Source organism: Pseudomonas sp. GB2N2 (genome assembly GCF_054897705.1).
The window spans coordinates 225,554-686,926 of sequence record NZ_CM142701.1 but is presented as its reverse complement, the minus strand read 5'-3'; the positions used below and the strand labels follow the sequence as shown (position 1 = coordinate 686,926).

The window sequence follows — 461,373 nt, the reverse complement described above, 5'->3', positions numbered from 1 at the left end:
CGCCTGCACGTCACCGTGTAATCGCAGACTCCAGGACTGAACAGGAAACGACCATGAACACTTTCAGCAAAGTCTTGACCGGCACCCTTCTCGCCCTCTCCATCCACAGCGCATTCGCGGGCGACGGGGTTGAACACAACACCCAGGCCTTCCTCGATGTGCTGAACGCCGGCACCGGCAAACCGTTGGAACAGCTCACCCCGAAAGACGCTCGCGCCGTCTTGGCGGGTGCACAAGCCGGGGTGAAACTGACGCTGCCGACAGCGGATGTCAGCCAGAAGACTATTCAAGTCGACGGCCAACCGATCAGCCTGACCATCGTCAGGCCGGCCGGGGTCAAAGGCGAGCTGCCAGTGTTCATGTACTTCCACGGCGGTGGTTGGGTGCTCGGGGATTTCCCGACACACGAACGGCTGGTTCGGGATTTGGTCACGGGCTCGGGTGCCGCAGCCGTGTTCGTCAATTACACGCCGTCGCCGGAAGCGCATTACCCGGTGGCGATCAACCAGGCTTACGCCGCGACGAAATGGGTGGCCGAGCACGGTAAAGACATCAACGTCGACGGCAAGCGCCTGGCCGTGGCCGGCAACAGCGTCGGCGGCAACATGGCGGCCGTGGTTGCACTGATGGCCAAAGACAAAGGAACGCCGGCGATCAAGTTCCAGGTGCTGTTGTGGCCGGTGACCGATGCAAGCTTTGAAACGGCTTCTTACAACCAGTTTGCCGAGGGGCACTTCCTTACCAAAAACGCGATGAAGTGGTTCTGGGACAACTACACCACCGACGACAAGCAACGGAACGAGATCTACGCCTCGCCGCTGCGGGCGACCACCGCACAGCTCAAAGGCTTGCCGCCTGCGCTGGTGCAGACCGCCGGTGCCGATGTCCTGCGTGACGAAGGTGAAGCGTATGCGCGCAAACTGGATGAGGCGGGAGTGCCGGTGACGGCGGTTCGCTACAACGGCATGATTCACGACTACGGTTTGTTGAATGTCATCAGTCAGGTGCCGGAAGTACGCTCCGCGATGCTGCAAGCGTCCGAAGAACTGAAGCAACATTTGAAGAAATAACACCGTTCACCCAAGGAGCCGCGTACATGTGCGGCACGCACAAAAAAGCCCGACTCAATGGTCGGGCTTTTTCATTCCTGAAGCGGTGCTTATTTAGCACGGCCTTTGTAGGAACCGCCTTCGCGGGTGTCGATCTCGATCTTGTCACCGATTTCGATGAAGTCAGCTACTTGCAGCTCGGTACCGTTGCTCAGCTTGGCTGGCTTCATGACCTTGCCGGAAGTGTCACCGCGAGCGGAACCTTCGGTGTAGTCAACGACGCGCACGATGGTGGTCGGCAGCTCTACGGACACCAGACGCTCTTCGAAGAAGATCGCTTCGCAAACATCGGTCATGCCTTCTTCAACGAAAGGCAGAACGGCTTCGATGTCTTCAGCGTTCAGCTCGTACATGGTGTAGTCGGTGGTGTCCATGAACGTGTAGGAGTCGCCGCTGATGAAGGACAGGGTCGCTTCTTTGCGGTCGAGGATTACGTCGTCCAGTTTGTCGTCAGCGCTGTAAACGATCTCGGTCTTGTAACCGGTCAGCAGGTTTTTCAGCTTGGTCTTCATGATCGCGCTGTTACGACCCGACTTGGTGAATTCAGCTTTCTGAACCAGCCAAGGATCGTTTTCGAGACGGATCACCATACCGGGTTTCAGTTCTTTACCAGTTTTCATTGCGAATATCCGAATTTGGATGGGATTTACAAAAATCTAGGCCGCGTATCATATCCAATTTAGGTAAAACTGTACCAGCGCTGCGGCAAGATCCGCCTGCAAGGCTTGTTCCAGACACCACGCTTCGGCATGTTTTTGCAGTTCCGGCCAGTGTTTACGAGTGGTCAGCCAGTCATCCGACATATCATGCCCGGCATTCCACTTCCGCCAAAGACCGCTGATCGCCTCGCGTGCCGGCGCGGACAGGCCATTTGTGTACAGCGAAAGGAAGGCGTCGAGCTTGTCCAGGTGGATGTCTTCGTCCTGGCGATAGATGTGCCAGAGCAGTGGCCGGCCCGCCCATTGCGCCCGGACGAACGAATCTTCGCCGCGCACGGCGTTGAAATCGCAGCACCACAGCAGCTTGTCATATTGATCCTGCCGGACAAACGGCAGCACTTGCACGGTCAAGGCATCACGCACATGCAAGGCACCTGCCGCCAACCCCTCAACACCGAGCCAGCGCTCGACATCCCCCAGAATCCGTCCTTCGGGCACCAATAAATGTGTGGGCGCCGGATCGGCTGCCATCACTTCCAGCCAACTGGCCAGCCCGGCATTCTCGTAGGCAAACAGCGAGATCAGCTGCGCATCCTGCGCACGGTCAATGCCTAAACCCTGCAGGAATGCCCGTTGCGCCTCGGGGCTTTGTTGAAATTGCCGACGTCGTTCGAGCAATCCGCGTTCACGCAGCAAGCCGCCGGTACCCTTGTGGAATCCCGGAAAGAAAAAGTATTTCTGCACGCTTTTGTATTTCACCGAGGGCAAGCCGTGGCAGCCGATGACCCAATCCTCGGCGCTCAAGTAATCGAGGTTCAGCCACAGCGGTGGTTTTTTCCGCGCGGCCATGGCGTCCATGTAAGCACTCGGCAATTGGCAGGCAAATGCAGCGATCACCACATCAGCGGCGTCGGTGGGGAGCCCGTCCACAGGCCATTGCCGGACGTCGACACCTTCCTGCCATTGCTGCGCAGCCTGAATATCGATGTCCGGGCAGAGACGCTCGAAAGCCCGCAGGTCGTCGACCCACAAACGAACCTCAAGTGCATGCTCGGCCACCAGTTGTCGGGCCAGGCGCCAGGTCACGCCGATGTCGCCAAAGTTGTCGACCACGGTGCAAAAAATATCCCAGCGGCTTTTCAATTGAGGCATTTCAGGCATTCCAGGCTTGCGTTGGCAAAGGCGCCGATTGTCCGCGTAAATTACCCCGTGCAGAAGAGCCGACGGCGATTAATCTTCATGCGACAATCGCCACTCGCCCGCGACCACCGCCAGGAGGCAGTCATGCCCTACCGTCCCAACCCGCGCCGCCGCTTGCCAATCCAGCTCAACGCCCTGCAACTGACCGGCAGCATTGCCCTCGGTATGTGGCTAGGATTTCTGGCCATCGCGCTGACCTGCTGGCTCGCTTCACGCCTGCTGTTCAGCGAGCAATTGGCGCCGGTGGCGCAAGCGGTCGAGCAATTGGCCAAACCACCCATGGTGGCGCAACCGGTGCCAGACATTCCGCCGCAGAGCCCGCTGTTCGATCAATACGAACAGAACCTGCGCAAGAACGAACAGGCCCAACGGCTCGATCAGGCGCGCAGCAGCAAGCGCAATCTGTCGAACCCCAATTGCCAGTTCTGGCTGCAACAGGACCGCACGGCACCGAGTGAAAAAAGCCGCGCCAACGTTTTGCAATTCTGCGATTGATCATGAACAAACAGATCGTCCACCAATTGATTATCGACAAGCTGCGGATCGACCTCGACATTGCCGAGCGTGCCGCGCAAACCGCCTACGAAACCGCGACCCACGAAGAGAACATCGCCGAGAACAAGTACGACACGCTCGGGCTGGAGGCGTCATACCTGGCGGCAGGACAGGCGAAACGCGTGGAAGAAATCCGGCAGTCGCTGGTGCTGTGCCAGAACCTGTCGCTGCGGCCTTACGACGATCAACGTGGCATCGAAGTCGGCGCCCTGCTCGGTCTCGAAGACGAAAAGGGTCGCGAGCAATGGCTGTTTCTCGCCCCGGATGCAGCGGGACTGAAGGTCGATCTGGTAGGGCAGATGATTACCGTCATCACCCCTCGCTCACCGCTGGGCAAAAGCCTGCTGGGCAAGTTCGAAGGGGACGAGGTGGAGATTTTGGTGGCGGGCGCTCGGCAACAGTTTTCCGTTACCGAGGTGGTCTGAAACCGGAAATTAATGGACCGGCAGTTCGACGCCGTCGAACAGCTCTTCCAGTTCCTGCTTGTTGTGGCACTGGATGGCTTTGGCCATGACTTCGCGGGTCAGGTGCGGGGCGAACTTCTCGATGAAGTCGCACATGAAGCCACGCAGGAAGGTGCCGCGACGGAAACCGATTTTGGTGATGCTGGATTCGAACAGATCGCTGGCGTCGAGCATGACGAGGTCGCTGTCGAGTTTGGCGTCGACCGCCATTTTCGCGACGATGCCCACGCCCAGGCCCAGGCGAACGTAAGTCTTGATCACGTCGGCGTCGGCGGCGGTGAACACCACTTTCGGGGTCAGGCCGCGATGGCTGAATGCCTCGTCGAGCTTCGAGCGGCCGGTGAAACCGAACACGTAAGTCACGATCGGGTATTCAGCCAAGGCTTCGAGGGTCAGCTTCGACACTTTGGTCAGTGGGTGGCCCTGAGGCACGACCACGCACCGGTTCCAGCGATAACACGGCATCATCACCAGATCACCGAACAGCTCGAGGGCTTCGGTGGCGATGGCGAAATCGACGGTGCCGTCCGCCGCCATTTCGGCGATCTGCATCGGCGAGCCCTGGTGCATGTGCAGCGCAACGTCCGGGTATTGCTTGATGAAATTGCTGATCACCGGCGGCAACGCATAACGCGCCTGGGTGTGGGTCGTGGCGATCGACAGGGTGCCTTTCTTCTCGTTGGAGAACTCCTGGGCGATCTGCTTGATGCTTTCAACCTTGCGCAGGATCTCGCCAGCGGTGGTGATGATTCGCTCGCCGGCCGGGGTGACGCGGGTCAGGTGTTTGCCGCTGCGGGCAAACACCTCGACGCCCAGTTCGTCTTCCAGCAGGCGGATCTGTTTACTGATACCCGGTTGCGAGGTGTAAAGGCTTTGGGCTGTAGCGGAGACGTTGAGGTCGTGGTGCGCCACTTCCCAGATGTAGCGCAATTGTTGAAGCTTCATATGTATCCCTCAAAGCAGGTAGACGCCACGGGCATCAGCGACGGTATATAACTATATTAATGGTTTGAATAATAAATCTAGAACTTTTTTATCAGACCGCCACTATTTACACACTAGCGATCCCCTTGACGGCGCCGCTCCACCAGCGGCACCAGATAGACCGGCACCCGAGCCAACTGCAATACCCGCGCTGCGGTCCTGCCCAGGGGCGTTTCCGCGCCAGCACCATGGCTGTGACTTCCTACGATCAACAAATCCACAGAGAGTTTCTGCGCCTGGTCGAGAATCACCTGCGACGGATCGCCCTGAATCACCCGCACCGCTTGAATCCGCTCCAGGTCCTGCTCGCCTTCGTCCCCCAGTTCCTCACGAAAGCTGTCGAGCACACGCTGCTCGATATTGGCGATGACCGTGCTCAAGCCTTGGCTGTGGAAATCGTTCAGCGCCTGCTCATCGAGATAACTCTGTAGCACCGACTCGGCAAACAGCCCCATGGGTTCGACGGCGTGCACCACGTACAGGTCGGCATTGAAGGTGCGCGCCAGCGCCAAGGCATGCTGCATCACCAAAGGGGCGTACAGGCCGAGGTCAGTGGCATACAGCATCGAACGAATCATATGACCTCCTTGAATACCAACATGGCGGAGATTTGATTCAGCTTAGCAGTGCCTTGGCGAGTACGACGCCCCGCGTAACGCGTTGAACCGTGGGCTTAAACCTTTTGCTCGTTGCTTATGCCATGCGGCACATGGCCGGTAGCAACCACCTCGCGGGCCAACTCGCAATGACCGGCCTGATCGTCGAAAAACACGTCGGCGGCAAAGGCTTCGAGAAAGGCGGACTTGGTCAGGCCGCCGAGAAACAGCGATTCATCCAGACGTATATCCCACTCGCGCAACGTGCGGATCACCCGCTCATGCGCCGGCGCCGAACGTGCGGTGACCAACGCAGTGCGGATCGGGCAAGCGTCCTCCGGGAACTCACGCTGCAACAGATTGAGCGCCGCGAGAAAGCCTTTGAACGGCCCGCCACGCAGCGGCTCGCGGGCACTTTCACGCTCGCTGGCCTGAAACGCTTCGAGGCCGCTGGCCTGATAAACCCGCTCAGACTCGTCGGAAAACAGCACCGCGTCACCGTCAAAGGCAATCCGCAGTTCATCGCTGGCGGCACGGCTGGCACCGCCCGAGAGGATGGTCGCCGCCGCAAACCCGGCATCCAGCGCGCTGCGCACGTCTTCGGCATGGGTCGACAGAAACAGGTCGCATCCAAACGCCTTGAGATACGGATACGGGCTGCGTCCACCGACAAATGCCGCGCGAGAAATCGCCAACCCGTAGTGGTGAATCGAGTTGAACACCCGCAGCCCTGTGTCGGCGCTGTTACGCGACACCAGGATCACTTCGACCCTGGCGCGACCCAGACGGGTGTTCAGGTTGAGGAGTTTTTCAACCAGCGGGAATGCGTCTCCCGGCTCGAGAATTTCTTCTTCGTGCTCGATCTGATATTGCCGGTACGCCTCGACGCCGCTCGACAGATAGACCTTGTGGCTTTCGCTCAGGTCGAACAGCGCGCGCGAAGAAATCGCCAGCACCAGTTTGTCGTCAATCGTCTTGGCCATGCCCTTCCCCCTCGGGTTGATCGACTCAGGTGTTGCCTCGATCGATAAAACTCAGACTGCGGTACAACGCTTCGATCCGTGGCAATTGGCATCCCGCTGCCTTGGCGGCTGCCAGTGGCCGGGCATAAATTGCCGCCAGTTCCAGCGGTCGCTTGTGCAGAAAATCGTGGTACATGCTCGGCCAGTAGTCCGGCATTTTCTCGGTCATTATCAACAGAAAGTCGGCGTAACCGGCGGGCATGTCGTGACCACAGGCCTTGGCGCCCAGCACGACTTCGGCCATCAAGTCCTTGATCAGTTGCCGACTGTCGGCATCGGCCATCAACGGTGCAGTGCCCGCCCCGAGCAGTACCGACAGGCCGTTGTAAGGAATATTCCAGACCAGTTTCTGCCAGCGTGCCTGGTGCAGGTTGGGCATGGCCTGAGAATCGATACCGGCGCTGCGGAACAACGTGGCGCCCTCCTCCACAATCGCCATGCGCGCCGTTTCATCGCTGGCAGGACCGCTGTGGTAGCCGACATTTACCGCGCCGAGGGCCTGATGAGTGACCCGGCCCGGCCCGGTGCGATGGACGCAGATGAGACAAAGGCCGCCGAGCAGGTGCAGAGAGTCCGGGAGTAATTCACGCAGACTGTCTTCGACGTCAAGGCCGTTTTGCAGCAACAGAACCTTGGCGTTCGGCGCGGCAGCCTGAATGATCGACGGCGCCAGATCGGCGTTACTGGTGGTCTTCGCCCCGACCAGCAGCCAGTCGCAGGGTGGCATGTCTTCGGCGGACGAATAAGCTTGAACCGGATTCAACGTCAGCACGCCGTGCGGCGCACTGTCGATTTGAATGCCGCGCCCCGCCACCGCTGAAAACTCGCTGCGCAACAGAAAATGCACATCGAACCCGGCACGCGCCAGCATCACCCCGTAAAACCCGCCGATAGCACCGGTTCCGATAATACCGATGGTCGGCTTGGCAACTGCACCCGTCATGGCAACTCCTCTGCTGTTCTCGTCAACGCCTGCAGCACGGCTTCATTGAGCTCGGTAGCGGTCAGGCGTGAGTTTAGTGCTCCGAAGAACTCACCGTCGCGCACCACAAACAGCGCCGGCAAATGAAAGACCTGATAACGCTCGGCCACCCCGCCATTGTCCCCGGCATCGATCCAGCACACGCGATCGACTTCCAGAGCAAGACTTGGCAATTGCGCACGGGCAAATCGGCAACTGGCACAGCCGACGCTGGTGAAAATAACCAGCGATACGCCGGGCATCGCCAGCAACCGTTGGTCGGCGTCGAAATCGGTCAGCTCCAATTCGACCACTATACTGGGTGAAACAATGTCAGATGGCCGACACATGGAGTCCGTGCTCATGGGACGTTTTATTCCTCATCCTGACGATGTGCCTGTTGAATTAACGTTGCTCGATCATGCCTGCATTTCGCGGCAACGGCTGCACACTATCAGCCTCGGGGGCATGGCTTGCAATTACCACCGCGCCTGGCGCCACGGTACGGCGCTGGAAGTGCGCATCCCGACTTTGAACCCCGATTTGCGTTATCTGGGCTATGTAGCCTGGTGCCTGCGGCGCAAGCGCGGTTACCTGGTGGGCATCGCTTTTGTCGATGAGCAGATGATGTTCAGTGCCCGGATGGGCGAACAGGTGTGCCAGATCGAACGTTACTGCCGCCTGCATGACGCCCATGATGATCTGCACAAAACCCAGGCACGGGCCCTTGAATGGGTCCAGCAACATGCCGACGAGTTTTCCCAGGACACGGTTAGCAAGGCATTCGCGCAGGCTGTACTGGATTAGCCGGCGTTATCAATTCGTACCGAATGCCCCTGAAAACGCCGTCTGCCCATTGTCGAGCCACGGTGTAACGCGCTAAGGTTCCGCTCCCCGACGCGCTTAATTTGCTGTGCTCCGCCGCGCGGGTTCGCTGGCGGAAGGCACCCGTGACCTGACGAGTAAACGATGGCTGATTTACCGATCAACGACCTAAACGTCGCCTCCAACGAAACGCTGATCACTCCTGACCAGCTCAAGCGTGATATCCCTCTGAGCGACGCTGCCCTGCGCACCGTCACCAAGGGTCGCGAAGTCATTCGCAACATTCTTGATGGCACCGATCACCGTTTGTTTGTCGTCATCGGGCCGTGCTCGATCCACGACATCAAGGCTGCCCACGAATACGCCGAGCGCCTGAAGGTACTGGCGGCGGAAGTGTCCGATACCTTGTATCTGGTCATGCGCGTGTATTTCGAGAAGCCACGCACCACCGTCGGCTGGAAAGGCTTGATCAACGATCCGTACCTCGACGACTCGTTCAAGATTCAGGACGGTCTGCACATCGGTCGTCAGTTGCTGCTGGACCTGGCCGAAATGGGCCTGCCGACCGCCACTGAAGCCCTTGACCCAATTTCCCCGCAATATCTGCAGGACCTGATCAGCTGGTCGGCCATTGGCGCGCGCACTACCGAATCCCAGACTCACCGTGAAATGGCCTCCGGCCTGTCCTCGGCAGTCGGCTTCAAGAATGGCACCGACGGTGGACTGACCGTTGCGATCAACGCTCTGCAATCGGTTTCCAGCCCGCATCGTTTCCTCGGGATCAACCAGGAAGGTGGCGTGTCGATCGTCACCACCAAGGGCAATGCCTACGGTCACGTCGTATTGCGCGGCGGCAACGGCAAGCCGAACTACGACTCGGTCAGCGTCGCCCTGTGCGAGCAGGCGCTGAACAAGGCGAAGATCAAGCCGAACGTCATGGTTGACTGCAGCCACGCCAACTCCAACAAGGACCCGGCGCTGCAACCGCTGGTGATGGAGAACGTGGCCAACCAGATCCTCGAAGGCAACCAGTCGATCATTGGCCTGATGGTCGAAAGTCACCTGAACTGGGGCTGCCAGGCCATTCCGAAAGACCTCGCCGACCTGCAATATGGCGTGTCAATCACCGATGCCTGCATCGACTGGGCCGCTACCGAAACCACCTTGCGCAGCATGCATGCCAAGCTCAAGGATGTGCTGCCGAAGCGCGATCGGACCTGATCACTTTTCAGCGCACAAAAAAACGCCGGGCTATACCCGGCGTTTTTTTAAGCGTTCGTTTTACTGGCTCAGCTTGGCCGCATGCCGCTGATGACGCTCCATGTAGCGCTCCACGTAGGAGCACGATGGAATCACCGTGTAGCCCATTTCCTCAGCATACTGCAGCGCCTGTTCGGTCAATGCCGCTGCAATGCCACGGCCACGCAAGGCGTTGGGCACGAAGGTGCGGTAAATATCCAGGGTCTGTTTCCCCAGATCCATATAGGTCAGGTAGGCACGATGACCGTCCACATTGGTCTCGAACTGATGACCAGCCTGGTCATGGTGGATGGACAACGCCTCACTCATCACTACTCCTCGCGGGTCTTTGATTCTGACCCCTACCTTACCGATGTTTGTCCGGCGAAGGAACATCTACGCCACCCCGTGCCTGAATGGACACCGAGAAAAGCTACACCGATCTCGCGCAACCGAGCACGTATCAAATAGTAGGCACCATTGGCAAAAATGCTCAAGATACGCTCGTCATTACGCAAGGTTTGACAGGTGTCGCTCCGGGTGACGCAGGGGCGGCTCGACCGAAGCTCTCTGCGGGTCGATCGCCTGAACATTGCCGGATGTTGAGACTTGAGACGAGCGCCCTTCTTTTAAGTCACCTCAACTAGAAGAAAGAGTTGAGAGGTGCCGCGCAAATCGCGAACATAAGTGTAGACGAATCCATATACACAGACTTTAGCCAAGTCCACAAAAGCAGTCGCGTTTCCGGGAACTTTTTCGTGCCAACTCGCTCAGCTCGGGCCTTGCAGCTGGATATTTTTTAATCAAACGCAAGTAAAAGTTGCTCGAAAAAGAATCAACGCCTACAATTTTTTTTGCTTCTTGCTTTACGTCAGTTTACTTACGACAAGTAATGGGTAGTATGTACGCCGGCTATTTCCTCACTCTGAGGAGACAGCTACTTAATAGAAAGTCCTTGAAGGGGAACACGATGAACAACGTTCTGAAATTCTCTGCTCTGGCTCTGGCCGCAGTTCTGGCTACCGGTTGCAGCAGCGTATCGAAAGAAACCGAAGCACGTCTGACTGCTACTGAAGACGCAGCAGCTCGCTCCCAGGCTCGTGCAGACGAAGCTTACCGTAAAGCTGATGAAGCTCTGGCTGCTGCTCAAAAAGCACAACAGACTGCTGACGAAGCTAACGAGCGCGCTCTGCGCATGCTGGACAAAGCTAGCCGCAAGTAATAGTCCTTCGGGATTGTTATCAAGCCGACCCAATTTGGGTCGGCTTTTTTATGCGCGGTGGTTTTGTACCCGCCATAAAAAACCCGCCTACGCAGCCAGCATAGGCGGGTTCTGTTCGAGCCTTACTGCAATGGATCGAGCGGCACGCTCGTGACCATCGGCGCTGAACCGTTCGGCACGCCGATCTCCACCGGCAAACCGTCTTCAGCCGCGACTACATCACGGACCACGTCCCAGTTCATCCGCAGGTTGTTGGTGACGTCTTCACGCTTGAGCATCGCGTTGATCACCGCGGTGTGCTTGTCGACCACCGACGGGTTGCCTTTGTCATCCAGCGGCGTATGCGCCTCCAGGTAAACCTTGCCACCACTTTTACCGAACTTGTAGGCGTCGTTGATGATGCGCACCGACGTCCCCACCGGCACCATGGTAGCCATCTCCAGTACGTTGTTGTTGAACATGCGGAAGCAACCGTGGCTGGTGCGCATGCCAATGCCGAACTTCTTGTTCGACCCGTGGATCAGGTAGCCCGGTGTACCCAAGGTGAACTTGAACGGCCCCAGCGGGTTATCCGGGCCGGCCGGCACGACGTTCGGCAGCGGATCGCCATCCGCCAGGTGCTCGGCCTTGATCGAGGCTGGAGGGGTCCAGGTCGGGTTCGGCGTCTTAGCCGTGATGGTGGTGTGAGCGATTGGAGAACCCCAACCCTCACGACCGATACCCAGCGGGAAGGTGTAAACCACGTTCCGGCCTTTCGGATAGTAATAGAGACGGTATTCGGCCAGGTTGATGACGATACCTTCACGCGGTCCCGGCGGCAGGATGAAGCGCGTCGGCAGCACGATTTCAGTGCCGGCGCCCGGCAACCAGGCATCGACGCCGGGGTTGGCCGCGACCATTTCCGAGTAACCCAGATCGTAAGTGGTGCCAAGGTCGGCGAAGGTGTCTTCGTACTTGGCCTTGATGACCTGAACCTGGCCGATGATGTCTTCACCGGGCGGGGGCAGGGGCAACTCCAATGCTGCTGCGGGGCCTGCGGCACAAAGGGCGGCAAGTGTCAGGCAGCGGGTGACGGCAGGAAAGCGCGGCAACATCCGGAAAATCCTTCGCATGATCGACTGGGTATAAGAACGCGATTGTACACCGCAGCTCCGGTATTCGGGGAGATGCACCGATAGAGCGCGCACTGCCCGATCAAAATCTGAACGCGTACGCCGCCCCGTAGGAGCGAGCTCGCTCGCGCTGGGCGTCAACGATAACGCGTGCTGCCTGAATGAACGCGTTGCCTGGACGTTTTTCGCGAGCAAGCTCGCACCTACAGGCGGGATGCCGCGCCATCACAGCTCGAACCGCAACTCCGGCCAGATCGGCGAAGTACCGCGCTTCTGCGATTCCAGGATCGCCCGACACAACGAGCACAGGCGCTGATCCTGAAACACTCGACGCTCGACACTCGACCAGCGCGGCTGCGCCGGCAGCAAGCTTCCGCACAAGGTTCGATCAGCCGAGCCGCCCAGCTCCAACTGCCGGGTCACCAGGTGCACCCGCACTTCCTGGCAGGCGAACAGATCCAGCTGTTCGTCAGGCTCGATCAGTTGGTAAGCAAAAAGGGACCAGGCAGGACGCGGCATCGGGGGCTCCAAATCGGGGGCGCCACCTTAGCCGAAACACCGCCACTAGAAAAGCGTCAAAGCAGCGGTTTCAGTGTCGGCCAGACATTTTCCAGCAACTTGTCCTGGGCCCCGACAGCCGGGTGCAGTCCGTCAGCTTGCATCAGTTCCGGATGACCGCCCACGCCGTCGAGAAAAAACGGCACCAGCGGAATTTTTTTCTCGTTGGCCACGTTACCGAACACCTCGGCAAACGCCTTGGTGTAGCGCGCGCCGTAGTTGGGAGGCAGTTGCATGCCGAGCAACAACACTTTGGCGCCGCTGGCTTTGGAGCTGTCGATCATCGCTGCAAGGTTTTGTTGCAATTGCGTTGGCAGCATTCCGCGCAGGCCGTCGTTGCCGCCCAATTCGAGGATTACAAGTTCCGGCTTATGCTCTGCAAGCAGCGCCGGCAGGCGCGCCTGGCCTCCGGCACTGGTGTCGCCACTGATAGACGCGTTGACCACCTTATCGTCGAAACCGTCGCGCTTGAGCCGTTGCTCAAGCAACGACACCCACCCCAAGCGGGTATCCAGTCCGAAACCGGCGCTGATACTATCGCCAACGATCAGGACTGTACCCGCCGCTGCGTTCTGGGCCATGCACATCAAGGCCAGGCCAGCACTCAAAAACCACACACGCATCGGATTCTCCATGGGCGCAAGCATTCTCACCGCGAAGAACCTCAGCAAAGTGGTTCCCAGCGCGGAAGGTGAACTGACTATCCTGCACGAACTCAGCCTGGAACTGAACAAGGGCGACAGCCTGGCCATCGTGGGCGCGTCCGGTTCCGGCAAATCCACCCTACTCGGCCTGCTCGCCGGCCTCGACTTGCCAAGCAGTGGCGAAGTGACCCTCGCCGGCCAAGGCCTGAGCAATCTCGATGAAGACCAGCGTGCGCGCATCCGCGCCGAACACGTCGGTTTTGTATTTCAGTCCTTCCAACTGCTCGACAGTCTCAACGCGCTGGAAAACGTCATGCTGCCGCTGGAGCTCGATGGCCGCAAAGACGCCCGTGAGCGCGCCACCGAACTGCTGCAACGCGTCGGCCTGGGCCAGCGCCTCACCCACTCGCCACGCCAGCTCTCCGGGGGTGAACAGCAACGCGTGGCGATTGCCCGTGCGTTTGCCGCCGAACCCGACGTGCTGTTCGCCGACGAACCCACCGGCAACCTCGACAGCCACACCGGCGAGCGCATCAGCGACTTGCTGTTCGAACTGAACAAGGAGCGCGGCACGACCCTGGTGCTGGTGACTCACGATGAACGCCTGGCACATCGTTGCCGGCGCCTGATCCGCCTTGAAGCCGGCCTGCTGGTCGCCCCTCTGGAGCCTTGATGGCACGCCTGCCGCTGTTGCGCCTGTTCAGTATTGCCATCCGCCAACTGCTGCGCGACGCCCGCGCCGGCGAGTTGCGGGTGTTGTTCTTCGCCCTGGTGGTGGCAGTAGCGGCGAGTACCGCCATCGGTTATTTCGGCGCCCGCCTGAACGGCGCGATGATGCTGCGCGCCACTGAATTCCTCGGCGCCGACCTGTTGCTTGAAGGCAGTTCACCGGCGCGCCCCGAACAGATCAGAAGCGGCACCGACCTGGGCCTTGAACACGCGCAGGTGGTGGAATTTTCCAGCGTCATCGCGACCGACAACGGCATTCAGCTGTCGAGCATCAAAGCCGCCGACGACGTCTATCCATTGCGCGGCGAACTGAAAAGCGCCCCGGCGCCTTTTGCCCCGGAAGAATCCGGTGGCGGACCGAAACCCGGCGAGGCCTGGGTCGAAGCGCGATTGCTGACCGCGCTGGATCTGAAGATCGGCAACAGCATCGACGTCGGTATGCGCACCCTGAAACTGGCACGCGTGCTGACCTACGAACCCGACCGCGCCGGCAATTTCTACAGTCTGACGCCACGGGTACTAATCAACCTCAGCGACCTCGCCGCGACTGGCGTGGTGCAGCCAGGCAGCCGGGTCAGCTACCGCGAACTCTGGCGCGGCAAGGCCGAAGCGCTGGAAACCTACCGTCAATTGATCAAACCCGGCCTCGCCGCCAACCAGCGCATCCAGGATGCGCGCGACGGCAACCGGCAGATCGGTGGTGCGCTGGGCAAGGCCGAACGTTACTTGAACATGGCCAGCCTGGTCGCGGTGCTGTTGTCCGGCGTCGCGGTGGCGCTGTCGGCGACACGTTTCGCCACCCGCCGCTTCGATGCCAGCGCATTGTTGCGCTGCCTGGGTTTGTCTCGTCGGGAAACCATGCTGCTGTTCAGTGTGCAGCTGACGGTGCTGGGACTGTTGGCCAGCCTCAGCGGCGCCCTGATTGGCTGGCTGGCGCAACTGGGCCTGTTTGCCCTGCTGCATGATTTATTGCCGACCGACGTGCCACCGGGCGGTCTGTTCCCGGCCATCGCCGGGATCGGCACCGGGCTGGTAGCGCTGGCGGGGTTTGCCTTGCCGCCACTGGCTGCGCTGGGTCGGGTTCCGCCGCTGCGCGTGCTGCGTCGGGACATGCTGCCCATTCCGTCCAGCACCTGGATGGTTTACGGCGCAGCACTCGGTGCACTCGGCTTGATCATGTGGCGCCTGAGCCTGGACCTGGTCCTGACCTTCGCCCTGCTCGGCGGCGGTGTCATTGCAGCGCTGGTGCTGGGCGGTTTGCTGTTAATGCTGCTGAAGAGCCTGCGCCGGATGCTCGCGCGCGCTTCGCTGCCCTGGCGTCTAGGATTGGGCCAATTGCTGCGCCATCCACTGGCCGCCGCCGGGCAATCCCTGGCGTTCGGTTTGATCCTGCTGTCCATGGCCTTGATCGCCCTGCTGCGCGGCGAATTGCTGGATACCTGGCAAAATCAGTTGCCAAAAGACGCGCCGAACTACTTCGCACTAAACATCCTGCCGGCAGACAAACAGGCCTTCACCGATCGCCTGGTCGAACTGTCGGCGCAATCGGCGCCTCTCTACCCGGTGGTCCCGGGACGGCTGATCAGCATCAACGGGGCGGCGGTGCAGGACATCGTCAGCAAGGACTCGGCCGGTGATCGCGCAATCCAGCGCGACCTCAGCCTGACCTGGGCCGCGGACCTCCCGGCAGGTAACACGCTCACTTCCGGCAACTGGTGGAGCGCACAGGCACCGGATGATGTTCCCGGCGTGTCGGTAGAAGGTAAAGTCGCCGAGAGCCTGAAACTCAAACTGGGCGATCACCTGGTGTTTACCGTCGGTGGAGTCAATCGCGAAGCGAAAGTCTCCAGCCTGCGGGACATCAACTGGGACAACTTCCAGCCGAACTTTTTCATGATATTCCAGCCGGGAACACTGAAGGATTTGCCGGCCACCTACCTGACCAGCTTCTACCTCGCGGCCGGTCACGATCAGCAGATCGTCGACCTGTCCCGAGCCTTTCCGGCGGTGACCATCCTGCAAGTCGAAGCGCTGCTGGAGCAACTGCGCAGCATCCTCGCGCAAGTCACCCTGGCGGTGGAATACGTGTTGTTGTTCGTGTTGGCGGCGGGAATGGCGGTGTTGTTCTCGGGCCTGCAAGCGACGCTGGATGAGCGCATCCGTCAGGGCGCATTGCTACGGGCACTGGGGGCCGAGCGACAGTTGCTGGTCAAGGCGCGGCGGATCGAGTTCGGCGTTCTTGGCGCGGTCAGCGGATTGCTGGCAGCGCTGGGTTCGGAACTGGTGAGTCTGGTGCTGTACCGCTACGCATTCGACCTGCCGTGGCACCCGCATCCCTGGTTGCTGGTGCTGCCATTGATCGGTGCCTTGCTGATCGGCGGCGCCGGTGTGTTCGGCACCCGTCGCGCCTTGAATGCCAGCCCCCTGACAGTCTTGCGCGAGGGTTGATGGACTCGCGCCTTCCCCTCACAGGAGGCAGACTCATAACTTCATACTAGTTGCGATACGTCACTGAGTTTATCCACCACAGAATATCTCCATTTGGAGTCTGCACAGTGGCCTCATCCCCCACCTCTTTTTTCAAAAGCGCACGAGCCATAGGAGAGTCGATAGAGATGTAATCGTTTCGACCGTAGATTTCATCGTAGCCAACGACTCTGAATTTCTTGAGCTCACCGGCCTCGTTTTCAACCTCAACCCACGCACCAAAAAATACCCTACCCTCCTGCTCGGGAGAATAGTGAACCACTCGCACATCTTCCAGCCGCTTACGCAGGTACCGGACCCGTCGATCGATTTCCCTCAGAAGCTTTTTGTTGTACTGGTAATCAGCGTTCTCACTCCGATCCCCCAGCGATGCAGCCCAGGTGACCTTTCTGGTCGTATCTGGGCGCTTCTCTCTCCAAAGATAATCGAGCTCTTGCTTGAGAGCCACATGGCCCTCGACAGTGATGATGTTAGTACTCAAGAATCCTCCAAGGCTTCAACTCTCAAACGCACGCTTCTGTACCGGAATAGCTCCCGCCGCAATTATGCAGTCCGACCCGCCGCCGCACCTACACGTCTGAAAGCGCGGTAGTCGTCACAATACGTTTTTGAAGCTCGCGAGGATGCAATCTTTACGAATGAGGGAGGGGGTTCTGCAGAACTTTCTCACATTCGGTTGCTTTTTCTACCGCCCGATTTCTGATGGCTGGACCGGGGAACGTGAAGTGAGAAACGTCAACAAGGCGGCTAACATCAGTAGCGCTGCGCTAGCGATGAAAGTGCTTTGGTAGCCGAGCGTGTCAAACAGTACGCCACCCACGGTGGAGCCCACTGCGATGGCCAGCTGCACGATTGCCACCATCAGTCCACCGCCCGCCTCGGCATGATCTGGCAGGACGTGCGCGATCCAACTCCACCAGCCCACTGGCGCAGCCGTTGCGATAAATCCCCAACGCCCAAGCAGCACCGCCACGGCGATAACCCAAGTGCCAGCAGGAATCAGCGCCACCAGAATCAGACCAATCAGTGCACGCCCAACCATGTGATGCATTGAGGGGAGATCGCTTGCCACCCGATGACTGCGTGACTGCCACGCAAGCATGATCACGACGGTTCAGCAGTGAGCCGGTTGTAAGTGCACTTCATGGATTAACTTATGAGTGACCAGGTTAAGGCCGGTCCTGGATAAACCCAGACGAAAAAAAGGGCCCTTTGGGGGCCCATTTGTATTCAAACCAAACTCATTTGGCCAGCCAGGACTCGACGGTAGCTGCACCGTGATCAGCTTTCCATTCTTTCAAACCCTTGTGATTGCCACCCTTCGTTTCAATTACTTCACCGGTGTGCGGGTTCTTATAGACCTTCACCTGGCGAGCCTTGCGAGTGCCTGCTTTGGGCGCGGCTACAGGCGAGCGTCGACCGGATTGGGAATCCAAAAGACTGATGACGTCCTTGAGGCTGTAACCGTATTTCGCGAGCAGATCACGCAGCTTCGTTTCAAATTCGATTTCTTTCTTAAGGCCAGCATCACCCTTCAGTGCTTCGAGTGCTTGGAGTTGTTCAGCGAGGTGTTTTTCGAGTTGACGAAATTCGGCAAGTTTGGACATGGAAAACCTCGGTATGATTAGTCTCTAAACGTTACACCAAATCATGGTTTGAATCCGTGTAAAAATGCCTGTTTTACTTGCACCGATCTTTTCAATTGCAACGGTCGCACGAGATCACTAACTATCAGAACAAAAAACAGCGTGCTCGCGAAGAGGAACGACCCAATGAATAAGGGTGTGGCGCGAATTGTCATTCAGGTGCTAATGGCCTGCGCACTCATCGCCATGCTAGTGCATTTGTTGCGGTGAGCGAATTACTGGCCTCATCTTCCTCTGTTTAGCAAGACCGATACACATAACCCGCTCTTGCTCATCTCATCCGCAAAACTCAATCGTATTTGCGCCCCCAGACGATCTGCAATCGCCTTGACGATAGCTAAACCCAGGCCAGAGCCTGCCTCCTCGGTCCCCAAGCTGCGGTAAAACGGATCAAACACCAGCAACTGTTCTTCTGCGCAGATACCTGGGCCTGAGTCCTTGACTTCAAGTATCACTTTGTCAAACGCCGAGTCGACCGCCAGGTCAACTCGCCCACCCGTTGGCGTATAACGGATCGCGTTGTCCACAAGGTTCCTGACCAGAATGAAGAGATCCATCTCGTTTCCAACCACTTGTATGTCGTCAAAACTTTGAGCACCCACATCGATGTGCCGGCGCTCTGCAAGAGGCAGCAAATCTTCTAGAACCCGTCGAAAAACGTTATGGACTGAAACTGATGTTGGTTTTCGATCCAGGCTCGATTGAGCTGCAGCTAACGCCAGCATTTGATCGATCAAATTTCTGCTGCGCTCAATGCCCAGTGACAGTGGCAAGAAACGCTCGTGGGCCGCAGTCGACATTTCTATAACGGACAATCGCTCCGCTTGCAGTGACAAGGCCGTCATTGGGGAACGCAGTTCGTGGGCGGCGTCAGCGATGAAGCGACGCTGGACCTCCATGGATTGCGAGACGCGCGCCAATAATCGATTGATCGCCACGACGAAGGGTCGGATCTCGCTTGGCAGATGATGATCGTCGATAGGATGTAGCGCTTGTTCGTCGCGCTGGTCGATATCCTCCGAGAGAATTGCAATGGGACGGAACAGTTTGCGCACCAGATCTCTCACCACCAGCAGCAACACTGGAAAAAGAATGAGAAACGGCAGAAGACTGCGCCATGCGCTCTTTCGCGCTTCTTTCTCACGCACGTCGGCTTCCTGGGCAACAACGATACGTTCGCCACCAACCGTTGTTCTGACCAACACGCGAAAATTCTCGCCCGTGACGCTCAAGGTCGACAAGCCATCGGCCAGTGTTGCAGGAAAAGGCAGCGGTGTTGTTGCGTCGCCCCTACCGTTTGCGTTACTGCTATCGGCAAGATACTGCACGATAATCCTGGATTCTTCGTCGTCGCCAGCGACCTGTTCCACCACCGGGTAGTGCAAAGTCATCTTTTGCCGATCAAACAGGATAGCTACTTGACGCAAGGTCTCGTCCTGCATTTCGTGCGACTCGTTGATCGCAGAAATGAACGCGAACATGCCTGCCAGTACCGCCACGATCAGGATCGCCAGCGACAGTGTTACGGACAACCGCACCTGTACCGAATCGTTCAAGCGTTTTTTAAAACCATCCATCCCATTCCCCGGACATTCTTGATGACATGGTTCCCCAGTTTTCGCCGCAGCGCATGAATCAGAAATTCTACTGCGTTGCTCTCCACTTCATTGTCCCAGCCGTAAATGCGGTCTTCCAGCTCACTGCGCGAGAGAATGGCGCCGGGTCGGATTAATAGGGCCTGTAGCAGGGCGAACTCGCGGCTGGACAGCTGGACCTCAGGCGTGTGCGCAGTCGTCGCTAATTTGGATACGAGGTCCAGCGACACCACACCGTTGTCCAGCACTGACCGGGCACTCCCGCCTTTGCGGCGTAAAACGGCGCGCATGCGGGCCAGCAACTCTGCCATGGCAAAGGGTTTGAGCAAGAAGTCGTCGGCGCCAGCGTCGAGGCCGCGCAGGCGTTCATCGAGTCCATCTCTTGCGGTGATGATCAGCAACGGCACCGGGTTGTTGCGTGCGCGAATACCATCAAGCACATCGAGCCCGTCTTTGCCCGGCAAGCCGAGATCCAGAAGCACCAGGTCATAGGCTTGGGTTTCCAACGCCGCAAGGGCAGTGAGTCCGTTTTTCACCCAGTCTGCGGCGTAGCTGGCGTCATTGAGCGCGCCTTGAATGGCATCACCAATCATGGGGTCGTCTTCAACCAGCAATATCCGCATTGATCACTCCGCAAAAAAAAGTCCGCTGCCGAATCAACCCAATGTGCGCCTGTCGATCAGTGCTTGTCTTTCATCGAATCGAACGCTTTGAGCAGATCATCCATCGCCGCTTTGCAATCGCTCTGCTTTGGCGAGTTGGTGCGCAGGGCATCAAGTGCCCGGTCGATGGCTTTGTCCAGCACGTGCCAATCACTGGCGGCGCGAGGCTTGATGCCAGCTTCGGCGGAATCCCAGGAAGTTTCCAGGTCTTTTATGCGGGCTTTCGCGCCGGGCAGGTCATTTTTATCGACGAGCACTGCGACATCAGCAGCGGTGGCGCGAAACTCCGACAGATCGCCCAACCTGGAACCCGACTGCGCAGGCGCGCTCGTCGAGGTGGTCGGCGCACCAGAGCCCGGTTTGTCGGCGGGTTTCGAGCAGCCGGCGGCGATGCTGAGCAAAAAGATCGATGACACAATAGCAACGTGGCGGATCACATTTTGAAAGGTGCGCATGATGATTCCTTGATGGATTCTGACAATTTATTGATGGGCGGTTTTACGGTTGCCAACAGTGATCTGCGCGACCGCGACCAAAAGAACAATGACGCAAAGGAAAATAGCACTCGTCCAAGCGGCGCCCATGCCGAGCCCCCCATAGGTTTTAGCCTGAGTCAGCAGATCGCCGAGGGAGGCGCCAAATGGACGGGTAAGGATGTAGGCGATCCAAAAGGTCAACACGACATTGCCGCCCAAGCGCCAAGCCACCAGCGTTGCGGCGATCAGCCCACCGAAAATCATCGCGCCTAAAGTGAAACCCAGGCCTAGCGCTTCAGTGGCCAAGTCGCCCGCAGCGGTTCCGAGGGCAAAGGTGCATAGCACAGTCGCCCAATAGAAAAGCTCTCGTCGAGGGGTGACGATTTCGCGGATCGACAGGTTGTGTTCCACGGCATACCAGACAAGGAAGTTGATCGTCAGCAGAACCGCGAAGACTGCCGTGCTGGTGTACAGGCTGATGTCGAGCATGTCGGTCATGATGTCAGTGATCTGCGTCCCGACAATGCTCACCAGCACTACGGTTAACCAGTAGATCGGGGGGGAGTAAGCGTTGGTGCGCAGCTGAAAAAACAACGCGAGCGCTAGCAGAACGGCCATGCCGATGCTCGTCCAGGCAGCGCCGAAACCGGCATCCACTGCCAGAAAGTCCGCGCCGGTTTCACCCACCGTCGTCGACAGAATCTTGATCACCCAGAATGACAGCGTCACCTCGGGCACTTTGTTGAGCCATCCGGCTTTGTCGAGATTCATGTAGGGGTAGCCTCTCCTGATCTGCGCTTAACTTGCGTAGGAAAGAGGATACGTCGCGAAACTTAGCTGAGACTGAGCGCTACACAACTCAACGGCGGGTAATCAACCCTTGTCGGGCGACACGGGTCAGTTGCCTGATCACTTCGTGCGCATCTTCAACGCCAGGCGACTGAATCACCGCCAGATCGAAACTGTCGCTGGCGAACCGGGCCAGCGACTCACCGTCTTCGACAAACTGGATCAGGAATGCTGCAGGCCCACCGGTGCGGCGTGGCCAACCATCGAGGTAACGCAAGAGCGTCGGCTGATGTTTGCCGCCAAGCAGGATTTTTGGATTGCGCTGGGTGAGGTGTGCCGTGATCGAGAGGTGTGCCGTGATCGGCGCGGGGCGTACAACGGGGTTTAGTGCATTCATTGGTCGTGTCTCTGCCTCAAAAGTCTGCATGGCAGGTGAGAGGCAACACCGAACCAGCGCTTTAGCGGTATTTCGAAGCCTGTTTCAGACTTCTGTCGGCAACTGGATGAGTCACCTGGCGCCCCGCAAGTAGCTGTTTAAATCGGCGCATGGGAAGCATCCTAGAGAAGCTGACCGGACAGTGTCAAGAATGACAGCACAACAAAAAAGGCCCGCTCAATGCGGGCCTTTTCGTTGAGCCAGAGGGGTCAGCCGGCGATGGCGCGATCCACCGAGAGCTTGCCAGCGCCTTCGATCAGTACCGCGATGCTGCCACCCAGCAGGGCCAGGGCGAATTCGTAACCGTTGTTGGCCATAAACAGGCCGTGGCTGATGTGCACGCTGAAGATCGCGACCAGGGAAAGAATCACCAACCCTAACGCCGCTGGACGTACCAGCAATCCGATGATCAGGGCCAGGCCAGCGAAGAATTCAGTACCACCGGACAATGTAGCCATCAGGTAGCCCGGCGTCAGGCCGAGGCTTTCCATGTACTGCGCAGTCCCTGCCAGGCCGTAGCCGCCGAATGCACCGAACAACTTTTGCGAGCCATGGGCCGCGAAGATGATGCCGACGAAGATCCGCAGGACAGTCAAGCCGTAACCGGCGCGGGTGAACAATACCTTGTTGATCAGTGAGCTCATGCTGTGTCATCCATTCTGTAGTTATGTGTGCAGGTTGGGCGCTATATTAATCAATTAAATAAATGATGAAAACGCAATTATTTCGCCATAATGATCAGTTTATTCGATTACTTCCGCAAGGCCACTTTTTGCCCCTGAGGCTCCAGCGACTCCCGCTCCCGATCAAACGCCAGGTAATACTTGTTCACGCTATTAACATAGCTGACAGGCCCCATCCCCACCTGCTCCATAGCAATGCGCTCAACCTGGAAAAACCACTGGTTGGGATTCAAGCCCCGCCGCCGTGCTTCGGCGCGCATACCCTGCACCCGCTCGGGTCCGATGTTGTAGGCCGCCAGCACAAATGCCATGCGCTCACGTTCGTTGAGTTTGGGGCTGGCAAAAAACTTGCGGCGGATCATCGCCAGGTACTTGGCGCCGGCCTGCACGTTGGCATCGAGGTCCTGAATGTTATTGACCCCTACCCGCTGGGCTGCAGACGGCGTGATCTGCATCAGCCCGGTGGGGCCGCCACCGCCGCGAGAAGCGGGCTGCAGGGCAGACTCCTTGAACGCCAATGCCGCCAGGTTCAGCCAATCCATGCCCTGTGCATCAGCGTGCTTTTGCAGCACCGGGCGAAGTTTTTCCAGGCGCTGGCGATCAGCCTTGGCCAACGGGTAATGCACTTGATAGAGGCGTCGATAGATACGCAGGAACGCCGCATCCTGATCCGAAGGCTTTTTGTAGACCATCAGGAAACGATCGATACTGGCGCGCAGCATCGAAGCATCTCGACGCACAAACCAGAACTCCTCGCCCGGCTCGCTGATGAGTACCTGCCGATCGAAGCGCAACTTGGGCAGGATCTTGCCCCAGCGCTCGGCAATCGGTTGCTCGACGATAGTCAGGTGAAAGATCCCGCCCTGAACCATTTCCAGCACGTCTTCCACGGCCAGACTCGGATCGACCCACTCGATCTTCACCGGCGCCAGTTTGTGCAGGGCGAGCTTTTGATTGATCTGACTGATCGCGTCTCCGGCGGCGCTACCGGTGGGTAGCGCCAGGGTTTTACCGGAGAGTTGTTCGAGATGGGTGTAACGCTTCTCGCCCTTGATTCCGACCAGCACCAGCGGAATGTTGCTGGCTATCGGCTCACTGGTGCTGACCGCGAACCCCGGTTGCAAATCCAGCAGCTCCCCCGGCGCCACCAAGTCGCCCTCCCCGCGCTGTAATGCGCCGAGCAGTTGATCTTTGGCTCTGGGAATGATCTTGAGGGTGACTTCCTGACCGTCGCGGGCGTGACCGTTGAGGTATTGTTCGAAGGCGCGCAACCGATGGTATTCGACACCTATGGCCTGGCCCTGAACTTCACCGGAGCTGTTGCGGCTCTGGTTGACCAGCACCCTCAGCACACGACTGCTGCGGATTTCCTCCAGATCGCGCACCTTGGTCACCGGCACGGCTTGCAAAGGGCCGGCCAGGCGCGCGACCGCCGGCATCGGCAGGAACAGCGAACCACACAGCAGTAATAAAACCGAGGGACGTATCATCCACTCTCCGGAAAGAATACTGGACCGATTTCAAGAAAATGAATGAAATCGAACGACAGAAACAGAGCGCCTGGAGCGCTGGCATAGGGCGAAAGACTGGCATAGTGATGGCACGCTGACCACCACGACTTATCTCGCGGCATCAAAAGACAGCTTCAACTCGTTGCAGTTCTTGGCTTTTCTTATAAATCTACAGCTCTGATATGCTTTCCGGCCTTTGGTCCGAGGTAGCACCATGCAACTCATCGATATCGGCGTCAACCTGACCAACGCCAGTTTTGCCGACAAGCGCCAGGCAGTACTCGACCGCGCCTATGCCGCCGGGGTCTGCCAATTGGTGCTCACCGGCACCAGCGTCGAAGGCAGCGAACAGGCGCTGGAACTGTGCCAGCAACTGGATGAAACGGCGCAGCGGCTATTCTCTACCGCTGGCATTCACCCGCATTCGGCCAGCGATTGGAACGCCGACAGTGCCCGGCGTCTGCGCAGTTTGCTCAAGGAGCCAAATGTGGTGGCCGTGGGTGAATGCGGGCTGGATTTCAATCGCGATTTCTCACCGCGTCCGCAACAGGAAAAGGTCCTCGAGCAACATCTGGAAATGGCGATCGAGTTGCAGTTGCCGGTTTTCCTTCATGAGCGCGACGCCAGTCAGCGCTTGCTGGAAATTCTGCGTGATTATCGGGATCAACTGCCCGCCGCCGTCGTGCATTGCTTCACCGGCGAAAAGAAAGCGCTGTTCAGCTACCTCGACCTGGACCTGCACATCGGCATTACTGGCTGGATCTGCGACGAGCGTCGCGGCACGCATTTGCATCCTTTGGTGAAAGAGATCAAACGCGGGCGGTTGATGCTGGAGAGCGATGCGCCATACCTGCTGCCGCGCAGCTTGCGGCCCAAACCGAAAAACGGTCGTAACGAGCCGGCGTATCTGACTGAAGTGTTGCGGGAAGTGGCGTTGCATCGCGAGGAAAGCGAGGAGGATCTGGCCGCGCACACTACAGCGTGCGCGCGAGCCTTTTACGGGCTGCCAGTGATCTTGTAGGAGCGAGGTTGCTCGCTCCTGCAAGGGGGCGACATTCAGTGGCTGCTGCGCATCATTTCCTTTGGCACGTACTTGCCGATCTCGAACTTGCCGATCGCCGCACGGTGAACTTCGTCCGGGCCATCGGCCAGGCGCAAGGTGCGTTGCATCGCATACATGTAGGCCAGTGGGAAATCGTTGGAAACCCCTGCCCCACCATGAATCTGGATCGCCCGGTCAATGACGCGCAAGGCCACGTTCGGTGCGACCACCTTGATCTGGGCGATTTCGCTCTTCGCCACTTTGTTGCCGACAGTGTCCATCATATATGCCGCTTTCAAGGTCAGCAGGCGGGCCATGTCGATCTCCATCCGTGAGTCGGCAATCTTGTCGATGTTGCCGCCCAGACGCGCCAGCGGTTTGCCAAATGCGGTGCGGTTAACCGCGCGTTTGCACATCAGTTCCAGCGCACGCTCGGCCATGCCGACCGACCGCATGCAATGGTGAATCCGGCCCGGACCAAGGCGGCCTTGAGCGATTTCGAAGCCACGTCCTTCACCCAACAGGACGTTTTCGTACGGCACCCGGACGTTTTCGAACAGCACTTCGGCGTGGCCGTGTGGCGCATCGTCATAACCGAACACCGGCAGTGGACGGACAATCTTCACGCCAGAAGCATCCACTGGTACCAGAATCATCGAGTGCTGCGCATGACGCGGCGCGTCGGGATTGCTCAGGCCCATGAAAATCATGATTTTGCAGCGCGGATCACAGGCACCCGAGGTCCACCATTTCTTGCCGTTGATCACCCACTCGTCACCGTCACGCACCGCGCGGGCGGCCATGTTGGTAGCGTCGGACGAAGCCACGTCGGGCTCGGTCATGGCGAACGCCGAGCGGATCTCGCCGCGCAGCAGCGGTTCGAGCCAGCGTTGTTTCTGTTCTTCGTTGGCGTAGCGGACCAGCACTTCCATGTTGCCGGTGTCCGGGGCTGAGCAGTTGAACGGTTCGGGGCCCAGCAGCGAGCGGCCCATGATTTCCGCCAATGGCGCGTATTCGAGGTTGGTCAGGCCAGCGCCGAGTTCCGACTCAGGCAGAAACAAATTCCACAGGCCTTCAGCCTTGGCCTTGAGCTTGAGTTCTTCCATGATCGCCGTCGGCTGCCAGCGGTCGCCCTCGGCGACCTGGCGCTCGAACACGGCTTCGGCGGGATAAACGTAGGTGTCCATGAACGCGGTCACGCGCTCACGCAGTTCTTGCACCTTGTGCGAATAAGCGAAATCCATGGGCAGCTACCTTCTTGGGAGAGGTTGTTCAGGTCATGAAATCGATGCTAGATCAGCTACGAAAATTTACCTAGCCTATTCTCGGCGTGTATTAACATTCATCACCGATATATGATCGGCTGATTGAGAACCAACAATAAGAGTGCAGCGCAATGAATCTGAGCAAGGTCGACCTCAACCTTTTCATCGTCTTCGACGCGATCTACACCGAAGCCAACCTGACTCGCGCCGGGCAGATTGTCGGCATTACCCAGCCGGCCGTGTCGAACGCTCTGGCCCGCCTGCGCGAGACGTTCAACGATCCATTGTTCGTGCGCACGGCCCAAGGCATGGTGCCGACGCCGATGGCGCAGAACATCATCGGTCCGGTGCGCAACGCGCTTTCACTGCTGCGTGTTTCGGTGCAGGAAAGCCGTATCTTCAACCCGTTGCAGGCGGTCAAGACGTACCGCATCAGCATGACCGACCTCACCGAAGCGGTGATCCTGCCACCGTTGTTCCAGCGCCTGCGACGCCTGGCGCCGACGGTGATCATCGAAAGTTTCCTGTCCAAGCGTCGCGAAACCACCAAGGAACTGGCAGCCGGGCGTCTCGACTTCGCGGTGGATGCGCCACTCAACACCGACCCGCAGGTAAGTCACGTCAAGTTGATGGAAGACCGTTACGTGTGTGCGATGCGCAAGGGCCATCCGCTGGCGGGCAAGGAAAAATTCACCCTCGATGATTACCTGTCGCTGACGCACATCCATATTTCCAGCCGCCGGAGCGGTCTGGGTCATGTCGACCTGGCCTTGGGCAAGATGGGCATCCAGCGCAAGATTGCCCTGCGTTCCCAGCATTACCTGATGGCGTCGCAGGTTTTACAGCAGACCGATATGGTCATGACCGTTCCGGAGCGTTTCGCACGGCGCAACGATTTGCACGCGTTCAGTCTGCCGGTGAACGACGTTCCGCCAGTGGAAACCCACCTCTACTGGCACGAAAGCACTGACCAGGACCCGGCGAACCGCTGGATGCGCGAGCAGATGATCGAGTTGTGCCAGCAGGTGACGGCGCATGAGAAGAAGCTCGATAAGGCGTAGGGCGTCGAACCGAGTCTCCGTTCTTCGCTGGCAAGCCCGCTCCCACAGGATTTTTGGCGTACACATATATTGCGTTCACCAAAAAACCTGCGGGAGCGGGCTGGTCTGGGCGGCATTCCGACGAAGAGGCCGAAAGTGTCACCACATCCAGCCCCTTGACGTAAACGTCAACCTGCCATTAGCTTAGCGCCATGACCTTCTTCGAGCGCGCCCATGAGCAGCCAGACCTATAGCATTTCCGACCTCGCCCGCGAACTCGACATCACCACGCGGGCCATTCGCTTTTATGAAGAGCAAGGCCTGCTGACCCCCGAGCGCCGTGGCCAGGAACGTATCTATTCGCCTCGGGACAAGGTCAGTCTGAAGCTCATCCTGCGGGGCAAGCGAATTGGCTTCTCCCTCGCCGAATGCCGGGAGCTGATCGAACTCTACGACCCCACCGGCGGCAACCAGAAACAGCTGCAAACCATGCTCAACAAAATCGCCGAGCGCCGCGAACAACTGGAGCAGCAAATGCTCGACATCGAACAGATGAAGCTGGAACTGGACACGGCGCAGGAGCGCTGCACCCAGGCGCTGGAACTGACGATGAAAAGCCAACCGGTGATTCAATAGGTTTACGCCGTCCATTGTAGGAGTGAGCCTGCTCGCGATAGCGGACGGTCATCCAACATCCATATTGAATGTCATGCCCTCATCGCCGGCAAGCCGGTCTCGCTCCCACAGGGTGCTATGAACATTCAGACAGACAGGTCGATTTCCATGTCCCTTCCTTCCCACGTACGCCTAGTCGAAGTCGGCCCGCGCGACGGTCTGCAAAACGAAGCCCAGCCGATCAGTGTTGCCGACAAGGTGCAACTGGTCGATGCGTTGACCGCTGCCGGGCTCGGTTATATAGAAGTCGGCAGTTTTGTCTCACCCAAATGGGTGCCGCAGATGGCCGGCTCGGCTGAAGTCTTCGCGCAAATCCAGCGCAAGCCGGGCGTCACCTACGGCGCCCTCGCCCCCAATCTGCGTGGTTTCGAAGACGCGATCGCCGCCGGGGTCAAGGAAGTCGCGGTGTTCGCCGCCGCGTCCGAAGCGTTTTCCCAGCGCAACATCAATTGCTCGATCAGCGAAAGCCTGGAGCGTTTCGCGCCGATCATGGAGGCCGCCAAACAGCATGGCGTTACCGTGCGCGGTTACGTGTCCTGCGTGCTGGGTTGCCCTTACGAAGGCAGCGTGGCACCACAACAGGTCGCCCGGGTTGCCCGTGAGCTCTATGCGATGGGGTGCTACGAGATTTCGTTAGGTGACACCATCGGCACCGGCACAGCGGGCGCGACGCGCACAATGTTCGACGTGGTGTCGGCCGAGGTGCCACGGGAAAAACTCGCCGGACACTTCCACGACACCTATGGCCAGGCCATGGCCAACCTCTACGCCAGCCTGCTGGAAGGTATCGCGGTGTTCGACAGCTCCATCGCCGGTCTCGGCGGCTGCCCGTACGCCAAGGGCGCCAGCGGTAACGTCGCCACTGAAGATGTGGTTTATCTGTTGAATGGTTTGGGCATCGACACCGGAATTGACCTGCAGGCCTTGATTCTCGCTGGCCAGCAGATTTGTACGGTATTGGGGCGTCCGACCGGTTCGCGCGTGGCCAAGGCTCGCAGCGCACAGTGAGTGTGTCGCGGTGTTACCGCTGGCGGCCGGAATGGGGGAGCAAGCGAGTATCACGGAAACAAATTGTCGGATTTTGTCTGAACGAAAAATCCTACAAAAATTTAAGCTCCTGATTTAAAACGACTTTTTAAAGTTGGCACGGCTTCTGCTATCTCTATGACATAACAAGAATAAAAAGCAGCAAACCAATAAAAATAAGACGTAACGACTCTGACATAACAAGAACAACACGGCAGAGACGCAGCTAACAGATTTTTTTGGAGAAGGTGTGCTTTACAGGGTACTTTTCGGAGTAACCCGCAACCGGGCAGAGAACAATAAAACTACCTTAAGGTAGCTCCCGAACTGGTTGGATCGCTCAGCGAAAAAGCAGATCAGCGCTCAAAAAAATACGTTTGCTCTTGATCCCGGATGGGGATCGACAAAAACAGCGGTAAAGGGTCACGGTTACCAAAAACAAAAACAGACCGCCCCTCAATAATAAAAAAAGAGCACGCGCAACGACAAATTAAAGGGGAGCCTCGGCTCCCCTTTGTGCTTTCTGCGATTCATGATTTCCCTCCAATCCACCTGTGTGCGAGCTTGCTCGCGAATGCGGTGTGCCATTCAACACATCTATCGACTAACACACCGCCATCGCTGGCAAGCCAGCTCCTACGGCATCGGCTTGAGCTCCGCGATGCTGATCTCGCGCATCCTGAATTTCTGAATCTTGCCGGTCACGGTCATCGGAAACTCTTCGACGAACTTGAAGTAGCGCGGCGTCTTGAAGTGCGCGATGCGCTCCTTGCACCAGGTTTGCAGTTCCTGTTCGGTGGCGCTGTGGCCCGGGTGAAACTTGATCCAGGCAACAATCTCTTCGCCATAACGTGAACACGGAATGCCGATCACTTGCACGTCCGCCACCGCCGGGTGGGTGAAGAAAAATTCTTCCAGCTCCCGCGGGTAAACATTCTCACCGCCACGGATGATCATGTCCTTGTTGCGCCCGGCAATGCACACATAGCCTTCGTCGTTCATGCTCGCCAGATCACCGGTGTGCATCCAGCCAGCCTGGTCGATGGCTTCGGCGGTGCCTTGCGGGTTGTTCCAGTAACCAAGCATGACGCTATAACCGCGGGTGCAGAGTTCGCCGATGGTGCCACGCGGTACCAGGTTGCCCGCCTCGTCGATAATTTTGCTTTCCAGTTGCGGCTGTGTGCGGCCAACGGTGGTCACGCGCAATTCCAGCTCGTCTGACGGACCGGTCTGCAACGACACCGGACTTGTTTCCGTCATGCCGTAGGCAATCTGCACTTCGCTCATGTGCATGTCGCTGATGACCCGACGCATCACCTCGATCGGACAGGTCGCGCCGGCCATGATCCCGGTGCGTAACGTCGACAGGTCGAACTCGGCGCGCTGCGGTTGATCGAGCATGGCGATGAACATGGTCGGCACGCCATACAGCGCGGTGGCTTTTTCTTCGGCCACGGTAGTCAGGGTCAACAACGGATCAAAGGCATCGTTGGGGTAGATCATGGCGCTGCCGTGGGTGATGCAGCCGAGGTTGCCCATCACCATGCCGAAGCAGTGATACAGCGGCACCGGGATCACCAGCCGATCATTGGCGGTCAGGCCGAGGCTTTCGCCAACCATGTAACCGTTGTTGAGAATGTTGTAGTGGCTGAGGGTCGCACCTTTGGGAAAACCGGTGGTGCCGGAGGTGTACTGGATGTTCACCGGTTGGTCGAAGTGCAGGCTGTCCTGACTTTCGCGCAACTGCTCGACGGACACGCTGCGGGCCAGATCGGTCAGCTGCGACCAGGGCAGGAATCCCGTGGGCGGCGGCGCATCAAGACTGATCACACCGCGCAGGTCCGGCAGACGTTCGCTGTGCAACTGGCCGATGGACTGCTCCGCCAACTCTGGCAGCAGGCCTTGCAGCATGCCGTGGTAATCGGACGTCTTGAACGCCCCCGCACAGACCAGCCATTGGCAGCCCGATTGCTTCAACACATATTCGAGTTCAGAACTGCGATACGCCGGGTTGATGTTAACCAGAACCACGCCGACCTTGGCACTGGCAAACTGGCTGATGCACCACTGCGCACAATTGGGCGCCCAGATGCCGAGACGGTCACCGGTCTGCAGGCCCAGCGCCAGAAACGCTCTGGCATGCAGGTCAACTGCGTCGGACAGTTGCTGCCAGGTGTAACGCTGCTGTTGATGGCGCACCACCAGCGCCTCTCCTGTCGGGTACTGCGCAACGGTGTTATCGAATGCCTGGCCGATGGTCATCGCCAGCAAGGCTTTGTCCTGAGAACCTCGGGTGTAGCTGCGTTGCGGGCTTGCAATGGGTTGATCCATGACGACCCCTATTGTCTTTTTTAATCGGGTTGGCGAGGGTTACCTGTGGGCGAGCTTGCTCGCTCCTGCAGAAGAATCGCTCAAGTTGACGTTAACGTAAAGGGTGATTGACAGCCATTCGTCACAGGCTTACGTTAACGTAAAGGTGATCGCCACATCACGGTGCTCCCTACCCTACAAAAAAGCCAAAAGGTGACCCATGAGCTACCCATCCCTGAACTTTGCCCTCGGTGAAACCATCGACATGTTGCGCGATCAGGTCCAGTCCTTCGTCGCCAACGAGATCGCCCCGCGCGCTGCTCAGATCGACATCGACAACCTCTTCCCCGCCGACCTGTGGCGCAAATTCGGCGACATGGGCCTGCTCGGCGTAACCGTGCCGGAAGAATACGGCGGTGCTGGCCTGGGTTACCTGGCGCACGTGGTCATCATGGAAGAAATCAGTCGTGGCTCGGCGTCGGTCGCCCTGTCCTACGGCGCGCACTCCAACCTCTGCGTCAACCAGATCAACCGCAACGGCAATCACGAACAGAAAACCAAATACCTGCCTAAGCTGATCAGCGGCGAGCACATCGGCGCCCTGGCCATGAGCGAACCGAATGCCGGTTCCGACGTGGTCTCGATGAAACTGCGTGCGGATAAACGGGGCGACCATTACGTGCTCAATGGCAGCAAAACCTGGATCACCAACGGCCCCGACGCCAACACCTACGTGATCTACGCCAAGACCGACCTGGAAAAAGGCCCGCACGGCATTACCGCGTTCATCGTCGAGCGCGACTCGAAAGGCTTCAGCCGCAGCAACAAATTCGACAAGCTCGGCATGCGCGGCTCGAACACTTGCGAGCTGTTCTTCGATGACGTCGAAGTGCCGGAAGACAATATCCTCGGCGTGCTCAACGGCGGCGTGAAAGTGCTGATGAGCGGCCTCGATTATGAGCGTGTTGTTCTCTCCGGCGGCCCGACCGGGATCATGCAAGCCTGCATGGACTTGATCGTTCCGTACATCCACGACCGCAAGCAGTTCGGCCAGAGCATCGGCGAATTCCAGCTGATCCAGGGCAAAGTCGCCGACATGTACACCCAGCTCAACGCCAGCCGCGCCTATCTCTACGCGGTTGCCCAGGCGTGCGAGCGCGGCGAAACCACACGCAAGGACGCCGCCGGCGTGATCCTCTACAGCGCCGAACGCGCGACACAAATGGCCCTCGACGCGATTCAGATTCTCGGCGGCAACGGCTACATCAACGAATTCCCGGCCGGTCGTCTGCTGCGTGACGCCAAGCTGTACGAAATCGGCGCCGGAACCAGTGAGATCCGTCGCATGCTGATCGGCCGCGAACTGTTTAACGAGACGAAATAAATTTCGTCAGCGGCAAGCTGCAAGCTGCAAGCTGCAAGTTTCAAGCGGCAAGCACATTGCGCTTTGGCCTCAACTTGCAGCTTGTAGCTTGCAACTCGAAGCTGCTACGGAGTAGCCCCCCATGATTCTGCATACCCAGCTCAACCCTCGTTCGGCAGAGTTCGCGACCAACAGCGCGGCGATGCTCACACAAGTCGATGCCCTGCACACCCTGCTTGCGCAAGTGCAGCAAGGTGGAGGCTTGAAGGCGCAAGAACGCCACACTTCGCGGGGTAAATTACTGCCCCGTGAACGCATCAATCGCTTGCTCGATCCGGGCTCGCCGTTTCTCGAGATCAGTCAACTGGCGGCTTACGAGGTGTATGGCGAGGACGTGCCGGCCGCGGGCGTAATCGCCGGCATTGGCCGTGTCGAAGGTGTCGAGTGCATGATCGTGGCCAACGATGCCACGGTGAAAGGAGGCTCGTATTACCCATTGACGGTGAAGAAGCACCTGCGCGCGCAGACCATCGCCCAGCAGAATCGCTTGCCGTGCATTTATCTGGTGGATTCGGGTGGCGCCAACTTGCCGCGTCAGGACGAAGTGTTCCCGGACCGCGAACATTTCGGCCGGATCTTCTTCAACCAGGCGAACATGAGCGCCATGGGCATTCCGCAGATCGCCGTGGTCATGGGCTCCTGCACCGCCGGCGGTGCTTATGTGCCGGCAATGGCGGACGAAGCGATCATGGTCCGCGACCAGGCGACGATTTTCCTCGCCGGCCCTCCGCTGGTGAAAGCCGCGACCGGTGAAGTGGTAAGTGCCGAAGATCTCGGAGGCGCCGACGTGCACTGCAAGATTTCCGGGGTCGCCGATCATTACGCCGAGAGCGATGAGCACGCCTTGGCCATAGCCCGCCGCAGCATCGCCAACCTGAACTGGCGCAAGCTCGGCGAGGTGCAGCAGCGCACACCGATCGCCCCGCTCTACGCCAGCGACGAGTTGTATGGCGTAGTGTCGGCGGACGCCAAGCAACCGTTCGACGTGCGCGAAGTGATTGCGCGGCTGGTGGACGGTTCGGTGTTTGACGAATTCAAGGCGTTGTTCGGGACGACGCTGGTGTGCGGTTTTGCCTACTTGCACGGTTACCCGATCGCAATCCTCGCCAACAATGGCATCCTCTTCGCCGAGGCCGCGCAAAAAGGCGCGCACTTCATCGAACTGGCCTGCCAGCGCGGCATCCCGTTGCTGTTCCTGCAAAACATCACTGGCTTCATGGTCGGCCAGAAATACGAGGCCGGTGGCATCGCCAAGCACGGCGCGAAACTGGTGACCGCCGTGGCGTGCGCCAAGGTGCCGAAATTCACCGTGATCATCGGCGGCAGCTTCGGTGCCGGCAACTACGGCATGTGCGGACGGGCTTACGATCCGCGCTTTTTGTGGATGTGGCCGAACGCGCGCATCGGCGTGATGGGCGCCGAGCAGGCGGCCGGGGTTTTGGTCCAGGTAAAACGCGAGCAGGCCGAGCGCAGTGGTTTGGGCTTCAGCGCTGAGCAGGAGGCAGAGATCAAGCAGCCGATCCTCGATCAGTACGAAGAACAGGGCCATCCTTACTATTCCAGCGCACGGCTGTGGGACGACGGCGTCATCGACCCGGCGCAGACCCGGGACGTGCTGGCCCTGGCCTTGTCCGCGTCGCTGAACGCGCCAATCGAACCGAGCCGCTTCGGCGTGTTCCGGATGTGATCGGGAGAAACTCATGAACGACTTCAACACCCTCGAATTGCACACCGACCCGCGGGGTTTTGCGACCCTGTGGCTCAGCCGCGAAGAGAAGAACAACGCGTTCAACGCCGAGATGATCCGTGAACTGATCCTTGCACTGGACAAGGTGTCGGGCGATGCCAGCCTGCGTTTCCTGGTGGTGCGTGGACGCGGCAAGCACTTCAGCGCCGGTGCCGACCTGGCCTGGATGCAGCAATCGGCCGAGCTCGATTACCAGACCAATCTGGACGATGCCCGGGAACTGGCGGAGTTGATGTACAACCTTGCCAAACTGAAAATCCCGACCCTGGCCGTGGTGCAAGGCGCGGCGTTCGGTGGCGCACTGGGCCTGATCAGTTGCTGCGACATGGCCATCGGCGCCGATGACGCGCAGTTCTGCCTCTCGGAAGTACGCATTGGCCTGGCGCCGGCGGTGATCAGCCCGTTCGTGGTGCAAGCCATCGGTGAGCGCGCGGCACGCCGTTATGCGCTGACGGCCGAACGCTTCGGCGGTCAACGGGCGCGGGAAATCGGCCTGTTGTCGGAGAGTTATCCAATCGCGGAGCTGGAACTGAAGGTTGCGCAATGGATCGATAATCTGCTGCTCAACAGCCCGGCCGCCATGCGTGTCAGCAAGGATTTGCTGCGTGAAGTCGGCAACGGCGCGTTGACCCCCGCGCTGCGTCGCTACACCGAAAATGCCATCGCGCGAATTCGCGTCAGCCCCGAAGGCCAGGAAGGCCTGCGTGCCTTTCTGCAAAAACGTCCGCCGAACTGGCAGGCCGAAACCACCCCCAAGGAGCCGCGTTGATGAGCGCACCTGTGATTACTTCTGTGCTGGTGGCCAACCGTGGCGAAATCGCTTGCCGGGTCATGCGCACCGCCAAGGCCCTGGGCCTGACCACCGTCGCCGTGCACAGCGCCACCGACCGTGAAGCCCGGCACAGCCGCGAAGCGGATATCCGCGTCGACCTCGGTGGTAGCAAAGCCGCCGACAGCTATCTGCAAATGGACAAGCTGATCGCTGCCGCCAAGGCCAGTGGCGCTCAGGCGATTCACCCGGGTTATGGCTTTCTGTCGGAAAACGCCGGGTTCGCCCGGGCGATCGAAGCCGCCGGCCTGATCTTCCTTGGCCCGCCCGCCTCCGCCATTGACGCCATGGGCAGCAAATCCGCAGCCAAAGCCTTGATGGAAACCGCTGGCGTGCCGCTGGTGCCCGGTTATCACGGCGAGGCGCAAGACCTCGACACCTTCCGCGATGCCTGCGAACGCATCGGTTATCCGGTGTTGCTCAAGGCCACGGCCGGGGGTGGCGGCAAAGGCATGAAGGTGGTCGAGGACATCAGCCAACTGGCCGAAGCCCTGGCCTCGGCCCAGCGTGAAGCGCAATCCTCGTTCGGCGATTCGCGGATGCTGGTCGAGAAATACCTGCTGAAGCCGCGGCACGTGGAAATTCAGGTCTTCGCCGACCAGCACGGCAACTGCCTGTACCTCAACGAGCGCGATTGCTCGATTCAGCGCCGGCACCAGAAAGTCGTCGAAGAAGCGCCTGCGCCGGGCCTCAGTCCGGAACTGCGTCGCGCCATGGGCGAAGCCGCCGTGCGCTCGGCGCAGGCCATCGGTTATGTCGGGGCCGGCACCGTGGAATTCCTGCTGGATTCGCGCGGCGAGTTCTTCTTCATGGAGATGAACACCCGCCTGCAAGTCGAACACCCGGTGACTGAAGCGATCACCGGCCTCGACCTGGTGGCCTGGCAGATTCGCGTGGCGCGTGGTGAAGCACTGCCGATGACCCAGGATCAGGTGCCATTGACCGGGCATGCCATCGAAGTGCGGTTGTATGCCGAAGACCCGGCCAATGATTTCTTGCCGGCCACCGGGCGTCTGGCGTTGTATCGCGAATCGGCAGAAGGTCCGGGACGCCGTGTCGACAGTGGCGTTGAAGAAGGCGACGAGATTTCGCCGTTCTACGACCCGATGCTTGGCAAGCTGATCGCCTGGGGCGAGGATCGCGAACAGGCGCGTCTGCGCTTGTTGAGCATGCTCGACGAGTTCGCGATCGGCGGGCTCAAGACCAACATCAACTTCTTGCGTCGCATCATCGGCCACCCGGCATTTGCCGCGGCCGAGCTGGATACCGGGTTCATTCCGCGCTACCAGGAACAACTGCTGCCCGCCCCCTCGGATTTGAGTGATGAGTTCTGGCAAGCGGCGGCGCAGGCTTTTGCCCAAAGCCAGGCGGACATGATCCGCATTGATGACCCGAGTTCGCCGTGGGGCAGCAACAGCGGTTTCCGTGCCGGATTGCCGAAAGAAATCACCTTGCACTTGAGCTGCAAAGGCCAGGATCGGGCGCTGACACTCGGTAACACCTGCTCGGCGCATCTCAACGGCGAGCAACTGTCGACCGAGCACAACGGTGTACGCCGTCAGCATCGGGCCATCCGTCGCGATGGTGTCGTGTATCTGCAATGGGACGGTGAGCTGCGCCGCATCGAGGCCTACGATCCGATCGGTGCGGTCGAAGCCGGCCACAGTCATCAGGGCGGACTTACGGCGCCGATGAACGGCAGCATCGTACGGGTGCTCGTGGAAGCCGGGCAAACGGTCGAAGCCGGAGCGCAACTGGTGGTGCTGGAGGCGATGAAGATGGAGCACAGTATTCGAGCGCCACACGCCGGGGTGATCAAGGCGCTTTACTGCCAGGAGGGCGAAATGGTCAGCGAAGGCAGCGCGTTGGTCGAGTTGGAAGAAGCCTGAAATGCGGATCGGTCCTACGCCTTGCGGGGACCGATCTGATCAGAACCTTGCCGTTGCCTGAACCACCACTCCGATAATTCGGCAGGCATCGGTGTAAAGGGCTTTCGGATACGTCGGATTGAGCGGGACCAGATAACGCTGCCCGCCCTCTTCGATCAGCTTGCGAAAAGTCGCCTCGGTGCTGTCCGGCCATTGCGCGATCACCAGCCTTCCAGGTTCCGGCACAATGGCCGGGTCCACCAGGATCATCATGCCCTCGGCGATACTGACGCCATTCGGCGCCGTCATCGCATCACCCGCCACCCTCAACCAGAACGCCGCGCCCTGTGCGTGGTAATCGGTGAGTTCGAAGCGCGCCGTGTCATACACCGTCGGCTCACCGTCGCGCACCTCGCAGGATGCTTGCCAGTCGCTGACCGGGTAACGGAAATACGGGTTGTATTTGCGCACCAGGTCCTGGCTGTCCGCCTTCGCGGTTTCCGGCTCGCGGATGACCAGCGCCACTTCGAGAAACTCCATGCCCAGTGCGTGAAGCACACGGTTCATGTCGTCGATGCCCGGCTGCCGACGTTTGTTCAGCCAATGGCCGATGCCGCCCTGGGACATCCCCAAGCGCTCGGCGAGTATCTCTTGAGTGACGTTGAGCTCACTCATTTTGGCCTTGACCAATTCAATCCATTTATCCATGTGCGGCACGATACTTGGACGCCTCCGGCCATCAAAACACAAATTGTAGTATTTAAATCTTCGTCACAAATACAGATCGTACTAGGATTGAATTACGGATCTGAATCTTTCACGGAGTTTGCCATCGCCATGACCATCGCCAGTAACGACCTGCCCGACCTGCAAATCGACACCTCCCTCACTTCAGCCAAAGGCTCGGCCGCCGCGCAAAAGGCCCTGGATTTTTACTTGAAACCAGCTGTGTCCGAAGAGGTGGAAGAAGAACGTTTTTTTGATGTGAACCGCAATGTCAGTTGCGAGGAAGCGCTGGTGCGCGCTTCAGACCTGCTGCGCTGCGCCGCCGCCACCGCGTCCGAGTCCGCGAACCATCTGAATGGTGTCCATCGGGACCTGGCGTTCTCCACGGTGCACATGATCGACATGGCCAAGGCGTTGCTGGACCGATCCCTCGATGGGATTCACCACGGATAGAATCAGAGGGAGTATTTCGGAGGGTGCGGGAAACAATTTTCCCATCGCGCGGGTAAAACCATTTGACTTGCAAACGAGAATGATTATTATTGCATTCAGCTGGTCGCGAGATCAGTCGATTGTCCAAGTGGCCTTAGGTCGGTCTCCTGGACTATCTCCTCATCAGGCTAATCACGGTTTTTGACCCGGCTTTTGCCGGGTCTTTTTTTGCCAGTTTTTCTGGCTTTACCTTCAGGCTAATGAAGTCTTTACGTGCTGCACATTCGATGGCGCGGATATATCAAAAGAATATCCGCTGGCAAGAGAAGCCCGGCAACATTGGGCCAAACTCAAGGAAAAAATAGCACTTGAGAATCAATTGCACAGTCTCTAAGCTGCATCGGCGTCAAGGAAGACGCCCCCCTAAACCCCGTAATTTCCCCCGGTCCTCCCTTCTCAGCGTGTAAAGTAACAGCCATAAAAAATCATATTCAGGAATCGACTATGACTGTGGCTAAATCCTCTTTCGACATCAGCGCCAACTTCGACAGTGGCAACATTGAAGTCCTGGATATCAGCAACCCGTTGCAAGCGCTGTTGGCCATCAAGCCGGACACCCGCAGCCAGCATTTCCAGTGGTTTCATTTCAAGGCCAGCGGCCTGCACGTCGGCCAGGAGCACTGGTTTCGTCTGAACAATGCCAGTAAATCCTCGTACAACAAAGCCTGGGACGGTTATCAGGCGGTGGCCTCCTACGATCACGTCAACTGGTTCCGGGTGCCAACCATTTTTGAAGGCGACTGCCTGCGTTTCAGCCTCGAAGCCACAGCGACCCACGCCTGGTTTGCCTATTTCGAGCCTTACAGCCGTGGTCGCCATGACTGGTTGATCGAGCAGGCGCTGACCAAGGCCGGCACCGAACTGCTGGCCACTGGCAAGAGTGTTGAAGGTCGCGACATTCAGCTGCTGCGCAAAGGTACGGGCGCTGAAAATCAACGCAAGGTCTGGATGATTGCCCAGCAACACCCCGGCGAACATATGGCCGAATGGTTCATGGAGGGCGTGATCGAGCGTCTGGAACGGCACGACGATCCGGTCTTGAACAAACTTCTGGCCAGCGCCGATTTGTATCTGGTGCCGAACATGAACCCGGACGGCGCGTTCCACGGTCACCTGCGCACCAACGCCATGGGCCAGGACCTGAATCGCGCGTGGCAGAGCGCCAGCCAGGAAGTCAGCCCGGAAGTGCTGTTCGTCCAGCAGCAAATGGAGAAGCACGGCGTCGACCTGTTCCTCGACGTTCACGGCGATGAAGAAATCCCCTACGTATTCACCGCCGGTTGCGAAGGCAACCCGGGTTACACGCCACGGATCGCCAAACTCGAAGAACATTTCCGTAGCCATCTGCAACACCTGACCAAGGATTTCCAGACCAAGCACGGCTACACCCTCGACGAGCCAGGCAGAGCCAACATGACCCTGGCGTGCAACAGCGTCGGTGAGAAATTCGACTGCCTGGCGTTGACCCTGGAAATGCCGTTCAAGGACAACAACGACAAACCGGATCCGCTGACGGGCTGGTCGGGCAAGCGCTCGAAGCAGTTGGGCAAGGATGTGTTGACGACCGTTGCCGACATCATTGATACGGTGCGCTAATCCATCGAAATGGCTGCATGCCCGCCATGCAGCCATCGCTTTATTCGGCCACCCGTCGCACGCAATCCTCCGGCCCCAGCAGACGCCCGTCCTCTGCACGCAATACCAGCGGCATCACCGGTTGCCCGTTTTCACGATCAACCACCCGCGAATGCGCCTCCCCTTCCTCATAAAAAAAAGCCTCGCCCCACTGCCGCAAGCCGATGATCAGCGGGAACAGCCCTTTGCCCTTCTCCGTCAGCACATATTCCTGATACGCGCTGCCATCTGACGCCGGCACCAGATCGAAAATCCCGTGGGCCACCAATGTGCGCAAGCGTGCCGATAGAATGTTCTTCGCCATCCCCAAACTGCGCTGGAACTCGCCGAACCGGCGAATGCCGTCGAACGCGTCGCGCACGATCAGCAACGACCACCAATCGCCAATGGCATCCAGTGAACGGGCAATCGGGCATTCGGCGCTTTGCATGCTGGTACGTTTGGCCACAGATGCGCCCTCCAGGAAAATGTGGTTGCAATATAAAACCAGACTCCTTACCGTACAACTGGTTTTATTTAGAAACCACTTTAGGAGAGCGACGTGAAGCCTGATCAAACAACACTCAGTACCGGCGTCGTCGTGCTGTTCGCCGTCGCCTGCGGCCTGGCGGTCGGCAACGTGTATTACGCACAGCCCTTGCTCGATGCCATGGCCGATGCCTTCGCGATGGACCCGGCCACCGTCGGCATCGTCGTCACGCTGACCCAGGTCGGTTATGGCGTCGGATTATTGCTGCTGGTGCCCCTCGGTGATCTGATGAACCGCCGACGCCTGATCGTCACGCAAACCCTGCTGTCGGCGCTGACCTTGTTGCTGATCGCATTAGCCCCGACCAGCACCTGGCTGTTGATCGGAATGACATTGACCGGGCTATTGGCGGTCGTGACGCAAGTGCTGGTGGCCTACGCCGCGACATTGGCGATCCCGGCGGAGCGCGGGCGTGTGGTCGGCGTGGTCACCAGCGGCATCGTTGTCGGGATTTTGCTGGCGCGTACAGTGGCGGGCGGCATGGCCGATATGGCGGGCTGGCGCTCGATTTATCTGTTGTCGGCGGGGCTGACCCTGATGATGGCGTTGCTGTTGTTGCGTGTACTGCCCAAACACGAAGCCGCGCAACCCGCCAGTTCCTACGCGGCGCTGCTCGGCTCGATATTCGTGTTGTTCAAGGAGGAATCGGTGCTGCGTCAACGGGCAATGCTCGCCTTGCTGACCTTCGCCAGCGCCATGGTGCTGTGGACACCCATGGTGTTACCGCTGAGCGCCCCGCCGTTGTCGTTGTCCCACACCCAGATCGGATTGTTCGGACTGGCCGGGGCTGCCGGCGCACTGGCCGCCGCGCGCGCCGGGCATCTGGCCGATCGCGGCTGGGGTCAATGGACCAGCGGTTTATCGCTGTTGTTGATGCTGGTCTCCTGGGTGCCAATTGCGCTGACGCACTCTTCGCTGTGGGCCTTGTTGCTGGGCGTCATCGCCCTCGATCTGGGCTTGCAGGCCGTGCACGTCACCAGCCAGAGCATGATTTATAGCGTACGCCCCGAAGCCCAAAGCCGACTCACTGCCGGTTACATGCTGTTCTATTCGATCGGCAGCGCCCTGGGTTCGATCGGTTCGACGGCGATGTATGCCTGGGCCGGGTGGATTGGAGTTTGTCTGTTGGGGGCGGGGATCAACGCGGTGGCGCTGATCTATTGGTGGCGGACGCTAGCCACTAAAACACTTCAACCCTGTGGGAGCGGGCTTGCTCGCGAAAGCGGTTTGTCAGACACATAAATATCAACTGACACTCCGCCTTCGCGAGCAAGCCCGCTCCCACATGGGGTCATGTGATTAAACGTGATCCTCGCCTCGCAGCATGCTGTCGAGCACATCATCGCGGCGTATCCAGCCGTGGAACAATGCCGCCGCCAAATGCACCAACACGGTCAGAAACAGCAGATACGCCAGATAACCGTGGGCCTTGCGCAGGAACGCAAACACCTGGGCGTTCGCCGGCAGAATCGACGGCAACTGCAAGGAACTGCCGAGCATCACCGGGTCGCCTGCTGCCGATATCATTGCCCAGCCGAGCAGCGGCAGGATAAACATCAAGGCGTACAGCAAGACGTGTGAAGCCTTGGCCGCCAGCACCTGCCAACCCGGCAAGTCCGCCGGCAAAGGGGGTTGTCGGGTTGAGAAGCGAACGCCGAGACGCACGATCACCAGCAAGAGAATGGCAATGCCCAGCGGCTTGTGCAGGTGAATCAGCCACTCATGCCGCTGCGAAACGGAAGCGACCATCCCGGCGCCGATAAACAGCATGGCAATGATCATCAACGCCATCAGCCAGTGCAGCAGTCGCGCCAAAGGAGCGAAATGGTTCGTTTGGTTGCTCATTGTTGAGCCTCCTGTTTGGCGGCGGGCAACTGGCTGACTTCACTGGTGCGGCGCAGGTAGGAATTGGAGTAACCGGCTGAGCGAGCGGCGAGCAACGGGTCGTCGGAACCTTCTATACCGGCAGGCAATACCAGCGGGTCATAGTTGATGTCGCGGCACTCGCCATTGAGCTGCGGCTGAGTGCTTTCGAGCACCAGCGTGCCCGCGTTCACCACTTTGCGGCCATCGGGCCAAGGCTTGCTGGCGTCGTTGATCGGGTCACCAGGGTTGGCCAACGTGATGTCGAGCTGGAAACGCAACGGTCCTGCAGCGATTCGCTGGACCAGGTCTTTCTCAAGGAAATCGTTGCCTTCAGGCGCCTTGGCACCTGCCGCATCCTGCGCCACCGGCACCATGCTCCAGCGCACTGCCTGCTTTTGCCCGGTCGCATTGACCAGGTAAAACGCATTGACGCTGTTGTAGGTTTCCGTCACGTAACTGGCCGACGGTTTGGCGGTTTTGATCCAGGCCAGGAACGGCCCGGCTTCCGGGTGCGAACCAAAGAACGCCGGCACCGCTGCCGGGTTCGGTTTGCCGGTGGCCGGGTCCGGCGACTGCGCTTGCTGCAATTCATAGAACGCTTGCGGCGTGCCCACCGGGAACACCGGCATGCTGTTCATCCCGGTGCGCCACTGTTGACCGTTGGCCTGGGTGAAACGCAACGCCAGACTGCGGATCGGCACCGCACTGTCCGGCGCGTAGGGATTGCCGGCCGGCAACGCGAAACGCCCAACCACCGGGGTCCGCGCCTCATTGAACACCTGAGCACTGGAATAACTGCGCGCCTCGCCACTGCTTTCGAAATGCCCGATCACGCACACGCCTTTGGAGTGATTACGTCGAAACCCCGGGTGAACGCCATTATTGGTTTCCAGCACATTGATCAGCTTTTTAGGGGTCAGACGTTGTGGGTCAAAGGTGCCGTTGACGTAGGCAAACGCCCCTGCGACGACGGCGACCACCACGGCAATGCCGGCCAGACGCAATGTCAGGCTCGCAGCACTCAAGGGTGGCCGGGTGGGCGGTGATGAGCGATCTACCATGAAAGACTCCAGGGCCAGCGGCCACAAGTGAGAAGGATCAAGCAGACGAACCGCACGACGGTTTATTCCATCGCACGGTATTTATTTTTTCAGGCGTGGAATAACCTCGTGTGCCGGGCGTCTTCCTAGTCCACAGCGTAGTGGCTAGTTAGAAACACATGAACGTTATTGACGAACAACTGAGAGAAATCATTCCCAGATTGCGCCGGTTTGCCATGTCCTTGACGCGCAATCCGAGCAGCGCGGACGATCTGGTGCAGTCATGTCTGGAGCGGGCGCTGTCGAGCTGGGGCGACAAACGCCCGGAAGGCGACTTGCGTGCCTGGCTGTTTTCGATTCTTTATCGACAGTTTCTCGATGCGCACCGTCGCTCCCGGCGATATGCGCGGATGCTCGAATTTTTCACCGGACGGGACGACGCCCAGCCATCGGTAGAGCGCACCGTGATCGCCCAATCGACCTTGCAAGCGTTCGATCAGCTGAACACCGAACAGCGTGCATTGCTACTCTGGGTGTCGGTCGAAGGCTTGAGCTACAAGGAGGTCGCCGAGATTCTCGACGTCCCGGTCGGCACCGTCATGTCGCGCCTGTCCCGCGCCCGCCAGGCCCTGCGCCAGCTGAGCGACGGCGAAATTACCCGCCCTTCCCTGCGGAGACTCAAATGATCAGCATGCCCCCGAGCGAGCGTGACCTGCACGCTTATGTCGACCACCAGTTGAACGAAGACAACCGCCATCTGGTCGAGACTTTTCTGGCGAGCAATGCAGAAATGGCTGCACAGGTTCGTGCCTGGCAGCAGGACGCCCAGCACTTGCGCGCGGCCCTCAGCGGCGCGTTACAGCAACCGGCCAAACCAGAACTTGACCCGGCGCTGATTCGCCAGCGCCTCAAACGTCAATCGCGCCGACACCTGGCCAGCGCTGCGGTGTTGCTGATCGCCGTGAGCATCGGTGGAGTCAGCGGTTGGCAAGCGCGGGAGATGACCCTTCTCAGCACGGCGGCGCCAATGGCCGATGCAATGCAGGCGTATCGACTGTTTGCCCAACAGGGCTTTCTGCCGGCCGATTACAAGGTCAGCGATGACGGCGATATGCAGGGTTGGCTCGATCGCTATTTCACCCAGGCCAATCGCTTGCCAGACCTTTCGGGGGCCGGTTTCAAACCGGTGAGCGGGCGCTTGCTCAGCACCGAGCAAGGGCCGGCGGCGATGGTGGTTTATGAAGATCGCGGCGGGCATAAGGTCAGTTTCTATGTGCGACCGCCGGGTCCGAAAAACTTTTTGTTGCCTCGAGGCAGTCGCAGCGATGAAGGCTTGCAGGCCGAGTATTGGTCCGGCGGAGGCTACAACTACGCGATGGTCAGCCCAAGCGATACATCAGCGGCGCGGATGCTCAGGCAAACCGTGAATTTCTGAATACTCATATCTTGCGCAAGTCCATGACTACTTCCGCCACAAGGCACATTCTCAGGGTTACACCCTCAGCCAAAGCCAGCAGTGTTTGATCGACTGCATGGCGCCGTGGGGCGCGGCAAAAGCTGGTTGCTCGACGGTTTTTCCAGGCGCTGCCGATCGCGGAAAAACAGCGGCTGGAACTGTGCCGCCGTTTCGATCACTGGATCATCGACGAACTGCACGACCTCGCCGACTGATCGTTATTTGATTGTGCACATCCTGTGGACTGACACCGTTTCCTGTAGGAGCGAGCCTGCTCCGGGCGGCGCTCCGACGAAAGCGGCCTGACAGTCACCCGGGTTTTACCGCTATCATGTCGCCCTTTTTCAGGCCCCGCGCCCTACCCCAATCGATAGCGAATTCTGTTCATGGATACCCTTGCCCAACTGCGCGCCGGCCTGCTGGCCGGCGCCACTCGCCTGGACCTGGCCGCCGGCTTGACGGAGTTCCCTCGGGAAATATTCGACCTGGCGGATTCGCTGGAAATACTCAACCTCGGCGGCAACAGCTTGAGCAGCCTGCCGGACGACTTCCATCGCCTGAGCCGCTTGCGCGTATTGTTCTGCGATCGCAATCAGTTCAGCGAACTGCCCGTCTGCCTTGGCCAGTGCGCCGCGTTGACCATGATCGGTTTCAAATCCAACCGTATCGAAACCGTCACGGGCGCCGCGCTGCCACCGTTGTTGCGCTGGCTGATCCTGACCGATAACCGCATCAGCGAATTGCCGACCGAGCTGGGTGAACGCCCGCATTTGCAAAAACTGATGCTGGCCGGTAATCGCTTGCAACGCTTGCCGGAAAGCTTGCGCCACTGTCATCGACTCGAGCTGACTCGCATCGCCGCCAACCAGTTGACAGAGTTGCCATCGTGGCTGCTGACCCTGCCGAGTCTGACCTGGCTGGCCTACGCCGGTAATCCGCTGGAAACCGAAGCCGACGCGGCCGCGCTCGACGCCACACCGACGATTTCCTGGTCGCAGCTGAGCCTTGAGAAGAAGCTGGGCGAAGGCGCCTCCGGGATCATTCATCAGGCGCTGTGGAAACAAACCACGCCAGTCGCGGTAAAACTCTATAAAGGCGAAATGACCAGCGATGGCTCGCCCCTGCATGAAATGAACGCCTGCATCACCGCCGGCCTTCATCCCAACCTGATACGGGTCGAAGGGCGAGTTGTCGAGCACCCGCAAGCGCAGGCCGGACTGGTCATGGCGTTGATCGGTCCGAGTTATCGCAACCTGGCCGGGTTGCCGAGCCTGGCGTCGTGCAGCCGTGACGTCTACGCCGACGACACCCGGTTCAGCGCCGGTGTGGCGTTGCGGATTGCCAGTGGCATCGCCTCGGTGGCTGAACATTTGCACCGCCAGGGCATCACTCATGGCGACCTCTATGGCCACAACATTATGTGGAACGAGGACGGCGATTGCCTGTTGGGGGACTTTGGCGCAGCGTCTTTCCACTCGACCGAAGACAGCCTTGAAAGCCGAGCGTTGCAGCGGATCGAGGTGCGTGCATTTGGTGTGCTGTTAGGGGAGTTGCTGGAGCGTATCGATTCGGGGTTGAGCGATGAGGGGCGTGCGCAGCTGGAGGATTTGCAGCAGCGCTGCTGTCAGCCGAATGTGCTGGCGCGGCCGGGGTTCAGCGAGATCGTGCTGGCGATTAAGACCTTATAGTGCAAAAAAGATCGCAGCCTGCGCAGCTCCTGCAGAAGCTGCGCAGGCTGCGATCTTTTGGTGTTTAACCTGCCAACCCGACAAACATATCCTGCACATCATCATGGTTATCGAGGCCTTCCAGGAACGCTTCGACTTCAGCCATCTGCTCATCGCTCAGGCCGCTGACCGGATTCTTCGGTTTGTAACCCAGCTTCGCCGACAACACGGTGAAACCCTGCTCAGGCAAGGCTTTCTGGACCGCATCCAGGTCAGTCGCTTCGGTAATGAACAAGGTCGCGCTTTCTTCACCCGCCTCGAAATCCTGGGCGCCGGCTTCAATAGCGGCCATTTCCGGATCGGCATTCGGACCGTCCGGGGACGCCTCGATCATGCCGACATGGTCAAAATCCCAGGCCACGGAACCGGAAGCGCCCAACTGCCCCTTTCGGAACGCGACGCGGATTTCCGCGACGGTGCGGTTGATGTTATCGGTCACGCATTCGACGATCAGCGGCACCTGATGCGGCGCGAACCCTTCATACGTCACGCGATGGTATTGCACGGTTTCGCCGAGCTGACCGGAGCCTTTCTTGATCGCACGTTCCAGGGTTTCGCGGGGCATCGAGGCCTTTTTCGCTTGTTCGACCACCAGGCGCAGGTGCGCGTTGGTCGTGATATCGGCACCGTTGCGCGCAGCGATGGTGATTTCCTTCACCAGTTTGCCGAAGATCTTGCCCTTGGCGTTGGATGCCGCTTCTTTGTGTTTAACCTTCCACTGTGCGCCCATTACTCACTCTCTTATCTGTGGCGCCGAGACATCTATTGGCCGACGCTTTGCGCAAGTTTATACGGCCTAAAGTTGGCAATCGACCAAAAAATCCATCCTGGCGCATCGGCATCTTCAACCGTAGTTGTAGGGCGATTCTGAAACATTGATTTACGGTGCCCCTAAACGGTCGCGGTTCCGTACCCTCTGTGACCGTACTCCCAGGCAGAAGCGCGTTCGATGCATAACGACAAGGAAAGTCCCTTCACCCTGACACTGCTGGACGGTGATTTGAGCCTGCAGGTGTTGCAGTTCAGCGGGCGTGAAGCTCTCAACCAGCCCTACCGGTTCGACATCGAAGTGATCGGCCTCGCACCGGCCATTCACTTTGATCGCCTGTTGCAACAGCCGGTGTTCCTCAACCTTGCGCCGGGCGAAGGCGTGCACGGGATCATCCACAGCGCCAGTCGCGAGCATCGCGGCCCGCACCGGATCGATTACCGGCTGGTGCTGGTGCCCTGGCTGCAAAACCTTGACCGGCAGCCTTCGCGCCGGGTATTCCATCAACTCGATGTGCCGGCCATCCTGCGCCAGCTCCTCGAAGAAAACGGCTTGCCTGAAGCCAGCTACCGCTTTGAACTGCCCAACGAGCGCTATCCCGCACGGCCCTTTTGCATCCAGTTCGACGAGAGCGACCTGGCGTTCCTGCAACGGCTCTGCGAAGAGGAAGGCATCCACTATCACTTCGAACATCAACGCGACGGTCACGTGCTGGTGCTGGCGGACGACAGCCTGAGTTTTCCTCAGGAGCCGCTCTCGACGCCCTTTGCCGGCGAATCGTCGGCTGCCGAAGAAGCACCGGTGATCAACGAGTTGTACCAACGCCACACCTCGCCTCCCATCGCCGCGCGGCCCGCCCCGCAACCGCTCGACCGCGAACGGCTCAGCCGGCGAATTCTCGAGCGACTTCGCTGCCGCCAAGGGCAGATGCACGGGCAGAGCAACCAGAGTGCGTTGCGCTGCGCACGCGTCGTACAAGTGTCGGACCATCCGCTGCCGAACTTCAACGATCAGTGGCTGTTAACCGAGATTCGCCATCAGGGCCAGCAGCCGTCGATTCTTGCGCACAGTTCAACCCATACCGTCCGGCATTACCGCAATCAGTTCACCGCGATTGCCTGGTCAACGGTATTCCGGCCCGCACTCACGCAGGACCGGCCGGGAATTCCAGGTTTTCAAACGGCCAGGGTGCTGGGCCCGGTCGGGGAGCCCGCCACGCTCGACGATCAAGGCAGGATTCAGGTTCGCTTATGGCCAACCCCGGAGAGCGCAGATGACGAAAGCAGCGGTTTCTGGCTGCCGGTGGTGCTCGCCACGCCTCAGGGCCGGATCGAGCCATCCAGACTGCCTGTCGCCGGAACCGATGTGCTGATCGGTTTTCTCGACAGCGATCCGGACCGACCGGTGTTTTACGCCGCCGCGAACAACCCGCCAGCGCCGCGACCGGTCCCGCGTCCCAAGGGCGACGACCGCCTGCTACTGGACTGGCTGGTGAACCGCACGCCTTGATCAGCCTTTGTCGGCCTTGCCTGCCGCCGCCGCGAATTTCGCAAGGCGCACGTCCAGATGCCGTGGCCGGCGCCCGTGATCTTCGGCGCGCTCCTTGCGGCGAATGGCGTTGCGCACCATCAGCGACCCGAGGTACCGAATCGGCTCCGGCGGAAACAGGCCCAATGGGCCGTTGACCAGCGGCGAGCGGGTCCAGGCATTGTCGCGCCCCTGGACCATCGACGCGAGAATTTGCCCGCCCATGTGGCACGGCCCGACCCCGCTGCCGGAATAACCAAATCCGTAGAACACATTGCCGTGGACGCTCATCTGGCCGAAGAACGGCAACCCGGTAACAGAGCGATCCGACGGACCGTTCCACGTTGCCTCGACCTTGACCCCGGCAAACGCCGGAAAGAAATCGCCGAGGCTGTGCTGCAACAATCCGGCATAGGGCGATGGCTGATCGAACACCGGCAACATCCGCCCACCATAGGCGAACGTGTTGCCGCCCTTGCCGAGCATGATTCGGCCGTCCGGCGTGTTGTGGTAGTAGTGCACGAAAATCCGCGAATCGAGCACGGTGACGCCGCTGGTCAAACCAATGTCGTTGAGCAGATCCGGGCGTGGCTCGGTGATCAGCATGTCGCTGGAGACAATCGCCACACTGCGCTCGAACTGCGGGAACGCGCGGGCCATCCACGCGTTCATTGCCAATACCACCCGGTCCGCGCGGACGGTGCCGTTGGGCGTCTGAATCGCCGCCGGTTTGCCTTCCTCCAGTCCGGTCATCGCGGTGTTTTCATGAATCCTCACCCCGAGCTGCAAGGCAACCCGGCGCAAACCGCGTACCAGCTTGCCCGGCTGCACACTCGCGGCGGCGGGCGAAAACCAGCCTTCCAGGTGTTTGGCCGAACCGGCCATGCGTTGCACATCGGCCACCGGCCGCTGGGTGAAAGAGTTGATGCCGTTGCGTTCGAGCGCGGCGATAACCGCGTCGGTCGAGCCGCATTGAGCGCGGTTGGTCGCGGTGTACAGCGTGCCGTCGAGGCGGTAATCGGCGTCCACGCCGTACTGTTCGCAGAACGTGCCGATTGCGTAGATGCTGCGCTCGGATTCCTTGACCAGCCGCACCGCCTCTTCGACGCCGAACAACCTTTCCAGGGTGAAATACTTGGCTGACCACGACAGTGCACAACCGCCGTTGCGGCCGCTGGCGCCGGCCCCGCAGATGTCGGCCTCGATCAACACTACGTCCAGTTCAGGGTTCTGTTCCTTGAGCTTGATCGCGGTCCACAACCCGGTGTAGCCACCGCCGACGATGCAAACGTCGGCGCGGGTTTCGCTAGCCAAGGGGTCGCACGGCGCGCAGGGTTCAGCCGCCAGCGCCTGTTCCAGCCAGAAAGGTCTCATCAGTATTTCCTCAGGTACGCAGGGGTTTGACGCTGATCGGCCGGTTCGGCACGAATGCACTTTGGGCACGCAGGCCCGCCGGGCGGCTGTTCCAGTAAGGAATCAGCACCAATGCTGAAAACAAGGCGCAGCCGGCGAAGATAATGAACACGGTGACCGAGTCGAAGTAGCCCGGCAGCAGGCCGCCGAGAATTGCCCCGACCGAGCCGCAACCGTTGACGAAGCCCGCCGACGTGGCACCGGCCTTGGCGGTGCCGAAATCGATGGCGGCCGCGCCGCTGATCATCGAGTCGGGTCCGTACAGCGTCAGTCCCATGACGAACAGCAGTGCCACCACCAGCGTCACACTGCCGGTGTGCAACGCGCCCATGAACAAGGCGAGCGAGACGGTCAACGCGAGGAGACTGATCACGCAGGCCGGCATGCGCCGCGCGCCGAACAGTTTGTCCGAGGCCAGCCCGAGCAGAATCGGCCCGAGCAACCCGGCCAGTTCAAACGCCGTGGGAATGATCGCCGCACCGACCTTGCCCACCGTCGGCATCTGCTCGAAAACGATCACCGGCCCCCACAGCAGAATCGCGTAGCGCGCCGGTTTCAGCAGGAAGTACGCGAGGCCGAGAATCAGCACCGTGCGGTTGCGCAGGATTTCCTTCAGCGGTTCCAGCACGCTGATCTTGCTTTGCGCGTGTGCCTCTTCGGCGGTCAGTTCGGGTTCCGGCTCCACGGCGGGCAAGCCGACGTCTTGCGGGGTGTTGCGTTGGAAAATAAAAAACAGCACGGCGACCAGCCCAACCACCGCCGCACTGGAAATGAACGCCGCATGCCAGGTGCCGATGAGCGTATACGCCCACCAACCGGCAAACGGCGACGCCACGAGCCCGCCAAACGCATAGCAGGAACTCCATAACCCGAGTACTCGCCCGCGCTGTTCGGCGGGGAAAAAACTGCCAAGGTTCTTGCACAGCCCCGACCATCCGGTGGACTGGGCCAGGCCTTGAATCAGCATGCAGGTGGCGAAAATCGGTAACGTCGCAAAGCTGCCCATGACCAGCGCCGCGACGGCGGAAATCAGCAAGCCGCCGAGCACCACGACCCGCGGGCCAAAGCGGTCGGCGAGGATGCCCCAGGTGAATTGCCCGATGGCGTAAGCGCTTAGATAAATGGCGTCGAGGTTGGCCATGGCCATCTTGTCGAGCATGAACGAGGGGTCTTCGGCGATCCCCAGTTTGGCCACGGAAAATGCTTTGCGGGTGAAGTAGAAAGCGGCGTAGGCGAGCCAGGTGATTGCGAAGATCTGCACGCGCCAACGCTTGATGGTGCCGATGTGCTTGTTCATTGTGGTTCTGACCTCAGGGTGTGAGTGTGCCGGCAGAAATTGAGAAATAACGCCTGTCTTTTTATTGTTGAGCACTGCGATATCGCTGCTTCCCTGAGGCGATACCGGTCAGATGAGTCCTGCTGATGCACGCAGAGGCTCATGGTCACGGGCTGTTCGACTGAGCAGTCACCGCGACTGAGGCCGATAAAAACAATTACTGATTAATAAGTGAAATCGATTTATCGTATTTCCAATATAAGTTCAGCTTGTTACTGGAGGTTTCGATGTCGGTTTCCCACGCCCAACTCAAAGCCTTCCATGCCGTGGCCGTTCACGGAAGCTTCACCAAAGCCGCCGAGCGGCTTTTCCTCACGCAACCCCGAATTTCCGATCAGGTGCGCAAACTCGAAGAGCGCTTTGGCGTGTTGCTGTTCCACCGCAACAAACGCTCAGTGCGCCTGACCGATCTCGGCGATCGTTTGCTGAGCATCACTCAGCGACTGTTCGTCATCGAGGCCGAAGCGCAGGAATTGTTGCATGACTCCCGGGCCTTGCAGACCGGCACACTGATTCTGGCGGTGGATGCGCCGGTGCATGTGTTGCCGCAGATCGCGCGGTTCTGCGAGCGTTACCCCGGCATCAGCGTGAAAATCGAAACCGGTAACACCGATGAATCGCTGTTCCGCCTGTTCAACTATCAGGCCGACCTGGCGTTGCTGGGACGCGATGTCAGTGATGAACGCCTGATCTCGCTGCCGCTGCGCAACGACCCGATGGTGGCGTTCGTTTCGCGCAATCATCCGTGGGCGGATCGCGAGTCGATCTGCCTTGCGGACCTCGACGACACGCCGCTGGTGCTGCGGGAAATCGGTTCGGTGACACGTCAGACCCTGGAAGAAGAAATGGCCCGGGCGGGGTTTCGGATTCGTCCGGCGATTCAGGTTGAGGGCCGGGAAGCGGCGCGGGAGGCGGTGGTCGTGGGGATTGGTGTGGGAGTGGTGTCGGCGGCGGAGTTCGGCGCGGATTCGCGGGTGTGTGCGTTGCCGATCACCGATTGCACGCGGCGCCTGACAGAGACGCTGGTGTGCTTGCGCGAGCAGAGTTCGCGGCGGGTGGTGGCGACGTTTCTGGAGATGGTTCGCGAGAGTCTTGCGTAAGCAATCCTGGCCCCATCGCGAGCAGGCTCACTCCCACATTGAACGCGTTCCTCCATAGCGCTCGGTCAAATGTGGGAGTGAGACCGGCTTGCCGGCGATGGCCGCACCTCGGTTTATCGGTTGGGCGCCAATTCGAGAAACGCCTGAATCAACCGCAATTCCCGCCGCCGCTCCATGCACCCGATCATGTGCCGGTTCACCAGCCCGTCGCCAATGATCGGCACCGCCGCCACTCGCGGGTCGTGGCTGACTTCCACCGACGACACCACCCCCACACCCAGCTTTGCCGCGACGGCCTCGGTGACGGCCTCGCGACTGTCGAGTTCCAGCAACACCCGCGGATTGATCTGCGCCTGCACACAGGCCTGATCAAACGTGCGCCGGGTGATCGAACCCGGTTCACGCAACACCATGATCACCTGATCCAATTCCTTGAGCTGCACATCCTTCGACCTGTGTGCCCACGGGTGACTATGAGGCACCAGCGCGCAAATCCGTGATTCGCTCAACGCCTGCAAGTGCAAACCCTTGCGCGGTTCCACTTCGGTCAGCACGGCCACATCGGCGTGTTCCGACAACAGCGCCGCGAGGGTTTCCTGGGCATTGCCCAGGCGCAGGTTCACGGTGATTCCGGGATAGCGCGCGCGCAAACTGGCGAGCATCGGCATGACCATGTGCGGCCCATCCGCCGCCACTTCGAGACGACCGGTGAGCAACTGCCGATTGGCCTCGAGCATCACCTGCGCTTCTTCCGCCAGACCGAACATCGCCCGGGTGATGGCCGCAAGTTTGGTGCCCTCCTCCGTCAGCTCGACCCTCCGTGCGGTGCGCCTTAACAAGGTGATCTGGTAGTGCTCCTCCAACGCCTTGATGTGCCCGGTGACCGCCGGCTGGCTGATGAACAGCCGCGCGGCGGCACGCGTAAAGCTGCCCTCGCGGGCCACCGCATCGAAGGCACGGAGCTGGAACAGGTTCATGAATAACCCTCACTGATGGTTGGCATAACAACAAACAATTTGATTGATGGCACCGCAAATTGCAATTTAAGCCCCGTAGCGTCATGCCCGTCATGCCTGTCATGCCATCGATTGCGAGGACACGAGAATGAGTATTGCCGAACCCATCCTGCTCACCCCCGGCCCGTTGACTACTTCGGCCCGCACCCGTCAGGCGATGATGGTCGACTGGGGTTCATGGGATGACCGCTTCAATCAACTGACCGCCAGCCTGTGCGAACAACTGCTGGCGATCATCAACGGCGGCGCCAGCCATCACTGCGTGCCCCTGCAAGGCAGCGGCACCTTCGCGGTCGAAGCGGCAATCGGCACGCTGGTGCCGCGTGACGGCAAAGTCCTGGTGCTGATCAATGGCGCCTACGGCAAACGCCTGGCGAAAATCTGCGAAGTGCTCGGCCGGGCTTTCAGCACATTCGAAACCGCCGAAGACGAACCGACCACCGCCGCCGATGTCGACCGTCTGCTGCGAGCCGATGCCGACATCACCCACGTTGCGCTGATTCACTGCGAAACCAGCACCGGCATCCTCAACCCGCTGCCGGAGATTGCCCAGGTGATCGCGCAACACGGCAAACGCCTAATCATCGATGCCATGAGTTCCTTCGGCGCGCTGCCGGTGGATGCGCAACAGGTGCGGTTCGACGCGCTGATCGCAGCCTCGGGCAAATGCCTGGAAGGCGTGCCCGGGATGGGGTTTGTCTTCGCGCGCAAAGACGCGCTGGCGAATGCCGCCGGCAACTCGCACTCGCTGGCGATGGACCTTTTCGACCAGCACACCTATATGGCCAAGACTGGCCAATGGCGCTTCACTCCGCCGACCCACGTGGTCGCGGCCCTGCACGAAGCCCTGCTGCAATACAACGAAGAAGGTGGCTTGCCGGCCCGGCACCAGCGCTACGCCGACAACTGCAAAACGCTGCTTGATGACATGGCCAAGCTTGGCTTGCGCAGCTTTCTGCCCGCTGCGATTCAGGCGCCGATCATCGTCACCTTTCACGCGCCGAACGATCCGCGTTACCAGTTCAAGGAGTTCTACGAACGAGTCAAGGCCAAGGGTTTCATCCTCTACCCCGGTAAATTGACCCAGGTCGAAACCTTCCGAGTCGGCTGCATCGGCCACGTCAACCAGGCCGAGATGCACGCGGCGGTGGCGGCGATTGCCGACGTTCTGCGGGAAATGGAAGTGCTCGACATCTAACCCACACCGCCCTGTAGCAGCTGTCGAGCCGGACGCAGCCTCGCAAGCTCGACAGCTGCTACGCAGATATTCATTTTCAATGACGGGAATTTGATCACCATGAACTACGCAAACCCAACCAAACTCCAGGCCGCGATCCTCGACTGGGCCGGCACCGTGGTCGACTTCGGCTCGTTCGCCCCCACGCAGATTTTTGTCGAAGCCTTCGCCGAATTCGACGTTCAGGTGTCCATCGAAGAAGCCCGCGGGCCGATGGGCATGGGCAAGTGGGACCACATCCGCACCCTGTGCGATCAGCCGGCCGTGGCCGAGCGTTATCGCAAGGCGTTCGGCCGCACGCCGACCGACGATGACGTCACCGCTATCTACCAACGCTTCATGCCGCTGCAGATCGAGAAAATTGCCGAGCATTCGGCGCTGATCCCCGGTGCACTGGAGACCATCGCCCAGCTGCGTGCGCAAGGGATCAAGATCGGTTCCTGCTCCGGCTACCCGAAACAGGTCATGGACAAAGTCGTCGAGCTGGCCGCCACCAACGGCTACGTCGCCGATCACGTGGTCGCCACCGACGAAGTCCCTAACGGCCGCCCGTGGCCGGCTCAAGCGCTGGCCAACGTGATTGCCCTGGGCATTGACGATGTCGCCGCTTGCGTGAAGATCGACGACACCGTACCGGGCATTCTTGAAGGTCGCCGCGCGGGCATGTGGACCGTGGCGTTGATCTGCTCGGGCAACGCGCTGGGCCTGGATTACGAAGGTTATCGCGCGCTCGCCAGCGACGAGCTGGCCAGCGAACGCGCGCGTATTCACGCCATGTTCGAGGGTTCGCGCCCGCACTACATGATCGACACCATCGCCGATTTGCCAGCGGTGATCGCCGACATCAACCAACGCCTGGCCAACGGCGAGATGCCGCAAAACAGTTGATCAAACCTGTAAGAGCCGGCAAGCCGGCTCTTACAGCGATCGGGGTGTTTTTTGCTGTCTATTTCCTGAACCGGCGCATCGAACTTCTACCCGCCTCAGGCAAACCCGACGAATCGGGCTTACAGTTAGGGAACACCGTCGACCAAGAGCGGTGGCTTACCTGTGAGGAACACCGTATGCCCTGGAAAAATTCCGATTCACGCTACAGCACCGTATCGATCACGCTGCACTGGTTGATGCTGGTCCTGCTGGCGCTGGTTTACGCCTGCATCGAATTGCGCGGGATCTTCCCAAAAGGCAGTGGCGGCCGGACGTTGATCACCGAAACGCACTTCATGCTGGGGCTGACTGTATTTGTGCTGGTCTGGCTCAGGCTATTTGCCCGCAGCCTCGGCCCGGCACCGAAGATTTTCCCCGCCTCCCCGCACTGGCAAACCACGCTCGCCAGGTTAATGCACTGGGCGCTGTACATTTTCATGATTGCCATGCCGATTCTGGGTTGGCTGGTCACCAGCGCCAAGGGTCAGCAAGTGATGTTTTACGGCTTCGATTTGCCGCTGCTGGTGTCGGAAGACAAAGCTTTGGCCCGGAGGATTCAGGGATGGCATGAACTGGGGGGCACCATCGGCTACTGGCTGATCGGGCTGCACGCCGTGGCGGGGATTTATCATCACTATGTCGTGGGCGATAACACCCTGCTGCGGATGATGCCCAAGCGCATAACGCGCAATACCTGAAACCCTCCTACGCCGGTTCGTTACACGACGAAAACCCGCGGCGGCCTTGCAGGCCGCCGGTGTGGATGAAAATCAGGCGCGTCCCGCTGGCGAGTCTGCCGGCTTCGATTTGCTGTTTGAGCATCAACAGCGCTTTGCCGGTATACAGCGGTTCGAGGGAAATGCCGCTGGCCTGTTCGGTTCGTTCGATGAACTCAAGCAACAAGGGATCGACTTTGCCGAAGCCGCCGCGACTGGCGTCGAACAACTCATAATCCGGCTTCTGCAAGGCCGCCTGGCGCACGATCGATTCGACCTGTTGCGCCACGCCATGGTCGTCCGGCACCGCCAATGCGCCGTAAACCGGACGCTCCCCCGCTTCCGCCAGCACCAGGCCAGCCAAAGTGGTGCCCGTTCCGCAGGCCAGCCACCAGCCATCGTAATCGCCCCAGCCCAAAGCGCTGAGTTGTGCGCTGACCATCGATTTCAGGCGCATGCACCCCTTCGCGCCGGGCATGCCGCCACCGCCCTCCGGCACCGGCAACAGGTCGGGATACTGCGTGTGCCACGGTTCCCAGAACCCCGCTTCGTGTCGCGCGCGGTAGCCGCCATAACCGAGCCAGTGCAATGGCATGCCAAAGGCCTGCAAGTCGTTTACTGTCGGCGTGTCCTGGGGATGACCGCGCAGCAAACCCACGGTCGCAAAACCAAAACGCTTGCCGGCAGCGGCCAGAGCGTGAAGATGATTGGAGTGAGCACCGCCCAGACTGATGATGCCTTTGGCCCCGGCGAGATCGGCGGCCTTGAGGTGTTCGATGAGCTTGAACCATTTGTTGCCGCTGATCAGCGGGTCGATCTGGTCGAGGCGCAGGATGGCGACTTCGATGTTTGATCGGGTTAGCCAATCAAGACGAAGGGGGTTGAGGGGGGCTTGGGGAAGCCAATCTTGGGGAGGGGAAATCATTAGTGCCGGCTCGGGGTAATGAGCCGGCATGTTAGCAGCCTTGAGGACGCCTTCGCGGGCAAGCCCGCTCCCACAGTTTGTATGCAATCCCTGTAGGAGCGAGGCTTGCCCGCGAAAGCCACTGGCACGCTAAACCTGCAGATTACAACTGCGCAGCCAACCGCGACCCTTGATTGATCGCCCGCTTCGCATCCAGCTCCGCCGCCACATCGGCGCCGCCGATCAAATGCACGTTCTGACGCGCTGCCACCAGCCCGTCCTGCAATTCGCGCAGCGGGTCCTGCCCGGCGCAAATCACGACGTTGTCCACGGCCAACACTTGCGGCTCGCCGGTTTCGCCGATGCGGATGTGCAGGCCCTCGTCATTGATCTTCAGGTATTCGACGCTGTTGAGCATCTGCACCTGCTTGTTTTTCAGACCGGTGCGGTGAATCCAGCCGGTGGTCTTGCCCAGGCCGTCGCCGACCTTGGAGGCCTTGCGTTGCAGCAGGAACACTTCACGCGCCGGTGCATGGGGTTCAGCCTTGATGCCGGCCACGCCGCCACGCGCCTGCAATTGGGTATCGATGCCCCACTCTTTCCAGAACGCTTCACGGTCCAGGCTGGTGGACACGCCTTGGTGCACGAGGAACTCCGACACGTCGAAACCGATACCGCCCGCGCCGATCACCGCGACGCGTTTGCCCACCGGTTTGCGCTCGAGAATCACGTCCAGGTAGCTCAGCACCTTGGCGTTCTCGACACCGGGAATCGCCGGAGTACGCGGTGCAATACCCGTGGCGAGGATGATTTCGTCGTAACCGCCCTCAACCAGTTTCGCCACATCGACGCGGGTATTCAGGCACACCTCGACGTGAGTGGTTTGCAACTTGCGGCCGAAGTAACGCAGGGTTTCAGAGAACTCTTCCTTGCCCGGCACACGCTTGGCGATGTTGAACTGGCCACCGATTTCGCTGGCCGAATCGAACAGTGTCACCTGGTGGCCACGCTCGGCGGCCACGGTCGCGGCGGACAGACCCGCAGGACCGGCGCCGACCACGGCGATTTTCTTGATTTGCTGCACCGGCAGGTAATTGAGTTCGGTCTCGTGGCAGGCACGCGGGTTGACCAGGCAGCTGGTCAACTTGCCGCCAAAGGTGTGGTCGAGGCACGCCTGATTGCAGCCGATGCAGGTGTTGATTTCATCGGCACGGCCAGCGGCAGCCTTGTTGACGAAGTCGGCGTCGGCGAGGAACGGCCGCGCCATCGACACCATGTCGGCATCGCCTTCGGCGAGGATCTGCTCGGCGACTTCCGGGGTGTTGATGCGGTTGGTGGTGATCAGCGGAATGCTCACCGAACCGCGCAGCTTGGCCGTGACTTTGCTGAACGCGCCGCGCGGCACCTTGGTGGCGATGGTCGGAATCCGCGCTTCGTGCCAGCCGATACCGGTGTTGATGATCGTCGCGCCGGCCTGTTCGATGGCCTTGGCCAGCGTCACGATCTCTTCCCAGGTGCTACCGCCTTCCACCAGGTCGAGCATCGACAGACGGAAGATGATGATGAAATTCGGGCCGACCGCTTCGCGCACGCGGCGGACAATTTCCACCGGCAGGCGCATGCGGTTTTCGTAGCTGCCGCCCCATCGGTCGGTGCGGTGGTTGGTGTGGGCCGCGAGGAACTGGTTAATGAAATACCCTTCGGAGCCCATGATCTCGACGCCGTCGTACTCGGCGGTTTGCGCCAGGGTCGAGCAGGTGACGAAATCGCGGATCTGCTTCTCGATGCCCTCCTCGTCCAGCTCCTTGGGCTTGAACGGGTTGATTGGCGCCTGGATCGCGCTCGGCGCCACCTGTTTCGGGCTGTAGGCATAACGGCCGGCGTGAAGGATCTGCATGCAGATTTTGCCCCCCGCCTCGTGCACCGCGCGGGTGACGATCTGGTGTTTGAGCGCTTCTTCTTCGGTGGTGAGCTTGGCCGCGCCGGAGTACACGCCGCCCTCGTCGTTCGGGCCGATACCGCCCGTCACCATCAGGCCGACGCCGCCACGGGCGCGCTCGGCGAAATACGCTGCCATGCGTTCGAAACCGCCGGGTTTCTCCTCAAGACCGGTGTGCATCGAGCCCATCAGGGTACGGTTGCGCAGCGTGGTAAAACCCAGGTCCAGCGGGGCCAACAGGTGCGGGTAATGAGCGGCGGTCATCGGTAACTCCACAACGAGCGATCACGGAAAATGTGGGTGCTCTTTGGCACCCCTCTGTCATGAGTAACAGATTATGAGGACTCGCCCGGCCGCTCAATGACCGCAACTGACAACTTATTGATTCAAACGCGCAGCAACCCTTGGCAAGCGCCGGCATGCGCCCTACCCTAGTCAGCAAACTCTGCACGCGGCTGTTGACTGTCTCCCCATGCGCAAACTTCTGTACCTGACCTTCTCCATGGCATTGATTGCCGCCCTGACGACCTACGCCATGTGGGCCGCGGATCGTCCGGCGGGGCATTACCTGTCGGATCTGCGGATCGATCTCGCCATCGATCAAGGCACGCCTGCCGATCGCGGCAACCTGCTGGGCATCCAGCCGGAACTGTTTCCCACCGATTATCAAAGCCCCGAGCGCCTGCACCGCAAACTCGCGGCTTATCTGCAGAAAGCTCAGGAACAGGGCCTGCTGAATGACAAAACCATCGTCGTGCTGCCCGAACATATCGGCACCTGGCTGATGGTCAGCGGCGAAAAAGACGAGCTTTACCAGGCCAACACCCTCAAGGAAGCCATGAAGTGGCTGGCGGTGAGCAATCCGGTGAAGTTCGTTCGCGCCCTGATCGGCGCCAAGGGCGACAACCGCATGGACGATGCGTATCTGCGCATGAAAGCCAAAGGCATGGCCAAGGATTACCAGGCACTGTTCGGCGGCCTGGCAAAAGAATTCCACGTGACGCTGGTTGCCGGTTCCATCGTTCTGCCCGAGCCGGCCATTCGCGACGGCGCTCTTAAAATCGGCCGCGGTGCGTTGTACAACAGCAGCGTGGTGTTCGGCCGCGACGGCGCACCGATTGGCCAACCCCAGCGGCAGATGCATCCGATCTTCGCCGAGCATGATGTGATCGAGGCGAACGGCGAACACACCCTTAACGTTGTCGATACCCCGGCCGGGCGCCTGGGCGTGCTGATCGGCAGCGACAGCTGGTATCCGGATAACTATCGCCAACTCGACGATCAGGGCGCGCAACTGGTGGCGGTCCCGGCATTTGTCAGCGGCCGCGGTACGTGGGACAAGCCATGGCGTGGCTACAAAGGGTTGTCGACCCCCGGTTCCGTCAGCCTCAAGGCCGGCGAGCTCAGCGAAGGCCAGGCCTGGCATCGCCTGACGCTGACCGCGCAACCGCCCAGCAGCCAGGCCATCGCCGGTATGAGCGTGTTCCTGCGCGGCCAGTTCTGGGATCAGGGCAGCGCCGGGCAAAGTTTTCTCAGCAGCAACGGTCAGCATTTTGCCGGTGGCAATGTCCGTGGCGCGCGATTGCTGAACCTGTGGTTGTAAGCCATGAAACCGTTACCGATGCGTCTGGGTGATCTGTCGGTTGGCTTTGTGCATAGCCTGGCCGATGCGGTGCGTAGTCACGGCATCGACCCTCAGCCGCTGCTCGACCAATATGGCCTGGACCCGGCTCGCCTCGGTGAAGCCGGCGCCCGGCTGTCGATCCCACGTTATATGCGCCTCGGCCACGCCGCGATTCAGCTGACCGACAACCCGGCGCTGGGTTTGCGCATGGGCCAGCTCAGCCGCCTGAGCCAGGCCGGTCTCGCCGGCGTCACCGCCGCGCAAGCGCCGACCGTACGCGAAGCGGCGCGTTGCCTGATTCGCTTTGAAGCCTTGTACGGTTCCAACTATCGCGGCCAATCGAGCTTCCACGAAGACGCGCAAGGCGCCTGGCTGCGGTTCTATTCCATCAGTCCTTACAACGCCTACAACCGCTTCGTGGTGGACTCGATCATTGCCGGCTGGTTGCAGCAGTTGTCCACAGTGAGCGTCGAGCCCCTGCGCGCCGAACGCATCGACATTGAGTTCAGCGAGCCGGATTACCGTGAAACATATGCGGTGCTGGGCGATTGCACGATGCAGTTCGACAGCGAACACAATCAACTGCGCCTGAGCCTGGACAGCCTTGCCCAGCGCAACCCGCTGCACTGCCCCAGTACCTGGCGGCACCTGTTGCAACTGTGTGAACGGGAACTGGAACAACTGACACGCACCCGCAGCCTGCGTGAACGCATCACTCAGTTGCTAGGGCCGTTGCTCAATGGTGGCCGGGAGCCCGACCTGGAAGAAGTGGCGGCACGCCTGAAGCTGCCCACCTGGACCTTGCGCCGCAAACTCGCCGAGGAAGGCACGCAATTTCGCGCCATTCTCAACGACACCCGTCGCGACCTGGCCATGACCTACATCCGCGACACCGAACTGGCGTTCGGTGAAATCGCCTACCTGCTGGGCTTTGCCTCAGCCGAAGCGTTTCAACGCGCTTTCAAACGCTGGAATGGTCAGACACCCGGCGAATTTCGCCGCAGTCATCGCCAATCCGCTTGACGCTTACAGCTCGGTAGCATCTTCGGCAGGTTCCAGTGGGTCCAGTTCAAACGCCTGGAACTCGAGCAGCTCTTCTTGATAATCGTCCATTTTGAATCCCCCATTGCTCAATAAAAAACTCTCGAATAAATGACCAGCGCCTTGAGCATAAAGTGCCCGAGTGAAAGAAAAATGACGCGGGCACGACACTTCGTCGCTGCCTAATAAAACGTAGCAGGCGGTCAGGAATTTATCAGGGGATTTTTTCGAGGCCGGCCTTTGAGCACGGTGGCGTGATGGCCAACCTGACTCTCCGGTCGCACGCGTCGCCTTTAGGAGCGAGCCTGCTCGCGAAAAATGTCCAGGCAACGCGTTCATTCAGGCGGCACGCGTAATCGTTGACGTCCATCGCGAGCAGGCTCGCTCCTACAGGGGATCGCGTCAGGCCGGAGGATGTGCACGGTCAAACAAGCGAAGCGCGCCCGCTTTATGCCCCGGTCTGCCCAGAGGCCGCCGAGGTTTCGTTTTTGATCGCAGGCGCCCTACTCCGGAGGGGGTGCCGCACGCTACTGCATCGATTTGATCGGCTCACTCGGTGGCGGCAGATCCGACGCTGGCGGTGGCGTGACGTTTTCAGCCGCCGGCGGTGATTCGGAGTTTTCGGACGGTGTGACCGGGGCAGACTCTGGCGGCGGCGCAACCGGCTCCGCGGCCGGTGCAGCGGCCGGTGCCGGCTCTGGCGCCAATGCAGCAGGTGCAGCCGCTGCGGGCTTGGCTTCTGGCACCCCAAGGTCGGTTTTCGGCTTCTCGACGATGTGCGCGGCTTTTTTCGCTTCCGGCGGCAGGAACAGCTCGACCAGCGTGAAGAAGCGCTCATAGAACTTCGCCGACGAGACGGTCTCGCTGGCAACCTTGACCATCGAGTCATCGGACGAGCCGATCGGCATCGAAACCGAACCCAATACACCCACGCCGAGGCTGGCGGAATTGTTGGTCTTTTTCAGCGCATAGCGATCCTGCAAGGCGTTGGCGAACATAGTGGCATGGTGCCCTTCGCTACCGTCATCGGCACAAACCACACTGAAGCTGATCTCCATGTGGGTCTCGCCAGTCTGCTGGAAGCTTTTGTGACCGCTGATCAACTTAGGGTCGCTGCTGGTAATGATATAGCCCTGACTGAGCAGCGCCCGACGGGCGGCTTCGCAGGTTTGCGCATCGGTGACCGGATAGTTGCGCGAGAACGTACCAGAGTCATCGAAGTTCTCATGCTCATAGATGGCGGCTTTCTTCGACGAGCAACCGGCCGCGGCGACCAGCACCAACGCCAGCCCGACAACCCGTACGGGAAATGATTTAAACATTGAACATCCTGAGGAAAACGGTCCGGGGCGTATTGTGCAACAGATCGATGCTTAGCGGCGCACCGATTAGTGTCTTGAAACAGTTACAAGTGTAATGACTGCTGTTTACCGGAAAAAGTCCCGCCAGGGTGAAGACCAAAGATTCCGCCCACAAAAAACCCCGACTGTTTGGCCGGGGTTCTTTTTATTGCGCGAAACTCAGGGATCAGTAACGCTTGATCTCTGCGTCCGCTTCCAGCTGCTTGCGGTAGGCCGCAAAGTCTTGCTGGCCGATGCGCGAGGCGAGGAAGCGACGGTATTGAGCCTTCTCTTCTTCGGTCGGTGCAGCGGCTTCGTTGACGCCGTTCAGACGCACGATCACCAGGCTACCGTCGGCCAGGGTCACGCTGCTGAACGTCGGCTTGTCTTTGCCAGCCGGTTTTGGCATGCGGAACAGCGCTTGCAGCACAGTCGGGTCAATGCCTTCCTGAGCGCGAGTCGCCGCAGCAGTAACTTTCCAGTTCTGACCGTCAATGGCCTTGTCCAGCGGGGTTTTGCCCTCGCGCAGACTGCCGATCAGCTCGTCAGCCTTGGTCTTGGCGGCAGCACTCGCGTGCTCCTTGGCCAACTGACCGCGGATGGCCGCAGACACGCTTTCCAGCGGCAATTGCGCAGGCTTCAAGTGTTCCTTGGCGCGCAGCACAACCACGGTTTCCGGATCGAGTTCGATCGCGGTGCTGTTGGCACCCTCATCCAGCACTTCAGGACTGAACGCGGCAGTCAGCACGGCACGGTTGGCGGTAATGCCTTCGCCCCCTTCACGACCGAACGGCTTGGAGGTGTGAACGGTCAGTTTCAGGTCCTGCGCCGGTTGAACCAGATCGGAAGCTTCGAACGACGAGTCTTCCAGTTGCTTGGTTGCCTCAACGAAACGCTGCTCGACCTGCTGGGTTTTCAGCTCTTTGGTCAGCTTGTCTTTCAGGCTGGCCAAGGTCGGGACCTCCGGCGCTTCAACACCCAACAGCTTGATCAGGTGGAAACCGAAATCTGTGCGAACCGGTGCCGACACCTGATCCTTGGTCAGCGCATACAACGCGGTTTCGAACGCTGGATCGTAGACACCCGGACCTGCGTAGCCGAGGTCACCGCCATTGTTTGCCGAACCCGGGTCCTGGGAGAATTCCTTGGCCAGGGCCTCGAACTTCTCGCCTTTGGCCAGGCGGGCCTGAACGTCTTCAATCTTGGCCTTGGCCTGCGCCTCGGTCACCTTATCGTTCACTTCGATCAGAATGTGCGCCGCCCGACGTTGTTCGGACAGGTTGGCGATTTCTTTCTGATACGCCGCTTGCAGGTCTTCGTCCTTGACCGCAACCTGATCGAAGAAGGAGGACTTCTTCAACTCGAGGTAATCAATGATCACCTGATCCGGCGTCATGAATTCCTTGGCGTGTTCGTCGTAGTAGGCCTTGACCTCATCATCGGTCAGCTTCACCGCGGCGGGGTCGGCCTTGACGTTCAAGGTAGCGAGATCGCGGGTCTGTTTTTCCAGACGGGCAAAGCTCAGAACCTGTGCGTCAGTGACGAAGCCGCTGCCAGCCAGGCCAGCGCGCAGCTGACCAATCAGCATTTCCTGGGCCAGCATCTGGCGGAATTGCATGCGGCTGTAGCCGAGTTGACGAATTACCTGATCGAAACGCTCGGAGCTGAACTTGCCGTCTACCTGGAATTCAGGGGTTTGCAGGATCACCTGGTCCAACGCCGCTTCGGAGAAAGCGAATTTCGATTTTTCTGCGCCTTGCAGCAACAGTTTGCGGTCGATCAGGCCTTTGAGGGCCGATTCGCGGAGCATTTTTTCGTCGAGCAAGGAAGCATCGAAATCCTTGCCCAGCTGTTGCATGAGCTGACGGCGTTGCATATCAACCGCCTGGCTCAGCTCGTTCTGGCTGATTTCTTCGCCGTTGACCTTGGCCGCATCATTGCTGTGCGTCGTGGCCTTGAAGATGGCGTCGAAACCGGTCAAAGCCATCAGTGCAACGATGACCCCGATAATGGTCTTGGCAATCCAGCCTTGTGAATTGTCCCTGATATTCTGCAGCATGCGTCCCCCAGAAACGGTTGAACTTCAAAATTAGGCAACCGTGGAGCGTGGGTAGAATCCGGATAGAAGAAAGGCGCATCCGGGGATGCGCCTTCTCGTAACTGGCGGAGCGGACCGAGGGGTCGAACTTGCGACCCTCGGCGTCTCGGACCGGCAAGCTGCCGACTGGACTACCGCTCCGCTGCCAGGTCAGGCTTGACCCGACCCGGATAGGCAAAAACCTGAATCGAACTTAGTTAACAGCTTCTTTCAGCGCTTTACCGGCTTTGAAACCTGGTTTTTTAGCGGCTGCAATTTCCAGCGTCTTACCGGTCTGTGGGTTACGACCAATGCGAGCTGGACGATCAGTCACGGAGAACGTACCGAAACCAACCAGAACAACAGAGTCGCCAGCCTTGAGAGCGCCAGTGACGGATTCGATTACAGCGTCCAGCGCACGGCCAGCAGCAGCTTTCGGGATATCAGCGGATGCAGCGATAGCATCAATCAGTTCCGACTTGTTCACTCTAAGTCCCCTTATATCTATTTGAGTATGATTCTAAGTTTTTTTGGTGAAAGCAAAAACGAGTGCTGAATGGCCTACAGACACTTAAGAGCCGCTTTATAACAAGGGCTCTAAAAAGCTGTCAACAAGCCCCCCAGGCAAATACGTATTAATGCGTGCTAATTCTTTCCTTAGAGTCAGACTCTCGTTTTTCATCCTTTGCAACTATCTCCGGAGCTACATCGGGCAAGGGCTCCGGCGCGTATTGCAGCGCAATTTGCAGGACCTCGTCAATCCATTTAACCGGTTTAATCTGAAGATCCTGCTTGATATTGTCCGGAATTTCCTTGAGATCGCGTACGTTCTCTTCAGGAATGATCACGGTCTTGATCCCGCCACGGTGAGCCGCAAGCAATTTTTCCTTCAAACCACCAATCGCCAGCACCTGCCCACGCAAAGTGATTTCGCCAGTCATGGCGACATCTGCACGTACCGGGATCCCGGTCAATGCCGAGACCAGTGCCGTGCACATGCCTACACCGGCGCTAGGGCCATCCTTCGGGGTCGCCCCTTCCGGCATGTGGATATGCGTGTCGCGCTTCTCGTGGAAGTCCAGAGGAATCCCCAGGCTCTTCGCACGGCTGCGAACAACCGTGAGGGCTGCGGTGATCGACTCGACCATCACGTCACCCAAAGAACCGGTCTTGATCAACTGGCCCTTGCCCGGCACGACGGCCGCTTCGATGGTCAGCAGTTCGCCGCCCACTTGCGTCCATGCCAGGCCGGTCACCTGACCGATCTGATCCTGCGATTCGGCCAGGCCGTAGCGGAATTTACGCACGCCCAGGAAGTGTTCCAGCATGTCGGCCGTGACCTTCACCGAGAAGCGTTTTTCCAGTGCATGCTCTTTCACCGCCTTACGGCAAACCTTGGCAATCTGCCGCTCCAGGCCCCGTACACCGGCTTCGCGGGTGTAATAGCGGATGATGTCGCGAATCGCTTCAGCGTCGAATTCCAGCTCGCCTTTTTTCAAACCGTTAGCGGTGATCTGCTTCGGCGAGAGGTATTTGACGGCGATGTTGATCTTCTCGTCTTCGGTGTAGCCCGGCAGACGAATCACTTCCATCCGGTCCAGCAGCGCCGGTGGAATGTTCATTGAGTTCGAGGTGCACAGGAACATCACATCGGACAGGTCGTAATCGACTTCCAGATAGTGATCGTTGAAGTTGTGGTTCTGCTCTGGATCGAGCACTTCCAGCAACGCCGATGCCGGATCGCCACGCATGTCGCTGCCCATCTTGTCGATTTCATCGAGCAGGAACAGCGGGTTGCGAACGCCCACTTTTGTCATCTTTTGAATCAATCTTCCTGGCATCGAACCGATATAAGTCCGGCGATGACCACGAATTTCCGCTTCATCGCGCACACCACCCAGGGCCATGCGCACGAATTTGCGGTTGGTGGCATGAGCAATCGACTCCGCCAGGGAGGTTTTGCCCACGCCTGGAGGACCGACCAGGCACAATACTGGGCCACGAATCTTCTTCACGCGCTTTTGCACGGCGAGGTATTCGAGGATGCGCTCTTTGACTTCTTCCAGACCGTAGTGGTCGGCGTCGAGGATGTCCTCTGCGCGCGCAAGGTCCAGGCGAACCTTGCTCTGAGCCTTCCACGGCACCTGAACCAGCCAGTCGATGTACGAACGCACCACGGTGGCTTCTGCGGACATCGGCGACATTTGCTTGAGCTTGTTCAGTTCGCCCTGAGCTTTCGCCAAGGCGTCTTTCGGCAGGCCAGCGGCGTCGATACGCTTTTTCAGCTCTTCGATTTCGTTGTGGCCTTCGTCGCTGTCGCCAAGTTCTTTCTGAATGGCCTTCATCTGCTCATTCAGGTAGTACTCGCGTTGACTGCGCTCCATTTGTTTTTTGACGCGGCCGCGAATGCGCTTCTCGACTTGCAGCAGATCGATCTCGGCATCCAGCAACGCCAGGACGTGCTCGACCCGGGCCGACAAATCGATGATTTCGAGGATTTCCTGCTTTTGCTCGATCTTCAGGGCCATGTGCGCGGCCATGGTGTCGACCAGGCGACCCGGCTCGTCGATGCTGTTGAGCGACGACAGGACTTCAGCGGGGACCTTCTTGCCCAACTGAACGTACTGTTCGAACTGAGCCAGCAAGCTGCGGACAAACACTTCCGACTCGCGCTCAGGCGCGTCGACTTCGTCAATCAATGAGACTTCGGCACGGCAATGGCCGTCCACTTCGCTGAAGCGCTCCACGGCGCCCCGTTGCTCACCTTCGACGAGAACTTTGACGGTGCCATCCGGCAGCTTGAGCAGCTGAAGAACGGTAGCGATCGTACCTACGCGATAGAGTGCATCTTCACCGGGATCGTCGTCAGCAGGGTTTCTCTGAGCCAGCAGAAGGATCTGCTTGTCGCCCGTCATCGCAGCTTCGAGGGCTTCGATGGATTTCTCGCGCCCCACGAACAGCGGGATAACCATGTGCGGATAAACCACGACATCACGCAATGGCAGGAGAGGCAATTCGATGGTTGTCTTCATGATTTCGCCTCTACGGCGGCCATAAGGCCGTAAACAGATGGAAGTAAGCTTGAAACCAAGATGGGGGCTCGTTTGCAAAAAAACAAGCGGATAAAAGAAGCACTTATGAGATCGCAGCTGACCGCAGTGCCTTAATGGGCCCGGACGCCTCTAGAAATAAGGTCGGTTGTCAGGCCGCCATCGCAGGCAAGCCAGCTCCCACAAAAGAAAAGGGGCCCGAAGGCCCCTTCTTTATTCCAGCTGCGTGACGCTTAGGCGTCTGGCGCGGCTTTGACCACCGGCTCACTGTTTTCGTAAATATACAGTGGCTTGGATTTGCCTTCGATAACACTTTCATCGATCACTACTTTACTCACCTCGGATTGCGAGGGGATTTCATACATAGTGTCGAGCAATACACCTTCGAGAATCGATCGCAATCCACGGGCACCGGTCTTGCGTTCCAGGGCACGTTTGGCGACGGATTTCAGCGCGTCGGCGCGGAATTCCAGGTCTACACCTTCCATCTCGAATAGCTTGGCATACTGTTTGGTCAGAGCATTTTTCGGTTCGGTGAGAATCTGCATCAACGCAGCTTCATCAAGTTCGTCCAGCGTGGCAAGGACCGGCAGACGACCGACGAATTCCGGGATCAGACCAAACTTGACCAGATCGTCAGGCTCGACTTCACGCAGTGACTCACCGACTTTCTTGCCTTCTTCCTTGCTGCGCACTTCTGCATTGAAACCGATGCCGCCCTTGGTGGAACGGTTTTGGATAACCTTTTCCAGACCAGAGAATGCGCCGCCGCAGATGAACAGGATGTTACGGGTGTCGACCTGCAGGAATTCCTGCTGCGGATGCTTGCGACCACCTTGAGGCGGAACGGAAGCGACCGTGCCTTCGATCAACTTGAGCAGGGCCTGCTGCACGCCTTCACCGGAAACGTCCCGGGTGATCGACGGGTTGTCAGACTTGCGCGAGATCTTGTCGATCTCATCGATGTAAACAATGCCCATCTGGGCCTTCTCCACGTCGTAGTCGCACTTCTGCAGCAGCTTCTGAATGATGTTCTCGACATCTTCACCCACGTAACCCGCCTCGGTGAGGGTGGTTGCGTCAGCGATGGTGAACGGAACGTTCAGCAAGCGGGCCAGTGTTTCTGCAAGCAGGGTTTTACCCGAGCCTGTCGGGCCGATCAGCAAGATATTGCTTTTGCCGAGTTCGACGTCGTCATTCTTTTTGTCGCGCTGGTTCAGACGCTTGTAGTGGTTGTACACCGCTACGGCCAAAACCTTTTTCGCACGTTCCTGACCAATCACGTACTGATCAAGGATGCCGCTGATTTCTTTAGGCGAAGGCAATTTATGCGCACTGCTCTCGGCCTGGGCTTCCTGCACCTCCTCTCGGATGATGTCATTGCACAGGTCGACGCACTCGTCGCAGATAAAGACCGAGGGGCCGGCAATCAATTTGCGCACTTCATGCTGGCTTTTGCCACAGAAGGAGCAATAGAGCAGCTTGCCGTTGTCCTCGCCGTTGCGGGTGTCAGTCATTCGTTCGATCCAAATCCGATAGGCTTGCAACACAAGATGAAGGCTATTGCGGGCTTTTTCAAGCCCGCTGGTGATCAGACAAGCCGACCTACCCTATTTTGAGCTGCTTATATTAAGCGGGGCGCTGGCTGATCACTTCATCGATCAACCCGTACGCTTTCGCGGCTTCTGCACTCATGAAGTTATCGCGGTTGGTGTCACGCTCGATCTCTTCGAGCGTGTGACCGCTGTGCTTGGCCATCAGCGTGTTGAGACGCTCGCGAATGAAGAGGATTTCCTTGGCATGGATTTCGATATCCGAAGCCTGCCCCTGGAAACCGCCCAATGGCTGGTGAATCATCACGCGTGAGTTCGGCAGGCAGAAACGCTTGCCAGGAGCACCGGCGGTCAACAAAAACGCGCCCATGCTGCATGCCTGACCGATACAGGTGGTCGATACGTTGGGTTTGATGAACTGCATGGTGTCGTAGATCGACATGCCTGCTGTCACCGAACCGCCCGGGGAGTTGATATAGAGATGGATGTCCTTGTCCGGGTTTTCCGCTTCAAGGAACAGCAATTGCGCACAGATCAGGTTGGCCATGTAGTCCTCTACCGGGCCAACCAGAAAAATCACTCGCTCCTTCAGAAGGCGGGAGTAGATGTCATAGGCGCGCTCGCCACGAGCGGATTGCTCGACAACCATCGGGACCAGGCCGCCTGCGGCCTGGATATCAGAGTTCTGCTGAATATACGAATTACGGAACATGCTCTGCAGTCACTCCCAAATAGTTATGTCTTGAATACGCATAAGCCAGCACGAAGGCTGGCTTATGGTGTGTACTTCTTACCGCAAAAACGATCAGTCGGCTTGTGGAGCTTCTACCGGCTTGACTGCTTCTTCGTAAGAGACCGATTTGTCGGTCACGCTAGCTTTCTGCAGAACAGTATCCACAACTTGCTCTTCCAGCACAACCGAACGGACTTCGTTCAGTTGCTGGTCGTTCTTGTAGTACCAGGACACAACCTGCTCAGGCTCTTGGTAAGCCGAAGCCATTTCCTGAATCATTTCGCGAACGCGGTCTTCGTCAGGCTTGAGGTCGAATTGCTTGACCACTTCGGCCACGATCAGACCCAGTACAACGCGGCGCTTGGCTTGCTCTTCGAACAGCTCGGCCGGCAGTTGGTCAGGCTTGATGTTGCCACCGAACTGTTGAACAGCCTGCACGCGCAGACGGTCGACTTCGTTGGACAGCAGAGCCTTTGGCACTTCAATCGGGTTGGTGGCCAGCAGCCCGTCCATTACCTGATTCTTGACCTTGGATTTGATCGCCTGACGCAGTTCGCGCTCCATGTTCTTGCGAACTTCGGCGCGGAAGCCTTCCAGACCGGTTTCCTTGATGCCGAATTGAGCGAAGAACTCTTCGTTCAGTTCTGGCAGTTTCGGCTCGGAAACAGTGTTCACGGTGACGGTGAACTCGGCAGTTTTGCCGGCCAGGTCGAGGTTCTGGTAGTCCTCTGGGAAGACCAGGCTCAGAACGCGCTCTTCGCCGGCTTTAGCGCCAACCAGACCGTCTTCGAAACCTGGGATCATGCGGCCGGAACCCAGAACCAGCTGGGTGCCTTTGGCGGAACCGCCAGCAAACACTTCACCGTCGACCTTGCCGACGAAATCGATGTTCAGTTGATCATCGTTCTGGGCAGCACGATCGGCCACTTCGAAACGGGTGTTCTGCTTGCGCAGCACGTCGAGCATTTTGTCCAGGTCGGCGTCAGCCACGTCAGCGCTCAGACGCTCTACGTTGATGCCTTCGAAACCGGCGACGGTGAACTCAGGAAACACTTCGAAAATCGCAACGTATTCCAGATCTTTGCCGGCTTCCAGGGATTTCGGCTCGATCGAAGGAGCGCCAGCCGGGTTCAGCTTTTGCTCGACAACAGCTTCGTAGAACGAGGACTGGATGACGTCGCCAACAGCTTCCTGACGCGCATCAGCACCGAAACGGCGCTTGATTTCGCTCATAGGCACTTTGCCCGGACGGAAGCCAGCAATCTTGGCCTTTTGGGCGGTCTGCTGCAGACGCTTGTTGACCTGAGTCTCGATGCGCTCAGCCGGCACGGTGATGCTCATGCGGCGCTCAAGAGCAGAAGTATTTTCAACAGAAACTTGCATGGATATTCCTCGTTGCACAGACGTTGGCCGGCCGTTTCCGACCCCAGAATCAAGGGCAAGCATTCTAGTAGGTCAAACTCAAGAAGTCACCCTACTGAAAACGGGTAAAAACGCTGCAGGCAATTTATAGGTGCGAATGCGCGAAAGCATCTCGCCCCGGTGACAAATACAGCCGATCACGCCAGAGCTCTGCGCCAACCCTTCTATATATAGAAGAGGCTGCCAATCATCTCCCTGACAGCCGATCTTGCGAACAAGGCCGGCGGGCAGCGCAGCATCATCGAGCAACATAAATACGACGAAACGCCCTGCCCTGCGACCCAGAACCTGCAGCCGCTGAACACTCAAAACCCTGAACCAAAAAAGGCGCCAGACTGTAAAATCTGGCGCCTTTCGAAATATGGGGTGGACGATGGGGATCGAACCCACGACAACGGGAGTCACAATCCCGTGCTCTACCAACTGAGCTACGCCCACCATATTGCGTAACAAAAAAGCTGGACAACTTCTTCGTCGAGCTCCAACCCGGCCATTCGACATGAGTGAAGCTTTATTTGGTGCGGATGAAGAGACTCGAACTCTTACACCTTGCGGCGCTGGAACCTAAATCCAGTGTGTCTACCAATTCCACCACATCCGCGTGTAGCCGTTAAAGCAAAGGCGCCAGACTGTTAATCTGGCGCCTTTCGAAATATGGGGTGGACGATGGGGATCGAACCCACGACAACGGGAGTCACAATCCCGTGCTCTACCAACTGAGCTACGCCCACCATATCGCGTTACTTGTGCCAAAGCTGCCTAATGGCGCACCCGGCAGGACTCGAACCTGCGACCATCCGCTTAGAAGGCGGATGCTCTATCCAGCTGAGCTACGGGCGCCTTATTAATCTGTACCCTTGAAGGACTACAAACTAAGTGCTTTCCGGCCCTGCAGAATCGTAATTCCGCGTGACCTTCCTAACCAGTGCTAGGCTGTGCCCGACAAGTGCGACGAATAGTATAGAGGCCCCTTGGGGGCGTCAAATCCTTTTTAAAAAAAATTCATTTAATTAAAGGGGTTAGAGGAATTTGCGGACCAAGCGCCTTTGCCCTCACGTCATGACATGCGAGAATGCGTTCTCTTTTTTTCCCCTCTCGATGGTTAATCACGCGCAATGACTGCACAACTAATCGACGGCAAATCGATCGCCGCCAGCCTGCGCCAGCAGATCGCCAAACGCGTCACTGAGCGTCGCCAGCAAGGCCTGCGCACTCCCGGTCTCGCGGTGATTCTGGTCGGCAGCGATCCTGCCTCTCAGGTTTATGTCTCGCACAAGCGTAAAGACTGTGAAGAGGTCGGCTTCATTTCCCAAGCCTACGACCTGCCTTCCGAAACCACTCAAGAAGCGTTGACTGACCTGATCGATCGCCTGAACGACGACCCGGCCATTGACGGCGTTCTGCTTCAACTGCCTTTACCCGAACATCTGGACGCGTCCAAATTGCTGGAACGCATTCGTCCGGACAAAGACGTTGACGGCTTCCATCCTTATAACGTCGGTCGCCTGGCCCAGCGTATTCCGCTGCTGCGCCCCTGCACCCCAAAAGGGATCATGACCCTGCTGGAAAGCACCGGTGCCGATCTGTACGGGATGGACGCCGTGGTCGTCGGCGCTTCCAACATTGTTGGCCGCCCAATGGCGATGGAATTGCTGCTGGCCGGTTGCACTGTGACCGTGACCCACCGTTTCACCAAGGATCTGGCCGGTCATATCGGCCGCGCCGACCTGGTGGTGGTTGCCGCCGGCAAGCCGGGTCTGGTCAAGGGAGAGTGGATCAAGGAAGGCGCGATCGTGATCGACGTCGGCATCAACCGTCAGGAAGACGGCAAACTGGTCGGAGACGTGATCTACGAAACCGCTTTGCCACGCGCGGGCTGGATCACTCCGGTACCGGGTGGCGTGGGCCCGATGACGCGCGCCTGCCTGCTGGAAAATACCCTGTACGCCGCAGAAGCGCTGCACAGCTGAGTTCACGCCCAGACCCAGGCGTCGTACAAAAGAACCCCGCTATTGGCGGGGTTCTTTTTGCCAGGAGAAATAACACGACCATTCGCCGGAAACCTGCTGTTTTGTAGGGGTTTTCAATGACTTTCACCTGTTGATTGAACATCTATCGACAGTTATTCAGCCATACTCCTAAAATGCGTCGGTTTCTAAGAAACAGCCCGTTACAAACGGCTAATCCACACCTTATGAGTCTGCCAGCGTGAAAATTCGTCTTTCCATCCTGAGCCTATTTTTTGTATTTACAGGGACGTTCATCACGCCAACCGTCAATGCTGCCGACACCATCGCAGCACCGCGAGACAATAGAACACTGAAAATCGCCTCCGGCAGCGCATTGCTGATGGACCTGCAGACTAACAAAGTTATCTTCGCCAGCAACCCGGACGTGGTCGTTCCTATCGCGTCGGTCAGCAAACTGATGACTGCCTTGGTGGTGGTTGAGGCCAGGCAGAACATGGATGAGTACATCTCCATCAACATCAGCGACACGCCGGAAATGAAGGGCGTGTTTTCCCGGGTCAAGCTCAACAGCGAAATGCCGCGTCGGGAAATGCTGTTGATTGCGCTGATGTCTTCGGAAAACCGCGCTGCCGCTAGCCTGGCCCACCACTATCCAGGCGGCTACGTCGCGTTCATCGCCGCCATGAACGCCAAGGCCAAGGCGCTGGGCATGACCAGCACGCACTATGTCGAACCGACCGGCCTGTCGCCGCGCAACGTGTCGACCGCACGTGATTTGAGCAAATTGCTGGTTGCCGCGCACAAATACCCGATTTTGACTGAGCTGAGCACCACCAAGGAAAAAACCGTTTCGTTCCGCAAACCCAATTACAGTCTGGGTTTCCGCAACACTGACCATCTGGTCGGCAAGCCGAACTGGGATATCAAGTTGACGAAAACCGGTTTCACCAACGAAGCCGGGCACTGTCTGGTGCTGGTGACCAGCATGAGCAATCGCCCGGTGGCGCTGGTGATACTCGATGCTTTTGGCAAGTACACGCACTTCGCCGATGCCAGCCGTATTCGTAGCTGGGTCGAGACTGGCAAGGGTGCGACGGTTCCGTCGGTGGCGTTGCAGTACAAGTCGGAGAAGAATTTGAAGCATCGTCAGAGTGGAGTGGTTGAAGCCTCCAAGTAAATGCTGCTACAGGGAAGGGTGCGGCCTTAACCAACCCAACATCAATCATTCGGCAACGGCATCTGATCATCATCCGGAATGCCATCCCCGGCACTCGAATCTTTAGTGCCCTGCGGATGCTCGCCTGGCGTCACCAACGGCCTGGCCAACGGATCACGCATTGGGCTGTCCGGATCCATCACTGGATCAATCTCGTCTTCCGGCGTGGTCGGCACGCTGTCCGGACGTTTGTCGTCAAAACTCGAATCGGTAGACATACACACCTCTCACGTAACATCAGTGTTTCAGATCGGCAAGCGGGTCATAGGGCTTCGCCGGAGCCTTGTGGTCCTCATCCGGATTGACGTCTCTGGGAGCCTTGGCAGGTCCGACAGGGTCGACTTGAGGATCGGCGACGTCCGGCGAATCCGGGTCAAAACCCAGCTCGTCGCCTGATGAATGCTCGGACGAGTGAGGGCCCGAAGGGGAATTGGAAGGGGAATTGGAATGTGCCATGGGCACCTCCTTGGTCTGGCCCGGAGAAATCCGGGCCCTTAAACCTCAGAGGCTAACCGCATGCGGCCGTGCGATGCAGATGACGAACGGACAGCTATTGAGCGTTCAGCGCCTTCTTCGCACGGGCTGCCGCCTGTTCCTGACCGGCCTGAGCCAGCTCATTCGCTGCTTTCAACCAGCGCTGCTGATCGACATTCGCGGGAATCTGGTTCGGCTTCTGGATCAACACCGCCCAGCCACCGGCGTCTTTGAACGCCGACTCGAACGAACCGAAACTCATCAATTCCCGACGATTCATTCCGGAGCGCAGTAAAACTGTCTGTTTCTGACGGTTGTAGCCGGCAAGAATGGCGAAACGCGGTTCGGCCCAGAATGCCGAGCCTTCGGTGTAGCGCACCATCACCGGATAGCCGGCGGCGACTTGAGTCAGCAGCGCCGGCAAATTGCTGTCCAGTGGATAAACAACCATGCCGTATTCGCGCGCCAGGTTTTGAACGTTCTGCTGTAACTGAACTTCGGCACCCGGGACATGCAGCGGTTTTTCCAGCAACCCCGGGGTAATCACCACGCCCTGCTGGGACAACATGCTCGCCAGCACCTGCGGCCCACTTTGATAATCGTTGCCTCGGTAGAACGTACCGCTGAGCTCCACTCGCTCCGGCAGACGCTTGACCTCCGGCGCCACGCTTCCCGCACACCCCGCCACAGCCGCAACGCAGCCGGCAATCAGTGCTGCCATTCGAATGTGTGACATTACCCGCACCATCCTCACTCTCTTGTTCAGACGCCGGTCCTTCAGGCTCCCGGCTTGGCCGTCGATCATAGGACGCCACGCGTCAGCGGTATAGCCTTAACCGGCAGTTGTCGGCGTTCGATAGAGCGAACTGGTTGGTAACGGGCGACCTTTGGTCAATAGTCTGAAACACAGCAGCGACTAGACTGTCATTGTAGCGAGTGTGTGCAGAGAGTGTCCGCCCGCAGCAGGGCAAAGAGGAGGCACTGATGAGCCTGACAATGACCCTGATAATGGTGATCTCCGGCTGGCTGGCCGTTGCCGCCGCCATGTTGTGGGGCGTCCTGAGAATTGCGCGCCGCCACCACCCTGCTCCGCGGGCCCGGGTGGTAAACATCGATAAATCGACTGCACGTCACGCGACTGCGCACTGACGGGCACGGTTAGAGAACCCGAACAAAAACGGCCGCCTGGGCTCTTTCGAGTACAGGCGGCCGTTTTGTTTAACGCAGGTTACGCTTCAGCGGCGATACGCTTCTGCCTGGCCCGTCGGGACATCATGTTCAAGCCTTCGATCGTGGCCGAGAACGCCATGGCCGCGTAAACGTAGCCTTTCGGTACGTGGGCGCCGAAGCCTTCGGCGATCAGCGTCATGCCGATCATGATCAGGAAGCCCAGCGCCAGCATCACCACCGTCGGATTGTCGTTGATGAACTTGGCCAATGGGTCAGCCGCCAACAACATCACCAACACCGAAACCACCACCGCGATGATCATGATTGGCAAATGCTCGGTCATGCCGACCGCCGTGATGATGCTGTCGATGGAGAACACCATGTCCAGCATCAGGATCTGCCCGATCGCGGCGGCGAAACCCAGGGTCACGGTCGAGGTCGCCGACTTCGGATCTTCCGGCGCCGGGTCCATGCTGTGATGGATCTCGGTGGTCGCCTTCCACAACAGGAACAGGCCACCGGCGATCAGGATCATGTCTTTCCAGGAGAACGCGTGGCCGAGAATCTCGAGCACTGGCGTCGTCAACTGAACGATGAAGGCGATGGTGCTCAACAGTGCCAGACGCAGGATCAGTGCCATGCCGATACCGATGCGCCGCGCTTTCTGCCGATGCTGCTCGGGCAGTTTGTTGGTCAGGATCGAGATGAAGATCAGGTTATCGATGCCGAGCACGATTTCCATCACCACTAGCGTGGCCAGGGCGACCCAGGCGGTGGGGCTTGCAGCAAGTTCTAAAAGGTATTCCATGGGTCAGTCCTGACTCGTTTTAGACGGTTTAAATTTCTTTGGACGAGGATTCGGATTTCTCTTTGTCTTCGCTCGATGGTTCTTTCTTGCTGATCAGGCCACCGGTGGCGTCGCTGATCGCTTGTTCGGCGGCTTTGTGGGTATCGTCGATCGCCTGTTTCGCAGTCTCGGCGGCCTTGCCCATCAGTTGCTGAGCGCTTTTCTCAGCCTGGTCGCAACCGGCCAATATCAGTAAAGACGCGATCAGCACTGCCGTGGTTTTAAGCTTCATTGTGACTTCCTCGATAGAACAGAACGGGCGAAAACGATGGCCCGTTGATAGCGAGGCATTCTAGGGAGGCAAACACTTCAGGAAAATTCGTATTTTTAACGGTTATACTTCGGTTTTTACGAACTGTAGGCTGCCATGCTTAATTATCGACAATTGCATTACTTCTGGGTGGTGGCCAAGACCGGCAGCATCGTGCGCGCCTGTGAACAGCTGAACCTGACACCGCAAACCATCAGCGGGCAGATTTCCCTGCTCGAACATACCTACGGTATCGAACTGTTTCGGCGGGTTGGCCGCCAACTGGAACTCACCGAAGCAGGTCGCCAGACCCTGCCCTACGCCGAGCAGATGTTTCAGCTCGGCGGTGAACTGGAATTGATGTTGCGGGCGCAGCCCAATGAGCAGCAGATTCTGTTTCGGGTCGGCGTGGCGGACGTGGTGCCCAAATCCATCGTCTATCGCCTGATCGCGCCGACCATGGAATTGAGCGAGCCGCTGCGGATCACCTGTCGCGAAGACAAACTCGAGCGTTTGCTCGCTGACCTGGCGATCCAGCGCCTCGACCTGGTGATCTCCGACAGCCCGATGCCGTCGCACCTGGACATCAAGGGCTACAGCCAGAAACTGGGTGAGTGCGGAATCAGCTTTTTCGCCACTGCCGAGCTGGCGACGCAATACGGTCAGGACTTCCCGCGTAGCCTGCAAGGCGCACCGTTGCTGATTCCCGGGCCGGAAACCGTGGTGCGCAGCCGCTTGCAACGCTGGTTCGCCGAGCAGCAGATCCAGCCGCGGATCGTCGGCGAGTTCGATGACAGCGCGTTGATGCAGGCTTTCGGTCAATCCGGCAGCGGGATTTTCATCGGCCCGAGCGTGATAGCTGATGAAGTGAAACGCCAGTGTGGCGTGGAGTTGATTGGCCAGACCGACGCAGTGACCGAGTCGTTCTACGCCATTTCGGTGGACCGCAAGGTCAAGCACCCCGGCATCGTGGCGATTACCGAAGGGGCCCGACGCGAGCTGTTCACTGAAGCGTGAGGGTTGAGGGTTGAGGGCTGAGGGCTGAGGGCTGAGGGCTGAGGGCTGAGGCGTCAGGCGCAGACTTCGCGGGGTTTGAACGTCATCAGCGCCATGGCCAGCAGGATCGACACCAGGATAAAACCGGCCGCCGTGAATCCGAGGCCGCCAAGGCCAACGCTGTCGATCACCCGGCCACCGACCATGGCCCCGAGGCCGATGCCGAGATTGGCCCCGGCGATGTTCAGCGACGCGGCAAATGCCGGCGCTTCGGGCGCAGCTTTCATCAAACGCACATGACTGACCAGAAACAACGCCGCCTGGGTCACGCCCCAAATGCCCATCGCCGCCGCCAGCCCAAGCGGCGAATGAATATTCGGCACCAGCGCCACCATGCCGGCAATCATGAACGCGCAGAAAGTCACGGAAGCGATCAGCGGATGCCGATCCACCGCGCGACCGCCCAGCGAGTTACCGATCAAACCGACTGCACCGAAGCCCATCAGACACCAACCCACCACTGTGCCGTTGAAACCGGCGAGCCGTTCGAGGATGTCCGCGAGGTAGGTGTAAGCGGTGAACATGCCGCTGAACACCAGGATCGACAGCAGCACATGGCCAATCATCAACGGGCTGCGCAGTATCTTGAACTGTGACCGGAAACTCACCTGATGCTGATGCAGGCTGGTTTTTGGCAGGTAGATGAATAGCAGCAACGCCTTGGCGAAGGCGATCACCGCGAGAATGCCGAAGGCACTGCGCCAGCCGAAGGCATCGGAAATCAGCGTACCGACCGGAATGCCGAACACCGTCGCACAGACAATGCCGAAACCGATCTTGGCGATGGCGCGTCCGGCGTATTGCGGCCCAACGATGTCCACTGCCGTCTCACTGGCAAGGGCCCAGAACACCGGCAACCCGAGCGCGGGGATCAATCGTGCAACCGCCATCACCCAGATATTCGGCGCAAACGCCGCGAGGGTGTTGGCCAGACCGAACATGATCAGCACCGAGATGAACAGCTTGCGCCGTTCGAAACGGGCGAAATACGCGGTCAGGAATGGCCCGAACGCGGCGACGGTGAAGGCGAACAGGGTCACCAGCAAACCCGCTTGCGGGATCGTGACTTCAAGGTCTCGGGCGATCGCCGGCAGCAAACCGACGATGACGAATTCCGTGGTCAGCACCGTGAAACCGGCGGCGGACAACAGAAGGATGGGCAACAGCATGCACAACTCCAGAAAACGACGACGCCAGCGATAGCCCGGAGGCCCACTGGCAAACATGAAAATGAGGATGCGCAATGTTAACAGAGTGTGTCCAAACGCGGTTGCACGAACCTGCCGATCCCGAACATCCGCCGATCCGCAAAAACAAAAAGCCCGCCAAGGCGTGAACCTTGGCGGGCTTTTTACAATGTCGGGTTTAGAACGCGCCCATGAAATCGCGTTTGCCGACTTCAACACCGTTGTGACGCAGCAGGGCATAAGCGGTGGTGACGTGGAAGAAGAATTGCGGCAGGCCGTAGCTCAGCAGGTAAGCCTGGCCAGTGAAGCGCTTCTCTTTCGGCGTGCCTTGGCGAGTGATGATCTCGATGCCTTCCTTGCCATTGATCTGCTCGGGTTTGATCTCGCCGATGTAGGCCAAAACCTTGGTCAGCAGCGCCTGCAGCTCGGCGAAGGTAGTTTCAGTGTCGTCGTATTTCGGCAATTCGAGCTCTGCCAGGCGCGAAGAAACGCCCTTGGCGAAATCGACGGCGATCTGAACCTGACGCACCAGCGGGAACATGTCCGGGTACAAGCGGGCTTGCAGCAAAGCGTTTGGATCAATGTTCTTGGCGGTAGCGTGGGCTTCAGCTTTGTTCAGAACGTCGCTCAGCGCGGTGAGCAGTTGTTTGAAAACCGGAACGGAAGCGTCGTACAAGGAAATGGTCATGGCGGTCTCGTGTGGTGACAGGAGGAAACGTGGGCGGATTATAGCCATGCGCGCCCCTCCTGCGGCTTGTCTTTTATCCAGCAAGGATTAGGCTAGGCGGCTTCGACTGCAGGCTTCGACAGCAAAGGGAAAAGCGTGATGAGCACTGAGCAAGACACCAACTCCGACGAGCCACGGCTCAACAGCACGGAAATCCGCATTCTGGGTTCGTTGATCGAGAAACACGCCACCAGCCCGGAGACCTACCCGCTGACCCTCAATGCGCTGATGATCGCCTGCAACCAGAAAACCAGCCGCGAACCGGTGATGAACCTGACCCAGGGTCAGGTGGGCCAGAGTTTGCGCGCCCTCGAAGGGCGCGGGTTTACCAAACTGGTGATGGGCAGCCGCGCCGACCGTTGGGAGCACAAGGTCGACAAGGCACTGGAGCTGGTGCCGGCGCAGGTGATTCTGACGGGGCTGTTGTTTCTGCGCGGTCCGCAGACGGTTAGCGAGCTGCTGACCCGCAGCGGTCGCATGCATGAGTTCGAAGACGCCGAGCAGGTGGTGCATCAGCTTGAACGGTTGATCGCTCGCGGGCTGGCGCTGTTGATCCCGCGTCAGGCCGGGCAGCGTGAAGACCGTTATACGCACGCGATGGGTGACCCCGCAGATATCGAAGCGATTATCGTGGCACGGCAGAATCCGGTGGAGCGCGATGGCGGCAGCGGTGTGTCGGTAGAACGCATCGAAGAGCTCGAAGCACGAATCGCCGCGCTGGAAGAACGGCTGGCCCGCCTCGAATAACCAGACAACACAGAGAATATGTAGGAGCGAGCTTGCTCGCGATGGTCGGTAACGATGCCGCGGGCAACCTGAATAGCCACGTTGTCAGGGCGATTTTCGCGAGCAGGCTCGCTCCTACAAGGGGCCGCTCACAAATTCAGCTACGAGCAAACTCCACCGCTGCCTTGAACTGCTCATCCGTCGGCCGTACGCCGGTGTACAGTACAAACTGCTCGAGCGCCTGGATCGCAATCACTTCCAGCCCGGTAATCACGCGCTTGCCTTGCGCGCGACCTTGCACGATCAGCGGCGTTTCCGAGGGGATCGCCACGACGTCGAACACGGTTTCAGCCGCAGCAATGACCTCTGCGTCAAACGCCAGTTGCTCGGCCTCAGGCCCACCGGTCATGCCGATCGGCGTGACGTTGATCAGCATCTGCGGCCGTCGGTCGCCCAATTCGGCTTGCCACTCATAACCCAGCGCTTCAGCCAAGGCACGCCCGGCGCGTTCGTTGCGCGCGACGATCAGGCCATTCTTGTAAGCGCCATCGCGCAAGGCGCTGGCCACTGCCTTCGCCATGCCGCCGCTGCCACGCAGGGCAAAGGTCGACTCCTTGGGCACCAGATGAGTGTCCAGCAGTTGGGCAATGGCAATGTAATCCGTGTTGTAAGCCTTGAGATGACCATTGGTATTGACGATGGTATTAATCGATTGAATGGCTGCCGCGGAGGCATCCAGCTCGTCGACCAGTGCAATGCAGGCCTCCTTGAACGGCATCGAAACACCACAACCACGAATGCCCAAGGCACGAATACCGCCGACGGCGCCTGGCAAGTCCTGACTGCTGAACGCCTTGTAATAGAAATTCAGGCCCAGTTGTTCATACAGATGATTGTGAAACCGCAGGCCAAAATTGCCGGGGCGCCCGGACAGCGACATGCACAGTTGGGTGTCTCGGTTGGGGTTCATCTGCATGAAACGTCTCCTTCAATAGCACTTTCGGATGGACGGGATTAGCCATTCCATCGGGTCTGTTCGATCATGACGGCGTGTGAATGCGGGTTATCGCGGTCCGTCAGGAAACCGGTACAGACCTTACACAAAATTTACTTAGCGGCTGTGCTGATTTTCAGAAATACGCTGTCTTAGATGTATCCCCGCGACAATCCTTGGGTCTATTGCAGACGCAAGCGCCGGGTTGAAGAACCGAGGAATTATCATGATCCGTAAAATCCCCACAGTTGCCTTGCTGATCGGTACTCTTGCTCTCGCAGGGCAGGCAGAAGCGCATGGCGGTGGCGGTTGGGAAGGTCCAGCGGTATTTGGCGCGATCGTTGGCTCGGCCATCGTCGGTTCGGCCATCATCAACAGCAACCGGCCGGTCTATGTTCAGCAGCCGGTGTACGCTCAGCCGCAGCCCGTTTACGTGCAGCAACCGCCACCGGTTTATTACCAGCCAGCGCCGGTTTATGTGCAGCAACCGGTCTATTACGGTCCGCCACCGGTTTACTACGGTCCACCCCGTGGCTACTACGGCCCGCCGCGCGGTTATTACGGCCCTCCCCACGGTTATGGCCGCTGGTAACAGCGCATCAGGCCCCGCTTATAAAGCGGGGCTTTTTTATGCCCGTTCGTCGGGAAAGGTCTGGATAAATCTCGTCAAGGTCGCTATCGGGACAGTCCCCGCGGTTGAGGCGGGCAAGATGGATTCAAAGCGCCCTTTCCTCGGATTGAGGAAAAACGGTCATATTTATGTCATGTCAGGTCCGCAAGCTCGGTCCTGTCCGCCCACAACAGGTTGATAATAACAAGGACGATCTCATGCCGACGCAAAACCCGCACCGCGATCTCAGCCTGTGCACCTCCAGCAAGGTGTACAACGCCCTGACCGAACTCAAACACCTGGAAGGCCATCGCAGCGCCAAGTTTCTCTCGCTGCTGGCCGAAAACCTGGTGCGCAAGGGCCTGCTCAACGAGCAGGAAGTGGTCCATATGCTGGACCTGGTGGTTGACTGACTGAATGACCGACGGTCGCTTGGCCTCGCTTGCGTCAATGACGACTATCGAAAGCGTTGATTGTTCGTTAAAGCGCCGTTTCCGTAAGGTAGCTCCATCGATTGATGGAGGTACTTATGTCCCAGGTTCAGATCATGTCCGTTATCGGCAGCGCCGTTCCCGCCCCGCTCAGGGAGCTGGGATTGCTTGCCTGTTGGTACCTTATGCAGAACGGCGAACCGATCAGCGGCCCGCTGACATCGCTCAACGCCGCCAAAGTCCTTTCGGAACGCCTCGGCACCGCTCGACTGAGCGCTTAGGGCAGCTGTATTCGCGGTTTGGTTTCCATGAAAATCGCCCAGCTCGACATGAACAGCGCCGCGATCAAAGGACCGATGACGAAGCCGTTCAGCCCGAAAATCGCCAGGCCGCCGAGGGTCGAGATCAGGATCAGGTAGTCCGGCATTTTCGTGTCCTTGCCCACCAGGATCGGGCGCAGCACGTTGTCCACCAGACCGATCACGAACACGCCGAACAACCCCAGCACCACGCCCTGCCAGATCGCCCCGGTGAACAGGAAAAAAGCGGCCACCGGTGCCCAGACAATCCCTGCGCCCACCGCCGGTAACAGCGACAGAAACGCCATCAACACCGCCCAGAGCAACGCGCTGGGGATATCGAGAAACCAGAAAATCACACCGCCCAACGCGCCTTGCGTGATCGCGACCACCAGGTTGCCTTTCACCGTGGCGCGCACCACGCGATTGAATTTGAGCTGAAGCCGACGTTTCTGGTGTTCTTCCAGCGGCACGGCGGCGCGCATTCTACGTGCGAGGTCGGCACCGTCGCGCAAAAAGAAGAACAGCAGGTACAACATGATGAAAAAACCCACCAGAAAATCGAACGTCCCCTGGCCAAAGCTGAACGCTTGCGTGGCGATAAATTCGTTGCCCGTCACCGCACTCTTGATGATTTTCTCCCGCAGCCCGTCCAGTTCGCCGAGACCGGAACGGTCGAGCAAGTGCTGAAAGTACGGCGGCAAGCTGTGCTTGAAATGCGTCACATACCCGGCGATGTCCAGTTCGCCACTTTCGATGCTTTTGTACAGCGTGGCGCCTTCTTGAACCAGCAGGACGCTGAGGATGATCACCGGCAAAATGGCGATGACCAGGCAGATGCTCAGGGTCAGCAGTGACGTCACGTTGCGTTGCCAGCCGAACTTCAATTGCAGTCGGCGTTGCAGCGGTGCGAAGAGAATCCCGAGGATCACCGCCCAGAACACCGCACCGTAGAACGGCAGCAGAATCCAGATAAAGGCAGCGGTCACCAACCCGAGCAGAATCACCAATGATTTGTTATGTACCGTCTGTTCGTTCATGTCCGATCCATGTCAGTCCGCAGGGACGCAATGTCGCGTCCTGATGCTTAGTCCGCCACGGTCCGCCCGAGTGCCATCCGTTTGTTCATCAAGCATAGATCCAGATCAGTGAAAGCCGCGGCCCATCGGGGTGTGCGGTGTTCCTATGCAAACTCTTCACGCAACATCGCCACGAACGCCTCCCGCGCCGGGTGCACCCCGGCGTTTTCGTGCCAGTAAAACAGGTTGTCGATGGCAGTCAGTTCAGGAAACTCATACCCCGCGCAACCGGCGCCCTTGGCGTACTGGTCGAACACGCCTTTGGGCACCAGCGCCACGCCCGCCCCCGCGCTGACGCAACCGACAATCGCGCCATAACTGGCCAGGCTGACAATCGGCAGCGCCTGCCCATGACGCAATAACCAGTGCTCCAGCGCCGCACGGTAGGGACAACCCTGCGGCCACATGAACACGGTTTTGTCGTGCAAATCGACGATGTCGCGCACCGGCCCCAGGGAGGTCGAGGCGATCAGCAGCAACTCTTCGCGGTACATCGGCGTGCGCTTGAGCTGTGAGCGCTCGACATCCACCGCGACGATCGCGCCATCAAGTCGGTGGCTGACGGTGTCATCGAGCAGTTGCCCCCAAGTGCCGGTGGTCAGTTCCAGCGCGACTGCCGGGTAACGCTTGTGGAACTTGGCGAGCAGACGCGGCAAGCGCCCCGTGGCCGAGGATTCGATTGCACCGATGCGCAGCGGGCCGGACGGCTCGGCCGCGGGATCGACTGCGCGTTTGGCCTCCGCGGTGAGCGCGAGAATTTTCGAGGCGTACGCCAGAAACGTCTGCCCCGACGGACTGATGCGCAGTCCCCTGCCTTCGCGCAGAAATAACGCGACGCCCAACTCCGCCTCCAATGACTTGATGCGCGCCGTGATGTTCGACGGCACGCAATGCAATTGCTCGGCCGCGCGGGCAATGCTGCCGACGTCGGCAACAGTCTTGAACATGCGAATCTGTGCCAGCTCCATACATCACCTAAAGTGAACGATTGGCGCAGTATAAGTCAGTTGTGGAGCGCTGTCCGGGTTCTGATACTGGGTGCATCTGACCACCGGTGCCCGACCATGCAAGCGCTCACAACTGCCGCCCACCCCCTCAAAATCATTTTGGCCATGGCCTTTGTCGTGGCGTGCTGGGGCTATTCGCCGACCGGTATTCACATCGGTTTGCAAGCGTATGACCCCGGCCATCTGGCCTTGCTGCGGTTTCTGCTGGCGTCGGCGTTCATGGCGCTGATCGCGTTCGCCAAAGGCATCAGCCTGCCCAGCCTACGCGATGTGCCACTGTTGTTCGGTCTCGGTTTTTTTGCGGTAAGCCTGCACCACGTAACGATCAATTTCGGTCAGCAAGGAGTCAGCGCCAGCGCGTCAAGCGTATTGGCGCAGACCACGCCGCTGTTCAGCACCCTGCTGGCGCGCTTTGTGTTCAAGGATCGGGTGAGCACCTGGCGTTGGGGCTGTGTGTTTCTCGGGTTGCTCGGCGTGGTGATTGTGGTGGCCGGCGATCGAGGGGTCGGCAGCCTCGACGCCCACGGTTTGCTGATCCTGTTGGCGGCGCTGTCCTGGAGTTTTTACTTCGCACTGCAGAAACACCATTCAGGCCGTTACGACGGGCTGACACTGGTTTGCTACACGGTGTGGTCGGGAACCGCTTTGTTGCTGGTCTATCTGCCGGGGTTAGCGGCGCAGGTGGTCAGCGCTCCGATGCGCGTGCAATGGGCGGTAGTGGCATTGGGTGTATTTCCGAGTGCGCTGGCGTACCTGGCCTGGGCGTATGTGCTGGCACACATTGATTTGAGCCGGGCGACGATGACGCTGTATCTGGTGCCGCCGACGGCGATGGCGATTGCTTCGTTCGGGTTGGGGGAGCGGCCGACGGTGATGATCGGGGTGGGCGCGGTGGTGGTGTTGGTGAGTGTGTTGGCGTTGAATCTGGAGCGGCGGCCGGTGGCGATTCGGGTAGTGGGTGTTTAGCCAGAATTTATGTTGATTCATCCGACGCCATCGCTGGCAAGCCAGCGATGAACGATGACGCGGCTTAACTGCCCTGCACAAAAAACCCGGCACACTGGCCGGGTTCTGTTTACCGCCGATCATCCGACAGCGGCGTCGGCTCGTCCGCTGGAAGCACGTCCTCGTCCGCAGTGGGGTCCTTCCAGTCTTCAGGTCTATCAGCCTCTGCACCTGTCGGGTCCCGAGACGGGTCCATGCCAGGTGGGGCATCGTGATCCATTGAGTTAGCCATGACGCACCTCATTGATGAGGTCCAGCAAATCTGGGCCGTACTTGTTTGAAGGTCGCGCGCAGACACGGTGCTATCGAGTAGACCAGCGGTTAGTCGCTGTCCGCGAGAAACCGGTCGCGGCTGTTGGTCAGGTGCAACCACATCGCTGCCCGCGCCGCGTCCGCATCCTGACGCTTGATCGCGTTGAGAATCGCCTCGTGCTCAAGGTTGGCCAGATGCCCGAGTTTGCTCAGATCCGCCGCCCCGCGCTCGGCCGCATTGACCCGAGTCCGGGGAATCATGGCGCTGCCCAGGTGCTGCATGATTTCGGTGAAACAGACGTTGCCGGTGGCTTCGGCGATCAGCAGGTGAAAGCGCTTGTCGGCTTCGACGCAGCTGTCGTTGTTGGCGAGCAGGCGTTGATAGTCGTCCAGCGCTTCGCGCATCTGCACCAGTTGTGGGTCGGTGCGACGCGTGGCTGCCAGCGCGGCGGCCTGGGTTTCCAGGCCCATGCGCAACTCCAGAATGCTGCGCACCCCCAACGCTGTATCGACGTTCAGTCGCAGCCCTTGCTCCGGCGCGCGCTCGATCACGAAGGTGCCGATGCCGTGCCGGGTTTCCACCAGCCCCGATGCCTGCAATTTCGAGATCGCCTCGCGGACCACGGTGCGACTGACGCCGTGTTCCTGAACGATGGAGTTCTCCGAGGGCAGCTTGTCCCCGGGCAACATTTGGCCCAGCAGAATGCGCTGGGTCAGTTGGGTGACCAGGTCGTGGGCCAGGTTGTGAGTGCGCTTGCGGGCAGGCGCGTCGAGGTCTTCTTGCATGGCGATCATCCGAGAGCAGAGCTGACGGAATCGTAGCATTGCGGTCTCTTAGAAGCCTCTTTAAATAGCATCTGCTTGTATGACAACACTCAACAAATGACCTAAAATTTGCAGAACCTCAGCTACCAACGAACCAAATTGATCTAACAAACGCCGCGTAAACCGCCATTTTGATGACTCACGCCCTTGCAGAACAAAAAAACTCAGTTGTATGATGTCTATCAACAACACTGCCCAGCAACACCCCGCATAAAAATAATCAGTGGGAGAAACGCAAGTGAGTACATCCATCTCCGGGATGCACGAAGGCACCGATTCGGTGCTGAAGTCCGCCATCTCAAAAGTGAAACGCCACGTTCTGCCGCTATTCGTCATCATGTTCATCGTCAACTACATCGACCGCGTGAACATCGGTTTCGTCCGCGTCCACATGGAACACGACCTGGGCATTGGCGCAGCCGCCTACGGCCTCGGTGCGGGTCTGTTCTTCATCGGTTACGCGCTGTTTGAAGTCCCCTCCAACATCCTCCTGCAAAAAGTCGGCGCGCGAATCTGGCTAACCCGCATCATGCTGACCTGGGGCCTGGTGGCCGCCGGCATGGCGTTCATCCAGAACGAAACGCACTTCTACATTCTGCGATTCCTCCTCGGCGTGGCCGAAGCCGGGTTCTTTCCGGGGGTGATTTATTACTTCACTCGCTGGCTGCCAGGTGTTGAACGCGGGAAGGCCATCGCGATTTTCCTCAGCGGCTCGGCAATGGCTTCGCTGATCTCCGGCCCCCTGTCCGGGTTGCTCCTGCAACTCAACGGGTTTGGGCTGCACGGCTGGCAATGGATGTATTTCATCGAAGGCATGTTCTCGGTAGGCCTGTGCGTCTTCGTCTGGTTCTGGCTCGACTCCAAACCCCACGATGCCAAGTGGCTGAGCCGCGCAGAGCAGGACGCGCTGGTCAACGCCATCGACGCTGAGCAACTGGCCCGCGAAGCTGTGACGCCGATCAAACCGTCGGTAGGCACGCTGCTCAAGGACCGCCAGATCATCCTGTTCTGCCTGATCTATTTCTTCATTCAACTGACCATCTATGCCGCGACCTTCTGGCTGCCGAGCATCATCAAGAAGATGGGCGACCTCAGCGACATTCAGGTCGGCTTGTTCAACTCGATCCCGTGGCTTCTGTCGATTGTCGGCATGTACGCGTTCGCGTCGCTGTCGGCGAAATGGAAACACCAGCAAGCCTGGGTCGCTGCCGCGTTGCTGATCGCGGCCGCCGGGATGTTCATGTCCACCACCGGCGGACCGGTCTTCGCCTTCGTGGCGATCTGCTTTGCAGCACTGGGATTCAAATCCGCCTCGTCGCTGTTCTGGCCGATTCCCCAGGCGTACCTGGATGCACGGATCGCCGCCGGCGTGATCGCGCTGATCAATTCGGTGGGCAACCTCGGCGGCTTCGTTGCGCCGACCACTTTCGGGCTGCTGGAAGAGCGCACCGGCTCGATTCAGGGCGGGCTGTACGGGTTGGCCGCAACATCGATCATTGCCGCCATCATCGTCTTCGCTGCACGCAATATACCCAAGGCGAGCGCCATTACGGCACCGGGCAAACCAGCGCCCCACCACGTCTGAACACCGGTTCAAAAGGATAAGAAAATGAACGCACACGACGCAAAAGCCCCGATCATCACCAGCATGCAAGTGGTTCCGGTGGCCGGGCACGACGGCATGCTGCTAAACCTGAGCGGCGCCCACGGTCCGTTTTTCACCCGCAACATCGTCATTCTCAAGGACAACGCCGGCCACACCGGCGTCGGTGAGGTGCCGGGTGGCGAGCGTATTCGCCAGACGCTGGAGGACGCCCGTTCACTGGTGGTCGGCAGCCCGATCGGCACGTACCAGAGGGTTCTCAATCAGGTCCGGCAGACCTTCGCCGACCGCGATGCCGGTGGTCGCGGTTTGCAGACGTTCGACCTGCGCATCACCATCCACGCCGTCACCGGCCTGGAAGCGGCACTGCTGGATTTGCTCGGTCAGCATCTGGATGTGCCGGTCGCGGCCCTGCTCGGCGAAGGCCAGCAGCGCGATGAAGTGAAGATGCTGGGTTATCTGTTTTATGTCGGTGATCGTAACGAGACCGATCTGGCTTACCGCAGCGAGCCGGACGCGGACAACGACTGGTTCCGTGTACGCCATGAAAAAGCCATGAGCGCCGACGCCGTGGTGCGCCTGGCCGAGGCCGCCCACGCGCGTTACGGTTTCAAGGACTTCAAACTCAAGGGCGGCGTGCTCAGTGGCGATGCAGAAATCGAAGCCGTCACCGCCCTCGCCGAACGCTTTCCCGACGCGCGCATCACCCTCGACCCCAATGGCGCGTGGTCGCTGAAAGAAGCGATTCGCTTGTGCCGGGATCAGCATCACGTCCTTGCCTATGCCGAAGACCCGTGCGGTGCGGAAAATGGTTATTCGGGCCGCGAAGTCATGGCAGAATTCCGCCGCGCTACGGGTCTGAAAACCGCGACCAACATGATCGCCACCGACTGGCGGGAAATGGGCCATGCGATTCAGTTGCAGTCAGTGGATATTCCGCTCGCCGACCCGCATTTCTGGACGATGCAGGGCTCGGTTCGAGTCGCACAGATGTGCCACGAATGGGGCCTGACCTGGGGTTCGCACTCCAACAACCATTTCGATATTTCGCTGGCGATGTTTACCCACGTTGCGGCCGCCGCGCCGGGCGAGATTACCGCCATCGACACGCACTGGATCTGGCAGGACGGCCAGCGCCTGACCAAGGCTGCGCTGCAAATCGTCGAAGGGTGTGTGCAGGTGCCGAAAAAACCGGGGCTGGGGGTTGAACTGGATGTGGATCAGTTGGCCAAAGCCCATGAACTGTATAAAGGCATGGGGTTGGGCGCGCGGGATGACAGCGTGGCGATGCAGTTCCTGATTCCGGGCTGGACGTTTGATAACAAACGGCCATGCCTGGTGCGCTAGTCCGGCAGGTACACTGCCCTGAAATCCCAAGGGCAGTGGCACACACATGCATAACTTCAGACTCGGCAAAGCCTTATCCTTTAGCGTATTTGGACTGTTTTTCGGCACAGGTCAATGCCTTGCCGGGAATGCCACTGACCAGCAGATCGAAGCGGCGGTCAAAGCAGCCGTCGTGCCCGTCATGCAGCAGCAAAACATTGCAGGCATGGCGGTCGCGGTCACGCTCAACGGCAAGCCACATTACTTTAACTATGGCAACGCCTCGAAAGAAACCGGCAGCGCGGTGACCGAAGACACCCTGTTCGAGATCGGTTCGGTGAGCAAAACCTACACCGCCACCCTCGCCGCCTACGCTCAGGCCAGCGGTAAACTGTCCCTGTCAGACAAGGCCAGTCACATCTTGCCAGCCTTGCACGGCAGCGCGTTCGACAACATCAGCGTGCTGCAACTGGGCACCTACTCCGCCGGTGGCCTGCCGCTGCAATTCCCGAACGAGGCCGATGCCGCGGACAAGATGCTCGGCTATTTCAAACAGTGGAACCCGCTCTATCCGGCCGGCAGCCATCGTCTGTATTCGAACCCGAGCCTGGGCCTTTTCGGCTATCTGGCCGCCCGCAGCATGGGCCAGCCGTTTGATCAATTGATGGAAAAAACCTTGCTGCCCAAACTTGGGTTGCAACACACCTTCCTCAAGGTGCCGCCGACCGAAATGGGACTTTACGCTCAGGGTTACGACAAGGATGACAAACCCGTACGGGTCGGGCCGGGTGCGCTGGATTCCGAGGCCTACGGCGTGAAAACCAGCGCTGCCGATCTGCTGCGCTACGTTGAAGCGAACATGAAACCGTCACGCCTGGAAGCGCCGATGCAGCGGGCCATCGCCACGACGCATACCGCCTACTACACCGTCGGCGACATGACGCAGGGCCTGGTCTGGGAGATTTACCCCTACCCGGTCACCCTCGATACATTGCTTGCCGGTAATTCAACGCAAATGGCGATGGAGGCTCATGAAGTCCAGTGGCTGAACCCGCCGCGACCTCAACCGGAAAACGTGCTGTTCAACAAAACCGGTTCCACCGGTGGCTTCGGTGCTTACGTGGCGTATGTACCGTCGAAAGACATCGGCATCGTGATTTTGGCCAATAAAAACTACCCGAATCCGGAGCGCATCAGGATTGCTCACACGATTTTGAGCGCATTGAGCGAATAACCACCCGCGGCGCAAACAAAATGGGCGACCTCTTCAGGTCGCCCATGTGCGTTGTATTCGCGTTCAGTCGTCAGGCATTTCCGCTGGTTTGGCTGGTTTTGCCGGTTTCACCGGTTTGGCACCTTTGGCGCCTTTGGCATCCTTCGCCGGTACGACCTCTGCGGCGGGTGCCGCGACGGTCGGTGCGGCCGCTTCTTTCTCGGCCATCGGCATCTGGTCGATGGCACTGAAGATCGCCTTCAGATCCACCGTATCCGACTGTTCCAGTTTCTTCTCGCCATCCTTGCCGACCAGAATCACCTTGGTCTTCGCCCCCGCGCCCAGCTTGAGCGAACGGATCAGTGCCGCCGTGTCTTGGGGTCCCAGGTCCTTGCCATCGCGCTGCCCCATCAGATTGAGCACGGTGTAAAGGACCATGTTGCGGTCGGTGAATTCTTTGTGATTGGCTGGATCATCCAAGGACTTTTTCAGGCTGACCCATGCCGGATCAACCGTGCTTGGCGCGATGACGATCAATGGCCTGGACCTGCCCTTGTCCATGTCCAGTGGTGAGTCGCTATCGGCAGCGAGCAAGGGACCGGCCAGGGCCAGCAAGGTTGTCAAGGTCAATGACCTGATGAGCATGCGCATCTCCTTTTGATATCCACGCTCTAATGATTGCGCATCGCGGCGTTCGTTCCGGGTGACGCACCGCAATTGTGTTCCGCCATGACCCAAGCTTAGGTCAGGGCCGACATTGCGCAACAGATTGCGAGGCGCTCTGCAGGAAATCCTCAGCGGGCCTCAAGCGGCTTCGGCAGCCAGTGCCGGAATGGAAAAGGTAAATACACTGCCGGTCCCCGCTTCGCTTTGCACCCAAAGCTCGCCGCCATGGGCTTGCACAATGCTGCGACAGATATACAAACCCAGGCCGCTGCCATTGGGGTTGCCTTCGCGAAGCGTCCAGTAACGCTCAAAAATGTGCTGCAAATGTACGGCATGGATACCACTGCCATTGTCACTCACTGAAATCAATACCTTGTCATCTACCTGGCGGGCGTCGACGTCGATACGCCCGCCTGTCGACGTGAATTTGATCGCGTTACCCAACAGGTTCGACAGCACCTGAAACAAACGCTGCGGGTCGGCGTTAATGACCAGGCCTTCGGCGCTGCTGCAATTGAGCTCGATGTTTTTGTGTGACGTGAGCGTCACCAGCAACCCGCAGGCTTGCTCCAACAAATCGACCACATCCAGCGGCTTGCACTCCAGCGGGTACTGGCCGGCGTCGAATTTCGACTTGTCGAGCAGATCGGCGATCAGCGTGTTCATGCGATCGGTGGCTTCTTCCATCGTCCCCAACGCCGCGTTCATGCGCACGGTATGCACGCCGTCGTCCCGCGCGACCAGACGCTGCATCATCCCGCATTGCATGATGATGATGGTCATAGGGTTGCGCAGGTCATGGGACACCACCGCCACCAACTCATCACGCACGCGCACCGCTTCATGCTCGCGATTCACCTGACGGGCGAGGTCGTTCTCGATGGCATAACGGCGCAGCTCTTTGACGGCATAAGCATCCGCCGCGGTCCATTCCTGCGCCTTGCCTTCCACCAGTTTTTCCCAGAGAGCAAAGGACTTGCGCGGTTGCAAGGCGCGCCGGGCGTCACCGCCAGCGCTGAAATGTTCATCGGGATTGCCGCTCCACTTCATGCTGGAGCGCAGTTGCGGACGGAACCACAACACGCCGTTGTCCACCGGCTTTGGCAACACGAAGGCCAAAAGCCCGCTGGCGACTTCGCTGTAACGGGCACTGGCGCCGTGCACGCTTTGCAAGTGATCGGTCAGCAGTGGCTCGCCACTGTCCAGGCATCGCTCGCGCACCCACAGGTACAGCGCCCGGACCTCCTCCACCGTCGGGCAGTTTCCGAACAGCTGCAAGCGGTCTTCGATCAGCACGGCCACACCACCGGCGCCGGTCAGGGCCAGGAGTTTTTCCGGTTGCTCGAGCAACCCTTCCAGCACGTCCTGTTCAGCGCTTTGCATGGCCCGCGTCAGTTCCTTGATCAACTGCGTTTTTTGCCCCCGCTGATGCTGTTCGTCGCGAATCTGCAAAGCGGGTATCTGCACGCTGAGCAGTTGGGCGATGGCTGCGCACATTGTGCGCACGGGGTAACTGACCAACAACGGCTGCGGATGAGCGCAGGTGACCAACCCCCACAGCTGATCATTCTCCAGCAGCGACAGGCTCATGGACGCCCGCACGCCCATGTTTTCCAGGTACTGGCAATGCACCGGCGACACGCTGCGCAGCACCGAAAACCCCAGGTCCAGCGGCTCCCCGGTATCCGGGCGCAACACGGGAAGAATCGGCACCGGCTGATAACGCGCGTCCGGAATCACGCGGATCCAGTTCAGGCGATACAGCTCGCGGGCTTGCGCTGGAATGTCCGAGGCGGGGAAACACTGCCCCAGGTATCCGGGCAGAATGCCGCCCAATGCCTCGCAGATGACTTGCCCATGCCCTTGCGGCTGAAAGCGATAAATCATCACCCGGTCGAAGCCGGTCAGCCGGCGGATTTCGTCGACGCTGACCCGGTACAAATCGTCCAGAATGCTCGCCGATTGCATTTTTCTCAGCGCACGGAGCAGGTTGCCAGTGCGGTCGGGCATGCTGTCGGAAGCCGGCTCAAGTTCCAGAATGATGACGCCGACATGGCGGTTGAGCGAGCCGTTGAAGCGCTGCCCGGAAAGTGTCAGCGACAACGGATTGGCATCTTCAAGGTCTGTCGACAGCAGTGCCTGACGCACCTGTTCCGTCGCCTCTTCACCTGCCAGCGCCGACAACGGTTGCTGCAACAACGCCGCCGCCGTCTGCCCCAGCCACTGCGCGCAATTGCGGCTGATCTGTTCAATGATCAAGGCGTTTTCGCTGAGGGTCAGCAGTACCCCGTGGGGCTGGATCGAACCGGGAATCCTGATCGCCTCGCTGGCACATTCGGCCAGCGCGGCGTCGAGTTGCTCATCAGTAAGGCGGTTCATATCAACACCTCGCAGCGCTCAAGCCACGCCTCGAAGGCGTCGAAGGTTGCCTGGGCCGCCGCCACCGACTGCGCGCGTTCAGCGGGCTCATGCACTTCATACAGGCAGGCCAGAAACCCCCGCCACATCAACAGGGTCGAGGTGCCATACACCGTGATAAACCGCCCGCCCTTGTGCTCATCGATACCGAGGCGCGAGTACAAGCCATTACGCAGCGATTGCCCGCCCAGCGTTGCACCTTCGAGGACGTAGAGTACGCCCAGCACATCGGCCACGCTGCGGGGCTGAAAAGGTAACGTGCAGAGGGGAATGGCCTCAATCGCGGCGATGTCCAGGCCCAAGGCATAATGGTCAGCTTCGAGCGACGGGATCTTGCTGCGGATCAGCCAGTCCAGGTCGGGAATGCTCATCGCGATCTGGAACAACTGGTTTTCCAGCGGCCGATAAAAACCGTAATACGCCTCGATCAGCCGGATATAGAGCAGACGATCGACAGTGAAAAAAGGAATGCGTTTTTCCAGCGCCTGATGGTGGTGGGTCGTCGCGATGCGCAGCTCACTGAGAATCAGCGGCAGGCTCTTCGACGGGGCCGTCACGACAATATGTCGAGGGAAAACCGGGCTATGTGGATGTGAATGTGTGCGCTTGGCGTGTGCATGGGCCACTTCGTCCTTGTCGAACAGGGGAGAAATGCCGACAGGTCACTCGCGAGCGAATGAAGGGTGGCTTTTCACCGTAGCACCTATACCGGGCAGGGGGTGGTTTGTTTCTGCCATCGGCAGCGATCAGAACGCCAGTTTGTACCCGATCAGCACCAGCATCGCGGCCAGGCAAGGGCGCAGCACTTCATCGGAGATGCGGCCGGTCAGGTGGCTGCCGAGGTAAATCCCTGGCAGCGAACCGATCAGCAAGAAACCCAGGACGTGCCAATCCATGTTACCCATGCTCGCGTGGCCAAGCCCGGCGACCAGTGTCAGGGGCACAGCGTGGGCGATTTCCGTGCCGACCAGGCGGCGGGTCGGCAGCAGCGGATAGAGAATGAACAAGGCCACGGTGCCCAGTGCACCGGCGCCAATGGAGGTCAGGGCGACCATGGTGCCGAGGATCAGGCCGGTGATCACGGTCAGCACATTCAAGCGCCGGCCACTCGGGTTGTACTGGCCGCCGGCGCGTTTATGAGCGAAGTCGAGCAAGCGTTTCTTGAAGAAAATCGCCAGCGCCGTGGCAAACAGGACAAAACCCAGCGCTTGTTTGATGATGGCGTTCATCGCGTCGGGAGAGGTTTGCAGGCTGCTGAGAAACCACAGCGTCAGCGCCACCGCCGGCACACTGCCGAGGGTCAGCCAACCGGTGATGGCCCAATCGATGTTGTTGTTCTTGCGATGAACCAGCACGCCACTGGATTTGGTGATCGCCGCGTACAACAGGTCCGTGCCGACTGCGGTGGCCGGATTGACGCCGAACCACAGCAGGATAGGGGTCATCAACGAACCGCCGCCGACGCCGGTCATCCCGACGATAAAACCCACCACCAGACCTGCCACGACCAAGCCGAAATTACCAAAATCCATAACACGCCCACAAAAAAGCATAAAAAAACTGGCCCGCAGGATAGCGATTTTTCTTATAACGACTTATATCGATAGGATCTATCGTTATGCCCGAATCGCATTTCTGCAGGAGCCGGCTTGCCGACGATAGCGGCGTGTCAGTAACCGTAATGTTGGCGATGCGACGCAATCGCCGGCAATCCTACTGAACGGGGAGGAAGTTGAGGAACAGCAGGCTTTGCGCGTAGTTCAGGCCGATCCTGCGATAACGCTCGTCGAGCATCTGGGTCAACAAGTCCAAACGTGCGACTACCTTGCCGAACTCCACGGCAAAACTCAGGTTGCTGCCCTCCTCCGAGATTTCATTGGAGAAAAGCAGGAGTTCGCCGTTTTTGTCTTGCCGCTGACTGAGAATCCAGGTGGCCTTCTCGATGTTGCGCGCGGCGTTGCTGACGAATGTCGGGCTGATCGCATCGGTCATGTAGAACTCCAGCCGATTGCCGTGCGCAGTCACCAGCATGCTGCCGATGGCATAGATGAAGGCGCCAACCCGGTCGCCCAGAAACTCCGGGCTCATGGCATAACTCAGCGCCGCCAGATCCTTCTTGCCCCCCAGCGTCGGCAGCAGTTGTTGCTGTTCGATGGCCATGCGCACTTGTTTGCCGGCGGTGCGGGCGTCAAGAAAACCGGATTTTTTCAGCTCCTGCGGGTTACGCAGATAGAGCTTGCCCATGAGCAGATACAGACTGTCGAGGTTGTCGCGCATCGCCAGCGTGGCCATGCGGTCGACGCTGGTCTGGAGGAATTCCTGGGGGCGGCCTTCGCGAAACTGGCTGACGATGTCCTTCCCTTGCTGCTGGCTGCAACCGGACATGAACAGCATCGACAGCACGGCGAGCAGCAGGCAATGGCGGCGGATGTGCACAGCGGTGAGGGGTGAAACTCGGGCCATGGGCGCTTGAACTTGGGCATGGGCCGGCGGTGGGGATCGCCGCAGGCTGGCCAAGGATAGAGCCGTGGATGACGAAAAAGTGCAGTGCCGGCAGTCTGTAAAACGGTAGAGGCGGTTAATTAGTCTGACTTTATTTACGCAAAATTGTAAATACGAGCTATAAATCCTTCCTGATCGGTTTATAACAGATCACTAGTATGACTACTTTGCAAATAACAACAAAAAGGAAGGTTAACCATGCTTCAATCCCGCTACCCCCTTTGCGTCCTCGGACTGTCGTTGATGATCGCCACCCTCTCCGCCCAGGCCGCCGGCCTGTCCAGCGTACATAAAGCCTTCGGCAAAACCAGCGACGGTAAGCCCGTCGAGCAATACGTGTTGCGCAACAGCCACGGCATGCAAGCCACAGTCATCACCTACGGCGCGACGTTGCAGGCGCTTGAAGTACCGGACAAAAACGGCAAACTCGATGACGTGGTGCTCGGTTTCGATGATGTGCTGGGTTACCAGAGCGGCAAGGCCTACTTCGGCGCAACCATCGGCCGCTTCGGCAATCGCCTGGCCAAAGGCTCATTCGAACTCGACGGCAAGCGCTTTCAGGTGCCACTCAACGACGGCCCGAATTCATTGCACGGTGGCCCGCTGGGTTTTGACAAACATGTGTGGAAAGCCGAACCGGCCAAAGGCAAGGACTCGGTGGGCGTGACCCTGACGTACTTGTCGGCGGACGGCGAAATGGGTTTCCCTGGCAATCTGAAGACCGAGGTGACGTATAGCCTCAATGACAACAACGAGTTGCGCATTGAGTACAAGGTTTCCACCGATAAACCGACGGTGTTGAACCTGACCAACCACAGTTATTTCAACCTTGCGGGCGCGGGCAACGGTGATGTGTTGCAACAGGTCGCGACCTTGCACGCCAGTCATTACACGCCGGTCAACGCTACATTGATTCCGACCGGAGAAATCGCTCCGGTGGCCGGCACGCCGATGGACTTTACCCAACCGACGGCGATCGGCAAGCACATCAAGGCGGACCATCCGCAGTTGAAGTTTGCCGAACCTAAACAGGGCGGCTTCGATTTCAACTGGGTACTGGATGGCAAGGGTGATTTGGGGAAACTGGCGGCTGATGTCAGCGATCCGCGTTCGGGGCGGCGTTTGCAGCTCTATACCACTGAGCCGGGTGTACAGTTTTATACCAGTAACTTTCTGGATGGGTCGGTGAAGGGCAAGGCTGGCAAGACGTATGCGCATTGGAGTGCGTTCACGCTGGAGACTCAGCATTATCCGGATGCGCCGAATCAGCCTGGATTTGCGTCGACGCGGTTGGACCCGGGGAAGACTTATACGCAGACTACGGTGTTGAAGTTTTCTGCTCGTTGAGGGCTGGGTTTGAGTTTGGGTGAATATGCGGCTGTTCGATACTGGCGGCGATTGGTCCCCTCACTCCGGCATTGCTTCGCGGGTCGCTTCAGATCAAATCAACATCAAAAACTCGGCGGCCTCTGGGCCGACCGGGGCATCAAGCGGGCGCGCTTCGCTTATTTGATCGTGCACATCCTCTGGCTGACGCCATCCCCTGTAGGAGATTGCTCCGGGCGACGTTCCGACAAAAAACGCCCGGGCAACGCGTTCATTCAGGCAGCCCGCGTTATCGTTGACGTCCATCGCAGGCAAGCCAGCTTCCACAGGGGACCGCGCCGCGTTACCGCAGAAACGGATATTCACACGATCCAGCGAGGACTTCGTTCTCGAACGCAGCCTCGCAAGCTCGACAGCTGCTAAAAGTCGACGGAACCCATGAGCTATCCTGCTGCCAACGTAAGTATCGACCCAACAAGCACAGGATGTTTTCATGCGGACCCTCGAACTCGCCGGCATCAATGTCCCCGTCATTGGCCAGGGCACCTGGCGCATGGGCGAAGATCCCGCGCGGCATTCCGAGGAAGTCGCCGCGCTGCGCCTGGGCATCGAACTGGGCATGACCCTGATCGACACCGCCGAAATGTACGCCGAAGGCGGTGCCGAGGACGTGGTGGGCGAAGCCATCACCGGCCTGCGCGACAAAGTTTCCCTGGTCAGCAAGGTCTACCCGCACAACGCCAGCCGCAAAGGCATCACCCAGGCCTGCGAACGCAGCCTGCGCCGGTTGAACACCGACTACATCGACCTGTACCTGCTGCACTGGCGCGGCCAGTATCCGCTGCAAGAAACCGTCGAAGCCTTCGAACGCCTGCGCGAAGAGGGGAAGATCGGCCATTGGGGCGTGTCCAACTTCGATGTCGATGACCTGCAGGAACTGGCGTCCCCGGCCTGCGCCACCAATCAAGTACTCTACAACCTGGAGGAACGCGGCATAGAATTCGATTTACTGCCATGGTGCCAACGCCAAAACCAGCCGTTGATGGCCTACTGCCCCATCGGCCAGGGCGGGGCCATGCTGGCGCACCCGACGCTCCAGCAAGTGGCCGCCCGTCACGCGGTCACACCGGCACAGGTAGCGCTGGCATGGATTCTGCGACAGGATGGCGTCATCGCCATCCCCAAAGCGGTCCGGCCTGAACATGTGCATCTGAACGCGCAGGCCGCGCAATTGCAGCTTGAAGTCGGGGATCTGGAGGCGCTGGACCGAGCGTTTCGCGCGCCACAACGCAAACAGCGACTGGCCATGGTCTGAGCCATCGCGGTTCTGTCAGAGGGCTTCTCATGAGAAGCACCGATCAGCTCGACGCTTTTAATCTGCAGCGCTTTGTCCAGGCGCAGGATCCGGTGTTAGAGCGTGTGCAAAACGAACTCGGCGCGGGCCATAAGCGCAGTCACTGGATGTGGTTCATCTTTCCGCAATTGTCCGGTCTGGGCGGCAGCGAAATGTCCCGGCGCTTCGCCATTCGCTCCGGCGAGGAAGCGATGGCTTACCTCGACCATGCACTGCTGGGCGCAAGGCTGCGCACCTGCACGCAATTGGTGCTGAATATCCAGCAGCGCTCCATCGGCGAAATCTTCGGTCATCCGGATGATGTGAAATTCCATTCGTCGATGTCCCTGTTCGCGCAATTTTCCCCGCCACACAGCCTGTACCACCAAGCGCTCGAACGTTACTGCCATGGCATTCCCGATGAATGGACGCTGACGCTGCTGGACTCAAAACAGGCCCAACTGCCCCCCAATCAGGGTTGAGAAATCGTCGTCCACGAACGGCAGGATCGCATCTGCTACCGGTTGCAGCTGCCGACTGACGTAGTGGTCGTAATCGATGGGCGCACTGCGGATTTCCAGCGGCTCGGGCCCGGCGACGGTGATCACATAGCTGATCCAGCCGCCATTCTGGTATTGCCGCGGACGGCCCTGCTGGTCGTTATAGTCATCAGCGATCCGCGCCGCGCGCACATGCGGCGGCACATTACGCTCGTAGTCATCCAGGGTTCGACGCAGGCGCTTGCGGTAGATCAGACGATCATCGAACTCCCCCGCCAGGGTTTTGCGCACGTACTCGCGCACATACTCCTGATAAGGCTGACGATGGAAGATCCGTGAATACAGCTCTTGCTGGAATTGCCGGGCCAGCAGCGACCAGTCGGTGCGCACGGTTTCCAGACCTTTGTAGACCATCTCATCGCTGCCGTCGGCACGGGTCACCAGTCCGGCATAACGCTTCTTGCTGCCCTCCTCCGCGCCACGGATCGTCGGCATCAAAAAGCGTTTGTAGTGGATTTCGAACTGCAATTCCAGCGCGCTTTCCAGCCCGTATTCGTCCCGCACATGCTCGCGCCACCACTGGTTGACGTGGTCCACCAGCGCGTGGCCGATGTCCGCCGCTTCCCGCTGACCGTGGGCACGGCGCAGCCACACGAACGTCGAGTCGGTGTCGCCGTAGATCACCGTGTGCCCCTGGGCTTCGATCAATTGGCGGGTGCGCAGCATGATTTCGTGGCCGCGCAAGGTGATCGACGAGGCCAGGCGTGTATCGAAAAAGCGGCAGCCGCTGGAACCGAGCACGCCGTAGAAGGCGTTCATGATGATTTTCAACGCTTGGGACAACGGCGCGTTGTGTTCGCGTTTGGCGGTTTCGCGGCCCTCGGCGACCCGGGCGACGATGGCAGGCAGGCAATGCCGGGTTCTGGAAAAACGTGCCCCGCGAAAGCCTGGCACAGACTCGCTGTCTTCAGGGTGCTGCAAGCCCTCGATCAGGCCCACCGGGTCGATGAGGAACGTGCGGATGATCGATGGATAAAGGCTTTTGTAGTCGAGCACCAGCACCGATTCGTACAGACCAGGCTGCGAATCCATGACAAATCCGCCGGGGCTGGCCTGCGCCGGTTTGGTGCCGAGGTTGGGCGCGACGAAACCTTGGCGGTGCATCAGCGGCATGTACAGGTGAGTGAACGCCGCCACTGAACCGCCGCTGCGATCCGCTGGCAAACCCGTGACGCTGGCTCGCTCCAGCAGGAACGTCAACAACTCGGTCTTGGCGAAAATCCGCGTGACCAGTTTGCAGTCCTTGAGGTTGTATGTGGCCAGGGCCGGTTTGTCCTCGGCGAACATGCGGTTGATTTCGTCCATTCGCTGGTACGGCGTACTGATCGCCTTGCCCTCGCCAAGCAGGGTTTGCGCGACGTTTTCCAGGCTGAACGAAGGAAAGCTCCAGGTCGCCGAGCGCAGGGATTCGATGCCGTCGATAATCAGGCGCCCGGCGGCCGAGGCGAAATAGTGGTTACGACTGCCGTGCTCGCGCCACTGCATTTCTTCACCACCACGCCCCAGTTTCAGCGGGACCGCCAAGCGCCGTGCGTGTTCGTGCAGCACGCGCAGGTCGAACTGCACGACGTTCCAGCCAATGATCGCGTCAGGGTCATGCCGGGCGAACCATTCGTTGAGGCGTTTCAGCAGCAGGGTTCGCGACGCGCAGTATTCGAGTTGGAAATCCACCTCGTTGTCGTCGCCATTGGGCGGTCCGAGCATGTACACCTGACGCTCGCCACAGCCTTCCAGCGCGATGGAATACAGATCGCCTTGCGCGGTGGTTTCGATGTCCAGGGACACCAGCCGGAGATTGGGTCGGTAATCCGGATCGGGTTTCATCTGTGCGTCGAGCAGCAGGCCTTCGGCATTCGGCGTGCCACCGAACATCACCGGCGCGGTGATGAAGCGCTCCATCATGTAGCGCTCCGGCGGTCGCACATCGCCCTCGAACAGCTCGACCCCGGCCTTGCGCAGTGCGGTTTCCAATCGGATCAATTGGCCGTGCTGCCGGCAATACAGGCCGAGCACCGGGCGATGCTCGAAATCCACCAGGGACAGGGGTTTCAACTCGACGTTCTTTTCGCCGTGCAACACCTGCTCTGCCTGCTCGCGCTGCCCGGCCGGAATGAACGCCACCGACGTTTGATAAGGCAGGCGGATACGCCGGGGACCGTTGTCGGTCGCCAGCCAGAACTCGACTTCCGTCCCGGTCGGGGTATCGCGCCAATGCCGCGTCAGGACGAAGCCCCGCTGTAAATCCACCACTGCAACCTCGAATTCGATGTAGAGCGCGATTCTACGCGGCATTGAAGGTGATGGCGCTCTCTGAAATACGCCGCCGCCCCTGTAGGAGTGAGCCTGCTCGCGAAGGCAGTGTGTCAGGCGATTATTTTTGGACTGACACACTGCCTTCGCGAGCAGGCTCACTCCGACAAGGTCAGTGGTGTGTTCGAAATGTGAGGTTTATCGAAGAAAAACCGCCGAATGGCATTTTTTGCACGTTATCTGCCGCTTTGTCCCTTGCCCTCAGCGCCTGCGTCTACGATTCTTCAAGGACAACGACAACACCCGAGAAGCCACCATGAAAACCGTCGCCCAACTGCTCAAGTTGAAAGATCAGAAAAATCAGGAAGTGCATCAGATCAAGCCGGATCACATGGTGCTCGAAGCGCTGATGAAGATGGCCGAGAAGAACGTCGGTGCCCTGCTGGTGGTGGAGAATGACGAAGTGCTGGGGATCATCAGTGAACGCGATTACGCGCGCAAACTGGTGCTGCATGGCCGCTCTTCCGTAGGCACGCCGGTGCGCGACATCATGGCATCCCCGGTGATCACCGTGGATTCCAGCCAGACCGTCGACACCTGCCTGGGCATCATGTCCGACAGACGCCTGCGCCACTTGCCGGTGGTGGATAACGGCCAGCTGCTCGGCTTGCTGTCGATCGGCGACCTGGTCAAGGAAGCGATCGCCGAACAGGCTGAACTGATCCGGCAGCTGGAGCAGTACATCCGCGGCGAATAACCCGAACACACCGCAATTGTTATTGCGGTGTACCTCAGGCCGGCCAATGCCGCGCAAACACCGGTGCCAGCGTCGGGTGCCGGTCGATGCGCTCCAGCCAGGCGAAAAAACCCGGGCGAGCGCCGCGCAAATGTTCCCGGCTACCGGCCCACCGCGTGATCACCGCCGCCAGCACATCCAGCGCTCCGGGCGTTTCCTCCCCCAAGTACAACTCGCCGGAAAACTGATCGGCAAACACCTCCCAACTCCAGTGCAGTCGCGCGCGCGCACCGGCCACGAGGTTGTCTCTGGAAGATTTGTCCGCCACGGCCAGCCAGCGCTCCGGATAGTCGATAATGCCGATCGCCGCGTAACAATTGCTGACGATAAAGGCCATTCCCCGGACCGCTTGATCGCGTTCGCCGGCGTTGTCCGGCAGCAACCGCGACGTGGGAAACGTCAACCCGAGGTGAATCAGGATCGCCGCACTCTCGGTGAGAATGCTGCCATCGGGCAGTTGCAGGGTCGGGATCTGCTTCAGCGGGTTGAGTTTCTCCAGGGCGCTGGCCGCCTCCGCCGACGCCTCGACATCGATGAAACGGTAAGGAATCTCGCAGAGTTCCAACGCGGCTTCGATCGCGGCGGCGCCGGAGTTCTTGTGTCCGAAGAGCTGGTACATAAACACCTCCTTTGCGTGCTCTCTTTGTAGCAGCTGACGCCGGCGGTGCCTGAAAATTTCTTTTTTTAGCACTGCATCCAAATCGCTTTCCGACGGGTAGTACCTTTAGCAGCTCCTGTTGCTGCGCGCGAATTACTCATAAACGGAGAGATTTTCATGAACGCCAGACAATTGATTTGCCTTGCCGGTTTGCTTACCGCCGTTCCTGCGGCCTTTGCCCAGACCAACCTGCCCGACAGCATCAAAGTGCCTGACGGGCACAAGGTCGCCCTGGAAACCACCGGGGTCGGCGAGATCACTTACGAATGCCGCGACAAGGCCAACGCCGCCGGGCAGACCGAATGGATTTTTGTCGGCCCCAAAGCGGTGCTCAACGATCGCAGCGGCAAACAGGTTGGCACCTACTTCGGCCCACCGGCAACCTGGCAAGCGAAGGATGGCTCGAAAGTCACCGGCACCCAACTGGCCGTCGCACCGTCGAGCCCTGGCAACCTGCCCTATCAACTGGTCAAGGCCAACCCGGCCGAGGGCAAAGGCGCGATGAGCGGCGTGATTTACATCCAGCGCGTGGCGCTCAAGGGCGGCGTGGCCCCCAGCGCCGAGTGCACAACGGCCAACAAGGGCAAGCAGGAAGTGGTGAAATATCAGGCGGATTATATTTTCTGGGCGGCGAGCTGATCCTTACGTAACCCCCCTGTAGGAGCGAGCCTGCTCGCGAAGGACTTCCAGGCAACGCGTTCATTCAGGATGCACGCGTTATCGTTAACGTCCATCGCGAGCAGGCTCGCTCCTACAGGGATCTGGATTGTTTGCTAGATTGCATGCTGTATGCCCCACATAACGGCTGAGATCTGTGTCCTTGCCCGAACCCATTTTCGACTATGAAGCTCACCTCGCCGCCTGTGGCCGGGGCGAGCGTCAGGCCCTGCGGGATTTATATGTGCAGGAAAGCCCGCGGCTGCTCGGCGTGGCCAAACGTCTGGTGCGCGATACCGCGCTGGCCGAAGACATCGTCCACGATGCGTTCCTCAAAATCTGGGCAGGGGCCGCCGGTTTCGACCCGGCGCGGGGATCGGCGCGGGGCTGGATGTTCAGCGTGACGCGGCATCTGGCGCTCAATTTCATCCGCGACCACAGCCGCGAGATTCAGGGCGAAATCGACGTGTACAACGACGCTGAAACCTTCGATGCCCAGGTCCACTCCTCACGCATTCACCTGTGCCTGGAACAGCTTGAACCCGCAAGGCGCACGTGCATCCTGCATGCCTACGTCGACGGGTATTCCCACGCGCAGATTTCACACAAACTCGGTACCCCGCTGGGCACCGTCAAAGCCTGGATCAAACGGAGCCTGACAGCCTTGCGGGAGTGCATGGGATGACCACCAGACCTGCCGATGAAACCCCGGACGAACGCGATGAACTGGCCAGCGAATACGTGCTGGGCACGCTCTCGGCGGAACGGCGCAGCGTAGTTCAGCAGCGTCTGCACAACGATGCGCAACTGCGCACGGCGGTCGACACCTGGGAGCGCCGTTTGCTCGGTCTGACTGACCTCGCCGAGCCTCAAACGCCATCGTCGCATCTGTGGCAACGCATCGAGCGCAGCATCAACGCGCTGGGCCGACAACCTGCGCCGTCAACGGTCGAGCGGTCATCCTGGTGGAACCTGCTGCCGCTGTGGCGCGGGCTGGCCGGGGCGGGGCTGGCGGCGACTCTGCTGCTCGGCGCGATGCTGCTGACGCAAGCCACGGTCAAACCGACTTATCTGGTGGTGTTGGTGGCGCCGCAGAACCAAGCGCCGGGCTGGGTAATTCAGGCGAGCAATCCCCGGGAAATCCAGTTGATCCCGCTGGGTGTCGCGCAGGTTCCGGCGGACAAGGCGCTGGAGTTCTGGACCAAGGGTGATGGCTGGCAAGGACCGGTGTCGCTGGGCCTGGTGAAACCGGGGCAAACCCTGTCGGTGCCGCTGGACAAGCTGCCGCCCCTGGAGCAAAACCAGCTGTTCGAACTGACCCTGGAAAACCCCAACGGCTCGCCGATTGGCAAGCCCACCGGGCCGATCCAGTTCATCGGACGCGCAGTGAAAGTGATCTGATGCGGCCACCCTCCGACCGTCTGATCGACCGCCGCGCGGCATGAGCATGGCTATAAAACCCTGTAGGAGCGAGCTTGCTCGCGATGGACGTTTACGATGACGCTTACAGCCTGAATGAACGCGTTATCTGGACGTTTTTCGCGAGCATGCTCGCTCCTGCAGTGGTATTCGCCTCCCGCCTTTTTGCCTCTTTGAAACCGGTCATTTCCCCGCCCGCGCCATGCAGCGCTGATACCGCTCGTCCACGCGTTTGGCAAACCACGCCGTCGTGAGTTTGCGGGTGATCTTTGGGCTCTGCAGCACAATCCCCGGCAACACCGCCCGAGGCAACGCGCGGCCTTCGGCCTGTTCGGCCAGCTCGAAAACCCGCTTATAAAGCTCGGTGTCCTCGAATTCGAGGCTTTTTCCCTTCTGCAGTTGGTCGTGGATCGTCGGATTGCGCATGTCCAAGCGCTTGCCGAGGGTTCGCACCGCCAGTTCAGTGGTGCCGGGCATGATCGAATCGTAGGGCACCAGATCGCCGTCCAGCGCCAACGCAATCCCAGAGGCGCGACTCAGCGCGTTCTGGAACGCAGCATTACGGCTCGCGTACCAACCGGCGTTGAAATCGGCGAAACGGTACAGCGGTTGTTGATAGCTCACCGGATAACCAAGCAAATGAGCGATGCCGAAATACATCCCACCGCGACGACTGAATACTTCATGGCGAATCGTGCCGTCCACCGGGTAGGGATAATTGCGCGCCTGTTGTTCGGCGAACTCGATGCTGACCTGCATCGGGCCACCCGTGTGCACCGGGTTGAAGCCACCGAACAGTGTCTGGCCCATAGGCACCATACCGATGAAGTCATCGAAGATCGCGCTGAGTTCCTTCTCACTGCGCGCTGCGCTGAGACGTTCGCTGAAACTTTTGCCGTTGCTGGAGCGCACCTGCAGTGCGGCACTCACCAACAAACCGGGGACGTGGACCTTGGCCGCACGACGGTCGATTTCATCCCGGGCAATCTTGCCGAGGCCCGGCACCGGCGGGTCGACTTGAAAGGTCGACTCTTGCTCGGCGACGGCGAGGACGGAACAGAGGTTTTGTGTGGAGGGGTCAATATTCTGCGCGGCAAACGCCGCATAAATGTCCGTAGCCCAGCCCTGGCGATCGACGGTTTTGGCCGGGAGCAAATGGACGATCTCGGTTTTGACCTCATCGGGTTTTCGCGCCGGGGGTTCCTGGGTGCGCGGGGTTGCGCAACCGGCCAGTGCCAATAGCGCTGCGACGCTGATGATCAATCGATTGGCTTGCATGGTGCTCCATCAGATCCGTTGAACCGGGATTACCATACGATCAATGGCATGGTGCTGGGTATGACTGTGTTGAGGATGTGCTGTTCCGTTTGCGGGCGGGCATTGCTTGCGGGTTGTTGGGGTTGGGGGTACATATCCATTTTTTGAGAGATGGCGGATATGCCCCCAATCGCTCCCGTTCAGCAGCCAGCCAGCCAGTCGGCCACGGCTGAACCATACTAACCCCGACAAAAACGCGGAGACCGCTGATGAACCGTAGCGACGTTCTGATCATCGGCGCTGGCCCCACCGGCCTGGTGTTGGCGCTGTGGCTGAGCAAACTGGGGCTCAGCGTGCGGATACTCGACAAGACATCGGCCCCCGGCACCACCTCGCGGGCGCTGGCCGTGCAGGCGCGGACGCTGGAATTGTATCGCCAGCTCGACCTGACCGAGACAGTGATCCAGAACGGCCATCGCGTAGCGGCCGCCAACTTCTGGGTCAGGGGCGAACCCGTGGCGCACTTGCCGCTCACCCGCGTCGGTGAAGGGCTGACACCTTACGCATTCCTCGAAATATTCCCCCAGGACCAGCACGAACACTTGCTGATCCAACGCCTCGAAGCCTTCGGCGTCAAAGTCGAGCGCAGCACCGAACTGGAAAGTTTCGAGGAAACCGGCGACGGCATCACCGCCCGTTTGCGCCTGCCCGATGGTCAGCAGGAAACCTGCCAGGCGTGTTACCTCGCTGGGTGCGACGGTGCGCGGTCAACCGTGCGCAAAGCCCTCGACACCGGATTCCCCGGTGGGACTTACCAACAGATTTTCTACGTCGCCGACGTGCAGGCCAGCGGGCCGGCGATCAATGGCGAACTGCACGTCGATCTCGATGAAGCCGATTTTCTCGCGGTTTTTCCATTGGCGGGTGAAGGTCGCGCAAGGCTGATCGGAACGGTCCGTGACGAACGCGCCGAGCAGGCCGAATCGCTGCAATTTGAAGACGTCAGCCGTCACGCCATCGACCACCTGAAGGTGCAGATCGAACAGGTGAACTGGTTCTCGACCTACCGCGTACATCATCGGGTGGCCGATCACTTTCGCGGTGGGCGCGCGTTTTTGCTGGGCGACGCGGCCCACGTTCACAGCCCGGTGGGCGGCCAAGGCATGAACACCGGGATTGGCGATGCGATCAACCTCGCCTGGAAACTGGCGGCCGTGTTAAGCGGCGGTGCGGCCGCGCATCTGCTCGACACTTATGAAACCGAGCGCATCGCGTTCGCCCGCAAATTGGTCGCCACCACCGACCGGGTGTTCAGTTTCGTCACCGCCGAAGGACGCTTTGCCGACTTGCTGCGCACTCGATTGGCGCCTTTCCTCCTGCCAAAAATGGCCTCGTTCGAGAGGTCCCGGGAATTCCTCTTTCGCACGGTGTCGCAGATCACCCTGAATTATCGCGGCATGCCGCTCAGCAGCGGCGTTGCCGGCCACGTGCACGGCGGCGACCGGTTGCCGTGGGCGCATGACGGTGAAGGGGATAATTTCGAATCGCTGAAGTGCCCGCACTGGCAAGTGCATGTGTACGGCGACACCAGCGACGAGATGATCGCCTGGTGCCACGAACATCACTTGCCGTTGCATGTCTTCGACTGGCGCCCGGCGTTCGAGTCGGCAGGCCTGGGGCGCAACGGGTTTTACCTGTTGCGCCCGGATACTTATGTAGCGATTGCCGAGTCGAGTTCCGATCCGAAGGTGATCGAACGGTATTTGCGCGATCATGGGATGCGGGTGTTTTTCACCGGACCTTGAAGCCGACACATGTTCCTGTGGGAACGCGCAGACCCGCTCCCACAGGATTGTTGTCAATTGGTGACGGGTTTTGGAATTTCCAGACCACGGATGACCGCCGGCCGTGCAAGAAAGCGCTCCAGCACTCGGGTGACGTTGGGGAAATCCTTGATACCGACCAGATCGCCCGCTTCATAGAAGCCGATGAGGTTGCGCACCCACGGAAACGTCGCGATGTCGGCGATGGTGTAGCGCTCGCCCATGATCCAGTCGCGCCCTTGCAGACGGCCGTCGAGCACTTTGAGCAAGCGTTTGCTTTCATCGACGTAGCGATCCCGTGGCCGCTTGTCTTCGTAATCCTTGCCGGCGAATTTGTTGAAAAAGCCAAGTTGGCCAAACATCGGCCCGATGCCGCCCATCTGAAACATCAGCCACTGGATTGTCTCGTAACGCGCCGCCGATTCCTGCGCCAGCAATTGCCCGCTCTTGTCGGCGAGGTAGATCAGAATCGCCCCGGACTCGAACAGCGGCAGTGGCTGGTCCTCCGGACCGTGGGGGTCGAGGATTGCCGGGATCTTGTTGTTGGGGTTCAGCGACAGGAATTCAGGCGACAGTTGATCGTTGGTCTCGAAGCCCACGCGATGCGGTTCGTAGGGCAGGCCGATCTCTTCGAGCATGATCGAAACCTTGACGCCGTTGGGGGTCGGCAACGAGTAGAGCTGAATCCACTCGGGGTATTGGGCTGGCCATTTTTCAGTGATGGGGAACGCAGACAAATCAGTCATCGAAAGCATCCAGAGAGGAAAATCAGAACGAAGATCATAGTGCAGGAGCGGCCCCACGCTGCGATCTTTTGTCGCTATCAACATCGCTGATAAACAAGATCATGCGAATCCAGCCCTGGCGAGCGCCTCAACCTGTACTGTGTCCACAATTCCGCAACATGCTGTCGATAACCTTTGCTCCAACCCGTTCAAGGTTGTCGGTACATTGCTGCGCACTTCGCCGATATCGAACCAAACGGGCCTCAGGGGACTCTGAGGAACTGCCGTTTCGTAGACGGACCGGCTTTACGACATGGAAAACACCCGGCGCCGGTAGCGCCAGGTGCAGAGGTTTGTCAGCCTTAACCGAATGCGCTGAAGACTCTTTATCCCAATGACGAACTTTTTGAAATTCGCCAACTACTTCAAGCATCGCGCCTACATCTTGCTACCTACCCTGCTGGCAGTCAGCGCGATCTTTCTGACGCTGGAAGTGCGTGAAAGCCGTGCCCAACCGACTGACGGCACCCAGACGCTGGTGTTCCTGCGCCACGCCGAGAAACCCGAGGGTGGCCTTGGCCAACTGAACTGCCAGGGACTGAACCGCGCCATCGATCTGGCGACCGTGCTCCCGGAAAAATTCGGCAAGGCCAACTACGTGTTTGCCGCCAACCCGACGCGCAATGTCGAGGAAGGCGAGCTGGATAATTCCTACAGCTACATTCGTCCGCTGATGACCATCAGCCCCAGCGCGATCAAGCTCGGTTTGCCGGTGAACATCAAGTTCTCGGCCAACGACACCAGCGATCTGGCCGATGAGTTGCTTCACGACAAGTACCACAACTCGGTGATCTACACCGCCTGGTCGCACGGCTACCTGCCCGAGCTGATCAACAAGGTGGCGGGCGAAGCCGTCGGCGAGAAACAGAACATCACCGATGACTGGGACTCCAGCGACTTCGACTCGCTGTACGTGCTCACGCTGACCTGGCACAACGGCAAAGCCAGTCTGCAGAGCCACAGCTACAAGCAGGGTCTGGATAACGGGCGGGAAACCTGCCCGACCTAGTACGACCCTGCAAGCGGGCTCCTGCATCAGGGCTTACGGCAGCAGAATCACCTTGTCGCCACTGCCCTGATTCACTTCGGCATAGCGCTCCAGCCCCTCCGACAACGGCGATTCGAACAACCCTTGTGGCAGCGGCAAGCGTTCCTGATCGAAGAACTTGCCGAACTGATCGAGCATCGCCGCACATGCCTGCACGCCATAAAGCAACGAATTGATTCCCACCACTGAACCGCCCTTGCGATACAACGCCAGCGCCGGCAGTTGCACGTGACCATCCGCTGGCGCGGCGATGATCGCGATGCGGCCGAACGCCGCCAGTGCCGCGACCGAGGCTGGCAGCCAGAACCCGGTGGTGTCGAAAATCACATCGGCGCCGCCGCTGTAGACCGCGTTCACTTGCGCGCCCAGGTCTTCGGGTTTATCCAGTTGCAGGGTCTGATAGCCCTGAGCCTGCAAGTCCTTGACCTGCTCGGGACGCCGCGCCGCCGCCAGTACCTGAGCGCCACGGACTTTGGCCAGCGCCAGCGCCGCACTGCCAACCGCCCCGCCGCCAATCACCAGCAACCGCGTTTGCGCGGTCACGAGGCTGCGCTCCAGTGCATCCCACGCGGTGGTGTAAGGCACGCCGAGGCTGGCGGCTTGGGCGAAGCTCAGGTGCGTCGGTTTGAGCGCGACGCCGTTGGCCGGCAACTTGACGAATTGCGCATGGGAACCGTCGGCGAAAAATCCCAGTTCACGGCCGGTACCCCAGACTTCCTGGCCGATCAACGCTGGCGGGCCTTCAACCACGACGCCGGCAAAATCTCGACCGGGAATTCGCGGCAACGTGGTGTAGGGAAAACGTCCGAGCACGTTCTTTACATCGCTGGGGTTGAGGCCGGCGGCCTTGATCTGCACCAGCACTTCATCAGCGCCAGCAACCGGAGTCGGTACCTCGACGTAGCGCAGGGCCGAGAGGTCGCCGGTTTTATCGAACTGCAATGCTTTCATGGGAGTGTCCATCCAACAGGGGAAGAAGATTCAGGAGATCCAGCCAGCGACCAGTTGCCGGCCCATGGGCCACAGCTTTTCACCGGCGAGCATGCCCAGCAGGCCCACCAGTGCGATGGCCGGGGGGGCGGGAGAACGAAAATCCAGTGCGCCGTAGAGCAGACCGACGCCCAGACCGATGACCAGCGAGATGAGGTAGCTCATGGAAGACTCCGTGGGCAATTGAGGAATGCCTGAAGTCTAGAGGCCGGCAACGGCGAGCATCGGCCAAGTGCTTCTGAATTTCGGCCAAAACGCCTGAAAACGCTCGCTCCTACAGGGTCGTGCAGAATTGCGAAGGAGCGACGCCCAGCTCCCGGCGGAACATGTCGCTGAAGCTGCTCGGTGAATAGCCCAGTTCCCGGGCAATCGTGCTGACGGCCACGCCCTGAATCAACTCGGCCGCCGCCGTCGCCAGTTGCACCTGGCGCCGCCATTCGGCGAAGCCCATGCCCAAACCGTCCTTGAACAGCCGCGCCAGGGTGCGCACGCTGGCGCCGGAGTTTTGCGCGTGTTGCTCGAAGGAAATGTCCAGCGACGGCGCGGCCATGACCGCCTGACACAGGCTCATCAGACGCCGGTCGGAGTCGTCCGGCAAAGGGATTTTCAACAGCGAACGTTTGGCCCGTCGCAGTTCCAGCAGCGCCAGCCCGACCAGCGCGTCGTAATACTCCGGCGCACCGTCGTCACGCTGCGCCACCAGCCCGACGATCAACTCGCGCAGCAAGCCGCCGACTTCGATCACCTGAACCGTCGTGTCCAACGTCGCCGCCAATGCAGGTCGCAGGTAGATATTGCGCATCTGCAAATCCGACACCACGCGAATTCCGTGAGGCACGCCCGGTGGCAACCACACCGCCCGTTGCGGCGGCACCACCAGCGCCTCATGCGGCGTTTCGACCCACATCACCCCGCTCATGGCATACAGCAACTGGCCCCAGATATGCTCGTGAGGCTCGATGTACTTCCCGCGCGGGTAGGTGCGCGCCAGCGGTTGCACGGGCACATCGGTGTCACTCAGGTCGGGGGGTGCGGCAAGGGCCATGGTCAATAATCACTGGGGTTTTGCGAGACGCCATGGTAACCAGCCGCGCGCCGTGTCGCCACTGGCGACAGCCGTCTGACAATCCGACTGAATTTTCCGTACCCGCGACGATCCTTCTATTACCACAGGGAGGAATACGGGCTTTATGAACAACGCAAAACTTTTCGTCATTGAATACACCCTTCATGGCGACCCCAAGTCATTCATCATCCGTCTGGACAAGATGGATAATGCAGAAGCCTGGCATTGGGCGAGCTGTGACGCCGGCGTGGGCCGGATTCCGCGTTTTGGCCGGGAGAAGGTGCAGAAGACCAGCAAGCCGATGGCAGAGAAGTTCGGCGTGGAGAACGTCACGTGGCGGCCAGCGGGTTAACCCCCACATCCTCTGTGGGAGCGAGCATGCTCGCGATGGATTCGGAAACGACGCGTTAAACCAGAAAAATTGCGTCGTCGTTAACGTCCATCGTGAGCAGGCTCGCTCCACAGTTAGCCATGGCTGCACTTGCAGCCTTTGCCCGTACACTCTTCGCCGTGTTCGTGGTGCTTGGCACACGCCTCGCAGCAATAATGTTTGCCGTGGCGCGCGATCGGATGCTGGCCCAGTTTGCACGAGCATTTCGGGCAGTCGCAGGTACTTTCGCTATCGATCATGAGTCTGACTCCTGGGGTGGTGGTGGTCAGGGGTTGAAGTTTCAACCCGTCCCACCAGTGTAGGAGAACGGCGTCAGACCTGTCGGGTGCTGCTGCGATACATGAACACCAGCGCCAACCCGAGCAAGAACATCGCCAGTATCCGGCTCCCGGACAACTCGATCGCCGGGTTGCCCAGCCAGCCGAAGTTATCGATCAGCATCCCCATGCCCAATTGGCCGACGATCACCGCGACCGTCGCCACCGCCGTGCCGACCCGTGGCACCGCACCGACCATGACCATCATGTAAACCACGCCGAACAACGCGCCGCCGAGTTGCCATTTCGGCACGTCCAGCAGCGTCACGGCATGCGCCGGCTCGAAAAACAGGATGAGTAATCCGGTGCTCACGGCGCCCACCACAAACGTCAGCAAACTGCTGCGCAGCACACCGACCGTTTCACCCAAACGCCCATTGATCGCGGCTTGAACACTCAATACCGCACCGGCGGCCACGACCACCGCCAACAAAATAATCAGATTCATCATCAACCCCGCGCAATCAAAACAAGTGCAGCGACAATCAGCAGCAAAGCGAGCCAGCGTTCACCGTTGACCTTTTTCCGAGTGGCGCCGAACCAGCCAAAGTGGTCGATCAACACGCTTTTACCGACCTGCCCGGAGAGAATCGCAATCATCGTCATCGCGATGCCGATCTGGGGCGTGGCCAGGGTCAATACCACCACGTACATCGGCCCGAGGAAGCCGCCGATCAATTGCCAGCGCGGCAACTCGCTCAATGCCGGACCTTGTCGCGGGCCGCTGAACAACAGCAGCAAAAACAGAATCGCCGAGCCGACGCCGAAGATGCTCAAGGTCGCCCACAAGTGCCCGACCTGCACGCCCAGCGGCCCGAGCAAGCCGGCCTCCACGGAAAGGCCCATGCCAGCGAGGATCACCAATGGCAGCAGCAACAGCCGCAAACCGGGGTTGCTCGCCGGAGCGGCGGCGATGTCGATTGAAGAAGATTGCATTGGATTACCTGTGTAATGGAGTACGCGTTGGGTGGCGTGCATTATCGGCTGGCACTGCTTTGCAATAAATGGGAGCATCCTGACAACACTTTTGCGCAACTCGCACAGCAGGATTCGCCATGCACGGCCTCAACGAACTCGGATTCAAGGCGCTTCGACTGTTTGTCGCGGTGCTCGACCACGGCAGTTTTTCCGAAGTCGCCCGCCGCGAAGGCCTCGCGCCCTCTTCAATTTCCCGGCAAATCCAGTTGATGGAACAGGCGTTGAATCAGCAATTGCTTTACCGCCACACGCGCGCGGTGACGCCCACTGAGGCCGGGCGCATGCTCGGCCACCATGCGCGATTGGTGCTGGTACAACTGGAGGAAGCCGAACAAGCCTTGCAGGAACAGCAAAGCGAACCCAGCGGACTGGTGCGGATCAACGCTCCGGTGGTGTTCGGGCAACGGCACCTGACACCTTGGCTCGGTCGGCTGTGCGAGCGTTATCCCAAACTGCAACTGGATATCCAGCAGACCGACAGCTACGTCGATCCGCTGCAGGAAGGCGCCGACCTGCTGTTTCGCATCGGCCCGCTGCACGACTCGAGCATGCAGGCGCGCATTCTGGCGCCCCATCGTTTTCAAGTCGCGGCGAGCCCGGCTTATCTGAAACGCCACGGCACACCGCAACGTCCCGAAGACCTCGCGAACCATCAATGCCTGGCCTACAAGGGCGTCACCGGTCTGCAACGCTGGTTTTTCCGTCAGGAGCAGCAGGACTGGACGCCCTACTCGGTAAGAGGACCGATCACCGGCAACCACGCCGACACCCTGACCCAGGCCGCCGAACAGGGTCTGGGCCTGGTGATGTTTCCGTCATGGCTGATTGGCGAAGCGGTGCGCAGCGGCACGCTGGTGCCGGTGCTGAGGGACTATCAAGTGTCCAACAGCCTCGAACCGCAGCAGATCGCTGTGCTCTGGCCCGGGAGCCGACGGTTATCGGTGAAGGTGCGAACGGTGATTGATTTCTTCGTCGAGTGTTTCGGCGCGGTGCCGTATTGGGATAGACCCTAATACCCGCCACACCACGATTCACTGTGGGAGCGGGCTTGCTCGCGAAAGCGGGGTGTCAGGCGACAGCTGTGTTACCTGAAACACCGCTTTCGCGAGCAAACCCGCTCCCACAGGTTCTGTACCTGAACCTTAAATGCGGAACTGGCCTACCAGGCTGCCCAACCGCTGACCGAGATCCGCCAGGCTGCGCGACGTCTGGGCGCCGAGTTGGGTTTCGTCGGCCACAGTGTCCACGGCCACCGCGATCTGATGCACGCTGCGGTTGATTTCTTCGGCCACGGCGGTCTGCTCTTCGGCGGCGCTGGCGATCTGTGCGTTCATCGAGTTGATGGTGCCGATCAGCTGCGCCATGGTGTCGAGGGACGCGCCTGCCTGGTTGGCCTGCGCAGAGGTGCCGTCGCCCGCCTCGCTGGAACGGCGCATCGCTTCCACCGCCGACTGCGTACCGGCCTGCAGACGGTCGATCATGCCCTGGATTTCCTGGGTGCTGATTTGCGTACGACTGGCCAGCGCCCGAACTTCGTCGGCCACCACCGCAAAGCCACGACCGGCCTCACCAGCCCGGGCGGCTTCAATCGCCGCGTTGAGCGCCAACAGGTTCGTCTGCTCGGCAATCGAACGGATCACCCCGAGCACGCTGACAATCGACGACACGTCCTTTTGCAGGCTGTCGAGTGACACGCCGCTGCTGCGAATATCGTCGACCAACGCATGAATCTTGACGATGCTACCGGCCACCACGCGCTTGGCGGCCTGGCCTTCTTCGTCGGTCTGCTGGGCAGCGACGGCGGCGTTTTGCGCACTCTTCGCCACTTCCTGAGCGGCGGCCGACATTTCGTTGATCGCCGTGGCGACCTGATCGGTCTCATGGCGCTGACGTTCCATGGCCTGATCCGAGCGATGAGCCTGATCGGACACCTGATTCACCAGGCCGGTCAGTTGCGAAGTCATTTCAGTAATCTGGCGCACCAGACCATGGATTTTGTCGACAAAGCGGTTGAACGAGCCCGCAAGCTGGCCGAGTTCGTCCTGGCTGGTGATGCTCAGGCGACGGGTCAGGTCGCCCTCGCCCGCCGCGATGTCATCAAGGTTGGCTTTCATCAGGTTCAGCGGACGCAAAATGGTGTTGGCCAGCAGCATGCCGGCAGCGGCGATCACCAGCAGCACCACGGCGGCGATGCCGACGATGCTCAGCAACACGCCCTCCATGCGGTCCTGGACCTTGGCTTCAACCACCGCCACCTGGGCTTCGATACCGTCGAGGTTGACCGAGGTACCGACCGCCATGTCCCACTTCGGCAGGTACTCGGTGTAGCCGAGTTTCGGCACCAGCACCTGGCTGTTGCCCGGCAATGGCGAGCTGTATTGCAGGTAGTGCGTGCCGTCCCTGGCGACTTTCACCAGGTCGCGGTTGACGTAGACACCGTTCGGATCACGGTTGTCCTTGAAGCTCTGGCCCACGCCTTCGGGGCTGTTGGCCTTGAACAGGCGCACAGTGTTGGAGTCGTAGCCGAAGAAGTAACCTTCCTTGCCGTAGCTGATGCTCGACAGCAATTTGATCACTTGCGCCCGCGCCGCATCATCGCCCGGAGCGGCAGCGTCGTAGAGCGGTTTGATCGCGGTCATGGCCACGGTCACGTAACTTTGCAGCGTGGCCTTGGCATCGCTGAGCAGGCGTTGGCGCGTCTCTTCGACCTCCTTGTGAGCCTGCTCCTGCAGAACGAACAACGTGGTCAAACTGATGATCAGCGCAAAGAGCAACACCGGGAGAACGGCAAGGGACAGGACTTTAGCCTTCAGGCTCAGGCGCATGACGGTTCACTCTTTCGATTTTATTTGGCGTGGTTAAAGGCTTTAACGGCACGCCAACGTAAAACTGTAGGAGTCCGGCTTGCCGGCGATGGCAACGTCACAGGCGCCATCACTGGGAAGGATGGGATCAGAGAACCATCGCGGCCACCCAGCCGAACGCCAGCAGCGGCAGGTTGTAGTGCAGGAAGGTCGGGACCACGGTGTCCCAGATATGGTGATGCTGGCCGTCGATGTTCAGGCCGGACGTCGGGCCGAGGGTCGAATCAGAGGCTGGCGAACCGGTGTCACCCAATGCCCCAGCCGTGCCGACAATGCAGACAATCGCCATCGGGCTGAACCCCAGTTGCACGCACAACGGCACAAAAATCGCCGCCAGAATAGGCACAGTGGAGAACGACGAACCGATGCCGATGGTCACCATCAACCCCACCAGCAACATCAGCAATGCGCCGATGGCCTGACTGTGATCGATCCACGCCGCCGCACTTTCAACCAGCGTTCGCACCTGGCCCGTAGCCTTCAGCACTTCGGCGAACCCTGAAGCGGCGATCATGATGAAGCCGATCATCGCCATCATCTTCATGCCTTCGGTAAACAAATCGTCGGTTTCACGCCACTTGACGATGCCCGACACCGAAAAGATCAGAAACCCGGCCAACGCGCCGATGATCATCGAATCCAGCAGCAACTGAATGATGAACGCTGCCGCAATCGCCAGGCCAGCAACGCCGAGGGTCATCGGGTTATAGGCAACGCTGACCTGTTCGACTTGTTCGATCTTCTCCAGGTCGTAGATACGCTTTTTGCGGTAGCTGAAAAACACCGCGACCAATAATCCGAAGACCATGCCCATCGCCGGAATCGCCATGGCGTGCATGACGTTGATCTGGCTGATGTCTACGCCGGCTTTGCTGACGTTGGCCAGCAAAATCTGGTTGAGGAAGATATTGCCGAAACCAACCGGGAACACCATGTACGGCGTGATCAGGCCAAACGTCATGACGCAGGCGATCAACCGGCGATCCAGTTGCAGCTTCGTCAGCACATATAAAAGCGGCGGCACCAGCAACGGAATGAAGGCGATATGTATCGGCAGGATATTCTGTGAAGCGATGGCCACCACCCACAGCAGACCGATCAGCAACCATTTGACCGAACCGCCACCACTGGCGTGCTGGCGGTCCACCATGGCCAGGGCTTTGTCCGCCAGCGCATGGGCCAGGCCGGACTTGGCGATCGCCACCGCGAAGGCGCCAAGCAAGGCGTAGGACAAGGCCACCGTAGCCCCACCGCCGAGGCCGCTATTAAAGGCTTGCAGCGTCGCGTCGATGCCCAGGCCACCGGTCAAACCGCCCACTAAGGCGCCAATAATCAGCGCAATCACAACGTGCACGCGGGACAGGCTGAGCAGCAGCATGACGCCGACCGCGGCAATTACAGCATTAATCATTGTTACCTCAAGGCAAGCGAAAAGAGTCCGGCCGGCAATCTGCGAAGAGATACCAGCGGATCAGGGAATGGGTTTTATTAGAGGGCGCGCACTTTGAATGAAGCAGCGACAAGCTGCAAGCCTCAAGCTGTAAGCGTTTTCGCGGTGGCTTGCAGCTTTCAGCTCAAGAACGCTTCTTTCGGGCCGTTATAGTGCAAAGTCTCAGATATAAATCGAATAAAGGACGTCTCCATGTCGCTCAGACAACTTTCCATCCAATGGAAAATCACCCTGCTGGCCGGGCTGTGCCTGGCGGGTGTCGTGACCTTGCTGGTAGGTCTTTCGCTGTATCGCATGGAGCACAGCTCCGCGCTGGTGAAAGCCTCGAGCATGGAGATGCTCAACGAAGCCGCCCAGGCGCGCATCGAATCCCAGGGCGAGAACCAGGCGCTGGTGATTCGCCAGCAGTTCATGGACGCCTATCAATATGGCCATGGCTTTTCGCGTCAGGTGCTGTTCCTGCGCGATCAGGCGGAAAAGCGCTTTCTCGACGCCTTCGACCTGCGTGAAGACCTGACGCGTCAGGTGAAATCAGCGCTGCAAGCCAACCCGGAATTGCTCGGCCTGTCGCTGGTGTTCGAACCCAATGCGCTGGATGGCAAGGACGAACTGTTCGCCGGCCAGGCGGAGCTGGGCAGTAACGACAAGGGCCGTTTCGCCCTGTACTGGTCGCAACCCACTCCCGGCAAAGTGACGTCGATGGCGCTGCCCGAAAGCGACATGGCCGACACCAGCGCCGGCCCCAGCGGCGAGGCTGCCAACGCCTGGTTCACTTGCCCGCGCACCTCGCTCAAGCCCTGCGTGATCGAACCCTACTTCTATGTGATCGACGGCCAGAACGTGCTGATGACCAGCATCGTGTTCCCGTTGATGCTCAATGGCAAAGTCATTGCGTCGCTCTCGGTGGATATCAACCTGAACAGCTTGCAGGCGATCAGCAAGGGCGCGAGCAAGAAGCTCTACGACGGCCAGACCAACGTCAGCATTATCAGCCCCGCCGGTTTGCTCGCTGGCTACAGCCCGGACGCCAGCAAACTCAGCAAGCGCCTGGATGCGGTGGACACCACCAGCGGCGCCGAGCTGATTCGCATGCTCGCCGCCAGCGGCAAAACCGCGAGCCTGCACAGCGAGCATCAGTTGAAAGTGCTGTCGCCGTTCCAGCCGATTCCCGGCGGCAAGTCGTGGGGCGTTTTGCTCGATGTGCCGGAGAAAGTCCTGGTCGGCCCGGCTGAAGCACTGAAAAAACAACTCGACGACAGCAACACCGCTGGCAGCCTGGTAGAACTCGGCCTCGGCGTGCTGGCCGCGCTGATCGGCCTGTTGCTGGTGTGGTTGATGGCACGCAGCGTGACCAAACCGATTCTCGGTGTGGCGCACATGCTCGAAGACATCGCCAGCGGTGAAGGGGATCTGACGCGCCGGCTGGCCTATGACAAACAGGACGAACTGGGTCAGTTGGCCGGCTGGTTCAACCGCTTCCTCGACAAGCTGCAACCGATCATTGCCGAAGTTAAACGCTCGGTGCAGGACGCCCGCAGTACAGCGGACCAGTCCTCCGCCATCGCCACCCAGACCAGCGCCGGCATGGAGCAGCAATACCGTCAGGTCGACCAGGTGGCGACCGCCTCCCACGAAATGAGCGCCACTGCCCAGGACGTCGCCCGCAGCGCAGCGCAAGCTGCACAGGCTGCCAGGGACGCGGATCAGGCAACGCGCCGGGGACTGACGTTGATCGACCAGACCACCACCAGCATCGACACCCTCGCCGCCGACATGAGCGCGGCCATGGTGCAGGTCGAAGGCCTGGCGGCGAACAGCGAGAAAATCGGCTCGGTGCTGGAAGTGATCCGCGCCATTGCGGAACAAACCAATTTGCTGGCCCTCAACGCCGCCATCGAAGCCGCCCGTGCCGGTGAAGCCGGACGCGGTTTTGCCGTGGTCGCCGACGAGGTGCGCAACCTGGCGCGGCGCACTCAGGAATCGGTCGAAGAAACCCGTCTGGTGATCGAGCAATTGCAGAGCGGCACTCAGGACGTAGTGGGCTCGATGAACAACAGCCATCGCCAGGCTCAGGGCAGTGTCGAGCAGGTCAGCCAGGCCGTCACGGCGTTGCGCCAGATTGGCGACGCGGTGACGGTGATCAGCGACATGAACCTGCAGATCGCCTCCGCAGCGGAAGAGCAAAGCGCGGTGGCGGAAGAGATCAACAACAACGTGGCAACGATTCGCGACGTCACCGAGTCGCTGTCGGGGCAGGCCAATGAGTCAGCGCGGGTGAGCCAGTCGCTCAATAGCCTGGCGAATCAGCAGCAGAGTTTGATGGATCAATTCCGCGTCTGATCCAGGATTTTTACCCACTGAAGATCCCCTGTGGGAGCGAGCCTGCTCGCGATAGCGATGTATCAGTCGACATCTGTATTGACTGACACACCGATATCGCGAGCAGGCTCGCTCCCACAGGGAAATCGGTTGCGTTCAGAACTGTGTCAGCGTTTGGGAAGGTCGATCACTACCTTCAACCCGCCCCACTCGCTCTCCTCCAGCCGCATCACCCCGCCCCACGTGTCCACGATGTCGCGCACGATCCCCAGCCCCAAACCATGCCCATCGGTCTGTTCATCCAGGCGCGTACCCCGGCTGAACACCTGATCACGCTGGTCCTCGGGAATCCCCGGCCCGTCATCATCCACGCTTAACTCAAACCCAGTGGCCGTCTCGACCACGCGCAAGCGCGCCTCGGCGTCCGCCCACTTGCAGGCGTTGTCCAGCAGATTGCCCAGCAGCTCCAGCAAGTCTTCGCGATCCCAGGGCAATTGCAAACCGGCCGGTGCTTCATAGCCCAGTTGCAGATGCTCGCCATGAATCATGCTCAATGTGGCGAGCAATCCCGGCAGCTCCGCGTCGCAATCAAACAACGCCCCGGGCAATGCATCGCCGGACAGCCGGGCGCGGTTGAGCTCGCGATTGAGTCGCTGCTGGACCTGCTCCAGTTGTGCCGTGAGGACCTTGCGCAACTCAGGATGGGCGTCGAGTTTTTCGCTGGACGCCAGGCTCAGCAGCACTGCCAACGGGGTTTTCAAAGCATGCCCTAGGTTGCCCAGGGCATTGCGCGAGCGCTTGAGGCTGTCTTCGGTGTGGGCCAGCAAATGGTTGATCTGCGCCACCAGCGGTTCAAGTTCCACCGGCACCTGATCATCCAGTTGCGAACGCTGGCCTTGCTGCAACTGGGCGATCTGCTCACGGGCCTTTTCCAGTGGACGCAAGGCGCGGCGCACGGTGAGGCGCTGCAACAGCAGAATCAGCAACAGCCCCGCCAGCCCCAGCCCCAGCCCGACTTGCTGCATACGCCTGAAGCTCTCGCGCACCGGCGTGTAATCCTGGGCGACGCTGATGGAAATCGGCTGGCCCAGACGCCGATAGTCCGAGCGCAACACCAGCAACTGCTGGCCTTCCGGGCCCAATTCGAGGTTGCTGTGCAGACCCGACTCGGGCATCAGCGGCAGTTCCTGGTCCCATAACGAACGCGATCGCCAGTGGCTGTCGGCAAAATCGATGCGGAAATAATGCCCCGAAAACGGCCGTTGATAGACCGGTGACAGATGCCGCTCATCCAGCTGCAAGCCCTGCGGACCACGCACCAACGCCACCAGCAGGTTTTCGCTGTCGTTGCGCAGACCGGCTTCGAGGTAGCGCTGCAGGCCCATTTCGAACAACCACAGGCTGGTTTGCGCCAGCACCAGGCCGACGATCACCATCACGCTGATCAGGCCCAGGCTCAAGCGGCGCTGGATTGACCTCACTGCGCTTGCCCGCCAAACAGGTAACCCTGGCCGCGACGGGTTTCGATCACGCTGCGCCCGAGTTTGCGTCGCAGGTGATTGACGTGAACTTCCAGCACATTGGAATCGCGCTCGGTTTCACCGTCGTAAAGGTGTTCGGCGAGGTGGCTTTTGGAGAGGATCTGCTCGGGGTGCAGCATGAAATAACGCAGCAGGCGGAACTCCGCAGCGGTGAGCTGAATGTCGGCGCCGTCACGGGTCACGCACTGGCGGCCCTCGTCGAGGTGCAATCCCGCCGACTGCAGCGTCGGTTGATTGACCTTGCCGTGGGAGCGGCGCAACAACGCCTGGATGCGCAAGTGCAGTTCTTCAGGATGGAAGGGTTTGGTCAGGTAATCATCGGCACCGGCCTTCAGGCCTTCGATGCGCTCGGCCCAGGAACCGCGCGCCGTGAGGATCAGCACCGGCGTGGCCAGCCCGCCCGCGCGCCATTGCGCCAATACGTCGAGCCCCGGCACGCCGGGCAAACCGAGGTCGAGGATGATCAGGTCATAGGGCTCGCTGCTGCCCTGATACACCGCGTCGCGACCGTCTGCCAGCCAGTCCACCGCGTAGCCCTTACGGTTGAGGCCGGCCAGGAGTTCGTCGGCCAGGGGCACGTGGTCTTCCACCAGGAGCAAGCGCATCGGTCAATCTTCCTTGTCTTTCAGTAACTGGCCAGTGACGGCGTTGACGTCCAGCTCGCGGACCACACCTTCGGTGGTCAGCAACTCGACTTCATAAATGTAGACGCCGTGTTTTTCTTCAAGCTCCGCTTCCAGCAGTTTGGCATCGGGATACCGGCCGAGCGCCTGATTGAGCAACTGCTCCAGCGGCAGAATCGCACCTTGCTGACGCAGGCGCAGGGCTTCGTCCTGATCGAGGTCGCGGGCCTGCGTGACGGAGCAGAACGCCGTCAGGACCAGAGCGAGGCAGCCCACGACACGCGTGGATGAGTGCGGCAGAAACGATTTCATTAAGTGTCCTGATGATCCTTGCGCAACAACCCGTCAGTGGCGTCCAGTTCCAGTTCCCACTCCACGCCTTGCGGGTCGGTCAGCTCAACCCGGTAGAGGTAGACGCCGTACTTTTTTTTCAATTCGATGTCGATGATTCTCGACTCCGGATGCCGGGCCATGGCGATAGCCTCGACCTTGTCGATCGGCACAATGGTACCAGCGTCAATCAGGGTTCGTGCTTCGTCGGAGCGCAGGTCCCGGGTGTGGCCAAGGTTGGCGGTCAGGCCTAAGACAATGAACGAGATGAACAGGGCAGCCAGAATTTTCATGGGTGTCTCCGACATTCTTATGGTTTTCGATGGGCAGCACCTTAGCGACTCGAACTTAATTGAAACTGAATGGCCATCATCGGTACGACATGCATATGGCTGCATGGCCCGGACACAGGATCTGTAGGAGCCCGGCTTGCCGACGATGACAATCGTAAGGGCGCCATCGCCGGCAAGCCGGGCTCCTGCAGGTTTTTGTATGTCAGCAAGTTTTGCATCGCCTGTTTATAATCAGCCCGCTTGCCAGCCATCGAGACCGGTATGACCGCCATCCACATCAAATCTCCTTCCCTGACCCTCAAGGCCGGCCCACGCGCCTTCGCGCGCATTCGCGAAAGCGGTTTGACCGCCGCCGATGTCGGCACGCTGCCCGGCGCCGCCGGTGGGCCGAAGGCGTTGGGAATTCAGGGTCTGGACCTGGCGCTGTTCGGCGAGTGGCTGCCCGCCGCGCCGCGAGAACGCTCGCTGATCGGCGCCTCGGTGGGCTCCTGGCGCTTCGCCAGTGCCTGCCTGCCGGACGCGGCTGAAGGCATCCGTCGCCTCGGCCACTTGTACACCGAGCAGCATTTTGCCAAGGGCGTGACCATGGCGCAGATCAGCCAGCGTTCGCAGCGCATGCTCGAAGACCTGCTCGACGGTCGCGACGGCGCGATCCTGAGCAACACTCATTACCGGCTGAACATCATGGTGGTCAAAAGCCACGGCTTGCTCGCCGACGATCATCGCGGGCGTCTCGGGTTGGGCCTGTCATCGGTGATCGCCGACAACCTGCGCGGTCGCGCGCGGCTGTCGCGGCATTTCGAGCGGCTGATCATCCACGACCCGCGCCTGGCGCCACCGGTCAACACGCTGACGGATTTCCCCTCGCGCTTCGTCGCGCTGACTGCCGGCAACCTGCGCCAGGCCCTGCTCGCCTCGGGCTCGATCCCGATGGTCATGGAAGGCGTGCGCGACCTGCCGGGCGCTGGCGCCGGGACCTTCCGCGACGGCGGTTTGCTGGACTATCACCTCGACCTGCCCTACAGCGGCAACGACATCGTGCTCTACCCGCACTTCACCGACCGGGTGATTCCCGGCTGGTTCGACAAGTCCCTTCCGTGGCGCCGCGCCTGCCCCGCGCGCTTGCAGAATGTGCTGTTGCTCGCGCCGTCGAAGGAATACCTGGCGCGGCTGCCCTACGGAAAATTGCCGGACCGAAACGATTTCAAGCGCTTCATGGGCGATGCGCCGAGCCGGCAGAAATACTGGCGCGTGGCGATGGACGAGAGCCGTCGACTGGGCGACGAATTCCTCGAACTGGCCGCCAACGGTCGCTTGGGCGAGCGCTTGCTGACCCTTTAGTCAGGACAAACTGGTAAACTCGCCGCCTGCCCATATCGCCGCGGCGATCGCCACCTGAACAGAGCTGAAAACACTGTGGAAATCTTCAAGGAATTTACGTTCGAATCCGCCCACCGCCTGCCCCACGTCCCGGACGGCCACAAGTGCGGCCGCCTGCACGGTCACTCGTTCAAAGTGGCAATTCATCTGAGTGGCGATCTTGATCCGCACACCGGCTGGATTCGTGACTTCTCCGAGATCAAGGCGATCTTCAAGCCGCTGTACGAGCGCCTGGATCACAACTATCTGAACGACATTCCGGGGTTGGAGAATCCGACCAGTGAAGTGTTGGCGAAGTGGATCTGGGTTGAGTTAAAGCCTCTGCTGCCGGAACTCAGCGCAATCCGTATTCACGAAACGTGCACCAGCGGCTGCATCTATCGCGGCGAATAATCGGGCAACCCGAATCAATGTGGGAGCGGGCTTGCTCGCGAAGGCGGTGGATCAGTCGACACATGTTTTAACTGACACACTCCGTTCGCGAGCAAGCCCGCTGCCACAGTTGAGCGGTGTGTTGTCAGTGATATAAAGAACAGCCTTCATGGCTGTTTTTTTACGCCTATGCTTTTTGGCTTGCACCCGCGCAAGAGGACGCACCCATGGCTGACTGGCCGCTGGCTCAGACCTACCGCTTCAACGGGCACTCCGTGCGCTACGCCGTTCGCGGCGATGGGCCGCCGTTGGTGTTTGTGCATGGCACGCCGTTCTCTTCGTACGTGTGGCACCGGATTGCGCCGCACTTCATCGCCACTCATCGCGTGTATTACTTCGACCTGCTGGGTTACGGGCAATCCGACAAAGTCGACGGCGATGTGTCGCTGGCTGTGCAGAACGAGTTGTTGGCTCAACTGCTGGAACACTGGGGGCTGGAGCGTCCGGACGTCGTCGCCCACGATTTTGGCGGCGCCACGGTGCTGCGCGCGCATCTGCTCAACGGCAAGGATTACCGCAGCCTGACGCTGATTGATCCCGTGGCGCTGTCGCCCTGGGGCTCGCCGTTCGTGCAGCACGTGCGTCAGCATGAAGCGGCCTTCCGCGGGCTGCCCGATTACATTCAGCGGGCCATTGTGCCGGCCTATATTCGCGGCGCGATCCGCCGGGAAATAACCGACGAGGAACTGCAACCCTATGTGCTTCCATGGCTGAACGATCCGGGGCAAGCGGGTTTTTACCGGCAGATCGCGCAAATGGACGAGCGTTATACCCGCGAGGTTGAAGCCTTGTACCCGACGGTGCGTTGCCCGGTGCAGATCCTCTGGGGTGAAGATGACGAGTGGATTCCCATCGAGCGCGGCCGCGCGTTGCAGCAGCAGATTCCGGGTGCGCAGTTCCACCCCATCCCCAATGCCGGGCATCTGGTGCAGGAAGATGCGCCCGAAGCGATTGTCGCGGCGCTGCTGCGGTTTTTGCCCACACCCGGTTGATGATGCGCGGGTAATGTCTTCTGTCAGTCGGGCTGCCTTCGCACCCACTGCTGCGCTAACGTATGGTGTACGAACGCTCCACGACCAAATCGATAAAAGGACCCGCCCCGATGCATATCATCAACGCCCGCCTGCGCAATCAAGAAGGCCTGCATGAGTTGCACCTGGAAAACGGCCTGATCAGCAACATCTCGCGCCAGATCGAAGCCCCGACGCTGGGCCCGGATGATCTGGACGCCGGTGGCAACCTGGTGGTGCCGCCCTTCGTCGAGCCGCACATCCACCTCGACGCCACGCTGACCGCCGGCGAGCCGCGCTGGAACATGAGCGGCACGCTGTTCGAAGGCATCGAATGCTGGGGCGAGCGCAAGGTCACCATCACCGAGGAAGACACCAGGACCCGGGCGAAGAAAACCATTCAGACCCTCGCCGCCCACGGTATCCAGCACGTGCGCACCCACGTCGACGTCACCGACCCGCAGCTCACTGCGCTGAAGGCGATGCTCGAAGTGCGCGAGGACAGTCGACACCTGATCGACATGCAAATCGTCGCGTTTCCCCAGGAGGGCATCGAGTCGTATCGCAACGGTCGGGAGTTGATGGTCGAAGCGATCAACATGGGTGCGGACGTGGTCGGCGGAATTCCGCATTTCGAATACACCCGCGACCAGGGTGTCAGCTCGGTGAAGTTTCTGATGGACCTGGCGGAACGCACCGGCTGCCTGGTGGACGTGCATTGCGATGAAACCGATGACCCGCATTCACGCTTCCTCGAAGTGCTGGCCGAAGAAGCCCGCAGCCGCGACATGGGTTCGCGGGTCACGGCCAGCCACACCACGGCCATGGGCTCTTATGACAATGCCTACTGCGCCAAATTGTTCCGTCTGCTCGGGCATTCGGGGATCAGTTTTGTCTCCTGCCCCACCGAAAGCATTCACCTGCAAGGGCGCTTCGATAACTACCCGAAACGCCGCGGCGTCACGCGGGTGAATGAGTTGCTCGAGGCGGGCATGAACGTGTGTTTCGGCCAGGATTCAATCGTTGACCCGTGGTATCCGCTGGGCAACGGCAACATCCTGCGGGTGCTCGAAGCGGGTTTGCATATCTGCCACATGCTCGGCTATCGCAATCTGCAAAGTGCACTGGACCTGGTCACGGACAACAGCGCCAAGGCCATGGCACTGGGCGACCGTTATGGACTGGAGCGCGGGCGCCCGGCCAATTTGCTGATTCTGTCGGCGGACAGCGATTACGAAGTGATCCGCAGCCAAGGGTTGCCGCTGTATTCGGTGCGGGGCGGGAAGGTGTTGATGAAGCGGCAGATGCCGGTGGTGGAGTTCATGGTTTGAGCCGGGCTATGAATAGACTGGGCTGACGCCATCGCGGGCAAGCCCGCGATGGCAATCTTGATCTCAACTCATCAACCGAGCCGTACCGAACAGGCTGACCCGACTCAATTCACCGCCCGATTCCTCCAGCAAAATCGGCGCCGTGCCACCCGGCATCATCACCTTCACTTCGCCAGCGCTGACCCAACCCACCCGCCACGCCGCACACGCCACCGCACTCGCGCTGGTGCCGGACGACGCCGTCGGCCCTTCCCCGCGCTCGAACACTCGGGCAGCGATTCGACCTGGCGATTCCAGCATCGCCCACTGCAAATTAATCCCCGCCGGACACGGCCGCCCTGCCCCGGTCGGCATGGCATAGGCAATCTGCGTCAAGCTTTCGGACAATGCCGCTGCGCGCATCTGCTCATTTGCCGGCAACGCCTCGACAGTGTCCACGAGGGTTACGCAGTGCGGATTGCCGACCCGCACGAACTGGCTGCACGACCACGCCGGGGCCAGCGCCGCCAGCGGTTCTACGCGACTCAGCTCGCGCCCATTCAACGCCACCCCGGTGACGCCTTGCGCGCTGACCGCCGCCGGCCCGAACGCCGGCTTGCCCAGGTCCAGCCAAAAACCCTGCACGCCCTCGACCTGCGCGACGCTCACCGATGTTTCGCCTGGTGAAGGCGTATCGGTCTTGTCGTGGTGAACCCTGAGCAGACAGGCTTCGTATCCAGGGAACAGTCCCTGATCGCTCAAGGCCTGGGAAAAAATCGTCAACCCGTTGCCACTGCGTTCGGCCAGCGTGCCGTCGGTGTTGACGATCAACAGGTCGAACGGCGACCCGGATTGAAACGGCCCCACCAGCAGTCCATCGCAACGATGCCCCTTGCTGCCGGGCGGTTGCGTCCCCGGCGCCCAGGCACAGAAAGCCTCGATGGCGGCCAATGCCCAGATCGTGCGGGTCTGCGCCGCCAGACTGGCCTGTTCCGGTAACTCAACCCCTGCGTCACGCAACGCGTCAGGCGCCACGACCGCGTAAATGTTGCCCCGAGCATCGTAGAACGGCGTCATGGCGCCTCCGGTAAAAACTTCAAAGGCGACAACATATCGCGAAACAGCCAAAGGCTGTGCAACCATGTCACCTGCCTGAACGCGAAACCGTCGGGACGCTGATCGAACCTCACCGGTGAGTCATTGTCCCTTGGGGACGCGACGTTTTTTGCCAAGGATCGATATGACCAACCTCAACACCCGGGCCACTTTCGTGCCCGGACGCCTGCAACAAATGTCCACGCGCGTGGCTTTTTTCATCGCCGGTTTCGGGATTGCCGCATGGGCGCCACTGGTGCCGTACGCCAAGGCTCGGGCCGGACTGGATGAGGGCACCCTCGGTCTGCTGCTGCTGTGCCTGGGAGTCGGTTCGATTCTGGCGATGCCGATAGCCGGCATGCTGGCCACGCGCTTCGGCTGCCGGCGCGTGCTGACCGGAGGTACGCTGCTGATCTGCCTGGCCCTGCCGCTGCTGGCGACGGTGTCGTCGATCCCTGCGCTGATCGCGGCATTGTCTATATTTGGCGCGGGGCTGGGGACGGTGGATTCGACGGTGAACCTGCAAGCGGTGATCGTCGAACGGGCCAGCGGCAAGACCATGATGTCGGGTTTCCACGGGCTGTTCAGCCTCGGCGGGATCGTCGGCGCCGCAGGTGTCAGTGCTCTGCTCGGCTTCGGAATTTCGCCGTTTGGGGCGATGCTGGTGGTGGTTGTGTTGCTACTGATCGCGCTGTGCAAAGCCGCGCCGCACCTGTTGCCCTACGGCAATGAAAGTTCCGGACCGGCGTTTGCCGTGCCCCACGGCATCGTGCTGTTTATTGGCGGGATGTGCTGCATCGTGTTCCTCGCCGAAGGCGCGGCGCTCGACTGGAGCGCGGTGTTCCTGGTCCAGGAGCGCGGCATTGACAAGGCGTACGCGGGGCTCGGTTATGCGGCGTTTGCGCTGACCATGACCGTGGGACGGCTGACCGGCGACGCGATTGTCCGGCGTCTTGGCGCCACTCGGGTGATTGTATTCGGTGGGCTGACGGCGGCGGCGGGTCTGTTTCTGGCGACGTTTGCACCGAACTGGGAATGGGCGCTGGTGGGTTATGCATTGCTGGGGGCGGGCTGTTCGAACATCGTGCCGGTGCTGTACACCGCCGTCGGTAAACAGACGGTCATGCCGCAAAACATTGCCGTGCCGGCCGTCACCACGCTGGGTTACGCGGGCATTTTGTCCGGGCCTGCGGTGATCGGGTTTATAGCCCATGCCAGCAGTTTGAGTTTTGCATTCGGATTGATGGCGGTGTTGCTGGTGGCCGTGGCTATTGGCGGAAAAGTGTTGAAGGTCTGAAAAGCATCGCTGGCAAGCCAGCTCCCACAGGGGTCTGCGGCGAATACAGATTGTGTGTACGCCGTCGATCATGTGGGAGCTGGCTTGCCAGCGATGAATTCACCTCGGTTTTTGTCAGAAACCGACGCTCGCCTGCACGAAGAACGTGCGCGGTGCGCCGACGTACAGGCCCGAGTTGTTGTCGCTGGAGCGGGTAAAGTACTGCTTGTCGAAAACGTTTTTCACCCCGGCACCGACTTTCAGATTCGTCAGGTTCGTCAGTGGCGCGCCGAAGTCATAACCGCCGCGCACGTTCCAGGTGACGTAGCCCGGAATGTCGCCGTACTGGCCATCGGCGGTGCCTTCGGTGATGTAGTTGTGGGTGAAACTGCCGTCGGCATTCACCGCAACGCCCGGCGAGCGCTGTTTCGACTGGGCGAACGCATCGACATTCCAGGTCCAGCGGTCGATGTCGTAACGCAGGCCGGCGGTCGCTACCTGACGTGAGTAGAACGGTAGGTCGCGGCCCTTGAAGCCGGGAATCTCGCCTTCATAAACAGCGCGCGTGTAGGAGATTCCGGCGTTGGCGGTCAGGCCGTCGAGCCGTGGATCGAGTGCCGCCATGTCGTAGTGCAACGAGGCTTCGATGCCGCGGTGCGTGGTCGCGCCGAGGTTGGTCCAGCCCGCATCGTTGCTGATGTACTGCAACTCTTTATCGAAATCGATGTAGAACAGCGTCACTTCGCCGCCCCACACGTCATCGTTGTAGCGCGTACCGACCTCGTAGGTCTTGGCCTTCTCGGGCTCCAGGCCGTTGGCCGTGTCGTCACCCGCGCCGCCCTGGCCGAGCTGGAAATATTGCAGGCTGCCAAACGAGGTTTCGTAGTTGGCGAACAATTTCAACGCATCGGACAGGTGATACATCACGCTCAAGGCCGGCAGCGGCTCGTTGCTTTCGATGCTGCGGTTCTTTTCCAGCACGCGCTTGCCGGCGGTGTCGAGCACCGGGCGATCGTGCCAGTCGGTGCTGATGTGTTCGAAGCGGATACCGGGGGTAATCGTCCAGTTGCCGACATCGATTTTGTTATCGACGTACACCGAGTTGGCTTCCGTGCCGCCGGTGCGGTCCTGATACACATGGCCGTCGGAGCCCGGACGAACGACCGGCTCGTTGTTGACCAGTGCCAGGCGGGTGGCCTCTTCGTGCATGCCTTCCTTGAGGTAGCGATAACCGACGCTGACTTCCTGGGTGGTCGGACCGACATCGAACACATGCGACACCCGCGGCTCGATGCCAAAGGTGTAATACGTGCGCGGGAACGAGCCGAGGGTTTTCTGATCGCGGGCGGCGATGTTGCTGCCACGGAAACTGTCGGAGTAATAGGTCAGCACTTCCGCCTGGGTGCGATCATCAATCTGCCGCGCCCACTTGAACGAGATGTCCTTGCGCCGGCCGCTGAAGTTGTCGTTGTTGCGGTCGGACTGAAACGGATTGGCGTCGTACTGCGCCTGCGTCAGGCCGCCCGGCATGTCGGCGCTGGCGTCGTAGTAATGCAGGTTGAGGCTGAAATCATCGACATCGGTCGGCGCCCAATGGGTCTTGAGCAACACGTCGTCGATGTCGTTGCCGTTGTTGCGCTCGCGGTAACCGTTGCCGTTTACCCCCGAATACAGCAGCGCCACGCCCATGCCGTTGTCCGCCGTGCCGCCGGCAAACGCCGTGTCAATGTGCTTCCAGCCACCGTGCTGCGAAGTCTCCAGTGTGGTGCCGATTTCCGCGGAGGCTTTTTCCGGGATCGCCCGGGTCACGAAGTTGATCACCCCGCCGACGTTCTGCGGCCCGTAGCGCACGGAGCCGGCACCCCGGACCACGTCGATGCTGTCGAGGTTGCCCGAGGAAATCGGCGCCATCGACAGCTGCGGCTGGCCGTACGGCGCAAACGCGGCCGGCACGCCGTCAATCAGCACGGTGGAGCGCGGCGACAGGCGCGAAGTCAGGCCACGCACGCCGACGTTCAGGGAAATATCGCTACCGCCGGTGCCGTTGGCTTCCTGCACTTGCACGCCGGGCACGCGCTTCAACACGTCGCCGACGTTCATCGCGCCCTGCTCGACCATCGCTTCACGGCGGATCACCGTGCGTGCGCCCGGGTGGTTCTGCACCACGGCGGCATTGGCGTCGCCGAGCCAGTCGCCGACCACCTTGATGTCGGTCACGCCCAATTCCAGCGGGCCGTTGGCGGCGACCTTCAGCGTCGGCGCCGGCGTCAGGGTCACCGAACCTTCGTCGATCTGATAGTCGAGGCTGCTGCCTTGCAGCAACTGGCGCAAGGCCTGTTCCGGCGACAGGTTGCCATTCACCGCCGGGGCCTGTTTGCCGGCGACCAGCTCAGGGCTGAAAAAAACCTGCAACGAAGTTTGCTGGCCCAGTTCACTCAGGGCCTGACCCAGGGCTTGCGCCGGAATGTGAATGGCATCGGCAGCAAAGGCCTGGGGCAACGCAACGTTGACTGCCAGCGCAAGCGTCAGCGGCAGCCAGAGGGATTTTTTGTTTTTAGCAGCGTTGTTTTTAGCGATGGTCTTTTTCACGTCGAACGGCGTCCTGTGGATCGCAAGAGTGTGCGTTTGTTAATGCAAACCAGTTGCAGTTGGACTAGAAGACGATGAACTCGAAAAAAACCTGAATTTATTTTGAAATTATTTCCTGACGACCGTCATCGAGGGTGCGCACGGCCACCGGCAGGATGGTCGGCAAGGCCTTGAGCAGCGCGTCGGTGTTGTCGGATTTGAACACACTGGTCAGGCGCAGCTGCCCGACTGTGTCGTTGCTGACGGTCAGCGGTTTCTCCCGGTAACGCGACACTTCCTCGGCCACTTCGGCCAGGCTGGCGTTGTTGAATACCAGTTTGCCACTGCGCCAGGCGGTCAGTTCCGCCGGGTTGACCGCATAGGCCGCTGCCACTTTGCCTTGAGCATCGACACGGGTGCCGAGCCCGGCGGTGAGGCTGATGAATTCATTCTCGGGCGCAGCCTGCCCCTGGACCTTGACCGTGCCCTGCTCCACCACCACGCGGGTGTCATTGACCCCGCGACGTACATCGAAGCGGGTACCGGTGACCGTGACTTTGCCGCTGCCCGCCTCGACTACGAACGGCCGAGCGCCGTCGTGGGCAACGTTGAACATCGCCTCACCATGCGTCAGCTCAATGCTTCTTTGGCCTTTTTCGAAGCGCACCTGAAGACGGCTGCGGCTGTTCAGGTCGATCACCGAGCCATCCGGCAATGTCACCTGACGCCGCTCGCCGAGCGCCGTGGCAAACTCGGCGGTGTAAGGCGACGGTTGATTCAAACCGCTAAACAGGCCCAGGCCAAGCGCCACTGCCAGGACACTGCCCGCCACTGCATAACGCAGCAGCGGACGGCGTTTGCCAAGGGCCGGCGGCGTTTCACACAAGGCCTGCAGACGCGCGGCGGGCAGCAGATCGGCCGCCGACCACAGACCCTGAAGCAACTGGAACTCGTCGCGATGCTGAGGATGCTCCTTCAGCCAGCGTTCGAAGCGTTGATGTTCTTCGACGTCGACCGCCGGGTCCTGCAAACGCACAAACCACTGTGCCGCCTCATCGCGAACCGTCGTTTGCCCGCACGCACAAGCACGAGTATCCATCATGGAAGTTCCTGTCGGGCGGCGGTCGGGAAGGCGCGGCCGATCATGATTGCTGTCCGTCGAGGCGGTCGCGCAGATGCCGCAGGGTGCGGATCATGTACTTTTCCACCATGTTCTTGGACAGACCCAAGCGCTCGGCGATTTCTGCCTGGGTCATGCCTTCGATCTTCTGCCAGACGAACACCTTGCGACAATTGATCGGCAGTTCAGTGAGCGCCCGCTCGATGGACTCGGCCAACTGGATCGCCTGCATAAAATGCTCCGGGTCGCCGGATGTCGACACTCTGTGATCGATCGCCTCCGACTCCATGGCACCCCGTCGATCCTCACGCCGATAACCATCCACCGCGATGTTGCGTGCGGTCTGGTGCAAGTACGCCCGGGGTTGTTCGACCGCCGCCGAATCAGACTCAAGCACCCGCACGAAGGTGTCGTGGGCCAGGTCCTCGGCCTGCTGACGATTTCTCAGGCGACGGGTCCAGGTGCCAACCAACTCTTCGTAATGCTCGAAAAAGCCGTGTCTGCGGGGCAACTTTGGGGTCATTGCGGTGTGCTGTGAAGACGGGGCGTGAATAGTAATGCTTCCTATTAACCGGAAGCAATGCATTCCAGTTCAGGCGGACCCGCGGGGAAAGTTGATTCAGGACGACTACGCCGACCTGTTCGTGATTGCCAAGGCTCTATCACCGCCTGAGTTTCATGGATAAACAACTGTGGGTGACGAAGTACAACCCCGGTATTGGCCAATTCCGGCCTGGACACGCTGCGCTTCATCAACCCGGTAGGCATCGGTGACACGATCCAGGCGCGCCTGACCTGCAAGCGCAAAATCGATCAGGGCAAAAAAAGAGCCCGCAGGGAATTCCGCAAGGGGTGGTGGCGTGGGATGTGGAAGTCACGAACCAATTGGGTGAGCTGGTGGCCAGTTACGACATCCTGACCCTGGTGGTGAAACGCGAGGTTTGACCGCCCCCTTGGTTGACCACACATCTCGCGGTCAACCAACAACAACTGTAGGAGCGAGCCTGCTCGCGAAAGCGGTAGATCAGTCAACTCGTTTGTTGAATGACACACCGCTTTCGCGAGCAGGCTCACTCCTACAATGAATCTTTGCCGCCCTGAATCTGCAGACAACCGCTGGACTTAATGCTTGCGCAGCCATTCGATAAACAGGGCAAACAACTCCGACTGCGAATTGACGTTCAGTTTCATGTACAGGTTCTTGCGGTGCATGCGCACGGTTTCCGGCGAAATGCTCATCAGGCTGGCGGTGGATTTCACCGAGTGCCCGCGCAGCACCATGTGCGCCACTTGCCGCTCACGCTCCGTGAGCAAGTCACTGCCGAAATGCTCGAACGCCGACTGCACGCGTTGCTTGAGATCGTCACGCAGGTCGGTGTCGTTGGCGCTCTGAATCACCGCACTCTGCTGCAAGCCGCGCCGGTCGAACTCGGCAATGAATTCACGCACCAGCGGTTCGACCGCCCGCAACAGATGCAATTGCTCGACCCGCAGGCTTTCACCGCCAAAGCCTTGAAACAGGCTGACCGAGATCTGCGTATCTGCACCGGTATCGACGATGTAAAAACTGTCCTCGGAACTGCCCGCCTTCAGGTAGTAAGTCTTGTAATACTCACTGTCGAAGAAGTTGTCCGGGGCGATCTCTTCCAGGTGATAAAAGCCCTCCGCCAAGCCCTGCTCCACCGCCAGGCAAAACGGGTCGAGCAAATAACCCCCGGAAAAATAGCGTTCGAGCAGCGAGACCCGGTACTCCTCCGCAATGCCCCGCTGAAACAGCAACTGCGGCGCACGATCCTTGTGTTCCAGGCTGATCATTACCGATTCGATCGACACCAGATGCCCGAACGCCGACGCCAGATAGCCCAGCGCGTCGGGCTCGTCGATATGGGCGAAGGCCTGGCGCAGGTCGGCATGCCATTTGTGCAAGGCCCCGAAGGGCAATGCGATCAGTGTGTCGTCGTTGGGTTTGCTCATGCCCCGCAGTCTAGCGGGAGAACCGATCCCCCGAAACTGCCGGTTGACCGAGGTCATTGGCCGAAATACTGGCCGCTCTGCTCAAGTTCCGCTGCCACCTCGAGAATGCACACCCGCAAGGTCTCGACGATTTCATCCACTTGAGCGCGAGTGAGGATCAACGGCGGCGACATCACGTTCAGGTGCATGATCGGCCGCACCAGCAGCCCACGGGATTGCGCCCGTGAATGAATGCGCTCGCCAATGTTGATCTCATCGGCAAACAACGCCTTGGTGCGTTTGTCGGCGACGAACTCCACGCAGGCCATGAATTTCTGACAGCGCACATCGCCCACTAGCGGTAAATCACGAAGCGTCGCCAGGCGTTGTTCCAGGTACGCGCCGACCACATCGACATGCTCCAGCAGGTTTTCCCGCTCGATGATTTCAATATTCTTTAACGCCGCGGTGCAGCACACCGGATGACCGCTGTAGGTAAAGCCGTGGGTAAAGCAGCGACCGGTTCCGGGCTCGGCGATCACCTTCCAGATACGGTCGGAAAAGATGCAGGCGCCCAATGGCAGATAAGCCGAAGTCAGGCCTTTGGCGGTGGTGATGATGTCCGGCTGCACGTCGAACAAATCCCAGGACGCGAAGAACTTGCCCAAGCGGCCAAAGGACGTCACCACTTCATCGGCGACAAACAGAATGTCGTGGCGCTGGCACACTTCCCACATGCGTTTCAGGTAACCCTTGGGCGGAATGATCACGCCACCGGAGCCCATGATCGGTTCGGCAAAGAAGCCGGCGACCTTGTCCGCGCCGATCGACTGGATCTTGTCTTCGAATTCCTGCACCAGAAACTCGAGGAACTGCGCTTCGTCCATGCCGTCCGGTGCGCGGTATGGGTTCGGGTTGGACACGTGGTGGATCAGCGGGTTGGCGTAATCGAACTCCGGCACGCGGTCGGCGGCCTTGTTGCCAATCGACATGGTCAAGGTAGTCGAGCCGTGATAGGCGTTAAAGCGCGCGATGACGTGCTTCTTCTCGGGTTTTCCCCGGCAGTTCTGGTAGTACTGGATCAGACGATACGCGGTGTCCACGGCAGTGGAGCCACCCGTGGTCAGGAACACGTGATCGAGATCCCCCGGCGCCAGGCTCGCGAGTTTTTCGCAGAGCTGGATGGCGACATTGTTGGACATGTCGGAAAACGGATTCGAATAGGCCAGTTGCCGAACCTGATCGGCAATCGCCAGGGCCATTTCTTCACGACCCAGACCAATGTTGGTGCACCACATCCCGCCGACGGCATCGAGATAACGATTGCCCTGGGTGTCGAAGATGTAGGCGCCGTCACCGGCAACAATGTTCAGGGAACCCTGCTCGGCGTGTTCATCGAACATGTGATAGCCGTGCATGTGGTGAGCCTTGTCGGCCTTGACCAGCCGGGACTCATCCGCCGGTGAATAGACAGTGCGTGTTGGCGTCGCCATAAATAAACCTCTAACCCAATTAACAAACGATCACGTAAACATCAGATCCCGCTTTTCACGGTGCTCCAGATACGGGTGATGGCCCGCATGTCCTTGGCGTCCTGAGTCTTCTGCGGAAACAGTCGCTCGCGGGTTGCAACATCCGGATAAATCGCCGGGTTGTTGCGCACATCGGCGTTGAGCAACGGTGTGGCCGCGGCGTTGCTGTTGGCGTAGTGGATGTAATCGGTCACATCCGCCATCACCTGTGGCTGCATCAGGTACTCAAGGAATTTGTGGGCGTTGGCGACATGCGGCGCATCGGTCGGGATGTACATGTTGTCGAACCAGATCAACGAACCTTCCTTCGGCACGAAGTACGCGAGGTTGATTTTCAGCTTGGCTTCTTCGGCGCGGGCCATGGCCGTCGCGTAGTCACCGGACCAGGTCATTGCCATGCAGACGTCACCGTTAGGCAGGCTGGTCAGGTAATTGACCGAGTCGAATTTGCGGATGTACGGCCTGACCGACAGCAGCAGTTCCTGGGCGGCCTTGAGGTCGGCGGGCGCGGCGCTTCGCGGGTCTCGGCCGAGGTATTTCAGGGCCAGCGGAATCACTTCGGTGGGCGCATCGACCAGGGTCACGCCACAGTCGGCGAAGCGCGACACGATCTTCGGATCGAAAATCATCGCCAGTGAACCGATCGGCGCGTCCGGCATGCGCTCCTTGATCTTGTCGACGTTGTAGGTAATGCCGTTGCTGCCCCAGGTGTAAGGCGCCGAGTAGGTGGTGCCTGGGTCAAATCCTTGCAAGTCTTGCAGAACTTTCGGGTCGAGGTTGGTCCAGCCAGGCAGCAGTTTTTTATCCAGTGGCTGGAACACTTTGGCGCTGATCAGCGGCGGAGCGAGCGACGCGTTGAGCACCACCAGGTCGTAGCCGGAGTGCCCGGTCAGCAGTTTGGCCTGCACCGTTTCATAGGCATCGAAGGTGTCGTAGATGACTTTGATACCGGTGGTCTTCTCAAAATCGGCCACGGTTTTTTCACCGATGTAATCCGCCCAGTTGTACAGCCGCAGGGTTTTGCTGTCGTCCACGTCGGCGGCATGGGCGTTGATCATGAGAGGGACGAGAAACAGGCTGGAAATCACCGTGAGGGCCTTGCGCATAGCACATTCACCTTATCAAGCGAGTTCGGTTCTGGATGACCGGGTGAACCTACTATTGGCGGATTTGGCGGAGGGCGCCATACCCCGAATGGGGGTGGCTGGGCTTTGAACATATCCATTATCTGATGATGGCTGATATTGGTTCCGCTCTTACAGCGGGTTACTTGGAAAAGCGCCAAGTAACCAAGCGCTCTTGCCCCTGTCGTTCGGTGCCTCGCTGTGGCTCGGCATGCCCTCGCTCCGGTCCTGCTCCGTGGGCCCGCCGCGATCGGCCATCCTTGGCCGTGCGCGGCTAAACCGGCATCCATGCCGGTTTGCCCACTGCGCAGAACTTGCGCTCGGCCTCTCGAGGGGGCGCTCAGATCAAAAGCCAGATCAAAATCAAACGCGCGCGAGGCGGCCTGATAGCCGACCTGATTTCAGGTCCACACGGTCCATTGTAGGAGCTGGCTTGCCTGCGATGAATGTCACCGATAACGCGTGCTGTCTGAATGACCGCGTTAGTTTGCCGCTCATCATCGGAACACCGCCCGGAGCACGCTCGCTCCTACAGTTAATTGAACAACAGTCGCTCCTTTTTCACGCTGAAACCTGCCCCTGCAATCGTCGCCCAACCACATCCAGCAAATCACAGCCATCGCGCAGTGAAGTCACCAACACACGCGCCAGTTCACTGTGGACACCCTCGCCACACGCAAAACTCTCGAGCAATTGCGTCGCCGTGCGAATGCGGTAAGACGCAGTTTCATGCAGCACGTCCAGTGGCGCTTCTGTGTCGATCAGCAATGACGGGACGCTGCAGTCGATGCCGGTGACGGGCATGTATCGATCCATGACGAAAAACCTCCAGTGGGAAAAAGGTACATAACGTTTCAGCGAGGGCAGTTGGTCGGCTTTGTAGACGAGCCTCGTGGCGGTTCGAGGATGTCCAGCGCTCGATTGACCAGCAACTCCGCCAACGCGGACAGTTGCTGAATGGTCAAGATCACCTGGCGACGTGGCCCCTCCAGTTCCCGGGCGAGATCGGTGGCCATGATGTTGAGGGAGGCCAGATTTTCCGAGGCGTGGCACAGCATCGCGGCCGTGTCGACGTCGGGGACGACGGCGAAGAATTGGCTCGGTGGATCGAGGCGGGTGTGAGTGCGCAGGGGCACGCTGACGTATTGCTCGCTGACTTTAACGGGTTGGGATTGATCGGCTGTTTTACCGGCCGGAAGGCCTGAAGGTGCGATTGCAATGGGGGTGGTCTTTTTCATGCCGGAATTCCTTTCATGGTTTAGAAAAGCGGCCGTCTATCGCCTTTAACCTGAAGTGGTTGATGGCTACAAATGGCGGACCGGTAGATTTATTACCAGAAAATTCAATTTTATTAATCAAATAAATGAACATCTGTGTAATTAAATGATTCTTCAATTCGGGCACTTCCTAGTTACTGTAAGACATTTCTTTTAGCCGAGTAGGCAGCGCCTTACATACGGAAACCAAACCAACTCATCGAATAAAATATTTCACCTCTATTCGAATTTTTTGGAAAATCATTATTTTTTGTCCGAGCAACAGATGTGTAGGATGCTGCGCTCAGCGAGAGCTGCCCCTGCCTCGAAAATCATTGCAACGACAGTCCAACGGTAAGTATTTAATGCACAAGAAAGACAGAACAGAAAAACTGAAAAACAACATCAGGTACCTGATAAAGAGCCGTGGAGAAACCCGGCTTTCTTTGTGCAATTCCAGCGGACTGACTCGAACCACTATCTACAATATTCTGGAAGGAAGGGTTGTCCATGTACAACAATCTACCATTCGAAAAATATCTGATTTTTTTGGCGTCTCGTATAAAGAAATAGAGACGGTTGATTTTGAAAAACAGGAAATAATAGAGAATAGTGCTTCACCGGACGGAAACATGAATCCGGCAGCCGTGCCGATCATTAAAGAAAGCCTATTGATTCAGAGTATGGATAAACGGATTGGAGAGTTGGCCATCACTTACCCCCTGACGTATTATTTCGGCACCGCCAGCAACTTAATAGGCGTACTACTGGAAAATGAAATCAGTGGAGCGAACGAAGCAGGAGATATCCTGATCGTCAAGAAAGGTTTTTCGAGTGGCGATGGGGAGTTACTGGCATACAACAAAACGACGAAAAGACTCAGCATCACTAACCGCAATCAGAACTCAGACACAAACCACATTATTGGAGCAGTGATTGAGGAAAGATTTAATGGAAAATGACAATAGTGTTGAGAACAGCAAATACAAATTATTGGGCTTCGAAAAAAGCAAAAATCTCGCTGTCATCATGGTCATCTCTACAGGACAAATTATAAAAATAAAGCTTGCCGAAGTATTGAGAAGTGAAATTATGGACAACCTGAGCAAAATGGAAATCAGGGACATCTGCAGAAAACATTATTCAGGTGGCGACGCATTAACCACTTACGAAATGATTGATCGGCATGAACGGTCCTGGATGATCTACGTAGCCCTCAACCTGCTTCTTTTTGCGCTCTATATTTTCACTAACGTCGCCGCGTCAAAATTGGTATACATCGAAACATTTGACGTCGTTGTAACCCCCGGTGTTTTTTTATACCCGCTGACTTTTTTAGTAGTAGACATATTGAATGAATCCTACGGCCTTAGACTTGCGCGACGAGCCATACTATTCGCATTCGCAAGCAATGCCTTCATCGTAGTTTTGCTCAGCGGCACCAGCTATCTTCCAGGTTTAGCAGACTGGAAACTCGACGCCCCCTACAGCGAAGTGATTAAACATGTGACATCTGCATTATTAGCCTCCTGCATCTCCTTCCTTTTTTCTGAATACGTCAACTCCTATCTACTCTGCAAAATAAAAAAACTGACAAATTCCAGATTTTTATTTTTGCGAGTGTTCTTCAGCACTTTTTTTGCAGTAATAATAGATAGTTTTATTTTTTGTTTTATTGCATTTTACGGAACGATGCAAAACAACGAAATTCTGAACATTATTTATATCCAAATCACCATAAAAATGTGTTTTGCGATTTTCAACATTTTACCCGCCTATGGAGCGAGATCACTGTTAAAAAAATACATAACCGAAAACGCATAAGACGCTGGGACGGGGGCGGCTCCATAATTTCGTACCCCCGTTGGAAAATCAGTTCTATAAGATCATTTTAATTTTCAAACTAGTCATCAGCTCCTTTCGCCCCACAAGAAACTCACTCAGCCCTTTCGCACGAAGCACACACGCGTCACAGTCACCACACCCACTCCCTATTATTCCGTTATAGCAAGTCAACGTACGGTAACGAATCAAATCCAATTGCCCGTGATAATCAGCCAATGCCCAAGTTTCAGCCTTGTTCAACCGCATAAGAGGCGTTTCGATCCGCACCTTATAATCCATACCCAAATGAATAGCGCTGTTCAAAACCCTGACAAACTCGTCGCCACAATCCGGATAACCAGAGCTCTCGGTTTCGCAAACACCTGTAATGACCGCTTCAGCCCCCACTTGATAGGCATATATACAGGCCAACGTTAGAAACAGAATGTTCCTGCCAGGCACAAACGTATCAGGCACACCGTCCTCTGCACTTCTGGCAATTGGAGTTCCGTCTCGGGTCAAACTGCTGATGGCAAGTTCGTTTAACAGAGAGGTATCCAATACCTTGTGCACTTTTACGCCGAGCTGTTGTGCAAGCTGTCGCGCCACGTCGATTTCCGCGCGATGGCGCTGGCCGTAATCGAACGTGAGGCAGTGAATTTCATCGTATGTCGGTAATGCTTGGATCAAGCAGGTAGTGGAGTCTTGTCCGCCACTGAAAACGATAACGGCCTTTCTGGTCATGGTTCATTCTTCCTTAGATGCGCGGCTGGGTGCCGGGGCTGTTGACCCTACCGGGAAGCTCAAATTCTGGTTGTGGGAAGTTTCCTAAATGGCTGTCTCCGAATTCCGGTTGTGCCTGGTAGGCAGCGTTCCTACAGGAGAGGCATTGACCACCTGACCACCGGCAGCAAAAACCATTTGCTACCAAATATTACATGCGTCATATTACGTACGTAATTAAAACCGTTCGCCACAGGTAACCTTCTATGACCAGCATGTCCAGCCTCGAATCCGATCTAGCTGTCCCGGTGAGCGCGCCCAAGCCTCCCCTGCTCAAACGCCTGATTCTGTTGACGCTGGCCATCGCTGCCCTGGTATTCGCCGGTTTCTACGCGGTGCATTGGTGGTCCGCCGGCCGCTTCATCGAAGAGACCGACGACGCCTACATAGGCGGCAACGTGACGGTGATCGGGCCGAAGGTCGCCGGTTACATCGACGAAGTGCTGGTCACCGACAACCAGAAAGTGAAGGCCGGCGACGTGCTGATCCGCCTCGATGCCCGCGACTACCGCGCCAACCTGGCCAAGGCCGAAGGCGCGGTGGCTGCCGAAGAAGCCTTGCTCGCCAACCTCGACGCCACTGAACAATTGCAACAAGCCGTGATCGGTCAGGCCCGCGCCGGGATCGATGCGGCGGGCGCCGAAACGTCGCGTTCGCGGGACGACAATGCGCGCTACAAAAAGCTGGTGGGTAGCAACGCCGTCTCGGTGGAAAGCGCACAGCGCGCCGACGCCACGTTCAAGACCGCCCAGGCGCTCAGCTCCAAAGCCCAGGCTGAACTGCTGGCCACGCAACGCCAATTGAACGTGATTTCAACCCAGAAACAGCAAGCCCGGGCCGCGCTGATGCAAGCGCGGGCCGAGCGTGATCTGGCGCAGCTTAACGTCGGTTACACCGAGTTGCGCGCGCCAATTGATGGCGTGATCGGCAATCGCCGGGCGCGGGCCGGCGCTTATGCGCAGGCCGGTTCGCAACAGTTATCGGTGGTGCCGGCCAGCGGGCTGTGGGTCGATGCCAACTTCAAGGAAGACCAACTGGCGCGCATGATCCCCGGCCAACGCGTGGTGATTCATGCCGACGTGCTTTCGGGCCAGGTGTTCCACGGCCACCTCGACAGCCTTGCCCCGGCCAGCGGTTCGCAGTTCAGCGTGTTGCCACCGGAAAACGCCACCGGCAACTTCACCAAAATCGTGCAGCGTGTGCCGGTGCGCATCCTGCTTGATCCGGCCGATGGCGTGCTCGGTCATTTGCGTCCGGGCCTTTCCGTCACGGCCGAAGTCGATACCCGCGCAGAGCCTGAAACCCCTGCCGTAGCCAGCGCGCCATGAGCCGCGCCCTCACCGCCCCGGCGCAACCGTTCAACCCCGCAGACATGGCGACGGCGACCAAGGTTTTCGCTTTCGCCAGCATGTGTATCGGCATGTTCATTGCGTTGCTGGATATCCAGATTGTCTCCGCCTCGCTGCGCGACATCGGCGGCGGGCTCTCCGCCGGCACCGATGAAACTGCGTGGGTACAAACAAGCTACCTGATCGCCGAAATCATCGTCATTCCACTGTCCGGCTGGTTGTCTCGGGTGTTCTCGACCCGCTGGTTATTTTGCGCCTCGGCGGTGGGCTTTACCCTCGCCAGCCTGTTGTGCAGCGCGGCCTGGAACATTCAGAGCATGATCGCCTTCCGCGCTTTGCAAGGGTTTCTCGGCGGCTCGATGATTCCCCTGGTGTTCACCACCGCGTTCTTTTTCTTCACCGGCAAACAACGGGTGATTGCCGCCGCGACCATCGGTGCGGTCGCGTCGTTGGCGCCGACGTTGGGCCCGGTGATCGGTGGCTTCATCACCGATATTTCCTCCTGGCACTGGCTGTTCTACATCAACCTGGTGCCGGGGATTTTTGTCGCGGTGGCGGTGCCGATGCTGGTGAAAATCGATCAGCCGGAACTGTCGCTGCTCAAGGGCGCCGACTACTTGAGTATGGTGTTCCTGGCGCTGTTTCTCGGCTGCCTGGAGTACACCCTGGAAGAAGGCCCGCGCTGGAACTGGTTCAGCGACCACACGATTCTGACCACCGCGTGGATCAGCGGCCTCGCTGGCCTGGCGTTCATCGGCCGGACGTTGCACGTGGCGAACCCGATCGTCGATCTGCACGCCTTGAAAGATCGCAATTTCGCCCTCGGCTGCTTCTTCTCATTCGTCACCGGCATCGGCCTGTTCGCGACGATTTACCTGACACCGCTGTTTCTCGGCCGGGTACGTGGCTACGGCGCGCTGGACATTGGTCTGGCGGTTTTCTCCACCGGGGTGTTCCAGATCATGGCGATTCCGCTGTACGCCTTTCTCGCCAATCGCGTCGATTTGCGCTGGATCATGATGACCGGCCTGGGGCTGTTCGCGTTATCGATGTGGGATTTCAGCCCGATCACCCATGACTGGGGAGGCAAGGAACTGATGTTGCCGCAGGCATTGCGCGGGATTGCCCAGCAACTGGCGGTGCCGCCAGCGGTGACGTTGACTCTCGGCGGACTGGCGCCGGCGCGGCTCAAACATGCGTCGGGGTTGTTTAATTTGATGCGAAATCTGGGGGGTGCGATTGGTATCGCTGCGTGCGCAACGATCCTGAATGACCGGACCAACCTGCATTTCACCCGGTTGGCGGAAAACCTCAACAGCACCAACGAGGCGTTGAATCAGTGGCTGGCGCAAGTCGGCAACAACTTTGCGACTCTCGGCCAGAGCGGCGACACTGGCGTCACCGCCAGCCTGCACCAGCTGTGGCTGCTGACGTACCGCGAAGCGCAGACCCAGACCTACGGCGATGCGTTTTTGATGATCGGGGTCTGCTTCGTCATCGCCACGGCGATGGTGCCCTTGATGCGCAAGGTGCAACCACCGGCCGCGCCGTCAGCGGATGCGCATTGATCAGGCTTGAGGCATTTTGCGGAAGCCAATCGCCAGACGGTTCCAGGCGTTGATCGTGGTGATGGCCACGGTCAGGTCGACCATTTCTTTCGGGCTGAACTGCGCGGAAGCCAGTTCGTAGTCTTCATCTTCAGCGTGAGTCTGGCTGATCAGGGTCAGGGACTCGGTCCAGGCCAGGGCGGCGCGTTCACGATCGGAGAAGAACGGCGTTTCACGCCAGGCGTTGACACCGAACAGGCGGCGGGTGGTTTCGCCGCCCTTGATCGCGTCGGCGGTGTGCATGTCGATGCAGAACGCGCAGCCGTTGATTTGCGAAGCGCGCAGCTTGACCAACTCGATCAGGTTCTTTTCCAGCGGCAGCTTCGAAACGGCGGTTTCCAGAGCGATCATGGCTTTCAGTGCGTCAGGGGAAGCGGTGTAGAAATCGGTACGGGCTTTCATGTCGAACTCCAGGAGCAAGTAGGGGTGGAGCTAAGTTAATCCCGTACGCTGGTTGCTGGAATATCCAATATCTCAGAAGTCGAGTAGACCACCGTCGGGCACCCCAAAGAACCGCGCACCGGCCATTCAACTCAACGCTTAAGCACGACTACGCAACCACTGCAAAAACCCCTTCTTCTGCGCCACTTTGGGCGCTTCCTCGGTCAGCGTCTGCGCCTTGTGCAAACGGAAATCCAGCAACGCCTTCATCGCTTCGCCGATGTCATGCCGCGCATCCAGGCACGGCTTGAGGTAGTCCTTTTCAATCCGATACAGGCTGCACGCGGTCTTGGCGCTGAAGTCCGCCGGCACCGCCGTATCCGATAAAATCCCGCCCTCGCCGATCACTTCGCCGGGCCCCATGCGCCCGGATTCGAACTTGACCCCGGCTCGGCTCAACGCCACCGACACCACGCCAGATTCGATGATGAACAAATGATCGCTGACCTCCCCCGCCGGCAAAATCATTTCCCCGGCACGGAAGGTTTGCAGGGTCATGTGCTGGCTGAAGGTTTCTTTCTCTTCCTGACGCAGGGTGGAGAAAATCGCCGAACTTTCCAGCAATGCCCGTGGCCGTGACAGACCGGCCGGCGCGTTCGATTCGACGCTGGACAAAAGGCTCACGCCCGAGGCCTGCAAATGCCGGAACGCCAGGTCGAACAGCAGATTGCGCACCATGCGTTTCTGGTCCATCGAGACCACGAAGCCGCTGATTTCATACTCCACGCCGGTGGCGCTCGAACCTTTGAGAGCGACGCACGGCGCCGGTTTTAAAAGTAGAAAACGGCAACCCTCCATCGCCCGTTCCAGCGCATCGATCACCGTTTGCGGACGGGCGTGCGGGCTGAGCTGCAAGCTGATGGACACGCCAAAAATATCGCTCGGCCGGCTGAAGTTGATGATCTTGGCCTTCGCCGCCAGCGAGTTGGGGATCACCGCCATGCTGCCCTGGGCAGTTTGCAGGCGCGTGGCGCGCCAGTCGATGTCAGTGACCCGGCCTTCGGTGCCGTCGATGGAGATCCAGTCATCCAGCAGATAGGGCTTGGTGGTGTTGAGGACGATCCCGGAAAACACGTCGCTGAGGGTGCTTTGCAACGCCAGGCCGACGATGATCGCCAACGCCCCGGACGTCGCCAGCACGCCTTTGACCGGCAGGTCGAGGACGTATGCCAGTGCGGCGATGATTGCAATCAGGAAAATCACTGCACCGAGCAAATCCTGTAGCAGGCGCCCGGTGTGCCCGACGCGCTGCATCATCACCGCGCCAATCAACACCGTCAGGGTCCGCGCGCCGAACAGCCACCAACCGATTTGCAACCCCGTCGCCGCGAGGTGCAGCGGTACGTTGTCGGCCCAGGGCGCGGGCTCCAGTGGGTTCAGGCCTTCGTTGAACAGCAGAAGGCTGAACAACGAAAAAATCAGCACCCGCACCACCAGTTTCCAGTTGCTGCTATCGGCACTGATCAGACGCCACAAGCCCAGATCGACGAGGACCAGGACCAGCGCGCAGACCAACGGGTGATTGGTGAGCAGTGACAGCATCGAGCAACTCCAGCCATGTACGGATGGGCACAGTGTAGGAGCAATTGATGACGGGAGAACAACACAAAAAACTGTAGGAGCCCGGCTTGCCGGCGCTGGCGGTTTCAAGATCGCCATCGCCGGCAAGCCGGGCTCCTGCAGAGAACGTGTGATGCTATTTGCTATTGGTCTTGTCGAGACGTTTGTAAGAAGTAGTCGTGGGGTGATCCTCGCTTTGATTTTTTCGTCTAAACGCGGCCAGACAAGCGTAATCAGTCAAGCCTGGCACGGTGCAACCCTCTATCCGTGTTTCAACCACTCATCCGACCGAACCGGCCCGACTGAAAATCGGCAAAGGCCTGATGAATTTCCTGCTCGCTGTTCATCACGAACGGGCCGTGGCCGACGATGGGTTCGTCGATCGGCTCGCCGCTGAGCAGCAACACCACGGCGTCGTTGTGGGCTTGCAGGCTGAGCTGGTGACCGTTGCGTTCGAACAACGCCAATTGCCCTTCGCGCACAAGCTCCTGGCCATTAACCTGAACCGCGCCGCGCAGCACCACCAATGCGGTGTTGCGCCCGTCGTGCAGATCGAGGGTCAGCAACTTGCCGCCGTTGAGGCGCAGGTCCCAGACATCGACCGGGCTGAACGTGTGCGCCGGGCCTGTGCGGCCGTCGAACTCGCCAGCAATCAAGCGCAGGCTGCCGGCCTTGTCCTTGAGCGGGATGCTCGGGATGTCGCCAGCGAGAATGGTCTGGTAACCGGCGTCAGCCATTTTGTCCTTGGCCGGCAGGTTGACCCACAGCTGGACCATTTCCAGGGTGCCGCCGGTTTTGGCGAAGCCTTCGGAGTGGAATTCCTCGTGGATAATCCCCGAGGCGGCGGTCATCCATTGCACGTCGCCAGGGCCGATTTTGCCGCCGCTGCCAGTCGAATCGCGGTGTTCCAGTTCGCCTTTGTAGACGATGGTCACCGTTTCGAAACCGCGGTGCGGGTGTTGGCCGACGCCGCGACGTTCGGTGGTCGGGGTGAATTCGGCGGGACCGGCGTGATCCAGCAACAGAAACGGGCTGATGTGTTTACCCAGGTTGTCGTAGGAAAACAGCGTGCGAACCGGAAAACCGTCGCCGACCCAATGGGTCCGTGGGCTGGTGTAGATGCCGATGATGTTTTTCATGCTGCCTCCAAATCTGTGGTTTGACGCGATGGACGAAGCTTAAAACCGCGGCGTTTAGCGCGCTAGACTGCAAAAATCAGCCGCAGCGTTCTATTTGGAGAACGATGGTGGAAGACCTCAACACCCTCTACTACTTCACCCTGGTGGTGGCATAGGCGGTCTCGCCCCGGCGGGCCGGGCGCTGGGCATGCCCAAATCGAAGCTCAGCCGGCGCATCGCCGAGCTCGAGGAACGCCTCGGCGTACGCTTGCTGCACCGCAGCAGCCGGCACAGCACGCTGTTGCTCAATACGTGGTCCGGGCCGATGCTGACCCGCTACATGCTCAAGTACCCGTTGGTGGAGTTGTTCATCGAGAGCACCAACCGCCGGGTCGACCTGATCCACGAGGGTTTCGATATCGCCCTGCGGGTACGCTTTCCGCCGCTGGAAAGCACTGACATGGTCATGAAAGTGCTGGGCAACAGCACCCAATGCCTGGTGGGCAGCCCGGCGTTCGCCGAACGCTTGTCGACGGCTGCTGCCGTCGGTGCGAGCGTTGATCGATTTTCTCGGCGACGAATTCAGCCATGCCGATATTGCCTAGGCCCCCTGCGTACGTCGTATCGTTGTTCCTGTAGCATCTGGCGAAGCCTGCTGCTACAGGGATCGCGGCGATCGCGGCGATCGCGGCGTGATGGAAGAGAGCTTGAAGACTTACGTCAAGCGCTGGTCCAGGCGCGTCATGGCCTGCTGCAGTTGATCGACCGCATCGTCGATTTGCGCAGCATCACCATCGCTGCAGGCACGCTCCAGAGCCTCGCAGGATTCGACCAGCCCGAGCGCGCGCACCATCAGCGCGCCGCCCTTGATGCGGTGGGCGAGCGTACGCAGCACCTGCTGATCACCACAGGCATGCGCCTTGAGCAATGCATCGCGATCGGTCCGGTTGGTCACGGCCACATCGCACAACAATTGATTGATCAGTTCCCGGTCATCGCCGACGTATTGCTCCAGACCGCTCAGGTCAATCTCGGAGAAGGAAGGCGCCTCGCGCAACGGTGCAGGTTCGCCGGCAAACCTGGAGGCCAGCCAGGCACTTAATTCCGGCAGGCCGATCGGCTTGAACAGGCAGTCGTCCATGCCCGCCTCCAGGCAACGAATTTTTTCTTCAGGTTGCGCATTGGCGGTGAAACCCAGAATCAGCGTGGGCGGCAAACCTTGCGCCCGCTCTTCATCGCGTATCTCACCGGTCAATCCATACCCGTCGAGCTCCGGCATATTGCAATCGGTGATGACCGCATCGAACTCATGGGCGCGCCACATGTGCAGTCCTTGCCTGCCCTCCTCGGCCACCATCACGCTGTGCCCCAGATAGCTCAGTTGGCGGGACATCAACAGCCGATTGGCCGGGTAATCGTCGACCACCAGAATTTTCAGCGAGCGGGTTTTCACCCACTGTTCACTGGCGGGCAATTCGCTGTCGGCCAGCGGTTGCAACAGCGGCAGGTCAAGGCTGATATCGATCCGCGTGCCTTGGCCCAAGACGCTGTCGAGTTGCAACCGACCGCCCATCATTTCGCACAAGGTGCGGCTGATCACCAACCCCAATCCGGAACCTTGCCGGCCTGATTGCCGGGAGTTGCCCGCCTGGACGAACGGGCTGAAAAGGCGCTGCAGGTCGAACGTGCTGATCCCGACGCCGGTGTCTTCAATGCGCACGCTGACCGCCAGAAGCCCGGAAGAATCCGGCGCGGTCATCAACGTCAGGCTCACGTGCCCCTCACGAGTGAACTTGATGGCGTTGCTCAGCAAATTCGACAGCACCTGCTTGAAGCGCGTGGGGTCGATCATCACATCACAGCGGCTCTGGTCATCCAGCTCGACGTGCCACTCCAGGTTTTTCTGCCGCGCCAGCCCCTCGAACACCCGGCACACCGACTCCACCAACGAACGCAGATTGGCGCGCTCCGGCGCCAGAGACAAATGCCCGGACTCGATACGCGCAATGTCCAGAATGTCGCCGATCAACGCCAGTAATTGTTGCCCGGCATTCGACGCCACCTCGATGGCAGAGCGGTCGGTGACACCTTCATCCGCCCGTTTCAGCGCCAGTTCCAACATGCCCAGCAGCGCATTCATCGGCGTGCGGATTTCATGGCTCATGGTCGCCAGAAAGGTGGTTTTGGCGCGGTTGGCTTCGTCTGCGGCGTCCTTGGCCTGCTGCAACTGGCTGAGCAAATGCTGACGCAGACTGATTTGTCGGCGCTGCCAGGCGATCCACGCCAACGCCAGCAACAGCAAGGCGCCGGCCCCGACAAAAGCCTGGAAGATCTCCTGCCGGTGACTCAGCCAGAAGCTCTGTTCGACCATCAGGTCGTTGCGCCAAAACCCGGTCATTTCATCGATTTCTTCAGGGGCGATGCTGAGCAGCGCTTTCTCCAGAATCGAATGCAGTTCAACGGCGTCACGACCGGTTGCCAGGGTGCTGCGGGCCGGGTCGGTGCCGACGGTGCTGGTCACTTGCAGCCGGTCGCGGTATTGCCGCGAGATCATGATCCGGGCCCCGATCAATGAGTTGATGGCACCGTCCGCCTTGCCCTCGGCGACCATCTCCATTGCGTCCGCCGTCAACGGCGCATCAACCAGCACGACCTGCGGGTAATGCTGACGAACGAATTCACCGGCACTGTTGCCCTGGGTGATCGCCAGTGTTTTACCGGCCATTTCATCCAGTGTCCTGGCGCTGTCGGAGGCGATGCGGGTCACCAGTACATTGGGGCTGGTCAGGAACGGCCGGGTGAAACGCAATTCGATTTCACGCTCGATGCTGGGGCTGATCCCGGCCACCATGTCGACTTGACCGCTGCGGATCCACTCCAACATTTCTGCCACAGACCGGGTCGGCTGAATGTCGAATTTCAGGCCCGTGCGCAAACTGATTTTCGCCAGCACATCGATACTGATGCCGCGATGCTTGCCCTCGCTGTCGATAAAGGAGATCGGCATCAGGTGCGGGTTGATCGCCACCCGCAGCCGCGGATGATCATTGATCCAGCGCTGCTCGACCACGCTGAAATGCGGTGCTTGCGTGCCGGCGATGGACGTGCCACTGCCGCCCCAACGGCGCAGGATGTTCATCCGTTCATTGGTCGGGATCGCCGTCAAAGCCCGATTGACGATGCGTTGCAACTGCGGATTGCCGCTGCTCATTGCAAACGCGAAACGCCCATTCTCCATTGGCGAAAAATCGGCGAGTTGGACATTGTTGAGGTAGTTTTTGCTGATCAGGTAGTTGGCGCTGATGGCGTCGCCCAGGTAAGCGTCTGCCTGACCGAAAGCGACGGCGCCCACCGCCGCAAGCGTGGAGGGAAACAGCTGGACATCGGCCTTGGCGTAAAACGCCCGAACCTGTTGCTCGGGCAAGTAGTGGTAGAGCATGGCCAATCGTTTTCCGACCAGCTCCGGATCCAGTGGCGCAGGTGTATCCGTACGGGTCAGCACCACCGGTTGATCGTCCGCGTAGGCAGCGGACATCCGTAACTGTGAGTCCTCGGCCTCATAACGATTAGCGGTGCCGAGCAAATCCGCCTTGCCTTCCTTGACCGCTCGCACCGCCTCGCCTCGCGATGAATAGCGGTGAACGTCGATCTCCACGTGCAACAGCTGTTGAAGCAGCCCGGCATAGTCCGCCGTCAATCCTTCGTAGTCGATACCGGTGATCGTAATGTCAAAGGGCGGATAATCCGGCGCGGAAACGGCCAGCACCAACCGGCCCTTTTGTCGCAGCACGCGCGAATCGGCATCCGACAGTTTGACGTCGTAGCCGTCGACGCTGGAGCGTCCGAGCAACTTCAGGGTTTGCGGTAGTGCGTCGGCGCCAGCACTCCACAGACCGCAACACAGCAACAGGTACGCCAGGTAGATTGATCGTCGGAAAGTCGTCATTCAGATCAGCTTGTTGCGCTTGCAGAAATCCCGCAGATGAACCTTGGAAGCCAGGTTGAGTTTTTCCGTAAGTCGGGTTTTGTAGGTACTGACCGTCTTGTGACTCAGGTGCATGCTTGCTGCGATTTCCATATTGCTCAGGCCATTGGCCAAGTACAGGCAGATCGTCAGTTCGCGATTGGAAAGGTTATCAATCATCTGTTTTTCGGTACGTTGCAACGAATTCAGCGCCACCGTGGGCAGGCTCTGGAAGTAGGTGTAACCCACCGAAACGGCACGCAAGGCTTTCTGCAAATGCTCCAGATCGTTGGACTTGGACACATAGGCTGCAGCACCCGCCCGCATGCAACGTTCCTGATAGAAGATGCGCTCCAGAGACGTAAACACCACGACCTGGCACTGCAGTTCATTGCCTTGAATTCGATCCAGCACATCCAGACCATCCATTTCAGGCATGACCAGATCCAGCACCACTACGTCAGGTCGATGCTCGCGAATCATCGAAATAACTTCGTTACCATTGGCCACCTCGAAGACTTGTTGAAAACCTTCCTGTTTAAGCAGGATTTTCAGCGCCCCGCGAACCACCGGATGGTCGTCTGCTATCAGCACTGACTTTGCTGACTTCATGGCAACTCCCTGTGCAAATACACGACGATGGGGCCAGGAATGCCCATGGGCCGAACCTGGATAACACGCATAAGCTGCGCGAAGACTTTTGCACGGAAAGCGGCGCAAAACTACCTGACAGAAATGACAGTGCCGACGAACGGTAGGCGCGGATCGACCGTCAGCATCAACCGTTGAATACACGCCAGATCGGGCAACGCTGCATCGCTCGCACGAACCTTTTGCTGCCCCCCGGTCGGGACCGGCGGCAACTGCGCAGCGTCATAGATCAGAGCCTGGCGAACCTGCGGGTTATCGTGGAAGAAAGCAGGCAGGTTCAAGGCTTCACCCGACGACAATGAAGCGTTGACCAGCACCAGATCGAACGCCACATCGCCGTATTCAATCAGGGTCAACAGCTCTTCAAGACTTTGCGCCGGCGCTACGCAGTAATAGCCGAGCTGGTTGAACAGGCGCTCGATTCTCATCCGCTGAAAATGCTGCTCGTCGGCAATCAGGATACGCAACGCTTTGTTTGGCATCAGGGGCCCCCTGGAAGGGTGTCAGATTCGTAAGGCCGCAAGGCTACGGAAGAGCCCTCAAGCTTTATGTAGGACTATTCCTAAAAACCGCAGGCAACATGCGATCCCGCAGGAGCTACCGAGGGCTGCTCCTGCGTTGGCAGCATTACTGCCAGCCAAACCGGCGGATATAAAACCCTTTCACCGCTTGGGTCAGCGCCATGTACGCCAGCAGAATCACCGGCAGGAACACGAAGTACAGCGACGGCAGCGCCTGCAATTTGAAGTAGTGCGCCAAAGGGCCCATTGGCAGGAAAATGCCCACGGCCATGATGATCCCGGTCATCACCATCAGCGGCATGGCGGCGCGGCTTTGCAGGAACGGAATCTTCGGCGTGCGGATCATGTGCACGATCAGCGTCTGGGTCAGCAGCCCGACCACGAACCAGCCGGACTGGAACAGGGTTTGATGGTCCGGTGTATTGGCATCGAACACGTACCACATCAGCGCAAACGTAGTGATGTCGAAGATCGAACTGATCGGCCCGAAGAACAGCATGAAACGTCCGACATCCGCCGGCTGCCAGCGTTGCGGTTTGCTCAGCATCTCTTCATCGACGTTATCGAACGGGATGGCGATCTGCGAAATGTCGTACAGCAGGTTCTGTACCAGCAGGTGCATGGGCAGCATCGGCAGGAACGGGATGAACGCGCTGGCGACCAACACCGAGAACACGTTGCCGAAGTTCGAGCTCGCGGTCATCTTGATGTACTTGAGCATGTTGGCGAAGGTCCGCCGCCCTTCGAGCACGCCCTCCTCCAGCACCATCAGGCTTTTTTCCAGGAGGATGATGTCCGCCGCTTCCTTGGCAATGTCCACCGCGCTGTCGACCGAAATACCGATGTCGGCCGTGCGCAGGGCCGGGGCGTCGTTGATGCCGTCGCCCATGAACCCGACGACGTGACCGTTGGCCTTGAGCAGACGAACGATGCGCTCCTTGTGCGACGGCGTCAGTTTGGCGAAGACGTTGGTGGTTTCCACGGCCACGGCCAGTTCAGCGTCGGTCATGCGCTCGACGTCATTGCCCATCAACAGGCCTTGCTGCTCCAGACCGACTTCGCGGCAGATCTTCGCGGTCACCAGTTCGTTGTCGCCGGTCAGCACTTTCACCGCCACGCCGTGAGCCGCCAATGCCTTCAAGGCCGGCGCAGTGCTTTCCTTCGGTGGATCGAGAAACGCCACGTAACCGATCAGCGTCAGTTCCTGCTCATCCGCGAGGCTGTAGGTGTCGCGTCCTTCAAGCATCGCCCGCGCGGCGACCGCTACCACCCGCAGGCCTTCGGCATTGAACGCTGAGGTGACCTGACGAATCCGCGCCAGCAGGTCATCGCTCAGTGCTTGGTCGACCACGCCGTGACGCACCCGGGTGCACACCGCCAGCACTTCTTCCACGGCACCCTTGCAGATCAGAAGGTGCGCATGTTCGTGCTCGGCCACCACCACCGACATACGCCGACGGTTGAAGTCGAACGGGATCTCGTCGACTTTGCGAAACGCCGTGCCGACTTTCAGTTCGCGGTGGACCTCGACGTGTTCGAGCACCGCCACGTCCAGCAGGTTTTTCAGGCCGGTCTGGTAGTAGCTGTTGAGGTAGGCCATTTCCAGCACGTCGTCGGAATCGTTGCCCCAGACATCGACGTTGCGCGCGAGAAAGATTTTGTCCTGGGTCAGGGTGCCGGTCTTGTCGGTGCACAGCACGTCCATGGCGCCGAAATTCTGGATCGCATCGAGGCGTTTGACGATGACTTTTTTGCGCGACAGGAATACCGCGCCTTTGGCCAGGGTCGAGGTGACGATCATCGGCAGCATTTCCGGGGTCAGGCCCACGGCAATCGACAGCGCGAACAGCAAGGCTTCGGTCCAGTCACCCTTGGTGAACCCGTTGATGAACAGCACCAGCGGCGCCATCACGAACATGAAGCGGATCAGCAGCCAGCTGACTTTGTTGACCCCGGTCTGGAACGAGGTCGGCGCGCGGTCGGTGGCGCTGACGCGCTGGGCCAGCGCACCGAAATAGGTGCTGTTGCCCGTGGTCAGAATCACCGCAATCGCGGTGCCGGACACCACGTTGGTGCCCATGAACAGGATGTTGTCGAGGTCCAGCGGGTTGAGGGTGTCGCTGTCCTGCTGGCGAGGGAATTTTTCCACCGGCATCGATTCACCGGTCATGGCCGCCTGGCTGACGAACAGGTCTTTGGCGTTGAGCACCCGGCAGTCGGCGGGAATCATGTCGCCCGCCGACAGCACGATCAGATCCCCCGGCACCAGGCGTTTGATCGGCACTTCAGTGCGCAGCGCGTCCCGCCGCATCACCGTGGCCGTGTTGCTGACCATCGCCTTGAGCGCGTCCGCCGCCTGGTTGGATTTGGTTTCCTGCCAGAAGCGCAGCAACGTCGAGAGCACCACCATGGAGAAAATCACCACGGCAGCTTTCATGTCCTCGGTCAGCCACGAGATGACGGCGAGCAGTGTCAGCAGCAGGTTGAACGGATTCTTGTAGCAGTGCCACAGGTGAATCCACCACGGCAGCGGTTGCTCGTGCTCGACTTCGTTGAGGCCGAACTGCGCGCGCAGCACATCGGCTTCGGCTTCGCTGAGGCCATCGGTGTGGCTGCCGAGGGTCTCCAGCAGTTGGCCGATGTCGCTGTTGGCCGCGCCCACCAGAGTTTGCGCGAGGGTCGGCGGCACTTCACGGCTGACCGTGGTGTCGGTGAAATTTTCCAGCAGTGCCAGGCGCCGGAAGTGTCGGGCGATGTGGCGGGTGCGCAGGAATCCGGCGAAGAATTCTTTGAGCAGGGTCAGGTTCATGGCAGTTCCCCCAGGGTCGGCCGGGAAACCTTCGAGCAGGCGTGTCGGAGCGCCGCGATGACGACAATAAGTCGAACATCACGAACGGTTCAGCGTCGATGAGAGGACGTCGGGACACGGACCAGCAATGGCCGCGATCGGGATGCCGCTGCTCGCTATCGGGCGAGACAACGGCACAAAAAAGTGGCGCGTTATCTTGCCGTGAAGTTGCCGGTTATCGAAACCGGCCGACTACTGTCACTCGAACAAGTACCCACTGTGGGTCTCCGCTATTGATGAAAACGCGCGAAGCTTACGCCCCGATTTCTGGAGAGTAAACGAAGCATTGGCCAGTCGCTGGGGAATTGCCGGGTTCTTCAGGGAGGGTTCAGGATTCTAGGAATGCGGCGTTGTCGAGGGCCTCATCGCGAGCAGGCTCACTCCCACATTGGCACTGCGTACACAGATCTAATGTGGGAGTGAGCCTGCTCGCGATGACGGCGTGACAGGCGCTACAAATATCAGCTGGCAGTGGCTAGCAGCAAATCCACCACCGACCGACCCTGCCCACGGTGCTTGCCATGCTCATACAAAGACCCGGCAATCTCATCCGCGCGAATCGGCAGGATCGACAGCAGTGTGTCGCTCAAGCCATGGCTCGCCTGGCAAAAACCCTGCATATAGAGGCCGGCCTTGCAGCGCTCGTCGGTGATCAATTTGTAATTGCGATCCACCTCGAAATCACCCAGGTACTGTTCCAGCGGCGCCAGCAATTTGCGGTGCATCTGTCGCTCGTAACCGGTGGCCAATACCACGGCGTCGTAGTGACGCACCGAGATGTCGCCGGTGGCATTGTTGCGCACCGCCAGTTCGATGCCGCGCTCGGTGGCCGTGGCTTTTTCAATGGTGGTGAGGGTGCGGAACGCATGCCGGGCAATGCCCGAGACTTTCTGACGATAGAAAATCCCGTAGATGCGCTCGATCAGGTCGATGTCCACCACCGAATAGTTGGTGTTGTGGTACTCGTTGACCAGACGCTCACGCTCGCTGCTCGCCTGCTGGAACACCAGATCGGTGAACGCCGGCGAGAACACTTCGTTGACGAACGGGCTGTCATCCGCCGGCTTCAGCGCCGAGCCGCGCAGGATCATGTCGACCTGCACCGACGGAAAGCTGTCGTTCAGATCGATAAAGGCTTCCGCGGCGCTCTGGCCGCCACCGATGATCGCGATACTCATCGGTTGATTGTTCACGCATGGCTGTTTGGCCATCTGCGCCAAGTACTGCGAGTGATGGAACACCCGGCCATCATCCTTCAGTGCCTTGAATGCTTCGGGAATTCGCGGCGTGCCCCCGGCACTCACCACCACCGAACGGGCGGTGCGCACGTGTTGCTGGCCCTGGGTATCGCGGGAGATCACGCGCAGCGCTTCGACCTGCTGGTTGTGCACAACCGGCTCGATGGTCAGCACTTCTTCGCCGTAGCGACTCTGTTGGGCGAATTGCCCGGCGACCCAGCACAGGTAGTCGTTGTATTCCATGCGGCACGGATAGAACGTGCCCAGGTTGATGAAGTCCACCAGACGACCGTGGTGCTTGAGGTAGTTGACGAAGGAATAAGGGCTGGTTGGATTGCGCAGGGTCACCAGGTCCTTGAGGAAGGAAATCTGCAATTCGCTTTGGGTCACCAGGGTGTTGCCGTGCCAGCGATAGTCGGCCTGCTTGTCGAGAAACAGGACCTCCAGCTCGCCCTGACCCGGTGCACGCTCTTGCAAAGCGATAGCCAGCGCCAGGTTCGAAGGGCCGAAACCGACGCCGATCAGGTCGTGAACGATGGGCGATGCAATTGCCTGTGTCATTTTCCAGTGTCCTCTGGATGAACCCCTCAACAGTGGGGAATAAACCTAAGTGACCTGACCAGCCTTGGCAGGACAGCAGGTCGTCTGTTGATAGGGAACGAGGACAATGAAATAAAATTTAATACAACTTTTTACGAAACCGACGGGATCAATGCGCGTCCCATTGGCGCATCTGCAGGCGGCAATGCTTCATCGCGTTGACGATGTGCTTCTCGACCAGCGCCCGGGAGATCCCCAGGCGTTCGGCGATTTCCGGGTGCGACAGGCCATCGATCTTGCGCAGCAGGAAGCTCTCGCGGCACAGCCGGGGTAACTCAGCCAGTGCGCGCTGGAGCATTTCCAGGCGCTGGCCGTGATCGAGGCACGTGTGCGGGGACGGAGTGAAATAGCGCTCTTCGTTGTCGAGCACGTCCAGCGATTCGACCTGGCGCAAGGCATTGCGTCGATGGTCGTCGATGACCAGGTTGAGCGCGGTGCGATAAAGGAAAGCCCGGGGCTGCTCGATCGGCGTCTCGCTGGAGCGCTCCAGAACCCGCAGATAAGCGTCATGCACCACATCTTCGGCCACCTGACGGTTGCCCAGCTTGGCGTTGAGGAAACACACCAGCTCGCGATAGTAGTTTTCCAACCATGACTCCCGGCCGCACGGGTGCGACTGCTGTCCTTGAGCCAGATCCGCGACCGCCAAATGGACGGTGGCACGATGATGGCAATTTCGAGTGTGTAATTTATAGTAATTCTCATATAGATTTAAAGTGTTGATTCGATTTGGCGGATAAAACGTCCTGGATCGGTTGGTTGGTTGGTTGGTTGGTTGGTGGTGTACATATCCTTTGTCTGGGTAACGGAACCAATAGTCGCCGTTACCAAAAAACGGATATGTACCAATCACCCCACCTCTAAATTCCCCGGCCCTTATCTCGTTTATAGAGCAGCCCCCCGTCCGCCGCTTATGACGGGCCGAATTCATAGCCCGGAACCCTGCATGAGACGTCCCCGACACACCCGACGCGCCCTGCTTGTAGCCCTTTGCCTGATCCCCGTGATTGCCGTATCAGCCTGGAAAGTCATACCGCCCGGCCGTGATCAATACGCCACAGTCCAGGTCACTCGGGGCGACATCGAAAGCAGCGTCACCGCTCTCGGCACCCTGCAGCCGCGGCGTTATGTCGACGTAGGCGCCCAGGCATCAGGGCAAATCCGCACGATCCACGTGGAAGTCGGCGACGTGGTCAAGGAAGGCCAGTTGCTGGTGGAAATAGACCCGTCCACCCAACAGGCCAAGCTCGACGCAGGACGCTTCTCCATCGACAACCTCAAGGCCCAGCTCGAAGAACAGAGGGCCCTGCACGACCTCGCGCAGCAGAAATACAAACGCCAGCAGAACCTCGCCGCCGGCGGTGCGACCCGCGACGAAGACGTGCAGATCGCCCAGGCCGAATTGCGCACCACCCAGGCGCGCATCGACATGTTCCAGGCGCAGATTCGCCAGGCGCAGGCCAGCTTACGCAGCGATCAGGCCGAACTCGGCTACACCCGCATCTATGCGCCCATGAGCGGCACGGTGGTGGCCCTTGATGCGCGGGAAGGCCAGACCCTCAACGCGCAACAGCAGACACCGTTGATTCTGCGCATTGCCAAGCTGTCACCGATGACCGTCTGGGCCGAGGTTTCGGAGGCCGATATCGGCCACGTCAAACCGGGCATGAGTGCCTGGTTCACCACCCTCAGCGGTGGCAACCGGCGCTGGCGCAGCACCGTGCGGCAAATCCTGCCAATCCCGCCCAAACCGCTGGACCAGACCAGCCAGGGCAGCGGCAGCCCGGCCAGTTCGAGCAAGAGCGGCACTGGTCGCGTGGTGCTCTACACCGTGCTGCTTGACGTCGAGAATGCCGACAATGCGTTGATGGCGGAAATGACCACCCAGGTGTTCTTCGTTTCCAACCAGGCGAAAAATGTCCTCACCGCGCCGATCGCGGCCTTGCAGGACGGCGCGCAAGCCGACCGCCAGACGGCCACAGTGGTCGCGAAAAACGGTGACATCCAGCCACGCACCGTGCGCACCGGTATCAGCGATCGCCTGAAAATGCAGGTCCTCGACGGCCTCGAAGAAGGTGATCACCTGCTGATCGGCCCGGTCGACGGGAGTGGCCGCTGAATGCGAACGCCCCTGATCGACCTGCGGGACATCCGCAAAGCCTACGGCGGCGGCGACGCCCCGGAAGTCAACGTGTTGCGCGGCATCGACCTGTCGATCCATGCGGGCGAATTCGTCGCGATTGTCGGCGCGTCCGGCTCCGGCAAATCGACACTGATGAACATTCTCGGCTGCCTCGACCGCCCGACCTCGGGCGAATACCGTTTCGCCGGGGAAAATGTCGCCGGGCTCGACAGCGACGAACTGGCCTGGCTGCGTCGCGAAGCCTTTGGTTTTGTGTTTCAGGGCTACCACTTGATCCCGTCCGGTTCGGCCCAGGAAAACGTCGAGATGCCGGCGATCTATGCCGGTTTGCCCGCCGCCGAACGCCACGCCCGCGCCGCCGCCCTGCTCGACCGCCTCGGCCTCGCAGAACGCACCGGCAACCGTCCGCACCAACTGTCCGGCGGCCAGCAACAACGGGTGTCGATTGCCCGCGCATTGATGAACGGCGGCCACATCATTCTGGCCGACGAACCCACCGGCGCTCTCGACAGTCACAGCGGCGCCGAGGTCATGACCCTGCTCGACGAACTGGCGAGCCAGGGCCACGTGGTGATCCTCATCACCCACGACCGTGAAGTCGCGGCGCGGGCCAAACGCATCATTGAACTGCGTGACGGGCTGATCATCAGCGACAGCGCCCACGACAATCCCGAGGTGCAAACCTCAGCCAATCCCGGTGCGCTGCAAGCGGTGGATTTGCGCAAGCGCCTGAGCGAAGGCGCAGAAGCCACCGGCGCCTGGAAAGGCGAGTTGGTAGACGCCATCCACGCGGCCTGGCGGGTGATGTGGATCAACACGTTTCGCACCGCGCTGACACTGCTCGGGATCATCATCGGCGTGGCGTCGGTGGCGGTGATGCTGGCGGTCGGTGAAGGCAGCAAGCGCCAGGTGATGGCACAGATGGGCGCGTTCGGCTCGAACATCATTTACCTCAGCGGCGCGGCCCCCAACCCGCGAACACCACCGGGCATCGTCACCCTCGATGACGTTGCGGCGCTGGGCAGCCTGCCGCAAGTCATGCGCATCATGCCGGTCAACGGCGCCGAAGCCGGAGTGCGCTTCGGCAACCTCGATCACCTGAGCTACGTCGGCGGCAACGACACCAATTTCCCGGCCATCTTCAACTGGCCCGTGGTCGAAGGCAGTTACTTCACCGCGGCCGATGAACAGAACGCCACGGCCGTCGCGGTGATCGGGCACAAGGTGCGCAGCAAGTTGCTCAAGGACGTCGCCAACCCCATCGGCCAATACATCCTGATTGAAAACGTGCCGTTCCAGGTGGTCGGCGTGCTCGCGGAAAAAGGCGCCAGCTCCGGCGATTCCGACAGCGACAACCGGATTGCCGTGCCCTACTCCGCCGCCAGTGTCCGGCTGTTCGGCACCCACAACCCGGAATACGTGGCGATTGCCGCTGCGGATGCGCGCAAGGTCAAGGAAACCGAACACGCCATCGAACAGTTGATGCTGCGCCTGCACAACGGCAAAAAGGATTTCGAACTGACCAACAATGCGGCGATGATCCAGGCCGAGGCGCGCACGCAAAATACCCTGTCGCTGATGCTCGGTTCTATTGCGGCGATCTCGCTGCTGGTGGGCGGGATCGGCGTGATGAACATCATGCTCATGACCGTACGTGAGCGCACTCGCGAGATCGGCATCCGCATGGCCACCGGCGCCCGGCAAAGGGACATCCTTCGCCAATTCCTCACAGAAGCGGTGATGCTTTCCGTGGTCGGAGGCCTCGCCGGAATTGCCCTGGCGCTGATCGTTGGCGGCGTGCTGATCCTCAGCGAAGTCGCGGTAGCGTTCTCCGTGGTCGCGGTGCTCGGTGCCTTTGCCTGCGCGCTGGTCACCGGTGTTGTTTTCGGCTTCATGCCGGCCCGCAAAGCTGCCCGGCTCGACCCGGTCACGGCCCTTACCAGTGAATGATCGATCTATGAAACCGCGCCTCAGCCTGTTGACCCTCTGCCTGCTTCTCAGCGCGTGCGGCACACCTGCCCAGCGTCCGGACAGTGGCGTCGCGCCGCCCTTTTCGTGGCAATCGCCACACGACGCGGCCGCTGCTCGCAGCAGCCTGCAATGGTGGACGCAGTTCGGCAGCCCCGAACTGGATCGCCTGATTGAACAGGCGCGGATCGGCAGTTACGACCTCGCCGCCGCCGTGGCCCGGGTGCGCCAGGCCCAGGCCGGCACCGTCATTGCCGGTGGTTCGCAACTGCCGGAGGTCAAGGCCGGGGCGAATGCCAACCGCCAGAAGTTGCTGCGCGGCAACGGCTACAGCCAGCTCGATGCCGACAGCGACAACAACGCCGTGGACTACTTCGACGCCAACCTCAGCGCCAGTTATGAAATCGATTTCTGGGGCGGTCAGCGCGCCTCCCGCGACAGCGCCCGATTCGGCTTGCAGGCCAGTGAATTCGATCAAGCCACGGTCGAACTGACCTTGCTCAGTGGCGTGGCCAACGGTTACGCACAAACCTTGTCGCTGCATGAACAAAGCCGCATCGCCGAGCTGAACCTGGCCAACGCCCAAAGCGTGCTGAAACTGGTGCAAACCCGATTCGATTCCGGCTCGGCCACGGCGCTTGAACTGGCGCAGCAGAAAAGCCTGGTGGCGGCGCAGCAACGGCAATTGCCGACGGTGCAGCAACAGGCCCGGGAGGCGCACATCAGTCTCGCCGTTCTGCTCGGTCGCCCGGTCCAGCAGCTGCCGCCCCTGGATGAACCCTTCGCTCACCTGCAATGGCCGACGATTGGCAGCGGCGTCCCCAGCGAGTTGCTGAGCCGCCGCCCGGACATTGCCCGCGCCGAAGCGCAACTGGCGGCGGCCCAGGCCGATGTCACTGTCGCCCGCGCGGCCATGCTGCCGACGGTGACCCTCAGCGCCAACATCGGCGCTGGTGCCAATACCGCCTCCGATATGCTGCGCAGCCCTTTCTACAACCTCACCGCCGGGCTGGTGGCGCCGGTCTTCAATAACGGTCGGCTCGGCGCCGAGCGCGACAGGGCCAGCGCCCGCCAGCAAGAGCTGCTGGAAAATTATCGCGCCAGCATCATCAACGGTTTTGCCGATGTCGAAAAAGCCCTGAACAGCATTCGCGGTCTGGATGAGCAACGGCAATGGCAAAGCGAAGAACTGGCCCAGGCGCAAAACGCGTTCACCATTGCGCAGAGCCGCTACCGGGCCGGGGCCGAGGATTTGCTGACGGTGCTGGAAACCCAGCGCACGCTGTATGCAGCGCAGGATTTGAATGTGCAGCTGAGGTTGTCGCGGTTGCAGGCGAGTATTGCGTTGTACAAGGCACTTGGGGGTGGGTGGCAGGTCTTGTGATACTCGGTGTTTGTTAGTCCGCCATCGCGAGCAGGCTCACTCCTACACTGGATCTTCAGTGTTCACAAAATCCCTGTGGGAGTGAGCCTGCTCGCGATGAACGATAACGCGGTAAGCCTGATTAGCTCACGATCGGCTTGACCTTGAGGTGCCGCGCATACCACGGCCGTTGCGGCACGCGGCGGAACAATCCGGCCAGCTTCTTCTCGTCGCTGAGGAAGGTAATCCGCAACGCCAGTTTCATGGTTTCCGGGTCCATTTCCACCGACTTGCCCACCTGCAGTCCCGACGTGGTGCTACAGCCATGCGTTACCGGGCCAAGCCACGGGTCAGCGACTTCGACCCAGCGTCCCGGTGCAAACCAATGCACGCCATTGACCTCAAGCCGACTCACCTCCCCCGGGTGGAACCGTTCGTGGGCGCGGAACCAGTCCTCCAGTCGATCGTCGATCCAGCCGTGAAAATGCCAGAACACCGGGTTCACATGGGACGAAAACGGGTCGCCGAGGAAATCGTTTTCCGGCGCATACCAGCGCGCGGCGAAGTCCGCCGGATCCCGGGCGAACGGCACTGGCTGACCGTTTGAAGGGTCGCGCGGCACCGAAGCCCAGCGCATGTGCAACCAGTCGTGCAGGCCCAGTTCGACTTCCGAGCCAAACTGGCCAAGGGTCAATTTCGCCAGATAACGCGGGTCGCGGTAGCGCGACTCCCAGACCAGAAAGTTGCTGTGATAAGTCTCAGCGGTCTTGATGTCGCTGACCCACTGCGTGTACTCGGTATCTTCGGCCGCCAGCCACGTCGGCGGCAGCGCCGTACCGTCGTGATTGTCGTGGTAGCGAGCGAAGCCCTGACGATCACGTTCAAGCTCCGGTTGCGGCATCGGGACACTCGACCAGGACGGCAGATTCTGCATCGAACGCGCGGTGCCGAGCATGTGCCGGTGCATGAAGAAAAAATCCTCCCCCGAGCCATTGCGGTCCTTGCGCGGACCACGGGCGTCACGCTCCTGATCTCGCGGGCCAGGTTGCCAGCCTATGCCGCGCAAGGCGTCGCGCTTGTCTTCGGCGAGGGTGTGCCATTTGTCCCGGCTGGCGTGCCAGAGTTGATGAAACAGTCGGTGTTCCGGGGAAATCAGCCAAGCAAGCAACGTCGGATTCAGGCCCACACGCTCGCGGGCTTCGGGGAACAGACGCTTGCGCGCGACAAAGCGGTTGTCCTGTTCCGGCAGGCCGAGCGGACGGTCGAGATGCAGGATGCGTCCGCTGAGGGTGCCGCTGCCGGCATTGCCGAAATCCGCCCAGACCTCATCAAGGACCACGACCAGTTCATAGGTCGGCGCGTGATCGGCAGAGCGGGTATCGATCAGCCGCCAGTAGAGTTCGGAGGGTTGCGGCTGCACCAGATCACCGATCAAGCGGTAACGCGGTTCGGCATCGCCACGCAGTTGCTGCGCGGTGTCGAGGCAGCCGCGCACGCCGCGCCCCCGCTGGGCGATGTCGAGAAACAGTTCCAGGCCCGTGGTCGGCAACCCCTCCAGACCGGCCTGCGAACCTTCAAAACGAATGTCCCAGACACCGCGCAACGAGTTCGCGAGGTGCTGACCGGCTGTGTCCGCAAGGTCGACGGTGGCTTCGCCGGGGGTGATGGTCGGGTCTGGCTTCGTCCATTCGCGATGCCCATAAATAGCCGCAGGCACCGCGGCGCCAGTCAGCGCCAGGCCTGCCATGAACCATCGTCGAGAAATCTTCATTGCCCCACCTGTGTCAGCCATGAAGCATGGCTTTATCCAAGCTAGAACGTTTGTTGCCCGCAAAAATTTAGAAGATCCCTGTAGGAGCGAGCTTGCTCGCGATAAACGTAAACAATAACGCGTGGTGCCTGGAAAAACGCGGCGCCTGTGAATCCATCGCGAGCAAGCTCGCTCCTATAGCGGCCTAAATTTTCATCACTGCCACTCGTTCTTTCCAGATAGCCAAGGCCCCTGCGCCTGCCCCCTTGACGGCGAACCTGACTGAGATGGCAATGACAAGACCCCGTTCGAAAAAGGCTCTTTATATCGGCCTGCCGCTGGCCCTGGCGATCAGCGTCGGTGCAGGTTTTGCGACCTGGAATCACTGGTTCAGGAACGACCTCGGTTACTCGGTCGAGGTGATCAAGCAGGCCAATGAGTTGCACGAACGCCTGCTCTCCTTCGACAGCCACGTCAGCCTGACGCAGGACTTTGGCACCGACGGCAACGAAGCCGACAAGGACGGCAAGGGCCAGTTCGACCTGATCAAAGTCAACCGTGGCCCATTGTCCGGCGCCGCCCTGACGATTTTCGGCTGGCCGGAAATCTGGAACGGCGCCAACGCGCCGCACAAACCGACTGCCGGGTTTGTCGACGAGGCGCGCAACCAGCAGGAAATCCGCTACAAAATCATCACCGGCATGGTCCGCGATTTCCCCAACCAGGTGGCCATCGCCTACACCGCCGACGACTTGCGGCGCCTGCACGGTGAGGGCAAGTTTGCGATCTTCATCAGCATGCTCAACGCCTATCCGTTGGGCCATGACCTGAATCAGTTGAACCTGTGGGCGGCGCGCGGCATGCGCATGTTCGGCTTCAGCTACATCGGCAACAACGACTGGGCCGACTCGTCGCGACCGCTGCCGTTTTTCAACGATTCGCCCGATGCGCTCAACGGTCTCTCGGACCTTGGCAAGCAAGCCGTGGGTCGCCTGAATGACCTCGGCGTGATCATCGACGTGTCGCAAATGTCGACCCGGGGCCTGGAGCAAGTCGCGCAACTGAGTCGCACGCCCATGGTCGCCTCACACTCGGTGCCGCGGGCGATGGTGGACATTCCGCGCAACCTCAGCGACAGGGAAATGCAGCTGATCAAGGACAGCGGCGGCGTGGTCCAGGTCGTCGGTTTCTCTCAATACCTGAAGCCGCTGACGCAACCCACCCAGGACAAGCTCAACGAACTGCGCAAGGATTTCGGCTTGCCGCCGCTGCCCAACCTCGCCGTGGCGCTGATGCCGGGTGACCCGATCATAGCCGCCTGGTCCGAACAGAAGTTCGGCAAATACGCCAGCCGCCTCTACGCCATCCTTGAAGAAGAACCCAAGGCAAGCCTCAAGGACCTCGGCGACGCCATCGACTACACAGTGCGAAAAATCGGCATCGACCACGTCGGCATCAGCTCAGATTTCAACGAGGGCGGCGGCGTCAAAGGCTGGGAAAACGTCGGCGAGATCCGCAACGTCACCGCTGAGCTGATCTCCCGTGGCTACTCCGAAGCCGACATCGCCAAGCTGTGGGGCGGCAATTTCCTGCGGGTCTGGGATCAAGTGCAGAAAGCCGCCAAACCCGCGCTGGTTTCACAGCAGGATACCCGCCAACCATGACTGATCGTCGTACCTTTCTGAAACAGGCCAGCCTCTTTGCCGCCAGCCTGCCGCTGACCGCAGGCCTGCCACGCCTCGCCAGCGCGACGCCGCTGGCGCCCTTGCCCAAGGGCAAATGGGCGCAGCTGCGCTTGCTGTTCAATCAGGACCCGGATTACCTGCACTTCTCCAATTTCCTCATCACTTCGCACCCCAAACCGGTGCGCGACGCCATCGACATGCACCGCGCCGCCCTCGATAAAAATCCCGGGCTGGCGATGGACTGGGACCTCGGCGTCATCGAGCAACGCGAAGAAGAAGTGCGCGTGTGGGCCGGTCGTTACCTCAAGGCCGACGCCAAACAGATCGCGCTGACCGGCAGCACCACCGAAGGCCTGGCGATGATTTACGGCGGCGTGCACGTGCGCCCGGATCAGGAAATCCTTACCACCGATCACGAGCACTATGCGACCCACACCATCCTCGCGTTACGCACCGAACGAGACGCCACCCGCGTGCGCAAGATCAGTTTGTTCAAGGACCCGCAGACCCTGACGAAAGGCGAAATCCTCAACACCATCGACCAGAGCATCAAACCCGAAACCCGCGTGCTGGGCATGACCTGGGTGCATTCCGGCAGCGGCGTGAAGTTGCCGATCGCGGACATCGGTGCGCTGGTGGACAAGCACAACCGTAACCGTAGCCAACAGGATCGCATCGTTTACGTGGTCGACGGCGTGCACGGTTTTGGTGTCGAGGACCTGGACTTCCCGACAATGAACTGCGACTTCTTTATCGCCGGCACCCACAAATGGATGTTCGGCCCCCGTGGCACCGGCATCGTTTGCAGCCGCAGCACCGAGGTCCAATACGTCACGCCGATTATCCCGACGTTCTCCGAGGCCGAACATTTTTCCACGACCATGACCCCAGGCGGTTACCACGCGTTCGAGCACCGCTGGGCGCTCAATGAAGCCTTCAAGTTGCATTTGCAGCTGGGCAAGGCCGAGGTTCAGGCGCGCATCCACGCGCTCAACACGTACCTGAAAAAACGCCTGGCCGAGCACCCGCACATTGAGTTGGTGACGCCACGCAGTCCCGAGTTTTCCTCCGGTTTCACCTTCTTCCGGGTCAAGGACAAGGACAGCGACAAGATCGCCGCCTACCTGATGCAGAACCGCGTGGTCGTCGATGCCGTGGAGCGTGATGTCGGCCCGGTGATCCGCACGGCGCCGGGCCTGCTCAACAACGAAAGTGAAATCGACCGCTTCATGGTGCTGCTCGCCAAACAGCTTTGAGCCACCGACCTGACTGACTTTTTTGACGAGAGAGATGATGAACAGTGAGCTGCGTAAATTTTCCTTGATGGCATTTGCGGCGGCGTTCGCTTGCCTGTTGCCGTTCAGCACCGAGGCCGCCGCACCCATCGCCCCGGGCAAAGTGTTCAAGGACTGCAAGGACTGCCCGGAAATGGTCGTTCTGCCTGCCGGCACTTTCACCATGGGCACGCCAGAGGATGAAGTCGGACGCGAACCGGATGAGGGCCCGCAGCACCCGGTGACCTTCGCCAAACCGCTGGCGATCAGCCGCTTTCAGGTGCTGAAAGGCGAATGGGACGCCTACCTCCGCGACACCGGTTACGTCATGCCCGACGGCGACGATCGTCCGGGGCGTGAGTGCAAGGCCGGTATTCCCCGCTACGAATACACCCACAAACACCCGGCGGTGTGCATGGACCTGAAAGAAGCCACGGCCTATGTGGCGTGGCTCTCGAAGAAGTCCGGCAAGGCCTACCACCTCGTCAGTGAAGCCTTGCGCGAGTACGCCGCCCGCGCCGGCAGCAACGGCCCGTTCCCTTTCCCTTTCGATGAAGGCAAGGAATACAGCATTTCCAAACACGCCAACACTTACGGCGCTGCCGACGGCTACAACTTCACCTCGCCAGCGGGCAGTTTCCCGGCCAATGCATTCGGGGTTTTCGACATGCACGGCAACGTTTATGAATGGACCGCCGATTGCCTGAACGAAAACTACATCGGCGCACCGAGCGATGGCAGCGCGTGGCTGACCGGCGACTGCAAGGTCCAGCGCATTCGCGGCAACGACTGGGGCGAAGCACCGGTGTTCTCGCGCTCGGGCAACCGCAACGCCGCCTTCCCCGATGCCCGTGGCGACTGGCTGGGCTTTCGCGTGGCGCGGGATCTGTAAAGAACCCGCCGATCCAATGTGGGAGTGAGCCTGCTCGCGATGGGGGCGTGTCAGTTGACATCATTGCTGACTGACACTCCGTCATCGCGAGCAGGCTCACTCCCATATTTTGATCTCCATGAACCTCCAGAACCCGTGTGCGGCTAAATCGTCACCCACGGGTTTCGTCTTTTAACCAGCCAAACTCTTGATCTCGAACCTCTGCCCTTGCCGGCACTTGAAGCGGAAACTGCCATGACCTCAACATCCCGCGGAGCCATCAGTGAAGTCCTCGGCCTGCTCAGACCTTTTCGGGTGGTCGTGGTGGCGTCCATCATCCTCGGCATGCTCGGCGGCCTGAGCATCACCGCGCTGCTGGCGACCATCAACGACGCCCTGAACGCCGTCGGCAGTCCCTCGCCGCGAGTGCTGGCAACCTTCGTCGGCCTGTGCGCGACAGCGCTGCTGACGTCGATACTGTCGGACATCGGCACCAACCATGTCGGCCAACACATCATTGCCGGCCTGCGAAAATCCCTGGGGGAAAAAGTGCTGCTGGCGCCGATCGAACAGATCGAGCGCTATCGCACCCACCGCCTGATTCCGGTGCTGACCCACGACGTCGACACCATCAGCGATTTCGCCTTCTCCTTTGCGCCACTGGCCATCGCTTTCACTGTGACCCTCGGTTGCCTGAGCTACCTGGCGTACCTGTCGGTGCCGATGTTTGCCTTGCTGCTGGTCGCCATCGTGATCGGCACGGCAGTTCAATACGTGGCCCGCGCCAAAGGCATCAAAGGCTTCGAGGCCGCCCGCGAAGCTGAAGACGAATTGCAAAAACACTACAGCGCCATCGCCGCCGGGGCCAAGGAACTGCGCATCCATCGCCCGCGCCGCCAGCGCATGTTCAGCCAGCGCATCGAAGGCACCGCCGACTACATCTGCAACACGCACATCCGTTCGATCAATACCTTCGTGGTGGCCAAGACTTTCGGCTCGATGCTGTTTTTCGTGGTGATCGGGCTGGCGCTGGCCCTGCAATCGTTCTGGCTCGGCACCGATAAAGCGGTGCTCAGCGGTTTCGTGCTGGTGCTGCTGTACATGAAAGGCCCGCTGGAATACCTGGTGACCACCTTGCCGGTGGTCAGCCGCGCCAACATCGCGTTCAAGCGAATTGCCGAACTGGCAGAACAGTTCTCCTCGCCGGAACCCCACCTGCTGCTGCGTGAAACCGGTCCGGAGAAAAAAACCTCGGTGCAGCACCTGCAAATGCACGACGTGCACTACGCGTTCCCGGCAGTCAAAGGCAGTGCCGCGTTTGAACTCGGGCCGGTCAACCTGACGATCAACCAGGGTGAAATCGTGTTCATCGTCGGTGAAAACGGCGGCGGTAAAACGACTCTCATCAAGCTGCTGCTGGGCCTCTACGCACCGCACCTCGGTGAAGTGCGCGTCGATGGTCAGCCAGTCAGCGCCGAGGGCCGCGACGATTACCGCCAATTGTTTACCACCATCTTCGCCGACTATTACCTGTTCGATGAACTGGTGCAGGGCGACCAGCAGGTGCCGGAGGACGCGAACCGTTACCTCGAACGCCTGGAAATTGCGCACAAGGTCAGCATCGAGAATGGCGCCTTCAGCACCACCGACCTGTCCACCGGACAACGCAAGCGCCTGGCCCTGCTCCATGCCTGGCTGGAGGAGCGTCCGGTGCTGGTGTTCGACGAATGGGCGGCGGATCAGGACCCGGTGTTCCGACGGATTTTCTACACCGAACTCCTGCCCGAGCTCAAATACCTGGGCAAGACCATCATCGTGATTTCCCACGATGACCGTTACTTCGACGTTGCCGATCAACTGGTGCGCATGGAGGGCGGCCGAGTGGTCGCGCAAAATCAGTCGCAGAGGGCGAGAGCATGATGAACGACTTGATCGATGATGACGTGCTGGCGCTGCTGCTGGCCGATGCCGGCGAGCAACCCCAAGGCATAGCCGCCCGCGTCCAGCAGGCCCCGGCGCCCCTGTCCTTTGCCCAGCAGCGCTTATGGTTTTTGCAGCAGCTGTCACCGGACAGCGCCGCCTACCATTTGCCTCGGGTGTTGCACATCACCGGCACGCTGGACCCGCAACGTCTGGAAAACGCTTTGAACAAGGTGCTGGCCCGGCACGACATCTTGCGCAGTGCGTTCCGCGAGATCGACGGTGTGGCGATGCAAGTGGTCGATGATCAGGCAAGGCTGGTGCTCGGTCGCGAAGACTTGTCAGCCTTGGTGACCGAGCCTCGCGCCCGGCAGATTTCACAGTGGATCGAAACTGACGCCCGTACGCCATTCGATCTGCGCCAGGCGCCGCTGATGCGCGCAACCTTGCTGAAGGTCAGCGACGGTGAGCAGCTGTTGCTGATGAACATGCATCACATCGTCTCCGATGCCTGGTCCAACGCGATCCTGACGCACGACCTGACGCAAGCCTTCGCTCAGGCCAGCGACACGCCGCTGCCGCGCCCGGCGATCCAATACGCCGATTACGCAGCCTGGCAACGCGGTGAATACTTGCACAGCGCGGCCTGCGCCAACAGCGCCGACTACTGGCAAAACTACCTGGGTAAACCATTGCCGACGCTGGACATGCCGGTGGATTTCCCGCGCAGCGAGCAGCACCACCATCCGGGCGGACAGCATGATTTTCAACTGCCCGCTCTGCTGTTTGCAGCCCTGAACCGGTTCTGCCAGCAACAAGGTCTGACGCCTTTCGTGGTCGCCCTCGGCGCCTGGCAATTGTTGTTGAGCCGGTACAGCGGCCAGCAGGATTTCACCGTCGGCGTGCCGAATGCTACGCGCAATCGCAGCGAAACCCAGGAACTGGTCGGCTACTTTGTCAGCAGTCAGGTGTACCGCGTGCGCCTGGACCCGCTGCTGTCCGCCCGCGCGTTTCTCCAGCGCCTGCGTGGTGAATCCCTGGCGGCGCTTGACCATGGCGACTACCCGCTGGAGGTGAGTTTCGATGCCTTGCACTTACAGGCCAGCGCCCAAACCAATCCGTTATTCCAGGTGCTGTTCAACTGGCGCGCTGACAGCGGCGACACTGCACGGATCGAGCTGGACGGCCTGACTCTGGAGTTTCTTGAGGCCGGCGCGGGTCAGGCGAAATTCGATCTGTCACTGGACGTCAGCCATTCAATCCACGGCATCGAGGCGAGCCTTGAATACAGCCGCGACCTCTACGTTCCCGCGACTATCGAACGTCTATCCCGGCACTGGCTGAACCTGCTGCAGGCGCTCATTGATGACCCATCTCGCGCGCTCGGCGAACTGCCGCTGCTGGACGCGGACGAACGTCAGCGGCAATTGCGCCAGTGGAATCCGCTCGCTTCGGCCCTGCCCGAAGCAGGCGTTCATCAATTGTTCGAACGCCAGACGCTGGCCACGCCGCACGCAGTGGCGTTGATTTGCGACGATCTGGAGCTGAGCTATGCCCAACTCAACGCCGCCGCCAACGGCCTGGCCCATCAGCTGATTGAACAGGGTGTCGGTCCCGAGGTGCTGGTGGGCATTGCCGTGGAGCGCTCGGCGTCCATGATCATCAGCCTGCTGGCAGTGCTGAAGGCGGGCGGCGCCTACGTGCCGCTGGACCCCGATTACCCGCAGGAACGCCTCATCTGGATGATTGAGGACAGCGGCTTGAGGGTGTTGCTGAGCCAGCGCTCGCTGCTGGATCGACTGCCAGTCATGGCAGGTGTTCAGGTACGGTGTGTCGACGACGCGGAGGTTCTGGGGGCACTGGCCGCCGAAAATCCGCCCTGCCGCACCACCGGTCAAAACCTTGCCTATGTGATCTTCACCTCCGGCTCTACCGGTCGCCCCAAAGGCGTGAGCATCACCCACGTGGCACTGACCCGCCACGCCGCGGTGGCGCAAGCATTATTCGGCCTGACCGCGAAGGACCGATTGCTGCAGTTTGCCACCTTCAACTTCGACGCCTTCGTCGACCAGTTTTACCCGGCACTGATCTGCGGCGCGGCGGTCGTACTGCGCGGGCCGGACATCTGGGACAGTGACACCTGGTACCGCGAACTGCTGGATAAACAATTCAGCGTCAGCGAACTGACCACCACCTACTGGAATATGCTGGCCAAGGACTTCGCCGCCGCCGGTCAACGTGACTATGGCGCGCTCAGGCAGGTAATCGTCGGCGGCGAAGCGATGCCACCGCAAGGCGTGGCTGCCTGGGGCGAGGCGGGGCTTGGACACGTGCGGCTGCTGAACATCTACGGGCCGACGGAAACGACGGTGGACGCCACGGTGTTTGATTGCAGCGACTACGTCACCGGGCGTACCGCACTGCCCCACAGCATGCCAATCGGCCGACCACTGGCCGGGCGCGCGATTTATCTGCTCGATGCCAGCGGTCAGCCTGCGCCGGTAGGCGTCGTGGCTGAGTTGGTGATCGGCGGCGACCTGCTCGCCCGCGGCTACGTCAACCGGCCAGATCTCACAGCGGAGCGTTTCATGCCCGATCCTTTTGGTACGCAGGGCGGTGGCCGTCTCTATCGCACCGGTGACCTGGCACGCTATCGCGCCGACGGCGTGATCGAGTATGTCGGCCGGCTGGACCACCAGGTGAAAATTCGCGGTTTCCGCATCGAACTCACAGAGATCGAGTCGGGCCTGCTGCAATCGCCACACGTCCGTGAGGCGCTGGTAGTTGCCCAAGAAGGTTCGACGGGCATGCAGCTGGTCGGTTATGTCGTGGCCCAAAATGCCGGGTTGAGCGAGCAGCAACAACGCGACCTGCGCGAAACCCTCAAGGCTGGACTCAAGGTCAGCCTGCCAAGCCACATGGTACCCGCTCATCTGCTAGTGCTGACGGCCATGCCATTGAGCCCGAACGGCAAGCTGGACCGCAAAGCCCTGCCACTGCCTGATCCCAGTCAGTCGCAGCGCCCTTTTATTCGCCCAGAGACCCCACTTGAAAAAGCCCTTGCAGAACTCTGGAAGGAAGTGTTGCAAGTCGAGCAGGTCAGCCTCGACGACAACTTTTTCGAGCTGGGGGGGCATTCGATTCTGGCCATTCAGTTCATCTCGGCGCTCCATGCCCGTCTCGGGATCAAGCTGGCGCTGCGGCAAATGCTGGCGTCCCCGACCGTCGAAGCACTGGCCAGGTGCATCGCCTTGGCGCATCAAAAAAATGTGCAGTGTGTGGTCGAATTGAACGCTTCACCAGCGACAGCCCCGCCGTTGTTCTGCCTGCACCCCAGCGGTGGCATCGTGTTCTGTTACCAGCCACTGGCGAAAAAACTCGGCCGCCGTGCCAGAACCTTTGGCGTGATGCACAAAGGCTTTGCCGACAAGGGTTCAAGCGCGCAAAGCTGGGCCGAGATGATTGCCGACTACAGCGCACAGATTGTCGACACGCAACCCCACGGCCCTTATCGACTGATGGGTTGGTCGCTGGGGGGCGCCATCGCCATGGACGTGGCAGCCCACCTCGAGCAGCAAGGTCGTGACGTGAGTTTTCTCGGGCTGGTCGACACCACCCTGCCGGAACGTGACCTGCCGGCGGACCTGCCACGCAAACCGCTGGAAGCAGACGACCCGAACCACCTCAGCGCGGAAAACGAACTGTTGGCAGCGCTGGAAGTGTTCAGCCTGATGTTCGCGCACCTGGAGGAAGCGGCGGCGAGTTTTATTGCCGAGCACCCGACTACCGCCCTCAAGGATTTCTATCGTTGGGCCAGTGAGCAGACGTCCACCGGCGAGCAGGAAATGATCGTGACCCTGGAAGGCATCAAGCAGGAAATCATGAACGCCCAGGCCTATGCGATTCACGATCGCCTGGTGCACGCGTTCGACGGCTTTTCGTTGCCGATGCTCAAGGTCAAGGCAAGTTGCTGGTGGTCGCTGTCGCATAAGACGTTGGAGCAAGTGCTGCACTCGGAACAGCTACTCAGGGCTCATAGCGTGACGGGGCAATTGCAGGGGTCGATCCATTCACCGCTGCCGCATCGCAGCATGATTTATAGCGAGTCATTGCTGGAGTCGTTCAGGCAGGTTTTCCTCGAGTGTGAGCGCTGCGTCAGGTAACCACAGACGCCGCAAATACAAGCTCGCTCCTACAGAAAGCACAAAAGGCCCATGCTCTGGCGAAAGAGCATGGGCCTTTTGGTTGAATCGGCGTGCAGTGAATCAGAACTCCGGCGTGTATTTCACGCTGAACATCACGTTGCGCGGATCACCGTAGTTGTTGTTGCCATTGATCTGATTGTAAGCCGCCGCGAAATACGTCTTGTCAAACAGGTTGTTGGCGTTCATCGCCAGCTCGATTTCCGAGGTGAGCTGATAACCGACACGAGCATTCCACACGGTGTAACCCGGTACGTTGACGGAGTGGTCGAAACCCACCGTGTGGGTCTGCGCGGTAAAGCCAAGGCCAGTACTGACACGATTCCAGTCGCCGGTGAACTGGTAGTTGCCCCAGACACGCAGCATGTGTTTCGGCGTCCACCAGCTGAAGATCTTGCCTTCATTGGTAGGGGCTTCTATGTACTGGGTGGTGTTGTAGGTGTAACCGGCAAACAGTTGCAGATTGTCGATCACTTCACCGCTGATTTCGGCATCAAGACCCTGACTGCGCACTTTGCCCGAAGCCGTCGAGCAATACCAACCGTCACAGCTTTGCTCACCCTGTGTATCGAGAACGGCACGGTTTTCCTGGTCGTAACGGAACAGGGCCAGGGACGTATTGACCCGACCATCCATCAGCTCGCCCTTGAGACCTACCTCGTAGTTACTGCCGATAATCGGTTTGATCACCTTGCCGCCTGTATCGCGTTCGGTCTGCGGCACAAACACATCGGTGTAACTGGCATAGACCGACCATTCGCGACTCAGGTCAAAAATGATACCGGCGTAGGGCGTGACTTCCCCGGTTTCGTTGGTGGTGCTGTCAGGGTCCGCCGTCATGCTGGTTGCGGTTTGGGTCCACGACTTATAGCTGTAGTCGTACCAACTGACCCGTGAGCCGAGCACCAGGGTCAGTGGTTCAATCGGCTTGACCCGCCAGCTGCCGTACAGACCTTTCTGACGGATGTCGTATTCGCTCGGAGCGCCACGACCACCGGGGCTATTGAGCAAACCTTCGTAGCTGATTTCGGGACGGTCGTGATCAATGTCGAAGATATTGTCGGTGCTGTTATTGAAAGTCCGGGCGTATTTGTCATCCGATGTGTACTTGGAGTAATTGCCGCCGATCATGATTTCCTGCTGCATGGACAAGGCTTCGAACTTGCCGGTGAGGTTCATGTCCAGAGCGGCTTTGGTGGAGTCCATGTCCGTTACGAAGTCAGCGTATTGCAAGCCGGTGCCATCGGCATTGATGCCAGCGCCGGTCGACTGCACCCGCTGGTTCTTCGCCTTGTTGGTTTCAGTCATGCGCACGGCACCGACTTTGAACGCCCAGTCGTCGTTGAAACGGTGTTCCAGATCGGTGTACAGCGTGGTGACATCAATGTCCGAGTGGTTCCATTTCGCACCGGTGTACGTCTTGCGCGACAAGTCGATGGGTTTACCGTCGGCGTAGCGCGGGAAGCCGCGGACATTGCCTCGCGACTCGCCATCGGACTGGCTGACCGCAAAGCCCACAGTGGTGGCTTCGCTGAGATCGAAGTCCAGCGCGCCGTACAGCGAGGTGGTCTTGCTCCATTCGGAATCGACGAACGAGTGACTGTCATCCTGGTCGGCAACGAAGCGTCCTCGGACGGTACCGGTCTGGTTCAGCGGCCCGCCGGCGTCCAGTTGCAGCCCGTAGTGATCCCACGAGCCAGCCTTCCCGGTAAGCGTCACGGTCGGTGCAGTCTGGCCGCGTTTGCGCACCAGGTTGACCGCGCCGCCTGGGCTGCCGGTGCCTTGCAGCAAGCCGGATGCGCCGCGCAGCACTTCCATGCGATCGAAGAAAATCAGGTCCTGCGTGGCCCAGTTACCCAGCGCGTAAGTATTGCGCGGGATCGGCACGCCGTCGTATTGCCAGTCATCGATCTGGAAACCGCGCGAGCTGAGGATCAAGCCCCGACCGACACCTTGGGCGCCGACCAGGCCAGTGGTCTTGTTCGCCGCGTCCTTGAGATCGACGATGTCCTGATCGTCCATTTGCTTGCGGGTCATCACCGTGACCGACTGCGGAATTTCCTTGAGGGTATGGGTGCCCTTGCCGATGGTCACGGCATTCGAGGTGTAGGAATTCGAGCCTTCGGTGGTCGCCTCCATCCGCTGCCCGCTGATGGTGGTCGCGCCCAGTTCCAGGCCCTGGCCCGAAGTGCTGCGCACCAGCATCAGCGTGTTACCTTCGAAGCTGTAACGCACGCCAGTTCCCTTGAGCAGTTCGGCGATGGCGGCTTCAGGACTGAGTTTGCCGCTGACCCGATTACTGCGCAGGTCGGCCATCTCGGTGGCGTTGTAAATCACCTGCTGACTGGTTTGCGTACCGAATGCTTTCAAGGCTTGAGGCAACGGCTGGGCAGGAATGTCGATCGCGAAATCTTCCGCAAAGACCTGCGCACTGAATGGCAACAGGCAAGCCATGCCGATACCCGCCAGCGCGTTACGCGGGCGCAGACTGCGGGAAATGACCAACGCCTTGAACAGAGGTTTTAACTCATGAATTGCTGACATCGTGCTCTCTATTATGGGTAAAAGTGAAAAGACCTGAGGGCCACCGGGCCGAACCGTCGCCTGGACATGGAAACCGCCGCTGACCAGCGCCTCCGGGCACTTCGTCAGTCGTCGGCTGACCGGGCCCCTCCCCGGGCGTCGGTCGTCTGGACAATGGAAAAATTCTTGTGGAGCTGTGCAGATCCGGCGCTTGGGACTGCCTTGTCCGGCCGGATTTGCGTGCTCACAGTAGTAAGACGCAGGACGGCGGCAAAACCGGAATGAGTTTATTTATCATTAGCGATTATTTTTTGAGAAGGCGAGGCGGATGGGTGATGGTGGCGGGTGTCGCGCGTTCAACCGTCCCATTGCGGGATGTCAGCCTGTAGGAGCGAGCTCGCTCGCGAAGGACTTCAACGATGACGCTGGTTGTTTGGATAAATTCGCTGTGCTGCAATGCGCACCCAACACTTCCTTCGCTCAACCCGAAAACTGGATAAACATCGTATGGACACAAACAGCACCGCTAAACGCCCGAAGATATTGGCCAGTATCAGCCGCCGTCTGGTCGCGAGAATCATCGACTGTGGGATTGCAGTTCTCATATTTTTCATCGTCAAATTTATTGGCGACGCGCTGTCCGTCCAGATCCCGGCAGTGACTTCCAAGGCCAGCGTTTTCTCAGCCGCTCTCCTCGCCGCTGCCTACTTCCTGTTGGCGGACGCGTTGCCCAATGGCCAAAGCCTGGGCAAGCGCTTGCTGAGCATTGCCGCCATCGACCGAAAAACCGGCAAGGGCTGCACGGTTTCTCAATCGTTTACCCGCAATGCCGGGGCGCTAGTGATCATCGATTGGGTCTGGATCTTCATGGAATCGAGAATGCGTCTGGGGGACATGTACGCCAAAACCATCGTCATTCAGACTGGCAAACTCAGCCATGTTCGCAGCCTTGCGGATATTTATGACGATGGTAAATCTAGTGCTGGTGGTTAGTCCTTTTGAAGCGGTATTGATTCTTTCAGCGGTAAACATGCAAAAGGGAACGTATTTAATTAATTTTCAGATCGCGTTAGCGGAAATAAATCCGTCCCCTTTATACCTTGATCTCTTTGTATCCATAATTTTAGAGTTTTCAAATCTAGGCAGTTACTGATTGATAAAAAGTCACAATGGGTCCGTAATCTTGATCCGAGTTAGAAACATCAACAATAAACTCATTACTCGGAAACTTATCTTTTAAGACTAAGCGCCACGCCAAAGCAACAACTTCGACTACAAAGGGTACAGATTTATTTCCCCCTTCGTCGATTGCATCAATGCCAAGCAAATAAATCCGCCCCCCTTTGTTTCCAGTTAAATAAATACGTCCCCTTTGCCCCCTTTGCTCCCGGCTTTCTAATCAACTGTCAGAAATCACGCTAATCAACAAACATTTTCCGTTTTTTTTACCTACAACACTTATTGGACTGCTAGTAATTCCACCATCAAAAGAAAGTTCAACCTTGACATTTTTATCTTCAAATGACTGAAGCTCCTCAATTAAAAGCTCAATAGTTTTACCACAAAATTTCCAATCCAATATTTTGTCAGCCATTATTAATCACCAATACGATTTAAATTTGACTACAAAGGGGACAGATTTATTTCCCCCTTCGTCGATTGCACCAATGCCAAGCATATAAATCCGTCCCCTTTGTTCAGGACGGGATACACCAGACAAATAAATCCGGCCCCTTTTCTAAAATAAATACGTCCCCTTTGCTCCCGGCTTTCTAATCAACTTTCAGAATTACGCTAATCAACAAACATTTTCCGTTTTTTTACCTACAACACTTATTGGACTGCTAGTAATTCCACCATCAAAAGAAAGTTCAACCTTGACATTTTTATCTTCAAACGACTGAAGCTCCTCAATTAAAAGCTCAATAGTTTTACTAGACAAACAAAGGGGACGGATTTATTTACTAGCCGGCTAATCGAGTCCCGCAAAATAAATCTGTCCCCTTTGTTTGCTCATAGCAGCTCGAGCGTTAACACTTGCTGCTTCACTAGATATTGCTGCAGTTTCCTTTGCACCAACTAATTAATAATTTTATTTCTTCAACCCAAGCAAATGCTTAAATGGACCCTCATCCAAATCAAGTCCAATATCCAGAATCAGCCGAACAGCCTCATTGTATTCTTCGTTCGTGATAGAAATATCATATTCGCAAATATGATCGCACAAAACCTCAAAGGCTAGACTCTCTTCATTATACGAAACATAATCCAATGCTCCTTGGAGAAGATCAGAATCCAATCGACCTTCAAACTTTCTTCCAAATTTAATAATACGGTCTGCGAACATAAATTCTACTTAATTGGTTTGTAGGGTGGAATCGGAGCATCATCAGGAAAGGCAGTAATAACCTTTCCTATAGCCGGCTGGTATACAACTCGCAATCGCACACCTTCACGAGTTTCATAAGCAACCCATTTTGCAGCATCTCCTTTAGCTGTATAAGCCCCACCGGTCCCTGTTTGCGCGTACCACTTAGTGCTCGGAGATGTCGTAATATCGCCAATCGCATCAACAATCTTATCTCCTGACCAACTTTCAGGAAAGACTGTCTTCCCTTCCTGCCCTGGCCACATATGTCCACCGCTGCCTGGCTTATCGCCGTACAAAATATGTTGCTTTGCGTCAGGAGAAAGAATGTCAACGTAGTCCTTTCCAAGACCTTTTGCACCAACTGTCGGAGCTTCGTCAATTGCCGATCCCACACCAATGACCGGTCGCCCCGTATTACCGGGAAAAACGTCAACATACCCATTACTCGCTGAGCCCGCTGAAGTATTTTTTAGCCCTCCCGGTACTGTCGTCGCCGCCAAGCCAGGGGCATTAAATGAAAACGGATTAAACCCTGACTGATCCAAATACTGGCCAAAGGAACCTGACCAATTCGGGTCACCGCTCCAGAACATCTTGGCTGTATCGTCGAGGTGAAGCTGGCCTGCCAACGTCCAGTCACTCACATTGTCACCGCCGACACCGGTGAGTTTGCCCAAAATGTCGCTTGCTTTCCCACTGGGTAGAGAAGAGACAAATTCATCCACCGCACGGGAACCGGCGTCGATCTCTGCTCGAATTTCGGCACAGTTATGTGCTAACTCACAACCGAGAAGACGCTTCTTATTTGTAGCACTTCGAAGTTCTACCTCTGCTTCAAGCTGCTCGCACGTTCCATTCGTGTCACAGGTCCGCGCTTTTTCAGCCAGCTCTCTAACGTCGGTGTGATTAAGAAAATTATTGGCGGTTGCATTTTGTGCGACCGCCGCACCGATGGAGGCGTCGCCGCCTGCCAAAGCGGCAGATAAAACCCCTACCAGTTGTGATGCCGCCAGCAGGTTATTCACGCCTTGAATGTACGCGGGACTACTGTGGTCGAGCCCGACCGGCAGCAACTTGTCAGCCAGGAAATCTACGACGGCTTCGTTCGCCCCCGCTGCCAGCGCCCCGGTGCGGAAGTCCCCGCCCATAGCCTCGGCCATTAGTCCGCCTAGGGCCGCGTGCAGCGCGACTTTCGTCAATTTGCCATTTTCAAATAGGGTCATTCCCCCAATTTTATTGGCCGCAACCGCTCCCCCAATAGCGATCCCGGTACTCAATGTCGCTTCAAGCAGATTATTCGTCAGGCTGCCACCCATGATGGCCGTCTTCGCCGCCGTGTCGGCTGCAACTTTGATCGCTACCGCTTTGATCCCCTCCGCATCGAACGATAATTCGGTCGGGTTGAAACCAAATTTTGCCGCGATCCCTGCAGTTACGCCTGCCAGAACATAGCCTTTGAGATTGTCAGAAGAGAAAACATCATTGAAAGCGGCGCCCAGATTGCCTTTGTTATTGATCGTGCTGACTGTCGCGGTGCTGGCGATGGACGTCAGTACTGCGGTGGCAGCAATGTTGCCGGCTCCCGCTGCGACCGCAGTCCCGGCAGCCGAATACCCCGCAGCAGCCATCGCGGTGCCCGAGCCAGCTGTCGCACTCGCAGCTGTCCCCACTGCGGCGCTCGCCGTCCCAGCCGTCAACACGGTCACAATAATAATGATCGCCAGCATCGCGCCTTGACCCAGGCTCGAATTGCTGTATTTGAACGACTCGTGGGTTTCCTTGATCAGTCTCCAATCCACATCGCCGCGCTTCTCGGCGTCCTTGAGCCACGCCAACTGGGGATCGGCCTGGACCATCGCATCAATGGTCTGACTGACGGTTTTCTGGTTAATCTGTTTGATGTCGATGTTCAAGCCATCGACCGCGTTGATCACCAGCTTCCCTTGAGCCACCAGCTGACTTTGGCGCAAGGTCTCGTCGGTGTTGCCCTTGCCCGACATCGAGTTCCAGGCCAGGCTGCTTTTGCTCTTCTCGTGACTTTCCTGATGCAGATCTTTCACGCCTTCAAACGTGATGGCGCCACCGCTGCTGAGGGTCAGATCCTCGCCGCTTTCAAGCTTGGCAACTTGGTAGCGCTGATCCCCACCACTGACCAGCATCAGATTCCCACCCGAGCTGATTTCACTGCCAATGTTCTTCACATCGGTCACTTCATCGCGCTTGGTTTGCTTCGCCCCGAAACTGCCCTTTTTCTTCTTGTCATACAGCGAATAATCCGTGTCCTGCGCCGCCAGGATGTCCAGCCGATCCCCCGCCACCAGGTACGCTTCATCACCCGCGGTAATGCGGCTGGAAATCACCGCCAGATTCTGGCCAGCGCTCAGCGCCACATCACCGCCGGCCATCACGCCCGACATCACCTGGCTGACGTGGTCTTCCTGACGGGTGAGTTTTTTTGCTTTTGGAGAGGGAGTGTTCTTCGTCCGCCGCCGAGCTGATCGTCAGGTTCTCGCCCGCCGCCATGGCGATGTCGCGCTTGGCATCGATTTCGCTGGCGATGACGTTGAGGTCGCGCCCGGCTTGTGCCGACAGGTCCCGGCCGGCGTTGAGGCTGGCGCCCAGTTGGGTGATGTCGCTGCTGTTGTGTTTGGCGTCATAAACCACGCTGTTGCTGACCTGCGCCGCGACCACGTTGAGGTCGCGGCCGGCGTCGAGGGCCATGTCGCGGCCGCTTTGCAGGTCGCCGCCGATGACGTTGATGTCGCGACCCGCCGAGACGTTGAGGTCATTAGCGGCTTCGATGCGTGCGGCGCTGTCGGCGTAGTCGTGATGGTGGGTACCGAAACGGGCGCTGGTGCTGTCCTGGGAAGTGATCGTGCGTTCGTTGAGCACATCACCCGAGATCGCCGTCACGCTGACGTCGCGCCCGGCCAGGATGCCGCCGGATTGGTTGACGACATCATTGCCCGCCAACACATCCAGACGGTTGCCGGCCTGGATCAGGCCGCTGTTGACCAGATCGTTGCCCGCCGTCGCCGACAGGTTATTGCTGGCTTTCAGCGTGCCGACGTTGTCGAGGTTCTGGCCGGCGATCAGCGACACGTCCTTGCCGGCAATCAGCGCGCCGGTCGGGCCGAGACGGCCTTCGGCCTGGGCAAGATAGAGGACCGGCACCAGGACTTTTTCGCCGTCCACTTCGTGTTCTTCGAGCCAGACGATGTCGTGGGTCAGCGCCGCGACTTGCTGCGAGGTGAGCGTGACGCCGACGGCAAGGTTGAGCTCATCCTTGCTGGCAATGGCGTTGTTCATCAGGTACTTGAACAGGCCTTCATCGGTGGTCTGGCCGTCGATGTAACGCTGGCCGGTGCGGGCGACGACGGCTTGCTGGATCAGGCGTTGTTCGTAGAGCCCATCGCCGAGGCGCTTGATGTTCAGATCGGGGTCGTAGCCGAGATTCGTCAGCAGGTAATCCGAGCTCATGAACTGCTTGAGGTCGGTCAGCACCGGGTTGGTTTCGATCAGGTATTTGTGTGTGCTGGAGGGAGCCTTGGTTTCCGGCAACCCGGTGACACGGGTGACCGGGCGGGTGTTGAGGCTTGCACCAGACGCACCGCTGGAAGAACCGGTCGACGTCACCGAAACATCAAGGGTGCTGGCAACGCCGGACACTGGAGTGGCCGAACGCTGGATCGGGTCCACGACACGGCCACTGCCGGTGATCGCGGCAGCACTGTCAAGCAGTAAACTGCGCGGACCACCGCTGGTGCCGGCGGCCACGTGGTTCAGGCTATCGACGTAAGTGCCGCTCACGCTCCAGCCGGGGGCTTGGGTTGCGACCGCGACCGGCGTCAGGTTGTTGGTACCTTGGCTGCTCAGGCGGAACAAGCCATTTTGGCCGGTCGGTAACGCGAAGCCTGGAAGGCTCAGCGGATTGACCTGCTGTTGCGCCAGATCGGGAGGCAGCTGGGCGTTGAGCCTGATGACGGTGATGCCGGCGCCCGCAGCACGGGTATCTCCGACCTTGTTAGTGCCGCCCGTGGAGCCGTAGTCCTCATGAATGACGCTGTTTTGCAGGTCTTTGGCCGCCGTGATCGAAACATTGCCGCCGGCCTGGATGACGGCGTTGCGACCTGATGTGGAACTAGTACCATCACGGGCGATTTCTTGATCAGAAATCAGCGTAAACCCCTGCAACCGGGTTGGCATTTGTACAAGGTTGTTGGAATCGTATTGAGATTGCGGGCTGGTATTGCCCCACGCATAACCGGACAGGGTGAGGTCGCCGACCGACTTGTTCGTCACAGAGTCTTCGATCGCGACTACTCTGATCATGCCGCCATCATGGCCCTTCTCACGCTCGATGCCGGATAAGACGACACCTTGGGCAAAATTTCCGGTGCCATCGATGTAATAGACATTCGGAAAATCAGGATTATTGCGCTGGTTGTACGCCACCACCTCCGGCATAAACACGTTGAACGAGCCAGAGTCGATCCCGCCGGTGCGGTAGATACGAGTACGCTCGACGCTGCCGCTGACCGCGCCGACGTTCCGCATGGTGTTGGCATTGATGGTGATGTTGCCGGACGCAGCAAGGGTGCTTTTGCTGTTGAGGAATTCGCCGCCATTGAAAATGAAATCTCCGCCCGCCGTCAGCAAGGAAGACGCCGTGGTGTCATTGTCCTGGCCGCCCTCGAAGACCTCACGGGCAATGAGATTTACGTCATAGGTGCCACCCGAACAATCGCCACACTGAACGGCGATAAAGCCGTTGACCAGCTTGCGGTTGAGGGCAAAGTTCTGTGTCCCGTCATCGCCCGAAGTGCGGTTGGCGAAGTTGCCAGCGTCAATCTTGAAGGTCTTCCCGCTTTCCATCGACCCGGACAGGTTCAATACCTGGCCGGCCTGCGCAGTGCCATATCCCTTGATGGTCACGTTGCCCAGACTGTAAAAATCACCGTTCTGATTCGTCAGGTTGCCGACGCTGAGCGTCATGTCGTTACCGCTGAAGATCACGCCACGGTCATTGAGCAATGACGGCGTATTGATGCTCAGGTTTTGCGCCGCACCCAGGGTGCCGTAGTTGGCAACACTGCCGGCGTTTACCGTCAGGTTTTCACTGGAGGTGACGCGCCCCGAATTGACGAATGCCCCGCCGACACTCAGGGTCGACGATGTGCCAGCGGCAGTGCTGCCAGCAGCGCCGATGCTCAGTTGTGCAGCGCTGAGGTTGAGGCCGAGCAGACTCGACATCCGGCCGTTGCTGCTATAGCCACCGCTCAACTGCATATCGATAACACCATCACTGGCAATCAAACCATCGTTGTTCCAGTTGCCGCCCCGCGCTTGCAGGTAGTCGGAAGCCAGAAGCTGACCGCTGGCCGTCTGGCTGAAAGTATTGACGTTGACGTTCAGGCGCCCGGCCTGAATAACGCTGGTGTTGGTCCAGGAATCGGCATTGAGTTCCAGCAGGCCGCCCGTGGTAATGCTGCCTCCGGCGCCCATGACGTTTGCGGTGGAGATATCAAAAATGCCGCGACCGACGTGATTGAGTTGGCCACCGGTGTTCAAAAAGCTGCCGACGGCCAGGGTCAGATCGGTGTTGGCCGTTTCCAGCACGCCATTGCGATTGTCCAGAAGGCCGCCAATCTGAAAGCTGGTTTTACCGGTGTTGCCCAGCGAGCGCAGGCGACCGGTCTGGTTGTCGACACTGGAAGCGGTGACGGCCAGATTCGTGCTGCTTTCGACGATACCGGCACGGTTGTTCAGGATGCCGCTGAGACTGAGGTCGATGCGATCACCAGCAATCTGACCGTTGCCGTTATTCAGGCTGCTGCCTGTGACACTGGCCAGCCCTTTGGCGTACAGCACGCCATCGCGGTTGTCGAAGGCGGTTGTGGTGATACGTGCGTCGAAGGCTTGCGCCGAGATCCGGCCGCCGTTGTTGTCCAGGCCCGCCAGCGCTGACAGCGTCAGGCCCTGGCCTTGAATCACACCACCCTGACGATTGTTGTTGAGGTCGTAGCCGTTGCGCAGGACGCCGACGGTTCGCGCTTCAAGGGCACCTTTGATACTCGACAACACGCCGCCACGGTTATCGATGTTGGCGGCGTTGACGAACACTGCGCCGTTTTCGGCAATGACTTTGCCGCTCTGGTTATCGACGTCGCCGCTGACGTTCAAGGTCAGGCCGGTCTGACTCTGGATTGCGCCTTTACCATTCGCCAGGCTGGCCGCTTGCAGGTTCAGGCCGGCGGTCTGGCTGTAGATCAAACCGTTGGCGTCGTTGCGGACCGCGCCAGTGGCGGTGATCTGCAAGGCGTTTTTGGCGGCGAGGGTGCCGCTGTTGCTGTTGTCCAGCGAACCGGTCAGGAGGGTCAGCGTGCTCTGGCTGGCAAGTTGACCGTTTTGGTTGACGAGGTCAGTCACGCCTCTGATCAGCACCGGCCCGGCGCCGGCCAGTTTGCCGCGGGTGTTGGTCAATGCACCGAGCACATCCAGCGTCACGCTGTCATTGCCGGCGATGCTGCCTGCCGTGTTGTCCAGGCTGCTGGCCTGGACAGTGAGCAGCGATTGCGCGTTGATCGCGCCAGCGGCATTGGTCAATGCGCTGGCCGTGATGTGCAGTTCGGCACCGCTGTCGATCAGGCCGCCCTGATCGTTGTTGAGCGACGCGCCGAGCGTGAGGGTCTGCCCCGCCGCACTGCTGAGAATGCCTTTGTCGCTGTTATCCAGGCGCTGCGCGTTGACGCTCAGGTTGCCTTGGCTCACCAATGCACCGGCGTCGCTGTTGAGCAAGGCGCCCGCAAGGTTCACGGTGACATCACCGTTGCGACTGGACAGTGTGCCGCTGTCGCGGTTATCGAGGCTGTCGCCGTTTACGGTCAAACCCTGCCAACCGGAGATCAAGCCCTTTTGGTTGAGCAAGCGGGTGCCGCTGACCGTCAACAACTGGCTGCTGATCAGCTTGCCGCCGCTGTTATCCAGGGCACGGCCAACCACATCGAAACCGAGGTTGCTGGAGATTTCACCACGCTGGTTGCCGAGATCGCGCAGGTGTTTGAGCGTCAGCGGTCCCTTGGCGGTGAGCAGGCCGTTGCGGTTGTCGAAGTCGCCGCCGGCCAATTCCAGGGTGACGGCTTTTTCGCCCAGCAGGCGACCACCGTTCTGCGTCAGGGACGCCAGGGACAGGTCGATATCGCCTTTGGCCGACACTTCGCCGTCATTGCTGGAATCCAGGCTCGTCGCAGTCAGGGTCAGGTTGCCCTGGCTGTTGATCAATCCACCCTCACGGTTGTTCAGCGCCATGGCATTGAGGACGACAGCACCGGCACCGAGCACAGTACCGCTCTGGTTATTGAAGTCGGCACTGTCGATTTTGAGCCGTTGCGCTGCGCTGATCAGGCCTTTGGCATCGTTGCGGAGCACGCCGTCGACGGACAGTTGCAGATCGCCACGACTCGTCAGACTGCCGGCGCCGTTGTTCAAACTGGCCGCGCGCGCGTCGAGGGACGCCGCGCCGATCATGCCGTTGACGTTGTCCAGCGCATCGGCGATGCGCAGGGTCAGCCCCTGATTGCTCAACAATTTGCCGTTGCTGTTGTCCAGGCTCGTCTGGCGGGTGTTAATCGTCAAATTGCGGCTGGCAACCACGCTCTTACCGTTGTTGTCTACGTTCTGCGCACTCAGGCTCACATCGCCGCTGGCGTTACGACTTTTATCCGCGTTAACCCCGGCTTCGAGAACGCCGCCGTTACTCAACACACCACCTGCACTCAGCGTGATGCTATCCCGCGCGGCGAGGGATTGCTGGTTGGTCAGATTGCCTTGTGTTTGCACGTTGACGGCGCCGGCATAGACCGGTCCCTGGGCCTCGAGGCTCGCCGCTTTGACGTTGACGGCGCCAGTGGCCGATGTCTGCGCCAGGCTCAGATGGCCGTTCGCATCAATCTGGATATCACCGCCACTGGCCGCCAGGTTGCCATCGCTGGCAAGCCAGACTCCTACAAGGGCTGTGTGGCTTCGAAGACCAGGAAGCAAAAAAGGCCGACGTGGTGAGCATCGGCCTCTTGGATTGGTTTTCGTCAGCTGTTCTGCGCCGCCTTCGCCTCCTGCATCTGCCGGGCTTTTTCCGTGAGCAAGGCTTTTTCTTCCGGGCTCATCGTGTCGAGGCGCAGCCGGACCTGGGCGATTTTCTCCAATTGTCCCGGGCTGCTTTCCCCGGACCGTAACGCCAGCGCCAGACTCGCCACGGTCGGATAGTCGAAGATCAGCCCCGGCTGGATTTCGCACTGCAACACCTTGCGAATGCCCGCCACCAGTTTGATCACCAGCAACGAATGGCCACCGGCGGCGAAGAAGTCGCGGTCGATGCCCAGGCGTGGCACGCCGAGCAATTGCGCCATGCGCGCCGCGAGCAATTGTTCGAGGGCATCGCGGGGTTCCAGGCCCGCATCGTCGAGCGATGTGGCGCCGAGTTGCTGCAAGGCCTTGCGGTCGATCTTGCCGTTGGCCAGACGCGGGAAGCGTTCGATGAACTGCAGCTGCTGCGGCAGCATCGCGCTGGGCAGGCGCAACGCGAGTTCGCTGCGAACGCTGTCGAGCAGTTCTGTCGAAGGTGATTGTCGGGGCACGACGAAGGCCAGCATGCCCTCTCCCGCCGTGGCGCCCGGCAGCACCAGGGCTTGGGCGACCTGCGGCAGGCGCAGCAACTCGGCTTCGATTTCCGCCAGTTCGATGCGGAAACCGCGCACCTTGATTTGCTGATCGCGCCGACCTTGCAACTGGATCGCCAGGTCCGGACGGTAGCGCGCCAGATCGCCGGTGCGGTACAAGCGTTGCGAAGCATCGAAGGGGCTCTGAATGAACGCCTGCGCATCCGCTTCAGCGTTGATATAGCCCCGGCAGACTTGCGCGCCACCCAGGAACAACTCGCCCAACACGCCGATGGCAGCCAGTTGCAGATTGTCGTCGAGGACGTACGCCTGATTGTTGCCCAGCACCTGACTGAGCGCGGCGCTGTCTTGCGCATCGGCGTCCAGTGACAGCGCATGAATCAGCACCCCCACCGTTGCTTCGGTCGGACCGTAGTGATTGAACACGCGGCAATCGCTGCGCAACTGAGCGATGCGCGCGATCAGTGCGGGGGCGATCGGTTCGCCGCCGAGGATCAACGTGTGGGGCAGCTGCGCATGTTCGGTGTCGAGCAGCGCGGCGAGGTGCGACGGCACGATCTTCAGGCAATCGATCGCCTGCTGTTGCAAGAAACCGGCGAACAGCCTGCCGTCCTGCATCTGCTCGTCGCTGGCCACGTGCAGCGTGGCGCCGTTGAACAACGCACCGAACAACGCGGTGTTGCCGAGGTCCGCAGCCACGGTGGACGTGAAGCCAACCTGCCGACATTGATCCAGCCCCAAGGCTTCGCTGACCCGAGCGGTGTAGTTGAGCAAGTGCCGATGTTCGATCACCACACCCTTGGGCACACCAGTGGAACCCGACGTGAACAGCACGTAGGCCGCGTCTTCGCCTTGCGTACCGAGTTCGATGGTCGAAGCGGCCAGCGGCGTCGTGTTCAACAAATGCGTAAGCGTGGTCACAGGGAGCGGCGCGTCGTGCCACTGATCCGCGTGCTGTGTATCCACTAGCAACAGACCGGCACCGGCCTGCTCCAGCATCATCGCCTGACGCGCCATCGGCCATTGCGAATCCAGCGGCAAATACGCCGCGCCGACCTGCCAGGCCGCCAGCATCGCCACCACCAGATCAGCCGAACGCGGCAGCGCCAGCGCGACAATCGAACCGCGACTCAGGCCGTGGGCGTGGAATGCACTAGACAGCGCCGCAACCTGCGCCTGCAATTGCCCGTAGCTCAGGCATTGCACAGAATCGGTCAGGGCAATGGCGTCGGGCGTGACGCGGGCATGCTCGGCAATGCGCTGCGGCAGGTATCGGGCTTCCAGAAGGCGCGACGGCGAATTGATCGCCAGCAAGCGATGTTGCTCTTCAGCGCCCAGCAAAGACAGTTGACGAAGCTCGGCGCGGGGATTGGCGACGATGGCGGCGAGCAATACCTTGAATTGCGTCAGCAGGCCTTCAACGGCCTGCATCGAATAACGTGACGCCGCGAATTGAAGGTGTGCCGCGACTACATGACCAACATCATCCAGTTCGGTTTGCAGCATCAATTCAAAGCTCGATTCCGCTACCGGCTGCTGACCGGGCAGCCACTGCAACGTTGCCGTCGTTTCAGGACGAGGTGCGCGCCACACGGCGAAACCATAAGCCGGCCGGGCCGCCGCCGATGCAAGCTCCGGCGACCAGTATTCTTGCCAGGTGCGATGTTGTTCCAGGTGCGTCGCCAGCTCAATGACCCAGCTATCAAACGGCGTCGCCGACACAAAAGCCAAATGCAGCGGCAGGCTTTTCTCGAAGACCCCTACGGCCTCGGCGAAATACCCGTAGTCGTCGCGACTGTCATGGCGCACGCCCACCAGCATGTGCGCCTGTCCGCTCAAGCGTCCCAGCAACAACCACCAGGCCGCTTGCGCCAACACGCTCGCAGGTTGTTGCAGAGCGTCAGCCACTTGCTGCAAGCCGTCGCGCAGCGTTGGCTCCAGCGCGATGCTCAGCAAGGCGGTCGCGGAATCAACTGTTGATTTGCGATAAGCCAACCAAGGGCTGGACAGCTCGGTATCCGCGCCTTGCAGATGTTCCTGCCAATAAATCCGGGCACCGGCGGCATCCTCGTCGAGCACAACTTCGCTGCGCCATTCCAGATACTGCGTGAACTCGCCCGGCGCATCATCGTCCTGCGCCAGACCTTGCTCATACGCGCGTTGCAGCTGTTGATAAATCAGCTGCAAACCGTGTTCATCGGCGCTGTGTCGGGCCACGCCCAGCACCAGTTTCCAGTGGTTGTCCGCCAGTCTGTAGAGCACAGCCTGGGCATTCTGCGACTCGACAAACGCACGCGCCGCCCATTCCGCGATCTGCGCCTGAATATCCGTCACGGTGTCGACCCGCGCCTGCACCGCCAACGGGAAGCGTTCAGCCCCGCCCGCGAACTGGCGAAGGCCATGGATACCCGCCGCTTTACCCAGGCGCGCGACCAGCATCGGCTGTTGCGCCAGCACAGCATCGAAGGCCAGTTGCAGGCGCTGCGGATCAAACAGGCCGATGATCTCGACGTGTATAAAGTGCAGCGCATCGGCGCAGGTCGGGGCCTTGGGCAACTGTTCCACCACGCGCTGCTGTTCCGGCGTCAGGGCGTAGCCCAGATCCTGCTGGTCCATCGATACGTCGTTCATGCGCCGGTTTCCTCGGTGTTCATTATTTGCAGGGCGCTGCGGTCGAACATGTCGCCCATGGCCACGACCATTTTGCGCGGGCCTTCGTACGGGTCGCGGGCGTGGGCCACGAGCATATTGTCGAGCAGGATCGCATCGCCTTTTTGCCAGTCGAAGCGCACCGCGCATTCCTCGTACAGTTCACCGATGCGTTGCATCACCTCGTCTTCGATCGGCGTGCCGTCGCCGTAATACACGTGACGCGGCATGCGCCCCAGGCCGAACATCGACAGCAGGTCTTCGCGCACATCCGGCTCCAGCCAATAGATGTGATGCAGTTGCACTTGGTTAAAGAACGATTTGGCCCCCGTCACCGGGTGACGAATGATCGCCGGCCCCGGCGTGCGGGTCTGCAATTCATCGTTGTCGAGCCAGCGCCATTCGATGCCGCCGGCGCGGCACCGGGCCTCGACTTCGGCACGGTCCTCGGTCTTGAAGAAGTGCTGCCACGACACGTCGAGCTTGTCGGTAAACGTGCGCACGTAGAGCAAGCCTTTGTCTTCAAACTTGTCACGCAGGTCCGCCGGCAGTTTTTCGTACATCAACCGGCAATCGACCACCGGCGTCGCACCGCCCGCCAGCGCTGCCTGCTCGCAATAGAACATCTGCTTGCGCGGCCAGCGGTCCTGATGGGAGCTCTCGTTGTGGAACAGGATCATCTTGCGTTCCGGGTACGGCGTGGAGCGGTAGGTGTTCTTGCCGCCTTCCTTCTTCGGCAAGTCGCCATACTGCCCGTAAAGGCCCGGCTGGATCGCTTCGGCGAAGGCTTCAAAACCCTGGATGCCGTCCAGCCGGAAACCGCGGAACAGAATGCCGGCATGTGCGGCCAGCTTCTGCTCGATCAATGGCCGGTTGCGGTTGATCCACTCGATCAGGTCCAGGTGCGGCTCGTTCGGCTCCAGCAACAAGGGAAACGGTTGCGGCGCGGCCAGCAGTGATTCACGCACCGGCGCTGGCCGGGGCTTGGCCGCCGTGGTGGCAGAGCGTTTGAGGAATTTGCCCAGTTTGTCGGCTTTCGGTCCCGGCGCAGCGGGCTTGGTGGCGACGGCCACATTGTCGACTGGCATGCTGATAGCTCCCAATTGAATGTCCTGATCAGCGACGATCTGTTCCAACAGGGCTATCCAGGCCTTGACCAGGGACTGAATGCGCTCGTGTCCGAACAAGGTTGTGGCGAATTGCCAATGACCCAGCAATTGCCCTTCTTCATCGTCAACGAACAACGCCATGTCGAATTTAGAATGGGTCTCCAGTGCCGGCAGCGTTTCCACGCTCAAACCGCCCATGGCTTGCACGCTTCCCGGCAGGTTGTTCATCACGAACAGCACCTGCACCAGCGGGTTCATGCCCTTGTGACGCGGCAGTCCGGAGGCGTCGACGATCATGTCGAATGGCAAGTCCTGATGCTCCAGCGCACCGAGCAAGGTGTCCTGCGTACGGCTGAGGAACGTCGAGAACGGCGCGGCCGCGTCGAAGCGCGAACGTAGCGGCAGGACGTTAACGAAGAAGCCGATCAGCCGTTCAAGTTCGGCCTGCTCGCGACCGGCGACATCGGCGCCGACCAGCACATCCGCCGCGCCACTGACCTGGTGCAGCAGCACCTGGAATGACGCCAGCAGCGTGCTGTACAAGGTGACGCCAGCGTCTTTGGCAACTGTGCGCAAGGCATGGGTCAAGTCGCGGGTGAGGCGGAATTGCACCGCATCGCCCTCATACGACGACACCGGCCCGCGCGGCGTGTCCAGCGGCAACGGCAACTGGCCGCTGTAACCCTTGAGCGTGTCTCTCCAATACGCTGCCTGCTGACCCATAACGCCTTGTTCTTCGAGCGCCCGTTGCCACAGGGCGAAGTCGGAATACTGCACGTCCAGTGCCGGCAAGGGCGTGGGATCGCCGTGTTGGGCCGCGTCGTAAATCTGCACCAGTTCGTTGATCAGCACGCCCATCGACCAGCCATCGGAAATGATGTGGTGCATGCAATACAGCAACACGTGTTCGGTCGGCGCCAGGTTCAGGATTCGCCCGCGCCACAACGGCGCCTGCTCCAGATCGATGGGTGTTCGCGCATTTTCCAGCGCCGCGTGTGCCACAAATTCTTCCTGAACACTGCGGGACAATCCGGACAAATCGGTGGCCGGGAAATCGACCTCGACCTGTTCGGCAATCAAAGCAATCGGGTCGCCTTCGTCATTCTGTGAGTAAGCCGTACGCAGCACTTCATGGCGGCTCACCACCTCGGCGAAACTGCTCAGCAGACGCTCGACCGACAGCTCGCCGCGCAAGCGCAACGCCATCGGCATGCCATAGGCCGATGTGCCACCGGACAGTTGCTCGGCGATCCACAAGCGGCGTTGCACCAGTGAAAGCGGCGCGACGCTTTTGTTGCCGTGGGCTACTAATTGCGCAACCTCGACAACAGGCTTCGCCTGGGTCTGCATCCAAGTCGCCAGATCCTGCAACCGTGGATGGCTGAACAGGTCGCGCAGGTTCAACGGGCAATCGCTGAGTTTGCGCAGGCGCGAAACCGCCTGGGTCGCCAGCAACGAATGCCCGCCCAATTCAAAGAAGTGATCGTTACGCCCGACCGCCTCCAGCTCCAGCACCTCTCGCCAGACCGTGGCGATCTGCTGTTCCAGCGTGCCGACCGGAGCGACAAACTCGCCGCTGGCCGCCGTGGCATCGACACGCGGCAAGGCGTTGCGGTCGATCTTGCCGTTGGGGCTCATCGGCAGGGTTTCGAGCAACAGCACGTGCGTCGGCACCATGTAATCCGGCAGGCTGGCCCGCAGCCGTGCCTTGAGTTCATCGCGCAGACTCGCCTGAGCCGCCGCGTTGCCACGGGCCAGTGCCGGGTCATCGAACGCGACGTAGGCGACCAGTTGCTGACCGATCGCCGCCGGTTGCGCCACCACCAGCGCTTGACGCACCGACGGTGACCGGAGCAGATGGGTTTCGATTTCACCGAGCTCAATGCGCAAGCCACGGATCTTCACTTGGTGGTCGAGACGCCCGACGTAGTCGATCAAGTTGTCGGTGCGATAACGCGCCAGGTCACCGGTGCGATAGAGGCGACCGCCACCGAGCGGATCGAACGGATCGGGAATGAAGCGCTCGGCGGTCAGGTCCGCGCGGTTGAAATAACCCCGGGCCAGCAACTCGCCGCCGATCACCAGTTCACCAACCACACCGACCGGGGCCGGTTGGCCGTGGATGTCCAGCACGTGCAAGCCGCGTCCCTGCAAGGCCTGGCCGATCGGCATGGTCGCCGGCAATGGGCGATGGCCCAGCGCGTAGTCGCTGCAATCGAGTTCGGTGGCGCTGACCGTGGCTTCGGTCGGGCCGTAGGTGTTGAGCAGGCGCACGTGGCCGAGGCCGGCATTGGCCCAGGTGGCCACGCCCTCCGGAGGCATCGCTTCGCCTCCGACGCTGACCAGGCGCAGCACGCCGTAATCACGCGGCGCCGAGGCTGCGAAGTCCTTGACCAGCATGGTCCAGTAGGCCGTGGTCAGGTCGCTGACGGTGATCTGTTTCTCCAGCACTTCACGGTGCCAGGTTTCACTGTCCCAGATCTCCGGTCCGCGCAGCACCACCGACGCCCCGCAAATCAGCGGTGGATAAAGCTGCTCGACGAAGGCATCGAAATTGAACGTGGCAAATTGCAAACCACGATCCGCCGCGCTGAGATCATGGAAACCCACGGTCACCTGGGTGTGCCGGGACAGTGCTGAATGGTCGATGGCCACGCCTTTGGGGCGCCCAGTGGAACCGGAAGTGAACATGACGTAGGCGAGGTTCTGCGGGCTGCAACGGACCGGCAGGTTGTCGTTCTGCTGCGGCCACTCCAAGTGATCGAGGCTGAGCACAGTGACGTGTTTCGTGGCCGGCAGCGCGCCTCGTAAATGACTCTGGGTCAGCAACACGCGCAGACCGCTGTCCTCGATCATCGCCCCCAGGCGCTCGGCCGGGTACTCCGGGTCCAGCGGCACATAAGCACCACCGGCCTTGAGCACCGCCAACAGGCTTACGATCATCTGGGGCGAACGCTCGACCGCGATGCCCACCCGCACATCGGGGCCGACGCCGTGCTGCACCAGCACCCGCGCCAACTGGTTGGCCTGGCTGTTGAGATCGGCGTAGCTCAGGCGTTGTTCGTTGTAGATCAACGCCAATGCCTCCGGGGTCTTGGCCGCCTGATGCTCGAACAGTTGCTGCACACAATGTTCGTCGCTCGGTTGCACCAAAACTTCGCGCAGCGCCACCGGCACCAGAGTCAATTCACCGAGGCAACGCTCGGCCGGTGCGTTCACCATCTGCTGCAGGAGCTGGTCGAGGCACGCGCCCAATCGCTCGATCACCGCGCCATCGAACTGTTGACGGTCGTAGCTGAACTGCAACGACAATTGCGTGCCGAGCGTCACCGACAGCGTCAGCGGGTAGTTGGTCTGTTCGAAGTTCGCCACAGCGCCGAAATGCAGGTGGTGAGACGCGCCCTGTTGCAACGCGTCGGCAACCGGGTAGTTCTCGAACACCAGGATCGAGTCGAACAGTGCTTCACCGCCCTGCCCGGCCCAGCGCTGGATGTCGAATAGGGGCGTATGTTCCTGCTCGCGCAGCAGCAGGTTTTGCGCCTGCACCTGTTGCAACCATTGCGCCAACGGCTGCTCGGCACGCGGGCTGGCGATCACCGGCAAGGTGTTGATGAACAGGCCGATCTGCTGCTCGACGCTGTCCAACTGCGCCGGACGCCCGGAGACCGTGGCGCCGAAGCTGACCGTGTCCTGCCCGGTGCAACGCTGCAGCAACAGCAGCCACGCGGCCTGCACCAAGGTGTTGGCGGTGACTTTTTGCGCCCGGGAAAATTGGTTGAGGCTGGCGGTGCGTTCGGCATTCAGATTGAGGAAATACTCGCCCTGACCGGTCACGTCACTGGCGCTGTGAAGCAGCGCTTTTGCCAGACAGGTCGGCTCGGCGTAACTCGCCAGTTGCGCCTTCCAGAAGTTTTCACTGACTTGCGAATCCTGACGAGCCAGCCACTCGATGTAGTCGCGATAACGCCCTACGCTGATCGCCGGGGCCTGCCCGTTGTAGCGTTGCAGCACCTCGCCCAGCAACTGCGAATTGCTCCAGCCGTCCATCAGAATGTGATGGCTGGTGTAGATCAGGTGATAACCCTCGACGCTGACCCGTACCACCAGCAAGCGCAGCAACGGCGCGTCGCGCAGATCGAAGCCCTGCTGGCGTTGCTCGGTCGCCAACTGGTTGAGCGCCTGCGGCAGATCACTGCGGTCGCGCCAGTCAAGGACGCTGAACGGCACGCGCAAATCCTTGTGGATCACTTGCAACGGACGCTGCAATTCGCCGTCCCAGATAAAACTGCTGCGCACTACATCATGGGCATCCATTGTGCCTTGCCAGGCATCGCGGAAACGCTCGACGTACAGACCGTCGACGTCGACGCACAGCTGATTGATGTAATCGCCGGGCTGTTGCTCGTACAGCGTGTGGAACAGCATGCCCTGCTGCATCGGTGACAGTGGGTAGATGTCTTCGATCTGCCGTGGCGTGACCGTCAGGCTGTCGAGTTGCTGTTGCGTCAGCCCGGCCAACGGGAAGTCGGAGGGCGTCAGGCCTTGATGCGAAGGCTCGCAGCAGTGCTCGATCAACAGCTCAAGTTCCCGGGCGTAGGCATGCGCCAATCTTTCGATGGTCGCTTCATCGAACATCTGACCGCTGAAGGTCCAGCCAATGCTCAACTCGCCGGCATACACCCGGCCGTTCAGGGTCAGCCAGTTATCCAGCGTGGCCAGCGGGCTCTGATTGGCGCCGGCGGACTCGGTGGCCGGGGTCAGCAATACGCCGGAGTCCCCGGCAAACCCGGCGTCGAACTGGCCGAGGTAGTTGAAGGTGATGCGCGGCACCGGCAGGTCTTTGAGCGCTTGCCGCGTCAAGTCGTTGCCGAGGTAGCGCAACGCACCGAAACCCAGGCCCTTGTCGGGAATCGCGCGCAGTTGTTCCTTGATGGCCTTGATCGACGCACCCGGTTCGGTCGCCGTGGTCAGGCGCACCGGGAACAGGCTGGTGAACCAGCCGACACTGCGGCTCAGGTCGAGCTTTTCGAACAGGGCTTCGCGACCATGGCCTTCGAGCTGGATCAGGGTCGACGCGTCGCCCGTCCACTCGCCGATCACCCGCGCCAGTGCGGTCAACAGCAGGTCATTGATCTGCGTGCGATAGGCCGCGGGCGCGTCCTGCAACAGCTTGCGGGTCTGTTCCTTGTCCAGGCGGGTCTGCACGTGCAGCGCGTGACGATTGTGCAATTCAGACTGCGGCCGATCACAGGGCAGATTCTGGCTTGCGCCCTGTAGCTTCGTTGTCCAGAACGCAAGCTGTTCTTGCATCGGTGCGCTGTCGGCATGTGTTTTCAAGCGGTGCGCCCAAGCCTGCGTGGCGCTGGTCTTGGCCGGCAACTTGAGCGGATGGCCCGCGTGGAACTGCTCGTACGCCTGTTGCAGGTCTTCCAGCAAAATCCGCCACGACACGCCGTCCACCACCAAGTGATGGATCACCAGCAGCAAGCGCTGGCTGCCATCGGCCATGTTCGCCAGCACCGCGCGCAACAGCGTGCCGCTGGCCAGGTCGAGGCTGCGCTGGGCTTGCTCGGCGAGCTGTTCAAGCGCTGCCGCATCCGCGACGTCTGCCTGCCACAACACGGTCTCGTGTTGTTCATCCTGTGAGCGATGCGTTGCGACCCAGGCACCGCCCTCGACCGTGAACGCCAGACGCAATGCATCGTGATGCGCCACCAGTGCTTCTAATGCCTGCTCCAAATACCCGGCGTGCAACGTTCGTGCGGATTTGAGCAGCACCGACTGGTTCCAGTGATGCGGCTCGGCCAGTTCACGCTCGAAGAACAATTGCTGGAACGGCAACAACGGCGTCCGCCCGCTGACCGGTCCCTGATCAATATTCAGCGTCGCCTGGCCGACCGTGGCCACGGCCGCCAGGCTTTGCACTGTCTGGTGCAGGAACAGGTCTTTCGGGCTGAAATGAATCCCTGCCTGACGGGCGCGGCTGACCACTTGAATCGAGATGATCGAATCGCCGCCCAGCTCAAAGAAGTTGTCGCTGATGCCCACGGGGTTGCGTCCAAGCACGCTTTGCCAGATCTCTACCAGCGCCTGTTCGGTGCTAGTGGTCGGCGCGCTGTAGGCGTGGCGGCTGACGCTGGTGTCGGCTTTTGGCAGGGCCTTGCGCTCCAGTTTGCCGTTGGGGCTGACCGGCATTCTCTCCAGCCAAAGCCAATGCTGCGGCACCATGTATTCCGGCAGGCTCTGGCTCAGATGCACTTTTAAGGTGTGCTGAATGGCCTGACGGGTGGCGTCGTCGGCGCTGAGCAGCGCCGCACGTTGTGGTACCACGTAGGCCACCAGCAGGGTTCCGTCCTGGGCGATGACCACGGTTTCGCGGACCTCGGCGTGTTCGGCCAGACGCGCCTCGATCTCGCCCAGTTCAATGCGCAAGCCACGGATTTTCACTTGATGGTCGATGCGCCCGGCGTACTCGATCACGCCGTCGGCACGGTAGCGCGCGAGGTCGCCGGTACGGTACAGGCGCTGGCCGTTGCCGAACGGGCTGGTGACGAAACGTTCGGCGGTCAACGACGGTCGACGGTGGTAACCACGGGCCAGGCCCTCGCCGCCGAGGTACAGCTCACCGGTCACACCGACCGGCAGCGGCGCCAGCTCGGCGTCGAGGACGTAGGTGCTCACGTTGGCAATCGGCTGACCGATCGGCACCACGTCGTGGCCTTCGTCAATGCAGGTCCAGTGAGTGACGTCGATCGCGGCTTCAGTCGGGCCGTAAAGGTTATACAGCCCGGCGTTCGGCAACTGGGCGAACACCTGCTGCTGCGCGTCGACTTGCAGCGCTTCGCCGCTGCAAATGATGCGGGTCAGGCTGGTGCAGGCGGCCACGGCCGGGTCTTGCACGAACATCTGCAACATCGACGGCACGAAGTGCAGCGTGGTGATCTGTTGCGCGGTGATCAGTTCGATCAGTTGCGCCGGATCGCGGTGCGCGCCCGGGGCCGCGACCACCAGCGTCGAACCGGTCAGCAACGGCCAGAAGAACTCCCAGACCGACACGTCGAAACTGAACGGGGTCTTTTGCAGCACTTTGTCCGAGGCATCAAGTCGATACGCCTGTTGCATCCAGCACAAACGGTTGACCAGCGCCGAATGGCGGTTGGCCGCGCCCTTGGGTTGGCCGGTGGAACCGGAGGTGTAGATCACGTAGGCGAGGTTTTCGCCGTCGAGGATCGGCTGTGGATTGGCCTCGCTTCGCCGGTCGAGCCAGTCGTTATCCTGATCCAGCACCAGGCTGTGAATACCGGCGGGAATCGGCAGTTGCCCGAGCAGATGATTTTGCGTCAGCAACAATTGAATGCCGCTGTCTTCAAACATGTAGGCCAGACGCTCCGAGGGGTATTCCGGGTCCAGCGGCACATAGGCGCCGCCGGCCTTGAGGATCGCCAGCAGGCCAACGACCATTTCCACTGAACGTTCGGCGGCGATGCCCACCCGCACGTCCGGCCCGACGCCCTGCTCGATCAATCGATGCGCCAACCGGTTGGCCCGGACGTTGAGTGCGGCGTAGCTCAAGCGTTGCTCGCCAAACACCAGCGCACAGGCGTCCGGGGTTTTCCCAACCTGATCCTCGATCAGCAGGTGCACCGGGCGTTGCAGCGGGTAGTCGGCGGCGGTGGCGTTCCAGTCGCGCAGCATGTGTTGGCGTTCGTGTTCATCCAGCAGCGTCAGTTGCGCCACCGAACAGTTGATGTCTGCCACCAGATGGCGCAGCAGCTTCAGCCAGTGACGCCCCATGCGCTCAATCGTCGGAGGCTCGAACAAATCCGTGGCGTAAGTCAGCGAGGCGTGCAGCCCCTGCGGGTTATCGCTGGTGTCCAGGGTGAGGTCGAATTGCGCGTTGCGGTGCTCCCCACTGAGGTTTTCCAGTTCGATGCCCGGCAACGCCGGGGCCAGGGTCGATTCGGCTTCGCTGCGATGGTTGAACATTGCCTGGAACAACGGGCTGTGGCTGAGGTTGCGTTGGACCTGCAAGGCATCAACAAGCTGCTCGAACGGCAAGTCCTGGTGCATCTGCGCCGCCATCGCCGTGTGCTTGACCTGCTGTAGCAACTGCGCCGCCGTCAGCTCGGCATCGAACTCGGCACGCAGCACCTGGGTGTTGACGAAGAAGCCGATCAGGCGCTCGGTTTCCAGGCGGTTGCGGTTAGCAATCGGCACGCCGACGCGGATGTCCGCCTGACCGCTGTAGCGATGCAGCAGGGTCTGGAACGAGCCGAGCAACAGCATGAACAGGGTGACGTTTTCGCGGCGGGCCAAGGCTTTCAGCCCAACGGCTAAAGCATCGTCGATGTGAATCGGCAGGCGTGCGCCACGGAAACTTTGCTGCGCCGGACGCGGATGATCGGTCGGCAATTCCAGCAGCGGTTGTTCGCGGCCCAATTGTTGAGTCCAGTAGTTCAACTGACGATCCCGCTCGCCGGCCGCCATCCATTGGCGTTGCCACACGGCGTAGTCGGCGTATTGCACCGGCAGCGCCGGCAGTTCGACCGCCGAATACAGCGCCAGCAGGTCGTCGATCATCACCTGCAACGACCAGGCATCGGACACAATGTGGTGCAGCGTCAGCACCAAAACGTGATCCTGCTCGCCAACCTGCAACAGCACGCAGCGCACCAGTGAACCGTCGTGCAAGTCAAACGGACGTTGAGTTTCCGCCTCGAAAAACCGCTTGATGTTCGCCTCGTCGCCGACCGCCAAACGCTGCTCGGTGAAGCTGACACGCCCTTGCGTCTGGATCACTTGCAAGGTCTGTCCGTCTTCCTCGATGAACGCGGTGCGCAGGCTTTCGTGGCGTTCGACCAGTGCCTGGAAGCTGCGTTGCAGCGCCGATTTGTCCAGCGCGCCCCGCAGGCGCACGGCGGTGGGAATGTTATAGGCGGCGCTGTCGGGGTCCATTTTCCACAGGAACCATTGACGCTCCTGAGCGAAGGACAGCGCCAGCGGTTGGTCCCGCGCAACGCGGGTGATCGCCGGTGGCTGCTCGCCCTGCCCGACGTCCAGCGCGCGGACGAAATCCTGCAGGACGCTGTGTTCGAACAGGCTGCGCAACGGCACCTGAATGTTCAGCAACCGACGCACGCGCGACACCACTTGCGTGACCAGCAGCGAGTGCCCGCCGAGTTCGAAGAAGTTGTCGGTCAAACCCACGCGGTCGAGCTTGAGCACGTCCTGCCAGATCGCCGCGACCTGCTGCTCGCGCTCGCTGTGCGGCGCCAGGTAATGCACTTGCAACTGGCCGACATCCACCGCTGGCAGCGCCTGGCGGTTGAGCTTGCCGTTCGGGGTCAATGGCAGACGCTCAAGAAACAGCAGGTGCGCCGGCACCATGAATTCCGGCAGGCATGCCTTGATCGCCGCCTTTAACTCATCGCGCAAGCGTTGTTGATCGTCAGCGCAAGTCAGGTCCAGTTGCGGCGAGACCACGTAGGCGACCAATTGCTGACCGCCCAAGGCTTCTTGCGCCAGCACTGCCACTTCGCGCACCGCCGATTGTTCGAGCAGACGCGCTTCGATTTCACCAAGTTCGATACGGAAGCCGCGGATCTTCACCTGATGGTCGATGCGGCCCACGTACTCGAGCACGCCGTCATGTCGATGGCGTGCGAGGTCTCCGGTGCGATACAGCCGCGCGCCATTGCCGAATGGATCGGGCAGGAAGCGCTCGGCGGTCATCGCCGGACGGTCGTGATACCCACGCGCCAGGCCATCGCCGCCGATCAGCAATTCGCCGATGGCACCTGCCGGGTTCGGCGCAAGCTCGTCACCGAGGATGTACAGCGTGGTGTTGGCAATCGGTTTGCCCAGATATGGCTGATGTTGTGACGGAGTCAGTTGCCAGGTCGCCGACCAGATCGTGGTTTCGGTCGGGCCATAGAGGTTCCACACCTGCCCCGCCAGGCCAAGCATGCGCTGGGCCAGATCATCGGCCAGCGCTTCACCGCCACAGAGCAATTTGCAGCCGCGCAGGATCGGCGCCTGTTCGTGATCGAGCAGCATGCGCCAGGTCGACGGCGTGGCTTGCACCACCGTGACCTGCTGCTGGCGGATCATCTCCAGCAAGGCTTGCGGGTCCTGAGCGGTCTGCTTGTCCACCAGCACCACGCGGGCACCGCACAGCAATGGGCCGTAGATTTCCAGGCCGAAAATATCGAACGAAAACGTGGTCAGCGACAGCATGCGGTCCCGGGCCGCCAGCCCCGGTTCGCTCACCATGCTGGTCACGAAGTTCACCAGCGACCGATGGCGCACCATCACGCCTTTGGGCTTGCCGGTGGAGCCGGAAGTGTAAATCGCATACGCAAGGTTTTCGCCATCGATGGCGACGTGCGGATCGGCCTCGCTGTAGCCACGGGCGTGCTTGCCGTGCGGGTCGAGTAGCAGTGTTTGTACGTCGTGCGGAATCGGCATTTGTCCGATCAGATGCGCCTGGGTCAGGAGCAATTGAAGGCCGCTGTCCTCGATCATGTGCGCCAGCCGGTCCTGCGGATATTGCGGGTCCAGCGGCACGTAGGCGCCGCCGGCCTTGAGAATCGCCAACAGCCCGACAAGCATTTCCAGGCTGCGGTCGACGGCAATGCCGACCAGCCGATCCGGGCCGACGCCGAGTTCGATCAGGCGATGGGCCAATTGATTGGCCTGACGGTTGAGCTGCGCGTAATCCAGCGATTGCCCGTCGAACACCAGCGCCGTGGCCTGCGGCGTGCGCAAGGCCTGGGCTTCGATCAACTGATGGATGCAACGGTCGGTCGGGTAGTCGGCGGCGCTGTGGTTCCAGTCCACCAGCACTTGCTGTTGCTCGTTCGCGTCGAGCAGCGCCAGTTCGCCGACCCGTTGCTGCGGATCGGCGACGATGCTGCCCAGCAGGGTTTGCCAGTGCCGGGCCAGCCGTTCGATGGTGGTGTGATCGAACAGATCGGTGGCGTAGGTCAGCTGCGCACTGAGGCCTTCGGCACCGTCGAAAGTTTCCAGGGTCAGGTCGAACTGCGCGGTGCGCGCCGGTTGATGCAGATGGCGGAGGGTCAGGCCCGACGAATCGGCCGTCTGGGCACGGCGGGTCGCGCCACTGCTCTGGTGGTTGTACATGACCTGGAACAGCGGGCTGTAACTGAGGCTGCGTTCCGGTTGCAGCGCTTCCACCAGTTGTTCGAACGGCAGGTCTTGATGGGCCTGCGCTGCTATCGCAGTGTCCTTGACCTGGGACAGCAGCGTGCTGAAGCGCGCTTGTGGATCAAACTCGGTGCGCAGCACCTGGGTGTTGACGAAGAAGCCGACGAGGCGCTCGGTTTCGACCCGGTTGCGGTTGGCGGTGGGTACGCCGACACGAATGTCGGCCTGACCGCTGTAACGGTGGAGCAAGGTCTGAAACGAGGCCAGCAACAGCATGAACAGCGTGACGTTCTGCGTTTTGGCCACGGCCCGCAGTTGCTCGGCCAATGATGCCGGCAACGCCAGTTCGACCCGCGAACCGCGCAGGCTTTGCACCGCCGGGCGCGGATGGTCGGCGGGCAATTCCAGCACCGGATGATCGGTGCCCAATTGGGTGTGCCAGTAGCTCAATTGGCGCTCGCGTTCGCCGGCCTCCATCCAGTGTCGTTGCCAGATGCCGTAATCGGCGTACTGGATCGACAGCGGTGGCAGCGCCGATTCCTGGCCCTGACGGAAAGCGCCATACAGGTGCAGCAGCTCCTCGACCATGACCCGCATCGACCCGCCATCGGACGCGATGTGGTGCTGGGTCAACGTCAGCACATGGTCCTGGGCGCCGAGGCGCAGCAGGCTGACGCGCAGCAGCGGTCCGTTGATCAGGTCGAAGGGCTGCGCGATCTGCGCGGCAACAAACGCCTCGATCTGTTCTTCGGTCGGCAGCGTTTGATCCAGTTCCTGGACGTTGATCGTCAGCGTCATCTGCGGATGAATCACCTGCACCGCACAGTCGTCCTGCTGCAAGAAAGTGGTGCGCAAGCTTTGATGGCGCTCGATCAGGCTGTTGAAGCCGCGTTCAAGTGCTGCCACGACGAGGTCACCGTGCAATTGCAGGGCGGTGGGAATGTTGTAGGCGGCACTGTCGGGGTCCATTTGCCAGAGAAACCATTGGCGTTCCTGGGCAAAGGACAGCGGCACCGGATCAAACTGCGATTGGGTTTCCGGGATCGGCAAGTTGGCCGGCGACACCCCTTCTTCGAGCATCTTTTGCAGGTACACCCTGCGCTTGTCGAGCGGCAAAGTAATGAAGCGCCGGGCGATTTTCAAAGCGACATTGGTGTCCATCAAGCTTCCTCCATTTCGTCAAGCAGGGCGTCCAGCTTGCTCAGTTTCGCGGTATCGACCTGCTCACCGTCGATGGCCAGTTGGCTGACGAAGTCCATAAGTACGGGGTGTTGAAAAATCAGTTGCGGGGTCAGTTTCAGCCCCAATTCCAGTTGCAGCCGAGAGACCACATTGACCGCCAGCAGCGAGTGCCCGCCGAGCTCGAAGAAGTGGTCGTGCAGGCCGACGCGTTCGAGGTCCAGCACTTGCTGCCAGATCGCCGCGACTTGCTGCTGAAGTTCGCTGACCGGCGCGACATAGCCGGCCTGCAACTGGCTGGCGTCCACCGCCGGCAAGGCCTTGCGATCGAGCTTGCCGTTGGGGGTCAGCGGCAGTTGCGCGATGAATAGCACGTGAGCCGGCACCATGTACTCAGGCAGGCTGTCCTTGAGTCGCGCCTTGAGTTCGGCGCGCAGGCGGCGTTGCGCGTCGGCGTCGTCAAGGGCCAGTTGCGCGGGGACCACGTAGGCCACCAATTGCTGACCACCGAGGGCTTCCTGGGCCAGCACCGCCACATCGCTGACGGTAGGCTGTTGCAACAGGCGCGCTTCGATTTCACTCAGCTCGATACGCAAGCCACGGACCTTCACCTGATGGTCGATGCGGCCGCGGTACTCGATCACGCCGTCGTCCTGATAACGGCTCAGGTCGCCGGTGCGGTACAGACGTTCGCCATGGCCGGCGAACGGGTTGGGCACGTAGCGCTCGGCGGTCATGCCCGGACGCCCCAGGTAACCACGGGTGATGCCGGCGCCGGCCAAGTACAACTCCGCCGACACGCCTTGCGGCACCGGCTGCAGGTCGGCGTCCAGCAGGTAGCTGGCGGTGTGTTTCAGCGGCCGACCGATGTTCGCCATGCCGCCTGCGGTGCGGCGGGTCCACGTGGAATAAGTGGTGTCTTCCGACGGGCCGTACAGGTCGTAGACGTGGTTGACCGTTGATTGTTCGTAGAGTGAATCGACCAGCGTCTGCTTCAGCGGCTCGCCCGCCAGATTGATGATGCGCACGCCCGGCGGGATTTGCCCGGCGGCATGCAGCGCATTGATCGCCGACGGCACGGTATTGATCAGGCGCACTTGATCGCGCGCTGGCAAAAGCGGCAATTCCAGCGCATTGCGGGCGATGATCAGCGAGCCGCCGTTGGCTAGGGTGACAAACAGCTCCCACACCGACAGGTCGAAGCACACTGAAGTGGAGGCCAGCACGCCTTGAATATCTTCGCGGCTGTACACCGATTGCGACCAGTCGATCAGCGCCAGCACGTTGCGATGGGCAATCGCTACGCCTTTGGGTTTGCCGGTGGAACCGGAGGTGTAGATTACGTACGCGAGGTTGTCGGGGGTGACGCGAGTCAGCGGCGCGCTGTCGGGATAACCTTCGGCGGCGCCCATCAGCAGCACTTGAGTGCCGCTCGCCACGTTGAGTTGCCCCGCCACCGCCGGCTCGGTCAGCAACAACAAAGCGCGGCTGTCTTCGAGCATGTAGGCGACCCGCTCGGCCGGGTAGTCCGGATCGAGCGGCACATACGCACCCCCGGCCTTGAGCACCGCGAGCAGCGCGATCAGCAATTGCTCGGAACGCTGCATCGCCACGCCGACCCGCACTTCCGGGCCGACGCCTGCTTCGATCAGCTTGTGCGCCAAGCGGTTGGCTTGCGCATCGAGTTCGGCATAATTCAGCTGTTTCGTACCGAAGGTCACCGCCAGCGCATCCGGCGTCGCTGCAACCTGCAGTGCGATCAATTCATGGATGCACAGGTTGTCGGCGAAGCCTTCGTCTATACGGTTCCAGTCATAAACGATGCGCTGCTGTTCAGCTTGATCCAGCAAGACCAACTCGGCGAGGCAACGTTGTCCACCCTCGGCCATCTGGCTCAGCAGGTGCTGCATGTGCTCCGCCAGTTGCGCCACAGTCGGCGCGGCAAATTGGCCACGTTGATAGCTGAAATGCAGCGCCAGTTGCTGGTCCAGGCTCACCAGCAACGTCAGCGGGTAGTTGGTTTGTTCGTGGCTGGCCACCGGGCCGAAACGCAGCCCTTGCGGCGCGCCTTGTTCCAGCACCTGGGAGATCGGGTAGTTCTCGAACACCATCAACGTGTCGAACAGCGCTTCACCGCCCTGCCCCGCCCAGCGCTGGAGATCGAACAACGGCGTGTGCTCGAACTCGCGCAGCGCCAAATTCTGCGCTTGCACCGCTTGCAGCCAGCGGTCGAGCGACTGTTCCGCACGTGGCGTGGCGATCACCGGCAAGGTGTTGATGAAGAGGCCGATCTGTTGCTCCACGCCCGGCAAATCCGCCGGACGACCGGCGACCGTCGCGCCAAACGCGACGGTGTCTTTGCCGCTGTAGCGTTGCAGCAGCAACAGCCACGCCGCCTGCACCAGGGTGTTGAGCGTGACTTTCGAGGCCCGGGCAAACTCGCCCAGTCGCGCGGTCAGGTCGGCATCCAGCACCTGGAAATGATCGCCATAACCTTCGGCGCCCGCCGTTGGTTGCGGGACCGTCTGCGCCAGGCGGGTCGGTTCCTCCAGCTGACTCAGGACCGGGGTCCAGAACGCTTCGCTGGCCGCCGTATCCTGGCGTTGCAACCAGCCGATATAGTCGCGATAACGCCCGCTGTTCGCCGCGACGATTTGGCCGCTGTAGCGTTGCAGCACTTCACCGAGCAACTGAGAATTGCTCCAGCCGTCCATCAGGATGTGGTGGTTGGTGTAGATCAGGTGATGGCGCTGATCTTCGAGGCGCACAATCACCAAACGCAGCAGGCTGGCATCACTCAAGCTCAGGTTTTGCCGCTCGCTGTCGGCCAGCGCTTGCAGCGCCTGTTCAGGCTGCGGGTGAGCGCGCAGGTCGTGCAGGCTGTAAGGCAGCGGCGCGTGTTTACTGACCACCTGCACCGGGGTTGGCAGCTCGCCCTGCCAGACAAACCGCGTGCGCAGAATGTCGTGGGCCGCGACGGTCGCTTGCCAGGCTTGACGAAAACGCTCGGGCTCCAGGCCTTCGACGTCCAGGCGCATCTGGTTGATGTAATCGCCCGAGGTCTCTTCGTACACCGCGTGAAACAGCATGCCCTGCTGCATGGGCGACAGCGGGTACACATCCTCGATCATCTGCGCCGGCAGCGGCAGACGGTCGAGTTGAGCTTGGTTCAACGACGCCAACGGAAAGTCCGACGGCGTAACGCCGTGGTGCTCGGCCTGGCAGCAATGGCCGATCAGTGCCTGCAACTCCTGCGCGTAGTCGTCGGCCAGTCGCTGAATGGTCGCTTCATGGAACATGTCGCGGCTGAAAGTCCAGCCCAGATTCAGCTCGCCGCCATACACCTGACCATTGAGCGCCAGTTGATTGGCCAGCGGCGCCTCGGCGTCCAGCTCATCGCCGGCTGCTTCGCTGGACGGCACGAACAAGGCGCCGTCGGCCTCAGTGAAACTGCCGTCGAACTGGCCCAGATAGTTGAAGGTCAGGCGCGGCACTGGCAATCGGGCCACGGCTTGACGGGCAGTGTCGTCACCCAGATGGGCCAGCGCGCCAAAACCAATGCCTTTGTTGGGGATCGCGCGCAGCTGTTCCTTGATCTGTTTCAGCGAGTCGCCGAGGTCGGCCGTCGGGGTGAGTCTGGTCGGGTACAGGCTGGTGAACCAACCCACGGTGCGGGTCAGGTCGACCCCGTCGAACAGCTCTTCGCGGCCATGCCCTTCGAGCTGGATCAGCGCGCTTTCGGCGCCGGTCCAGCGCACCATGACCCGGGCCAGCGCGGTCAGCAGCAGATCGTTGACCTGGGTGCGATAGGCCGCCGGGGCGTCTTGCAGCAGTTGACGGGTCAGGTCGCGATTGAGTTGCGTACGCACGGTCAGGGCCTGCTTGTTTTGCAGCCCACCGTCGGGGTTGTCCATGGGTAACGCCACGTCGGCGCCGTGCAATAGCTGTTGCCAGTCGGCCAGCTCACGCTGCAACGGCGCACTGCGCGCATAAGTTTGCAGGTGTTGCGCCCAGACCTTGGCCGCACTGGTTTTTGCCGGCAGCCGCACCGGCTCGCCCAGCGCCAATTGACAGTAGGCGGTTTGCACATCGTCGAACAGAATCCGCCACGACACGCCGTCCACCACCAAATGGTGGATCACCAGCAACAGTCGCTGGCTGCCGTCATCGAGGTTGGCCAGCACCGCGCGCAGCAACGGGCCGTCGTGCAGGTTCAAACTGCGTTGCGCGGTGTTGGCGGCGGCTTCGAGTCCGGCCGCGTCGGCGACGTCCACCGACCAGACCAGCGCTTCGGTCTGGCTGTTCAGCGAGCGGTAGTCGGCGCGCCAGCCATCGGCCTGTTCGACGAAGCTCAGGCGCAGACCATCGTGATGCGCCACCAGCGCGCCGAGCGCCTGCTCCAGCAGTCCGGCGTCGAGGGTTTGCGTCGGCTTGAGCATCACCGCCTGATTCCAGTGCTGACGCTTGGGAATGCTCTGTTCGAAGAACAGCCGCTGCACCGGCAATAACGCCAATTCGCCCGTGACGGGGCCCTGATCAATCAGTTGTAGCGGTTCGCCAACCCGCGACACCAAGGCCAAAGCCTGCACGGTCTGGTGTTGGAACAGGTCCTTGGGGGTAAGTCGAATGCCGGCCTGACGGGCGCGGCTGACCACTTGAATCGAGATGATCGAGTCGCCGCCGAGCTCGAAGAAATTATCGCTCAGGCCGACGTGCTCAAGCTTGAGCACGTCCTGCCAGATCGTCGCCAGTTGCTGTTCCAGCGCGCTTTGCGGCGCGACGTAGGCTTGCTGCAACTGGCTGACGTCAGGCTTGGGCAGGTGCTTGCGATCGAGTTTACCGTTCGGCGTCAGCGGCAGGCGTTCCAGCACCAGCACATAGGCCGGGACCATGTGCGCCGGCAATGCGACTTTCAATTGCTCGCGCAGGGTCTCGGCGAAATTGCCGCGCCCGGCATTGGCCACATCGGCGACCACATACGCCACCAGACGCTTGCCGCTACCGGCGCTGCCTTCCTGGGCCACGACCACGGCTTCGCGAACACCGGCCAAGGCTTGCAAACGCGCTTCGATTTCCCCCAGTTCAATGCGAAACCCACGGATTTTCACCTGATTGTCGATGCGATCCAGGTAGTCGAACGTGCCGTCGATACGCTGGCGCACCAGGTCGCCGGTGCGGTAAAGCAAACCACCGCCGATGCCGAACGGATCGGCGACAAAACGCTCGGCCGTCAGGCCCGGACGGTTCAGGTAACCCCGGGCCAGGCCGGTGCCGCCAAGGTACAACTCGCCGGCCATGCCTTGCGGCAGCAGATTCAGGTCGGCGTCGAGCACGTAGGCGCTGCGGTCGCCGATGCGGCTGCCGATCGGTGCATACGCGGCGCCGCACGGCACCTCGCGCCCGGCCTTCCAGATCAGCGGCGTGACCACGGTTTCGGTCGGGCCGTAGCCGTTGATGATGTAGTCGGGGTCGAGAGCGCGCCTGACCCGTTCGAAGCTGGCGGCCGGCACCGCATCGCCACCGAAGCAATAGATCCGCACCTTCGGTGGGTTACCTTCGCGCTCGGCATGCTCGGCAAGTTGTTGCAGGTACACCGGCGGGAACGCCACCACCGTCACGCCGTGCTCGCGCATGGCGTTGTAGGTCTGCTCCGGGGTCCACAGGCTGTCATCGCGAATCAGCAGCGACGCACCGTGGGTCAGGCTGGTCAGCCAGCGTTCATGGGCACCGTCGAAGGCGAAGGACATGAAATGGAATTCGCAGTCGCTGTCGCGCATTTCGTAGCGTTCGCCGATGGCCTGGCAATGCATCGCCAGCGGGCCGTGGGCGACGCTCACGCCTTTCGGGTTGCCGGTGGAACCGGAGGTGTAAATCACGTAGGCGAGGTTTTGCGGATCGAGCTGAATGTGCGGCGCGGTCAGCGGCTGATCAACGAGGTCGAGACCGTCGAGTTGCAGCATTGCCACTGAGGCCTGAACCGGTAATTGCGCAGACACTGAGGAGTCGGTCAGCAACAATGCCAGGCCAGAGTCTTCCATCAGATACGCCAGGCGTTCAAGCGGATAACGGGTGTCCAACGGCACATAGGCGCCACCGGCCTTGAGCACTGCCAGCAGCGCGACGATCACGCCTTCACTGCGCGGCAGGGCCACGCCGACCCTGGTTTCCGGTCCGACACCGCGCGCGATCAACGCGTGGGCCAGTTGGTTGGCGCGCTGATCGATGGCGCCGTAGCTGAAGTGCTGGCCGGCGAAAATCACCGCTGTGCGCTCGGGACGCTGCGCCGCCAGTTCGGCAATGCGCTGGTGCACCGCTACGTTTATCGGGTAAGGCTGCGGCTGATTGGCAGCCTGTTGCCCGGCCAGTTCGGCGGCACTGGTCAGGGCAATTTCACCCAAGTGGCGATCAGCGGATTCGGCGAACTGTCCCAGCAAATGCAGCAAGTGCTGGCTGATGCGCTCGATGACGGCCCCCGGGAACAGCGCCCGGTCGAAGCTGTAATGCAGGGTCAGGGTCTGGCCGAAGGTCACGGCGATGCTCAGCGGGTAATGTGATTGTTCAAGGTGGGTCACTTCACCGAACACCACGCCCTGCTCCGATCCTTGTTGCAGCGCTCGGGCAATCGGGTAGTTCTCGAACACCAGGATGTTGTCGAACAGTGCTTCGCCACTCTGTCCGGCCCAGCGTTGAATGTCCGCCAACGGCGTGTGCTCGAAGTCGCGCAGGCTGAGGTTTTGCGCCTGCACCGTTTGTAGCCACGCCGCGACCGTTTGATCCGGACGTGGCGTGCCGATCACCGGCAAAGTGTTGATGAACAGGCCGACCTGTTGCTCGATGCCCGGCAAGTCGGCCGGGCGACCGGCGACGGTGGCACCGAAGGCCACGGTTTCGTGACCGGTATAGCGTTGCAACAACAGCAGCCACGCCGCTTGTACCAAGGTATTGAGGGTGACTTTCTGTTGCCGGGCAAATATTTCAAGGCGTTGGGTGGCGCTGAGGTCCAGGGTCTGGAAATGATCGCCGTGGCCGCTCAGGGTTTCGCTGCAGAACAGCACTTGCGCCAGCCGCGTCGGTTCTTCCAAAGAAGCAAGCTGCTCGCCCCAATAATCCTCGCTCGCTTGTGGGTTCTGACGTTGCAGCCAGCCAATGTAATCACCGTAACGCCCGACCGTGACCGGCGGGGTGTGACCGCTGTAGCGCTGCAAGACTTCGCCGAGCAACTGCGAGTTGCTCCAGCCATCCATCAGGATGTGATGGTGGGTGTAAATCAGGTGCCAGCCGTTCGCTGAAGTGTGCACCAGCACCAGCCGCAGCAACGGTGCCTGACCGAGATCGAAACCCTGTTCGCGTTCTGCATCCGCCAGTTTGCTCAGCGCCAACGCGTGATCGCCTTGCTCGCGCCAGTCAAGCACGGTGAACGGCAATTGCACCTGTTTATGGACGATCTGGATCGGCTGCTCCAGCTCGCCCTGCCAGACAAAACCCGTGCGCAGAATATCCTGCGCGTCGACGGTCGACTGCCAGGCTACGCGAAAACGTTCGGCATCAAGCCCCTGAACGTCGACCCGCAACTGGTTGATGTACTCGCCCGCCGTCTGCTCATACAGGGTGTGGAAAAGCAGGCCTTGCTGCATCGGCGACAACGGATAAAGATCGTCAAGCAAACCGGCATTGACCGGCAAGCCATCGAGTTGCGCTTGCGTGAGTTGCGCCAGCGGGAAGTCCGACGGCGTGGCTTGCGCAATGTCGAGGGCGCAGCAATGGTCGACCAGTGCGTTGAGCTCCGCGGCATAGTCGGTGGCTAATTGTTCGATGGTGGAGGTGTCGAACATCTCGCGGCTGAATCCCCAGCTCATCGACAGCTCGCCGCCGTACACCTGGCCTTCTACGGTCAACCAGTTGGCCAATGGCGCGGACGGATCTTGCGCCGTGCCACTGCCTTCACTCGACGGTTCAAACAGCGCGGCGGTATCGAACTGACGGTCGAACTGCCCGAGGTAGTTAAAGGTGATGCGCGGCGTGGGCAAGGCGGCCAGTACGGCGCCGATGGCTGGCTCCGCGAGGTAGCGCAGCGCGCCATAACCCAGGCCTTTGTCCGGCACGGCACGCAGCTGTTCCTTGATGCTTTTGATCGATGCACTGACGTCCGCGCCCGGCGTCAGGTTGACCGGGAACAGGCTGGTGAACCAACCCACCGTACGGGTCAGGTCAATGTCACCGAACAGATCCTCACGGCCATGGCCTTCGAGCTGGATCGGCGTGCTGCCCTGCTGTGTCCAGCGGCAAACAGTGCGTGCCAGCGCCGTGAGCAGCAGGTCGTTGACCTGGGTGCGATACGCCGCCGGGGCCAGTTGCAAGAGTTTGCGGGTCTGGCTGGCGTCGAGTTTGATCTCGACTTTCTGCTCGAAGCGGTTCTCCAGGGCGCCGTCCGCGTGATCGCAGGGCAAGTCGCGTTGCGGTGCGTCGCGCAGTTGTGTCTGCCAGTAATCGAGGCTGTTGTGGAACGCGGGAAGGTGATCGTGCAGGCGTTTTACCCAGTGCTGGTATGAACTGGTTTTTGCCACCGGCATGAGCGTCGAGCCATCGCGTGCCTGGCCGTAGGCCTGCTGAAGATCCTCAAGCAAGACCCGCCACGACACGCCGTCTACCGCAAGGTGATGAATGACCAGCAGCAAGCGCTGGGTACCATCGGACAGATCAACCAACATCGCCCGCAGCAACGGACCGTCCCGCAGATTGAGGCTGCGCTGGGCTTCGTCGCACAGGGTCTGCAGGGTTTCGTGCGAATGCGCCTGCCGCCGCCACAATACCGACTCGGCGGACGGTTCGGCATAGGCTTGCTGCCAACCAGCGGCCGTCATTTGGAAACGCAATCGCAAGCCGTCGTGATGCGTGAGCACCTGCAGTAGCGCCTGATCCAGCGCGGCGGCCTCCAGTTTTTCACGCGGGAGCAGCAGCAGCGACTGGTTCCAGTGCTGACGCTCGGGGATGTCCTGCGCAAAAAACCCGTGCTGCACCGGCGCCAGGGGCACGGCGCCCACCGCCGGGCCTTGGTCGATGCGATGCTGTTCACCGTGACGGGCGACTTGCGCCAGGCTGCGGACGGTCTGGTGCTGGAACAAGTCTTTGGGACTTAAAACGATCCCGGTCTGACGGGCACGGCTGACCACTTGCATCGAGACGATGGAGTCACCGCCGAGCTCGAAGAAGTTATCTTCCACACCAACCGTTTCCACGGCCAGAACGTCTTGCCAGATCGCCGCCAGGGATTTTTCCATGACAGTGCGCGGCGCGACGTGTTCACGCTGCTGCAGGCTGCCATCAACCGCCGGCAAGGCCTTGCGGTCGAGTTTGCCGTTGGGTGTCAGCGGCAGCGCTTCGAGAAATACCAGGTAAGCCGGGACCATGTAATCCGGCAAATGCTGACGCAATGCAGCCTTGAGAACTTCGCGCAGGTCGGCTTGAACATTGGCATCGCCCGTCAGCACAGCGGCATCGGTCGGCACGATGTAGGCCACCAATTGCTGACCGTTGGCGCCGTCTTGGGCCAGGACCGCCAGCTCGCGCACCGCGTCCAGTTGCAGCAGGCGCGATTCGATTTCGCCGAGCTCGATACGCAAGCCGCGCACCTTGACCTGATGGTCGATGCGGCCGACGTATTGCAGCCTGCCGTCGGGCTGATAACGGGTCAGGTCGCCGGTGCGGTACAGACGTTCGCCATGGCCGGCAAACGGGTTCGGCACGTAGCGCTCGGCGGTCATGCCCGGACGCCCCAGGTAACCACGGGTGATGCCGGCGCCGGCCAAGTACAACTCCGCCGACACGCCTTGCGGCACCGGCTGCAGGTCGGCGTCCAGCAGGTAGCTGGCGGTGTGTTTCAGCGGCCGGCCGATGTTCGCCGTGCCGCCTGCGGTGCGGCGGGTCCACGTGGAATAAGTGGTGTCTTCCGACGGGCCGTACAGGTCGTAGACGTGGTTAACCGTTGATTGTTCGTAGAGTGAATCGACCAGCGTCTGCTTCAGCGGCTCGCCCGCCAGATTGATGATGCGCACGCCCGGCGGGATTTGCCCGGCGGCATGCAGCGCATTGATCGCCGACGGCACGGTATTGATCAGGCGCACTTGATCGCGCGCCGGCAAAAGCGGCAATTCCAGCGCATTGCGGGCGATGATCAGCGAGCCGCCGTTGGCCAGGGTGACAAACAGCTCCCACACCGACAGGTCGAAGCACACTGAAGTGGAGGCCAGCACGCCTCGAATATCTTCGCGGCTGTAGACCGATTGCGACCAGTCGATCAGCGCCAGCACGTTGCGATGGGCAATCGCTACGCCTTTCGGTTTGCCGGTGGAACCGGAGGTGTAGATTACGTACGCGAGGTTGTCGGGGGTGACGCGAGTCAGCGGCGCGCTGTCGGGATAACCTTCGGCGGCGCCCATCAGCAGCACTTGAGTGCCGCTCGCCACGTTGAATTGCGCCGCAAGTGCTGGCTCGGTCAACAGCAGCAGAGCTCGGCTGTCTTCGAGCATGTAGGCGACCCGCTCGGCCGGGTAGTCCGGATCGAGCGGCACATACGCACCCCCGGCCTTGAGCACCGCGAGCAGCGCGATCAGCAATTGCTCGGAACGCTGCATCGCCACGCCGACCCGCACTTCCGGGCCGACGCCTGCTTCGATCAGCTTGTGCGCCAGGCGGTTGGCTTGCGCATCGAGTTCGGCATAACTCAACTGTTTCGTACCGAAGGTCACCGCCAGCGCATCCGGCGTCGCAGCAACCTGCAGTGCGATCAATTCATGGATGCACAGGTTGTCGGCGAAGCCTTCGTCTATACGGTTCCAGTCATGAACGATGCGCTGGTATTCCGCAGCTTCCAGCAGCGGCAAATCGCCGATGCGTTGCTGGCTGTCACCGACCATTCCCTGCAACAGGCGGGTCCAGTGTTGCGCCATGCGCTGGAGGGTTGCGGCGTCGAACAGGTCATTGGCGTAGGTCAGCGCGGCGTGCAGCGTGCCGGCCTTTTCATAGGTGTCGAGGGTCAAGTCGAACTGGGTGGTGCGCCCTTCCCACTCGATCGCGCCCAGCTCCAAACCTGATGCGGTAGTGACCGTGGAAATGTCCGCCACCAGCGGCTGGTGGTTGTACATCACCTGGAACAGCGGGGTGTGGCTCAGGCTGCGCTCCAGCTTCAAGGCTTCGACCAGGCGCTCGAACGGCAAGTCCTGATGGGCCTGCGCGCCGAGGGCGGTTTCCTTGATGGCGCCGAGCAGATCCGCCACGCGGGTCTGAGCGCCCAGCTGCGTGCGCAACACTTGGGTGTTGACGAAGAAGCCGATCAGGCCTTCGATTTCGCCGCGATTGCGGTTGGCGATCGGCACGCCGATGCGGATGTCGGTCTGCCCGGTGTAGCGGTGCAACAGCACATTGAACGCACCGAGCAACAGCATGAACAAGGTGACGTTGTGCTTCTGCGCGGCGGCGCGCAGTTGCTCGGCCAATTGAGGGTCGAGGCCGAACTCGTAGCGGGTGCCGCGATAGCTCGGCATGGCCGGGCGCGGATGGTCGGTGGGCAATTCCAGCACCGGGTGTTCCTCGCCCAGCTGCGCTTGCCAGTATTCAAGTTGCCGGGCCTGCTCGCCGGCTTCCAGCCAGCGACGCTGCCACAACGCGTAGTCGCTGTACTGGATCGGCAGCGCTGCCAACTGCGGTTGCAGGCCAGCATCATGGGCGTCGTAACAGCGGATGAACTCGTCGATCAGCACATTCATCGACCAGCCATCGGAGACGATGTGATGCAGGGTCAACAGCAGCACATGTTCCTGCTCGGCGAGCTTGAGCAACTGCACTCGCAGCAGCGGGCCGACCGCCAGATCAAACGGCAGCAGTGATTGCTGTTGGGCAGCCCGGGCAACGGCTTGTTCGCGTTCATCGGGCGGCTGTGCGCTGAAATCGACGTGCTCGATCTGCAGCGAGGTACAGGCCGGCACCTGCAGCAACGTTGCGTCGGCCTGCCGCTGGAACACCGTGCGCAGGGTTTCGTGACGGGCCACCAGGCTGGCGAACGCCTGGTCCAGCGCCGAGCGGTTCAAACGCCCCGTCAGACGCACCGCGCCCGGCAAGTTGTAGGCGCCGCTGTGCGGGTCCAGTTGCCAGAGAAACCACATGCGTTGCTGCGCGTAGGACAGCGCCTGACGGTCCTCGGCCTCGACGCCCTGGGGAATCGGAAACCGGGCGAAATCCACGCCCTCCTTGTGCAAGGCCGCGAGGAACATCTGGCGCTTTTCCAGGGCCAACCCGATAAACCGGCGAGCAAGTTTCAAGGAGTCTTCAGCATTCATTTCTTAGCATCCGGATCAGTAGGCAGGAAGCACAAAGGCACGTCGTCCCTATAAAACGAATGCAGGCCGGAAAAATTAGCGAATGAGAATAACTATCAGGTGGGTGGTAGAACGCGGTCTATCAGGTGTCGAAAATCAATGTGGGAGTGAGCCTGCTCGCGCCTACAGGGGAAGGTGTTGGGTCAGGCGCTGGCGGTCATGGCGTGCCGCCGATGATGAACCTCAAGCTGATCCCTGATCACCTTCAACACGCGTGCCTCGTGCTCATGGATAAAGAAGTGCCCTCCCGCGAACATGTCGACCGAGAAACTGCCCCCGGTTTCCTGGCTCCAGCCGATCAACTGTTCGGTACTGGCCTTGTCAGCCTTGCCCCCGAGCACGTGCACCGGGCAGTTGAGCAGGGGACGCTGCAGCGGTTGAAAACGCCCGCATAACAGAAAGTCCGCACGCAGAATCGGCAGGGTCAGGCTCATCAATTCTTCGTTGGCCAACACCTCTTCATTGGTGCCGTTGAGCGTGCGCAACTGATCGATCAATTGCGCATCGGTCTTCGGCTTGGCGAAGCCTCGGTCATAATCGGCACGCATCGTCGGCGCCGCCGTGCCCGAGGCGAACAGCGCCACCGGTTCCGGGCAGCCCAATGCCCGAAACGCATGGGCCATCTCGCATGCCAGCAACGCGCCAAGGCTATGGCCGAACAAGGCATAAGGCGCCCTGAGCATCGACTTCTGTTCTTTACCCAGTTGTAGCGCCAGCGCACGCATGTCAGTGTGCAGCGGTTCTCCGTAGCGGGCGCCGCGCCCCGGCAATTCGACGGGTTGCACGTCCAGCCACTGCGGCACTTTGCGCCGCCAGCGGCTGTACACCATCGCACTGGCGCCGGAGTATGGCAGGCACAGCAAGGTCAGCTTGGTCACCGCGTTCACCGTAAAAAAGTCGTCTGTAACCTTGAACGCATGAAGGCCGCCGCGAATTAGCAGTTAAAGCATCATTTCAAGTGACGATAGGTGGGAATGGCCGAGCCCAGCACCACCACCCCCGCAGCAATCGTCACCCAAAACCCGCTGCGCGCACCAAACGCGTCCACCAGCCAACCCGAACTCGCCGCACCCATCGCCACGCCAACGCTCAGCCCGGTGACCAGCCAGGTCAGGCCTTCAGTCAGCTTGGCCGGCGGCACGATGCGTTCCACCAACGCCATCGCCACGATCAGCGTCGGCGCGAAAAACAGCCCGGAGATGAACACGGTCAGCGCCAACCCGAGGATGTTGCTCGCCAGCAGCAATGGCAACGTGGATAACGCCGTCGCCACCCCGCCGTACAGGAACAAACGCGGCAGCGACACTTTCGAGCGCATGGCGCCGAACGCCAGTCCGGCCAGGCATGAACCGATGGCATACACCGACAACACAATGCTCGCTGCCGCCGGTTGCCCCTGCTGCTGGGCGAACGCCACGCTCACCACATCGACCACGCCGACGATGGTGCCCATGGCGACCATCAACAGCATCAGCAACTGAATATCGGCAGAGCGAATGATCGAGCCTTGATGCTGCGCTTCATGGGGGTGAATCGCCGGCTCGGTGTCGCGTTGCAGGACAAATGCCGTGACACCGATCGCCAGCATCAGCAGTGCCGCCAACGGCCCGGCCTCGGGGAACGCCACCACGCACAAGCCCACCGACAGCGGCGGGCCGACTATGAAGCTGAATTCGTCGAGCACCGACTCCAGGGCATACGCGGTTTGCAATTCGGGCTGGCCGCGATAGACCTCGGTCCAGCGCGCCCGCACCATCGCCGACATGGTCGGCATGCAACCGGCCAGCGCGGCGAACACGAACAACGTCCATTGCGGCGCCTGAAACCGCGTGCACAGCAACAGCAGCAGCAACGCCCCGCCGCCGATCAGCGCAGACACCGGCAAGATCCGCCGCTGGCCAAAACGGTCGACCAGCCGCGAGACCTGCGGCGCGCAAAATGCGGTCGCCAGGGCAAAGGTCGCCGCCACCGCTCCGGCCAGTCCGTAGCCGCCTTGCAACTGCGAAAGCATAGTGATCAGGCCGATGCCCGTCATGGAAATCGGCATGCGCGCGATCATCCCGGCCAGCACAAAAGCGCGGCTGCCCGGGGCCTTGAACAGTTCGCGGTAGGGATTGGCCATGGTTCGGGGTCTCGACAGGGGTTTGCACGTTGCCATAAAGGCTGACTGAGGGGAAAGCGGGTAATTGTTGGTTGAATGTTAAGGCCCTATCGCGAGCAGGCTCACTCCTACAGGGGAATGCATTCCAATGTGGGAGTGAGCCTGCTCGCGATGAGGTCGGCACAGACAACGCGATATAGCTGACGAAACTTTCATGGGTCAAACGTGAACTCTCACCACCACCCGCCAGTCAGCTAATTAGGCCCCCACCTCAAGGTGCTAACCTCCATGCTGATTTCCCTCGAGCAACAAGTCGCCCTGATCACCGGTGCCAGTTCCGGCATCGGCGCCGGCGCCGCCAAAGCGCTTGCCGCCGCCGGCGCCGCCGTGGTGATCAACTACAACTCGCAGCCTGCCCCCGCCGAAGAACTGGCCCGGCAGATCATCGCTGAAGGCGGCCGAGCCCTCGCCATTGGCGCGGACGTCTCCAAGGAAGAAGACGTCGAGCGGCTGTTCGCCCAGACCCTCGAAGCCTTCGGCTCGCTGGACATTCTGGTCGCCAACTCCGGTATGCAAAAAGACGCGAACACCGTGGACATGACCCTCGCCGACTGGAATCAGGTGATTGGCGTCAACCTCACCGGCCAGTTCCTCTGCGCCCGCGCCGCCCTGCGCATCTTCAACCAGCAAGGCGTCCGCGAAGGCGTGTCCCGGGCCGCCGGGAAAATCATCCACATGAGCTCGGTGCACCAGCGCATTCCCTGGGCCGGTCACGTCAATTACGCCGCGTCCAAGGGCGGCATAGACATGCTCATGCAGACGCTCGCCCAGGAAGTCAGCCACCAACGCATCCGCATCAACGGCATCGCGCCGGGCGCGATCCGGACGGCAATCAACCGCGCCGCCACTGAAGGAGATGCCGCACAGGAGCTGCTCAAGCTAATCCCTTATGGCCGCATCGGTGACGTCGAGGACATCGCCAATGCCGTGGTTTTTCTCGCCTCCGACGCCTCTGACTACATCGTCGGCACCACCCTGTTTATCGACGGCGGCATGAGTCTCTATCCGGAGTTTCGCGGCAATGGCTGATCATCATCCCGAACGACAAAGCGCCATCGACGCCCACGGCATCATTGGCGACATGCGCAGCGCGGCACTGGTCAATGACAAGGGCAGCGTGGATTTTTTCTGTTGGCCGGAATTCGACAGTCCGTCGATCTTCTGCTCGCTGCTGGACACCCCAGAGGCCGGCATTTTCCAATTGTCGCCGGACCTGCCCGACGCCCGCCGCGAGCAAATCTACCTGCCCGACACCAACGTGCTGCAAACCCGCTGGCTCAGCGACCGCGCGGTGGTCGAGGTCACCGACCTGCTGCCGATCGGCGACAGCGAAGATGACTTGCCGATGCTGATGCGCCGGGTCCGGGTGGTCAGCGGCCAGGCGACCTTTCGCATGCGCTGCGCCGTGCGCCATGACTACGCTCGCGCCAAGACCCGCGCGCGGATGGATGAACAGGATGTGGCATTCGAGGCGGCTGATCAGCCGTCCATGCGTTTGTCCTCGGATCAGGTGCTGAGTGTCGAGGGTGACGCGGCGACCGCCGAATTCACCTTGAAACAGGACGAAAGTGCGCAATTTCTGCTGGGCGGTTTCGACGATCTTCGCTTCAAGGAAGGGGCCGCCTCGATGTGCCTGGAGCGCACGCTGAAGTTCTGGCGCGACTGGATCAGCCGGTCCAACTACCGCGGCCGCTGGCGGGAAATGGTCAACCGCTCGGCCCTCGCGCTGAAACTGCTGACCTCGCGCAAACACGGGGCGATCCTCGCCGCTGCAACCTTCGGCCTGCCGGAAACCCCCGGCGGCGAACGCAACTGGGACTATCGCTACACCTGGATCCGCGACGCCTCGTTCACCGTCTACGCCTTCATGCGCCTGGGGTTTGTCCAGGAAGCCAACGACTATATGCGCTGGCTGCGCGGACGGGTCAGCGATTGCCACGGCAAACCGATGAAACTCAACATCCTCTACGCCATCGACGGCCGTCAGGAACTGCCGGAAACCGAACTCTCGCACCTGTCCGGGCATGGCGGCGCCACGCCGGTGCGCATCGGCAACGGGGCGTACGATCAGGTCCAGCTCGACATCTTCGGCGAGCTGATGGACGCGGTGTACCTGGTCAACAAGTACGGCGATGCCATCTCCCACGAAGGCTGGAAACACGCGATGGAAGTGGTCGACCAGGTCTGCGAGACCTGGCAGCAGGAAGACGTCGGCATCTGGGAAATGCGCGGCGAACAGCATCATTTCCTGCATTCGCGGCTGATGTGCTGGGTGGCCGTGGACCGGGCGATCCGTCTCGCCTCCAAACGCTCCCTGCCCGCGCCGTTTGCCCGTTGGGACGAGACACGTCAGGCGATCTACGTCGACATCTGGGACAACTTCTGGAACGAAGAGCACGGGCATTTCGTCCAGCATATTGGCGGTACCGCGCTGGATGGCTCGATGCTGCTGATGCCGCTGGTGCGCTTCGTCAGTGCCAAGGACCCGCGCTGGCTGGCGACGCTCCAAGCCATCGAAAAGCACCTGGTGCGTGACGGCATGGTCTATCGCTATCGCAACGATGACGCGCGGATCGATGGTCTCGATGGCACCGAAGGCGCATTCGCCGCGTGTTCATTCTGGTATGTCGAATGCCTCGCCCGGGCCGGTCAGGTGGAAAAGGCGCACCTGGAGTTTGAGCAACTGCTGCGCTATGCCAATCCGCTGGGGCTGTATGCCGAAGAGCTCGATAACCATGCCCGGCATCTGGGCAACACGCCGCAAGCGTTGACGCACCTGGCGCTGATCAGCGCGGCGAGTTTTCTTGATCGGAAATTGAGTGGGGAGAAGAGTTCCTGGCAGCCTTGAGACAGTGCCGCCCCCGATCGCCAGCAAGCCTGTCCGGAGTGTTAGATGAACAATGACGCACTGATCAACTACGCGCTGACCCCACTCCTGAAACTCGCCTACGAACAACACGGCCCACCCGGCGGCGAAGCCGTCATCCTCCTCCACGGCTTCCCCTATTCACCGCGCGGCTACGACCACATCGCACCCGTTCTCGCCGCCAAGGGCTACCGGGTCATTGTTCCGTATCTGCGCGGCTACGGTCCTACTCGTTTCAACAGCCCCGATACATTGCGCTCCGGTCAACAAGCCGCGCTCGCCCGCGATTTGCTGGATCTGATGGACGCCCTCACCCTAAAACAGCCCGCGCTCTGCGTTTACGACTGGGGCGGTCGCGCTGCCTGCATTGTCGCGGCGCTGTGGCCGTGGTGTCGGGCCGGCGCCGGACACCGACGACGACATCGCCCATTTCACCGGGCGCTACGAGCGACGGGTCCTACGGGGCGTGGGGCATAACATTCCCGAAGAAGCGCCTGAGGCTACGATCAGGGCATTACTGGATCTGCTGGAGAGCTGACCGAAAACCGCTCGCGATAAGCTTGCGGCGTCACACCCATGGCCCGTAGAAAACTGCGCCGCAGCGTCTCTTCGCAGCCAAATCCGCACCGCACCGCGACCCGTTTGATCGGGACACCGGTGTCGCTGAGCAAGCGGCGCGCCGTTTCTACCCGAATCAGTTCGATGGCCCGCGCGGGGGTCTGGCCGGTGTCGGCGCGGTAGTGGCGGACGAAGCTGCGCTCGCTCATGCCGGCCTGCAGGGCCAAAATGGGAATGCCCAGGTCGATGGTGAGATTTTCGCTGATCCAGGCATGAAGATCGTCGAAACGGCTGCCTTGCTTTTGCAGTGACAGGGTCACGCTGAACTGCGACTGGCCGCCCGGGCGTTTGAGAAATACCACCAGTTGCTGCGCCACTTCCAGTGCCATGGTGCGCCCCAGGTCTTCTTCGACCATGGCCAACGCGAGATCGATGCCGGCCGTGACGCCGGCCGAGGTCCAGACCGGGCCGTCATTGATGAAAATCGGGTTGGGTTCGACCCGCAATAGTGGATGGGCCTGCGCCAGCTGCTCGCACCGGGTCCAGTGCGTGACCACCCGCCGACCATCGAGCCAGCCACTCGCCGCCAGCAGAAACGCGCCGGTGCACACCGATGACACCCGTCGACATCCCGCTGCATGCTCGCGCACCCACGCCACCAGCGCTTCGTCCTCCGCCGCCGCGTAGACGCCCCAGCCGCCAGCAATGATCAGGGTATCGCTCGCGTCTTCAGGCAACGACTCGGCCAACAGCGCCAAGCCCGCCGACGACATCACCGCCCCGCCGGTGCCGGCAATCACCGTCGGCGCGTAATGCGCGGGCAGGCCTTTCTGGCGCGCAATATCGTTGGCCGAAGCGAACACCTGCAACGGCCCGGTGACGTCGAGCAGTTGCACGTTGGGGAATGCGAGCACGTGAATGGTCTTGGGCATGTTTGGCGTGATTCGTGGGGATATTGGCGGTTACGCCAAATCCTACGAGCCTACACTCAACCCGTCTACCCACTTCAGGAGAAAAAACACCATGACGTTGCAGATCGGTTTTCTATTGTTTCCGCAGGTTCAGCAACTGGACCTGACCGGGCCTTACGACGTGCTGGCGTCGTTGCCGGACGTGAAGGTGCATCTGATCTGGAAAGACCTGGTGCCGATCACCGCCAGCACCGGCCTGGTGCTGAAACCCACCACCACCTTCGAAGATTGCCCGGCGCTGGATGTGATCTGCATCCCTGGCGGCAGCGGGGTCGGCCCGTTGATGGAGGATGATGAAACGCTGGCGTTCATCAAGGCTCAGGCGGTCAATGCGCGGTATGTCACCTCGGTGTGCACCGGTGCGCTGGTGCTGGGTGCGGCGGGCCTGTTGAAAGGCAAGCGCGCCACTACGCACTGGGCTTACCACGAATTGCTCGGGACGCTGGGGGCCATTGCGGTGAAGGATCGGGTGGTGCGCGACGGCAATCTGCTGACTGGCGGCGGGATTACGGCCGGGATCGATTTTGCCCTGACGCTGGCGGCGGAATTGTTCGATAAGGACACGGCGCAGTTGATCCAGTTGCAATTGGAATATGCGCCGGCGCCGCCGTTCCAGTCGGGCAGCCCGGACACCGCGCCGCAAAGCGTGTTGGCGCAAGCTCATCGGCGTACGGCGCAATCGCTGCAGCAGCGGACGCAGATCACTGAACGGGCTGCGGCAAAACTCGGCGTGTGATCCATGCAGGAGCCGGCTTGCCGGCGAGAGCAGTGGCTCACTCGACACGCTCATTGAATGAACCGCCGCCATCGCCAGCAAGCAGGCTCCTGGAGTTGATTTGTGTTATGGCCGGGATTTTTCGACAGACGAAAAAAAACCCGCCAGAGGCGGGTTTTCCCAAGACCATTGTCGACTCCCTGTCGATAGCGAATCCTTGCTGATGGTCGATCATCCGTGATCCTGAAGCGCTTCCTGTGCTTCAGTTGATGTGGCTAGATTACGCATCGGATCCAATTCACGACAGACGACATAGCTACCACCGCATGTAGGATATTCGCTATAACGGCCCTTCCGAAAACCCCTAGACGCCTCAGGGTTTTCAGCAACTATTCTTCCTGGTGTGCACGAACCTTGGTGTTGATCTTCAGGAATTCTTCGATATTGTTCATCTGCTCATCCCAACCACGGCTGTCCATTCGGAACGCCTTGAGCCGTCGCGACTGGGGAATATGATCGAAACCGGACTCGATGACCTTGAGAAGAGTGCCGTTATCCATGTCTTCGAGCTCGAAGAGCACCAGGGTGGTGGGCTCTTGGGAGTAGTCAACTTCCGGCTCTACAGCATACGGGTGCCAGCGAAACGAAAACACACGCTCCGGCTCGACCCGCTCCACCAGTACATTCCACAGCAAGTGCTCGTAACCGGGGTAGGTAATCTGCCCCTGAGTCCACTCGCCGGCGACAAAACGCTTGCCTTCCAGCGCCACGCCAAACCATTGCCCGAACGCCTCGGCATTGGCCAGTACGCGCCAGACCTGCGAACGCGGCACTCTGAGCAGGATCTTCCTTTCAATGCGATCTGATGCAGGGTTCATAGGTCACCTCCTGTAATGAACAGTAGGCCTGTAAGACCACAAGTCCAACCCTAAAGTTGTATCCATGGTGTCTCTCTATCGACCTGCCTGAAATATTCGGCCGCACTTCCGGGCCAACGTTCGGCGTTGAAAGCGAGAGTCATCGGGCAGGAGGTGCTACCGTTTGCAGGGATGAAATTGACCGGACAAGGAAGATTCATGCAACCCTCACTTACGGAACGATATCGCGGCGCCCTGCTGGGCCTGGCCTGTGGCGATGCCGTTGGTACCACTGTCGAATTTCTGCCACGCGGCTCTTTCAGACCAATGACCGATATGACAGGCGGCGGCCCTTTCAACCTGAAGCCCGGGCAATGGACCGATGACACCTCAATGGCGTTGTGCCTGGCCGAAAGCCTGTTGAGCAAAAGCGGCTTCGATGCCGCCGACCAGATGAGCCGCTACCTCAATTGGTGGAAATGGGGCTACCTCAGTTCAACCGGGGAATGTTTCGACATCGGCATGACCGTAAGTGATGCCTTGGCCCGGTATCAGCAAACCGGTGAACCCTTCGCAGGTTCAACCGATCCATTCACCGCCGGGAATGGCTCGTTGATGCGGCTGGTTCCGGTGGTTTTGTATTACTTCCCCGACAGCATCCGAATCAGGGCGTTTTCCGCCAACAGTTCCCGCACGACCCACGCGGCACGGGAAGCCATCGAGTGTTGCCAATTGTTCGCCGAATTGACGTTCAACGCGTTACGGGGCGCTGCAAAAGTGGACCTGCTGCGAACACCGGAGACGCAATTCCTGGAACCCAAGGTCGCCGCCATCGCCGCAGGCGAATACTTCGACAAACCTGAAAGCGATATCCGTGGCAGCGGTTACTGCGTTGCATCACTGGAAGCCGCCCTGTGGTGCTTTCATCGAACCGACAGCTTCGAAACCGCCATCCTTAAAGCCGCCAACCTGGGTGATGACGCCGACACCACCGCTGCTATCGTCGGACAGTTGGCCGGGGCTTTCTACGGCGTACAGGCCATCCCTGACAGCTGGCTGCAAAAGTTGCACATGCGCAAGGACATCGAAACCTGCGCAGATCAACTGCTCAAGGCTTCCAACAACACTCCCACCGCAGGTATATGAGGCTTCGCTACACTGCACTCCATCTTTTCCTGCCACAGCGAGAAATCCTCATGTCCCCACGCATGCTTCTGGCGCTGACGCCGTTGCTGTTCACCCCCCTCGCCCACGCCGTCGATTGCGCCAACGCCGCCGATCAGGCGACGATGAATCAATGTGCGGCGCAGCAGAACAAGGCAGCGGACAAGGAGTTGAATACGCTTTACCAACAGATCACAGCACGCTTGAAAGGCAACCCTGACAGCAAGAAGCTGCTGGTCGGTGCTCAGCGGGGGTGGATCGGGTTTCGGGATGCCGAGTGCAAGTTTTCCGCGTCCGGGGTTGAGGGCGGCAGCGTTTATCCGGTGATCTACGGCGAGTGCATCACCGAGCTGACGAAGGCGCGGGTGGAGACTTTCAAGAATTATCTGAAGTGTCAGGAGGGGGACATGAGTTGCCCGGTGCCTGGGCAGTGATTTTTTGACTGGTTTCGCTGGCCTCATCGGCAAGCCAGCTCCCACACGTTCAGCGTTGACCACAATTTGGCGAATACACCGATCCATTGTGGGAGCTGGCTTGCCAGCGATGGCAGTCTCTCCAGACATCACACAACTCAGATCCGCCACACCCCGGGCCCGACAAAAAACGCCCGCGCATTATCCTCAAGACTTTCCAGGTAATACCCGCCCTCCTGCCCAATCAGACAAGGCAACCCCAGGCTACGAATCCACTCACCCAAAACCGCAAACCCGTCCCCAATTCCTTCGAGCCCAGCACACGTACTCGGTCATGCCTTGGCGGTGGCCGGGATCGACCACACGACACACCGGCAGATCCGGGCACGACGGGTCGTTATCGAGGAGATCGATGCCGGCTACAACCGAGTGAATGACCTGCAGGTTCGGCAACGCGACAAGGCTGCCCGGCAAGGGAAATCAGCGTGCGGCGATCTGCGCATTCCTGGCCAGCGGATCATCCGCCAGCACAGTGGTGAGTTGCGGCGCGCTGCGGGCGCCGGCGGCTTGCAGTTGATTGTGCAGCAGGGTTTCGCGGACAGTAAAACCACGGTATTCATGAAAGACAGGACTCGCGCTGGGATCCGATCAGGGTCAGTGCGCCCTCCTGATCGGTTAAACGTGAGGATCGCCGGGCGCTTTGCTTGGCGTGGCATATTGCGGCTTCAGGTGTCCATCCTGATCGAGTAACCAGGCGTCCATAATCTGTCGCACCACGGGGCCGGCGACGCGACCGCCGGCCTCGCCGTTTTCGATCATCACCGAGATCACAATCTTCGGGTGCTCGGCCGGAGCAAATCCGACAAACAAGGCATTGTCGCGGTTACGTTCCAGGGTTTTCGCCCGGTTATAACGCTCGCCCTGCTTGATCGCGACCACTTGCGCGGTACCACTTTTGCCGGCAATGCGGTACTGAGCCCCCACCGCCGCCGCTCGCGCAATACCGCGCGCGTCGTGCATGACCATTTGCATACCGTGGTTGACCTGCTCCCAGTCACGCGGGTCCTTCAACAGTATGTTCGGCATCGGGTGCTCATCCACGGGCGTCACACCGTCAACGGACTTGGCCAGGTGCGGGCGGTTCCATACGCCTTTGTTGGCAATCAGAGCAGTGGCCTGAGCGAGTTGCAATGGCGTGACTTGCATATAGCCCTGGCCAATGCCGAGAATCACGGTCTCGCCCGGGAACCACGCCTGACGGCGCGTGGCACGCTTCCACGCCTGGGACGGCATCAGACCGGCAGACTCTTCGAACATGTCCAGCGAGACCTTCTCGCCGAGCCCGAACATCGCCATGTAGTCGTGCAGGCGATCGATGCCCAGCTTGTGCGCCAAATCGTAGAAGTAGGTGTCGTTGGAGCGCATGATCGCCGCGTCCATGTCGACCCAGCCATCGCCGCTGTGGTTCCAGTTACGGTACTTGTGATCAAAGTCGGGGAGCTGGTAGTAACCGGGGTCGAAAACGCGGGTCTGCGGGGTCACGACACCCGCGTCGAGGCCGGCGATCGCCACTTCGGGCTTGATGGTCGAACCTGGCGCATAGAGACCGCGCAGCACACGGTTAAACAGCGGCCGGTCGATGGAGTCATGCAGCGCCGCGTATTCCTTGAAGCTGATCCCGGTCACGAACAGGTTTGGATCGAAACTCGGTTTGCTGACCATGGCCAGCACTTCACCAGTCGACGGGTCGAGGGCAACCACCGAACCACGGCGATCACCCAAGGCTTCCTCAGCGGCTTCCTGAAGCTTCACGTCGAGACTCAGGACGATGTTTTTGCCGGGGATTGGATCTGTGTGTTTAAGCACGCGCAGCACGCGGCCCTGGGCATTGGTTTCGACTTCTTCGTAACCGACCTGGCCGTGCAACTCTGACTCGTAGAATTTTTCAATCCCGGTCTTGCCGATGGATTGGGTGCCACGGTACTCGACCGTATCCAGCGCCTTGGATTCTTTCTCGTTGATACGGCCGACGTAGCCGATGGAATGCGCGAAGTGTGCGCCCATTGGGTAATGCCGGACGAACTGGGGTTCGACATCGAGTCCCGGCAGACGGAATTCGTTCACTGCCAATATGGCAATCTGTTCTTCGGTCAGCTCGTAGAACAAGGTGACGGGCACGAAGGGGTGGCGTGCCTGCTTCATCGCCTTGTCGAACAGCGTCCGGTCTTCAGCGGGCAGGTGCAGGAGGTTGACCACCTCGTCCAGTTCTTCCTTGACGTCGGAGGTGCGTTCACGGGTGACGGTCAGGTTGAAGCTGGGGCGGTTATCGGCGAGGACTACGCCGTTGCGGTCGTAGATCAATCCGCGCATGGGGGTGATCGGTAATACGTGGACACGGTTGTTTTCCGAGATCGTCGAGTGATAGTCAAACTCCACCACCTGCAGCACGTACATCCGCACTACCAGCGCACAGGTAATGGCGACGACGAACAGGCCGCAGGCCATCAGTCGTTTATTAACCAGGCGCGTCTCGTTTTCGTGGTCCTTGATCGGTATCGGTTCGGGCATTTCTGCAGCTGCTCTTTGACTAAATGAAATGCCGATCCGTAGGCGTGAAATCAGTCCTTTAAAAAAACGAGCTGCACCATACCAAAAACCGGGCAGTCGCTTTAGTGCGATTTCCTCTAACGGTTCTCGTTCACTGACAATGGATCGGGTTCAAGGATTGCCGGACAGGGTTTTAGTTTTCAGCCACTTTCCTGCGGGCAAAACAAAACCCCAACTGCTTTCGCAATTGGGGTTTCGGAATTTAATCTTGACGATGACCTACTCTCACATGGGGAAACCCCACACTACCATCGGCGATGCATCGTTTCACTGCTGAGTTCGGGATGGGATCAGGTGGTTCCAATGCTCTATGGTCGTCAAGAAATTCGGTGTGCCGACGCGTCTTTCGACGTTTCAGCAAATGGGTATGTGATAGCTTTCGGTGTTTTTGCGAGATCGAACTTTCGGTTCGTTTCGTCTTCACACACCGCAATCTGGTGCTCGTTAGAGCAAGCAAATTGCTTGGGTGTTATATGGTCAAGCCTCACGGGCAATTAGTATTGGTTAGCTCAACGCCTCACAGCGCTTACACACCCAACCTATCAACGTCGTAGTCTTCGACGGCCCTTCAGGGGACTCAAGGTCCCAGTGAGATCTCATCTTGAGGCTAGTTTCCCGCTTAGATGCTTTCAGCGGTTATCTATTCCGAACATAGCTACCCGGCAATGCCACTGGCGTGACAACCGGAACACCAGAGGTTCGTCCACTCCGGTCCTCTCGTACTAGGAGCAGCCCCTCTCAAATCTCAAACGTCCACGGCAGATAGGGACCGAACTGTCTCACGACGTTCTAAACCCAGCTCGCGTACCACTTTAAATGGCGAACAGCCATACCCTTGGGACCGGCTTCAGCCCCAGGATGTGATGAGCCGACATCGAGGTGCCAAACACCGCCGTCGATATGAACTCTTGGGCGGTATCAGCCTGTTATCCCCGGAGTACCTTTTATCCGTTGAGCGATGGCCCTTCCATACAGAACCACCGGATCACTAAGACCTACTTTCGTACCTGCTCGACGTGTCTGTCTCGCAGTCAAGCGCGCTTTTGCCTTTATACTCTACGACCGATTTCCGACCGGTCTGAGCGCACCTTCGTACTCCTCCGTTACTCTTTAGGAGGAGACCGCCCCAGTCAAACTACCCACCATACACTGTCCTCGATCCGGATAACGGACCTGAGTTAGAACCTCAAAGTTGCCAGGGTGGTATTTCAAGGTTGGCTCCACGCGAACTGGCGTCCACGCTTCAAAGCCTCCCACCTATCCTACACAAGCAAATTCAAAGTCCAGTGCAAAGCTATAGTAAAGGTTCACGGGGTCTTTCCGTCTAGCCGCGGATACACTGCATCTTCACAGCGATTTCAATTTCACTGAGTCTCGGGTGGAGACAGCGCCGCCATCGTTACGCCATTCGTGCAGGTCGGAACTTACCCGACAAGGAATTTCGCTACCTTAGGACCGTTATAGTTACGGCCGCCGTTTACCGGGGCTTCGATCAAGAGCTTCGCGTTAGCTAACCCCATCAATTAACCTTCCGGCACCGGGCAGGCGTCACACCCTATACGTCCACTTTCGTGTTTGCAGAGTGCTGTGTTTTTAATAAACAGTCGCAGCGGCCTGGTATCTTCGACCGGCATGAGCTTACGGAGCAAGTCCTTCACCCTCACCGGCGCACCTTCTCCCGAAGTTACGGTGCCATTTTGCCTAGTTCCTTCACCCGAGTTCTCTCAAGCGCCTTGGTATTCTCTACCCAACCACCTGTGTCGGTTTGGGGTACGGTTCCTGGTTACCTGAAGCTTAGAAGCTTTTCTTGGAAGCATGGCATCAACCACTTCGTCACCCAAAGGGTAACTCGTCATCAGCTCTCGGCCTTAGACTCCCGGATTTACCTAAGAGTCCAGCCTACCACCTTAAACTTGGACAACCAACGCCAAGCTGGCCTAGCCTTCTCCGTCCCTCCATCGCAATAACCAGAAGTACAGGAATATTAACCTGTTTTCCATCGACTACGCTTTTCAGCCTCGCCTTAGGGACCGACTAACCCTGCGTCGATTAACGTTGCGCAGGAAACCTTGGTCTTTCGGCGTGGGTGTTTTTCACACCCATTGTCGTTACTCATGTCAGCATTCGCACTTCTGATACCTCCAGCAAGCTTCTCAACTCACCTTCACAGGCTTACAGAACGCTCCTCTACCGCATCACCTAAGTGATACCCGTAGCTTCGGTGTATGGTTTGAGCCCCGTTACATCTTCCGCGCAGGCCGACTCGACTAGTGAGCTATTACGCTTTCTTTAAAGGGTGGCTGCTTCTAAGCCAACCTCCTAGCTGTCTAAGCCTTCCCACATCGTTTCCCACTTAACCATAACTTTGGGACCTTAGCTGACGGTCTGGGTTGTTTCCCTTTTCACGACGGACGTTAGCACCCGCCGTGTGTCTCCCATGCTCGGCACTTGTAGGTATTCGGAGTTTGCATCGGTTTGGTAAGTCGGGATGACCCCCTAGCCGAAACAGTGCTCTACCCCCTACAGTGATACATGAGGCGCTACCTAAATAGCTTTCGAGGAGAACCAGCTATCTCCGAGCTTGATTAGCCTTTCACTCCGATCCACAGGTCATCCGCTAACTTTTCAACGGTAGTCGGTTCGGTCCTCCAGTTAGTGTTACCCAACCTTCAACCTGCCCATGGATAGATCGCCCGGTTTCGGGTCTATTCCCAGCGACTAGACGCCCTATTAAGACTCGCTTTCGCTACGCCTCCCCTATTCGGTTAAGCTCGCCACTGAAAATAAGTCGCTGACCCATTATACAAAAGGTACGCAGTCACCCAACAAAGTGGGCTCCCACTGCTTGTACGCATACGGTTTCAGGATCTATTTCACTCCCCTCTCCGGGGTTCTTTTCGCCTTTCCCTCACGGTACTAGTTCACTATCGGTCAGTCAGTAGTATTTAGCCTTGGAGGATGGTCCCCCCATATTCAGACAAAGTTTCTCGTGCTCCGTCCTACTCGATTTCATGACCAAGAGATTTTCGCGTACAGGGCTATCACCCACTATGGCCGCACTTTCCAGAGCGTTCCGCTAATCTCAAAGCCACTTAAGGGCTAGTCCCCGTTCGCTCGCCACTACTAAGGGAATCTCGGTTGATTTCTTTTCCTCAGGGTACTTAGATGTTTCAGTTCCCCTGGTTCGCTTCTTAAGCCTATGTATTCAGCTTAAGATACCTAACTTATGTTAGGTGGGTTCCCCCATTCAGACATCTCCGGATCAAAGTCTGTTTGCCGACTCCCCGAAGCTTTTCGCAGGCTACCACGTCTTTCATCGCCTCTGACTGCCAAGGCATCCACCGTATGCGCTTCTTCACTTGACCATATAACCCCAAGCAATCTGGTTATACTGTGAAGACGACATTCGCCGAAAATTCGATAATACTCAATTAAGAGCAACTCACAAATTTTACCTTAGCCTGATCCGTTACCAGTGAAAGTAACGTCCAGTCTATCTTTCTATCACATACCCAAATTTTTAAAGAACGAACTAGTCAAAGACTAGAAATCAACATTCACCATCCTTCGATGGAATGCTCATTTCTAAACTCTACACAATCAGAAGCAGTAGTGGTGGAGCCAAACGGGATCGAACCGTTGACCTCCTGCGTGCAAGGCAGGCGCTCTCCCAGCTGAGCTATGGCCCCGTATTGCTACAGGTTCCCACACAAAAATTGGTGGGTCTGGGCAGATTCGAACTGCCGACCTCACCCTTATCAGGGGTGCGCTCTAACCAACTGAGCTACAGACCCAATTTCGGGCTGCTTCTTTTCGTCTCTTCAATGAATCAAGCAATTCGTGTGGGAGCTCATGGAGCAGCTGATGTCGTCGATTAAGGAGGTGATCCAGCCGCAGGTTCCCCTACGGCTACCTTGTTACGACTTCACCCCAGTCATGAATCACACCGTGGTAACCGTCCTCCCGAAGGTTAGACTAGCTACTTCTGGTGCAACCCACTCCCATGGTGTGACGGGCGGTGTGTACAAGGCCCGGGAACGTATTCACCGCGACATTCTGATTCGCGATTACTAGCGATTCCGACTTCACGCAGTCGAGTTGCAGACTGCGATCCGGACTACGATCGGTTTTCTGGGATTAGCTCCACCTCGCGGCTTGGCAACCCTCTGTACCGACCATTGTAGCACGTGTGTAGCCCAGGCCGTAAGGGCCATGATGACTTGACGTCATCCCCACCTTCCTCCGGTTTGTCACCGGCAGTCTCCTTAGAGTGCCCACCTTAACGTGCTGGTAACTAAGGACAAGGGTTGCGCTCGTTACGGGACTTAACCCAACATCTCACGACACGAGCTGACGACAGCCATGCAGCACCTGTCTCAATGTTCCCGAAGGCACCAATCCATCTCTGGAAAGTTCATTGGATGTCAAGGCCTGGTAAGGTTCTTCGCGTTGCTTCGAATTAAACCACATGCTCCACCGCTTGTGCGGGCCCCCGTCAATTCATTTGAGTTTTAACCTTGCGGCCGTACTCCCCAGGCGGTCAACTTAATGCGTTAGCTGCGCCACTAAGAGCTCAAGGCTCCCAACGGCTAGTTGACATCGTTTACGGCGTGGACTACCAGGGTATCTAATCCTGTTTGCTCCCCACGCTTTCGCACCTCAGTGTCAGTATCAGTCCAGGTGGTCGCCTTCGCCACTGGTGTTCCTTCCTATATCTACGCATTTCACCGCTACACAGGAAATTCCACCACCCTCTACCATACTCTAGCTCGTCAGTTTTGAATGCAGTTCCCAGGTTGAGCCCGGGGATTTCACATCCAACTTAACGAACCACCTACGCGCGCTTTACGCCCAGTAATTCCGATTAACGCTTGCACCCTCTGTATTACCGCGGCTGCTGGCACAGAGTTAGCCGGTGCTTATTCTGTCGGTAACGTCAAAACAGCAAAGTATTAATTTACTGCCCTTCCTCCCAACTTAAAGTGCTTTACAATCCGAAGACCTTCTTCACACACGCGGCATGGCTGGATCAGGCTTTCGCCCATTGTCCAATATTCCCCACTGCTGCCTCCCGTAGGAGTCTGGACCGTGTCTCAGTTCCAGTGTGACTGATCATCCTCTCAGACCAGTTACGGATCGTCGCCTTGGTGAGCCATTACCTCACCAACTAGCTAATCCGACCTAGGCTCATCTGATAGCGCAAGGCCCGAAGGTCCCCTGCTTTCTCCCGTAGGACGTATGCGGTATTAGCGTCCGTTTCCGAGCGTTATCCCCCACTACCAGGCAGATTCCTAGGCATTACTCACCCGTCCGCCGCTCTCAAGAGAAGCAAGCTTCTCTCTACCGCTCGACTTGCATGTGTTAGGCCTGCCGCCAGCGTTCAATCTGAGCCATGATCAAACTCTTCAGTTCAAACATCTTTGGGTTTTTAAGAAACCCTAAACTTGGCTCAGCAATCGTTGGTTACATCTTTGATTTCTCGCGGAGTAACTTGTGATGCTGATAATCTTGTTGACTATCAGTCTGACTCCACAAGCACCCACACGAATTGCTTGATTCAGTTGTTAAAGAGCGGGTGGTTAAGATCTTTCGTCTCAACCGAGGCGCGCATTCTACAGCGTCCTCTGTTTCTGTCAAGCGGTTATTTTCAGAAGTTTTCAAAGTTTCCTTTGCAACTTCAACCACTTGCGCTTCCGATCTCTCGTCAGCGGGAGGCGAATTCTACAGCGTTACTCGCTGCTGTCAACACCTCTTTTTCAACTCCCTTTTGGCTTCGATAACCTGAAGCAACTCGCTGTCGAAAACTGCGTAACTCTTTGTTTACCAAGGAGTTTTCCGTTTCGACTGCGCCGGAAGTGGGGCGAATTATAGACGTCCAGAATCTGCCGTCAAGCCCTAATTTGGCTTTCCTATCAGGATGTTAAAAACACTGCTTATATATAGACGCGCCCCCCGAGAATGCGCAGTATATTGCCCAACACTCAAAGCAACACTCTCGCTCCCTGCCCTGGACGGTGCCACGCAATGAATGATCAGCCTCGCAGCCTTGCCTCGACCCTTTTCTCGGTTGGCCTGCTATTAATAGCCATGGCATCGATCCAGTCCGGAGCTTCTCTGGCCAAAAGCATGTTTCCTGTTATCGGCGCCCAGGGCACCACTACCCTGCGATTGATCTTCGCCAGCCTCATCATGCTGGTGCTGTTACGCCCCTGGCGTGCAAAGCTCACCGCAAAATCCCTGCGCACCGTCATTGTCTATGGGGTGGCGCTGGGCGGCATGAACTTCCTCTTCTATATGTCCTTGCGCACGGTTCCTCTGGGTATCGCAGTCGCCCTGGAGTTCACGGGACCGCTGGCCGTCGCCATCTACGCTTCACGTCGCGCAATCGACTTTTTGTGGATCGGTCTCGCTTCTATCGGATTGCTGCTACTCATACCGACAGGTGCAACGTCGGCGAGTATTGATCTGACGGGTGCGGGATATGCACTGGGCGCTGGTGCCTGCTGGGCGCTTTACATCGTTTTTGGGCAAAAGGCCGGCGCCGACAATGGTGTCCAGACAGCCGCATTGGGGGTGATGATTGCCGCGCTGTTCGTAGCGCCTATCGGCATTGTTCATGCGGGCGCCGCACTGCTGACGCCCTCGTTGATTCCTGTAGCACTCGGCGTTGCCATCCTGTCAACCGCCCTGCCCTATACGCTGGAAATGGTTGCCCTCACCCGAATGCCGGCCCGCACTTTCGGTACGCTGATGAGCATTGAACCGGCGATTGGTGCGCTCTCAGGCCTGCTATTTCTTCACGAATACCTCTCGCTATCACAGTGGATGGCGATCAGTTGCATCATTTTGGCGTCAGTCGGCGCGACCATGACGATGGGCAGTACCGCCAAACCCGCTATCGCGGCAGATTGATGCAGGATTTGATGAAGCTCTGGTATTTGCCGCGCATTTAGGCCATGTTTAGGCCCGCAAACCAATGCCAGACATGGACTTTTCCAGGATAGGGATATCAGAGGCACTTCTAGTGAAAGCGTATATAGCCAGACCCGGGCATGAAGATCCAGGGACGCTTTAAGGACGGTAATGAAACGAATTTTGATACTGCTCGCCGTAATTGCAGTTGCGGGCTGCGCGGCGACGTCGGAAACCCATACTAAACGTGGCAAGAAAGGGTTGCACATCAACTGTTCCGGGCTCTCGTCGTCCTGGGACAAGTGCTACACCAACGCAGCCGATTCTTGCGCGCCGAAGGGCTACAAAGTCGTCGCCAAGTCAGGGGATGGCGTTGAAGAACCCGGCGATTACCCATTTGGCCTTAACCCCGCCGGCTATACCAGTCGCAGCATGATCGTCATCTGCAAATAGCAGGTTGCCGTTTCTTCAGGTCCGCGGACCTTCGATCTGACGGCTGATCTCATCGTGACTGGACTTCAGCACCCTGCGCTGAATTTCCGGGGTGGCCAGCATTCTCGCCACCACCAACGCACCGACGCACTGGGACAGAATGGCCCAGGCCAGGCTGTCATTCTCCAGAATCGACGCCCAACTCGCCTGAAGCTTGCAAATCCAGTGCTCCGCCTGCTGACGAATCAACACGTCTGATCGCGCGATTTCTGCCCCCAACGCCGGCAACGCACAGCCTGATTCAGGGTGTTCGACATGGGACATGCTCAGGTAGAGTTTAAGGCAACGTTCGAGCTTTTCGCGCCCCTGATCAGCCCCAAGCCGTTCCAGGCTTTGACACAGTTCTCGCTCGACGATTGAAGCGAACAACTCATCCTTCGACGAAAAATGGCTGTAGAAAGCTCCGCCACTCAAGCCGATCGCTTTCATCAGGGCGTCGACGCCGACCGTTGCGAAACCCGACGTTTTTGCAGATACCGCGCTACTTTCCAGCAGCTTCTCTTTGGTTTCCAGTTTGTGGCTGGCCGAATAACGCATTGCCTATCCCTCAGGAATGATCATCTTGACGTCTACGCGATCGTAGCATAACGTTCGTTTAGTTAACGATCGTTTATCAAAAGGGTCCAGTCATGAATAACAAGAAAGTCGTACTGGTTGTCGGCGCAGGTGACGCTACGGGCGGCGCTATCGCCAAACGTTTTGCGCAAGAAGGTTTCGTCGCCTGTGTTACCCGGCGCAGCGCGGACAAGCTCCAGCCATTGGTCGATGCCATCAACGCCGAGGGCGGTGAAGCCCACGGCTTTGCCTGCGATGCGCGTAAAGAAGAGGACGTGATTGCGCTGGTTGAACAGATTGAAACCCAAATCGGCTCCATCGAAGCGTTCGTGTTCAACATTGGCGCCAACGTGCCATGCAGTATTCTCGAAGAAACCGCGCGCAAATATTTCAAGATCTGGGAAATGGCCTGCTTCTCTGGCTTCCTCAACGGCCGGGAAGTAGCCAAGCGCATGGCGAAGCGGCAACGCGGCACGATCCTGTTTACCGGTGCCACCGCAGGCCTGCGCGGCGCTGCCGGTTTTGCTGCGTTCGCCGGTGCCAAGCATGGCATTCGCGCACTGGCCCAGAGCATGGCCCGCGAATTGGGACCGATCAATATTCATGTAGCCCATGTGGTCGTCGACGGCGCGATCGATACCGATTTCATTCGCAACAACTTTCCCGAGAAGTACGCCACCAAGGATGAGGACGGCATCCTCAATCCCGAACACATCGCCGAGAACTACTGGTATCTGCACAGCCAACCCCGCGACGCCTGGACCTTCGAACTGGACCTGCGCCCCTGGAACGAACGGTGGTAAGCCCCCCATAACAATAAACAGAGTGCATCAAGCATGAGCAAAACCGTAGAGTTCTACTTCGACCTCGGCAGCCCCGCCACCTATCTGGCGCATACCCAGCTGCCGAACATCTGCGCCCGGACAGGCAGCCAGCTGATCTACATTCCAATACTGCTGGGCGGCGTTTTCAAAGCCACTGGCAACGCTTCTCCTGCGACCATCCCGGCCAAGGGCGCCTACATGTTTAAGGACCTGGACCGCTACGCCAAACGGTACGGCGTACCACTGAAATTCAATTCGCACTTTCCAATCAATACACTGATGCTGATGCGCGCCGTTACCGGCATGCAGTTGCGCCATCCCCAGCGCTTCCCGGCGTTCATCAACTGCCTGTTTCAGGCGCTTTGGGTTGACGGTCGCAGCCTCGATGACCTGGGGACCGTCGCAAAAGTGCTGACCGAGCACGGTTTTGATCCCACTGAAGTATTGGCGCTGACCGCTGATGAAGAGGTCAAGACAGCGCTCAAGGACAACACCGAGAAGGCCGTTCAACGCGGCGTGTTCGGCGCCCCCAGTATGTTTGTCGATGACCAGCTGTTTTTCGGCCAGGATCGACTGGAGTTCGTCGTTGAAGCCTTGAGTTAAATTTCGATGACCAACCGTCCCTGAGCCGCACCCGAAAAGAGCAGCTCATGGGCGGATTCGGCCGTCTCCAGCGTGAACGTCCGAGAATCCATCAATGGTTTCAGCTGACCCGCCTCGATCAACCCGGCCGCCTCGCTCAGAATCTGCCCATGACGTTCACGCCCGACGCCGGTCAGCAACGGCAGCAACGTAAACACGCCGGAGTACGTCGCACCGCGAAACGACAGCGGCGCCAGACTGTGTTGCCCCCACCCCAGACAGCTCAACACGTGACCGAGATAAACCCGCACAGCCTTGAACGATGCATCCAGGGTTTCGCCACCCACGGTGTCGTAAACGATATCGAATCCCTCGCCAGCCGTATGCTGCGCCACGTATTCCTCGACCGTAGACTGGCGATAATCGATAAACGTCGCGCCGAAGCCTTCAATGATTGCCTGATGCCTGGCGGAACCCGTGGCGTAGACCTCAGCACCAAAAGCGCGGGCAATTTGTATCGCCACATGACCCACCCCACCCGCCCCGCCATGAATCAGCACCTTGTGGCCGGCACGCACTCGCGCCCGATCCACCAGACCTTCCCACGCGGTAATCAGCACCAGCGGCAACCCGGCCGCTTCACGCATACTCAAATTGACCGGTTTGCGCGCCAGCAATCGAGCATCGACCGCTGCGTATTCGGCCAATGAACCTTGTGCACCACCGATACCCGTTGCCATGGCATAAACCTCATCACCCGGCTGCCATCCAACAACACCTTCTCCTACTGCCTCGACAATCCCCGCCAAATCAATGCCCACGGTCGCCGGCAACGGTTGATGCGCATGCGCGGCCTGACCGGAACGGATTTTGCCGTCCAGTGGATTGACCCCACTGGCCTTGATCCGAATCAGCACTTGCCCCACTTGCGGCACGGGCCGCGCAATGGAAGCCAAGCGTAGCGGCGCATTGGCCGAGTCGACAATCAGAGCGCGCATTTGCAGTGAGTCAGTCATTTCGTTTATTCCTGTCAGAGGTGGCTGTGGGATAAATCATCGGCTAACTCACTCATGCTGATAAGACGCTAAATAGCTATAGTGTCCATGCCCATCTGGCATCAATGAGAATTCCCGTGGACAAGCTCAATTCAATGGCAATCTTCGTCCGGGTGGTCGAACGCGGGAGCTTTTCCGCGGTTGCCCGAGAGATGCGGACCAGCCAGCCCACCATCAGCAAAGTGTTGAAGGCGCTGGAGTCCGAACTCGGCGGGAAGTTGATCGCCCGCAGTACCCGCCAGCTGTCACTGACCGATGAAGGTCAGCGCTACTACGCCGAATGCCGGCATATCCTCGCGGCCGTCGATGCGGCCGAGCACAGCTTCCAGTCCGGCAGGGAGCGTATCGCCGGTCACTTGCGTATCGGCTCTTCGGTCAGTTTCGGGCGCTTGCAGATTGCACCGCGCCTGGCGGACTTCCTGAAAAGCCATCCCGACGTGGACATTGATCTGCAACTGAGTGATCAGAACCAGGACTTGATCCATGAAGGGCTGGATGTCACGTTCAGAATAGGCGAACTCAACGACAGCGGACTGATTGCCCGCCATATCGGCACCACCCATCGAGTGACGGTCGCAGCACCCGTTTACCTCAAGCAATACGGCCAACCACAGTCACCGCAGGCATTGAGCGGGCACAATTGCCTGCAGTTCAACCTGCTGAACAGTCAGAACCTGTGGATTTACGAGAAAGGCGCCCAGCGCCATGAAGTGCGGATCAACGGCAATGCGCAAAGCAACAACTCGGAGGCGATCCGCGAGATGGTGCTGGGAGGATTGGGGATTGCGCTGTCGCCGGTGTGGCTGTTCAGTGAGGATTTGAAAGCAGGACGCGTGACGGCGATTTTACCGGACTACCTTGCGCAGTCGCTGCCGATTCATGCGGTGTCCCCGGCGAATCGTCGCCAATCCGCCAGGGTAAAAGCCTTTGTCGACTACATGAGCAAGGCGCTGGAAGCAGCGACTGAACTCAAGCCGATCAAATAGCGGCGGTTCGAGTGTTCAACCACTCAAGCGCTGCACCGTCGAGCAATGGGCTCAAACGCTCGCGCACTTCGGCGTGATAGCCGTTGAACCACTGCTTCTCGTCCTGCGTCAACAACGACGGTTCCAGGCAGCGCGTGTCGATCGGGCACAAGGTCAGGGTTTCGAATTTCAGGAACTCGCCGAATTCGCTCTTGCCTGCTTCGCGATTCAACACCAGATTCTCGATCCGCACACCCCAGCGGCCCGGACGGTAAGTGCCCGGTTCGATGGAAGTGATCATGCCCGGCTGCATCGCGGTTTGCGGTGCCGCCGCCGCTTGGTAGGCGATCACTTGCGGGCCTTCGTGAACATTCAGGAAGTAGCCGACGCCATGGCCGGTGCCGTGACCGTAGTCGACACTTTCCGCCCAGATCGGCGCACGGGCGATGGAGTCCAGCAACGGCGACAAAATGCCACGAGGAAATTGCGCGCGGGACAACGCAATCACTCCTTTCAACACGCGGGTGCAATCGCGCTTCTGCTCATCGGTTGGCGTTCCGACCGGCACCATCCGCGTGATGTCGGTGGTGCCGCCCAGGTATTGGCCACCGGAGTCGATCAGCAACAGGCCGTCGCCCTCGATCACCGCATGCTCTTCTTCCGTCGCGTGGTAATGCGGCATCGCACCATTGGCGTTGAACGCGGCAATGGTGTTGAAGCTCAACGACACGTAATCCGGACGACGACTACGCGCCGCCGTCAGATGTTCGTCGATGGTCAGTTCGGTAATGCGCTCGCGGCCCCACGCTGATTCCAGCCAGGCGAAAAATTCGCACAGTGCCGCACCGTCCTGCTCCATGGCCTGACGGATGTGCCCGGCGTCCGCCAGGCTTTTTTGCGATTTGGCCAGGGTCGTCGGGTTCAGGCCTTCGACCAGTTTTACCCCGCTGTCGAGGTTATCCAGCAGTCCCGCCGTGACGCGCGCCGGATCGACTTGCAGGCTCGCGCCACTCGGGACCGCGCTCAATGCGTCGGCCACTTCGCTGTAGTCGCGCAGCGTGACGCCATCCTGTTCGAGGATCGCGCGCAATTCTGCGCTGACCTTGCTCGAGGCCACGAACAGGGTCGCCTGCTGCTGGTTGATCAACGCGAAAGAGACAAACACCGGGTTGAACGACACGTCGCCGCCGCGCAGGTTGAACAGCCACGCAATGTCGTCGAGGGTGGCGATGAAATGCCAGTCGGCGCCCCGCCCTTTCAGCACTTCGCGAAGATTGGCGAGTTTTTCGCCACGACTGACGGTCGCTTGGGGCGGCAAATGCTGATAGATCGGCTCGTTTGGCAGGGTCGGGCGATCGCTCCAGACGCTGTCCAGCAAATCGACATCAGTGCGCAAACGGGCACCGCGCTCTTCAAGCTTGCCACCCAGCGTACGCGCCGAGGCCACGGCCATCACCGCACCGTCCACCGCGACGACGCCGCCTTCAGGGGTTTGCTCGGCGAGCCAGTCCAGCGGCCCGGGCTGGCCCGGTTGCAGCTTGACCAGTTCGATGCCGCTGCCGTTGAGTTCCTTGGTCGCCTGCTCCCAGTAACGGCTGTCGGCCCACACTCCGGCAAAGTCCGGCGTCACGATCAGCGTGCCGACCGAGCCGTGAAAGCCCGACAACCACTGCCGTCCTTGCCAATAGCCCGGCAGGTATTCGGAAAGGTGCGGATCGGCCGACGGCACCAGCAGAGCATGAATGCCCTCCCGGTTCATCAGCTCGCGGGTTTGCGCCAGGCGCTCGGGCACCGATCCATTGATCGAAGGCTGCGTACTCATCATGTCTCCTGCTAATCACTTTCATTTTATTGTTGAGCGCCGATCATCCTCGGCACTTTAGGCACTACTGCCAGAATGCCGGAGCACTGGCGCAGGCCGCTTTAATCAGATGGACCGCTTGATCGATATCCTGCTCGGTGGTGAAACGTCCCAGGCTCAAGCGAATGGTGCGGCTCGCCGAACGGGCGTCATGCCCCAGCGCCAGCAGCACATGGGAGGGCGCATTGCTTGCGGAGTTGCAGGCCGACGTCGCGGAAAACGCGATGGAAGCACTCAACGCCGCCGAATTGAACTCACCTTCATTGAACGTCAGGCTCAACGTGTGAGGAATACGCTGGGTCGGGCTACCGTTGAGGCGCACGCCAGGAAGGCTCAACAAGGGTTCGAGCAAGCGTTCACGCAAACGCGCGATCGTGGCTTTTTCCTCATCAAACAGCTGCGCCGCCAATTCAAACGCCACGCCCATTGCAGCAATCTGGTGAGTCGCCAAGGTACCGGAACGCAACCCGCCTTCGTGACCACCGCCATGAATCTGCGCCTGCAAACGCTGCTTCGCTCGAGACCCAACATATAGCGCGCCAATACCCTTGGGGCCGTAGATCTTGTGCGCCGAAAACGACATCAGGTCCACCGGCAACTGCCTCAGATCAATCGCAACTTTGCCGGCGCCCTGAGCGGCATCGACATGAAACAGCGCGTCGCGGGCGCGCACTGCCTCACCGATGGCGGCGATGTCGTTGACCGTGCCCAGCTCATTGTTGACCAGCATCAGCGACACCAGAAAGGTGTCCTCGCGCATCGCTTCGCTGACCGCTTGCGCGGTGATCAAGCCTTGCGCATCCGGCACCAGATACGTCACGGCAACACCCGCGTCCTGCAATTGCTTCGCGGTGTCGAGGATCGCCTTGTGTTCGATCTGGCTGGTGATGACATGGCCGCCGGCAACACCGCGGGCCTGGTCCACGCCCTTCAGGGCAAGATTGTTGGATTCAGTGGCGCCGGAGGTCCAGACGATCTGGTCGGGCTGAGCACCGACCAGATCAGCCACTTGCTTGCGCGCCTGCTCGACCGTTTGTCGGGCCTGTTGGCCGAACGCATGGGAGCTGGACGCCGGGTTGCCGAAATTGCCGGTAAACCCCAGACACTCGACCATGACGTGAATGACTCGCTCATCCACCGGCGTGGTGGCGGCATAGTCGAAATACAACGGACGTTTATTCATAAAAGACTCGCAGAGCGTGTTCCGGGATCAGGTGCTGGAAACCAGGCAACCATCAATACCTGATCGGATGCGTTAAAGAAGTACGACTTCATTTAAAAGTGCGTAGGAACGCTCCTGAAGTCGAGCTTAACAGGCATCGGGCAACCGGTTGAAGCAATGCGTCAGCTAAAGCTTTCCAGCAACAACGGATACAGCGAGGCCACCAGCAGCGCGGCCATGCCCCAATTGAACAGGCGCAACCAGCGGCGATCCTTGAGGACGTTGCGCAACAGCGTGCCGCACGCCGCCCAGACACCGACGCTCGGCAGGTTGATCAGGGCAAAAACCGCGGCGATCACGATGACGTTGGTGAAATATCCCTGCATCGGCGTGTACGTGCTGATGGCGCCGATGGCCATGATCCAGGCCTTGGGGTTGACCCACTGGAAAGCCGCGGCACCGAGGTAGCTGATGGGTTTGCCCCCTTCCTGATCGCTTTCGGAAACCGGCCCGGAATGGGCAATTTTCCATGCGAGATACAGCAAGTACGCCGCACCGACGTAACGCAGCACGGTGTAGAGCAATGGATAGGTTTTGAATACCGCGCCCAAACCAAATCCCACCGCAACCACGAGCACAAAAAAGCCGCAGGTAATGCCAAGCATGTGGGGGATGGTGCGGTTAAAGCCGAAGTTCACGCCCGATGCCAGCAACATGGTGTTGTTCGGGCCGGGAGTGATCGAGGTGACGAGGGCAAACAGGGCGAAGCCCAGCAGCAGATCGAACGAGAGCGTCATCGGTGGCAGTCCATCAGGGTCAGTCAGGTACTGACCCTATCGCGAACCTTCAATTAAACCCATGGACAGTTGGGTGAAACTTCGAGCGGTACAGTCGCTCAGCTTGGGCGGCCGTGCAGATGAACAGTGCGCTCGGCGTTCATTTCGCCTTGTTTGTCGAAGCTGAAGGATTTCTGTGGCTGACCCAGCAGTGCGGCTTTTTGTGAGTGGTATTCATCGAAAGACAACCCGCGACGATTCAACGATTCCAGCGCCAGTTGCCGGGTTTCTTCGGTGGTGTAGGGCCGCAGTTCCGGGGAGACGTGGCTGGCACATCCGGCGAGAACGGAGACGGCGAGCAGCAAGCAAGTGGCGAGTAAGGTTTTCATGATGGGCTGTCCTGGCTACTGGGTTCGGGGCAATGAACACAGGCTACTCGCGCCAATGGATGGGCAGAAATCAACGCTCTCGATAGTGGGTATTGAGGGGGAAGGCATCGCTGGACTGTGTAGGAGCCAGCTTGCTGGCGATAGCGGTAGATCGGGTGCACCGCGGCGCGCCGATCGCTGGCAAGCCAGCGCCTACAAGACTGTTCATATCTCTTAATGATCTATAAATATCAACCAACGGTCTTTTGAGGAATAACAGAGAGCCTTTATAACAACGATATGGCCTCGAACAGCTGTTGCCCACGCAACTGTTCGCCTGGCAACTGTTCGCCAAGCAACTGTCCGCCAGGCAACAGCCATTCAACAAACGGTACTGGAAATCAAACAGCGCATCGCTACCCCTGCGCTGCAAGCCCCGGGAAACCTGGGCTCGAAGGATTGGTACAGCTCTTGCTCAAGCCCTGTGACTATTCACTGCTCGCTGAGCAACTGTTTTAAAAGGAACTGATCATGTCGCGTCCACTGAACGTCGTTGCCCTCTCCGGCGGAACCTGGCGTCCGTCCCGCACCTTGGTGCTGACCCAGGCGTTGTTGGCCGAACTGGCCGAGCAACTGCCGATCGAGAGCAAGCTGATCGAACTGGGCGACATCGCCCGGCCATTGGGCGCGGCGCTGTCGCGTCAGGAACTGAGCGCCGACATCGAAGCCGAGCTGCAAGCCATCGAGAACGCCGACCTGCTGATCGTCGCCGCGCCGGTCTATCGCGGTTCCTACCCCGGCCTGCTCAAACATCTTTTCGACCTGATCGACCTGAACGCGCTGATCAACACACCGGTGCTGCTGGCCGCCACCGGTGGCAGCGAACGGCATGCGCTGGTGATCGATCATCAGCTGCGCCCGCTGTTCAGCTTCTTCCAGGCCCTGACGCTGCCGATTGGTGTCTACGCCACCGAAGCCGACTTCGCCAATTACCAAATAATCAGTGAGCCCTTAAAGGCCCGCATACGCCTTGCTGCAGAACGCGCCGCGCCGTTGTTCGGCGTGCACCCCAAAAATCTGCTGAAAATCGCTTAAGGATTTTTTCATGGATGTTTTCTGGTTTCTGCCGACTCACGGCGACGGCCATTACCTGGGCACCACCCAGGGCGCACGCCCAGTGACCCTCAACTACCTGAAACAAGTGGCCCAGGCCGCCGACAGCCTCGGCTACCACGGCGTACTGATTCCCACCGGACGTTCCTGCGAGGATTCGTGGGTCATCGCTTCGGCGGTGGTGCCGTTGACCGAACGCCTGCGTTACCTGGTCGCGATCCGTCCGGGGATCATCTCGCCAACCGTTTCGGCGCGAATGGCGGCGACCCTGGATCGACTGTCCAACGGTCGCTTGCTGATCAACGTGGTGACCGGTGGCGACCCGGATGAAAACCGCGGCGACGGGATCTTCCTCGACCACAGCGAACGCTACGAAGTCACCGACGAATTTCTGCAAATCTGGCGGCGTGTGCTGCAAGGCGAAGCGGTGGATTTCGAAGGCAAACATTTGCGGGTGCAGAACGCCAAGGCGCTGTATCCGCCGGTGCAGAAACCCTATCCGCCGCTGTATTTCGGTGGGTCATCCGAAGCGGCTCACGAACTCGCCGCCGAGCAAGTCGACGTGTACCTCACCTGGGGCGAGCCGCCTGCGGCCGTGGCAGAAAAAATCGCCGACGTGCGAGAGCGCGCGGCCCGTAACGGGCGCACGGTGAAGTTCGGGATTCGACTGCACGTGATCGTTCGCGAGACCGCCGAAGAGGCGTGGAAAGCTGCAGACAAACTCATAGAACACATCAGCGACGACACCATCGCCGCCGCGCAGAAGTCGTTCTCGCGCTTCGATTCCGAAGGCCAGCGGCGCATGGCGGCGTTGCACGACGGACGTCGCGACAATCTGGAAATCGCCCCCAACCTGTGGGCCGGCGTCGGCCTGGTGCGCGGCGGTGCCGGCACAGCGCTGGTGGGTGATGCTCAGCAAGTGGCGGCGCGCATCAAGGAATACGCGGACCTGGGCATCGAGAGTTTCATTTTCTCCGGTTATCCGCACCTCGAAGAGGCTTATTGCTTTGCCGAGCTGGTGTTCCCGCTGCTGCCTGAACCTTACGCCAGCCTGGCGGGACGCGGTGTGACCAACCTCACCGGGCCGTTTGGCGAAATGATCGCCAATGATGTGCTGCCTGCCAAAGCTACGGCCTGACAAGCACCCCCTGTGGGAATCTGCGCTGATTTTGATAAGGAACCCCCGCGTGACTGCCAAGCCGCAAAGTACCCTGATTTCCCCTCTGCAAACCGCGCGCCTGTTGGCGGCCGAGTTTGCCCTGACCGCTGTCGAACGCGACGAGCGCGGCGGCACTCCGAAAGCCGAACGTGACGCCTTGCGTCAAAGCGGTCTGCTCGCCTTGAGCATTCCCACCCAGTACGGCGGCCTCGGCGCCAGCTGGAGTGAAACCCTGACCATCGTTCGCGAATTCGCCAAGGTCGACAGCTCGATTGCCCACGTTTTCGGTTTCCATCACCTGATGCTCGCCACCGTGCGCCTGTTCGCCCGGCCGGAACAATGGCAGCCATGGTTCGAACAGACCGCACGTAAAAACTGGTTCTGGGGCAATGCCCTCAACCCGCTGGACACCCGCACCGTGGTAAAAAAACTCGGCGGCTGGCGCGAGTTTTCCGGCAAGAAAAGTTTCTGCTCCGGCGCCAGTGATTCAGAAATGCTGATCGCCTCGGCGGTGGATGAAAGCGCCGGCGGCAAACTGTTGATCGCGGCTATTCCCAGCGGTCGCACCGGCATTACCTTGCACAACGACTGGAACAACATGGGCCAGCGCCAGACCGACAGCGGCAGCGCCACGTTCGAACGGGTGCGGGTCGAAGAATCGGAACTGTTGCTCGACCCGGGTCCATTAAGCACACCATTCGCCTGCCTGCGCCCATTGATCGCGCAGCTAACCTTCACGCACATGTTCCTCGGCATTGCCGAAGGCGCTTTTGAAGAAGCACGCCAATACACGCTGACCGAAACCCGCCCATGGCATAAATCCAGCGCGCAAGACGTACGTCAGGATCCGTATGTGCTCGGTCATTACGGTGAATTCTGGGTGGCGCTGGAAGGCGTTCGTTTGTTGGTGGAACGTGCCGCCGATCTGCTCGACAAGGCCTGGGCAAAAGGCCCGAACCTCAGCGCCGAAGAGCGCGGACATCTGGCCACAGCCATCGCCACGGCCAAGGTCGCCGCCACCCGCAACGGCCTCGATCTCTGCAGCCGGTTGTTCGAAGTGACCGGCGCACGTTCGACCCACGCCTCACTGCGCCTGGACCGCCACTGGCGCAACCTGCGCACGCAAACCTTGCACGACCCGGTGGATTACAAACTCCATGAACTGGGCGATTGGGCGCTGAACCAGGCCCTGCCGATTCCGACTTTCTATTCATAGCCATCTCAGGGAGCCTGCCCCATGCAACTACTGACCTTACCGCCCTCGCCCGCATTGGCCACTTCCATCCGCGCCACCGCTCAGGTGTTCGAAGACCCGAAATCCCAGGCCCTGCTCGCCCACATCCAGCAAGTCGCGCCGAGTGAAGCCAGTGTGCTGATCATTGGTGAAACCGGCACTGGCAAAGAGTTGGTGGCGCGGCATATTCACAACCTCAGCGCCCGACGCAACCGGCCGTTCGTAGCCGTGAACTGCGGTGCGTTCTCCGAATCCCTGGTCGAGGCCGAACTGTTCGGCCACGAAAAAGGTGCGTTCACCGGGGCCTTGAGCGCCAAGGCCGGCTGGTTCGAAGAGGCCGATGGCGGCACGTTGTTCCTCGATGAAATCGGTGATCTGCCGATGGCGATTCAGGTCAAGTTGCTGCGTGTGTTGCAGGAACGCGAAGTGGTGCGACTGGGCTCGCGCAAGAGCATCCCGATCAATGTGCGCGTGCTGGCGGCCACCAATGTGCAGCTGGAAAAAGCCATCAACGCCGGGCATTTCCGCGAGGACCTGTATTACCGCCTCGACGTCGTCAGCCTGGAACTGAGCCCGCTGCGCGATCGTCCCGGCGACATTTTGCCGCTGACCCGCCACTTCGTCGAAGCCTACAGCCATCGCCTGGGCTACGGCACCGTCACTATCAGCAAAGAAGCCGAACTGAAACTGCGCGGCTACAGTTGGCCGGGCAACATCCGCGAACTGGAAAACGTCATTCACCACACCTTGTTGATCTGCCGTAACGGCGTGATCGAACGCGAAGACCTGCGCCTGTCGAACATGCGCATCGAGCGTCAGGACGATTACCACGGCAACGTCGACGATTCACCGGAAGCCTTGCTGGACCGGGCCTTTCAAAAACTCTTCGAAGAGCAGGCCGGCGCGCTGCACGAAAAAGTAGAGGACGCGTTGCTGCGCGCGGCCTACCGTTTCAGCCATTACAACCAGGTGCACACCGCGGCATTGCTCGGCCTGAGCCGCAACGTGACCCGTACACGCCTGATCAAGATTGGCGAACTGGCGGTGAATAAGCGCCGCCCTACGGAAAACCTGCAGGGCGAGCGTTTGATGCAATTGTCGATTTAAGGGGATCAAGGGCTGGGGGCGCAGCTGTGGGACTCATCGGCTGATCCGCAATAGCGGCGCGGCCATCGCGAGCAGGCTCACGCCCACATTGGAATGCATCCTCCTGTAGGAGCGAGCCTGCTCGCGAAAGCGGACTGTCAGACGATAAAGCTTAGAACCCTGGAGCGATCTGCCCTTTGTAGCGGGTCAGAATGAACTGCCGGACTTCATCGGAGTTCAACGCCTTGGCCAGTTTCTGAATACCCGGGTCGTTGATGTTATCCGGGCGAGCCACGAGGAATTCGATGTACAGGCTCTTGCCCTTCTCGACGATCAACGCACTGTTGGTGTCGATCCCAGCTTCCAGCGCGTAGTTGGCGAAGACAAACGCCAGGTCAACCTGGCTCACAGACCGCGCCAGCAACGCGCCTTCCAGTTCACGAATTTTCAGGTGTTTCGGGTTCTCGGCGATGTCGCGCTGAGTGGCCAGAGTATTGCTAGGGTCCTTGAGCTTGATCAGCCCGGCTTCGTGCAGCAGCACCAGCGCGCGACCAGTGTTCACCGGGTCGTTGGGGATCGACACTGTCGCCCCGTCTTTGAGCTCGGAGATGTTTTTGATTTTGGTCGAGTAAGCCCCGAACGGTTCGATGTGCACGCCGACGACTGGCACCAGGTCGGTGTGGCGCGTTTTGTTGTAGTCATCGAGGAATGGCCGGTACTGGTAGTAGTTGGCGTCGAGGTTCTTCAGCGCCAGTTGCTGGTTAGGCTGGATGAAGTCGGTGAAGACCTTGATGTCCAGGTCCACGCCTTCCTTGGCCAGGGTTGGTTTGATGAACTCGAGGATCTCCGCGTGCGGCACCGGGGTGGCACCGACAGTGATTTTTTCGTTGGCGTGAACGCTCAGCGATACAAGGGCAGCCAGAATGGCCAGGCTCTTTTTCATGGTGTGCTCCTAGGCAGATTAAGTGGCCGTCGTGGGGTGTTCGTGGGCCTGAGTGTTGGTTGTGAAAAAGCAGGAATCGAATGTTTATCGTCGGCTGTAGCGCGCCACCAGCCGGTCGCCGGTCATTTGCAGGGCCTGGACCAAGATCAACAACAGCACCACGGTGACCACCATCACGTCGGTCTGGAATCGCTGATAGCCGTAGCGGATCGCCAGGTCGCCGAGTCCGCCGCCGCCGATCACACCGGCCATCGCCGTGTAATCCACCAGCACGATGGCGGTCACCGTGACCGCTGCCAGCAACCCGCCGCGCGCCTCGGGCAACAAGGTGTGGCGGATGATTTGCCACGTGGTGCCGCCCATGGCCTGGGTGGCTTCCACCACACCGCGATCGACTTCGCGCAAGGCGGTTTCCACCAGCCGCGCGAAGAACGGCGTGCAGCCGACTACCAGTGGCGGAATCGTTCCCGGCACGCCCAGCGAGGTGCCGACCAGCAGCGTGGTCAGGGGGATCAGCACGATCAGCAAAATGATGAACGGCAGCGAACGCAGCATGTTGACGATCACCGACAGCACCCGGTAAACGCCGACCGCTTCATGCAATTGGCGCTTGCCGGTGAGGAACAGAACCACCCCCAGCGGCAATCCCAGCAGCACAGTGAAACCGAGGGCGGCGCCGAGCATGCTCAACGTCTCGAGGCAAGCCTGGCCGATGTCGGCCCAGTAAATGTTCTTGAACAACTCGGCCATGATCACGACCAATCGTGACGCGGCGGCTTGACGCCGTTGAGCAGCCAGTTGCCGACCACGTGGTATTTCCAGCGCACCGGATCATGCAAGGTGTGCACCCGCGCGTTGCGCCAGTGGCGGTCGAAGTTGTGCTTCTTCAGGGTCGAGCGGGTGCCGCCGAGTTCGAAGAGTTTGTTGGTGGCTTCGATGGCGATTTCGGTGGTCATCACTTTGGCCTTGGCCACCGCGAGGGACGCTCGGGCAACGTTGTCTTCATCGGGTGCCGGACGCGCCGCATCCAGCGCCCAACCGGCGCGTTCCAGCAGGGCTTCGGCGGCTTCCAGACGAATCTCCAGAGCGCCGACTTGAATGATGGTCAGCGGATCTTCGCTGGCCTTTTCCACCCCTGCATCGATCCACGGCCGGGCGAATTGCTGCACGAAGGCGATGGTGTCACGCAGCGCCGCGCGGGCAATGCCGGCGTCGATGGCGGCCGTGGTCAATTGCGCAAACGGCCCGGCGAGGGTCGGGCTTTCATAGGAGCGATAGGTCGGGAACACATTGAACGGCGCGACTTGCAGGTCTTCGGCCAGCACCGTGCCGCTGGACGTGGTGCGCTGGCCGATGCTGTCCCAGTCATCGACGATTACCAGGCCCGGCGTACCGCGTTCGACGAACGACAACTGGCCCTTCTGTTCTTCATCCAGCGCCAGCACCGCCAGCCAGTGGGCGTACAGCGAACCGGTGCAATAGCCCTTACGGCCGTTGATCACATGACCGTCACCAAAACGGCGGATGGTCGCTTGAATATCCTGCACGTTCTTGCCGCCGGTTTCCGACAGCGCATTGGCGTAGCGATGGCCTTGCAGCGCCAGGCCGAAGAAATGCGCCTGCTGCTCGGGGGTGCCTTGCAGTCGGATGTCTTCCAGCAGGCAATAGTGGTTTTGCGGAATCTGCCCCAGGGAGGGATCGGCTGCCGAGATGATCGCGATGACCTGCGCCAGCACCGCGTAGGAGACCTGCGCGCCTCCAAACTCCTTCGGCACGCTGATGCCCCACAAACCGCTGTTGGAGTACAGGTCGACGATCTCGGCAGGCACTTGGCGGCTGCGGTCGCGCTCGGCGTCCTGTTCCAGCAAAACCGCGGCGACGCGCTCGGCCACACGCAAGGCTTCGGCTTCGTCGGTGATCCGATGGGCGGCCGGCGGATTGATGGGGTAAACGGCAGATTCAGGCATACGTGTCTCTCGGCAACAGTGTTTGCCAGAGGACATTGCAGCTTCTGTGCCGGACTGTCTCAGCCCGTGTTTACGAGCACTTCATGGCACTTTTAACGGGTTTTGAGTAAGAAACCCGAGCAATCTGTTGCTTGACTGTTGATGGCTGAACAGTGGCGATGCTGCTCGTCGGGCACTCGGTCGGCGGAAACGGGCTGACCTATAGTTATCCGATCGGAAATCGACGTAGGAACACCTTCCACTCACAACAAGAACAGGGAGATCGATCATGAGCGTCAAACCCATTCCAGAGGGTTATCACAGCATCACCCCGTACCTGGGCATTCAAAAAGCGGCTGAAGCCATCGAGTTCTACAAGAAAGCTTTTGGCGCCATCGAAGTCATGCGCCTGTCCATGCCCGACGGCGGCATCGGCCACGCCGAACTGCGCATCGGCGATTGCCCGATCATGCTCGGCACGCCGTGCGATCAGGGGCCGTTGAGCAATCCGGACAACTCGCCGTCGGTGGGCTTGCACCTGTACGTGAACGATGTGGACACGTCTTATCAACAGGCGATTGCGGCGGGCGGCTCGGTGGTGTCTGAGGTCAAGGATCAGTTTTATGGCGACCGCTCGGGGACCTTGAAGGATCCGTATGGGCATTTGTGGTTTCTGGCCACGCGCAAGGAGGACCTGACCCAGGCGGAGATTGAGCAGCGAGCGCAGGCGATGTTTCAGCAGGGTTGAGTTTTTCAGTATTTGTTATGGCCCCATCGCATCGGCGGCAGCGGGCCGGGCCTGTTGTTGCTGCACGGTCACCCGCAGACCCATGTCATCTGGCACGAAGTCGCCGAACAACTGGCCGAGCACGTTACCGTGATCGCGGCGGACCTGCGCGGCTACGGCGACAGCGGCGAACCGCCGGCCAAATTCCCACACGGTGTGTCGTCTTGATGACCACGGCCCCGTCCTGTTGTACTTGAACAGAGATCCCTGTGGGAGCGGCCATGCGGTCGTTCATGGGAACAGGAAACATTTACTTTCATATCCCGGTTCGGGATTTCGATGGCTCATCCGTCTTATAGAGATGCAGTCGGTTCGTGTAGGCAAAAGCCACGACCGTCTTTTAATGGACCTCACGCTGGGAAGCCCGCAGCAAAGGCCCAATCATCGATACAAGACTTTAATCATGTCGAAAAAATCCCGTTCAAAACTCTGGTTTCTGGTGCATAGCTGGCTGGCCCTGCCAATCTGGTTTTTTGTGCTGATCGTCTGTGTCACCGGCACGCTGGCGGTGATCAGTCAGGAAATCGTCTGGCTGGCCAACCCGCAGATGCGCGCCAGCCAACCCACGGATGATGCGCCGCTGTTGAGCTACGACCAGATCATCAGCGAGATGAAGAAGGCCGAACCCGACACGCTGGTCGAAACCATCAGCCGCCCGGACGAATCGCACTTCGCCCTCGATGTACGCGTGACCTACCCCGACGGCCGCACCGCCACGGTGTACGTCAACCCGTACAGCGGCATCATCCAGGGTACCGCGCCACCATTCAACTTCCAGGCATTTACCCGCGCACTGCATGGTTGGTGGCTGGTGCCGTTCACCAACGGCTACAGCTGGGGCTGGTACCTGGTGTCGTTCCTCAGCCTGCCGATGCTGGCGTCGCTGGTCACCGGGCTGGTGGTCTACAAGAAATTCTGGAAAGGTTTTCTGCGCCCGACCCTGCGCCTGCGGCATGGCGCGCGGATTTTCTGGGGCGATTTTCATCGGCTCAGCGGCCTCTGGTCGATCTGGTTCATCGCGGTGATCTCCGTCACCAGCACTTGGTTCCTTGCCGAAGCCTTCCTGTTCGATAACCAGATTTCGATTTCCACCGCCCCGATTGCCCCGGTGGTCGCGCGTGAAAGCGTGCCGCTCACCGCCGATGGTTCGCCGGCGCCGATGATCACCCTGGAAGCGGCGATCAATCAGGTCAAGCAACGCATTCCCGGGCTCGAAGACAGCTTCGTGAGTTTGCCCGCCAACGCCTACAGCTTCCTGTCGGTGGGCGGTCGCAGCGGGTATCCGCTGATCTACCAGACCGCCGAGATCAACCCGTACACCGGCGACGTCGCCGTAACCCGCCTGCTGTCGGACCGCTCGGGCCTGGAGCTGGTCACCGAATCGATGCGGCCACTGCACACCGGTGATTTCGGCGGTCTCTGGATCAAGCTGATCTGGTTCTTCTTCGGCCTGCTCCTGAGCATGATGGTGCTCAGCGGCCTGCTGATCTGGACCAAGCGTACCGCGCTGGCCACGGCCAACGCCTTGAAGCGCAGCCACAAACGCCCTCGTGCTGAACAGACGGCTCATGCCACGAGCCGCGACGCCACGGAGGTCAGCCAATGAGCCTGTTCACCGCCGAAAAACCCGGTTCCGGACTGAGCCGCTTCTGGCACAAATGGCGCTTCCACATCAACGTGCTGCTGTTGCTGATACCGCTGGGGTTCATGCCCAAATATTTCACTGAAGCGGCGTTGTTTCGCGGCGACACGGGTCTCGGTGAGCGGGAAATCGGTGACGTGCAGGTCGGGCCGTGGAGCCTGCGCCTGGCGGAATTTCGCAACGAAGCGCCACGGCCCGAGGGCCCGGCCGGCTACATGAAAAGCTTCAACGCGGCGCTGTGCGACAGCTGCCGCGAGCAGGTCAAGGCCACTTACCTGCGTATCGGCAAGCCCCGCAGCCTGCGCGCTGCCGGGGTGATTTTCTTCGGCACGCCCTACCGCATGAGCGCGGTGTTGCCGATCCCGGAAAAAACCAAGGCCGACGCCGAGCTGTGGATAACCATGGAAGGCTGGGACGGCGCCATGCATCAAGCTTCGATCCCGCTGAACCAGGCATCCCCCACTACCCTCGAGTGGCTGAACAAACAAGGAGGCAAACCATGATCACCGCGATTCGCCCTCTTCACGCGGTGTTGCTGGTGCTGTGCACCGGCTTCAGCACCAGTGCCCTGGCCCACAACCCGATGTGCGAGTGCAAGGCCCTCGACGCCGAACAGATCCAGTGCACCGGTGGGTTTTCCGATGGCAGCGGCGCGCCGGGCGTGACCCTCGACGTCATCGGTTACGACGAAACCATCCTCGTCCCGGGCAAGCTCGGCGCCGACTCCAAAGTGACCTTCAAGAAGCCTGGCGCCGAGTTCTACGTGCTGTTCGACGCCGGTCCCGGCCACGTGGTCGAGATCGATCAAGCGGACATCCAGGCGCCATGACTACGCCAACGACCCACGTCGTCCGCCCGGCCGGTGCCGGCCATGAAACCCTGTACGTGCTGCTGTTGTGCCTGATGATTTTGGCGGTCGCCGGTTCGGTAGTCGCCTGGCGCCATGAGTCCCCGGAAACCACCCGCGTCAACCGCCATCAACTGGATGCCCGCCGCGACCTGAGCCCCTCCGAGCAAGGCATCTATGCCGACCTGCGGGTGACGCTGGACGAGGTTCACCTGCTGCGTCAGGAACAACAGACCCTGCCGACACCCGCCGCCCTCGCCGACGAAGGTTTTGCGCCGTTCGCCCAGGACGCCAGTTCCGTCAGCCGTGGCGCTCATGCCTGGCAATTGCTCGACGCCAAGGCCTACTTCGGCCAAAGCCAGGCACCGACCGTGGCCGGTTCGTTTCTGATGCGCGTGACCGCTGACGATGACGCGCCGGATATCTGGCTCAACCGCGTCGCCGACCTCAAGGCCCCGGCAGACCTGACGAAAGCCGCGCTGGAAAGCGCCGGCTGGCAGCAGATAGTCGCGCAATTCGATGCCGGCGTGACCCGCCAGCATCGGCACTGAACCCTCGCCTTTCCCGAGAGAAGACCGCTTTCCCATGCCTATTCAACGTTCTTTTTTGCGCCTGATGCTGCTCGGCCTGCTCGGCCTGCTCGCCTTGCTGCTGACGCCACTGGCCAGCGCCGACGAAGTCAAGCGCCTGCGCATCGGCATCACCCTGCACCCTTATTACAGCTACGTGGCCAACATCGTCGGCGACAAGGCCGAAGTAGTGCCGCTGATTCCCGCCGGCTTCAACCCCCACGCCTACGAGCCCCGCGCCGAAGACATCAAGCGCATCAGCGGGCTGGACGTGATCGTGCTCAACGGCGTCGGGCATGACGACTTCGCTGACCGCATGATCGCCGCCAGCGAAACGCCGAACGTGCCGGTGATCGAAGCCAACGAAAACGTGCCGCTGCTGGCCGCCACCGGGGTCGCCGCGCGCGGTGCCGGCAAAGTGGTCAACCCGCACACCTTTCTCTCGATCAGCGCCTCGATTGCCCAGGTCAACAACATTGCCCGGGAGCTGGGCAAGCTCGACCCGGACAACGCCAAGACCTACACCCAGAACGCCCGCGCCTACGGTAAACGCCTGCGGCAGATGCGCGCCGACGCCCTGGCGAAGCTGACTCAGGCGCCGAACGCCGAACTGCGAGTGGCCACGGTTCATGCAGCGTACGACTACCTGCTGCGCGAATTCGGCCTGGAAGTGACCGCCGTGGTCGAGCCGGCACACGGCATCGAGCCGAGCCCGAGTCAGCTGAAAAAGACCATCGATCAACTGCGCGAACTGGACGTGAAAGTGATCTTCTCGGAGATGGATTTCCCGTCGACCTACGTCGAGACCATCCAGCGTGAGTCAGGCGTGAAGCTGTACCCGCTGTCGCACATTTCCTACGGCGAATACACCGCCGACAAGTACGAGAAGGAAATGACCGGCAACCTCAATACCGTGGTCCGGGCGATTCAGGAGTCTGGCGCATGACGGCGAAACAAACTCTCCGCGAACCCCCTGTAGGAGTGAGCCTGCTCGCGAAAGCGGTGGATCAGCCAACATTATTGTTGGATGACACACCGCATTCGCGAGCAGGCTCGCGCCTACAAAGTGCGGGGCCAACCCTGGATTTTGCGGAGGTCGGTCTGACGCTCGGCCGCACTACGATTCTCGACAAGGTGACCTTCCAGGTCCAGCCCGGCAGCGTGCATGCGCTGGTCGGTCCGAACGGTGGCGGCAAGAGTTCGCTGATCAAGACCCTGCTCGGGCAGATGCCGCATCAAGGTCGCCTGAGCCTGCAATGGCCGGGCGAGGCGGGCACCATCGGCTACGTGCCGCAAGCGCTGGAATTCGACCGCGGCTTGCCGATGACGGTCGACGATTTCATGGCCACCATGTGTCAGCGGCGCCCGGCATTCCTCGGCCTGAGCAAACACTACGCGGCAGCGATCGGCGAGGCGCTGGAACGGGTCGGCCTGCAGGACAAACGCAAGCGGCGCATGGGCGCATTGTCCGGTGGCGAGCGCCAGCGTGTGCTGCTGGCGCAGGGACTGATTCCGGCACCGCAGTTGCTGGTGCTCGATGAACCGATGTCGGCCCTCGATGAGGCGGGCATTCAGGTGTTCGAGCGCTTGCTCGGCGACTGGCGCCGCAGCGGCATCACCGTGTTGTGGATCGAGCATGATCTGGGAGCGGTCGGGCGACTGGCGGATCGCGTCACCGGGCTCAATCGCCGGGTGTTGTTCGATGACACGCCAAAGCAGTCCCTCACACCCGAAACCCTGCTCACCCTGTTTTCGACCCATCCACGGAGCGCTGTTTCATGAGTTACGAAGCCTTTCGTTTGATGGTTCAGGGTTGGGCGTCTTCGGGTTATCTGCCGGAAGCGCTGGCCTATGGATTCGTGGTCAACGCGTTGCTTGCCGGTTTGCTGATCGGCCCGGTGCTGGGCGGTCTGGGGACGCTGGTGGTGGTCAAGCGTTTCGCGTTTTTCTCCGAAGCGGTGGGTCATGCGGCGTTGACCGGCGTGGCCATTGGCATTTTGCTAGGCGAACCCTACACCGGGCCGTTTGGCAGCCTTTTCGGTTACTGCCTGTTGTTCGGCATTTTGCTCAACTACTTGCGCAACCGCACGGGCCTGGCGCCGGACACGTTGATCGGCGTGTTTCTGTCAGTGTCGCTGGCGCTGGGCGCGAGCCTGCTGCTGATTCTGGCGGGCAAGATCAACGTGCACATTCTGGAGAACGTGCTGTTCGGCTCGGTGTTGACGGTCAACGGCAATGACCTGCTGGTCTTGGCGATTGTCGGTTCGCTGGTGATGGCGCTGGCCTTGCCGCTGTACAACCGCATCATGCTCGCCAGTTTCAACCCGCAACTGGCGGCGGTGCGCGGCGTGGCGGTGAAGACCCTGGATTACCTGTTTGTGATTCTGGTGACGCTGATCACCGTAGCGGCCGTAAAAGTCATCGGCGCGATCCTGGTCGGCGCCCTGTTGGTGATTCCAGCGGCGGCGGCGCGCTTGCTCAGCCAATCACTGAAAGGCTTTTTCTGGTGCTCGGTGCTGATTGCCACAGTGAGCACGCTGTGCGGAATTCTCGCGCCGATTGTCTTCGACCTGCCTATCCCGTCCGGCGCCGCGATCATTCTGGTGGCCGGAATCGCCTTCGCCCTCGCCGCGATCGCACGCGGCGGCGTCCCCAGCCTGAAAGGGAACCTCGGATAAATGTTATTTCCTCTGCGTCAATTGGCCCTGGCCGTCGCCCTGTGCGGCCTGGCGAATCCTTCGTTTGCGGCGGAGAGCACCAAACCGCTGCACGTGCTGGCGTCGCTGCCGATCACTTACGGGCTGGGCGAATTATTACTCAAGGGCACCAGCGTCAACCTTGAACGTGCGGCGCCGGCGAACCTGCCCGGCAGCCGTCAAACCGCGTATTTCACCGGACGTGGCGCGGCGGCGCTGGCGATACTGGCGACCGACGCCGATGCGGTGATCGGGCTGCGTTCGGTGTGGCCGGATGATCCGCTGTACCCGAACGCCCGGCGCAGCAACATCCGCATCGTCGAAGTCGATGCGGCCCGCCCGGTGGACGGCGCTTTGCCCGGCATTGCCGTGCAACCGGACAACAAGGTCGACGGTTTGAACAGTCAGCCGTGGTTTTCCAGCAACAACATGGGGCGCATGGCGGATGTAATGGCGGCGGATCTGGTGCGCCTTGCGCCCGACGCCAAACCGACCATCGAAGCCAACCTCGCAGCGCTAAAACAGCGCTTGCTCAAGTTCAGCGCCGACAGCGAAACGCGTCTGGCCAGTGCTGACAACCTGAGCGTGATGAGCCTCAGCGATCATTTCGGTTACCTGATCGGCGGGCTCAACCTGGAGCAGATCGGCCTCGATGCGCGGCCGGATGCCGAGTGGACGCCCGAAGCACTGAAGCAATTGAGCGCGACGCTGAAGGACAATGACGTGGCGGTGGTCTTGCACCATCGACAGCCGTCAGATGCGCTGAAAGCCGCGATTTCCGAGGCGGGTAGCCGGTTGGTGGTGTTGAGTGTGGATGCGGCGGATCCGGTGGCTGAGCTGCAGGGGAATGTGGATCTGGTGATCACCGCGTTAAAAGGTGCGTAATCCCGCCGAATCAATTGGCATGACATGAATCCTCTGTAGGAGCCCGGCTTGCCGGCGAGGGCGTCGGTGAAATCGCTATCGCCGCGGTGCGACGATTCGCCAAGCCGGGCTCCTACAAGTGCTGCGCTCGCCGGACAATTTCCGAAACCCAAAAAAAACCCGCTGACCGTCTCGGTCCAGCGGGCTTTTTTTGCGCCATCACTCAGTGAGCCACAGCCGCCTCGTCCATTTTCTTGCGCAGACTCAACGGGCGCATGTCCGTCCAGGTCTCTTCGATGTAAGCCAGGCATTCCTTTTTCAGGCCGCTCTTGCCCACGGTGCGCCAACCTTCCGGCACGGCTTTGTAGTCGGGCCAGATCGAGTACTGCTCTTCGTGGTTGACCACGACCTGAAAGAGGATGTCCTCGCGGTCGAATACTGACGTCATGCTGTCTCTCCATCGCTGTAAGGTGGTTTGCGCCGTGTGCGCAGCCGTTATGTAAGAAAGAACGTTCCGCGGTCCGGGAAATTTAGAGACTGGCGATGGCCGCCGTCATCGCCCGACCGAAAATCTCCGCGACCCGGTCGATTTCCGCCGCGGTAATCACCAGTGGGGGCAGGAAACGCACCACGCCGCCGTGACGGCCACCGAGTTCAAGAATCAACCCGCGCTTGAGGCACTCACGCTGCACCAACGGTGCCAGGCGAGCAAAAATCGGGGGGTGACCCTGTGCATCCAGCGCGCCTGTCGGATCCACCAGCTCCACGCCCAGCATCAGGCCGCGCCCTCGTATATCGCCCAGTTGCGGGAAGTCCCGCTGCAGGATGCGCAGGTGTTCGCTCAAGCGATCCCCCATCGCCGTTGCGTGCTCGCAGACCTTGTGCTCGACCAGATAACGCATTACCGCGGAGCCGGCGGCCATCGCCATCTGGTTGCCGCGGAAAGTCCCGGCATGGGCGCCCGGCAGCCAGGTGTCGAGCCAGTCGCGGTAAACCACCACCGCCAGCGGCAGGCTGCCGCCAATGGCTTTGGACATCACCACCACATCCGGAACAATCCCGGCGTGCTCGAAGGCGAACATCTTGCCGGTGCGGGCAAAGCCGCTCTGTATCTCGTCGATGATCAGCGCCACTCCCGCCTGCTCGGTAATGCGCCGCAAGCCGCGCAACCAGTCGAGGTCAGCCGGGATCACCCCGCCCTCGCCCTGCACGACTTCGACGATCACTGCGGCCGGCAATTGCACGCCGGCCTCGGGATCGTGCAGCAGGTTTTCCAGGTAATTGAGGTTGACCTGTACGCCTTGCGCGCCACCGAGGCCGAACGGGCAACGGTAATCGTAGGGAAACGGCATGAACTGCACGCCGCTGCTGAGCAAGGCACCCAAGGGCTTTTTCGGCCCGAGGCTGCCCATCAGGCTCAGCGCGCCCTGGCTCATGCCGTGATAACCGCCCTGAAACGACAACACGGTGCTGCGCCCGGTGGCGGTGCGCACCAGTTTCAGCGCAGCTTCCACCGCGTCAGTGCCGGTCGGCCCGCAGAACTGGATCTTCGCTTCAGCCGCGAGCGCCGGCGGCAACAGGCCAAACAGGTCCTGGACGAACTGGTCCTTGACCGGGGTGGTCAGGTCAAGCGTGTGCAGCGGCAATTCATCGGCCAGCACTTGCTGGATCGCCTCAATCACCACCGGATGGTTATGCCCCAGGGCCAACGTCCCGGCGCCGGCCAGGCAATCAATGAAGCTACGGCCTTCGACGTCTTCGACATAAATGCCTTTAGCCCGCTTAAGCGCCAGGGGAATGCGTCGCGGATAGCTGCGGGCATTCGATTCCTGCCGGCTCTGGCGCGCCAGCAGAGGCGATTCGTTGAACTGATACAGCGTTTCGGCCGGCACCGGAGTGATCCGGGCCGACTGATCTTCCATAAGGCTGGTAGCGACTGACATCTCTCGACCCCTCAATAAGGTTTTCCTGTTCTGGAAACGCATCAGCGCGCCGAGGATTTAGACCCTTGATCGGCTTTCCATGGAGGTGGAGTGAGTGTCTTGTGCATCGGGATGGCGTGGAGCCCGGCGACGGTGAAGGTTTCGCCACAGGGCTGATAGCCCAGATGACGATAAAAGGCTTCGCTGGTCCGGGTGCTGTTGAGCATGGCCTGCGCCAACCCGTTATCCATCAGCCAACCCTCAAGGTCGTGGACCAACGCCAGCCCCGCGCCGCGTCGAAACCACTCCGGCTGCACATAACAGAACGCAACCTTGCCGCTGGCCGCCGCCATCGCGACACCCACCGGTTTGCCCTGCAACAGGGCCATGTTCAAGTACAACCGTGGTTCGCCCAGCCATGCGTGGATGTGCTCGACGGTCTTGTTGTGGGTCCAGGCAGCGACGGTTAGTGGGTCATTGCGATGGTCGAGTGCGCAACCGACGCGGATCGAACGCTCGACGATCCGGCAGATGATGCCGGCGTCAGCGGGGGTTGCCTTGCAGATGCGTAAGGGTGTTTCCATGGCGCTGTGACCTCAATCCATTGAGAAAAAGCTGCCGGGGACGATAGCGCTGGAGGCCGGCGAAATGCCAATGGAGAGAAGTTACATTTGATGTGCACAACCGAACCTTGCAGCAGCCAGCTTGCCGGCGATGCGGTAGTCCGCCAGCACATTTACTGACTGGACGGACGCCATCGCCAGTAAGCAGGCTCCTGCGAGGGCATAGTGGTGTGGGTTAGATGGGTTGCAGCGGCATCGTCAGTTCAACCCGCAGCCCATCCGGCCGGCTGTCGAAATGCAGCGTGCAGCCGCAGCGCTGAACGATCGCCTGAACGATCGCCAGTCCCAACCCGCAGCCGGTGCTCTGGCTGTTGCGCCAGAAACGTTGGGTCAGGTGTTGCAGATCGTCCTCGGCAATGCCCGCGCCATGGTCGCGCACCACGAACTGCACCCGGTTGCCGGTGGTTTCCAGGCTCAATTCCACTGGCCCCTCGTTCGGCGTATGGCGCAGGGCGTTGTCCAGCAAGTTGCGCAGTGCGGCAATCGACAGCACGGCGGGCATTTGCACCGGCGCAAGAGAGAGCGTCGCCGGCACCTTGAACCTGATGCGTTGGCGATCACCGCTGGCCGCGTCCTGAATCGCCAATTTCGCCACTTGTTCGGCGCTGCATTGCACGCCGTCATCGAACGACAGACTGCCCTCGACCCGCGCCAGCAACAGCAACTGCTCAAGCGTTCGATGCAAACGGTCGGCGCCCTCTTCGGCCCGGGCCAGGGATTGATCCCGCGCCGCGCCGTCGGTCATGCGCGCCACTTGCAGGTGGGTCTTGATCGCCGTCAGCGGGCTGCGCAATTCGTGAGCGGCGTCACCGGTGAGGCGACGTTCGCGCTCGATGGTCTTGCCGATACGCAGGAACAGCTGATTCTGGGTGTCCAGCAACGGTTGCAGTTCGCTGGGCAGTGGCTGGATCTGCAACGGCTCCAGCGAGTCGGCGCTGCGGCGCATCAAGGCATCGCGCATGCGGTTCAGTGGCGCAAGTCCCTGGCCGATCCCCAGCCACAGCAGGCACAGGCAACCGAGCAGCGCGACGCCGACCGGCACCGAGGCCGCCAGCAGGATCGACATGTTCAGTGCTTCACGTTCGATCTGCCGATCAGCGGTGGTGATGCGCAAATCGCCACGCGCCAGGGTAAAGCTGCGCCACGGCGCACCGTCGATCATCTGGTCGTGGAAACCCATTTTCTCGGCTTCCAGGGTTTGCTGCGGATCGGTGTGACTGCGGGCGAGGATTTCACCGCGTAGCGAACTGACCTGGCACGCCATGCCGCCCGGAATGTTCAATTGTTCGGCGCTGAAATGGGTGCCCTCGCCCTTGGTTGGCAATGCCGGCAATTGCTCCATCAGGCCGGCGACCATGCGCGCCGACGCCACCAGCCGCTGGTCAAGAGAGAACATCATCTGGTTGCGCAGGTCGCTGAGCATCCAGGCCGCCGCCAGCGCCCAGATCAACGCAAACGCGGCACCCAGGGTCAGGCTCAGGCGCAAACGCAGGCTCATCACTTCTTCAATTCCTCACCGCCATCCGCAGGCCCCAGCCGATAGCCCAGGCCGCGCACGGTCTCGACAATGCCGTTGCCGAGTTTGCGCCGCAGGTGATGGATATGCACATTGAGGGCGTTACTTTCCAGTTCGTCGTTGAAACCGTAGACGCTGTCTTTCAATTGCTCAGTGGACAACACCCGGCCACGATTGTGCAGCAAGGCCTGCAACAGCGACTGTTCGCGACGGGAAAGGTCCACCGACTGGCCGCCAAGCAGGGTTTCGCGGCTGCTTGGGTCGTAGGTCAGACGGCCGTGTTCGATCAGGTTGACACTGCGTCCCGCCACCCGCCGCAACAGCGTATGCAGGCGCGCAGCAAGTTCGCGCAGATCGAACGGTTTGAGCAGGTAATCATCGGCCCCGGCCTGCAAACCATCGACACGATCGGTCACCGAGTCCCGGGCGGTGAGGATCAGCACCGGAATTTCCAGGCCGCTGTGGCGCAGTTGCTGCAAGAGCTTCAATCCGTCTTCGTCGGGCAGGCCAAGATCGAGCACCATGACGTCGAACTCAGCGACCTTGAGCATCGCCCGGGCCTTTGAAGCGGTATTGACGTGCTCCACTGTCAAGCCTTGAGCAGTCAACCCCGCGACGATACCGCTGGCGATCAGCTCGTCGTCTTCGCAAACCAGTACGTGCATGGTTAACCCTGCTGAAAAAAAAAGATTAGGCCGGTGGCCGATTAAGCCGACATTATGCCGCAACCACCTTGGCCACAAGGCCATCAGGGTTAATCATCGGTTAATCGCGGCCCGCCACTGTGCACCTCACCTGCACAGGGATAAGGCTTACCCATGCGTCGTCTGTTTTTGTTTTTTGTTCTCTTGATCTCGGGTTTCGCCCAGGCAGGGACCAACCCGTTTGATACCAAACCTGAATTCCTGCCAGTGGAAAAGGCGTTCATCTTCACTTCCGAACGCCTCGAATCGGGTGAAACACAGCTCTACTGGCAGATCACCGACGGTTATTACCTTTATCAGAAACGCCTGAAATTCGATGGCTTGCCTGCTGATCAGCTTCCTATACTGCCCGAGGGTGAGTCCCACAGCGATGAATTCTTCGGTGAACAACCGGTTTATCGCCAGGGTCTGGAACTGAAGATTCCGGCCGGCGCGACCGGCCAGATCAAAGTCGGTTTCCAGGGCTGTGCCGATGCTGGCCTGTGTTATCCACCGCAAACCCAAGTGGTGGATCTAGGCGGCAACGCCCCTGTTTCCGCGACGAACGAAGCACCGGATCAAGCGCTGGCCAGCGGCCTGCAACAACGGGCGCTGGGCTGGAGTCTGCTGGTGTTCTTCGGTTTGGGTCTGCTGTTGGCTTTCACCCCTTGCTCATTGCCCATGCTGCCGATTCTGGCCGGTTTGATTGTGGGCAGTGGTGCCACGCCCAAACGCGGCTTCGCGTTGGCCACCAGCTACGTCGTGAGCATGGCGCTGGTGTATGCAGCGATGGGCGTTGTCGCCGCATTGCTTGGGGCCAATTTACAGGCGTTGCTGCAAAACCCATGGTTGCTGGGCAGTTTTGCGGCGGTGTTTGTGCTGCTGGCGTTGCCGATGTTCGGGTTCTTCGAGTTGCAACTGCCGGTGGCAGTGCGTGATCGGCTGGAAAACGTGTCGCGCAACCAGCGCGGTGGCAGCCTGATCGGTGCCGGAGCGCTGGGCGCCTTGTCCGGCTTGCTGGTCGGTCCATGCATGACCGCGCCGCTGGCGGGCGCCCTGCTCTATATCGCGCAAAGTGGCAATGCGCTGCACGGCGGGTTGATCCTGTTCGCCATGGGCATCGGGATCGGTGTGCCGTTGCTGTTGCTGGTGACGGTCGGCAATCGTTTCCTGCCCAAACCCGGCGCCTGGATGAACCTGCTCAAGGGCGTATTCGGTTTCCTGTTCCTCGCCACGGCGTTGCTGATGTTGCGTCCAGTGCTGGATCAATCGCTGTGGGTTGGTTTGTGTGGCGCCTTACTGCTGATTGCTGCCTACAGCGCCTGGAAACAGTCGCAGGGTTTTGGACGCGTCGCGCATCTGTTCGGCGCCAGCTCGTTGTTGCTCGGCGTGTGGGGCGGTCTGTTGATGGTTGGGGCGGCGGGCGGCAGCGATAGTCTGGTCAAACCGCTGCAGGTCTACAGCGCTGCGAATGCGGGCAATGTCACACGCACGGTTGGCCACGACGCGTTCACCACGATCAAGGACCCTGGCGCATTGCAACGCGAACTCGATGCGGCGAAGGCTCAAGATCAGTGGGTGTTGCTGGACTACTACGCCGACTGGTGCGTGTCGTGCAAGGTCATGGAAAAACAGGTGTTCGGCCAACCCCGTGTGCTCGACGCCTTGAACGACGTGCGCTTGCTACGGCTGGACGTCACCGCCGACAATGCCGCCAGCCGCGAACTGCTAGGCCGTTATAAAGTGCCGGGGCCGCCGAGTTTCCTGTGGATCGGCGCCGACGGTGAAGAACGTCGCAGCCAGCGCATCACCGGCGAGGTCGATGCCGACACCTTCCTGCAACGCTGGACCACCACCCGAGACGCCCGTTAATGCTGACCTTCACCCTCGGCACCTTTGCCATCGCGCTCAACCACCTGCTGCTGATCAGTGCCTTGGCGCTGGCGACGTTTGTTGGCTGGCGAGCGGCCAAGCGCGGTGGCGAGAATCCCGAATCGGTGTTGTTCAGCCTGTTCCTGATCGGCATGCTGGCGGCGCGGATCAGTTTCGTGGCGCTCTACTGGTCGCACTATCGCAATGATCCGTGGCAAATCATCGACCTGCGCGACGGTGGTTTCCTCGCATTGCCCGGGGTAATCGTGCTGCTGCTCGCCGCGCTGTATCGCGGCTGGCGACGTTCGGGCTTGCGCCGTCCGCTGGGCTTTGGCGTGGGCAGTGGCCTGGCGTTCTGGTTGCTGGCGACGTTCTCCCTGACGATTTACGAACAGGGCACGCGCCTGCCGGACATTGCCCTGCGCAATGCCGCCGGCGAAACCGTGCAACTGGCGGACTACAAAGGTGGCCCATTGGTGATCAATCTCTGGGCCACCTGGTGTCCACCGTGCCGACGGGAAATGCCGGTACTGGAAAACGCCCAGCAACACCGGCCGGACTTGACGTTCCTGTTCGTCAATCAGGCAGAAAGCATGCAAAGCGTCAGCACCTTCCTCGAAACCCAGGGCCTGAGCCTGTCCAACGTGCTGTTCGACGGCAGTGGCCGTCTGGGCCAGGCCGTGGGTTCCATGGCGTTGCCGACTACGCTGTTCTATAGCCCCGACGGTCGTTTGTTGGGCAGCCATCTGGGCGAGTTGTCGGAAGCCAGCCTGGCGCACGCCCTGGAATACTTCGACACCCCGAATCCCGCCACACCTTCCACCTCGTCAAGGAAATTGCCATGCCCCGCCTCCGCCACCTGCTGACGCTAACCCTGGGCGCCGCCCTGCTGCACCTGCCGTCGGTACAGGCTGCCGAAGAACTGCCCGAAGCGATCAAGAAGATCGAAGCCAAGGGCGCGAAAATCGTCGGTCAGTTCGATGCGCCCGACGGCCTTCGCGGTTATGCCGCGCAATATCAGAACCGCGGCATGGCGCTATACCTGACGCCGGATGGCAAGCATGTGCTGCTGGGCAATTTGTACGACGCCGAAGGCAATGACCTGAGCAGCGCGCCTTTGCAGAAACTGGTGTACGCGCCGATGTCCAAGGAAGTCTGGAGCAAGATGGAAGCCAGCAACTGGATCGGTGACGGCAACAAGGACGCGCCGCGTGTGGTGTATCTGTTCAGCGACCCGAACTGCCCTTACTGCAACATGTTCTGGGAACAGGCGCGGCCCTGGGTGAAATCCGGCAAGGTGCAGTTGCGGCACATTATGGTCGGCATCATTCGCGAAGACAGCCCGGGCAAATCCGCTGCTTTGCTGGCGGCCAAAGATCCGCAAAAAGCCCTGCAGGATCACGAAGGCGCCGGCAAGGCCAGCACGCTCAAGGCGCTGAAAGACGTACCGCCGGCGATCCAGGCGAAACTGGCGGCAAACATGCAGTTGATGGAAGAGCTGGAATTGCAGGCGACTCCGGCGATTTTCTACATGGATGACAAGGGTGAGTTGCAACAGCAGCAGGGCGCGCCTTCGCCGGACAAATTGCTGAAGATCCTGGGACCGAAGTAGTTTTTACTGGCGCCATCGCTGGCAAGCCAGCGATGGCGCCAGCAAGACCAACTAATTTCTTTCGGCCAAAAACGCCAACAATACTTCGGTCACAAACGCCGGATTCTCCAGATTGGAGATATGCCCCGCCTCCGGCACCAGCACATGCGGGCAGCCGATCAGCGCTGCCATCTCCTTCGTTTCCGACGGTGGCCTTGGGATGTCCTGATCGCCACACACCACCAGTGTGGTACGCGCATTCAACTCGCCCAGTCGCGACATCAGATCGTCCCGTCCAAAGGTAATCCGGCCCATCGGCACGATGCTCTGGCGCAAACGATCCGCAGGCAGAGCCGCCAGCGAAGCACGAAAACCCTGATACAGCGCCGACTCTCGATCGATACCGGGACGGAAAAAAATCGGCACCACGATATCCAGCAACTGTGGCGTTATCTCGCCGGCGTCTTCGATCTGTTTCAGCAGCGAGAAGTAATAATCACGGGTCGGCTCCGGCTCGCGGCCGAGGTAAGTGTCCATCAGCACCAGACCGTTGATTCGCTGCGGTGCCAACACCGCCAGGCGTGCGCCCCACATTCCCCCGACCGACAGCCCCACCAGCGTGACCCGGTCGATGTCCAGATGATTGAGCAACATCAACTGCTGACGCGCGATGTCATCCAGCGACGTAGTGCCTTGGGGTAAAGGTCCGGATTGACCGTGACCCCAGAGGTCCGGAGCGATCACCCGATAATGTTGCGACAGGACAAGAATCTGCGGCAGCCACTGGGCGTGATCCCACAGGTAACTGCCGGCCAGCAGCACGGCGGGGCCTGTGCCTTGATCGATGTAGTGAAGTTTTTGTCCGTCAATTGTAAGGAATGGCATTGGCTGGTTCCTCTGGCGAAAAGGGAGGAGGCAGACTGGGCTGGCATGGTCTGGCCGTCAACGGAGCAATTGTCGCAAAATTAAAAGACGCCCATCAGACACCATAGATTTAAAGCCCCTCCAACTCCGCCATCAGATCATTCAAGCGATCCACCTTCTCTTCGGTGATATCACTTGCCGCCAATCCATCGATGTACCCGGCCAGTTCCGCCACCGTGCTGCACTCGAACATGGCCCGCAGCGGCACATCCCGTTGCAGCGATTTCTGCACCCGCGAAGCAATCTGTGTCGCCAGCAGCGAATGCCCGCCCAGTTCGAAGAAGTTATCGTGAATCCCCACTTTCTCGACCTTCAGCACCTCGGCCCAGACCTGCGTCAACGTTTGCTCCAGCTCATTGCGTGGCGCCTGGTAATCCTGGCTCTGTAACTGGCCGATCTCCAACGCCGGCAGCGCCTTGCGGTCCAGTTTGCCGTTGGCATTCAGCGGAAGACGCTCCAGCCAAAGCCAGTGCAGTGGCACCATGTATTCCGGCAGCTCGGCGCGCAGGCGTTGCTTGATACGCTCCAGTCGATCAGCCGGATTCAGCGCCGCATCGGCCGCGACCAGATACCCGACCAAATGCTTGCCGCTGACGCTTTCCTGGACACCGACCGCCGCGTCGCGCACCTCAGGCTGCTCGTGCAGGCGTGCTTCGATTTCCCCCAGTTCGATGCGGTAACCGCGAATTTTCACTTGATGATCGATACGCCCAACGTACTCCAGCACGCCGTCGCTGCGACGCCGCGCGAGGTCACCCGTGCGGTACAAGCGGTCACCTGGCTGGCCAAACGGATTCGGCACAAACACCTGCGCCGTGCGCAACGGATCGCTGACATACCCGCGTCCGACCCCGGTGCCCGCCACGCACAGCTCGCCCACCGCCCCCAACGGCACCAGTTCCAGCGTGCCATCGAGCAGGTACAAACGGTTGTTGTCGGTCGGCGTGCCAATCGGCAAGTAACTGCCGCGCGTCGAGGCCATGTCAACGCGGAAGAACGCCACGTCGTCCGAACATTCCGCCGGCCCGTAGGCATTCACCAGCCCGATGTCCGGGTAGCGCAGCAGCCATTGGTGCGCCAGTTCCGGCGGCATCGCCTCACCGGTCGCCAGCATCCAGCGCAGGCCGTCGCCACTCGTGCGTTCCTGGGCAAGCAGGCCCTGAATCAGCGACGGTACGCTTTCCAGTACAGTGACGCCTTGAGCCGAAACGTGCTCCAACAAGCCCTGAGGATCATGAGCAATGGCGTTCGGCACGATGTCCACCCGTGCACCGAACAATGGCGCGGCGAGGAACTGCCAGACGGAGATGTCAAAACTTTGCGAAGCGGTCTGCGCGATCACATCGGCCTCGCTCAAATTCAGGTACGGCACCTTGCTCAACTGGTTATTGAGCATGCCGCGCTGCTCGACCATCACGCCCTTCGGCAGACCGGTGGAACCCGAGGTGTAGATCACGTAGGCGATGTTATCCGGGCTGTTGTAGATACCTGGATTCGCCACCGAAACATCACTCGCCTGCACGTCTTCCCATACCAGCAATTGCGGACGAACCGCGCCTTCGAACTCCTCCAGCAACGCCACCGCCTGATCACGACAGGCCTGCGTGCACACCAGCAACGGCGTGCGGCTCAGGTCGATGATCCGGCTCAGCCGCTGACTCGGCAGCGCCGGGTCCAACGGCAGATAACCGGCGCCCGCCTTGAAACTGCCGATGATCATCCCGAGCAGATCGAGGTTACGCTCGGCCAGCAACGCCACTGGTTGATCCAGCCCGACGCCGGCCGCGATCAGTGCACGGCCGAGGCGGTTGCTGCGCTGGTTCAGCTCGACGTAGCTGTGTTGCCGGTCGAGGCAACTGGCGACGATCCGTTGTGGATGCCGCGCCACCTGCGCTTCAAACAACGCGACGTAGCTTTGCTCCAGCGGGTAATCGTGTGCGCTCTGGTTGCAGCCGTGGGTCAGGTAGTCTTGTTCCTCGGCCCCCAGCAGCGGCAAGTCCGCCATGTCGCCATGGAAACCTTCGACCAGCGCCAGCAACAGGCGCTTGAACTCGCCGAGCATGCGTTGGATGGTCGATTCGTCGAAATAACGCTGGTCGTAGGACAGGTGCAAGCCAAGGTCATCGCCCGGATAACACACCGCCGTCAGCGGGAAGTTGGTGTGGGTGCGGCCCGAATCCGAGGTCGCATTGAGGCTCTGCGCGCGGTCCAGCACCGAGACTTCCACCGGGGCGTTTTCGAACACGAACAGGCTGTCGAACAGCGGCTGACCCTTGGGTAATTCGCTGTGCTCCTGAATGCTCACCAGTGGCAGGTAGTCGTACTCGCGCAGTTGCATGTTGCGGTCGAGCAAGCCGCTGAGCCATTGGCGCACGCTGCAACGCTGATCGTCCTCGGGCATCTTCACCCGCAGCGCGATGCTGTTGATAAACAGGCCGACGGTGCGTTGCATTTCCGGCATGTCCACCGGGCGCCCGGCCACCGTGACGCCGAACAACACGTCGCGATCACCGCTCAAGCGCCGCAGCACCAGGGCCCACGCCGCTTGGGCGAAGGTGTTGATGGTCAGCTGATGAGCTTGCGCCAGTTCACGCAATTGCGCACCGTCGCGGGCATCGAGCCGGGTGTAGCAATCACCGACGAGCATGCCGCCGCTGTCGCCGGCATGCTCGCGCAGGAACGGCCGGTCGCTCGGGATCGGCGTGGTGCGTTCGAAGCCTTGCAAGTTGCTTTTCCACCACTGCCGCGCCTCGGCCAGATTCTGGCGTTGCAGCCAACCGATGTAGTCACGATAACGTGGCGGCACGCCCAGTTGCGCGTCCCGGCCTTCGCCCAGCGAGGTGTAGATTTCGAAGAAATCGTTCATCAGCAGCGAGCGGCACCAGGCATCGATGAGGATGTGGTGGTTGCTCATCATGAACCAGTAGCGCGCCTCACCCACGCGAATCAGGCGCAGGTGGAACGGCGCCTGGTTGAGCAGATCGAACCCGGCTTCACGCTCGCGTTTCAGCAACGCCTGCAGCTTCGGTTCGTGCTCGGTTTCAGCGATCAACGTCCAGTCCAGGTACTCGATCGGCGCGCTGCCCGGCTTGTGGATCACTTGCAGCATGTCCTCGCCGACGTTCCAGCAGAACGACGCACGCAAGGCTTCGTGACGGGCGATCACCGCTTGCCAGGCCTCGGCGAAACGTTGCGGATCAAGCGCGCTGTTGATGCGGTAGCGGTCCTGCATGTAGTAGAGGCCGGTGCCCGGTTCCAGCAAGGTGTGCAGCAGCATGCCTTCCTGCATCGGGGTCAGCGGGTACACGTCTTCGATGGCGGCGGCCGGAATCGGCAACGCATCGAGCTGCGGCTGGGTCAGTTTGGCGAGCGGGAAGTCCGACGGCGTCAGGCCACCGGCGTCTTCGCGCAGGCAATGTCCGATCAGGCTGTGCAATTCGCCGAGGTAGGCGTCCGCCAGTTCGCTGACGGTGTGCGCGTCGTAGCGTTCGGCGCTGAAGGTCCAGCGCAGCACCAGTTCACCGCCGTAGACCTGACTGTCGACGCTCAGCTCATTGGGCAGCGGCGCTTTCGGATCGTGGGCGGCACCGACCGGCTCGTCCAGCGGACGGAACAACGCGTCCGCGCCGAAGCTCTGGTCGAACTGCCCGAGGTAGTTGAAGGTGACGGGTGCCGCCGGCAATGTGGCCATGGCGTCACGGCACAGGTCATCAGCGAGGTAACGCAGCACGCCATACCCCAAACCTTTGTGCGGCACGCCGCGTAATTGTTCCTTGATCGCCTTGATCGAAGCGCCCTGCCCGGCGGCTTCTTCGATGTTCAGAGGGGTCAGGCGCAGCGGGTAAGCGCTGGTGAACCAGCCGACGGTACGGGTCAAGTCGATCTCGTCGAACAGCGTCTCGCGACCGTGGCCTTCAAGTTGAATCAGCGCCGATTTCTCGCCGGTCCAGCGGCACAGCACGCGGGCCAATGCGGTCAGCAACAGGTCGTTGACCTGCGTTCGGTAGGCGCTCGGCGCCTGTTGCAGCAACCGGCGAGTGGACTCGCTGTCGAGGCGCACGCTGACGGTTCGCCCATGGCGATTCTGCCGGCCACCCTGCGGACGCTCGCACGGCAACCCGGCGCTCGGCCCGGCCAGTTGCGCCTGCCACCAGCTCAATTCTTCACGCAAAGACTCGCTGCTGGCATACGCCTGCAAGCGTGCGGCCCAGTCCCTGAAAGCGCTGGTTTTAGCCGGCAGTTTTACGGGCCGCCCAGCCTCCAGTTGGCGGTACACCGTTTGCAGATCATCGAGCAACACGCGCCAGGAAACCCCGTCCACCACCAAATGGTGGATCGCGAAGAACAACCGTTGCTGGCCTTGCGGCCCATCGACCAGCAGCACCCGCATCAGCGGCCCCTGCTCGAGGTTGAGGCTGCGTTGCGCATCGGCGAACAGCGCCGCGCATTTATCCATCGCCGTTACACGTACTTGCCACAACACCGGCGTATCCGACACCGCTTGGTGAACGGCCGACCACTGTCGTGCGGCCTCAGCAAAGCGCAGGCGCAAGGCGTCATGCTGTTCGATCACCGCCAGCAGCGCTTGCTCCAGAAGATGGGGCTCCAGCATCACCATCGGTTCCAGCAGCAACGCCTGGTTCCAGTGCTGACGCTCTGGCATGTGGGTATCGAAGAACCAGTGCTGGATCGGGGTCAGGCGCGATTCACCGATCAGCAAGCCCTGCTCGGCCTTGACCTGCTCGGTGCGGCTGGCCACGGTGGCCAACGTCTGCACAGTCTGGTGCTGGAACAGGTCTCGCGGACTGAAATGAATGCCCTGCTGTCGCGCGCGGCTGACCACTTGAATCGACAGAATCGAGTCGCCACCCAGTTCAAAGAAATTGTCGTTGAGGCCAACCTTTGTCACGTTCAACACGTCGCACCAGATCCGCGCCAGCGACAGCTCAAGCGCGTTACTTGGCGCCACGTAGTGCTGACGGTTCAGCTCCGGGTCGGGGGCGGGCAAGGCGCGGCGGTCGAGTTTGCCGTTGGCCGTCAGCGGCATGCTCGCCAGCAGGATCAGGTGGGTGGGCACCATGTATTCCGGCAGCTGGGATTTGAGGTGATTTTTCAGCGCTTCACGCAGCTCGGCTTGTTGTATTTCGTCCTGCTCGGCGACGTCCGCCACCGCAGTGCTTGCCACACAGTACCCGACCAGTTGCTTGCCGCTCGGCGCATCCAGCGCCAGCACTACCGCTTCACGGATCGATGGATGATCGAGCAGACGGGTTTCGATCTCCCCCAACTCGATGCGGAAACCGCGAATTTTCACTTGATGATCAATGCGTCCCACGTACTCCACCAAACCATCGGCGCGCTGACGCACCACGTCGCCGGTGCGATACATCCGCCCGCCATCGTCGGCGAACGGGTTGGCCACGAAACGCTCCGCCGTGATTCCCGGACGCTGGTGATAACCCTGCGCGAGACCGGCACCGCCGACGTATAACTCGCCGGTCGCGCCTTGCGGCACCAACGCCAGGTCGGCGTCGAGAATGTACGCCACGCGAGCGCCAACCACGCTGCCGATCGGCACGCTGCCCATGCCCTCTTCGAGGTGTTCCGGCGCGAGACTGGCCAGCGGCATGACCACGGTTTCGGTCGGACCGTAGGCGTTGAAGAACAGGCTCGGTTTGAACGCTGCGCGAATTCGCGCCAGGTGTTCGCCGGTCAAGGCTTCACCGCCAGTGATGCACATGCGCACCGGCAGGGTTTCGCCCTGCGTCGCCAGCCAGTGCGCCAACTGGCTGCCGTAGCTCGGGGTGAAACCGAGAATATTAATGTGATGACGACGGATCAGCTCGCAGATTTCTTGCGCATCCCACTGGCCTTGAGCGCGCAACACCACGTGCGCACCACTCAGCAGCGGCACCAGCAAACGCTCGGTCGCGGCGTCAAAGTTGATCGAATAGAAGTGCAGTTCGCAGTCGTCCGGGCGCATACCGAAACGCTCGATCACCGCTTGGCAATGCATGGCGATTTCACCGTGGGACACCCCCACACCTTTCGGTTTGCCGGTGGAGCCGGAGGTGTAAATCAGGTACGCCTGATGCTCCGGCAGGCTGATGAAGGGCAGCTCGGTGTCCGGGTAATTGGCCAGTGCAGAGGCGTCTTCTTCCAGGCACCAACGGGCGACGGTATCCGGCAGATCACCGAGGGCTTCGAACACTGCTGCATCGCTGAGCAGCAATCCGATGCCGCTGTCTTCGATCATGTAATGCAGGCGGTCGAGCGGGTACTCCGGATCGAGTGGCACGTAGGCGCCGCCAGCCTTGAGGATCGCCAGCAGGCCGATGACCATTTCCAGCGAACGCTCAAGCGCCAGACCGACACGCACCTGCGGCCCGACACCGCGCTCGCGCAGACTCCAGGCCAGGCGATTGGCGCGGCTGTCGAGCTCGGCGTAACTCAGGGTTTCACCGGCGAACGTCAACGCCGGCGCGTCCTTGCGACGAATAGCTTGTTCGCTAAACAGCTGATGGATGCACTGATCCAGCCGATGCTCGCCCGGCTCGACGCCAAGGCTGTCGAGTAGGTTTTGCTGTTCCAACGCTTCCAGCAACGGCAACTCGCTGAGACGCTGTTGCGGATTGGCGAGCAGCGCTTCCAGCAGGTTGCGCCAGTGCCCGGCCATGCGCGCAATGCGCGGTTCGTCGAACAGATCGGTGCTGTAGGTCAGGCAGCAGCCCAGCCGATGATCCAGATCGGTGACTTCGAGGTTGAGGTCGAACTTGGTCGCCCGCGCATCGTTGGCCAGGTACTCCACGGTCATCCCTGCAAGTGTGCGGCTCTGCTGGAATTCCCAGCGCTGCACGTTGCACATCACCTGGAACAACGGGTTGTAGGCAGCGCTGCGCGGTGGCTGCAAGGCCTCGACCAAATGATCGAACGGCAAATCCTGATGGGACTGGCCTTCGATCACCGTATGGCGCACCTGCTCGAACAATTCGCCGACCGACATTTGCCCGTCGAGCTGGCAACGCAGCACCTGAGTATTGAGGAACGCGCCGATCAGCCCTTCGCTTTCCGGACGGATACGGTTGGCCACCGGCGCGCCGATGCGTAGATCCGTCTGGCCGCTGTAGCGGTAAAGCAGCACGGCCAGCGCGGCGGTGATGGTCATGAACAACGTCAGACCATTTTGCGCGTTGAAGGCCCGCACCCGTGCAGCGAGGTCGTCGCTCAAGTCGAAACGGAACAGCTCGCCCTGATGGCTTTGCACCGAGGGACGCGGGCGATCGGCGGGCAACTCCAGCAATGGTTGTTCGCGACCCAGTTGTGCGATCCAGTAATCGAGTTGGCGCTGACGCTCGCCGGATTCCAGCCACTGACGCTGCCAGACGCTGTAATCCAGGTATTGCACCGGCAACGGCGCCAGCGGCGATTCGCGGTCATCGACGAACGCTTCGTAGAGCGCGCTAAGTTCACGGGCAAAGATGTCCATCGCCCAGCCTTCGGTGACGATGTGGTGCAACGTCAGCACCAGGTAATGTTCCTGCTCGGCGGTCTTGACCAGACAGGCGCGCAGCAGCGGTCCGGTTTCCAGATCGAAGGGTGTGTGCGCTTCGCTGTCGGCTAGCGCCTGCACCCGCTGTTCGCGCAGGTCGGCCTCCAGCGCCGAGAAGTCTTTCCAGTCCATGCGCATTCCGGTTTCCGGATGCACTTGCTGTTGCGCCACACCGTCGGCGCTCGGGAACGTGGTGCGCAAGGTTTCGTGGCGCATGATCAGCGCTTGCAACGCGGTCTCGAAGCGCCCGACATCCATCGCCCCGCGCAACCGCGCTATGCCGCCGACGTTATAGGCCGGGCTGTCCGGCTCCATTTGCCAGAGGAACCACATGCGCTGCTGCGAATAGGACAGCGGCACCGGCTGGCTGCGGTCGACTTTGTCGATTGGCGGTTGCTTGTTGGTGCTGCCGCTGGCCTGGATCTGGCGGACCTGATCGGCAAAGGCACCCAGTTCGCTGTTTTCGAACAAGGTGCGCAATGGCAACTCGACGTCGCAAGCCTGACGGGTGCGGGAAATGATTTGCGTGGCCAGCAACGAATGACCGCCAAGGGCGAAGAAATCGTCGCGCAGGCCGATCTGTTTCAGCCCCAGCACCTCGGCCCAGATCGCGGCGATTTGCTGTTCGAAGTCAGTGACCGGCTCGACGTGTTCGCGCATGTGCCACAGCGGTTCCGGCAAGGCGCGACGGTCGAGTTTTCCGCTCGGGCTCAGGGGCATTTCGTCCAGACGCATGAGTTGCGCCGGGACCATGTATTCCGGCAGCTCGGCCGCCAGCGTGGTGTTCAGGCGTCTAGTTTGAGCGTCTTCGCTTTCACGGGTTGCGCTGGCGGTGTAGTAACCGATCAACTGCCCGCCGGCGGCGGTGTCGCGCACCAGCACCACGGCCTGTGCGACGTTGTCCTGGGCCAGCAGACGCGCTTCGATTTCTTCCGGTTCGACGCGAAAGCCCCGCAGTTTGACCTGCTGATCAAGGCGGCCGAGGTATTCGATCACGCCATCGGCGGTCCAGCGGGCACGGTCGCCGGTGCGATACAGACGTGCGCCGTACTCGCCCAGTGGGTCGACCACAAAGCGCTCAGCGGTCAGCGAAGGCCGGCCCAGATAACCCCGGGCCAGGCCGATGCCGCTGATGCACAGTTCACCGGGCACACCGGCTGGCACCGGATTGAGCTCGGTGTCGAGCACCCGGCAAATGACGTTGCCCAGCGGTCGGCCAATCGGCGAACGCTCGCCATCGGCGGTGCTGCAATGCCAATGAGTGACGTTGATCGCGGTTTCGGTCGGGCCATAACGGTTGTGCAGTTGCACCGCCGGCAGGTGTTCCAGCACGCAGTTACGCAACTGCGCCGGCAACGCTTCACCGCCGGAGAATACCCGACGCAGGCTGGTGCATTCGGCGCTCAGCGGTTCGTCGATAAACAACGAGAGCAGCGGCGGCACAAAGTGCAACGTGGTCACGCCGTGCTGCTGAACCAGCTGCGCGATGCGATGCGGATCACGGTGCTCTCCGGGCCCGGCAATCAGCAACCGCGCGCCGGTGATCAGCGGCCAGAAGCACTCCCACACCGATACGTCAAAACTGATCGGCGCCTTTTGCATCAGCACGTCGCTGTCGTTCAGGTGATAGGTGTTCTGCATCCATTGCAGGCGCTCGGCGAGGGCTGCATGAGTGTTACCGACGCCCTTCGGCTGACCGGTGGAGCCGGAGGTGTAAATCACGTAGGCAAGGTTGTCTCCGTGCAAATGCAAGCCCGGCGCCTGGCTCGGCCAGTTCTCCAGGTGCAGCGCATCCATGGCAATCACGCTGACGCCATCGGTGGCCGGCAAGCGATCCAGCCATTGAGTTTGCGTCAGGAGCAATTCCACGCCGCTGTCGCCGAGCATGTAGGCCAGGCGTTCGGCCGGGTAATCCGGGTCCAGCGGCACGTAGGCGCCGCCGGCCTTGATGATCGCCAGCAGACCGATCAGCAGCTGCGGCGAACGCTCGGCGGCGATGGCCACGCACACATCCGGGCCGACACCTTTGTCGCGCAGGTAATGCGCCAGGCGGTTGGCCTGGGCGTGCAGTTCGGCGAAATCGAGGCTGCCACCGTCCCCTGTCAGCGCGATGCGATCCGGGGTCAGCCGTGCCTGTTCGTTGAGCAGTTCAGGCAGCCATTGGACGGCCGGAGCACAGGGTACAACGCTCCAGTTTTCTTGCTGATCGCGCTCAATTGGCGTCAGCAATGGCAGCTCGCCGATGGTCATTTCCGGTTGTTCGCAAACGGCGCGCAGCAAGTTGCTGAAGTGCTCGGCAAGGCGCTCGATGGTGCTGGCGTCGAACAGTTCGCTGGCGTAGTCGAAGGATAAGGTCAGGCGCCCTTGACGGTCTTCTTCGCTGTGCAGTTGCAGGTCGAACTTGGCTTCGCGGCTGTGCCATGGCAGTTCTTCGGCGAGCAATCCGGGCAGGCGACGCAGCGCGCTCAAATCCCGTTGCTGATGGTTGAACAGGGCCTGGAACAAGCCCTGTTCACGGGCCTGCGGGAACGCTTCGAGGAGTTGCTCGAACGGCAGATCCTGATGGGCTTGCGCGCCCAAAGCCGCCTGACGGGTTTGCGCCAGCAGCTCGACAAAAGGCCGCCGTGAATCCACCTCGGCGCGCAGCACCTGGGTGTTGATGAAGAAGCCGATCAGGCCCTGGGTTTCCAGGCGCGGACGGTTGGCGTTCGGCACGCCAATGCGGATGTCGCGCTGGCCGCTGTAGCGGTGCAGCAGGGTCTGGAACGCCGCGAGCAACAGCATGAAGGACGTGGCGTTACGGGCCTGAGCAGTTTGGCGAATCGCATCGCTGAGGGCTGCATCCAACCGCACTGTGTGGCGCGCGGCGCTGTGTAACTGCTGCGCCGAACGCGGGTGATCTGTGGTCAGGTTGAGGGTCGGGTGCTCATCGCCCAACTGGGTTTTCCAGTAGGCCAATTGCCGTTCGCCCTCGCCTTGCGCCAGCCATTGACGCTGCCAGCTGCCGTAGTCGGCGTACTGGGTCGGCAGTGGTGCCAGCGTCGCCATGTGGCCTTGGGACGTCGCCGCGTACATGCGCGAGAATTCGTCGATTAACACGTTCAGCGACCAGCCGTCCGCGATGATGTGATGCAGCGTCACCAACAGTTGGTGATTCTCATCATCGAGGCGCACCAGGGTTACCCTCAGCAGCGGGCCTTTCTCCAGGTCGAACACCGTGTGTGCTTCATCCTCACGGATTTGTTGCGCGCGGCCCTCACGCTCGGCGACGGGCAGGTCACTGATGTCGATCCGTTGCACGTTGAATACGCTGGCGGCATCGACCTGTTGCAGCGCCACGCCATCACGTTCGAGAAAGTGTGTGCGCAGGGATTCATGGCGTTGGATCAGTTGCTGGAAGCTGGTGCGCAACGCCTCTTCATCCAGTCCGCCACGCAAGCGCAAGGCGCCGGGAATGTTGTAGGCGCTGCTGTTCGGGTCGAGTTGCCAGGTGATCCACAGACGGTTTTGTGCCAGGGATTGCGGCAGCGCTTCGCTGCGCGACAGTGCATGGATCGCGCCTTGGGCGAGGCCGCCGTCCTGTTGCAGTTGAGCAACTGCGGCGGTAAATCCGCCGAGGGTAGGCGCCTCGAACAGCAGGCGCAGGTTCAACTCAAGACCCAGCACTTCACGCAGGCGCGCCACCACTTGCGTGGCGGCGATGGAATTGCCGCCGAGCAGGAAAAAGTGGTCGTCGGCGCTGACCCGTTTCACCTGTAATTGCTCGGACCAGTTCTGTCCGATCAGGGTTTGCAGTTCTGAAGCCAACTCGGCCTCTGCCTCCTCAGCAGTGGCCGCCGACGGGAACACTGCGTAGCTGTCGAGACTTCCATCCGCCAGGCGATTACGACATGCCGAGCGTTGCAGTTTGCCGCTGGACGTCTTCGGCAAGGCGCCCGGATTGAGCAACACCACCACGCTCGGCGCTTCCTGAAATGCCTCGGCCACGGTCTGGCGAATGGCTTTGATCAACGCGTCGGGGGGCAGGATTTTCTGCACGCTGCGGCTGATTTCCGCGGCGATACCGATGCCTTCCTGACCGTCGATATTCACCGCAAAGGCGGCGACACGACCTTTGCGCACCACCTCCACTTCACGCTCGATGGCCTGCTCGAGGTCTTGGGGGTAAAGGTTGTGACCGCGCACGATCAGCAGGTCTTTCAGGCGCCCGGTGACGAACAGCTCACCCTCGCGCACAAACCCCAGGTCGCCCGTACGCAGCCACGTCTTGCCGGCGTGCCGGACGAAGGTCTTCGCGCTGGCCTCGGGGTTGCGCCAGTAGCCGAGGGCGATGCTCGGCCCGCTGGCCCAGACTTCACCGACCGCGTTGTCGGCCAATTCGTTGAGCGCTGACGGATCGACAATCAACACCGCGTGATCCGGCTGGCTGATGCCGCAACTCATGATCGCGCTGCCCTCGCCTGCCGTCGCACGGTTCTGCGTCAGGGCTTGATCGTCCACGCGCAGATTGCCGATGCCTTGGCCACGGCGTGTGCCTGCGACAAACAAGGTGGCCTCCGCCAGACCGTAGGACGCCATGAAACTGTCCGCTGTGAAACCGCACGCGGCGAACTTCTCGGTGAAACGCTCCAGGGTGTCGAGACGAATCGGTTCGGAGCCGGAATAGGCGACACGCCAGCCACTTAGGTCCAGGCGTTCCAGCGCCGATTCGCTGACCCGTTCGCTGCACAACCGATAAGCGAAATCCGGTCCACCGCTGATGGTGCCGCCGTATTCACTGATCGCTTCCAGCCAGCGCAATGGCCGACCCAGGAAGTACGCCGGCGACATCAACACACACGGCACGCCGCTGAAAATCGGCTGCAGCAGACCGCCGATCAGGCCCATGTCGTGGTACAGCGGCAGCCAGCTGACGATCACGTCATCCGGATTCAGGTCGATGCCGAAGCCATGGCGGATCAGCAATTCGTTGGCCGCCAGGTTGCCGTGACTGACTTGCACACCCTTCGGCAACGCCGTGGAGCCGGAGGTGTATTGCAGGAAAGCGATGTGCTCGTCTGTCAGGTCCGGTTCGACCCAACGTTGCGCCAGCGCGGCATCCAGGGTGTCGACACACAGCAGCGGCGGCGCGCCTTCGATGTGCTGCAACCCGTCGCGCAAGTGCGCGCTGGTCAGCAGCAACCGTGGTTCGGCATCGCTGATGATCGACAGCAGACGTTCCTGATGTTGACGCTTGGCCGACTCCGGCGGATAAGCCGGCACCGCAATCACCCCCGCGTACAGGCAACCAAAAAACGCCGCGACGTAATCCGGGCCGCTGGGAAACAACAGCACCGCGCGATCGCCCGAATCGGTTTCAGCCTGCAATGCACCGGCAATCGTGCGCGCCCGTTGATCGAGTTCGCGATAACTGAGTACCACGGTCTGATCCGCGGTTTCGGCGAGAAAACGCAAGGCCACCCGATCCGGCGTCAGGGCCGCGCGGCGCTGAAGGGCTTGGACCAGGGTGCCAGGTATTTCGAACGCGTCAGTCATGAGGTTTCCACAGGGTTATGGGGATTGCGCTGTTCCATTCACCAATGAGAACGGATGACGTCTTGAAATAATTAGTCGCCAGGCTGGATCGCCCATGGGGTTGGCTGCGGCTGCATGCATCGGCGTGTCGCAGTTCTCACTCTGCACCAATGAGACGCATTAGTTCTCTTTCTCAATTGACAATCATTATCATTCAGAATAATTTGTCGCTCGATGTGTAGGACGACTGCGATCCATTGACCGTCCCGCGACCCCCTTTGCAGCAAGGTGATTTCCATGACGGAACCAGTATCCACAAGCAGGTGCGATTCACCGCTACTTCAGGCCTTCGTCGACAATCGGCTGATTCTGGTCAAGATCGCGGCGCGTATCACCGGCTGCCGGTCTCGCGCCGAAGACGTGGTTCAGGACGCGTTCTTTCGCCTGCAATCAGCGCCGCAGATCACGTCCTCGATCAAGGCTCAGTTGAGTTACCTGTTCCAGATCGTGCGCAACCTGGCGATCGATCACTACCGCAAACAGGCGCTGGAGCAGAAATATTCGGGGCCTGAAGAGGAAGGGCTGAACGTGGTGATTCAAGGCGCTTCGCCGGAAACCTCGCACATCAATTTCTCGACCCTGGAAAACATCGCCGACGCACTGACGCAGCTGCCGACTCGCACCCGTTACGCCTTCGAGATGTACCGCCTGCACGGTGTGCCGCAAAAGGACATCGCCAAGGAACTCGGCGTCTCACCGACCCTGGTGAATTTCATGATTCGCGATGCGCTGGTGCATTGCCGCAAAGTGTCAGGGAGTCGGGCGGATACTTTTGCCCGCCGTTAAAACCATCGCTGGCAAGCCAGCTCCTACAAGGTTTTGCGTCGTTTCCAAATCATGCGGCACACACACCCTGTAGGAGCCGGCTTGCCGGCGATGGCTGACTCAAGACCAAATCAGGTCTTGGCCTCAAACATCACGCCAACCCACACCGCTCAAAAAACCGTTCCCGCCCCACCACCATCAGCGCCGCACGTTTGTGGGGGAAATCGAACTCTTTCTCGCAGTGAAATCGCTGTCCCTGCATATAGCCGATCATCTTCGCGTTGTCGGCGCGCGGCTCGGCGACCACCCGCTGGGTCCGTGGATCATCGAGAAACAGGTAATGCGTCAACGCCGATAACCAACTGGCCACCTTGTGCGGACCGCGATGGTTTTCCTCGCCAACCAGCATGTGAATGCCACGGTCGTAGTCGCCGGCCTCGCAGAACGGCGCGATGCGATCTTCCCTGGCCCAGTAGGCTTCGAAATAGGCAAACGGCTGATCATCGAAACAGCCGATCAGCGTCACCGTGTGGGGATCGGCTTCGAGTTTGCCCAGGTACTCGCGATGCTGTTCCAGGCTGCCCTCTTCCTGCCAGAAACGGGCGACCCGCGCACTGTTCTGCCAGCGGTTGAAGCGGGGCAGATCCACCTCAATGTCCACCGTTCGCAGGGAAATCCACGCGCCAAGTCGCACATCGAAACGCCGATAAACTTCACCCCGCGGTTTCGCCGGGCGCAGCGGATGACGTTTGCCGCCGCTGATGATCATTTGCTGTGGGTAGCTGCTGGTCTGCGACGTGCGCAACCACGGTTGAGGCAACTGCCAGAACAGTGTGCGTTCGCAGTGATATTGACCGGTGCCGTCGGTGGGAATCAGCAAGCCGCTGAGCAAGGCTTGCGCAGGCACATCTTCCAGGTGCCACGTCAGACGCTGGCGCCCCGGGTCACGGGCAAACAGCCAATAGCTGGCGGTCCACACGGCCTGATTGTCGACACGCGCTTCGACCCGCACCTGCAACTCGGGCTCGCGCGTCAAATACAGGGTAACCAGTGGCTGCGTGTCCAGACTCAGACTCAGGCGGTTTTCGCTTTCTTCAGCAATCAGGCGACTGCCCGTCGGCAAGGTCAGGGCAGTCAGGTCATTCAGATCGGTCATGGGTCGGGCTCACGGTAATCGTCGACAGTTCAACGATGTGACGTCAGCCAGCGCGAAAAATTTAAGCGAAGCAGGCAAATGCACGAGCCGTATCGCGTGTTTAACTGCCCGGAACCGGCACCACTGCGATCTTGTAAGGATCGAAAATCTTCAGCATCTGGCCGTTGTCGCGCAGCCGTTGCAGCAACTTGCCGAAGGCCTCGCCGCTGATCGGCGCTGCCGGACGAAGAATGGCGTAGTGGTGGTAGACCTGATCGACCCGCTCGGACACCAGCAACTGATCGCCGACTTTTTCGTTGCGCAGCAGGTAATCGCTCAGGTAGGAGCGGGTCACCAAGGCAATGTCGGCGCGCCCGCGCAGCACCATCAGCAGGTTGCTGTCGTGGGAATAGGTCAGCGTGGCGTTGTAATTTTGTGCAAGGGTTTTCGGGTCGGCGTTGAAATTGGCAAATTCATAGTGATAGCCGCTGAACAGCGCCAGGCGCTTGCCTGCGAGGTCGGCGAAATAGTTCTGCTGACGATTCGGCAGGCGTTGCGCGACAAAAATCTCGGCGTCTTCCAGGCCCATGTCGACGTCGGTGTGGGGGATTTCTTTCCAGCCCCAGTCCGGGTTCTCGAAAATCGCCATGTCCACGCGGCCTTGCTTGAAGTCACCGAAGCGTCGCGGAATGGACGTCGGCACCAGCACAAACTGATAATCGCCTTGCGAAGCATTGAGCGCTTCTACCAGTTGCGGCAACAGACCGGTGTCGGCGCCGGACTCCGGACGCACGGTATAAGGCGGAAAATGTGCGGCACCGATGCGCACCAGCGCTGCGGCGGGGGACGGCAATACCCACAACGCCGCAAGCGCCGCCAGCAAAAGCCGCGAAGCCGTCCGAATTGGCGAAGACATCAAAACGACCTACTCCCCATAAAAATACTCATCAGTCCATTCAAGCCAGGTGGTTTGAGCCACTTAGCCAGTTTCCAGCGGTCCTGCGCAATCTATTGTTTTTCTTCCAGCACCAGAATCAACGCCTCATCGGCCAATTGATCAAGGTTCATGCTGCCACCGGCGCGAAACCAGGTGGTGGTCCAGGACAGCGCGCCAGTCAGGAAACGCCGGGTGACGAACACGTCACCGCGAATAAAACCGGCGTCCTTGGCCTCCCCCAGCACTTGCAGCCAGAGGTCTTCGTAGAGGTCGCGCAGCGCCAGAACCTGCACCTGACTGTCTTCGGACAGCGAACGCCATTCATACACCAGCACCGCCATGGCCTCGCCGCTGCCGCCCATGATCGACTGCAATTCACAGCGGATCAGCGCCAGCACGCGCTCGCGCACGCTGCCGGCGTCGGCAATCGCTGCGCGCATCAACGCCGTGTTGTAGCGAATGGTCTCCTCCATCACCGCGCGCAAGATCTCGTCCTTGCTTTTGAAGTGATGAAAAATACTGCCCGACTGGATGCCGACGGCGCCCGCCAGATCACGTACCGTGGTGCGTTCAAAGCCTTTGTTGCGAAACAGGTGAGCCGCCACTTGCAGCAATTTGCCGCGAGCGCTGTCCGGATCGGTCAACTGGCCGCTGTCGACCAATTCGCGCATGACCCTCAGGGCTTTTTGCTCGTCCACCCGTTCTCTCCTACAGTCCAGTTCACCGCCATAAAACAGCGGGGTTGCGCGGGCAATTTAAGCCGGCAAACGCAACCAAGCAAGCGCTCGGGGAGAAGATATTCCAGTCATTTACAAACCAAGCGCTTGCTTGGTAGTCTCGACGCACGTCTGAGGGAGGTGGCTATGCAAAAGTCTGTGCCTGAAACGATTCGCATCGGTTGCGCCAGCGCCTTCTGGGGCGACACCTCGACCGCCGCCGCGCAACTGGTGGACGGCGGCCATCTGGATTATCTGGTGTTCGATTATCTGGCGGAAATCACCCTGTCGATCATGGCCGGTGCGCGGATGAAAGATCCCCAGGCCGGGTATGCCAGTGACTTTATCGAAGTCCTCAGCCCGCTGCTGGGGCAACTGGCCGAACAGAACATCCGTGTCATCAGCAACGCCGGCGGGGTCAATCCACAGGCCTGCGCTGCTGCGCTGCAAGCAGCCTGCGACAAGGCTGGTGTGTCGCTGAAGATCGCCGTGTTGCTGGGCGACGATCTGCAACCGCAGCTCAAACACCTGAGCAGTCGCGGTATCCACGAAATGTTCAACGGCGCGCCATTGCCCCCGCTGTGCGTCTCCACCAATGCCTACCTCGGCGCTCCAGGCATCGTCGAAGCCTTGCGTCTGGGCGCGGACATCGTGATCACCGGGCGCGTGGTCGATAGCGCCGTGGTCAGCGCGGCGCTGGTGCATGAATTCGGCTGGTCATGGCACGATTACGACAAGCTTGCCCAAGCCGCCCTCGCCGGCCACATCATTGAATGCGGCGCCCAGTGCACCGGTGGCAATTTCACCGACTGGCGCGACGTGCCCGACTACGAACACATCGGTTTCCCGATCGTCGAGGTCAGCGCCGACGGCCAGTTTATCGTCAGTAAACCCGAAGGTTCCGGCGGCCTGGTCACGCCGCTGACGGTCGGCGAGCAGATGCTCTATGAAATCGGCAATCCGCAGGCGTATCTGCTACCCGATGTGATCTGCGATTTCACCCAGGTCAAACTTCAGCAACAAGGCCGAAACGCGGTTCAAGTGCACGGCGCCAAAGGCTTGCCGCCCACCGATCAATATAAGGTCAGCGCAACGTACCCGGACGGATTCCGCTGCACCGCCAGTTGCCTGATCGCCGGGATCGACGCCGTGGACAAGGCCCGGCGCGTCAGCGAAGCGATCATCAACAAGACATCCGGGATTTTCAGCCAGCGCGGCTGGGGGCCCTACAACGAAGTGAACATTGAACTGCTCGGCAGCGAAGCCACGTACGGCCCCCACGGCCAACGCCAGGACAGCCGCGAAGTGGTGATCAAACTCGCTGTGCGACATCCGAACAAACAGGCATTGATCGTGTTCTCCCGGGAAATCGCCCAGGCCGCCACCGGTATGGCGCCGGGGTTGACCGGAATCGTCGGCGGGCGGCCGACGGTGTATCCGCTGATCCGGCTGTTCTCGTTCCTCATCGACAAAAGCGCCTGCACGCTGGAGATTGATCTCAACGGTCAGCGCCATCCGTGCGCCCTGCCCGCGCCCGATTCGCTCGCCACCGCCGATCTGCCCGTGCCGTTCGATCTGCCCAAACCCACCGGCCGTGCCGATGCCAGCGTGGCGCTGATCAAACTGGCGGTCGCGCGCTCCGGTGACAAGGGCAATCACAGCAACATCGGCGTCATGGCCCGCAATCCCGAATACCTGCCATGGATCGCCGAAGCCTTGAGCCCGGCAGTGATCGTCGACTGGATGAGCCACGTGCTCGACCCGGTTCATGGCCGCGTCGAGCGCTGGTACTTGCCCGCAACCCATAGCCTGAATTTTCTGCTGGAAAACGCCTTGGGCGGCGGCGGTGTCGCCAGTCTGCGGATCGATCCGCAAGGCAAGGCCTTCGCCCAACAACTGCTGGACATCCAGATTCCGGTGCCGCAGCGCATCGCTGACCAGGTCAACTAGAGGACTGCCGCCGTGGCCTACGATTCGATTTTCAAAGCCGATCTGTTTGCCGGCCAAAACATCATCGTCACCGGTGGCGGCAGCGGCATCGGCCGTTGCACCGCCCATGAACTGGCGGCCCTCGGCGCCCATGTGCTGTTGATCGGGCGCAAGGCCGACAAACTGAAAAGCGTCGCCGCCGAGATTGCCGAAGACGGCGGCAAGGCTGACTGGATGACCTGCGATATCCGCGAGGAAGAAGCGGTCAAGCACCTGGTCAGCGAGCTAATCAAAAAGCACGGCCCGATCCACGGGCTGGTGAACAATGCCGGCGGGCAATACCCGTCGCCGTTGGCCTCGATCAACCAGAAGGGTTTTGAAACGGTGATGCGCACCAACCTGGTCGGCGGTTTCCTCATGGCCCGGGAAGTGTTCAACCAGTCCATGAGCAAACACGGCGGCGCCATCGTCAACATGCTCGCCGACATGTGGGGCGGCATGCCCGGCATGGGCCACTCGGGCGCGGCACGTTCGGGCATGGACAACCTGACCAAGACCGCTGCATTCGAATGGGGTTACGCCGGGGTGCGGGTCAATGCGGTGGCGCCCGGCTGGATCGCTTCCAGCGGCATGGATACTTACGAAGGCGCGTTCAAAGCGGTGATTCCAACCCTGCGCGAACATGTGCCGCTGAAACGCATCGGCACCGAATCGGAAGTCAGCGCGACAATTGTGTTTCTGCTCAGCCCGGCGGCGGCGTTTGTCAGCGGCAGCACCTTGCGCATCGACGGTGCCGCCAGCCTTGGCGGTCGGGCGTGGCCGATCCACAAGGCGACGAACAGCGAGTCGTACAACGGTTTTCATCGGGCGTACCTCCCCGACGTCCTCAAGGACAAGGAATAAGCCATGCCGGTGATCCAGACGCAGATCGACCCGCACAGCGAACAGTTCGCCCGCAACCATGCGGCGATGCTGGCCGGCATCGAGCACGTTCGGCAGCTCGAACAAAACCTGCTGAACAAGGCGGCCGAAGCCAAAGCGAAGTTCGACAAGCGCGGGCAATTGCTGCCCCGTGAACGCCTGAATCTGTTGCTCGACCCCGGCGCACCTTTCCTCGAACTCGCGAGCCTGGCCGGCTATAAATTGCATGACGACAAGGACGGCAGCTCGGCGGGTGGCGGCTTGATTGCCGGGATCGGCTACGTGGCCGGCGCTCGAGTTTTGGTGGTGGCGAACAACAGCGCGATCAAGGGCGGGACGATTTCCCCCAGCGGCTTGAAAAAATCCCTGCGCCTGCAACAGATCGCCATGGAAAACAAACTGCCGGTGATCACCCTCGCCGAAAGCGGCGGCGCCAACCTTAATTACGCCGCCGACATTTTCGTCGAAGGCGCGCGTAGTTTTGCTAATCAGGCGCGGATGTCGGCCATGGGCTTGCCGCAAATCACCGTGGTCCACGGCTCGGCCACCGCCGGCGGCGCATATCAGCCAGGGCTGTCGGATTACGTGGTGGTGGTGCGTGGCAAGGCCAAGCTGTTTCTCGCTGGCCCGCCGCTGCTCAAGGCCGCCACCGGCGAAGTCGCCACCGATGAAGAATTGGGCGGCGCCGAGATGCACGCGCAGATCGCCGGCACCGCCGAATACCTGGCTGAAAACGATGCCGATGGCGTGCGTCAGGTTCGGGAAATTGTCCGGTTGTTGTCGTGGAACGATCAACTGCCGTGGTTGCCCGAGCGTCCGTGGGAGGCACCGCTGTACCCCGTGGATGAACTGCTCGGGCTGATTCCCGATGACCCGAAAAAACCCTACGACGTGCGCGAAATCATCGCGCGGATTGCCGACGCGTCGAACTTTCTCGAGTTCAAGGGTGAGTTCGATCAGCAGACCGTTTGCGGTCACTTGCAGATTGAGGGCCGCGCCTGCGGCTTCATCGGCAACAACGGTCCGATCACGCCCAAAGGCGCGAGCAAGGCGGCGCAGTTCATTCAGCTCTGCGACCAGAGCCGCACGCCGCTGCTGTTTTTTCACAACACCACCGGTTTCATGGTCGGCACCGAGGCGGAACAACAAGGCGTGATCAAGCACGGCGCGAAAATGATCCAGGCAGTCGCCAACGCGCGGGTGCCGAAACTGACGATCGTGGTCGGCGGTTCCTACGGCGCCGGCAATTACGCGATGTGTGGACGCGGCCTCGATCCACGTTTCATCTTCGCCTGGCCGAACAGCCGCACGGCCGTAATGGGTGGTGCTCAAGCGGGCAAGGTGCTGCGCATCGTCACCGAGGCCAAACAGCTCAAGGACGGCCTGGTGCCCGACCCGAAAATGCTCGACATGATCGAGCAAGTCACCGCGCAGAAACTCGACAGCCAGTCCACCGCGCTGTATGGCAGCGCCAGTCTGTGGGACGACGGCTTGATCGATCCGCGGGATACCCGGACCTTGCTCGGTTACTTGCTCGACATTTGTCATGAGGCCGACCTGCGGCCGCTGCACACCAACAGTTTTGGCGTCGCCCGGTTCTGAGCCGGCCAGAGGAGAACAATAAAAATGATCTTCACCCAGGAACACGAAGCATTGCGCCGTACCGTTCGCCAGTTCGTCGATCGCGAGATCAATCCGCACGTCGAGGAATGGGAAAATGCCGGGCGATTTCCGATCCATGAGCTCTTTCGCAAGGCCGGTGAACTCGGCTTGCTGGGGATTTCCAAACCGGAAAAATTCGGCGGCATGGGGCTCGACTACAGCTATTCAATCGTCGCCGCCGAGGAGTTCGGCACCATTCATTGCGGCGGGATTCCGATGTCCATCGGCGTGCAGACCGACATGTGCACCCCGGCGCTGGCGCGATTCGGATCGGATGAACTGCGTGAAGAATTCCTGCGCCCGGCCATCACCGGCGATCAGGTCGGCTGCATCGGCGTTTCTGAAGTGGGTGCGGGGTCCGACGTGGCTGGGTTGAAAACCACTGCCCGCAAGGACGGCGACGACTACGTGATCAACGGCAGCAAAATGTGGATCACCAACTCGCCGAGCGCCGACTTCATTTGCTTGCTGGCCAATACGTCGGACGACAAGCCGCACATCAACAAGTCGCTGATCATGGTGCCGATGAACACGCCGGGCATCAGCCTCAGCTCGCACCTCGACAAACTCGGCATGCGCAGTTCCGAAACCGCCCAAGTGTTTTTCGACAACGTGCGCATCCCGCAACGCAACCGCATCGGTCACGAAGGCGCGGGGTTCATGATGCAGATGCTGCAATTCCAGGAGGAACGCCTGTTCGGTGCCGCGAACATGATCAAGGGCCTGGAATACTGCATCGACAGCACCATCGAATACTGCAAGGAACGCCAGACCTTCGGCAACGCGCTGATCGACAATCAGGTCATCCACTTCCGTCTTGCCGAATTGCAAACCGAAATCGAATGCCTGCGTGCGCTGGTCTATCAGGCCACCGAGCAATACATCAAGGGCCAGGACGTCACGCGCCTGGCGTCGATGGCCAAACTCAAGGCCGGACGCCTGGGCCGCGAAGTCAGCGACAGTTGCCTGCAATATTGGGGCGGCATGGGCTTCATGTGGGACAACCCGGTGGCCCGGGCCTACCGCGATGTGCGGCTGGTCTCGATTGGCGGCGGCGCCGACGAAATCATGCTGGGGATCATCTGCAAACTCATGGGCATCCTGCCGGGAAAGAAAAAATGAGCGCACTCCCAAATCTCCCAAATTGCCAGACACTCCTGCTTGAACCGCACAACGGCGTCTTGCACATCACTCTCAACCGCCCGGAAAGTCGCAACGCCATGAGCCTGCAGATGGTCGCCGAGTTGCGTTCAGTGCTGGCAACGGTGCGCGATGACCGTGAGATTCGCGCCCTGGTGATCGGCGGCGCCGGTGGGCATTTTTGTGCCGGTGGCGACATCAAGGACATGGCCAACGCGCGCGCTCAAGGATCAAACGCCTACCGTAATTTGAATCGCGCGTTTGGCGCGCTGCTGCAGGAAGTGCAGCACGCGCCGCAAGTGGTGATCACCGTGCTGCAAGGTGCGGTGCTCGGCGGAGGACTGGGCCTGGCGTGCGTCAGCGACGTTGCGTTGGCCGATCATCAGGCCCAATTCGGTTTGCCGGAAACCAGCCTCGGTCTGTTGCCGGCGCAGATCGCCCCGTTTGTGGTGCAGCGCATCGGTTTGACCCAGGCTCGCCGGTTGGCGCTGACCGCTGCGCGGTTCGATGGCACCCAGGCGCGGCGCATGGGGCTGGTGCATTTTGTCGAGCATGATGCGCAGGCGTTGGCCGAGCGTCTCGATGAAATTCTGGCCCATGTGCTGTGCTGCGCGCCGGGGGCGAACGCGACGACCAAAAAGCTGTTGCTGGCCAGTGCCGGACAGCCTGCGGATGCGTTGCTGGATGAGGCGGCCGAGTGGTTCAGCGAAGCGGTGACCGGGGCCGAAGGGGTCGAGGGAACGATGGCCTTCGTGCAAAAACGTAAACCGGGGTGGGCGCCATAAAAGCTTCGCTGGCAAGCCAGCTCCCACAGGGTTTTGTGAACGGCACAGACCTGTGTGGGAGCTGGCTTGCCAGCGATGAGGCCTTCACTTTCACCGCAAAACCAAGGGAATAACCCATGCCCGCCCTGAAAAAAATCCTGATCGCCAACCGCGGTGAAATCGCCTGCCGCATCCAGCGCACCGCCCAGTCTTTGGGCTATCGCACCGTCGCCCTCTTCAGCGACGCCGACGCGAACGCCCTGCACGTACAGATGGCCGACGAAGCCGTCAACATCGGCCCGGCCGCGGTGCAGCAGTCGTACCTGAACATCCCGTCCATCCTTGACGCCGCCCGCCGCACTGGCGCCGACGCGATCCACCCCGGCTACGGCTTTCTCTCGGAAAATGCCGAGTTCGCCCGCGCCTGCCAACACGCCGGCCTCACCTTCATCGGCCCGAGCCCCGAAGCCATCGAGCTGATGGGCAGCAAGCGCCTGTCGAAACTCGCCATGCTCGACGCCGGTGTGCCGTGCATCAGTGGCTATCAGGGCGCCGAGCAAGACGACGCCACCCTCAGCCGTGAAGCCGAACGCATTGGTTTCCCGCTGATGATCAAGGCGAGCGCCGGCGGCGGCGGTCGCGGCATGCGCCTGGTGCACAACGCCGCCGAATTGCTGGCGCAGATTCGCACCGCACGGTCGGAAGCGTTGAATGGGTTTGGCAGCGATGAACTGATCCTTGAACAAGCGCTGATCAATCCGCGTCACGTCGAGATTCAGCTGTTCGGCGACCAGCAGGGCAATCTGATCTACCTCGGCGAGCGCGATTGTTCAATTCAGCGCCGCCACCAGAAAGTCATCGAGGAAGCGCCCTGCCCGGTCATGACCGCTGAATTGCGTCAGGCCATGGGTGAAGCGGCGCTGAAGGCGGGTCGCGCGGTAAATTATGTCGGTGCCGGCACCGTGGAGTTCATGCTGGATGCGCGCGGCCAGTTCTATTTTCTGGAAATGAACACCCGGTTGCAGGTTGAACATCCGGTGACTGAACTGATCACGGGCCTGGATCTGGTGGCCTGGCAACTGCACGTCGCCGAAGGCCTGCCGTTACCACTGCGTCAGGAACAGGTGCAGCTCAACGGCCACGCCATGGAAGTGCGGCTGTATGCCGAAGACCCGACGCAGGACTTTCTGCCCCAAACCGGGCACATTGTCGCCTGGGAACCGGCGTTGCAAGGTGGCGTGCGGATCGACCATGGCTTGATTGAAGGTCAGTCGGTCAGTCCGTTCTACGACCCGATGCTGGGCAAGATCATTGCCCACGGCGCTACCCGGGAAGAGGCCCGGCGCACGTTGCTGCGGGCAGTGCAGGACACTGTGTTGCTGGGCCTGCCGAGCAACCAGCGCTTGCTTGCCAGCCTGCTGGAAAATCCGCACTTCATCAGCGGCGAGTTCGGCACGGGGTTCATTCCGGCGCATTTCGCCGATCATCCGTGCCTGCATCCGTATGTGCCCAGCGCCGAGGAACTGGCGATTGCTGCGGCGCTGTTCTATCACAGCTCAGCACAGGTACATCGCACCGCGCTGGCCGGTTGGCGCAATAACGCCAGTGTGCCGCTGCACTATCGCATCGGCCTGGAGGATCAGGATTGGCCGGTACAGGTGAATGCAGTGCCGGGCCAAGCGTACCGGATTGAAGTCGCCGCTCAGTCCCTCGAACTGAACATCATCCACTGCGACGGACGCTGGGCCACCCTCGAAATCGACGGCATCCGCCAGCGCCATGCCTATCGACTCGAAGCAGCGCAACTCTGGCTCTTCACCGGCCCCGGCAGCTTGTGCCTGGAGGATCGCACCCAGGCCTTGGTCAGCAGCCAGGCCAGCGTCAGTAGCGGTACGCTCAAGGCACCAATGGACGGAGCGATCGTCGACGTACTGGTTGCCGAAGGCAGCACGGTCAGCAAAGGACAACTGCTGGTGGTGCTGGAGGCGATGAAAATGGAGCACCCGCTGAAATCGGGCATCGACGGCGTGCTCAAGCGCTTGCAGGTCAGGGTGGGTGATCAGGTAAAAAATCGTCAGATTTTGTTGGAGGTCGAATAACCCGCTAGGCGGATTCGCCGGGTTTGGCTACGCTCAAGCGCTATCAGGACGCGAATACCAGGAACCCTGCAATGCCTCACTGGCTGGTGATAGATCTGGAAGCCACCACCGATGAGGGTGGTTGGCCCGTTGCGGAAATGGAGATCATCGAAATCGGAGCCACGCTGGTGGACCGTCAAGGTCGCGAGCTGGATCATTTCCAGCGTTTCGTGCGCCCTTCGCGGCGGCCACTGCTCACACCGTTTTGCCGGGAACTGACCCACATCACCCAGGCCAACATCGACAGTGCGCAGCCCCTGACCGAGGTCTGGCCAGCGTTCGAGCGCTGGCTCGGGCAACATCACTCTCGGCTCCAAGGCTGGGCCAGTTGGGGCGATTACGACCGCAAGCAACTGCTTCAGGAATGGCAGCGCCTGCAACTCGACAGCGAATTGAGCCGTGTACCGCACATGAACCTCAAACAACGCTTCGCCAAGGCCCGACGCCTGGAACGCCCGCTTGGGCTCAATGGTGCGCTGCAACTGGCGGGCATGCAGTTCACCGGCCAACAGCACCGGGCGTTGGAAGATGCGCGCAATACAGCGCGTCTGTTACCGCTGGTTCTGCCCCTCGCTGGTTCTGCCTCTCTGGAAAGGTGACGACGGCACAGGCCTTGTGCATACTGGCCGGCCCCTTTTTTACCCTTTTCCACCCTTTTCAGCCCTTTTCGAGGAATCGCCCATGTTTAAAGTCAACGAGTACTTCGACGGCACCGTCAAATCGATCGCCTTTGGCACCGCTGAAGGTCCGGCGACCATCGGCGTCATGGCTCCGGGCGAGTACGAGTTCGGCACCAGCCAGCGTGAAATCATGCACGTAGTGACCGGAGCGCTGACCGTCAAGCTGCCCGACAGCACTCACTGGGAAACCTTCGAAGCGGGCAGCCAGTTCAACGTGCCAGCCAACAGCAAGTTCCAGTTGAAAGTGGCCGTCGACACCGCGTACCTGTGCGAATACCGCGGCTAAAACCCCGGGTTTTCACAGCGCAAAAAAATGCCCGTGTCATTCGACACGGGCATTTTTCATTCAGGTCCGGTTATTCCAGGATCGTGACCGGCATGCCCACTTCGAGCAGGCCATTGCCGTCGTTGACCAGATTCTGACCGAACATCGCGCCCCCTTCCTCAGCGCGGCATTTCTGCAAGGTCGCGAGCGGTTCGCGATCATCGCTGCGCACACCGGTCTGCGGATCGATGGTGGTCAGAATGCAGCGCGAGCACGGCTTGACCACGCGGAACTCGACATCGCCGATGCGGATACGCTTCCAGCCATCTTCGGCATAGGCTGCACTGCCTTCGATCACCAGATTTGGCCGAAAGCGCAACATCTCCAGCGGACGACCGACTTTCTCGGACAAATCCTGCAGAGACGCCTGGCCAATCAGCAGCAACGGGAAGCCGTCGGCGAAAGCCACTTGATCGTCGTCCTTACCGTAGCCCGCCTGAGTGGAGCGCGCGCGATCGATGGGAATCTGCACCAGCCGAGTCGGTTTGCCAATGAATTTACTGACCCAGGCGCCCGCTTCATCACCCGCATCCGGCACTCGCAAACTGTCTGTAAAAATAGTCACGCCACGCAGTTGCGCATCGCTGGCAGGCAAAGCGATATCGAGCGCCTCATGGCCTGGGGCGCTGAGTTTCAAGCCACCGTCGGCATTCCACAACGCTGACAACTGGCTCATCTGCCCCACGGCACGCTGGGTCAGGAAACGCCCACTGGCTTCATCCACCAGCATCCAGCGTCGATCCCCGTCCAGCCCCAATCTGTCAAGGCCAATCCGTTGCAAAGGCTCAGCCTTGCACGATTTCAACGGATAACGATAAAGCGCGCTCAGACGCAGCATGGACAACTTCCCGGTGGATAAAATGCCACCCTATACGAGCTTGTCGATTGAATCAAAGACTGCGAATTGAACACCGCTCCCACAGGTAATACACGTGCAGTCTTTACATCGTTTTCAGGCAGGCACTTCGTCCAGCATCAAACGCTGGCGCACCACGTCGACCAGTTTGTCCGGCTGGAATTTGGAGAGGAAGTTGTCGCAGCCGACCTTCTTGACCATCGAATCGTTGAAGCTGCCAGACAGCGAAGTGTGCAGTACCACGTAGAGGCCGCGCAGGCGTGGGTCGTTACGGATCTCGGTGGTCAGGCGGTAGCCGTCCATTTCCGGCATCTCGGCGTCGGTGAAGACCATCAGCAATTTGTCGGTCATGTTGACGCCGGTGTCAGCCCAGCCCTTAAGCATGTTCAGCGCTTTCAGGCCATCACTGGCGATGTGCATCTTCACGCCCAACTGCCCGAGGGTGTCGCGCAATTGCGAGAGCGCCACGTTGGAGTCGTCCACCAGCAGCACCTCGCGACCACGGGCGCGTTCCAGGACCGGATCGTCAAGCTTCTCGCGGGACACCTTGGCGTTATACGGGACGATTTCCGCCAGGACTTTCTCGACGTCGATGATTTCCACCAATTGATCGTCGACCTTGCTGATGGCAGTCAGGTAATGCTGGCGACCGGCGCTGGTCGGCGGCGGCAGAATGGCTTCCCAGTTCATGTTGACAATGCGGTCCACGCCGCCGACCAGGAAGGCCTGCACCGAACGGTTGTATTCGGTGACGATGATCGTACTGGTCGGACTTGGCACCAGTGGACGCATGCCGATGGCCTGGGACAGGTCAATCACCGGCAAGGTCTGGCCGCGCAGATTGACCACGCCGCAGACAAACGGGTGGCGCTGGGGCATCAGGGTCAACTTTGGCAACTGCAACACTTCTTGCACTTTGAACACGTTGATCGCGAACAATTGCCGGCCAGCCAGCCGGAACATGAGAATTTCCAGGCGATTCTCACCCACCAGTTGCGTGCGTTGGTCTACCGTGTCGAGAATGCCGGCCATCAATGACTCCTGGGCTTGTTCTGATGAATTCACTAAAGAAAGTTATCGGCAGTTAATGCAGGACCTTGACCCCCCTGCAAAATGCCACGTCCGGGCATTGATGTCACATTAACATCATGGTTAACTGCATCCCGAATTCATTTGCTTCTATCCCGCGGCGCGACCACTGTTCGCACCCAAAGTTCCTGCGCGTAAGGGATTCCCCTAGTAACAATCAGGACCAACCTGATATTCGCAATATCCAATAGCCATTAATGTGACGCCATTCTCATTGCATGAATGGAGTCAGGCTTTTGTGTGCGATCGCAGGTCAGTGGCCATCCACCTTCACGAGTTCCCCAGCCTCTATCCAGGCCGGACGAAGCGCGATTTCACCCCGGCACTTCAACGCCGAGCCGCAAATCTTTCTCGACACACACGACATCCCCTCATTTGAAATGACGTTGTGGAGATAAGCATGCCGAACCGTAAAGAGTGGACCCAGCGGCTCCCTGAGTTTCTCGTCGAGGCAGAAACACTCCTGGCCAAATCCGAGGAATGCTTGAGTCACCTGCAACTGATCAGCAATGACAAAGACGCCATCGACTGCATGATGAGCACGCTGCTCAAACTGGCCAGCAGGGCCGATGCCCTCGCCCTCGTCGCCGTTTCGGAGTTTTCGTTGCACATCCACGGCTTGCTGAACCATGCCCAAAGTCATGTGGACCTGCACGATAAGGCCCTTAATGCCCTGAAGGACTGCTTCACATTAATGGCATGGCAACTCGAACTCATTGATCAAAGCACAGGCCAACTGAGCCTGGACGACGCTGAACAGACATCGCTGATCGAGGCCTTTGCCTTCCAGGTCGGGCAAAGCCAGTTTCAGCCGCTGGTTAATTCAAAACCGTTTACGCTCGTTTCTTTTTCTGAGCGCCAAGCCTGATTTTCTGATGACAATGCGGTGATCAGTATTCTTATTGCCATGATGTAACTCTTTAACTAGAACACGCTCATGTCGCAAATGAATATTTCATATCTGTCGACGACAGTCCGATACACATATCCCTTCCTCCGGGCATACTTTTCCACTGTGGAACTCACGTCCAGACCCACTATTTCCTGATCCATGAACATATATACCGGGCGCGACCAACGGTATCTTAGGTGGTATTATGCCGGCCGTTAGTTGACGTCAATTAATGGCAGTGTGACTCAGACATAGACCCGTCATTCAACATGATCGGTCTGCCCGCAGCGAACATCCATTGGCTCCATCCGCTATGTACGCCAGCCTCAAGTCAATTACCACATGGCCACCCTCCCGAGAAAACGCGCGCCGGTTCACGCTGCTGCTGTGCACCTGCTCGGCGCTTGGCAACCTGGCAGTTTATAGCCTGTCCACTCGCCTGCCATTTCTTCTGCTACTGCTTAATATTGCGGCGCTGACGTGTGTCTGGGCGCATCATCGCCTTTCGCGCAAGTCTATAAAGTTCGAACCCCAGGAGCTGGCCGACCGATTATTGAAGGTTCAGGAGAACGAGCGCCATCGGCTCAGTCGGGAACTGCATGACGATATCGGTCAATTGCTGACCGCCGCAAAACTTCAGAGTGAATGGCTCAAGCGTCGCATGCCCGAAGAGTTGCAGGGGCAATGCTCGACGCTCTGCGACACACTGGAAGAAACCCTGACCAAAGTTCGTGACGTATCGGCCATTCTCAATCCCAGGCAGTTGACGAGCCTCGGGCTGGAAGCCAGTCTTCGTGCGCATCTGCTCAAGACGCTGTGTAACACGCCAGTAAACTGGAGCCTGGAGTGCCATTCAAGCTTGACCGGCATTCCGGAAGAAATGGCGGTGGCCGCGTTTCGGATCACCCAGGAAGCCGTGACCAATATCTTGCGCCATGCCGAAGCGAAGAATCTGTTGGTGCGCCTGCAACGCCAGCCTGTAGGGCTGGCGCTGTCGATCAGCGATGATGGCCACGGTTTTGCGCCGGCGACCGATCCGGGCCGCGAGGGACAACGGGGAATGGCCGGAATGTCGGAACGGATCGACCAGTTGGGCGGTACCCTGCGCGTGACCAGCGAGCCGGGCAAAGGCACTCAAATCGAAGCTCTCTTCCCGTGGGCGCCCCGTGCGCTGGACCGGGCCAGTACGAATAAGGTTATGCATTGACTTGTAACTTACTTCTGGTGGACGACCACTCGCTGATCAGGGCTGGCGTGCGCGCCCTGGTGCTGGATATTCCCGGTTATGCAGTAATCGGCGAGGCCAATGACGGCTCGCAGTTACTCGAAATGGTCGAGCGGCTGTCCCCGGACATCGTGCTGCTGGATATTTCCATGAAGGAAACCGGTGGTCTTGAAGCGTTGCAGCGGCTCAAACGAGTACGCCCACACAGCAAGGTGCTGATCCTGTCGATGCACACCGACCCGGCGCTGATCATGCAGGCACTGGAATCCGGCGCCCATGGCTACCTGCTCAAGGACACCACGGCCACTGAACTGGAACATGCCCTCGATGCCCTGCGCAACAATGAGCGTTACCTGAGCCCGGCCATCGCCCACACGGTCATCAATCAGGCACTGACCCGAAACCAGAAACAGCAGCCGGATCCCGCTGACTCGCACAACCTGACCGCGCGCCAACTGGAAATCCTGCGACTGATCGTTCGCGGCAAATCCACTCGGGAAATCGCCAACGGGCTGGGGCTGAGCATCAAGACGGTTGAAACCCATCGCTCGCAAATCATGAAGCGCTTGCAGATCTACGATGTGGCAGGTCTTGTACTGTTCGCCGTACGCGAGCAAATCATCAGTCTGGACGATTGATCGCAGCAGGAACGCTCAACAGCGGCGAATGCGCGGGCAAATGCACGTGCAGAGCCCCCGGACGCGCCGAGAAGCGCAAGCTCTCACCATCCAGCGGCTCGCCATCCAGATTGATGTGAAGGCCTTCCGAGACTTTGATCTCGACCCACGGCAAGCGAGCGCGCACAAACATGCTGTCGATACCGAAGCCATCGACGAGCAAGCTTTTCAACGTGCCTACCACTTCCTGCGGCGCCGGCAGAATGCTGATATCCAGCAGACCGTCATCCACCAGTGCCTCCGGGCACAGCACATGACCACCCCCCGCCTGCCGGCCATTGCCGATGCCCAGCGCCAGCAGCTCGCCACTCCACTGAAAATCCGGGCCATGCAACTCGCCATAGGCCGCATGTAATTCACTGAAGCGTGACAAGCCGGTGAACAGGTACGCCGCGCCGCCCAGCACTTTCTTCAAGTCTTCCGAGGTGTTCGCCGTCACCCGACTGCCGAAACCGCCGGTGGCCATATTCAGAAACACTTGCCCGCCGACCTCACCCAGATCGATGGCATGTGGTTCGACATCCAGAAGATCCAGGGCTTGTTCGGGCTCCAATGGCACACCGGCAGCGCGTGCAAAATCGTTGGCGGTGCCCAATGGCATCAACACCAGGCTGGCCTGCGTCGAGTGCGCAGCCATGGCCTCGGCAATGTCACGCAAGGTCCCGTCGCCTCCGCCAGCGATGACCTTGGTATAGCCCGCCGTCAGTGCTTCATCCACCAATCGCTGTGCATCACCGGCCTCCCAGGTCAGGCGAACGGCCAACTCCCAGCCCTGCGCCCGCCGGTTCTGGACAGCCGCGCGGACCTCTTCGTTGAGCGCCTGCTTGCCGTGCAGAATCAATAGTGCCTTGCGTTCATCCATTGTGGTCACTCCCATGATTGAATTCCGTATGGGAAATGTGACCTCGCATCGCCCCATAAAAGTCGCAAAAATATGAATTATTTCAAGCCGAACGCTTATGAGGTCCTACAAGGCGGGATTTTTTCTTACACAACGTGAGGAATCGGCTCAATTGACCCACTGAAGTGATTGGTTCAACTTGGCGGCTACGGTTTATCAGTCATCAGCAGAAATACAGGGACGTACCATGCAAACCCATGACAACAGGTCGCCGGGCTCTCCCGTCGCACCGCTCGCAGAAAGGCGGGCCAGTTATCAAGCCGAACGAAGTAACAGCGCAATTCCTACTGGAGAAGTTGATATGGAACCCCGCGTCGTCGAACTCGAAACTCACCTCAAATATATTCGCAGGGACATGGAAGAAGTCCGGGGTGACGTCAAATCCATCAAACACAGACTCGCCTACTCAGCAGGCGGATCAGCCGTGGTGCTCGGCCTCCTGGGGTGGATCGCCAACAGCCGTTTCGATCAACTGGTAGCACTTCTCGTCCGATGAGAGGCTGTCGCAAACGCATAACCCGGCTCGATGAATCGGGTTTGTGTGTCAAGTGTGAGGCACGGATCAGCCCAGGACTTCGCTCAGCGGGATGAAGCCTACGCTGTCACCTTCTACCAGCGTGCGGTCTTCCAGGACTTCGACCAGACCATCGGCCCAGGCAGCACTGCGCAGCACACCCGAGCTCTGATTTTTATAGATGATTGCACGGCCGTTCTCCAGTCGCCCTCGCAAGTACTCCCGCCGATTGCCTGCTTTGGGCAAGACAAAACCTGCCGGTACCTGGATCTTCAGCGGCTCGACCTCTTTTACACCTTGGCGGCGCAGGATATAGGGCCTTGCCAGCAAGGCAAAGGTCACCAGAGTCGACGCAGGATTACCGGGAAGCCCGATCACCGGGACCCGTCGAAAATGTCCAAACGTCAGCGGCTTGCCGGGCTTGATCGCGAGTTTCCACAAGGTCAGCTCGCCCTCTTCACGCAAGGCAATGCCGAGAAAGTCAGCTTCACCTACCGATACGCCACCGGTCGACAGTATCAGGTCGACGTCCTTCAACTCGCCAAGTCGAGTACGAGTCGTCTCAAGGTCATCTGGAAGAATGCCGGCATCAACGACTTCGCAGCCCAACCGCTGCAACCAGCTGCAAAGCAGTACTCGATTGCTGTTGTAGATCTGGCCTGGACCCAATGCTCGTCCCGGCTCAACCAGTTCATCACCGGTGGAGAGCACCGCGACGCGAACCTTGCGAATCACGTCCAGTTCTGCGCACCCCAGCGACGCCGCCAGCCCCTGCTCGATTGGCCCAAGGCGCGTGCCCGCAGGCAGAATCAGCTCGCCGACGGTGGTCTCCTGGCCTTGTGGACGGATGTTTTGTCCTGGTTCAAGGGGCTTGATGAAACGAACACGGTGATCAACCAAAACCTCGGCGTTTTCCTGCATTTCAACGCAGTCTGCACCGGCGGGTACAGGCGCCCCGGTGAAGATTCGTGCACAGGTACCAGCCTCCAGGGGCTCCGGAGCGTTGCCCGCGAAAATCTTCTGACTGACGACTAGCGGCTCTCCCGTCCAGTCGGCCGTGCGCAAGGCGTAACCATCCATTGCACTGTTGGGCCATGGCGGCAGATCAAGCGTCGAGACCAGGTCATCGGCCAGTACACGCCCCTGAACCTGCGCCAAGGGCAAGCGTTCATGCTCGACAATCAGCGCGCCCTCGGCCATTTGCAGCAAGCGCGCCAGCGCCACCTCGACGGGCATCAGACTGCCGGTCTTTGCGGGTTTATCCGCGGGATTCACAGGGTGCCGCCTGTTTCAGATGAGGCACAAAGTTGCACGGGCGGTGCCGGGAATCCAACTGCTCGGCAAGAATGCCATCCCAACCGGTGCGCACGGCGTTGGTCGATCCTGGCAAACAGCAGACCAGCGTGCCATTGGCCAGACCGGCCAAGGCACGGGACTGAACCGTGGAAGTGCCAATATCCGCCACCGATATCTGGCGGAACAACTCACCAAATCCATCAACCTGCTTGTCCAGCAGGCAGCTCACCGCTTCCGGCGTGCTGTCGCGTCCGGTAAAACCGGTGCCACCGGTGATCAGCACAACCTGCACGACATCGTCGGCAATCCAGTTGGCAACTTGCGCGCGAATTTTGTAGAGATCATCTTTAAGCAGAACCCGAGAAGCGAGGTTATGACCGGCAGCACTCAAACGGTCGACAAAGACTTGACCTGAGGTGTCGGTTTCCAGGGTTCGGGTGTCGCTGACTGTCAGCACCGCGATGTTGAGCGGTGAGAAAGGTAAATCAGCCTTGGCTTTCATAGGCTCGTCCAGTTGTAGGAGAAACAGCCCGGTGTTATATCACAGCGCCCCCTTGTTTTGCCGCCACCATGGAGACTTGCCATGACCTCGAATACATACTCGAATACCCAGCTGTCACCCTGCTCCATTCTGCTCCTGGCAGGTGGGCGCGGCCAACGGATGGGCGGGCAGGACAAGGGGTTGATCGAGTGGCACGGTGAGCCATTGATTGCGCATCTCCATCGTAAAGCACGGCCGCTGAGTGACGACCTGATCATCTCCTGCAACAGGAATCTGGAAAAGTACGCGCCCTACGCCGACCGGTTGGTTCATGACGACGACGGTGACTTTCCGGGGCCCTTGGCCGGTATTCGTGCAGGTTTGAAGGTCGCTCGTCATGAGTGCCTGATGGTGTTGCCGTGCGACGTGCCGCGCATCGATGCCGACCTGCTCGACAGCATGCGCAAAAGCGCCAGTCAGCATCCGGACAAACCGCTGATGCTGCGACAGGGCGAGCATTGGGAGCCCTTGCTTTGTGTTATCCCCGTGGCGCTGCGCGATGCATTCGAGAGTGCATGGCATGAAGGCGAACGCAGCCCGGGGCGCATCATGCGCAAACTCGGCGCTACAGCCCTGCAATGCCCCGACAGCGACCCTCGCCTGGCGAACCTCAATACCCCGGAACTGTTGAGCGCTCACAAGCACGCATCAGATTGACACTAGCCAAGGAACTTGCGCGCGTTGTATACGTCTCACGATCAGCAACTAAAAGAATTCCTATTCGGAGACACACTCATGACTCAACGGACCCTCGCCACTTTGATGCTCGCACTCGGCCTCGCGACCCTCGCCGGTTGCGCTTCGCCTACTGTGATCACCTTAAATGACGGTCGCGAAATCCAGGCCGTCGACACGCCAAAGTACGACGAAAAAGCCGGCTTCTACGAGTTCGAACAATTGGACGGAAAAGAAACCCGCGTTAACAAGGATCAGGTCCGTACCGTTAAAGAGCTTTAATCTTTCGGCGACACCGGATTCAGAAAAGCCCGCTTTAAAGCGGGCTTTTTCATGGCTGGAGAAAAGCCATCACTGTTGCTTGGCCTATTCGCTGATGAGCACCGGGGATATTCAGGCTGGAGGTTTTGGGTTGTGTACATATCCATTGCTGCGGTAACGGCTGGTATTGGTTTCGCCCTTACGGCGAGTCACTTGCAAACACGGAACGCCGCCCGGCGGCAAGTAACCAAGCGCTTTTGCCCCTTTCGTCCGGTGCCTCGCTGTGGCTCGGCCTCCCCATGGGGCAAGCAGATCAAAAGCATGCGAGGCGGACTGATAGCCGACCTGGCTCTCTGGTCGTACGCATTTCCCGCCATCGACAGCAAGCAGGCTCCTACCGGGAATCAGCGTCAGCCGGAAGATGTGCACGGTAAAACAAGCGAAGCGCACCCGCTTGATGCCTCGGTCGGCATACCCGCCATCCCCCAAAAAAACGGATATGCCCCCCCTTGAAAGCGTTCCAACATTCTGCACTGGCCAGAGCCAGAACGAGTCGTTCAGATCACGTAAAGCCGGGTCGGCTGCCGACAAAGCACAGCATCACCATTGCAGGGTGATGCTGCTTTCAAAATTTCTCTGTTCGCCGGTAATCGGGTCCGCAAACCGGAGTCCCTGAGCCAGCAACTTCAACGGATTGGCGTAGTCGTCTTCGACATCCTTGAGCACCTTCGGATAGAACGGGTCATTACAGATGCTGGCTCCCAAGGCCGTCATGTGCACCCGCAACTGATGCTTCTTGCCCGTCAGCGGGTAGAGACCGTAACGCCAGAGATCGCCGTTCTTCTCCCTGACCTCGACAGCCGTCTCGGTATTGCTGATGCCGGGCCCCTCCTGCATGCGGAAGAAAGGCTCACCATCGATAAGTCGACTTTTGTGGACCAAAGGAAAAGCCAACTCCGGTAGGGCTTTGGCGATGGCCTCGTAGCGTTTTTCTATCTGCCGCGTGGGAAATAGAGACTGATAGGCCGAACGACTGTGAGGGTTGGCTGAAAACAGCACCAGCCCTGCCGTGTGCCGGTCAATGCGATGCAAGGGCACGAGATGCGGGTTGTCCAGGCGACGGATCAACCGACGTAACAGCGTTTGCTCAACGTATTCGCCCGACGGTGTCACTGGCAGAAAATGCGGTTTGTCGGCCACCACCAGATGCTCGTCGGCATACAGGATCGCCTCGATCACCGGGATCGGCTTTTCGTCCAGAACCTCCCTGAAGTAGTGAATCCGCAGGCCTTCCTTGTAAGCAAGATCGAGGGCAATTGGCACGCCATGCCCGTCAAGTACACGACCTCGTGCGATTCGGTCCAGCCATTGTTCACGACCGATGGCGCGAAAATGTTCACACAGGCAGTCGAGTACGGTTAGCCACTGCCCAGGCGGTAAGTACAGTGTGCTGGCCTGGCTATGCGCAGCAGAAAAATTTGAAGTGGACATACAAATGCTCTAACCCTCGATACAGGGCGGCATTATCCAGCAGCCGCCGAATCGAACCTAGAAGAGAATCTTCATGCGGAGATCGACTGCGCGCGCGCTGCTGCTTCGGTGAACTCCTTGAGCCAGCGCAACACATCGACCGCTTCCCAGCGACCTGGGTCATAAATGGCGTACAACAACCCCTGATAACCAACGACATCCAGCGGCCGGTGAAAACCCGCGCGCTGGAAGAGCGCCTCGATCTCGGCGAAACAGGTATTGAAATGCACTTTGTTGAACGGGGTCTTGCCTTCCGTGACCAGGCCATCCAGCCGCAATTCGGCGACGGCGTCACGTATCACGTCCACCGACATCCGGTTCACGGTGTTCTTCAATTGTTCGACATTGACCAAGATTCATCCCTCTGACTTCCGGGATCGCCTGCCTGACCCACAAAAGGTCAAACGTGACAGGCAATCCGAGCAACTGTATGAACATACAGTAACCGAATAACCTGCACTCGCCAATGACCGTAACGAGAACCGCGACAGATGGGAGTCAGAATTTGCGCGAAATCAGCGCAGAAACGCCACCACCTGCTCGGCATCGAACGGCCAGTCGAGTTCGGCGCCGGTATCAAGACGGCGCAGCACCGGAATGCGTAACCCGTAGTCTTCGACCCAGTTTTCGTTTTCCGCGATGTCGACCAATTCCACCATCAGACCATGCTCGACCAAGGGCATCAGTTCTTCTTCGGCAACTTCACAAAGATGGCACCCAAGGGTGCCGAACAGCTGGCATTCAGGAGGCATAAGCGCAGGACCCGGCAGAGTAGGCGTACATTCTAGGCCCACGATCACAAGCAGTCGAGTTGCAGGGACCGAGCGTCAGAACGGTGGGGAGTCCAAAGATTTCGGCAAACTCCTGACTCAAATCATTCGGACTGAATCTCGATTAAGCGATCCTCACGGCTTTTTTGCCTCTACGCTGGAGTTGCCAGCACCTTTCACCGGAGTTTTTAGTGTTCGCCAACCTTCTGATCATTCTCGCCTCCTCCCTGGTGGTGATTGCACTGTTCCAGCGCCTGCGCCTGCCGCCAGTGCTGGGTTACCTGTGCGTGGGGTTGATGATAGGGCCGACGGCGCTCAATTGGATCAATGAAAGCGAGGAGTTGCCCGACCTCGCCGAGCTCGGGGTGGTATTCCTGCTGTTTTCTCTCGGCCTGGAATTTTCCCTGTCGAAAATGCTCGCATTGCGCAAAGTTGTGTTCCGATTGGGCAGCCAGCAAGTGCTGATCACCGCGCTACTGCTGGGGAGTTTGCTGATGCTGTTCGGCATGGCGGCGACGCCTGCACTACTGCTCGGCGCCGGTCTGTCGTTGTCTTCTACCGCCATTGTCAGCAAGGAGCTAAGCAGCCTCGGCGAGATTTTCAGCAGCCACGGCCAGAATGCTATTGCCGTGCTGCTGTTCCAAGACATCGTGGCCGTGTTGCTGCTGACCCTGGTGCCGGTGTTCGCCGGCAGCAGCACTCAGGCCTGGTATTGGGCGTTACCCGTGACGCTGGGCAAGACCGTTGGGCTTTTTATCGGTCTGCTGCTGGCCAGTCGCTGGTTGTTGCCACGGCTTTTCCATGAGGTGGCCGCGGCCCGTTCCGCGGAATTGTTTGTCCTGCTGGCGCTGGTGATCGTCTTGCTGACGGCTTGGCTGACTCATCTGCTTGGGCTTTCACCTGCTCTGGGCGCCTTTCTCGCCGGCATGTTGCTGGGCGAAAGCCACTACCGCCATCAGATCGAAGCCGACATCCGCCCGTTCCGCGACATCCTGCTCGGCGTATTTTTCGTCAGCATCGGCATGCTCATCGACTTGCAGTTGTTCGTCAGCCACGGCGTGCTGATTCTCGGTTTGACCCTGGGGTTGCTGTTGATCAAGGGTTGCGTGGTTGCGCTGCTGGTCCAGTGGCGTGGCAGCGATGGCGAAACAGCCTGGCGCAGCGGACTGGCATTGGCTCAGGGTGGCGAGTTCTGCTTCGCGCTGATGGCACTGATGCAACAGAACAAGCTGATGCCCGCTGAAGTGGGCGGATTGCTATTGGCTGCAACGTTCTGTTCGATGCTGGTGACGCCACTGTTGCTGCGCGCCGCGCCTCGGCTTGCAACGCGCCTGCACCGCAAGCCCAACGAAGAAGCCAAACTCGAGGAAATCAGCGCACTCAATGCCGGACTACACAGCCATGTCGTGATTTGCGGTTACGGTCGTGTCGGTCAATCAATCGGCCGCTTTTTGCGGCATGCACAGCAACCCTACATTGCGCTGGATAATGATCCCGTGCGTGTCCAGGAAGCGGCCGTGGGTGAAACCTGCGTGCACTATGGCGATTCTCGCCGGGGCGAATTGCTGGTCGCCGTCGGGTTGGAGCGTGCGCGGCTGTTGGTGATCGCCGTGGACCAGAGCGACATTGCCCTGCTGATCCTCAAAGAGGCGCGCCGATTCAATTCGAGTGTGCCGATCCTGGTGCGCACGCGGGATGACAGCCAGTTGGCCGAATTGAAAGCGGCCGGCGCCAGCGAGGTGGTACCCGAATTGCTGGAGTCGAGCCTGATGCTCGCCTCCCACGCGTTGATCATGCTGGGTTTGCCCGGCCAGCAAGTTCAGGACCGGGTGGATCAGGTGCGACGTGATCGTTACCGCCTGCTGCATGGTTTTTACCCCGGGGCCGACGATGCCGAGAATTGACTCAATCCTGGCTCACGGCGCCGATCTTGTGCACCGACAGGTCTGCGCCGTAATACTCTTCTTCCTGGCTCAGGCGCAGGCCATGAAGCGCCTTGATCACGCCATACACTGCAAAGCCGCCGGCCAGTGCCACGACTACACCCAGCGAGGTGCCGATCAACTGGCTGATCAGACTCACGCCGCCCAGACCGCCCAATGCGCCCTGTCCGAAAATGCCGCAGGCAATTCCGCCCCACACTCCGCACAAGCCATGCAATGGCCAGACCCCCAAGACGTCATCAATGTGCCATTTGCCTTGGGCGGCGGTAAAGCACCAGACAAACAACGCACCGGCGATGGCCCCCGTCGCCAGCGCTCCCACCGGATGCATCAGATCGGAACCGGCGCAGATCGCCACCAATCCGGCCAACGGACCGTTATGCAGAAAGCCAGGGTCGTTGCGCCCGACAATCAGCGCCGCCACAGTGCCACCGACCATTGCCATCAACGAATTCACCGCCACCAACCCGCTGACACCTTGCAAGGTTTGCGCGCTCATCACGTTGAAACCGAACCAGCCGACGATCAGGATCCACGACCCCAGCGCGAGAAACGGAATGCTCGAGGGTGCGAAAGCCACCAGTTTTCCATCGCGATAGCGACCTTGTCTTGGCCCGAGCAACAACACCGCGGCCAATGCCAGCCAACCGCCCATGGCATGGACCACCACCGAGCCTGCGAAATCGTGGAAACCAGCACCAAAGCGCGCCAGCAACCAGGCTTGCAGACCATAGTTGCCGTTCCAGATCATGCCTTCGAAAAACGGATAGATGAACGCCACGATCAACGCTGTCGCGCACAACTGCGGCACAAACCGGGCGCGCTCGGCGATGCCGCCGGAAATGATCGCGGGTATCGCCGCCGCGAACGTCAGCAGAAAGAAAAACTTCACGAGGCCATAACCATGATCGGCGTTGATCACCGCCGCCGGCTGCAGAAAGGTCACCCCGTAGGAAATCCAATAGCCTATAAAGAAGTAGGCCAAGGTCGAAATGGCGAAATCGCTGAGGATCTTCGACAAGGCATTAACCTGGTTTTTCTGCCGAACCGTACCGACTTCGAGAAAGGCAAAACCGGCGTGCATGGCCAAAACCATGACAGCACCGATCAGAATGAACAATGTATTGGAACTATGGACCAGACTGTCCACAGCGCTTTGCAGATTTTCCATGGGGTTGGCAGACCTAAAGGCTAAAAAGCACTAAAGCAGGTCGCGCAGAGAATTCGTGCACCATGTTGCGACCGTTCCGGGATGACGAATAATCCCGGTGATCCGCTTTGGCGCACAAGACAGGACCCTTTGCGCGAGTTTTCGTTATTCGGGATTAGGCTTTGCTCGAATCATGCCCGGCAACAGCGCAATAACCGGGCTAACGCACCAAGACACAGCAAGAGTTGTACCAGACATTTGTACTGAACCTTCGCGCAAGGCTCATACTCGAACGCAACAGAAGCCACTTACGGAGATCACCAATGGCCAGCATCAAGGCAAAGACTGCTCAAGAAATTCTGATGAACGATTTTCAGACACTGGTCAGCGACACAGAGCGACTGCTTGAACACACAGCAACGTTGGCTGGCGATCAGGCTGATGAGCTGCGTGAGCAAATCCACGACAGCCTGCTGCGTGCACGCGAAACCTTGAAACTGACTGAAGACTCCCTGCGTGAACGCGGCCAGGCCGCCGTTACCGCCACCGAGGACTATGTCCAGGCCAACCCATGGCAGTCGGTCGGTATTGCGGCCGGCGTGGGATTCCTGATCGGCCTGCTGGCAACGCGGCGCTGATTATGGCGATCGGCGAATCCGGCTCGTCCGCGACGGGCCCCAGCTCTTCACCGCGGCGCCTGGGTGCCGCATTCCTTGGCCTGCTGCACAGTCATGTCGAACTGTTCGGCATCGAATTGCAGGAACAGAAAGCCCGGACCGTCAGCCTGCTGCTGTTCGCAGGCTTGGCGCTGGTGTTTGCCCTGCTGTTGCTGGTGGGATTGTCGACGCTGGTCATGATCCTGTTCTGGGACACCTATCGCCTGCCGGCCATCATCGGGCTTTGCGTGTTCTACGTTCTCGCCTGCATCTTCTGCGGAATGCGATTGCGAGCAGCAATCTTCGATGAGTCCTCGCCCTTCCATGGCACCCTGGAAGAACTGGCCAACGATCGGGAGCGCCTGCTGCCATGAGCCTGCCTGAACTGCCTCACAACAGCTCGCGTACAGAAATGCGCAAGGCGTTGATCCGTCTGCGCATGGAAATGCATCGCCAGGAAATTCGCCAAGAATCCGCGCAATTACTGCAGCCTCTGCAACGGGTGCGCGGGATGACGCAGAACCTGCAAGGCGGTTTTGGCATCAAGCATGCGCCGCTCTGGGGCATGGCGGCCGTGACGCTGCTCGGTTTTCTGACCGGCAAGGGCGCTAAGGGCGGCGGCACGAGCAGCCTGACTCGACTGGTACGCTTGGGCACCACATTGGGGCCTTTGATCAAGTTGGTCATGCAGGGCTCTGCGCCGAGACACTAAGGCCACTATCTGGCTGCATTCTTGCAACATCACCGGGATGAACCTCTTTATCGAGAGGTTCAAACCTGCGTGCCCACCCGGCCTTCAGTTCTCAACAAAAAACAAGATCTACTAAGGAGGCCTCGTGATCGACGGGCAACCGCTCGCCTGCTTTCAACCATTCATCGATACCGCCACCGGTCGTATCGCCGGTGTCGAAGCATTGGGCCGACTGCGCCGGGCCGACGGCCAACTCACCTCGGTCGGACCGCTATTTGCCGACCCGCGAACGCCTGCGATTGCCCTGCGACGCCTTGATCGCCAGATCCGCGATAACGCCTTGAGCCGTCTGCATGAAGCGCCCGCTGACTGGTTTCTCAGTCTGAACATGTCGCCGCGCTGGATCAGCAGGTTGCGCCCGGACCAGGCACTGCCGAGCCTCAAGCAATTGACCCGGCATGGCGTCGAACCACAGCGAATCGTTTTCGAAATCACCGAACTGGGCGGCGACATCCAGCGCCTGGCCGATGTGGTGGCGCGATACCGACAAGCCGGTGCGCGGATCGCCATCGACGATTTCGGCGCCGGGTATTCACAACTCGATCGCGTACTCGCCCTGCAACCGGACATTCTCAAGCTGGATATGCGCTTGTTCCAGGCCGCCGCGTTGGGAGGGCCGAGCAGCGATGTGGTCAAGGCACTCGCGCAAATGGCCGAAAAAACCGGGTGCTGGATCATTGCCGAAGGCGTCGAAACCGAAGCGCAACTGAATTTTGCGCTGGAATGTGGCTCGCGCTATGTGCAGGGCTTTCTGTTCGCCCGTGCGCAAGCGGACTTCTTTGCAACGGACGCTTTTGTCGAGCGCTTCGCCCAACTGCGCCAGCGCTATGTCCAGCAAAAACTCGCTGAACGTGGCCGACTGATGATCATGCGCCAGCAGCTCGGCGAGTTGATGTCCATCTTGCAAACCTGGGCCCAGGCCCGTGCGCCGCTCAGCGCTCTTCCGCAACTGGATGCCTTTCCCTGGCTGTTGCGCTTCTATCAGTGCGACCGTCACGGCACGCAATTGACGCCGAATCTGGAGTGGCGCAACAACCGCTGGGAAGCCGACGATCGCTACCTGGGGCACAACTGGTCATGGCGCCCGTACTTTTATCACTTGTTGGCAGAGGGCTGGGACGAGCGCCGACTGACGCTTTCCAACACGTACCGGGATGCCACCAGCAATCAGTACTGCCTCACTGCGGGACAATTTTTCAACAATGGCGAGCGCCTGCTGCTCATCGATATTGACGCCGCCGGGTTGTAGTTCCGCTTGCAGGCTCCGGTGTGAAACGGGAAGCTAGGCGCTCAGTCACCTGACGGAGAGAACCAGCCTTGGATTGGCAAACCCTGCTCACCCGCGAACGCCTCGGAAAGCCTCTGCACAGCCCGGAAGAACTTGGCCGCAGCCCTTTCCACAAAGATCACGACCGCATCATTTTCTCCGGAGCTTTTCGCCGTCTCGGGCGCAAGACCCAAGTCCATCCGGTCTCCAGCAACGATCACATCCACACGCGCCTGACCCACTCTCTGGAAGTCAGTTGCGTCGGCCGTTCGCTGGGCATGCGCGTCGGTGAAACCATCCGCAGCGCCCTTCCCGACTGGTGTGAACCCAGCGACCTGGGCATGGTGGTCCAATCGGCCTGCCTGGCTCACGACATTGGCAACCCGCCCTTCGGTCACTCCGGTGAGGACGCGATCCGCCACTGGTTCCTGCAGGCAGCAGGACGTGGCTGGCTGGACGCGATGAGCGAAGTCGAACGCAATGATTTCCTCAATTTCGAAGGCAATGCCCAAGGTTTCCGGGTGCTCACGCAGTTGGAGTACCACCAGTTCGATGGCGGCACCCGGTTGACCTACGCCACGCTGGGTACATATTTGAAATACCCCTGGACGGCCAAGCACGCAGACTCACTGGGTTACAAGAAACACAAATTCGGCTGTTACCAGAGTGAGCTGCCGCTGCTGGAGCAGATTGCTCATAAACTTGGCTTGCCGCAACTTGAAGACCAACGCTGGGCACGCCATCCGTTGGTGTACCTGATGGAAGCGGCCGATGACATCTGCTACGCGCTGATCGATCTCGAAGATGGCCTGGAAATGGAGCTGCTGGAGTACGCCGAAGTGGAGTCCCTGCTGCTGGACCTCGTAGGCGACGATCTTCCAGAAACCTATCGCCAGCTCGGCCCGCTGGATTCGCGTCGGCGCAAATTGGCGATCCTGCGCGGTAAAGCCATTGAGCACCTGACCAACGCCGCCGCCCGTGCCTTCGTCGAGCAACAGGACGCGCTGCTGTGCGGCACGCTGCCCGGTGATCTGGTCGAACACATGCACGGTCCCGCCAAGCGCTGTGTATTGAACGCCAAAGACATGGCGCGCAAGAAGATCTTCCAGGACAAGCGCAAGACCCTGCACGAAATCGGCGCCTATACCACGCTGGAAATTCTGCTCAATGCTTTCTGTGGTGCGGCGCTGGAACCGCACAACGGTCGCACGCCGTCGTTCAAGAGCCGCCGTGTCCTCGACCTGTTGGGTAACGGTGCACCCGACCCCCACGGCCCTTTGCACGCTTCATTCCTGCGCATGATTGATTTCATTGCGGGGATGACCGACAGCTATGCCAGTGAAATGGCACTGGAGATGACGGGGCGCTCGAGCCACTGACGAAAACCGGTTGATCAGTCATTACACCACCAGTAATGGCTGATCTGCCTTCTAACGCTAAATTGCACTCAGCTTTTGCGAATTCCCCTACACCTCACGCCGAGCAAACTGATCGATTGTTCGCCTTTCTCGAGGAACAATGAGACGCCCCTCTGTATGAGAGTTGACGCGTGAGTAATCCCAAGTCCGAAGACGATTGGCGCATCCTGCTGGTGGAAGATCATCCCTTTCAACTAAGGGCGACTCAGTGCCTGCTGGAAAGTTACGGTTTCACTCAACTGACAACTTCCGACAGCGCCCAAGGGGCCTTGCAACACATGCTGACGGCGGTGCAACCGTTTGACATTCTATTGTGCGATCAATGTCTGCCCGATCTTTGTGGGCTCGAACTGGTCCAGCTTGCCAGCCACTTGGGGATGATCAGACAAGCGATACTATTAAGCAGCTTGACGCGCAGAGAACTCGACGGATTGGAAAAAGCCGCAAACGCACAGGGCGTGCCCTTACTTGGCTATCTGATAAAACCATTGAAACAATCGGAATTTAGAAAATTATTGAATTCAACGCGATATTAAATAACCACCGTCAACAGTTATCAGCCAATACAAACTTAAGCGCGTGAAGCCAATCTTCACGAACTGATTAACCACCAACAACTTCACCTCGTCCTCATTCAAAACCTAGTTGATTCGTAGTCCTATTCTTCTTTCTTTGTAGGACTATTCCTATATTGCTGCTAGAGGTCCGTCGGTTCATACGTCCCATCAACTATCTGAGCTAAGGTGCGCGCTTTATTGGCCTCGCATGGGATTTGATCATGAACTCCGTTTTTATTGTCGACGACCACCCGGTCATCCGCCTTGCCGTCCGAATGTTACTCGAGCACGAAGGCTACAAAGTTGTTGGCGAATCCGATAATGGGGTCGATGCAATGCAGATGGTTCGTGAATGCATGCCCGACCTGGTCATTCTCGATATCAGCATCCCAAAACTGGATGGGCTCGAAGTTCTCGCACGCTTCAACGCAATGAGTACACCGCTGAAAACACTGGTATTAACAGCGCAATGCCCGACGCTGTTCGGTATTCGCTGCATGCAATCCGGCGCATCTGGTTATGTCTGCAAACAGGAAGACTTGAGTGAACTGGTGAGTGCCATAAAAGCAGTATTGTCCGGTTACAACTACTTCCCCAGCCAGGCCTTGAACCCAGTTCGCGGTGATGACTTGCGTTGCGCCGAGCTGGAACTGTTCAAATCAGTCAACGACAGAGAGCTGATGGTATTGCAACTTTTTGCTCAAGGCCGAACCAACAAAGAAATTGCCAAGGGCATGTTTCTCAGTAACAAAACTGTCAGCACTTATAAAAAAAGACTCATGCAAAAACTCAAGGCCAAATCCCTGGTTGAACTCATAGAGATGGCAAAACGTAACGCATTGGTGTGAGACACAGGATGCCCCGTCGTATAAAGGATTATCTGATACTCATGGCGGCAGGGTTATGCCTGAGCACTTCAGTGCCTGCTGCGCAGGCTGCCGGCGAACATTTCACCCTGCTCAGTCGTTCGACTGTCAGGCATCTGGAAATCCAACTGGCCCCCTCTCAACGACAATGGATAACCAATAAACGCGAACTGATTCTGGGCACGTCGGCACCGGACTATCCGCCGTTCGACCTGACCCTCAGCGGCAAAGACTACGAAGGTCTCACCGCCGATTACGCGGGCATCCTTGGCACAACCCTGGGTTTACCGGTCAAGGTCCAGCGCTTCGCGTCTCGCGGGGCTGCGATCAAGGCGCTCGAAAAAGGCGAAGTCGATTTGCTCGGCACTGCCAATGGATTCGAGGCTCACAATGCCGACATCGTGTTGTCTGCGCCTTACGCCGTGGACCAACCGGTTCTGGTGACCCGCGAAGGAGAAACGCGATCCCTGGCCGATGGCCTTGCCGGCTTGCGCTTGAGCATGGTGTATCACTATTTGCCACTGGAGGAAGTCAGGGCCCTTTACCCCAAAGCGATCATTACGTCGTACCCGTCCTATCAGAATGCAATCAATGCAGTGGCCTTTGACCAGGCCGACGTATTCCTGGGTGACACCATCTCGACCCATTACATGATCAACAAGGGTTATCTGAACAATATCCGCATGGCGAATTTCGGCAAGCACGAAGCCCACGGGTTTAGCTTCGCCGTGCAAAAAAACAACCCGCAGCTGCTCGGGATCATCAACGCGATGCTCATGGCCATCCCCGCCAACGATCGGCAAAATATCGCCGAGCGTTGGAGTGCTGGCAGCGACATACTTCTCACCGACCAGAAGTTACAGCTCACCCATGCCGAGGAACTCTGGCTGGCGCAACATCCGGTGGTGCGCGTTGTGGTCAATGAGGCCTTCGCGCCCCTGACTTTTTTCGACAGCGAGGGCAATTTTCGCGGGGTGACCGCGGACCTGCTCGAACTGATCAGACTCCGTACCGGCCTGCGCTTTGACATTCGCCGCAGCCGAAGCGATGACGAGATGATCGAGCAGATCAACGACAACCAGGCGGACGTGATTGCCGCCTTGCTGCCCAGCGCCGAGCGTGAAAAAACCCTGAATTTCACTCGCCCCTACCTGCAAAACTCCTTTGTCCTGTTGACTCGAAAAACCACCGACAGCCCGGCGAACCTTGAGCAGTTGGCGGGTAAACGCCTGACCATCGCTCAAGGCAATCCGCTGGTGGATTACCTGCGCCAGGAATTCCCGCGGATCAGATTAATTGAAACGCCGGACACGTTCAGCGCCGTGGAGTTGCTCGCTGAAGGCAGGGCCGAAGGTTCGGTGAACTCACTGGTGATCGCCAACTACTTCATTTCATCACGGCTTTTCGAATCCACCCTTCAGATCAGGACCACCATCGGTACGCGCCAGGCTGCGTTTTCACTGGCGACCGGGCGAGAAGCCAAAGAGCTGAATGCCATTCTGAACAAGGCACTGCTGAGCATCGCCCCCGAAGAACTGGGCATTATCAACAGCCGCTGGCGTGGCTATTCGGCCTCCTCGCAAAGCACCTGGCGCAACTATCAGCGTTTGTTCTATCAGATTGTTATCGGGGCCGGCGTGTTGCTGCTGCTTTCCGCGGCCTGGAATGCCTGCATGCGTCGCCAGATCAAACAGCGTCAGGCAGCCGAGCACGCGCTGAATGACCAATTGACCGAGCGGCGCCATCTGTTCGAGGAACTGCGCTGTGCAAAGGAGCGCGCCGATGACGCCAACCGCGCCAAAAGCATTTTTCTGGCAACCATGAGTCATGAAATCCGCACGCCAATGAATGCGGTCATCGGCATGCTCGAACTGACACTCAAGCGCATCGAACGCCACCATCCGGACCGACCGGCCATTGAAGTCGCCTACAACTCGGCCAAGGATCTGCTGGAACTGATCGGGGACATTCTCGACATCGCACGGATTGAATCCGGGCGTCTGAGCCTGAATCCGGAACGGGTGAACCCCAGTGAAATCGTCGGGGCAGTGGTGCGGATCTTCGAGGGGCTGGCGCGCCAGAAGAACCTCGAACTGTTGCTGGAACTCAATCCGGCCAATCCGGCAATCGATGTCCTGCTGGACCCGATGCGTTTCAAACAGGTGCTGTCGAATCTGATCAGCAACGCTATCAAATTCACGGAGCAGGGCCAGGTCACGGTCACCGTGGAGTTGCTTGCGACAGCGCAACCGGAGCAAGTGCAGCTGCTGTTGCAGGTTGAGGACAGCGGCATCGGCATCAGCGAACAGGACCAACGAAGACTGTTCGAACCCTTCGCCCAGGCCGATGACACCGGACAGTCAGGCAGAGGTGGCGCCGGCCTGGGTCTGGTTATCAGCCGAAGTCTGTGCGAAATGATGGGCGGCAGTCTGCATCTGGGCAGCCAGCCGGGCGTTGGCACCCAAGTCCAGGTGTCGCTGTTCCTGACCGCTCTGCCAGTCGAGCCGGTGGCGTACATCACTGAAACGCCCCTTCACACCTGCGCAACGCCGCTGAACATTCTGGTAGTCGACGATCACCCGGCCAATCGTTTGCTGATGTGTCAACAGCTTGAGTTTCTGGGGCACCGGTTCAGTGTCGCCGAGGACGGTGAAGCAGGACTGGCGGCGTGGAAAGCGGGACAGTTCGATCTGGTGATTGTCGACTGCAACATGCCGGTCATGAATGGATACGAACTCGCCCGCGCCATCCGCAGCCATGAACATCAATTACATCGCCCCCCGTGCACCGTGCTGGGATTTACCGCCAACGCCCAAGCGGAAGAAATCCAGCGCTGCAAACTGGCAGGGATGGACGACTGCCTGTTCAAGCCGCTGACTCTGAGAGCCTTGAGCCAATGGGTTGCAGGCATCGCACCAATCGACGGCGACCCCGCCTTCAGCCTCGCAGGGCTGCACTTGTTGACAGGAGGCAACCCGGCAATGGACCTGCGATTGCTGACGGAACTGCTTTCCAGTAACCGTCATGACCGACGAGCACTGCAAGCACTCGCGAGTTCAAGCGACCCGAGGCTGTTTCTCGATATCGCCCACAAAATCAAAGGCGCTGCGAGGATCGTCCAGGCCAGCCGGTTGATCGACAGTTGCGAGGCGCTGGAACACGTTTGCCATCAGGTTGGAGAGTTCCATCCTGACGAAGTGGATGAACGCAGCAAAGCCCTGGCGCACGCGATGCTCGAACTGGAGCAGGCATTGCTGCAACAAATTGCCAAAAACGACGAAAGCAGAATCATGGAGGCTTAACTATGCTTGGTCGCTGAGCAGTGTGTTAAACATCATGGAGTGACCCTGCAATGCCCAGCCCACTGCGCCCGGATCAACGGCGGTTTCCCCTGCACGTGCACATCAGCGTGATGTTTACCTTGCTGCTGCTGCTGACCGGCGTGGTGCTGGGCCTTTTCAACTATCGGCAAACTACGCAGATCATTCTTTCCAGCAGTGAAAAGCTCTTCGAACGCATCGAGCAGGACGTCCGGCTGGACTTGCACGCGACCTATGAACCGATCCGTCATCTGTTGAGCCTGTTGGTGTACAACCCGGCAGCGCAGGCGCCTGACCTGCAACAACGACTGGCGTTGCTCGGCCCCTTCAGCCAGTCACTGAAGGACAACCCAGACCTGGCCTCGTTGTACCTGGGCTACGACGACGGTGATTTCTTCATGGTTCGCCCGCTGCGGACCCAGGACCTGAAAACCCTGCTCAACGCCCCGGACGCCGCGGCTTACCAGGTATGGAGCATCGAACGAAACGGCAGCAGCGAACCGGGGCACTCCCAATCATTGTTTTTCGATCAGGACCTGAACTTCCTCAGCCGTCAGGACAACGCCGGCGACACCTTCGATCCGCGCACACGTGCCTGGTTTTCCAGTGCCCGCCGCAACAACGATCAGATCACCACCGAACCCTACCTCTTTTTTTCCACCCACAACGTTGGCACCACCCTGGCCCGACGAAGTGGTACGCACGCGATCATGGCCGCCGACCTGACGCTCGAAGAACTGTCCGCCACCCTGGCCAAACACGTCGTCACGCCCAGTACCCAAATCGTGCTATTCGATGCCCAGGGTAATGCCGTCGCCTACCCTGACAGCCGCAAGCTGATCGTGGATGACCAGACAGCCCGCTTGAGCAAGGCCGCCGACCTGAGCCCCGGCCTCGGTGCATTGCTCAACAGTCCCCCCACCGGTAATCGGTTGGAGGCCGTTGGCCGGCAATGGATCGTTGCTCGCAGCAGCATGCAGGAAGGCGGACCCCAGGGACTGCAACTGGCGCTGCTGGTGCCGGAAGACGAATTGCTCGCCGACGCCTACCGCATGCGCTGGCAAGGTGCGTTGATCACGTTGGCCACGCTGCTGCTGTGCCTGCCGCTAGGCTGGTTGACCTCGAGAATCCTGGTCAAACCCCTGCGCATATTGGTCCAGGAAGCCGATGCCATTCGCAGCTTCAATTTCAACTTGCCGATCTCCCGCCGCTCTCCGGTGCTCGAAGTCGATCAATTGAGCGTGTCGATGACTCGCATGAAAGACACCTTGGCGAGTTTTTTCCAGATCACCGACAGTTTGAGCGCCGAGACCCGGTTTGCACCCTTGCTGGAACGGGTGTTGTTTGAAACGGTGAAGATCGGCCAGGCCCAGGCGGGTCTGATCTACCTGCGGGAAAATGAGGGTGATCGCCTGGCGCCTCACGGGCTGGTGATCAATGACAGTTCACAGGCATTGTCCGCGTTCGACATTCGCGGCCACGCCCCCCAGGACCCACAAAGCCCGGCCTGGCTGCTGCAGCTGTCAAATGCAGACAACGTGGTCACCAGTCTCGGTTTCGAACAGGCGCAAGATTTGCAGAAAGTCTTGTTGGCCATGGAGTGCCCGCGGGTGCACCTGATCGGCATCCGCCTGCACAATCGCCACAACGAAACCGTGGGTCTGCTGATCCTTCTGCTTGAGGACAGCGGAGATCAACGTGATCTGGAAAAGCTCCGTCCGGACCGCATTGCGTTCCTCCAGGCCGTATCCGGCGCTGCGGCCGTGAGTATTGAAAGCCAGCGACTGCAAGCCAAACAGAAACAGCTGCTGGACGCCTTCATTCAACTACTCGCCGGCGCGATCGATGCCAAGAGCCCCTACACCGGTGGTCACTGCCAGCGAGTGCCGGCGCTGACGTTGATGCTCGCCCAGGCTGCGGCGGCGAGCCAGGAGCCGGCCTTCAGCGGCTATCAACCCACCGAAGACGAGTGGGAGGCGCTGCATATCGCCGCGTGGCTGCATGATTGCGGCAAGGTCACCACGCCGGAGTATGTCGTCGATAAGGCCACGAAACTGGAAACCCTGAACGACCGCATCCACGAAATCCGTACCCGTTTCGAAGTGCTCAAGCGCGATGCCTGGATCAATTACTGGCAAGCCATCGCCCTGGGCGGTGACGAACAGCCGCTGGCGGAGGTGCGCAATGCCAGCCTGGCGGAGCTGGACGATGATTTCGCCTTCGTGGCCCGCTGCAACCTGGGCGGCGAAGCGATGGCCGAGGTCGATCTGCAACGCCTGCGCGCCCTCGCCCAACGCACCTGGACCCGAACTTTGGACGATCGACTGGGGGTTTCCTGGGAAGAAAATCGACGCCAGGCGCGAACACCCGCGCTGCCCCTTCCGGTCAGCGAGCCACTGTTGGCGGACAAACCCGAACACCTGCTCGAACGCGCCGAGGGCGAACTGATTCCGGAAGACAATTCCTGGGGTTTCAAACTTGATGCGCCCCGCTACAAGTACAACCGCGGCGAGCTCTACAACCTGAGCATTGCCCGAGGCACACTGACGCGCGAGGAGCGTTACATCATCAATCACCACATGGTGCAGACGATCCTGATGCTCAGCCACCTGCCCTTCCCCGGCCACCTTAATAACGTCGCGGAAATCGCCGGCGGCCACCATGAAAAAATGGACGGCACCGGTTATCCCAAACAGTTGACGCGCGAAGAAATGAGCCTGCCCGCGCGAATGATGGCGATTGCCGATATTTTCGAAGCGCTGACCGCTGCCGACCGCCCGTACAAGAAAGCCAAATCACTGAGCGAGGCGCTGGGCATCATGGCCTTCATGTGCCGTGATGCCCACATCGACCCCGAGCTGTTCGAGCTGTTCATCAGCGCCGAGATCTACCGGCAATACGCCGATCAATACCTCGATCCCCAGCAGATCGACGCTGTAGACCCGTCAAGTCTGCTGAAAAAGGCTGGCTTGCGGGCATGATCAGCAGTCGGTCAGGCGCAGGAAAATTGCCGCCAGTTTTTCGATTCCGGCCTGATCGTCAACGGTAAACCGTGCGAGCTTCGGGCTGTCGAGATCCAGCACCCCGATCAGGCGACCGTCCTTGACCAGCGGCACGACCAGCTCGCTGTTCGAGGCGCTGTCGCAGGCAATGTGCCCGGGGAAAGCGTGGACGTCTTCCACCAATTGGGTCTGCAACGTCGCCGCCGCTGCCCCGCAGACGCCACGACCAAAAGGAATTCGCACGCAGGCGATCTGTCCCTGAAACGGTCCAAGTACCAGCTCTTCATTGCGATTTAGGTAGAAACCCGCCCAGTTCAGGTCATCGAGCTGGTTGTACAGAAATGCCGAAAACTGTGCGGCGTTGGCGATGAAATCCCGCTCGTCCGCCAACAGTGACTCAAGCTGCGCGTGCAACATGCCGTAGCCTTCAAGGCCCTGGCCGCTTTGCTGTAAATCGATCATGCCTTGCGCTCCAACAGCTTCAGTCCAACCCAATAGCGGGCAAATTGATAGGCGCAACGTCCATTGCGATTGCCCCGGCCGGTGGCCCAGCGCACCGCGAGGATGTCCAGTTCTTCGTCACGCTGCCACTCCAGGCCGGCCTTGTCGGCCAGTTGCCTGATCCAGTGCTCGACCACGTCGAGGAAGTGATCCTGGGTAAACGGGTAGAACGACAGCCACAGGCCGAAACGGTCCGACAGTGCGATCTTGTCCTCTACCGCCTCGCTGGGATGCAGTTCGCCGTCGACGCGTTTCCAATTCTCGTTATCGCTGTCCTTTTCCGGGACCAGGTGGCGACGGTTCGACGTGGCATACAGCAAGACGTTGTCCGGCGCTTGTTCGAGGGAGCCGTCGAGCACGCTCTTGAGCACACGATAGTCGCCTTCGCCTGACTCGAACGACAAGTCATCGCAGAACAGCACGAATCGCTGGGGTAGCTTGGCGATTTGCTCGACCACCCGCGGCAAGTCCGCCAGGTGATCGCGCTCAATCTCGATCAGGCGCAGACCGGCCTTGGCGTGTTCGGCCAGCAACGCACGCACCAGCGACGATTTCCCCGTACCCCGCGCGCCCCAGAGCAACGCGTGGTTGGCGGGCAGGCCGTCGATGAATTGCTGGGTATTGCGCCCCAACTGCTCCAATTGCCGGTCGACACCGATCAGGTCGGACAAGCGCATGTCGAGGCTGACTTCCAGCGGCAGCAGAAAACCGCTGCGGCCCTCGCGCTGCCAGCGTGCGGCCAGGCATTGCGTCCAGTCGATGGCTTGACGAGGCGCGGGTAGTAGCGGTTCGATACGGGCCAGAACGGCATCGGCGCGTTCAAGAAAAGCATTCAATCGGGAATCCACGTCTTCTCCTCGGGCACGTTCACAGTAATGATGGCGCTACAGCGACGAAACACGGCGTTCGTGCTTGGGTCACCCCTTGTTGCACAAGGGCTCGCGAGAACATCGGCATCCACGCATGATCGACTATGCTTGAGCAGCGAAGGGAAACGGAAGTGATTCGACACCCCATGGATATCAAGTTCACCAACCGGCTGTCTTACAAGCAAGCCAGGGTTACCGTGCTGGTCGGTTTCATTCTTGGCACGCTGCTCAGCCTGCTGCAAATAGGCATCGATTATGCCAGTGAAGACGCCTCCATCAACCGGGAAATACAGTCTTTACTGGAAATCAGCCACAACCCTGCCTCGCGAATCGCCTACAACATCGACGCCGAACTCGCCCAAGAACTGACCCTGGGCCTGCTGCGCTCACCGGCGATCATCGGCGCGCAATTGATCGATAACAACGGTTCGGTGCTGGCCAACGTCAAGCGCCCGGGCGCCCAGAGCGGCTATCGGGTGATCAGTGACTTTCTTTTTGGCGCTGATAGGACGTTCGAAGACCGTTTGTACCTGGATCACCTGCCGAATGAATCCCTCGGCACCTTGCGCCTGGATGTCGACACTTATTCATTCGGCAGCCGTTTCCTGAAACGGGCCGAAATCACCTTGCTCAACGGTTTCGCCCGCAGCCTGCTCCTGACCGGGATCCTGCTGGCGTTGTTCTACGTAATGCTGACCAAACCTCTGGTGCGGGTCATTCGTGAACTCAGCGGCCGCGATCCGCGCAGTGTCGAACCCACCTGGCTGGAGTACCCGGCGGGCCATGAAAACGATGAGATCGGCGTGCTGGTCAAGGTTGCGAACCAGCAGTTCGAAAACATCGCCACCGAAATCCAGCAGCGGCGCAATGCCGAAAACCGCCTGACCGACTACCTTGGGCAACTGGAAAATATCGTGTCGGCGCGCACCGCGGAACTCAAGGCAATCAACAACCGGCTTAGCCAATCCAATCAAGAACTGGAAGTCGCACGCAGCACCGCACTGGACATGGCGGAAGCACGCTCGGTGTTCCTTGCCAACATGAGCCACGAGATCCGCACGCCACTCAATGGCTTGCTGGGGATGATCGCGCTGTCGCTGGACGGCCCACTGAATGCCGAGCAGCAGCAACAGCTGTCCATCGCTCATGACTCAGGCAAAGTGTTGGTGGAATTGCTCAACGATATTCTCGACCTGTCGAAATTCGACGCTGGCCAGCTCGAACTCGAACACATTCCGTTCGACCTCGGTTCGCTGGTCGAGGACACCGCCAACCTGCTGTCGCAGAATGCCGCGCCTAGCGTCGAGCTGACCTGCCTGATCGAACCGGCATTTCCGGCGCTGGTACTCGGGGACCCGACCCGTGTGCGGCAGATCGTCAGCAACCTCCTGTCCAATGCGCTCAAGTTCACTCGGTTTGGCCGGGTCGATGTACGCCTGTCGACGATCGAACAAGGCGTGCGGATCGAAGTCTGCGACACCGGCATCGGCATTGCCCAGGACGCTCAGGTCAAAATATTCCAGCCGTTTACCCAGGCCGGCGCCGGCATCACCCGGCAATTCGGCGGCACAGGCTTGGGGCTGGCGCTGACCTACAACCTGTGCGAAGCCATGCAGGGGCGCCTCACCATCAGCTCGGAAGCGGGCTTTGGCAGTCAGTTTTGCGCCGAGCTACCGCTGCCTTGTCACACCCGCGCTTTACGCCCGGCGACGTTGCGCGGCAAGGTCATCGCCGTCACCGCCGCCAACAGCGGCCTGGCCGAACTGTTGAAGAGCCTGTTGCCCGGTTGGGGGCTCGATTATCAACAGTGTTCGATCGACGATTCGATGATCGGTCTGCAGCCCGATATGGTCATCACCGATTGCCCCGAATGCCTGTTTGCTCTACGCCCCACCTGCAGCGCGCCGATTTTGCTGGTGACGGCCTACGGCAGTTTCATGCCCAGCGAACAGGCCAGTATTCTGGCGCCTTTGCAGCAGCAGGCGCGACCACTGGCGCGCAACGCGTTGTACCAGACCTTGCGAAGAATCCTGCAACCGGAAATCAACACCCTGAACGACGCCCGACTCGAAGCCCTTTCACCCCAGCGGCGCGGTCGGGTGCTGCTGGTAGAAGACAATCCGGTCAATCAGTTGGTGGCCAAGGGCATGCTCGGCAAGCTTGGCTGCGAGGTGATTGTCGCGGCTCACGGCGGTGAAGCGCTTGATCAACTTGAGCACAGTGAGTTCGACCTGGTGCTGATGGACTGCAACATGCCCGTGATGGACGGCTACGAAGCCAGTCGGCAAATCCGCCGCAGCGGGCGCTGGCCACAACTGCCCATTGTCGCCCTGACCGCCAACGCCATGTCCGAAGAGCGCGACCGTTGTCGGGCGGCAGGCATGAGCGATTACCTGGCCAAACCGTTCCGCCGTGAGGAATTGGCCGCACTGCTGGACGTGTGGATGCCGGCTACGACAGTGCCTTGATTTGCCCCAACAGGTGATCGAGGCCATCACGCAAATCGTTAAGCCGATCCAGATCGACGCCGCTGTCGCACAACAGACGGGCCTTGAGCGGCCCGACCTGATCACGCAACGCCAGGCCAGTGGGCGACAAACTCAGGTGCATCTCACGCTCGTCCCGCGCCGAACGCTGGCGCTGGACCAGTTGCAGTTGCTCAAGCCGCTTGAGCAGCGGCGTCAACGTTCCGGAGTCCAGCGCCAAACGCTCGCCAAGGACTTTGACCGTCGGCCGCTGCGGCGCAGCGTCCTGCCATTCCCACAACACCAGCATCGCCAGGTACTGCGGGTAAGTCAGGCCGAGCTGATCGAGCATCGGCTTGTAGGCACGAATTACCGCCCGCGACGCGGCGTACAGCTTGAAGCAGAGCTGGCTGTCGAGTTTCAGCGAGTCGACGGACAAGGTGTTCATTTGAGCAGGGCTTCGATCTCGCGGGTCAGGTCCTGCGGTTTGGTCGCCGGGGCAAAGCGCTTGACCAGCTGCCCATCCTTGCCAATCAGGAACTTGGTGAAGTTCCACTTGATACCTTGGGACCCCAGCACGCCCGGCGCACGCTTTTTCAGCTGCACGAACAGCGGATGGGCGCCGGTGCCGTTGACATCGATCTTCTTGAACAGCGGAAAGCTGACACCGAAGTTCAACTCGCAGAACTCGGAAATCGCCCCTTCGTTGCCTGGCTCCTGCTTGCCGAACTGATTGCAGGGAAAACCGAGCACCACCAGCCCCTGATCCTTATAGGTCTGCCACAACTGCTCAAGGCCTTTGTACTGCGGGGTGAAACCGCATTTGCTCGCGGTGTTGACCACCAGCACGGCTTTGCCGGCGTAATCCGCCAGGGTCTTTTGCTCGCCCTTGATGGTGGTGCAAGGGATGCTCAGCAGATTGTCGCTCATGTTTCGAACTCTTGTATGAATGAACAGAAGCTAAACATAGCGAGCAATTGAATTGTGTGCAATTTAATTGCTCGATCTTCCGCCACGCCATAACACTGTAGGGGCTGGCTGGCCAGCTCCTACAGGCACCGCAGTGAACCGATCACTGTGCAGCCTACGAACGCGGGACCAGATCCAGGCACACCGAATTGATGCAATACCGCAGGCCAGTCGGCGGCGGACCGTCCGGGAACACGTGCCCCAGGTGCGCATCGCACTTGCCGCAGACCACTTCCGTACGGATCATGCCGTGGCTGACGTCACGGATTTCGACCATGGCACTGTCGCCGATCGGTGCGTAGAAGCTCGGCCAGCCACAGCCGGAATCAAATTTGGTTGTGGAGTCGAACAACGGCTCATTACAGCAGACGCAGTGGTAGACACCGTCGATCTTGCTGTCGTTGTATTTGCCGGAAAACGGGCGTTCGGTGCCCTTGAGACGGCAAACGTTGTACTGTTCCGGATCGAGCATTGCCCGCCATTCTTCCAGGGTTTTTTCCAACTTTTCCATCATCACACCTCAGCAGCTGAAAAAGCCCGATCTGTACCTTTTCCACGGATCGGGCGGCACGTATGATTGCGCCTCGTCAAACGCCAGTCTGGCAGCCAGACCACGCGCATTCAAACGGATTTATGGATGCAGCCTCGCACGGCGTCAGCCTGTGTGAGGACGCAGGATTCCCAGTACGGTAGGTCAAATGCCGCCTGGATCGTTCATTTTCGGGAACACATCGCCATGCAGGTCAGCAAATCGAACAAGCTCGCCAACGTCTGCTATGACATTCGCGGCCCAGTGCTCAAGCACGCCAAACGCCTGGAAGAGGAAGGCCATCGCATCCTCAAGCTGAACATCGGCAACCCGGCACCCTTTGGTTTCGAAGCACCGGACGAAATCCTCCAGGACGTCATCCGCAACCTGCCGACCGCCCAGGGCTACAGCGACTCCAAGGGTCTGTTCAGCGCTCGCAAAGCCGTCATGCAGTACTACCAGCAGAAGCAGGTAGAGGGCGTCGGCATTGAAGACATCTACCTGGGCAATGGCGTTTCCGAACTGATCGTGATGTCGATGCAAGCCCTGCTGAACAATGGCGACGAAGTGCTGGTGCCGGCGCCGGACTATCCGCTATGGACCGCCGCAGTCAGTCTATCGGGCGGTAATCCGGTGCATTACCTGTGCGACGAGCAGGCCAACTGGTGGCCGGACCTCGCCGACATCAAGGCCAAGATAACCCCGAACACCAAGGCGCTGGTGATCATCAACCCGAACAACCCGACTGGCGCGGTGTATTCGAAGGAAGTGTTGCTGGGCATGCTGGAACTGGCGCGCCAGCACAACCTGGTGGTTTTCTCCGACGAGATCTACGACAAGATCCTGTACGACGACGCCGTGCACATCTGCACCGCTTCGCTTGCTCCCGACTTGCTGTGCCTGACCTTCAACGGTCTGTCCAAGTCCTACCGCGTAGCGGGTTTCCGTTCCGGCTGGATCGCCATTTCCGGCCCGAAACAGCACGCGCAAAGCTATATCGAAGGCATCGACATGCTGGCGAACATGCGCCTCTGCGCCAACGTGCCGAGCCAGCATGCGATCCAGACCGCCTTGGGCGGGTATCAAAGCATCAATGATCTGGTGCTGCCGCAAGGTCGCCTGCTGGAACAACGCAACCGCACCTGGGAACTGCTCAACGACATTCCCGGCGTGAGTTGCGTCAAGCCGATGGGCGCGCTGTACGCGTTCCCGCGCATCGACCCAAAAGTCTGCCCGATCCACAACGACGAGAAATTCGTGCTCGACCTGCTGCTCTCGGAAAAACTGCTGGTGGTCCAAGGCACGGCGTTCAACTGGCCATGGCCGGACCACTTCCGCGTTGTGACCCTGCCGCGCGTCGACGACCTGGACATGGCCATCGGACGTATCGGCAACTTCCTGAAATCCTACCGCCAGTAATGCTTCTGACCCTGTGCGACTTTTGCGAAAGTCGCACGCGGATCAATTCAGCAACATATCTTCATACCTCGCTGGACCTCGCCGCTCCCCACGCTGTGCACTAGAGCATTTCGATGCCGCGGCTAACAACGACAGGGCCTGCGATGCGAATCGGCTGACAAACACTTCCCGTATCCACGTCGGAAATGCCCTTCAAGCGACTAGACTTCGGCTGTAGGACACAGTTTGAAATAGTCACCCGGTTGAATAGCCCGGTGCAGCACCTTATATACCCCGCAGTACGCTACATCTTTAGCAAAAGGAGATTTCTACAACCATGATGCGCATCCTGCTGTTTTTGGCCACTAACCTGGCGGTCGTGCTGATTGCCAGCATCACCCTGAGCCTTTTCGGCTTCAACGGGTTCATGGCGGCCAACGGGGTTGATCTCAATCTCAATCAGCTGCTGATTTTCTGTGCGGTCTTCGGTTTCGCCGGTTCGTTGTTCTCGCTGTTCATCTCCAAGTGGATGGCGAAGATGAGCACCAGCACCCAAATCATCACCCAGCCACGCACTCGCCACGAGCAATGGCTGCTGCAAACCGTCGAGCAACTGTCCCGGGAAGCCGGGATCAAGATGCCCGAGGTCGGGATTTTCCCAGCCTACGAGGCGAACGCCTTCGCCACCGGCTGGAACAAGAACGACGCACTGGTCGCGGTCAGCCAGGGCTTGCTCGAACGATTCTCGCCGGATGAGGTGAAAGCCGTTCTGGCCCACGAAATCGGGCACGTGGCCAATGGAGACATGGTTACCCTGGCGCTGATTCAGGGCGTGGTGAACACCTTCGTCATGTTCTTCGCACGGATCATCGGCAACTTCGTCGACAAGGTGATCTTCAAGAACGAAGAAGGCCAAGGCATTGCCTACTACGTGGCGACCATCGTCGCCGAACTGGTGCTGGGCATACTGGCCAGCTCCATCGTCATGTGGTTTTCGCGCAAACGCGAATTCCGTGCCGACGAAGCCGGCGCACAGCTGGCCGGTACCGCCGCGATGATCGGTGCCCTGCAACGCTTGCGTGCGGAACAAGGTTTGCCGGTGCATATGCCGGACACCCTGAATGCCTTCGGTATCAACGGTGGCATCAAACAAGGGTTCGCCCGGATGTTCATGAGCCACCCGCCGTTGGAAGAGCGTATTGACGCATTGCGTCGTCGGGGCTGAGAAGCTCGGCAGTAAAAGAAAAGGCCCGCAGAAATGCGGGCCTTTTTTTGTCTGCTTGAACTGTGGGGGTGCTCAACCCGGCGAAGAGGCCAACAGACTCAATTCACCTTATCGGCTGGAAACCCGATAAACCCGCTCCTCAAGCCGCGTCACGCCACCCTCGGCGAACTTCCAGCTTTCCCCCAGAACATCCTGATCTTCCAGAATCTTCAACGCCCACATAGACCCAAACAACTGCTGTACCTCGTCATCGAGCACCGCAAACGGCGGGCCGTCCTTTTGTGTCTGGTCGTAGTCCAGAGTGATCAAAAGCCCCGCGGCTTCCTTTGGCAGAATACGGTTCAAATGAGCGGCGTACTCCTTGCGCATGGCTGGCGGCAAAGCAATCAGCGCCGCGCGGTCATACAGCCCGGCGCAATCAGCCACATCGCCGGCCGTCAACTCGAAGAAGTCACCGCACCACAACTCGATGGAACCTGCGCGATAGACCTTGAACGGCCCTTGCTCACTAATGTCCGGATCAAACTGATGCTCGTCGAAGAAATCTTCAACAGCTTTTTCCGACAGCTCAATGCCCAGGACTTCATGACCCTGGTGTGCCAGCCACAGCAAATCCAGACTTTTCCCACACAACGGCACCAGTACGCGCGCGCCCTCCTCCAGCCCCAATTGCGGCCAGAAACGTTGCAGATAAGGGTTCACTTGCGGCAAGTGGAAGCCGATCTGATTCGACTGCCACCGCTTGTGCCAAAACTCCGGCTGCATAAATAACCCCGAAAATTCGATCAAAACACCCTAAAACTTATATTAGATTTAGATCAATGATCTGACTGAAGATGGCCCCATCTTACTCTCAGGAGCTCATTCATGTTCCCCAGCCTTTATATCTCTCACGGCTCACCCATGCTGGCACTGGAACCTGGCGCCAGCGGGCCGGCCCTGGCACGTCTGGCTGCCGAGTTGCCGAAACCCAAGGCCATTGTGATTGTTTCCGCGCATTGGGAAAGCAACGAACTGCTGGTCAGCGGCAACCCGCAACCGGACACCTGGCATGACTTCGGCGGATTTCCCAAGGCGTTGTTCGAGGTGCAATACCCGGCACCGGGCGACCCACAGCTGGCGGCTGAGGTTGTCGAGTTGCTGAGACGCAGCGATTTGACCGCTCGCATCGACAGCAAACGGCCGTTCGACCATGGCGTCTGGGTGCCGTTGTCGCTGATGTATCCGCATGCTGACATTCCGGTAGTGCAGGTTTCGCTGCCAACCCGCGGCGGCCCGGCATTGCAGACCCGCGTCGGCGAGGCCCTGAGCAGCTTGCGCGAACAGGGCGTGTTGTTGATCGGCTCCGGCAGCATCACCCATAACCTGCGCGAACTGGACTGGCACGCCGGCCCGGAAAGCGTCGAGCCTTGGGCGAAGTCGTTTCGCGACTGGATGATCGAGAAACTCGAAGCGAACGACGAAGCCGCCTTGCACGACTATCGCCAACAAGCACCGAACGCCGTGCGCAACCACCCCAGTGATGAACACTTGTTGCCGTTGTACTTTGCCCGCAGTGCAGGTGGAAAATTCGGCGTGAGCCACAAGGGGTTCACCATGGGTGCCTTGGGCATGGACATTTACCGCTTCGGCTAACGGATGGGCCGAGCGCCGCGGCGGCCAGGTTCAGACCACATCGACGCCGACGTGAATCGCATCATGCCGCCAAAACTCCAGGTCACAGTCGATCAACCGCTCGTGTTGATCATAATTGACCCGGGCGATGCGTAATCCCGGACTCCCGACCGACACCCGTAACGCCGCCGCGGCATCCACCGACAAGGCTGTCGGCACGATCTCGAAACGCACTCGTCCGTAGTGCAAGTCGTAATGCCGGGCGTACAACTCGGTAATTGACTGATTCAGATCCCGTTCCAGAATCCCCGGAAAATACTGCGGATTGAGGTAGTGCTCCACGTACAGCACCAACCGCTCGTCAATCCGCCGCGCCCGGCAGACCTGAATCACGCTCGACAACGCCGGCAACTGCAACCAGGCACAGACCGCCGCCGAGGCTGGCTGCAACCGCGCCGAAATCACTTCGGTAGACGGCACACGCCCCTGAGCACTGACCATCGCGTGGAAATGACTGCGCTGCATCAGGTTGTAAGCCAGACGTTGCGGTGACACAAACCAGCCGCGGCGCTCCTCGCGATAAATCTGCCCTTGAGCCTCCAGCTGCAACAACGCCTCGCGCACGGTGATGCGGGTCGTGCCGAATAACTCACTGAGCTTGCGCTCCGCTGGTAATTTGCTGCCGGGTGCCAACAGTCCGTGATCGAGCTGCTCCTGAAGGACCTGCCCGATGGTGGTCACCGCTTTGGTTGTTTCGATGCGCATTAACGTTACCTATCTGGACTAGACCAGCACTGTTTCGGGGCGAAACGGCCCACTGAAATGGCGCCACCCACATTCCGCAAGCCTAGGCACTGCAGATGACCGACAGATGACAAAGGCGCTGAACGGTGCCGTAAAACGTCTGCAAGATCGCGGCCAAGCCCCTGCATATCAGCTCTTTAGCCATGGTCTACGCTTACCTGGAAGCCTGAGCGTCGTTGTACAAAAAATATAGGCGTACCGCTGGTCGACATCAAAATGTCATCGACGGCGACTAGATTGGCTCAGGTATTGCTGACCTAGACCAACACCACCGCAATCGCAGCGTTGAATACGACCAAAGGAGCTTCGGAATGAAAAAGCTTTTCCTGGCATCACTGTTAGGCTCGACCATTGCCCTGTGTACGGCAGCAATGGCCGCTGATGATTTGAAAACCCTGGAAGCCGCTGCGAAAGCGGAAGGCGCGGTCAATAGCGTCGGCATGCCCGATGACTGGGCCAACTGGAAAGGCACCTGGGAAGACCTCGCCAAGAATTACGGCCTCAAACACATCGACACCGACATGAGCTCGGCTCAGGAAATTGCCAAGTTCGCCGCAGAAAAAGACAATGCCAGCGCCGACATCGGTGACGTCGGGGCGGCCTTCGGTCCGATCGCGGTCAAGCAAGGTGTGACGCAACCTTACAAGCCGACGACCTGGGCGCAGGTTCCCGACTGGGCCAAGGACAAGGACGGCCATTGGGCACTGGCCTACACCGGCACCATCGCGTTCATCGTTAACAAAAAGCTGCTGCACGGTTCGGACTCACCGACCAAATGGGCTGACCTCAAAACCGGTAAGTACAAAGTCTCCATCGGTGACGTGAGCACCGCTGCCCAGGCCGCCAACGGCGTACTCGCCGCAGCACTGGCCAATGGTGGCGACGAGAAGAACCTGCAACCCGCGCTGCTGCTGTTCGCAGACATCGCCAAGCAAGGTCGCCTGTCCATGGCCAACCCGACCATCGCCACGATGGAAAAAGGTGAAATCGAAGTCGGTGTGGTCTGGGATTTCAACGGCCTGAGCTACAAGGCGAAAATGGCCAACCCGGATGACTACACCGTCCTGATTCCATCCGATGGTTCGGTGATTTCCGGCTACACCACCATCATCAACAAATACGCAAAAAACCCGAACGCCGCCAAGCTGGCTCGCGAATACATCTTCAGCGATGCCGGTCAGATCAATCTGGCCAAGGGTAACGCCCGTCCGATCCGTGCCGAGCACGTCACGTTGCCGGCAGACGTCAAGTCCAAGCTGCTGCCTAACGAGCAGTACAAAGGCGTGACGCCGATCAAGGACGCGGACGCGTGGGAAAAAACGTCCAAGGCCCTGCCGCAGAAGTGGAACGAAGAAGTCATCGTCGAGATGAAGTGACTCGGTAAACCCCACATTGGATGCTTGATGAAGGTCCAATGTGGGAGCGGGCTGAGTGAATTGCGACTATCTGTTTCGCGGAGTCCCGCCCCTATGAAGCACAACGTCATCCTTGTCGTGCTCGACGGCCTCAATTTCGAGGTTGCGCGCCACGCCATGGGGCACCTGCAGGCGTACGTTGGCGCAGGACGCGCGGCGCTCTACAAACTGGAATGCGAGCTGCCCGCCCTGTCCCGACCCCTGTATGAATGCATCCTGACCGGCGTTGCGCCGATCGACAGTGGCATCGTCCATAACAACGTTTCGCGTCTGTCCAACCAGCGCAGCATCTACCACTACGCCACCGAGGCGGGCCTGAAAACTGCCGCTGCGGCCTATCACTGGGTCAGCGAGCTGTACAATCGTTCGCCGTTCGTGGCTGCCCGGGATCGTCATACCGACAACCCCGAACTGCCGATCCAGCACGGTCACTTCTACTGGAACGATCACTACCCGGATTCGCACCTGTTCGCCGACGCGGAAAACCTGCGCCTGCGCCATGCGCCGAATTTCCTCCTGGTGCACCCCATGAACATCGACGATGCCGGGCACAAGCACGGCCTCGACACCGCGCAATACCGCAACAGCGCCCGTTCGGCGGACATCATCCTCGCTGATTACCTGCAAGGCTGGCTCGACGCCGGTTACCAGGTGCTGGTGACTGCCGACCACGGCATGAACAACGACCGCTCCCACAACGGCCTGTTGCCGGAAGAACGCGAAGTGCCGTTGTTCGTTCTTGGCGACGCCTTCAGTTTCAACGCGAATGCTGCACCGACACAGACTGAAATCTGCGGCACCATCTGCGAACTGCTCGGCGTGGCCCACGACAAACCCGTATGCCAGGAGCTGCTCAAGTGAATGCCATGACCCGCGGCAAATGGCTGGCCGCCTTGTACCTGGTGCCCTTCGCCCTGTTCTTTATCGTGTTCGAGATCGCGCCACTGGTCTGGGTAATGATCAACAGCCTGCAATCGGAAGAGTTCGGCTGGGGCATCGAAAACTTCACCAAGATCTTCAGTTCGAAGTTCTACTTGCAGGCGATCCAGTACAGCCTTGAGATCAGTTTCTGGTCCAGCGTGTTTGGCATCATCATCGCGTTGCTCGGGGCTTATTCCCTGCGCCGGGTCGACTCGAAGCTGCGCAATTTTGTCAACGCCTTCGCCAACATGACCAGCAATTTTGCGGGCGTGCCGCTGGCCTTTGCGTTCATTATTTTGCTGGGCTTCAACGGCAGTTTCACGATCATGCTCAAACAGGCGGGGATCATTCAGGATTTCAACCTGTACTCGAAAACCGGGCTGATCATTCTCTATACCTACTTCCAGATTCCTTTGGGCGTACTGCTGCTCTACCCGGCTTTCGATGCGCTGCGCGAAGACTGGCGCGAGTCCGCCGAATTGCTCGGCGCCAACGGTTGGCAATTCTGGCGGCACATCGGTTTGCCCGTGCTGACGCCGGCACTGCTCGGTACCTTCGTGATCCTCCTGGCCAACGCCCTCGGTGCCTACGCCACGGTGTATGCCCTGACGACCGGCAACTTCAACGTGCTGCCGATCCGCATCGCCGCGATGGTTTCCGGTGATATTTCCCTGGACCCGAACCTCGCCAGTGCACTCGCCGTGGTGTTGGTGGCGTTGATGACCCTGGTCACTGTCGTGCATCAGCTGCTGTTGAAGAGGAGCTACCATGTCTCGCGCTGAATTGGGCCCGGCCGGTGTCTATCACCGGGTCGTGGTGTACCTGCTGTTTGCCATTCTGCTATTGCCGCTGCTCGGGACGCTGATCTACTCGATCGCCAGCAGTTGGTCGGCGACCATTCTGCCCAGTGGTTTCACCCTCAAATGGTACATAGCGCTGTGGAGCGACCCGCGCTTCCTGCATGCGTTCGGCCAGTCGCTGCTGGTCTGCGTCGGCTCGCTGATTCTGTCGGTGGTGCTGGTTCTGCCGCTGCTGTTCGTGGTGCATTACCACTTCCCGAAACTCGATGCGCTGATGAACATCCTGATCCTGCTGCCCTTCGCGGTGCCGCCGGTGGTGTCGTCGGTGGGGCTGTTGCAGCTCTACGGTTCGGGGCCGTTCGCGATGGTCGGGACCCCGTGGATTCTGATCGGCTGCTACTTCACCGTGGCGCTGCCGTTCATGTACAGGGCGATCACCAACAACCTGCAAGCGATCAACCTGCGCGACCTGATGGACGCCGCCCAACTGCTCGGCGCCAGCACCTTTCAAGCGGCATACCTGGTGGTGCTGCCGAATTTGCGCAAGGGTCTGATGGTAGCGTTGCTGCTGTCGTTTTCGTTCCTGTTCGGTGAGTTCGTATTCGCCAACATCCTCGTCGGCACCCGCTACGAAACCCTGCAGGTCTACCTCAACAACATGCGTAACAGCAGCGGCCACTTCACCAGTGCGCTGGTGATCTCTTACTTCTTCTTCGTGCTGGTTCTGACCTGGGCGGCCAATATTTTGAACAAGGACAAAAGCGAATGAGCTATGTCAGCGTCCAACACCTGCAGAAAAATTATGCAGGCACTACGGTATTCAGCGATATCAACTGCGAAATCCAGAAAGGTGAATTTGTCACCCTCCTCGGTCCGTCCGGTTGCGGAAAATCCACACTCCTGCGCTGCATCGCCGGGCTGACCTCGGTGGATGGCGGGAAGATCTTGCTCGACGGTGTCGATATCGTGCCGCTAAGTCCGCAGAAACGCGGGATCGGCATGGTGTTCCAGAGTTACGCCCTGTTCCCCAACATGACCGTGGAGCAAAACGTCGCTTTCGGTTTGCGCATGCAAAAGGTTAACAGCGACGACAGCCAAAAGCGCGTCGCCGAAGTCTTGAAACTGGTGGAACTGAACGACTTCGCCGCACGTTATCCGCATCAGCTGTCCGGGGGCCAATGCCAGCGCGTGGCACTCGCTCGTTCACTGGTGACCCGGCCACGGTTGTTGTTGCTCGACGAACCGTTATCGGCGCTTGATGCGCGGATTCGTAAGCATTTGCGCGAACAGATCCGTCAGATCCAGCGCGAACTCGGCCTGACGACGATTTTCGTCACACACGATCAGGAGGAAGCGCTGACCATGTCCGACCGGATTTTCCTGATGAATCAGGGAAAGATCGTACAGAGCGGCGACGCCGAAACCCTCTACACCGCCCCAGTCGATGTGTTCGCGGCCGGCTTCATCGGCAACTACAACCTGCTGGACGCGGACAATGCGACAAAACTGCTGCAACGCCCGATCACCCATCGCATCGCGATTCGCCCCGAGGCCATCGAACTGAGCCTGAATGGCGAACTCGACGCGCAGGTGCGCAGCCACAGTCTGCTGGGCAACGTGATTCGGTACCGCGTCGAGGCGCGCGGCGTAGAACTGGTGGTGGACGTGCTCAACCGCTCGGCGGCCGATCTGCATCCCGATGGTCAGCGCCTGGCGCTTTCCATCGATCCGACGGCCCTGTGTGAGGTAGCTTGACGGCAGCTCCAAGCCGCAAGCCGCAAGCTGTAGAATGCGGCCCCCCAACCCACTTCTTGCAGCTTGAAGCTTGCCGCTTGAAGCTGTTCTCGGAGAGAACCCCATGCCCCTGGCAATTTTTGATCTGGACGAAACCCTGATCCACGGCGACTGCGCCACCCTCTGGAGCGAGCAAATGGGCCGCCTGGGCTGGGTCGATCCCGAGTCGTTCATGCGTCAGAACAACGAACTGATGGACGCTTACAGCCACGGCAAGTTGCGCATGGAGGACTACATGACCTTCAGCCTCGAACCAATGATCGGGCGCACACCTGAGGAGGTCGCCCATCTGGTCGGGCCGTGGGTGGAAGACTTTATCGAACCGATCATCTTCAGCGACGCGACAAAGACTATTGCCGCCCACCGCAAGGCCGGCGACCGGATTCTGGTGATCTCGGCATCGGGTACGCACCTGGTCAGACCGATTGCCGATCGCTTGGGCATCGACGAGATTCTCGGGATCGAACTGGAAGTGTTGCATGGCGTTTATAGCGGCCACACCGTCGGCACGCTGACCTACCGCGAAGGCAAGATCACGCGTTTGCTCGAATGGCTGGATGCGGAAGAGGAAAATCTGGAAGGCGCGAGTTTCTACTCGGATTCACGCAACGATTTGCCGCTGCTGTTGAAGGTCGATTTCCCACACGTAGTGAACCCGGATGCGGTATTGCTCGAACACGCCGAAAAAGCCGGCTGGCCGATCCACATCTGGAAGTAACCCAGCGCCCACAAAAATTGTGCCGTCCCTAGTTTCAGGTCAGGCTTTCATCGATCACCAACACCAACTTCCCCGCCACCGTGTTGCTCGCCAGCTCGGCAAACGCCGCTTCGGCGTCCTTGATCGGGAAGGTCCTGGCCAACTGCGGGCTCAACCGACCTTCGGCAAACAACGGCCAGACATGCTGGCTCAGATCACTGAACAAATCCGCCTTGAACTGCTCATCGCGACTGCGCAAAGTCGAACCCAGAAGTTGCACGCGCTTGGTCAGGACCTGCGCCAGATCAAGCCTGGCGTCACGGCCGCCCATCAGGCCGATCAGGACCCAGCGTCCATCAAGCGCCATCAGTTTGAGATTTAGCGCCGCGTAATTGCCGCCCACCGGATCGAGAATCACATCGAACGGCCCCAGGTCGCTCAAGCTGTCCAGGTCGCCGTTGCGAACCACGCCACCCTGCGCTCCCAGCGCCTCGCAGTACGCCAGCCGCTCGGCCGAACCGACGCTGACCCAGCACGGATTGCCGAACGCCTTGCACAGCTGAATGGCGGCTGAACCGATTCCACTTGCTCCGGCATGCAGCAGAACTTTCTCACCCGGTTTGAGCGCAGCCAATTGGAACAAATTCAGCCAGACGGTCGCATAGACTTCGGGGAGCGCCGCCGCCTCGGCCAAGGACAATCCTTCGGGTACCGGGAGCACGTGCCGTCCGTCGACAACCACCTCTTCGGCCATCCCGCCCCCGGCCAGCAAGGCGCAAACCCGATCACCCACCTGCCACGACGAGCCCGGGCCAACCTCGCTGATGACCCCGGAGCACTCTAGGCCCAGCACCGGACTGGCTCCCGGAGGCGGTGGATAAAGACCCGCTTTCTGTAACAAATCGGCGCGATTGAGGCCCGCTGCCGCCACCCGAATGCGAACTTGTCCTACATCACAGGTCGGACTGGGCTCTTCAAGCCACTCCACTTGACCTTCCACGCCTTGCAATGCTTTCACAGTGCCTCCATAGTGAGTCTGGACTGAGCCCGTAGCTGTAGCGCCGGGCTTTCTTGCATTATGCGACCGGCCCTTGTGGAACCGGCGACTTCAAAGACGGCCTAATATGCGTGATCAATTGTCCCCGCGTCGAATCAGCATGAAGCATTTTTTCCCCAGCACCGCCCTAGCCCTGTTCATTGGTATCGGCTTGTTGCCGATGTCGGGCAATTCGTTCGCAGCCAATAGCTGGGACAAGCTTCAGCCTGATCGTGACGAAGTGATCGCCAGCCTGAATGTCGTCGAGTTGCTGAAACGCCACCACTACAGCAAGCCACCGCTCGATGACGCGCGCTCCGCGATTATCTACGACAGCTACCTCAAGCTGCTGGACCCGTCGCGCAGCTACTTCATGGCCAGCGACATTGCCGAATTCGACAAGTGGAAGACCCAGTTCGACGACTTCCTTAAAAGCGGCGACCTCAATGCCGGGTTCACTATCTACAAGCGCTACCTGGACCGCGTCAAGGCGCGTCTGGACTTCGCGCTTGCGGAGTTGAACAAGGGCGCCGACAAGATCGACTTCACCACCAAGGAAACCTTGCTGATCGACCGCAAGGACGCCCCTTGGCTCAAATCCACCGCAGAGCTTGACGACCTGTGGCGCAAACGCGTCAAGGACGAAGTGCTGCGGATGAAAATCGCTGGCAAGGACCCCAAGCAGATTCAGGAAACGCTCACCAAGCGTTACAAGAATCAGCTCTCGCGCCTCGACCAGACCCGTCCGGAAGACATCTTCCAGGCGTACATCAACACCTTCGCCATGTCCTACGACCCGCACACCAACTATCTGTCGCCGGATAACGCGGAGAACTTCGACATCAATATGAGCCTGTCCCTCGAGGGTATCGGCGCCGTGTTGCAGAGCGACAACGACCAGGTGAAAGTCGTGCGCCTGGTGCCTGCCGGCCCGGCCGACAAGACTAAGCAGGTCGCACCGGCCGACAAGATCATCGGCGTTGCCCAAGGCAACAAAGAGATTGTCGACGTGGTCGGCTGGCGTCTGGACGAAGTGGTCAAATTGATCCGTGGCCCGAAAGGCACCATCGTCCGTCTGGAAGTGATCCCGGCCAGCAATGCGCCGAACGACCAGACCACCAAGATCGTGCCGATCACACGTGAAGCGGTGAAGCTTGAAGACCAGGCGGTCAAGAAGTCGGTGCTCAACCTGAAACAGGATGGCAAGGACTACAAGCTCGGCGTCATCGAGATCCCGGCCTTCTACCTCGACTTCAAAGCCTTCCGTGCTGGCGATCCGGACTACAAGAGCACCACCCGCGACGTCAAGAAGCTGCTGACTGAATTGCAGAAAGACAAGGTCGACGGCGTAGTCATCGACCTGCGCAACAACGGCGGCGGCTCCCTGCAGGAAGCGACCGAACTGACCAGTCTCTTTATCGACAAAGGGCCGACCGTTCTGGTGCGTAACGCCGACGGCCGGGTCGATGTGCTTGAAGATGAGAACCCGGGCGCGTTCTACAAAGGCCCGATGGCGTTGCTGGTCAATCGCTTGTCCGCTTCGGCTTCGGAGATTTTCGCTGGCGCCATGCAGGATTATCACCGCGCGTTGATCATTGGTGGCCAGACCTTCGGTAAAGGCACCGTGCAGACCATTCAGCCGCTGAACCATGGCGAACTGAAACTGACCCTGGCCAAGTTCTACCGGGTTTCCGGCCAGAGCACCCAGCATCAGGGCGTACTGCCGGATATCGATTACCCGTCGATCATTGACACCAAGGAAATTGGTGAAAGTGCCCTGCCGGAAGCCATGCCGTGGGATACCATCAAAGCGGCGATCAAGCCTGCGGTCGACCCGTTCAAACCGTACATCACTCAGCTCAAGTCCGAGCATGACGCACGTTCGGCCAAGGACGCGGAGTTCGTGTTCATCCGCGACAAGCTGGCGCTGGCACAAAAACTGATGCTGGAAAAAACCGTCAGCCTCAATGAAGCCGAACGTCGTGCGCAACACGCCGATATCGAAGCCAAGCAACTTGTGATGGAAAACATCCGTCGCAAGGCTAAAGGTGAAGAGCCGCTCAAAGAGTTGAAGAAAGAAGACGAAGACGCTATCGCGGCCGAGCCGGACAAGACCAAACCAGAAGACGATGCCTACCTGAGCGAGACCGGGCGGATTCTGTTGGACTACCTGAAACTCAACACCGCGGTTGCCAAGCACTGAGGTGACCTGCAAGTGATGGCGATTTAATGCTGACGCTCCCCGGAGCGTCATCAAACAGTCATCATTCTGTCGTGAAATAAAGGACTGGGAGCACCTCTCTAATCAAGAGTTTGCTCCCGGTCCTTTTTTTATCGCCAGAGATCGCCATGACCACTACCGAACAGCTGAGTGCGTTGAGTTCAATATTGGCTCAAAGCGGTTTGCACAGCCTGTTCCAGCCGATCATCTCGCTCTCTGAACGACGAATCATTGGCTATGAAGCCCTCAGTCGCGGCCCTTCCAACAGCCCACTGCACTCGCCCATCGCGTTGTTCGCCGTTGCCCGTCAGGCAGGTCGTTTGAACGAACTGGAAATTGCCTGCCGTGAAAGCGCCTGCCGTCGATTCAACGAACAGCAACTGCCCGGCAAACTCTTTCTCAACGTATCGCCGGAATCCTTGCTCGAAGCGGCCCACCAACCGGGCCGGACTCTGCAATTGCTCCAGGATTTCGGCATACCGCCCAATCAGGTCGTCATCGAACTCACCGAACAGACGCCCACCGACGACTTCCAGTTGCTGCAAAACGCACTTCATCACTATCGGGCGATGGGGTTTTCCATCGCACTGGATGATCTGGGTGCCGGTTATTCGAGCCTGCGCCTTTGGTCCGAATTGCGGCCCGACTATGTGAAGATCGATCGGCATTTCATCGATGGCATCCACCAGGATGCGGTCAAACGCGAGTTTGTTGGCTCCATCATGCAAATCGCCAAAGCCTCACGAGCAAAGGTGATCGCTGAGGGTATCGAGTTGCCGGAAGAACTCGCGGTGTTGACCGATATGGGCGTCGATCTGGTCCAGGGTTACTTGCTCTGTCGCCCCCAGGAACATCCGCCAAGGGATGCCCGCAACCTGATGCCCAAACAGGACAGCACCACCGTGGCGCTCAACGATGAAGGCAGCGACCTCAGCGCCCTGCTGAACGATCAGCCAGCGGTTCCGCGCGATACGCCGACAGCCTCGGTACTGGAAGCGTTCCGCCGCCAGGCCAACCTGAACTCGCTGGCAGTGCTGGACGAATACGGCCACCCCTGCGGCATCGTTCACCGGCATTCGCTCTCGGACGCGCTGCTCAAGCCCTTTGCCACCGACCTGTTCGCGCGCAAACCCATCAGCCGTTTGATGAACGATGATTTTCTCGCCGTTGAGATGAGCCAGTCGTTGCAGCAGGTCAGCCGTCTGATCACCAGCCGCGCCCGACAACGTATCGAAGAAGACTTCATCATCACGCTAAACGGCGGATACCTGGGGTTGGGCCGAGTGATCGACGTACTGAAACTGATTACCGAATTGAAGATCCAGCAAGCCCGTTACGCCAACCCTTTGACCCTGCTGCCGGGCAACGTACCGATTCAGCAATGCCTCACGCGCCTCCTGCAACAACAACGCGAATCGGTGATCTGCTACGTGGACATCGACAGTTTCAAACCCTTCAACGACATCTACGGCTACGGCCGTGGGGATGAAGTCCTACTGTGCCTGGCGCAATGCCTGAATGACCGCGTAGACCCGTCCCGCGACTTCGTCGGCCATATCGGTGGCGACGACTTCCTGCTGGTGCTCGGGCCAGATGACTGGCGCAAACGCCTGAACCAGTTGCTGGACGACTTCCAGAGCCAGTGCCGGCGCTTCTACCGCAGCGAACACCTCGAAGCCGGCTGCTTCATCGCCCCGAACCGGCAGGGTGTTCGGCAGGAGTTCGCGTTGCTTTCACTGTCCATTGGCGTCGTGCATTTGCATCCACAGTCCTGTGAAGAACTCGATGCGAGCCAACTGGCGGAGATGGCATCGCAGGCCAAGCATCACGCGAAGAATATGCCGGGGTATAGCGTGTATTTGATTGATAGCTTGGCGGTGCCGGAGCGAGAGAGTGAATTGCTGGTGGGGCAGCGGTGATCGGGTGGACCTGACTTAGTGATCGTTCCCACGCTCCGCGTGGGAATGCAGCCCGTGACGCTCCGCGTCAAAGCGATACCGGCCCTGAAATCGTCGGCGCGGCTGGAAGGCGGAGCGTCCCTTGAGGCATTCCCACGCAGAGCGTGGGAACAATACTCGGGCCGGCTCCCGTTAATCAGATGACTGCGCCCGCACAGTTATCCGCAGCATCACCAATTAGTCTTATTTTTAAAGTAAAGACTCGACATAGAGCCCAATTTCTTTTCCACTTTACCAAGACTTATGTATTCATCTAAGTCTCGTTTTATCGCGTCCTGATCTACATACTTAGAATGCAGCAGAGGGACTTCGCATGCATATATATACAGCCTCCACACGTCAAACCCATCAACTCGTTCGTCCGGACCATAATCGAAGTCGATGCATGCTTTCGGGAAGTACACCCTACAACCGACACCATGCAACTCGTAATTTATGCCACCTAATATTTCACCTCGTTGCGGAATTTCCTTCGCTCGCCAGAGCCTAAGAATACATTTCGTGCCGAATCGAAGCTCCAGCAAGTCTGTAGCTTTTTCTACCTGTGCCAAAAAGTCATCTATCAAATACTCTAGATCTTTGTTCCTCATCTTCTTCGCCTCACCAACCTGTCCAGCCCTACATTATCAGCAGACTCTTTAACTTCATCAATGCTATTGAAAATACTGTGATGGCTCTCAATATTCGTTATCAATACGATACTGACTTTAGTGTGGGTTTGCCTAGCCGCAGAAGCTCTATGATGTCCGTCGACTATATAGTGGTTGCCGTTATCTTCCACAACGTCGATTGGCCAGCTTTGGTCATACCCGTTTTTTTGCATTTTCCCAGCTAAATCTTCTACTTGTTTGGTGGAAGTCTTCCCCTCTAGCGCATGAGTTCTTTTCAAACTACTTGGATCTACTTCGCTGATTACAACGGGCTGCGGCGGTTCACCCTTATCAACCCTAGCACCAGTCGTATCATCCGGCGCCCCGCACCCAGGCTCACCCTTACGCGGGCAATTCCCGCTCAACCCCAGCGGATCAACCCACCCCGTCGGATTCAGCGCATACCGGTACTGATTCAGCCCTCCCGCCAACTTCACCGGGTCCGGCGTCAGGTAGCGACCAACCTGCGGATCATAGTACCGATGCCGGTTGTAGTGCAGGCCGCTCTCGGGGTCGAAGTATTGGCCTTGGAATCGTAGCGGTTGTTCGAGTTGCTCTCCCCCGCCGTGTTCCAGGTGCGTGACTTTGCCGTAGGCGTTGTACTTCGCTGACCAGACGATTTCGCCGCTGTAGTCCGTCAGTTCCTGCGGCGTTCCCAGGTGATCGAGATGGTAATAAAACGGGCAGGCCTTGCGCGGGCCTTTGCCGTCGAGCATGGCCAGCGGGCGGAAGGTGCCGGGTTCGTAGACGTAGCTGCGGTAGTGCTCGCGGCTGCTTTCGGCGATGAGGTGGTCGCCCTGCCAGAAAAATTCGGTGGTGTGGCCGTCGATGGTTTTGGCGATGCGGCGGCCGAACGCGTCGTAGCGGTAACTGACGCTACGGCCGTCTGGGGTGGTGACGCCGATCAATCGGTGCTGGCAGTCGTAGGCGTATTCGGTGACGAGTTTTTGCCCGGTGCCGCGCCGTTCGCGGATGAGGTTGCCGAAGGCGTCGTAGTCGTAGTGGCGGTCGCCTTGCATGATCAGGCGATTCCCCGACACCTTGGCTACACCGGGGCGGTCTTGCGTCAGCAGGTTGCCGGCGGGGTCGTGGGCGAAGGTTTCCGGCGGGTCGATTCGGGTGTGGCGTACGCGGGTCAGGCGGTTGAGTGGGTCGTAGTAATAGCTGCGCTGGCCGTGGCGGCTGTCGGCGATGGCGGCGAGGTTGCCGTTGACCGCGTAGGTGTAGTGGCGCAGGTACAGCGGTCGGGTGTGTTGATTGATCGCGTGGGCTTGCAACCGGCCTTGTTCGTCGTAGTGGTAGTGGCTGGTGAGTTGGCCTTGTTGGCGCTGTTGTTCGCGGCCGAAAGTAAATTGGTGGGTGGTCAGCGGTGCGCCGTTGAGGTCGATGGCGCTCAGTGCGCCGCCCTTTTTGTGGCGGTAATCGAGTTTGCTGCCATCGGGCAGGCGCAGACGGTTGAGCTGGCCGCAGGCGTCGTAGCCGTAGCGCAAGGTGCCCCAGCCCTGGTGTTCGGTGATCAGGCGGTCCTGGTGGTCGTACTCGAATTCCAGCGGGTGGTCACAGCCGTCGTCGACGCTGATCAGCCGGCCGAGGCTGTCGTAGCGGTATTCGACCTTGATGCCGTCGGGCAGGGTTTTGAGCAGCAGGCGGCCGGCGCTATCGCGCTGGTAATTCGTGACGAGCTTCGAGTCGTCCGCGCCGAACTCGGTTTTTTCCAGCAGATGGCCGTTGAGGTCGTAGGCGTACGCCGTACGTTGGCCATCGAATCCGGTCTCCTGTCGGATCAATCCGCCTGGCGTGTAGTCCAGGCGATATTTTTCGCCGGATTCGTTTTCGATTTCTGTGAGTAACAGCTGTGCGTTGTCGTAACGGTACTTGAGCTGGGTGCCGTCGGCATTCAGGCGTCGGCTGACCAGGTGCAAGTCATCGACGTACTCGTAGCGAGTGACGTGGCCCAGTTCATCGCGTTCGGCGGTGATTTTGCCGTAGGCGTTGTAGTTGAAAGCGCGGTTGGCACCCGTAGGAAGTGTCGTCTGAATCAGTCGTCCAACCGCGTCCCATGCATAACGGGTGACTGCTCCGTGTTCGTCCTGACGGGTAATCTGCCGGCCCAAAGCATCGTAGGAAAACCGCCGTTGACCACCGTCCGGCAACGTCTCTTCGAGCAACTGCCCCAAGGCATTCCAGACAAAAACATGCCGGCTGTTATCCGGGTAACGGATCGACAGCAACCGACCTTGGTGGTCGTGGTGATAGTGGGTGACATGGCCGTCAGGATCGGTCGCCTCGGTGACATCGCCCTGCGCATTGCGCTGATACTTCCAGATCGCTTTGCCGCGATAGCGCGCGTGCAGGAAACCATTGCGGTACTCGTAGGACGTCGGTTCGTCTTCCGGCGGAATTAGCGCGACCAGGCGTCCGACTTCGTCGTAGTGGTATTCGGTGACGGCGCCGAGCGGGTCCTGTTCGGCAATCAGCCGGCCTTTATCGTCGTAGGCCTTGAGTTCCTCGCCGCCGTCCAGCCCGACCTTGCGCACCAGGCGCGCGCGGTCATCGTGCTGGTAAACCTCCTCGCTGCCGTCGAGGTTGTGGACGGTGACGCTGCCCGCGTCATCCCAGACGTAGCGCGCTTCCATCTGCGCAAACGACGCCCAATGTCGGATGCATCGTGCAGCCTTGCCGGACCTTTCCCACGCCCAGAAGAAACTCGCCCCACCGGCCAGTTGCCGCTGGAGGATCACGTGTTGATCGTCGTAGTCGTAGCGCTCGCTTTCGTCGGCGGCGTTGCTGGCGGCAATCAGTCGAGCGCGTTCGTCGTAGCGGTAAGTGACCAGTGTTTGCTCGGTGACCCACGCCTCGTCCAGCGTGTCCGCAGGGACGAAAACCTGATAATCGACGGCGACCAAGTGGCGGCGGTCATAGCGCAAGAGCAAGGCGCGCCCGGCGCCGTTGTCGAGGCGTTTGATGCGGTCCTGACGGTCGTGGGTGATGCGCAAACGGTTGTCGTAACCGTCGCTGATCGCGGTTAATCGACCGTTGATAAAGTGATAAAAACGCGTGTCATCGCCCGCCTGGGCGAGGATCAGTTCTTCCGGCTGGTCACCCAGAAAAATCGCCGCGCGCGAGAGGCTGTTGTGGATAGCCGGGCGTTCTACATTGGGTAATGGAAAAGCAATGCGGCGGTTTTCGTGGTCGATCCAGATGACCGAGTCGCCGTCGATTTCGAGGCGATGCGCGAGGCTGTGGCTCCAGCCAAAACCGAGGCCACAGTCGATTTCGACGGCGCTGGTGCGATAGAGCCGAGTGAAGTCGTAGGATAAAACCCCGTCCAGCGAACCGTCGGTCAGGGTCAGCAGTTCTTCGCCGGTGACCATTGATACCGGGCATTTATTGGTGGCGGTGTTGTCGGCGGAGTCGGCGCTGCCGCCGCTGGGGTTTGTTGCTTGATTGGGGGCGTCGTCGCGGCGTTCGTTGCGTTCGAGTGTGGTGTTGCGTTTGGCATCCCAGCCCAGTTGCACTTTTCCTTTTTTTACACCGGCAGCAATGCCGCGGGCGGCAACTTTTTTGTAGTCATCGACATAACTAACAAGCGTGTTGAGTAGCTTGAACGTTGCCTCAACGAAACGCTTCGCCAAGTTGGCCAGCATCGCTCCGTACTTGAGTCCACGAGCAGTCAAATAAGTGATGGCAACGGGTAATCCAACTCCTGTGGACGCCAGTGCCGAGGCAATCAGAATGTCGATCAGCACTGCGACGATGGTTTGACCGGTCACTGACGCGGAGTTACCCGCAATCATGCTCGGCGGTAAAGCCGACAGCCAAATCCCAGCGGCACGGAACAGTAGCCAAAGCGCAGCTTCATCGCTGGCCAACAGCATGGCTTTTTCCATGGCGGCAGGTGATTGCTTCGCCAGCTCGATTAACTGCTGCGCACTGCTACCCAACTGCGCCAGGTGATCAGCTGGATTCTTGAGGATGTCAAAAACCAGTCCCAGGCCATCCCAAACGTCAACGATTGCCTCCCAACCTCCGGAGAGCATGCCGTTACCGGCGGCGGCAAACGCCGACTGCGACCACTGCGGTTTAAATCCTTGCCACTCACTGCGCAGCCAAACTTCGAGCTGTTCGGCCAGACCGTCGTACGACTTGAAAAGCTGATTGACCTGATCCGCAGTCACCGCACTGTGAACCTGGACGCGGTAAGACTTTCCAGGCATGCCTTGGAACTGTCCTTTTCCGGTTTCATCGAGCGTAACGGTGTTCTTTTCGCCATCATCAACGGCTATTACATCAACATCGATGTTTCCCAGGGGAATGTCATAAACCGATTCGAACTTGCTTTCGATCTCCAGAATTCCGCCGTCCTGGCACTGGGCGACGCTGGAGAAATAGTCGTCGTTGATACCGACAACGGTGGTGGTATTGCCAAACTTGAACTGACGCTCCATGTTCATCAGCGACGGCATATCCATCGCGTGACTGATCTTGTCTGCCGAGCGACTTAAAAAGCCCCGAAGTTGCTCGCGATATAAATCCAGCGAGTTTTTGAAACCATCGAGCTCCTGCTCGATACGTGCGATGTGGTCCATCAACGCACCGGAGTGCGCGAGGAAAACTGAAAAATCGGGTCGATCATGGGCAATCTCTCGCGCAAAAATGGGGCGCGCGAGACTTTGCTAGGGATCAGTAGAGAAAGAAGTCAGGAAAGTAGGATGTGGCTGTAGGGCAAATCTCTAAACCACCCAATGACGAACAAGCAGAAACGCAAACGTGGCGGGAGGTTTCCCTCACGCCACGCTTATTTACCGGTCAACCTGGGCTTATTGCGTTGAGTCGCGGGACGCCAACTCTTTAAGCTTGATCTCGGCCAACGGATGCCCGGCTTTGGCAGCCATTATCCAAAACCGCGCCGCCTCACCCGGATCTGGCGCTTTGCTCGCCGTCCCTGCAAGACTGATCACGCCGACCTGATACGCCGCCTTGCCGTCGCCTGCCAACGCCGCCAGGCGCAACAATCGGACACCTTCCTCACGCGCCCCAAGGCCAACGCCGCGAAAGGTCAGAATGTGGCCATAGAAGCTTTGAGCGCCGACATCACCCAAATTGGCCATGCGTGCGAACTGGCCTTCGAGCCAACTCCAGCCTCGCGGCTGGCGGACGAACCACGACCAGTGGAACAAACGGCGCGCCAGCCAGTAACCGGCGCGGGCCTTGAGCTTTAGAAACACTCAGGCTTCCGCCGATTCCGGATACTCGTATTCGAAAACCCGCACCACTTCCGAGGCATGCCAGGACGCCGCAGCGACACCGTCGGAGGGTCCGGAGAAGCGCCCAAGTCGCTCGACACATTCAAAGAAGCCGGTGCGTGGCAGGCGGCTGGCGCCCTGGCTGATCACCAGCGAGCTGCGCAACGGTTGCTCGGCTTTGGCGTCCAGCGCGGCCAGATGTTCAAGGGCAGCGGTCAAGGTTTGCATGGCGGGTGTCGGGAGTTGCAATCGCTCCAGTAATGCGCGGTAGGTGAGCAGATGTCGCTGGCGGCGCGCCTGATCCAGCTCGCCCAATAAACCGTCCCAATGTTGCCGACTGATGCGTACGCTCACGATTCTTCCCTCCACCCTGGCACCGTCAATTCCCAGGCCAGGCTGCGGCGAATCGCAGCGTCGGGTAGACGCTCGCCACTTTCGATCAAGGCCAGATAAGACGGGCTGATGCCTACCGTGCGGGCGAGCGCCTCAATGGCGATGCCCTTCCCTTCGCGCAAACTGCGTAGTTGATCCAGACCCGGAAGTACCTGGTCGGGTGTTGCCGCGTGACGCACTTGAGCCTCTCGCGGCGGTTGCTGTTCGATGCCTGCTGCTTTCAGTAGAGCCTGATATTGAGCCCACGGCACAACCGCATACTCGGGCTCGCCTTCGCGTGTGATTATCTGAATATCCATGACTTCCCCGTAGGACAACGACACTTAGCGAGTCGGCGCTTTTCCCTGGAAGTGTAATCCTAACAGCGGCCAAGGTCGCGGGGGTATGTATATAGGGATGATCCTGAATCGGCTCAGTTTTTTTTCGGGCCTTGAAGCTGAAGTTGCTCCGGGGTATCGGGCAGTCGCTCGACCACCGCAAGCTTTTCCGGCAACTGGCGATTGCGCCAGGCGCGAAAAGCGTTGAGTTCGTCGTCGAGGACTTTCATCACCCACGCGAGCACGGCAATGTCATCGAGCATGCCGAACACCGGGATGAAATCCGGAATCGCATCGACCGGGCTCAAAAAGTACATAAGGCCCGCTACCACCGAGATCATTGCCTTCGGGCTGATGGCCCGGTATTCGCCACGCCAGTACGCCAGACAGAGCGCTTGCAATAGACGCAGGTCGTCCTTGAGCTTGCCCAAACGGTTGCCTTGACTGGCACCTTTGCTGGCCACGGCAAACAGCAGCGTCGGCAGGCGTCCACGGGCGAGCAGACGGCCAGCCAGTGGCAGGAAACGGGCGAAATTCCAAGGTGCTTTCATCATTTCCTCCCGCTGAAATGTTATCCACACAAATTGTGGATAACCTTGTGAACAGAGCTGCATTTCACGGCTGAGAGCCCCGTTTCATAAGGGCCTTGCTCAAATCGGGCGTTTTTTACTCACATAAAAAAACCCAAGATTTCATTGACTTGACGCTACGGCGCAGCTAGCGCAAGCGTCTTCAATGGCTATGACTCCAGTGTCCAGCATCCGTTCGCTTTGTTTTACCCCACCGAACGCCAGATGCGACAACGCCCCGCATAAAGCGAGGCGTTGTTGCCAGACCAGACGCTAATTACTTCGCGGCGTCGTCTTGCTTGGCTGGATCCTTGATCGCCAGCAGCTCCAGGTCGAATACCAGCACCGAGTTGGCTGGAATAGCCGGGCTTGGGCTTTGAGCGCCGTAAGCCAGCTCGCTAGGGATGTACAGTTTGTACTTCTCGCCAACGTGCATCAGTTGCAGGCCTTCAACCCAACCCGGGATCACGCCGCTGACCGGCAGATCAATCGGGCTGCCACGCTCGACGGAGCTGTCGAAAACGGTGCCGTTGGTCAGGGTGCCGGTGTAGTGGACAGTGACGACGTCAGTCGGCTTAGGCTGGGCGCCGTCGGCCTTCTTGACCACTTCATACTGCAGGCCCGAAGCCGTGGTGGTTACACCGGCTTTCTTGGCGTTGTCGGCGAGGAATTTCTTGCCAGCGGATGCCGATTCTTCGCTCATTTTGGCCATGCGCTCTTCAGCACGCTTTTGCAGCGCGGCGAAGGCTTCGACCAGCTCTTCGTCCTTCAGCTTCTGTTCTTTCTTGCCGACGGCATCTTCGATGCCCTGTGCTACGGCTTTGGAGTCCAGATCATCCATGCCTTCCTGAGCCAGGCTCTTGCCCATGTTCAAGCCAATCCCGTAGGAAGCTTTTTGCGCCGGGGTTTTCAGCTCTACGCTGGTCTGCGAGTCACAACCCGCAAGTACCAGGCTAACCAGGGCCACCGCCGCCGCCAACCGATGCTGTTTCATGCTATTTCCTTGTTCATGCGCCTAAAGGGCAATCGAATAAAGCCGCGAGCTTATCAGGCGGCCACGACCAATGGCTACCGGCATGAGAGCAGGAAACTTCTGATAAGTTCAGGTGTTTTAACGCATTTCCGGATCCGGAGGATGAAGCTTCTGTCATCTGCGCCTCACAGGCACTGCTGACCAGTCTCACAACATCTGGCGTAATGGCCACTTGCCGCACGTTTGTGGCTGAGGCATAAGAGAGCGACAACTCGACAAGGATGTTTATCTTGCGCCTCTTTTATCGCTTGCTGGTTCTGATCGTGGTGCTGCTGGGCGTGGGCCTGGCGGTGATTCTGTATTACGTCGCCAACCCGAAACTGCCGACCTGGACGCCTGCGCAACAGGTGCATTACCTGGAGCAGTGGAGCGCGGCCGACCGTCAGACCTACTACTTCACGCCCCAGGGCACGCAAGTCAAAGGCTTGCGCTATGACTGGTTCAATGCGCTGGAACTGCCATTCTCGCAGCAGCGCTTTGCCAGCCCTGAGTACCTCGCTCGTTTCGGTTTCCTGGTCGATCCCGGACAGAAAGCCACGTCGAACAACCCCGGCAATCTGCCCGTGGGTTTCGCCCGCCATCAAAACCCCGGCAGCCAGGAACAGTTTCTCGACATCACCTGTGCCGCCTGCCACACCGGCGAGTTGCGCTTCAACGGTCTGGCCATCCGCATCGATGGCGGATCGGCGCAGCACGTCTTGCCGTCCAGCGTTCCTACACTGCGCGGTGGCAGTTTCGGACAGGCACTGGTCGCCAGTCTCGCCTCCACTTACTACAACCCGTGGAAATTCGAACGCTTCGCCCGCACCGTGCTGGGCCAGGGCTCTGACTTAGACTATGACGCCAGGCGCGGGCAATTGCGCGAAGACTTCAAGACCTCGCTCAACACATTCCTGAAAGTCGCCTGGAACGACACCCATCGAGGGCTCTACCCGACAGAGGAAGGCCCCGGCCGTGCCGACGCATTCGGGCGCATTGCCAACGCCAGTTTCGGTGACGCGATTTCCCCTGCCAATTACCGGGTGGCCAATGCACCGGTCGACTACCCGCAACTGTGGGACATGTGGACGTTCGACTGGGTGCAGTGGAACGGTTCGGCGCAGCAACCGATGGCGCGCAATATCGGCGAAGCCCTCGGCGTAGGTGCCACGCTGAACTTCTTCGACAGCAACGGCCAGCCGCTCAAGGGCGATGATCGCTACCCGTCCAGCGTCCGGGTACGCGATTTACACCTGATCGAAGAAACCCTGCAACGCCTCAAACCACCCGCCTGGCCGGAAGACCTGCTGGGGGCCATCGATAAACCGCTGGCGGCCAAGGGTCGGGGGCTATTTGCCGACAACTGCGCCGGTTGCCACATCCCACGAGTGACCCAGGAGGGCGAGCGCTGGGTGCAGCGTTTACACATGCTGCCCGTCGACGTCATCGGCACCGACCCGACGGCGGCGAACAACATTGCCACCCAGCGCTTCGACCTGACCGCCCTGCAATGGGACCCGGCGGAGCTCGCGCAGATGGACGTGAAGTTGCACCCCGAACCCACGGAACCGCTGGACCTGAGCCAACTGTCGGTGGCCAAGGGCTTGGCCTACGTCACGGCATTCGTCGAGAACCGCGCTTACCACCAGGCCAAAGTCACCACGGCAGAAAAGCCGGAGTTCGACGGCTTCGGCCTGCCGATCGGTGTTCGCGAAAAAGTCGCTTACAAGGCCCGGCCTCTGGCGGGCATATGGGCGACCCCGCCTTTTCTGCACAACGGCTCGGTGCCGAGCCTTTATCAATTGCTCTCACCCCAGGATGAACGCGCGACCACCTTCTTTAAAGGCACGTTCGACTACGACCCGCGGCACTTGGGCTATCGCACCGAAGCCTTCACCAACGGTTTCCAGTTCGATACGCGCATCACCGGCAACCACAACAGCGGCCATGAATTCCGCGCCGGTGAGCGCGGCAACGGCGTGATCGGCCGAATGCTGCAACCCGAGGAGCGCTGGGCGCTGCTGGAATACCTGAAAGTGCTGGGCGGCCCGCTGGAGCAACAATTGCCATGATCATGACCACCTCCAAAAAAGATTTACCAATGCTGGCCCGGTTCTGGTTGTGGCTGGGACGTGTGCTCGGCAAGACCCTGCTGGTTCTGCTGTGCATCGGCTTGCTTGGCTGGGCGTCGGCCACGGCCTGGTACGCCTGGCAACACCACGGCCCGGTCTCGGCGCTGGAACAGATTCCGGACGGCGAAGCCGCGATGACTCAGGACGTGATCCAGACCGCCGTGCGGATCGTCGATCAACACCGTGAAAGCACCCGCTACCTGCGTGATGCTCACGCCAAGGCCCACGGCTGCGTGAAAGCCGAAGTGCAGGTTCTGCAAGGTCTGGCGGCAGAGTTGCGTCAAGGTGTGTTCAGCGAGCCCGGCAAGACCTGGCAAGCGATGATGCGCCTGTCCAACGGCAACGCGTATCCGCAGTTTGACAGCATGCGCGACGCCCGGGGGATGGCGATCAAACTGCTGGATGTGCCAGGCAAGCAGTTGCTTGGCGACCGACACGGGCTGCACGAGCAGGACTTCGTGATGTTCAGCCATCCGAACTTCTTTGTCAGCGATGTCGCCGAGTACCGTCAGAATGTCGCGGCTCAGGCTGACGGAAAAACGGTCATGGCATTTTTTCCAGGCTGGGATCCGCGCACTTGGCAAGTCCGGCATTTGTTGATTGCCCTGGCGACCCTGTCGCCGCCGCCGGAAAGCCCGACACGCACCCCCTACTTTTCAGTTTCGCCGTACAAATTCGGCGAGGCGAATGCCAAGTTCCGGGTGATGCCGGATGCGCAAAACTGCCCGGCCTACATGTTGCCCAAGCAAAATCAGGACCTACCGAACTTCCTGCGCAGCGCTTTGACCCAGCAGCTGTCCACCGACCGGATACCCGCGTGTTTTGTGTTGCAGATCCAGCGTCAGGATGCGCACAGGTTCATGCCGATCGAGGACACCAGTGTCGAATGGCGCGAGCAGGATGCGCCGTTCGAGACCGTGGCGCGTATCACCCTGCCCCCCCAGGACTTCGACACCCCGGCGCAGAATCTGCTATGCGACAACCTGTCGTTCAACCCGTGGTTCGGTCTGGAAGCACATCGCCCGATTGGCGGTATCAACCGGTTGCGCAAAGCGGTGTATGAAGCGGTGAGCGACTATCGGCACAACCAAAATGGCGGGCAATAAAATTATCAGGCCAAACCCCAGACAGCAAAAAGCCCGCATTAAGCGGGCTTTTTCCGTGGTGACTTGGCGTTCAGCGTTCCAGGTTACCGAATATGGCGCAGCGGACGGGACTCGAACCCGCGACCCCCGGCGTGACAGGCCGGTATTCTAACCGACTGAACTACCGCTGCGCGTAGCGTTGAAAGTAATGGTGGGTGATGACGGGATCGAACCGCCGACATTCTGCTTGTAAGGCAGACGCTCTCCCAGCTGAGCTAATCACCCTTTACCTTCGTTGCGGGGCGCATTGTGCCACAGATTTTCATAACGTGTTGATTTAATTGAAAAATAATTCAAAAAATCTGAACACCGATGAAACGATGCGTCCTGCAGGAACTTCAGGCAGAAAAAAACCCGCGTGAGCGGGCTTTTCCGTGGTGACCTGGCGTTCAGCGTTCCAGGTTACCGAATATGGCGCAGCGGACGGGACTCGAACCCGCGACCCCCGGCGTGACAGGCCGGTATTCTAACCGACTGAACTACCGCTGCGCGTAACACTTGAAGCGAATGGTGGGTGATGACGGGATCGAACCGCCGACATTCTGCTTGTAAGGCAGACGCTCTCCCAGCTGAGCTAATCACCCTTCACTTTCGGTGTGGCGCGCATTCTACGGAGCGACCCTACCTCTGGCAAGCACTTTCTTAAATAATTTTTTCAGGCCTTCCAAAGGCTTAGAGAAGGGTTGGCCTATGGCGCCACGAAGAGAATAATGCCCCCCTTTGTACATAAGGAGAGACTCGCCCCATGTGGTTCAAAAACCTGCTTATCTATCGCCTGACCCAAGATCTGCCTTTTGATGCCGAGGCGTTGGAAACTGCACTGGCCACCAAACTGGCGCGTCCCTGTGCAAGCCAGGAGTTGACCACCTACGGTTTCGTTGCGCCCTTCGGTAAGGGCGAAGATGCACCGCTGGCGCATGTCAGCGGCGACTTCCTGCTGATCTCCGCGCGTAAGGAAGAGCGCATCCTGCCGGGCAGCGTCGTGCGTGACGCCGTTAAGGAAAAGGTCGAAGAGATCGAAGCCGAGCAAATGCGCAAGGTCTACAAAAAGGAACGCGACCAGATCAAGGATGAAATCATCCAGGCCTTCCTGCCGCGCGCCTTTATCCGTCGTTCGTCGACCTTCGCCGCCATCGCGCCGAAACAGGGCCTGATCCTGGTCAACTCGGCCAGCCCGAAACGCGCCGAAGACTTGCTGTCCACCCTGCGCGAAGTGATCGGTACTTTGCCGGTACGTCCGCTGACCGTAAAAATGTCACCAACCGCAACCATGACCGAATGGGTGACCACCCAGAAAGCCGCGGATGACTTTTTCGTGCTGGACGAGTGCGAGCTGCGCGACACCCACGAAGACGGTGGCATTGTGCGCTGCAAGCGTCAGGACCTGACCAGCGAAGAAATCCAGTTGCACCTGAGCACTGGCAAAGTGGTTACTCAGCTGTCGCTGGCATGGCAGGACAAACTGTCCTTCGTCCTCGACGACAAGATGGTGGTCAAGCGCCTCAAGTTCGAAGATCTGCTGCAGGATCAGGCGGAACAGGACGGCGGCGAAGAGGCCCTGGGCCAGCTGGACGCCAGTTTCACCCTGATGATGCTGACGTTTGGTGATTTCCTGCCGGCGCTGATTGAAGCGTTGGGCGGTGAAGAGCTGCCGCAAGGGATCTAAAAGCTGGTGATCTCTACTGTAGGAGCGAACCTGCTCGCTCCTACAAGGACTTTGTGGTGTCACTTAAAATAAGGACCAGGCCATGCGCGCATTGGCTGCATTGAGTCGTTTTGTCGGCAACACTTTTGCCTACTGGGTACTGATTTTCGCCGTCGCGGCCTTCCTGCAACCGGCGTGGTTCATCGGCCTTAAAGGCGCCATCGTCCCGCTTCTGGGGCTGGTGATGTTCGGCATGGGCCTGACCCTCAAACTCGAAGACTTCGCCGAAGTCGCGCGCCATCCGTGGCGGGTGGCCCTGGGCGTCGTCGCACATTTCGTGATCATGCCCGGTGTGGCGTGGTTGCTCTGCCAGGCGTTCCATTTGCCGCCGGAAATTGCCGTCGGCGTGATTCTCGTCGGCTGCTGCCCGAGCGGCACGTCCTCGAACGTGATGACCTGGCTGGCGCGCGGGGATCTGGCGCTGTCAGTGGCAATCGCCGCCGTCACCACCCTCCTCGCTCCACTGCTGACCCCGGCGCTGATCTGGCTGCTGGCCTCGGCCTGGTTGCCGGTGTCGTTCATGGAGCTGTTCTGGTCGATCCTGCAAGTGGTGCTGCTGCCGATCGTGCTCGGCGTGATTGCCCAGCGCGTGCTCGGTGCACGGGTTCGCCACGCGGTGGATGTGTTGCCGCTGGTTTCGGTGGTGAGCATCGTGATCATCGTCACGGCGGTCGTTGCGGCTAGCCAGGCGAAAATCGCCGAATCCGGCCTGCTGATCATGGCGGTGGTGATGCTGCACAACAGTTTCGGCTATTTGCTCGGCTACTTCACCGGGCGCCTGTTCAAACTGCCACTGGCCCAGCGCAAATCCCTGGCGCTGGAAGTCGGCATGCAGAACTCCGGCCTGGGTGCGGCGCTGGCCAGTGCACACTTCTCGCCGCTGGCGGCGGTGCCCAGCGCGCTGTTCAGCGTGTGGCACAACATTTCCGGGGCGCTGCTTTCGACGTATTTCCGCCGGATGAGCGAGAAAAAGGATCGGGAAACGGCGGCTCGGCAGGCAACGGAATAAGCCGCCAACTTGATCCCCGGCTTAATGATGGGCACTCTATTGCACAACGCGAGGACGACCTCGCGGCTCGATCGAATCATTAATCAGGGGACGACCCCGTCAATCGATGGAGGTCTGTCATGTCCTGGATCATTCTGTTTTTCGCCGGCCTGTTTGAAGTGGGCTGGGCGGTCGGCCTGAAATACACCGATGGCTTCAGCCGCCCTCTTCCCACCGCATTGACGGTTGCCGCCATGGCCATCAGCCTTGGCCTTCTCGGTCTGGCCATGAAGGAATTACCCCTGGGCACCGCCTATGCGATCTGGACGGGCGTGGGTGCTGTCGGCACGGTCATCGCCGGGATTATTCTGTTCGGCGAGTCCATGGCGCTGTTCAGGCTCGCCAGCGTGGCGTTGATCATTGCCGGGCTGATCGGGTTGAAAGTCAGCGCCTAGTTCACCTGTAACCCATACTAAAAAGCCCGCTCCCCTGGCGATAACCGGGGGAGCGGGCTTTTTTCATTGGCCTGAAAACGGATCAGCTTTCCGCCAGCACCATGCGTTCACGCGCAACAGGAGTCTTTTCCGCAGGCTCCAGTTGCATGCACCGTTCCAGAAACAGGAACATGTAGTCGTAGCTTTTGCACACTGCCTGACGCAGCTCCATCTGAAGGGACTTGCTCGGGTTCAACCCCGCCAGCGTGCAGATGATTTCCAGCGCTTCCCACGGGTGGGCGTCATCGTATTGGGCGTGCATCTTCAACCACTTCATGGCCCGCTTGCGGTCTTCCTCGGGAAACGCGGCCGCATAGACGCCACTGGAACAGACCAGCGCCGACCATTCACCGGTCGCGCCTTCAATGGCGTAGTTGGTGGCAGCAATGGCAACGATCAGCGAATCCGCCGAACTGGTGTGCCAGCACCAGTGGCTCAACGCATGCAGCTCAGGGGCCACCTGTTGCGCCTGCAGATCTTCCAGGCTGACACCGTGCGCGCGGCTCCAGTGCACCCAGTAATCGGCGTGGTTCAATTCCACTCGAATATTACGCATCAACCAGCGGCGCGCCATGTCCTCGCCTGGATGGCGGGCAAAGCGGGTCTTGGTCAGGTTTTGCGCCATGTATAACGCGAATTGCTCGACCACCGGCCATCCACCAATCAGGTAGTGACGCATGGTCTTGGCGCTGAGCTTGTTGTCTCGCATGCGCCGATACAATTCGTGTTCGACAACCCGGCGTTTACTCTCGCTGCAATCCTTGATGAGCTGTTGAGCCCACGCTGGATAACTTGCAGCTTCCATGAGGGGTCCGGTTCTGTTGAATGAGTCGATCACTGTCGGGTTCCTTTTGATTGTGATTGTAAGGATCAGCAAGAGATTTCAACGGAACGTGCCAGGCGCCTTGAACAACAAGGGTTGAGGCCTGGCAGGACGACTTTGCAAACTATCGCAGGTAAACAGATGAGGCCGCTCAATCACGTACCCTTGAGCGTAATCCACCCCGATCTCCAGCAATGCCTGCTCGATCTGAGGCGTTTCAACAAACTCGGCAATCGTTCGCTTACCCATGACATGACCGATGTGATTGATCACCTCGACCATGGCACGGTTAATCGGGTCGTCCAGCATATCCTTTACGAAACTCCCGTCGATCTTCAGGAAGTCTACAGGCAAATGTTTCAAGTACGCGAATGAGGACATTCCGGCACAAAAGTCATCCAATGAAAAGTGACAGCCTAAGCCTTTGAGTTCATTAATAAATCGGATTGCACTCCCCAGATTGGAAATCGCGCTGGTTTCAGTGATTTCAAAACAAATCATTTCAGGAGGTATCGAATATGTAATGAATTGCTGGCGCAGGAAGTCGAGGAACGCCTCATCTCCGATGGTTGTGCCTGACAGATTGATCGCACACATCGCCAATGGGCCTTTACGTTCCTCGGCCATGCACTGGGCAATGATCTTGAACACATTCTGCACAACCCAACGATCAAGGGACGTCATCAAGCCATACCGTTCCGCGGCCGGAATAAAACTGTCGGGCAAAATCATGCGCCCGGCCTCGTCGTGCAGGCGCAACAGAATTTCGATGTGTCCGCCGCCCTTCTCGACATGACCCAGCGCTGCGATTTCCTGCGCGTACAGACAAAAGCGGTCTTCCTCCAGCGCCATGTGCAAGCGCTGGACCCAGGCCATTTCACCAAAACGCAGGGACAGTTCCGAGTCGTCGGCGTGATAGACCTGAACCCGGTTGCGGCCTTTTTCCTTGGCCATGTAGCAGGCCATATCGGCGGCGCGCAGGGATGTTTCGAGGGTGGTCGGTTGCTGGGTGACATGCACCAACCCGATGCTCACGGTGGTCACGAACGGTCGGCCTTTCCACACGAAGTGCAGATTCTGCACGGTCTGGCGCAAGCCCTCGGCGATTTTCTCCGCCGCTTCCGGCGAACAGTTTTCCAGCAGAATGCCGAATTCGTCGCCGCCCAAGCGGGCCAAGGTATCGCCTTCGCGCAATCCCGATTGCAACAGTGCGCAGATATGCCGCAGCAGCTCATCGCCCGCGGCATGACCGCAGGTATCGTTGACCAGTTTGAATTGATCCAGATCGAGGAACATCAGGGCATGCCGACCCGGCTGCCGGGTCAGATTGTGCAGCACCTGTTCCAGGCGATATTCGAATTCGCGGCGGTTGGCGAGTCCGGTCAAGGCGTCGTGGGTCGCCTGCCAGGATAGATTGGCGATGTACTGCCGCTCCTGGGTCATGTCATGCAGGACCAACACGGTGCCACTGACCTTGCCGGCGTTACGGATGGGCGCACCCACCAGCGTGACCGACACCGTGCTGCCGTCCAGGCGCTGAATCAGTTTGGAATGTTCGCTGCCGCCGGTGAGCTGGCCGCTGAGGATATGCTCGATCAGCGTGAAGCCATCGGACTGGGCATTTTCGTCCAGCAGATTGAACAGCGCTGCCAGGGGTAAACCGGTCGCCTGTTCGGCTTTCCAGTGCGTCAACGCCTCGGCCGCCGGATTCATGTAGGCAATGTCGCCCGCCACATCCGTGGTGATCACCCCGTCGCCAATCGATTGCAGGGTGATCTGCGCCCGTTCTTTTTCCAGTTGCAGCGCATCGGCGAAGGCATGGCGTTGCTTGAGCAGTTTGTGCGTGCGCATCAGGGCCAGTGCAATCAGGCCCAACGCGGTGGCGAGGTTGGTCACCAGCAGCAGACGCAGAATGACCCGCGACCCCTCCCCCAAGGCATCGCTGAACGCTTTGGCTGCGGGGGTGACTTCATCGTTGATCGCGAAAATCTGTTCCTTCCAGCGTTGAATGTCTGCGTGAGAGGCCGGGCTGGTGGCGAGGTGCTGGTGCATGTCCCGCGCAACATCATCGAGCTTGACCAGGTAGAAGTCACCCACGGTCCAGAGGTCGATGGCTTTTTCAAGGTAGGTGAAATGACGGAAGTTGAGGTACAGCCAGATCAGGCTGGAAACGTCGTCCCGGTGATTGCCACCCTTGATAATCGCCGCGCGTGCCGCCTCGATGTTCGGCGGTTGATGATCCAGCGCCAAACGCAACTCGTGACCGCCCTGAGGCACGGCAATGGCGTTCTGGTACTTGCGAAAAATCCCTTCGTCGCCGTTGTCGGCATAGAGATTGAGGTAATAGATCGCGTCTTTCTGGCCCTTGGACCACAGGCTTTCACCGGCAACGTAGCCACGGACCGCCGAAAGAACATACAGGCTGACGCCGCCCAACAAAGCCTGAAACAGCACGACGGCAATAAATGGCCAGACGATGCCCAACAACCGTGGCGTTCCGAGAGTCCGCGTTTGATTCATGAGATCCCTTGCATTAGCACTGCTTGATCGTCTTCCGGACGAAATCGCTAAGGCTAGCCTAGGATGCGTTATCGCTCTAGGCAAGCCGGCAAAGCGTGTACTCGAAAGCAGCATGGTAACAGTGTCGCGAGACAGCGCCGGACGATCGTGCACACACGTTTGAACAGACCTTGCACGTGCCCCACCGTTCACTCGTCGTGCTTCGTCGAGACAGCCTAAATCTGCTGCAAATGCCCATACAGTTTGGCGTACAAACCACCCTCGGCAATCAACTGCTGATGATCGCCATCCTCGGCAATTTGCCCGCCATCGAACACCAGCACCCGGTCGGCCTGCTTCACCGCAGACAACCGGTGCGCGATGATCAGCGTGGTGCGGTGGCTCAGAAACCGCGCCAACGCCTGGTGCAGGTTGTATTCGGTGGCGGCATCCAGCGCCGAGGTGGCCTCGTCGAGGATCACCACTTTCGGCTCGGCCAGCACCATCCGCGCAATGGCCAGGCGTTGCCGCTGGCCGCCGGACAAGCGCACGCCGGAACGCCCGACGATGCTGTCCAGGCCGTTGGGCAACTCGCGAATCGTCGCGTGCAGTTGCGCGATTTCCAGCGCCTGCCAGCAAGCCTCGTCGCTACGTTTGCGGCCCATGGTCAGGTTGGCCCTTACGGTGTCATTGAACAGCGCCGGATGCTGCAGGACCACGGCGACATTTTCCCGCACGGTTTCCAGACCGATCTCTTGCTGGGTCGAACCACCGAAGCGAATCGTCCCGGCCTGCGGCGTGTACAAACCCAGCAGCAACTGCACCAGCGTGCTTTTACCGCCACCGCTGGCGCCGACGATCGCGACTTTTTCACCCGGCGCAATCGACAGGTCCAGCTGATTCAGCACCAGTTCGTCGCCGTAGCCGAAACTCAAACCCCGGACTTCGATACCCACGGTTTCGCGACCAATGAACGGGTCGACACCGCCGGGATACTCCGGCTCATCAGCCCTGGCCAGCAACTCATTGATCCGCGACAGCGCGCCACCGGCGGCATAGTAGGCGTACTGCAGGTTGAGCAGTTGTTCCACCGGGCCGATCATGAACCACAGGTAGCTGAACACCGCGAGCATTTGGCCGATGGACAGGTCGGAAAACAGCACCGTGAGCATCGCGGCGGCGCGGAAAATATCGATACCGAACTGGAACAGTAAACCGCTGGCCCGGTTCGAGGCATCGGTTTTCCACTGTGAAGTCACCGCGTAATCGCGAACCTCTTTTGCCCGTAAGCCGAGGCGCCCGAGGAAATAACCCTGACGGTTGCCCGCACGCACTTCCTGGATGGAATCGAGGGTTTCGGTCAACGCCTGCGTGAAGCGCGAGGTGCTGTCGTTCTCGAGCTTCTTCAGGTGTTTGACCCGCTTGCCCAACAGCACCGTGGCGTAGATCACCAGCGGATTGAACAGCATGATCAGCAGCGCCAGTTTCCAGTGCATCCAGATCAGGATGCTCGCAGTACCGACCAGGGTCAGCATGGCGACGAGGAAACGGCTGAGGGTTTCGCCGACGAATTTGTCCACGGTGTCCAGGTCAGTGACCAGGTGCGTGGTCACCGTGCCGCTGCCCAGGCTTTCGTATTCCCCCAGCGAGATGCGCTTGAGCCGCTCGATCAACCGGGTGCGAATGCGGTACACGATGTCCTTGGCCAGCGCCGCGAACAACTTGGCCTGCACCACGTTGAACAACAGGGCGCCGCAGCGCAGGGTCAAGGTCACCACCAGCATCAGGCCAATGTAGCCCGCCGCTTTTTGCCAGTGTTCCGGCAGCGCGTGGTTCATCACCTTCAGCGCGGAATCGCCATGGCCCAGCAGCACTTCGTCTACCAGCAATGGCAGGAGCAAAGGGATCGGCACGCTGCACAAGGTCGCCAGCACAGCCACGCCGTTGGCGATCCACAGGGCTTTCTTGTGATGCAGGGCCAGGCGGCGAATTTCCGCCCAGCTCAGTCGGTCGATGCGTGCAGCGGCTGGGGGGTTATCGGGCAGATCAGGCACAGGCAGCGCGCTCCAGCCAACGGCCTAGCAGCGGTGACAGTTCGCTTAGAGGCTGATACCCATTGGTCAACAGGGCCAGTTGGCCATCACGTTCAGCCAGCAAGGTCGGGAAACCGGCAATGCCCAGATCCTGTACCCAGGTGAAGTCGGCCGCGGTGGCGGCATGTTGATCGGCGCGGTCGAACGCGGCAGCGAACTCGATGCGCGGCAGACCGGCCTGCTCCGCCAGCTCTACGAGGACGCTGGCGTGGGTGACATCGCGACCTTCGGCATAAAAAGCACGCTGGATCAAACCGAGCAGTTTCCACGCGCAATCCGGTGCGAGGCTGCGTGCGGTCACCAACGCCCGACAGGCGGGCTCGGTGTCGTAGACGAAGCCTTCGGGCAACGCACCTTCGGTCTTGAACGGTTGCCCTGTGGCCTCGGTCACTGCCTGCCAATGTTCAAGAATGTAGCGCCGGGTGGTCGGCTCCAGCGCCGAACCGCTGCCAGTGCGCAATCCACCCACCACCAGATGCACGTCGACACCCGCCGCCTGCGCCTGTTCGACCAGCGCATTGGCCACCGGCGCAAAGCCCCAGCACCAGGAACACATCGGGTCCATCACATAGAGCAGGCGGCGTGCAGACATGGTTCAAGCCTCGGAAGGAGTTTGCTTGTAGTTGTAGCCAATTGGGTGAGGCATGTTGCGGGCCTTGGCCAGTTCGATCTGCTTTTGTCGATCAATGGCGCTGCGGCGAGTCTTCTCGCTCAGCTTATCCCAGCAATGTGGGCAGCTGATGCCGGCCACATAGTGCTCGGACGCGCGGTCTTCGACGCTTACGGGGGTGCGACAGGCATGACACTGGTCGTAGTCGCCTTCACTGAGGTCATGACGCACAGTCACGCGGTTATCGAACACGAAACAGTCGCCCTGCCACTTGGTTTCTGCCTGCGGCACCTCTTCGAGGTACTTCAGGATGCCGCCCTTCAGGTGATAGACCTCATCGAAGCCCTGGCTGAGCATGTAGCTCGAAGCCTTTTCGCACCGAATGCCACCGGTACAGAACATCGCGACTTTCTTGTGCACCGCCGGGTCGAAATGGGCTTTGATGTAATCGGGAAACTCGCGAAAACTGGTGGTCTTGGGATCGATGGCGCCTTCGAAGGTGCCGATCGCGACCTCGTAGTCGTTGCGGGTGTCGATCAACAGCACTTGCGGATCGCTGATCAGCGCGTTCCAGTTCTCCGGATCAACGTAGGTGCCGACCTTTTTGTTTGGGTCCACGCCTTCGATGCCGAGGGTGACGATTTCTTTCTTGAGTTTCACTTTGGTGCGATAGAACGGCTGATCGTCGCAGTAAGACTCTTTGTGGTCGATGTCGTCCATGCGCGGGTCGTTCTTGAGCCAGGCCATCAGCCCGTCGATGCCTTCACGCGTGCCGGAGACGGTGCCGTTGATGCCTTCTTCGGCGATCAGCAGCGTGCCTTTGATGCCGTTGTCGACCATCGCCTGCAGCAGGGGCTCGCGCAGGTCGACGTAGTTTTCCAGAGTGACGAACTTATAAAGTGCCGCCACGACAATCTGTTGTGTCATGGGTGATTCTCCAGGTGGCTACCCTCGTAAGGGGTGAACCGGATGCAAAAAAAAACGCGCCGGGTAAGCGGCGCGTTGCGGAGTTTAGCAAAAAAAGGCAGCGGCAAGCGGCAAGCTTCAAACGGCAAGTCGGGAACGCGATACCTCCAACTTGCAGCTTGCAGCTTACAGCCGATTCCGCTGCTTCTCTCCGCCAGCACAGGTCGGCGAGGCCGGGGCCGCGTCGATCTCTGCCCATTCCCGCGGTGTGTAGGTATGCAGCGCCAACGCATGGAACTCGCCCATCAGCTCGCCGAGCGTGCCGTAGACTTTCTGGTGACGCTTGACGCGGTTGAGCCCTTCGAACTGCTGACTGACCACCACGGCTTTGTAATGGGTTTGCAACCCGCGACTGTGCATATGGCTTTCATCCAGCACTTGCAGGTGCTCAGGCTGTAACAGGCCCAGCGTCGATTCGATGCGTTGTTGCATGGTCATACCGAAGCTCCGTTTAAGGCTTTTTCTTGACTGCAGGAGCAGCGGCGCCAGCCTTCGGGTCCAGTTCGTTGGTCATGTCAGCCAACAGCTTGTTGACCACTGGCACGGCGCTTTCGAGCTTGGCCTGCGTCATCTGGGCCGATTGCTGGGTCAGCTGCGGCATTTTTTCCAGGACTTTCTTGCCCAGTGGCGACTGGTAAAACGCTACCAGGTCCTTGAGTTCGGATTCGCTGAAGTTGGTGGTGTACAGCTTGACCATGTCGGGCTTCAGCTTGTTCCAGCCAATGGCTTGGTCCAGAGCGGCGTTGGCTTTGGCCTGGTAGGTTTCCAGCAAGGCTTTTTTCGATTCAGGGGCTTTGGTCTGTTCAAAGCGCTGAGCGAACATTTGCTGCACTTGCATGTACACCGGAGTGCCCAATTTGTCAGCGTGCGCCAGGGTCAGGAAAGCTTCGGCACTGGCGTTGTGGCTGGCGGTATCGGCAAAAACAGGGCCGCTGGCGCAAACCAGTGCAACCGCGGTACAGATGGCACGAAGACGAGTCATCGAGTTTCCTTTTCTAGCAGGCGAGGTAAAACCCCAAGGGCGTCCATTCTGCGCCTAAAAAACTGTGTCACTCAACCCCAAGCCTTACAGGGCCTGAATTAGAGGGGTTGAACGGTCAAATTCCAGACTGATGGAACCACCCGGAGTCATCAGGGCCTAAACTGCGCTATCAGACCTACAGGAGTGTGCACGATGAGCCGTATCGAAACCGACAGCCTCGGCCAGGTTGATGTCCCGGATGAAGCCTACTGGGGCGCTCAGACGCAACGCTCGCTGATCAACTTCGCCATTGGCAACGAGCGGATGCCGCTGGCGGTGCTGCATGCCCTGGCGCTGATCAAGAAAGCCGCGGCGCGGGTCAATGACCGCAACGGCGACCTGCCCGCCGACATCGCCCGGCTGATCGAACAGGCCGCCGACGAAGTGCTCGACGGCAGCCACGACGACCAGTTCCCGCTGGTGGTGTGGCAGACCGGCAGCGGCACCCAGAGCAACATGAACGTCAATGAAGTGATCGCCGGACGGGCCAATGAGCTGGCCGGTAACCCGCGTGGCGGCAAGACGCCGGTGCACCCCAACGATCACGTCAACCGCTCCCAGAGCTCGAACGACTGCTTCCCGACCGCCATGCACATCGCGACGGTCCAGGCCGTGCAGCAACAATTGCTGCCGGCGATCGGTGAATTGTCGGGCGGGCTGGCGGAGTTGGCCGCGCGCCATATGAAGCTGGTCAAGACCGGTCGCACCCACATGATGGACGCCACGCCAATCACCTTTGGCCAGGAGCTCTCGGCCTTCATCGCCCAGCTTGATTACGCCGAACGGGCGATTCGCAGCGCGCTGCCAGCGGTCTGTGAGCTGGCCCAGGGCGGCACCGCCGTCGGCACCGGCCTGAATTCGCCGCATGGTTTTGGCGAAGCGATTGCGGCCGAACTGGCGGCGCTGTCCGGCCTGCCGTTTGTTACTGCGCCGAACAAGTTTGCTGCTTTGGCGGGTCATGAGCCGCTGACCACCTTGTCCGGCGCGCTGAAAACCCTCGCGGTCACCCTGATGAAAATCGCCAACGACCTGCGCCTGCTGGGCTCCGGGCCGCGCGCCGGTTTTGCGGAAGTGAAACTGCCGGCCAACGAACCCGGCAGCTCGATCATGCCCGGCAAGGTCAACCCGACCCAGTGCGAAGCGCTGTCGATGCTCGCGTGCCAGGTCTTGGGCAACGATGTGGCGATCGGATTTGCCGCGAGCCAGGGTCATCTGCAATTGAACGTGTTCAAACCGGTGATCATCCACAACCTGCTGCAATCGATCCGATTGCTCGGCGATGGCTGCAGCAACTTCCAGCAGCATTGCATTGCCGGCCTGGAGCCGGATGCGGCGAAAATGGCGGAACATCTGGAGCGTGGCTTGATGCTGGTGACGGCGCTGAATCCGCACATCGGCTATGACAAGTCAGCGGAAATTGCCAAGAAGGCGTATGCCGAAGGGTTGACGTTGCGCGAGGCGGCGTTGCAGCTGGGCTACCTGACGGACGCAGAGTTTGATGCGTGGGTGAGGCCGGAGAATATGATCGAGGCCGGCGCCAAGGGTTAGGGCTTGTAGCGCCTGACCCTCCGTCATCGCGAGCAGGCTCGCTCACACCTGGAACTGCGCACGCGGTCAAGTGTGGGAGTGAGCCTGCTCGCGATGAACGATAACGCGGTCTAACCGGCCGCCATCCGCACCCGACGGGCTCTGAGCCCTGCAATGAGCGAAGGCCCCAACGCCACCAGCGCCGACCCCAACACCACCAACACCGCCCCGCCATATCCGAGCCCATTGATCGTCTCGGCATGCACATAGTCCGGCCACCACCAGGCTGCCATGGCCACCGCCGCGAAGGTCACCAGGGGCGTAATCGCCAGCGTCGCACTCACCCGCGACGCTTCCCAATGCGCCAGCGCTTCGGCAAATGCGCCATAGGCAATCAGCGTGTTCATGCAGCAAGCCAGCAGCAACCAACCTTGCAGCGGCGTCAGTTGCAACGCTTCCAGCGGATGCACCCACGGGGTCAGCAACAGACCGCAGAACAGATAGATCACCATCATGACCTGCAGCGAGTTCCACACCGTGAGCAATTGCTTCTGCCCCAACGCGTAGAAGGTCCAGACTGTGGAAGCCAGCAACACCAGCAGCACGCCCGCGGTGTAATCGGTCAGCGAGGTCAGCAATTCAGCCAGACGCTGGTTGAAAAACAGCCCGAATCCGATCAGCAACACCAGCAGGCCAATCCCCTGCCCCACGCTGAAACGTTCCTTGAACACAAACAGACTGGCGATCAGCAGCATGATCGGCCCCATCTGCACCACCAGTTGCGCGGTGCCAGGGCTGAGCAGGTTCAGGCCCGTCAAATACAGCACGTAATTGCCCACCAGCCCGAGCACCGCCATCAGCACCAGCCAGCCACCGCGCGGGCCCAACACTTTGTGGCTGGGCAGGCGCCTGGTCGCTGCGAGGTAAATGAACAGGCAACTGCCGGAGACCACCAATCTAAACCAGGTCACTGTCACCGGGTCCATCACCAGCAGTACTTGCTTGAGTTTGATCGGCAGGATTCCCCACAACAACGCGGTCAACAAGGCCAGGAACAGACCGTAAACCCAGCGACCGGATGAAATGTGCATGCGTACCCCGAAGCCAGTTGGCGAGAACCGACATTCTAGGCGCAGCGGCGCCTAGCACACAGGGACAGTTGGCGAGCGGACGCAAATGAAACTGTGCGGGTCGCAGCAGTAAATTGACGAAATGCCGTCGATCAGTTGGCAAGGCGCTGTAAGCGGTTCATGCATAAGCTCACTGGATTCAGGAACCCTCAGGAAACCACCATGTACGGCATGCGTGCTCAGGACAAGGCTCCGGCCACCCGCTTCCGTTGCGCCCGACTGTGTCGGGTGAACGGGGAGTTATATTTCAGCACCCGGGAAAACACGCTGGAGGGACCGTTTGACAATCCGCAGGCGGCGGCGCGGGAGATTGAGGCGTATATCGAGCGGATGCAGCGATTGAGTGCCAGTCTTTAGACCGACGCGTTACCATCGTCGGATCGCCGCCCGGACCGGCTCACTCCCACAGTGGATCTATGTCTCGCACGTGATCCCTGTAGGAGTGAGCCTGCTCGCGATGGCGATGGAAAATTCAACACAATTCTGTGGGTTATCGCACCGCTTCAAACAACCCGGTCGCCCCCATTCCGCCGCCCACACACATGGTCACGATGCCGTAGCGCAAATCCCGCCGCTGCAACTCCCGCACCAGATGCCCGACCTGACGCGAACCGGTCATGCCAAACGGGTGACCGATGGAAATCGAGCCGCCATTAACGTTGTACTTGTTGTTATCAATTCCCAGGCGATTGCGCGCATACAGGCATTGCGAGGCAAACGCTTCGTTGAGCTCCCACAAATCAATATCCGCGACCTGCAAACCCTTGGCCTTGAGCAATTTCGGCACCGAGAACACCGGGCCGATGCCCATTTCATCAGGCTCGCAACCGGCCACGGTGAAACCACGGAAGAACGCTCTGGGCTTCAACCCCAGTTCAAGCGCTTTTTCCAGGCTCATGACCAACGTCATGGACGCGCCATCGGACAACTGCGACGAGTTGCCCGCTGTGACCGAACCGTCCTCGGCAAACACCGGTTTCAATCCCGCCAGGCTTTCCAGCGTGGTGTCGGGGCGATTGCAGTCGTCGCGATCGACAACGCCATCGAGAATCTGCACCTGGCCGGTGGCCTTGTCTTCCACGCGATACTTCACCGCCATTGGCACGATTTCGTCGTCGAACAACCCGGCAGATTGCGCGTGAGCGGTACGTTGCTGACTTTGCAGCGCATACAGGTCCTGTTCTTCGCGGCTGACGCTATAGCGCCGCGCAACGATCTCCGCTGTCTGGCCCATCGGGAAATAGATGCCTGGCACCTGTTCTTTCAGCAGCGGGTTGATCAGGTTGTCGGTGTTGACGCTTTTCATGGTCAGGCTGATGGATTCGACGCCACCGGCGACGATGATGTCGCTGCAACCGGACGCAATCTGGTTGGCGGCGATGGCAATCGCCTGCAAACCCGACGAACAGAAGCGATTGAGGGTCATGCCGGCAGTGCCGGTGCCCAGGCGTGACAGCACCGCCACGTTGCGCCCGATGTTGTAGCCCTGAGCGCCTTCGTTGGAGCCGGCGCCAACGATGCAATCCTCGACGGTGGCCGGGTCGATGCCGCTGCGTGTCAGCAATGCATTGACGCAATGAGCCGCCATGTCGTCCGGACGGGTCTGGTTGAACTTGCCGCGAAAGGACTTGGCCAGGCCAGTCCGCACGCTGTCGACGATCACCACTTCACGCATGGCATACCTCATTTTTATTGTCGGTTGAGAGTGCACCGAGCATAAGTCCAGCCTCTTCCGACCGCGACAATCATTCACCTGGCGTATGCGTCACCATTGCCTCACTTCTTGTGCTTTTTCGCTTTCTTGTCGGACTTTTCGAACGTCTGTTCCAGCGCGTGGTTGATGGTGCGCAGGACCTTGACCCGCGCCCAGCGCTTGTCATTGGCTTCCACCAGCGTCCAGGGTGAAATTTCGGTGCTGGTACGGTCGACCATGTCGCCGACCGCAGCGCGGTAGGCGTCCCACTTATCGCGGTTGCGCCAGTCGTCTTCGGTGATCTTGAAGCGTTTGAACGGAATTTCTTCCCGCGCCTGGAAACGCTCCAGCTGCGTCTGCTTATCGATGGCCAGCCAGAACTTGACCACGATCACCCCAGACTCGGAAATCTGCTCTTCGAAATCGTTGATTTCGCTGTAGGCACGCAGCCAGTCCGCCGGCGGGGCGAAGCCCTCGATGCGCTCCACCAGCACCCGGCCATACCAGGAACGATCGAACACAGTGAATTTGCCCTTGGCCGGAATGTGCCGCCAGAACCGCCACAGATAAGGTTGCGCCCGTTCTTCTTCGGTGGGCGCAGCAATCGGCACGATGTTGTATTGGCGCGGGTCGAGCGCCGCAGCCACCCGACGAATCGCGCCGCCCTTGCCGGCGGCGTCGTTGCCTTCGAACACGGCGACCAGGGCGTGCCGACGCATGCGTTTGTCGCGCATCAGGCCGGAAAAACGCGCCTGCTCGGTAATCAGTTGTTCTTCGTAATCGTCCTTATCCAGACGCTGGGTCAGGTCCAGGCTATCCAGCACATTCATTTGATCGACACTGACGGGCAACGGCGCGGCGTTGACTTTTTCCGGGTGGATCTGCGAGCGCTTCAGGGCATTTTGCAGACCTTCGAGAAGGATTTTGCCGACCGCCAGGCTGCGGTAATGCGCATCCGCGCCTTCGATTACATGCCACGGCGCGTAGTCGCGGCTGGTGCGACGCAATACGCGTTCGCCGTACTTGACGAATTTGTCGTAGGTTTGGGATTGCTGCCAGTCCAGCGGGCTGATGCGCCAACTGTGCAGCGGATCATCGGCGAGGGCTTTGAGCCGGGCCTTCATCTGCTTTTTGGACAAGTGAAACCAGAACTTGAAGATCAGCGCGCCTTCGTCACAGAGCATTTTTTCGAAACGCTCGGACTGGTTGATCGCTTGATCCAGCACGGCGTCCTTGAACACCCCATGGACTCGGGCCTGGAGCATCTGGCTGTACCAATTGCCGAAGAAAATCCCCATGCGCCCCTTGGCCGGGAGCATCCGCCAGTAGCGCCACGCCGGTGGCCGCGCCAGCTCTTCGTCGGTCTGCTGATCGAACGTGCGCACTTCGATCAAGCGCGGGTCCATCCATTCGTTGAGCAACTTCACCGTTTCGCCCTTGCCAGCGCCTTCGATGCCGTTGATCAGGATGATCACCGGGAAGCGCTTTTGCTGCTGCAGTTCGAACTGCGCCTCGAGCAACGCTTCACGCAGCGCCGGCACTTCGGCTTCGTAAGTTTCTTTGTCAATGGCGTGACCGATTTCAGCAGATTCGAACATAAGGACGGGCTCCTTCCAGAATTGAACAAAGACTAGCGGATTGACCTCACCCGCGCCGCAGAAATCCCGTAGCAGCTGCCGAAGGCTGCTGCTACAGATTATCGCTACCGCCAGGCACGGCGCTTGCGATCAGCTAGAATGCCCGCCTTGCCGTTGCCGAGCCTGCCATGAAACCTGTATTGCCCCACGCCCAGCTCGACTGGAATGACCAAGGCCTCCCGCGCTCGCGGGTGTTCGATGACGTGTATTTTTCCGACCTGTCGGGGTTGGACGAAACCCGTTACGTATTCCTCGAACAGAATGCGCTGGGTGAGCGTTTTGCCGCCCTGCCGGTGGATGGACGACTGGTGATTGGCGAAACCGGTTTTGGCACCGGGTTGAATTTTCTCTGTGCCTGGCAGTTGTTCGAGCACCACGCAATGGCCGGAGCTCGGCTGCATTTTGTCAGTGTCGAGAAGTACCCGCTGAGCGCCCCTGATTTGCAACGGGCACTGGCGTTATGGCCGGAACTCAAAGTGTTTGCCGATCAGTTGCTCGCGCAGTACGTGGCGATTCATCAAGGCTTTCAGCGGTTGGTGCTGGATAACGGTCGCGTGACGCTCACCCTGTTGATCGGCGATGCACTGGAGCAGTTGCCGCAACTGGATGCGCAGATTGATGCCTGGTTTCTCGACGGCTTCGCCCCGGCGAAAAACCCCGACATGTGGACTGCCGAACTGTTCGCCGAACTCGCTCGGCTGGCGGCGCCCGGTTCGACCATCAGCACCTTTACCAGCACCGGATGGGTTCGCCGCTTGTTGAACGCGGCAGGCTTCAAGATGAAGCGCACACCGGGCATTGGCCATAAATGGGAAATTCTGCGCGGCGTGTTCCTTGGCTGGCCTGAAGAAACCACTGCGCCAGCCGCCATCAAACCGTGGTTTGCGCGGCCGACTGCGTTGAACGGTGAGCGTCGCGCACTGGTGATCGGCGCCGGCCTGGCCGGTTGCGCGACGGCCGCGAGCCTCGCTGCACGGGGTTGGCACGTCAGCCTGCTGGAACGTCACGCGGCGCTGGCGCAAGAAGCTTCGGGCAATCCTCAGGGCGTGCTTTACCTCAAACTGTCCGCCCACGGCACGGCGCTGTCGCAGTTGATTGTCAGCGGTTTCGGGCACACCCGACGCTTGCTTGAGCAGCTGCAACGGGGCGTGGATTGGGATGATTGCGGCGTGCTGCAACTGGCGTTCAATGCCAAGGAGGCCGAGCGTCAGGCGCAATTGGCGGCGGCGTTTCCAGAAGACTTGCTGCAGATACTCGACCAGGAACAAGCCGAGTCGCGTGCCGGTATCGGCCTGCCATCGGGTGGGCTGTTTTACCCCGAGGGTGGATGGGTGCATCCGCCGGCATTGTGTCAACGGCAGGCGACTCATCCAAATATTCAGATCATGACCCATCACGATGTTGTTGAACTGCGCCGTGCAGAGGGTCAATGGCAAGCGTGGGATGGCGGAACTTTGCTGGCGACGGCACCGGTGGTGGTGCTGGCCGGCGCCGCCGAGGTCAAGCGTTTCCCCTGCAGCAGCGAACTGCCCCTCAAACGCATACGCGGACAAATCACCCGTCTGCGGCAAACGCTTGGCAGCCAGGCACTGAGCACGGTGGTGTGCGCCGAAGGATATGTCGCGCCGGCACGCCTGGGCGAACACACCCTGGGGGCCAGTTTCGATTTCAATAACGATGACCTGACACCGACGGCGGCCGAGCATGCCGGCAACTTGCAGATGCTTGAAGACATATCGCCGGACCTTCTCGCCCGGCTTGACGCGGACGCCCTGCAACCTGATGCCCTTGAAGGTCGCGCGGCATTCCGCTGCACCAGCCCGGATTACCTGCCGATTGTCGGCCCACTGGCTGACGCACAGGCATTCGCCCAGGCCTATAGCGCTCTAAGCAAAGACGCCCGGCAAACACCGGACACCCCTTGCCCTTGGCTGGACGGCTTGTACATCAACAGCGGCCACGGTTCGCGAGGTTTGATTACCGCACCGTTGTCAGGCGAATTGCTGGCTGCCTGGCTGGATGACGAACCGCTGCCAATGCCCAGAGCGGTGGCCGAGGCCTGTCATCCGAACCGTTTTGCACTACGTCGATTGATACGGGGCAAAAACTGAGGCGTTCAGTCGAACGCGAAGCAAACCTTTGACTCCTCTGCCGTGATGGCCGTGTCGGTCAGACGTTTCAACAAATCTGCCTCTGCGCTCTTCAATTCAGCGGCAATGCTGTCAGCCTGTTTCAGATACTCCGCGCCAAGCGTCACCTGGTTGTCATACGCCGTCTGCATGCGCGCGTGAAAAGGTGCGGCCAGGTCGGTGAACTGTTTGGCATATTGCTGGCGCAAAAAATCGACCCAGAATGTGCGGCTACTGAGGTCAGTCGACAGTTCAGGCGATAGCTCCGCCGCCACAACCCTGTTGTAGGCACTGTTGAGGTTCGCTGATGTCGTACGGGCTAGCGCGGCATAACGCATATGGCGGGGCTGACCGACAAGATTGAGTCTGTCGGCCAGGCCAGAGCGATAGGCCAGGTTTACCTCAATGGGATCGAGTGTTTTATCGGATTCAACCCGTTCCAAGGCAATCCTGGTGAGACAGTCCAGGCGAAACATGCGTCGCCCAAGACGTAACAGTCGAGCGGCCTGATCATGGGTATTGGCCGACAGCCGAACCACCGAATCGAGGTCTACGGCCACCTCAAGGTCACTGAAAATAGTCGCTGCAGAATCCGTGCAACGAGCTTTCTCCGCCATCGCCAGCAACTGAGTGCCCAATGCGGGGGAAGTCTGAGTCGCGTGAATCACATTCCAGACTCGTCGGGTCATGTCTTCGTGCACGAAACGGCTGTCAGCAGTGCCTCCAATGTCAGCCAGCAACTCAAAGAATTTGCTTGAATCGGGCTCGTTCTTCACTGCCTGCCAGGTGCGATTACGGCTCGCAAAGTTCTCTTCAAGCGAGTGTGGCATCCACAAGTCCCGGGCCCGTTGCTCTGTCAGCGATGTGATCTTATCGGGCAGCCGCCGCATCCCGATGCCCGTACTGTCACGGTAGGTTTCCAGCTTCGCGAGGCTCGCTGCGGATAACGGGTTGCCGGACAGGTCGATCTTCTCAGCGAATTTTGCCGGCACCCGGAACAGCCAGTCGGGCAACTCCTTGATCTGGTTATCCTTCAAATTCACGATGTCCAGATAAGGCAGGCGAGCCAGCCCGACGGGCAACTCCGTGGTGTAGGTCTCGCCCAGGAACAGGGCCCTCAGATCAAACATTTTGCTGACATCAATCGTGCCGCCCAACCGATTGCCGGTGAGTCCCAGCGTGCGCAGATTGCGCATCGCCGCCAGCTTGGGCAGCGTGTGTTCAGTCAGTTTTATCCGATTACCGTTGAGGCTCAGGTGCTCGAGGTCAGGCATAAGTGACAACATTTCAGGCAATCGTGTGAGCTGATTGCCGTCCAGCTCCAGCGTCACCAGACCTTTGAATGGCTTGAGAAAATACGCCAACTCATCGCCCATCTCCATGTGCTTGATCGAGAGACTGCGGACATGCGCCACATCCTGCTCGGTTAGCGAAGGCAGTGGCCCTGATGGATTGCGTTCCAGCGAAAGCCGGGTAACCGGCTGGCCCAGCGGCCATCGCGGATGCGCCACACGACGCCAGCAGTTTTCGAGCACATTGGCGACCTGACGACGATTGACCCGGACATCGTTGAGTGGTCCCGGCAGCTTCTTCATTTGCACCTCATCTTCGCGCCAGGTTCGCAACACGCCGCGGAATGTCCTCAATTGCTGCTCCAACTCCCTGATCCGGTTTACCCGCAATGTCAGCGTAGTGCCCGCCTCGTCGAGGAACGACGAGACCTGGGCATCGGTGAACGAGGGAAAGAGTTTTCTGACTCTACGAATCAATCCCCTCGAATAGGAGCTCGCCGCTGGAGGATCCGCCTGGACACAGTCCGGAAAATATTCCGCTGCCTCACTGCTTTCGCCCCGTAACAACCGCCCGGTCCGCGCAGAATCGCCCGCACCTGCCCTCGCCAGCCGTGCCCGTAGCGTCGAGACATCCAGCGCATCGTTGCCGGTCAGGCTCATGCGCACGCGTTGGGTGGCGGGCAATGCGTCGAGTATCGCTTGAGACAGCGATTCGCTGGTCAGCGTGGAGGACACGTTGCCAACGTTCCGAGTGACCTGAAACCCGAAAGGCTTTTTGACAATGACCCCGTGCGACAGCGCATCCGTTTTGCCCACACTGTCGAGCAGGGATCCGCTCGCTGAACCCTGGCGTACTTCCAGTCGGTAACCGTCGTCCCAGCCTTGCACCTGGTCCATCAGCCTGAGCGCCAGCGTGTCGGTGTCGGCACTGGCCAGTTGCGGGAAATGCAGCCCCGTCAGTGCACGGTCCTGCCTGATAGCCGATTGCGCTTCACTGACCTGCCGGGTGAGATCAATCCCCAGGATTTTGCGGTCATGAAGAAAACTGCGATCCCTGCCAGACGCATTCTCCAGCAACTCCTGACACACACGGGTCGGCAGGTCAGGCGCTTGCTCATGCAGCGTGGCGGCATCACCGGTAGCGGTGCCGTCATATTTTTTATATAGCCAGTCACGCAACGGTTGGCGATTGTACTTGAGGCTCGCCCCGATCTTCTTCGCCAAGCGCTGCGATTGCGACTCAGTGGTTGTGGCACCGATGATGGCCTCGACTTCGTCTGAATGGAGACCGCTGATGACCGAGTCGAGCAGTTCTCCGGCATCCAGTTGCGCCTGACTTACCGGCACGCGGTTGATGGCATCGTTGTGCAGTGCGGCCTCGGGGAAGCGTGCCACGACCCGATCTGCGTCGTCGCGCACTTCAATGAAACGATCTTCCGGCCAGCCGGGCAGCCTCGGCAGCGTATGCAATTGCTCCTGAACAAAGTCCGTATTCGCGCTCTTTGCGCGCTCCATGGTCGCAACGATATCGCTGATGGAGTTTTCGAGCCTGACGCGTTCAACACAGTCGTTCAGCCGTTGTGGCAATTTGAGGTTGGCTTCATGCATTTGATGCAGCGTGTCAGTCGACAAACCGGTGATTTCGGCAAAAGGTTCCAGGTCAATACCGAGTTCCGTCAGGCGCGGACTGGTGCGTCCCAACGCATACCCGTCGTCGCGCCATTCGTACGCGTGCTCGTAGGCATGGCGCCAGCCACCCTCTACGTTTCGCTCAACGGCGGGCTGGAAAGCGTCCGCTCGTACCGGATGGCTGATGGTCCATGGCGATGCTGCTGTGTTTTGAGTGACTCGATAGGCCGCCCCATCCATGACGATTGAAGTCAGTCCGGCATGCCGGTAGATCCCTTGCGAATCAGCTTGCACGTCGGCGGGCAGTGTCCTTGTCTGCTTGTAGGGATCAAGGTCGGGTTTCCATAACCTGGCTTTGCCGTCCGCGCGCGTGACGGCCTCGAACCCGTCAAAGAATGCCTCCTGTTCTTTCACGCTTTTGCCGAGGGCTGAAACAACTTTGCCTCCCACCGCAAATGCCGCCATTTGCGCGATATTCTCCGTAACGTTGAGCAAATGGGTCAGGGCCTCTTTGCGCTCGCCATGCGTCCAGTCGACCACCCCTTCATAGACCTCACTGACAATGTCGACAGCGGCCGCCGCCAACATCAACTGGCCGATTACCGGGACGAAAAAAGCGGCCGCGCTCAGCAGCAGCAAACCGCCATCCAGTAACAGCTGAATGGTTTTTTCCCGTTGTTGCTCGTCTACGTCTGCGCTCGGGACGACGAGCATCCGCGCATCCTTCTCGATTTTGCTGACGAATGCGCTGTAGAGAAAATAGCTCGATGAGGCATTGGCAGGCATGGCGGCGAGCGTTCCTACCATTTTGTCTTTATCGAAACGGCTGAAAAAATCGATCTTGTCGTTGCCGAGCAGGAATAGCTCGACGAAGCGTTTTCTGTAACTTGAGCTCTGCAGGTGGAGCCCGAGGTAGACCTTGAACTCATCGAGCGAAGCGTATTCATAGAAGGGTCGCCGGGGCTCATTCGGCATGTAAACCACGCACCTGGCGTCAGGCTCGATATCAATGGACAGCTTGCTGAAGACCAGCACTCCGACCAGGCAGATGTCATGGATCATCAGCCCTTGCCAGTTCACCGGCGCACCATCAAACACGGCGTCTTTGACTTGAGCGGCCGGCACATCCTGGTCGATGATCTTTAACAACGCTGGGTACGCCGCACTGCTGATGTCTTTTTTCAGGTAAGCGATGTGAGCGGCGACTCGCATGTCCAGACGCTTCAACCGGCGGATGTGGGCAGTGTTCGCGGGGGCGCCATCCGCCACACTACCTGCGGCGGGACCCGGCAAGACTTCGTGAATGTGTTGCTGATAGCGTTTGCCGAGGTCCAGTTTGCGGCAAAGATCGGCGAAGTTTGTCGGCGTGATATCGGTGCCTGACTGGACCTGCGCGTTGATTTTGATCAAGGAGTGGCTGGAAATGCCACCACGCCGCGTTTGCTCGTCAGTGAAGTTTTCCATGGCCGCGTGTAGCAGGCTGCGGGGCTTGATGTCGGTATAGCTCTCGTAACCGAACGGCAAGGTGCCAGTCCCCGCGGCGAACTTTGTGATGATCTCCAATGTGTCTCGCTCGACGTCGACTTCAACTTTCCATTTTTCCTTGAGCAACGTCGTCAGTTGCTCTTTGCAGAACCTGTCCATCGGCTTGAGCCGTGCAAGAACCATTGAGGCCTTGGCATGCAGGAGATGAGACTGCGCAAGGTCTGCATTCAGCGCCTGGACAACACTCGGTTCAGCTGCGGCCAACCAGTCTGGAATGGCCTTGCGAAGGACTTCCGCCTTGTCCAGATCACCCGCATGTTCCAGCAAGGCAGCAAGTCGATCGGAGGACGTAAATATCACCCCAGGGAGATTTTGTTGGGAGGGCAGCATGAGCAATATCCTTATTGCTTTGAGAAGGGCTCAGTCTATGAAGCCCGCCAGGCAATTGATAATTCGAATACCGGATTGAATTAACGCGCATTCAAGCAGCTACTCGGATGCTTCCCAGCATTAATTACCGCCACCGCCCTGAACATTTATGCCTGCCTGCCATTGGTCCGGCAAATCCCGCTTATAACCGATCGATCTAAAACTCCCATTACCGAGGCAGGTCAGTTTCTGGGTACCCGCGCTTTTGGTGCGGTAGCGATTGACCCTCCCCAACGGAAAAACCGGTAAGGACTTTATGTGCGGATTAGCTGGCGAGTTACGCTTCGATCATCAACCTTCGGACCTTGCAGCCGTTGAACGGATGACCCATCACTTGGCACCACGCGGCCCTGACGCATGGGGGTTTCACAGCCAGGGGGCGATTGCCCTGGGCCACCGTCGCCTGAAAATCATGGACCTGTCGGACGGCTCTGCGCAGCCAATGGTCGACAGCCAACTGGGCTTGTCACTGGCCTTCAATGGCGCAATTTATAACTTTCCGCAATTGCGCACCGAGCTCGAAAGCCTCGGTTATGCCTTCTATTCCGGCGGCGACACCGAAGTCTTGCTCAAGGGTTACCACGCCTGGGGCGAAGCGCTGTTGCCAAAACTCAATGGCATGTTCGCCTTCGCCATTTGGGAGCGAGACGCCAAGCGCCTGTTCGTCGCCCGTGACCGTCTCGGCGTAAAGCCGCTGTACCTGTCGCGCACCGGCCAGCGCTTGCGCTTTGCTTCCGCGCTGCCGGCGTTGCTCAAGGGCGGCGACATCAACCCGATCCTCGATCCCGTGGCGCTCAACCACTACCTGAATTTTCACGCCGTTGTCCCTGCACCGCGCACCTTGCTGGCCGGCATTGAAAAACTGCCGCCCGCGACCTGGATGCGTATCGAAGCGGACGGCACTACTGAGCAGAAAACCTGGTGGACCCTGCCCTACGGTCCCCACGCTGACGAAATGGATCTGACCCTCGAAGACTGGCGCGACCGCGTACTCGACAGCACCCGCGACGCCGTGGCGATTCGCCAACGGGCGGCAGTCGATGTTGGCGTGCTGCTCTCGGGCGGCGTCGATTCGAGCCTGCTGGTGGGTCTGCTGCGTGAAGTCGGTGTGGACAACCTGTCGACCTTCTCCATCGGTTTCCAGGACGCAGGTGGCGAGCGCGGCGACGAGTTTCAGTATTCGGACCTGATCGCCAAGCATTCCGGCACCCAGCACCACCAGTTGCGCATCGACGAAAAAGAGATCATCGAACAACTGCCGGCAGCGTTCCGCGCCATGAGCGAACCGATGGTCAGCCATGACTGCATCGCTTTCTATCTGTTGTCCCGCGAAGTCGCCAAGCATTGCAAAGTGGTGCAAAGCGGCCAGGGTGCAGACGAACTGTTCGCCGGGTATCACTGGTACCCGCAGGTCGATGGCGCTGATGATCCGTATGCGGCCTATCGCGAGGCATTTTTCGACCGCAGCTATGAGGACTATGCCGCCACCGTGCAGCCGAAATGGCTGACGGCGAATGACGCCGCCGGCGACTTCGTGAAAGAACATTTCGCACAACCCGGCGCCGACGCTGCCGTGGACAAAGCGCTGCGTCTGGACAGCACGGTGATGCTGGTGGATGACCCGGTCAAACGCGTCGACAACATGACCATGGCCTGGGGCCTGGAGGCGCGTACGCCGTTTCTCGACTATCGCCTGGTAGAGTTATCGGCGCGGGTGCCGGGCAAATTCAAGCTGCCGGACGGCGGCAAGCAAGTGCTCAAAGAAGCCGCGCGTTTGGTGATTCCGAGCGAAGTCATCGACCGTAAAAAAGGCTACTTCCCGGTTCCGGGCCTCAAGCATCTGCAAGGTGACACGTTGAATTGGGTGCGCGAATTGCTGCTCGATCCAAGCCAGGATCGCGGCTTGTTCAACCCGGCCATGCTCGACCGTCTGCTGACCGATCCACAGGGCCAGTTGACCCCGTTGCGCGGCTCCAAGCTGTGGCAACTGGCGGCGCTGAACCTGTGGCTCAGTGAACAAGGAATCTGATTGATGAAACCTCACGCCACGGCGTACAGCCAACGCCTGTTGCGCGGTCAGGCGCCCTCCTACGAACGCTTGCAGGCGCGACTGGCCGAAGACGGCAGCGAGCTGGGCGCCGCGCCGATTGCCGTGCATTGCGGTTGGGGCCGGTTGCTGATCGGCCACACGTTTCCCGATCCGGCGAGCCTCGCCCAGGAGTTGCTCAACGAGCAGCCGGGAGAGCGGGACATCGCCTTGTATGTCGCCGCGCCTCAGCAAATATTGGGACTGGAGCCGGCGCAGCTGTTTCTCGATCCGTCCGACACTTTGCGTTTATGGTTCAGTGATTACCGGCAGGCGACCCGGGTGTTCCGCGGCTTTCGTATTCGTCGTGCACAAAGTGATGCGGACTGGCAGGCAATCAACCGGCTGTATCAGGCACGCGGCATGTTGCCGATCGACGCCAATCTGCTGACTCCGCGCCATCTTGGCGGCCCGGTTTACTGGCTGGCCGAAGATGAAGACAGCGGCACGATCATCGGCAGCGTCATGGGCCTCAATCACCACAAGGCGTTCAACGATCCGGAAAACGGCAGCAGTCTGTGGTGCCTGGCAGTCGATCCGCACTGCTCGCGACCCGGCGTCGGCGAAGTGCTGGTGCGGCACTTGATCGAGCACTTCATGAGCCGTGGGTTGAGTTACCTGGACCTGTCGGTATTGCACGACAATCGCCAGGCAAAAAGCCTGTACGCCAAGCTCGGCTTTCGCAACCTGTCGACCTTCGCGATCAAGCGCAAAAACGGGATCAATCAACCGCTGTTTCTCGGTCCTGGCCCTGAAGCCGAATTCAATCCGTATGCGCGGATCATCGTCGATGAGGCGCATCGGCGCGGCATTGAAGTACAGGTCGATGACGCCGAGGCCGGTCTGTTCACGTTGATCCATGGCAGTCGGCGGGTCCGCTGCCGTGAGTCGTTGAGCGAACTGACCAGCGCTATCAGCATGACCTTGTGCCAGGACAAGAGCCTGACCCACAAGACCCTGAGAAATGCCGGCCTCAACCTGCCGTCGCAACAACTGGCGGGTAATGCCGATGACAACCTGGCATTTCTCGACGAACACGAACGGGTGGTGGTCAAACCGCTCGATGGTGAACAGGGTCAGGGCGTCGCGGTGGATTTATCGACCATCGAAGAGGTCCAGCAAGCCATCGACGCAGCCCGCCAGTTCGACAGCCGTGTGCTGCTGGAAAGTTTCCATGAAGGCCTCGACCTGCGGATTGTGGTGATCGGCTTCGAAGTAGTGGCTGCCGCGATTCGCCGGCCGGCAGAAGTGGTGGGTGATGGTCAGCATTCCATCGGCGCGCTGATCGAAGCGCAGAGTCGACGGCGGCAGGCGGCTACCAGCGGTGAAAGCAAGATCCCGCTGGACCACGAGACTGAACGCACGTTGCTGGCAGCGGGCTACGACTACAGCAGCATTCTTGCGGCGGGTGAGCACTTGTTCGTACGACGCACGGCGAATCTTCATACCGGCGGCATTCTTGAAGATGTCACGGCGATTCTGCATCCGACCTTGGTTGATGCGGCGGTGCGCGCAGCTCGGGCGCTGGACATTCCGATGGTCGGGCTCGACCTGATGGTGCCGGCGGCGGATCAGCCGGCGTATGTGTTTATCGAAGCCAACGAACGCGCCGGCCTGGCCAACCATGAGCCGCAGCCGACGGCCGAGCGGTTTGTGGATTTGTTGTTTCCGCACAGTCAACCGGCTGTCTCTTAATCATGTAGTGCCTGATCTGGCGCCATCGCTGGCACCGCAAATTCCCTCATCGAAACCATCGGTGTTCTTTACTCATCAGGAGTTTCCATGACCAGCAAAATCCCCGAACCGGATCTTAACTACCTGCAAAAAGTCCTGCTGGAAATGCTCGCGATCCCGAGCCCCACCGGCTTCACCGACACCATCGTGCGCTACGTCGCCGAACGGCTTGAAGAGCTGGGCATTCCTTTCGAAATGACCCGTCGCGGCACCATCCGCGCCACCCTCAAGGGCAAGAAAAACAGTCCCGACCGCGCCGTCTCCGCCCACCTCGACACCATCGGTGCAGCGGTTCGCGCGGTGAAAGACAACGGTCGTCTGACGCTGGCGCCGGTCGGCTGCTGGTCGAGCCGCTTTGCCGAAGGCAGTCGCGTCAGCCTGTTCACCGACAACGGCGTAATTCGTGGCAGCGTGTTGCCGCTGATGGCGTCCGGGCATGCGTTCAATACCGCCGTAGATGAAATGCCGATCAGCTGGGATCACGTCGAATTGCGCCTCGACGCCTATTGCGCGACCCGCGCCGATTGCGATTCCCTGGGCATCAGTGTCGGCGATTTTGTCGCGTTCGACCCGTTGCCGGAATTCACCGAGAGCGGCCACATCAGCGCCCGCCATCTGGACGACAAGGCCGGCGTCGCCGCGCTGCTGGCAGCGCTCAAAGCGATTGTCGACAGTGGCGAGGAACTGATGATCGACTGCCATCCGCTGTTCACCATCACCGAGGAAACCGGCAGCGGCGCGGCGGCGGCGTTACCGTGGGACGTCAGCGAATTCGTCGGCATCGACATCGCGCCGGTCGCCCCCGGCCAGCATTCCAGCGAACATGCAGTCAGTGTGGCGATGCAGGATTCTGGTGGGCCGTATGACTATCACCTGTCGCGGCATCTGCTGCGGCTGGCCAGCGATAACGAGTTGCCGGTGCGTCGCGATCTGTTCCGCTACTACTTCAGCGATGCGCACTCAGCGGTGACGGCCGGCCATGACATCCGCACCGCCCTGCTCGCCTTTGGCTGCGACGCGACTCACGGCTACGAACGCACGCACATCGACAGCCTCGCCGCCCTCAGCCGCTTGCTCGGTGCCTACATCCTCAGCCCACCGGTCTTTGCCAGCGATGCGCAACCGGCCAAGGGGTCGCTGGACCGGTTCAGTCACCAGATCGAACATGACACGCAGATGGAAAGCGATACGCGGGTGCCGTCGGTGGACAGTCTGGTGGGGCAGCGGTCGGATAGCTGATCCGCTCTTTTCGTTGTCTGACAGATCGCCATCGCGAGCAGGCTCGCTCCTACAGGGGAATGCAATCCAATGTGGGAGCGAGCCTGCTCGCGATGGAGTCAGCCCGGACACCGCATCAGGTCCAGACTAGCCGCAACCGATCATTCGCCGTAGCATCGCGCCATTGTTTCCCCGAGGTGCCTATGCTGATCCCCTACGACCAACTTGAAGTCGACACCCTGACCCGCCTGATCGAAGACTTCGTCACCCGTGACGGCACGGACAACGGCGATGACACGCCGCTGGAAACCCGTGTATTGCGGGTTCGGCAGGCATTGACCAAGGGCCAGGCGCTGATCGTCTTCGACCCGGAAAGCGAACAATGCCAGTTGATGCTCAAACACGATGTGCCAAAGCACCTGTTCGACTGACGGCCTCAACTTTCCTTGGTTTTCGCCAATTTTACCTGGATGCGCTCGTAGACCTCGGCGCGGTGCACGTTGACGCTCCGCGGCGCTTCGACGCCGAAACGCACCGTGCTGCCATTGACGGCCATAACGCGCACCGAAATATCGTCACCGATGGAAATCATTTCCCCCACTACGCGGCTGAGTACAAGCATGGCAATCGTCCTTCAGGGTTATTGAACCCTGAAGATGCCCGGCGCGCGACCAGCGTTCAATGCGATGAGGGCAAATCAGTCCCGCCCTACAGCGCTGAACGAATGCTTCTCTCGGAAACGTCCGACAAGTTGCGGGATTGTTTCAGGAAGCAGAAAAACGCGGGCCGAACAAAATGACGCTCGCGCCGATCACACACAGCGCCACGCCAATCCAGTCCGAACCCAGCGGGCGGATCCGTTCGACCACCGCGAGCCAGCCAATGGATGCAACGATGTAGATGCCACCGTAGGCGGCATAGGCGCGCCCGGCGTAAGTCGCTTCGACGCGGGTCAGCAGCAGCGCGAACAAGGTCAGGCTGAGTAGCGCCGGCACGACCCACCAGACGCTTTTACCCTGGCGCAGCCACATCCAGAAGGCGAAGCAACCGGCGATTTCAAACAACGCGGCGAGAAAGAACCACAGGTAATTGAGCATGCACACGTCTCGCAGGGATGACCGATGGTGGTCACCCTAGCGACGACGGTGCCAACGGGCAAGTTCAGCTTGCGGACTGCTTGGCCTTGGCGCGCATTTTATCGGCCATGACCGTCATTTCGTTATAGAGCAGTTGCGGGTTCTTCTGCTTCAGCGCCCAGGCCATGCGGCCTTGTTCATGGGGCAGAATCATGAATTCGCCGGCGGCGACGTGCTGATAGATGTAGTCGGCAATATCGGTCGCGGTAATCGGCGAGCTTTCCAGCAATTTGCCGACCTGGGCTTTCATCGCCGGCGTCGGCCCCCGGAACGAGTCCAGCAAGTTGGTCTGGAAGAACGACGGGCACACCACGTGCACGCCGATTTCCTGCTGCGCCAGTTCGATCAACAGGCTTTCGGACAAGGCCACCACACCGGCCTTGGCCACGTTGTAGTTGCTCATGGCCGGACCTTGCATCAGCGCGGCCATCGAAGCGATGTTAATGATCTTGCCTTTGCTTTTTTCCAGCAGCGGCAGGAACGCCTTGCAGCCCTTGACCACGCCCATCAGGTTGATCGCGATCTGCCAGTCCCAATCCTCAAGGGACAGTTCGCTGAAGAACCCGCCCGAAGCGACACCGGCGTTGTTGACGATCACATCGATGCCACCGAGTTTCACTTCACAGGCCTGGGCGAAAGCGGTCAGCTGACTGTAGTCACGCACATCGCAACGCTGGATGAAGCCGTCGCCACCGGCTTCGCGAACCCGTTTCAGGGTCTCCTGCAGACCAGGCTCGCTGACATCCGATAGGGCCAGTTGCCAGCCTTCACGCGCCCAGCGCAGCGCGATTTCGCGACCCAGGCCCGAGCCCGCGCCAGTGATCATCATGCGATTTTGCATAGCAAACAGCCTTGTGGTTCCGGGGAAGATGCGTCGAGTGTAGCGAAGGTCCCCGCCTAACCCACGCTCCATCAGATTGCTGAATGGCCCGAGCAAACCGTGCACGCGTACAGCCCACTCATGCGCTCTAAAAAGAAATAAGCCTGTGTTCAAAAAACATTAAAAAATTTGGAATTTTTTCTCATTCACAAGAGTCGGAGTTTGTAAGCAGCTTGGGTTTATTGAGTTCGAGCTGACAGTTAAACGAGTTAAACGCCAGGTAATTTCGGAACACTTCCAACAAGGAAATAGACATGGGCACGATTCTAATCATTATTCTGATCCTCCTGCTGGTAGGCGGCCTGCCGGTGTTCCCTCACTCCAGAAGTTGGGGCTACGGTCCGTCGGGTATCATCGGCGTGGTGCTGGTAGTGCTGTTGATCCTGCTGTTACTCGGCAAGATATAAGGCAGTAACAGGCAAAAAAAAGAGGCCCAGTAGGGCCTCTTTTTTATTGCGCCGCAAAGTTAGTCCGGCTTGCCGTCAACCACACCCGCGGTGTTGTCGAGCAGGCTTTTGGTCGCCGTTTGCAAGAACGACTCAAGTTTTTGCTTTAGGGCGGCTTCGTCAGCCGATTCCGGGATGATTTCGCCTTTCGGATTGGCGCCCAGCTCATATTGATACAACTTTGGCGGCATCTCCTTGGGCAGCACCAGCACGCGGTCTGCAGTCAGCAACGCTACGGTCTGATCGCTGCCCGACGGCTTGATCACACCGAAACCCTTGTCGCCTTCCGGCAGGTTCAGCAAGTCACGACCCCAGCACTGGTGAATCACGTCGCCACCGATGCGACCCATGATGGTCGGCACAATGTCGATCTGGGTGCCCACGGTGTGGTCAACCTGGCCGAACTTGTCCTGGACGCCCGGAGCGATCATCAGCATCGGTACGTTGAAACGACCCAGGTCCATTTCCGTGATCTGTTGTTCGTTGCCGAAACCATGGTCGCCGACGATCACGAACAGGGTTTCCTTGAAGTACGGCTCCTTGCGCGCCTTCTCGAAGAACTGACCCAGCGCCCAGTCGGAGTAACGCATGGCGGTCAAATGTTCGTTGAGGCTGCCACGATCGGTCACGCGCTCAACCGGCAACGGTGTCGGCAAGGCGTAAGGCGTGTGGTTGGACAATGTTTGCAGCAAGGCATAGAAAGGTTTTTTATCCTTGCCGTCGCGGGCCTTCAACTCTTCAAGGCCACGGTTGAACATGTCCTGGTCGGACACGCCCCACGTCGGGTCGGAGAACACCGGATTAACGAAGTCGTTACGCCCGATGAAGTTGGTCATGCCCTGGTTGCTGAAAAAGCCCGACTGGTTGTCCCAGGCGAAATCGCCGTTGTAGACATACACGTCGTCGTATTTACGAGCGCTCAGCAGTTGCGGCAGGCCGGACAGTTTGTGGCTGCCTTCCGGCGTCTGCATCAGGTATTCGAAACCTGGCAGGTTCGGGAAGCAGGCCATGGTGGCGAACATACCCTGGTGGGTGTGCGTGCCGTTGGAGAAGAAACGGTCGAACAGCAACCCTTCTTTCGCCAGTTTGTCGAAGGATGGCGTGACGTTGCCAGGACGTCCCAGCGCGCCCACCGAGTGACCGGCGAAGCTTTCCATCAGGATCACGACGACGTTCTTGATCGGCAAAGTCTTGTCGGCATTCGGGGTGTAGTTGCGGCGAACAGCGGCAGTCTCGGGATCGACCAGTTTGTCGCTCGGGGTCAGCAACATGTCACGCACGATTTGCTGGGCCTGCGATTGTTCGATCGTGGCTTTCCAGATGTTGTCGCGCTCTTCGGACATCCGGCTCTTGGCCGCGGCGATCAGCGACAAGGTGCCATTGAGGCCCAACTGGTTGGCGAAGTTCGAGTCGGTGGTGTAAACGTCACCCCAGCGCAGCGGCGGGCCTTGACGCAACGTGCCGCGGGCGGCGACCACACAGATCAACAGGCATACCACGAACACCGCGATGCGCGCGTACCACGGGGCGATCTGGCGAGTGCCGATGCTACCGCCGCTGAACGGACCGCGAGGACGGGTGGCACGGTCGGCGCCCTTGAACGCCAGGGTCAGGATCACGGTGCCCACGACCCAGGCCAATAGGTAACGAACCACCGGAAAACCGTACCAGAGCATGCTCATCACGGTTTTCGGGTCTTCCTTCACATACTGGAAGACCAGGCCGTTGAGCCGTTGGTGGAATTCGCGGTAGAAGTCCATCTCCATCAGGCCGAGGAACAGTGCAATGCTCGAAGCGATGGTCAGCCAGAAACGGAAGAACCCGCGGGCAGCCATGGCCCGGACGCTGAACAGGGCCAGCAACAGCGGAATGCTGAGGTAGACCACCAGGCGCAGGTCGAAGCGCAGACCGTTGGCGAACGCTTCGAAGAACGTCGAGGCCGGGGTGTCGAGGATCATTTCGCGGTTATAGACCAGCAGCGCCACGCGCAGCAGGCTGAACATGACCATCATGACCAGGGCACACAGCAACGTGTAGGCCAGATGCGATTTGACGGTCGGTTGCAGCAAGCGATTAGAAGCTCGCTGCTGATTCAGGGCGTCCGGGATTGCCATGTCGTTTTAGGACCCATTGGAAGTTGAAGTTTCAAAGATGCAGCTGCGCCCTGCCCTCTGTCGGCCAGTTCTCGGCCCCGGGGTTTGCGCGGTGTGCAAATGTTGCACGATCAAACGCGGCATTGCCATTTATTACTGGCTGACCAGACTGTGCGGTGGCGAATTGTCTTGGACACATTGTGAAAATATTGTGCAACGTGCATTTGGAAACAATTTTAACGAGCGCAGGCCCACTCACAAATCATCATGAAAAAAAAACGCCCCGATCAAGTCGGGGCGTTTTATCGAACGAACAACGCTTACTTCTCTGCGCGCTCTTTCAGGGTTTTCAGGGTGTTGAACGGCGCATCGACCACGAATTTGTTGGCGATCATCGATGGCACGCTACCGCCCGGCTCGGTGTGAACCTGATAAGTCACTTCGATCTGGTCGCCCTTGGGCACGAACTTCCAGAAACCGTCGACCTTGGTGACCCGCACGAAACCTTTTTCTTCGGGAATGTACTTCGGCACGCCTTCAAGTTTGCGCGTCAGGCTGCCGTCCGCGCCTTCGGTGGTCGTGACGTGCAGCACCGAATCACGCGCGGTCACCGGCCATGGGGTATTGAACTGGGTGTAGGTCCAGCTCTGGTCGCCTTCGTGCTTGAGCAGTTTTTGCAGTTTGCACTCGTGAATCCAGGTACAGGCACCGGCCACGTCTTCCTGAAGTGCGCGCAGTTTGGCCACGGTGGTTTTCATCAGGGTAACGCCCTGATAAGCCTTGTAGTCAGAGCCGGGCACTTCGCTCAAGGAGACCTTGATGCCGTCTTCATTCTTGGCAACTTTCCAGTCTTCAGCCTGGGCGGCGGAAGTTGCCAACACCACCGTCAAACCACACAGCACAGCCATACGATGCAGCGAACCCATAGTCTTATTCCTTATTGTTGAAGTTCTGTTCGTTGGGCTCGCACCTGCGATCACCTCCAGGTTTTGCGGAGGTGCTCGCAGGTGCGAGCCACACATCACGCCGCCGTCATTTGCTCCCACCAGCCGATCAACCTGATCGCTTCGTCATTGCTGCTTCCGCAGACCTCGACATCGGCTTCGAACGCCGAACAGACCGCAGGACGCTGCGGTTGGCCGAAAATAGTGCACAGGTTTTCGACAGAAAGTTGCACGCAACGTTCTCCCGCGGCTTTGCCATTGGGCATGCCTGGAATCGGCGAACTGATGGAAGGGGCAATGCAACAGGCGCCACAGCCTTCACGGCATTTCATGACGACGAGCTCCTCGCGACGGGCGATGTGTTAAAGGACGGGGCACAGAGTAACCGCTAAAACAGTTGTTTTAAATTACCTGACGCCGGGTTTTTACGCGTAAACGAAGGTGACTGACCAGTCTCCGACCAAGTGTCTGGCTGGTGGGTCACAGATGACCGGGTTCAGCGCTTGAACTCAAACTCCAGTGCGGCGCCGTCAACCTCACGGCGCTCCTCGTTACGCAGTTGCAACTTCATTTCGTTGCTGATCAGCCGCCCGTTCAGCTGAAAGGGCGAACTGCCGGCCTTGTCGCCGAACATTTGCGGCAATACCGCATCGTGCCGAGGCAACGGAACTGTACCCACCGGCTTCAACTCTTCGGCCATATCGCGAGGCAGGCTCAAATCCAGGTCAGCCGAAGGCAGCTGGGTTTTCACCACCTCGCTGGCAGGTTTGGACTTGGAGGCAATCGGCGGGCGTTTTTTCACCTTGGCCACAGGTGTCTTGACGGGCGCGGCTTTCTTGACCGTTACGGTTTTTTTCGAGGGTGTGCTAGCTGAGGGGCTTTCCTGAACGGAAGCCGCCATGATGCTTTCCGCCTGGAAGGTCAGGCAGAGCGACAGCCAAACGGCGGAAAAAATCGGTTTCATGGACCCTACGGAACGAACGGCACTATCGGCAGAGGGCCATATGCTCGCTTGTTGCGCGCGACATGACAAGCTCGGGCGGGAATTACCCGCCCACGTCGTCAGATGCCGCCAGCCATCTCCTGGCAGAGTTGCGTGGCGAGCATGCCTAACGTCATCAAGGCCCGGTCGGCTTCACGATTCCAGGGAGTCCCGCAATTGAGCCGGATGCAATGGTTGAATTGCTCCGTGTTACTGAAAATCAGCCCGGGCGCGATGCTGATACCTTGCTGCAAGGCTCGCACGTGCAATTCCTGTGTATTGACCCTGCCTGGCAGACTTACCCACAGAATGAAACCGCCGGTCGGCCGGGTCATTTGCGTGCCTTCCGGAAAATACTGCTGCACCGCGAGCTGGAAGGCGCTGAGGTTCTTGCGGTATTCCTGACGGATGTAGCGCAGATGCCGGTCGTAACCACCATTTTCCAGATAGGCCGCAATCCCCATCTGCGTCACGCTGCAGGCGGAATGGGTGCTGAAGGTCTGCAAACGCTGGATTTCCTGCTGATACTTGCCGGCGATCATCCAGCCGATCCGCACACCCGGCGACAGGGTTTTGGAGAAACTCGAGCAATAGATCACTCGGTCCAGCCGGTCATAAGCTTTCAGCGCTTTGGTGCGGCCCTGCTCGAACATCAGTTCGCCGTAAATATCGTCTTCGACGACCTGGATATCGAAATCCGAGGCCAGGCGCAGCAACTGTTTCTGCCGCTCTTCCGGCATGGTGCCGCCCAATGGATTGCTCAGGCGTGTGGTCAGCACCAGTGCCTTGATCGACCACTGATTGGCCGCCAGTTGCAGGGCTTCGAGGCTCATGCCGGTGGCCGGATCGCTGGGGATCTCGATAACTTTCAGGCCCAACAGGTCGGCGAGTTGCAGCAGACCGTAATAGGTCGGCGACTCCGCAGCGATCAGGTCGCCGGGCCGCGTCAGCACCCGCAAGGACATCTGCAAGGCGTCGACACACCCGTGGGTGATCACCACTTCCGACGGATCGACCACGACGCCAGCGTCGCGCATTCGAATCGCCACTTGTCGGCGCAAGGGCTCGAAACCCGGGCTGAACATGTAGCTGAAGGCGCGCGGGCTATGGAAACGGGTGACTTTGGCCAACTGCTGATGCAATGCCCGGACCGGCAGATAATCGACGCTCGGCACCGCCGCGCCCAAGGGAAACACGCCCTCTCGGCGGGATTCGACCAGCACTTGCTGAATGATGCTGCTGCGGGTGACCAGACCGGGACGCTCGACCCGGGCAATGTCCGGGGTCGGCGCTGTCAGGGCCGGCGTCTGGTGCACGTAATAACCCGACTGCGGCCGGGCACGGATCAGCCCCTGATCTTCGAGATTGGCATACGCCTGCAACACCGTCGCGTGGCTGACGTTCAGCTGCGAACTCATTTTGCGCACCGAAGGCACGCGTTCCCCCGGTTGATAGACACCGCGGCGGATATCTTCGGCCAGTTGCTGAGCAATACGTTGGTAAAGCAAGAGATTGGTCATGACGCAGCACTCGATTTCACGGGCATTTTATTCTTGTGTGAAACAATACCGGAACAGTTTAGAAGTGTACGGGGACAGTTGCCACAATAGTCGACGGTACAGTGCAGTGTCAGCAAAATCTGTACTGCTCTGCGACGTAATTTGCAGGCACAAAAAAACCCGGCGCTGTCTGGCAGGCCGGGTTTTCCAGACACGCTGCCGTTAGCGGGCGGCGCCGAGCTGGCCTTTTTCGTCGGAGAACACGATTTCTACCCGACGGTTCTGCGCCCGCCCGCGCTCGGAAGCGTTCGCGTCCACCGGAAACTCGTCGCCGTAACCCTCAACCTGAATGCGCTTGTCATCAATCCCCAGGTCCGTCAGCACGTCCGCCACCGATTGCGCACGGTCACGGGACAGCTTGAGGTTGTCCTGCCTGCCCCCGGTGCTGTCGGTATAACCCTCGATGCGCACGATGCGCTTGGGGTTGAGTTGCAGGAACTGCACGATCTTCAGCACCACGCGGTTCGCCGAGTTTTTCAGCTCCGCTTCGCCAGTATCAAAAAGCACATCGCCCAACGTCATGACCAGCCCGCGGTCGGTCTGGGTGGTGGCGAGTGCAACAATCTGTTCTTCAAGCCACTTGCCCTGCTGCTGCACGCTGAGCAACTTGGATTCGCGCAAGGCCAATTGCAGGCGCTGACGCTCCAGTTCGAGTTTCGCCGCACGCTCTTGGTTGAGCACTTGGTTAGTGTGTTCCCGGGCGATTTCGCTGTAGCGCTGGCTCAAATAGGCGTAATGCACCACATCCGACCCGCTGCCCCAGTAGCTGGACAGGCGATCGGCGCGGGCCAGGGATTCACCGGCACGAATCACGTCTTTCGGCGCGATACGCAATACGTTGGCGTCTTCCTTGACCTTCTGGAAGTCGGCACTGGCGTCTTGCAACGCGCTTTCGCTGTGTTGACCGGCGCAGCCATACAGGCTGACGCAAGCCGCGAGGATCAATCCACCGATGGCGCTGGACTTGAGGCTCATTGAGCATCCCCCACTTGCTTGCGCAATCGGGTGATGCGGGTATTGAGCACGTTTAACTGCTCCTCGCTTTTCAGCGTCAGCACCTTGGCTTCAGCCAGACGCGCGTCCAATTCCGCTTGTTCAGCCCGCATCCGCGCGTGCCGGTAGGACTGATCGGTCATGTCGCCCTGGGCGCGGCTGAATTTATCCTCAGCGAGCTTCATTTCCGGCAATTCGTCGGCGTTGGCACCCACGGCTTTAGCTTGTATCAGGGCCTGTTCGGTCAGGCGTATTTGTTCATTCGGCGCCGGATCGGCTGCACAACCCGCCAGAGCCAGAACGGCCAGGGCAGCGAAAAGAGGTCGAATACTCACTAAAAATCCCTACTGTTTTGGGGTACTGACGGGTTGCTGTGGTTGCTGCTTTTGCTGCGCTTTCCAACGCTCGATGTTGCGTTGCAGCACAGCTTCCGTCAGTCCGGACGCGGGCAATTCTGTCATCTTTTTGGCCAGCTGTCCGCGCAACCACGGATCGTTGCAGGCGGAGTTATGGGAAACCGCGAGATACAGGCCCGGTTTGTCGACCGGTTGCGGGCGCGCCACCAGATCGTTGGCCATGCTCAGCGCCTGCGCGGCTGCCATGCCGGAGTAGCGTCCCGCGAGGACAAATTCCACCTCGCCCAAGAGCAATTTCTGAAAGGCCTGGGTCAGGTTTGGTGTACGGGTTAGGGTCAATTGTTGCTCGGCGAATGTGCCGAATTGCGCGGTCATTCGAGACTTTTCCGACACCGCGCCGGGATGACCGTGAAGATCGTGCGCTTCGTTGTAGACCAGTGGCGAGTCCTTGCGAGTCCAGACGAGGTAATCGTTTTCCAGCAGCGGCGGATGAATGTAATCCAGGTTTTCCAGCTCGCTGACCGTCAATGGCGCATCCGCCAGCATGTCCATGCGCCCGCTGCGCACTTCATCGAGCGCCTGGGAGCGCTTGCCGGCGTAGAGCAACTCAACCTTGATCCCCAACTGCGCCGCCACTTGCTGCAACAGATCGGCACTGGCGCCGATCAGGTGTTTGGGGTTCTGCGGGTCTTGCCACAAGTACGGCGGCGCATCCGGACTACCGGTGACCACCAGACGTTCGCACTTGCCCCCCGCCATCGATAGCGTCGGCAATACCGTCAGGCACAGCAGCAATGACCAACCGAACACATGTCGCACAACATTCTCCCACCCGAATCCGCTTATCCCCCGTAGGAGCGCAAAAAAAAACCCGACCAAAAGGTCGGGCTCTTTATAGGTCAAGCGACTGGATTAGACCAGCTTCTCGAACTCGGGGATGGCTTCGAACAGGTCAGCCACCAGGCCGTAATCGGCCACCTGGAAGATCGGCGCTTCTTCGTCCTTGTTGATCGCAACGATCACTTTGGAGTCTTTCATGCCGGCCAGGTGCTGGATCGCGCCGGAAATACCGACCGCGATGTACAGCTGTGGAGCAACGATCTTGCCGGTCTGACCGACCTGCATGTCGTTGGGTACAAAACCTGCGTCGACCGCGGCGCGGGAAGCACCGACGGCAGCGCCCAGCTTGTCGGCCAGGGCGTACAGGTGTTTGAAGTTGTCGCCGTTCTGCATGCCGCGGCCGCCGGAAACGACGATCTTGGCAGCGGTCAGTTCCGGACGATCAGATTTAGCAAGCTCTTCGCCAACGAAGCTGGAGGTGCCAGCGTCGTGAGCAGCAGCAACCGCTTCAACCGATGCCGAACCACCCTCAGCAGCAACCGGGTCGAAACCGGTGGCACGCACAGTGATCACTTTGATCGACGCGTTCGACTGAACGGTGGCGATGGCGTTACCGGCGTAGATCGGACGCTTGAAGGTGTCAGCGCTTTCAACCGAGATGATCTCGGAGATCTGGTCGACGTCCAGCTGCGCGGCAACGCGAGGCAGGATGTTTTTCCCATTGGAGGTCGCGGCAGTCAGGATGTGGCTGTAGCCCTTGCCCAACTCTGCAACCAGCGGCGCAACGTTTTCCGGCAGTTGGTGAGCGTAGGCGGCGTTGTCGGCCACCAGCACTTTAGCCACGCCAGCGATTTTCGCAGCGGCTTCAGCCACGGCGCCCACGTTCTGGCCGGCAACCAGTACGTGGATGTCACCGCCGATTTTAGCGGCGGCAGCCACGGTGTTCAGTGTGGCCGGGGCCACTACTTTGTTGTCGTGTTCAGCGATTACCAAGATAGTCATGATTAGGCTCCTTAACTCAAAGCACCTTCGCTTCGTTTTTCAGTTTCTCGACCAGTTCAGCCACCGACTTGACCTTGATACCCGCGCTGCGTGCAGCAGGCGCTTCGACTTTCACGGTCTTGTTGGTGGAGGCGGTGGAAACGCCCAAAGCGTCCGGAGTCAGCACTTCAAGAGGCTTCTTCTTGGCTTTCATGATGTTTGGCAGGGACGCATAACGCGGCTCGTTCAAACGCAGATCGGTGGTGACGATGGCCGGCAGTTTGAGGGAAACCGTCTGCGCGCCGCCGTCGACTTCGCGTGTCACGGCAACGCTGTCGCCGCTGATTTCGACTTTCGAAGCGAAGGTGCCCTGACCGTAGCCGCTCAATGCAGCGAGCATCTGGCCAGTCTGGTTGTTGTCGCTGTCGATGGCCTGTTTGCCGAGGATTACCAGCTGAGGCTGTTCCTTGTCGACAACAGCCTTGAGCAGCTTGGCAACAGCCAGGGAAGTCAGATCTTCAGCGGATTCGACGAGGATGGCGCGGTCGGCACCCAGAGCCAGCGCAGTGCGCAGTTGCTCTTGAGCGGTGGACGGGCCTACCGAAACCACGACGATTTCAGTCGCAACACCTTTCTCTTTCAGGCGTACGGCTTCTTCCACGGCGATTTCGCAGAATGGGTTCATCGACATCTTCACGTTAGCGAGGTCGACGCCGGAATTGTCCGCCTTGACGCGAACCTTGACGTTGTAATCCACAACGCGTTTGACAGCTACAAGAACCTTCATGGATTCCTCGTTACTCTCCGGTGAAAAGAAAGTCGCCTAGGCGAACCTGGCGGTTGATGCTCGTCGGGCGCAAGGGCACCTCTAAAAACGCCGGCATACGTGTCAAGTGACCCACGCTCATGATGCTGATGACCGTTCGTCAGTAGTGACCGACAAGTCATTCAATATCGCGGCGTGTAAACTGCGCGCCTAACCTGCGGGGCGCATCACCTTGCACTGCCATCGCCCTGTCTTTAGAGGTGCTCTTGATACCCACTGTAAGCCTACGGCGAGCGCAAAACCGACCGTATCTTGACCGGAACGCCTATTCCGGTCAATACGGAAAAATAGCTGTTCATAAGCCGCGTGACTTTGATTTCTGTGGCTTTGAGCCGATTCAAACAAACGTTTGTATTGGACGCTGAGAGTGGTGTAGATATAATGCGCCACCCAGAGAGAAAGGTGGTTCATCGATTGTCCACTTCCCGCCTCGCGCAGGAATTCATGGATGCGACACCAAACCTCCAATTAGAAAAAAAACTGTTGAGCCTTGAGTAGGAGATAACCTGTGGAACGCGAATACATGGAATTCGACGTGGTCATCGTCGGTGCCGGCCCCGCGGGTCTTTCCGCCGCCTGCCGCTTGAAGCAGAAGGCTGCTGAAGCCGGCAAGGAAATCAGCGTCTGCGTGGTCGAAAAAGGCTCTGAAGTCGGTGCACACATTCTTTCCGGCGCGATTTTCGAACCCCGCGCCCTTAATGAATTGTTCCCGGACTGGAAAGAATTGGGCGCGCCGCTGAACACGCCAGTGACTCGCGATGACATTTTCGTCCTCAAGAATGCTGACACCGCGCAAAAAATCCCTGACTTCTTTGTGCCCAAGACCATGCACAACGAAGGTAACTACATTATCTCCCTGGGCAATCTGTGCCGCTGGCTGGCGCAGCAGGCCGAAAACCTCGGCGTAGAAATCTACCCGGGCTTCGCCGCTCAGGAAGCGTTGTTCGACGAGAATGGCGTGGTTCGCGGGATCATCACCGGTGATCTCGGCGTCGACCGCGAAGGTCATCCGAAAGAAGGCCTTTACACCCCGGGCATGGAACTGCGTGGCAAGTACACGTTATTCGCCGAAGGTTGCCGTGGCCACATCGGCAAACAGCTGATCAAGCGCTTCAACCTCGATAGCGAAGCCGACGCCCAGCACTACGGCATCGGCCTGAAAGAAATCTGGGAAATCGACCCGGCCAAGCATCAGCCAGGCCTGGTGGTGCACACCGCCGGCTGGCCGCTGGACATCATGGGCACCGAAAACACCGGGGGCTCGTTCCTTTATCACCTGGAAAACAACCAGGTGGTCGTGGGTCTGATCGTCGATCTTTCCTACAGCAACACTTACCTGTCGCCGTTCGACGAGTTCCAGCGCCTCAAGCATCACCCGGTGCTCAAGCAGTACTTGGAAGGCGGCAAGCGCATCAGCTACGGCGCTCGCGCCATCTGCAAGGGTGGCCTGAACTCGCTGCCGAAAATGGTCTTCAAGGGCGGCGCGCTGATCGGTTGCGACCTCGGCACCCTGAACTTCGCCAAGATCAAAGGCAGCCACACCGCGATGAAGTCCGGCATGCTCGCCGCTGAATCCGTAGCCGAAGCACTGTTCGCCGAGAAGGACGGCACCGAAGAGCTGACCACTTACGTCGACGCCTTCAAGAACAGCTGGCTGCACGAAGAGCTATTCGCCAGCCGCAACTTCGGCCCGGCGATCCACAAGTTCGGCACGATTCTCGGCGGTGGTTTCAACTGGCTCGACCAGAACATCTTCGGCGGCAAACTGCCGTTCACCTTGCACGACACCAAGCCGGATTACGCTTGCCTGAAGCTCGCGGCCGACTGCAAGAAGATCGACTACCCGAAACCGGACGGAAAGATCAGTTTCGACAAACTCAGCTCGGTGTTTATCTCGGGGACCAACCACGAAGAAGAGCAGCCGTGCCACCTGAAGCTGACCGATCCGAGCATCCCGATCAGCAAGAACCTGCCGCTGTACGATGAACCTGCCCAGCGCTATTGCCCGGCCGGCGTGTACGAAGTGGTGACCAAGGAAGACGGCGAGAAGCGCTTCCAGATCAACGCCCAGAACTGTGTTCACTGCAAGACCTGCGACATCAAGGACCCTGCACAGAACATCACCTGGGTAGCGCCGGAAGGTTCCGGCGGCCCGACTTACCCGAACATGTAAGTTGACTGTTTGAACATCAAGGCTCCCGGAACGGGGGCCTTTTTTGTTGCCCACAATTCCTGCTCAGGCGGCGCGCTCATCGCCCGGATTACGCTCAAAGTAACGCTTGTACTCCCGACTGAACTGGGACGTGCTTTGATACCCGACCCGATGCGCCACCTGCGCCACGCCCAACCCTTCGGCCACCAGCAACGTCTGCGCCTTGAGCAAACGCAAACGCTTCAAATACTGCACCGGCGACAGCAACGTGCTGCGCTTGAAATGCTCATGAAAGGTCGACGTGCTCATGTTCGCGCAACTCGCCAGGGTCTCGACGTTCAAGGGCTCGGTGAAATGCCCGTGCAGATGGTTAAGCGAGGCCGCGATTCGCGCGAATTGCCCCTGCTGCTCCACCAATGCTCGCAGCACATCGGCCTGCGGTCCGCGCAATGCCACGAATAACAATTCACGCAAACGCGCCTGCCCCATGATCTGGCATTCCAGTGGATCGTGCAGACAACGCAAAAGCCGTTCAACACAACCGCGCATCGCTTCGTCGAGCACCGCCGAGGTCATGGATTCCGGCGTCTGCGCGGCGACCGTGCGTCCCGGCACCAGACCCATGGCCAGCACCAGTTCGCCCAACAACGCGCGGTCGATGGCGATGGAAACCCCGAGCATCGGCCCGTCTGGCGCTGAAAAAGTTTCGCACTCGAAAGGCACCGGCAATGCCTGTATCAAGTAATGCCCGGCCCCGTACTCCAGCGTTCGCGGCCCCAGATACGCCAGTTTGCTGCCTTGGGCAATGATGACCAGGCTGGGCTCGTAGATTTGCGGGCCACGTGCCACGTCGCAACTGGCGCGCAAAACCTGCACGCCCGGCAATGCCGTAGGTGCGAAACCGTCACGCGTGGTCAGCGGCTGAATCAGCGAAACCAGCGTGGCATTGGCATCGAGATGACGAGTCAACAACATAAGAGCTCTTCACAAAAAAAATCGCGGAATGGGGACGAAAGCATCATCGCAGGTCTGACGGCCAATGCGACCCATTGAAGGCGGATGCCGGAGGATTAGGCATGACACCCGGAGGAATCGCCATGGCCGGTGACCGAGGCGACGCCCAAAATGCACCGCCTCACCTGTCACTGCAATTGCGAGGTTCACCATGTACACCGCCATCGGATACGCCGCCCAGTCGGCCACCACTCCGCTCGCCCCTGTGAAATTCGAACGCCGCAGCCCTCGCGCCGACGACGTGGCGATCGACATTCTCTACTGCGGCGTCTGCCATTCCGACATCCATCAAGCACGCAACGAGTGGGGCATCGCCGTTTATCCGCTGATGCCCGGCCACGAGATCGTAGGCAAAGTTACCGCCGTCGGTGCGAATGTCACCCGGCACAAGGTCGGCGATCTCGTCGGCGTCGGCTGCATGGTCGATTCCTGCCGCAGTTGTGAAGCGTGCCAGTCTGACCTTGAGCAATATTGCCTCGAAGGTCCGACCATGACTTACGCCACGCCGGACCGGGTCGATGGCAGCAACACCATGGGCGGTTATTCCGACAGCATCGTGGTCAGCGAGCACTTCGTGGTGCGCATTCCGAAAAAACTCGACCTGGCCAGCGCCGCACCGATTCTGTGTGCCGGCATCACCACCTACTCGCCGCTCAAGCACTACGGCGTCAAGGCTGGCGACAAGGTCGGGATTCTCGGCATGGGCGGCCTCGGCCACATGGGCATCAAGTTCGCCAAGGCGATGGGCGCGGAAGTGACGCTGTTCACCCGCTCGGCGAGCAAGGCTGAGGAAGGTCGTCGTCAGGGCGCGGACTACGTGATCGTGTCCACCGATGCCGAACAGATGAAAGCTGCGGCGGGCCATTTCGACTTCCTGCTGGACACCATTCCGGTGCAGCACGACCTCAATCCCTACCTCGACACCCTGCGTTTCGACGGCGTGCACATTCTCGTGGGTTTGATCGAACCGATTGATCCACCGGTCCACGCGGCCAAGCTGGTGTTGGGCCGTCGGGTACTCGCCGGTTCGCTGATCGGCGGTATCGCAGAAACCCAAGAGGTGCTGGATTTCTGCGCTGAACACAACATCACCTGCGACATTGAAATGCTCGACATCCGCCACATCAACGAGGCCTTTGCCCGGATGATTGCCGGTGACGTGAAATACCGTTTCGTCATCGACATGGCGACATTGAAAGTCTGATCAGACCTTCAAGCCAAGTTCCGCCGAGAGCCGGGCCGTGACCCCTTTGATCAGGGGAATCAGCTCGGCCATTTTTTCCAGCGGCATGTACGGCACGGTGCTGGCGATGCTGATGCCGGCGACGATGCGCTTGCTCGCATCGCGGATCGGCGCCGCCACGCAGCGGATCGACGGCTCGTTGTCTTCCAGGTCGAAGGCGTAGCCCCCGGCTACGTACTCGATCATGCGCTGCTGAAACTGTTCCCAGGATTGCTCCGGATGCAGCGGCCAAAACTGATTTTTCCCACCCGCCGGCAGGCTGACTTCGTACAGACGCTGCCAGTCCTGCTGCGTGTCATCGAGCATCAACGCCTTGCCGATCCCGGTGCGCGCCAACGGCATGCGATGACCGACCCGCGAACGCATTTCCGGACCGTTGCGCCCCGGATTCTTGTGCAGGTACAACACCTCGTCGCCCTCGCGAATCGCCAGGTGAATGGTATCGCCGGTCAACGCCGACAACTCATCCAGATACGGTCCGGCCAATGTCACCAGCGGCAGTTCTTCACGCGCCTGGAAACCCAGCTCGATCAGCTTCGGCCCCAGCAGATAACCCACTTGGGGCACCACCCGCAGATAACGCTCGTCCACCAGGCAACTGGCCAGACGATGGGTGGTGCTGCGCGTGGTGCCGATCAGCCGGGCGATTTCCTTGAGATCGCGGGCGCCACTGGCCACGGCCTGAACCACACCCAGCCCGCGAAGCAGAGTCTGGGTGCCGGTCGGCGCGGCGTCCTTGGCAATTTTTGGGGCGTCTTCCTGCATATCCAGCCTTTACCGTTGAGCGAGTGAACGGGCGGCATTATGGTCGCCCGATGGCAACGACTACAACTTGATACGTTCGACCTTTCCGACTAGCAGGATGTAGGAAAGCGCACCCATTAGCGCAAGGACCGAGATGTAGGTGATCGCCGGTGCGAACGAATCGCCGGTCGCCAGGAAACCGATGACGATGGGTGTAGTAATCGCCGACAGGTTGCCGATGAAATTAAACATGCCGCCCGTCAGCCCCAACAACCGCGCCGGGGCCAGCGTGGAAACGAGAGACCAAGTAATCGACGCCAGCCCGTTGCCGAAGAACGCCAACGCGAGGAAGGCAATCACCAGCGGGGTCGACTCGACGAAGTTGGCGCCGATGATCGAGGTGGAAATCAGCAGGCCACCAATGATCGGCGACTTGCGAGCGAAGCCGACGGTGTAACCGCGACGGATCAGGAAGTCGGAAAAGAACCCCGAGCAGAGCACGCCGACGAAGGCTGCCAGAAACGGCAACGACGCCAGCAGGCCGGACTTGATGAAGTCCATGCCGCGGTATTTCACCAGGTAGGTCGGGAACCACGTCAGGAAAAACCACAGCGTCGAGTTGAGGCAAAACTGGCCGAGGTAGATGCCCCAGAGTTTGCGCTTGGTGAGCACGATACCGAGATCGGTCCAACTGAATTTGGCTTTGGCCTTGGCCTGTTCGGCCTGGATGTCCACCAGCCCGCCTCCCTCGCGGATCAGTTCGATTTCGCCTTCGTTGGCGCCTTTGAAATCCCGTGGCTCGCGATACACCGCGTACCAGATCACCGCCCACAGGATGCCCACCGCACCGGTGCTGACAAAGACCATGTGCCAGCCAAACTCATGCTGCAACCAGGCGAGTACCGGCGTCAGGAACGCCAGGCCGACGAACTGGCCGGAGGTGTAGAAACCAATGGCGGTCGCCCGCTCACGTTCCGGAAACCAGGTGGTGACCACACGGCTGTTGATCGGGTACGCCGGGGCTTCGAGCGCGCCGACGGCCATGCGCAAGACAAACAGCGCGATGAAACTGGCAGCGAAGCCGAGCATGACCGTGGCGATCGACCACAACAGCAGCGCAACGCTGTAGAGAATCCGCGGCGGCACCCGGTCGACCAGCCAACCGCCGGGGATCTGCATGGCGGCGTAGGTCCAGCCAAACGCGGAAAAGATCAGCCCGACGTGAATCGGGTCGATCCCCAGTTCGCTGGTCAGCGCCGGAGCGGCGATGGACAGGTTGCTGCGGTCGAGATAGTTGATCACCACGGTGATAAACAGCAGCACCATGATGAAAAAACGCTTGCGGCTGGGCGCCACCAACGACGCCTGCCCGGTGAGGGTTTGCGGTTGCATGGGGAATGCCTCTTTTTATGATTATTGAGGACGTTCTAAAGACTTGTACGGGCCCCTGTGGGAGCTGGCCTGCCAGCGATGGCGGCATCACATTCGGCATCGATGTGACTGACAGGACGCTATCGCCGGCAAGCCCGTTCCAACAGGGGTTGGCGCTGGATCAAAGATCACTCACCACTCGGCAAAACTGCCATCGGCATGACGCCAGATCGGGTTGCGCCAGCGATGCCCCACCGCCGCCCGTTCGATCACGTATTCCTCGTTGATCTCGATACCCAGGCCCGGGCCGTTCGGGATCTTCACGAAACCTTTGTCGTAGTCGAATACGCGCGGGTCCTTGACGTAATCCAGCAGGTCATTGCTCTCGTTGTAGTGAATCCCCAGGCTTTGTTCCTGGATAAACGCGTTGTAGCAAACCGCGTCCAGTTGCAGGCACGCCGCGAGAGCAATCGGGCCCAGCGGGCAATGCAACGCCAGCGCGACGTCGTAGGCTTCGGCCATGTTGGCGATCTTGCGGGTTTCGGTGATGCCACCGGCATGAGACGCATCCGGCTGGATGATGTCGACGTAACCTTCGCTCAGCACACGCTTGAAATCCCAGCGTGAAAACAGCCGCTCACCCAAGGCAATCGGCGTGCTGGTCAGCGGTGCCAATTCCTTCAGCGCTTCGTAGTTTTCGCTGAGCACCGGTTCTTCGATAAACATCAGTTTGTACGGATCGAGTTCCTTCATCAGCACCTTGGCCATGGGCTTGTGGACCCGGCCATGGAAGTCCACGCCAATGCCGACGTTCGGGCCGACCGCATCACGCACGGCGGCGACATTGGCCAGCGCCAGGTCGACTTTCTCGAAGGAATCGAGGAATTGCAGCTCCTCGGTGCCGTTCATTTTCACCGCAGTGAAACCACGTCCCACGGCTTCTTTCGCCGCGCGCGCGGTGTCTGCCGGCCGGTCGCCGCCGATCCACGAATAGACCCGAATCTTGTCCCGCACCTGGCCACCCAGCAAGTCGCTGACCGACACACCCAAGGCCTTACCCTTGATATCCCACAACGCCTGATCGATACCGGCCAGCGCACTCATGTGGATCGCGCCGCCACGGTAAAAGCCGCCGCGATACAGCACGGTCCAGATGTCTTCGATGTTGCGTGGGTCTTTGCCGATGAGGTAGTCGGACAACTCTTCAACGGCCGCCGCCACGGTGTGGGCGCGGCCTTCGACCACGGGTTCGCCCCAACCGGTCACACCCTCGTCGGTCTCGACCTTGAGGAAGCACCAGCGCGGCGGAACGATGAAGGTGGTCAGTTTGGTGATTTTCATCTTTTGTCTCTCTTATAGATGCAGCGCACACAGCGCCAATAAGTCTTAGCGAAGCGCTTTCCAGGCAGCCACGTAGGCCTCGGCGTTGGATGCCACTTGCTGCGGCGTCATGCCCGGTTTGAACAACCCGGAGCCGAGGCCGAAACCCTTCACACCGGCGTCGATAAACACCTGCATGTTGTCCGGCGTGATCCCGCCAACCGGCGCCAGAATCGTCCCGGCCGGCAGCACCGCCAGCCACGCCTTTACCACGGCGGGGCCCATTTGCTCGGCGGGGAACATCTTCAGCACATCCGCGCCTTCGGCCAGTGCGGCAAACGCCTCGGTCGGTGTCGCGACACCCGGCGACAGGAACAATCCCGCTGCTTTTGCCGCGCGCAATACCTTGGGATCGCTGTGCGGCATCACGATGACTTGCCCGCCTGCGGCTTTGACTTGCTCGACCTGCTCCGGCGTCAGCACCGTGCCGGCACCGATCAGGCAATCGGCGGGCAAAGTACTGCGCAAGATCCGGATACTTTCGTACGGCTCGGGGGAATTAAGCGGCACTTCGATGACGCGAAAGCCAGCGGCGTACAGGACTTCGCCGATGGCCGCCGCCTCTTGCGGACGCAGGCCACGCAGGATCGCGATCAGGCCGTTTTGTGCCAGGGCTTGCTTGAGCATGTCAGACCTCCTATCAGGTTCAACAGGTTTAACGGGATGGATGTTGGGTGACGAGTCCGGCGGCGAGCGCCAGTTGCCACAAGCCGCGTTCGGTGGCTTGTTCGGCCAGCGTCACGCGAGCAAAACCGCTGGCGTTGAGCGCCCGGCTATAGCGGGCACACAGTTGGGCGTTGCCCATGAGAATGACCGACGGCAAATGAACGCTGTAGCGTCGACGTCGTTGAACAGTGGCCAGCGCCGCCAGTTCATGTCCGATCAGCAAGCCGGACAGGTAGTCCGGCTGCGCGCTGGCGCTCAGTTCGCCGGTCAGACCGAGGCTGCGGGCACTGAACATGGTCGACAACGGGCCGATCTCGCCATCTGTCGACAACGCGACTTGCACGCCCCGGTCAAACGCCTCGCCATCGAACGACGCACCGCGTTGCTGGGTGCGCCCGAGAATGCTGTGTTCGCTGAGCACAGCGAAGACTTCGCCGGTCATGAACGTATCGAAATGCACGATGCAGCCGTCGGCCACTTCCACCCATTTCGAATGACTGCCCGGCAGACCGATCAACAGATCATCGCCCGCCCCGCCCGGCAGGTTTTGCAGTACGCCCAGCACTTGGGTTTCTTCGCCGCGCATCACGTTCGGTAGCAACGAGCGCTGAATTACGCCCGGCACGATGTGCACGTCGACGCCGCGAAAACTGCGAATGATCTGTAGGGACGTTCCGAGACTGGCGACGTTTGCGGGCGTATCGCGGTAGGCCGCTTCACGCCACCCTTGGGCGCTGCCGACCATGCCACAGGCAATCACCGGCAGATCGGGTTGCGCGTCGAGCCAGTCACCGCAGGCTTCATCGAAAGCCAGTTCAAAGCCGTCCGAGCATTCCTGGCCATTGATGACCCGCGGCGTCCGCGGCAGCTGCATGATCCCCGAGGACAGCGAACGCTGTTCGAGCACCTGGCCACCCGCGGCGAGTTTGTAAGCACGTAATGAGGTCGTCCCCCAATCGAGCGCGATCAATTGCGCCAGCATCGCTTCACCTGTTCTGTTTATTGGCAGTGAGTGAGCTGGACTATAAACCCGACGCTGATTAAATCTCAATATATAAATAACACTCCCACATATTGGGATTAACTCGAAGACGATCACTGCCCAGCGGCGAAATCCCTCAACACCGCCCCATCCATGCGATACCGCACCCACTCTTCCTGCGGCTGTGCGCCCAACGATTTGTAAAAGTCGATCGCCGACGTGTTCCAGTCCAGCACGCTCCACTCAAACCGCCCACAATCATTGGCGCAGGCGATTTTCGCCAAGTGGCGCAGCAGGGTTTTCCCGGCGCCGCCGCCGCGCTGTTCCGGGGTGATGTAAAGGTCTTCGAGGTACAGGCAATTGCTGCCCAGCCAGGTGGAATAGCTGAAGAAGAACACTGCGAAACCGATTGGCAAGCCATCCCGCAGGCAGATCAGGCCGTGGGCAGTGGCGCCTTCACTGAACAGGCTGCGTTCGATGTCGGCGACGCTGGCGATGACTTCGTGGCGGGCACGTTCGTAGTCGGCCAGTTCGGTGATGAATCCGAGTATTTGGGGTGCATCGCTCGGGGTCGCCGGGCGGATCTCGATCGTCATGGACGTGCCTTCGTCAAAAGTGGAAAACGCCATACTAAGTCGCCGCACGTTGCTAATGCGAGTCGGTTCAGCCGCAGCACCGACCTATAGCGAATCAGAACCGTTCGTCGTTCATCAGGCACCATTCAAGTTCGGGGGCGGACCAATATTGGGTAAGGACTTTAATTTTATGGAGCCGCCACCATGATCATGTCCCGAATGACTGCCCTCGTTTTTGCTTCGCTGCTGTCCACTGCCGCCTTCGCCGCCACCGCTACCGGCACCGGCCCGACCAACCCGGTCGAGAAACCAAAATCCCCCGCGATCCAGAGTGCGCCCGGCATCAATACCAACGGCACGGGCGTCGACAGCAGCTTGCCTCCGTCAACGGGCACTGACCCGCGGACCCAGGGCAATGACGCCGGTCGTCAAGGTGGCATGAATATGCCTGACACCCAGGCACCCGATAACGCCGGCGCCGGCATGGGCTCGAAAACCACCACCGGTGGCTCGGGTTCCGAAGGCGGCGCCAGCCAATAACCAGCCAATAAATCGCCCACGCGAGCTGCACCTGTCCACATCCATGAAGAGGTACCCATGAACGTCGATAAAAACCTTGAGAAAGAAGTCCTGACCCGTTTGCTGCACGCCCACCCGACTGGGCTGGGCAAGGAGGTCCTGGACAATTACCGGGGGGAAAAAGTGGTCGCCAGCGCTTTGGCGACGCTGCAGGATCGCGGGTTGATCCAGCACGGGCATGTGCTGTGCAACGAGGCCGGTGAGCACTCGTTGAATTTGCCGATCAAGCTGAGTGCGGCCGGGGTTGAAGCGGCGCGCAAGCTGGACGTGTAAACGGCTAGTGGCACCATCGCGAGCAGGCTCGCTCCCACATTGGATCTGCGTCGTACACAGATTTCTTGCAGGAGCTGGCTTGCCAGCGATGGCGGCCAATCAGGCACGGAATGTCTTGCTGATTAATGCATCAACCTCAGCAGCCCCAGGCGCAGTCGCCGGCCCCCAACGTGTCACCGCCAGCGCCGCCGCCGCATTCGCCCGCCGCGCAGCCTCGCCCGCCGTCAACCCTCGCGCCAAGCCGGCTATACACACGCCGGCATGCGCATCCCCGGCGCCGTTGCTGTCCACCGCTTCAACCTTGAACCCCGGTACATGCTGACGCTCGCCACGCTGGCAGATCCAGCATCCCTGCGGCCCATCCCGCACCACCATCAACACCTGCGACGGCAGATGCGCGGCCAACTGGTCCAGCGCTTCGGCAATTTCCGACGCTCCGGTAAACCGCAGCGCCTCGACGCTGTTGCTGGTCCAGATATCGATGCGCGGCAACAAGGCCTGCACCAACGGCGCATCCGGTGATTCCACCAGCGGGCCCGGGTCGAACACCACGTTGACCGCAGCCGGCAACGCCAGCACCCAATCCACCAGCGCCTGCGCCTTGCCGACCTGCAGCAGGCTGTAACCGCTGACATAGACATAGTCGCCCGCCTCGGCCGGCACACTCGCCAGGTCTTCGGCAGTCACCTCACCTTCGGCACCGATGTAGGAAATAAAACTGCGTTCGGCCGAGGCATCGGTCACCGCCACGCACACGCCGGTATCGCGCTCGGCGCGGTGGGCGATGCCGAGACGAATGCCTTCAGCCTTCATCGCCTCGCGCGCCAGATCGCCAAAACGGCCAGTGCCATGACGGCCGAGGTAGACCACCGGCAAGCCATTACGCGCGGCGGCGGCCATCACGTTGAAGCCGCCACCGGCTTCGAAACTGGCGGATTGCGCCAGCACATCGCCACCGGGTTGCGGCAATTTATCCACGGCCATGACCAGGTCGATGATGACCTGGCCGGTGTGCAAAAGCTTAGGCATGAGCGTTCTCGATCAACCCGGCGCGACGATCCCTGGCGCCACCGAGTACAAAGTAAATACCGCCGGCGACCAGGAATGTCACGATCCAGCCAAGGCCGTTATGACCCAGCCATGAGTCGGAGAGGAATCCGCGGAACCAGAGCGTTTTCTCGGTGGTGCCAATGGTGGTGAAGCTGAAACCCAGCACGATTGCCAGCGCCCATGCGCCGAACGCGCGCCACTCGATCCCGCCGCGATACCAATAGGCGCTGCTCGGGCTCACATCCAGAAGGTCTTTGGGGCTGTAGTAATGTCGGTGAATCAGGTCGACGATGAAGATCCCGACCCACGCGGTGATTGGCACTGCCAGCAAGGAAATGAAGGTAATGAACGGACCGTAGAAGCTGTCGGCGATCAGCATGAAGTAGATCGAACCGGCGAAGATCGCGACGATATCAACGACCACCGCGTAGACGCGTTTCACTTTCAAACCAAGGGTCAGCGTGGTCAAACCGGCGGAGTACACCGACAGATTGTTTGACAGCAACAGGCCACCAAACGCGGTGATCAGGTACGGTACAGCCATCCAGGTCGGCAGCATGTCGCGGATCGCGATGATCGGGTCAGTGGCTTGCGCCAAATCATGGTTGCCCACCGACAGCAGGCCGCCGAGGGTGATCAGCAACACCAGTGGAATCCCCGCGCCGAACGCCGCCGAAGCCACCAAACGGACCGCCTTGACGCTGCGGTGCTGATAACGCGACATGTCAGCACCGGCATTCGCCCAACCGATCCCGGTGCCGGCGGCCATGGTGCCGACGCCGATGATCATCGCGCTCAACGGCGCGGGCGTGGCGTTGAACACGGCGCTCCAGTCGATGGTGGCGCAGAGGAAACCGCCGACCACCAGGTTCAGCGCACCGAACACGTAGGTCGCCCACTTCTGGATTACCAGCAACGTCGCGTGACCGAGGCCGGACACCGACAAGGTCAGCAGGACGAAAATCGCAATGAAGATCAGCGTCAGCACCGGCGCGCTTTTGGCTTCCACCGGCGAGCCGAACAGGATCGAACACAGCGACAGCAACACGAACGCGGCGGTGGTGGTGTTGACCGTTTCCCAGCCCAGGCGCGACATCAGCGAGACCAGCGTCGGGCCAATATTGCCACGCACGCCGAAAATCGCCCGCGACAGCGTCAGGCTCGGCGCGCGACCACGGCGACCGGCAATCGAGATGATCCCGACCACTGCGAAAGAACCGGCAGCGCCAAGGATCGCGACGATGATTGCCTGCCAGATGGCCAACCCGCGAAACGCTACCAGCGTCGCGCCCAGCGGCAAGCCGAGGATGGAAATGTTGGCGGCGAACCAGACCCAGAACAGTTGCAGCGGATGGCCGTTGCACTCCGCTTCCGGCACCGGCTCGATGCCACGGGTTTCCAGTTGCCCGGCGCTTTGCCCGGTGGTTGATGAACTCATGTGAAATGCTCCTGTTGCCATTTTTGTGGTTGTGGGCAATTGCGGAAGTCGACAAAACAGCCCGGCGATCCTGGCCGTGGTTGTGCGATCCATTGCGGGGTATCAAATTAAATCGGCGGTGCGCCCATCGTCGGAACGCCGCCCGGAGCCGGCTCACTCCTACAAATTCTGTGAGCGCCACCGATCACGGTAGGAGCGAGCCTGCTCGCGATGAGGCCAGACCAGTCAGCGCAGGTTCAACAGTCCCTGCACCAAAGGCTCTAAATCCAACCCGTTGACGATTTTAATCTCGTCGATCATCTCGACCGGCCAACTCTCAAGACCCAGGCAGGCCCCAAGCATCGCGCCGAGAATCGCCGCGATGGTGTCCGTGTCACCGCCCAGGCTGGCGGCCATGCACACGGCTTCGAAGGCGTTCATTTCGCCGACGGCCACTTGCTGCGCCAACGCGAACGACACCACTACCGACTCCTGGGAAGCCACCGACGTGCCGATTACGTCGTACATCAAGTCCGCCAGCATCGCCTTGTCGCTGTCGACGCTGATGGTCCGCGCCCAACTGATGCGCGAAGCAATGCGCCCACCCGCGACCCAGTGACCGTGACGTTCTGCTTGCAAAGCGATTTGCTGACCGAGGTTCAGCGCCTCGCCGAGGTCCATGCCATTGATACCGGCCGAAACCACCGCCGCCACCGCCGCCGCGCTGGAAATGCCCAGCGTGGTGTTGTGGGTGACCTGACAGGCTTGCACCACAGCGCGGATGAAACGCTCGGGGTCGGCGACATTCGCCGAAATCCCCACCGGCGTGATGCGCATCGCTGCGCCATTGGTGGTGCCGTAGCGCCCAGCTTCTTCAGGGGAATGGCCGGCGAGGATCATCTCGATTGCGCGTTTGGTCGAAGGCCCGAGCAAATCCTGCGAGCCCTTGGCCTGCATCACGGCTTCCCATTGGATCAGCCGTTGGGCGAGCACCGACGGTTCGATCCTGCCCCGGCCTTCTATCAACAACTCACCGACCAGAATCGCCTGTTCGGTGTCGTCGGTGATCGAGCCTTTGGGCATGTTCGGCGCGATCGGTTGGTCGGGGCCGGCGTCTTGCAGATGGGTGATTTCACCGAAGCGCGCCTGGATTTCGGCGCGGCTCAGCGATTGCGTGGGCATGCCCAGCGCGTCGCCCAGGGCCAGTCCGTAAAACGCGCCGAGGGCACGATTGAGCGCGGTCATTTTGACGTTCCAAATGGCAGGTGCAGGCGAAAGTGCACGGGATCGAGCAAACTTTCGACTTGCTCCATGAAGCGGTTTTGCCGGTCGTAGGTGGTGCGCAAGGCTTTGAGGAACACCGTGCCGACCGGACGCCCGAGCAGTTCGGCGTCTTCGGCGCTCAAGGGTTCGGCGCCGATCCACTGATCGCCGCGCTCGCCGATGTAGCCGTAGGCGGCCAGGGTGATGGTCAGGGAATTGTCGATCAGGCCTACGCGCGGCAGGCTTTCCAGGCCTCCGGTGGCGGGCATCAGTGAGCGTTCAAGGGAAACCAGTGTGCCGTCGTTGGAACGACGGCGACGGTCGAGGGTGATGAATTGATCTGTGCCGAAACGCGACAGCAGGTCAGGCCGGGTCACCGCCTCCAGCCGCAGCACTTCGGTGTTGACCAGCGCCCCGCTGTCGGCCAGCGCCTGCGCCCAGCCGCTGCGCTGATCCAGCACCACGCCGTCGAAGGTGACGATCGAACCGACCCCGCTTTGCGTGGCGATGTAGTTGCGCCGTTTCAATTCGGCCAGGGCTTCACGCAGCGTGCCGCGGCTGACCTTGAATTCCTGAGCCAACTGATGCTCGCCCGGCAATAGGAAACCGTCCTCCATGAGGCCGCTTTCGATGCGCCGGATAAGTTCGTCGACCACCCGCTGTTTCTTGTCAAACCGTACCTGTCTAATCATGTACAAAGTGATAACCGAAACAGGTTGTAACGGGCAAGAATTATTTAAGGGAGGTGACGGAAGGAACCGGATCAAATAGATCCTTTGTAGGAGTGAGACCGGCTTGCCGGCGATGAGGTCGTGTCAGAAAAGATACATGCAGCTGACATACCGCCATCGCGAGCAGGCTCACTCCCACAAGGTTTTGCACAGGCATTGGGGGATCAGCGTTGTTTGAGGCGGTCGATGACCACGGCCAACAACAAAATCGAACCGCGAATCACGTATTGATAAAACGTGTCGATGTTCTTCAGGTTCATCGCGTTCTCGATGATCGCCAAAATCAACACCCCGGCAATCACATGCCGGATCATGCCGATCCCGCCACTCAGCGACACACCGCCCAGCACACAAGCGGAAATCACCGTCAGCTCAAAACCCTGGCCGATCATCGGCTGACCCGAGGTCATGCGCGACGCCAGAATCACCCCGGCCAGTGCGCCGATCACGCCATGCACGGCGAAGATGATGATCTTGGTCCGGTCAACGTTGACCCCGGCCAGCAACGCCGCTTCCTGGTTGCCGCCGATGGCCATGGTGTTGCGCCCGTAGGTGGTGTAATTCAGCAGCCAGCCGAAAAACAGGAAGCAGACGATGGTGATCAGAATCGGCACCGGCACACCGAACAACTGGCCGTTGCCGAAGACGAAGAACGACTCTTGGGACACGCCCACCGCTTTGCCGTTGGCAAAAATGTAGGCCAGACCGCGCACGATCTGCATGGTCGCCAGCGTGGTGATCAATGCGTTGACCCGCAGCTTGGCGATCACGATCCCGTTGATCAGCCCAACGATCAGTCCCATGAACAGCGCCGCTACCACACCGAGAAACACGCTGTCGGTGTCGCGCATCACCACGGCCGCCACTACGCCGGCGCAAGCAATCACCGAGCCCACCGACAAGTCGAAATGCCCCGACGCCAGGCAATACAACATGGTGCACGCGGCAATCCCGGTGGTGGAGATCGCCAGGCCCAGGCCGCGCATGTTCAGCGGCGAAAGGAAATTGTCGATCAGCAAGGTGCAGAGCACAAAGATCGCGACGGCCGCCAGCAGCATCACCCAGTCATCGAGAAAGCGCCGCAGGTCGAGGGGTTTGCGCTCGGTAGGCAGCGCGTTGTTTTGAGTTGTCATCATAGTTACCTCTCAGTTCGCCACGCCGTCAGCGCGTTGGCGCGGCAAAGCCAGTTGCAGCAGGTTGGATTCATTGGCCTCGTCACGGGACAGTTCGCCGCGCATCGCGCCTTCGCAGAGCACCAGGATGCGGTCGGAAATGCCCATGACTTCCATCAAGTCGCTGGACACCACGATCACCGCGATGCCGCTTTCCGCCAGGTTATGGATGATCTGGTAAATCTCGGCCTTGGCGCCGATGTCGATGCCGCGAGTCGGTTCGTCGAGCAGCAGGACTTTCATCGGCATCGACAGCCAGCGACCGAGAATCGCCTTCTGTTGATTGCCGCCGGACAGGTACATGATTTTCTGCGCCGCGTTGGGTGTCTTCACTTTCAGCGCCTTGATCTGCTGGTCGGCATTGCCTTTCTCCCACAGTCCGCGCAACAGGCATCCAAAGGTGGAATGGGCGCCGCGCGCGCTGATGTTGATGTTCTCGGCAACGCTGGAGAGCGGCATGATGCCCTCCTTCTTGCGATCCTCAGGGCACAGCAAAATGCCGGCGGCAATCGCATCACGGGGCGAACGCAGTTTCAGTTCGTGGCCGCGTAATTCCAAGCGCCCGGCGGTGTTGCGCTCCAGGCCGCTGAGCATGCGAAACAGCTCGGTACGACCGGCGCCGACCAGGCCGAACAGCCCGAGGATCTCGCCTTTGTGCGCATCGAAACTCACCGGCTCACGCAAGCCCGGTCCGAGGAGTCCGTCGACCCGCAGCGCCACGGCGCCACGCTTGCGCGGGCGGTAATCGTAGATGTCCTGAATGTCGCGACCGACCATGCAGGTCACCAACTGGTCGTGGGTCAGTTCGCTCATGTTCTCGAACGTGCGCACGTAGCGACCGTCCTTGAACACCGTGACGGCGTTGCAGATGCGGAAGACTTCTTCCATGCGATGGGAAACGTAGAGCACCACTTTGCCTTCGTCGCGCAGGCGACCGATGATCGCCATCAAGCGATCAATCTCCCGCGCCGAGAGGCTGCTGGTCGGTTCGTCGAACGCGATCACGTGTGCGCCACGGGACAACGCCTTGGCGATTTCCACCAGTTGCCGTTGGCCTAGAGACAGCCGCCCGACTTTTTCCTGTGGGTCGATTTCATCGGCCAGGCCCTTGAGACAGGCCAGCGCTTGTTGACGCAGTGCGCCGCGATTGATCAGGCCGAAACTGGCCGGCAGATGCCCGAGAAACAGGTTTTCCGCAACAGTCATTTCCGGGACCAGGTGCAGCTCCTGATGGATCACCGCCACGCCACTGCCAATGCTGTCAGCGGTGGATTTGAACGCCAGGGTCCGCTCACCGATCTGCAGATCGCCGCTACTCGGCGTGTAAGCGCCGCCGAGAATTTTCAGCAGGGTCGATTTGCCGGCGCCGTTCTCGCCCATCAGGGCATGAACCTGCCCCGGGTGCGCGACGAAGCTGATGCCGTCCAGCGCCTTGACCCCGGGAAAGGTTTTGCCGATCCCGTTGAAGCGCAAACTGCCGCCGACGCTGTCGTGTTGTGTCTGTACTTGCGCGTGCATAAAACCACCTCATCCCACAGATCAGGCAGCCCCGTCGCCGGGACCACCGATGAAATCAACCGCGCCTCAGTTCCACAGGCCGATCTTTTCCAGTTCCTGCTTGAAGTTTTCACGGGTGATCAGGGTTACGTCATCCATCGCCGTGTATTTCGGTGGTTCTTTGCCGGTGGTGACCCACTCGAACATCATGCTCGCGGTGTTGTAGCCTTCGATGTGCGGGCTAGGCAGCATCGAGCCGAAGAAGCCGCTGTTGGGCTTTTTCAGTTCGCCGATGGCGTCGGTGCCGTTGATGCCGATGCCGATCACGTTGGCCGCCGCAAAACCGGCGCTTTCGGTGGCGCGTACGCCGCCCAGCACGGTGTTGTCGTTCATGCCGCCGATGATCAGGTTTTTCGCCGCGCCCGGCAGTTTCACCAGCGCCGAGTTGGTGGCGTCCATGCTGCCCGGCACGTCGAGCGTTTTCAGGGCCGAGGTCAGTATATGGTCAGCGGGCATGCCGGCTTTTTTCAGGGCATCGATGGAGCCGTCAGTGCGCTTCTTGCCGGTGTCGAGTTCGTTGAAGGTGTTGATCACCGCGTAAGTGTCTTTCCAGTCCCACTTGCGATTCTTCGCTTCGGCGGCCATGGCGTTGCCCTGTTTCTGGCCAACTTCGAAGGCGGCCATGCCGAGGTATGGCACGTCTTCCATGAACTTGCCGCTGGCATCGACAAAACGGTCGTCGACGGCGATGACTTTCATCCCGTTGGCTTTGGCCTTGGCCATAATGGCAGGGCCGAGGGACACGTCCGGCGGGCAAATCACGAAGCCTTTGGCGCCGTTGGCGGCGAGGCTGTCGATGGCGGACAGGGTTTTCTCGCCGTCAGGCACGGCGATCTTGATCACGGTGAAGCCTTTGTCTTTGCCGGCCTTTTCGGCGAAGGCCCATTCGGTCTGGAACCAGGGCTCTTCAGCCTGCTTGACCAGAAAACCGATTTTCACTTCCTCGGCCGCCAGCAAACTGCTGCTGAGGCTGACCGCGGTTACCGCCAGAGCGGCACAGCACAGGGAACGGATCCCACGACGACAATTCATAAGCTGACTCCTTGTTATTTTTTTTGAGCGTTATTTTTCAAGCCGGTACAAACTTTGGAGCAAATAGTCATATCGTATGATGATTGGATTTCAGACGGAGTTCCGCGTCTGAATCCGGGTTTATTCAGTCGTGGTACATGACCGAGCGACCACCATCGATAGTGATGCATGACGCATTGATGAACGGCGCTTCATCGCTGGCCAGGAATACCGCGGTCATCGCCACTTCGATCGGTTGGCCGATGCGCCGCGGTGGATGCAGATCGAATGCGCGTTGGCGTTCGGCGTGCGGGTCGGCAAACCCGTTCCAATAATCGACGTTCAGTTGAGTTTCAATGTAGCCCGGTGCGATGGCGTTGACGCGAATACCCTTCGGCGCGTATTCGATGCCCAGCGCGCGGGTCAGGCCGAGCAAACCGTGCTTGGCCACCGGGTACGGGAAGCAGCCGGGAATAATGTGGGAGGAATGAGTCGACGCAATATTGATGATGCTGCCGACGCCCTGCTCGATCATTTGCGGCAGCACCGCTTTGCAGCCGAACCACGCGCCGTCGAGGTCGATGGCGAAGCAGCGGCGCCAGTCTTCTTCGCTCATTTCCAGCGGATCGCGGAACACATTGACGCCCGCGCAATTGACCAGTACGTCGATGCGGCCGTGGCGCGCCATCGCCAGTTCGGCCATGGCGTGCAGATCCTGCTGGCGGGACACATCAGCCGTGATCGCATGAACGTTGAAACCTTGATTGCGCCACCGATCGGCAACTTTTTCGACTTTATCGCCCTGGATATCGCTGATGATCAATTTGGCCTGTTGATTGACGAAGGCCGCGACGATTGCCTCGCCAATGCCTTGGGCGGCGCCAGTCACCAGCACGATCTTGTCCTGCAGGCGCTTGCCCTTCGGCGGCTCTGGCACCAGCGGCAGGAAGAGACGCTCAGCCACGAATCACCACGCCCTTTTCCAGGCACGACAAAAACCGGGCATCTATCGATGTCCGGTCATTAGGCTTGCTGGAAAATCGCTGCATCACTTCACCTGTTTTGTTTTTTTAAGTGTGAGTGCGTGTAACTGATGGGGCCGACTATAAACCCGACCGCCAAATAATCTCAATATATAATTTTACGTCCCATATTTTGGGATTTATCCGGCGAATCTCGTGCAGTTTTTTCCGGGCACATCAACCTGAATCGACAACACCGCGCCGTCCATTGGATGGTTGAGCGGACTGGCGGCGCTGGTGATGTAAAGGGTTTTCAGGTCCGGGCCACCGAATACGCAACTGGTCGGGCGGCTGATCGGCAATTCGATGATGCGATCGACATGACCGTCCGGCGTCAGCCTGAGCAGGCAACTGCCCTCCCAACGGGCATTCCAGAAATAACCTTCGGCATCCATTGCGGAGCCGTCGGGGCCGCCCCGCTGGTGAGGGCCGAACCAGACATACGCGGTGTCGAGGTTGCCGTCAGTGTGGATGAAATGCCGATACAACGTACCGTCGAGGCTGTCGCCAAAATAGAGCGTCGTCGAGTCATCGCTCCACAACAAGGTGTTGGGGATGCCCAGCCCGCGAAGCAACGGCGTGACCCGGGCATCGCGATCAATGCGAAACAGACCACCGGAACGCCGCACGATGGGCAGGTCTTCGCCGTGTTCGCCGATGTTGTTTTGCATGGTGCCGAGCCAGAGCTGGCCCTGGGCGTCACAACGGGCTTCGTTGGCGCGATTGCCGGGTTGCGGGTCGGCGACGCAGAACAACGTCAGCCTGGGCTCCAATCCTGGAGAATCGAGGTCAAGTCGATAGACGCCACTGCTCAACGTCACCAGCGCATCGCCGCTTTCGCAGGGGATGAAAGCCGACACGTGCTCGGGCATCTGCCAGATCTGCACGTTGGCGCCGATCAGGCGCAGCGCCTGTTTACCCGCGATATCGACCCAGTACAGCGCTTGCGTCGGCGCATCCCAGAACGGGCCTTCGCCGAGTTGGGCGCGGTGTTGGGTGAGGGCTGTCCACTCCATGAAACCTCCTGCATTGTTCTTGTTTTTGTGTTGTTAGCCGGCTTTCTTATCGGCCATAACCTTTGGGTAGAAGCGTTTGATTGCCAGGTCCGCGTTGTCGATCAGGGTCATGCAGGCCCACACGCCGCGTGCCGCATCGCGGGCGGCGATGGCGTCAGCCATGTCTTTGTGAATGGGTAGCGTGCGGCGCAATTCGTCCGGGTCGGCGGCGGACACCTCGAACGACACCGCCAGCAACGCGCCGAGGGCCGGGACCATTTGTTCGATGAACTGATTGTGGCTGGCGGCGAGGATGCATTCGTGGAAGAACTGGTCAGCGCGGTTGTAATCGACGCCGCTGTCCACCGCCCGCTCGAGCGCGCCATAGGCCTGGAGCACCGCGTGCACCTGCTCGACGGTGGCCCGTTCACAGGCCCAGCGCACGGCCATCGGCTCGATGGTGCGACGCAGGTCGAGCAAATCGTCGACGAAGTTTTCCGGCAATCCGCTGCGTGACAACCAGCCGACGACTTGCGGGTCGAAGAGGTTCCAGCGGCGCACCGGCAACACCCGCGTACCGACCTTGGGGCCGACTTCGAGCAAGCCTTTGGCGACCAGGGTTTTGATCGCTTCACGGATGACGGTACGGCTGACCCCGAGCTGTTCCCCCAGATCTGCTTCGACCTTGAGGGTTTCGCCCGGTTTTACCTGGCCCGCCGCGATCCAGCAACCCAGCCAATCGACCGTCGATGCGTGAAAACTGCTGGACATGGGCACCTCGAAACAGGGACGGCACAAAGCCGTTCGCGATGGTTGCCCACGCTAATCATCATATGATTGGGTGTCAATTTGATTTTCTAAATGAAGATGCAAATCCCTTGTATGAGCGAGCCTGCTCGCGAAGGGGCCGTGACATTCAACATCTTCGTCGGCTGTCAGATCGTCTTCGCGAGCAGGCTCACTCCTACAGGGTTATGTATTACGGTTCGAGACCAATGGGGAAGAACAGGCCGCCGCTCCACACGCCCAGCCAACGCTGGCCATCGATCTCACGGGTTACCGCCAATTCCACCAGTTGGTAGAACACATTGCGGTGGATCAGGGCTTCGAGGTTTGTGCGCACATGCACATACGGCGCGGGCTCTTGTGTCACCGGATCAATCACCACGCGAATCGCATGTTCGGCACCGGCCTCGGCGCTCTCGTCGACGTTGGTGGTGAAGCGCAGGACCTGAGTCTCACCCTCGCCTTCAACGTCCACGGCGATTGCCACAAACGGCGCATCGTCGACCTTGATGCCGACTTTCTCGACCGGGGTGATGAGGAAGTAATCATCGCCGTCGCGGCGAATGATGGTGGAGAACAGCTTGACCATCGGCTTGCGGCCGATCGGCGTGCCCAGGTAATACCAAGTGCCGTCGCGGGCGATGCGCATGTCAATGTCGCCGCAGAAGTCGGGGTTCCACAAGTGAACCGGTGGCAAGCCTTTCGTCTTGGGGATTTGCCCCAGCAGGTCATTGGCTTTATGCGGGTCACTCATGGCGATCTCCTTGGGTTACTGGTCGCTGAGCCCCAACAGGTTACGAGCGTACTGCTCCAGCGGCGGGCCCATCAGGTCTTCTGGCTTTTTGTCGTGGAACGTCAGTAAACCGCCACGACTCTTGATGCGCGCAGTATCAATCAAATACTGGGTGCTGGTCTCGATCAACATGATCTGAATCACGCCGGTATCGACACCAAGGCGATCCACAGCTTCCTGATCGAGCCATTCGTCCGAGTTGCCGATACGGTCGTCGGACTTGGCGAAACGCGTGTAGAGCAGGTAATGCGCACCCGCCGCACGGGCTTCGCCCATGGCCTGGTCAAGACCTTCCGGTGCACGCGCGCGGCGGACCATCGGGAAATATTCGATAAAGCCGTCGAAGGCGACTTCGGCGATCACGTTCGGTCGCGGATAGACCGCGCTGCCCGGCGGCGCGAAGGCGCCTTGGGCGATGTAGACGAACGAGTCCGGCTGAATGCGCAGATTGTTCACCCGGCGGCTATCGCTGTGGTCGAGCAGACCCGCGTCGCTCAAGTGATAGCGAGTCCCTTCTGCCAGATCGCTGACATTCATGCAGCCACCAAGCGCCAAAACGGCCAGCAGCAAAACCAGGCTACGCATCCTACCCTCCAGAGGCCGGTGACGGAAAACCGGCGAATGGCCAGTGGATGCAGCTTCCGCGCCAGCTCAGAGGAAGCGCACATCTTGAACAGCGATGGTGTTCAGCCGCCAATGATCTTCATGATCGTCGCACCACCCGAGAACGCCACTTCCTGCTTGTCACCCAAGGCTTTCACCAGCAGGCGCTGCAAGGCCGGCAATGCCTGATGGCGCGGCTTGTCCAGCAGATCGCCGACATAGTGACGGTTACTCGACGACAAGCAGCCATGCAACCAGCCCGTCGACGACAAGCGCAACCGCGAGCAGGTCCGGCAGAACGGCACGCTTTCGTTGGCGATCACACCAAAATGACCCTGCCCCGGAATTTCATAACGCACCGCCGTCGCATCGACGGGCGCATCGGCTTGCAGGTATTCGTAGCGGTCGCCAATCAGGCTCAGCAGCTGTTGCAGGCTGACAAATTGCTGCAGGAAAGCATTGGAATCGCTGGCCAGATGGCCCATGCGCATCAGCTCGATGAAACGCAGCTCGTAACCGCGCTCGAGGCAGTATTCGAGCAGCGGCATCACCTGATCGAGGTTCTGCCCGCGTAACGGCACCATGTTGACCTTGATCTTGATGCCGGCGGCGCTGGCCTGGTCCATGCCGTCGAGCACCGTGGCCAGATCACCGCCGCGGGCAATGCTGCGGAATGCACTGGCATCCAGGGTATCGAGAGAGACGTTGATCCGACGAATGCCGGCGTCGATCAGCAGTGGCAGTTTTTTCGCCAGCAGTTGGCCGTTGGTGGTCAGGCTGATGTCTTCCAGCCCCATCTGCCCGACGGCGGTCATGAACGCTTCGAGTTTGGGGCTGACCAGCGGTTCACCACCGGTGATGCGCAAACGCTCGATGCCGGCGGCTTCGATCAGATAGGCCACCCCGCGCGCCATGGCGTCGGCCGACAGCTCATCCTGCGCAGCGACCAGCCGCTTGCCGTTGGGCACGCAGTAGGTACAGGCGTAATTGCAGGCTGAGGTGAGGCTAATCCGCAAATTGCGAAAACGCCTGCCTTGACGGTCAACAATCATAGTCACTCCGGCACAAGGAAAATCGGACGGCGTAAAACTTGACTCACAAATCAAGTTTTAGCAAGTCCTATGCCTGAGTATATTCCTGAGGTACTGCGCCATGCTGTGAATATCATGACTAAATCAGCTGGCTGAATGGTTCAGCTGCTCGGCGTGTCGGTATCGCGCTTGCGCTTGTTGCCCATGCGTACGCCGATGTCCATCAGGAACTGGAAGAAACCTTCCTGATCTTCCAGCACATTGCTCCAGAACGGCGAGTGATACAGCGCCACGGCGCCGTGCACCAGCGCCCAGGACGCGCAGTAATGGAAGTAGGGCGGCACGTCTTCGAGCTTGCCTTCGCTGATCCGGCCCTTGATCAGCAGCGTCAGGCGTTCGAAGTTCGAGGCGCGGATCTTATGCAGCTCCTCGATCATCTCCGGCACTTGATTGCCCTTGACCACCTTTTCTTCGAGGCGGTCAAACAAGCGATAACGTTGCGGATCGCGCATGCGGAATTCGAAGTAGGCCCGGGACAGGGCTTCCTTGTCCTTGTCGACGTCGGCCGAGTGCAACAGCTCGTTCAAATCGCGCTCGTAATCGAGCATCAGACGCAGGTAGATCTCCGCCTTCGATTTGAAATGCTTGTAGATTGTGCCTTTGCCGATACCGACGGCATCAGCAATCATCTCGACGGTGACACTGTCTTCACCTTGGTCGAGGAACAGCTTGAGCGCGGTATCGAGAATTTCTTGCTCGCGGCGACGAAATTCACGGACCTTACGAGGTTCTTTATGCATAAGAAAAGGTCTGTCGGGGTCAAAATTCGAAGCCGCGTATTATGCCTAACTTGCGCCAAAATGCACGGATCATCCTCGGATATCTGTGTTTCATGACGATTTCTGGCAGCACCGGCATTTAATGAGAACGCTTCCGAAGCGCCCGTATTCCAAAATTGTTTAAAAATCGGGGCCGGTAAACTGGACTCAGCGCAATACTGATCAATACTTCAACTGTCGGCGGAGCATCTCCCCCAAGTGCCACGCCGATATTGGTACCAACGGACCGCGTACCATTGTTTTACTCCTAATGGTCTTAACCCGGATTCACCCCCCAGAACCCGGGTTTTTTTTGCCTGCGATTTAACCTTTCACATGCGCCAGCGGAAACAAACGCTTGAAGTTTTCGGTGGTCTGCTCGGCAAAACGCTCGTAGGACTCACCGCGCAGCATCGCCAGAAACTCTGCCACTTCCCGCACATATTGCGGAAGGTTCGGTTTGCCGCGATAAGGGATCGGCGCCAGGTACGGCGAATCGGTTTCCACCAGCAATCGGTCGGCAGGCACTTTACTGGCCACGTCACGCAGTGCATCGGCATTGCGGAAGGTGACGATACCGGACAGGGAGATGTAATAACCCATGTCCAACGCCGCTTTGGCCATTTCCCAGTCTTCAGTGAAGCAGTGCAGAACGCCGGCCTGGGGCAATGCCGCTTCGCGCAACAGGTTCAGCGTATCGGCCCGGGCACCGCGGGTGTGGATGATCACCGGCTTACCAGTCTGTTCGGCGGCTTGCAGGTGCAGACGAAAGGATGCCTGCTGCAACTCCGCCGCTTCAGGCTCGTAGTGATAATCCAGGCCGGTTTCACCAATCGCCACCACACGCGGGTGATTGAGTTCCTGCAACAGCCAGTCCAGGGCAGGCGCGGCACCTGGCTGTACGTCAAGCGGGTGCACGCCCACCGAACAATCAACGTCGTCGTAACGTTCTGCCAGGGCTTTGACGTCGGCGGCGTTGTCGACACTGACGCCGATGCACAGAAAATGCCCTACCCCGCGCTGCCGGGCCGCATCGAGTGCGGCATCCAGAGAACCGTCATGGGCGGCGAGGTCGAGGCGATCGAGGTGACAATGGGAATCTACAAGCATTGGGAATCTACGCACATAAAGAGGGCTGCAACTTACATCGTATGGGTGGGACGGTCGGATTTAAGGGCTCCGACCAGATGGGTTTCGATTCGACTGCGCGCGGCGTCGTCGCCGTCGTTGAACTGCACGCCGACGCCGGCCGCGCGGTTGCCCTGCGCGCCTTTGGGCGTGATCCAGGCGACTTTCCCGGCCACCGGAATCTTCTCCGGCTCATCCATCAGGTTCAGCAGCATGAATACCTCATCGCCCAACTTGTAGCTCTTGTTGGTCGGGATAAACAGACCGCCGTTCTTGATGAACGGCATGTAGGCCGCGTACAGCACGGACTTGTCCTTGATGGTCAGGGACAAGATGCCGTTGCGCGGCCCCTGATTGACGGCTTCATTCATGCTGACCTCCACTGCGGATGTTCAGAGTCTAGTCACTTCTGAGTCGGTAAAGACGCCCACTGTACAAGTAACGCTTCCAGCAACAATGCCGGATTGAGGTTGGCTTTGCTCATCACTTTCTGACGCTGGGCGAGAATCCAGTCCTGAATAGTCAGGACTTTTTGCTGGGCGGACTTCTGCGCCAGGTATTGAATGACCTTGCGCATGTCCATCAGCCCGAGACCGGCTTCATCCTGGGTCAGTTGATAACGCAGGATCAGGCTCGACCAGTCGCAAAACCAGTCGAACAGCAGCAACTGCGGAATGCTTTTCCATTCCTCGGCCAACTGCGTCGGCGATTGCTGCTGCTTGAGCAGCTTCTTCACGCCTTCGACCACCAGCAATCGCTGCTCGCGCACGCCCTGAACCTGCAACTTGACTGCGCCCAGTGGCGAGCCGGCGGCCAGGGTCAGCAGTTCGACACGTTGCTCTTCCGAGCTATCCGGCAGCGCCGTCGCCAGCCACGCCAGGCTCATCGCCTCGCTTGGCAGCGGACAGGCCTGCTGCACGCAACGGCTCTTGATGGTTGGCAACAGACGGCTGGTCTGGTGGCTGACCAGCAACAACACCGTATCGCCCGAGGGCTCTTCAAGGCTTTTGAGCAAGGCGTTGGCCGCGTTGACGTTCATCGCCTCGACCGGCTCGATCAACACCACTTTGCGCCCGCCCATTTGCGCCGTCTGCACCACGAAGCTCACCAGATCGCGCACCTGGTCGACCTTGATCGCCTTGTCGGCTTCTTCGGGTTCCAGAATGTAGTTGTCGGGATGGCTACCGGCCTTCAGCAACAGGCAGGATTTGCACTCACCGCAAGCGTCCTGCGCGGTCGGACGCTGGCACAGCAGGCTGGCCATCAAGCGCTCGGCCAGCGCACGCTTGCCGATCCCGGCCGGGCCGTGCAGCAGATAGGCGTGAGCATGTTGCTTGCGACCCGCCATCTGCTGCCAGAGGCTGTCCTGCCACGGATAGGCTTCAGCCACGGGTCAACTCCAGCAAACGCGGGAGCAAAGCGTCCAGCGACTGCTGAACCTGCGCCAGCGGTTTGGCGGCATCGACCAGCACATATCGCGCCGGATCGGCTGCAGCGCGCTGGAGGAACGCACTGCGCACCGCATCGAAAAATGTCCGGCCTTCCAGCTCGAAGCGATCCAGGCGACCGCGCGCACTGGCACGGGCCAGGCCCACTTCCACCGGCAAGTCGAAAATCAGCGTCAGGTCGGGACGCAGCTCACCCTGGACAAAAGTTTCCAGAGTGGTGATGCGCTCCACCGACAAGCCGCGACCGCCGCCCTGATAGGCGAAGGTCGAATCGGTAAACCGGTCACACAGCACCACTGCACCACGAGCCAGCGCCGGACGGATCACGCCGGCCAGATGCTGCGCGCGCGCGGCGAAGACCAGCAACAGCTCGGTGTCCGGGTCCATGACTTCATCGAGCGGCGCCAACAGCACTTCGCGGATCCGCTCAGCCAACGGCGTGCCCCCCGGTTCGCGGGTCAACACCACTTCGATACCGGCGGCGCGCAGGCGCTCGGCGAGGTATTCGCGGTTGGTGCTTTTGCCGGCGCCTTCGGGGCCTTCCAGGGTAATAAACAAGCCAGTCACAGGCAGTCCTTAGTCAGAATCATTGCGGGCTTTGCGGTGCGTCCGGTTCGGGCGCAGGCGCGGCAGCGGGCTCTTTGGCAGGTTCCTGAGCCGGTTCCTGGGTTGGCGCAGGCGCCGGCGATTGAACCGGTTCCTGCGGCGTCACCGGCGGCAAAGCCTCGGGCGCCGTGTCGGGCGAAGCCGCCGGGATCGGTGCCGGCTCGTTCGTCGCTTCTGGCGCGGTGGCCGGCGCCGGACTGGAGCGGTAATCGGCGCGACGCTTGAGCTGGAACTCGCGCACCGCACTGTTGTGGGCGTCCAGATCATCCGAGAACACATGACTGCCATCGCCGCGCGCGACGAAATACAGGCTGTTGCCGGCCACTGGATTCAGCGCAGCGTGGATCGCTTCGCGGCCGACCATCGCAATCGGCGTCGGCGGCAGGCCGGCAATCACATAGGTGTTGTAAGGCGTCGCTTCCTTCAGATGCGCGCGGGTCAATTTGCCGGTGTAACGATCGCCGAGGCCATAGATGACGGTCGGGTCGGTCTGCAACAGCATGCCGATTGCCATGCGCCGCACGAACACGCCGGCGATCTGGCCACGCTCTTGCGGAACGCCGGTTTCCTTCTCCACCAGCGAAGCCATGATCAGCGCCTGATAGGGGTCGGTATACGGCGCGTCCAGCGCTCGCTGCTGCCATTCTTTGGCGAGGACTTCATCGAGGCGCTCGTAGGCTTTTTTCAGCAGCTCGATGTCGGTCATGCCGCGCACGAAGCGGTAGGTGTCGGGGAAGAACCGCCCTTCCGGAAAGACCCCGGTGTGACCAAGTTTTTCCATCACTTCGCTGTCGCTCAGGCCATTCAGCGACTGCTCGAGTTTTTCATCCTTGGCCAGGGCCGCACGCACTTGATGGAAATTCCAGCCTTCGACCAGCGTCAGGCTGTACTGCACCATTTCCCCGCGCTTCCACAGGTCAATCAGGTTTTCCACGGTCATGCCGGGCTGCATGCGGTACTCGCCCTTATGCAACGGTTGCCCGGCCAGGTTGAAGCGCCAATACACGCGTAACCAGAATGCGTCTTTGATAACGCCATCGGATTCGAGCCGAATAAAGGTGCTGTTAGGCGTCGCCCCTTTGGGCACGTCCAGCAATTTTTCCTGGGCAACGTTCAGCGGCTGTTCCAGCGCTGAATGGATTTTCCAGGCCGAAGCGCCCAGACACAGCCCTGCCAGAACCAGGCCGGTTTCCAGCAACAGCAAGAATTTACGTCTCACGTATCAAGCATCCAGTAGCGCACGGGCAATGGTTTGGAGTTTACGGGTGAGCGGCCCAACCGGCCAGCTCAGTGCTGCATAGGCACGCACCGGCCAAATGCCATACACGCTGTTACAGACAAAGACTTCGTCAGCCCATTGCAGCTGATCCAGGGTGATGTCGGTGATTTGCGTGGGGATGCCCAATGACTCGGCTTGAAACAATAATTCCGCACGCATTACGCCGGCCACGCCGCAGCGTTTGAGATCAGCAGTAATCAACACGCCATCGCGCACCAGGAACAGATTGCTGAACACGCCTTCGACCACACGACCGACCAGATCCAGCATCAAGCCTTCGGCATGCTCGGTGTCTTGCCATTCGGACCGGGCGATGACTTGCTCAAGACGGTTCAAATGCTTGAGTCCGGCGAGCAACGGTTGCCTGGAGAGTCGGGTGGTGCAGGGAAACAGGCGCACGCCTTGCTCTGCATTGGCAGCGAGATAAGCCGCCGGAGGATTGCCTTGCAGAATGCGCCGGGCCTGGGCCAAAGGATCGGGGGCGTAACCGCGCAGACTGTCGCCACGGGTCAGGATCAGTTTGAGCACGCCCTCACCCAGCTCGGTGGCGTAGGCCAGCAGCTCACTGCGTATCAGCTCGTGATCGGCCGTGATTGCCAAACGCGAACAACCCTGCGCCAGACGCGACAAATGCCGTTCGAGCAACAACGGCTGCCCGCCGCGCACGACAATGGTCTCAAACAGACCATCACCGTAAGCCAGGCCGCGATCTTTCAGCGACAGAGCGTCAGCCGGCTGACCGTCGACCCAGCTCTCCATCAGTCAGCGAACCGACGGAACACCAGCGAGCCGTTCGTACCGCCAAACCCGAACGAGTTGGACAGCACCACATCGATGTCCATGTTGCGCGCGGTGTGCGGCACAAAATCGAGGTCGCAACCTTCGTCCGGCTCATCGAGGTTGATGGTCGGCGGCGCCACCTGGCTGTTGATTGCCAGCACGCTGAAGATTGCCTCGACGGCGCCCGCCGCACCCAACAGGTGACCGGTCATGGATTTGGTCGAGCTGACCGCCAGTTTGTAAGCGTGATCGCCAAACACCGACTTGATCGCACAGGCTTCGGCCAGGTCACCGGCCGACGTCGACGTACCGTGGGCGTTGATGTACTGGACCTGGTCGCTATTGATCTTCGCATCGCGCAAGGCATTGGTAATACAACGAGCAGCGCCCGCGCCGTCAGCCGGTGGCGACGTCATGTGGAACGCATCGCCACTGGTGCCGAAACCGATCAGCTCGGCATAGATGGTCGCGCCGCGCGCCTTGGCGTGTTCAAGTTCTTCAAGCACCAGCGCACCGGCACCGTCGGAGAGGACGAAGCCATCGCGGCCCTTGTCCCATGGACGGCTGGCGCGGGTTGGCTCGTCGTTGCGGGTCGACAACGCGCGGGAGGCACCGAAGCCGCCCATGCCCAGACCGCAAGCCGCCATCTCGGCGCCGCCGGCAATCATCACGTCGGCTTCGTCGTACATGATGTTGCGGGCTGCCATGCCGATGCAGTGCGTACCGGTGGTACACGCGGTGGCGATGGCGTAGTTAGGTCCCTGGGCACCCAAGTGGATCGACAGGAAACCGGAAATCATATTGATGATCGAGCCAGGCACGAAAAACGGAGAGATCCGTCGTGGGCCGGAATCATGCAGGGTGCGGCTTGTTTCTTCGATGTTGGTCAGACCACCAATGCCCGAACCCATGGCCACGCCGATGCGTTCACGGTTGGCGTCGGTGACTTCCAGACCGGCGTTGCGGACTGCCTGAAACCCTGCGGCCAGACCATACTGAATGAACAGGTCGAGCTTGCGAGCTTCCTTGACTGACAGGTATTCCTCGACATTGAAGCCCTTTACCGAGCCGCCAAAACGGGTGGAATAGGCAGAAAGGTCGGTGTGTTCGATCAGACCAATGCCACTGCGGCCAGCCAGAATGCCCTGCCAACTGCTCGGCACATCCGTGCCCAGTGGCGACAACATACCCATACCGGTGACTACGACGCGTCTACGCGACACAGCACTCTCCTTTTTCAAATGACGACTTTGCATCAGGCCTAAAGGAAAAAACCGCACGCCATGAGGCAGTGCGGTTTTTCCATGACAGCGAGCAACGATTACAAGCTATTAAGCCTGGTGGTTTGTAACGTAATCGATTGCAGCTTGTACAGTAGTGATCTTCTCAGCTTCTTCGTCAGGGATTTCGGTCTCGAATTCCTCTTCCAGAGCCATCACCAGCTCAACGGTGTCAAGGGAGTCGGCACCCAGGTCTTCAACGAAGGAAGCGGAGTTAGTCACTTCTTCTTCTTTAACGCCCAGTTGCTCAGCAACGATTTTCTTGACGCGCTCTTCGATGGTGCTCATACCTTGTTTTCACTCCTAATGGACAAATTCAGGCAGCTGGCCAGTGGGTAAGTGTATAGAAAGACTTTTCAGCATTTCAACTGAAAGCTTCACTCCTCAAACCCGACGGCCCTCTGCCTACAAATAGATTGCAGCTTTATAACGGATTTTAGACAGCTCGTATGACATTTTTTTGAAGCAACCCGTCACATTTAACTCATGTACATCCCGCCGTTCACCGGGATTGTAGCCCCAGTAACGTAAGCCGCACCGTCGGATGCAAGAAAAGCGACCACAGACGCGATCTCTTGTGCTTGCCCCAGACGGCCCAGCGGAATTTGCGTCTGCAAGGCTTCACGCTGGGCCTCGGGCAGCTCGCGGGTCATATCGGTGTCGATGAACCCAGGGGCCACCGAGTTTACCGTAATCGAACGCGAACCGACTTCACGCGCCAGGGCACGACTGAAACCTTCCAGACCGGCCTTGGCGGCAGCGTAGTTTACTTGGCCTGCGTTGCCCATGGCACCCACAACCGAGCCAATACTGATAATTCGACCCCAACGGGCTTTGGTCATGCCGCGCAAAACGCCCTTGGACAGGCGGAACAGACTGTTCAGGTTGGTATCGACGACGTCATGCCATTCGTCATCTTTCATACGCATCATCAGGTTATCGCGGGTGATACCGGCATTGTTGACCAAAATCGCCGGCGCACCGAATTGCGCCTGAATGCTCGCCAGCACCGCTGCAACGGATTCGTCGCTTGTGACATTGAGTTCCAGGCCAGAGCCTTGAATACCGTTTTCCTTCAGGGTTGCGGCGATGCGCTCGGCACCCGCGGCGGACGTCGCGGTACCAATGACGATGGCACCCTGACGACCCAGCTCCAGGGCGATGGCCTGGCCGATACCGCGGCTCGCGCCGGTGACCAATGCAACTTTACCTTGCAGACTCATGCAAGCTTCTCCTGATTCAGGCCAACGCTGCACGGGCGGCAGCGAAGGCGTCTGGGGTATTGAGGTTGGATGTCGACACGCCTTCGGCGCAGCGTTTGTTCAGGCCCGCCAGCACTTTGCCGGGGCCGCATTCGACCAACTGGATCGCGCCCTTCGAAGCCAGTGCCTGGACCGATTCAACCCAGCGTACAGGCTTGTAGAGCTGCTCAAGCAGGTCGCGTTTGAGGGTTTCCAGATCAGCCGGAATGGCGGCACTGACGTTCTGCACCAGCGGAATCTGCGGCGCCTGCCAGTTGATCGCGGCGATCGACTCGGCGAAACGCTCGGCAGCCGGGCGCATCAGCTCGCAGTGCGACGGTACGCTGACCGGCAACGGCATCGCGCGCTTGGCACCACGGGCCTTGCAGCCTTCGATAGCGCGCTCGACCGCAGCCTTGGCGCCGGCGATCACGACCTGGCCCGGGGAATTGAAATTGACCGCGCTTACGACTTCGCCTTGCGCTGCTTCGGCGCAGGCAGCCAGTACGTCGGCGTCGTCCAGACCGAGAATGGCAGCCATGCCACCCTGCCCGGTCGGAACGGCTTCCTGCATCAACTGGCCACGGCGCTCGACCAGTTTCACCGCGTCCGCCAGACTCAGGCTGCCCGCCGCGACCAGCGCGCTGTATTCGCCCAGGCTGTGACCGGCAACATACGCCGGACGCGCGCCGCCTTCAGCCAGCCACAGACGCCACAAGGCAATCGATGCAGTCAGAATCGCCGGCTGGGTTTTATCGGTTTGGTTGAGTTGCTCTTCCGGCCCTTCCTGGGTCAGTGCCCACAGGTCGTAACCGAGAGCATCGGATGCTTCTTTGAATGTTTCAAGGACGATTGGATGTTGCGCGCCCAACTCGGCCAGCATGCCGAGGGACTGCGAACCCTGTCCTGGAAAGACGAATGCGAGGGAAGCAGACATGTAACAAGCCCCTAATGATCTGGTCGTCGGAGAATTGTCGTCCCGCTTGAGGGACGCAAGAAACTGACAGTTTGGATGGCCAATTGAACTGAGCGGTCACATTTAAGCATTGTCCGACGAAAATGCCTAAAGCAACAAATCCTCCAGACGACCGTGAATCCGTTCCGGAAGGTTTTCCTGGATCTCGATCAAGGCGCGCGAGATGGCGCTCTGGAAACCCTCAACCCCTGCAGAACCGTGACTCTTCACCACAATGCCCTGCAAACCGAGGAAGCTGGCGCCATTGTGCCGAGCGGGCGCCAGGTCCGCTTGCAGGCGCTTCATCAGCGGCAGCGCCATGGCGCCTACGACTCTTGATGCAAAATTCTTTTTGAACAGGGCTTCAATGCGCCCGGCAATCATGGTCGCCAGCCCTTCGCTGGATTTGAGGAGGATATTGCCGACAAAGCCGTCACACACCACCACATCTGCCTCGCCCCGATACACACCGTCACCTTCAACAAAACCGATGTAGTTGATGCCGCGCGCGCTCTGCAACAACGTCGCTGCCAACTTGACCTGCTGATTGCCCTTGATGTCTTCGGTACCGATGTTCAACAACGCGACACGCGGACGGACGATGCCCAGGGTTTCCGCCGCCACCGAGCCCATTACCGCAAATTGCAACAGGTGTTCGGCGCTGCAATCGACGTTCGCGCCCAGATCCAGCAGTTGGCAATAACCTTTCTGCGTCGGGATCGCCGCGACCATGGCTGGCCGGTCAATGCCCGGCAACGTCTTAAGCACAAAACGCGACAATGCCATCAATGCCCCGGTATTGCCGGCGCTGACGAAGGCCTGAACCTTGCCGTCTCGCAGCAACTCGAGTGCCACACGCATCGACGAATCAGGCTTGCCGCGCAGGGCTTGAGCAGGCTTTTCGTCCATGGTGATGACTTCGGTCGCGGGCACAATCGACAGGCGTGAGCGATCCACAGCCGATTGGCCAACGATCAGTTCTTCAAGGAGGGAAGGTTGACCGACAAGGGCCAGGTGCAGCGAGGGTGTTGCATTCAGGCAAGCGAGGCTGGCCTGGACAATGCTGCGGGGACCGAAGTCCCCGCCCATTGCGTCAATCGCGATGACTTGAGCAGACAAGTGATTACTCGTCAGCGCCCTTGTCGATCACTTTACGGCCACGGTATACGCCTTCTGGCGATACGTGGTGACGCAGGTGAATTTCACCGGTGGTTTTTTCTACAGACAGAGTGCTTGCCGTCAGGGCGTCGTGCGAACGACGCATGTCACGGGCAGAGCGGGATTTTTTGTTCTGCTGAACAGCCATAATTGATTAACTCCTAAACGTTTGGGTCACGCTTTAACTGCGCCAATACACTGAACGGGTTGGACCGCGTTACCTCGTCCTCGCTCGGTTCGGCCTCTTCGAGACCTCCCGGCTGCTGGCATTCTTCCGGATGATGAGCAGGCACAATGGGCAAGGCGAGCAGAAGCTCCTCCTCGATCAGTGACTGCAGATCCAATGGATCTTCGCCCAGTTCCAGCACGTCATAACCTTTCGGCAACGACTGGGTATTCGCACCCTCCTTCACCACAGCATAACTGCACTCGCTGTGAATCGGCAGGGTGACCAGCTCAAGACAACGCTGGCAAACCATTTTGACTTCGGTGTCGATAAAGCTGTGAATTACCACAGATTTACGTTCATCTCGTTCAAAAACGAATTTAGCCTGCACCGTACCGACAGTATCGGAAAGCGGGTCGCAGAGTCTCTCCAAATCGGCCAGCAGCAGTTCACCTTGAAGGGTGGTGCCACGATCAGCCAATTTGCGCGGGTCAACGTGAGGTGGAATCGGGTCATTCAACATAGGCGCAGCATTATAGGGATGCCCCCGGCCATGTCAAAGGAAATTCAGCCCTGTCCGTCACCTGGAAGCCTCGCTAGAATTCGCGCCTGTCTTCTGGAGATGCGCATGCTGCCTTTATTACTCGCTTCAAGCTCAGTTTATCGCCGGGATTTGCTGGCCCGCTTGCAGCTGCCGTTCATCTGCAGCTCGCCGGATATCGATGAAAGTCATCGCCCGCAAGAGCCTGCAATAGAGCTGGTAAAGCGGCTCGCCCAAGAGAAAGCCCAGGCCCTCGCCGGCAGTCACCCCGCTCATCTGATTATCGGCTCCGACCAAGTGGCAGTGCTTGGCGACCTCATCATCGGCAAACCCCACACCTTCGAAAAGGCCCGCGAGCAACTATTGGCCTCAAGCGGCGCGAGCGTCACCTTTCTGACCGGCGTAGCCCTGCTCAATAGCCAGACCGGCCGCTGCCAGGCCGATTGCGTGCCGTTCACCGTGCACATGCGCACGCTGGACGCCGCACGCATCGAGCGCTACCTGCGCGCCGAACAGCCCTACGATTGCGCTGGCAGCTTCAAGGCTGAAGGTTTGGGGGTGAGCCTGTTTCAAAGCACCGAAGGCCCTGACGCCACCAGCCTGATCGGTCTGCCGCTGATTCGTTTGATCGACATGCTGCTGGCCGAGGGCGTGCACATCCCCTGAACACCACCTCAGAAATCCTATTCACAAAAAACCGGCTGCGAGGCCGGTTATTTATGCCGTTTGAGGATCAGCGCAACGACGGCCCGTGAAAGCCCATCCACATTGCCAGCTGCTCAGCCACGCTGGCACCCAGCTTTTTCGAGAAGCGATCAAACGGCGACTCCTGAACCGTGAAGTCCACCAGCTCTTTCTCGCCAATCACATCACGCGCCACGGAGCTGGCGTTGCCCAGGCCATCGATCAAGCCCAGCGGCAGCGCCTGCTCACCAGACCAGACCAGCCCGGAGAACAATTCCGGATGCTCTTTGTCCTTGAGGCGATCGCCACGACCCTTCTTCACGCTGTTGATGAACTGCTGGTGCGTGGTATCGAGCACGCCCTGCCAGAACTGGGTTTCTTCAGGCTTTTGCGGCTGGAACGGGTCGAGGAACGACTTGTGCTCGCCGGACGTGTAGGTGCGGCGCTCGACGCCGAGCTTTTGCATGGTGCCAACGAAGCCGTAACCCGCCGCCGTCACGCCAATGGAGCCCACCAGACTGGCCTTGTCGGCGTAGATCTGATCAGCAGCACTGGCAATGTAATAAGCGCCGGAAGCGCCCAGATCGGAAATCACCGCGTACACCTTGGTGTCCGGGTGCAGGCCGCGCAGACGAACGATCTCGTCATAAACGTAACCCGACTGCACCGGACTGCCGCCTGGGCTGTTGATGCGCAGGATCACGCCTTTGACTTTCTCATCCTCGAAAGCCGCACGCAGGCTGCCGACGAGGTTGTCAGCGCTGGCGGGCTCCTTGTCGGCGATCACGCCAGTCACGTCGATCAGCGCGGTGTATTTGGCGCTGCGGGTGGCGGCCTTTTCCATGTCCATCAGCGGCGTGAACAGGACCAGCGCGCCAAACAGGTACACAAAGGTCAGCAACTTGAAGAAAATCCCCCAACGCCGCGAGCGGCGCTGTTCCTGCACACTGGCCAACAGGGTCTTTTCCAACAGCTTCCAGCTCTTCTCGTCACCGCTCTCTGCGCTCGCCTTGGCGGGCGCTTTCCATTCGTCGGTCATGCCATCTACCCCAGCAAAAATCTATTAGGCCCGCTGACTCAGCCAGGCATGCAATTCTGAAAAACGATCGATGGACAATGCCGGCTCGAACACCTTCAACGCTTCAATCGACTGCGCGCCATAACTCACCGCCACTGAATCCATCCCGGCGTTGCGCGCCATCTGCAGGTCGAAGGACGAATCGCCGACCATCAACGCCTGCTCCGGACGAACATCGCAATGAGCGAGGATCTGCTCAAGCATCAGCGGATGAGGTTTGCTGGCGGTTTCGTCAGCCGCACGGGTAATGTCGAAATAATCGTCCCAACCGTGCGCCTTCAGTACCCGATCCAGCCCGCGACGCGCCTTGCCGGTCGCGACCGCCAAGCGATAACCCTCAGCGCGAAACGCCTCCATCGACTCTAATACGCCCTCGAACAACGGCGAAGGCGCCGCTTCTGCGGCGATGTAGTGATCGGCATAGTGCTGACGGAAAGCCACCAGTTCGTCGTCACCGATTTCCGGGTACAACGTACGAATCGCCTCGGGCAACCCCAGGCCAATAATTCCTTTGACGGCAAAGTCATCGCGCAACTGGAAACCGGAACGCTCGGACGCGACGTGCATCGCCTCGACAATCCGACCAATGGAGTCAGCCAGAGTGCCGTCCCAATCAAAAATCAGCAGTTTGTAATCCGGCGGGATTTTATCAGAGGGGTGCACTCAGGCGCTCCACGGTCTTGGCCCACATCTCGTCGACAGGGGCCTGCAGCTTCAGTTCGCCACCATCGGGCAGCGGCACGGTCAGCATGTAGGCGTGGAGGAACAGACGTTTACCGCCCAGATCACGAATTTCCTTACTGAAATCGTCATCGCCGTACTTGGTGTCGCCGGCGATGCAATGCCCGGCGTGCAAGGTGTGGACGCGAATCTGGTGAGTCCGGCCGGTGATCGGCTTGGCTTCAATCAGGGTGGCAAAGTCACCGAAGCGACGCAGGACCTTGAACACGGTCACCGACTCCTTACCCTCCTCCTCGTCGACCTCGACCATGCGCTCGCCGGAGCGCAAATTGCTCTTGCCCAGCGACGCACGGACTTGCTTGATCGAAGCCGCCCAGTTGCCGCGAACCAGCGCCATGTAGCGCTTGTCCACGCCATCACCGCGCAAGGCCGTGTGCAAGTGACGCAGCATGCTGCGTTTCTTGGCGATCATCAGCAGGCCGGAGGTGTCACGGTCGAGACGATGAACCAGCTCCAGCTCCTTGCAATCGGGACGCAACTGGCGAAAGGCCTCGATCACGCCGTAGGTCAGGCCGCTGCCGCCGTGAACGGCTATTCCACACGGCTTGTTGATCACGATCAGCGCCTTGTCTTCGAAGACAATCGACGCTTCCAGGCGTTGCAGAAGGCCTTGGGCCAGCGGCACCGGCTCGTCGCGCTCAGGCACGCGAACCGGCGGCACGCGCACGATATCGCCCGCCTGCAGCTTGTATTCGGGCTTGATCCGGCCTTTGTTCACTCGCACTTCGCCCTTGCGCAAAATGCGGTAAATCAAGGTCTTGGGCACGCCTTTGAGCCGAGCGAGAAGGAAGTTATCAATACGTTGGCCGGCATATTCCGGCGAGACCTCCAGCAGTTGTACGGCTGGGGTCGAGGGGGCAGTAGTCGTCATGGCGCGGATGATATCAATTTTTTATGGAATTGAAGCACTTAATCATTACTGCTATAGTCGCGAACGCCGCCAAAAGCGGCCTGGACAGCGGACCAACGGTCAAAAACCGGCCCTGACCAATGCAATTCACCAGGACGCGAGGCCGTCCTACGGGGCTTTCGCTACGTAACGGTGGAGTTTGCAGGTGTAACGAGCGCAGGTGACATAAGGCCTGAATCACGCCGCAAAGCAGAGTTTTCACTCCCTTCGCGAGCCATATTCACGGCCAGTTCACAAAGTGCAGTCAGCTGCGAATGACCCCGAGCGAAGGTTTCGGAAACACCGCCTAAATTAGCCATGATGCGTGACCTCCCCTTTCGGAGCTCACGGTAAATGCCAACCCGCTGCGGATTCTGCGCGCGGCAGCACCCGAATTATCAGGGATACGTGTAGGGTGGAGATGCACAACCGCTGGACTGTGTAGCAATAGGCTTTATCAAGACGCTTCATCTCGTCCACAGCCGCCGGTTGATTCCTCCTCCTGACTGAGTGCTTAAGTAGCCACAGCAAGCAGGACGCGTACGTCGCGATGAAGGCCCACATTGGCCGGACATCGCTAGACACGGGAAATGGCCAACCACTCCCGACGCACCTGACACCGACCGTGAGAAGTCGTGTGTGCCGAACGCCGTTTCCGGCAGCCCGGAAACCGACGGTACTACATGAAAAGAATGCTGATTAACGCAACTCAACCCGAAGAGTTGCGTGTTGCACTGGTAGATGGCCAGCGCCTCTATGACCTGGACATCGAATCCGGTGCACGCGAGCAGAAAAAAGCCAATATTTATAAAGGCAAGATCACTCGCATCGAACCAAGCCTTGAGGCTGCCTTTGTCGATTTCGGCTCCGAGCGCCACGGCTTCCTGCCCCTCAAAGAAATCTCCCGCGAATACTTCAAGAAAGCCCCTGAGGGCCGCGTCAACATCAAGGACGTCCTGAGCGAAGGCCAGGAAGTCATCGTTCAGGTCGAAAAAGAAGAACGTGGCAACAAGGGCGCCGCCCTGACCACCTTCATCAGCCTGGCCGGTCGTTACCTGGTGCTGATGCCGAACAACCCGCGTGCCGGCGGTATCTCCCGTCGCATAGAAGGTGAAGAGCGCAACGAATTGCGTGAAGCCCTGAACGGTCTGGTTGCACCGGCCGACATGGGTCTGATCGTGCGCACTGCCGGCCTGGGCCGCAGCAGCGAAGAAATGCAGTGGGACCTCGACTACCTCCTGCAACTCTGGACCGCCATCAAAGAAGCGTCGCTGGATCGCTCCGCGCCATTCCTGATCTACCAGGAAAGCAACGTGATCATCCGCGCGATCCGCGATTACCTGCGCCAGGACATCGGCGAAGTGCTGATCGACAGCGTTGAAGCCCAGGACGAAGCCCTGACCTTCATCCGCCAGGTGATGCCGCAATACGCCAGCAAGATCAAGCTGTACGAAGACAGCGTTCCGCTGTTCAACCGTTTCCAGATCGAAAGCCAGATCGAGACCGCCTTCCAGCGCGTCGTTGAACTGCCTTCCGGCGGCTCCATCGTTATCGATCCGACCGAAGCCCTGGTGTCCATCGACATCAACTCGGCGCGCGCCACCAAAGGCAGCGACATCGAAGAAACCGCCCTGCAGACCAACCTTGAAGCCGCCGAAGAAATCGCCCGTCAGTTGCGCTTGCGCGACATCGGCGGCCTGATCGTCATCGACTTCATCGACATGACCCCTGCCAAGAACCAGCGCGCCGTGGAAGAGAAAGTCCGCGAATGCCTGGAAGCCGACCGCGCTCGCGTGCAAGTCGGTCGCATCTCGCGCTTCGGCTTGCTGGAAATGTCCCGTCAGCGCCTGCGTCCATCGCTCGGCGAAAGCAGCGGCATCGTTTGCCCGCGTTGCAACGGCACCGGCATCATCCGTGACGTTGAATCGCTGTCCCTGGCGATCCTGCGCCTGATCGAAGAAGAAGCCCTGAAAGACCGCACCGCCGAAGTTCGCGCCCAAGTGCCGATTCCGGTCGCAGCCTTTCTGCTCAACGAAAAACGCAACTCGATCACCAAGATCGAACTGCGCACCCGTGCCCGCATCGTCATCCTGCCGAACGATCACCTCGAAACGCCGCACTTCGAAGTTCAGCGTCTGCGTGATGACAGCCCGGAAGCCGGCATCAACCAGTCCAGCTACGAAATCGCTGCGGCCGCTGCCGAAGTCGAAGAAGTCCAGCCAGCTGCCGCGACCCGCACCCTGGTTCGCCAGGAAGCCGCGGTCAAGACTGCGCCGGCCCGCGCCAACGCGCCGGTGCCGACTGAAGTCGTCGCCGCCCCTGTTGCTGCACCGGCTGTCGTGCCAGAGCCAAGCCTGTTCAAAGGCCTGGTGAAGTCGCTGGTCGGCCTGTTTGCCAGCAAAGAAGAGCCTGTTGCTCCGGTTGCGGTTGAAAAACCGGCGAGCACCGAGCGTCCGGCCCGTAACGAAGAGCGTCGCAACGGTCGTCAGCAGAGCCGCAACCGTAACGGTCGCCGCGATGAAGAGCGCAAGCCTCGCGAGGAACGTGCACCGCGTGAAGAACGCGCACCACGTGAGCCACGCGAAGCCCGCGAAGAAGCTCCGGCCGTCGCCGTCGCTCGCGAAGAACGCGCTCCGCGTGAAGAACGCGCACCACGCGCACCTCGCGAAGAACGTGCACCGCGCGCGCCTCGTGAAGATCGCAAGCCACGTGGCGAGCGTGAAGAACGTGTGCGTGAACTGCGTGAGCCGCTGGATGCTGCCGCCCCGGTCGCCGCTGCTGCTGTTACCGCTACCACTGCGACTGCTACTGCTGAAGAGCGTCCAGCTCGCCAGCCTCGTGAAGAACGCGCTCCACGCCCACCGCGTGAAGAACGTCAGCCACGTGCCGAGCAAGCCGCTGAAGCCGTTGCCGAAGAAGAACTGACCGGCAACGAAGAGCAACTGCAGGAAGACGGTCAGGATGGCGCCGAAGGCGATCGTCCACGCCGTCGCTCCCGTGGCCAGCGTCGTCGCAGCAACCGTCGCGAACGTCAACGCGATGCCAACGGCAACGTGATCGAAGGTTCGGAAGAATCGGAATCTGCTGAAGGTAATGAAGGTAATGAAGGTGCCGAAGGCATCGAAGCGCCAAGCGCTGCCGATCTGGCCGCTGGCCTGGCTGTTACCGCAGCCGTTGCCAGCACCGTGATCAGCGCTCCGGCTGAAGCACAGGCTCACGAGCAAGCCGAACGCGCCACTGCCGCCACTCTGGAAACTGCTCCAGTAGAAGCGCCGGTCGTCGAGTCCACTACCCCCGTAGAAGCAACTGCCGCTGCGGAAATCGAAGTGGCCCCGGTTCGCGAAGCGAAGCCTGAAGTTGTAGCGGCCGCCGAGCCAGCCTTCGTGGCGGAAGCGCCCGTTGTAGTTGCCGAGCCGGTTGCTGAAACCGTCTCTGAAACCGTGACCGAAACCGTTCGTGAAGTTCGCGAAGAGCAAACCGCGTTTAACTGGGTTGCAGAACCGGTCGCCGCCGAGCCTGTCGTCGAAACGCCAGCTCCAGCGCCAGTCGCTGAAGTGGCGTTCGTCGAGCCAGTGGTTGTAGCTGCCGAACCAGAGCCTGCTCCGGTTGTTGAAACCCCTGTCGTAGCCGAAGTGGCTGCACCAGTGGTTGAAGCCGCCCCAGTCAGCGCCCTGACCGAAAATGGCCGCGCCCCGAACGATCCACGTGAAGTGCGTCGTCGCAAGCGTGAAGAAGAGCGCCTGCAGAAGGAAGCCGAACTGGCTGCCGCTGCGGCTCCGGTTGAAGCGGTTATCGCTGCCGAGCCTGCACCGGTTGCTGCTGAAGTGGTCGAGGCAGCGCCTGCTGCTTCCGTCATCGAAGAAGCACCGCGCTCGGTTCAGGACGCGGTAGAGCAACACGAGCAAGCCCTGGAAAAAGAGCACGAGCCTAAACCCCTCGTCTGATTCCATCGGCCATTAAAAAGCCCCGCCTGGTGATCCCAGGCGGGGCTTTTTTATGTCTTTGAGACCGCGTCGTCTGCAATCGCGAGCAGGCTCACTCCCACAGGGTTTTGCGTCGTCTACAATTCCGTGAGTGACACAAAACCCTGTGGGAGTAAGCCTGCTCGCGAAGGCGGTGTATCAGGCGAAGACCAACGCCGCAGGCACATCCACATCCCACAAAATCCCGGGATCATCCTCCGCCACCTCGACCACCTTCGCCGACGCAAACAGCGGCTTGGCCCCACGATCACCCGACAACGCCATCAATCCCGGTCCAAACGAACGCCCGAAACCAACCGGATGCCCGTATTCGCCGTTCACAACCGGAACACTGATCACATCCCCGGCAATTCCCGCCAACACCCGCTCAACCGTCGACGGCAAAATAAACGGCATGTCCCCTAACACAATCAACCAGCCATCCATTCGCGGACACGCAGCCACTCCGGCCGCAATGCTGTCGCCCATGCCGGTTGATTCGATCAGCTCAACCTCGAAACCATAGGCGTGGGCCATGCGCATCACTTGCGGGCGATCTTCGGTGGTCACCAGTACACGCTTCGTGCGGCCCGGCAAACTCACCAGCACCTGCTCGATCACTGACCGAACAACGCCATCGCGTCCCGTGCAGTCCGCCAACAATTTATCCTTATCAGCACCTGCTACCTGGCGGAAGCGCCTGCCCTGCCCCGCCGCCAGCACAATCACGCCAATGGCTTCACTCATGCATCCACCTGCAACGGCTTTTTCTGTTTCAGCTCGACGCCGTTTTTGATCGCGACAATCTCGGCCATCAATGACAAAGCGATTTCCGCCGGGGAATGGCTGCCGATGTGCAAGCCGATCGGACCGTGCAAGCGCTCGATGGCGGCTTTAGACAAACCGAGCTGAGCCAGATTGTCCCGTCGCTTCAGGCTATTGACCTGCGAGCCCAGCGCTCCGACGTAAAAAGCCCGGGAGTCCAGTGCCGTCAGCAGCGCCATGTCATCCAGACGCGGATCATGGGTCAGCGCAACAATGGCCGTACGTTCGTCGGTCTGAATGTTCAGCACCGCTTCGTCCGGCATCCCGGAAACGAAGCGTCCGTGCTGTTCTTCCCAGCCGTAGACGAACTCGGCACGGGGATCGCAGATCAGCACTTCGAAATCCAGCAGCCGCGCCATCTCGGCGACGTACCGGGACAATTGCCCCGCGCCGATCAGCAATAATCGCCAGCGCGGACCGTAAATCGCCCGCAGGGTGTGGCCATCGAAACTCAGCACATCGCTCTTGGTCGCTGGCTGCAACGTCACCTCACCGGAGGCGATATCCAGCGAACGAGCGCAGATTTCATGGGCCTCGCAACGCGCCAGCAACTCGGCCACCCAGGCCGGATCACCGACACGCTCTTCGGTCAGGCGCAATGTACCGCCGCACGGCAACCCAAACCGCGCGGCTTCCTCGCGGGTGACGCCGTAGGTGATCAGTTGTACCGGCGGCCCGTCGGCCGGAATTCGGCCATCGTGCAACCGGGCAATCAGGTCATCTTCAACACAACCGCCGGACACCGAGCCGATCACCACCCCGTCCTCGCGCAAGGCCAACATGGCGCCAGGCGCCCGGGGCGCGGTGCCCCAGGTCTGGACCACGCTGTACAACACCACGCGCTGACCGGCACGGCGCCATTCCAAAACGCTGCGCAGAACGTTCAGATCGACGCTGTCCATCAGGCGTCAGCCTTCTGCCAACCCTGCAGTTGATAACGAACCGGCAGGTTGCGGATGCGTTTGCCGGTGGCGGCGAAGATCGCGTTGCACAACGCCGGCGCAATCGGCGGCACGCCGGGTTCACCGACGCCACCCAACGGCACGACGCCCGGCGGCGTGACCAGATGCACCGCGACGTCCTTCGGCGCCAGGGACATGCGCGCCACTTCGTACATGTGGAAGTTGTCCTGCTGGACCTTGCCGTCCTTGAAGCTGATCTCGCCGAGCACCGCATTGCCCAGTCCCATCACGCAGGCGCCTTCGAACTGCGAGCGAATCCGCTCCGGGTTGATCTGCGGGCCGCAATCCACGGCAATATCGGCCTTGTGCACAATCAAGGTGCCGTCGTCTTTGACTTCGACTTCGATCACCGCCGCCACGTAAGTGACGAAGCTGTAATGCACCGCCAGCCCCAGCCCGCGCCCCTTCGGCAACTCACGCCCCCATCCGGCGGCTTTTGCCGCGGTTTCCAATACCGTGCGCATGCGCGCGATGTCGATGGGATAACGTTCGGGTGATTCGCCGTAGTTCCACTCTTCACTCAAGGTACGCGGATCGATCTGACGATCCGGGCCGAGCAATTTGATCTGATACTTGAGCGGATCCTCACCGGCCTTGTGCGCCAGTTCATCGACAAAGCTCTGAATCGCAAAACCGTGGGGGATGTTCGACACCGAGCGATACCAGCCGACCCGCGTGTGGATCGCCGCTTCCGGGTTCTCCAGGCGCACGTTGGGAATCGCGTAGGCCATGTTGGTAAAGCCCATGCCCAGCTCGAAAGCCGCTTCGTGGTTCATTCCCGGCGCGAACAGCGCGGTGATGCTTGGCGCTACCGTGCGGTGCAGCCAACCCGAGGGCAAACCGTCCTTGTTCAAACTGGCCTTCAGGTATTCGGCCGATACCGTATGGAAGTACGAACAATGGATGTCGTCTTCACGGGTCCATTGCACCCGCACGGCCTTGCCAGGAAATTCCTTGGCGAGCACGGCGGCTTCGATGATGAAATCCGGCTTGGACTTGCGCCCGAAGCCGCCGCCGAGCAGGGTGACGTGGAACGTGACGTTATCGAACGGAATGCCGAGGCGTTCGCCGATCCGTTCACGGGTGACTTGCGGCGCCTGACTGGGCGCCCAGGCTTCGCACACGCCGTCCTTGAAACGCGCGATGGCGACCATCGGTTCCATCGGCGCTTGCGCCAGGTGGGGCAAATAGTAGGACGCTTCGAGGCTGCTGTTGGCGCTGCTCATGGCCTGATCGATGTTGCCGGTGTTGCGCACCACCTTGCCAGGCTTTAGCGACGCGGCTTCCAGTTCCTTGCGATAGGCGATCGAGTCGTAGCTGGCGTTGGGCCCGTCGTCCCACTCGATTTTCAGCGCCTCACGCCCCTTCATCGCCGCCCACGTGTTACTGGCCACGACAGCCACGCCGCCCAGTGGCTGGAATTCCGAGGGCAGCGGACGGCCTTCGATCTGGATCACCTTGATGACCCCGGGGACTTTCAGCGCGGCGCTGTCGTCCAGGGATTTGACCTTGCCGCCGTACACCGCCGGACGGGCGATGGTGGCGTAGAGCATGCCGTCGACATGCACGTCGGCGCCGTAGACTGCGCGACCGTTGACGATGTCTGCACCGTCGATGGCTTTGGTGCCTTCCTTGCCGATATAGCGAAACTCCGACGGATCCTTGAGTCGCAGACTGTCGCGGGCCGGCACCGCCAGCGCACCGGCAGCAACGGCAAGGGCACCGTAGCCGAGTTCGCGACCGGTCGGTTTATGGACGACTTTGTGCAGTTGCGCGTGGCACTCACCGAGCGGAACTTTCCACTGATCGGCGGCGGCCTGTTCCAGCATGGTCCGCGCGGCAGCGCCGCAACGGCGCATCGGTTCGTACCAGTGGCGCATGCTGCGCGAGCCGTCGGTGTCCTGGTTGCCGTAGCGCACTTCATCGCCCGGCGCCTGTTGCACCTTCACCAGCGCCCAGTCGGCGTCGAGTTCATCGGCCACCACCATGCTCAGGCTGGTGCGCACGCCCTGGCCCATTTCCGAACGATTGCAGACCACCGTCACCGTGCCATCAGCGGCGATGCTGACATACACCTTCGGATCATCGATCCAGCCGTGAGGCATGCCTTCGGCGCCGAATTTTTTCTCGGCGTCGGCCGCGAAAGCGTCTTGCCAACCCCAACTCGCGGCGATCACCAGCGCGCTGGTGGCGCCGACGCCCTTGAGGAAGCCGCGACGGCTGGGATTACTGAGGTTGCTGAGGGCGAAGTCATTCGGTAACTGGCTCATGCCTTGGCCTCCTTCAGGTGAGTGGATGCCTGACGGATCGCGGTCTTGATGCGGTTGTAGGTGCCGCAGCGGCAGATATTGCCGACCATGGCCTCCTCGATCTGCTCGTCGCTGGGATTGGGGTTGGTCTTGAGCAGCGCGGTCGCCGACATGATCTGCCCACCCTGGCAGAACCCGCACTGGGCCACGGCGGTGTCGAGCCAGGCCTGCTGAACGACTTGCCCGACCGGGTCGGCGTGCAGGTTATCGATGGTGGACACGTTCTGGCCGACCACCGAACCGATCGGGGTGATGCAGCTGCGCGCGGGTGAACCGTCGATGTGAATGGTGCACGCTCCGCACAGGCCCATACCGCAGCCGAATTTGGTGCCGTTGTAACCGGCGACGTCGCGAATCGCCCACAGCAGCGGCATGTCTTCGGTAACGTCGAGTGGGTGGTCTTGACCGTTGAGTTTCAGGGTAATCATGGGCACGCCCGCATAGTGGCTTGGGTTATGGGGTCGAGCAATCTGCCGCCAGGGGATGGCGGTTGGCATTACACAGATCGACTCAGGCTAATGAGGCTCTCTTACACGGACGCAAGCGTCTGTATCGGGCCTTTGATGGAGCAAATGAATGCATCGTTAGGCGGCTAAGTTAACTCAGGATTAACAAAAAAGCCCTGCACAGTTGAAGCTGTACAGGGCTTTGAAATCAGTCTTTGAAGCGTAGCTTCAATACCGATTGGGTTCCATTTCCAGGTCGACATGAAAACGCTTGGCAATGTCTTGCTGGATACGCTGCGCCAGGTCGAGCAATTGCAGGCCGGTCGCCGCCCCGTAGTTGACCAGCACCAGCGCCTGCAACTTGTGCACGCCGGCATCGCCCTCGCGGAAACCCTTCCAGCCGGCCCGCTCGATCAGCCACCCGGCGGCCAGTTTCATCTGCCCGCCGGGTTGCGAGTAGGCCACCAGATCCGGGTATTCACTTTTGAGTTGCGCCACCCGCGCGGCCGGCACCAGCGGATTCTTGAAGAAGCTGCCGGCATTACCCAGTACGGCCGGGTCCGGAAGTTTTTCGCTGCGGATGCTGCAAATCGCCTGGCTGACGTCGGTGGCGGTCGGCTGCTCGATGCCCAGCTCGGTCAGGCGCTGACGCACCGGGCCGTACTCCAGATGCAAGTGCGCAGCGCGGTTCAGGGTGAAACGCACGCGCAGGATCAGCCAGCGCCCCGGCTGCTGTTTGAACACGCTGTCGCGGTAGGTGAAATTGCACTCGGCCAGGGTGAAATCGCGCAGCTCACCGGTCTGGCGATCCAGTGCGGTCAGGCCGGCGAACACGTCCTTGATCTCCACGCCATAGGCGCCGATGTTCTGCATCGGTGCCGCGCCGACAGTGCCAGGGATCAGGCTGAGGTTTTCCAGCCCCGACAATCCCTGCGCCAGCGTGTTTTGCACGAACGGATGCCAGGGTTCGCCCGCCTCGGCTTCGATCACAACCTGACTGCCATCATCGCTGAGCATGCGAATCCCGCGGGTGGCCATGCGCAATACCAGCGACTGGATATCGGCGGTCAGCAGAAGGTTGCTGCCACCCCCGATCACCAGCAATGGCACGTCATGATCCGTCGCGTAGGTCAAAGCATCGCGCACGTCGGCATCGCTATGGGCCTCGGCAAACAAGCGGGCCTGAACATCAACTCCAAAGCTGTTGTACGGCTTGAGAGAAACACCGGGCTGAACCTGCAAACTCATATCCGGCCCTTCAATTCGATCACCAGCAAATCGCTCGCGCGCTCGATCAAGTCGAGTACGTGTTCGAAACCCTGCTCACCGTCGTTGTACGGATCCGGCACTTCATCGACGTCCGACTGGTAGCGACGCAGGAAGAGGTCCAGTTCCGCCTTGCTCTTGCCCTTGAGAGGTTGCAGGGCCATGAGGTCGCTCAGGTTACTGTTGTCCATGGCCAGGATCAGGTCATACGTGGAAAAATCGGCGCGACTCACTTGCTGGGCGCGCTGCGCGGACAGGTCGTAACCGCGCAGCCTGGCCGCAGCCTGGCTGCGCTGGTCCGGCGGCCGGCCAACGTGCCACTCACCCGTGCCGGCTGAGGCCACGTCGATTTGATCGGCCAGCCCCGCTTCACGCAATTTGTGCCGCAGCACACCTTCGGCCGTCGGTGAACGGCAGATGTTGCCCAAACACACAAACAAAACCCGCATCAGGCCTCCAGCAGGCGACGAACTCGCTCAAGATCTTCGACGGTGTCGACGCCGGTGGGCGGTGCAATCAGCGCGTCGGCGACATGAATGCGCACGCCATGCCACAGGGCGCGCAGTTGTTCCAGGGATTCGGTGTTTTCCAGCCAGCACGGGCCCCAACTGACGAAGTCGTGCAGGAAACCGGCGCGGTAGGCATAAATGCCGATATGGCGACGGTACGGCACGCCTTTCGGGAGTTGCTCGGGGGTTTTCGCAAACGCATCACGCGCCCAAGGCAAGGTCGCACGACTGAACGTCAGTGCCAGGCCATTGAGGTCGCTGACGACCTTGACCACGTTGGGGTTGAACAGGGTTTCGACGTCTTCGATCGGCTCGGCCAGGGTGGCCATGCGCGCTTCGGTGTGGGTGGCCAGGTTGGCGGCGACCTGATCGATCACGCTCGGCGGGATCAGCGGTTCGTCACCCTGGACGTTGACCACGATCGCATCAGCTGCCAGACCAAGTTTCGCTGCGACTTCGGCCAGACGGTCCGTGCCGGAGTTGTGATCCTCACGGGTCAGCACCACTTCGGCGCCAAACGCGGTGCACGCCTCGACAATGCGCGCATCGTCCGTCGCGACGACTACACGCTGGGCGCTGCTTTTACTTGCCTGCTCCCAGACGTGCTGGATCATCGGCTTGCCGGCGATCAGCAACAGCGGCTTGCCCGGCAGGCGGGTCGAGGCGTAACGCGATGGGATGACAACGGTAAAGGCTGTGGTCATTTATCCAGACGCTCGTCGGTGGTCAGGGTGCGGGCCTCGGTTTCCAGCATTACCGGGATGCCGTCGCGAATCGGGTACGCCAGGCCGGCGCCCTTGCTGATCAGCTCGGATTTGTCGGTGCTGAGCTTGAGCGGGCCTTTGCAGACCGGGCAAGCGAGGATGTCGAGCAATTTGGTGTCCATGAACATTCCCTGGATAAAAATGGATTAAGGCATAAGACGAGCCGGCAACAGACGCATCAACTGCGTATCGAACCAGGCCACGAAGGCCGGTGATGGCGCAGCATCGACCGTCAGGTACCACCAGTCGGCGGTGGCAAAGGCACGGCACTTCACCGCGTCCTTCTCGGTCATTACCAACGGCAATGACGGTGTGAAACTCAACGCCTGCGCGCTGTATCCGGCGTGGTCGGCAAAGGCGTGGGGGACGGGTTGCCAGTGTAGCGTTTCGAGGGTCGTGAAGAAACGTTGTGGATTGCCGATCCCGGCCACGGCGTGAAGCCTCTGGCCTGCGGGAAAGTGATCAAGGGGACGCCGTTCGCCGCTGTGCAGATTGACCAATCCGGTGGGTTGCAACTGGAAGGCAAAACCGTCCGCGCGATCATCGACAGCGCCGTTGTACAGCACGGCGTCAACGCTTTGCAGGCGTTCGACCGGCTCACGCAGCGGTCCGGCGGGCAGGCAACGCTTATTGCCCAGGCCACGGGCGGCGTCGATCAACACCAGTTCAAGGTCCCGCGCCAATCGGTAATGCTGCATGCCGTCATCGGAGAGAATCAGGTCCAGCGGCTCGCTCGCCAGCAATGCCTGGACGGCGCGACTGCGGTCCGGGTCGATCATCAACGGGACGCCGGTGCGCTGCACGATCAACAGCGGCTCGTCGCCAGCCACGTCGGCGCTTTGCTCGGCTTCGACGCGCCATGGCAGTTGTGGCGGTTTGGCCCCATAGCCGCGACTGACCACGCCGACTCGCAATCCGCTGCGCTGGCAATGCTGGATCATCCACAGAATCAGCGGCGTCTTGCCGGTGCCGCCCACGGTGATGTTACCAACCACGATCAGCGGCACTGGTGGCTGATAAATCTCGCCCTCACCCGCCAGAAAGCGCTGGCGCTTGCTGGTGACCACGCGCCGATACAGCCACTCCAGCGGCTGCAACAGCTTCAGGGCAGGATGACCCTGGTACCACGCGGCGAGCAACCGATCGGACATGGCCATCAGGGCGCGGGCGGCGCCGCCTCGACTGTGGTCATGCGCAGGTGGCTGAAACCGAGCTTGCCGGCCGCATCCATGGCAGTGATGACCGACTGGTGCTGGGTCTTGCCGTCAGCGCTGATGGATAACGGCAGGTTGGTGTCACCACTGGACTCTTTCTGCAGTGCGTCCATCAGGGTCGCGAGGTCGTTCTTCGGCAGAATCTGGTTGTTCACCGAGAACACCCCTTCGGCACTGATGGCGACGTCCAGGTGCTTGGCCTGCTTGTCGTCATCAGGCGAACCGCTAACCGCTTGCGGCAGATCGACGCGCAACTGGGTTTCACGGGTGAAGGTGGTGGTCACGACGAAAAACAGCAGCAGGATAAACACCACGTCAATCAGCGACGCGAGGTTGATGTCCACATTCTCCCGTTGCTTGCGGCGGAATTTCACGCTTTTTTGCCCTCGGACAGATCCACGTCACGGTCACCTTGCACCACTTCGACCAGCTTGATCGCTTCCTGCTCCATGCCCACCACCAGCTCATCGATGCGGCGTTGCAGGAAACGGTGGAAGAACACCGACGGGATACCGACCATCAAGCCCGCAGCCGTGGTGATCAGCGCCTTGGAGATACCACCGGCCAGCACCGCGGCGTTGGTGGTCATGCCCGAGCCCATGAAGGCGCTGAAAATATCGATCATGCCCAGCACTGTACCCAGCAAACCCAGCAACGGCGCCATGGCGGCGATGGTGCCCAGCGCATTGATGTAACGCTCGAGTTCATGAATCACCCGCGCGGCGGCTTCTTCGATGCACTCTTTCATGATTTCGCGACCATGCCGGGAGTTGGCCAGTCCCGCTGCCAGGATCTCGCCCAACGGCGAGTTGGCGCGCAGTTCCTTGAGTTTGTCTTTATTGAGTTGCTTGTCCTTGATCCACACCCAGACCTGGCCGAGCAAATGCTCCGGCGTCACACGGCTGGCGCGCAGGGTCCACAGACGCTCGGCGACAATCGCCATGGCCGCGATGGAACTCAAAATGATCGGCAGCATCATCCAGCCGCCGGATTTGACCAATTCCCACACAGTGACAGCCCCCTCGAAAAAGTGCGCCACTCTAACATAGGGGGTCGGCGCACCGAAGACCGTGATGTCGCATCCGGTCGGGCTTTAATTGCGCGCGGTTATGGCGCAGAACGCCAGAAACGCCGCTCCTGACGCATTGTCCATGGCGGTTTGAAGCCCCCGAGGTGCAGACGAATGGCACCCTGCTCGGCGCTGTCATGGATCGCCATCCCGCGTTTTCGATAGCGGGCCATGACCGTGGGATGCGGGTGACCGAAGGAATTGCCGTTGCCGCGAGAGATCAGCACGGCTTTGGGTTGCAACTCAGCCAGCAGCGCCATTGACGACGAACTGCGACTGCCATGATGAGGCGCCACCAGCCAATCGGTGCCTACGGCCAGCGGACTGTCGAGCAGCGCTTGCTCGGCTGATTTGTCGATATCGCCGGTCAGCAGCAAGCGCTCGCCATTGGCTTCGACCTGCAGGACGCAGGATTTCTGGTTGCTGTCCGAGGCCAAAGGCCATTGCCAAAGCTGGAACTGGACACCGTCCCACGTCCATTGCCGGCCGCGTTCGCAGGCACCAGCATGCAATTCGGCGGGCAGCGCCAAGGGATCACCGCTCAGTACCCGCATCACCGGCAGCCCATTGGCCACCGCCCGCGCACCACCGGCGTGATCGGCGTCGGCGTGGCTGATCAGCATCAGATCGAGCCTGCTCACCCCCAGTTTTCGCAGCGTTGGGAGCACCACCCGTTCACCGAGATCGAAGTCGCCGAAACGCGGTCCGGTGTCATACAGCAGCGCGTGATGGCGGGTTCGTACCAACACCGCCAGCCCCTGCCCGACATCCAGTTGCCAGACGTCGGCGATGCCTTCCGGCAGCAAGGGCCGGGGTGGAAACACCAATAACATCAGCAGCGGCCAGCCCAAGGGGCGCATTGGAACGCCGCGTGGCATTAACAGCAGAAACGCGCCGAAAGTGCCCAGTGCCCAAATCCACCCTGGAATGGCCACGGGTATCCACGCGGATAACTGACCAGCCATCAAGCCAAGCGCCTTGAACAGCCAGTCAATCAGCCCTCCCGCCAGCCACAATAAGCCCTCGCCCACATAGGGCAGCGGCAACAACAACATTCCCAACAGGGCCGGCGGCAGTACCAGCAGACTGATCCAGGGCACCGCCAGCAGGTTGGCGACCGGCCCGCTGAGACTGATAGGCAATCCCAGCACCAGCAGCAACGGGGCCAGACCGATCGCGATCAGCCACTGGGCGCGGGTCCAGGTTTGCCACCAGCGCCAGGCGCCCAACCGTGCGCCAAACGTGAAAATCAACACCGCTACGGCGGCGAAGGACAACCAGAAACCCGGTTGCAAACTGGCCAGCGGATCTATCAACAACACCGCATCCAGAGCCAACAACAATGGCCACCAGACGCCGAGGTGGCGAAAGCGCAGGCGCCATAACAGCACCAGACCGATCATTACGCAGGCTCGCCGCACCGGCACTTCGAACCCCGCCAGCAGTCCGTAGCCGAGGGCGGCGGCGAACGCCAGTCCGCACGCCCAGGGCAACCACGGCAGGCGGTTCGGCCACAGACCATAGCGCGCCAGCCCGGCGATCAGCAGATACACCACCCCCGCCAGCAAACCGATGTGCTGGCCGGAAATCACCAGCAAGTGCACCGTGCCGGTGTCTTGCAGCACTTGCCAATCCTCGCGGCTGAGCCCGGCGCCATCGCCCAATACCAGTGCCGTCAATGCGCCGTTTCGCCCTTGGGCGTCGACGCTTTGTAAACGTTGACGGATACTGTCGCGCCAGGCCCATTGGGCTTCTCGCAGGCGCTCGCCATCCTTGACGGTGCCGGTTGCACCGATGCGTTGTGCCAGCAGCCAGGCGTCGTAATCGAAGGCATGCGGATTGAGCAACCCGGCAGGACGCTTCAATTTCACTGCCAGCCGCCAGCGTTCGCCGCTGTTGACCGGCGGTCCGTCATACCAGGCCAGACGCATCAGCGGCGGCACCTTCGCCTGCCGCGAACGGGCGTCGGCCAGTTCGAAACGCGCCACCCCGTCATTATTCTGAGGTAACCCCGTCACCCGACCTTCGACCCAGCGGGTTTCGCCATCGAGATTCACCGAAAGCCGGTCATCCAGCGCCCACTGCGCATTCGCACCTGCCCAGCTGAAGCCAAACAGGAAAAATGCCAATGGATAAGTCCTGAAAGGCAGCAACATCAAACCCGCTACTGGCAATACCAGCCATAACCAGACCGGCGGTAATACCGGCAAAAAGTGCAGGGCCAGCAGACCCAACGCCAGCACCATCATCCCTGTGCGCATACGCCCATCCTTGAGAGTCCCCTCCCTAGGAATAGCCGGGTCACGGCACGTGCATCGTTATTAATTGTCACAAAGTCTGAATGGGCGGCTCATAGAATCCAGACATACTTGCCGCCTTAACCGACCGAGAAGCCTTATGCCCCGGCGCTTATTCAAACGTTACATGCCAGACCCGACCAGCATCAGGGAACACAAATCCTTACGCTTTCTCGGTACTCTGCTGCATGACCCGAACCTCTGGCACCTCAACCGTCACTCCGTTGCGCGGGCGATGGCGGTGGGTTTGTTCGCGGCGTTCCTGCCGATTCCGTTGCAGATGCTGGTGGCGGCCATCCTGGCGATCATGGTGCGCGGCAATATGCCGATTGCGGTCAGTCTGGTCTGGCTGACTAATCCGATTACCATGCCGGCGGTATTTTTTTGCACCTATCAGACCGGTGCCTGGCTGATGGATGTTCCCGCTCGGCATTTGCCGGATGAACTGACCTGGGAATGGATCAGCGGCGAGCTGTCGACGTTGTGGCAGCCGTTTTTGTTGGGTTCGGTTGTGGTGGGGCTGGTGCTGGGTGCGCTCGCGTATTGCTTCGTGATGATGTATTGGCGGTGGTGGGTCAGCCGGCAGTGGGCGCGGCGGAAGAAGAAGCGGATGCGGTGAATGCTAAAAGGCCTCCGCATAGGGAGGCCTTTTTTTTCGTGCGGGGCATATCATTCAGCCCCCTGTAGGAGCTGGCTTGCCAGCGATAGCGGTGTGTCAGTCGACAGGTCTATTACCTGAACGGACGCCATCGCCAGCAAGCAGGCTCCTACGAAGATCGTGTACGACCAATGATCCAGATCGGATATCAGGTCGCCTCACAACGACTATGTACACGACCCCAAAAGAACTAAGTACGCATCCCGCGCCCACTTACCAACAACCGGGCACAAGCCACATACAACACCACAGTCGCCACCAGCATGAACGTAATCGCCACACTGATCTTGATGTCGGAAACCCCAAGAATCCCGTAACGGAACGCGTTGACCATGTGCAACACCGGGTTGGCCAGCGAGACCGTCTGCCAAAACGGCGGCAGCAACGTGATCGAGTAAAACACTCCACCCAGATAAGTCAGCGGTGTCAGCACAAACGTGGGAATAATCGAAATGTCATCAAAATTGCGCGCAAACACCGCGTTGATGAAGCCCAGCAGCGAAAAGATCGTCGCCGTCAGTACCACCACCAGAACGGTCACGCCCAGGTGATGCACCTGCAAATGGGTAAAGAATAGCGACAACAGCGTCACGATCACCCCGACCATCAACCCGCGCAGCACGCCGCCGACGGTGTAGCCGATCAGAATGGTGTGCGGCGACACCGGCGACACCATCAATTCTTCAATGGAGCGCTGGAACTTGCTGCCGAAGAAACTCGACACCACGTTGCCGTATGAATTGGTGATCACCGACATCATGATCAGCCCCGGCACGATGTATTCCATGTAGGTGAAACCACCCATGTCCCCAATCTGGCGACCGATCAGGTTGCCGAAAATCACGAAGTACAGAACCATCGTGATCGCCGGTGGCAGCAACGTCTGCGGCCAGATCCGGGTAAAGCGCCGGACTTCGCGGTAAACGATCGTATTGAGCGCGACGAGGTTGGGTTGCAGCTCGGAACTCATACCGCCACCTTCGACAGATTTTTCTCCACCAGGGACACGAACAACTCCTCAAGGCGATTGGTTTTGTTACGCAGACTCAGCACGTCGATGTTCTGCTGCGCCAATTGGGTGAACAGCGCGGTGATGCCCATGGATTTGTCGACCTGGACTTCAAGCGTGTGGGCGTCGAGCAATTTGGTCGGGTAGCCCAGCAGCTGCGGCGCGACGCTCAGGGTATTTTTGGTGTCGAGCAGGAAGGTTTCCACATGCAGCTGGCCCAGCAGCTGTTTCATGCTGGTGTTCTCGACAATAGTTCCGTGGTCGATGATGCCGATGTTGCGGCACAACTGCTCGGCCTCCTCCAGATAATGCGTGGTGAGGATGATGGTGATGCCTTTCTGGTTCAGTTCGGTGAGGAAGGTCCACATCGAACGACGCAGTTCGATATCCACCCCCGCCGTCGGCTCGTCGAGGATCAACAGGCGCGGTTCGTGAACCAGCGCGCGTGCAATCATCAGTCGACGCTTCATACCGCCGGACAGCGAACGCGATGGCGTATCACGCTTGTCCCAAAGACCCAGCTGGGTCAGGTACTGCTCGGCGCGTTCCTTGGCAACCTTGGGCGGAATGCCGTAGTAACCGGCCTGGGTCACGACGATGTCGAAGGTTTTTTCAAACTGGTTGAAGTTGAATTCCTGCGGCACCACGCCGATGGAGCGCTTGAGCTGCGCAGGATTTTTGTCCAGGTCGTGACCAAAGATGTTCACCGTTCCGCTGGATTTGTTCACCAGTGTCGAGAGAATGCCGATAGTCGTGGATTTGCCGGCGCCATTGGGGCCGAGCAAGGCGAAAAAGTCACCTTCGGCGACGTCCAGATCGATACCACTCAGGGCCTGGAAACCGTTGCCGTAGGTTTTGGTTAGCTGCCGGATGGACAGAGCGGAACTCATATCGGATTACGCACCATGAAGGGAAGAAAGGAACAAATAAGGACGGGCGGCGATCAACGCAACCGCGGCGCACGAGCGCAATGGTGCTTGTCGCCGCCACACAAGTACAGTCAAGCGTGTCGATAGTGAGTATTAAGTCAACGCGGTCATGACGGCCTTCTGATAGGCCGGACGCTGTTTCAGTCGCGCATACCAGGCTTCAAGATAAGGCAGCGGCGCGCGCTCGATCGGCATCTCGAACCAGGCATAAATAAAGCTGCCGAGGGGAATGTCGCCCATGCCGATTTCAGCGCCCGACAGGTACGGCTGAGTCGCCAATGCCTGATTGGCCATTGCCAGCAGAGCATCGCATTCCTTGATTGCAGCCCTGATCGCAGGCCAGTCCCGCTGCGATTCGGGAGTACGCAAAACACCCCAGAACACCGTGCGAAACGGGCCGGAAAAATTTGACGTAGTCCAGTCCATCCACTTGTCGGCGGTGGCTCGGGCCTTTAGATCGGCCGGATACCAAGCAGTATCGCCGGCGTGTCGGGACAGCAGGTAACGCACGATGGCGTTGGATTCCCACAAGACGAAACCGTCCTCCTCGATTACCGGCACGCGACCGTTGGGATTCATCGCGCGGTACTCCGGGGTGTCGACAACACCGAACGCGCCGCCAGCATCAATGGCCTCATAGGCCAGGCCCAGCTCCTCGGCGGCCCACAAAGGCTTCCTGACGTTCGACGAATTTTTCCGACCCCAGATCTTCAGCATGACCGCCTCTTTATGGATGTTCATGGATGTTTATGGATGAATGCGCAGGCAGCATACGCCGGATCAGGCGCGACTCACATCGCCCTGCATGTCACCCAACAGGGGCGGCAACTGTTCGCTGAACAGATGCGGGTAGCATTTCTCCAGGTGCTCGAAAAAGAACACGTCGGGCACATCGGCAAACTGGCCGTGATCAATCAGGTATTCCATCAACTGCGCGCCATCGCGATTGAACGAATGGAAAACGCTGTCGTTGATCCCGTCGAATTCCAGCGCAGCCACATTGAACAGCTCACAGAGTTGCTGGTTGAACGCCGGCGTGGCTTTGACCCAGCGATCGTTCAGGTAAAACTCCGTATAACCGTGCATGGCGAACACATTGCTCTTGAGCAATGCCAGCAAACGCGGGGTTGACAGATGGTTGCGCACATCCGCCAGACCGATCCGCGCAGGAATACCGCAGTGTCGGGCCGCGCCGGCCAGCAGCGTGGCTTTGGGAACGCAATAACTTTCGCCGGCGGCAAGCGCGTAACTGCCACGCAAGGTGTCTGGGTCGCGGCTGAACGTATAGGGGTTGTAACGCACCGCCTCGCGCACCGCGTAATAGAGATTGATCGCCTGCTCGAGAGGTTCGCGACGGTTACCCCGATGTTTTTCGGCGAACTCCATCACCGACGGGTGGTCACTATCGATGAAGCGGCCGGGACGCAGATACTCGTGCATGAGAACAATCTCCTGGGGAAGCCACGAGTCTAGCGACAGGTTCAGCACAGAGATAACGACGTTTCGGCCAAACATGGACGCTTAGCCGCCCGCCCAGCGAACGATTCGCGCGGTCCGGTGCCAACCGGTCCTACAAAACTCATTAGAGGTTTCCCACGAATTCAATCCCCTCGCTCTGACCACCCTGTTTTGTGGATGCCGTCTAAGCTTTGAAGGTTGTTTTTGCCCTTGTTTCACGGAGGATTAAATATGCTGCTGTTGTGGATACTGGTTCTGGTTGTCGGGATTGCGTATTTAGCCCACCGCCGTATCGCCCCCCTGCCCGCTCTGTGCATCGTTGCTGTTTACGTGGTGGCGATGGGCGCCTTCAGCCTCGCGCCGGGCTGGTTGGTGCTGGTGCTGTGGGTGCTGATCGCAGCCGTCGCGGCGCCTTTGTTGCTGCCCGACCTGCGCCGTAAATACTTCAGCGCGCCGCTGTTCAACTGGTTCCAGAAAACCCTGCCGCCAATGTCGGAAACCGAACGCGATGCCATCGACGCCGGCACAGTGTGGTGGGACGGTGAACTGTTCAGCGGGCGTCCGGACTGGGACAAACTGCTGTCGTACCCAAAAGCTCAATTGACCGAAGAGGAACAGGCCTTCATCGATGGCCCGACCGATGAGCTGTGCGCGATGGTCACTGACTGGCAGATCGGCCAGGACATGGACCTGCCTGCCGAAGCCTGGTCGCACATCAAGGAAAACGGCTTCTTCGCCCTGATTATTCCCAAGGAATTCGGCGGCAAGGGCTTTTCCGCCTACGCCCACTCTCAGGTGGCGATGAAACTGGCGACCCGCAGCGGCGACCTCGCCTCCACCGTGATGGTCCCCAACTCCCTCGGCCCGGCCGAACTGCTGCTGCATTACGGCACCGACGAACAACGCAACCATTACCTGCCACGACTGGCCCGCGGAGATGACATTCCGTGCTTTGCGTTGACCGGACCACTGGCCGGCTCCGACGCAGGCTCGATGCCCGACACCGGGGTAATCTGCAAAGGGCAATGGGAAGGCAAGGAAACCCTCGGCCTGCGCCTGAACTGGGAAAAACGCTACATCACCCTCGGTCCCGTCGCCACCCTCCTCGGCCTGGCGTTCAAAGCCTATGACCCGGATCATTTGCTGGGTGACGAAGAAGACCTCGGCATCAGCCTCGCATTGATCCCGACAGACACCGCCGGCGTTGAAATCGGCCGGCGTCACCTGCCTCTGGGCGCTGCCTTCATGAACGGTCCGAACTCCGGCAAGGACGTGTTCATTCCGCTAGAGTTCCTCATCGGCGGCCCAGCCATGCTCGGCAAAGGCTGGATGATGCTGATGAACTGCCTGTCGGTCGGGCGTTCGATCTCCCTGCCAGCCGTGGGCACCGGCGCCGCGAAATTCACCAGCCTCGTCACTGGCCAATACGCGCAGGTTCGTGATCAGTTCAATGTGCCGCTGTCGGCGTTCGAAGGCATTCAGGAAGCCATGGCACGCATTGGCGGCAACGCCTGGATGATGGACGCGGCGCGGATGCTCACTGCCAACGCGGTGGATCTGGGGGAAAAACCTTCGGTACTGTCGGCGATTCTCAAGTATCACCTCACCGAACGTGGTCGAGAGTGCATCAGCCACGCCATGGACGTGCACGGCGGCAAGGCGATCATCATGGGGCCGAAAAATTACCTCGGTCGAAGCTGGAATGGCGCGCCAATCTTCATCACTGTCGAAGGCGCGAACATCCTTTCGCGAAACCTGATGATCTTCGGCCAGGGTGCGATTCGCTGCCACCCCTTCGTTCTCAAGGAAATGGCCCTCGCCGGTCGTGAGGACAAGGATCAGGCCCTCACCGAGTTCGATGGCCTGCTGCTCAAGCACATCGGTTTTGCCGTGAGCAACGCCGCCAGCACGTTGGTGCTGAACCTTGGATTCGGGCACTTCGAACGGGCGCCGGGCAACAAGCTCAGCCAGGGTTACTTCCGTGCGCTCAACCGTCAGGCTGCCGCGTTCGCCATGCTCGCCGACCTGAGCATGATGTTGCTCGGCGGCGAACTGAAACGTCGCGAACGTCTGTCGGCGCGACTGGGGGATGTACTTAGCAACATGTACCTCGCCTCAGCCGCGCTCAAGCGCTATCACGACCTTGATTCGGCGGAGCACATGGCGCCGTTGTTCACTTGGGCCATGGAAGAAAGCCTTGGTCAGTCGGAACGTGCGCTGGATGAACTGTTGACCAACTTCCCGAGCAAGGTGCTGGGTTGCCTGTTGCGGGTCATCGTGTTTCCGTTCGGTCGTCGCCACAAAGGACCATCGGACAAGCTCGGCGCGGAAGTGGCAGCGGTGATTGGCCGGGCCAAGGGCGATCCAACCCTCGAGGAACTGCTCGGTGGCTGTTTCCGTCCGCAGTCGGCGGATGACGCCGTCGGTGCCCTGCAACACGCTTGCGACTTGTTGAACGCGGCGCAACCGCTGCATAAGAAACTGCATGTGGCGCTTAAAAGCGGTCAGGTCAAACCGGTTGCCGGGGAAAACGCCATCGATGCCGCGCTGGAGGCAGGGGTGTTGCAGCCAGTGGAAGCGCACAACCTCCGGGAGGCGGAAGTGGCGCGGCGCGAGGTGATCGACGTCGACGATTTCGACAAAGAGGCGCTGAAGCTGGCCGAAGGAAAAGTCCGCTGATCCCTCCCACCATGTAAAAAAGGGCGCAGGAGCTTTATACTCCTGCGCCCGTTTTGCTCTTGAGGACTTATCTCGTGTCCAACGTCGTTGCCGATCATCTCGTCTTGCTTGACCACTTGCGCAGCATCCTGGTCGCCGTGGGTGAGGCCGAACAGGTTCCCGAAGAAAGCCACGCCTTGTTCCTGGAGCGCTTCGATGAATTGCGTGCCTTGCTGCCGGTAGACCCGATCGAAAGCCAATACCTGGGCCAGGACATCCTGTGTCAGGTGATCACCCGTTACCCGCAAATTGCCCACCTGGTCCCGCGCGACCTGCTGTGGTACTTCGCCGGTGACTGCCTGCACTACATGCCCGATGATGAAATCGATCTGTATCAGGCGCTGGAAGAACGTCGCTTTGAAGCTGAACAGAATGACGAACCGTTCGACTGGAACCAGGAAAAACAGCTGCTGGCGATGTCGAACGACGATAGCAAGCACTGATTCCTGATCGGAAATGCGAAAGGCCCGCATGGTTATTCATGCCGGCCTTTTTTTATGCCGATTGATGCGGTGTTTGAACGGGCCTTTCTTAAGCATGTCAGAGCAATCCATCACTCTCGGGCAACTCATATTCCGCCGCCACGTTGCCCAAAGATTCGGGCCTCCCCGGCTTGCTCAACGTCGGCTCCTTCTCCAGGCATTCCACCAGATAATCAATCAGCACCCGCAGCTTCGGCGGCATGTACCGTGTCGGCGAATGCAGCAACCACGCCCCGCCGTGATACGACGCCAGAAACGTCCAGTCCGGCAGCACCTGCACAATAAAACCCTGTTCCAGCGCGTGGCGCGCCGTGAAGTACGGCAAACTGCCAATCCCGATGTGTTGCAACACCGCGCCCAGTCGCACGCCAGTGTGATTGGCGGCATAACGTCCGCGCACGCCGACCGTGACAGCCTTGGTGCCTTGCTTGAATTTCCAGCGTGCATCACTCGGCGTTTCACCCAGGTAGATGCAACTGTGGTTGAGCAAGTCGTGGGGATGAGTCGGCGTGCCGTGCTGCGCCAGGTATTGCGGGGTTGCGCACAGTAAATGGTCGATGGTCAACAATTGCCGTCCCACCAGCCCGACCGGGGGACGGTCAGTAATACGGATCGCCAGATCAACGTTGTCATCGATCAAATCCACCTGACGGTCTTCGAGTAACAATTCCACATCTACTTTGGGATAACGCCGCAGAAATTCCGGCATGTGCGGATGGATCACGAATCGCCCGACCGCTTTGGGTACGCTGACTCGCACCAGCCCTTCCGCTTCATCAGTGAACTGGCCACTGATCTCCATCACCGACTTCGCCGCGCTGACCATCTCCTGACAACGCTTGAAGACCTCCTCGCCGCCGTCGCTCAACCGCAGCTTGCGCGTGGTGCGTTGCAGCAGGCGAGTGGCAAGCGCTTTCTCCAGACGCGAAATGCTGCGACTGACCGCCGAAGGGGAGGAGCCCAACTGACGCGCAGCTTCGGAGAAGCTGCCGGTCTCGACAACCTTGACGAAAATCGCCATTTCACCGAGCAACGGCAACGGGAGATTTATGCTCACAGCGCAACAGTCCTTTGATGTTTGGACGGATTATCACGCAATACCGCCCTTCATATAATGAAAACAGAAACTTTATTTAGGGCATGGGATATGACGCTTCGCCTGTTTTTCCATAGCGACGATCTCAAGGCTAACGTGGAAGTCCTGGATTGCACGCCCCATGAGAACGAATTCGCCGTGGTGCTGCGCGCCACACTGTTTCATCCCCAGGGCGGCGGACAGCCCTTTGATACCGGCTGGATTGGCGAAAGCCAGGTAATGCGCGTAGTCCAGGACCCGGACCGGATCATTCATTTCGTCGACCGCCCGGTGCCTCTCGGCATGACCGCGATTCGCGTCGATGAGCCACGGCGCCAGTTCAATACGCGGATGCATTCCGCCGGTCATTTGATCGGACATTTTGTACAAGCCATGGGTTGGATGCCGATCAAGGCACATCACTGGCCGGGCGAAGGCCGCGTGCAGTTCAAGCCGGCGGACTCGGCGCAGGACGTTGACGCTGCAACCATTCAGCAAGGCATCGACCAATGGATTGCCGATGACCTGCCGCGCCTGATATCGCTGCGCGAAGGCGCCCGGGAAATCGGTTTCGGTGAGTTGCCGGCCTATGGCTGCGGCGGCACCCATGTCCGCAGCCTGAAGGATCTGGGCACGGTCACGATCACATCCGTTTCGCAGAAAAAAGGAACGCTGTCGGTTCACTACAGCGTGGAGTGATTAGACGGAGCCTGCATCCGCGGGCTCCGTTGACTATCCAATGGATGGACCCG

The 461,373-nt window shown here is 59.8% G+C and carries 383 protein-coding genes, 10 tRNA genes, 3 rRNA genes and 15 pseudogenes (1 of these 411 running past the window's edge); 166 read left to right on the top strand and 245 right to left on the bottom strand.

Going from position 1 to position 461,373, the window contains the following annotated elements:
* On the top strand, positions 1 to 21 hold the 3' end of the coding sequence (locus tag ACYZT4_RS03155; RefSeq protein ID WP_461985163.1) for an organic hydroperoxide resistance protein. The gene continues 399 nt to the left of window position 1, outside the view; only the last 21 of its 420 coding nucleotides appear in the window; the start codon falls outside the window, past its left edge; it ends in the stop codon at positions 19 to 21.
* Positions 22 to 53: 32 nt separating this feature from the next.
* Positions 54 to 1,070, top strand: coding sequence for an alpha/beta hydrolase (locus ACYZT4_RS03150; protein WP_461985161.1), 1,017 nt, complete (start codon positions 54 to 56; stop codon positions 1,068 to 1,070).
* 89 nt (positions 1,071 to 1,159) lie between these two features.
* Here ACYZT4_RS03150 and ACYZT4_RS03145 read toward each other — a convergent pair whose 3' ends face one another.
* Positions 1,160 to 1,729: an elongation factor P gene (locus ACYZT4_RS03145; RefSeq protein ID WP_223483792.1), complete on the bottom strand. Its 570-nt coding sequence runs from the start codon at positions 1,727 to 1,729 to the stop codon at positions 1,160 to 1,162.
* 48 nt (positions 1,730 to 1,777) lie between these two features.
* Complete coding sequence (gene earP, locus ACYZT4_RS03140; protein WP_461985159.1) at positions 1,778 to 2,920, bottom strand: elongation factor P maturation arginine rhamnosyltransferase EarP; 1,143 nt, start codon at positions 2,918 to 2,920, stop codon at positions 1,778 to 1,780.
* A gap of 132 nt (positions 2,921 to 3,052) precedes the next feature.
* Between earP and ACYZT4_RS03135 the strand changes: the two genes are divergently transcribed.
* Positions 3,053 to 3,463 carry a hypothetical protein gene (locus tag ACYZT4_RS03135; protein ID WP_461985157.1) on the top strand — a complete coding sequence of 137 codons (411 nt, stop codon included), beginning with the start codon at positions 3,053 to 3,055 and terminating at the stop codon, positions 3,461 to 3,463.
* Between the two features lie 2 nt (positions 3,464 to 3,465).
* Positions 3,466 to 3,948, top strand: a complete 483-nt coding sequence (locus ACYZT4_RS03130; RefSeq protein WP_461985155.1) for a GreA/GreB family elongation factor — start codon at positions 3,466 to 3,468, stop codon at positions 3,946 to 3,948.
* A gap of 9 nt (positions 3,949 to 3,957) precedes the next feature.
* Here ACYZT4_RS03130 and cysB read toward each other — a convergent pair whose 3' ends face one another.
* The 5 genes from cysB to ACYZT4_RS03105 all read right to left on the bottom strand — a co-directional run bounded on the left by cysB (position 3,958) and on the right by ACYZT4_RS03105 (position 7,915).
* Positions 3,958 to 4,932: an HTH-type transcriptional regulator CysB gene (gene cysB, locus ACYZT4_RS03125; protein ID WP_010461327.1), complete on the bottom strand. Its 975-nt coding sequence runs from the start codon at positions 4,930 to 4,932 to the stop codon at positions 3,958 to 3,960.
* Positions 4,933 to 5,045: 113 nt separating this feature from the next.
* The gene (locus ACYZT4_RS03120) at positions 5,046 to 5,549 is read right to left on the bottom strand and encodes a universal stress protein (protein WP_461985153.1); all 504 of its coding nucleotides are present in this window, start codon (positions 5,547 to 5,549) and stop codon (positions 5,046 to 5,048) included.
* Positions 5,550 to 5,644: 95 nt separating this feature from the next.
* Complete coding sequence (locus tag ACYZT4_RS03115) at positions 5,645 to 6,550, bottom strand: 5'-nucleotidase (RefSeq protein WP_461985152.1); 906 nt, start codon at positions 6,548 to 6,550, stop codon at positions 5,645 to 5,647.
* A gap of 25 nt (positions 6,551 to 6,575) precedes the next feature.
* A complete protein-coding gene (locus tag ACYZT4_RS03110; protein ID WP_461985151.1) occupies positions 6,576 to 7,532 on the bottom strand; it encodes a putative 2-dehydropantoate 2-reductase in 957 nt (318 codons plus the stop codon).
* On the bottom strand, positions 7,529 to 7,915 hold the full coding sequence (locus tag ACYZT4_RS03105; RefSeq protein ID WP_461985149.1) for a thioredoxin family protein: 387 nt from the start codon (positions 7,913 to 7,915) through the stop codon (positions 7,529 to 7,531). Before ACYZT4_RS03105 ends, ACYZT4_RS03110 begins: the two co-directional genes overlap by 4 nt.
* Here ACYZT4_RS03105 and ACYZT4_RS03100 point away from each other — a divergent pair.
* Positions 7,914 to 8,357, top strand: a complete 444-nt coding sequence (locus ACYZT4_RS03100; RefSeq protein ID WP_461985147.1) for a PilZ domain-containing protein — start codon at positions 7,914 to 7,916, stop codon at positions 8,355 to 8,357. The two genes, ACYZT4_RS03105 and ACYZT4_RS03100, sit on opposite strands and share 2 nt — an antisense overlap.
* A gap of 162 nt (positions 8,358 to 8,519) precedes the next feature.
* Positions 8,520 to 9,596 (top strand): 3-deoxy-7-phosphoheptulonate synthase, encoded by a 1,077-nt coding sequence (locus tag ACYZT4_RS03095; protein WP_461985145.1) that lies wholly within the window; start codon positions 8,520 to 8,522, stop codon positions 9,594 to 9,596.
* Positions 9,597 to 9,656: 60 nt separating this feature from the next.
* Here ACYZT4_RS03095 and ACYZT4_RS03090 read toward each other — a convergent pair whose 3' ends face one another.
* Positions 9,657 to 9,944, bottom strand: coding sequence for a GNAT family N-acetyltransferase (locus tag ACYZT4_RS03090; protein WP_020800382.1), 288 nt, complete (start codon positions 9,942 to 9,944; stop codon positions 9,657 to 9,659).
* A 640-nt stretch (positions 9,945 to 10,584) separates the two neighbouring features.
* Between ACYZT4_RS03090 and oprI the strand changes: the two genes are divergently transcribed.
* Positions 10,585 to 10,836 carry an outer membrane lipoprotei OprI gene (gene oprI, locus ACYZT4_RS03085; RefSeq protein ID WP_002553018.1) on the top strand — a complete coding sequence of 84 codons (252 nt, stop codon included), beginning with the start codon at positions 10,585 to 10,587 and terminating at the stop codon, positions 10,834 to 10,836.
* Positions 10,837 to 10,958: 122 nt separating this feature from the next.
* Here the strand turns inward: oprI and ACYZT4_RS03080 are convergent, their stop codons facing one another.
* The 3 genes from ACYZT4_RS03080 to ACYZT4_RS03070 all read right to left on the bottom strand — a co-directional run bounded on the left by ACYZT4_RS03080 (position 10,959) and on the right by ACYZT4_RS03070 (position 13,129).
* Positions 10,959 to 11,930 carry a L,D-transpeptidase family protein gene (locus ACYZT4_RS03080; RefSeq protein ID WP_461985143.1) on the bottom strand — a complete coding sequence of 324 codons (972 nt, stop codon included), beginning with the start codon at positions 11,928 to 11,930 and terminating at the stop codon, positions 10,959 to 10,961.
* Positions 11,931 to 12,173: 243 nt separating this feature from the next.
* On the bottom strand, positions 12,174 to 12,467 hold the full coding sequence (locus ACYZT4_RS03075) for a hypothetical protein (RefSeq protein ID WP_123432651.1): 294 nt from the start codon (positions 12,465 to 12,467) through the stop codon (positions 12,174 to 12,176).
* Between the two features lie 56 nt (positions 12,468 to 12,523).
* Positions 12,524 to 13,129, bottom strand: coding sequence for an arylesterase (locus ACYZT4_RS03070; protein WP_461985142.1), 606 nt, complete (start codon positions 13,127 to 13,129; stop codon positions 12,524 to 12,526).
* A 10-nt stretch (positions 13,130 to 13,139) separates the two neighbouring features.
* On the opposite strand from ACYZT4_RS03070, the gene ACYZT4_RS03065 reads away from it, so the two are divergent.
* Positions 13,140 to 13,823 (top strand): ABC transporter ATP-binding protein, encoded by a 684-nt coding sequence (locus ACYZT4_RS03065; protein WP_007939984.1) that lies wholly within the window; start codon positions 13,140 to 13,142, stop codon positions 13,821 to 13,823.
* Positions 13,823 to 16,327 (top strand): ABC transporter permease, encoded by a 2,505-nt coding sequence (locus ACYZT4_RS03060; RefSeq protein WP_461985140.1) that lies wholly within the window; start codon positions 13,823 to 13,825, stop codon positions 16,325 to 16,327. Before ACYZT4_RS03065 ends, ACYZT4_RS03060 begins: the two co-directional genes overlap by 1 nt.
* Before the next feature lie 46 nt (positions 16,328 to 16,373).
* On the opposite strand, the gene greB is transcribed toward ACYZT4_RS03060, so the two are convergent.
* The 10 genes and pseudogenes from greB to ACYZT4_RS03010 all read right to left on the bottom strand — a co-directional run bounded on the left by greB (position 16,374) and on the right by ACYZT4_RS03010 (position 24,143).
* Positions 16,374 to 16,847, bottom strand: a complete 474-nt coding sequence (greB, locus tag ACYZT4_RS03055) for a transcription elongation factor GreB (RefSeq protein ID WP_461985139.1) — start codon at positions 16,845 to 16,847, stop codon at positions 16,374 to 16,376.
* A gap of 204 nt (positions 16,848 to 17,051) precedes the next feature.
* Positions 17,052 to 17,342, bottom strand: a pseudogene (locus tag ACYZT4_RS03050) (MFS transporter); the annotation flags it as partial.
* Between the two features lie 265 nt (positions 17,343 to 17,607).
* Positions 17,608 to 17,973 (bottom strand): histone-like nucleoid-structuring protein, MvaT/MvaU family, encoded by a 366-nt coding sequence (locus tag ACYZT4_RS03045; RefSeq protein WP_461985137.1) that lies wholly within the window; start codon positions 17,971 to 17,973, stop codon positions 17,608 to 17,610.
* 263 nt (positions 17,974 to 18,236) lie between these two features.
* Positions 18,237 to 19,589 (bottom strand): ATP-binding protein, encoded by a 1,353-nt coding sequence (locus tag ACYZT4_RS03040; RefSeq protein WP_461985135.1) that lies wholly within the window; start codon positions 19,587 to 19,589, stop codon positions 18,237 to 18,239.
* Positions 19,565 to 20,230, bottom strand: a complete 666-nt coding sequence (locus ACYZT4_RS03035; protein WP_461985133.1) for a response regulator — start codon at positions 20,228 to 20,230, stop codon at positions 19,565 to 19,567. The genes ACYZT4_RS03040 and ACYZT4_RS03035 overlap by 25 nt, the downstream gene beginning before the upstream one ends.
* Positions 20,231 to 20,286: 56 nt before the next feature.
* The gene (locus ACYZT4_RS03030) at positions 20,287 to 20,724 is read right to left on the bottom strand and encodes a hypothetical protein (RefSeq protein ID WP_461985131.1); all 438 of its coding nucleotides are present in this window, start codon (positions 20,722 to 20,724) and stop codon (positions 20,287 to 20,289) included.
* 27 nt (positions 20,725 to 20,751) lie between these two features.
* Positions 20,752 to 21,516 carry a COG4705 family protein gene (locus ACYZT4_RS03025; RefSeq protein WP_461985129.1) on the bottom strand — a complete coding sequence of 255 codons (765 nt, stop codon included), beginning with the start codon at positions 21,514 to 21,516 and terminating at the stop codon, positions 20,752 to 20,754.
* An 88-nt stretch (positions 21,517 to 21,604) separates the two neighbouring features.
* Positions 21,605 to 21,931, bottom strand: a complete 327-nt coding sequence (locus ACYZT4_RS03020; RefSeq protein ID WP_461985127.1) for a class I SAM-dependent methyltransferase — start codon at positions 21,929 to 21,931, stop codon at positions 21,605 to 21,607.
* A gap of 248 nt (positions 21,932 to 22,179) precedes the next feature.
* Positions 22,180 to 22,614, bottom strand: a complete 435-nt coding sequence (locus tag ACYZT4_RS03015; protein WP_461985125.1) for a DoxX family protein — start codon at positions 22,612 to 22,614, stop codon at positions 22,180 to 22,182.
* 107 nt (positions 22,615 to 22,721) lie between these two features.
* A complete protein-coding gene (locus ACYZT4_RS03010) occupies positions 22,722 to 24,143 on the bottom strand; it encodes an MltF family protein (protein ID WP_461985123.1) in 1,422 nt (473 codons plus the stop codon).
* A gap of 235 nt (positions 24,144 to 24,378) precedes the next feature.
* Here ACYZT4_RS03010 and ACYZT4_RS03005 point away from each other — a divergent pair, with 235 nt between their 5' ends.
* Entirely contained in the window at positions 24,379 to 25,185 is an 807-nt protein-coding gene (locus ACYZT4_RS03005) for a TatD family hydrolase (RefSeq protein ID WP_461985122.1), read from the top strand.
* A gap of 35 nt (positions 25,186 to 25,220) precedes the next feature.
* Here the strand turns inward: ACYZT4_RS03005 and ACYZT4_RS03000 are convergent, their stop codons facing one another.
* The gene (locus ACYZT4_RS03000) at positions 25,221 to 26,450 is read right to left on the bottom strand and encodes an acyl-CoA dehydrogenase (RefSeq protein WP_461985120.1); all 1,230 of its coding nucleotides are present in this window, start codon (positions 26,448 to 26,450) and stop codon (positions 25,221 to 25,223) included.
* Between the two features lie 152 nt (positions 26,451 to 26,602).
* On the opposite strand from ACYZT4_RS03000, the gene ACYZT4_RS02995 reads away from it, so the two are divergent.
* The 3 genes from ACYZT4_RS02995 to ACYZT4_RS02985 all read left to right on the top strand — a co-directional run bounded on the left by ACYZT4_RS02995 (position 26,603) and on the right by ACYZT4_RS02985 (position 29,194).
* Positions 26,603 to 27,532 (top strand): LysR family transcriptional regulator, encoded by a 930-nt coding sequence (locus ACYZT4_RS02995; protein WP_461985119.1) that lies wholly within the window; start codon positions 26,603 to 26,605, stop codon positions 27,530 to 27,532.
* 213 nt (positions 27,533 to 27,745) lie between these two features.
* Entirely contained in the window at positions 27,746 to 28,147 is a 402-nt protein-coding gene (locus ACYZT4_RS02990; RefSeq protein ID WP_461985117.1) for a MerR family transcriptional regulator, read from the top strand.
* 147 nt (positions 28,148 to 28,294) lie between these two features.
* Positions 28,295 to 29,194, top strand: coding sequence for a hydroxymethylglutaryl-CoA lyase (locus ACYZT4_RS02985; RefSeq protein WP_461985115.1), 900 nt, complete (start codon positions 28,295 to 28,297; stop codon positions 29,192 to 29,194).
* Positions 29,195 to 29,848: 654 nt separating this feature from the next.
* Here the strand turns inward: ACYZT4_RS02985 and ACYZT4_RS02980 are convergent.
* Entirely contained in the window at positions 29,849 to 31,543 is a 1,695-nt protein-coding gene (locus tag ACYZT4_RS02980) for an AMP-binding protein (protein ID WP_461985113.1), read from the bottom strand.
* 199 nt (positions 31,544 to 31,742) lie between these two features.
* On the opposite strand from ACYZT4_RS02980, the gene ACYZT4_RS02975 reads away from it, so the two are divergent.
* The 4 genes from ACYZT4_RS02975 (at position 31,743) to ACYZT4_RS02960 (ending at position 37,410) form a co-directional block, all read left to right on the top strand.
* On the top strand, positions 31,743 to 32,906 hold the full coding sequence (locus ACYZT4_RS02975; RefSeq protein ID WP_461985111.1) for an isovaleryl-CoA dehydrogenase: 1,164 nt from the start codon (positions 31,743 to 31,745) through the stop codon (positions 32,904 to 32,906).
* A 121-nt stretch (positions 32,907 to 33,027) separates the two neighbouring features.
* Positions 33,028 to 34,632: a carboxyl transferase domain-containing protein gene (locus ACYZT4_RS02970; protein WP_461985109.1), complete on the top strand. Its 1,605-nt coding sequence runs from the start codon at positions 33,028 to 33,030 to the stop codon at positions 34,630 to 34,632.
* A 13-nt stretch (positions 34,633 to 34,645) separates the two neighbouring features.
* Entirely contained in the window at positions 34,646 to 35,461 is an 816-nt protein-coding gene (locus ACYZT4_RS02965; RefSeq protein ID WP_461985107.1) for a gamma-carboxygeranoyl-CoA hydratase, read from the top strand.
* Positions 35,461 to 37,410 carry an acetyl/propionyl/methylcrotonyl-CoA carboxylase subunit alpha gene (locus tag ACYZT4_RS02960; RefSeq protein WP_461985105.1) on the top strand — a complete coding sequence of 650 codons (1,950 nt, stop codon included), beginning with the start codon at positions 35,461 to 35,463 and terminating at the stop codon, positions 37,408 to 37,410. The genes ACYZT4_RS02965 and ACYZT4_RS02960 overlap by 1 nt, the downstream gene beginning before the upstream one ends.
* A 39-nt stretch (positions 37,411 to 37,449) precedes the next feature.
* Here the strand turns inward: ACYZT4_RS02960 and ACYZT4_RS02955 are convergent, their stop codons facing one another.
* Positions 37,450 to 38,097 (bottom strand): LexA family protein, encoded by a 648-nt coding sequence (locus ACYZT4_RS02955; protein ID WP_461985103.1) that lies wholly within the window; start codon positions 38,095 to 38,097, stop codon positions 37,450 to 37,452.
* A gap of 129 nt (positions 38,098 to 38,226) precedes the next feature.
* Here ACYZT4_RS02955 and ACYZT4_RS02950 point away from each other — a divergent pair, with 129 nt between their 5' ends.
* Positions 38,227 to 38,568 (top strand): DUF6124 family protein, encoded by a 342-nt coding sequence (locus tag ACYZT4_RS02950; RefSeq protein WP_461985101.1) that lies wholly within the window; start codon positions 38,227 to 38,229, stop codon positions 38,566 to 38,568.
* Positions 38,569 to 39,051: 483 nt separating this feature from the next.
* Positions 39,052 to 40,203 (top strand): M14 family metallopeptidase, encoded by a 1,152-nt coding sequence (locus ACYZT4_RS02945; RefSeq protein WP_461985099.1) that lies wholly within the window; start codon positions 39,052 to 39,054, stop codon positions 40,201 to 40,203.
* 40 nt (positions 40,204 to 40,243) lie between these two features.
* On the opposite strand, the gene ACYZT4_RS02940 is transcribed toward ACYZT4_RS02945, so the two are convergent.
* Positions 40,244 to 40,690, bottom strand: coding sequence for a winged helix-turn-helix transcriptional regulator (locus ACYZT4_RS02940; RefSeq protein WP_461985097.1), 447 nt, complete (start codon positions 40,688 to 40,690; stop codon positions 40,244 to 40,246).
* A 93-nt stretch (positions 40,691 to 40,783) separates the two neighbouring features.
* Between ACYZT4_RS02940 and ACYZT4_RS02935 the strand changes: the two genes are divergently transcribed.
* Positions 40,784 to 42,013, top strand: a complete 1,230-nt coding sequence (locus ACYZT4_RS02935) for an MFS transporter (RefSeq protein ID WP_461985095.1) — start codon at positions 40,784 to 40,786, stop codon at positions 42,011 to 42,013.
* Between the two features lie 57 nt (positions 42,014 to 42,070).
* On the opposite strand, the gene ACYZT4_RS02930 is transcribed toward ACYZT4_RS02935, so the two are convergent.
* Complete coding sequence (locus ACYZT4_RS02930) at positions 42,071 to 42,616, bottom strand: cytochrome b (RefSeq protein WP_461985094.1); 546 nt, start codon at positions 42,614 to 42,616, stop codon at positions 42,071 to 42,073.
* Positions 42,613 to 43,698, bottom strand: coding sequence for a catalase family peroxidase (locus ACYZT4_RS02925; RefSeq protein WP_461985092.1), 1,086 nt, complete (start codon positions 43,696 to 43,698; stop codon positions 42,613 to 42,615). Before ACYZT4_RS02925 ends, ACYZT4_RS02930 begins: the two co-directional genes overlap by 4 nt.
* Positions 43,699 to 43,856: 158 nt before the next feature.
* Here ACYZT4_RS02925 and ACYZT4_RS02920 point away from each other — a divergent pair, with 158 nt between their 5' ends.
* From ACYZT4_RS02920 to ACYZT4_RS02905, 4 genes and pseudogenes are all read left to right on the top strand, one after another.
* Entirely contained in the window at positions 43,857 to 44,363 is a 507-nt protein-coding gene (locus ACYZT4_RS02920) for an RNA polymerase sigma factor (protein WP_461985090.1), read from the top strand.
* Positions 44,360 to 45,112 carry an anti-sigma factor family protein gene (locus ACYZT4_RS02915; RefSeq protein ID WP_461985089.1) on the top strand — a complete coding sequence of 251 codons (753 nt, stop codon included), beginning with the start codon at positions 44,360 to 44,362 and terminating at the stop codon, positions 45,110 to 45,112. The genes ACYZT4_RS02920 and ACYZT4_RS02915 overlap by 4 nt, the downstream gene beginning before the upstream one ends.
* Positions 45,105 to 45,288, top strand: a pseudogene (gene zapE / locus ACYZT4_RS02910) (AFG1/ZapE family ATPase); the annotation flags it as partial. The gene ACYZT4_RS02915 and the pseudogene zapE, both read left to right, overlap by 8 nt.
* A gap of 231 nt (positions 45,289 to 45,519) precedes the next feature.
* Positions 45,520 to 46,821 carry a leucine-rich repeat-containing protein kinase family protein gene (locus ACYZT4_RS02905; RefSeq protein WP_461985087.1) on the top strand — a complete coding sequence of 434 codons (1,302 nt, stop codon included), beginning with the start codon at positions 45,520 to 45,522 and terminating at the stop codon, positions 46,819 to 46,821.
* 64 nt (positions 46,822 to 46,885) lie between these two features.
* Here ACYZT4_RS02905 and ACYZT4_RS02900 read toward each other — a convergent pair whose 3' ends face one another.
* Positions 46,886 to 47,590 (bottom strand): YebC/PmpR family DNA-binding transcriptional regulator, encoded by a 705-nt coding sequence (locus ACYZT4_RS02900; protein WP_461985086.1) that lies wholly within the window; start codon positions 47,588 to 47,590, stop codon positions 46,886 to 46,888.
* A 219-nt stretch (positions 47,591 to 47,809) separates the two neighbouring features.
* Between ACYZT4_RS02900 and ACYZT4_RS02895 the strand changes: the two genes are divergently transcribed.
* On the top strand, positions 47,810 to 49,138 hold the full coding sequence (locus ACYZT4_RS02895; RefSeq protein WP_461985084.1) for a type VI secretion system Vgr family protein: 1,329 nt from the start codon (positions 47,810 to 47,812) through the stop codon (positions 49,136 to 49,138).
* Here ACYZT4_RS02895 and ACYZT4_RS02890 read toward each other — a convergent pair whose 3' ends face one another.
* Both ACYZT4_RS02890 and ACYZT4_RS02885 read right to left on the bottom strand, forming a co-directional pair.
* Positions 49,139 to 50,536: an FAD-dependent oxidoreductase gene (locus ACYZT4_RS02890; protein ID WP_461988531.1), complete on the bottom strand. Its 1,398-nt coding sequence runs from the start codon at positions 50,534 to 50,536 to the stop codon at positions 49,139 to 49,141.
* Between the two features lie 4 nt (positions 50,537 to 50,540).
* A complete protein-coding gene (locus ACYZT4_RS02885) occupies positions 50,541 to 51,866 on the bottom strand; it encodes an MFS transporter (RefSeq protein ID WP_461985083.1) in 1,326 nt (441 codons plus the stop codon).
* A 266-nt stretch (positions 51,867 to 52,132) separates the two neighbouring features.
* Here ACYZT4_RS02885 and ACYZT4_RS02880 point away from each other — a divergent pair, with 266 nt between their 5' ends.
* A complete protein-coding gene (locus ACYZT4_RS02880; protein ID WP_461985082.1) occupies positions 52,133 to 53,005 on the top strand; it encodes a LysR family transcriptional regulator in 873 nt (290 codons plus the stop codon).
* A gap of 113 nt (positions 53,006 to 53,118) precedes the next feature.
* Here ACYZT4_RS02880 and ACYZT4_RS02875 read toward each other — a convergent pair whose 3' ends face one another.
* Positions 53,119 to 53,982: a LysR substrate-binding domain-containing protein gene (locus ACYZT4_RS02875; RefSeq protein WP_461985080.1), complete on the bottom strand. Its 864-nt coding sequence runs from the start codon at positions 53,980 to 53,982 to the stop codon at positions 53,119 to 53,121.
* Between the two features lie 127 nt (positions 53,983 to 54,109).
* On the opposite strand from ACYZT4_RS02875, the gene ACYZT4_RS02870 reads away from it, so the two are divergent.
* The 3 genes from ACYZT4_RS02870 (at position 54,110) to ACYZT4_RS02860 (ending at position 56,883) form a co-directional block, all read left to right on the top strand.
* On the top strand, positions 54,110 to 55,219 hold the full coding sequence (locus ACYZT4_RS02870) for a 2-aminoethylphosphonate--pyruvate transaminase (RefSeq protein ID WP_461985078.1): 1,110 nt from the start codon (positions 54,110 to 54,112) through the stop codon (positions 55,217 to 55,219).
* Positions 55,220 to 55,318: 99 nt separating this feature from the next.
* The gene (phnX, locus tag ACYZT4_RS02865; RefSeq protein ID WP_461985076.1) at positions 55,319 to 56,146 is read left to right on the top strand and encodes a phosphonoacetaldehyde hydrolase; all 828 of its coding nucleotides are present in this window, start codon (positions 55,319 to 55,321) and stop codon (positions 56,144 to 56,146) included.
* A 176-nt stretch (positions 56,147 to 56,322) separates the two neighbouring features.
* Positions 56,323 to 56,883 carry a cytochrome b gene (locus ACYZT4_RS02860; RefSeq protein WP_461985074.1) on the top strand — a complete coding sequence of 187 codons (561 nt, stop codon included), beginning with the start codon at positions 56,323 to 56,325 and terminating at the stop codon, positions 56,881 to 56,883.
* 7 nt (positions 56,884 to 56,890) lie between these two features.
* On the opposite strand, the gene ACYZT4_RS02855 is transcribed toward ACYZT4_RS02860, so the two are convergent.
* Complete coding sequence (locus tag ACYZT4_RS02855; RefSeq protein ID WP_461985072.1) at positions 56,891 to 57,826, bottom strand: 1-aminocyclopropane-1-carboxylate deaminase/D-cysteine desulfhydrase; 936 nt, start codon at positions 57,824 to 57,826, stop codon at positions 56,891 to 56,893.
* 142 nt (positions 57,827 to 57,968) lie between these two features.
* Entirely contained in the window at positions 57,969 to 60,008 is a 2,040-nt protein-coding gene (locus tag ACYZT4_RS02850) for an oxidoreductase (RefSeq protein ID WP_461985071.1), read from the bottom strand.
* Between the two features lie 208 nt (positions 60,009 to 60,216).
* On the opposite strand from ACYZT4_RS02850, the gene ACYZT4_RS02845 reads away from it, so the two are divergent.
* Together ACYZT4_RS02845 and ACYZT4_RS02840 are read left to right on the top strand one after the other, a co-directional pair.
* Positions 60,217 to 61,347: a carbon-nitrogen hydrolase family protein gene (locus ACYZT4_RS02845; RefSeq protein ID WP_461985069.1), complete on the top strand. Its 1,131-nt coding sequence runs from the start codon at positions 60,217 to 60,219 to the stop codon at positions 61,345 to 61,347.
* A 3-nt stretch (positions 61,348 to 61,350) separates the two neighbouring features.
* The gene (locus tag ACYZT4_RS02840; RefSeq protein WP_461985067.1) at positions 61,351 to 62,391 is read left to right on the top strand and encodes an AraC family transcriptional regulator; all 1,041 of its coding nucleotides are present in this window, start codon (positions 61,351 to 61,353) and stop codon (positions 62,389 to 62,391) included.
* A gap of 3 nt (positions 62,392 to 62,394) precedes the next feature.
* Here ACYZT4_RS02840 and ACYZT4_RS02835 read toward each other — a convergent pair whose 3' ends face one another.
* The 12 genes from ACYZT4_RS02835 to ACYZT4_RS02780 all read right to left on the bottom strand — a co-directional run bounded on the left by ACYZT4_RS02835 (position 62,395) and on the right by ACYZT4_RS02780 (position 73,424).
* Entirely contained in the window at positions 62,395 to 62,748 is a 354-nt protein-coding gene (locus tag ACYZT4_RS02835) for a hypothetical protein (RefSeq protein ID WP_461985066.1), read from the bottom strand.
* 188 nt (positions 62,749 to 62,936) lie between these two features.
* Positions 62,937 to 63,731 (bottom strand): DUF2242 domain-containing protein, encoded by a 795-nt coding sequence (locus tag ACYZT4_RS02830; protein WP_461985064.1) that lies wholly within the window; start codon positions 63,729 to 63,731, stop codon positions 62,937 to 62,939.
* A 205-nt stretch (positions 63,732 to 63,936) separates the two neighbouring features.
* Positions 63,937 to 65,808, bottom strand: coding sequence for a SurA N-terminal domain-containing protein (locus ACYZT4_RS02825; protein WP_461985062.1), 1,872 nt, complete (start codon positions 65,806 to 65,808; stop codon positions 63,937 to 63,939).
* Positions 65,809 to 66,040: 232 nt separating this feature from the next.
* A complete protein-coding gene (locus tag ACYZT4_RS02820; RefSeq protein WP_002552737.1) occupies positions 66,041 to 66,313 on the bottom strand; it encodes an HU family DNA-binding protein in 273 nt (90 codons plus the stop codon).
* Between the two features lie 148 nt (positions 66,314 to 66,461).
* Positions 66,462 to 68,858, bottom strand: coding sequence for an endopeptidase La (lon, locus tag ACYZT4_RS02815; RefSeq protein WP_052909694.1), 2,397 nt, complete (start codon positions 68,856 to 68,858; stop codon positions 66,462 to 66,464).
* 251 nt (positions 68,859 to 69,109) lie between these two features.
* Entirely contained in the window at positions 69,110 to 70,393 is a 1,284-nt protein-coding gene (gene clpX / locus ACYZT4_RS02810) for an ATP-dependent Clp protease ATP-binding subunit ClpX (protein ID WP_461985060.1), read from the bottom strand.
* A 112-nt stretch (positions 70,394 to 70,505) separates the two neighbouring features.
* The gene (gene clpP, locus ACYZT4_RS02805) at positions 70,506 to 71,141 is read right to left on the bottom strand and encodes an ATP-dependent Clp endopeptidase proteolytic subunit ClpP (RefSeq protein WP_461985058.1); all 636 of its coding nucleotides are present in this window, start codon (positions 71,139 to 71,141) and stop codon (positions 70,506 to 70,508) included.
* 93 nt (positions 71,142 to 71,234) lie between these two features.
* Positions 71,235 to 72,545 carry a trigger factor gene (gene tig / locus ACYZT4_RS02800; RefSeq protein WP_461985057.1) on the bottom strand — a complete coding sequence of 437 codons (1,311 nt, stop codon included), beginning with the start codon at positions 72,543 to 72,545 and terminating at the stop codon, positions 71,235 to 71,237.
* A gap of 401 nt (positions 72,546 to 72,946) precedes the next feature.
* Positions 72,947 to 73,022, bottom strand: a tRNA-His gene (locus ACYZT4_RS02795).
* A 78-nt stretch (positions 73,023 to 73,100) separates the two neighbouring features.
* A tRNA-Leu gene (locus ACYZT4_RS02790) sits at positions 73,101 to 73,185 on the bottom strand.
* Between the two features lie 54 nt (positions 73,186 to 73,239).
* A tRNA-His gene (locus tag ACYZT4_RS02785) sits at positions 73,240 to 73,315 on the bottom strand.
* Between the two features lie 32 nt (positions 73,316 to 73,347).
* Positions 73,348 to 73,424 (bottom strand) — tRNA-Arg (locus ACYZT4_RS02780).
* 275 nt (positions 73,425 to 73,699) lie between these two features.
* Here ACYZT4_RS02780 and folD point away from each other — a divergent pair.
* Together folD and pbpG are read left to right on the top strand one after the other, a co-directional pair.
* On the top strand, positions 73,700 to 74,554 hold the full coding sequence (gene folD / locus ACYZT4_RS02775; protein WP_461985055.1) for a bifunctional methylenetetrahydrofolate dehydrogenase/methenyltetrahydrofolate cyclohydrolase FolD: 855 nt from the start codon (positions 73,700 to 73,702) through the stop codon (positions 74,552 to 74,554).
* A gap of 238 nt (positions 74,555 to 74,792) precedes the next feature.
* Complete coding sequence (pbpG, locus tag ACYZT4_RS02770) at positions 74,793 to 75,731, top strand: D-alanyl-D-alanine endopeptidase (protein ID WP_461985053.1); 939 nt, start codon at positions 74,793 to 74,795, stop codon at positions 75,729 to 75,731.
* Between the two features lie 41 nt (positions 75,732 to 75,772).
* On the opposite strand, the gene ACYZT4_RS02765 is transcribed toward pbpG, so the two are convergent.
* From ACYZT4_RS02765 to ACYZT4_RS02755, 3 genes are all read right to left on the bottom strand, one after another.
* Positions 75,773 to 75,988, bottom strand: coding sequence for a hypothetical protein (locus ACYZT4_RS02765; protein ID WP_461985051.1), 216 nt, complete (start codon positions 75,986 to 75,988; stop codon positions 75,773 to 75,775).
* A 19-nt stretch (positions 75,989 to 76,007) separates the two neighbouring features.
* Positions 76,008 to 76,226 (bottom strand): DUF6021 family protein, encoded by a 219-nt coding sequence (locus ACYZT4_RS02760; RefSeq protein ID WP_461985050.1) that lies wholly within the window; start codon positions 76,224 to 76,226, stop codon positions 76,008 to 76,010.
* 94 nt (positions 76,227 to 76,320) lie between these two features.
* Positions 76,321 to 77,049, bottom strand: a complete 729-nt coding sequence (locus ACYZT4_RS02755) for a peptidase C39 family protein (RefSeq protein WP_461985048.1) — start codon at positions 77,047 to 77,049, stop codon at positions 76,321 to 76,323.
* A 179-nt stretch (positions 77,050 to 77,228) separates the two neighbouring features.
* Here ACYZT4_RS02755 and ACYZT4_RS02750 point away from each other — a divergent pair, with 179 nt between their 5' ends.
* Positions 77,229 to 77,393 carry a hypothetical protein gene (locus ACYZT4_RS02750; RefSeq protein WP_461985046.1) on the top strand — a complete coding sequence of 55 codons (165 nt, stop codon included), beginning with the start codon at positions 77,229 to 77,231 and terminating at the stop codon, positions 77,391 to 77,393.
* Between the two features lie 79 nt (positions 77,394 to 77,472).
* On the opposite strand, the gene ACYZT4_RS02745 is transcribed toward ACYZT4_RS02750, so the two are convergent.
* The gene (locus ACYZT4_RS02745) at positions 77,473 to 78,222 is read right to left on the bottom strand and encodes a TerC family protein (RefSeq protein WP_461985044.1); all 750 of its coding nucleotides are present in this window, start codon (positions 78,220 to 78,222) and stop codon (positions 77,473 to 77,475) included.
* A gap of 28 nt (positions 78,223 to 78,250) precedes the next feature.
* Positions 78,251 to 78,493, bottom strand: a complete 243-nt coding sequence (locus ACYZT4_RS02740) for a hypothetical protein (protein WP_461985042.1) — start codon at positions 78,491 to 78,493, stop codon at positions 78,251 to 78,253.
* Positions 78,494 to 78,628: 135 nt separating this feature from the next.
* Here ACYZT4_RS02740 and nhaR point away from each other — a divergent pair, with 135 nt between their 5' ends.
* Positions 78,629 to 79,528, top strand: coding sequence for a transcriptional activator NhaR (gene nhaR, locus ACYZT4_RS02735; RefSeq protein WP_461985040.1), 900 nt, complete (start codon positions 78,629 to 78,631; stop codon positions 79,526 to 79,528).
* Positions 79,529 to 79,581: 53 nt separating this feature from the next.
* Here nhaR and ACYZT4_RS02730 read toward each other — a convergent pair whose 3' ends face one another.
* Both ACYZT4_RS02730 and ACYZT4_RS02725 read right to left on the bottom strand, forming a co-directional pair.
* Positions 79,582 to 80,736 carry an MFS transporter gene (locus tag ACYZT4_RS02730; protein WP_461985038.1) on the bottom strand — a complete coding sequence of 385 codons (1,155 nt, stop codon included), beginning with the start codon at positions 80,734 to 80,736 and terminating at the stop codon, positions 79,582 to 79,584.
* Positions 80,737 to 80,932: 196 nt separating this feature from the next.
* On the bottom strand, positions 80,933 to 81,442 hold the full coding sequence (locus ACYZT4_RS02725; protein WP_461985037.1) for a DUF1993 domain-containing protein: 510 nt from the start codon (positions 81,440 to 81,442) through the stop codon (positions 80,933 to 80,935).
* Positions 81,443 to 81,580: 138 nt separating this feature from the next.
* Between ACYZT4_RS02725 and ACYZT4_RS02720 the strand changes: the two genes are divergently transcribed.
* On the top strand, positions 81,581 to 82,228 hold the full coding sequence (locus tag ACYZT4_RS02720; protein WP_461985035.1) for a YceH family protein: 648 nt from the start codon (positions 81,581 to 81,583) through the stop codon (positions 82,226 to 82,228).
* Positions 82,229 to 82,364: 136 nt separating this feature from the next.
* Here ACYZT4_RS02720 and ACYZT4_RS02715 read toward each other — a convergent pair whose 3' ends face one another.
* A complete protein-coding gene (locus ACYZT4_RS02715) occupies positions 82,365 to 83,183 on the bottom strand; it encodes a shikimate 5-dehydrogenase (protein WP_461985033.1) in 819 nt (272 codons plus the stop codon).
* Between the two features lie 244 nt (positions 83,184 to 83,427).
* Between ACYZT4_RS02715 and ACYZT4_RS02710 the strand changes: the two genes are divergently transcribed.
* From ACYZT4_RS02710 to ACYZT4_RS02700, 3 genes are all read left to right on the top strand, one after another.
* Positions 83,428 to 83,793 carry a hypothetical protein gene (locus tag ACYZT4_RS02710; protein ID WP_461985030.1) on the top strand — a complete coding sequence of 122 codons (366 nt, stop codon included), beginning with the start codon at positions 83,428 to 83,430 and terminating at the stop codon, positions 83,791 to 83,793.
* 236 nt (positions 83,794 to 84,029) lie between these two features.
* The gene (locus ACYZT4_RS02705) at positions 84,030 to 84,224 is read left to right on the top strand and encodes a hypothetical protein (protein ID WP_262163311.1); all 195 of its coding nucleotides are present in this window, start codon (positions 84,030 to 84,032) and stop codon (positions 84,222 to 84,224) included.
* A gap of 116 nt (positions 84,225 to 84,340) precedes the next feature.
* Positions 84,341 to 84,523, top strand: a complete 183-nt coding sequence (locus ACYZT4_RS02700; RefSeq protein ID WP_461985028.1) for a hypothetical protein — start codon at positions 84,341 to 84,343, stop codon at positions 84,521 to 84,523.
* On the opposite strand, the gene ACYZT4_RS02695 is transcribed toward ACYZT4_RS02700, so the two are convergent.
* A complete protein-coding gene (locus ACYZT4_RS02695; protein WP_461985026.1) occupies positions 84,520 to 85,581 on the bottom strand; it encodes an AI-2E family transporter in 1,062 nt (353 codons plus the stop codon). The genes ACYZT4_RS02700 and ACYZT4_RS02695 overlap by 4 nt on opposite strands.
* Positions 85,582 to 85,724: 143 nt before the next feature.
* Positions 85,725 to 86,588, bottom strand: coding sequence for a LysR family transcriptional regulator (locus ACYZT4_RS02690; RefSeq protein WP_461985025.1), 864 nt, complete (start codon positions 86,586 to 86,588; stop codon positions 85,725 to 85,727).
* A gap of 96 nt (positions 86,589 to 86,684) precedes the next feature.
* Between ACYZT4_RS02690 and ACYZT4_RS02685 the strand changes: the two genes are divergently transcribed.
* Positions 86,685 to 87,593, top strand: coding sequence for a DMT family transporter (locus ACYZT4_RS02685; protein WP_461985024.1), 909 nt, complete (start codon positions 86,685 to 86,687; stop codon positions 87,591 to 87,593).
* A gap of 360 nt (positions 87,594 to 87,953) precedes the next feature.
* Here ACYZT4_RS02685 and ACYZT4_RS02680 read toward each other — a convergent pair whose 3' ends face one another.
* A complete protein-coding gene (locus ACYZT4_RS02680; protein ID WP_461988530.1) occupies positions 87,954 to 88,670 on the bottom strand; it encodes a FadR/GntR family transcriptional regulator in 717 nt (238 codons plus the stop codon).
* Between the two features lie 277 nt (positions 88,671 to 88,947).
* Between ACYZT4_RS02680 and ACYZT4_RS02675 the strand changes: the two genes are divergently transcribed.
* From ACYZT4_RS02675 to ampC, 3 genes and pseudogenes are all read left to right on the top strand, one after another.
* On the top strand, positions 88,948 to 90,294 hold the full coding sequence (locus tag ACYZT4_RS02675; protein ID WP_461985022.1) for an MFS transporter: 1,347 nt from the start codon (positions 88,948 to 88,950) through the stop codon (positions 90,292 to 90,294).
* 24 nt (positions 90,295 to 90,318) lie between these two features.
* Positions 90,319 to 91,659 (top strand): glucarate dehydratase, encoded by a 1,341-nt coding sequence (gudD, locus tag ACYZT4_RS02670; RefSeq protein ID WP_461985020.1) that lies wholly within the window; start codon positions 90,319 to 90,321, stop codon positions 91,657 to 91,659.
* A 75-nt stretch (positions 91,660 to 91,734) separates the two neighbouring features.
* Positions 91,735 to 92,872 (top strand): annotated as a pseudogene (gene ampC / locus ACYZT4_RS02665) (class C beta-lactamase).
* 63 nt (positions 92,873 to 92,935) lie between these two features.
* On the opposite strand, the gene ACYZT4_RS02660 reads toward ampC, so the two are convergent.
* The 5 genes from ACYZT4_RS02660 to ACYZT4_RS02640 form a co-directional block, all read right to left on the bottom strand.
* Positions 92,936 to 93,496, bottom strand: a complete 561-nt coding sequence (locus ACYZT4_RS02660) for a DUF4174 domain-containing protein (protein WP_461985019.1) — start codon at positions 93,494 to 93,496, stop codon at positions 92,936 to 92,938.
* 159 nt (positions 93,497 to 93,655) lie between these two features.
* Entirely contained in the window at positions 93,656 to 95,896 is a 2,241-nt protein-coding gene (locus tag ACYZT4_RS02655) for an ATP-binding protein (protein ID WP_461985017.1), read from the bottom strand.
* On the bottom strand, positions 95,893 to 96,492 hold the full coding sequence (locus tag ACYZT4_RS02650) for a biliverdin-producing heme oxygenase (RefSeq protein WP_461985016.1): 600 nt from the start codon (positions 96,490 to 96,492) through the stop codon (positions 95,893 to 95,895). Before ACYZT4_RS02650 ends, ACYZT4_RS02655 begins: the two co-directional genes overlap by 4 nt.
* 189 nt (positions 96,493 to 96,681) lie before the next feature.
* Positions 96,682 to 97,467: a sulfite exporter TauE/SafE family protein gene (locus tag ACYZT4_RS02645; RefSeq protein WP_461985015.1), complete on the bottom strand. Its 786-nt coding sequence runs from the start codon at positions 97,465 to 97,467 to the stop codon at positions 96,682 to 96,684.
* Positions 97,468 to 97,648: 181 nt separating this feature from the next.
* Positions 97,649 to 98,398, bottom strand: coding sequence for a hypothetical protein (locus tag ACYZT4_RS02640; RefSeq protein WP_461985014.1), 750 nt, complete (start codon positions 98,396 to 98,398; stop codon positions 97,649 to 97,651).
* 237 nt (positions 98,399 to 98,635) lie between these two features.
* Here ACYZT4_RS02640 and ACYZT4_RS02635 point away from each other — a divergent pair, with 237 nt between their 5' ends.
* Positions 98,636 to 99,784: an aldose epimerase family protein gene (locus ACYZT4_RS02635; protein WP_461985013.1), complete on the top strand. Its 1,149-nt coding sequence runs from the start codon at positions 98,636 to 98,638 to the stop codon at positions 99,782 to 99,784.
* Positions 99,785 to 99,877: 93 nt separating this feature from the next.
* Here the strand turns inward: ACYZT4_RS02635 and ACYZT4_RS02630 are convergent, their stop codons facing one another.
* A complete protein-coding gene (locus ACYZT4_RS02630) occupies positions 99,878 to 100,069 on the bottom strand; it encodes a hypothetical protein (RefSeq protein ID WP_461985011.1) in 192 nt (63 codons plus the stop codon).
* A 187-nt stretch (positions 100,070 to 100,256) separates the two neighbouring features.
* Between ACYZT4_RS02630 and ACYZT4_RS02625 the strand changes: the two genes are divergently transcribed.
* Positions 100,257 to 101,078 (top strand): aldo/keto reductase, encoded by an 822-nt coding sequence (locus ACYZT4_RS02625; protein WP_461985010.1) that lies wholly within the window; start codon positions 100,257 to 100,259, stop codon positions 101,076 to 101,078.
* Between the two features lie 29 nt (positions 101,079 to 101,107).
* Entirely contained in the window at positions 101,108 to 101,578 is a 471-nt protein-coding gene (locus ACYZT4_RS02620) for a DUF1810 domain-containing protein (protein ID WP_461985008.1), read from the top strand.
* On the opposite strand, the gene ACYZT4_RS02615 is transcribed toward ACYZT4_RS02620, so the two are convergent.
* Complete coding sequence (locus ACYZT4_RS02615) at positions 101,543 to 103,903, bottom strand: DNA polymerase II (protein WP_461988528.1); 2,361 nt, start codon at positions 103,901 to 103,903, stop codon at positions 101,543 to 101,545. The two genes, ACYZT4_RS02620 and ACYZT4_RS02615, sit on opposite strands and share 36 nt — an antisense overlap.
* A 319-nt stretch (positions 103,904 to 104,222) precedes the next feature.
* Here ACYZT4_RS02615 and ACYZT4_RS02610 point away from each other — a divergent pair, with 319 nt between their 5' ends.
* Complete coding sequence (locus tag ACYZT4_RS02610; protein ID WP_461985006.1) at positions 104,223 to 104,663, top strand: CBS domain-containing protein; 441 nt, start codon at positions 104,223 to 104,225, stop codon at positions 104,661 to 104,663.
* A 34-nt stretch (positions 104,664 to 104,697) separates the two neighbouring features.
* On the opposite strand, the gene ACYZT4_RS02605 is transcribed toward ACYZT4_RS02610, so the two are convergent.
* Entirely contained in the window at positions 104,698 to 105,321 is a 624-nt protein-coding gene (locus tag ACYZT4_RS02605) for a glutathione S-transferase N-terminal domain-containing protein (RefSeq protein ID WP_461985003.1), read from the bottom strand.
* Between the two features lie 156 nt (positions 105,322 to 105,477).
* On the opposite strand from ACYZT4_RS02605, the gene ACYZT4_RS02600 reads away from it, so the two are divergent.
* From ACYZT4_RS02600 to ACYZT4_RS02590, 3 genes are all read left to right on the top strand, one after another.
* A complete protein-coding gene (locus ACYZT4_RS02600; protein WP_461985001.1) occupies positions 105,478 to 105,999 on the top strand; it encodes a DUF3455 domain-containing protein in 522 nt (173 codons plus the stop codon).
* Between the two features lie 175 nt (positions 106,000 to 106,174).
* Positions 106,175 to 106,702 (top strand): sigma-70 family RNA polymerase sigma factor, encoded by a 528-nt coding sequence (locus ACYZT4_RS02595; RefSeq protein ID WP_461984999.1) that lies wholly within the window; start codon positions 106,175 to 106,177, stop codon positions 106,700 to 106,702.
* Positions 106,699 to 107,418, top strand: a complete 720-nt coding sequence (locus ACYZT4_RS02590) for an anti-sigma factor (RefSeq protein WP_461984997.1) — start codon at positions 106,699 to 106,701, stop codon at positions 107,416 to 107,418. Before ACYZT4_RS02595 ends, ACYZT4_RS02590 begins: the two co-directional genes overlap by 4 nt.
* Positions 107,419 to 107,619: 201 nt before the next feature.
* On the opposite strand, the gene ACYZT4_RS02585 is transcribed toward ACYZT4_RS02590, so the two are convergent.
* Positions 107,620 to 108,714 (bottom strand): DUF1615 domain-containing protein, encoded by a 1,095-nt coding sequence (locus ACYZT4_RS02585; protein ID WP_461984995.1) that lies wholly within the window; start codon positions 108,712 to 108,714, stop codon positions 107,620 to 107,622.
* Positions 108,715 to 108,962: 248 nt separating this feature from the next.
* On the opposite strand from ACYZT4_RS02585, the gene ACYZT4_RS02580 reads away from it, so the two are divergent.
* Entirely contained in the window at positions 108,963 to 110,498 is a 1,536-nt protein-coding gene (locus ACYZT4_RS02580; protein WP_461984993.1) for an FAD-dependent oxidoreductase, read from the top strand.
* A 53-nt stretch (positions 110,499 to 110,551) separates the two neighbouring features.
* Here ACYZT4_RS02580 and ACYZT4_RS02575 read toward each other — a convergent pair whose 3' ends face one another.
* Positions 110,552 to 111,262, bottom strand: a complete 711-nt coding sequence (locus ACYZT4_RS02575; protein ID WP_461984992.1) for a glutathione S-transferase family protein — start codon at positions 111,260 to 111,262, stop codon at positions 110,552 to 110,554.
* Positions 111,263 to 111,635: 373 nt separating this feature from the next.
* Between ACYZT4_RS02575 and ACYZT4_RS02570 the strand changes: the two genes are divergently transcribed.
* Positions 111,636 to 112,310, top strand: a complete 675-nt coding sequence (locus ACYZT4_RS02570) for a histidine phosphatase family protein (protein ID WP_461984991.1) — start codon at positions 111,636 to 111,638, stop codon at positions 112,308 to 112,310.
* A 33-nt stretch (positions 112,311 to 112,343) separates the two neighbouring features.
* Here the strand turns inward: ACYZT4_RS02570 and ACYZT4_RS02565 are convergent, their stop codons facing one another.
* The 3 genes from ACYZT4_RS02565 to ACYZT4_RS02555 all read right to left on the bottom strand — a co-directional run bounded on the left by ACYZT4_RS02565 (position 112,344) and on the right by ACYZT4_RS02555 (position 114,384).
* Positions 112,344 to 113,300, bottom strand: coding sequence for a quinone oxidoreductase family protein (locus tag ACYZT4_RS02565; protein ID WP_461984989.1), 957 nt, complete (start codon positions 113,298 to 113,300; stop codon positions 112,344 to 112,346).
* Positions 113,301 to 113,330: 30 nt separating this feature from the next.
* Positions 113,331 to 113,504: a DUF1427 family protein gene (locus ACYZT4_RS02560; protein ID WP_081744004.1), complete on the bottom strand. Its 174-nt coding sequence runs from the start codon at positions 113,502 to 113,504 to the stop codon at positions 113,331 to 113,333.
* A 109-nt stretch (positions 113,505 to 113,613) separates the two neighbouring features.
* The gene (locus ACYZT4_RS02555) at positions 113,614 to 114,384 is read right to left on the bottom strand and encodes an AraC family transcriptional regulator (RefSeq protein WP_461984987.1); all 771 of its coding nucleotides are present in this window, start codon (positions 114,382 to 114,384) and stop codon (positions 113,614 to 113,616) included.
* A gap of 145 nt (positions 114,385 to 114,529) precedes the next feature.
* On the opposite strand from ACYZT4_RS02555, the gene ACYZT4_RS02550 reads away from it, so the two are divergent.
* Positions 114,530 to 114,757 carry a DUF6555 family protein gene (locus ACYZT4_RS02550; protein ID WP_461984986.1) on the top strand — a complete coding sequence of 76 codons (228 nt, stop codon included), beginning with the start codon at positions 114,530 to 114,532 and terminating at the stop codon, positions 114,755 to 114,757.
* A 113-nt stretch (positions 114,758 to 114,870) separates the two neighbouring features.
* Here the strand turns inward: ACYZT4_RS02550 and ACYZT4_RS02545 are convergent, their stop codons facing one another.
* The 3 genes from ACYZT4_RS02545 to ACYZT4_RS02535 form a co-directional block, all read right to left on the bottom strand.
* Entirely contained in the window at positions 114,871 to 115,035 is a 165-nt protein-coding gene (locus tag ACYZT4_RS02545; RefSeq protein ID WP_461984984.1) for a metallothionein, read from the bottom strand.
* A gap of 73 nt (positions 115,036 to 115,108) precedes the next feature.
* On the bottom strand, positions 115,109 to 115,564 hold the full coding sequence (locus ACYZT4_RS02540; protein ID WP_461984982.1) for a DMT family transporter: 456 nt from the start codon (positions 115,562 to 115,564) through the stop codon (positions 115,109 to 115,111).
* On the bottom strand, positions 115,564 to 116,049 hold the full coding sequence (locus ACYZT4_RS02535; RefSeq protein ID WP_461984980.1) for a DMT family transporter: 486 nt from the start codon (positions 116,047 to 116,049) through the stop codon (positions 115,564 to 115,566). The genes ACYZT4_RS02540 and ACYZT4_RS02535 overlap by 1 nt, the downstream gene beginning before the upstream one ends.
* 119 nt (positions 116,050 to 116,168) lie before the next feature.
* On the opposite strand from ACYZT4_RS02535, the gene ACYZT4_RS02530 reads away from it, so the two are divergent.
* A complete protein-coding gene (locus ACYZT4_RS02530) occupies positions 116,169 to 117,104 on the top strand; it encodes a LysR family transcriptional regulator (RefSeq protein ID WP_461984978.1) in 936 nt (311 codons plus the stop codon).
* A gap of 129 nt (positions 117,105 to 117,233) precedes the next feature.
* Here the strand turns inward: ACYZT4_RS02530 and ACYZT4_RS02525 are convergent, their stop codons facing one another.
* Both ACYZT4_RS02525 and ACYZT4_RS02520 read right to left on the bottom strand, forming a co-directional pair.
* Entirely contained in the window at positions 117,234 to 118,916 is a 1,683-nt protein-coding gene (locus ACYZT4_RS02525) for a methyl-accepting chemotaxis protein (protein ID WP_461984976.1), read from the bottom strand.
* 127 nt (positions 118,917 to 119,043) lie between these two features.
* Positions 119,044 to 120,363 carry a Na+/H+ antiporter family protein gene (locus tag ACYZT4_RS02520; protein ID WP_461988526.1) on the bottom strand — a complete coding sequence of 440 codons (1,320 nt, stop codon included), beginning with the start codon at positions 120,361 to 120,363 and terminating at the stop codon, positions 119,044 to 119,046.
* Positions 120,364 to 120,597: 234 nt separating this feature from the next.
* Here ACYZT4_RS02520 and ACYZT4_RS02515 point away from each other — a divergent pair.
* Together ACYZT4_RS02515 and ACYZT4_RS02510 are read left to right on the top strand one after the other, a co-directional pair.
* A pseudogene (locus ACYZT4_RS02515) lies at positions 120,598 to 121,839 on the top strand (methyl-accepting chemotaxis protein); the annotation flags it as partial.
* 150 nt (positions 121,840 to 121,989) lie between these two features.
* Positions 121,990 to 122,745 carry a methyl-accepting chemotaxis protein gene (locus ACYZT4_RS02510; protein WP_461988524.1) on the top strand — a complete coding sequence of 252 codons (756 nt, stop codon included), beginning with the start codon at positions 121,990 to 121,992 and terminating at the stop codon, positions 122,743 to 122,745.
* A gap of 146 nt (positions 122,746 to 122,891) precedes the next feature.
* Here the strand turns inward: ACYZT4_RS02510 and ACYZT4_RS02505 are convergent, their stop codons facing one another.
* Genes ACYZT4_RS02505 through ACYZT4_RS02490 form a run of 4 tightly spaced genes read right to left on the bottom strand, consistent with a single transcriptional unit; the run spans position 122,892 to position 125,511 of the window.
* Positions 122,892 to 124,205: a sensor histidine kinase gene (locus ACYZT4_RS02505; protein WP_461984975.1), complete on the bottom strand. Its 1,314-nt coding sequence runs from the start codon at positions 124,203 to 124,205 to the stop codon at positions 122,892 to 122,894.
* Positions 124,202 to 124,870, bottom strand: a complete 669-nt coding sequence (locus ACYZT4_RS02500; protein WP_461984973.1) for a response regulator transcription factor — start codon at positions 124,868 to 124,870, stop codon at positions 124,202 to 124,204. The genes ACYZT4_RS02505 and ACYZT4_RS02500 overlap by 4 nt, the downstream gene beginning before the upstream one ends.
* Before the next feature lie 3 nt (positions 124,871 to 124,873).
* Positions 124,874 to 125,200 carry a PepSY domain-containing protein gene (locus tag ACYZT4_RS02495; protein WP_461984971.1) on the bottom strand — a complete coding sequence of 109 codons (327 nt, stop codon included), beginning with the start codon at positions 125,198 to 125,200 and terminating at the stop codon, positions 124,874 to 124,876.
* Positions 125,200 to 125,511 carry a PepSY domain-containing protein gene (locus ACYZT4_RS02490; RefSeq protein ID WP_461984970.1) on the bottom strand — a complete coding sequence of 104 codons (312 nt, stop codon included), beginning with the start codon at positions 125,509 to 125,511 and terminating at the stop codon, positions 125,200 to 125,202. Before ACYZT4_RS02490 ends, ACYZT4_RS02495 begins: the two co-directional genes overlap by 1 nt.
* A 261-nt stretch (positions 125,512 to 125,772) precedes the next feature.
* Here ACYZT4_RS02490 and ACYZT4_RS02485 point away from each other — a divergent pair, with 261 nt between their 5' ends.
* From ACYZT4_RS02485 to codA, 4 genes are all read left to right on the top strand, one after another.
* Complete coding sequence (locus ACYZT4_RS02485) at positions 125,773 to 126,852, top strand: patatin-like phospholipase family protein (RefSeq protein ID WP_461984968.1); 1,080 nt, start codon at positions 125,773 to 125,775, stop codon at positions 126,850 to 126,852.
* Positions 126,853 to 126,927: 75 nt separating this feature from the next.
* Positions 126,928 to 127,284 (top strand): 6-carboxytetrahydropterin synthase QueD, encoded by a 357-nt coding sequence (queD, locus tag ACYZT4_RS02480; protein WP_065884039.1) that lies wholly within the window; start codon positions 126,928 to 126,930, stop codon positions 127,282 to 127,284.
* Between the two features lie 206 nt (positions 127,285 to 127,490).
* Positions 127,491 to 128,315 (top strand): alpha/beta fold hydrolase, encoded by an 825-nt coding sequence (locus ACYZT4_RS02475; RefSeq protein ID WP_461984966.1) that lies wholly within the window; start codon positions 127,491 to 127,493, stop codon positions 128,313 to 128,315.
* Positions 128,316 to 128,425: 110 nt separating this feature from the next.
* Positions 128,426 to 129,664 carry a cytosine deaminase gene (codA, locus tag ACYZT4_RS02470; RefSeq protein WP_461984965.1) on the top strand — a complete coding sequence of 413 codons (1,239 nt, stop codon included), beginning with the start codon at positions 128,426 to 128,428 and terminating at the stop codon, positions 129,662 to 129,664.
* Positions 129,665 to 129,727: 63 nt separating this feature from the next.
* Here the strand turns inward: codA and ACYZT4_RS02465 are convergent, their stop codons facing one another.
* Positions 129,728 to 130,720, bottom strand: a complete 993-nt coding sequence (locus tag ACYZT4_RS02465; RefSeq protein WP_461984964.1) for a diaminopimelate epimerase — start codon at positions 130,718 to 130,720, stop codon at positions 129,728 to 129,730.
* A 163-nt stretch (positions 130,721 to 130,883) separates the two neighbouring features.
* Here ACYZT4_RS02465 and ACYZT4_RS02460 point away from each other — a divergent pair, with 163 nt between their 5' ends.
* The gene (locus tag ACYZT4_RS02460) at positions 130,884 to 132,035 is read left to right on the top strand and encodes an MFS transporter (RefSeq protein WP_461984962.1); all 1,152 of its coding nucleotides are present in this window, start codon (positions 130,884 to 130,886) and stop codon (positions 132,033 to 132,035) included.
* Between the two features lie 114 nt (positions 132,036 to 132,149).
* Here the strand turns inward: ACYZT4_RS02460 and ACYZT4_RS02455 are convergent, their stop codons facing one another.
* From ACYZT4_RS02455 to ACYZT4_RS02445, 3 genes are all read right to left on the bottom strand, one after another.
* Positions 132,150 to 134,603 carry a TonB-dependent siderophore receptor gene (locus tag ACYZT4_RS02455; protein ID WP_461984960.1) on the bottom strand — a complete coding sequence of 818 codons (2,454 nt, stop codon included), beginning with the start codon at positions 134,601 to 134,603 and terminating at the stop codon, positions 132,150 to 132,152.
* A gap of 97 nt (positions 134,604 to 134,700) precedes the next feature.
* A complete protein-coding gene (locus ACYZT4_RS02450; protein ID WP_461984958.1) occupies positions 134,701 to 135,684 on the bottom strand; it encodes a FecR family protein in 984 nt (327 codons plus the stop codon).
* 40 nt (positions 135,685 to 135,724) lie between these two features.
* Positions 135,725 to 136,225: a sigma-70 family RNA polymerase sigma factor gene (locus ACYZT4_RS02445; protein ID WP_461984957.1), complete on the bottom strand. Its 501-nt coding sequence runs from the start codon at positions 136,223 to 136,225 to the stop codon at positions 135,725 to 135,727.
* 189 nt (positions 136,226 to 136,414) lie between these two features.
* On the opposite strand from ACYZT4_RS02445, the pseudogene ACYZT4_RS02440 reads away from it, so the two are divergent.
* A pseudogene (locus ACYZT4_RS02440) lies at positions 136,415 to 136,647 on the top strand (hotdog family protein); the annotation flags it as partial.
* 177 nt (positions 136,648 to 136,824) lie between these two features.
* On the opposite strand, the gene ACYZT4_RS02435 reads toward ACYZT4_RS02440, so the two are convergent.
* From ACYZT4_RS02435 to ACYZT4_RS02415, 5 genes are all read right to left on the bottom strand, one after another.
* Positions 136,825 to 137,733: a helix-turn-helix transcriptional regulator gene (locus tag ACYZT4_RS02435; protein ID WP_461984955.1), complete on the bottom strand. Its 909-nt coding sequence runs from the start codon at positions 137,731 to 137,733 to the stop codon at positions 136,825 to 136,827.
* Complete coding sequence (locus ACYZT4_RS02430; protein ID WP_461984953.1) at positions 137,730 to 139,148, bottom strand: aminotransferase; 1,419 nt, start codon at positions 139,146 to 139,148, stop codon at positions 137,730 to 137,732. Before ACYZT4_RS02430 ends, ACYZT4_RS02435 begins: the two co-directional genes overlap by 4 nt.
* A gap of 41 nt (positions 139,149 to 139,189) precedes the next feature.
* Positions 139,190 to 140,293: a polyamine ABC transporter substrate-binding protein gene (locus ACYZT4_RS02425; RefSeq protein WP_461984952.1), complete on the bottom strand. Its 1,104-nt coding sequence runs from the start codon at positions 140,291 to 140,293 to the stop codon at positions 139,190 to 139,192.
* Between the two features lie 579 nt (positions 140,294 to 140,872).
* On the bottom strand, positions 140,873 to 141,127 hold the full coding sequence (locus ACYZT4_RS02420) for a hypothetical protein (protein WP_461984950.1): 255 nt from the start codon (positions 141,125 to 141,127) through the stop codon (positions 140,873 to 140,875).
* Between the two features lie 38 nt (positions 141,128 to 141,165).
* A complete protein-coding gene (locus tag ACYZT4_RS02415) occupies positions 141,166 to 141,549 on the bottom strand; it encodes a DUF6124 family protein (RefSeq protein WP_461984949.1) in 384 nt (127 codons plus the stop codon).
* Positions 141,550 to 141,932: 383 nt separating this feature from the next.
* Here ACYZT4_RS02415 and ACYZT4_RS02410 point away from each other — a divergent pair, with 383 nt between their 5' ends.
* Both ACYZT4_RS02410 and ACYZT4_RS02405 read left to right on the top strand, forming a co-directional pair.
* On the top strand, positions 141,933 to 142,529 hold the full coding sequence (locus ACYZT4_RS02410) for a helix-turn-helix domain-containing protein (RefSeq protein ID WP_461984947.1): 597 nt from the start codon (positions 141,933 to 141,935) through the stop codon (positions 142,527 to 142,529).
* A complete protein-coding gene (locus ACYZT4_RS02405) occupies positions 142,519 to 143,391 on the top strand; it encodes a queuosine precursor transporter (RefSeq protein WP_461984945.1) in 873 nt (290 codons plus the stop codon). Before ACYZT4_RS02410 ends, ACYZT4_RS02405 begins: the two co-directional genes overlap by 11 nt.
* A 54-nt stretch (positions 143,392 to 143,445) precedes the next feature.
* On the opposite strand, the gene queC is transcribed toward ACYZT4_RS02405, so the two are convergent.
* Entirely contained in the window at positions 143,446 to 144,135 is a 690-nt protein-coding gene (gene queC / locus ACYZT4_RS02400) for a 7-cyano-7-deazaguanine synthase QueC (RefSeq protein WP_461984944.1), read from the bottom strand.
* Between the two features lie 245 nt (positions 144,136 to 144,380).
* On the opposite strand from queC, the gene ACYZT4_RS02395 reads away from it, so the two are divergent.
* Complete coding sequence (locus ACYZT4_RS02395; protein WP_461984943.1) at positions 144,381 to 145,502, top strand: HlyD family secretion protein; 1,122 nt, start codon at positions 144,381 to 144,383, stop codon at positions 145,500 to 145,502.
* Positions 145,499 to 147,091, top strand: coding sequence for a DHA2 family efflux MFS transporter permease subunit (locus ACYZT4_RS02390; RefSeq protein WP_461984941.1), 1,593 nt, complete (start codon positions 145,499 to 145,501; stop codon positions 147,089 to 147,091). The genes ACYZT4_RS02395 and ACYZT4_RS02390 overlap by 4 nt, the downstream gene beginning before the upstream one ends.
* On the opposite strand, the gene ACYZT4_RS02385 is transcribed toward ACYZT4_RS02390, so the two are convergent.
* The 3 genes from ACYZT4_RS02385 to ACYZT4_RS02375 all read right to left on the bottom strand — a co-directional run bounded on the left by ACYZT4_RS02385 (position 147,092) and on the right by ACYZT4_RS02375 (position 150,270).
* Positions 147,092 to 147,532, bottom strand: coding sequence for a carboxymuconolactone decarboxylase family protein (locus ACYZT4_RS02385; protein ID WP_461984939.1), 441 nt, complete (start codon positions 147,530 to 147,532; stop codon positions 147,092 to 147,094).
* A 138-nt stretch (positions 147,533 to 147,670) separates the two neighbouring features.
* Complete coding sequence (locus ACYZT4_RS02380; protein WP_461984937.1) at positions 147,671 to 149,113, bottom strand: mechanosensitive ion channel domain-containing protein; 1,443 nt, start codon at positions 149,111 to 149,113, stop codon at positions 147,671 to 147,673.
* Between the two features lie 290 nt (positions 149,114 to 149,403).
* Entirely contained in the window at positions 149,404 to 150,270 is an 867-nt protein-coding gene (locus ACYZT4_RS02375) for a pirin family protein (protein WP_461984935.1), read from the bottom strand.
* A 104-nt stretch (positions 150,271 to 150,374) separates the two neighbouring features.
* Between ACYZT4_RS02375 and ACYZT4_RS02370 the strand changes: the two are divergent.
* A pseudogene (locus ACYZT4_RS02370) lies at positions 150,375 to 150,781 on the top strand (LysR family transcriptional regulator); the annotation flags it as partial.
* 183 nt (positions 150,782 to 150,964) lie between these two features.
* Here ACYZT4_RS02370 and ACYZT4_RS02365 read toward each other — a convergent pair.
* The 6 genes from ACYZT4_RS02365 to ACYZT4_RS02340 form a co-directional block, all read right to left on the bottom strand.
* Positions 150,965 to 154,195 (bottom strand): transporter substrate-binding domain-containing protein, encoded by a 3,231-nt coding sequence (locus ACYZT4_RS02365; protein ID WP_461984933.1) that lies wholly within the window; start codon positions 154,193 to 154,195, stop codon positions 150,965 to 150,967.
* Complete coding sequence (locus ACYZT4_RS02360; protein WP_461984931.1) at positions 154,196 to 154,825, bottom strand: response regulator; 630 nt, start codon at positions 154,823 to 154,825, stop codon at positions 154,196 to 154,198.
* A gap of 110 nt (positions 154,826 to 154,935) precedes the next feature.
* On the bottom strand, positions 154,936 to 155,346 hold the full coding sequence (locus ACYZT4_RS02355) for a response regulator (RefSeq protein WP_461984930.1): 411 nt from the start codon (positions 155,344 to 155,346) through the stop codon (positions 154,936 to 154,938).
* Between the two features lie 145 nt (positions 155,347 to 155,491).
* Positions 155,492 to 158,194: a magnesium-translocating P-type ATPase gene (gene mgtA, locus ACYZT4_RS02350; protein WP_461984928.1), complete on the bottom strand. Its 2,703-nt coding sequence runs from the start codon at positions 158,192 to 158,194 to the stop codon at positions 155,492 to 155,494.
* Between the two features lie 500 nt (positions 158,195 to 158,694).
* A complete protein-coding gene (locus tag ACYZT4_RS02345) occupies positions 158,695 to 160,032 on the bottom strand; it encodes a lysine N(6)-hydroxylase/L-ornithine N(5)-oxygenase family protein (RefSeq protein ID WP_461984926.1) in 1,338 nt (445 codons plus the stop codon).
* Positions 160,033 to 160,180: 148 nt separating this feature from the next.
* A complete protein-coding gene (locus ACYZT4_RS02340) occupies positions 160,181 to 160,660 on the bottom strand; it encodes a sigma-70 family RNA polymerase sigma factor (protein ID WP_461984924.1) in 480 nt (159 codons plus the stop codon).
* Positions 160,661 to 161,017: 357 nt separating this feature from the next.
* Here ACYZT4_RS02340 and ACYZT4_RS02335 point away from each other — a divergent pair, with 357 nt between their 5' ends.
* The 3 genes from ACYZT4_RS02335 to ACYZT4_RS02325 are packed head-to-tail and all read left to right on the top strand — an operon-like array spanning position 161,018 to position 165,566.
* The gene (locus ACYZT4_RS02335; RefSeq protein WP_461984923.1) at positions 161,018 to 162,190 is read left to right on the top strand and encodes an efflux RND transporter periplasmic adaptor subunit; all 1,173 of its coding nucleotides are present in this window, start codon (positions 161,018 to 161,020) and stop codon (positions 162,188 to 162,190) included.
* Positions 162,191 to 164,164, top strand: a complete 1,974-nt coding sequence (locus tag ACYZT4_RS02330) for a MacB family efflux pump subunit (protein ID WP_461984922.1) — start codon at positions 162,191 to 162,193, stop codon at positions 164,162 to 164,164.
* 7 nt (positions 164,165 to 164,171) lie between these two features.
* On the top strand, positions 164,172 to 165,566 hold the full coding sequence (locus tag ACYZT4_RS02325; RefSeq protein ID WP_461984921.1) for an efflux transporter outer membrane subunit: 1,395 nt from the start codon (positions 164,172 to 164,174) through the stop codon (positions 165,564 to 165,566).
* A gap of 121 nt (positions 165,567 to 165,687) precedes the next feature.
* Here the strand turns inward: ACYZT4_RS02325 and pvdP are convergent, their stop codons facing one another.
* Complete coding sequence (gene pvdP / locus ACYZT4_RS02320; RefSeq protein WP_461984919.1) at positions 165,688 to 167,316, bottom strand: pyoverdine maturation tyrosinase PvdP; 1,629 nt, start codon at positions 167,314 to 167,316, stop codon at positions 165,688 to 165,690.
* Between the two features lie 272 nt (positions 167,317 to 167,588).
* Here pvdP and pvdM point away from each other — a divergent pair, with 272 nt between their 5' ends.
* The 7 genes and pseudogenes from pvdM to ACYZT4_RS02285 all read left to right on the top strand — a co-directional run bounded on the left by pvdM (position 167,589) and on the right by ACYZT4_RS02285 (position 177,208).
* Positions 167,589 to 168,959, top strand: a complete 1,371-nt coding sequence (gene pvdM / locus ACYZT4_RS02315) for a pyoverdine-tailoring dipeptidase-like protein PvdM (protein WP_461984917.1) — start codon at positions 167,589 to 167,591, stop codon at positions 168,957 to 168,959.
* Positions 168,956 to 170,236 carry a pyoverdine-tailoring periplasmic protein PvdN gene (pvdN, locus tag ACYZT4_RS02310; RefSeq protein ID WP_461984915.1) on the top strand — a complete coding sequence of 427 codons (1,281 nt, stop codon included), beginning with the start codon at positions 168,956 to 168,958 and terminating at the stop codon, positions 170,234 to 170,236. Before pvdM ends, pvdN begins: the two co-directional genes overlap by 4 nt.
* Positions 170,237 to 170,273: 37 nt before the next feature.
* Positions 170,274 to 171,146, top strand: coding sequence for a dihydropyoverdine dehydrogenase (gene pvdO / locus ACYZT4_RS02305; protein ID WP_461988523.1), 873 nt, complete (start codon positions 170,274 to 170,276; stop codon positions 171,144 to 171,146).
* 234 nt (positions 171,147 to 171,380) lie between these two features.
* Positions 171,381 to 173,045 (top strand): cyclic peptide export ABC transporter, encoded by a 1,665-nt coding sequence (locus ACYZT4_RS02300; RefSeq protein WP_461984913.1) that lies wholly within the window; start codon positions 171,381 to 171,383, stop codon positions 173,043 to 173,045.
* Positions 173,042 to 175,960: pseudogene (locus ACYZT4_RS02295) on the top strand (amino acid adenylation domain-containing protein); the annotation flags it as partial. The gene ACYZT4_RS02300 and the pseudogene ACYZT4_RS02295, both read left to right, overlap by 4 nt.
* A 153-nt stretch (positions 175,961 to 176,113) precedes the next feature.
* A pseudogene (locus tag ACYZT4_RS02290) lies at positions 176,114 to 176,233 on the top strand (phosphopantetheine-binding protein); the annotation flags it as partial.
* Between the two features lie 18 nt (positions 176,234 to 176,251).
* Positions 176,252 to 177,208, top strand: coding sequence for a thioesterase domain-containing protein (locus tag ACYZT4_RS02285; protein ID WP_461988522.1), 957 nt, complete (start codon positions 176,252 to 176,254; stop codon positions 177,206 to 177,208).
* A gap of 102 nt (positions 177,209 to 177,310) precedes the next feature.
* Here the strand turns inward: ACYZT4_RS02285 and ACYZT4_RS02280 are convergent, their stop codons facing one another.
* Positions 177,311 to 179,791 (bottom strand): TonB-dependent siderophore receptor, encoded by a 2,481-nt coding sequence (locus ACYZT4_RS02280; RefSeq protein ID WP_461984911.1) that lies wholly within the window; start codon positions 179,789 to 179,791, stop codon positions 177,311 to 177,313.
* Positions 179,792 to 180,277: 486 nt separating this feature from the next.
* Between ACYZT4_RS02280 and ACYZT4_RS02275 the strand changes: the two genes are divergently transcribed.
* A complete protein-coding gene (locus ACYZT4_RS02275) occupies positions 180,278 to 180,763 on the top strand; it encodes an RDD family protein (RefSeq protein ID WP_461984909.1) in 486 nt (161 codons plus the stop codon).
* 406 nt (positions 180,764 to 181,169) lie between these two features.
* On the opposite strand, the gene ACYZT4_RS02270 is transcribed toward ACYZT4_RS02275, so the two are convergent.
* From ACYZT4_RS02270 to ACYZT4_RS02225, 10 genes and pseudogenes are all read right to left on the bottom strand, one after another.
* Positions 181,170 to 181,364, bottom strand: a complete 195-nt coding sequence (locus ACYZT4_RS02270; RefSeq protein WP_461984908.1) for a hypothetical protein — start codon at positions 181,362 to 181,364, stop codon at positions 181,170 to 181,172.
* 498 nt (positions 181,365 to 181,862) lie between these two features.
* Positions 181,863 to 182,117, bottom strand: coding sequence for a MafI family immunity protein (locus tag ACYZT4_RS02265; RefSeq protein WP_461984907.1), 255 nt, complete (start codon positions 182,115 to 182,117; stop codon positions 181,863 to 181,865).
* A gap of 5 nt (positions 182,118 to 182,122) precedes the next feature.
* Positions 182,123 to 182,491 (bottom strand): annotated as a pseudogene (locus ACYZT4_RS02260) (EndoU domain-containing protein); the annotation flags it as partial.
* Between the two features lie 822 nt (positions 182,492 to 183,313).
* Positions 183,314 to 184,546, bottom strand: a pseudogene (locus ACYZT4_RS02255) (DUF637 domain-containing protein); the annotation flags it as partial.
* On the bottom strand, positions 184,533 to 189,980 hold the full coding sequence (locus ACYZT4_RS02250; protein ID WP_461988520.1) for a hemagglutinin repeat-containing protein: 5,448 nt from the start codon (positions 189,978 to 189,980) through the stop codon (positions 184,533 to 184,535). The pseudogene ACYZT4_RS02255 and the gene ACYZT4_RS02250, both read right to left, overlap by 14 nt.
* 245 nt (positions 189,981 to 190,225) lie before the next feature.
* Complete coding sequence (locus tag ACYZT4_RS02245; protein WP_461984905.1) at positions 190,226 to 193,447, bottom strand: non-ribosomal peptide synthetase; 3,222 nt, start codon at positions 193,445 to 193,447, stop codon at positions 190,226 to 190,228.
* Positions 193,444 to 206,901 carry a non-ribosomal peptide synthase/polyketide synthase gene (locus ACYZT4_RS02240; protein ID WP_461984903.1) on the bottom strand — a complete coding sequence of 4,486 codons (13,458 nt, stop codon included), beginning with the start codon at positions 206,899 to 206,901 and terminating at the stop codon, positions 193,444 to 193,446. The genes ACYZT4_RS02245 and ACYZT4_RS02240 overlap by 4 nt, the downstream gene beginning before the upstream one ends.
* The gene (locus ACYZT4_RS02235; protein ID WP_461984902.1) at positions 206,901 to 219,251 is read right to left on the bottom strand and encodes a non-ribosomal peptide synthetase; all 12,351 of its coding nucleotides are present in this window, start codon (positions 219,249 to 219,251) and stop codon (positions 206,901 to 206,903) included. The genes ACYZT4_RS02240 and ACYZT4_RS02235 overlap by 1 nt, the downstream gene beginning before the upstream one ends.
* Before the next feature lie 182 nt (positions 219,252 to 219,433).
* A complete protein-coding gene (locus tag ACYZT4_RS02230; RefSeq protein WP_461988518.1) occupies positions 219,434 to 220,120 on the bottom strand; it encodes a thioesterase II family protein in 687 nt (228 codons plus the stop codon).
* 119 nt (positions 220,121 to 220,239) lie between these two features.
* Positions 220,240 to 221,412 carry an MFS transporter gene (locus tag ACYZT4_RS02225; protein WP_461984901.1) on the bottom strand — a complete coding sequence of 391 codons (1,173 nt, stop codon included), beginning with the start codon at positions 221,410 to 221,412 and terminating at the stop codon, positions 220,240 to 220,242.
* 267 nt (positions 221,413 to 221,679) lie between these two features.
* On the opposite strand from ACYZT4_RS02225, the gene ACYZT4_RS02220 reads away from it, so the two are divergent.
* From ACYZT4_RS02220 to ACYZT4_RS02210, 3 genes and pseudogenes are all read left to right on the top strand, one after another.
* Positions 221,680 to 222,480, top strand: a complete 801-nt coding sequence (locus ACYZT4_RS02220) for a glucose 1-dehydrogenase (protein WP_461984899.1) — start codon at positions 221,680 to 221,682, stop codon at positions 222,478 to 222,480.
* On the top strand, positions 222,473 to 224,299 hold the full coding sequence (locus tag ACYZT4_RS02215) for a glycoside hydrolase family 15 protein (protein WP_461984897.1): 1,827 nt from the start codon (positions 222,473 to 222,475) through the stop codon (positions 224,297 to 224,299). The genes ACYZT4_RS02220 and ACYZT4_RS02215 overlap by 8 nt, the downstream gene beginning before the upstream one ends.
* Before the next feature lie 45 nt (positions 224,300 to 224,344).
* Positions 224,345 to 224,855: pseudogene (locus ACYZT4_RS02210) on the top strand (alpha/beta fold hydrolase).
* On the opposite strand, the gene ACYZT4_RS02205 reads toward ACYZT4_RS02210, so the two are convergent.
* Positions 224,824 to 225,807 carry a GlxA family transcriptional regulator gene (locus tag ACYZT4_RS02205; protein ID WP_461984895.1) on the bottom strand — a complete coding sequence of 328 codons (984 nt, stop codon included), beginning with the start codon at positions 225,805 to 225,807 and terminating at the stop codon, positions 224,824 to 224,826. The pseudogene ACYZT4_RS02210 and the gene ACYZT4_RS02205 sit on opposite strands and share 32 nt — an antisense overlap.
* Positions 225,808 to 225,898: 91 nt before the next feature.
* Here ACYZT4_RS02205 and inhA point away from each other — a divergent pair, with 91 nt between their 5' ends.
* The gene (gene inhA / locus ACYZT4_RS02200) at positions 225,899 to 226,582 is read left to right on the top strand and encodes an isonitrile hydratase (protein ID WP_461984894.1); all 684 of its coding nucleotides are present in this window, start codon (positions 225,899 to 225,901) and stop codon (positions 226,580 to 226,582) included.
* Between the two features lie 37 nt (positions 226,583 to 226,619).
* Here inhA and ACYZT4_RS02195 read toward each other — a convergent pair whose 3' ends face one another.
* Positions 226,620 to 226,796, bottom strand: a complete 177-nt coding sequence (locus ACYZT4_RS02195; protein ID WP_461984893.1) for a hypothetical protein — start codon at positions 226,794 to 226,796, stop codon at positions 226,620 to 226,622.
* Positions 226,797 to 226,950: 154 nt separating this feature from the next.
* The gene (locus tag ACYZT4_RS02190) at positions 226,951 to 227,439 is read right to left on the bottom strand and encodes an SRPBCC family protein (RefSeq protein WP_461984891.1); all 489 of its coding nucleotides are present in this window, start codon (positions 227,437 to 227,439) and stop codon (positions 226,951 to 226,953) included.
* Between the two features lie 198 nt (positions 227,440 to 227,637).
* On the opposite strand from ACYZT4_RS02190, the gene ACYZT4_RS02185 reads away from it, so the two are divergent.
* Positions 227,638 to 228,564, top strand: a complete 927-nt coding sequence (locus ACYZT4_RS02185; RefSeq protein WP_461984890.1) for an ADP-ribosylglycohydrolase family protein — start codon at positions 227,638 to 227,640, stop codon at positions 228,562 to 228,564.
* A gap of 50 nt (positions 228,565 to 228,614) precedes the next feature.
* Complete coding sequence (locus ACYZT4_RS02180) at positions 228,615 to 229,016, top strand: lysozyme inhibitor LprI family protein (RefSeq protein WP_461984889.1); 402 nt, start codon at positions 228,615 to 228,617, stop codon at positions 229,014 to 229,016.
* A 137-nt stretch (positions 229,017 to 229,153) separates the two neighbouring features.
* Here the strand turns inward: ACYZT4_RS02180 and ACYZT4_RS02175 are convergent.
* From ACYZT4_RS02175 to ACYZT4_RS02140, 8 genes and pseudogenes are all read right to left on the bottom strand, one after another.
* A pseudogene (locus tag ACYZT4_RS02175) lies at positions 229,154 to 229,294 on the bottom strand (histone deacetylase family protein); the annotation flags it as partial.
* Positions 229,295 to 229,307: 13 nt separating this feature from the next.
* Positions 229,308 to 229,615 (bottom strand): annotated as a pseudogene (locus ACYZT4_RS02170) (2-hydroxyacid dehydrogenase); the annotation flags it as partial.
* A gap of 55 nt (positions 229,616 to 229,670) precedes the next feature.
* Positions 229,671 to 231,563, bottom strand: a complete 1,893-nt coding sequence (mrdA, locus tag ACYZT4_RS02165) for a penicillin-binding protein 2 (RefSeq protein WP_461984887.1) — start codon at positions 231,561 to 231,563, stop codon at positions 229,671 to 229,673.
* Positions 231,564 to 231,808: 245 nt separating this feature from the next.
* Positions 231,809 to 231,924: ribosomal RNA gene (rrf, locus tag ACYZT4_RS02160) — 5S ribosomal RNA — on the bottom strand.
* A 151-nt stretch (positions 231,925 to 232,075) separates the two neighbouring features.
* Positions 232,076 to 234,967: ribosomal RNA gene (locus tag ACYZT4_RS02155) — 23S ribosomal RNA — on the bottom strand.
* 248 nt (positions 234,968 to 235,215) lie between these two features.
* Positions 235,216 to 235,291: transfer RNA gene (locus ACYZT4_RS02150), tRNA-Ala, on the bottom strand.
* Positions 235,292 to 235,319: 28 nt separating this feature from the next.
* Positions 235,320 to 235,396 (bottom strand) — tRNA-Ile (locus ACYZT4_RS02145).
* Between the two features lie 81 nt (positions 235,397 to 235,477).
* Positions 235,478 to 237,014: ribosomal RNA gene (locus tag ACYZT4_RS02140) — 16S ribosomal RNA — on the bottom strand.
* Together the 16S, 23S and 5S rRNA genes with 2 tRNA genes alongside form the textbook arrangement of a ribosomal RNA operon.
* Positions 237,015 to 237,626: 612 nt before the next feature.
* Here ACYZT4_RS02140 and rhtA point away from each other — a divergent pair.
* Together rhtA and ACYZT4_RS02130 are read left to right on the top strand one after the other, a co-directional pair.
* A complete protein-coding gene (gene rhtA, locus ACYZT4_RS02135) occupies positions 237,627 to 238,514 on the top strand; it encodes a threonine/homoserine exporter RhtA (protein WP_461984885.1) in 888 nt (295 codons plus the stop codon).
* A gap of 171 nt (positions 238,515 to 238,685) precedes the next feature.
* Entirely contained in the window at positions 238,686 to 238,967 is a 282-nt protein-coding gene (locus tag ACYZT4_RS02130; protein WP_461984884.1) for a hypothetical protein, read from the top strand.
* 15 nt (positions 238,968 to 238,982) lie between these two features.
* Here the strand turns inward: ACYZT4_RS02130 and ACYZT4_RS02125 are convergent, their stop codons facing one another.
* Entirely contained in the window at positions 238,983 to 239,543 is a 561-nt protein-coding gene (locus tag ACYZT4_RS02125; RefSeq protein ID WP_461984883.1) for a TetR/AcrR family transcriptional regulator, read from the bottom strand.
* Positions 239,544 to 239,635: 92 nt separating this feature from the next.
* Between ACYZT4_RS02125 and ACYZT4_RS02120 the strand changes: the two genes are divergently transcribed.
* A complete protein-coding gene (locus ACYZT4_RS02120; RefSeq protein ID WP_461984881.1) occupies positions 239,636 to 240,364 on the top strand; it encodes an SDR family oxidoreductase in 729 nt (242 codons plus the stop codon).
* A gap of 33 nt (positions 240,365 to 240,397) precedes the next feature.
* Entirely contained in the window at positions 240,398 to 240,988 is a 591-nt protein-coding gene (locus ACYZT4_RS02115; protein ID WP_461984879.1) for a 2-hydroxychromene-2-carboxylate isomerase, read from the top strand.
* Here the strand turns inward: ACYZT4_RS02115 and ACYZT4_RS02110 are convergent.
* Positions 240,985 to 241,983: a zinc-dependent alcohol dehydrogenase family protein gene (locus tag ACYZT4_RS02110; RefSeq protein WP_461984877.1), complete on the bottom strand. Its 999-nt coding sequence runs from the start codon at positions 241,981 to 241,983 to the stop codon at positions 240,985 to 240,987. The two genes, ACYZT4_RS02115 and ACYZT4_RS02110, sit on opposite strands and share 4 nt — an antisense overlap.
* Before the next feature lie 104 nt (positions 241,984 to 242,087).
* On the opposite strand from ACYZT4_RS02110, the gene ACYZT4_RS02105 reads away from it, so the two are divergent.
* On the top strand, positions 242,088 to 243,008 hold the full coding sequence (locus ACYZT4_RS02105) for a LysR family transcriptional regulator (protein WP_461984875.1): 921 nt from the start codon (positions 242,088 to 242,090) through the stop codon (positions 243,006 to 243,008).
* Here the strand turns inward: ACYZT4_RS02105 and ACYZT4_RS02100 are convergent.
* From ACYZT4_RS02100 to ACYZT4_RS02085, 4 genes are all read right to left on the bottom strand, one after another.
* Positions 243,001 to 244,809, bottom strand: a complete 1,809-nt coding sequence (locus tag ACYZT4_RS02100; protein WP_461984873.1) for an aminopeptidase P family protein — start codon at positions 244,807 to 244,809, stop codon at positions 243,001 to 243,003. The two genes, ACYZT4_RS02105 and ACYZT4_RS02100, sit on opposite strands and share 8 nt — an antisense overlap.
* Before the next feature lie 64 nt (positions 244,810 to 244,873).
* Entirely contained in the window at positions 244,874 to 246,031 is a 1,158-nt protein-coding gene (locus tag ACYZT4_RS02095) for a cysteine desulfurase family protein (protein ID WP_461984871.1), read from the bottom strand.
* A gap of 161 nt (positions 246,032 to 246,192) precedes the next feature.
* Positions 246,193 to 246,807: a LysE family translocator gene (locus tag ACYZT4_RS02090; RefSeq protein WP_461984869.1), complete on the bottom strand. Its 615-nt coding sequence runs from the start codon at positions 246,805 to 246,807 to the stop codon at positions 246,193 to 246,195.
* Positions 246,808 to 246,905: 98 nt separating this feature from the next.
* Complete coding sequence (locus ACYZT4_RS02085; RefSeq protein WP_461984867.1) at positions 246,906 to 247,175, bottom strand: hypothetical protein; 270 nt, start codon at positions 247,173 to 247,175, stop codon at positions 246,906 to 246,908.
* Between the two features lie 510 nt (positions 247,176 to 247,685).
* On the opposite strand from ACYZT4_RS02085, the gene msuE reads away from it, so the two are divergent.
* The 4 genes from msuE to ACYZT4_RS02065 are packed head-to-tail and all read left to right on the top strand — an operon-like array spanning position 247,686 to position 251,767.
* A complete protein-coding gene (msuE, locus tag ACYZT4_RS02080; RefSeq protein WP_461984866.1) occupies positions 247,686 to 248,249 on the top strand; it encodes an FMN reductase in 564 nt (187 codons plus the stop codon).
* A gap of 10 nt (positions 248,250 to 248,259) precedes the next feature.
* Positions 248,260 to 249,405, top strand: a complete 1,146-nt coding sequence (gene ssuD / locus ACYZT4_RS02075; RefSeq protein ID WP_461984864.1) for an FMNH2-dependent alkanesulfonate monooxygenase — start codon at positions 248,260 to 248,262, stop codon at positions 249,403 to 249,405.
* 49 nt (positions 249,406 to 249,454) lie between these two features.
* Positions 249,455 to 250,642 (top strand): acyl-CoA dehydrogenase family protein, encoded by a 1,188-nt coding sequence (locus tag ACYZT4_RS02070; protein WP_461984862.1) that lies wholly within the window; start codon positions 249,455 to 249,457, stop codon positions 250,640 to 250,642.
* Between the two features lie 21 nt (positions 250,643 to 250,663).
* Complete coding sequence (locus ACYZT4_RS02065) at positions 250,664 to 251,767, top strand: sigma-54 interaction domain-containing protein (RefSeq protein ID WP_461984860.1); 1,104 nt, start codon at positions 250,664 to 250,666, stop codon at positions 251,765 to 251,767.
* A 151-nt stretch (positions 251,768 to 251,918) separates the two neighbouring features.
* On the opposite strand, the gene ACYZT4_RS02060 is transcribed toward ACYZT4_RS02065, so the two are convergent.
* The 3 genes from ACYZT4_RS02060 to ACYZT4_RS02050 all read right to left on the bottom strand — a co-directional run bounded on the left by ACYZT4_RS02060 (position 251,919) and on the right by ACYZT4_RS02050 (position 254,656).
* Positions 251,919 to 252,689, bottom strand: coding sequence for a MetQ/NlpA family ABC transporter substrate-binding protein (locus ACYZT4_RS02060; RefSeq protein WP_461984858.1), 771 nt, complete (start codon positions 252,687 to 252,689; stop codon positions 251,919 to 251,921).
* A gap of 84 nt (positions 252,690 to 252,773) precedes the next feature.
* The gene (locus tag ACYZT4_RS02055) at positions 252,774 to 253,439 is read right to left on the bottom strand and encodes a methionine ABC transporter permease (RefSeq protein WP_461984856.1); all 666 of its coding nucleotides are present in this window, start codon (positions 253,437 to 253,439) and stop codon (positions 252,774 to 252,776) included.
* Between the two features lie 2 nt (positions 253,440 to 253,441).
* Positions 253,442 to 254,656, bottom strand: a complete 1,215-nt coding sequence (locus ACYZT4_RS02050) for an SfnB family sulfur acquisition oxidoreductase (RefSeq protein WP_461984854.1) — start codon at positions 254,654 to 254,656, stop codon at positions 253,442 to 253,444.
* Between the two features lie 268 nt (positions 254,657 to 254,924).
* Here ACYZT4_RS02050 and ACYZT4_RS02045 point away from each other — a divergent pair, with 268 nt between their 5' ends.
* The 10 genes and pseudogenes from ACYZT4_RS02045 to ACYZT4_RS02000 all read left to right on the top strand — a co-directional run bounded on the left by ACYZT4_RS02045 (position 254,925) and on the right by ACYZT4_RS02000 (position 262,061).
* Positions 254,925 to 255,383, top strand: a complete 459-nt coding sequence (locus ACYZT4_RS02045; RefSeq protein ID WP_461984852.1) for a VOC family protein — start codon at positions 254,925 to 254,927, stop codon at positions 255,381 to 255,383.
* Between the two features lie 12 nt (positions 255,384 to 255,395).
* Positions 255,396 to 255,575: pseudogene (locus ACYZT4_RS02040) on the top strand (alpha/beta fold hydrolase); the annotation flags it as partial.
* Between the two features lie 250 nt (positions 255,576 to 255,825).
* On the top strand, positions 255,826 to 257,028 hold the full coding sequence (locus ACYZT4_RS02035; protein WP_461984851.1) for a PepSY-associated TM helix domain-containing protein: 1,203 nt from the start codon (positions 255,826 to 255,828) through the stop codon (positions 257,026 to 257,028).
* Entirely contained in the window at positions 257,025 to 257,567 is a 543-nt protein-coding gene (locus ACYZT4_RS02030) for a thiamine pyrophosphate-binding protein (protein WP_461984849.1), read from the top strand. The genes ACYZT4_RS02035 and ACYZT4_RS02030 overlap by 4 nt, the downstream gene beginning before the upstream one ends.
* A complete protein-coding gene (locus tag ACYZT4_RS02025; RefSeq protein WP_461984848.1) occupies positions 257,564 to 257,893 on the top strand; it encodes a hypothetical protein in 330 nt (109 codons plus the stop codon). The genes ACYZT4_RS02030 and ACYZT4_RS02025 overlap by 4 nt, the downstream gene beginning before the upstream one ends.
* Positions 257,890 to 258,462 (top strand): DUF6162 family protein, encoded by a 573-nt coding sequence (locus ACYZT4_RS02020; RefSeq protein ID WP_461984846.1) that lies wholly within the window; start codon positions 257,890 to 257,892, stop codon positions 258,460 to 258,462. Before ACYZT4_RS02025 ends, ACYZT4_RS02020 begins: the two co-directional genes overlap by 4 nt.
* A gap of 34 nt (positions 258,463 to 258,496) precedes the next feature.
* The gene (locus tag ACYZT4_RS02015) at positions 258,497 to 259,426 is read left to right on the top strand and encodes a metal ABC transporter substrate-binding protein (RefSeq protein ID WP_461984844.1); all 930 of its coding nucleotides are present in this window, start codon (positions 258,497 to 258,499) and stop codon (positions 259,424 to 259,426) included.
* Between the two features lie 97 nt (positions 259,427 to 259,523).
* A pseudogene (locus ACYZT4_RS02010) lies at positions 259,524 to 260,262 on the top strand (metal ABC transporter ATP-binding protein); the annotation flags it as partial.
* The gene (locus tag ACYZT4_RS02005) at positions 260,259 to 261,158 is read left to right on the top strand and encodes a metal ABC transporter permease (protein WP_461984842.1); all 900 of its coding nucleotides are present in this window, start codon (positions 260,259 to 260,261) and stop codon (positions 261,156 to 261,158) included. The pseudogene ACYZT4_RS02010 and the gene ACYZT4_RS02005, both read left to right, overlap by 4 nt.
* On the top strand, positions 261,159 to 262,061 hold the full coding sequence (locus ACYZT4_RS02000; protein ID WP_461984840.1) for a metal ABC transporter substrate-binding protein: 903 nt from the start codon (positions 261,159 to 261,161) through the stop codon (positions 262,059 to 262,061).
* 202 nt (positions 262,062 to 262,263) lie between these two features.
* Here the strand turns inward: ACYZT4_RS02000 and ACYZT4_RS01995 are convergent, their stop codons facing one another.
* The 5 genes from ACYZT4_RS01995 to ACYZT4_RS01975 all read right to left on the bottom strand — a co-directional run bounded on the left by ACYZT4_RS01995 (position 262,264) and on the right by ACYZT4_RS01975 (position 266,766).
* The gene (locus tag ACYZT4_RS01995; protein ID WP_461984838.1) at positions 262,264 to 262,488 is read right to left on the bottom strand and encodes an MbtH family protein; all 225 of its coding nucleotides are present in this window, start codon (positions 262,486 to 262,488) and stop codon (positions 262,264 to 262,266) included.
* 82 nt (positions 262,489 to 262,570) lie between these two features.
* Entirely contained in the window at positions 262,571 to 263,983 is a 1,413-nt protein-coding gene (locus tag ACYZT4_RS01990; RefSeq protein WP_461984836.1) for a diaminobutyrate--2-oxoglutarate transaminase, read from the bottom strand.
* Positions 263,984 to 264,024: 41 nt separating this feature from the next.
* Positions 264,025 to 264,546 carry a GNAT family N-acetyltransferase gene (locus ACYZT4_RS01985; RefSeq protein ID WP_461984835.1) on the bottom strand — a complete coding sequence of 174 codons (522 nt, stop codon included), beginning with the start codon at positions 264,544 to 264,546 and terminating at the stop codon, positions 264,025 to 264,027.
* 214 nt (positions 264,547 to 264,760) lie between these two features.
* Positions 264,761 to 266,086: an ATP-binding protein gene (locus ACYZT4_RS01980; protein ID WP_461984833.1), complete on the bottom strand. Its 1,326-nt coding sequence runs from the start codon at positions 266,084 to 266,086 to the stop codon at positions 264,761 to 264,763.
* Positions 266,083 to 266,766, bottom strand: coding sequence for a response regulator (locus tag ACYZT4_RS01975; RefSeq protein ID WP_461984832.1), 684 nt, complete (start codon positions 266,764 to 266,766; stop codon positions 266,083 to 266,085). The genes ACYZT4_RS01980 and ACYZT4_RS01975 overlap by 4 nt, the downstream gene beginning before the upstream one ends.
* A gap of 153 nt (positions 266,767 to 266,919) precedes the next feature.
* Between ACYZT4_RS01975 and dsbD the strand changes: the two genes are divergently transcribed.
* The 3 genes from dsbD to dsbG are packed head-to-tail and all read left to right on the top strand — an operon-like array spanning position 266,920 to position 270,268.
* On the top strand, positions 266,920 to 268,656 hold the full coding sequence (gene dsbD, locus ACYZT4_RS01970) for a protein-disulfide reductase DsbD (protein ID WP_461984829.1): 1,737 nt from the start codon (positions 266,920 to 266,922) through the stop codon (positions 268,654 to 268,656).
* Positions 268,656 to 269,522: a TlpA family protein disulfide reductase gene (locus ACYZT4_RS01965; protein WP_461984827.1), complete on the top strand. Its 867-nt coding sequence runs from the start codon at positions 268,656 to 268,658 to the stop codon at positions 269,520 to 269,522. Before dsbD ends, ACYZT4_RS01965 begins: the two co-directional genes overlap by 1 nt.
* Entirely contained in the window at positions 269,498 to 270,268 is a 771-nt protein-coding gene (gene dsbG / locus ACYZT4_RS01960) for a thiol:disulfide interchange protein DsbG (protein ID WP_461984826.1), read from the top strand. Before ACYZT4_RS01965 ends, dsbG begins: the two co-directional genes overlap by 25 nt.
* Before the next feature lie 51 nt (positions 270,269 to 270,319).
* Here the strand turns inward: dsbG and ACYZT4_RS01955 are convergent, their stop codons facing one another.
* A complete protein-coding gene (locus tag ACYZT4_RS01955) occupies positions 270,320 to 271,132 on the bottom strand; it encodes an alpha/beta fold hydrolase (protein ID WP_461984825.1) in 813 nt (270 codons plus the stop codon).
* A gap of 109 nt (positions 271,133 to 271,241) precedes the next feature.
* Complete coding sequence (locus ACYZT4_RS01950; RefSeq protein ID WP_461984824.1) at positions 271,242 to 284,255, bottom strand: non-ribosomal peptide synthetase; 13,014 nt, start codon at positions 284,253 to 284,255, stop codon at positions 271,242 to 271,244.
* 276 nt (positions 284,256 to 284,531) lie between these two features.
* On the opposite strand from ACYZT4_RS01950, the gene ACYZT4_RS01945 reads away from it, so the two are divergent.
* The gene (locus ACYZT4_RS01945; RefSeq protein ID WP_461984822.1) at positions 284,532 to 285,080 is read left to right on the top strand and encodes an RNA polymerase factor sigma-70; all 549 of its coding nucleotides are present in this window, start codon (positions 284,532 to 284,534) and stop codon (positions 285,078 to 285,080) included.
* Between the two features lie 130 nt (positions 285,081 to 285,210).
* Here ACYZT4_RS01945 and ACYZT4_RS01940 read toward each other — a convergent pair whose 3' ends face one another.
* The 3 genes from ACYZT4_RS01940 to ACYZT4_RS01930 all read right to left on the bottom strand — a co-directional run bounded on the left by ACYZT4_RS01940 (position 285,211) and on the right by ACYZT4_RS01930 (position 287,829).
* A complete protein-coding gene (locus ACYZT4_RS01940) occupies positions 285,211 to 286,215 on the bottom strand; it encodes a GNAT family N-acetyltransferase (protein ID WP_461984821.1) in 1,005 nt (334 codons plus the stop codon).
* 100 nt (positions 286,216 to 286,315) lie between these two features.
* Positions 286,316 to 287,110 (bottom strand): substrate-binding periplasmic protein, encoded by a 795-nt coding sequence (locus ACYZT4_RS01935; protein ID WP_461984819.1) that lies wholly within the window; start codon positions 287,108 to 287,110, stop codon positions 286,316 to 286,318.
* Positions 287,111 to 287,202: 92 nt separating this feature from the next.
* On the bottom strand, positions 287,203 to 287,829 hold the full coding sequence (locus tag ACYZT4_RS01930; protein ID WP_461984818.1) for a TetR/AcrR family transcriptional regulator: 627 nt from the start codon (positions 287,827 to 287,829) through the stop codon (positions 287,203 to 287,205).
* Positions 287,830 to 288,006: 177 nt separating this feature from the next.
* Between ACYZT4_RS01930 and ACYZT4_RS01925 the strand changes: the two genes are divergently transcribed.
* The 8 genes from ACYZT4_RS01925 to ppnP all read left to right on the top strand — a co-directional run bounded on the left by ACYZT4_RS01925 (position 288,007) and on the right by ppnP (position 297,367).
* Positions 288,007 to 289,797, top strand: a complete 1,791-nt coding sequence (locus ACYZT4_RS01925; protein WP_461988516.1) for an acyclic terpene utilization AtuA family protein — start codon at positions 288,007 to 288,009, stop codon at positions 289,795 to 289,797.
* 12 nt (positions 289,798 to 289,809) lie between these two features.
* Positions 289,810 to 290,679: an SDR family oxidoreductase gene (locus ACYZT4_RS01920; RefSeq protein WP_461984816.1), complete on the top strand. Its 870-nt coding sequence runs from the start codon at positions 289,810 to 289,812 to the stop codon at positions 290,677 to 290,679.
* Positions 290,680 to 290,682: 3 nt separating this feature from the next.
* Positions 290,683 to 292,299: a geranyl-CoA carboxylase subunit beta gene (gene atuC, locus ACYZT4_RS01915; RefSeq protein WP_461984814.1), complete on the top strand. Its 1,617-nt coding sequence runs from the start codon at positions 290,683 to 290,685 to the stop codon at positions 292,297 to 292,299.
* A gap of 24 nt (positions 292,300 to 292,323) precedes the next feature.
* Positions 292,324 to 293,481 (top strand): citronellyl-CoA dehydrogenase, encoded by a 1,158-nt coding sequence (atuD, locus tag ACYZT4_RS01910; protein ID WP_461984812.1) that lies wholly within the window; start codon positions 292,324 to 292,326, stop codon positions 293,479 to 293,481.
* The gene (locus ACYZT4_RS01905) at positions 293,478 to 294,284 is read left to right on the top strand and encodes an enoyl-CoA hydratase/isomerase family protein (RefSeq protein ID WP_461984810.1); all 807 of its coding nucleotides are present in this window, start codon (positions 293,478 to 293,480) and stop codon (positions 294,282 to 294,284) included. The genes atuD and ACYZT4_RS01905 overlap by 4 nt, the downstream gene beginning before the upstream one ends.
* 116 nt (positions 294,285 to 294,400) lie before the next feature.
* Entirely contained in the window at positions 294,401 to 296,362 is a 1,962-nt protein-coding gene (locus tag ACYZT4_RS01900; protein WP_461984808.1) for an acetyl/propionyl/methylcrotonyl-CoA carboxylase subunit alpha, read from the top strand.
* Between the two features lie 71 nt (positions 296,363 to 296,433).
* The gene (locus ACYZT4_RS01895) at positions 296,434 to 297,000 is read left to right on the top strand and encodes a 3'-5' exonuclease (protein ID WP_461984807.1); all 567 of its coding nucleotides are present in this window, start codon (positions 296,434 to 296,436) and stop codon (positions 296,998 to 297,000) included.
* An 82-nt stretch (positions 297,001 to 297,082) separates the two neighbouring features.
* Positions 297,083 to 297,367 carry a pyrimidine/purine nucleoside phosphorylase gene (ppnP, locus tag ACYZT4_RS01890; RefSeq protein WP_461984805.1) on the top strand — a complete coding sequence of 95 codons (285 nt, stop codon included), beginning with the start codon at positions 297,083 to 297,085 and terminating at the stop codon, positions 297,365 to 297,367.
* 70 nt (positions 297,368 to 297,437) lie between these two features.
* On the opposite strand, the gene ACYZT4_RS01885 is transcribed toward ppnP, so the two are convergent.
* Positions 297,438 to 298,244, bottom strand: coding sequence for an MOSC domain-containing protein (locus tag ACYZT4_RS01885; RefSeq protein WP_461984803.1), 807 nt, complete (start codon positions 298,242 to 298,244; stop codon positions 297,438 to 297,440).
* Positions 298,245 to 298,358: 114 nt separating this feature from the next.
* Positions 298,359 to 299,294, bottom strand: coding sequence for a chemotaxis protein CheV (locus ACYZT4_RS01880; protein ID WP_017339985.1), 936 nt, complete (start codon positions 299,292 to 299,294; stop codon positions 298,359 to 298,361).
* Between the two features lie 457 nt (positions 299,295 to 299,751).
* On the opposite strand from ACYZT4_RS01880, the gene ACYZT4_RS01875 reads away from it, so the two are divergent.
* The 3 genes from ACYZT4_RS01875 (at position 299,752) to ACYZT4_RS01865 (ending at position 302,106) form a co-directional block, all read left to right on the top strand.
* Positions 299,752 to 300,219, top strand: coding sequence for a hypothetical protein (locus tag ACYZT4_RS01875; RefSeq protein ID WP_461984801.1), 468 nt, complete (start codon positions 299,752 to 299,754; stop codon positions 300,217 to 300,219).
* Positions 300,220 to 300,556: 337 nt separating this feature from the next.
* Positions 300,557 to 301,450 carry a sensor histidine kinase gene (locus tag ACYZT4_RS01870; RefSeq protein WP_461988515.1) on the top strand — a complete coding sequence of 298 codons (894 nt, stop codon included), beginning with the start codon at positions 300,557 to 300,559 and terminating at the stop codon, positions 301,448 to 301,450.
* Complete coding sequence (locus ACYZT4_RS01865) at positions 301,447 to 302,106, top strand: response regulator (protein WP_461984799.1); 660 nt, start codon at positions 301,447 to 301,449, stop codon at positions 302,104 to 302,106. Before ACYZT4_RS01870 ends, ACYZT4_RS01865 begins: the two co-directional genes overlap by 4 nt.
* Here the strand turns inward: ACYZT4_RS01865 and yegS are convergent.
* A complete protein-coding gene (gene yegS, locus ACYZT4_RS01860; RefSeq protein WP_461988513.1) occupies positions 302,090 to 303,007 on the bottom strand; it encodes a lipid kinase YegS in 918 nt (305 codons plus the stop codon). The two genes, ACYZT4_RS01865 and yegS, sit on opposite strands and share 17 nt — an antisense overlap.
* A gap of 226 nt (positions 303,008 to 303,233) precedes the next feature.
* On the opposite strand from yegS, the gene ACYZT4_RS01855 reads away from it, so the two are divergent.
* Positions 303,234 to 303,542 carry a hypothetical protein gene (locus ACYZT4_RS01855; RefSeq protein WP_461984797.1) on the top strand — a complete coding sequence of 103 codons (309 nt, stop codon included), beginning with the start codon at positions 303,234 to 303,236 and terminating at the stop codon, positions 303,540 to 303,542.
* Positions 303,543 to 303,608: 66 nt separating this feature from the next.
* Here ACYZT4_RS01855 and ACYZT4_RS01850 read toward each other — a convergent pair whose 3' ends face one another.
* Positions 303,609 to 304,835: a molybdopterin molybdotransferase MoeA gene (locus tag ACYZT4_RS01850; protein WP_461984796.1), complete on the bottom strand. Its 1,227-nt coding sequence runs from the start codon at positions 304,833 to 304,835 to the stop codon at positions 303,609 to 303,611.
* A complete protein-coding gene (moaB, locus tag ACYZT4_RS01845) occupies positions 304,819 to 305,358 on the bottom strand; it encodes a molybdenum cofactor biosynthesis protein B (protein ID WP_461984795.1) in 540 nt (179 codons plus the stop codon). The genes ACYZT4_RS01850 and moaB overlap by 17 nt, the downstream gene beginning before the upstream one ends.
* A gap of 81 nt (positions 305,359 to 305,439) precedes the next feature.
* Here moaB and mobA point away from each other — a divergent pair, with 81 nt between their 5' ends.
* Together mobA and ACYZT4_RS01835 are read left to right on the top strand one after the other, a co-directional pair.
* On the top strand, positions 305,440 to 306,054 hold the full coding sequence (gene mobA / locus ACYZT4_RS01840; RefSeq protein ID WP_461984794.1) for a molybdenum cofactor guanylyltransferase MobA: 615 nt from the start codon (positions 305,440 to 305,442) through the stop codon (positions 306,052 to 306,054).
* 78 nt (positions 306,055 to 306,132) lie between these two features.
* Positions 306,133 to 306,354 (top strand): YgdI/YgdR family lipoprotein, encoded by a 222-nt coding sequence (locus tag ACYZT4_RS01835; RefSeq protein WP_461984792.1) that lies wholly within the window; start codon positions 306,133 to 306,135, stop codon positions 306,352 to 306,354.
* Between the two features lie 579 nt (positions 306,355 to 306,933).
* On the opposite strand, the gene ACYZT4_RS01830 is transcribed toward ACYZT4_RS01835, so the two are convergent.
* The 3 genes from ACYZT4_RS01830 to ACYZT4_RS01820 form a co-directional block, all read right to left on the bottom strand.
* The gene (locus ACYZT4_RS01830; RefSeq protein ID WP_461984790.1) at positions 306,934 to 307,824 is read right to left on the bottom strand and encodes a pseudouridine synthase; all 891 of its coding nucleotides are present in this window, start codon (positions 307,822 to 307,824) and stop codon (positions 306,934 to 306,936) included.
* A gap of 71 nt (positions 307,825 to 307,895) precedes the next feature.
* On the bottom strand, positions 307,896 to 308,216 hold the full coding sequence (locus tag ACYZT4_RS01825) for a transcriptional regulator (RefSeq protein ID WP_461984788.1): 321 nt from the start codon (positions 308,214 to 308,216) through the stop codon (positions 307,896 to 307,898).
* Between the two features lie 162 nt (positions 308,217 to 308,378).
* On the bottom strand, positions 308,379 to 308,615 hold the full coding sequence (locus ACYZT4_RS01820; protein ID WP_461984787.1) for a glutaredoxin family protein: 237 nt from the start codon (positions 308,613 to 308,615) through the stop codon (positions 308,379 to 308,381).
* 209 nt (positions 308,616 to 308,824) lie between these two features.
* Here ACYZT4_RS01820 and ACYZT4_RS01815 point away from each other — a divergent pair, with 209 nt between their 5' ends.
* Positions 308,825 to 310,537 (top strand): cation:proton antiporter, encoded by a 1,713-nt coding sequence (locus tag ACYZT4_RS01815; protein ID WP_461984785.1) that lies wholly within the window; start codon positions 308,825 to 308,827, stop codon positions 310,535 to 310,537.
* Position 310,538: 1 nt separating this feature from the next.
* Here ACYZT4_RS01815 and ACYZT4_RS01810 read toward each other — a convergent pair whose 3' ends face one another.
* Positions 310,539 to 311,747, bottom strand: coding sequence for an ammonium transporter (locus tag ACYZT4_RS01810; RefSeq protein ID WP_461984783.1), 1,209 nt, complete (start codon positions 311,745 to 311,747; stop codon positions 310,539 to 310,541).
* 302 nt (positions 311,748 to 312,049) lie between these two features.
* On the opposite strand from ACYZT4_RS01810, the gene ACYZT4_RS01805 reads away from it, so the two are divergent.
* The 9 genes from ACYZT4_RS01805 to ACYZT4_RS01765 all read left to right on the top strand — a co-directional run bounded on the left by ACYZT4_RS01805 (position 312,050) and on the right by ACYZT4_RS01765 (position 323,542).
* Entirely contained in the window at positions 312,050 to 312,364 is a 315-nt protein-coding gene (locus tag ACYZT4_RS01805) for an ElaB/YgaM/YqjD family protein (RefSeq protein WP_150713107.1), read from the top strand.
* Between the two features lie 2 nt (positions 312,365 to 312,366).
* Positions 312,367 to 312,756: a phage holin family protein gene (locus tag ACYZT4_RS01800; RefSeq protein ID WP_461984781.1), complete on the top strand. Its 390-nt coding sequence runs from the start codon at positions 312,367 to 312,369 to the stop codon at positions 312,754 to 312,756.
* Positions 312,753 to 313,094 carry a hypothetical protein gene (locus ACYZT4_RS01795; protein ID WP_461984779.1) on the top strand — a complete coding sequence of 114 codons (342 nt, stop codon included), beginning with the start codon at positions 312,753 to 312,755 and terminating at the stop codon, positions 313,092 to 313,094. Before ACYZT4_RS01800 ends, ACYZT4_RS01795 begins: the two co-directional genes overlap by 4 nt.
* Positions 313,095 to 313,218: 124 nt before the next feature.
* Positions 313,219 to 314,382: an EAL domain-containing protein gene (locus ACYZT4_RS01790; protein WP_461984777.1), complete on the top strand. Its 1,164-nt coding sequence runs from the start codon at positions 313,219 to 313,221 to the stop codon at positions 314,380 to 314,382.
* Between the two features lie 68 nt (positions 314,383 to 314,450).
* Positions 314,451 to 315,779: a deoxyguanosinetriphosphate triphosphohydrolase gene (locus ACYZT4_RS01785; protein WP_461984775.1), complete on the top strand. Its 1,329-nt coding sequence runs from the start codon at positions 314,451 to 314,453 to the stop codon at positions 315,777 to 315,779.
* A gap of 170 nt (positions 315,780 to 315,949) precedes the next feature.
* Positions 315,950 to 316,354: a response regulator gene (locus tag ACYZT4_RS01780; RefSeq protein WP_461984773.1), complete on the top strand. Its 405-nt coding sequence runs from the start codon at positions 315,950 to 315,952 to the stop codon at positions 316,352 to 316,354.
* A 242-nt stretch (positions 316,355 to 316,596) separates the two neighbouring features.
* Positions 316,597 to 317,223: a response regulator transcription factor gene (locus ACYZT4_RS01775; protein ID WP_084321121.1), complete on the top strand. Its 627-nt coding sequence runs from the start codon at positions 316,597 to 316,599 to the stop codon at positions 317,221 to 317,223.
* Between the two features lie 8 nt (positions 317,224 to 317,231).
* A complete protein-coding gene (locus ACYZT4_RS01770; RefSeq protein WP_461984771.1) occupies positions 317,232 to 320,543 on the top strand; it encodes a transporter substrate-binding domain-containing protein in 3,312 nt (1,103 codons plus the stop codon).
* 50 nt (positions 320,544 to 320,593) lie between these two features.
* Positions 320,594 to 323,542, top strand: coding sequence for an HD domain-containing phosphohydrolase (locus ACYZT4_RS01765; RefSeq protein ID WP_461984770.1), 2,949 nt, complete (start codon positions 320,594 to 320,596; stop codon positions 323,540 to 323,542).
* Here ACYZT4_RS01765 and ACYZT4_RS01760 read toward each other — a convergent pair whose 3' ends face one another.
* Together ACYZT4_RS01760 and ACYZT4_RS01755 are read right to left on the bottom strand one after the other, a co-directional pair.
* Positions 323,543 to 324,025, bottom strand: a complete 483-nt coding sequence (locus tag ACYZT4_RS01760) for a GAF domain-containing protein (protein ID WP_461984768.1) — start codon at positions 324,023 to 324,025, stop codon at positions 323,543 to 323,545.
* Positions 324,022 to 324,912 (bottom strand): ATP-binding protein, encoded by an 891-nt coding sequence (locus ACYZT4_RS01755; RefSeq protein WP_461984766.1) that lies wholly within the window; start codon positions 324,910 to 324,912, stop codon positions 324,022 to 324,024. Before ACYZT4_RS01755 ends, ACYZT4_RS01760 begins: the two co-directional genes overlap by 4 nt.
* A 167-nt stretch (positions 324,913 to 325,079) precedes the next feature.
* Between ACYZT4_RS01755 and ACYZT4_RS01750 the strand changes: the two genes are divergently transcribed.
* Complete coding sequence (locus ACYZT4_RS01750) at positions 325,080 to 327,401, top strand: hybrid sensor histidine kinase/response regulator (protein ID WP_461984765.1); 2,322 nt, start codon at positions 325,080 to 325,082, stop codon at positions 327,399 to 327,401.
* Here ACYZT4_RS01750 and ACYZT4_RS01745 read toward each other — a convergent pair.
* The 3 genes from ACYZT4_RS01745 to msrB form a co-directional block, all read right to left on the bottom strand.
* Positions 327,385 to 327,846, bottom strand: coding sequence for a MarR family winged helix-turn-helix transcriptional regulator (locus tag ACYZT4_RS01745; RefSeq protein WP_461984763.1), 462 nt, complete (start codon positions 327,844 to 327,846; stop codon positions 327,385 to 327,387). The genes ACYZT4_RS01750 and ACYZT4_RS01745 overlap by 17 nt on opposite strands.
* Positions 327,843 to 328,328: a glutathione peroxidase gene (locus ACYZT4_RS01740; protein ID WP_461984761.1), complete on the bottom strand. Its 486-nt coding sequence runs from the start codon at positions 328,326 to 328,328 to the stop codon at positions 327,843 to 327,845. The genes ACYZT4_RS01745 and ACYZT4_RS01740 overlap by 4 nt, the downstream gene beginning before the upstream one ends.
* A gap of 154 nt (positions 328,329 to 328,482) precedes the next feature.
* Positions 328,483 to 328,878, bottom strand: coding sequence for a peptide-methionine (R)-S-oxide reductase MsrB (gene msrB / locus ACYZT4_RS01735; RefSeq protein ID WP_461984759.1), 396 nt, complete (start codon positions 328,876 to 328,878; stop codon positions 328,483 to 328,485).
* Between the two features lie 225 nt (positions 328,879 to 329,103).
* On the opposite strand from msrB, the gene ACYZT4_RS01730 reads away from it, so the two are divergent.
* Together ACYZT4_RS01730 and htpX are read left to right on the top strand one after the other, a co-directional pair.
* Positions 329,104 to 330,315, top strand: coding sequence for a pyridoxal phosphate-dependent aminotransferase (locus tag ACYZT4_RS01730; protein WP_034151309.1), 1,212 nt, complete (start codon positions 329,104 to 329,106; stop codon positions 330,313 to 330,315).
* 316 nt (positions 330,316 to 330,631) lie between these two features.
* Positions 330,632 to 331,519: a protease HtpX gene (htpX, locus tag ACYZT4_RS01725; protein WP_461984757.1), complete on the top strand. Its 888-nt coding sequence runs from the start codon at positions 330,632 to 330,634 to the stop codon at positions 331,517 to 331,519.
* Between the two features lie 108 nt (positions 331,520 to 331,627).
* Here htpX and ACYZT4_RS01720 read toward each other — a convergent pair whose 3' ends face one another.
* Positions 331,628 to 332,284 (bottom strand): thiopurine S-methyltransferase, encoded by a 657-nt coding sequence (locus tag ACYZT4_RS01720; protein ID WP_461984755.1) that lies wholly within the window; start codon positions 332,282 to 332,284, stop codon positions 331,628 to 331,630.
* Positions 332,285 to 332,386: 102 nt separating this feature from the next.
* On the opposite strand from ACYZT4_RS01720, the gene ACYZT4_RS01715 reads away from it, so the two are divergent.
* A complete protein-coding gene (locus ACYZT4_RS01715) occupies positions 332,387 to 333,154 on the top strand; it encodes a DODA-type extradiol aromatic ring-opening family dioxygenase (RefSeq protein WP_461984753.1) in 768 nt (255 codons plus the stop codon).
* A 30-nt stretch (positions 333,155 to 333,184) separates the two neighbouring features.
* Here ACYZT4_RS01715 and ACYZT4_RS01710 read toward each other — a convergent pair whose 3' ends face one another.
* Positions 333,185 to 333,898, bottom strand: a complete 714-nt coding sequence (locus ACYZT4_RS01710; protein WP_461984752.1) for a UTRA domain-containing protein — start codon at positions 333,896 to 333,898, stop codon at positions 333,185 to 333,187.
* Between the two features lie 350 nt (positions 333,899 to 334,248).
* Here ACYZT4_RS01710 and ACYZT4_RS01705 point away from each other — a divergent pair, with 350 nt between their 5' ends.
* From ACYZT4_RS01705 to ACYZT4_RS01680, 6 genes are all read left to right on the top strand, one after another.
* Complete coding sequence (locus ACYZT4_RS01705; protein WP_461984750.1) at positions 334,249 to 335,313, top strand: ABC transporter substrate-binding protein; 1,065 nt, start codon at positions 334,249 to 334,251, stop codon at positions 335,311 to 335,313.
* A 93-nt stretch (positions 335,314 to 335,406) separates the two neighbouring features.
* Entirely contained in the window at positions 335,407 to 336,213 is an 807-nt protein-coding gene (locus ACYZT4_RS01700; RefSeq protein ID WP_461984749.1) for an alkaline phosphatase family protein, read from the top strand.
* Between the two features lie 5 nt (positions 336,214 to 336,218).
* Positions 336,219 to 337,055, top strand: a complete 837-nt coding sequence (locus ACYZT4_RS01695) for an ABC transporter permease (RefSeq protein ID WP_461988511.1) — start codon at positions 336,219 to 336,221, stop codon at positions 337,053 to 337,055.
* On the top strand, positions 337,042 to 337,842 hold the full coding sequence (locus tag ACYZT4_RS01690; protein WP_461984747.1) for an ABC transporter permease: 801 nt from the start codon (positions 337,042 to 337,044) through the stop codon (positions 337,840 to 337,842). Before ACYZT4_RS01695 ends, ACYZT4_RS01690 begins: the two co-directional genes overlap by 14 nt.
* Positions 337,839 to 338,828 (top strand): ABC transporter ATP-binding protein, encoded by a 990-nt coding sequence (locus ACYZT4_RS01685; RefSeq protein ID WP_461984746.1) that lies wholly within the window; start codon positions 337,839 to 337,841, stop codon positions 338,826 to 338,828. The genes ACYZT4_RS01690 and ACYZT4_RS01685 overlap by 4 nt, the downstream gene beginning before the upstream one ends.
* A 103-nt stretch (positions 338,829 to 338,931) precedes the next feature.
* On the top strand, positions 338,932 to 339,585 hold the full coding sequence (locus ACYZT4_RS01680; protein WP_461984744.1) for an HAD family hydrolase: 654 nt from the start codon (positions 338,932 to 338,934) through the stop codon (positions 339,583 to 339,585).
* A gap of 34 nt (positions 339,586 to 339,619) precedes the next feature.
* Here the strand turns inward: ACYZT4_RS01680 and ACYZT4_RS01675 are convergent, their stop codons facing one another.
* Positions 339,620 to 340,582, bottom strand: coding sequence for a zinc-binding dehydrogenase (locus ACYZT4_RS01675; RefSeq protein ID WP_461984743.1), 963 nt, complete (start codon positions 340,580 to 340,582; stop codon positions 339,620 to 339,622).
* Positions 340,583 to 340,721: 139 nt separating this feature from the next.
* On the opposite strand from ACYZT4_RS01675, the gene ACYZT4_RS01670 reads away from it, so the two are divergent.
* Positions 340,722 to 342,803 (top strand): carboxy terminal-processing peptidase, encoded by a 2,082-nt coding sequence (locus ACYZT4_RS01670; RefSeq protein WP_461984741.1) that lies wholly within the window; start codon positions 340,722 to 340,724, stop codon positions 342,801 to 342,803.
* Positions 342,804 to 342,949: 146 nt separating this feature from the next.
* Entirely contained in the window at positions 342,950 to 344,740 is a 1,791-nt protein-coding gene (locus tag ACYZT4_RS01665) for a bifunctional diguanylate cyclase/phosphodiesterase (RefSeq protein WP_461984740.1), read from the top strand.
* Positions 344,741 to 344,949: 209 nt separating this feature from the next.
* Here ACYZT4_RS01665 and ACYZT4_RS01660 read toward each other — a convergent pair whose 3' ends face one another.
* From ACYZT4_RS01660 to ACYZT4_RS01630, 7 genes are all read right to left on the bottom strand, one after another.
* Positions 344,950 to 345,369, bottom strand: a complete 420-nt coding sequence (locus ACYZT4_RS01660) for a DUF6896 domain-containing protein (RefSeq protein ID WP_461984738.1) — start codon at positions 345,367 to 345,369, stop codon at positions 344,950 to 344,952.
* On the bottom strand, positions 345,366 to 350,018 hold the full coding sequence (locus ACYZT4_RS01655) for an RHS repeat-associated core domain-containing protein (RefSeq protein ID WP_461984737.1): 4,653 nt from the start codon (positions 350,016 to 350,018) through the stop codon (positions 345,366 to 345,368). The genes ACYZT4_RS01660 and ACYZT4_RS01655 overlap by 4 nt, the downstream gene beginning before the upstream one ends.
* 231 nt (positions 350,019 to 350,249) lie before the next feature.
* Complete coding sequence (locus ACYZT4_RS01650; protein ID WP_461984736.1) at positions 350,250 to 350,657, bottom strand: SEL1-like repeat protein; 408 nt, start codon at positions 350,655 to 350,657, stop codon at positions 350,250 to 350,252.
* Entirely contained in the window at positions 350,658 to 351,029 is a 372-nt protein-coding gene (locus tag ACYZT4_RS01645) for a hypothetical protein (protein ID WP_003223109.1), read from the bottom strand.
* Positions 351,026 to 351,367 carry a helix-turn-helix domain-containing protein gene (locus ACYZT4_RS01640; protein ID WP_461984734.1) on the bottom strand — a complete coding sequence of 114 codons (342 nt, stop codon included), beginning with the start codon at positions 351,365 to 351,367 and terminating at the stop codon, positions 351,026 to 351,028. The genes ACYZT4_RS01645 and ACYZT4_RS01640 overlap by 4 nt, the downstream gene beginning before the upstream one ends.
* A 113-nt stretch (positions 351,368 to 351,480) precedes the next feature.
* Positions 351,481 to 351,936: a YkvA family protein gene (locus ACYZT4_RS01635; protein WP_461984731.1), complete on the bottom strand. Its 456-nt coding sequence runs from the start codon at positions 351,934 to 351,936 to the stop codon at positions 351,481 to 351,483.
* A gap of 295 nt (positions 351,937 to 352,231) precedes the next feature.
* Complete coding sequence (locus tag ACYZT4_RS01630; protein ID WP_461984730.1) at positions 352,232 to 352,948, bottom strand: FKBP-type peptidyl-prolyl cis-trans isomerase; 717 nt, start codon at positions 352,946 to 352,948, stop codon at positions 352,232 to 352,234.
* Positions 352,949 to 353,217: 269 nt separating this feature from the next.
* Between ACYZT4_RS01630 and ACYZT4_RS01625 the strand changes: the two genes are divergently transcribed.
* Positions 353,218 to 355,038, top strand: coding sequence for a di-heme-cytochrome C peroxidase (locus tag ACYZT4_RS01625; protein ID WP_461984728.1), 1,821 nt, complete (start codon positions 353,218 to 353,220; stop codon positions 355,036 to 355,038).
* A 29-nt stretch (positions 355,039 to 355,067) separates the two neighbouring features.
* Positions 355,068 to 356,204, top strand: coding sequence for a catalase family protein (locus ACYZT4_RS01620; RefSeq protein ID WP_461988510.1), 1,137 nt, complete (start codon positions 355,068 to 355,070; stop codon positions 356,202 to 356,204).
* A 93-nt stretch (positions 356,205 to 356,297) separates the two neighbouring features.
* Here the strand turns inward: ACYZT4_RS01620 and ACYZT4_RS01615 are convergent.
* The 4 genes from ACYZT4_RS01615 to ACYZT4_RS01600 form a co-directional block, all read right to left on the bottom strand.
* Positions 356,298 to 356,374 (bottom strand) — tRNA-Asp (locus ACYZT4_RS01615).
* An 18-nt stretch (positions 356,375 to 356,392) separates the two neighbouring features.
* Positions 356,393 to 356,468: transfer RNA gene (locus tag ACYZT4_RS01610), tRNA-Val, on the bottom strand.
* 187 nt (positions 356,469 to 356,655) lie between these two features.
* A tRNA-Asp gene (locus tag ACYZT4_RS01605) sits at positions 356,656 to 356,732 on the bottom strand.
* 19 nt (positions 356,733 to 356,751) lie between these two features.
* Positions 356,752 to 356,827 (bottom strand) — tRNA-Val (locus ACYZT4_RS01600).
* Between the two features lie 161 nt (positions 356,828 to 356,988).
* Here ACYZT4_RS01600 and rdgC point away from each other — a divergent pair.
* From rdgC to sugE, 3 genes are all read left to right on the top strand, one after another.
* Positions 356,989 to 357,909: a recombination-associated protein RdgC gene (rdgC, locus tag ACYZT4_RS01595; protein ID WP_461984726.1), complete on the top strand. Its 921-nt coding sequence runs from the start codon at positions 356,989 to 356,991 to the stop codon at positions 357,907 to 357,909.
* Positions 357,910 to 357,991: 82 nt separating this feature from the next.
* Entirely contained in the window at positions 357,992 to 358,957 is a 966-nt protein-coding gene (locus ACYZT4_RS01590) for a bile acid:sodium symporter family protein (RefSeq protein ID WP_461984724.1), read from the top strand.
* Positions 358,958 to 359,076: 119 nt separating this feature from the next.
* Positions 359,077 to 359,391, top strand: coding sequence for a quaternary ammonium compound efflux SMR transporter SugE (sugE, locus tag ACYZT4_RS01585; RefSeq protein WP_010456757.1), 315 nt, complete (start codon positions 359,077 to 359,079; stop codon positions 359,389 to 359,391).
* A gap of 82 nt (positions 359,392 to 359,473) precedes the next feature.
* Here sugE and ACYZT4_RS01580 read toward each other — a convergent pair whose 3' ends face one another.
* From ACYZT4_RS01580 to ACYZT4_RS01550, 7 genes are all read right to left on the bottom strand, one after another.
* Positions 359,474 to 360,235: a TenA family transcriptional regulator gene (locus ACYZT4_RS01580; RefSeq protein WP_461984722.1), complete on the bottom strand. Its 762-nt coding sequence runs from the start codon at positions 360,233 to 360,235 to the stop codon at positions 359,474 to 359,476.
* 78 nt (positions 360,236 to 360,313) lie between these two features.
* The gene (locus tag ACYZT4_RS01575; RefSeq protein ID WP_461984721.1) at positions 360,314 to 362,773 is read right to left on the bottom strand and encodes an EAL domain-containing protein; all 2,460 of its coding nucleotides are present in this window, start codon (positions 362,771 to 362,773) and stop codon (positions 360,314 to 360,316) included.
* A 215-nt stretch (positions 362,774 to 362,988) separates the two neighbouring features.
* Positions 362,989 to 364,806 (bottom strand): ABC transporter ATP-binding protein, encoded by a 1,818-nt coding sequence (locus tag ACYZT4_RS01570; RefSeq protein WP_461984719.1) that lies wholly within the window; start codon positions 364,804 to 364,806, stop codon positions 362,989 to 362,991.
* The gene (locus ACYZT4_RS01565) at positions 364,799 to 365,401 is read right to left on the bottom strand and encodes a DsbA family protein (RefSeq protein WP_461988508.1); all 603 of its coding nucleotides are present in this window, start codon (positions 365,399 to 365,401) and stop codon (positions 364,799 to 364,801) included. The genes ACYZT4_RS01570 and ACYZT4_RS01565 overlap by 8 nt, the downstream gene beginning before the upstream one ends.
* Before the next feature lie 39 nt (positions 365,402 to 365,440).
* The gene (gene trhO, locus ACYZT4_RS01560; protein WP_461984718.1) at positions 365,441 to 366,382 is read right to left on the bottom strand and encodes an oxygen-dependent tRNA uridine(34) hydroxylase TrhO; all 942 of its coding nucleotides are present in this window, start codon (positions 366,380 to 366,382) and stop codon (positions 365,441 to 365,443) included.
* Between the two features lie 165 nt (positions 366,383 to 366,547).
* Positions 366,548 to 366,859: a BolA family protein gene (locus tag ACYZT4_RS01555; RefSeq protein WP_461984716.1), complete on the bottom strand. Its 312-nt coding sequence runs from the start codon at positions 366,857 to 366,859 to the stop codon at positions 366,548 to 366,550.
* A 13-nt stretch (positions 366,860 to 366,872) separates the two neighbouring features.
* Positions 366,873 to 367,403 carry a DUF2059 domain-containing protein gene (locus tag ACYZT4_RS01550; protein WP_461984715.1) on the bottom strand — a complete coding sequence of 177 codons (531 nt, stop codon included), beginning with the start codon at positions 367,401 to 367,403 and terminating at the stop codon, positions 366,873 to 366,875.
* A gap of 192 nt (positions 367,404 to 367,595) precedes the next feature.
* Here ACYZT4_RS01550 and ACYZT4_RS01545 point away from each other — a divergent pair, with 192 nt between their 5' ends.
* Positions 367,596 to 368,990, top strand: a complete 1,395-nt coding sequence (locus ACYZT4_RS01545; protein WP_461984713.1) for a class II fumarate hydratase — start codon at positions 367,596 to 367,598, stop codon at positions 368,988 to 368,990.
* A 110-nt stretch (positions 368,991 to 369,100) separates the two neighbouring features.
* Here the strand turns inward: ACYZT4_RS01545 and ACYZT4_RS01540 are convergent, their stop codons facing one another.
* On the bottom strand, positions 369,101 to 370,060 hold the full coding sequence (locus ACYZT4_RS01540) for a DMT family transporter (protein WP_461984712.1): 960 nt from the start codon (positions 370,058 to 370,060) through the stop codon (positions 369,101 to 369,103).
* 201 nt (positions 370,061 to 370,261) lie between these two features.
* Here ACYZT4_RS01540 and ACYZT4_RS01535 point away from each other — a divergent pair, with 201 nt between their 5' ends.
* The gene (locus ACYZT4_RS01535; protein WP_461984710.1) at positions 370,262 to 370,456 is read left to right on the top strand and encodes a DUF6316 family protein; all 195 of its coding nucleotides are present in this window, start codon (positions 370,262 to 370,264) and stop codon (positions 370,454 to 370,456) included.
* A 133-nt stretch (positions 370,457 to 370,589) separates the two neighbouring features.
* Here the strand turns inward: ACYZT4_RS01535 and ACYZT4_RS01530 are convergent, their stop codons facing one another.
* Together ACYZT4_RS01530 and pap are read right to left on the bottom strand one after the other, a co-directional pair.
* Positions 370,590 to 371,774, bottom strand: a complete 1,185-nt coding sequence (locus ACYZT4_RS01530) for a thiolase family protein (protein ID WP_461984708.1) — start codon at positions 371,772 to 371,774, stop codon at positions 370,590 to 370,592.
* Positions 371,775 to 371,875: 101 nt separating this feature from the next.
* Positions 371,876 to 373,390 (bottom strand): polyphosphate:AMP phosphotransferase, encoded by a 1,515-nt coding sequence (gene pap, locus ACYZT4_RS01525; RefSeq protein WP_461984706.1) that lies wholly within the window; start codon positions 373,388 to 373,390, stop codon positions 371,876 to 371,878.
* A 167-nt stretch (positions 373,391 to 373,557) separates the two neighbouring features.
* On the opposite strand from pap, the gene mnmC reads away from it, so the two are divergent.
* On the top strand, positions 373,558 to 375,540 hold the full coding sequence (mnmC, locus tag ACYZT4_RS01520) for a bifunctional tRNA (5-methylaminomethyl-2-thiouridine)(34)-methyltransferase MnmC2/FAD-dependent 5-carboxymethylaminomethyl-2-thiouridine(34) oxidoreductase MnmC1 (RefSeq protein WP_461984704.1): 1,983 nt from the start codon (positions 373,558 to 373,560) through the stop codon (positions 375,538 to 375,540).
* A 5-nt stretch (positions 375,541 to 375,545) separates the two neighbouring features.
* Here the strand turns inward: mnmC and ACYZT4_RS01515 are convergent, their stop codons facing one another.
* Positions 375,546 to 380,354, bottom strand: a complete 4,809-nt coding sequence (locus ACYZT4_RS01515; RefSeq protein ID WP_461984702.1) for an NEL-type E3 ubiquitin ligase domain-containing protein — start codon at positions 380,352 to 380,354, stop codon at positions 375,546 to 375,548.
* 295 nt (positions 380,355 to 380,649) lie between these two features.
* Between ACYZT4_RS01515 and ACYZT4_RS01510 the strand changes: the two genes are divergently transcribed.
* From ACYZT4_RS01510 to ACYZT4_RS01495, 4 genes are all read left to right on the top strand, one after another.
* Entirely contained in the window at positions 380,650 to 382,422 is a 1,773-nt protein-coding gene (locus ACYZT4_RS01510; RefSeq protein WP_461984701.1) for an N-acetylglutaminylglutamine amidotransferase, read from the top strand.
* Between the two features lie 3 nt (positions 382,423 to 382,425).
* On the top strand, positions 382,426 to 384,174 hold the full coding sequence (gene ngg / locus ACYZT4_RS01505; protein ID WP_461984699.1) for an N-acetylglutaminylglutamine synthetase: 1,749 nt from the start codon (positions 382,426 to 382,428) through the stop codon (positions 384,172 to 384,174).
* Positions 384,175 to 384,261: 87 nt separating this feature from the next.
* Complete coding sequence (locus ACYZT4_RS01500) at positions 384,262 to 385,452, top strand: osmoprotectant NAGGN system M42 family peptidase (RefSeq protein WP_461984697.1); 1,191 nt, start codon at positions 384,262 to 384,264, stop codon at positions 385,450 to 385,452.
* A gap of 182 nt (positions 385,453 to 385,634) precedes the next feature.
* Positions 385,635 to 385,862, top strand: a complete 228-nt coding sequence (locus tag ACYZT4_RS01495) for a YheU family protein (protein WP_007945785.1) — start codon at positions 385,635 to 385,637, stop codon at positions 385,860 to 385,862.
* Positions 385,863 to 385,867: 5 nt separating this feature from the next.
* Here the strand turns inward: ACYZT4_RS01495 and csrA are convergent, their stop codons facing one another.
* From csrA to ACYZT4_RS01480, 3 genes are all read right to left on the bottom strand, one after another.
* Positions 385,868 to 386,053, bottom strand: coding sequence for a carbon storage regulator CsrA (csrA, locus tag ACYZT4_RS01490; protein WP_461984695.1), 186 nt, complete (start codon positions 386,051 to 386,053; stop codon positions 385,868 to 385,870).
* A gap of 142 nt (positions 386,054 to 386,195) precedes the next feature.
* The gene (locus ACYZT4_RS01485) at positions 386,196 to 386,528 is read right to left on the bottom strand and encodes a YnfA family protein (RefSeq protein ID WP_461984693.1); all 333 of its coding nucleotides are present in this window, start codon (positions 386,526 to 386,528) and stop codon (positions 386,196 to 386,198) included.
* 64 nt (positions 386,529 to 386,592) lie between these two features.
* Positions 386,593 to 387,408 carry an SDR family oxidoreductase gene (locus tag ACYZT4_RS01480; RefSeq protein ID WP_461984691.1) on the bottom strand — a complete coding sequence of 272 codons (816 nt, stop codon included), beginning with the start codon at positions 387,406 to 387,408 and terminating at the stop codon, positions 386,593 to 386,595.
* Positions 387,409 to 387,695: 287 nt separating this feature from the next.
* On the opposite strand from ACYZT4_RS01480, the gene ACYZT4_RS01475 reads away from it, so the two are divergent.
* Entirely contained in the window at positions 387,696 to 387,854 is a 159-nt protein-coding gene (locus tag ACYZT4_RS01475; RefSeq protein WP_174602692.1) for a DUF3309 family protein, read from the top strand.
* A gap of 59 nt (positions 387,855 to 387,913) precedes the next feature.
* Here the strand turns inward: ACYZT4_RS01475 and ACYZT4_RS01470 are convergent, their stop codons facing one another.
* The 10 genes from ACYZT4_RS01470 to ACYZT4_RS01425 form a co-directional block, all read right to left on the bottom strand.
* Complete coding sequence (locus ACYZT4_RS01470; RefSeq protein ID WP_461984689.1) at positions 387,914 to 390,007, bottom strand: LTA synthase family protein; 2,094 nt, start codon at positions 390,005 to 390,007, stop codon at positions 387,914 to 387,916.
* A 299-nt stretch (positions 390,008 to 390,306) separates the two neighbouring features.
* The gene (locus ACYZT4_RS01465) at positions 390,307 to 390,912 is read right to left on the bottom strand and encodes an START domain-containing protein (RefSeq protein ID WP_461984688.1); all 606 of its coding nucleotides are present in this window, start codon (positions 390,910 to 390,912) and stop codon (positions 390,307 to 390,309) included.
* Between the two features lie 95 nt (positions 390,913 to 391,007).
* Entirely contained in the window at positions 391,008 to 391,262 is a 255-nt protein-coding gene (locus tag ACYZT4_RS01460) for a YkgJ family cysteine cluster protein (RefSeq protein WP_461984686.1), read from the bottom strand.
* A 164-nt stretch (positions 391,263 to 391,426) separates the two neighbouring features.
* A complete protein-coding gene (locus tag ACYZT4_RS01455; RefSeq protein ID WP_461984684.1) occupies positions 391,427 to 391,894 on the bottom strand; it encodes a translation initiation factor 2 in 468 nt (155 codons plus the stop codon).
* A 98-nt stretch (positions 391,895 to 391,992) separates the two neighbouring features.
* On the bottom strand, positions 391,993 to 393,432 hold the full coding sequence (locus ACYZT4_RS01450) for an aminotransferase-like domain-containing protein (protein WP_461984682.1): 1,440 nt from the start codon (positions 393,430 to 393,432) through the stop codon (positions 391,993 to 391,995).
* 201 nt (positions 393,433 to 393,633) lie between these two features.
* Entirely contained in the window at positions 393,634 to 394,446 is an 813-nt protein-coding gene (locus tag ACYZT4_RS01445) for an OmpA family protein (RefSeq protein WP_461984680.1), read from the bottom strand.
* On the bottom strand, positions 394,443 to 394,799 hold the full coding sequence (locus ACYZT4_RS01440; RefSeq protein ID WP_461984678.1) for a DUF4398 domain-containing protein: 357 nt from the start codon (positions 394,797 to 394,799) through the stop codon (positions 394,443 to 394,445). Before ACYZT4_RS01440 ends, ACYZT4_RS01445 begins: the two co-directional genes overlap by 4 nt.
* Positions 394,800 to 394,808: 9 nt before the next feature.
* Positions 394,809 to 395,579 carry a substrate-binding periplasmic protein gene (locus ACYZT4_RS01435; protein WP_461988505.1) on the bottom strand — a complete coding sequence of 257 codons (771 nt, stop codon included), beginning with the start codon at positions 395,577 to 395,579 and terminating at the stop codon, positions 394,809 to 394,811.
* A gap of 153 nt (positions 395,580 to 395,732) precedes the next feature.
* A complete protein-coding gene (locus ACYZT4_RS01430; protein WP_461984677.1) occupies positions 395,733 to 396,662 on the bottom strand; it encodes an electron transfer flavoprotein subunit alpha/FixB family protein in 930 nt (309 codons plus the stop codon).
* 16 nt (positions 396,663 to 396,678) lie between these two features.
* Positions 396,679 to 397,428: an electron transfer flavoprotein subunit beta/FixA family protein gene (locus ACYZT4_RS01425; protein WP_461984675.1), complete on the bottom strand. Its 750-nt coding sequence runs from the start codon at positions 397,426 to 397,428 to the stop codon at positions 396,679 to 396,681.
* A 547-nt stretch (positions 397,429 to 397,975) separates the two neighbouring features.
* On the opposite strand from ACYZT4_RS01425, the gene ACYZT4_RS01420 reads away from it, so the two are divergent.
* Positions 397,976 to 399,640, top strand: a complete 1,665-nt coding sequence (locus tag ACYZT4_RS01420) for an electron transfer flavoprotein-ubiquinone oxidoreductase (RefSeq protein WP_461984674.1) — start codon at positions 397,976 to 397,978, stop codon at positions 399,638 to 399,640.
* A 63-nt stretch (positions 399,641 to 399,703) separates the two neighbouring features.
* On the opposite strand, the gene ACYZT4_RS01415 is transcribed toward ACYZT4_RS01420, so the two are convergent.
* Positions 399,704 to 400,594: an AraC family transcriptional regulator gene (locus ACYZT4_RS01415; protein ID WP_461984672.1), complete on the bottom strand. Its 891-nt coding sequence runs from the start codon at positions 400,592 to 400,594 to the stop codon at positions 399,704 to 399,706.
* Between the two features lie 190 nt (positions 400,595 to 400,784).
* On the opposite strand from ACYZT4_RS01415, the gene ACYZT4_RS01410 reads away from it, so the two are divergent.
* Positions 400,785 to 401,837, top strand: a complete 1,053-nt coding sequence (locus tag ACYZT4_RS01410) for an NAD(P)-dependent alcohol dehydrogenase (RefSeq protein WP_461984670.1) — start codon at positions 400,785 to 400,787, stop codon at positions 401,835 to 401,837.
* Here the strand turns inward: ACYZT4_RS01410 and ACYZT4_RS01405 are convergent, their stop codons facing one another.
* The 6 genes from ACYZT4_RS01405 to ACYZT4_RS01380 form a co-directional block, all read right to left on the bottom strand.
* A complete protein-coding gene (locus ACYZT4_RS01405) occupies positions 401,838 to 402,641 on the bottom strand; it encodes an IclR family transcriptional regulator (RefSeq protein WP_461984669.1) in 804 nt (267 codons plus the stop codon).
* 60 nt (positions 402,642 to 402,701) lie between these two features.
* Positions 402,702 to 404,012 carry an MFS transporter gene (locus ACYZT4_RS01400; protein WP_461984667.1) on the bottom strand — a complete coding sequence of 437 codons (1,311 nt, stop codon included), beginning with the start codon at positions 404,010 to 404,012 and terminating at the stop codon, positions 402,702 to 402,704.
* 171 nt (positions 404,013 to 404,183) lie between these two features.
* A complete protein-coding gene (gene dgoD / locus ACYZT4_RS01395) occupies positions 404,184 to 405,332 on the bottom strand; it encodes a galactonate dehydratase (protein ID WP_045061702.1) in 1,149 nt (382 codons plus the stop codon).
* Between the two features lie 45 nt (positions 405,333 to 405,377).
* Positions 405,378 to 405,998, bottom strand: a complete 621-nt coding sequence (locus ACYZT4_RS01390) for a 2-dehydro-3-deoxy-6-phosphogalactonate aldolase (protein WP_461984664.1) — start codon at positions 405,996 to 405,998, stop codon at positions 405,378 to 405,380.
* A gap of 28 nt (positions 405,999 to 406,026) precedes the next feature.
* The gene (locus ACYZT4_RS01385; protein WP_461984663.1) at positions 406,027 to 407,019 is read right to left on the bottom strand and encodes a 2-dehydro-3-deoxygalactonokinase; all 993 of its coding nucleotides are present in this window, start codon (positions 407,017 to 407,019) and stop codon (positions 406,027 to 406,029) included.
* Between the two features lie 113 nt (positions 407,020 to 407,132).
* On the bottom strand, positions 407,133 to 407,615 hold the full coding sequence (locus tag ACYZT4_RS01380; RefSeq protein ID WP_461984661.1) for a GNAT family N-acetyltransferase: 483 nt from the start codon (positions 407,613 to 407,615) through the stop codon (positions 407,133 to 407,135).
* A 183-nt stretch (positions 407,616 to 407,798) separates the two neighbouring features.
* Between ACYZT4_RS01380 and ACYZT4_RS01375 the strand changes: the two genes are divergently transcribed.
* Both ACYZT4_RS01375 and ACYZT4_RS01370 read left to right on the top strand, forming a co-directional pair.
* Entirely contained in the window at positions 407,799 to 408,134 is a 336-nt protein-coding gene (locus tag ACYZT4_RS01375) for a hypothetical protein (RefSeq protein WP_461984659.1), read from the top strand.
* 57 nt (positions 408,135 to 408,191) lie between these two features.
* Positions 408,192 to 408,446 (top strand): hypothetical protein, encoded by a 255-nt coding sequence (locus ACYZT4_RS01370; protein ID WP_461984657.1) that lies wholly within the window; start codon positions 408,192 to 408,194, stop codon positions 408,444 to 408,446.
* Positions 408,447 to 408,545: 99 nt separating this feature from the next.
* Here the strand turns inward: ACYZT4_RS01370 and ACYZT4_RS01365 are convergent, their stop codons facing one another.
* The 27 genes from ACYZT4_RS01365 to ACYZT4_RS01235 form a co-directional block, all read right to left on the bottom strand.
* Positions 408,546 to 409,475: a PfkB family carbohydrate kinase gene (locus ACYZT4_RS01365; protein ID WP_461984655.1), complete on the bottom strand. Its 930-nt coding sequence runs from the start codon at positions 409,473 to 409,475 to the stop codon at positions 408,546 to 408,548.
* Positions 409,468 to 410,934 carry a purine-cytosine permease family protein gene (locus tag ACYZT4_RS01360; protein WP_461984654.1) on the bottom strand — a complete coding sequence of 489 codons (1,467 nt, stop codon included), beginning with the start codon at positions 410,932 to 410,934 and terminating at the stop codon, positions 409,468 to 409,470. Before ACYZT4_RS01360 ends, ACYZT4_RS01365 begins: the two co-directional genes overlap by 8 nt.
* A gap of 225 nt (positions 410,935 to 411,159) precedes the next feature.
* A complete protein-coding gene (locus ACYZT4_RS01355) occupies positions 411,160 to 412,158 on the bottom strand; it encodes an ADP-ribosylglycohydrolase family protein (protein ID WP_461984653.1) in 999 nt (332 codons plus the stop codon).
* A complete protein-coding gene (locus ACYZT4_RS01350) occupies positions 412,155 to 412,868 on the bottom strand; it encodes a GntR family transcriptional regulator (protein ID WP_461984651.1) in 714 nt (237 codons plus the stop codon). The genes ACYZT4_RS01355 and ACYZT4_RS01350 overlap by 4 nt, the downstream gene beginning before the upstream one ends.
* A gap of 203 nt (positions 412,869 to 413,071) precedes the next feature.
* Positions 413,072 to 414,040, bottom strand: coding sequence for an L-arabinose ABC transporter permease AraH (gene araH / locus ACYZT4_RS01345; RefSeq protein WP_461988503.1), 969 nt, complete (start codon positions 414,038 to 414,040; stop codon positions 413,072 to 413,074).
* A 12-nt stretch (positions 414,041 to 414,052) separates the two neighbouring features.
* Positions 414,053 to 415,597, bottom strand: coding sequence for an L-arabinose ABC transporter ATP-binding protein AraG (gene araG / locus ACYZT4_RS01340; protein WP_461984649.1), 1,545 nt, complete (start codon positions 415,595 to 415,597; stop codon positions 414,053 to 414,055).
* 66 nt (positions 415,598 to 415,663) lie between these two features.
* Positions 415,664 to 416,668, bottom strand: a complete 1,005-nt coding sequence (locus tag ACYZT4_RS01335; protein WP_461984648.1) for a substrate-binding domain-containing protein — start codon at positions 416,666 to 416,668, stop codon at positions 415,664 to 415,666.
* Positions 416,669 to 416,792: 124 nt separating this feature from the next.
* The gene (locus ACYZT4_RS01330) at positions 416,793 to 417,611 is read right to left on the bottom strand and encodes an SDR family oxidoreductase (RefSeq protein WP_461984646.1); all 819 of its coding nucleotides are present in this window, start codon (positions 417,609 to 417,611) and stop codon (positions 416,793 to 416,795) included.
* 198 nt (positions 417,612 to 417,809) lie between these two features.
* Entirely contained in the window at positions 417,810 to 418,685 is an 876-nt protein-coding gene (locus tag ACYZT4_RS01325; RefSeq protein WP_461984644.1) for an SMP-30/gluconolactonase/LRE family protein, read from the bottom strand.
* Positions 418,686 to 418,718: 33 nt separating this feature from the next.
* A complete protein-coding gene (locus ACYZT4_RS01320) occupies positions 418,719 to 419,435 on the bottom strand; it encodes a FadR/GntR family transcriptional regulator (RefSeq protein WP_461984642.1) in 717 nt (238 codons plus the stop codon).
* Between the two features lie 208 nt (positions 419,436 to 419,643).
* Positions 419,644 to 420,204, bottom strand: a complete 561-nt coding sequence (locus tag ACYZT4_RS01315) for a DUF1285 domain-containing protein (protein ID WP_461984641.1) — start codon at positions 420,202 to 420,204, stop codon at positions 419,644 to 419,646.
* A gap of 15 nt (positions 420,205 to 420,219) precedes the next feature.
* Entirely contained in the window at positions 420,220 to 420,828 is a 609-nt protein-coding gene (locus tag ACYZT4_RS01310; RefSeq protein WP_461984639.1) for a DUF4823 domain-containing protein, read from the bottom strand.
* Positions 420,829 to 420,929: 101 nt separating this feature from the next.
* Positions 420,930 to 421,898, bottom strand: coding sequence for a GTP 3',8-cyclase MoaA (locus ACYZT4_RS01305; RefSeq protein WP_461984637.1), 969 nt, complete (start codon positions 421,896 to 421,898; stop codon positions 420,930 to 420,932).
* A 140-nt stretch (positions 421,899 to 422,038) separates the two neighbouring features.
* A complete protein-coding gene (locus ACYZT4_RS01300; RefSeq protein ID WP_008031613.1) occupies positions 422,039 to 422,677 on the bottom strand; it encodes a TetR/AcrR family transcriptional regulator in 639 nt (212 codons plus the stop codon).
* 342 nt (positions 422,678 to 423,019) lie between these two features.
* Complete coding sequence (locus ACYZT4_RS01295; RefSeq protein WP_461984635.1) at positions 423,020 to 423,805, bottom strand: TatD family hydrolase; 786 nt, start codon at positions 423,803 to 423,805, stop codon at positions 423,020 to 423,022.
* Between the two features lie 32 nt (positions 423,806 to 423,837).
* Positions 423,838 to 424,194 carry a PilZ domain-containing protein gene (locus ACYZT4_RS01290; RefSeq protein WP_461984634.1) on the bottom strand — a complete coding sequence of 119 codons (357 nt, stop codon included), beginning with the start codon at positions 424,192 to 424,194 and terminating at the stop codon, positions 423,838 to 423,840.
* Between the two features lie 32 nt (positions 424,195 to 424,226).
* Positions 424,227 to 425,213, bottom strand: a complete 987-nt coding sequence (locus ACYZT4_RS01285) for a DNA polymerase III subunit delta' (RefSeq protein WP_461984632.1) — start codon at positions 425,211 to 425,213, stop codon at positions 424,227 to 424,229.
* Positions 425,206 to 425,838, bottom strand: coding sequence for a dTMP kinase (tmk, locus tag ACYZT4_RS01280; RefSeq protein WP_461984630.1), 633 nt, complete (start codon positions 425,836 to 425,838; stop codon positions 425,206 to 425,208). Before tmk ends, ACYZT4_RS01285 begins: the two co-directional genes overlap by 8 nt.
* Positions 425,839 to 425,857: 19 nt before the next feature.
* Complete coding sequence (mltG, locus tag ACYZT4_RS01275; RefSeq protein WP_461984629.1) at positions 425,858 to 427,096, bottom strand: endolytic transglycosylase MltG; 1,239 nt, start codon at positions 427,094 to 427,096, stop codon at positions 425,858 to 425,860.
* A 3-nt stretch (positions 427,097 to 427,099) separates the two neighbouring features.
* Positions 427,100 to 427,915 (bottom strand): aminodeoxychorismate lyase, encoded by an 816-nt coding sequence (pabC, locus tag ACYZT4_RS01270; RefSeq protein ID WP_461984627.1) that lies wholly within the window; start codon positions 427,913 to 427,915, stop codon positions 427,100 to 427,102.
* Entirely contained in the window at positions 427,915 to 429,159 is a 1,245-nt protein-coding gene (fabF, locus tag ACYZT4_RS01265) for a beta-ketoacyl-ACP synthase II (protein WP_131062725.1), read from the bottom strand. Before fabF ends, pabC begins: the two co-directional genes overlap by 1 nt.
* Before the next feature lie 108 nt (positions 429,160 to 429,267).
* A complete protein-coding gene (gene acpP / locus ACYZT4_RS01260) occupies positions 429,268 to 429,504 on the bottom strand; it encodes an acyl carrier protein (RefSeq protein ID WP_461984625.1) in 237 nt (78 codons plus the stop codon).
* A gap of 191 nt (positions 429,505 to 429,695) precedes the next feature.
* Positions 429,696 to 430,439 carry a 3-oxoacyl-ACP reductase FabG gene (gene fabG / locus ACYZT4_RS01255; RefSeq protein WP_461984623.1) on the bottom strand — a complete coding sequence of 248 codons (744 nt, stop codon included), beginning with the start codon at positions 430,437 to 430,439 and terminating at the stop codon, positions 429,696 to 429,698.
* A 16-nt stretch (positions 430,440 to 430,455) separates the two neighbouring features.
* Positions 430,456 to 431,394: an ACP S-malonyltransferase gene (fabD, locus tag ACYZT4_RS01250; protein ID WP_461984621.1), complete on the bottom strand. Its 939-nt coding sequence runs from the start codon at positions 431,392 to 431,394 to the stop codon at positions 430,456 to 430,458.
* Between the two features lie 126 nt (positions 431,395 to 431,520).
* A complete protein-coding gene (plsX, locus tag ACYZT4_RS01245) occupies positions 431,521 to 432,531 on the bottom strand; it encodes a phosphate acyltransferase PlsX (RefSeq protein ID WP_461984620.1) in 1,011 nt (336 codons plus the stop codon).
* 4 nt (positions 432,532 to 432,535) lie between these two features.
* Complete coding sequence (gene rpmF / locus ACYZT4_RS01240) at positions 432,536 to 432,718, bottom strand: 50S ribosomal protein L32 (RefSeq protein WP_008152339.1); 183 nt, start codon at positions 432,716 to 432,718, stop codon at positions 432,536 to 432,538.
* A 13-nt stretch (positions 432,719 to 432,731) separates the two neighbouring features.
* Positions 432,732 to 433,259, bottom strand: coding sequence for a YceD family protein (locus ACYZT4_RS01235; protein ID WP_017340114.1), 528 nt, complete (start codon positions 433,257 to 433,259; stop codon positions 432,732 to 432,734).
* 105 nt (positions 433,260 to 433,364) lie between these two features.
* Here ACYZT4_RS01235 and ACYZT4_RS01230 point away from each other — a divergent pair, with 105 nt between their 5' ends.
* Positions 433,365 to 433,943, top strand: a complete 579-nt coding sequence (locus ACYZT4_RS01230; RefSeq protein WP_461984618.1) for a Maf family protein — start codon at positions 433,365 to 433,367, stop codon at positions 433,941 to 433,943.
* A gap of 67 nt (positions 433,944 to 434,010) precedes the next feature.
* Here ACYZT4_RS01230 and sppA read toward each other — a convergent pair whose 3' ends face one another.
* Genes sppA through rluC form a run of 3 tightly spaced genes read right to left on the bottom strand, consistent with a single transcriptional unit; the run spans position 434,011 to position 436,651 of the window.
* The gene (sppA, locus tag ACYZT4_RS01225; protein ID WP_461984616.1) at positions 434,011 to 435,000 is read right to left on the bottom strand and encodes a signal peptide peptidase SppA; all 990 of its coding nucleotides are present in this window, start codon (positions 434,998 to 435,000) and stop codon (positions 434,011 to 434,013) included.
* A gap of 24 nt (positions 435,001 to 435,024) precedes the next feature.
* Positions 435,025 to 435,684, bottom strand: a complete 660-nt coding sequence (locus ACYZT4_RS01220) for an HAD-IA family hydrolase (RefSeq protein WP_461988501.1) — start codon at positions 435,682 to 435,684, stop codon at positions 435,025 to 435,027.
* A 4-nt stretch (positions 435,685 to 435,688) separates the two neighbouring features.
* Entirely contained in the window at positions 435,689 to 436,651 is a 963-nt protein-coding gene (gene rluC / locus ACYZT4_RS01215) for a 23S rRNA pseudouridine(955/2504/2580) synthase RluC (protein WP_461984614.1), read from the bottom strand.
* A 701-nt stretch (positions 436,652 to 437,352) separates the two neighbouring features.
* On the opposite strand from rluC, the gene rne reads away from it, so the two are divergent.
* Positions 437,353 to 440,613 (top strand): ribonuclease E, encoded by a 3,261-nt coding sequence (gene rne, locus ACYZT4_RS01210; protein ID WP_461984613.1) that lies wholly within the window; start codon positions 437,353 to 437,355, stop codon positions 440,611 to 440,613.
* Between the two features lie 177 nt (positions 440,614 to 440,790).
* On the opposite strand, the gene ACYZT4_RS01205 is transcribed toward rne, so the two are convergent.
* The 12 genes from ACYZT4_RS01205 to ACYZT4_RS01150 all read right to left on the bottom strand — a co-directional run bounded on the left by ACYZT4_RS01205 (position 440,791) and on the right by ACYZT4_RS01150 (position 452,256).
* Complete coding sequence (locus tag ACYZT4_RS01205) at positions 440,791 to 441,378, bottom strand: nucleotidyltransferase family protein (RefSeq protein ID WP_461984611.1); 588 nt, start codon at positions 441,376 to 441,378, stop codon at positions 440,791 to 440,793.
* Positions 441,375 to 442,358, bottom strand: a complete 984-nt coding sequence (locus tag ACYZT4_RS01200) for an XdhC family protein (protein WP_461984609.1) — start codon at positions 442,356 to 442,358, stop codon at positions 441,375 to 441,377. Before ACYZT4_RS01200 ends, ACYZT4_RS01205 begins: the two co-directional genes overlap by 4 nt.
* The gene (locus ACYZT4_RS01195; RefSeq protein WP_461984608.1) at positions 442,358 to 444,688 is read right to left on the bottom strand and encodes a xanthine dehydrogenase family protein molybdopterin-binding subunit; all 2,331 of its coding nucleotides are present in this window, start codon (positions 444,686 to 444,688) and stop codon (positions 442,358 to 442,360) included. The genes ACYZT4_RS01200 and ACYZT4_RS01195 overlap by 1 nt, the downstream gene beginning before the upstream one ends.
* Entirely contained in the window at positions 444,685 to 445,155 is a 471-nt protein-coding gene (locus tag ACYZT4_RS01190; protein WP_461984606.1) for a (2Fe-2S)-binding protein, read from the bottom strand. The genes ACYZT4_RS01195 and ACYZT4_RS01190 overlap by 4 nt, the downstream gene beginning before the upstream one ends.
* Before the next feature lie 246 nt (positions 445,156 to 445,401).
* Positions 445,402 to 446,421: a UDP-N-acetylmuramate dehydrogenase gene (murB, locus tag ACYZT4_RS01185; RefSeq protein ID WP_461984604.1), complete on the bottom strand. Its 1,020-nt coding sequence runs from the start codon at positions 446,419 to 446,421 to the stop codon at positions 445,402 to 445,404.
* Positions 446,418 to 446,888 (bottom strand): low molecular weight protein-tyrosine-phosphatase, encoded by a 471-nt coding sequence (locus ACYZT4_RS01180; RefSeq protein WP_461984602.1) that lies wholly within the window; start codon positions 446,886 to 446,888, stop codon positions 446,418 to 446,420. The genes murB and ACYZT4_RS01180 overlap by 4 nt, the downstream gene beginning before the upstream one ends.
* Positions 446,888 to 447,652, bottom strand: coding sequence for a 3-deoxy-manno-octulosonate cytidylyltransferase (kdsB, locus tag ACYZT4_RS01175; protein ID WP_461984600.1), 765 nt, complete (start codon positions 447,650 to 447,652; stop codon positions 446,888 to 446,890). The genes ACYZT4_RS01180 and kdsB overlap by 1 nt, the downstream gene beginning before the upstream one ends.
* Positions 447,649 to 447,834, bottom strand: coding sequence for a Trm112 family protein (locus tag ACYZT4_RS01170; RefSeq protein WP_461984598.1), 186 nt, complete (start codon positions 447,832 to 447,834; stop codon positions 447,649 to 447,651). The genes kdsB and ACYZT4_RS01170 overlap by 4 nt, the downstream gene beginning before the upstream one ends.
* Positions 447,835 to 447,858: 24 nt before the next feature.
* Positions 447,859 to 448,869 (bottom strand): tetraacyldisaccharide 4'-kinase, encoded by a 1,011-nt coding sequence (gene lpxK, locus ACYZT4_RS01165; RefSeq protein ID WP_461984597.1) that lies wholly within the window; start codon positions 448,867 to 448,869, stop codon positions 447,859 to 447,861.
* Positions 448,869 to 449,300 carry an ExbD/TolR family protein gene (locus ACYZT4_RS01160; RefSeq protein WP_461984595.1) on the bottom strand — a complete coding sequence of 144 codons (432 nt, stop codon included), beginning with the start codon at positions 449,298 to 449,300 and terminating at the stop codon, positions 448,869 to 448,871. Before ACYZT4_RS01160 ends, lpxK begins: the two co-directional genes overlap by 1 nt.
* A complete protein-coding gene (locus ACYZT4_RS01155; protein WP_461984593.1) occupies positions 449,297 to 449,935 on the bottom strand; it encodes a MotA/TolQ/ExbB proton channel family protein in 639 nt (212 codons plus the stop codon). The genes ACYZT4_RS01160 and ACYZT4_RS01155 overlap by 4 nt, the downstream gene beginning before the upstream one ends.
* 98 nt (positions 449,936 to 450,033) lie before the next feature.
* Positions 450,034 to 452,256, bottom strand: a complete 2,223-nt coding sequence (locus tag ACYZT4_RS01150) for a DNA internalization-related competence protein ComEC/Rec2 (protein ID WP_461984591.1) — start codon at positions 452,254 to 452,256, stop codon at positions 450,034 to 450,036.
* Positions 452,257 to 452,392: 136 nt separating this feature from the next.
* Between ACYZT4_RS01150 and ACYZT4_RS01145 the strand changes: the two genes are divergently transcribed.
* Complete coding sequence (locus ACYZT4_RS01145) at positions 452,393 to 452,911, top strand: DUF2062 domain-containing protein (RefSeq protein WP_461984590.1); 519 nt, start codon at positions 452,393 to 452,395, stop codon at positions 452,909 to 452,911.
* A gap of 229 nt (positions 452,912 to 453,140) precedes the next feature.
* Here the strand turns inward: ACYZT4_RS01145 and ACYZT4_RS01140 are convergent, their stop codons facing one another.
* From ACYZT4_RS01140 to ACYZT4_RS01125, 4 genes are all read right to left on the bottom strand, one after another.
* Positions 453,141 to 453,920 (bottom strand): ABC transporter permease, encoded by a 780-nt coding sequence (locus tag ACYZT4_RS01140; RefSeq protein WP_461984588.1) that lies wholly within the window; start codon positions 453,918 to 453,920, stop codon positions 453,141 to 453,143.
* Complete coding sequence (locus ACYZT4_RS01135) at positions 453,917 to 454,849, bottom strand: ABC transporter ATP-binding protein (RefSeq protein WP_461984586.1); 933 nt, start codon at positions 454,847 to 454,849, stop codon at positions 453,917 to 453,919. The genes ACYZT4_RS01140 and ACYZT4_RS01135 overlap by 4 nt, the downstream gene beginning before the upstream one ends.
* Before the next feature lie 132 nt (positions 454,850 to 454,981).
* Positions 454,982 to 455,605 (bottom strand): glutathione S-transferase family protein, encoded by a 624-nt coding sequence (locus ACYZT4_RS01130; RefSeq protein WP_461984585.1) that lies wholly within the window; start codon positions 455,603 to 455,605, stop codon positions 454,982 to 454,984.
* Between the two features lie 63 nt (positions 455,606 to 455,668).
* A complete protein-coding gene (locus tag ACYZT4_RS01125) occupies positions 455,669 to 456,328 on the bottom strand; it encodes a transglutaminase-like domain-containing protein (RefSeq protein WP_461984584.1) in 660 nt (219 codons plus the stop codon).
* Positions 456,329 to 456,577: 249 nt separating this feature from the next.
* Between ACYZT4_RS01125 and ACYZT4_RS01120 the strand changes: the two genes are divergently transcribed.
* Both ACYZT4_RS01120 and ACYZT4_RS01115 read left to right on the top strand, forming a co-directional pair.
* Positions 456,578 to 459,025 carry an acyl-CoA dehydrogenase gene (locus ACYZT4_RS01120; protein ID WP_461984582.1) on the top strand — a complete coding sequence of 816 codons (2,448 nt, stop codon included), beginning with the start codon at positions 456,578 to 456,580 and terminating at the stop codon, positions 459,023 to 459,025.
* Between the two features lie 74 nt (positions 459,026 to 459,099).
* On the top strand, positions 459,100 to 459,507 hold the full coding sequence (locus tag ACYZT4_RS01115; protein ID WP_027924016.1) for a PA2817 family protein: 408 nt from the start codon (positions 459,100 to 459,102) through the stop codon (positions 459,505 to 459,507).
* 97 nt (positions 459,508 to 459,604) lie between these two features.
* Here the strand turns inward: ACYZT4_RS01115 and ACYZT4_RS01110 are convergent, their stop codons facing one another.
* Entirely contained in the window at positions 459,605 to 460,603 is a 999-nt protein-coding gene (locus ACYZT4_RS01110) for a LysR family transcriptional regulator (RefSeq protein ID WP_461984580.1), read from the bottom strand.
* A 90-nt stretch (positions 460,604 to 460,693) separates the two neighbouring features.
* Between ACYZT4_RS01110 and ACYZT4_RS01105 the strand changes: the two genes are divergently transcribed.
* Positions 460,694 to 461,320 (top strand): alanyl-tRNA editing protein, encoded by a 627-nt coding sequence (locus ACYZT4_RS01105; protein WP_461984578.1) that lies wholly within the window; start codon positions 460,694 to 460,696, stop codon positions 461,318 to 461,320.
* Positions 461,321 to 461,373 lie beyond the last annotated feature (53 nt).

Coding starts and splice junctions, on each gene's coding strand:
- ACYZT4_RS02325 (WP_461984921.1), top strand. CDS start 164,172: ATGAAACCGCGCCTCAGCCTGTTGACCCTCTGCCTGCTTCTCAGCGCG.
- ACYZT4_RS02180 (WP_461984889.1), top strand. CDS start 228,615: ATGTCCCCACGCATGCTTCTGGCGCTGACGCCGTTGCTGTTCACCCCC.
- ACYZT4_RS02230 (WP_461988518.1), bottom strand. CDS start 220,120: ATGGTGTACAGCCGCTGGCGGCGCAAAGTGCCGCAGTGGCTGGACGTG.
- ACYZT4_RS01800 (WP_461984781.1), top strand. CDS start 312,367: ATGGCGATCGGCGAATCCGGCTCGTCCGCGACGGGCCCCAGCTCTTCA.
- ACYZT4_RS01465 (WP_461984688.1), bottom strand. CDS start 390,912: ATGGGTTCGCTGCATCGTATGGCTGTGCTGTGTGGTTTGACGGTGGTG.
- ACYZT4_RS01380 (WP_461984661.1), bottom strand. CDS start 407,615: ATGACGATCGAGATCCGCCCGGCGACCCCGAGCGATGCACCCCAAATA.
- ACYZT4_RS02000 (WP_461984840.1), top strand. CDS start 261,159: ATGTTATTTCCTCTGCGTCAATTGGCCCTGGCCGTCGCCCTGTGCGGC.
- ACYZT4_RS03145 (WP_223483792.1), bottom strand. CDS start 1,729: ATGAAAACTGGTAAAGAACTGAAACCCGGTATGGTGATCCGTCTCGAA.
- ACYZT4_RS02660 (WP_461985019.1), bottom strand. CDS start 93,496: ATGCTCATCAGGTCATTGACCTTGACAACCTTGCTGGCCCTGGCCGGT.
- ACYZT4_RS02695 (WP_461985026.1), bottom strand. CDS start 85,581: ATGAACGAACAGACGGTACATAACAAATCATTGGTGATTCTGCTCGGG.
- pap (WP_461984706.1), bottom strand. CDS start 373,390: ATGTTCGAATCTGCTGAAATCGGTCACGCCATTGACAAAGAAACTTAC.
- ACYZT4_RS01830 (WP_461984790.1), bottom strand. CDS start 307,824: ATGTCCACTTCAAATTTTTCTGCTGCGCATAGCCAGGCCAGCACACTG.
- ACYZT4_RS02450 (WP_461984958.1), bottom strand. CDS start 135,684: ATGATGGATACTCGTGCTTGTGCGTGCGGGCAAACGACGGTTCGCGAT.
- ACYZT4_RS02585 (WP_461984995.1), bottom strand. CDS start 108,714: ATGCAAGCCAATCGATTGATCATCAGCGTCGCAGCGCTATTGGCACTG.
- ACYZT4_RS02920 (WP_461985090.1), top strand. CDS start 43,857: ATGAACGTTATTGACGAACAACTGAGAGAAATCATTCCCAGATTGCGC.
- ACYZT4_RS01445 (WP_461984680.1), bottom strand. CDS start 394,446: ATGAGCCTCAAGTCCAGCGCCATCGGTGGATTGATCCTCGCGGCTTGC.
- ACYZT4_RS02110 (WP_461984877.1), bottom strand. CDS start 241,983: ATGACTGACTCACTGCAAATGCGCGCTCTGATTGTCGACTCGGCCAAT.
- ACYZT4_RS01410 (WP_461984670.1), top strand. CDS start 400,785: ATGTACACCGCCATCGGATACGCCGCCCAGTCGGCCACCACTCCGCTC.
- ACYZT4_RS01135 (WP_461984586.1), bottom strand. CDS start 454,849: ATGAGTTCCGCTCTGTCCATCCGGCAGCTAACCAAAACCTACGGCAAC.
- pvdN (WP_461984915.1), top strand. CDS start 168,956: ATGACTGATCGTCGTACCTTTCTGAAACAGGCCAGCCTCTTTGCCGCC.
- ACYZT4_RS01690 (WP_461984747.1), top strand. CDS start 337,042: ATGTCTCGCGCTGAATTGGGCCCGGCCGGTGTCTATCACCGGGTCGTG.
- csrA (WP_461984695.1), bottom strand. CDS start 386,053: ATGCTTGTACTCAGCCGCGTAGTGGGGGAAATGATTTCCATCGGTGAC.
- ACYZT4_RS01205 (WP_461984611.1), bottom strand. CDS start 441,378: ATGAGTGAAGCCATTGGCGTGATTGTGCTGGCGGCGGGGCAGGGCAGG.
- ACYZT4_RS01680 (WP_461984744.1), top strand. CDS start 338,932: ATGCCCCTGGCAATTTTTGATCTGGACGAAACCCTGATCCACGGCGAC.
- ACYZT4_RS01760 (WP_461984768.1), bottom strand. CDS start 324,025: ATGATCGATTTACAGCAAAGCGGCCAGGGCCTTGAAGGCTACGGCATG.
- ACYZT4_RS01545 (WP_461984713.1), top strand. CDS start 367,596: ATGAGCCGTATCGAAACCGACAGCCTCGGCCAGGTTGATGTCCCGGAT.
- ACYZT4_RS02090 (WP_461984869.1), bottom strand. CDS start 246,807: ATGACGCTCTCGTTCGATCTGCTGCTGGGCTTCGCCCTGTTTGCCCTC.
- ACYZT4_RS01360 (WP_461984654.1), bottom strand. CDS start 410,934: ATGAGTTCATCAACCACCGGGCAAAGCGCCGGGCAACTGGAAACCCGT.
- ACYZT4_RS02840 (WP_461985067.1), top strand. CDS start 61,351: ATGAAACCGTTACCGATGCGTCTGGGTGATCTGTCGGTTGGCTTTGTG.
- ACYZT4_RS02855 (WP_461985072.1), bottom strand. CDS start 57,826: ATGATTTCCCCTCCCCAAGATTGGCTTCCCCAAGCCCCCCTCAACCCC.
- ACYZT4_RS02050 (WP_461984854.1), bottom strand. CDS start 254,656: ATGCCTGAATCTGCCGTTTACCCCATCAATCCGCCGGCCGCCCATCGG.
- ACYZT4_RS02500 (WP_461984973.1), bottom strand. CDS start 124,870: ATGCGCTTGCTCCTGGTGGAAGACCACGTGCCCCTGGCCGACGAACTC.
- ACYZT4_RS02900 (WP_461985086.1), bottom strand. CDS start 47,590: ATGGGCGCACAGTGGAAGGTTAAACACAAAGAAGCGGCATCCAACGCC.
- ACYZT4_RS02345 (WP_461984926.1), bottom strand. CDS start 160,032: ATGACACAGGCAATTGCATCGCCCATCGTTCACGACCTGATCGGCGTC.
- ACYZT4_RS02240 (WP_461984903.1), bottom strand. CDS start 206,901: ATGGACACCAATGTCGCTTTGAAAATCGCCCGGCGCTTCATTACTTTG.
- ACYZT4_RS02705 (WP_262163311.1), top strand. CDS start 84,030: ATGCCGACGCAAAACCCGCACCGCGATCTCAGCCTGTGCACCTCCAGC.
- ACYZT4_RS01375 (WP_461984659.1), top strand. CDS start 407,799: ATGATCATGTCCCGAATGACTGCCCTCGTTTTTGCTTCGCTGCTGTCC.
- phnX (WP_461985076.1), top strand. CDS start 55,319: ATGAACTACGCAAACCCAACCAAACTCCAGGCCGCGATCCTCGACTGG.
- ACYZT4_RS02100 (WP_461984873.1), bottom strand. CDS start 244,809: ATGAGTACGCAGCCTTCGATCAATGGATCGGTGCCCGAGCGCCTGGCG.
- yegS (WP_461988513.1), bottom strand. CDS start 303,007: ATGGATGAACGCAAGGCACTATTGATTCTGCACGGCAAGCAGGCGCTC.
- ACYZT4_RS01705 (WP_461984750.1), top strand. CDS start 334,249: ATGAAAAAGCTTTTCCTGGCATCACTGTTAGGCTCGACCATTGCCCTG.
- ACYZT4_RS02990 (WP_461985117.1), top strand. CDS start 27,746: ATGAGCAGCCAGACCTATAGCATTTCCGACCTCGCCCGCGAACTCGAC.
- cysB (WP_010461327.1), bottom strand. CDS start 4,932: ATGAAGCTTCAACAATTGCGCTACATCTGGGAAGTGGCGCACCACGAC.
- ACYZT4_RS01770 (WP_461984771.1), top strand. CDS start 317,232: ATGCCCCGTCGTATAAAGGATTATCTGATACTCATGGCGGCAGGGTTA.
- clpX (WP_461985060.1), bottom strand. CDS start 70,393: ATGACTGACACCCGCAACGGCGAGGACAACGGCAAGCTGCTCTATTGC.
- ACYZT4_RS02215 (WP_461984897.1), top strand. CDS start 222,473: ATGGCTGATCATCATCCCGAACGACAAAGCGCCATCGACGCCCACGGC.
- ACYZT4_RS01300 (WP_008031613.1), bottom strand. CDS start 422,677: ATGCATAAAGAACCTCGTAAGGTCCGTGAATTTCGTCGCCGCGAGCAA.
- ACYZT4_RS01805 (WP_150713107.1), top strand. CDS start 312,050: ATGGCCAGCATCAAGGCAAAGACTGCTCAAGAAATTCTGATGAACGAT.
- ACYZT4_RS02635 (WP_461985013.1), top strand. CDS start 98,636: ATGCTTCAATCCCGCTACCCCCTTTGCGTCCTCGGACTGTCGTTGATG.
- ACYZT4_RS01125 (WP_461984584.1), bottom strand. CDS start 456,328: ATGCACGAGTATCTGCGTCCCGGCCGCTTCATCGATAGTGACCACCCG.
- ACYZT4_RS02065 (WP_461984860.1), top strand. CDS start 250,664: ATGCAACTACTGACCTTACCGCCCTCGCCCGCATTGGCCACTTCCATC.
- ACYZT4_RS01400 (WP_461984667.1), bottom strand. CDS start 404,012: ATGCAACCGCAAACCCTCACCGGGCAGGCGTCGTTGGTGGCGCCCAGC.
- ACYZT4_RS01195 (WP_461984608.1), bottom strand. CDS start 444,688: ATGAGCCAGTTACCGAATGACTTCGCCCTCAGCAACCTCAGTAATCCC.
- ACYZT4_RS02265 (WP_461984907.1), bottom strand. CDS start 182,117: ATGTTCGCAGACCGTATTATTAAATTTGGAAGAAAGTTTGAAGGTCGA.
- ACYZT4_RS02185 (WP_461984890.1), top strand. CDS start 227,638: ATGCAACCCTCACTTACGGAACGATATCGCGGCGCCCTGCTGGGCCTG.
- ACYZT4_RS03115 (WP_461985152.1), bottom strand. CDS start 6,550: ATGGCCAAGACGATTGACGACAAACTGGTGCTGGCGATTTCTTCGCGC.
- ACYZT4_RS02335 (WP_461984923.1), top strand. CDS start 161,018: ATGAGACGTCCCCGACACACCCGACGCGCCCTGCTTGTAGCCCTTTGC.
- ACYZT4_RS01965 (WP_461984827.1), top strand. CDS start 268,656: ATGCTGACCTTCACCCTCGGCACCTTTGCCATCGCGCTCAACCACCTG.
- ACYZT4_RS03095 (WP_461985145.1), top strand. CDS start 8,520: ATGGCTGATTTACCGATCAACGACCTAAACGTCGCCTCCAACGAAACG.
- ACYZT4_RS02955 (WP_461985103.1), bottom strand. CDS start 38,097: ATGGATAAATGGATTGAATTGGTCAAGGCCAAAATGAGTGAGCTCAAC.
- ACYZT4_RS02630 (WP_461985011.1), bottom strand. CDS start 100,069: ATGGACGTCAACGATAACGCGGGCTGCCTGAATGAACGCGTTGCCCGG.
- ACYZT4_RS02235 (WP_461984902.1), bottom strand. CDS start 219,251: ATGAATGCTGAAGACTCCTTGAAACTTGCTCGCCGGTTTATCGGGTTG.
- ACYZT4_RS01685 (WP_461984746.1), top strand. CDS start 337,839: ATGAGCTATGTCAGCGTCCAACACCTGCAGAAAAATTATGCAGGCACT.
- murB (WP_461984604.1), bottom strand. CDS start 446,421: ATGAGTTTGCAGGTTCAGCCCGGTGTTTCTCTCAAGCCGTACAACAGC.
- ACYZT4_RS02885 (WP_461985083.1), bottom strand. CDS start 51,866: ATGAACAAGCACATCGGCACCATCAAGCGTTGGCGCGTGCAGATCTTC.
- ACYZT4_RS01995 (WP_461984838.1), bottom strand. CDS start 262,488: ATGACGTCAGTATTCGACCGCGAGGACATCCTCTTTCAGGTCGTGGTC.
- ACYZT4_RS02720 (WP_461985035.1), top strand. CDS start 81,581: ATGAGCACTGAGCAAGACACCAACTCCGACGAGCCACGGCTCAACAGC.
- ACYZT4_RS02045 (WP_461984852.1), top strand. CDS start 254,925: ATGAGCGTCAAACCCATTCCAGAGGGTTATCACAGCATCACCCCGTAC.
- ACYZT4_RS02945 (WP_461985099.1), top strand. CDS start 39,052: ATGACTGTGGCTAAATCCTCTTTCGACATCAGCGCCAACTTCGACAGT.
- ACYZT4_RS03070 (WP_461985142.1), bottom strand. CDS start 13,129: ATGCGTGTGTGGTTTTTGAGTGCTGGCCTGGCCTTGATGTGCATGGCC.
- ACYZT4_RS03015 (WP_461985125.1), bottom strand. CDS start 22,614: ATGAGCTCACTGATCAACAAGGTATTGTTCACCCGCGCCGGTTACGGC.
- oprI (WP_002553018.1), top strand. CDS start 10,585: ATGAACAACGTTCTGAAATTCTCTGCTCTGGCTCTGGCCGCAGTTCTG.
- codA (WP_461984965.1), top strand. CDS start 128,426: ATGCATATCATCAACGCCCGCCTGCGCAATCAAGAAGGCCTGCATGAG.
- ACYZT4_RS02390 (WP_461984941.1), top strand. CDS start 145,499: ATGAGCCGCGCCCTCACCGCCCCGGCGCAACCGTTCAACCCCGCAGAC.
- ACYZT4_RS02415 (WP_461984949.1), bottom strand. CDS start 141,549: ATGAAAAAGACCACCCCCATTGCAATCGCACCTTCAGGCCTTCCGGCC.
- pvdM (WP_461984917.1), top strand. CDS start 167,589: ATGACAAGACCCCGTTCGAAAAAGGCTCTTTATATCGGCCTGCCGCTG.
- ACYZT4_RS03065 (WP_007939984.1), top strand. CDS start 13,140: ATGGGCGCAAGCATTCTCACCGCGAAGAACCTCAGCAAAGTGGTTCCC.
- ACYZT4_RS02410 (WP_461984947.1), top strand. CDS start 141,933: ATGCACAAGAAAGACAGAACAGAAAAACTGAAAAACAACATCAGGTAC.
- ACYZT4_RS01495 (WP_007945785.1), top strand. CDS start 385,635: ATGCTGATCCCCTACGACCAACTTGAAGTCGACACCCTGACCCGCCTG.
- ACYZT4_RS03135 (WP_461985157.1), top strand. CDS start 3,053: ATGCCCTACCGTCCCAACCCGCGCCGCCGCTTGCCAATCCAGCTCAAC.
- rluC (WP_461984614.1), bottom strand. CDS start 436,651: ATGACGACTACTGCCCCCTCGACCCCAGCCGTACAACTGCTGGAGGTC.
- ACYZT4_RS02125 (WP_461984883.1), bottom strand. CDS start 239,543: ATGCGTTATTCGGCCAGCCACAAACTGGAAACCAAAGAGAAGCTGCTG.
- ACYZT4_RS02525 (WP_461984976.1), bottom strand. CDS start 118,916: ATGCGCCTGAGCCTGAAGGCTAAAGTCCTGTCCCTTGCCGTTCTCCCG.
- ACYZT4_RS01895 (WP_461984807.1), top strand. CDS start 296,434: ATGCCTCACTGGCTGGTGATAGATCTGGAAGCCACCACCGATGAGGGT.
- ACYZT4_RS01455 (WP_461984684.1), bottom strand. CDS start 391,894: ATGAAACCGATTTTTTCCGCCGTTTGGCTGTCGCTCTGCCTGACCTTC.
- ACYZT4_RS02605 (WP_461985003.1), bottom strand. CDS start 105,321: ATGTACCAGCTCTTCGGACACAAGAACTCCGGCGCCGCCGCGATCGAA.
- ACYZT4_RS01880 (WP_017339985.1), bottom strand. CDS start 299,294: ATGGCCGGCATTCTCGACACGGTAGACCAACGCACGCAACTGGTGGGT.
- ACYZT4_RS01950 (WP_461984824.1), bottom strand. CDS start 284,255: ATGACTGACGCGTTCGAAATACCTGGCACCCTGGTCCAAGCCCTTCAG.
- mgtA (WP_461984928.1), bottom strand. CDS start 158,194: ATGAACCTGACCCTGCTCAAAGAATTCTTCGCCGGATTCCTGCGCACC.
- rpmF (WP_008152339.1), bottom strand. CDS start 432,718: ATGGCTGTTCAGCAGAACAAAAAATCCCGCTCTGCCCGTGACATGCGT.
- ACYZT4_RS02275 (WP_461984909.1), top strand. CDS start 180,278: ATGGACACAAACAGCACCGCTAAACGCCCGAAGATATTGGCCAGTATC.
- ACYZT4_RS02560 (WP_081744004.1), bottom strand. CDS start 113,504: ATGAGCTACCTCATCTCGCTGGTCATCGGTCTGGGCGTCGGTCTGCTC.
- ACYZT4_RS01515 (WP_461984702.1), bottom strand. CDS start 380,354: ATGCTGCCCTCCCAACAAAATCTCCCTGGGGTGATATTTACGTCCTCC.
- ACYZT4_RS02690 (WP_461985025.1), bottom strand. CDS start 86,588: ATGGAGCTGGCACAGATTCGCATGTTCAAGACTGTTGCCGACGTCGGC.
- lon (WP_052909694.1), bottom strand. CDS start 68,858: ATGAAGACAACCATCGAATTGCCTCTCCTGCCATTGCGTGATGTCGTG.
- araH (WP_461988503.1), bottom strand. CDS start 414,040: ATGACAACTCAAAACAACGCGCTGCCTACCGAGCGCAAACCCCTCGAC.
- ACYZT4_RS01935 (WP_461984819.1), bottom strand. CDS start 287,110: ATGTCTTCGCCAATTCGGACGGCTTCGCGGCTTTTGCTGGCGGCGCTT.
- ACYZT4_RS02895 (WP_461985084.1), top strand. CDS start 47,810: ATGCATAACGACAAGGAAAGTCCCTTCACCCTGACACTGCTGGACGGT.
- ACYZT4_RS01715 (WP_461984753.1), top strand. CDS start 332,387: ATGTTCCCCAGCCTTTATATCTCTCACGGCTCACCCATGCTGGCACTG.
- ACYZT4_RS01640 (WP_461984734.1), bottom strand. CDS start 351,367: ATGGATATTCAGATAATCACACGCGAAGGCGAGCCCGAGTATGCGGTT.
- ACYZT4_RS03120 (WP_461985153.1), bottom strand. CDS start 5,549: ATGATTCGTTCGATGCTGTATGCCACTGACCTCGGCCTGTACGCCCCT.
- ppnP (WP_461984805.1), top strand. CDS start 297,083: ATGTTTAAAGTCAACGAGTACTTCGACGGCACCGTCAAATCGATCGCC.
- ACYZT4_RS03035 (WP_461985133.1), bottom strand. CDS start 20,230: ATGCGGATATTGCTGGTTGAAGACGACCCCATGATTGGTGATGCCATT.
- ACYZT4_RS03000 (WP_461985120.1), bottom strand. CDS start 26,450: ATGGATTTCGCTTATTCGCACAAGGTGCAAGAACTGCGTGAGCGCGTG.
- ACYZT4_RS01235 (WP_017340114.1), bottom strand. CDS start 433,259: ATGTTGAATGACCCGATTCCACCTCACGTTGACCCGCGCAAATTGGCT.
- ACYZT4_RS02755 (WP_461985048.1), bottom strand. CDS start 77,049: ATGATCGACGGCCAAGCCGGGAGCCTGAAGGACCGGCGTCTGAACAAG.
- ACYZT4_RS02030 (WP_461984849.1), top strand. CDS start 257,025: ATGAGCCTGTTCACCGCCGAAAAACCCGGTTCCGGACTGAGCCGCTTC.
- mobA (WP_461984794.1), top strand. CDS start 305,440: ATGACCTCGAATACATACTCGAATACCCAGCTGTCACCCTGCTCCATT.
- ACYZT4_RS01140 (WP_461984588.1), bottom strand. CDS start 453,920: ATGAGTTCCGAGCTGCAACCCAACCTCGTCGCGCTCAATACGATCGTT.
- ACYZT4_RS01730 (WP_034151309.1), top strand. CDS start 329,104: ATGCAGGTCAGCAAATCGAACAAGCTCGCCAACGTCTGCTATGACATT.
- ACYZT4_RS01710 (WP_461984752.1), bottom strand. CDS start 333,898: ATGCGCATCGAAACAACCAAAGCGGTGACCACCATCGGGCAGGTCCTT.
- ACYZT4_RS02035 (WP_461984851.1), top strand. CDS start 255,826: ATGTCGAAAAAATCCCGTTCAAAACTCTGGTTTCTGGTGCATAGCTGG.
- rhtA (WP_461984885.1), top strand. CDS start 237,627: ATGAATGATCAGCCTCGCAGCCTTGCCTCGACCCTTTTCTCGGTTGGC.
- atuD (WP_461984812.1), top strand. CDS start 292,324: ATGATCTTCACCCAGGAACACGAAGCATTGCGCCGTACCGTTCGCCAG.
- ACYZT4_RS01510 (WP_461984701.1), top strand. CDS start 380,650: ATGTGCGGATTAGCTGGCGAGTTACGCTTCGATCATCAACCTTCGGAC.
- ACYZT4_RS01415 (WP_461984672.1), bottom strand. CDS start 400,594: ATGTTGTTGACTCGTCATCTCGATGCCAATGCCACGCTGGTTTCGCTG.
- ACYZT4_RS02870 (WP_461985078.1), top strand. CDS start 54,110: ATGAGTATTGCCGAACCCATCCTGCTCACCCCCGGCCCGTTGACTACT.
- ACYZT4_RS01190 (WP_461984606.1), bottom strand. CDS start 445,155: ATGATTACCCTGAAACTCAACGGTCAAGACCACCCACTCGACGTTACC.
- ACYZT4_RS02530 (WP_461984978.1), top strand. CDS start 116,169: ATGCACGGCCTCAACGAACTCGGATTCAAGGCGCTTCGACTGTTTGTC.
- ACYZT4_RS01745 (WP_461984763.1), bottom strand. CDS start 327,846: ATGAACACCTTGTCCGTCGACTCGCTGAAACTCGACAGCCAGCTCTGC.
- ACYZT4_RS02245 (WP_461984905.1), bottom strand. CDS start 193,447: ATGAACGACGTATCGATGGACCAGCAGGATCTGGGCTACGCCCTGACG.
- rdgC (WP_461984726.1), top strand. CDS start 356,989: ATGTGGTTCAAAAACCTGCTTATCTATCGCCTGACCCAAGATCTGCCT.
- ACYZT4_RS01200 (WP_461984609.1), bottom strand. CDS start 442,358: ATGGACAGCGTCGATCTGAACGTTCTGCGCAGCGTTTTGGAATGGCGC.
- ACYZT4_RS02405 (WP_461984945.1), top strand. CDS start 142,519: ATGGAAAATGACAATAGTGTTGAGAACAGCAAATACAAATTATTGGGC.
- ACYZT4_RS02020 (WP_461984846.1), top strand. CDS start 257,890: ATGACTACGCCAACGACCCACGTCGTCCGCCCGGCCGGTGCCGGCCAT.
- ACYZT4_RS02625 (WP_461985010.1), top strand. CDS start 100,257: ATGCGGACCCTCGAACTCGCCGGCATCAATGTCCCCGTCATTGGCCAG.
- ACYZT4_RS02715 (WP_461985033.1), bottom strand. CDS start 83,183: ATGCAGATGAACCCCAACCGAGACACCCAACTGTGCATGTCGCTGTCC.
- ACYZT4_RS02830 (WP_461985064.1), bottom strand. CDS start 63,731: ATGTTTAAATCATTTCCCGTACGGGTTGTCGGGCTGGCGTTGGTGCTG.
- nhaR (WP_461985040.1), top strand. CDS start 78,629: ATGCTTAATTATCGACAATTGCATTACTTCTGGGTGGTGGCCAAGACC.
- msuE (WP_461984866.1), top strand. CDS start 247,686: ATGTCGCGTCCACTGAACGTCGTTGCCCTCTCCGGCGGAACCTGGCGT.
- ACYZT4_RS02640 (WP_461985014.1), bottom strand. CDS start 98,398: ATGGCCCGAGTTTCACCCCTCACCGCTGTGCACATCCGCCGCCATTGC.
- htpX (WP_461984757.1), top strand. CDS start 330,632: ATGATGCGCATCCTGCTGTTTTTGGCCACTAACCTGGCGGTCGTGCTG.
- dsbG (WP_461984826.1), top strand. CDS start 269,498: ATGCCCCGCCTCCGCCACCTGCTGACGCTAACCCTGGGCGCCGCCCTG.
- acpP (WP_461984625.1), bottom strand. CDS start 429,504: ATGAGCACCATCGAAGAGCGCGTCAAGAAAATCGTTGCTGAGCAACTG.
- ACYZT4_RS02850 (WP_461985071.1), bottom strand. CDS start 60,008: ATGACCGCCGCTCATTACCCGCACCTGTTGGCCCCGCTGGACCTGGGT.
- ACYZT4_RS01765 (WP_461984770.1), top strand. CDS start 320,594: ATGCCCAGCCCACTGCGCCCGGATCAACGGCGGTTTCCCCTGCACGTG.
- ACYZT4_RS01565 (WP_461988508.1), bottom strand. CDS start 365,401: ATGTGTTCCTGGTGCTGGGGCTTTGCGCCGGTGGCCAATGCGCTGGTC.
- ACYZT4_RS02120 (WP_461984881.1), top strand. CDS start 239,636: ATGAATAACAAGAAAGTCGTACTGGTTGTCGGCGCAGGTGACGCTACG.
- ACYZT4_RS01170 (WP_461984598.1), bottom strand. CDS start 447,834: ATGGACACCAAATTGCTCGACATCCTCGCTTGCCCGGTCTGCAAAGGC.
- ACYZT4_RS02330 (WP_461984922.1), top strand. CDS start 162,191: ATGCGAACGCCCCTGATCGACCTGCGGGACATCCGCAAAGCCTACGGC.
- dgoD (WP_045061702.1), bottom strand. CDS start 405,332: ATGAAAATCACCAAACTGACCACCTTCATCGTTCCGCCGCGCTGGTGC.
- ACYZT4_RS02580 (WP_461984993.1), top strand. CDS start 108,963: ATGAACCGTAGCGACGTTCTGATCATCGGCGCTGGCCCCACCGGCCTG.
- ACYZT4_RS01130 (WP_461984585.1), bottom strand. CDS start 455,605: ATGCTGAAGATCTGGGGTCGGAAAAATTCGTCGAACGTCAGGAAGCCT.
- ACYZT4_RS01630 (WP_461984730.1), bottom strand. CDS start 352,948: ATGAAACAGCATCGGTTGGCGGCGGCGGTGGCCCTGGTTAGCCTGGTA.
- moaB (WP_461984795.1), bottom strand. CDS start 305,358: ATGAAAGCCAAGGCTGATTTACCTTTCTCACCGCTCAACATCGCGGTG.
- ACYZT4_RS03100 (WP_461985147.1), top strand. CDS start 7,914: ATGGGACGTTTTATTCCTCATCCTGACGATGTGCCTGTTGAATTAACG.
- ACYZT4_RS01665 (WP_461984740.1), top strand. CDS start 342,950: ATGACCACTACCGAACAGCTGAGTGCGTTGAGTTCAATATTGGCTCAA.
- ACYZT4_RS01820 (WP_461984787.1), bottom strand. CDS start 308,615: ATGCCTCCTGAATGCCAGCTGTTCGGCACCCTTGGGTGCCATCTTTGT.
- ACYZT4_RS01695 (WP_461988511.1), top strand. CDS start 336,219: ATGACCCGCGGCAAATGGCTGGCCGCCTTGTACCTGGTGCCCTTCGCC.
- ACYZT4_RS03080 (WP_461985143.1), bottom strand. CDS start 11,930: ATGTTGCCGCGCTTTCCTGCCGTCACCCGCTGCCTGACACTTGCCGCC.
- ACYZT4_RS01590 (WP_461984724.1), top strand. CDS start 357,992: ATGCGCGCATTGGCTGCATTGAGTCGTTTTGTCGGCAACACTTTTGCC.
- ACYZT4_RS01875 (WP_461984801.1), top strand. CDS start 299,752: ATGCCGAACCGTAAAGAGTGGACCCAGCGGCTCCCTGAGTTTCTCGTC.
- ACYZT4_RS01435 (WP_461988505.1), bottom strand. CDS start 395,579: ATGGCGGGGGGCAAGTGCGAACGTCTGGTGGTCACCGGTAGTCCGGAT.
- ACYZT4_RS01325 (WP_461984644.1), bottom strand. CDS start 418,685: ATGGAGTGGACAGCCCTCACCCAACACCGCGCCCAACTCGGCGAAGGC.
- ACYZT4_RS02960 (WP_461985105.1), top strand. CDS start 35,461: ATGAGCGCACCTGTGATTACTTCTGTGCTGGTGGCCAACCGTGGCGAA.
- ACYZT4_RS02465 (WP_461984964.1), bottom strand. CDS start 130,720: ATGACGCCGTTCTACGATGCTCGGGGCAACATTTACGCGGTCGTGGCG.
- ACYZT4_RS03110 (WP_461985151.1), bottom strand. CDS start 7,532: ATGACGGGTGCAGTTGCCAAGCCGACCATCGGTATTATCGGAACCGGT.
- ACYZT4_RS02655 (WP_461985017.1), bottom strand. CDS start 95,896: ATGAACCGCCTTACTGATGAGCAACTCGACGCCGCGCTGGCCGAATGT.
- ACYZT4_RS02485 (WP_461984968.1), top strand. CDS start 125,773: ATGACCGCCATCCACATCAAATCTCCTTCCCTGACCCTCAAGGCCGGC.
- ACYZT4_RS01405 (WP_461984669.1), bottom strand. CDS start 402,641: ATGCAGGAAGACGCCCCAAAAATTGCCAAGGACGCCGCGCCGACCGGC.
- ACYZT4_RS01310 (WP_461984639.1), bottom strand. CDS start 420,828: ATGCGTAGCCTGGTTTTGCTGCTGGCCGTTTTGGCGCTTGGTGGCTGC.
- ACYZT4_RS01975 (WP_461984832.1), bottom strand. CDS start 266,766: ATGCACGTACTGGTTTGCGAAGACGACGAGCTGATCGCCAGCGGTATC.
- atuC (WP_461984814.1), top strand. CDS start 290,683: ATGCCGGTGATCCAGACGCAGATCGACCCGCACAGCGAACAGTTCGCC.
- ACYZT4_RS02985 (WP_461985115.1), top strand. CDS start 28,295: ATGTCCCTTCCTTCCCACGTACGCCTAGTCGAAGTCGGCCCGCGCGAC.
- ACYZT4_RS01180 (WP_461984602.1), bottom strand. CDS start 446,888: ATGCGGGTTTTGTTTGTGTGTTTGGGCAACATCTGCCGTTCACCGACG.
- ACYZT4_RS02930 (WP_461985094.1), bottom strand. CDS start 42,616: ATGAGCAACCAAACGAACCATTTCGCTCCTTTGGCGCGACTGCTGCAC.
- ACYZT4_RS03130 (WP_461985155.1), top strand. CDS start 3,466: ATGAACAAACAGATCGTCCACCAATTGATTATCGACAAGCTGCGGATC.
- ACYZT4_RS02195 (WP_461984893.1), bottom strand. CDS start 226,796: ATGATCGACCATCAGCAAGGATTCGCTATCGACAGGGAGTCGACAATG.
- ACYZT4_RS01450 (WP_461984682.1), bottom strand. CDS start 393,432: ATGACCAATCTCTTGCTTTACCAACGTATTGCTCAGCAACTGGCCGAA.
- ACYZT4_RS01955 (WP_461984825.1), bottom strand. CDS start 271,132: ATGCCATTCCTTACAATTGACGGACAAAAACTTCACTACATCGATCAA.
- ACYZT4_RS01550 (WP_461984715.1), bottom strand. CDS start 367,403: ATGACTCGTCTTCGTGCCATCTGTACCGCGGTTGCACTGGTTTGCGCC.
- ACYZT4_RS01305 (WP_461984637.1), bottom strand. CDS start 421,898: ATGATTGTTGACCGTCAAGGCAGGCGTTTTCGCAATTTGCGGATTAGC.
- ACYZT4_RS02095 (WP_461984871.1), bottom strand. CDS start 246,031: ATGAATAAACGTCCGTTGTATTTCGACTATGCCGCCACCACGCCGGTG.
- ACYZT4_RS01370 (WP_461984657.1), top strand. CDS start 408,192: ATGAACGTCGATAAAAACCTTGAGAAAGAAGTCCTGACCCGTTTGCTG.
- sppA (WP_461984616.1), bottom strand. CDS start 435,000: ATGACCGACGAATGGAAAGCGCCCGCCAAGGCGAGCGCAGAGAGCGGT.
- ACYZT4_RS01985 (WP_461984835.1), bottom strand. CDS start 264,546: ATGGAAACACCCTTACGCATCTGCAAGGCAACCCCCGCTGACGCCGGC.
- ssuD (WP_461984864.1), top strand. CDS start 248,260: ATGGATGTTTTCTGGTTTCTGCCGACTCACGGCGACGGCCATTACCTG.
- ACYZT4_RS01795 (WP_461984779.1), top strand. CDS start 312,753: ATGAGCCTGCCTGAACTGCCTCACAACAGCTCGCGTACAGAAATGCGC.
- ACYZT4_RS01320 (WP_461984642.1), bottom strand. CDS start 419,435: ATGTCCAGCAGTTTTCACGCATCGACGGTCGATTGGCTGGGTTGCTGG.
- ACYZT4_RS01470 (WP_461984689.1), bottom strand. CDS start 390,007: ATGGCAATCCCGGACGCCCTGAATCAGCAGCGAGCTTCTAATCGCTTG.
- ACYZT4_RS02385 (WP_461984939.1), bottom strand. CDS start 147,532: ATGAAAGCCCGTACCGATTTCTACACCGCTTCCCCTGACGCACTGAAA.
- ACYZT4_RS02565 (WP_461984989.1), bottom strand. CDS start 113,300: ATGAAAGCATTGCAGTTCGATAAAACCGGCGACCTCTCGGCCCTGCGC.
- ACYZT4_RS02875 (WP_461985080.1), bottom strand. CDS start 53,982: ATGAACCTGTTCCAGCTCCGTGCCTTCGATGCGGTGGCCCGCGAGGGC.
- ACYZT4_RS02395 (WP_461984943.1), top strand. CDS start 144,381: ATGACCAGCATGTCCAGCCTCGAATCCGATCTAGCTGTCCCGGTGAGC.
- ACYZT4_RS02725 (WP_461985037.1), bottom strand. CDS start 81,442: ATGACCATTTCCTTGTACGACGCTTCCGTTCCGGTTTTCAAACAACTG.
- ACYZT4_RS01905 (WP_461984810.1), top strand. CDS start 293,478: ATGAGCGCACTCCCAAATCTCCCAAATTGCCAGACACTCCTGCTTGAA.
- ACYZT4_RS02285 (WP_461988522.1), top strand. CDS start 176,252: ATGCTGGCGTCCCCGACCGTCGAAGCACTGGCCAGGTGCATCGCCTTG.
- ACYZT4_RS02490 (WP_461984970.1), bottom strand. CDS start 125,511: ATGAAAATTCTGGCTGCCCTGTTCATCTCGTTCATTGTCTTAGGCCTG.
- ACYZT4_RS02620 (WP_461985008.1), top strand. CDS start 101,108: ATGAGAAGCACCGATCAGCTCGACGCTTTTAATCTGCAGCGCTTTGTC.
- ACYZT4_RS02925 (WP_461985092.1), bottom strand. CDS start 43,698: ATGGTAGATCGCTCATCACCGCCCACCCGGCCACCCTTGAGTGCTGCG.
- msrB (WP_461984759.1), bottom strand. CDS start 328,878: ATGGAAAAGTTGGAAAAAACCCTGGAAGAATGGCGGGCAATGCTCGAT.
- ACYZT4_RS02825 (WP_461985062.1), bottom strand. CDS start 65,808: ATGCTGCAGAATATCAGGGACAATTCACAAGGCTGGATTGCCAAGACC.
- ngg (WP_461984699.1), top strand. CDS start 382,426: ATGAAACCTCACGCCACGGCGTACAGCCAACGCCTGTTGCGCGGTCAG.
- ACYZT4_RS02765 (WP_461985051.1), bottom strand. CDS start 75,988: ATGTCTACCGATTCGAGTTTTGACGACAAACGTCCGGACAGCGTGCCG.
- ACYZT4_RS03020 (WP_461985127.1), bottom strand. CDS start 21,931: ATGAATGCACTAAACCCCGTTGTACGCCCCGCGCCGATCACGGCACAC.
- ACYZT4_RS01945 (WP_461984822.1), top strand. CDS start 284,532: ATGACGGAACCAGTATCCACAAGCAGGTGCGATTCACCGCTACTTCAG.
- ACYZT4_RS01295 (WP_461984635.1), bottom strand. CDS start 423,805: ATGCTTGTAGATTCCCATTGTCACCTCGATCGCCTCGACCTCGCCGCC.
- ACYZT4_RS02570 (WP_461984991.1), top strand. CDS start 111,636: ATGACGAACTTTTTGAAATTCGCCAACTACTTCAAGCATCGCGCCTAC.
- ACYZT4_RS02540 (WP_461984982.1), bottom strand. CDS start 115,564: ATGATGAATCTGATTATTTTGTTGGCGGTGGTCGTGGCCGCCGGTGCG.
- ACYZT4_RS02300 (WP_461984913.1), top strand. CDS start 171,381: ATGACCTCAACATCCCGCGGAGCCATCAGTGAAGTCCTCGGCCTGCTC.
- clpP (WP_461985058.1), bottom strand. CDS start 71,141: ATGTTCCGTAATTCGTATATTCAGCAGAACTCTGATATCCAGGCCGCA.
- ACYZT4_RS01145 (WP_461984590.1), top strand. CDS start 452,393: ATGCCCCGGCGCTTATTCAAACGTTACATGCCAGACCCGACCAGCATC.
- pvdO (WP_461988523.1), top strand. CDS start 170,274: ATGAACAGTGAGCTGCGTAAATTTTCCTTGATGGCATTTGCGGCGGCG.
- ACYZT4_RS02355 (WP_461984930.1), bottom strand. CDS start 155,346: ATGCCAAACAAAGCGTTGCGTATCCTGATTGCCGACGAGCAGCATTTT.
- ACYZT4_RS02610 (WP_461985006.1), top strand. CDS start 104,223: ATGAAAACCGTCGCCCAACTGCTCAAGTTGAAAGATCAGAAAAATCAG.
- ACYZT4_RS01485 (WP_461984693.1), bottom strand. CDS start 386,528: ATGCTCAATTACCTGTGGTTCTTTCTCGCCGCGTTGTTTGAAATCGCC.
- ACYZT4_RS03030 (WP_461985131.1), bottom strand. CDS start 20,724: ATGCGCACCTTTCAAAATGTGATCCGCCACGTTGCTATTGTGTCATCG.
- ACYZT4_RS01700 (WP_461984749.1), top strand. CDS start 335,407: ATGAAGCACAACGTCATCCTTGTCGTGCTCGACGGCCTCAATTTCGAG.
- ACYZT4_RS01740 (WP_461984761.1), bottom strand. CDS start 328,328: ATGAGCGACAATCTGCTGAGCATCCCTTGCACCACCATCAAGGGCGAG.
- ACYZT4_RS02435 (WP_461984955.1), bottom strand. CDS start 137,733: ATGACCTCGGTCAACCGGCAGTTTCGGGGGATCGGTTCTCCCGCTAGA.
- pvdP (WP_461984919.1), bottom strand. CDS start 167,316: ATGAAGATTTCTCGACGATGGTTCATGGCAGGCCTGGCGCTGACTGGC.
- ACYZT4_RS02860 (WP_461985074.1), top strand. CDS start 56,323: ATGCCCTGGAAAAATTCCGATTCACGCTACAGCACCGTATCGATCACG.
- ACYZT4_RS01500 (WP_461984697.1), top strand. CDS start 384,262: ATGACCAGCAAAATCCCCGAACCGGATCTTAACTACCTGCAAAAAGTC.
- ACYZT4_RS02600 (WP_461985001.1), top strand. CDS start 105,478: ATGAACGCCAGACAATTGATTTGCCTTGCCGGTTTGCTTACCGCCGTT.
- ACYZT4_RS03060 (WP_461985140.1), top strand. CDS start 13,823: ATGGCACGCCTGCCGCTGTTGCGCCTGTTCAGTATTGCCATCCGCCAA.
- ACYZT4_RS02425 (WP_461984952.1), bottom strand. CDS start 140,293: ATGCGCAAGGCCCTCACGGTGATTTCCAGCCTGTTTCTCGTCCCTCTC.
- ACYZT4_RS01150 (WP_461984591.1), bottom strand. CDS start 452,256: ATGCGCACAGGGATGATGGTGCTGGCGTTGGGTCTGCTGGCCCTGCAC.
- ACYZT4_RS01460 (WP_461984686.1), bottom strand. CDS start 391,262: ATGAAATGCCGTGAAGGCTGTGGCGCCTGTTGCATTGCCCCTTCCATC.
- trhO (WP_461984718.1), bottom strand. CDS start 366,382: ATGACACAACAGATTGTCGTGGCGGCACTTTATAAGTTCGTCACTCTG.
- ACYZT4_RS03025 (WP_461985129.1), bottom strand. CDS start 21,516: ATGAATCTCGACAAAGCCGGATGGCTCAACAAAGTGCCCGAGGTGACG.
- ACYZT4_RS03010 (WP_461985123.1), bottom strand. CDS start 24,143: ATGATACGTCCCTCGGTTTTATTACTGCTGTGTGGTTCGCTGTTCCTG.
- ACYZT4_RS02380 (WP_461984937.1), bottom strand. CDS start 149,113: ATGCTGTCACTGCTCACCAATCACCCGTTGGTCTGCGCGCTGGTCCTG.
- mrdA (WP_461984887.1), bottom strand. CDS start 231,563: ATGCCCGAACCGATACCGATCAAGGACCACGAAAACGAGACGCGCCTG.
- ACYZT4_RS01900 (WP_461984808.1), top strand. CDS start 294,401: ATGCCCGCCCTGAAAAAAATCCTGATCGCCAACCGCGGTGAAATCGCC.
- ACYZT4_RS03090 (WP_020800382.1), bottom strand. CDS start 9,944: ATGAGTGAGGCGTTGTCCATCCACCATGACCAGGCTGGTCATCAGTTC.
- dsbD (WP_461984829.1), top strand. CDS start 266,920: ATGCGTCGTCTGTTTTTGTTTTTTGTTCTCTTGATCTCGGGTTTCGCC.
- ACYZT4_RS03040 (WP_461985135.1), bottom strand. CDS start 19,589: ATGGATGGTTTTAAAAAACGCTTGAACGATTCGGTACAGGTGCGGTTG.
- ACYZT4_RS02115 (WP_461984879.1), top strand. CDS start 240,398: ATGAGCAAAACCGTAGAGTTCTACTTCGACCTCGGCAGCCCCGCCACC.
- ACYZT4_RS01355 (WP_461984653.1), bottom strand. CDS start 412,158: ATGACCGCGCTCAATCGTGCCCTCGGCGCGTTTTACGGACTGGCCCTG.
- sugE (WP_010456757.1), top strand. CDS start 359,077: ATGTCCTGGATCATTCTGTTTTTCGCCGGCCTGTTTGAAGTGGGCTGG.
- ACYZT4_RS02995 (WP_461985119.1), top strand. CDS start 26,603: ATGAATCTGAGCAAGGTCGACCTCAACCTTTTCATCGTCTTCGACGCG.
- ACYZT4_RS02495 (WP_461984971.1), bottom strand. CDS start 125,200: ATGAAATCGTTTCTGCCGCACTCATCCACGCGTGTCGTGGGCTGCCTC.
- ACYZT4_RS02555 (WP_461984987.1), bottom strand. CDS start 114,384: ATGGCCCTTGCCGCACCCCCCGACCTGAGTGACACCGATGTGCCCGTG.
- ACYZT4_RS02575 (WP_461984992.1), bottom strand. CDS start 111,262: ATGACTGATTTGTCTGCGTTCCCCATCACTGAAAAATGGCCAGCCCAA.
- ACYZT4_RS02980 (WP_461985113.1), bottom strand. CDS start 31,543: ATGGATCAACCCATTGCAAGCCCGCAACGCAGCTACACCCGAGGTTCT.
- mnmC (WP_461984704.1), top strand. CDS start 373,558: ATGAAACCTGTATTGCCCCACGCCCAGCTCGACTGGAATGACCAAGGC.
- ACYZT4_RS01620 (WP_461988510.1), top strand. CDS start 355,068: ATGCTGGCCCGGTTCTGGTTGTGGCTGGGACGTGTGCTCGGCAAGACC.
- inhA (WP_461984894.1), top strand. CDS start 225,899: ATGACGTTGCAGATCGGTTTTCTATTGTTTCCGCAGGTTCAGCAACTG.
- ACYZT4_RS03075 (WP_123432651.1), bottom strand. CDS start 12,467: ATGCCGCGTCCTGCCTGGTCCCTTTTTGCTTACCAACTGATCGAGCCT.
- folD (WP_461985055.1), top strand. CDS start 73,700: ATGACTGCACAACTAATCGACGGCAAATCGATCGCCGCCAGCCTGCGC.
- kdsB (WP_461984600.1), bottom strand. CDS start 447,652: ATGACCACAGCCTTTACCGTTGTCATCCCATCGCGTTACGCCTCGACC.
- ACYZT4_RS02550 (WP_461984986.1), top strand. CDS start 114,530: ATGAACAACGCAAAACTTTTCGTCATTGAATACACCCTTCATGGCGAC.
- ACYZT4_RS01940 (WP_461984821.1), bottom strand. CDS start 286,215: ATGACCGATCTGAATGACCTGACTGCCCTGACCTTGCCGACGGGCAGT.
- ACYZT4_RS01810 (WP_461984783.1), bottom strand. CDS start 311,747: ATGGAAAATCTGCAAAGCGCTGTGGACAGTCTGGTCCATAGTTCCAAT.
- ACYZT4_RS02535 (WP_461984980.1), bottom strand. CDS start 116,049: ATGCAATCTTCTTCAATCGACATCGCCGCCGCTCCGGCGAGCAACCCC.
- ACYZT4_RS01120 (WP_461984582.1), top strand. CDS start 456,578: ATGCTGCTGTTGTGGATACTGGTTCTGGTTGTCGGGATTGCGTATTTA.
- ACYZT4_RS01775 (WP_084321121.1), top strand. CDS start 316,597: ATGAACTCCGTTTTTATTGTCGACGACCACCCGGTCATCCGCCTTGCC.
- ACYZT4_RS03005 (WP_461985122.1), top strand. CDS start 24,379: ATGCAACTCATCGATATCGGCGTCAACCTGACCAACGCCAGTTTTGCC.
- fabD (WP_461984621.1), bottom strand. CDS start 431,394: ATGTCTGCTTCCCTCGCATTCGTCTTTCCAGGACAGGGTTCGCAGTCC.
- gudD (WP_461985020.1), top strand. CDS start 90,319: ATGAACGCACACGACGCAAAAGCCCCGATCATCACCAGCATGCAAGTG.
- ACYZT4_RS02590 (WP_461984997.1), top strand. CDS start 106,699: ATGACCACCAGACCTGCCGATGAAACCCCGGACGAACGCGATGAACTG.
- ACYZT4_RS02970 (WP_461985109.1), top strand. CDS start 33,028: ATGATTCTGCATACCCAGCTCAACCCTCGTTCGGCAGAGTTCGCGACC.
- ACYZT4_RS02365 (WP_461984933.1), bottom strand. CDS start 154,195: ATGACGACTTTCCGACGATCAATCTACCTGGCGTACCTGTTGCTGTGT.
- ACYZT4_RS01230 (WP_461984618.1), top strand. CDS start 433,365: ATGCTGCCTTTATTACTCGCTTCAAGCTCAGTTTATCGCCGGGATTTG.
- ACYZT4_RS01425 (WP_461984675.1), bottom strand. CDS start 397,428: ATGAAGGTTCTTGTAGCTGTCAAACGCGTTGTGGATTACAACGTCAAG.
- queC (WP_461984944.1), bottom strand. CDS start 144,135: ATGACCAGAAAGGCCGTTATCGTTTTCAGTGGCGGACAAGACTCCACT.
- ACYZT4_RS02965 (WP_461985107.1), top strand. CDS start 34,646: ATGAACGACTTCAACACCCTCGAATTGCACACCGACCCGCGGGGTTTT.
- ACYZT4_RS01855 (WP_461984797.1), top strand. CDS start 303,234: ATGCAAACCCATGACAACAGGTCGCCGGGCTCTCCCGTCGCACCGCTC.
- ACYZT4_RS01390 (WP_461984664.1), bottom strand. CDS start 405,998: ATGCTCAAGCAAGCCCTGGCACAAAACGGCCTGATCGCGATCCTGCGT.
- ACYZT4_RS02680 (WP_461988530.1), bottom strand. CDS start 88,670: ATGCAAGAAGACCTCGACGCGCCTGCCCGCAAGCGCACTCACAACCTG.
- ACYZT4_RS02645 (WP_461985015.1), bottom strand. CDS start 97,467: ATGGATTTTGGTAATTTCGGCTTGGTCGTGGCAGGTCTGGTGGTGGGT.
- araG (WP_461984649.1), bottom strand. CDS start 415,597: ATGCACGCGCAAGTACAGACACAACACGACAGCGTCGGCGGCAGTTTG.
- ACYZT4_RS01870 (WP_461988515.1), top strand. CDS start 300,557: ATGTACGCCAGCCTCAAGTCAATTACCACATGGCCACCCTCCCGAGAA.
- ACYZT4_RS02685 (WP_461985024.1), top strand. CDS start 86,685: ATGCAAGCGCTCACAACTGCCGCCCACCCCCTCAAAATCATTTTGGCC.
- ACYZT4_RS01990 (WP_461984836.1), bottom strand. CDS start 263,983: ATGTCAGTCGCTACCAGCCTTATGGAAGATCAGTCGGCCCGGATCACT.
- ACYZT4_RS02430 (WP_461984953.1), bottom strand. CDS start 139,148: ATGGCGACGCCAACACGCACTGTCTATTCACCGGCGGATGAGTCCCGG.
- ACYZT4_RS02055 (WP_461984856.1), bottom strand. CDS start 253,439: ATGGCCGAGTTGTTCAAGAACATTTACTGGGCCGACATCGGCCAGGCT.
- ACYZT4_RS02225 (WP_461984901.1), bottom strand. CDS start 221,412: ATGGCCAATCCCTACCGCGAACTGTTCAAGGCCCCGGGCAGCCGCGCT.
- ACYZT4_RS02475 (WP_461984966.1), top strand. CDS start 127,491: ATGGCTGACTGGCCGCTGGCTCAGACCTACCGCTTCAACGGGCACTCC.
- ACYZT4_RS02745 (WP_461985044.1), bottom strand. CDS start 78,222: ATGGAATACCTTTTAGAACTTGCTGCAAGCCCCACCGCCTGGGTCGCC.
- ACYZT4_RS01315 (WP_461984641.1), bottom strand. CDS start 420,204: ATGAGTGACCCGCATAAAGCCAATGACCTGCTGGGGCAAATCCCCAAG.
- ACYZT4_RS01535 (WP_461984710.1), top strand. CDS start 370,262: ATGTACGGCATGCGTGCTCAGGACAAGGCTCCGGCCACCCGCTTCCGT.
- ACYZT4_RS02270 (WP_461984908.1), bottom strand. CDS start 181,364: ATGGCTGACAAAATATTGGATTGGAAATTTTGTGGTAAAACTATTGAG.
- ACYZT4_RS02510 (WP_461988524.1), top strand. CDS start 121,990: ATGGAGCAGCAATACCGTCAGGTCGACCAGGTGGCGACCGCCTCCCAC.
- ACYZT4_RS01555 (WP_461984716.1), bottom strand. CDS start 366,859: ATGACCATGCAACAACGCATCGAATCGACGCTGGGCCTGTTACAGCCT.
- ACYZT4_RS02545 (WP_461984984.1), bottom strand. CDS start 115,035: ATGATCGATAGCGAAAGTACCTGCGACTGCCCGAAATGCTCGTGCAAA.
- ACYZT4_RS02280 (WP_461984911.1), bottom strand. CDS start 179,791: ATGTCAGCAATTCATGAGTTAAAACCTCTGTTCAAGGCGTTGGTCATT.
- ACYZT4_RS02845 (WP_461985069.1), top strand. CDS start 60,217: ATGCGCAAACTTCTGTACCTGACCTTCTCCATGGCATTGATTGCCGCC.
- ACYZT4_RS02025 (WP_461984848.1), top strand. CDS start 257,564: ATGATCACCGCGATTCGCCCTCTTCACGCGGTGTTGCTGGTGCTGTGC.
- ACYZT4_RS02950 (WP_461985101.1), top strand. CDS start 38,227: ATGACCATCGCCAGTAACGACCTGCCCGACCTGCAAATCGACACCTCC.
- ACYZT4_RS02105 (WP_461984875.1), top strand. CDS start 242,088: ATGAGAATTCCCGTGGACAAGCTCAATTCAATGGCAATCTTCGTCCGG.
- ACYZT4_RS03105 (WP_461985149.1), bottom strand. CDS start 7,915: ATGAGCACGGACTCCATGTGTCGGCCATCTGACATTGTTTCACCCAGT.
- ACYZT4_RS02375 (WP_461984935.1), bottom strand. CDS start 150,270: ATGAAAAACATCATCGGCATCTACACCAGCCCACGGACCCATTGGGTC.
- ACYZT4_RS01575 (WP_461984721.1), bottom strand. CDS start 362,773: ATGAATCAAACGCGGACTCTCGGAACGCCACGGTTGTTGGGCATCGTC.
- ACYZT4_RS02710 (WP_461985030.1), top strand. CDS start 83,428: ATGATCCGTAAAATCCCCACAGTTGCCTTGCTGATCGGTACTCTTGCT.
- ACYZT4_RS02460 (WP_461984962.1), top strand. CDS start 130,884: ATGACCAACCTCAACACCCGGGCCACTTTCGTGCCCGGACGCCTGCAA.
- ACYZT4_RS02905 (WP_461985087.1), top strand. CDS start 45,520: ATGGATACCCTTGCCCAACTGCGCGCCGGCCTGCTGGCCGGCGCCACT.
- fabG (WP_461984623.1), bottom strand. CDS start 430,439: ATGAGTCTGCAAGGTAAAGTTGCATTGGTCACCGGCGCGAGCCGCGGT.
- ACYZT4_RS02975 (WP_461985111.1), top strand. CDS start 31,743: ATGAGCTACCCATCCCTGAACTTTGCCCTCGGTGAAACCATCGACATG.
- ACYZT4_RS02085 (WP_461984867.1), bottom strand. CDS start 247,175: ATGAAAACCTTACTCGCCACTTGCTTGCTGCTCGCCGTCTCCGTTCTC.
- ACYZT4_RS03150 (WP_461985161.1), top strand. CDS start 54: ATGAACACTTTCAGCAAAGTCTTGACCGGCACCCTTCTCGCCCTCTCC.
- rne (WP_461984613.1), top strand. CDS start 437,353: ATGAAAAGAATGCTGATTAACGCAACTCAACCCGAAGAGTTGCGTGTT.
- ACYZT4_RS01350 (WP_461984651.1), bottom strand. CDS start 412,868: ATGATTAGACAGGTACGGTTTGACAAGAAACAGCGGGTGGTCGACGAA.
- ACYZT4_RS01580 (WP_461984722.1), bottom strand. CDS start 360,235: ATGGAAGCTGCAAGTTATCCAGCGTGGGCTCAACAGCTCATCAAGGAT.
- ACYZT4_RS01720 (WP_461984755.1), bottom strand. CDS start 332,284: ATGCAGCCGGAGTTTTGGCACAAGCGGTGGCAGTCGAATCAGATCGGC.
- ACYZT4_RS02760 (WP_461985050.1), bottom strand. CDS start 76,226: ATGGCACATTCCAATTCCCCTTCCAATTCCCCTTCGGGCCCTCACTCG.
- ACYZT4_RS02880 (WP_461985082.1), top strand. CDS start 52,133: ATGTCGGTTTCCCACGCCCAACTCAAAGCCTTCCATGCCGTGGCCGTT.
- ACYZT4_RS02700 (WP_461985028.1), top strand. CDS start 84,341: ATGTCCCAGGTTCAGATCATGTCCGTTATCGGCAGCGCCGTTCCCGCC.
- ACYZT4_RS01530 (WP_461984708.1), bottom strand. CDS start 371,774: ATGCGTGAAGTGGTGATCGTCGACAGCGTGCGGACTGGCCTGGCCAAG.
- ACYZT4_RS01430 (WP_461984677.1), bottom strand. CDS start 396,662: ATGACTATCTTGGTAATCGCTGAACACGACAACAAAGTAGTGGCCCCG.
- ACYZT4_RS02445 (WP_461984957.1), bottom strand. CDS start 136,225: ATGACCCCAAAGTTGCCCCGCAGACACGGCTTTTTCGAGCATTACGAA.
- ACYZT4_RS01335 (WP_461984648.1), bottom strand. CDS start 416,668: ATGAATTGTCGTCGTGGGATCCGTTCCCTGTGCTGTGCCGCTCTGGCG.
- ACYZT4_RS01635 (WP_461984731.1), bottom strand. CDS start 351,936: ATGAAAGCACCTTGGAATTTCGCCCGTTTCCTGCCACTGGCTGGCCGT.
- ACYZT4_RS02005 (WP_461984842.1), top strand. CDS start 260,259: ATGAGTTACGAAGCCTTTCGTTTGATGGTTCAGGGTTGGGCGTCTTCG.
- ACYZT4_RS02750 (WP_461985046.1), top strand. CDS start 77,229: ATGAGCCTGACAATGACCCTGATAATGGTGATCTCCGGCTGGCTGGCC.
- ACYZT4_RS02205 (WP_461984895.1), bottom strand. CDS start 225,807: ATGCCCAAGACCATTCACGTGCTCGCATTCCCCAACGTGCAACTGCTC.
- earP (WP_461985159.1), bottom strand. CDS start 2,920: ATGCCTCAATTGAAAAGCCGCTGGGATATTTTTTGCACCGTGGTCGAC.
- ACYZT4_RS01670 (WP_461984741.1), top strand. CDS start 340,722: ATGAAGCATTTTTTCCCCAGCACCGCCCTAGCCCTGTTCATTGGTATC.
- ACYZT4_RS02015 (WP_461984844.1), top strand. CDS start 258,497: ATGCCTATTCAACGTTCTTTTTTGCGCCTGATGCTGCTCGGCCTGCTC.
- ACYZT4_RS02420 (WP_461984950.1), bottom strand. CDS start 141,127: ATGGATCGATACATGCCCGTCACCGGCATCGACTGCAGCGTCCCGTCA.
- pabC (WP_461984627.1), bottom strand. CDS start 427,915: ATGGAGAGCTGGGTCGACGGTCAGCCGGCTGACGCTCTGTCGCTGAAA.
- ACYZT4_RS03045 (WP_461985137.1), bottom strand. CDS start 17,973: ATGTCCAAACTTGCCGAATTTCGTCAACTCGAAAAACACCTCGCTGAA.
- tig (WP_461985057.1), bottom strand. CDS start 72,545: ATGCAAGTTTCTGTTGAAAATACTTCTGCTCTTGAGCGCCGCATGAGC.
- lpxK (WP_461984597.1), bottom strand. CDS start 448,869: ATGGCCATGTCCGATCGGTTGCTCGCCGCGTGGTACCAGGGTCATCCT.
- ACYZT4_RS01385 (WP_461984663.1), bottom strand. CDS start 407,019: ATGCTGGCGCAATTGATCGCGCTCGATTGGGGGACGACCTCATTACGT.
- ACYZT4_RS01660 (WP_461984738.1), bottom strand. CDS start 345,369: ATGAGGAACAAAGATCTAGAGTATTTGATAGATGACTTTTTGGCACAG.
- ACYZT4_RS01365 (WP_461984655.1), bottom strand. CDS start 409,475: ATGCCTAAGCTTTTGCACACCGGCCAGGTCATCATCGACCTGGTCATG.
- ACYZT4_RS02190 (WP_461984891.1), bottom strand. CDS start 227,439: ATGAACCCTGCATCAGATCGCATTGAAAGGAAGATCCTGCTCAGAGTG.
- ACYZT4_RS01290 (WP_461984634.1), bottom strand. CDS start 424,194: ATGAATGAAGCCGTCAATCAGGGGCCGCGCAACGGCATCTTGTCCCTG.
- ACYZT4_RS02915 (WP_461985089.1), top strand. CDS start 44,360: ATGATCAGCATGCCCCCGAGCGAGCGTGACCTGCACGCTTATGTCGAC.
- ACYZT4_RS01655 (WP_461984737.1), bottom strand. CDS start 350,018: ATGGACCACATCGCACGTATCGAGCAGGAGCTCGATGGTTTCAAAAAC.
- ACYZT4_RS02130 (WP_461984884.1), top strand. CDS start 238,686: ATGAAACGAATTTTGATACTGCTCGCCGTAATTGCAGTTGCGGGCTGC.
- ACYZT4_RS01480 (WP_461984691.1), bottom strand. CDS start 387,408: ATGCAAAATCGCATGATGATCACTGGCGCGGGCTCGGGCCTGGGTCGC.
- ACYZT4_RS01750 (WP_461984765.1), top strand. CDS start 325,080: ATGGATATCAAGTTCACCAACCGGCTGTCTTACAAGCAAGCCAGGGTT.
- ACYZT4_RS01885 (WP_461984803.1), bottom strand. CDS start 298,244: ATGCTGCGTCTGAGCGCGCTTTATCGTTATCCGTTGAAATCGTGCAAG.
- ACYZT4_RS02835 (WP_461985066.1), bottom strand. CDS start 62,748: ATGAACGCGTTGCCTGGACATTTTTCGCGAGCAGGCTCGCTCCTAAAG.
- ACYZT4_RS02740 (WP_461985042.1), bottom strand. CDS start 78,493: ATGAAGCTTAAAACCACGGCAGTGCTGATCGCGTCTTTACTGATATTG.
- ACYZT4_RS02220 (WP_461984899.1), top strand. CDS start 221,680: ATGCTGATTTCCCTCGAGCAACAAGTCGCCCTGATCACCGGTGCCAGT.
- ACYZT4_RS01105 (WP_461984578.1), top strand. CDS start 460,694: ATGACGCTTCGCCTGTTTTTCCATAGCGACGATCTCAAGGCTAACGTG.
- ACYZT4_RS01835 (WP_461984792.1), top strand. CDS start 306,133: ATGACTCAACGGACCCTCGCCACTTTGATGCTCGCACTCGGCCTCGCG.
- ACYZT4_RS02060 (WP_461984858.1), bottom strand. CDS start 252,689: ATGAAAAAGAGCCTGGCCATTCTGGCTGCCCTTGTATCGCTGAGCGTT.
- ACYZT4_RS02730 (WP_461985038.1), bottom strand. CDS start 80,736: ATGCTGTTGCCCATCCTTCTGTTGTCCGCCGCCGGTTTCACGGTGCTG.
- ACYZT4_RS01540 (WP_461984712.1), bottom strand. CDS start 370,060: ATGCACATTTCATCCGGTCGCTGGGTTTACGGTCTGTTCCTGGCCTTG.
- ACYZT4_RS02360 (WP_461984931.1), bottom strand. CDS start 154,825: ATGAAGTCAGCAAAGTCAGTGCTGATAGCAGACGACCATCCGGTGGTT.